413 protein-coding genes, 1 tRNA gene, 18 pseudogenes and 2 riboswitches (2 of these 434 only partly in view) are annotated in these 460,136 nt (G+C 68.4%); of the genes and pseudogenes, 198 read left to right on the top strand and 234 right to left on the bottom strand.

All coding sequences use genetic code 11. The annotated features are described in order from the left end of the window. Positions 1-390: the 3' portion of a metallophosphoesterase gene (locus QF035_RS45015; protein WP_307527609.1), read on the top strand. It extends 48 nt beyond the left edge of the window; 390 of the gene's 438 nt are visible here — the last part of the coding sequence; its start codon lies off the left edge, out of view; its stop codon occupies positions 388-390. 205 nt (positions 391-595) lie between these two features. On the opposite strand, the gene QF035_RS45010 is transcribed toward QF035_RS45015, so the two are convergent. From QF035_RS45010 to QF035_RS44990, 5 genes are all read right to left on the bottom strand, one after another. Next, positions 596-1,975 (bottom strand): hypothetical protein, encoded by a 1,380-nt coding sequence (locus QF035_RS45010; protein WP_307527607.1) that lies wholly within the window; start codon positions 1,973-1,975, stop codon positions 596-598. Further along, on the bottom strand, positions 1,975-2,652 hold the full coding sequence (locus QF035_RS45005; RefSeq protein WP_307527605.1) for a hypothetical protein: 678 nt from the start codon (positions 2,650-2,652) through the stop codon (positions 1,975-1,977). Before QF035_RS45005 ends, QF035_RS45010 begins: the two co-directional genes overlap by 1 nt. Positions 2,653-2,926: 274 nt before the next feature. Then, positions 2,927-4,183, bottom strand: coding sequence for a cytochrome P450 (locus QF035_RS45000; protein ID WP_307527604.1), 1,257 nt, complete (start codon positions 4,181-4,183; stop codon positions 2,927-2,929). After that, on the bottom strand, positions 4,183-5,280 hold the full coding sequence (locus QF035_RS44995) for a hypothetical protein (protein ID WP_307527602.1): 1,098 nt from the start codon (positions 5,278-5,280) through the stop codon (positions 4,183-4,185). The genes QF035_RS45000 and QF035_RS44995 overlap by 1 nt, the downstream gene beginning before the upstream one ends. A gap of 496 nt (positions 5,281-5,776) precedes the next feature. Further along, complete coding sequence (locus QF035_RS44990; RefSeq protein WP_307527600.1) at positions 5,777-6,466, bottom strand: hypothetical protein; 690 nt, start codon at positions 6,464-6,466, stop codon at positions 5,777-5,779. A gap of 251 nt (positions 6,467-6,717) precedes the next feature. Between QF035_RS44990 and QF035_RS55955 the strand changes: the two genes are divergently transcribed. Both QF035_RS55955 and QF035_RS44985 read left to right on the top strand, forming a co-directional pair. Continuing rightward, on the top strand, positions 6,718-7,809 hold the full coding sequence (locus QF035_RS55955) for a helix-turn-helix domain-containing protein (protein ID WP_373466820.1): 1,092 nt from the start codon (positions 6,718-6,720) through the stop codon (positions 7,807-7,809). Between the two features lie 889 nt (positions 7,810-8,698). Then, complete coding sequence (locus QF035_RS44985) at positions 8,699-9,517, top strand: IS5 family transposase (protein ID WP_307527598.1); 819 nt, start codon at positions 8,699-8,701, stop codon at positions 9,515-9,517. A gap of 379 nt (positions 9,518-9,896) precedes the next feature. Here QF035_RS44985 and QF035_RS44980 read toward each other — a convergent pair whose 3' ends face one another. The 3 genes from QF035_RS44980 to QF035_RS44970 are packed head-to-tail and all read right to left on the bottom strand — an operon-like array spanning position 9,897 to position 12,975. Beyond that, the gene (locus QF035_RS44980) at positions 9,897-11,342 is read right to left on the bottom strand and encodes a helix-turn-helix domain-containing protein (protein WP_307527595.1); all 1,446 of its coding nucleotides are present in this window, start codon (positions 11,340-11,342) and stop codon (positions 9,897-9,899) included. Beyond that, positions 11,339-12,133, bottom strand: coding sequence for an SAM-dependent methyltransferase (locus QF035_RS44975; RefSeq protein WP_307527593.1), 795 nt, complete (start codon positions 12,131-12,133; stop codon positions 11,339-11,341). The genes QF035_RS44980 and QF035_RS44975 overlap by 4 nt, the downstream gene beginning before the upstream one ends. Further along, on the bottom strand, positions 12,130-12,975 hold the full coding sequence (locus QF035_RS44970; protein WP_307531854.1) for a helix-turn-helix domain-containing protein: 846 nt from the start codon (positions 12,973-12,975) through the stop codon (positions 12,130-12,132). The genes QF035_RS44975 and QF035_RS44970 overlap by 4 nt, the downstream gene beginning before the upstream one ends. Positions 12,976-13,943: 968 nt before the next feature. Between QF035_RS44970 and QF035_RS44965 the strand changes: the two genes are divergently transcribed. From QF035_RS44965 to QF035_RS44920, 10 genes and pseudogenes are all read left to right on the top strand, one after another. After that, a complete protein-coding gene (locus QF035_RS44965) occupies positions 13,944-15,854 on the top strand; it encodes a helix-turn-helix domain-containing protein (protein WP_307527590.1) in 1,911 nt (636 codons plus the stop codon). Between the two features lie 527 nt (positions 15,855-16,381). Next, complete coding sequence (locus QF035_RS44960; protein WP_307527588.1) at positions 16,382-17,014, top strand: hypothetical protein; 633 nt, start codon at positions 16,382-16,384, stop codon at positions 17,012-17,014. Between the two features lie 1,579 nt (positions 17,015-18,593). Next, positions 18,594-18,998 (top strand): hypothetical protein, encoded by a 405-nt coding sequence (locus QF035_RS44955; protein ID WP_307527586.1) that lies wholly within the window; start codon positions 18,594-18,596, stop codon positions 18,996-18,998. Positions 18,999-19,177: 179 nt separating this feature from the next. Continuing rightward, entirely contained in the window at positions 19,178-20,998 is a 1,821-nt protein-coding gene (locus QF035_RS44950; RefSeq protein WP_307527584.1) for a DUF6875 domain-containing protein, read from the top strand. Next, on the top strand, positions 20,995-21,168 hold the full coding sequence (locus QF035_RS44945; RefSeq protein WP_307527582.1) for a hypothetical protein: 174 nt from the start codon (positions 20,995-20,997) through the stop codon (positions 21,166-21,168). The genes QF035_RS44950 and QF035_RS44945 overlap by 4 nt, the downstream gene beginning before the upstream one ends. Beyond that, entirely contained in the window at positions 21,165-21,797 is a 633-nt protein-coding gene (locus QF035_RS44940; RefSeq protein WP_307527580.1) for an LOG family protein, read from the top strand. The genes QF035_RS44945 and QF035_RS44940 overlap by 4 nt, the downstream gene beginning before the upstream one ends. A 104-nt stretch (positions 21,798-21,901) precedes the next feature. After that, a pseudogene (locus QF035_RS44935) lies at positions 21,902-22,832 on the top strand (L-histidine N(alpha)-methyltransferase); the annotation flags it as partial. A 262-nt stretch (positions 22,833-23,094) separates the two neighbouring features. Continuing rightward, positions 23,095-23,718, top strand: a complete 624-nt coding sequence (locus tag QF035_RS44930) for a hypothetical protein (protein ID WP_307527578.1) — start codon at positions 23,095-23,097, stop codon at positions 23,716-23,718. A 291-nt stretch (positions 23,719-24,009) separates the two neighbouring features. Then, positions 24,010-25,392 (top strand): cytochrome P450, encoded by a 1,383-nt coding sequence (locus QF035_RS44925; protein WP_307527576.1) that lies wholly within the window; start codon positions 24,010-24,012, stop codon positions 25,390-25,392. 193 nt (positions 25,393-25,585) lie between these two features. Continuing rightward, on the top strand, positions 25,586-25,876 hold the full coding sequence (locus tag QF035_RS44920) for a hypothetical protein (protein WP_307527574.1): 291 nt from the start codon (positions 25,586-25,588) through the stop codon (positions 25,874-25,876). Positions 25,877-25,916: 40 nt separating this feature from the next. On the opposite strand, the gene QF035_RS44915 is transcribed toward QF035_RS44920, so the two are convergent. Further along, positions 25,917-26,597: a hypothetical protein gene (locus tag QF035_RS44915; RefSeq protein WP_307527572.1), complete on the bottom strand. Its 681-nt coding sequence runs from the start codon at positions 26,595-26,597 to the stop codon at positions 25,917-25,919. 430 nt (positions 26,598-27,027) lie between these two features. Between QF035_RS44915 and QF035_RS55950 the strand changes: the two are divergent. Next, positions 27,028-27,099 (top strand): annotated as a pseudogene (locus tag QF035_RS55950) (hypothetical protein); the annotation flags it as partial. A gap of 515 nt (positions 27,100-27,614) precedes the next feature. Here QF035_RS55950 and QF035_RS44905 read toward each other — a convergent pair. Both QF035_RS44905 and QF035_RS44900 read right to left on the bottom strand, forming a co-directional pair. Next, a complete protein-coding gene (locus QF035_RS44905; RefSeq protein WP_307527570.1) occupies positions 27,615-27,776 on the bottom strand; it encodes a hypothetical protein in 162 nt (53 codons plus the stop codon). Positions 27,777-28,077: 301 nt separating this feature from the next. After that, complete coding sequence (locus QF035_RS44900; RefSeq protein ID WP_307527568.1) at positions 28,078-28,587, bottom strand: helix-turn-helix domain-containing protein; 510 nt, start codon at positions 28,585-28,587, stop codon at positions 28,078-28,080. Between the two features lie 425 nt (positions 28,588-29,012). On the opposite strand from QF035_RS44900, the gene QF035_RS44895 reads away from it, so the two are divergent. From QF035_RS44895 to QF035_RS44775, 25 genes are all read left to right on the top strand, one after another. After that, on the top strand, positions 29,013-29,405 hold the full coding sequence (locus QF035_RS44895; protein WP_307527566.1) for a hypothetical protein: 393 nt from the start codon (positions 29,013-29,015) through the stop codon (positions 29,403-29,405). Positions 29,406-29,543: 138 nt separating this feature from the next. Continuing rightward, on the top strand, positions 29,544-30,848 hold the full coding sequence (locus QF035_RS44890; RefSeq protein ID WP_307527564.1) for a hypothetical protein: 1,305 nt from the start codon (positions 29,544-29,546) through the stop codon (positions 30,846-30,848). A 58-nt stretch (positions 30,849-30,906) separates the two neighbouring features. Then, on the top strand, positions 30,907-33,096 hold the full coding sequence (locus QF035_RS44885) for a phage tail tip lysozyme (RefSeq protein ID WP_307527562.1): 2,190 nt from the start codon (positions 30,907-30,909) through the stop codon (positions 33,094-33,096). A gap of 197 nt (positions 33,097-33,293) precedes the next feature. Beyond that, positions 33,294-34,277, top strand: a complete 984-nt coding sequence (locus QF035_RS44880; RefSeq protein WP_307527561.1) for a hypothetical protein — start codon at positions 33,294-33,296, stop codon at positions 34,275-34,277. Further along, positions 34,274-34,975 (top strand): hypothetical protein, encoded by a 702-nt coding sequence (locus QF035_RS44875; protein WP_307527559.1) that lies wholly within the window; start codon positions 34,274-34,276, stop codon positions 34,973-34,975. The genes QF035_RS44880 and QF035_RS44875 overlap by 4 nt, the downstream gene beginning before the upstream one ends. Before the next feature lie 113 nt (positions 34,976-35,088). Next, positions 35,089-35,838 (top strand): hypothetical protein, encoded by a 750-nt coding sequence (locus QF035_RS44870; protein ID WP_307527557.1) that lies wholly within the window; start codon positions 35,089-35,091, stop codon positions 35,836-35,838. Next, positions 35,835-36,545, top strand: coding sequence for a hypothetical protein (locus QF035_RS44865; protein ID WP_307527555.1), 711 nt, complete (start codon positions 35,835-35,837; stop codon positions 36,543-36,545). Before QF035_RS44870 ends, QF035_RS44865 begins: the two co-directional genes overlap by 4 nt. 63 nt (positions 36,546-36,608) lie before the next feature. Further along, a complete protein-coding gene (locus QF035_RS44860; protein ID WP_307527553.1) occupies positions 36,609-37,133 on the top strand; it encodes a hypothetical protein in 525 nt (174 codons plus the stop codon). Continuing rightward, entirely contained in the window at positions 37,133-38,179 is a 1,047-nt protein-coding gene (locus tag QF035_RS44855; protein WP_307527551.1) for a hypothetical protein, read from the top strand. Before QF035_RS44860 ends, QF035_RS44855 begins: the two co-directional genes overlap by 1 nt. 94 nt (positions 38,180-38,273) lie before the next feature. Continuing rightward, complete coding sequence (gene mobL, locus QF035_RS44850; protein ID WP_307527549.1) at positions 38,274-40,520, top strand: relaxase MobL; 2,247 nt, start codon at positions 38,274-38,276, stop codon at positions 40,518-40,520. 179 nt (positions 40,521-40,699) lie between these two features. After that, on the top strand, positions 40,700-41,248 hold the full coding sequence (locus tag QF035_RS44845; RefSeq protein WP_307527546.1) for a hypothetical protein: 549 nt from the start codon (positions 40,700-40,702) through the stop codon (positions 41,246-41,248). 205 nt (positions 41,249-41,453) lie between these two features. Next, the gene (locus QF035_RS44840) at positions 41,454-41,750 is read left to right on the top strand and encodes a hypothetical protein (RefSeq protein WP_307527545.1); all 297 of its coding nucleotides are present in this window, start codon (positions 41,454-41,456) and stop codon (positions 41,748-41,750) included. A 14-nt stretch (positions 41,751-41,764) separates the two neighbouring features. Further along, positions 41,765-43,012: an MFS transporter gene (locus tag QF035_RS44835; RefSeq protein WP_307527543.1), complete on the top strand. Its 1,248-nt coding sequence runs from the start codon at positions 41,765-41,767 to the stop codon at positions 43,010-43,012. Positions 43,013-43,051: 39 nt separating this feature from the next. Beyond that, positions 43,052-44,290, top strand: a complete 1,239-nt coding sequence (locus QF035_RS44830) for an ATP-grasp domain-containing protein (protein ID WP_307527541.1) — start codon at positions 43,052-43,054, stop codon at positions 44,288-44,290. A gap of 122 nt (positions 44,291-44,412) precedes the next feature. Further along, positions 44,413-45,477 (top strand): hypothetical protein, encoded by a 1,065-nt coding sequence (locus tag QF035_RS44825; RefSeq protein ID WP_307527539.1) that lies wholly within the window; start codon positions 44,413-44,415, stop codon positions 45,475-45,477. Positions 45,478-45,602: 125 nt separating this feature from the next. Further along, positions 45,603-45,767, top strand: coding sequence for a hypothetical protein (locus tag QF035_RS44820; RefSeq protein ID WP_307527537.1), 165 nt, complete (start codon positions 45,603-45,605; stop codon positions 45,765-45,767). After that, positions 45,764-46,075: a hypothetical protein gene (locus QF035_RS44815; protein ID WP_307527535.1), complete on the top strand. Its 312-nt coding sequence runs from the start codon at positions 45,764-45,766 to the stop codon at positions 46,073-46,075. The genes QF035_RS44820 and QF035_RS44815 overlap by 4 nt, the downstream gene beginning before the upstream one ends. Before the next feature lie 18 nt (positions 46,076-46,093). Further along, on the top strand, positions 46,094-47,365 hold the full coding sequence (locus tag QF035_RS44810; RefSeq protein WP_307527533.1) for an ATP-binding protein: 1,272 nt from the start codon (positions 46,094-46,096) through the stop codon (positions 47,363-47,365). A 236-nt stretch (positions 47,366-47,601) separates the two neighbouring features. Beyond that, positions 47,602-51,897 (top strand): AAA family ATPase, encoded by a 4,296-nt coding sequence (locus QF035_RS44805; protein ID WP_307527531.1) that lies wholly within the window; start codon positions 47,602-47,604, stop codon positions 51,895-51,897. Positions 51,898-52,039: 142 nt separating this feature from the next. Beyond that, positions 52,040-54,112, top strand: coding sequence for a hypothetical protein (locus QF035_RS44800; protein WP_307527530.1), 2,073 nt, complete (start codon positions 52,040-52,042; stop codon positions 54,110-54,112). Positions 54,113-54,248: 136 nt separating this feature from the next. Continuing rightward, the gene (locus QF035_RS44795) at positions 54,249-59,387 is read left to right on the top strand and encodes a type IV secretory system conjugative DNA transfer family protein (protein WP_307527528.1); all 5,139 of its coding nucleotides are present in this window, start codon (positions 54,249-54,251) and stop codon (positions 59,385-59,387) included. 176 nt (positions 59,388-59,563) lie between these two features. Beyond that, entirely contained in the window at positions 59,564-65,113 is a 5,550-nt protein-coding gene (locus QF035_RS44790) for a hypothetical protein (RefSeq protein ID WP_307527526.1), read from the top strand. 67 nt (positions 65,114-65,180) lie between these two features. Further along, positions 65,181-66,854: a hypothetical protein gene (locus QF035_RS44785; protein ID WP_307527524.1), complete on the top strand. Its 1,674-nt coding sequence runs from the start codon at positions 65,181-65,183 to the stop codon at positions 66,852-66,854. Positions 66,855-66,895: 41 nt separating this feature from the next. After that, entirely contained in the window at positions 66,896-67,261 is a 366-nt protein-coding gene (locus tag QF035_RS44780) for a hypothetical protein (protein WP_307527522.1), read from the top strand. A 133-nt stretch (positions 67,262-67,394) separates the two neighbouring features. Then, a complete protein-coding gene (locus tag QF035_RS44775; protein WP_307527520.1) occupies positions 67,395-67,778 on the top strand; it encodes an HU family DNA-binding protein in 384 nt (127 codons plus the stop codon). Positions 67,779-67,868: 90 nt separating this feature from the next. On the opposite strand, the gene QF035_RS44770 is transcribed toward QF035_RS44775, so the two are convergent. From QF035_RS44770 to QF035_RS44730, 9 genes are all read right to left on the bottom strand, one after another. Beyond that, a complete protein-coding gene (locus tag QF035_RS44770; RefSeq protein WP_307527518.1) occupies positions 67,869-68,111 on the bottom strand; it encodes a hypothetical protein in 243 nt (80 codons plus the stop codon). A gap of 418 nt (positions 68,112-68,529) precedes the next feature. After that, on the bottom strand, positions 68,530-69,042 hold the full coding sequence (locus QF035_RS44765) for a hypothetical protein (protein WP_307527515.1): 513 nt from the start codon (positions 69,040-69,042) through the stop codon (positions 68,530-68,532). Beyond that, the gene (locus QF035_RS44760) at positions 69,035-69,442 is read right to left on the bottom strand and encodes a hypothetical protein (protein ID WP_307527513.1); all 408 of its coding nucleotides are present in this window, start codon (positions 69,440-69,442) and stop codon (positions 69,035-69,037) included. Before QF035_RS44760 ends, QF035_RS44765 begins: the two co-directional genes overlap by 8 nt. Positions 69,443-69,832: 390 nt before the next feature. After that, on the bottom strand, positions 69,833-73,420 hold the full coding sequence (locus QF035_RS44755) for an NB-ARC domain-containing protein (RefSeq protein WP_307527511.1): 3,588 nt from the start codon (positions 73,418-73,420) through the stop codon (positions 69,833-69,835). Between the two features lie 272 nt (positions 73,421-73,692). Continuing rightward, on the bottom strand, positions 73,693-74,001 hold the full coding sequence (locus QF035_RS44750) for a hypothetical protein (protein WP_307527508.1): 309 nt from the start codon (positions 73,999-74,001) through the stop codon (positions 73,693-73,695). Further along, complete coding sequence (locus QF035_RS44745) at positions 73,994-74,704, bottom strand: hypothetical protein (RefSeq protein WP_307527506.1); 711 nt, start codon at positions 74,702-74,704, stop codon at positions 73,994-73,996. The genes QF035_RS44750 and QF035_RS44745 overlap by 8 nt, the downstream gene beginning before the upstream one ends. Before the next feature lie 224 nt (positions 74,705-74,928). Continuing rightward, complete coding sequence (locus QF035_RS44740; RefSeq protein WP_307527505.1) at positions 74,929-75,156, bottom strand: hypothetical protein; 228 nt, start codon at positions 75,154-75,156, stop codon at positions 74,929-74,931. 106 nt (positions 75,157-75,262) lie between these two features. Beyond that, positions 75,263-75,712 (bottom strand): helix-turn-helix domain-containing protein, encoded by a 450-nt coding sequence (locus tag QF035_RS44735; RefSeq protein WP_307527503.1) that lies wholly within the window; start codon positions 75,710-75,712, stop codon positions 75,263-75,265. Between the two features lie 119 nt (positions 75,713-75,831). Continuing rightward, a complete protein-coding gene (locus tag QF035_RS44730; RefSeq protein WP_307527501.1) occupies positions 75,832-77,298 on the bottom strand; it encodes a hypothetical protein in 1,467 nt (488 codons plus the stop codon). A 984-nt stretch (positions 77,299-78,282) separates the two neighbouring features. Between QF035_RS44730 and QF035_RS44725 the strand changes: the two genes are divergently transcribed. Both QF035_RS44725 and QF035_RS44720 read left to right on the top strand, forming a co-directional pair. After that, positions 78,283-78,705: a hypothetical protein gene (locus QF035_RS44725; RefSeq protein WP_307527499.1), complete on the top strand. Its 423-nt coding sequence runs from the start codon at positions 78,283-78,285 to the stop codon at positions 78,703-78,705. A gap of 69 nt (positions 78,706-78,774) precedes the next feature. After that, positions 78,775-79,299 carry a helix-turn-helix domain-containing protein gene (locus QF035_RS44720; protein WP_307527497.1) on the top strand — a complete coding sequence of 175 codons (525 nt, stop codon included), beginning with the start codon at positions 78,775-78,777 and terminating at the stop codon, positions 79,297-79,299. A 172-nt stretch (positions 79,300-79,471) separates the two neighbouring features. Here the strand turns inward: QF035_RS44720 and QF035_RS44715 are convergent, their stop codons facing one another. The 23 genes from QF035_RS44715 to QF035_RS44605 all read right to left on the bottom strand — a co-directional run bounded on the left by QF035_RS44715 (position 79,472) and on the right by QF035_RS44605 (position 100,580). Further along, on the bottom strand, positions 79,472-79,750 hold the full coding sequence (locus QF035_RS44715) for a hypothetical protein (protein WP_307527495.1): 279 nt from the start codon (positions 79,748-79,750) through the stop codon (positions 79,472-79,474). Between the two features lie 11 nt (positions 79,751-79,761). Next, positions 79,762-80,001 (bottom strand): hypothetical protein, encoded by a 240-nt coding sequence (locus tag QF035_RS44710; protein ID WP_307527493.1) that lies wholly within the window; start codon positions 79,999-80,001, stop codon positions 79,762-79,764. A 20-nt stretch (positions 80,002-80,021) separates the two neighbouring features. Continuing rightward, complete coding sequence (locus QF035_RS44705; RefSeq protein ID WP_307527491.1) at positions 80,022-80,615, bottom strand: hypothetical protein; 594 nt, start codon at positions 80,613-80,615, stop codon at positions 80,022-80,024. Next, the gene (locus tag QF035_RS44700) at positions 80,612-80,995 is read right to left on the bottom strand and encodes a zinc finger domain-containing protein (RefSeq protein WP_307527489.1); all 384 of its coding nucleotides are present in this window, start codon (positions 80,993-80,995) and stop codon (positions 80,612-80,614) included. Before QF035_RS44700 ends, QF035_RS44705 begins: the two co-directional genes overlap by 4 nt. Then, positions 80,995-81,750 carry a hypothetical protein gene (locus tag QF035_RS44695; protein ID WP_307527487.1) on the bottom strand — a complete coding sequence of 252 codons (756 nt, stop codon included), beginning with the start codon at positions 81,748-81,750 and terminating at the stop codon, positions 80,995-80,997. The genes QF035_RS44700 and QF035_RS44695 overlap by 1 nt, the downstream gene beginning before the upstream one ends. 878 nt (positions 81,751-82,628) lie before the next feature. After that, positions 82,629-83,462 carry a hypothetical protein gene (locus QF035_RS44690; RefSeq protein WP_307527485.1) on the bottom strand — a complete coding sequence of 278 codons (834 nt, stop codon included), beginning with the start codon at positions 83,460-83,462 and terminating at the stop codon, positions 82,629-82,631. A 1,034-nt stretch (positions 83,463-84,496) separates the two neighbouring features. Next, positions 84,497-84,856 carry an HNH endonuclease gene (locus QF035_RS44685; RefSeq protein WP_307527482.1) on the bottom strand — a complete coding sequence of 120 codons (360 nt, stop codon included), beginning with the start codon at positions 84,854-84,856 and terminating at the stop codon, positions 84,497-84,499. 272 nt (positions 84,857-85,128) lie between these two features. After that, complete coding sequence (locus QF035_RS44680; RefSeq protein ID WP_307527480.1) at positions 85,129-86,211, bottom strand: AAA family ATPase; 1,083 nt, start codon at positions 86,209-86,211, stop codon at positions 85,129-85,131. A gap of 285 nt (positions 86,212-86,496) precedes the next feature. After that, complete coding sequence (locus tag QF035_RS44675; RefSeq protein WP_307527479.1) at positions 86,497-86,667, bottom strand: hypothetical protein; 171 nt, start codon at positions 86,665-86,667, stop codon at positions 86,497-86,499. Positions 86,668-86,684: 17 nt separating this feature from the next. After that, positions 86,685-87,098, bottom strand: coding sequence for an SsgA family sporulation/cell division regulator (locus QF035_RS44670; protein ID WP_307527476.1), 414 nt, complete (start codon positions 87,096-87,098; stop codon positions 86,685-86,687). Between the two features lie 89 nt (positions 87,099-87,187). Further along, the gene (locus tag QF035_RS44665; RefSeq protein WP_307527474.1) at positions 87,188-87,373 is read right to left on the bottom strand and encodes a hypothetical protein; all 186 of its coding nucleotides are present in this window, start codon (positions 87,371-87,373) and stop codon (positions 87,188-87,190) included. A gap of 124 nt (positions 87,374-87,497) precedes the next feature. Then, complete coding sequence (locus tag QF035_RS44660; protein ID WP_307527472.1) at positions 87,498-90,296, bottom strand: AAA family ATPase; 2,799 nt, start codon at positions 90,294-90,296, stop codon at positions 87,498-87,500. A 314-nt stretch (positions 90,297-90,610) separates the two neighbouring features. Then, positions 90,611-90,850 carry a hypothetical protein gene (locus tag QF035_RS44655; RefSeq protein ID WP_307527470.1) on the bottom strand — a complete coding sequence of 80 codons (240 nt, stop codon included), beginning with the start codon at positions 90,848-90,850 and terminating at the stop codon, positions 90,611-90,613. 207 nt (positions 90,851-91,057) lie between these two features. Further along, on the bottom strand, positions 91,058-91,192 hold the full coding sequence (locus QF035_RS44650) for a hypothetical protein (RefSeq protein WP_307527468.1): 135 nt from the start codon (positions 91,190-91,192) through the stop codon (positions 91,058-91,060). A gap of 131 nt (positions 91,193-91,323) precedes the next feature. Further along, positions 91,324-91,968, bottom strand: coding sequence for a TetR family transcriptional regulator (locus tag QF035_RS44645; RefSeq protein WP_307527465.1), 645 nt, complete (start codon positions 91,966-91,968; stop codon positions 91,324-91,326). Between the two features lie 228 nt (positions 91,969-92,196). Further along, entirely contained in the window at positions 92,197-94,104 is a 1,908-nt protein-coding gene (locus tag QF035_RS44640; RefSeq protein ID WP_307527463.1) for an AAA family ATPase, read from the bottom strand. A gap of 150 nt (positions 94,105-94,254) precedes the next feature. After that, positions 94,255-94,398 carry a hypothetical protein gene (locus QF035_RS44635; protein WP_307527461.1) on the bottom strand — a complete coding sequence of 48 codons (144 nt, stop codon included), beginning with the start codon at positions 94,396-94,398 and terminating at the stop codon, positions 94,255-94,257. 55 nt (positions 94,399-94,453) lie between these two features. Next, on the bottom strand, positions 94,454-94,714 hold the full coding sequence (locus tag QF035_RS44630; protein ID WP_307527459.1) for a hypothetical protein: 261 nt from the start codon (positions 94,712-94,714) through the stop codon (positions 94,454-94,456). Positions 94,715-94,721: 7 nt separating this feature from the next. Then, complete coding sequence (locus QF035_RS44625) at positions 94,722-94,940, bottom strand: hypothetical protein (protein WP_307527458.1); 219 nt, start codon at positions 94,938-94,940, stop codon at positions 94,722-94,724. Positions 94,941-95,113: 173 nt separating this feature from the next. Next, positions 95,114-96,799: a hypothetical protein gene (locus QF035_RS44620; RefSeq protein WP_307527456.1), complete on the bottom strand. Its 1,686-nt coding sequence runs from the start codon at positions 96,797-96,799 to the stop codon at positions 95,114-95,116. A 109-nt stretch (positions 96,800-96,908) separates the two neighbouring features. Continuing rightward, a complete protein-coding gene (locus QF035_RS44615) occupies positions 96,909-98,150 on the bottom strand; it encodes an AAA family ATPase (RefSeq protein WP_307527454.1) in 1,242 nt (413 codons plus the stop codon). Positions 98,151-98,474: 324 nt separating this feature from the next. Further along, positions 98,475-99,521 (bottom strand): hypothetical protein, encoded by a 1,047-nt coding sequence (locus QF035_RS44610; protein ID WP_307527452.1) that lies wholly within the window; start codon positions 99,519-99,521, stop codon positions 98,475-98,477. Positions 99,522-99,629: 108 nt separating this feature from the next. Next, positions 99,630-100,580, bottom strand: a complete 951-nt coding sequence (locus QF035_RS44605; protein WP_307527450.1) for a hypothetical protein — start codon at positions 100,578-100,580, stop codon at positions 99,630-99,632. Positions 100,581-100,850: 270 nt separating this feature from the next. On the opposite strand from QF035_RS44605, the gene QF035_RS44600 reads away from it, so the two are divergent. Further along, entirely contained in the window at positions 100,851-101,321 is a 471-nt protein-coding gene (locus QF035_RS44600) for a LysM peptidoglycan-binding domain-containing protein (protein WP_307527448.1), read from the top strand. A gap of 158 nt (positions 101,322-101,479) precedes the next feature. Here the strand turns inward: QF035_RS44600 and QF035_RS44595 are convergent, their stop codons facing one another. The 5 genes from QF035_RS44595 to QF035_RS44575 form a co-directional block, all read right to left on the bottom strand. Further along, positions 101,480-101,638 (bottom strand): hypothetical protein, encoded by a 159-nt coding sequence (locus QF035_RS44595; protein ID WP_307527446.1) that lies wholly within the window; start codon positions 101,636-101,638, stop codon positions 101,480-101,482. A 133-nt stretch (positions 101,639-101,771) separates the two neighbouring features. Further along, complete coding sequence (locus tag QF035_RS44590; RefSeq protein WP_307527444.1) at positions 101,772-101,945, bottom strand: hypothetical protein; 174 nt, start codon at positions 101,943-101,945, stop codon at positions 101,772-101,774. A gap of 259 nt (positions 101,946-102,204) precedes the next feature. After that, positions 102,205-102,723, bottom strand: a complete 519-nt coding sequence (locus QF035_RS44585) for a hypothetical protein (protein WP_307527442.1) — start codon at positions 102,721-102,723, stop codon at positions 102,205-102,207. Positions 102,724-104,471: 1,748 nt separating this feature from the next. Further along, positions 104,472-104,987, bottom strand: a complete 516-nt coding sequence (locus QF035_RS44580) for a hypothetical protein (protein WP_307527440.1) — start codon at positions 104,985-104,987, stop codon at positions 104,472-104,474. Next, a complete protein-coding gene (locus tag QF035_RS44575; protein ID WP_307527438.1) occupies positions 104,984-105,631 on the bottom strand; it encodes a hypothetical protein in 648 nt (215 codons plus the stop codon). The genes QF035_RS44580 and QF035_RS44575 overlap by 4 nt, the downstream gene beginning before the upstream one ends. Positions 105,632-105,882: 251 nt before the next feature. Between QF035_RS44575 and QF035_RS44570 the strand changes: the two genes are divergently transcribed. Further along, the gene (locus QF035_RS44570; protein WP_307527436.1) at positions 105,883-109,479 is read left to right on the top strand and encodes a WD40 repeat domain-containing serine/threonine protein kinase; all 3,597 of its coding nucleotides are present in this window, start codon (positions 105,883-105,885) and stop codon (positions 109,477-109,479) included. A 291-nt stretch (positions 109,480-109,770) separates the two neighbouring features. Here QF035_RS44570 and QF035_RS44565 read toward each other — a convergent pair whose 3' ends face one another. The 3 genes from QF035_RS44565 to QF035_RS44555 form a co-directional block, all read right to left on the bottom strand. Beyond that, positions 109,771-110,943 carry a site-specific integrase gene (locus tag QF035_RS44565; protein WP_307527434.1) on the bottom strand — a complete coding sequence of 391 codons (1,173 nt, stop codon included), beginning with the start codon at positions 110,941-110,943 and terminating at the stop codon, positions 109,771-109,773. A gap of 441 nt (positions 110,944-111,384) precedes the next feature. Then, the gene (locus tag QF035_RS44560) at positions 111,385-111,981 is read right to left on the bottom strand and encodes a hypothetical protein (protein ID WP_307527432.1); all 597 of its coding nucleotides are present in this window, start codon (positions 111,979-111,981) and stop codon (positions 111,385-111,387) included. 261 nt (positions 111,982-112,242) lie between these two features. Further along, complete coding sequence (locus QF035_RS44555; RefSeq protein WP_307527430.1) at positions 112,243-112,470, bottom strand: hypothetical protein; 228 nt, start codon at positions 112,468-112,470, stop codon at positions 112,243-112,245. 658 nt (positions 112,471-113,128) lie between these two features. On the opposite strand from QF035_RS44555, the gene QF035_RS44550 reads away from it, so the two are divergent. After that, a complete protein-coding gene (locus tag QF035_RS44550) occupies positions 113,129-114,211 on the top strand; it encodes an IS110 family transposase (protein WP_444968442.1) in 1,083 nt (360 codons plus the stop codon). 162 nt (positions 114,212-114,373) lie between these two features. Here the strand turns inward: QF035_RS44550 and QF035_RS44545 are convergent, their stop codons facing one another. The 18 genes from QF035_RS44545 to QF035_RS44460 form a co-directional block, all read right to left on the bottom strand. Further along, entirely contained in the window at positions 114,374-114,607 is a 234-nt protein-coding gene (locus QF035_RS44545) for a hypothetical protein (RefSeq protein ID WP_307527428.1), read from the bottom strand. Positions 114,608-115,177: 570 nt separating this feature from the next. Next, positions 115,178-115,453 (bottom strand): hypothetical protein, encoded by a 276-nt coding sequence (locus QF035_RS44540; protein WP_307527426.1) that lies wholly within the window; start codon positions 115,451-115,453, stop codon positions 115,178-115,180. Between the two features lie 372 nt (positions 115,454-115,825). Next, a complete protein-coding gene (locus QF035_RS44535) occupies positions 115,826-116,056 on the bottom strand; it encodes a hypothetical protein (protein ID WP_307527424.1) in 231 nt (76 codons plus the stop codon). Between the two features lie 338 nt (positions 116,057-116,394). Further along, entirely contained in the window at positions 116,395-116,892 is a 498-nt protein-coding gene (locus tag QF035_RS44530; RefSeq protein WP_307527423.1) for a hypothetical protein, read from the bottom strand. Between the two features lie 478 nt (positions 116,893-117,370). Next, positions 117,371-117,646 carry a hypothetical protein gene (locus QF035_RS44525; protein ID WP_307527421.1) on the bottom strand — a complete coding sequence of 92 codons (276 nt, stop codon included), beginning with the start codon at positions 117,644-117,646 and terminating at the stop codon, positions 117,371-117,373. Between the two features lie 99 nt (positions 117,647-117,745). Continuing rightward, positions 117,746-118,153 carry a hypothetical protein gene (locus QF035_RS44520; RefSeq protein WP_307527419.1) on the bottom strand — a complete coding sequence of 136 codons (408 nt, stop codon included), beginning with the start codon at positions 118,151-118,153 and terminating at the stop codon, positions 117,746-117,748. Continuing rightward, a complete protein-coding gene (locus QF035_RS44515; protein ID WP_307527417.1) occupies positions 118,150-118,395 on the bottom strand; it encodes a hypothetical protein in 246 nt (81 codons plus the stop codon). The genes QF035_RS44520 and QF035_RS44515 overlap by 4 nt, the downstream gene beginning before the upstream one ends. 190 nt (positions 118,396-118,585) lie before the next feature. After that, on the bottom strand, positions 118,586-119,077 hold the full coding sequence (locus QF035_RS44510; protein ID WP_307527415.1) for a hypothetical protein: 492 nt from the start codon (positions 119,075-119,077) through the stop codon (positions 118,586-118,588). Between the two features lie 136 nt (positions 119,078-119,213). Further along, complete coding sequence (locus QF035_RS44505) at positions 119,214-119,345, bottom strand: hypothetical protein (protein ID WP_307527413.1); 132 nt, start codon at positions 119,343-119,345, stop codon at positions 119,214-119,216. 79 nt (positions 119,346-119,424) lie between these two features. Further along, positions 119,425-121,281: a DEAD/DEAH box helicase gene (locus QF035_RS44500; protein ID WP_307527411.1), complete on the bottom strand. Its 1,857-nt coding sequence runs from the start codon at positions 121,279-121,281 to the stop codon at positions 119,425-119,427. A 616-nt stretch (positions 121,282-121,897) separates the two neighbouring features. Then, the gene (locus QF035_RS44495; protein ID WP_307527409.1) at positions 121,898-122,236 is read right to left on the bottom strand and encodes a VRR-NUC domain-containing protein; all 339 of its coding nucleotides are present in this window, start codon (positions 122,234-122,236) and stop codon (positions 121,898-121,900) included. After that, complete coding sequence (locus QF035_RS44490; RefSeq protein ID WP_307527407.1) at positions 122,233-122,553, bottom strand: hypothetical protein; 321 nt, start codon at positions 122,551-122,553, stop codon at positions 122,233-122,235. Before QF035_RS44490 ends, QF035_RS44495 begins: the two co-directional genes overlap by 4 nt. A 238-nt stretch (positions 122,554-122,791) precedes the next feature. Further along, positions 122,792-124,801, bottom strand: coding sequence for a hypothetical protein (locus QF035_RS44485; RefSeq protein ID WP_307527406.1), 2,010 nt, complete (start codon positions 124,799-124,801; stop codon positions 122,792-122,794). 1,231 nt (positions 124,802-126,032) lie between these two features. Beyond that, on the bottom strand, positions 126,033-126,266 hold the full coding sequence (locus tag QF035_RS44480; protein WP_307527404.1) for a hypothetical protein: 234 nt from the start codon (positions 126,264-126,266) through the stop codon (positions 126,033-126,035). A gap of 7 nt (positions 126,267-126,273) precedes the next feature. Next, a complete protein-coding gene (locus tag QF035_RS44475; RefSeq protein ID WP_307527402.1) occupies positions 126,274-128,094 on the bottom strand; it encodes a DNA primase family protein in 1,821 nt (606 codons plus the stop codon). Between the two features lie 1,333 nt (positions 128,095-129,427). After that, on the bottom strand, positions 129,428-129,841 hold the full coding sequence (locus QF035_RS44470; protein ID WP_307527400.1) for a hypothetical protein: 414 nt from the start codon (positions 129,839-129,841) through the stop codon (positions 129,428-129,430). Positions 129,842-130,019: 178 nt separating this feature from the next. Next, positions 130,020-130,823 carry a CPBP family intramembrane glutamic endopeptidase gene (locus QF035_RS44465; protein ID WP_307527398.1) on the bottom strand — a complete coding sequence of 268 codons (804 nt, stop codon included), beginning with the start codon at positions 130,821-130,823 and terminating at the stop codon, positions 130,020-130,022. 20 nt (positions 130,824-130,843) lie between these two features. Beyond that, complete coding sequence (locus tag QF035_RS44460) at positions 130,844-132,697, bottom strand: DHH family phosphoesterase (RefSeq protein ID WP_307527396.1); 1,854 nt, start codon at positions 132,695-132,697, stop codon at positions 130,844-130,846. 208 nt (positions 132,698-132,905) lie between these two features. Here QF035_RS44460 and QF035_RS44455 point away from each other — a divergent pair, with 208 nt between their 5' ends. Then, positions 132,906-133,244, top strand: coding sequence for a histone-like nucleoid-structuring protein Lsr2 (locus tag QF035_RS44455; RefSeq protein ID WP_307527394.1), 339 nt, complete (start codon positions 132,906-132,908; stop codon positions 133,242-133,244). Positions 133,245-133,332: 88 nt separating this feature from the next. On the opposite strand, the gene QF035_RS44450 is transcribed toward QF035_RS44455, so the two are convergent. Both QF035_RS44450 and QF035_RS44445 read right to left on the bottom strand, forming a co-directional pair. Then, positions 133,333-133,815, bottom strand: a complete 483-nt coding sequence (locus QF035_RS44450; RefSeq protein WP_307527392.1) for an SLOG family protein — start codon at positions 133,813-133,815, stop codon at positions 133,333-133,335. 111 nt (positions 133,816-133,926) lie between these two features. After that, entirely contained in the window at positions 133,927-134,136 is a 210-nt protein-coding gene (locus tag QF035_RS44445) for a hypothetical protein (RefSeq protein WP_307527390.1), read from the bottom strand. A gap of 2,164 nt (positions 134,137-136,300) precedes the next feature. Between QF035_RS44445 and QF035_RS44440 the strand changes: the two genes are divergently transcribed. The 14 genes from QF035_RS44440 (at position 136,301) to QF035_RS44375 (ending at position 147,546) form a co-directional block, all read left to right on the top strand. Further along, positions 136,301-136,765 (top strand): hypothetical protein, encoded by a 465-nt coding sequence (locus tag QF035_RS44440; RefSeq protein ID WP_307527389.1) that lies wholly within the window; start codon positions 136,301-136,303, stop codon positions 136,763-136,765. A gap of 58 nt (positions 136,766-136,823) precedes the next feature. Beyond that, positions 136,824-138,122, top strand: coding sequence for a ParM/StbA family protein (locus QF035_RS44435; protein WP_307527388.1), 1,299 nt, complete (start codon positions 136,824-136,826; stop codon positions 138,120-138,122). 126 nt (positions 138,123-138,248) lie between these two features. Further along, on the top strand, positions 138,249-138,662 hold the full coding sequence (locus tag QF035_RS44430; protein WP_307527387.1) for a hypothetical protein: 414 nt from the start codon (positions 138,249-138,251) through the stop codon (positions 138,660-138,662). A gap of 48 nt (positions 138,663-138,710) precedes the next feature. Further along, positions 138,711-139,427 (top strand): hypothetical protein, encoded by a 717-nt coding sequence (locus tag QF035_RS44425; protein WP_307527385.1) that lies wholly within the window; start codon positions 138,711-138,713, stop codon positions 139,425-139,427. Between the two features lie 424 nt (positions 139,428-139,851). Continuing rightward, positions 139,852-141,066 carry a recombinase family protein gene (locus QF035_RS44420; RefSeq protein WP_307527383.1) on the top strand — a complete coding sequence of 405 codons (1,215 nt, stop codon included), beginning with the start codon at positions 139,852-139,854 and terminating at the stop codon, positions 141,064-141,066. Next, complete coding sequence (locus tag QF035_RS44415; protein WP_307527381.1) at positions 141,063-141,455, top strand: hypothetical protein; 393 nt, start codon at positions 141,063-141,065, stop codon at positions 141,453-141,455. The genes QF035_RS44420 and QF035_RS44415 overlap by 4 nt, the downstream gene beginning before the upstream one ends. A gap of 133 nt (positions 141,456-141,588) precedes the next feature. Further along, positions 141,589-142,347: an N-6 DNA methylase gene (locus QF035_RS44410; RefSeq protein ID WP_307527380.1), complete on the top strand. Its 759-nt coding sequence runs from the start codon at positions 141,589-141,591 to the stop codon at positions 142,345-142,347. Further along, positions 142,344-142,586, top strand: coding sequence for a hypothetical protein (locus QF035_RS44405; RefSeq protein WP_307527378.1), 243 nt, complete (start codon positions 142,344-142,346; stop codon positions 142,584-142,586). Before QF035_RS44410 ends, QF035_RS44405 begins: the two co-directional genes overlap by 4 nt. Before the next feature lie 654 nt (positions 142,587-143,240). Then, the gene (locus QF035_RS44400; protein ID WP_307527376.1) at positions 143,241-144,356 is read left to right on the top strand and encodes a serine/arginine repetitive matrix protein 1; all 1,116 of its coding nucleotides are present in this window, start codon (positions 143,241-143,243) and stop codon (positions 144,354-144,356) included. Between the two features lie 101 nt (positions 144,357-144,457). Beyond that, positions 144,458-145,030, top strand: a complete 573-nt coding sequence (locus QF035_RS44395; RefSeq protein ID WP_307527374.1) for a hypothetical protein — start codon at positions 144,458-144,460, stop codon at positions 145,028-145,030. Beyond that, a complete protein-coding gene (locus QF035_RS44390) occupies positions 145,027-146,103 on the top strand; it encodes a hypothetical protein (protein WP_307527372.1) in 1,077 nt (358 codons plus the stop codon). Before QF035_RS44395 ends, QF035_RS44390 begins: the two co-directional genes overlap by 4 nt. Further along, positions 146,100-146,408, top strand: coding sequence for a hypothetical protein (locus QF035_RS44385; protein ID WP_307527370.1), 309 nt, complete (start codon positions 146,100-146,102; stop codon positions 146,406-146,408). The genes QF035_RS44390 and QF035_RS44385 overlap by 4 nt, the downstream gene beginning before the upstream one ends. Positions 146,409-146,566: 158 nt before the next feature. Further along, complete coding sequence (locus QF035_RS44380) at positions 146,567-147,145, top strand: hypothetical protein (RefSeq protein ID WP_307527369.1); 579 nt, start codon at positions 146,567-146,569, stop codon at positions 147,143-147,145. Beyond that, positions 147,064-147,546: a hypothetical protein gene (locus tag QF035_RS44375; RefSeq protein WP_307527366.1), complete on the top strand. Its 483-nt coding sequence runs from the start codon at positions 147,064-147,066 to the stop codon at positions 147,544-147,546. The genes QF035_RS44380 and QF035_RS44375 overlap by 82 nt, the downstream gene beginning before the upstream one ends. Here QF035_RS44375 and QF035_RS44370 read toward each other — a convergent pair. The 4 genes from QF035_RS44370 to QF035_RS44355 form a co-directional block, all read right to left on the bottom strand. Further along, positions 147,543-148,460, bottom strand: coding sequence for an ATP-dependent DNA ligase (locus QF035_RS44370; protein ID WP_307527365.1), 918 nt, complete (start codon positions 148,458-148,460; stop codon positions 147,543-147,545). The two genes, QF035_RS44375 and QF035_RS44370, sit on opposite strands and share 4 nt — an antisense overlap. Positions 148,461-148,649: 189 nt before the next feature. Next, the gene (locus QF035_RS44365; protein WP_307527363.1) at positions 148,650-149,216 is read right to left on the bottom strand and encodes a hypothetical protein; all 567 of its coding nucleotides are present in this window, start codon (positions 149,214-149,216) and stop codon (positions 148,650-148,652) included. A 15-nt stretch (positions 149,217-149,231) separates the two neighbouring features. Continuing rightward, positions 149,232-149,486: a hypothetical protein gene (locus QF035_RS44360; RefSeq protein WP_307527361.1), complete on the bottom strand. Its 255-nt coding sequence runs from the start codon at positions 149,484-149,486 to the stop codon at positions 149,232-149,234. 143 nt (positions 149,487-149,629) lie between these two features. Next, positions 149,630-149,706 (bottom strand) — tRNA-Met (locus tag QF035_RS44355). A 169-nt stretch (positions 149,707-149,875) separates the two neighbouring features. Here QF035_RS44355 and QF035_RS44350 point away from each other — a divergent pair. Further along, entirely contained in the window at positions 149,876-150,247 is a 372-nt protein-coding gene (locus QF035_RS44350) for a hypothetical protein (protein ID WP_307527359.1), read from the top strand. A gap of 229 nt (positions 150,248-150,476) precedes the next feature. On the opposite strand, the gene QF035_RS44345 is transcribed toward QF035_RS44350, so the two are convergent. The 9 genes from QF035_RS44345 to QF035_RS44305 form a co-directional block, all read right to left on the bottom strand. Further along, positions 150,477-150,608, bottom strand: a complete 132-nt coding sequence (locus tag QF035_RS44345; protein ID WP_307527358.1) for a hypothetical protein — start codon at positions 150,606-150,608, stop codon at positions 150,477-150,479. Between the two features lie 781 nt (positions 150,609-151,389). Next, entirely contained in the window at positions 151,390-151,635 is a 246-nt protein-coding gene (locus tag QF035_RS44340) for an NADAR family protein (RefSeq protein ID WP_307527355.1), read from the bottom strand. Continuing rightward, positions 151,632-153,683, bottom strand: a complete 2,052-nt coding sequence (locus QF035_RS44335) for a RapZ C-terminal domain-containing protein (protein ID WP_307527354.1) — start codon at positions 153,681-153,683, stop codon at positions 151,632-151,634. The genes QF035_RS44340 and QF035_RS44335 overlap by 4 nt, the downstream gene beginning before the upstream one ends. A 40-nt stretch (positions 153,684-153,723) precedes the next feature. Beyond that, positions 153,724-154,443: a hypothetical protein gene (locus QF035_RS44330; protein WP_307527352.1), complete on the bottom strand. Its 720-nt coding sequence runs from the start codon at positions 154,441-154,443 to the stop codon at positions 153,724-153,726. Between the two features lie 152 nt (positions 154,444-154,595). Continuing rightward, on the bottom strand, positions 154,596-155,021 hold the full coding sequence (locus tag QF035_RS44325) for a hypothetical protein (protein ID WP_307527350.1): 426 nt from the start codon (positions 155,019-155,021) through the stop codon (positions 154,596-154,598). Continuing rightward, a complete protein-coding gene (locus QF035_RS44320; protein ID WP_307527348.1) occupies positions 155,018-155,173 on the bottom strand; it encodes a hypothetical protein in 156 nt (51 codons plus the stop codon). Before QF035_RS44320 ends, QF035_RS44325 begins: the two co-directional genes overlap by 4 nt. A gap of 39 nt (positions 155,174-155,212) precedes the next feature. Then, positions 155,213-155,482, bottom strand: coding sequence for a hypothetical protein (locus QF035_RS44315; protein WP_307527346.1), 270 nt, complete (start codon positions 155,480-155,482; stop codon positions 155,213-155,215). Next, on the bottom strand, positions 155,479-156,036 hold the full coding sequence (locus QF035_RS44310) for a hypothetical protein (RefSeq protein WP_307527345.1): 558 nt from the start codon (positions 156,034-156,036) through the stop codon (positions 155,479-155,481). The genes QF035_RS44315 and QF035_RS44310 overlap by 4 nt, the downstream gene beginning before the upstream one ends. Before the next feature lie 394 nt (positions 156,037-156,430). Further along, positions 156,431-156,793, bottom strand: coding sequence for a hypothetical protein (locus tag QF035_RS44305; RefSeq protein ID WP_307527343.1), 363 nt, complete (start codon positions 156,791-156,793; stop codon positions 156,431-156,433). A 252-nt stretch (positions 156,794-157,045) separates the two neighbouring features. On the opposite strand from QF035_RS44305, the gene QF035_RS44300 reads away from it, so the two are divergent. Together QF035_RS44300 and QF035_RS44295 are read left to right on the top strand one after the other, a co-directional pair. Further along, a complete protein-coding gene (locus tag QF035_RS44300) occupies positions 157,046-157,630 on the top strand; it encodes a DUF4352 domain-containing protein (RefSeq protein ID WP_307527341.1) in 585 nt (194 codons plus the stop codon). A gap of 583 nt (positions 157,631-158,213) precedes the next feature. Further along, positions 158,214-158,564: a hypothetical protein gene (locus tag QF035_RS44295; RefSeq protein WP_307527339.1), complete on the top strand. Its 351-nt coding sequence runs from the start codon at positions 158,214-158,216 to the stop codon at positions 158,562-158,564. A gap of 471 nt (positions 158,565-159,035) precedes the next feature. On the opposite strand, the gene QF035_RS44290 is transcribed toward QF035_RS44295, so the two are convergent. From QF035_RS44290 to QF035_RS44225, 14 genes are all read right to left on the bottom strand, one after another. Beyond that, positions 159,036-160,181 carry a hypothetical protein gene (locus QF035_RS44290; RefSeq protein ID WP_307527337.1) on the bottom strand — a complete coding sequence of 382 codons (1,146 nt, stop codon included), beginning with the start codon at positions 160,179-160,181 and terminating at the stop codon, positions 159,036-159,038. 114 nt (positions 160,182-160,295) lie between these two features. After that, positions 160,296-161,051, bottom strand: coding sequence for a hypothetical protein (locus QF035_RS44285; protein WP_307527336.1), 756 nt, complete (start codon positions 161,049-161,051; stop codon positions 160,296-160,298). A 412-nt stretch (positions 161,052-161,463) separates the two neighbouring features. Then, positions 161,464-161,610, bottom strand: a complete 147-nt coding sequence (locus QF035_RS44280) for a hypothetical protein (protein WP_307527334.1) — start codon at positions 161,608-161,610, stop codon at positions 161,464-161,466. 10 nt (positions 161,611-161,620) lie between these two features. Then, positions 161,621-162,082: a hypothetical protein gene (locus QF035_RS44275; protein ID WP_307527332.1), complete on the bottom strand. Its 462-nt coding sequence runs from the start codon at positions 162,080-162,082 to the stop codon at positions 161,621-161,623. Positions 162,083-162,200: 118 nt separating this feature from the next. Then, entirely contained in the window at positions 162,201-162,464 is a 264-nt protein-coding gene (locus QF035_RS44270) for a hypothetical protein (protein ID WP_307527330.1), read from the bottom strand. A 304-nt stretch (positions 162,465-162,768) separates the two neighbouring features. Then, positions 162,769-163,299 (bottom strand): hypothetical protein, encoded by a 531-nt coding sequence (locus QF035_RS44265; protein WP_307527328.1) that lies wholly within the window; start codon positions 163,297-163,299, stop codon positions 162,769-162,771. Positions 163,300-163,304: 5 nt separating this feature from the next. Beyond that, positions 163,305-163,472 carry a hypothetical protein gene (locus QF035_RS44260; protein WP_307527326.1) on the bottom strand — a complete coding sequence of 56 codons (168 nt, stop codon included), beginning with the start codon at positions 163,470-163,472 and terminating at the stop codon, positions 163,305-163,307. Positions 163,473-163,833: 361 nt separating this feature from the next. After that, a complete protein-coding gene (locus tag QF035_RS44255; protein WP_307527324.1) occupies positions 163,834-164,292 on the bottom strand; it encodes a hypothetical protein in 459 nt (152 codons plus the stop codon). A 713-nt stretch (positions 164,293-165,005) separates the two neighbouring features. Then, the gene (locus QF035_RS44250; protein ID WP_307527322.1) at positions 165,006-165,416 is read right to left on the bottom strand and encodes an SsgA family sporulation/cell division regulator; all 411 of its coding nucleotides are present in this window, start codon (positions 165,414-165,416) and stop codon (positions 165,006-165,008) included. A gap of 306 nt (positions 165,417-165,722) precedes the next feature. Continuing rightward, the gene (locus tag QF035_RS44245; RefSeq protein ID WP_307527319.1) at positions 165,723-166,016 is read right to left on the bottom strand and encodes a hypothetical protein; all 294 of its coding nucleotides are present in this window, start codon (positions 166,014-166,016) and stop codon (positions 165,723-165,725) included. 363 nt (positions 166,017-166,379) lie between these two features. Further along, complete coding sequence (locus QF035_RS44240; protein WP_307527318.1) at positions 166,380-166,877, bottom strand: single-stranded DNA-binding protein; 498 nt, start codon at positions 166,875-166,877, stop codon at positions 166,380-166,382. A 440-nt stretch (positions 166,878-167,317) separates the two neighbouring features. After that, positions 167,318-167,635: a hypothetical protein gene (locus QF035_RS44235; protein ID WP_307527316.1), complete on the bottom strand. Its 318-nt coding sequence runs from the start codon at positions 167,633-167,635 to the stop codon at positions 167,318-167,320. Between the two features lie 283 nt (positions 167,636-167,918). Further along, the gene (locus QF035_RS44230) at positions 167,919-168,845 is read right to left on the bottom strand and encodes a hypothetical protein (protein WP_307527314.1); all 927 of its coding nucleotides are present in this window, start codon (positions 168,843-168,845) and stop codon (positions 167,919-167,921) included. 27 nt (positions 168,846-168,872) lie between these two features. Further along, positions 168,873-169,085, bottom strand: a complete 213-nt coding sequence (locus QF035_RS44225) for a hypothetical protein (RefSeq protein ID WP_307527312.1) — start codon at positions 169,083-169,085, stop codon at positions 168,873-168,875. 209 nt (positions 169,086-169,294) lie between these two features. On the opposite strand from QF035_RS44225, the gene QF035_RS44220 reads away from it, so the two are divergent. Then, the gene (locus tag QF035_RS44220; protein WP_307527310.1) at positions 169,295-169,543 is read left to right on the top strand and encodes a hypothetical protein; all 249 of its coding nucleotides are present in this window, start codon (positions 169,295-169,297) and stop codon (positions 169,541-169,543) included. A gap of 127 nt (positions 169,544-169,670) precedes the next feature. Here QF035_RS44220 and QF035_RS44215 read toward each other — a convergent pair whose 3' ends face one another. Beyond that, positions 169,671-169,967: a hypothetical protein gene (locus QF035_RS44215; RefSeq protein ID WP_307532065.1), complete on the bottom strand. Its 297-nt coding sequence runs from the start codon at positions 169,965-169,967 to the stop codon at positions 169,671-169,673. On the opposite strand from QF035_RS44215, the gene QF035_RS44210 reads away from it, so the two are divergent. After that, complete coding sequence (locus tag QF035_RS44210; RefSeq protein ID WP_307527309.1) at positions 169,902-171,482, top strand: ISL3 family transposase; 1,581 nt, start codon at positions 169,902-169,904, stop codon at positions 171,480-171,482. The genes QF035_RS44215 and QF035_RS44210 overlap by 66 nt on opposite strands. A 166-nt stretch (positions 171,483-171,648) precedes the next feature. Here QF035_RS44210 and QF035_RS44205 read toward each other — a convergent pair whose 3' ends face one another. Next, complete coding sequence (locus tag QF035_RS44205; protein ID WP_307527307.1) at positions 171,649-172,230, bottom strand: leucine-rich repeat domain-containing protein; 582 nt, start codon at positions 172,228-172,230, stop codon at positions 171,649-171,651. A gap of 529 nt (positions 172,231-172,759) precedes the next feature. On the opposite strand from QF035_RS44205, the gene QF035_RS44200 reads away from it, so the two are divergent. From QF035_RS44200 to QF035_RS44180, 5 genes are all read left to right on the top strand, one after another. Next, entirely contained in the window at positions 172,760-173,383 is a 624-nt protein-coding gene (locus QF035_RS44200; protein WP_307527305.1) for a hypothetical protein, read from the top strand. A 59-nt stretch (positions 173,384-173,442) separates the two neighbouring features. Next, a complete protein-coding gene (locus QF035_RS44195) occupies positions 173,443-174,795 on the top strand; it encodes a lanthionine synthetase C family protein (protein ID WP_307527303.1) in 1,353 nt (450 codons plus the stop codon). Next, positions 174,792-177,935: a lantibiotic dehydratase gene (locus QF035_RS44190; RefSeq protein ID WP_307527302.1), complete on the top strand. Its 3,144-nt coding sequence runs from the start codon at positions 174,792-174,794 to the stop codon at positions 177,933-177,935. The genes QF035_RS44195 and QF035_RS44190 overlap by 4 nt, the downstream gene beginning before the upstream one ends. 514 nt (positions 177,936-178,449) lie before the next feature. After that, complete coding sequence (locus QF035_RS44185; RefSeq protein WP_307527300.1) at positions 178,450-178,815, top strand: nucleic acid-binding protein; 366 nt, start codon at positions 178,450-178,452, stop codon at positions 178,813-178,815. Positions 178,816-179,401: 586 nt separating this feature from the next. Next, positions 179,402-180,127 carry a glutaminyl-peptide cyclotransferase gene (locus QF035_RS44180; RefSeq protein ID WP_307527298.1) on the top strand — a complete coding sequence of 242 codons (726 nt, stop codon included), beginning with the start codon at positions 179,402-179,404 and terminating at the stop codon, positions 180,125-180,127. Between the two features lie 444 nt (positions 180,128-180,571). On the opposite strand, the gene QF035_RS44175 is transcribed toward QF035_RS44180, so the two are convergent. After that, positions 180,572-181,174 (bottom strand): LysM peptidoglycan-binding domain-containing protein, encoded by a 603-nt coding sequence (locus QF035_RS44175; RefSeq protein ID WP_307527296.1) that lies wholly within the window; start codon positions 181,172-181,174, stop codon positions 180,572-180,574. A 679-nt stretch (positions 181,175-181,853) separates the two neighbouring features. Here QF035_RS44175 and QF035_RS44170 point away from each other — a divergent pair. The 3 genes from QF035_RS44170 to QF035_RS44160 all read left to right on the top strand — a co-directional run bounded on the left by QF035_RS44170 (position 181,854) and on the right by QF035_RS44160 (position 183,669). After that, entirely contained in the window at positions 181,854-182,084 is a 231-nt protein-coding gene (locus tag QF035_RS44170; RefSeq protein ID WP_307527294.1) for a hypothetical protein, read from the top strand. Between the two features lie 320 nt (positions 182,085-182,404). Next, entirely contained in the window at positions 182,405-183,448 is a 1,044-nt protein-coding gene (locus tag QF035_RS44165; protein WP_307527292.1) for a hypothetical protein, read from the top strand. After that, the gene (locus tag QF035_RS44160) at positions 183,445-183,669 is read left to right on the top strand and encodes a hypothetical protein (RefSeq protein WP_307527290.1); all 225 of its coding nucleotides are present in this window, start codon (positions 183,445-183,447) and stop codon (positions 183,667-183,669) included. The genes QF035_RS44165 and QF035_RS44160 overlap by 4 nt, the downstream gene beginning before the upstream one ends. Here the strand turns inward: QF035_RS44160 and QF035_RS44155 are convergent, their stop codons facing one another. Next, a complete protein-coding gene (locus tag QF035_RS44155; protein WP_307527289.1) occupies positions 183,670-183,954 on the bottom strand; it encodes a hypothetical protein in 285 nt (94 codons plus the stop codon). A 398-nt stretch (positions 183,955-184,352) separates the two neighbouring features. Between QF035_RS44155 and QF035_RS44150 the strand changes: the two genes are divergently transcribed. The 3 genes from QF035_RS44150 (at position 184,353) to QF035_RS44140 (ending at position 186,266) form a co-directional block, all read left to right on the top strand. Next, positions 184,353-184,733, top strand: coding sequence for a hypothetical protein (locus QF035_RS44150; protein ID WP_307527287.1), 381 nt, complete (start codon positions 184,353-184,355; stop codon positions 184,731-184,733). A 394-nt stretch (positions 184,734-185,127) separates the two neighbouring features. Next, positions 185,128-186,036 carry a hypothetical protein gene (locus QF035_RS44145; RefSeq protein WP_307527285.1) on the top strand — a complete coding sequence of 303 codons (909 nt, stop codon included), beginning with the start codon at positions 185,128-185,130 and terminating at the stop codon, positions 186,034-186,036. Continuing rightward, entirely contained in the window at positions 186,033-186,266 is a 234-nt protein-coding gene (locus QF035_RS44140) for a hypothetical protein (RefSeq protein ID WP_307527283.1), read from the top strand. Before QF035_RS44145 ends, QF035_RS44140 begins: the two co-directional genes overlap by 4 nt. A gap of 212 nt (positions 186,267-186,478) precedes the next feature. On the opposite strand, the gene QF035_RS44135 is transcribed toward QF035_RS44140, so the two are convergent. From QF035_RS44135 to QF035_RS44070, 14 genes are all read right to left on the bottom strand, one after another. After that, positions 186,479-187,684: a hypothetical protein gene (locus QF035_RS44135; protein ID WP_307527281.1), complete on the bottom strand. Its 1,206-nt coding sequence runs from the start codon at positions 187,682-187,684 to the stop codon at positions 186,479-186,481. A 9-nt stretch (positions 187,685-187,693) separates the two neighbouring features. Continuing rightward, positions 187,694-188,518, bottom strand: a complete 825-nt coding sequence (locus QF035_RS44130; RefSeq protein WP_307527279.1) for a hypothetical protein — start codon at positions 188,516-188,518, stop codon at positions 187,694-187,696. A gap of 59 nt (positions 188,519-188,577) precedes the next feature. After that, positions 188,578-189,258 carry a hypothetical protein gene (locus tag QF035_RS44125; RefSeq protein WP_307527277.1) on the bottom strand — a complete coding sequence of 227 codons (681 nt, stop codon included), beginning with the start codon at positions 189,256-189,258 and terminating at the stop codon, positions 188,578-188,580. Next, a complete protein-coding gene (locus tag QF035_RS44120) occupies positions 189,255-189,407 on the bottom strand; it encodes a hypothetical protein (protein WP_307527275.1) in 153 nt (50 codons plus the stop codon). The genes QF035_RS44125 and QF035_RS44120 overlap by 4 nt, the downstream gene beginning before the upstream one ends. 324 nt (positions 189,408-189,731) lie before the next feature. Beyond that, positions 189,732-190,097, bottom strand: coding sequence for a hypothetical protein (locus tag QF035_RS44115; protein ID WP_307527272.1), 366 nt, complete (start codon positions 190,095-190,097; stop codon positions 189,732-189,734). Positions 190,098-190,206: 109 nt separating this feature from the next. Beyond that, positions 190,207-191,007, bottom strand: a complete 801-nt coding sequence (locus QF035_RS44110; protein WP_307527270.1) for a hypothetical protein — start codon at positions 191,005-191,007, stop codon at positions 190,207-190,209. Further along, positions 191,004-191,294: a hypothetical protein gene (locus QF035_RS44105; protein WP_307527268.1), complete on the bottom strand. Its 291-nt coding sequence runs from the start codon at positions 191,292-191,294 to the stop codon at positions 191,004-191,006. The genes QF035_RS44110 and QF035_RS44105 overlap by 4 nt, the downstream gene beginning before the upstream one ends. A gap of 156 nt (positions 191,295-191,450) precedes the next feature. Next, positions 191,451-191,717, bottom strand: coding sequence for a hypothetical protein (locus QF035_RS44100; protein WP_307527267.1), 267 nt, complete (start codon positions 191,715-191,717; stop codon positions 191,451-191,453). Continuing rightward, positions 191,714-191,989 carry a hypothetical protein gene (locus QF035_RS44095; protein ID WP_307527265.1) on the bottom strand — a complete coding sequence of 92 codons (276 nt, stop codon included), beginning with the start codon at positions 191,987-191,989 and terminating at the stop codon, positions 191,714-191,716. The genes QF035_RS44100 and QF035_RS44095 overlap by 4 nt, the downstream gene beginning before the upstream one ends. Positions 191,990-192,000: 11 nt before the next feature. Continuing rightward, the gene (locus QF035_RS44090) at positions 192,001-192,681 is read right to left on the bottom strand and encodes a hypothetical protein (RefSeq protein WP_307527263.1); all 681 of its coding nucleotides are present in this window, start codon (positions 192,679-192,681) and stop codon (positions 192,001-192,003) included. Further along, positions 192,678-194,012: a hypothetical protein gene (locus QF035_RS44085; RefSeq protein ID WP_307527261.1), complete on the bottom strand. Its 1,335-nt coding sequence runs from the start codon at positions 194,010-194,012 to the stop codon at positions 192,678-192,680. The genes QF035_RS44090 and QF035_RS44085 overlap by 4 nt, the downstream gene beginning before the upstream one ends. Positions 194,013-194,366: 354 nt before the next feature. Beyond that, positions 194,367-194,951, bottom strand: coding sequence for a hypothetical protein (locus QF035_RS44080; RefSeq protein ID WP_307527259.1), 585 nt, complete (start codon positions 194,949-194,951; stop codon positions 194,367-194,369). Then, the gene (locus QF035_RS44075; RefSeq protein ID WP_307527257.1) at positions 194,948-195,349 is read right to left on the bottom strand and encodes a hypothetical protein; all 402 of its coding nucleotides are present in this window, start codon (positions 195,347-195,349) and stop codon (positions 194,948-194,950) included. Before QF035_RS44075 ends, QF035_RS44080 begins: the two co-directional genes overlap by 4 nt. Positions 195,350-195,391: 42 nt before the next feature. Then, on the bottom strand, positions 195,392-195,517 hold the full coding sequence (locus QF035_RS44070) for a hypothetical protein (RefSeq protein WP_307527255.1): 126 nt from the start codon (positions 195,515-195,517) through the stop codon (positions 195,392-195,394). A gap of 453 nt (positions 195,518-195,970) precedes the next feature. Here QF035_RS44070 and QF035_RS44065 point away from each other — a divergent pair, with 453 nt between their 5' ends. The 6 genes from QF035_RS44065 to QF035_RS44040 all read left to right on the top strand — a co-directional run bounded on the left by QF035_RS44065 (position 195,971) and on the right by QF035_RS44040 (position 203,048). Beyond that, positions 195,971-196,672 (top strand): hypothetical protein, encoded by a 702-nt coding sequence (locus QF035_RS44065; RefSeq protein ID WP_307527253.1) that lies wholly within the window; start codon positions 195,971-195,973, stop codon positions 196,670-196,672. 294 nt (positions 196,673-196,966) lie between these two features. Beyond that, positions 196,967-197,353 carry a hypothetical protein gene (locus tag QF035_RS44060; RefSeq protein WP_307527252.1) on the top strand — a complete coding sequence of 129 codons (387 nt, stop codon included), beginning with the start codon at positions 196,967-196,969 and terminating at the stop codon, positions 197,351-197,353. Positions 197,354-197,371: 18 nt separating this feature from the next. Next, on the top strand, positions 197,372-198,541 hold the full coding sequence (locus QF035_RS44055) for a hypothetical protein (RefSeq protein WP_307527250.1): 1,170 nt from the start codon (positions 197,372-197,374) through the stop codon (positions 198,539-198,541). Further along, positions 198,538-199,092: a helix-turn-helix domain-containing protein gene (locus tag QF035_RS44050; RefSeq protein ID WP_307527248.1), complete on the top strand. Its 555-nt coding sequence runs from the start codon at positions 198,538-198,540 to the stop codon at positions 199,090-199,092. The genes QF035_RS44055 and QF035_RS44050 overlap by 4 nt, the downstream gene beginning before the upstream one ends. A 216-nt stretch (positions 199,093-199,308) precedes the next feature. Beyond that, positions 199,309-200,667, top strand: a complete 1,359-nt coding sequence (locus tag QF035_RS44045) for a zinc-ribbon domain-containing protein (protein ID WP_307527246.1) — start codon at positions 199,309-199,311, stop codon at positions 200,665-200,667. Next, on the top strand, positions 200,664-203,048 hold the full coding sequence (locus QF035_RS44040; RefSeq protein ID WP_307527245.1) for a DNA topoisomerase: 2,385 nt from the start codon (positions 200,664-200,666) through the stop codon (positions 203,046-203,048). The genes QF035_RS44045 and QF035_RS44040 overlap by 4 nt, the downstream gene beginning before the upstream one ends. A gap of 61 nt (positions 203,049-203,109) precedes the next feature. On the opposite strand, the gene QF035_RS44035 is transcribed toward QF035_RS44040, so the two are convergent. Continuing rightward, on the bottom strand, positions 203,110-203,502 hold the full coding sequence (locus QF035_RS44035) for a hypothetical protein (protein WP_307527243.1): 393 nt from the start codon (positions 203,500-203,502) through the stop codon (positions 203,110-203,112). 65 nt (positions 203,503-203,567) lie between these two features. Next, positions 203,568-203,783 (bottom strand): annotated as a pseudogene (locus tag QF035_RS56310) (IS701 family transposase); the annotation flags it as partial. Between the two features lie 104 nt (positions 203,784-203,887). Between QF035_RS56310 and QF035_RS44030 the strand changes: the two are divergent. Continuing rightward, positions 203,888-204,064 (top strand): annotated as a pseudogene (locus tag QF035_RS44030) (helix-turn-helix domain-containing protein); the annotation flags it as partial. Here the strand turns inward: QF035_RS44030 and QF035_RS44025 are convergent. From QF035_RS44025 to QF035_RS43975, 11 genes are all read right to left on the bottom strand, one after another. Next, positions 204,053-205,426, bottom strand: a complete 1,374-nt coding sequence (locus QF035_RS44025; RefSeq protein WP_307527241.1) for a tryptophanase — start codon at positions 205,424-205,426, stop codon at positions 204,053-204,055. The pseudogene QF035_RS44030 and the gene QF035_RS44025 sit on opposite strands and share 12 nt — an antisense overlap. A 58-nt stretch (positions 205,427-205,484) precedes the next feature. Continuing rightward, on the bottom strand, positions 205,485-206,639 hold the full coding sequence (locus QF035_RS44020; RefSeq protein ID WP_307527239.1) for a tryptophan dimethylallyltransferase family protein: 1,155 nt from the start codon (positions 206,637-206,639) through the stop codon (positions 205,485-205,487). Positions 206,640-206,990: 351 nt separating this feature from the next. Then, positions 206,991-208,346: a cytochrome P450 gene (locus tag QF035_RS44015; RefSeq protein ID WP_307527237.1), complete on the bottom strand. Its 1,356-nt coding sequence runs from the start codon at positions 208,344-208,346 to the stop codon at positions 206,991-206,993. Continuing rightward, entirely contained in the window at positions 208,343-208,948 is a 606-nt protein-coding gene (locus tag QF035_RS44010) for a GTP-binding protein (RefSeq protein ID WP_307527235.1), read from the bottom strand. Before QF035_RS44010 ends, QF035_RS44015 begins: the two co-directional genes overlap by 4 nt. Beyond that, the gene (locus tag QF035_RS44005) at positions 208,923-209,303 is read right to left on the bottom strand and encodes a DUF742 domain-containing protein (protein ID WP_307527233.1); all 381 of its coding nucleotides are present in this window, start codon (positions 209,301-209,303) and stop codon (positions 208,923-208,925) included. Before QF035_RS44005 ends, QF035_RS44010 begins: the two co-directional genes overlap by 26 nt. Continuing rightward, positions 209,296-209,679: a roadblock/LC7 domain-containing protein gene (locus QF035_RS44000; RefSeq protein WP_307531849.1), complete on the bottom strand. Its 384-nt coding sequence runs from the start codon at positions 209,677-209,679 to the stop codon at positions 209,296-209,298. The genes QF035_RS44005 and QF035_RS44000 overlap by 8 nt, the downstream gene beginning before the upstream one ends. Positions 209,680-209,699: 20 nt before the next feature. Next, positions 209,700-210,899 carry an ATP-binding protein gene (locus tag QF035_RS43995; RefSeq protein ID WP_307527231.1) on the bottom strand — a complete coding sequence of 400 codons (1,200 nt, stop codon included), beginning with the start codon at positions 210,897-210,899 and terminating at the stop codon, positions 209,700-209,702. A 236-nt stretch (positions 210,900-211,135) separates the two neighbouring features. Further along, entirely contained in the window at positions 211,136-211,351 is a 216-nt protein-coding gene (locus tag QF035_RS56305; protein WP_444968441.1) for a zinc finger domain-containing protein, read from the bottom strand. 503 nt (positions 211,352-211,854) lie between these two features. Next, positions 211,855-212,058 carry a hypothetical protein gene (locus tag QF035_RS43985; RefSeq protein ID WP_307527226.1) on the bottom strand — a complete coding sequence of 68 codons (204 nt, stop codon included), beginning with the start codon at positions 212,056-212,058 and terminating at the stop codon, positions 211,855-211,857. Positions 212,059-212,187: 129 nt separating this feature from the next. Continuing rightward, complete coding sequence (locus tag QF035_RS43980; RefSeq protein WP_307527224.1) at positions 212,188-212,877, bottom strand: response regulator; 690 nt, start codon at positions 212,875-212,877, stop codon at positions 212,188-212,190. Beyond that, positions 212,865-214,115: a sensor histidine kinase gene (locus tag QF035_RS43975; RefSeq protein WP_307527222.1), complete on the bottom strand. Its 1,251-nt coding sequence runs from the start codon at positions 214,113-214,115 to the stop codon at positions 212,865-212,867. Before QF035_RS43975 ends, QF035_RS43980 begins: the two co-directional genes overlap by 13 nt. Before the next feature lie 612 nt (positions 214,116-214,727). Here QF035_RS43975 and QF035_RS43970 point away from each other — a divergent pair. Further along, positions 214,728-215,987 (top strand): IS4 family transposase, encoded by a 1,260-nt coding sequence (locus QF035_RS43970; RefSeq protein WP_373466819.1) that lies wholly within the window; start codon positions 214,728-214,730, stop codon positions 215,985-215,987. A 512-nt stretch (positions 215,988-216,499) separates the two neighbouring features. On the opposite strand, the gene QF035_RS43965 is transcribed toward QF035_RS43970, so the two are convergent. Next, the gene (locus QF035_RS43965) at positions 216,500-218,470 is read right to left on the bottom strand and encodes a sensor domain-containing diguanylate cyclase (protein WP_307527218.1); all 1,971 of its coding nucleotides are present in this window, start codon (positions 218,468-218,470) and stop codon (positions 216,500-216,502) included. Positions 218,471-218,829: 359 nt separating this feature from the next. Next, positions 218,830-218,988, bottom strand: coding sequence for an IS3 family transposase (locus QF035_RS43960; protein ID WP_307527216.1), 159 nt, complete (start codon positions 218,986-218,988; stop codon positions 218,830-218,832). 157 nt (positions 218,989-219,145) lie between these two features. Between QF035_RS43960 and QF035_RS43955 the strand changes: the two genes are divergently transcribed. From QF035_RS43955 to QF035_RS43945, 3 genes are all read left to right on the top strand, one after another. Further along, complete coding sequence (locus QF035_RS43955) at positions 219,146-220,780, top strand: IS1182 family transposase (RefSeq protein ID WP_307527215.1); 1,635 nt, start codon at positions 219,146-219,148, stop codon at positions 220,778-220,780. After that, entirely contained in the window at positions 220,777-220,935 is a 159-nt protein-coding gene (locus QF035_RS43950; RefSeq protein WP_307527212.1) for an IS3 family transposase, read from the top strand. The genes QF035_RS43955 and QF035_RS43950 overlap by 4 nt, the downstream gene beginning before the upstream one ends. 237 nt (positions 220,936-221,172) lie before the next feature. Continuing rightward, a complete protein-coding gene (locus QF035_RS43945) occupies positions 221,173-222,198 on the top strand; it encodes an SCO1860 family LAETG-anchored protein (protein WP_307527210.1) in 1,026 nt (341 codons plus the stop codon). Between the two features lie 685 nt (positions 222,199-222,883). Here QF035_RS43945 and QF035_RS43935 read toward each other — a convergent pair. Then, positions 222,884-223,309, bottom strand: a pseudogene (locus QF035_RS43935) (site-specific integrase); the annotation flags it as partial. 440 nt (positions 223,310-223,749) lie between these two features. On the opposite strand from QF035_RS43935, the gene QF035_RS43930 reads away from it, so the two are divergent. The 4 genes from QF035_RS43930 to QF035_RS43915 all read left to right on the top strand — a co-directional run bounded on the left by QF035_RS43930 (position 223,750) and on the right by QF035_RS43915 (position 230,964). Beyond that, a complete protein-coding gene (locus tag QF035_RS43930; protein ID WP_307527208.1) occupies positions 223,750-224,649 on the top strand; it encodes a hypothetical protein in 900 nt (299 codons plus the stop codon). A 51-nt stretch (positions 224,650-224,700) separates the two neighbouring features. Beyond that, entirely contained in the window at positions 224,701-226,995 is a 2,295-nt protein-coding gene (locus tag QF035_RS43925) for a hypothetical protein (RefSeq protein ID WP_307527206.1), read from the top strand. 44 nt (positions 226,996-227,039) lie between these two features. Continuing rightward, positions 227,040-230,381, top strand: coding sequence for a hypothetical protein (locus QF035_RS43920; RefSeq protein WP_307527204.1), 3,342 nt, complete (start codon positions 227,040-227,042; stop codon positions 230,379-230,381). 103 nt (positions 230,382-230,484) lie between these two features. After that, positions 230,485-230,964 (top strand): hypothetical protein, encoded by a 480-nt coding sequence (locus QF035_RS43915; protein ID WP_307527202.1) that lies wholly within the window; start codon positions 230,485-230,487, stop codon positions 230,962-230,964. A gap of 71 nt (positions 230,965-231,035) precedes the next feature. On the opposite strand, the gene QF035_RS43910 is transcribed toward QF035_RS43915, so the two are convergent. The 3 genes from QF035_RS43910 to QF035_RS43900 form a co-directional block, all read right to left on the bottom strand. Then, positions 231,036-231,605 carry a hypothetical protein gene (locus QF035_RS43910; RefSeq protein WP_307527200.1) on the bottom strand — a complete coding sequence of 190 codons (570 nt, stop codon included), beginning with the start codon at positions 231,603-231,605 and terminating at the stop codon, positions 231,036-231,038. Positions 231,606-231,644: 39 nt separating this feature from the next. Next, on the bottom strand, positions 231,645-232,262 hold the full coding sequence (locus tag QF035_RS43905; protein ID WP_307527198.1) for a hypothetical protein: 618 nt from the start codon (positions 232,260-232,262) through the stop codon (positions 231,645-231,647). A 485-nt stretch (positions 232,263-232,747) separates the two neighbouring features. Continuing rightward, positions 232,748-233,341, bottom strand: a complete 594-nt coding sequence (locus tag QF035_RS43900; RefSeq protein ID WP_307527196.1) for a DNA-binding protein — start codon at positions 233,339-233,341, stop codon at positions 232,748-232,750. A gap of 891 nt (positions 233,342-234,232) precedes the next feature. Between QF035_RS43900 and QF035_RS43895 the strand changes: the two genes are divergently transcribed. The 7 genes from QF035_RS43895 to QF035_RS43865 all read left to right on the top strand — a co-directional run bounded on the left by QF035_RS43895 (position 234,233) and on the right by QF035_RS43865 (position 239,015). Beyond that, positions 234,233-234,508 (top strand): helix-turn-helix transcriptional regulator, encoded by a 276-nt coding sequence (locus QF035_RS43895; RefSeq protein ID WP_307527195.1) that lies wholly within the window; start codon positions 234,233-234,235, stop codon positions 234,506-234,508. A 188-nt stretch (positions 234,509-234,696) separates the two neighbouring features. Further along, positions 234,697-234,882: a hypothetical protein gene (locus QF035_RS43890; RefSeq protein ID WP_307527193.1), complete on the top strand. Its 186-nt coding sequence runs from the start codon at positions 234,697-234,699 to the stop codon at positions 234,880-234,882. Positions 234,883-235,110: 228 nt separating this feature from the next. Continuing rightward, a complete protein-coding gene (locus QF035_RS43885; RefSeq protein WP_307527191.1) occupies positions 235,111-236,298 on the top strand; it encodes a site-specific integrase in 1,188 nt (395 codons plus the stop codon). A gap of 162 nt (positions 236,299-236,460) precedes the next feature. Continuing rightward, positions 236,461-237,096 carry an ATP-dependent Clp protease proteolytic subunit gene (locus QF035_RS43880; protein ID WP_307527189.1) on the top strand — a complete coding sequence of 212 codons (636 nt, stop codon included), beginning with the start codon at positions 236,461-236,463 and terminating at the stop codon, positions 237,094-237,096. A gap of 7 nt (positions 237,097-237,103) precedes the next feature. Next, complete coding sequence (locus tag QF035_RS43875; RefSeq protein WP_189843834.1) at positions 237,104-237,412, top strand: hypothetical protein; 309 nt, start codon at positions 237,104-237,106, stop codon at positions 237,410-237,412. Positions 237,413-237,828: 416 nt separating this feature from the next. Then, positions 237,829-237,962, top strand: a riboswitch (cyclic di-AMP (ydaO/yuaA leader). 3 nt (positions 237,963-237,965) lie between these two features. After that, positions 237,966-238,439, top strand: coding sequence for a C40 family peptidase (locus QF035_RS43870; protein WP_143643028.1), 474 nt, complete (start codon positions 237,966-237,968; stop codon positions 238,437-238,439). A gap of 90 nt (positions 238,440-238,529) precedes the next feature. After that, positions 238,530-239,015: a DUF6328 family protein gene (locus QF035_RS43865; RefSeq protein WP_307527186.1), complete on the top strand. Its 486-nt coding sequence runs from the start codon at positions 238,530-238,532 to the stop codon at positions 239,013-239,015. Positions 239,016-239,048: 33 nt separating this feature from the next. On the opposite strand, the gene QF035_RS43860 is transcribed toward QF035_RS43865, so the two are convergent. Next, positions 239,049-239,492: an ATP-binding protein gene (locus tag QF035_RS43860; protein ID WP_189843836.1), complete on the bottom strand. Its 444-nt coding sequence runs from the start codon at positions 239,490-239,492 to the stop codon at positions 239,049-239,051. A gap of 263 nt (positions 239,493-239,755) precedes the next feature. Here QF035_RS43860 and QF035_RS43855 point away from each other — a divergent pair, with 263 nt between their 5' ends. Together QF035_RS43855 and QF035_RS43850 are read left to right on the top strand one after the other, a co-directional pair. Then, positions 239,756-240,613, top strand: coding sequence for a helix-turn-helix domain-containing protein (locus QF035_RS43855; RefSeq protein WP_307527183.1), 858 nt, complete (start codon positions 239,756-239,758; stop codon positions 240,611-240,613). 9 nt (positions 240,614-240,622) lie between these two features. Then, positions 240,623-240,850, top strand: a complete 228-nt coding sequence (locus QF035_RS43850) for a DUF397 domain-containing protein (protein WP_307527181.1) — start codon at positions 240,623-240,625, stop codon at positions 240,848-240,850. On the opposite strand, the gene QF035_RS43845 is transcribed toward QF035_RS43850, so the two are convergent. Together QF035_RS43845 and QF035_RS43840 are read right to left on the bottom strand one after the other, a co-directional pair. Next, complete coding sequence (locus tag QF035_RS43845) at positions 240,831-241,967, bottom strand: 8-amino-7-oxononanoate synthase (protein WP_307527179.1); 1,137 nt, start codon at positions 241,965-241,967, stop codon at positions 240,831-240,833. The two genes, QF035_RS43850 and QF035_RS43845, sit on opposite strands and share 20 nt — an antisense overlap. Before the next feature lie 334 nt (positions 241,968-242,301). Further along, positions 242,302-242,681, bottom strand: a pseudogene (locus QF035_RS43840) (VOC family protein). A 568-nt stretch (positions 242,682-243,249) separates the two neighbouring features. Here QF035_RS43840 and QF035_RS43835 point away from each other — a divergent pair. Both QF035_RS43835 and QF035_RS43830 read left to right on the top strand, forming a co-directional pair. Next, a complete protein-coding gene (locus QF035_RS43835; RefSeq protein ID WP_307527177.1) occupies positions 243,250-243,597 on the top strand; it encodes a hypothetical protein in 348 nt (115 codons plus the stop codon). 185 nt (positions 243,598-243,782) lie between these two features. Next, positions 243,783-244,961 carry a low temperature requirement protein A gene (locus QF035_RS43830; protein ID WP_307527175.1) on the top strand — a complete coding sequence of 393 codons (1,179 nt, stop codon included), beginning with the start codon at positions 243,783-243,785 and terminating at the stop codon, positions 244,959-244,961. A 33-nt stretch (positions 244,962-244,994) separates the two neighbouring features. Here QF035_RS43830 and QF035_RS43825 read toward each other — a convergent pair whose 3' ends face one another. Next, positions 244,995-246,005, bottom strand: coding sequence for a ferritin-like domain-containing protein (locus tag QF035_RS43825; protein WP_307527173.1), 1,011 nt, complete (start codon positions 246,003-246,005; stop codon positions 244,995-244,997). A gap of 460 nt (positions 246,006-246,465) precedes the next feature. Here QF035_RS43825 and ilvC point away from each other — a divergent pair, with 460 nt between their 5' ends. After that, positions 246,466-247,464 carry a ketol-acid reductoisomerase gene (gene ilvC / locus QF035_RS43820; protein ID WP_307527171.1) on the top strand — a complete coding sequence of 333 codons (999 nt, stop codon included), beginning with the start codon at positions 246,466-246,468 and terminating at the stop codon, positions 247,462-247,464. Between the two features lie 164 nt (positions 247,465-247,628). Here the strand turns inward: ilvC and QF035_RS43815 are convergent, their stop codons facing one another. After that, entirely contained in the window at positions 247,629-249,047 is a 1,419-nt protein-coding gene (locus QF035_RS43815; protein ID WP_307527169.1) for a sugar porter family MFS transporter, read from the bottom strand. Positions 249,048-249,319: 272 nt separating this feature from the next. Beyond that, positions 249,320-250,528, bottom strand: coding sequence for a serine hydrolase domain-containing protein (locus tag QF035_RS43810; RefSeq protein WP_307527168.1), 1,209 nt, complete (start codon positions 250,526-250,528; stop codon positions 249,320-249,322). 402 nt (positions 250,529-250,930) lie between these two features. Here QF035_RS43810 and QF035_RS43805 point away from each other — a divergent pair, with 402 nt between their 5' ends. Then, positions 250,931-251,581: a GNAT family N-acetyltransferase gene (locus QF035_RS43805; protein ID WP_307527166.1), complete on the top strand. Its 651-nt coding sequence runs from the start codon at positions 250,931-250,933 to the stop codon at positions 251,579-251,581. 38 nt (positions 251,582-251,619) lie between these two features. Here the strand turns inward: QF035_RS43805 and QF035_RS43800 are convergent, their stop codons facing one another. The 3 genes and pseudogenes from QF035_RS43800 to QF035_RS43790 all read right to left on the bottom strand — a co-directional run bounded on the left by QF035_RS43800 (position 251,620) and on the right by QF035_RS43790 (position 255,888). After that, positions 251,620-252,132: a MarR family winged helix-turn-helix transcriptional regulator gene (locus QF035_RS43800; RefSeq protein ID WP_307527164.1), complete on the bottom strand. Its 513-nt coding sequence runs from the start codon at positions 252,130-252,132 to the stop codon at positions 251,620-251,622. Between the two features lie 118 nt (positions 252,133-252,250). After that, positions 252,251-252,946 carry a sigma-70 family RNA polymerase sigma factor gene (locus QF035_RS43795; RefSeq protein WP_307527162.1) on the bottom strand — a complete coding sequence of 232 codons (696 nt, stop codon included), beginning with the start codon at positions 252,944-252,946 and terminating at the stop codon, positions 252,251-252,253. A gap of 127 nt (positions 252,947-253,073) precedes the next feature. Beyond that, positions 253,074-255,888: pseudogene (locus QF035_RS43790) on the bottom strand (helix-turn-helix transcriptional regulator). A gap of 213 nt (positions 255,889-256,101) precedes the next feature. On the opposite strand from QF035_RS43790, the gene QF035_RS43785 reads away from it, so the two are divergent. Next, a complete protein-coding gene (locus QF035_RS43785; RefSeq protein WP_307527159.1) occupies positions 256,102-257,715 on the top strand; it encodes an FAD-binding protein in 1,614 nt (537 codons plus the stop codon). 34 nt (positions 257,716-257,749) lie between these two features. Here QF035_RS43785 and QF035_RS43780 read toward each other — a convergent pair whose 3' ends face one another. Then, entirely contained in the window at positions 257,750-258,151 is a 402-nt protein-coding gene (locus QF035_RS43780; RefSeq protein ID WP_307527157.1) for a winged helix-turn-helix transcriptional regulator, read from the bottom strand. A gap of 104 nt (positions 258,152-258,255) precedes the next feature. On the opposite strand from QF035_RS43780, the gene QF035_RS43775 reads away from it, so the two are divergent. Next, complete coding sequence (locus QF035_RS43775) at positions 258,256-258,864, top strand: malonic semialdehyde reductase (RefSeq protein WP_307527155.1); 609 nt, start codon at positions 258,256-258,258, stop codon at positions 258,862-258,864. Positions 258,865-258,911: 47 nt separating this feature from the next. Here the strand turns inward: QF035_RS43775 and QF035_RS43770 are convergent, their stop codons facing one another. From QF035_RS43770 to QF035_RS43760, 3 genes are all read right to left on the bottom strand, one after another. Further along, the gene (locus QF035_RS43770; protein WP_307527153.1) at positions 258,912-259,742 is read right to left on the bottom strand and encodes a helix-turn-helix transcriptional regulator; all 831 of its coding nucleotides are present in this window, start codon (positions 259,740-259,742) and stop codon (positions 258,912-258,914) included. Positions 259,743-259,904: 162 nt separating this feature from the next. Then, entirely contained in the window at positions 259,905-261,371 is a 1,467-nt protein-coding gene (locus QF035_RS43765; RefSeq protein ID WP_307527151.1) for an aldehyde dehydrogenase family protein, read from the bottom strand. 96 nt (positions 261,372-261,467) lie between these two features. Continuing rightward, entirely contained in the window at positions 261,468-261,842 is a 375-nt protein-coding gene (locus QF035_RS43760) for a hypothetical protein (protein ID WP_307527150.1), read from the bottom strand. 234 nt (positions 261,843-262,076) lie between these two features. On the opposite strand from QF035_RS43760, the gene QF035_RS43755 reads away from it, so the two are divergent. After that, complete coding sequence (locus QF035_RS43755; RefSeq protein WP_307527148.1) at positions 262,077-264,818, top strand: helix-turn-helix transcriptional regulator; 2,742 nt, start codon at positions 262,077-262,079, stop codon at positions 264,816-264,818. 24 nt (positions 264,819-264,842) lie between these two features. On the opposite strand, the gene QF035_RS43750 is transcribed toward QF035_RS43755, so the two are convergent. Both QF035_RS43750 and QF035_RS43745 read right to left on the bottom strand, forming a co-directional pair. Continuing rightward, positions 264,843-265,586: an SDR family oxidoreductase gene (locus QF035_RS43750; protein ID WP_307527146.1), complete on the bottom strand. Its 744-nt coding sequence runs from the start codon at positions 265,584-265,586 to the stop codon at positions 264,843-264,845. Positions 265,587-265,764: 178 nt separating this feature from the next. Beyond that, on the bottom strand, positions 265,765-266,103 hold the full coding sequence (locus QF035_RS43745) for an ArsR/SmtB family transcription factor (protein WP_307527144.1): 339 nt from the start codon (positions 266,101-266,103) through the stop codon (positions 265,765-265,767). A gap of 80 nt (positions 266,104-266,183) precedes the next feature. Between QF035_RS43745 and QF035_RS43740 the strand changes: the two genes are divergently transcribed. Both QF035_RS43740 and QF035_RS43735 read left to right on the top strand, forming a co-directional pair. Further along, positions 266,184-266,936 (top strand): SDR family NAD(P)-dependent oxidoreductase, encoded by a 753-nt coding sequence (locus QF035_RS43740; protein ID WP_307527142.1) that lies wholly within the window; start codon positions 266,184-266,186, stop codon positions 266,934-266,936. Positions 266,937-267,077: 141 nt separating this feature from the next. After that, entirely contained in the window at positions 267,078-268,085 is a 1,008-nt protein-coding gene (locus tag QF035_RS43735; RefSeq protein ID WP_307527140.1) for an IS630 family transposase, read from the top strand. Here QF035_RS43735 and QF035_RS43730 read toward each other — a convergent pair. From QF035_RS43730 to QF035_RS43720, 3 genes and pseudogenes are all read right to left on the bottom strand, one after another. Beyond that, positions 268,027-268,388 (bottom strand): annotated as a pseudogene (locus QF035_RS43730) (LuxR C-terminal-related transcriptional regulator); the annotation flags it as partial. The gene QF035_RS43735 and the pseudogene QF035_RS43730 sit on opposite strands and share 59 nt — an antisense overlap. Then, complete coding sequence (locus QF035_RS43725; RefSeq protein ID WP_373467046.1) at positions 268,345-268,635, bottom strand: hypothetical protein; 291 nt, start codon at positions 268,633-268,635, stop codon at positions 268,345-268,347. The gene QF035_RS43725 and the pseudogene QF035_RS43730, both read right to left, overlap by 44 nt. 115 nt (positions 268,636-268,750) lie before the next feature. Then, a complete protein-coding gene (locus tag QF035_RS43720) occupies positions 268,751-269,461 on the bottom strand; it encodes a sigma-70 family RNA polymerase sigma factor (RefSeq protein ID WP_307527138.1) in 711 nt (236 codons plus the stop codon). Positions 269,462-269,742: 281 nt separating this feature from the next. Between QF035_RS43720 and QF035_RS43715 the strand changes: the two genes are divergently transcribed. Continuing rightward, the gene (locus QF035_RS43715) at positions 269,743-270,150 is read left to right on the top strand and encodes an OsmC family protein (RefSeq protein ID WP_307527136.1); all 408 of its coding nucleotides are present in this window, start codon (positions 269,743-269,745) and stop codon (positions 270,148-270,150) included. 21 nt (positions 270,151-270,171) lie between these two features. Here QF035_RS43715 and QF035_RS43710 read toward each other — a convergent pair whose 3' ends face one another. The 5 genes from QF035_RS43710 to QF035_RS43690 form a co-directional block, all read right to left on the bottom strand. Continuing rightward, a complete protein-coding gene (locus QF035_RS43710) occupies positions 270,172-272,943 on the bottom strand; it encodes a helix-turn-helix transcriptional regulator (protein ID WP_307527134.1) in 2,772 nt (923 codons plus the stop codon). 103 nt (positions 272,944-273,046) lie between these two features. After that, positions 273,047-273,388 carry a hypothetical protein gene (locus QF035_RS43705; RefSeq protein WP_307527132.1) on the bottom strand — a complete coding sequence of 114 codons (342 nt, stop codon included), beginning with the start codon at positions 273,386-273,388 and terminating at the stop codon, positions 273,047-273,049. Positions 273,389-273,483: 95 nt separating this feature from the next. Next, positions 273,484-274,203 (bottom strand): alpha/beta fold hydrolase, encoded by a 720-nt coding sequence (locus tag QF035_RS43700; RefSeq protein WP_307527130.1) that lies wholly within the window; start codon positions 274,201-274,203, stop codon positions 273,484-273,486. A gap of 90 nt (positions 274,204-274,293) precedes the next feature. After that, positions 274,294-275,244, bottom strand: a complete 951-nt coding sequence (locus QF035_RS43695) for an alpha/beta hydrolase (RefSeq protein ID WP_307527128.1) — start codon at positions 275,242-275,244, stop codon at positions 274,294-274,296. Positions 275,245-275,405: 161 nt separating this feature from the next. Next, on the bottom strand, positions 275,406-276,197 hold the full coding sequence (locus tag QF035_RS43690; RefSeq protein ID WP_307527126.1) for a DUF427 domain-containing protein: 792 nt from the start codon (positions 276,195-276,197) through the stop codon (positions 275,406-275,408). Between the two features lie 249 nt (positions 276,198-276,446). On the opposite strand from QF035_RS43690, the gene QF035_RS43685 reads away from it, so the two are divergent. The 3 genes from QF035_RS43685 (at position 276,447) to QF035_RS43675 (ending at position 279,640) form a co-directional block, all read left to right on the top strand. Continuing rightward, entirely contained in the window at positions 276,447-276,917 is a 471-nt protein-coding gene (locus tag QF035_RS43685; RefSeq protein WP_307527124.1) for a carboxymuconolactone decarboxylase family protein, read from the top strand. A 234-nt stretch (positions 276,918-277,151) separates the two neighbouring features. Continuing rightward, entirely contained in the window at positions 277,152-278,117 is a 966-nt protein-coding gene (locus QF035_RS43680) for an alpha/beta fold hydrolase (RefSeq protein ID WP_307527122.1), read from the top strand. Continuing rightward, a complete protein-coding gene (locus QF035_RS43675) occupies positions 278,114-279,640 on the top strand; it encodes an MFS transporter (RefSeq protein ID WP_307527120.1) in 1,527 nt (508 codons plus the stop codon). Before QF035_RS43680 ends, QF035_RS43675 begins: the two co-directional genes overlap by 4 nt. 133 nt (positions 279,641-279,773) lie before the next feature. Here QF035_RS43675 and QF035_RS43670 read toward each other — a convergent pair whose 3' ends face one another. After that, positions 279,774-280,994 (bottom strand): IS110 family transposase, encoded by a 1,221-nt coding sequence (locus QF035_RS43670; protein WP_307523192.1) that lies wholly within the window; start codon positions 280,992-280,994, stop codon positions 279,774-279,776. A 209-nt stretch (positions 280,995-281,203) separates the two neighbouring features. Here QF035_RS43670 and QF035_RS43665 point away from each other — a divergent pair, with 209 nt between their 5' ends. Beyond that, a complete protein-coding gene (locus QF035_RS43665) occupies positions 281,204-281,698 on the top strand; it encodes a cupin domain-containing protein (protein WP_307527118.1) in 495 nt (164 codons plus the stop codon). Between the two features lie 95 nt (positions 281,699-281,793). On the opposite strand, the gene QF035_RS43660 is transcribed toward QF035_RS43665, so the two are convergent. Beyond that, the gene (locus QF035_RS43660; protein WP_307527116.1) at positions 281,794-282,252 is read right to left on the bottom strand and encodes a cupin domain-containing protein; all 459 of its coding nucleotides are present in this window, start codon (positions 282,250-282,252) and stop codon (positions 281,794-281,796) included. Between the two features lie 288 nt (positions 282,253-282,540). Between QF035_RS43660 and QF035_RS43655 the strand changes: the two genes are divergently transcribed. The 3 genes and pseudogenes from QF035_RS43655 to QF035_RS43645 form a co-directional block, all read left to right on the top strand. After that, complete coding sequence (locus QF035_RS43655; protein ID WP_307527114.1) at positions 282,541-283,281, top strand: SDR family oxidoreductase; 741 nt, start codon at positions 282,541-282,543, stop codon at positions 283,279-283,281. Between the two features lie 116 nt (positions 283,282-283,397). Next, positions 283,398-286,085, top strand: a complete 2,688-nt coding sequence (aceE, locus tag QF035_RS43650; RefSeq protein WP_307527112.1) for a pyruvate dehydrogenase (acetyl-transferring), homodimeric type — start codon at positions 283,398-283,400, stop codon at positions 286,083-286,085. 130 nt (positions 286,086-286,215) lie between these two features. Continuing rightward, positions 286,216-287,397: pseudogene (locus QF035_RS43645) on the top strand (2-oxo acid dehydrogenase subunit E2); the annotation flags it as partial. An 88-nt stretch (positions 287,398-287,485) separates the two neighbouring features. On the opposite strand, the gene QF035_RS43640 reads toward QF035_RS43645, so the two are convergent. The 3 genes from QF035_RS43640 to QF035_RS43630 form a co-directional block, all read right to left on the bottom strand. Continuing rightward, complete coding sequence (locus tag QF035_RS43640; RefSeq protein WP_307527108.1) at positions 287,486-287,896, bottom strand: GNAT family N-acetyltransferase; 411 nt, start codon at positions 287,894-287,896, stop codon at positions 287,486-287,488. Between the two features lie 233 nt (positions 287,897-288,129). Next, the gene (gene qcrB, locus QF035_RS43635) at positions 288,130-289,749 is read right to left on the bottom strand and encodes a cytochrome bc1 complex cytochrome b subunit (protein ID WP_307527106.1); all 1,620 of its coding nucleotides are present in this window, start codon (positions 289,747-289,749) and stop codon (positions 288,130-288,132) included. Between the two features lie 227 nt (positions 289,750-289,976). Further along, a complete protein-coding gene (locus QF035_RS43630; protein WP_307527105.1) occupies positions 289,977-290,915 on the bottom strand; it encodes a 2-hydroxyacid dehydrogenase in 939 nt (312 codons plus the stop codon). A 270-nt stretch (positions 290,916-291,185) separates the two neighbouring features. On the opposite strand from QF035_RS43630, the gene QF035_RS43625 reads away from it, so the two are divergent. The 5 genes from QF035_RS43625 (at position 291,186) to QF035_RS43605 (ending at position 296,672) form a co-directional block, all read left to right on the top strand. Next, a complete protein-coding gene (locus QF035_RS43625) occupies positions 291,186-291,953 on the top strand; it encodes a class I SAM-dependent methyltransferase (RefSeq protein ID WP_307527104.1) in 768 nt (255 codons plus the stop codon). 150 nt (positions 291,954-292,103) lie between these two features. Further along, entirely contained in the window at positions 292,104-293,366 is a 1,263-nt protein-coding gene (locus QF035_RS43620) for an NAD(P)/FAD-dependent oxidoreductase (protein WP_307527103.1), read from the top strand. 29 nt (positions 293,367-293,395) lie between these two features. After that, positions 293,396-294,106: a PIG-L deacetylase family protein gene (locus QF035_RS43615; protein WP_373467021.1), complete on the top strand. Its 711-nt coding sequence runs from the start codon at positions 293,396-293,398 to the stop codon at positions 294,104-294,106. A 74-nt stretch (positions 294,107-294,180) separates the two neighbouring features. Then, positions 294,181-295,281 (top strand): phenazine antibiotic biosynthesis protein, encoded by a 1,101-nt coding sequence (locus QF035_RS43610; RefSeq protein WP_307527099.1) that lies wholly within the window; start codon positions 294,181-294,183, stop codon positions 295,279-295,281. Continuing rightward, positions 295,281-296,672, top strand: a complete 1,392-nt coding sequence (locus tag QF035_RS43605) for an aldehyde dehydrogenase family protein (protein ID WP_307527097.1) — start codon at positions 295,281-295,283, stop codon at positions 296,670-296,672. The genes QF035_RS43610 and QF035_RS43605 overlap by 1 nt, the downstream gene beginning before the upstream one ends. Before the next feature lie 7 nt (positions 296,673-296,679). Here the strand turns inward: QF035_RS43605 and QF035_RS43600 are convergent, their stop codons facing one another. Continuing rightward, positions 296,680-297,321 carry a DUF5134 domain-containing protein gene (locus QF035_RS43600; RefSeq protein WP_307527095.1) on the bottom strand — a complete coding sequence of 214 codons (642 nt, stop codon included), beginning with the start codon at positions 297,319-297,321 and terminating at the stop codon, positions 296,680-296,682. A gap of 204 nt (positions 297,322-297,525) precedes the next feature. Here QF035_RS43600 and QF035_RS43595 point away from each other — a divergent pair, with 204 nt between their 5' ends. Further along, on the top strand, positions 297,526-298,422 hold the full coding sequence (locus QF035_RS43595) for an RNA polymerase sigma-70 factor (protein WP_307527094.1): 897 nt from the start codon (positions 297,526-297,528) through the stop codon (positions 298,420-298,422). 127 nt (positions 298,423-298,549) lie between these two features. Then, positions 298,550-299,047 carry an Ohr family peroxiredoxin gene (locus tag QF035_RS43590; RefSeq protein WP_307527092.1) on the top strand — a complete coding sequence of 166 codons (498 nt, stop codon included), beginning with the start codon at positions 298,550-298,552 and terminating at the stop codon, positions 299,045-299,047. A 62-nt stretch (positions 299,048-299,109) separates the two neighbouring features. Here the strand turns inward: QF035_RS43590 and fdxA are convergent, their stop codons facing one another. Next, a complete protein-coding gene (gene fdxA, locus QF035_RS43585) occupies positions 299,110-299,496 on the bottom strand; it encodes a ferredoxin (RefSeq protein ID WP_307527090.1) in 387 nt (128 codons plus the stop codon). Between the two features lie 170 nt (positions 299,497-299,666). Here fdxA and QF035_RS43580 point away from each other — a divergent pair, with 170 nt between their 5' ends. From QF035_RS43580 to QF035_RS43570, 3 genes are all read left to right on the top strand, one after another. Continuing rightward, a complete protein-coding gene (locus QF035_RS43580) occupies positions 299,667-301,397 on the top strand; it encodes an L-aspartate oxidase (protein ID WP_307527089.1) in 1,731 nt (576 codons plus the stop codon). 113 nt (positions 301,398-301,510) lie between these two features. Next, positions 301,511-302,257, top strand: coding sequence for an SDR family oxidoreductase (locus QF035_RS43575; RefSeq protein WP_307527087.1), 747 nt, complete (start codon positions 301,511-301,513; stop codon positions 302,255-302,257). Between the two features lie 127 nt (positions 302,258-302,384). Beyond that, a complete protein-coding gene (locus tag QF035_RS43570; protein WP_307527085.1) occupies positions 302,385-302,984 on the top strand; it encodes a YceI family protein in 600 nt (199 codons plus the stop codon). A gap of 78 nt (positions 302,985-303,062) precedes the next feature. Here QF035_RS43570 and QF035_RS43565 read toward each other — a convergent pair whose 3' ends face one another. Continuing rightward, complete coding sequence (locus tag QF035_RS43565) at positions 303,063-303,326, bottom strand: WhiB family transcriptional regulator (RefSeq protein WP_307527083.1); 264 nt, start codon at positions 303,324-303,326, stop codon at positions 303,063-303,065. A 393-nt stretch (positions 303,327-303,719) separates the two neighbouring features. Between QF035_RS43565 and QF035_RS43560 the strand changes: the two genes are divergently transcribed. The 3 genes from QF035_RS43560 to QF035_RS43550 all read left to right on the top strand — a co-directional run bounded on the left by QF035_RS43560 (position 303,720) and on the right by QF035_RS43550 (position 305,882). Continuing rightward, a complete protein-coding gene (locus tag QF035_RS43560; RefSeq protein WP_307527081.1) occupies positions 303,720-304,673 on the top strand; it encodes an RNA polymerase sigma-70 factor in 954 nt (317 codons plus the stop codon). 208 nt (positions 304,674-304,881) lie between these two features. Continuing rightward, positions 304,882-305,133 carry a hypothetical protein gene (locus QF035_RS43555; RefSeq protein WP_307527079.1) on the top strand — a complete coding sequence of 84 codons (252 nt, stop codon included), beginning with the start codon at positions 304,882-304,884 and terminating at the stop codon, positions 305,131-305,133. Positions 305,134-305,330: 197 nt separating this feature from the next. Next, on the top strand, positions 305,331-305,882 hold the full coding sequence (locus QF035_RS43550; protein WP_307527077.1) for a hypothetical protein: 552 nt from the start codon (positions 305,331-305,333) through the stop codon (positions 305,880-305,882). Between the two features lie 33 nt (positions 305,883-305,915). On the opposite strand, the gene QF035_RS43545 is transcribed toward QF035_RS43550, so the two are convergent. Beyond that, complete coding sequence (locus tag QF035_RS43545; protein WP_307527075.1) at positions 305,916-307,247, bottom strand: NAD(P)/FAD-dependent oxidoreductase; 1,332 nt, start codon at positions 307,245-307,247, stop codon at positions 305,916-305,918. Positions 307,248-307,446: 199 nt separating this feature from the next. Beyond that, entirely contained in the window at positions 307,447-308,181 is a 735-nt protein-coding gene (locus QF035_RS43540; protein WP_307527073.1) for an alpha/beta fold hydrolase, read from the bottom strand. Between the two features lie 218 nt (positions 308,182-308,399). Between QF035_RS43540 and QF035_RS43535 the strand changes: the two genes are divergently transcribed. From QF035_RS43535 to QF035_RS43515, 5 genes are all read left to right on the top strand, one after another. Continuing rightward, the gene (locus QF035_RS43535) at positions 308,400-309,299 is read left to right on the top strand and encodes an RNA polymerase subunit sigma (protein ID WP_307527072.1); all 900 of its coding nucleotides are present in this window, start codon (positions 308,400-308,402) and stop codon (positions 309,297-309,299) included. Between the two features lie 276 nt (positions 309,300-309,575). Beyond that, the gene (locus tag QF035_RS43530; RefSeq protein WP_307527070.1) at positions 309,576-310,139 is read left to right on the top strand and encodes a hypothetical protein; all 564 of its coding nucleotides are present in this window, start codon (positions 309,576-309,578) and stop codon (positions 310,137-310,139) included. Positions 310,140-311,697: 1,558 nt separating this feature from the next. Then, positions 311,698-312,120, top strand: a complete 423-nt coding sequence (locus tag QF035_RS43525; protein ID WP_307531846.1) for a GntR family transcriptional regulator — start codon at positions 311,698-311,700, stop codon at positions 312,118-312,120. After that, positions 312,117-313,091, top strand: a complete 975-nt coding sequence (locus QF035_RS43520) for an ABC transporter ATP-binding protein (RefSeq protein WP_307527068.1) — start codon at positions 312,117-312,119, stop codon at positions 313,089-313,091. The genes QF035_RS43525 and QF035_RS43520 overlap by 4 nt, the downstream gene beginning before the upstream one ends. Further along, positions 313,088-314,149, top strand: coding sequence for an ABC transporter permease subunit (locus QF035_RS43515; RefSeq protein ID WP_307527066.1), 1,062 nt, complete (start codon positions 313,088-313,090; stop codon positions 314,147-314,149). The genes QF035_RS43520 and QF035_RS43515 overlap by 4 nt, the downstream gene beginning before the upstream one ends. 76 nt (positions 314,150-314,225) lie before the next feature. Here QF035_RS43515 and QF035_RS43510 read toward each other — a convergent pair whose 3' ends face one another. Continuing rightward, entirely contained in the window at positions 314,226-316,982 is a 2,757-nt protein-coding gene (locus QF035_RS43510; RefSeq protein WP_307527064.1) for an AAA family ATPase, read from the bottom strand. Positions 316,983-317,185: 203 nt separating this feature from the next. On the opposite strand from QF035_RS43510, the gene QF035_RS43505 reads away from it, so the two are divergent. Beyond that, entirely contained in the window at positions 317,186-317,539 is a 354-nt protein-coding gene (locus tag QF035_RS43505; protein WP_307527062.1) for an antibiotic biosynthesis monooxygenase family protein, read from the top strand. On the opposite strand, the gene QF035_RS43500 is transcribed toward QF035_RS43505, so the two are convergent. Together QF035_RS43500 and QF035_RS43495 are read right to left on the bottom strand one after the other, a co-directional pair. Next, positions 317,506-318,036 carry a hypothetical protein gene (locus tag QF035_RS43500; RefSeq protein WP_307527060.1) on the bottom strand — a complete coding sequence of 177 codons (531 nt, stop codon included), beginning with the start codon at positions 318,034-318,036 and terminating at the stop codon, positions 317,506-317,508. The two genes, QF035_RS43505 and QF035_RS43500, sit on opposite strands and share 34 nt — an antisense overlap. 95 nt (positions 318,037-318,131) lie before the next feature. Beyond that, complete coding sequence (locus tag QF035_RS43495; protein ID WP_307527059.1) at positions 318,132-319,175, bottom strand: IS630 family transposase; 1,044 nt, start codon at positions 319,173-319,175, stop codon at positions 318,132-318,134. A 94-nt stretch (positions 319,176-319,269) separates the two neighbouring features. Here QF035_RS43495 and QF035_RS43490 point away from each other — a divergent pair, with 94 nt between their 5' ends. Then, a complete protein-coding gene (locus QF035_RS43490) occupies positions 319,270-319,887 on the top strand; it encodes a hypothetical protein (protein ID WP_307527057.1) in 618 nt (205 codons plus the stop codon). A 111-nt stretch (positions 319,888-319,998) separates the two neighbouring features. Here the strand turns inward: QF035_RS43490 and QF035_RS43485 are convergent, their stop codons facing one another. The 3 genes from QF035_RS43485 to QF035_RS43475 all read right to left on the bottom strand — a co-directional run bounded on the left by QF035_RS43485 (position 319,999) and on the right by QF035_RS43475 (position 321,937). Next, positions 319,999-320,694 carry a hypothetical protein gene (locus QF035_RS43485; protein ID WP_307527056.1) on the bottom strand — a complete coding sequence of 232 codons (696 nt, stop codon included), beginning with the start codon at positions 320,692-320,694 and terminating at the stop codon, positions 319,999-320,001. A gap of 243 nt (positions 320,695-320,937) precedes the next feature. Further along, on the bottom strand, positions 320,938-321,303 hold the full coding sequence (locus QF035_RS43480) for a hypothetical protein (RefSeq protein ID WP_307527054.1): 366 nt from the start codon (positions 321,301-321,303) through the stop codon (positions 320,938-320,940). A 457-nt stretch (positions 321,304-321,760) separates the two neighbouring features. Beyond that, the gene (locus QF035_RS43475; protein ID WP_307527052.1) at positions 321,761-321,937 is read right to left on the bottom strand and encodes a winged helix-turn-helix domain-containing protein; all 177 of its coding nucleotides are present in this window, start codon (positions 321,935-321,937) and stop codon (positions 321,761-321,763) included. A 684-nt stretch (positions 321,938-322,621) separates the two neighbouring features. On the opposite strand from QF035_RS43475, the gene QF035_RS43470 reads away from it, so the two are divergent. Beyond that, complete coding sequence (locus QF035_RS43470; protein ID WP_307527051.1) at positions 322,622-323,902, top strand: DUF2971 domain-containing protein; 1,281 nt, start codon at positions 322,622-322,624, stop codon at positions 323,900-323,902. Positions 323,903-323,930: 28 nt separating this feature from the next. Here QF035_RS43470 and QF035_RS43465 read toward each other — a convergent pair whose 3' ends face one another. After that, positions 323,931-324,848, bottom strand: coding sequence for an IS3 family transposase (locus QF035_RS43465; protein WP_307524698.1), 918 nt, complete (start codon positions 324,846-324,848; stop codon positions 323,931-323,933). After that, entirely contained in the window at positions 324,845-325,153 is a 309-nt protein-coding gene (locus QF035_RS43460) for a transposase (RefSeq protein ID WP_054224182.1), read from the bottom strand. The genes QF035_RS43465 and QF035_RS43460 overlap by 4 nt, the downstream gene beginning before the upstream one ends. A 622-nt stretch (positions 325,154-325,775) precedes the next feature. Between QF035_RS43460 and QF035_RS43455 the strand changes: the two genes are divergently transcribed. Next, the gene (locus tag QF035_RS43455; RefSeq protein WP_307527050.1) at positions 325,776-327,695 is read left to right on the top strand and encodes a hypothetical protein; all 1,920 of its coding nucleotides are present in this window, start codon (positions 325,776-325,778) and stop codon (positions 327,693-327,695) included. A 434-nt stretch (positions 327,696-328,129) separates the two neighbouring features. On the opposite strand, the pseudogene QF035_RS43450 reads toward QF035_RS43455, so the two are convergent. Continuing rightward, positions 328,130-328,968 (bottom strand): annotated as a pseudogene (locus tag QF035_RS43450) (IS701 family transposase); the annotation flags it as partial. 116 nt (positions 328,969-329,084) lie between these two features. Between QF035_RS43450 and QF035_RS43445 the strand changes: the two are divergent. From QF035_RS43445 to QF035_RS43415, 7 genes and pseudogenes are all read left to right on the top strand, one after another. Continuing rightward, positions 329,085-330,179 (top strand): annotated as a pseudogene (locus QF035_RS43445) (integrase). A 119-nt stretch (positions 330,180-330,298) separates the two neighbouring features. Further along, on the top strand, positions 330,299-331,120 hold the full coding sequence (locus tag QF035_RS43440) for an AAA domain-containing protein (RefSeq protein ID WP_307527047.1): 822 nt from the start codon (positions 330,299-330,301) through the stop codon (positions 331,118-331,120). Positions 331,121-331,191: 71 nt separating this feature from the next. After that, the gene (locus tag QF035_RS43435; protein WP_307527045.1) at positions 331,192-331,722 is read left to right on the top strand and encodes a hypothetical protein; all 531 of its coding nucleotides are present in this window, start codon (positions 331,192-331,194) and stop codon (positions 331,720-331,722) included. Positions 331,723-331,767: 45 nt separating this feature from the next. Continuing rightward, the gene (locus tag QF035_RS43430; RefSeq protein WP_307527043.1) at positions 331,768-332,427 is read left to right on the top strand and encodes a Crp/Fnr family transcriptional regulator; all 660 of its coding nucleotides are present in this window, start codon (positions 331,768-331,770) and stop codon (positions 332,425-332,427) included. A 102-nt stretch (positions 332,428-332,529) separates the two neighbouring features. Further along, the gene (locus tag QF035_RS43425; RefSeq protein ID WP_307527041.1) at positions 332,530-333,345 is read left to right on the top strand and encodes a hypothetical protein; all 816 of its coding nucleotides are present in this window, start codon (positions 332,530-332,532) and stop codon (positions 333,343-333,345) included. A gap of 291 nt (positions 333,346-333,636) precedes the next feature. Beyond that, positions 333,637-335,658, top strand: a complete 2,022-nt coding sequence (locus tag QF035_RS43420) for a hypothetical protein (RefSeq protein ID WP_307527039.1) — start codon at positions 333,637-333,639, stop codon at positions 335,656-335,658. 206 nt (positions 335,659-335,864) lie between these two features. After that, the gene (locus tag QF035_RS43415) at positions 335,865-336,356 is read left to right on the top strand and encodes a hypothetical protein (protein WP_307527037.1); all 492 of its coding nucleotides are present in this window, start codon (positions 335,865-335,867) and stop codon (positions 336,354-336,356) included. Positions 336,357-336,898: 542 nt separating this feature from the next. Here QF035_RS43415 and QF035_RS43410 read toward each other — a convergent pair. The 3 genes from QF035_RS43410 to QF035_RS43400 all read right to left on the bottom strand — a co-directional run bounded on the left by QF035_RS43410 (position 336,899) and on the right by QF035_RS43400 (position 340,099). After that, positions 336,899-337,453, bottom strand: a complete 555-nt coding sequence (locus QF035_RS43410) for a pentapeptide repeat-containing protein (RefSeq protein WP_307531844.1) — start codon at positions 337,451-337,453, stop codon at positions 336,899-336,901. Positions 337,454-338,085: 632 nt separating this feature from the next. Then, positions 338,086-339,294 (bottom strand): ISAs1 family transposase, encoded by a 1,209-nt coding sequence (locus tag QF035_RS43405; RefSeq protein WP_307519909.1) that lies wholly within the window; start codon positions 339,292-339,294, stop codon positions 338,086-338,088. Between the two features lie 112 nt (positions 339,295-339,406). Beyond that, complete coding sequence (locus QF035_RS43400; protein WP_307527035.1) at positions 339,407-340,099, bottom strand: hypothetical protein; 693 nt, start codon at positions 340,097-340,099, stop codon at positions 339,407-339,409. A gap of 214 nt (positions 340,100-340,313) precedes the next feature. Between QF035_RS43400 and QF035_RS43395 the strand changes: the two genes are divergently transcribed. From QF035_RS43395 to bioD, 4 genes and pseudogenes are all read left to right on the top strand, one after another. Continuing rightward, complete coding sequence (locus QF035_RS43395; protein WP_307527033.1) at positions 340,314-340,532, top strand: helix-turn-helix domain-containing protein; 219 nt, start codon at positions 340,314-340,316, stop codon at positions 340,530-340,532. 465 nt (positions 340,533-340,997) lie between these two features. After that, positions 340,998-342,233 (top strand): biotin synthase BioB, encoded by a 1,236-nt coding sequence (bioB, locus tag QF035_RS43390; RefSeq protein ID WP_307527032.1) that lies wholly within the window; start codon positions 340,998-341,000, stop codon positions 342,231-342,233. 7 nt (positions 342,234-342,240) lie between these two features. Further along, complete coding sequence (locus tag QF035_RS43385; RefSeq protein WP_373467020.1) at positions 342,241-343,521, top strand: adenosylmethionine--8-amino-7-oxononanoate transaminase; 1,281 nt, start codon at positions 342,241-342,243, stop codon at positions 343,519-343,521. Position 343,522: 1 nt separating this feature from the next. Continuing rightward, a pseudogene (gene bioD, locus QF035_RS43380) lies at positions 343,523-344,227 on the top strand (dethiobiotin synthase); the annotation flags it as partial. Between the two features lie 73 nt (positions 344,228-344,300). On the opposite strand, the gene QF035_RS43375 reads toward bioD, so the two are convergent. Beyond that, positions 344,301-346,520, bottom strand: coding sequence for a helix-turn-helix transcriptional regulator (locus QF035_RS43375; RefSeq protein WP_307527028.1), 2,220 nt, complete (start codon positions 346,518-346,520; stop codon positions 344,301-344,303). 223 nt (positions 346,521-346,743) lie between these two features. On the opposite strand from QF035_RS43375, the gene QF035_RS43370 reads away from it, so the two are divergent. Continuing rightward, on the top strand, positions 346,744-347,430 hold the full coding sequence (locus QF035_RS43370; protein ID WP_307527026.1) for an esterase/lipase family protein: 687 nt from the start codon (positions 346,744-346,746) through the stop codon (positions 347,428-347,430). Between the two features lie 150 nt (positions 347,431-347,580). Further along, positions 347,581-348,282: a class I SAM-dependent methyltransferase gene (locus QF035_RS43365; RefSeq protein WP_307527024.1), complete on the top strand. Its 702-nt coding sequence runs from the start codon at positions 347,581-347,583 to the stop codon at positions 348,280-348,282. 51 nt (positions 348,283-348,333) lie between these two features. On the opposite strand, the gene QF035_RS43360 is transcribed toward QF035_RS43365, so the two are convergent. Continuing rightward, positions 348,334-348,672, bottom strand: coding sequence for a fic family toxin-antitoxin system, toxin component (locus tag QF035_RS43360; RefSeq protein ID WP_189843925.1), 339 nt, complete (start codon positions 348,670-348,672; stop codon positions 348,334-348,336). 49 nt (positions 348,673-348,721) lie between these two features. Further along, on the bottom strand, positions 348,722-348,949 hold the full coding sequence (locus QF035_RS43355; RefSeq protein ID WP_189843846.1) for an antitoxin: 228 nt from the start codon (positions 348,947-348,949) through the stop codon (positions 348,722-348,724). A gap of 195 nt (positions 348,950-349,144) precedes the next feature. Between QF035_RS43355 and QF035_RS43350 the strand changes: the two genes are divergently transcribed. The 13 genes and pseudogenes from QF035_RS43350 to QF035_RS43290 form a co-directional block, all read left to right on the top strand. Further along, positions 349,145-349,993, top strand: a complete 849-nt coding sequence (locus QF035_RS43350) for an ABC transporter ATP-binding protein (protein WP_307527022.1) — start codon at positions 349,145-349,147, stop codon at positions 349,991-349,993. Positions 349,994-350,004: 11 nt separating this feature from the next. After that, on the top strand, positions 350,005-352,572 hold the full coding sequence (locus QF035_RS43345; RefSeq protein ID WP_307527020.1) for an FtsX-like permease family protein: 2,568 nt from the start codon (positions 350,005-350,007) through the stop codon (positions 352,570-352,572). A 96-nt stretch (positions 352,573-352,668) separates the two neighbouring features. Then, positions 352,669-353,547, top strand: coding sequence for an LLM class F420-dependent oxidoreductase (locus QF035_RS43340; protein WP_307527018.1), 879 nt, complete (start codon positions 352,669-352,671; stop codon positions 353,545-353,547). A 178-nt stretch (positions 353,548-353,725) separates the two neighbouring features. Beyond that, positions 353,726-354,604, top strand: coding sequence for a DUF4132 domain-containing protein (locus QF035_RS43335; RefSeq protein ID WP_307527017.1), 879 nt, complete (start codon positions 353,726-353,728; stop codon positions 354,602-354,604). A gap of 161 nt (positions 354,605-354,765) precedes the next feature. Then, positions 354,766-359,844 (top strand): DNA-binding protein, encoded by a 5,079-nt coding sequence (locus QF035_RS43330; RefSeq protein ID WP_307527016.1) that lies wholly within the window; start codon positions 354,766-354,768, stop codon positions 359,842-359,844. 407 nt (positions 359,845-360,251) lie between these two features. Beyond that, complete coding sequence (locus QF035_RS43325; protein ID WP_307527015.1) at positions 360,252-362,468, top strand: SWIM zinc finger family protein; 2,217 nt, start codon at positions 360,252-360,254, stop codon at positions 362,466-362,468. A gap of 72 nt (positions 362,469-362,540) precedes the next feature. After that, complete coding sequence (locus QF035_RS43320) at positions 362,541-362,966, top strand: GNAT family N-acetyltransferase (RefSeq protein ID WP_307527014.1); 426 nt, start codon at positions 362,541-362,543, stop codon at positions 362,964-362,966. 191 nt (positions 362,967-363,157) lie between these two features. Next, positions 363,158-364,534: a hemolysin family protein gene (locus QF035_RS43315; protein WP_307527013.1), complete on the top strand. Its 1,377-nt coding sequence runs from the start codon at positions 363,158-363,160 to the stop codon at positions 364,532-364,534. Further along, positions 364,531-365,553, top strand: a complete 1,023-nt coding sequence (locus tag QF035_RS43310) for a hemolysin family protein (RefSeq protein WP_307527012.1) — start codon at positions 364,531-364,533, stop codon at positions 365,551-365,553. Before QF035_RS43315 ends, QF035_RS43310 begins: the two co-directional genes overlap by 4 nt. Before the next feature lie 78 nt (positions 365,554-365,631). Continuing rightward, the gene (locus QF035_RS43305) at positions 365,632-366,414 is read left to right on the top strand and encodes an SGNH/GDSL hydrolase family protein (protein WP_307527011.1); all 783 of its coding nucleotides are present in this window, start codon (positions 365,632-365,634) and stop codon (positions 366,412-366,414) included. A gap of 210 nt (positions 366,415-366,624) precedes the next feature. After that, complete coding sequence (locus QF035_RS43300) at positions 366,625-366,966, top strand: DUF4326 domain-containing protein (protein ID WP_307527010.1); 342 nt, start codon at positions 366,625-366,627, stop codon at positions 366,964-366,966. Between the two features lie 147 nt (positions 366,967-367,113). After that, positions 367,114-368,553 carry an adenylosuccinate lyase gene (gene purB / locus QF035_RS43295; protein ID WP_307527009.1) on the top strand — a complete coding sequence of 480 codons (1,440 nt, stop codon included), beginning with the start codon at positions 367,114-367,116 and terminating at the stop codon, positions 368,551-368,553. A gap of 457 nt (positions 368,554-369,010) precedes the next feature. After that, a pseudogene (locus QF035_RS43290) lies at positions 369,011-369,094 on the top strand (mismatch-specific DNA-glycosylase); the annotation flags it as partial. 4 nt (positions 369,095-369,098) lie between these two features. Here the strand turns inward: QF035_RS43290 and QF035_RS43285 are convergent. Further along, positions 369,099-369,545, bottom strand: a complete 447-nt coding sequence (locus tag QF035_RS43285) for a hypothetical protein (protein WP_307527008.1) — start codon at positions 369,543-369,545, stop codon at positions 369,099-369,101. Positions 369,546-369,710: 165 nt separating this feature from the next. On the opposite strand from QF035_RS43285, the pseudogene QF035_RS55945 reads away from it, so the two are divergent. Further along, positions 369,711-369,824, top strand: a pseudogene (locus tag QF035_RS55945) (DNA-binding response regulator); the annotation flags it as partial. Between the two features lie 105 nt (positions 369,825-369,929). After that, on the top strand, positions 369,930-371,087 hold the full coding sequence (locus QF035_RS43275) for an ROK family transcriptional regulator (RefSeq protein WP_307527007.1): 1,158 nt from the start codon (positions 369,930-369,932) through the stop codon (positions 371,085-371,087). Positions 371,088-371,157: 70 nt separating this feature from the next. Here the strand turns inward: QF035_RS43275 and QF035_RS43270 are convergent, their stop codons facing one another. Next, positions 371,158-371,919 carry a GntR family transcriptional regulator gene (locus QF035_RS43270; RefSeq protein ID WP_307527005.1) on the bottom strand — a complete coding sequence of 254 codons (762 nt, stop codon included), beginning with the start codon at positions 371,917-371,919 and terminating at the stop codon, positions 371,158-371,160. 243 nt (positions 371,920-372,162) lie between these two features. Beyond that, entirely contained in the window at positions 372,163-373,047 is an 885-nt protein-coding gene (locus tag QF035_RS43265; RefSeq protein ID WP_307527003.1) for an RNA polymerase sigma-70 factor, read from the bottom strand. A 216-nt stretch (positions 373,048-373,263) separates the two neighbouring features. On the opposite strand from QF035_RS43265, the gene QF035_RS43260 reads away from it, so the two are divergent. Then, complete coding sequence (locus tag QF035_RS43260; protein WP_307527001.1) at positions 373,264-374,094, top strand: alpha/beta fold hydrolase; 831 nt, start codon at positions 373,264-373,266, stop codon at positions 374,092-374,094. A 96-nt stretch (positions 374,095-374,190) separates the two neighbouring features. Here QF035_RS43260 and QF035_RS43255 read toward each other — a convergent pair. Next, a pseudogene (locus tag QF035_RS43255) lies at positions 374,191-374,979 on the bottom strand (EamA family transporter); the annotation flags it as partial. A 47-nt stretch (positions 374,980-375,026) separates the two neighbouring features. Between QF035_RS43255 and pdxR the strand changes: the two are divergent. The 5 genes and pseudogenes from pdxR (at position 375,027) to QF035_RS43230 (ending at position 384,154) form a co-directional block, all read left to right on the top strand. Then, positions 375,027-376,472: a MocR-like pyridoxine biosynthesis transcription factor PdxR gene (pdxR, locus tag QF035_RS43250; RefSeq protein ID WP_307526999.1), complete on the top strand. Its 1,446-nt coding sequence runs from the start codon at positions 375,027-375,029 to the stop codon at positions 376,470-376,472. Positions 376,473-376,653: 181 nt separating this feature from the next. Beyond that, a complete protein-coding gene (locus tag QF035_RS43245) occupies positions 376,654-378,234 on the top strand; it encodes an alkaline phosphatase D family protein (RefSeq protein ID WP_307526997.1) in 1,581 nt (526 codons plus the stop codon). Positions 378,235-378,479: 245 nt separating this feature from the next. Beyond that, a pseudogene (locus tag QF035_RS43240) lies at positions 378,480-379,884 on the top strand (SWIM zinc finger family protein). Further along, positions 379,881-382,541: a DUF7824 domain-containing protein gene (locus tag QF035_RS43235; protein ID WP_373466818.1), complete on the top strand. Its 2,661-nt coding sequence runs from the start codon at positions 379,881-379,883 to the stop codon at positions 382,539-382,541. The pseudogene QF035_RS43240 and the gene QF035_RS43235 overlap by 4 nt, the downstream one beginning before the upstream one ends. 176 nt (positions 382,542-382,717) lie before the next feature. Beyond that, positions 382,718-384,154, top strand: coding sequence for a GNAT family N-acetyltransferase (locus QF035_RS43230; protein WP_307526995.1), 1,437 nt, complete (start codon positions 382,718-382,720; stop codon positions 384,152-384,154). Positions 384,155-384,266: 112 nt separating this feature from the next. On the opposite strand, the gene QF035_RS43225 is transcribed toward QF035_RS43230, so the two are convergent. Continuing rightward, positions 384,267-385,442, bottom strand: a complete 1,176-nt coding sequence (locus QF035_RS43225; RefSeq protein ID WP_307531839.1) for a trans-sulfuration enzyme family protein — start codon at positions 385,440-385,442, stop codon at positions 384,267-384,269. Positions 385,443-385,622: 180 nt separating this feature from the next. Here QF035_RS43225 and QF035_RS43220 point away from each other — a divergent pair, with 180 nt between their 5' ends. Together QF035_RS43220 and QF035_RS43215 are read left to right on the top strand one after the other, a co-directional pair. Beyond that, positions 385,623-386,129: an Lrp/AsnC family transcriptional regulator gene (locus QF035_RS43220; protein ID WP_307526993.1), complete on the top strand. Its 507-nt coding sequence runs from the start codon at positions 385,623-385,625 to the stop codon at positions 386,127-386,129. Positions 386,130-386,213: 84 nt separating this feature from the next. Continuing rightward, a complete protein-coding gene (locus QF035_RS43215; RefSeq protein ID WP_307526992.1) occupies positions 386,214-387,905 on the top strand; it encodes a DUF885 domain-containing protein in 1,692 nt (563 codons plus the stop codon). Between the two features lie 64 nt (positions 387,906-387,969). On the opposite strand, the gene QF035_RS43210 is transcribed toward QF035_RS43215, so the two are convergent. The 3 genes and pseudogenes from QF035_RS43210 to QF035_RS43200 all read right to left on the bottom strand — a co-directional run bounded on the left by QF035_RS43210 (position 387,970) and on the right by QF035_RS43200 (position 390,369). Continuing rightward, complete coding sequence (locus QF035_RS43210) at positions 387,970-388,818, bottom strand: SDR family oxidoreductase (protein WP_307526991.1); 849 nt, start codon at positions 388,816-388,818, stop codon at positions 387,970-387,972. A gap of 384 nt (positions 388,819-389,202) precedes the next feature. Next, positions 389,203-389,719, bottom strand: a pseudogene (locus tag QF035_RS43205) (immunity 21 family protein). Between the two features lie 110 nt (positions 389,720-389,829). After that, positions 389,830-390,369: a rhodanese-like domain-containing protein gene (locus tag QF035_RS43200; RefSeq protein ID WP_307531837.1), complete on the bottom strand. Its 540-nt coding sequence runs from the start codon at positions 390,367-390,369 to the stop codon at positions 389,830-389,832. A 181-nt stretch (positions 390,370-390,550) separates the two neighbouring features. On the opposite strand from QF035_RS43200, the gene QF035_RS43195 reads away from it, so the two are divergent. Further along, positions 390,551-390,997 (top strand): Lrp/AsnC family transcriptional regulator, encoded by a 447-nt coding sequence (locus QF035_RS43195; RefSeq protein WP_143644218.1) that lies wholly within the window; start codon positions 390,551-390,553, stop codon positions 390,995-390,997. Positions 390,998-391,081: 84 nt separating this feature from the next. On the opposite strand, the gene QF035_RS43190 is transcribed toward QF035_RS43195, so the two are convergent. The 8 genes from QF035_RS43190 to QF035_RS43155 form a co-directional block, all read right to left on the bottom strand. Further along, positions 391,082-394,069, bottom strand: coding sequence for an AAA family ATPase (locus QF035_RS43190; protein ID WP_307526989.1), 2,988 nt, complete (start codon positions 394,067-394,069; stop codon positions 391,082-391,084). Positions 394,070-394,157: 88 nt separating this feature from the next. Then, complete coding sequence (locus QF035_RS43185; protein WP_307526987.1) at positions 394,158-395,321, bottom strand: exonuclease SbcCD subunit D; 1,164 nt, start codon at positions 395,319-395,321, stop codon at positions 394,158-394,160. Positions 395,322-395,452: 131 nt separating this feature from the next. Beyond that, positions 395,453-396,079: a YigZ family protein gene (locus tag QF035_RS43180; RefSeq protein ID WP_307526984.1), complete on the bottom strand. Its 627-nt coding sequence runs from the start codon at positions 396,077-396,079 to the stop codon at positions 395,453-395,455. A gap of 107 nt (positions 396,080-396,186) precedes the next feature. Further along, positions 396,187-396,735, bottom strand: coding sequence for a SixA phosphatase family protein (locus tag QF035_RS43175; protein WP_307526981.1), 549 nt, complete (start codon positions 396,733-396,735; stop codon positions 396,187-396,189). Next, complete coding sequence (locus tag QF035_RS43170; RefSeq protein WP_307526978.1) at positions 396,732-397,508, bottom strand: hypothetical protein; 777 nt, start codon at positions 397,506-397,508, stop codon at positions 396,732-396,734. Before QF035_RS43170 ends, QF035_RS43175 begins: the two co-directional genes overlap by 4 nt. A 108-nt stretch (positions 397,509-397,616) precedes the next feature. Next, positions 397,617-398,531, bottom strand: a complete 915-nt coding sequence (locus QF035_RS43165; protein WP_307526976.1) for an ABC transporter ATP-binding protein — start codon at positions 398,529-398,531, stop codon at positions 397,617-397,619. Continuing rightward, positions 398,531-399,544, bottom strand: a complete 1,014-nt coding sequence (locus QF035_RS43160) for a FecCD family ABC transporter permease (protein ID WP_307526974.1) — start codon at positions 399,542-399,544, stop codon at positions 398,531-398,533. Before QF035_RS43160 ends, QF035_RS43165 begins: the two co-directional genes overlap by 1 nt. Continuing rightward, complete coding sequence (locus QF035_RS43155) at positions 399,541-400,575, bottom strand: ABC transporter substrate-binding protein (protein WP_307526972.1); 1,035 nt, start codon at positions 400,573-400,575, stop codon at positions 399,541-399,543. The genes QF035_RS43160 and QF035_RS43155 overlap by 4 nt, the downstream gene beginning before the upstream one ends. Positions 400,576-400,642: 67 nt before the next feature. Then, a riboswitch (cobalamin riboswitch) is annotated at positions 400,643-400,829 on the bottom strand. 172 nt (positions 400,830-401,001) lie between these two features. Between QF035_RS43155 and QF035_RS43150 the strand changes: the two genes are divergently transcribed. The 3 genes from QF035_RS43150 (at position 401,002) to QF035_RS43140 (ending at position 404,858) form a co-directional block, all read left to right on the top strand. Then, complete coding sequence (locus QF035_RS43150; protein ID WP_307526970.1) at positions 401,002-402,945, top strand: TIGR03767 family metallophosphoesterase; 1,944 nt, start codon at positions 401,002-401,004, stop codon at positions 402,943-402,945. Positions 402,946-403,073: 128 nt separating this feature from the next. Next, positions 403,074-403,481, top strand: a complete 408-nt coding sequence (locus QF035_RS43145) for a CoA-binding protein (RefSeq protein WP_307526968.1) — start codon at positions 403,074-403,076, stop codon at positions 403,479-403,481. A 240-nt stretch (positions 403,482-403,721) separates the two neighbouring features. Next, on the top strand, positions 403,722-404,858 hold the full coding sequence (locus tag QF035_RS43140) for a PQQ-dependent sugar dehydrogenase (protein WP_307526966.1): 1,137 nt from the start codon (positions 403,722-403,724) through the stop codon (positions 404,856-404,858). 133 nt (positions 404,859-404,991) lie between these two features. Here the strand turns inward: QF035_RS43140 and QF035_RS43135 are convergent, their stop codons facing one another. From QF035_RS43135 to QF035_RS43125, 3 genes are all read right to left on the bottom strand, one after another. After that, positions 404,992-405,873, bottom strand: a complete 882-nt coding sequence (locus tag QF035_RS43135) for an MHYT domain-containing protein (RefSeq protein ID WP_307526964.1) — start codon at positions 405,871-405,873, stop codon at positions 404,992-404,994. 194 nt (positions 405,874-406,067) lie between these two features. Further along, positions 406,068-406,865, bottom strand: coding sequence for a VOC family protein (locus QF035_RS43130; RefSeq protein WP_307526963.1), 798 nt, complete (start codon positions 406,863-406,865; stop codon positions 406,068-406,070). A 177-nt stretch (positions 406,866-407,042) separates the two neighbouring features. Then, positions 407,043-407,402 carry an ArsR/SmtB family transcription factor gene (locus QF035_RS43125; RefSeq protein WP_055610813.1) on the bottom strand — a complete coding sequence of 120 codons (360 nt, stop codon included), beginning with the start codon at positions 407,400-407,402 and terminating at the stop codon, positions 407,043-407,045. Between the two features lie 84 nt (positions 407,403-407,486). Here QF035_RS43125 and QF035_RS43120 point away from each other — a divergent pair, with 84 nt between their 5' ends. Then, positions 407,487-408,626 carry a cation diffusion facilitator family transporter gene (locus tag QF035_RS43120; protein WP_307526962.1) on the top strand — a complete coding sequence of 380 codons (1,140 nt, stop codon included), beginning with the start codon at positions 407,487-407,489 and terminating at the stop codon, positions 408,624-408,626. A 15-nt stretch (positions 408,627-408,641) separates the two neighbouring features. Here QF035_RS43120 and QF035_RS43115 read toward each other — a convergent pair whose 3' ends face one another. Beyond that, positions 408,642-409,199: a YbaK/EbsC family protein gene (locus QF035_RS43115; RefSeq protein ID WP_307526961.1), complete on the bottom strand. Its 558-nt coding sequence runs from the start codon at positions 409,197-409,199 to the stop codon at positions 408,642-408,644. Between the two features lie 43 nt (positions 409,200-409,242). Continuing rightward, a complete protein-coding gene (locus tag QF035_RS43110; protein WP_055610810.1) occupies positions 409,243-409,815 on the bottom strand; it encodes a helix-turn-helix domain-containing protein in 573 nt (190 codons plus the stop codon). Positions 409,816-409,956: 141 nt separating this feature from the next. On the opposite strand from QF035_RS43110, the gene QF035_RS43105 reads away from it, so the two are divergent. Then, positions 409,957-410,808 carry a DMT family transporter gene (locus QF035_RS43105; protein WP_307526960.1) on the top strand — a complete coding sequence of 284 codons (852 nt, stop codon included), beginning with the start codon at positions 409,957-409,959 and terminating at the stop codon, positions 410,806-410,808. Positions 410,809-410,859: 51 nt separating this feature from the next. On the opposite strand, the gene QF035_RS43100 is transcribed toward QF035_RS43105, so the two are convergent. Next, entirely contained in the window at positions 410,860-411,645 is a 786-nt protein-coding gene (locus tag QF035_RS43100; RefSeq protein WP_307526959.1) for an acyltransferase, read from the bottom strand. Between the two features lie 119 nt (positions 411,646-411,764). Here QF035_RS43100 and QF035_RS43095 point away from each other — a divergent pair, with 119 nt between their 5' ends. After that, positions 411,765-412,295, top strand: a complete 531-nt coding sequence (locus QF035_RS43095; protein ID WP_307526957.1) for a gamma carbonic anhydrase family protein — start codon at positions 411,765-411,767, stop codon at positions 412,293-412,295. A gap of 104 nt (positions 412,296-412,399) precedes the next feature. Here the strand turns inward: QF035_RS43095 and QF035_RS43090 are convergent, their stop codons facing one another. From QF035_RS43090 to iolC, 9 genes are all read right to left on the bottom strand, one after another. Then, positions 412,400-413,056, bottom strand: a complete 657-nt coding sequence (locus QF035_RS43090) for a DedA family protein (RefSeq protein ID WP_307526955.1) — start codon at positions 413,054-413,056, stop codon at positions 412,400-412,402. 113 nt (positions 413,057-413,169) lie between these two features. Further along, positions 413,170-415,638, bottom strand: a complete 2,469-nt coding sequence (locus tag QF035_RS43085) for a beta-glucosidase family protein (RefSeq protein WP_307526953.1) — start codon at positions 415,636-415,638, stop codon at positions 413,170-413,172. Between the two features lie 194 nt (positions 415,639-415,832). Then, entirely contained in the window at positions 415,833-418,301 is a 2,469-nt protein-coding gene (locus tag QF035_RS43080; RefSeq protein WP_307526951.1) for a SpoIIE family protein phosphatase, read from the bottom strand. Positions 418,302-418,418: 117 nt separating this feature from the next. Further along, the gene (locus QF035_RS43075) at positions 418,419-419,201 is read right to left on the bottom strand and encodes a GntR family transcriptional regulator (protein WP_307526949.1); all 783 of its coding nucleotides are present in this window, start codon (positions 419,199-419,201) and stop codon (positions 418,419-418,421) included. A 122-nt stretch (positions 419,202-419,323) separates the two neighbouring features. Next, the gene (locus tag QF035_RS43070) at positions 419,324-420,820 is read right to left on the bottom strand and encodes a CoA-acylating methylmalonate-semialdehyde dehydrogenase (protein WP_307526947.1); all 1,497 of its coding nucleotides are present in this window, start codon (positions 420,818-420,820) and stop codon (positions 419,324-419,326) included. 31 nt (positions 420,821-420,851) lie between these two features. After that, positions 420,852-422,726, bottom strand: a complete 1,875-nt coding sequence (gene iolD / locus QF035_RS43065) for a 3D-(3,5/4)-trihydroxycyclohexane-1,2-dione acylhydrolase (decyclizing) (RefSeq protein WP_307526945.1) — start codon at positions 422,724-422,726, stop codon at positions 420,852-420,854. Positions 422,727-422,733: 7 nt separating this feature from the next. Further along, a complete protein-coding gene (gene iolB / locus QF035_RS43060; protein ID WP_307526943.1) occupies positions 422,734-423,618 on the bottom strand; it encodes a 5-deoxy-glucuronate isomerase in 885 nt (294 codons plus the stop codon). Between the two features lie 19 nt (positions 423,619-423,637). Then, positions 423,638-424,516: a Cgl0159 family (beta/alpha)8-fold protein gene (locus QF035_RS43055; protein ID WP_055610801.1), complete on the bottom strand. Its 879-nt coding sequence runs from the start codon at positions 424,514-424,516 to the stop codon at positions 423,638-423,640. A 30-nt stretch (positions 424,517-424,546) separates the two neighbouring features. Further along, positions 424,547-425,497: a 5-dehydro-2-deoxygluconokinase gene (gene iolC / locus QF035_RS43050; protein ID WP_307526940.1), complete on the bottom strand. Its 951-nt coding sequence runs from the start codon at positions 425,495-425,497 to the stop codon at positions 424,547-424,549. 314 nt (positions 425,498-425,811) lie between these two features. Here iolC and QF035_RS43045 point away from each other — a divergent pair, with 314 nt between their 5' ends. Genes QF035_RS43045 through QF035_RS43025 form a run of 5 tightly spaced genes read left to right on the top strand, consistent with a single transcriptional unit; the run spans position 425,812 to position 430,762 of the window. After that, complete coding sequence (locus tag QF035_RS43045; protein WP_307526938.1) at positions 425,812-426,828, top strand: sugar ABC transporter substrate-binding protein; 1,017 nt, start codon at positions 425,812-425,814, stop codon at positions 426,826-426,828. A 5-nt stretch (positions 426,829-426,833) separates the two neighbouring features. Further along, a complete protein-coding gene (locus tag QF035_RS43040; RefSeq protein WP_307526936.1) occupies positions 426,834-427,907 on the top strand; it encodes an ABC transporter permease in 1,074 nt (357 codons plus the stop codon). Between the two features lie 4 nt (positions 427,908-427,911). Next, positions 427,912-428,823, top strand: coding sequence for an ATP-binding cassette domain-containing protein (locus QF035_RS43035; RefSeq protein WP_307526934.1), 912 nt, complete (start codon positions 427,912-427,914; stop codon positions 428,821-428,823). Continuing rightward, positions 428,823-429,725, top strand: coding sequence for a sugar phosphate isomerase/epimerase family protein (locus QF035_RS43030; RefSeq protein WP_307526932.1), 903 nt, complete (start codon positions 428,823-428,825; stop codon positions 429,723-429,725). The genes QF035_RS43035 and QF035_RS43030 overlap by 1 nt, the downstream gene beginning before the upstream one ends. 17 nt (positions 429,726-429,742) lie before the next feature. After that, positions 429,743-430,762 carry a Gfo/Idh/MocA family protein gene (locus QF035_RS43025; RefSeq protein ID WP_307526930.1) on the top strand — a complete coding sequence of 340 codons (1,020 nt, stop codon included), beginning with the start codon at positions 429,743-429,745 and terminating at the stop codon, positions 430,760-430,762. Positions 430,763-430,868: 106 nt separating this feature from the next. Here the strand turns inward: QF035_RS43025 and QF035_RS43020 are convergent, their stop codons facing one another. Next, a complete protein-coding gene (locus QF035_RS43020; protein WP_190232611.1) occupies positions 430,869-431,306 on the bottom strand; it encodes a DUF4442 domain-containing protein in 438 nt (145 codons plus the stop codon). A 245-nt stretch (positions 431,307-431,551) separates the two neighbouring features. Here QF035_RS43020 and QF035_RS43015 point away from each other — a divergent pair, with 245 nt between their 5' ends. Continuing rightward, positions 431,552-432,592, top strand: coding sequence for a hypothetical protein (locus QF035_RS43015; RefSeq protein ID WP_307526928.1), 1,041 nt, complete (start codon positions 431,552-431,554; stop codon positions 432,590-432,592). A gap of 97 nt (positions 432,593-432,689) precedes the next feature. Further along, on the top strand, positions 432,690-433,982 hold the full coding sequence (locus QF035_RS43010; RefSeq protein ID WP_307526927.1) for an MFS transporter: 1,293 nt from the start codon (positions 432,690-432,692) through the stop codon (positions 433,980-433,982). 81 nt (positions 433,983-434,063) lie between these two features. Here the strand turns inward: QF035_RS43010 and QF035_RS43005 are convergent, their stop codons facing one another. The 4 genes from QF035_RS43005 to QF035_RS42990 form a co-directional block, all read right to left on the bottom strand. After that, the gene (locus QF035_RS43005) at positions 434,064-434,909 is read right to left on the bottom strand and encodes a spermidine synthase (RefSeq protein ID WP_307526925.1); all 846 of its coding nucleotides are present in this window, start codon (positions 434,907-434,909) and stop codon (positions 434,064-434,066) included. 84 nt (positions 434,910-434,993) lie between these two features. Continuing rightward, a complete protein-coding gene (locus QF035_RS43000) occupies positions 434,994-435,554 on the bottom strand; it encodes a DinB family protein (RefSeq protein ID WP_307526923.1) in 561 nt (186 codons plus the stop codon). Positions 435,555-435,722: 168 nt separating this feature from the next. Then, positions 435,723-436,907, bottom strand: coding sequence for an elongation factor Tu (tuf, locus tag QF035_RS42995; RefSeq protein ID WP_307526921.1), 1,185 nt, complete (start codon positions 436,905-436,907; stop codon positions 435,723-435,725). Between the two features lie 412 nt (positions 436,908-437,319). After that, positions 437,320-438,054 carry a DNA alkylation repair protein gene (locus tag QF035_RS42990; protein ID WP_307526918.1) on the bottom strand — a complete coding sequence of 245 codons (735 nt, stop codon included), beginning with the start codon at positions 438,052-438,054 and terminating at the stop codon, positions 437,320-437,322. Between the two features lie 49 nt (positions 438,055-438,103). Between QF035_RS42990 and QF035_RS42985 the strand changes: the two genes are divergently transcribed. Beyond that, positions 438,104-438,889, top strand: coding sequence for a TVP38/TMEM64 family protein (locus QF035_RS42985; protein WP_307526917.1), 786 nt, complete (start codon positions 438,104-438,106; stop codon positions 438,887-438,889). Between the two features lie 254 nt (positions 438,890-439,143). Here QF035_RS42985 and QF035_RS42980 read toward each other — a convergent pair whose 3' ends face one another. Continuing rightward, positions 439,144-440,313 carry a thiolase family protein gene (locus QF035_RS42980; protein WP_307526916.1) on the bottom strand — a complete coding sequence of 390 codons (1,170 nt, stop codon included), beginning with the start codon at positions 440,311-440,313 and terminating at the stop codon, positions 439,144-439,146. 106 nt (positions 440,314-440,419) lie between these two features. On the opposite strand from QF035_RS42980, the gene QF035_RS42975 reads away from it, so the two are divergent. Continuing rightward, positions 440,420-440,896, top strand: a complete 477-nt coding sequence (locus tag QF035_RS42975; protein ID WP_373466817.1) for a winged helix-turn-helix transcriptional regulator — start codon at positions 440,420-440,422, stop codon at positions 440,894-440,896. A gap of 131 nt (positions 440,897-441,027) precedes the next feature. Here the strand turns inward: QF035_RS42975 and QF035_RS42970 are convergent, their stop codons facing one another. Genes QF035_RS42970 through QF035_RS42960 form a run of 3 tightly spaced genes read right to left on the bottom strand, consistent with a single transcriptional unit; the run spans position 441,028 to position 443,914 of the window. Further along, complete coding sequence (locus tag QF035_RS42970) at positions 441,028-441,747, bottom strand: cupin domain-containing protein (protein WP_307526915.1); 720 nt, start codon at positions 441,745-441,747, stop codon at positions 441,028-441,030. Next, positions 441,744-442,679: a DUF6807 domain-containing protein gene (locus tag QF035_RS42965; protein WP_307526913.1), complete on the bottom strand. Its 936-nt coding sequence runs from the start codon at positions 442,677-442,679 to the stop codon at positions 441,744-441,746. The genes QF035_RS42970 and QF035_RS42965 overlap by 4 nt, the downstream gene beginning before the upstream one ends. Then, positions 442,676-443,914 carry a Gfo/Idh/MocA family protein gene (locus tag QF035_RS42960; RefSeq protein WP_307526911.1) on the bottom strand — a complete coding sequence of 413 codons (1,239 nt, stop codon included), beginning with the start codon at positions 443,912-443,914 and terminating at the stop codon, positions 442,676-442,678. The genes QF035_RS42965 and QF035_RS42960 overlap by 4 nt, the downstream gene beginning before the upstream one ends. Positions 443,915-444,224: 310 nt before the next feature. On the opposite strand from QF035_RS42960, the gene QF035_RS42955 reads away from it, so the two are divergent. Next, positions 444,225-445,100, top strand: coding sequence for an undecaprenyl-diphosphate phosphatase (locus tag QF035_RS42955; RefSeq protein ID WP_189845263.1), 876 nt, complete (start codon positions 444,225-444,227; stop codon positions 445,098-445,100). A 286-nt stretch (positions 445,101-445,386) separates the two neighbouring features. Here the strand turns inward: QF035_RS42955 and QF035_RS42950 are convergent, their stop codons facing one another. Continuing rightward, the gene (locus tag QF035_RS42950) at positions 445,387-445,947 is read right to left on the bottom strand and encodes a carboxymuconolactone decarboxylase family protein (RefSeq protein ID WP_307526908.1); all 561 of its coding nucleotides are present in this window, start codon (positions 445,945-445,947) and stop codon (positions 445,387-445,389) included. Between the two features lie 159 nt (positions 445,948-446,106). Here QF035_RS42950 and QF035_RS42945 point away from each other — a divergent pair, with 159 nt between their 5' ends. Together QF035_RS42945 and QF035_RS42940 are read left to right on the top strand one after the other, a co-directional pair. Continuing rightward, positions 446,107-446,382 (top strand): winged helix-turn-helix transcriptional regulator, encoded by a 276-nt coding sequence (locus tag QF035_RS42945; RefSeq protein WP_307531833.1) that lies wholly within the window; start codon positions 446,107-446,109, stop codon positions 446,380-446,382. Positions 446,383-446,509: 127 nt separating this feature from the next. Continuing rightward, on the top strand, positions 446,510-446,689 hold the full coding sequence (locus QF035_RS42940) for a hypothetical protein (RefSeq protein WP_055617124.1): 180 nt from the start codon (positions 446,510-446,512) through the stop codon (positions 446,687-446,689). 105 nt (positions 446,690-446,794) lie between these two features. On the opposite strand, the pseudogene QF035_RS42935 reads toward QF035_RS42940, so the two are convergent. Beyond that, positions 446,795-447,536: pseudogene (locus QF035_RS42935) on the bottom strand (glucose 1-dehydrogenase). A gap of 146 nt (positions 447,537-447,682) precedes the next feature. Between QF035_RS42935 and QF035_RS42930 the strand changes: the two are divergent. Together QF035_RS42930 and lnt are read left to right on the top strand one after the other, a co-directional pair. Beyond that, entirely contained in the window at positions 447,683-448,168 is a 486-nt protein-coding gene (locus QF035_RS42930) for a nuclear transport factor 2 family protein (RefSeq protein ID WP_307526906.1), read from the top strand. Positions 448,169-448,364: 196 nt separating this feature from the next. Continuing rightward, entirely contained in the window at positions 448,365-449,951 is a 1,587-nt protein-coding gene (gene lnt, locus QF035_RS42925) for an apolipoprotein N-acyltransferase (RefSeq protein ID WP_307526904.1), read from the top strand. On the opposite strand, the gene QF035_RS42920 is transcribed toward lnt, so the two are convergent. Both QF035_RS42920 and QF035_RS42915 read right to left on the bottom strand, forming a co-directional pair. Continuing rightward, positions 449,875-450,780, bottom strand: coding sequence for a Gfo/Idh/MocA family protein (locus tag QF035_RS42920; RefSeq protein ID WP_307526903.1), 906 nt, complete (start codon positions 450,778-450,780; stop codon positions 449,875-449,877). The genes lnt and QF035_RS42920 overlap by 77 nt on opposite strands. Positions 450,781-450,808: 28 nt before the next feature. After that, positions 450,809-452,017, bottom strand: coding sequence for an FAD-dependent monooxygenase (locus QF035_RS42915; RefSeq protein ID WP_307526901.1), 1,209 nt, complete (start codon positions 452,015-452,017; stop codon positions 450,809-450,811). Between the two features lie 146 nt (positions 452,018-452,163). Here QF035_RS42915 and QF035_RS42910 point away from each other — a divergent pair, with 146 nt between their 5' ends. The 3 genes from QF035_RS42910 to QF035_RS42900 all read left to right on the top strand — a co-directional run bounded on the left by QF035_RS42910 (position 452,164) and on the right by QF035_RS42900 (position 453,964). Further along, complete coding sequence (locus QF035_RS42910) at positions 452,164-452,754, top strand: TetR/AcrR family transcriptional regulator (protein WP_143644332.1); 591 nt, start codon at positions 452,164-452,166, stop codon at positions 452,752-452,754. Between the two features lie 95 nt (positions 452,755-452,849). Then, entirely contained in the window at positions 452,850-453,362 is a 513-nt protein-coding gene (locus tag QF035_RS42905; protein WP_307526899.1) for a DinB family protein, read from the top strand. Between the two features lie 134 nt (positions 453,363-453,496). After that, on the top strand, positions 453,497-453,964 hold the full coding sequence (locus QF035_RS42900; protein ID WP_307526897.1) for a hypothetical protein: 468 nt from the start codon (positions 453,497-453,499) through the stop codon (positions 453,962-453,964). A 103-nt stretch (positions 453,965-454,067) separates the two neighbouring features. On the opposite strand, the gene QF035_RS42895 is transcribed toward QF035_RS42900, so the two are convergent. From QF035_RS42895 to QF035_RS42865, 7 genes are all read right to left on the bottom strand, one after another. Then, positions 454,068-454,643 carry a hypothetical protein gene (locus tag QF035_RS42895; RefSeq protein WP_307526895.1) on the bottom strand — a complete coding sequence of 192 codons (576 nt, stop codon included), beginning with the start codon at positions 454,641-454,643 and terminating at the stop codon, positions 454,068-454,070. A gap of 243 nt (positions 454,644-454,886) precedes the next feature. Next, entirely contained in the window at positions 454,887-455,570 is a 684-nt protein-coding gene (locus QF035_RS42890; RefSeq protein ID WP_307526893.1) for a uracil-DNA glycosylase, read from the bottom strand. Between the two features lie 140 nt (positions 455,571-455,710). Beyond that, on the bottom strand, positions 455,711-457,291 hold the full coding sequence (locus tag QF035_RS42885) for an ABC transporter substrate-binding protein (RefSeq protein WP_307526891.1): 1,581 nt from the start codon (positions 457,289-457,291) through the stop codon (positions 455,711-455,713). Positions 457,292-457,500: 209 nt separating this feature from the next. Then, positions 457,501-458,256, bottom strand: a complete 756-nt coding sequence (locus tag QF035_RS42880; RefSeq protein ID WP_307526890.1) for an SDR family oxidoreductase — start codon at positions 458,254-458,256, stop codon at positions 457,501-457,503. A gap of 17 nt (positions 458,257-458,273) precedes the next feature. Continuing rightward, positions 458,274-459,035, bottom strand: a complete 762-nt coding sequence (fabG, locus tag QF035_RS42875) for a 3-oxoacyl-ACP reductase FabG (protein ID WP_055618474.1) — start codon at positions 459,033-459,035, stop codon at positions 458,274-458,276. A 157-nt stretch (positions 459,036-459,192) separates the two neighbouring features. Next, complete coding sequence (locus QF035_RS42870) at positions 459,193-459,594, bottom strand: DUF3037 domain-containing protein (RefSeq protein WP_307526888.1); 402 nt, start codon at positions 459,592-459,594, stop codon at positions 459,193-459,195. Beyond that, positions 459,591-460,136: the 3' portion of a HipA family kinase gene (locus QF035_RS42865; protein WP_307526886.1), read on the bottom strand. The gene runs 222 nt beyond the window's last position; only the last 546 of its 768 coding nucleotides appear in the window; its start codon lies off the right edge, out of view; its stop codon occupies positions 459,591-459,593. Before QF035_RS42865 ends, QF035_RS42870 begins: the two co-directional genes overlap by 4 nt.

Below are 460,136 nucleotides of genomic sequence, written 5' to 3'. Positions count from 1 at the left end.
ACCACCGACTTCCATTCCAGCCTCGACCAGCCAGTCACCCTCACCGCACACCTCAGCCGCGCCCGACCGACCACTCTGGTCGTCGACAGCGGAGACTTCTTCGAGGGCACCCACTACCCGGTCTCCCGCGGCCGGATCGAACAACGCATCCTCACCGAGTTCTACGACGTGATCACGCCCGGAAACCACGGCTGGTCCCACTACACCTCTCCGGGCCTTCGCCCCCTGGTCGTCTGCGCGAACATCGTCCACCAGTCCACCGGCGCCCCGTACTTCCAACCCTTCCGCCTCGCGGCCGTGGGTGAGCAGACAGTGACGGTGACCGCCATCATCGGCCAGGGAATCTCCGCCATGTGCTGGCGTAGTTGCTTCTCCCAAACACCGGCCTGATCCTGCAGCCGGGGAAAATTCAGGGTTGCGGGGATCGCGAGGCGACGGCTGCCTGGACCGAGTTCAGCGCCTTCATGGTCTCGGCCATCGTCAGCTCATCGCCGGTTCGAAGCGTGTCATTGAGGCATTCCTGCCGACAGGCCCCGGTTCGACTGCCGGTACGCAGGCCACAAGTGGCACCGTAGGGGGCACGGGTACGGCGGGCTCAGCTGTGCGCCCGGGCTGCGGCGGCGCGTGCCACCACGGCGTCGACCAGTGGGTTCTCCTGCAGATGCCGCGCCACATTGACCAGGTGTTCTCGCTCGCGGGCGGCGGGAACATCCTCACCTGGCAGCATCTCGAGCACGTCGTCGGCGGACAGCGGGGGACTGAACGCTGCACGAGCGTGCGAGGCGACCCCCAGCGTGGCGGCGGCTTGCGCGGCTATCTCGTCGTCGTAACCCACGCCGGTACTGATTAGATAGCGGACCGTGTCCACGTTGAGGTCCAGGTGCGCCGCCAGTTCGCCGATTGCTTGTTCGTCCTCGCTCCTTCCGCTGTCGACGAGTTCTCTAACTTCGTGGAAGGCGCGGGCTACAGCTTCGGACGGTGCGGAGCTCATCCAGGGGCTAAGGATTGCCTCGCCGTCCCGGATCTCCACTAGGAGGCGCAGTAGGCGGAAGCGGACATCCCAGCCAGCCAAGCTCGCGCGCCATCGGCGCCACCAGCCAGCCAAGCGTGTGCACCATTGGCGCCACCACGGCGTTCGCTGACCGGACTCGTCATTGTCTGGGTGGTCGTCATCGTCACGGACCACGACCAGTGCCCACAGTGGCTCCAGCGTGTCGCAGTCGCGGGTTTCGGCGCGCCGCGATGCCAGCGCCAAACTGGCCAGACCGTAACTGGCTGCGAACCCGCTCACGTTGGTGGGGACCCAGGCAAACTCAGCCAGGAAGTTCAGGCGGTGAAACCCGCTGACTGCACTCAGCATGGCAAGCAGGGTGCATGCGGCCTTCGCTAGGTCCAGTGAGACGGCCAGGGCGAACATGCGTACCGATTGGTCAAGGCCGGGATTGCCGGGAGCAGCAAGTCCCCCGCACTGCCTTACGGTGACGACGACCGCGATGCTGAGAGCCGTGAGGTAGACGATCTGAAGTGCGAACACCTCAGGGACATGCCCGTAGGCGACGACGAACTGGAGCGGGTGGGCAGGTCCGGAGAGGTCAGCTTCAAAGAACAGCACGGCCATGATCACGATCGCGGCCGCGTAGAACAGGACCCACCTGGAGATGGTGCGGCGCAGCACCCCGCGCTCACGGCGACGCGGATGCCACAGCTGAGTGAGCAGGTGGGCAAGGCCGACGCACACCAGCGTCGCAGTGTCGATCATCAAGGTCGCCACGCTGGGGGAGCTCAGCGCGATGCCGACCCTTCGGTAGACAACAGGAAGCGTCAGAAAGAAGATCATGCCGGCGAAGAGCAGGACCAACGCTGTGATCTTCAGGGTCAGTTCGGTATCCCGGCGGACTGCGACAACCTTGGCGATGCCAACGCCAGTGCAGACGAGCGCCATGAACAGGTTGACCGCGGTCAGTATGGCTGTCACTAGAGCGTGGTACTCCGATGAGCAAGTGCCGAGTTGATGGGACCGGTGCCTCGGGTGCGTGCGTCGAAGCGCAGGAGCGAAAGGATCTCGAGCGCGAAGGTTTCTGCTGGACGCTCGACAGGATCTGTGAGGTGTTTGGTGGTGGTGGTCCGCAGATGAACTGGCCGGGTCAACACCTCTTTCACGACGTCGGCCGGCAAAGCGAGCTGGTCCAGAGGGAAGGCGTCGAGGTCGAGGAATCCGTGACTGTTGATCGAGCATCCGTTGCCAGGTTGCTCATCGTCCATCACGAGGTGACCTATTTCGTGGGCCCTCACGTGGGTACGGTAACGCTCGCTCTTGCGCGTTGTGCCGATCAGTACGTCCTGGTCCGGCAGCTCGAAGCAGAATCCGCTCAGGCCGGGCGGCAAGGGATGGTCGAGCCTCAGGATCTCGCGCCCGCGCAGCTGTTCAGCGGCCGCGACGACGTCCTGGATACCTGGATCCTGTGGAAGCTTCAGCTTCGACACGACTCGCCGAACGCGCGCACGGTCGCGTGCCAGTTCCCGTCGGTGACTGTGGATCGTGTCCTCGATACGGCTAACAGGGCCGGCCGCGCGATGGCGAAGCGAGGCGGCGTTCCCGAAGTCCGTGGCGAGCGAAGTGCGGCCGGTGTGCGGCTCGACCGACCTGTCCATGTGCCTTCAGACCCCCGAACTCGAGACTGTGTGCATCGGACAACCGGCGGCCACGTCCGATGGCCGTGCTCTGTCCGCCGCACGGCGCGGTTTGGTCACTTCCCGCGCGTTGCGCTTGCTCATAGGCAAGTTCACGCCCCCGTCGTCCATTGTAACTGGCTGTGTCTGGCGGCTTGCTCAGGGACGCCATGAGCCCCTGAGACCAGATGCCGAGTGTGCAAAGACGGAACGATGCTCCGGTGGGTGAGGTCAACCACGTCACCGAAAGACCTGTCTACACCGCTGTGAGGGCGGTGGCAATGATCGGTAGCTCCTGCACTGAGTTGGAGGAGTAGGAGGGCACTGGCACCAGGGAATCCAGCTGCGGACACATGAGGTCGAAACGGCCGAAGAGCCCGCCGAGAGCGATGGAGGCGATCATCCGAGCCAACGGAGCGCCCACGCAGAAGTGCATACCGTGGCCGAAGGCGCGATGGCGATCTGCATCAGGTCGCGTTAGGTCGAAGGCATCGTGGGTGGGCCCGAATGCCGAGGGGTCACGTCCGACGCCGGCGAGGAATACGAGCACAGGGTCGCCCTTGCGAATGGTGACCCCAGCTTCAGGGATGTAGAGGTCCTCGATTGCGTAGCGGAACATCACGGTATGTGCGGACCCGTCGCGGCGAAGCGTTTCTTCACCGACCTGGGACCAACTCGCCACTCCTGAACGGACGAGCGCGAGCTGGTCGGGATGCCTCAGAAGATTGAGGGTGGCGTTGGAGATCAAGTTCTGTGTGGTCTCGAAGCCGGCGAAGAGCACCAGCTCCAGGGTCGCGACCAGTTCCTCAAAGGTCAGCTTTTCGTGATCTTCGTCGTGGGTGTTGATGAGCGCTGTGGTCAGGTCATTGCCCCCCTCTTGGCGTTTTAGGGCGATGAGTGCACCGATCACGTCCTGGATACCGGCGTGGGCTGCTTGAGCGCGCGCCATTTGCCGGGTGTCGTGCAGGGCATCGAAGTCGGCGGCGAGCCGCTCACGGGTGGGCTGGTCGCTGAGGCCGATGAGGTCGCAGATAGTGGACATCGGCAGATCGAAGGCGAACGTGGCGCGCAGGTCGGTGACCGTGCCCGGGGGAACGTTGCCCAGCACGTCGAGCAGTTCGCTGGTCTTCTGGGTGACGCGCGGGCGCAGTTCCTGGACCCGCCGTCTGGTAAATGTTTTGGTTATGGGGCCGCGTAGCCGCGCGTGGTTCTTGTCCCTGTACTGGTCGCAGGTGTGGGCGTTGAGTGCGCTGCGCTGCAGGATGAAGCCGAGCAGGTTCCAGTCCCTGGGCACGCGGTCCTCTTGTAGCGCCCTCCAGTGTTCTGGGCCCTTGCACAGGCTGGGGTGGTTGAAAACGATGTCAGCGATGTCGCGGTCGGCGGTGGCCCAAGACGCGACCCCCTCAGGGAGCCATACCGGGACGAGCGGGCCCAGCGCGCGGAGGCTGTGGCCCTCGCCTGGGATGTCGGTGGCGAGGTTGTCGAGGGTGAGCAAGGGCTGCGAAAGAATCATCACTGATCTCCAAGTGAACCGGTCGCGTACGCAGCGCGGCGCCGAGCCCGGGGCGGGACGGGGGTGAAAGACACATGCAGGGACTTCAGGGCCGCGACGATGATGCTCGGCCCTCGGTCCAATTTCTGGTCGGCGTTGAGCAGCGCCAGGTCGGGAAGGCGTGCGAAGAGCGTTTCGACCGCGGTGTGGCAGATGGTGTGGCCGACGGACTGGGCGGGGCACTGGTGCCGCCCGCCGCCGAACGAAAGATGCGCCTCGTTGTAGTCCGTCCATGAGTCACGGCGCACACCCGCGGGGCTCATGCACAAGATGTTTGCTGCGGCCAGTCCGATGACGACCAGGTCGTCCTTCGGGATGACCGTGCCGCCGAGTGCGACGTCGCGTACCGGCCATCGGCCGATGACGTTCTGTACTGGCGGGTTGTCCCACAGCGTCGTCCGGATGGCGCTGCGGATGTCCAGGTAGCCAGCCTTCAGGTTGGAGCGCAGCCGTTCACTCGACACGAGTTTCTCGCCAACGTTGGCGATCAGGTTGGCCGTGGAGCCCATTCCTGCGTTGAGCATGAGCCAGATCTGCTCCGAGATCTCTTCGTCGGAGAGAACGGACTCGTCGGCGATCATCCATGAGATGAGATCGTGAGATGGCTCGGTGCGGCGTTTGGCAACGTGTGCGGCAATGATCCGCATGATTGTGGCGTCTGCCGCCACGGCGCCTTCGCCGCCCTCGAGGAGAACTTGAATGTTCTCCTGAAGCTGTTGGCTGTCCCGTGCTTCGAGGCTGTCAAGCCCGAAGAGGCGCATCAGGAGCAGGAAGGGCAGGGGTGTCGAGAACTGCTGCACCAGATCGGCACGCCCTGCCGTGCAGAACTCGTCAATCAGGGCGTGGGCATGCTCCTCGACAAAACGCCGTAGGTTCTCCGGCTGGATATGCGTGAGGCTTCGTGTCATGGAGCCCCTCAGTCGGTCGTGTTCGTCGCCACCGGCGAAGAGGGCGTTCTTCCGCCAGTCGGTGTGCGGTTTGAGCTCCCAGCCGGGCGGAAGGCTAAGCCGTTCGCGCCACTGACGAGAATCGCGGTCGTACAGGTCGTCACGGCGCATCACCGTCCTGGCTTCTTCATAGCCGACAACCAGCCAGGCCGGGACGCCGCCGTCCAGCCAGACAGGAACGACCGGACCGTGCTGATCGGTAGAGATCGTGGGGTTCGCGGAGCATGTCTTCGCTGGACAGTCGCCACCGCTCGTCGTGCATGGGACCGCCGGGCGATAACGAGGAGTGGTCCGTGGGGCCAGGCAAGTTGGGCGAGGAGGTCATGGCAGCATTCCTGATCGGAGAATGAAACGGGACGCTGATCAGCAGGCGCGGGAGTTCCGGCGTGCGGCGACAACCGTAGAAGATCATGACCTGGACGCTGGGCCCTCCGCCAGAACGTGCCAACCGCCGAGCCCGATCGTGCCAACCGCTGAGGCGCACGGGGCTTACGGAAGGATCCGGAGGTCACCCCCACATCTGCGGCGATGGAGGAGCCACTCGGGAGGATGCCGGAGTTGGCCGCCGCGCAGCGGCCGGTCGGCCGTTGCTGGGAAGCGGTTGGCGCTAGCGTTCCGGCTGGTCTTGGGACTTCCCGGACCTGCCCTCTACCAAGGCCGTGACAGCCTCAAGGGTCGACAGGACGGCCCGTGCCAGGTCCGCTTCAGGGAGCTCTCCGGACGAGCGCATGCCGATCGACTGCACGCCCATGCGCCTGCGTGCATCCCGGAGCGCGAGCTGCACCAGGTCGTGGCCGAGAATACGGCGGAGGTACGCCACGAGGGCCTGGCCCTCGGTCAGTGAACAGAAACCGCGATCGACACGGAAGTACTTCTCCAGTCGTCCAGCATGATCGTTGTTCGGTGCGCGGTCTCCGTTGAGCAGCATGCCCACCTGCGGTTTCGAGATGAGAGTCTCCCGGTGGATCGCTCCCAACGACGCTTTCTTGACGACGCCCGTCGCGGTGCGTGTCAGACGCCGACGCTTGTGAAGGAACTGGATCCGACGCAAGAACAGGCCCTCGTAGAAGGTGTCGCGTTCTCGGGGATCGGCCGGTTCCTCCTGCGGAGGGTCCCCCCGCCCTTCGAGGAGTTCGATCACACGGTCAGGCTCGATCGCGGTGTACCAGGCGACGGTCTCGGGCTGCAGGAGCTGATCGCGATCGACGTCCATCTTGGTGGCGAACTCGTCGACGCGGGCCAGGAGATGCTCAATCTCCTCCCGGGTGGACGCCGGCTCGCGTTCGGCATCGTTCACCAGTGCGTCTCCAAGGGCATGACGGAACACGGCTGCGACCAAGAGCGTATCCGCAGGTGTCAACCCCAGCCAATATCGTCTGCGATCGTTGACACCTGCTCCTGTCCTGACTCAAGATTTGGTGCAGTCCGAGAGTGCAGCCGTCGGCTCGGTGGACGTCTGCGCAGCGTGCCCGGAAGCGTCTCCGCTCCATTGCTTTTACGCGCGCCGATACGTCCTTCCGTGGACGGCTGTGCGGGTTCCATACGCCGATGTTCCCGGTTGTCCGGGACTGGGAGAGCAGCATGCCGCACGGGATCGGCCCGAACTCGAGCTCTGCCATCGCCGGGCGTGTGCTGTCGGTGCTGAGGGCGCTGCATGAACTGGGCCCGGGGGCAACGTCTCTAGCCAAGCTCACCCAGGCGTGCAGGATGCCGAAGAGCACCGTCCGGCGCTTCATGGTGGAGATCGAGGAGGCCGGCTACGCGCAGAGCAGCAACTCAGGGGCCGGCGCGTGGTTTGCAACGATGACCCCCCCGCTCCTGCCGAGACGCTGCGGGAACTCGGTTGCGGCCCGGGCTCTTGGGGTCCTGACGACACTCCACCATCTTGGTCCTGGACCCGTTCCGCTCACTGCCCTCTCAGCCGAGTGCAGCATGAGCAACAGCCGCACACAACGATACCTTCGTGCGATCACTGCAGAGGGTTTCGCGCACCCCAGAGGCGAGCAGAACTGGGAGGCAGTGCGGTGGCAACCGGCTGCGGTCGAGGCACTGCTCGTGTCGCCGCTGGCGACGTATTCCGCTACGGCGAGTCGTCGACTGCGGGAGACACGGGAAAGGACCGGCCAGGTCGTACTCCTGCACAGCCTCGTCGAGGTCGACACCAGGCTCCGGGTATGCACCAGCGCGGACTGCACCGCTGGAGACGGTGACTTCGTCCGCGGACTGGCCTCCGACCCTCGGGCACAAGAGGCTCTGCGTACTGCGCCGCTGGACGCCGACGCGGCTGGTCAGGTCATCTCCGCCTTCCTTGATCCGCTCACTTCTCTCGACGATCAGCGGCTGGTCAGAGTGCGGGGGCGTGGATTCGCCCGCTCACCCGCTCTCCTCGGTGGGTGGGACATGCTGGCTGTCCCGATTGTTCGACCGGTACGGGGCGGGCGCGAGACCGCACAGGCGCCGTACCGCACCCCAACAGCGTCCCGAGTGACAGGTGCGCTGAGCGTCGTCGGCCAACCCGAGGAGATGACTGATCAGCACTGGAACACCTGTCTGATAGCGCTACGCACTGCCGCACGGGCGTACGGCGAGGATATGGCTAGCCGCAGGCACAACGGTGTCGCTGAGCGCTGGTCGGCCTAAGGGCTACAGACGCGTCCACACCTACTCCGCACGACGAGCACGACACGTCACAACTGACCAGTGCCGATTCGCGATGCGCCTTGCACACGTTGACGCGGCGGCACGGCTTCTGCTGTTGCCAGGCGTAGCGGGCCTGCCAACAGCCACCGCCAGGGGAGAGATTGATCTCCTGAGCGACAGTGCGCGGCAGGGGTGTCAGCCTCCCGAAGCTCCTGCCACGCACCGCCAGATGGCCCTGCCGACCCACCAGGGATGGGAGCACGCGGCATCACGCCTGCCACTGGGTGCTGGCAGCTGGCAGCTGGCACTGAGCGTCGTGGGAATTCAGGACGAGGATCGGGACCAGACACGATGCCGGCCGCCTTGTCGGCCCCGTACTCAACAGGGCAGGCAAGGCGAGCTGGCACGGCACGGTGGGCTATGGGGCGCGCAGGTACTGCGGTCCCAGAACCTGCGCTCTGGTGCTGGGGGGAGCAGTTATCGCCTCCGCCTCACCCTTGCCACGATCGACGACGGCCGCAGCGCTTCCAACATCCTGTTGATCGCCTGCAAACGCATGAGTGCCACGTTCGTAGGAAACGGAACCATCTGACCTCTTCTCGTACGTGGAGATCGCCGACCAGTGCCTTCCCGCACCAACGCCTGGAACACCCTCTCCCTGCATTTCTGGCCGGATCCAGTCCAACCTTCGCAGGCGACTGGCCCCAAAGGGCGCCTGTGACACGGTCCTTGACTCTGCCAACAGCAGTGTCGCCACCACGTACGCGAGCGGAACACAGTACCGCCCGTCGCTTCGTCGTCCTCGGTTCTCCCTTAGGGGTCCTTGCAGAAAGATCCTGTTGTGGCACGGTGGGGTTGGAAGTGATTCCGTGTTTTGTGGGGTGTGACCATGGCGCGGCGGAAGCCGTGGGAGGTCAGTGACGAGTTGTGGGCGGTGATCGAGCCACTGTTGCCAAGGCATGAGCGGCGGTTCCGGTACCCGGGACGCAAGCGGATCGATGACCGCAAGACGCTGCAGGGTGTGCTGTTCGTGCTGTACACCGGCATCCAGTGGGAGTACCTGCCGCAGGAGTTGGGTTTCGGTTCCGGTCCCACCTGCTGGCGTCGGCTGGCCGAGTGGCAGCAGGCCGGGGTGTGGGAGGAACTGCAGCGGGTCCTGCTGGACCGGTTACGGGCGGCGGACCGTCTGGACTTCTCCCGCGTCACCGTTGATGCCTCACACGTGCAGGCCAGGCGGGGGCGAAGCAGCCCAAAAGTCGGTCCGAGTCCGGTTGACCGTGCACGGCCGGGCTCGAAGCATCATGTCCTGACCGATGTGCATGGCACCCCGCTGCGGGTGTCGTTGACCGGCGGACACCGCAACGACGTCACCCAGCTTCTGCCCCTGGTCGACGGTGTGCCGCCGGTGCGGGGCAAGCGCGGGCGTCCCCGGCGCAAGCCCCGTGAGTTGTATGCCGACCGCGGCTACGACCACGACAGCTACCGCCGCCGACTGCGCGAGCGCGGCATCGTCCCGAAGATCGCCCGACGTGGCGAACCACACGGCTCGGGCCTGGGCTGCATCCGATGGGTCGCCGAGTCGGCCATCGCTTGGCTGCACGGCCCCCGACGCCTCCGCACTCGCTGGGAGACCCGAGACGACATGCACGACGCTTTCCTCCAGCTCGCACACTGCATGACTCTCGCCCGCAAGCATCCGGCTTTCTGAAAGCACCCCTTAGGGAATCAGGTGGTGCGGCACGTACTGAAAGCGCCGCCCGCCGCCCCGGTCGCCGTGCACCTTCCGGCGAGTGGACCATCTCGCAGCGCCTTCACCGGGCGGGTCGCCCTGCACCTCCGCTGTTCCCGGACTGGTGGTTGGGGTCGTGGCCGGGACGCCCCGGCACGCAGTGGCGAGCCTGGCCCCTGTATTGGGTCCGCGCCGCGCGTGACGCCCGGCGAGAGCCCGATCAACCGGACCTGCGGGCCGCGAGTCGTCGGTGTGCGGTGCAGGGCGCGGGCGCCGCCCGGCTGCTCCTGCCCTGGCACATAGATCGGAGACTGGCTGAAGTCCGTGCTGCAGTTGGCTGCGGACAACAACGCTCCTTTCAGGGCTGTTGTCCCCGATATGTTCTGCCTCCTCGCCGCGGCAACCGAGCCGGGGTGTCCTCGGGGGTCGCGATCGTCTCGGCGGCCAGGTGGAGTTCCGCCCGCACTGTCGCGGACGACAGGTCGAGGGACAGTGCCCTGCCGCACTTGCTCAGCCAGTCGGTGAGCGTGCTCCGGCTCAGCCTCAACTCGGAGGCAGCGGGTGCCGTGCGGCCACGGTGTTGGAGCCAACATCGAAGGGCGATACGCAGCGGCTTGTCCAGAGGTCTGAGGAGGGCGGAGGCCCAGCGCCGGGCGTCGTCGGGGTCGAGCAGATCGGTGGGCAGCGGGCGGTCGGGACCAAGACGTGCGGACGAGCTGATCCGTACGGGAGCAGCCGGGGCCCGCATGGCCAGCAGGAGTTGTGCCTGCACGGTGGGGTTGTCCAGTTCGGCGGCCAGGAGAGTGCCAATCCAGCGAAGGCGTGCACGAACCGTGCCTTCGGACACGTCGAGCACTGCTGCAGCGGCCTGAGCGGACCCCGACCGCAGGTAGGCCTCCAGCGTCCGGTGCTGCTCGCGGTTGAGGGGCTTGAGGACGGCGGCGGACCAACGGGCGAGCCGGCCGGCGGGCACGACACGGAGCAGGCCGTGCGACCCCAGGAAGGTCGCGGACGCCAGGCAGCCGGACGTTGCGCCGTGCCGAGCGTTCCCTGCCTCGGCCCACGCCGTGGCGACCATGTCCAGCGGCAACGGGTCTGAGACGCCGCCGGCCAGCTGATGCCGGGCTGCGATGCGCGCGACGACAGGGCGTGCCACGTGGCGGTCATGGTCGAGGCCGTGGAGCGCGACGACCACCAACTCGTTTCCCTCCATGCACACCAACATGCCGGGGGCTTTGGGAGACACGCTGGGCTGCGCTGCTCGCCAATGAGTCTGATAGGCGGCATGCACAAACTGACCGGACAGCCGGAATACCGTGGCGTGTGTGGCGGCGGTGCCCAGCACGTCGATTGCCAGATGGGGCTGACCGCTCAGCAGGAGATGCAAAACGGCGGTGTGCAGCCGCTGTTCAGCGTGGTGAGTCTCCTCCTCCCGACGGACCCGCGCCCGCATTCTGAGCAGATCAACGGTGGTCCGCGCGACCAGGTCGATGCGGGATGCGGGTGATGCCGTGCCGGGGGTGATGACGAGGACGGCACCGGCCATCTTGCGGATCGTCAGGTTTGGGTAGAACTGGGGGTGCGTGGCGGCACGCACCCCCTCGGGTCCGGCGGCGTGGGGGGCGCTGCAGACGACGTCACCCATGAGATCCACCAGGACCGCCCAGCCCTCGGCCAGAGCCGCGGCCTCAGCGATCAGCTGGTCGTCCGAGTGAGCTGCTGCACGGGTGAGTCGCCGCACCACCTGATACCGCGTCACCTCCACGGGAGAGGCAGGCGCGGGCTCCACACTGCCGGTCTTCATGAGATCCGCGCCACCCCACCCCAGCCCGCGCGGTCGGTAAGAAGGCCGGTGTTCGCGTCGGGGCGCCAGCGCGGCCAGCTCGTGAACCCGGGTTCGACCAGTTCGGTGCCCTCGAAGAGCTCGATGGCCACCGACGGCTCACGGAACATGTAGGGAATCGCCCCGGAGCTGTTGTATTCGTCCTGTACCGCTTGGTGTTCCTCGTCCGCTGCGGTGGAGTGGCTCAGTGACAGGTAGCTGCCCGACGGAAGCTGCTCGACCAGCCGGCTCACCAGACCCCGGGCTTCGGACCAGTTCTCGATATGGCCAAGCACGTCGTTGATGACCAGAGCGATCGGCTTGGTCATGTCCAGCGTCTTGGCCGCGCCGGCTAAGACGGCGTCCGTGTCCCGCATGTCCGCCTGCACATAGTTGGTGGCGCCCTCGGGGGTGCTGGTGAGCAGCGCATGGACGTGCAGCAGCACGATCGGGTCGTGATCGATGTAGACCACGCGGCAGTCGGGCGAGACCCGCTGTGCGACTTCATGGGTGTTGTTGCTGGTCGGCAGCCCGGCGCCCAGGTCGATGAACTGCCGGACCCCTGCTTTGGCGAGGTAGGCGGTGGTACGCCGCAGGAAGTCCCGCGATTCCTTGGCGAACGGAACGATGCTGGGGTATTTGCTGCTGTAGGCGTCGCCGGCGGCTTGGTCTGCGGGGTAGTGGTCTTTTCCGCCCAGCCAGTAGTTCCAGACGCGCGCACTGTGCGCGACGGACGTGTCGATCGGCTGATGCGGGCGGGTCGGCTCAGTCATGTCAGTACGTCCTTCGATTCGTTTGGATGGGGCGCGATGACGCAGGTGTGGTCCATCAACAAGTGATACGCCGACACCGCGTGCAGGCTGCTCGAGACGTCAGCACTTCCGTGCAGATCTCCTTCACGGACCACGTGGTCGGGGATCTCCGGCACGTCAACCCGGTACAGGGACACGGTCGGCATGCCGGTCATGGGGTGGCAACGACCGCCCAGAGGGTGAATCTGCAAGGTCACATCGGGGCGTGCCAGGGCGGTCCTCAGTGCCTGCCGCTGCTCGACCATCACATCCTCGTTGCCTACGAACGTATGCAGCGCCGCGGCGGACATGATGGCCCAGATGCTCGTGTTCTGCTGACGCAACCGCTTCTGGCGTTCCATGAGCAGCTCAGTGCGCCGGTCCTTGTCCGCAGGGGACAGGTCGGGTCTGCGGATGCTGTCGACGGCGCGTGCATAGGACGGTGTACGCAGCAGGGCAGGAACAAGTGCCGGCTCCCACACGCGGATGATCCGGGCTGCGGATTCCACGCTCATGAGGTCCAGCTGCCATGGGTCCATGACGGACCGCCACGGATGCCACCACCCCGGGAGGTTGGCGGCCGCGAGTTCTCCGAGGAACGCTTCGATTTCGGCAGTGCCCGCGCCGTACGCCGTGAGCAGGGCATGGACCTGACCCTCATCCAGGGAGGTCTCGGCCTGCTCGATGCGGCGGACAGTTGCGGTGTGGGCCCCGAGTGCATTGGCGGCCTCGCCTCGGGACATTCCTGCCGCCTCACGCAACGTTTTGAGCCGGGTGGCCAGAACGAGATGCGCGACGGTCCTGCCAGACCTCTCGCGAGCCACAGAAACCCCTCCCGGCACTTTCTACAACCTGCTGTTACTGCAAACTCTGCATCTTGCAATCTTCGTTCACAACCCTTTGAGTATGTCCAACCCGCCTCAGCCGACACACAGTTGCGACTGACGGCAAGCCGCGAGATCGCGGTCGGCCGCCGACGGGAGCTCCGTTCACAGTCGTGGCGTCGCACCGGGCTGGTAGCAAGTCGGGGGCGGCCGACGCCTGTGGGAGCAGGATCGGGAGGACGCATGGACAGACGTGACCCGTTCGGTGTGCCTGCCGACGAGATCAACTACCAGCGCTTCGACCTGGTCCGGCTTCTGCGCGCCAGCACCGCCGCCGGCCCCACACACACGTGTCGGCCACCGAGTGGGATCGCTGGTCCACCACGGCCAGCGCCGCGCCAGTGCCGTGCGGCCACCATGCGCCTGCGGCTGTCGGCTGCGCACCATCCAGGGGTGCGCAGCCGACAGCCCAGGTCAGCGCCCCCAGGGTCGTCCCTGCGCGTCCGCAGCGCTCAGTGGCCGCTGGCCTCAGTCCCGTCACAGCTGATCCCTGACCGCGGGAAGGCTCGCCGTGCATACCACACCGCGCCGCCCACTTCTGCTGGTGGGCCAGTCGGCGCACCAGCACAGCCCCTTCGAACGTTGCGTCACAGAGGCCGCAGGAGACACGCGAGCCCAAAAACGTCTGCGTTCGTTGACACTTTAGACGGGTTGTATGAAGATCTGATGGCTGCCGCCGCTGGCGACTTCGTCGACTCACGTCAGGCTCACGAGACGGGAAGAATGTGCACGAGGCGCCCGTCGCGCTCAGTGTGCGTCCTTTTGTGTCCGGCAGATGTGGATGCCGCCAACTGAAGGTCTGTTCCTGCAAGGGTGGAAGCCAGCCTTCTGGCGGCGCTGCAACTAAGTACACCCTGTCTATCAGCGGGCTCGCCGTCGCACGGCCGAGCAGTACCGAGGAGAGGAAAATGCCAACGCTCGGCTCGTTGCCTGCCGACAAGCCCGACCTCGGACTGACGTTCGCCTGGCCGCAGAATCCGGCGGGCTACCACAAGACGACAGTGACCGGGCTGGCCACCCTGTCGCTGACGCAGCTCTTGGAAGGCCGCCAGTGCCCGCTTCAGGTCGGCACTCTCGTACTGGTCACGGGCCGAACGCCGTTCCGTCTCCGTGGCCAGATAGCAGATGCCCTTGAAACTCTTCTGCGTCAGATGGCTTTGCAGCGGTGCGCGGCCATCGTGATCACAGGCCAATCCGGCGCGCACCAGCCGTTCCCGCAACCGCTGCGTGACCTGTCCGACGAGCTCGCGATCCCCCTCATGACAACGACGGCAGCACCGGAGAGATGGCTGGACCTACATGAAGCGATCCACAACGACCTCCTGGCGCGCGCCGAACACCGGGCTGCCCAGCTCAACATGCTCATACAGCAGTTGCCCGCACAACTTGCGGACACGAAGGCGATGGAGCGCATCGCAGACTGGCTGGCCCAGACCCTGGACGCTCAGGTCATGGTCAGCGAGTCGGAGCGCGTCCTCGCGGCCTCGCCTGCCACTGCAGCAGAGCACCTTGCTCACGCCATTATCCGTCAGTCGGTGGACGGCGCAGGCTACGACGGTCCGTCGGCTGCGCACACCCACCTCATCTCCCTGGCCCCGGCGACGGGAGCCGACACCGTTCTCGCGGTCGCGAGACGGACACCGTTCGACGAGGCTGAACGGCGATTGCTGCGTCATGGCGCGAAGATCCTTGGCTTGGTGGATCAGGCACGCCGCGAATTTCGGGTTACCAGCGAGGCTTCGCATGCTGCCCGCATGGCGGCGGCGGAACTGCTGCTGGCGGGTGAGCCCGCCAAGGCCCGAAGGGTCATGGCCACACTCACCCCCGGACTCCTCGACCCGGACACAGCTCGCGCTTACATCCTCGAGACCACTGCCGCGCTGCGTGATGCCGTGGTGCGAAGGTGTCACGCAGCTGTCAAGGGACGTGCACTCGTTGTTGCCGATCCACGTCACGCTGGCCGTGTCCTGATTGTCAATCCCGTTCGCCCGGATCGCATGGTGGAGACCAGCGTTGCCGGCGACCTGGTGCGGGTTGTCGCGGGTCTTGGACAGGGCATATCGCTGGGAGGCAGCGGCATCTACTCGCTTTCGCTGGTAGCTGACGCCGTAGATGAAGCGCTGACGGCCCAGAGGTTCGCCACACACCAACCTGACAGCGTCGCGCTGTCCGCCCAGAATACCGACCTGGTCAGTCTTCTCCCGGAAGACGAATCCCAGCAGTGGGCGCACAGCCTCCTCCACCCCCTCATGCACAAGGCAGAGCAGTGGATCCCCCTCCGCGAGGCGCTGCCTGCCGCACTCGCCTACCCCTACACCGTGGCGGCGCGCCGACTCTCACTGCATCGCAACACGGTTACCCGGCGTGTAGCCCGCGCCGCGGACCTGCTCCAACTGGACCTGAGCAAAGTCACCAACCGCGTGGCCGTCGGCCTGGCCCTCGAGCTCGTCACTCAGCGAGACGCCCCCGAGCGCTCCGAGACTCTTACCCCGCCCGTGGCCCCGACGCTGCCCTCGCTCCTCGCGGCTCCGCCGATAGCGGCCTGGGCGAGTATCCTGCTGCGCACCGCCCGCGATGACCGGCGGGCTCTCCTCGCCACCGCGCAGTCCTGGTTGTCGCATGACACCCACATCGAATCCACTGCCCGAGCCCTAGAGCTTTCCGAGGTCACGGTCCGCTCGCACCTCAGGGCCGTTGAGGAGCACATGTCCCGCGATCTGGCGTCGATGGCCGGACTGCGCGATCTGCTGTTCGCCCTCCACATTGAGACCGGACGTCCCGAAATCACGGACAGCTGTGCGGCATTGCGGGCGGCTTGAGGAATACCCGAACCAACGCTTGACCTTGGTCTGCCCGGAAAAGCCGCATCCCGTACGCGGTCACCCCGCCCCGTCGTCCAATCGCACTCGGGGCGGCGACGCGACTGGTAGCGAAGCCCGCGCATGACGGGTATCTCGGTTGACCTGGACCACGCGGTGATAAGCGCTAGCCATTCCCTTCGAGGTCGGCGCGGACGCCCGCATTGGAGCGAGCGGCTCGGAGTACCCGAACGTCTCCCAGGGCTCTGGCGCTCTGGCGCTCTGGCCACGGCGATCTCGAAGCATTCCGAAATCCCGAATCTGCACTGCTGGCGTGGCAACAGTTCTTTGCACCGCAACTGCATGCGAATTTACTCCCAACCGCGTGGCGTACGCGAAGGCTTGCCGCATTTTGTCGGCGTACACCCCTGGCTGGCCAGGACGGTTCAACCGAAAGTGCTCAGCTTCCTTGGCGGACCTGAGGGTGCTCGGCGTAATTGGGAGGTGCCGCGGGCGGGGGATGCGGAACACTCCGCAGGATGATCGTGATGCAGCCTGTCTTGGAGGTATACGCGCCTGACGGCTTCGCCCTCTGGCCTGTCGCCGAGGTCGAGTCGTCTGGCTTTCTGCCTCTCAGCGGTGAGCTCTCACCCGCTGAGGTCGGGTCGGCGGTGATGCGCGTCGCCAGCTGCAATGACATCGACCCCGACGGCGACCGCCCGCCTCGTCCGGCCGACGCACTTGACTCGTTCCTTCACGGACTGCTGACCTTCGACAACCTCTTCGCCGCCGGCGGCCTGAGGGTCACCGACAACTCCACAGGCGTCACCTTCCTGCCTGGCTGCTGCGACGGACTGGAGGACTGGCGCGACTGGCACGAGTTCATCGACAACGGCAGCCTGCTCGGTTTCGGCCACGACCCCGTGTCACCGGTTGCGGAGCGCTTCGGCGACACTGTCCGGCTCACTGTCAACGCCGAGCAGAGCGACAGCCCGGTGATTGAGCTGTCCGTCGCCGAGCTCTGCAACCTACTCGCCGGTGCCGAGCGCGACCTGGCCGACTTCCTGACGCTGGCAGCCGATTGGGCCTCCCGGCACCTGCCTGGCCACTGCGCTCTCGTCACAGCCGCCCTCGCTCGCGTTGTCGACCTTCCAGCACCGCCCATACCGCCGGTGGCGTAGAACGGCTGGCCTGGCATCGCCGGCCAAGGCAGGGCTCTGGATGGTCATGGTGTGCGACGCGGTGAGCATGTTCGCGTGTACCTACTTGGGCACTTCAAGGGCCCTGGCACACTCCCGCTTCACGGAAATCTTTCCAGGTCCACCTCAAGGTGTACGCCAACACATTTAGCCGGGCTATCCCGTAAGGGCGTTTTGCGGCAGGGAAGTTCATGTGTGCAGATACGAAAGGCGTAGCTGAGCGAATGTGCACCTGTCATGTGCGACACAAAGCGGCGGTGCACAACAGAAAGGTGATGCAGCTCAGTTGGTGCAGACGTGCCGTGGTGACGGCCTAGCTGCACGCATAGCGTTACCTCATGCAAGCACAGCCAGCTGCACCGAAACCGAGGCAGTAGTGCCAGAGCCGCGGGGGTGTTCTCGAAAGCGGCCCGGACGGGCAGCGCACGCAGGGGGCGGAGTACGACACCTGTCGGCTTGCCCGACTTGATGGCTCGGTTCCGCACGCGGCTTCAACCGCAGACGGCACCGGGGGACTGCACGACAGAAAACCCCGGCTGCCCGCGCTCACCAGCAAGACCAGGCCTGCCAGGGACTGGACACAACGACTCTCGGCAGAGTCAGCACCAGCAGACTCAGTAATCCACTGGGGCCACCCGCGTGTTGAGCGCGGGCGGAGTTCAGGACAGATCAGTGCCCGCCGCTGGAACAGCGGTGAAGACTGGGAAGCCTTCGAGCGCCGGGCCCCCGATTTCCAGCGGGGTGAATTGATGCACTTCCACAGGACCCTGTGCCGGCGCCGTCTCCGGTCACGCCGTCCCAACACGGCGTTCACATCAGCAGCTGGTCCTCACCGCGCAGACCACAACACCACGGTGCCGTCTGGACTGGTGGCTAGCAACCGTTCGGGCTGGACGTCGCGTTCGCGTCACCGCGGCACAGCGCACCGCGGTCGGCTCCCGCTAAGGGAAGCTGCGGACTCCCCCCAACGAGTGGCGCGCGGCCGGAGCGCATGGCCTCCCAGCAGCAGCTCCTAGCGCGCCGCACGCGCTGACCCAGACTCCGACCGGCCCTGACCCGGTCGGACCAGCCGAGATCCGGACCGTTCTGCCCCTATTGGAACGGCCGACGCTCACCCCCCGAGCGGCTCGGCTGCGGCTGGGGGTGCCGTCGCCCCCGTCAGCACCCCCAGCCACCTCACCGCCCGGCAAGGCACAGACGCCGTGGTCGCACCAAGGAACACCTATCCCGTTTCCGGAACGCCCGTGCCCACCATCCTGCCCGCCCCCGGCCGAAACCCTCACGCGCGGGCCAACCCAACCGCACCGCCGCACCGGTCGCCACCAGCCAGGTGGGCTCCGCTGAGTCACCCTGGTCGCTCGCAACGTCCTAGACGCCTTCAGACCTGCACTTCCCTCTGCGGTCATCACGCTTTTCCGCCGCCAGACCGAAGCCGTGATCGAACGGATCGAGCCTTCGCGCGCTGCACACCGGCCTCAACCAGCACGTCCGTCGCGCCTGGAACCGCACCTGACGCCAGCGAAGCGGCCTCGTCACGTCCCACCGAACAGAAAGAGCCCTGATGGACATCGCCAGCCTTGCCAAGCGCACGGCGTCCGCCGTGGCCCTGGGCGGACTGATCGTCGTTACAGCGACCAGCCCGGCTTCCGCTGCCAACTCCGGCTGGTGGTACAGCCGAGACAACCCGAGTGGCGCCAAGGGCTACTTCAAGGCGAAGAACGACGTCACCACGGCCTGCGATATCCGCACCGACGGGTACAAGGCGCTGGTCCAGATCATCACCAACAACCAGTGGGAAAGCCTCGTCTACCAGGTCGCTGACAACCACGACAACGGGCGCTGCTCCTCCGTCGACAACAGCAAGTACGACCTGCGCGACGGACGGAGCTACAAAATCCGCGTCTGCAAGGTGAAGGTCGGCACCAGGCCCCTGGACTGCAGCGGCATGCACGTCTTCACCGCCTAGCGTGCACAGCCCGGCGATCGGCAACTGTCTGAGCGGTCGGGCGCCTGATGCACTTCTCCCCGCCCGCCGGTCCGAAGACCACATTCGTGCCGGCGACAAATCCTTCTTGTTCCGAACAGCGACCCGTACGCCTGACGACCTCGTACCTCCTCACCTCGCACAGTGCACCTGGAGTTCGCATGTCCAGCAGCCTCTCGCCCGCGCCACCGACTTCCGATGCCGTGCTGGGCACGCCTGTTTCGGGTTCCGCCGGGGCCGTGATGCCGCACACCGGAGCAGATCCGCGTCTGAGGATCGGGCACCAGGCTCATGACAAGGTCGCGGACACCCGCGGTCTGCTGACATGGATCGAGGAGCTGCGTCGCGAACAGCCGAGAGTGCTCGGGTTTCCCGGCTCCCTCGACTTCTCCCACCGGGAACTCGCGCCGTTGCTGGACGTGCTCGTCAACAATGTCGGTGATCCCTCGCAACCCGACGCCAGCGGCGTGCACGCGAAGGCCTACGAACAGGCCGTCGTCAGGTTCTTCGCCGAGACTGCGTCCGCCAGCGACCCGGACGACGTGTACGGATACGTCACCAGTGGCGGAACCGAAGGACTGGAACGGGGCCTGGAACTGGCCCGCGACAGGCTGCCCGATGCGGTGGTCTACGCCAGCAGTGAAGCCCACTACACCCTCTGCAAAGTCACCGACCGTCTACGGATGAAGCTGCTCACCGTGCAGACACTGGCGGACGGGTCGATGGATCCCAGCCATCTCGAGATGCGCGCCATCGTGCACCGCTCGGTCCGACGGCGCCTCAAACGACGCGACCCGGGCGCAATTGTCGTGGCCACCGCAGGGACGACGTTCCGCGGTGGCTGGGATGACACGGCGCTGCTGCGGCGGGCGGCGGGCGCGGCTGGTGAGGTCTACGTCCATGTGGATGCCGCGCTGGGTGGGCCTGTGGCCGCGCATGCACCCTCCGAGCCGTCGTGGAGTTTCGCCCACGGTGCTGACTCGATCTCGGTATCCGGGCACAAACTGCTCGGCCTGCCCGTTCCGGCGGGCGTCTTCCTGGCCCGTCCCGAGGTGATGCCCGAGGCCACCGTGGCGGCCGAGTACGTCGCGGCCACCGACCGAACCTGGGGATGCTCGCGTTCGGGCCTCGCTGTCCTGCTGATGTGGGCAGCGTTGCGCAGGCTGGGACACGAGGGCATGCGTGCCAGGGTGCAGTCCTGCCTGGACACCGCCGCCTACGCCGCCGAACAGTTGGAGCGGGTCGGCGCGACCCCGGAGCGTGCGCGTGATTCGCTGACGGTCACCTTCGACCGGCCGGCGGACCGTGTGGTGGACCGGTGGCATCTGGCCTGTGAGGGCCGGCGTGCGCACATGGTGGCCGTCGGCCACGTCACCCGGGCAGCAGTCGATGCCCTGGTCGCAGACCTGTCGCTTCCACTCGACCTCCGTTTTGATACTCCGAACCGCTCCGCCAAGGCCGCGGTCGAAACCTGGATCGCCGACTACGTCAGCCGGCCCCACCCACAGCTCGGGCGCTCTGGCGCAGTCTGTCCATACGTCGTGCCCGCCCAACGGGCGGGCCTGGTCCACATCGTCTCCGCGAACTGGACGCCTACCTCCGACCGCGCCGTTGATGAACTTGGCGGCGTCGTGCTCGCGGCCGTTGACCAGTACGAAGCCCACGCCTGGCCCGAGGGACCCGAGCATCTGCGCGCCCTGATCGTGCTCCTGGACCCGCTCACCAAAGACCAAGGGCACCTCCTGGACGCCGCCCACGCGGCGGTCAAAGTGGCGGTCATGCAACGGGGCCTGATGATCGGCCAGCTCCACCCGGACTGCGACGCCCCGGCGGCACACAGCCCTGCCTTCCCGGTCAACCGCGCCCCCCGCCCGCTGATCGCTGTACGTCGCATGGTCCGCAGCGACCACCACTTCGCAGAGAGCGACGACCAGCGGGCCGCCTATCGGATGCATTTCCCTCCCGAGCAGGTGACCCCATGACCCAGGGAGCAATGGAACCTGTCCTCGCTTCGAAGGCCGACCAGACCAAACACGGCATCACTCCAGCCGAACTCGTCGGACCGCGCGGTGGCCCCGGGCGGCACCACCGCGCCGAGGCTCTGCCCCTGCTCACCCCGATGGCTAAGGAGATCGAGCTGTGCACGTCATGAACCAGCCAGCCCAGACTCGCCAACACACGCTGAATATCGCGGTGTTCTGCGCCGACGCGGGCACCGGGCCGTCCTGCCTTCAGACCGCTGAAACGATCGGGCGTGGCCTGGCCGAACATGGCATTCAACTGGTGTACGGAGGCGGCAGCCTCGGTCTCATGGGCGCGATGGCCTCCGCCGCCCTGGACGCCGGGGGCCAGGTCACTGGCGTCATCTCCCGCACCCTCCACGCTCGCGGGCTGGCCCACACCGGTCTCAGTGAACTTCAGGTGGTGGCCGACCCGGAACGCCGAACCAGCCGGATGCGGGCGTTGGCCGATGCGTTCCTGATACTGCCAGGCAACATCGCCACCCTGGACGAGCTGGCCACGGCGTGGGCAGCGACCACTCTCGACAGCCGACGCCGCACTCTGGGAGTCCTCGCCACCGCGGGCCGGTTCCGTTCTCTCCTGCACGTCCTTCACACAGCGGCCGAGGCCGGGCTCCTGGGCATTCCTGCCGACGCGAGCCCTCACGATCTGGTTCTGATCGACGACGATCCAGACCGCCTTCTCGCCGCGGTCATCGACGGGGCCCGCCGAGCCACACTCTCCCGCCCTGAGGCACTGAACGCCGGGAGGGTTCCGTGAACCCATTGAGGCCGCGCGCAGGCCAACTAGTTGCTCGACGTAGCCCGCGGCAGGCACTGAACCTGCTCCGCGAGCTGCATGTCACGCAGTGTCAGGAGCCATGCATGCCAACCGACGCCACCACCGCCGCATTGCGACGTGAGGTGCGCCACGGGCTGACCTTGCGTCCCAGACGTCTGCCTCCGCAGTGGCTGTACGCCGCGACCGGCAGCAGTCCGTTTCCGGAGGTCGCCCGACTTCCTGAGCACTGCCCGACGAGGGCTGAGCGAGCCATTCTCACGCGCTCCTGCCCGGATATTGCCTCCCTCACCGGCGCGCGCACGCTCATTGAGTTCGGTTTCACGTCGTCCACCAAGACCCACCTGCTCGTCGACGCGCTGCAGGACCACGGCACGCTGTGCCACCACATGTATGTCGGAGCCAGCAGCAGTCCTCTGGACGAAGCCGACCGGGCTCTCACCGCCGCTTTCTCCGGTCTGGAGGTCCATGCCGCCGTCGCCGACTTCACCACGATGCCGGAACTCCCTCCCGGCCCCACGCCTGCTGGCCTTCCTTGGAGGCGGCTTCGGCAACCTGCTGCCGTCCGAACGGAGCGCCTTCCTGACCAGCGTGAGGACTGCCCTGGACCCGGGTGACACGCTGCTGCTCGGCGTCCGCCTGGCCAAGGACCCCACCGCAATCGTCGCGGCGTACAACGACGCCGACGGGGGCACCGGACGCTTCAACCGAAATGTGCTGGCCCGCCTCAGCCGCGAACTCGGGGCCGACGTCGACCTCGACTCATTCGAGCACGTCGTGGTCTGGGACGTCGACCATGAGCGGATCGAGGTACAGCTGCGCTCACGGCGAGAACAGTCCGTGACCTTTCACGGACTGGGCGGCACACTCGTTCACTTCGAGGCGGGAGAGGACCTGCGCACCGCACTGTCGGCCACATTCCGCCCCGAAGGCCTGGCAGACGAATTGGCCGTCTCCGGGCTGGAGTTGACCCACTGGTGGACCGACCCCGACCGGCTCTACGGCGTTGCCCTCGCCGCCCTCGACAATGCTCTCCGGCCCTCTCCCTCAGGCCAAGTATCTACAGCGGACACTCGCCCACCGCCGGCTGAAGAGCCCTTGGTGGGTGACTGGTAGGGCATCCATGCCAGACCGAGCCCGGCACCTGAAGTGCCAACAAGCCCCAGCAGTCCGGCGGGACCGGGCTCAGGCCGCTCACAACCAGACCGGCGTCACGCCCTCAGCCACATCCGGCAGTTGCATGCGCCATCCACGCCATCACCTAGAGAAGGACTCTGTTGTGCTGCACCACAAGAACACGCTGCTCATCGTCGCCCCCGTCGCAGTCCTTGCACTCACCCTCAGTGCGTGCGGCGACGCGGACAACAGCGCCAATGCTGACGTAAAGGAGTCCACCACTCCGAAGTCCAACACCGCACCGGAGGCCGCGGCGTCTCAGTCCGAGGAAGCATCCGGTGGTGAGCTGGCCGCCGGCGAGAGCGCCACGGCGACGGTCAAGGAGGAGAGCGGCAACGTTACATACGAGATCACCGCAGAGAAGGTGGAGCTCGGCACGGAGGCCGAAGCCGCGAAGCTGGTCCGGGACCCGGCCGACGCCAAGGGCATGGCCCTCGCGGTCGCCCACCTCAAGTTCACGCATAAGAGCGGACCGGCCCTCACCAGCGACTCCGAGGCCAACGACTCCACCGTCATCTACGCCGACGGCCAGAAGGGCGCCCTGCTCATCGGCGCCTCTGACGACGCACCGGGCTGCGAGGACCCCTACGACATTGAGGGCTGGGCGCCGTCGGAATCGCACACTCTGTGCGAGTCGTATCTGGTACCGGCGGCCGCGAAGGAGGTAGAGGTCCACTGGTCGGAGGAGGACGGCGAGCCGTACATCTGGAAGTTCCCCAACGGGTAGGGCTTTTGACAACTGATCACGGGCGGGACGGGCGAGGTCTCGGCTCCACTCGCAGGAACTGCCCGTGATCGTCCCAGGACCGCACCCCTCAACAGGCGCGGCAAACCCGGCCGGTAACCCTCAACACACCGCGGGAGAAGGGCCGTTGACGCCCAGGCGGTCTCCGCGCTCCACCGGGAGCCTCGCCACCACCCCCTTGCACGTGGCCAACGCCACCCAAAGCGCACGATTGCGCCCAGGGGCGATATGGGCAGTGATGACAGGTCATCACCGTGAAGGGACTGAACCGCCGTGACTACCGCAGCGCCTCCCCCCATACCCAAGGCAGCGGGATCTCTTCCGCTGCTCGGCCACTTCTTCCGGCTCTTCCCTGACCCCCTCCCCTTCATTGCCTCGCTCCGCCAGTACGGGCCCCTGGTGGAGATCACGCTCCAGCCGGGTACCCCCACACTGGTCGTCCAGGACCCCGCTTTGATCCGTGCGATGCTCACTGCCCCGATCGCGGACACCCTCGACAAGGGTTCGTTCTTCGACGAGATGCGCGTACTTCTGGGCACCTCCGTGGTCACTGTCGCCGGGGACGTGCACAGCGCTAAGCGTCGCCAGATGCAACCCGCTTTCGCGCGACCCAAGTTGGGCCGGTACGTCGACATCATGCGCACCGAGACGGAAGCCGCACTCGACAGCTGGACCCCGGGTCAGCGGATCGATGTCCGCGAGAGCATGGTGCAGCTGTCGCTGACCATGCTCACTAAAACGGTGTTCTCCGACAGCCTCGACGCCGCCGCCTTCCGGCAACTACGCCAGAACCTGGCCTCGGTGATGGACAGCGTCGGTCTGCGGATCATGATGCCAGGCTGGGCTAAGCGCTTGCCGCTCCCGCTCAACCGCCGCTTCGACAGGGCCCGGACCGCCATTTGGAGCACTATTTCCGAGGCTGTCGCGGGCCTGCGCTCCACGGGCCACCACACCGGCGACATGCTTTCTGTGATGCTCACCGTGCAGGACGAGGAGACCGGTCGCCCGCTGACGGATGAGCAGATCTGTTCCGAGGTACTCACGCTCGCGTTGGCCGGCACGGAGAACACGGGCTCGGTATTGGCCTGGGTGCTTTACGAGCTGGCTCGGCATCCCAACATCGAGACTGAGGTGCTGGACGAGCTGGAACAGGTGCTGGGCGACCGGCCGGTGACGTTCGCGGACATCAGCCAGCTGCCGACCCTGGACCGGGTGATCAAGGAGGTACTGCGGCTGCATGTCACGGGCTGGATCCTGACCCGTCGCACCCTCAAGGAGACCAGGCTCGGGCCGTGGACGCTGCCAGCCGGTACGAACTTGGCCTACTGCCAGCACGCCCTGCACCGCGACCCGGACCTCTATCCCTCGCCCCTGCAGTTCGACCCCGACCGCTGGTTGGACGGCGCGCAGGAACTCCCGCCAGGAGCTCTTCTGCCCTGGGGTGCGGGCAAACACCGATGCATTGGCGATCGGTTCGCAACTACCGAGCTGATCACAGCCCTGGCCACGATCCTGCGGACGGTGCGCTTCACACTGGCCCCCGGCCAGACGGTGCGCCCGGTGGCACGGGCCACTGTGCGACCCGGAAAGATGCTGATGACCGTGCATGAGCGCAGGTCGACTGTCGTGCACGAGAACGAGCGGGCCGACCCGTGAGGAGAAGGTGGGCATGGTGTGGCCCGCGCAGGTTTCTCCTGCCGGTAAATAGACGGGAATGGCGCCTTCAGAACCTCTGAGCACGCCAGTGCGATGACGAGGTGGTGGGGGTCCTTTTCCCTCCTCGGCAGGGATGCAGCGGAATTGATGGAGAGCTGTCCGGGTGAGGGTGGTCCGCCGTTAGGCTCTGGGCATGACCTCCACCGCTGCCCTGGATCGACTCGCCGCGAGCCTGAAGCGGGGTTTCGTTGACCACCGCATCGAGCTGTCCGACGGCCATGTGATGCTCACGCTCCCGCCCGCGTCGCGGCTAGTCGTGGAGTGGATGTGCGGGAAGGGGCACTTCGAGCCCCTTGACCGCCAGAGGCGCGGAGTAGAGGTTCAGCTCACCTTGAACCTCAGCGAGGCTGCGTACCTCGCTGACTGCGTCGAGAGGATCTATCCTCCAGCAGGCGCCCGTACCGCGGATCTCCAGACTCGGTAGGGTCCCGTCTCCCTCCCCCTCACTCAAAGCCGGAGTGCTACTAGTGGGTGTTGAGGTGGGCGCGCGCAGCCTGGGTGAACGCCTGAATGGATTCCTTTAGATCCGCAAGCATTTTGTCGAGGGGAACCTCACACTCCATCTCCTGTCGCAGGAGTGGCTTGAAGGGGGTGAACGCCGCCGTGGCCCAGCAATGCTGAACGGAGACGGCTTGGCGCCTGATCCGTTCGGCCAGCTCTGCCAGATGGTCAGGACCTTCGAGCGCGACCACGGATTCGGCATGCGCCACGTCGTCGATCTTGTTGGCGTCGTGGATGTCCTGCCGCCAGGTCGGTGACACTCGTTCGAGCCACCTTAGGGCGCGGCCGATGGCTGGCGGAATGTCGGCGGGAGCCAGGACATCGGCCACGTCGTCTCTGCTGAGGCTCGTACGGTCCCACATTCCCCACAAACGAGCACGAGCCTCCGGGGTGAGCTCACGGTCGTTCAGACGGGCACGATTCACTTGCTCCACCAGGTGCTTCACAAGCCCGGCGCTCCCCAAATAGGACCAGGCAGCTCGGGTGAGAGCGGCGTACGCGTCGCGCTGATGCTGCCGGCGTACCGCGTCGATCGGCCCGTGGTGCGCGGCTCGCGCTTGAGCACGTCCAGCTGCGTACGCGGCTGCGGCAGCGATGACGGCCGTTGGGGTGGTGATGACTGCGGCGATGATTGCTGGATCCATGAGGGGATCTTGCCGTGTGCGCCGGACGCACGGAGCGGCCACCTATCGCCGAGTGGCCGCTCCGGGTCACACAGCCCGAACGGGCCGGTCAGGCATCCGGCACCGCGACGGGGTTCACGTCCGGTAACCCCCGGGCTTGGTACTGGTGGGATCTCGTAGTCAACTGTCGCCAGTTCTCCGAGGAGCCAACCGGCTGGTGACCTTATGTGATCGCCAGTCGGTGCGACTTCAGGTCCCGCTGATCTCCTTCATTGACCACAGCCGGGGCCTTCGAGTCCGCTGCTAGATTCCTGCGGTGAGCGAGCAACTGCCCAGCGGCGGCATCGAGCTGTCACCCGGCGAGATCGAAGCCCTCCAAGCCAGGTGGTCATCCTGCTGAACCCCCGGTGAGGTCGCGCAGCAGTTGGCCGGGATCAGCACGCCCTGGTACGTGGCCGCGGGCTGGGCGCTGGACCTGTTCCGCGGCAGGCAGACGCGCACGCATGGAGACACCGAGATCGCGATTCCGGCCGAGAGCTTTCCCGATGTCCGCAACCGCTTCCCCGGATACGTCTTCGACGCGGCAGGCAACGGCCGGATCTGGGAGGACGCCACACCGGAGGTGCTGGCCGCCGTACATCAGACATGGCTACGCGATCCGGCCTCCGGCAACTACCTGCTCGACGTGTTCCGAGAACCGCACGACGGCGACACTGGATCTGCCGACGCGATGAGAGGATCCGGCTTCCGTACAGCGGCATCATCCACCGCCCCCAGGACGGCATCCACACTTCGACGCGACTGTCCCACATATGACCTCGGTTCAGCGCGAGACTGGCCGTTCGCTGCGCCCGCCCGTGGCGGCGCTCTGCCCGAGCTGAACTCTACGACGAGCGGACCCCGTGGGAGACCCCCGCAGCGATGTCCGCACAGCGTTCTGAGACCGCCTTACAGCCAGATTCGTCGGCCCCACCCTCTGGTACCACCCCTAACGAAAACGCCCCGACTCACCGGGGCATTTTCGCGTGTGCGCTCAGGTCAGCGCAGGCCGTCTGTGTCGTCGTGCTCTTCGCCGACTGGGAGCGGCCGACGGTCGTCCCCCGGGTCCTCGCTGTAGATGACCGCGGAGACCGCGCTGTCGTAGGCGTCGTTGAGGCCCTTGCCGCTTGTGCCGAGCATGTTCTCCCAGTCGATTCCCATGCCTACGAGCCTAGACCGTACTGCTCGAGGATCTCGGCGATGCGGGCGTTGAGCTCGTCGGCCCGAGCGAAGAACCCCGCTTCCTCTTCAGGGCTGATGCGCCGTGCCGGTCGTCGAGCCGGCCATGCTCCTCCATGACGAGGGCCATGGCGTCTTCGGGCGAGTCCGCGCGACCCGCGATGGTGCGGTAGACGCCTGCCCGGCGCGAGCACCGAGGAGATCATGCGGGCCGGCCGGTGACGGAAGCCCGAGAGGGTGAACGTCTACGACTGGGAGTTCAACCCGGCCGCCCGCAACAGCGTCATGCGTCTGGGGCTGTGATCTCGTCGGCCGGCTTGTTGCGAGCATCACGCATCCGGGCGTCGAGAACGGCCTGGGTCTCAGGATCGAGCTCGTAGTCGCCGGCGGTTTCAGGGTTGACGTCCAGCGCGTGAGAGCGGAAGGCCTCCCGATCGGCGGAGAGTTGCTGGATGGTCTGGGTGATCCGGTGGATCTTCTGGCGCAGCCTCTCCCATTCCTGCTCGGTGAGGGCGAGCTCGGCGAGCTGGTTCTGGATCTCAGCTTCGTTCTCGCGGGCGTAGTTGTCGCTGACCAGTGTGATCAGAGGGACCCCGAGAGCCTCGGCAGCGGTGACCGCCTCGTCGAGCCTGACCGCGCGGGTCTGCTGCTCGATGCGTGTGATGGCGGTGGAGCCAACGTTCGTGCCGAGCAGTGCGGCCATACGGCGCGCTAGCTCTGCCTGGCTGATGCCGAGGCGTTCGCGTTCTTGACGAAGTCGGCGGGCGAAAAGGTCCCCGGGCAGTGGGTTCATGACGGTTTGGCACTTCCTGGTCAAGATCGCGATCGACGGGGTGCGTGAGGGTGGCCCGCCTCGAAATTGACAGGCCAGCGTCGCAGCAGTGCTGGAGCGGCACATTACACATCTCACACTGCGGATTCCACAGGCGCCCACCGCAGCCCTGCGGTCGCGCGCCGCAACGCCGATTCGCCTCGTTTCCGATCCGCTTTCGACTCTTTATTGACAGACCTTTCATGTGCATCTGCGATTCGCTATTCCAATGGGGTAGATTAGTCACTGCGGATGCACACACATACGAGCCAGCGGGGGGATCCGACAGTACGCCCATCGACCACTCCGGCTTCCATCACTGCCCGGCCTTATGGATGAGCTGCGCTTGTTGCCTTGTGACTCACTGTCATGCCACCGAAGGATTGGAAAGGCGAGAGGAAAGAACCATGACGAAGATCTACGAGGCAGCCGTCCTCACACAGGCCTTCCTGCCGAGCGCAGCCTGGGACCTGACCAGCTTCCTGCAGAACGCCAAGTCCCAGATCCAGCTCTGGGGCGGTCTTCTGCTCATGCTGCTCGGTGCTGCTGGCCTGGTCTGGGGCGGCGTGCTCCTGATCAAAAAGCTGATGGCCAACCCGCAGTCCGCGGGTCACCAGCAGGGCTGGGGAACGATCGCGCTCCTCATTCTCGTCGGCGGAGCCCTTGGCACCGGCGGGTGGTCGCTTGTCGAGACGATCGGTTCCGGCGGCCAGCAGACCATCACAGACCTCGGCGGCGGCACGGTGATCGTCCAGACCGCCGATCAGTTCAGCGGGTTCCTGAGCGGCCCTTCCAAGTAAGAGGCCGTCACAGACCGTGCACACGACCGGGGACAGAGGCGTCGAGCGAACCGGGTCGGTTGAGGTGCAAGGCCTCCTCCGGCCCGGTTCGCCATATCCGGGCCCGCAGCACGGTGCAGGCACGAAAGAGAGCAGAACATGGGGATCAAGGACAAGGCACTGGCCTTCAGCAGGAAGTTCAAGCTCGACTCGCACCACGCGATCGAGCGTTTCGGAGTGTTCTTCGGCATCTTCGCGGTCACGGGCGCGATCGTGATCAGCGCATCGGGAGCCTCGGCGTACCAGGCGGAGCGGGACTCGCTGTCGCAGACGGCGCTGTACACCAGCGACTTCAAGACGTCGAAGACGAATCTCGACGGCACCGTCGACGGGATCTACACCAACAAGAGCGGCAACAAGGCGCTCGTGATGATGCACTTCAGTCCGACCGCCCAGATCTCGTACAACGCCGCGGACTACAGGGCGTTCCTGCTCGGGTCGGACACCTCGCTGAACAGCGAGCCGGTCAGCACCAGCGGGGTCAAGGGCTCCTTCTACGCCTTCGGTTCAACCGGCTACGTCGGGGTCCTCCTGAATGCCGACCGGCCCTTCGACCGCCAGGTGTTGAACCTGACGGTCCGTGCGAACGCCGAACTCACCACGCCCGGAACGGAGCAGACGCAGAGCAGCGGCAAGCTGGCCGGCGACGAGACCTTCTCCAAGTACGACCAGTGGCGGGTCTTCTTCAACCCCGGCGCATCCGGGGTCCAGAAGATCGCGGCGCTCGACGCCCTGACCTTCGACCCTGCGCAGGCCTACTACGAGGTCACGCTCAAGGAGAAGGAGGCCGAGGCCAGGGAGGCCCTGGACCAGAAGCTCGTCGAGATGCGCACGAATCTGACGCAGATTCAGTCGTACACGTCCGACCTGCAGACGACGAAGATCGACGGCCTGTTCCTGCGTCCGCCGACCGTTCCGGTCTCAATCGCCACCGACAAGATCACGGGCGTCTCCGCGGCCGCGGCCAAGGACGGCGTCTCGACGCTGGCGCTGCAGACCAAGCACGTCGTCCCGGGCGGCTTCGACCTCAACTGGCGTGCAGGCAACGTCTACGACGGCTACCTCGAAGCCCTGGTGCCGGCCGGTCAGAGCTACGCCCAGTTCTTCACCAAGAAGCGTGACGAGGGCTCGGATCCGACGAGCCAGCAGATCTCGGACATGCAGTGGATCCTCTCGGACGGCACCAGCCTCACCAAGGACTACCAGTCCTCTGACGTGACGATGCGCCCGCTCATGAACATCATGAACAACCTTTCACAGGCGTATCAGAACTACTCCCGGAACAAGCCTCAGTACGAGTCGGATCTGTCGCTCGACCTGCTCCGACTGGACGCGAGTCTGCGGGACGTGCAGTCCAACAGCACCATTCGCGACGACAAGGACTTCCTCACCACTCTCCATTGAGTGCGGCGAGAAAGTGACGCATCCCGCTACCTGGTATTGAGCCGGAAAGGAAAACGACATGGCCACCGACAAGCCGAATCGGAGTCCCAAGAAGGGGACGACGAAGGACCAGCCGAGCACGTCGGTGAATCAGGGGATGCCCCGGCAGGGTCGCGGGACCAAGAGCCTCGGCCCTGAGGAGGGCATCGAGAAGCCTCCCGAGGGCAGGGCCAGCGTGCCCAAGCAGCTCTCGGGGCCGGGGGCTGCTTCTTCTGGTCCTTCTGGCGCGGCGAACACTGCGCCGAAGATGCCGGATGCGGCAGACACCGCGGAGACCACGGGCAAGGCGGCCGGTGCCGCGAGTGCCGGGTCGAAGATCAAGCAGGGCATGAACGGCGTCGCCGGGAACATGGCCGGAGGCGCGGCCCAGAAGGCGATCGAGGGAGACGGCAGCAGCGCGACCCGCCGTAACGCCGGGCGTTACGCAGGAGCTGCCGTCTCCGGTGCCGTGGCCGGCGCGCAGGCTGGCGGGCTTCCGGGAGCCGCCGTTGGCGCAGCGAAGAACGTCGGCGTCGAGGGGGCCCAGGACGCGGTCAAGGGCGTGTCCAAGGTCACCGGTGGCAGCCCGGACGCCAAGCCGGCCGACCAGCGCGAGCTGGGTGCCGGCGGCACGGGCTACGAGCGTGGTGCGTCGAAGGACGACGAGGGCCTGGGCTCGAAGGCGGCCAAGGGTGTCGCCGTCGGCGGTGGCGCGGCTGCTGCTCCGCCGGTCATGGGCGTGGTCATGGCCATGGCCTTCCTGAACTGGTTGAAGTCCATGTTCTTCGCCGCCATGGCGATGGCCGTCAACGCCGGGAAGCTGCTGTGGACGCTCATCGTCAACATCGCCAAGGCGGTTGGTCATGCGATCGCTGCGCCGTTCATGGCGATCGGCAGCTTTTTAGCCAAGGGGGCCGGCGCGGTCCTGGGCGTCACCGTCACGGCGACGATGACCCCAGTTGCCGCAGCGATGTCGGGTGGGGTCGCGATGACCGCCACCGTGGCCCTGCTGGGCACGGTCTTGACCGGCGTCCTCAACTCGACGGCGCTGACCGAAGGCAGCATCAACGCGAACGGGACGGCGTGCGTCGTCAACGCGGGTAGCGTCGGCAACGGTTCCGGGGCCACCGTCCCGGCGGACGTGGAGAAGAACGCCAAGGAGACCTACTCGGTACTCAGCAGCTGGGGGATGCCGAAGGAGAACATCGCGGGCATCCTCGGCAACTGGTCGCAGGAGTCCGGGATCGACCCGACGAGCGTGCAGAACTTCCCCACGGGGACGTATGCCATGACCGCCGAGAAGGCCAGCGCCGCACAGAACACGGACAAGGGCATCGGTCTCGGGCAGTGGACGTTCGGCCGCAACACGTTGCTGCGCCAGTACGCGAAGAGCAAGGGCGTCGACTGGTTCACGATCAAGGCCCAGCTGGCCTTCATGGTCGATGGTGACAACCCGGGCGATGTCACGGTCTTCAAGGACATGCTGAAGAAGTCGCAGGGGTCGCCGCGTGCGGCGGCGCTGCACTTCCACGAGAACTGGGAGCGCTCCGCTGACGGCGCGGCCGGGCTCACCTCACGAGGCGACAACGCCGAGATGTGGTTCGGCAAGATGAGCGGCTGGTCGGTCGACAGCTCGATCGTGGGCGGCGTCGAGAACATCGTCGGCGGGATCATCGAGAACATCGCCTCCGGCATCAACACGATCCTGGGCAACTGCACCTCCAAGGGCGGCACTTCTGTCTCATTGAAGGACGGCGGGATGACCCAGGAAGAGGCCCAGGCCCTGGTCGACCTCTTCAACAAGGAGGGCGACAAGTTCCTCGACGACCGCTACGGCGACCAGGGTGGTCCTGGCTCGTGCGGGAGCAATCACGCTGAGAACTGCGTGTCGTTCTCGACCTACTTCGTGAACAAGTACACGACGTTCCAGACCTACCCGGCCGGTGCCGGCAAGGAGACGGCCTACACGATCGCGAGGGAGACCGGCAAGCAGTTGTCCTCGACCCCGACGGCATATTCGGTGGGTTCCGGCCCGGGCTCCAGTCCCGCCGGCCACACCCTCGTGGTGCTCGGCGTCCAGGGCGACAAGGTCATCCTCGGCGAGGCCGGCTACTGCGCTTTCATGGGTCGGGTTCGCGTCGACAGCGCGGCGCGGATGGCGGCCGCGGGCTGGAAGTTCGTGGACATGTCGGATTCGATGCTTCCCTCCGGCAAGATCAAGACGGTCTGATGCGCTGTATCTGATCTGGGAGTGAGAAGCCGGTGCCGGGTGATCCGGGCACCGGCTTCTTCATGTCCGGTGCAGGCCCTGCGTGTCGGCTTCACTTTTAGGATCCCTTATCGAATGGATTCAGAGTCGGCCAGGAATACCTTTCCAGATAGACTTGAGTCGCTTATGGGAGCAACGTGAAGTAAGGAGTGCGTTCCGTGACGACAGTCCATGCTGAGTCCGAGAGCACGGGCCCCGAGCAGGAGACCGGGTCGATGCCCGAGGAGAAGCCCGCGGCACCGAAGACGCGCAAGAAGGTCACCGGAGCTGAGCTCGAAGAGCGCTTCGCGGGCTGGACGATGCGCCAGCGCGAACGGGTCCAGACACGCAGCCCGGAGGACAACGCGCGCCTGATCCGACGCAGCGTGACCGCGGTGATGGGGGTCGGGATCCTCGCCCTGGTCGTCGCCACGGGCGTGGCCGGCGAGAGCTTCAAGGCGAGCACGGCGGACAACGAGGCCCAGATCGTCCAGCTCAAGGGGCATCTGGATGATGCCCGGTCCACGCCCGTGCCAGCGGACGCCGGCGCGCAGTTGTCCGAGCTCACCGAGGCGGCAGCCGCCGACGCGAAGAAGGTCGCGACCGGGGAGCAGACCTTCGTCACGCTGTACCGCCAGGCCAGCGTCCAGCCCAGCCCGAACAACGGGGCCCCGAACCAGGCCACGCTGGAGATCATCAAGCACCGCCGGGACATGGCAGCGCTGTTCAGCAAGGACTCCTTCCTGGTCAGTGACAAGGAGGCGTACAGCACCTCGTCGCTGACGCCGTTCGATACGGCCACCGAGATCGATCCGCGCCACGCCTGGTACATCCGCTACGCCGGCCAGAACGCAGCTGCCCCGAGCACGTACGCATGGAAGGTCGAGACGGTGATGCCCGATCTGAGCGTGAAGGACGGCTCGGGCGCGACGAACCAGGCAAAGGTCGTCTGGCTGTGCCGGGACACGAAGAGCGGCGAGGTGCTCGCCTGGGCGAGCGCGCGCTACGTGCGCAACGCCACGACGGGGACCTTCGGCCACGTGGCGCTGGTGGTGACCGCCACCGGTGCTCAGTACGAGAACCCCGCAATCAAGATGCCGGCCGGGTCCGGAGTCCCTGAAATCAGCGGCACGGGCGCACAGAAGAAGGGCGGGAAGCGATGACGGAACAGACGGCAGCACCCACGCGGCGGGGGTTCTTCCGGCGCAATCTCTCGGTCCTGGTGACGGCAGCGGTCCTCGCGGTTGTCGCGACGGTTGCCGGCGCGACCTGGAGCAGCCAGCACACGGCCCTGGCTGAACAGGAAACCCAGATCAACGACGTCGAGGGACATCTGGCAGGCATCCAGAAGAAGAACGCCGAGCAGGTGAACGCGGACATCTTGGCGGCCCTGGGTGTCAGCCAGAACCGGCTGAGCACCGACGGCGAGCGCATCAAGTCGCTGCTTTCGATGGCCTTCACGTGGGACTCGGGACAGAGCTACGAGGCGGCGCGCGCGAGCCTGAAGAGCCGGTTCGGCCTCGCCGAGAACGAGACGTTCCTGAAGTCGTTCATGCCTCCGTCGAGGTTCAACGAGGACTCCCAGGGGCGGCGTTACTACTACATCGACACGGTCGGCCTGAACTCGGCTCTGGGCGAGGATCCGGACGTCGAAGTCGTCGACGTCAAGGCAGGCCTCTACACCTACGCCACCCTGGCCGATGTCGAGGTCACCTCCGACGCGGTGTCCCAGAACAAGTCGAGCAAAGCCAGTGTCACGGCGCACCGGCGCGCGCTGCTCTTCGTCACGGTCGACACCCAGGGCAAGGTCTCGAATCTCTCCGGTGTCCCGGCGAGTGGCGAGACTCGCTATTCCGGATAGTCAAGACTCCCTTTCGACTCGTCTCATTGATAGAGTTGCACTGATGTTCGAGTGAAACGGCGAGTTGAGGACCAATGGCATCGAAACAGACCGATGAGTCGGGTGGGAGCGCAGTGCGCAAGACGCGCTTCGTCGCGACGTGCGCGTCCTCGCAGGAGGGCGCGGACACTCCTGAGCAGACGGAGCCCGCGGGCGGCCTGCGCAAGCGCACCCTCGTGGCCGGCGTGAGCATGGGTGTGGGCGCACTGCTGTGCTTCGTACTCTCCGCGGGGTTCTCCGGCGGTCAGAGCGCGGTGAGCGATACGGCGGCGCCGGAGATCTCCTCTCTGCGGGAGCAGATCAGGATCACCGAGGCGAAGACGGCGGCGCTGCCGAAGGCCGACGACGCCGAGCGTGGTCTGACCGCGGCCCTGACGGCGGCTGGTCAGGTCGCGAAGCTGCAGAACGACTACCGCTACCTGACGCCCAGCGTGGCGGCAGACGGCGGCTCGCTCGACACGGCGACGTCTCAGTCGACGCTGCGCAACCTCATCCCCTACTTCGCCCCCTCGGTGCACCAGGCGGACCTGGGGCCGTGGTACCTGCTCGCCAGTGACAAGGACGTGGCGGCCGGCGTCGGGATCCCGATGAGCTTCAGCTCCGGCTTTGAGTGGGTCGCCCAGGTGCCCTACCTGGTCAACGACGACAGCACCATCACGGTGACCTGGCTGGCGATGGAGACCAGGACGGGTGCGGGCGAGAGGCCGGCGGTGCTGGCCTGGGCCCGCGCCGATTACGGCCTGGTCCGCAAGGCGTTCGTGAACATCCAGACCGGCACGACGGCCACCGGCGAGGCCCTGAAGCAGGAGGTGAAGGCACCGTGAAGGAGGAGATCAAGGACAAGCTGCGCCAGCACGCCGGGAAGATCCTGATCGGCGGCACCGGGGCGCTGCTCGCGCTCTCGGTGGTCACGCTCGGAGCTGGCCTGCTCAGCGACGGCCCGGCCGCGTCGGACACCCAGGCCGATGCGGTTGTTCACAAGCTCGAAGGCAACCTCGGCGACGCCCAGACCAAGCTCGCAACACAGCACACGGCGCTGCTGGTTCAGCTGCCGGGCATGGACATCGAGCGGGTGAACCGTGACAGGGCGACGGGCCGGTCCCTCCTGCTCAGCCTCACCGACAGCTCGGCGTCGACCCGGACCGTCAAGGAGCAGCAGGTACTGCTCGACGCGCGCTACGGCTTCCTCGACCACAAGTCCCGGGTGCTCACCGAGTTCGTACCGGAGTGGATGAATGCGACCGGAGCCACGAAGGGCGCTGGGACGACGTACACGCTCGCTGATCTGGACATCGGTGTGAGTCGGGTGCTGGGCCTGAACTACTCCTACACGGGGGTGGCCCGGCTCGATCCGGTCCGCGTCGGACCGGATCAGAACAGTGCTGCCAAGAGCGAGTTCCTGGTCTTCACCTACTCCACCTCTCACGACGGCCCGGTGACATCGCTGGACGCCTATCGGGCCTCCAGCAAGACCCGCGACGCCCTCGCTGCCGCCAGCGGGGAACAGCCCTCCCCCAAGCCGACCGGGTGAGCGAAGCGCCCACCGCTTCAGCACGCACCAAAGAAGACCCCGACGAGAGGTAAGGACACGAACATGTCGACCCAGACCCTGGAGAAGACCGAGACGACCGCCCCGACGAGCACGGCCGCGACGGCGAAGCAGACCAGGGCGAAGCCCGCGAAGGAACAGAAGGACTCGAAGCTGCGCACCGGATGGCGGCGTCTGGCCCCGAAGAAGGAGACCGGCAGGTTCTCCGTCGCGGTGTGGGCGGGGTTCTTCCGGGTCATCGTCCTTCTCGCCGACTGTCTGCTGGCGTTCATCACGGCCATGGTCATCATCCCGCTGCTGGGCGCATGGCTGCACCAGCAGTCGGGCGCATCCCGGGGTGCGCTCAGTGTGGACGGAACCATCGCCATGTGGCTGATGCCGCTCCTCTTCCTGGTTGCACTGCTCGCCGCGGGCGAGATCGTCGTGATGCGCGGCATGTGGCGCTGGGCAACGCGGATGATCGCGAAGATCCGGGACGCCCGGGGCGAGGCGACCGGGGCCGACGTCACACCGAAGTCCACGACCAGGACCACCAACAAGAGCAGGACCAACCGCAAGAGGAGCACGTGATGCGCACCGCAGGACTGACGATGAACGACGTATGGGCCCACCGTGTCCTGCGTGAACGAGAAGTGGAGACGTATCGGCTGGAGGGGGTGACCGCCGAGCTCGGCGTCATGGTCGAATCGCTCGACCTCAAGCACCGGGGTAAGGAGGAGAACTACCGCCCGTATCTGCACATGACGGGCGAGCTGCGCTCGGTCACCCCGGCCAAGGCCCTGCCGTTCGGCATCTCCCAGGTGACCTACTCCCCCAGCCAGGGCGAGAGGGTAGACGCCTTCTACGAGTTCGACGACCAGCAGCTGGTCGTGCTCGCCAGCAAGGGCTACTTCACGAGCGGCTTCGCAGTGCCCGAACAGGTCACCGGGATCGAGTGGGAGCTGCCGGCCACGGCGGACATGCTTGTCCTCGCTCCGTCGGGGGCGCAGACCGAAGGCGATACGCCCGTGGTCTTCACCCAGATCCACGACATCGGAGGCCTGGAGATCGATCTCGAGTCCAGCGGCTACGACCTCGTCGGCTACTTCGCCGACCACTCCGCGGACGGCGTCCCGCGGGCTGAGGCCGTAGTCGATGCACGCGGGCTGAAGGCACGTTCGGACGCGATCAACTCGCTGTTCACCGAGGACGAGCTGGGCCTGGACACCGAGGTCAAGCAGGTCGTCGGAGCGCCCGCGCCTGAGGCAGCGCCGGTCGCTGGCATGAGCGCGCGTCTGCAGCAGATCGAAGCGGAGATCGCCGCCGAACGGGAGCAGTACCAGACCAAGCGCGCGAGCACCGAAGGCACCACGGAAAACCTCTACCGGGAGCGCGTGGCGGCAGCGTTGCAGACGGCTGAGGAGCAGGAGGAGCCGTTCACTCCCCCGGTTCCGGCCCGTGAGGCGCAGCGCGACCTGAACCTGGATCTCGACCTGGATCTGGAGAAGCAGGAACAGGGGACCCGACGACGTGAGGTCGCGCCCGCTCCGAGTCTGGACGAGCGCAAGCGCCACGTGGCCCAGCGTGCGGCCGATCTGGACTTCGGCGAGGACGGCGAGCAGAGCCTGGGGTCCTGAGGACGGATCAGGCATGACGAGCGCGGCCCCGGTTGCTGGCGGACAGGAGCCGGGGCCGTAGTGCGCCGGTACCGGGACAGGAAGGAGAGCGACGTTGGGCCTGAAGCAGGACATCATCGTGGTCAACGAATTCAGCGTGCCGCTGCCCGGCGGCAAGGGATCACGCGGCGCGACACCGGGCAACTACGTCACCCGGTACATGGCCCGCGAGCAGGCGACCGAGTCGCTGGCTCCCATCCAGCGCCTGCGCACCGACGACTTCATCATGCGCTACATGGCGCGGGAGTCGGCCGTCGAGCGCGCCGGCATCTCGCGGGGCGCGGCGAAGCATGAGATGCGCCAGGCCCAGGGCGACGGCGGCGTGGCCTTCGGCTACGGCTCGGTCTCACTCTCCGACGAGCAGCTGCGCGCGGCCGGCAGGGACATCCAGCACTACTTCGACGCCGGACACACCATGCTCAAGACGGTGCTGTCCTTCGACGAGGAGTACCTGCGGAAGCACAAGATCGTCGACGAGGACTTCCACTGCGAAGCCCGCGGCGACTACCGCGGCCACATCGACCAGATGAAGCTGCGCATGGCGATCATGCACGGTCTGGAGCGGATGAGCTCGGGCACCAGCGGCTTCGACGACCTGCGCTACGTCGGGGTCATCCAGGTCGACACCGAGCACGTGCACTGCCACCTGGCCATGGTCGACGGCGGCCGGGGCCAGGTGACGAAGAACGGTACGCAGCGCGGCAAGCTCCTGGACCGGCACAAGTCCAGGCTCCGCCGCGGTGTTGACGCCTGGCTCGATGAGAAGCAGGCGGTGGCTCATCTCTCCAGCGCCGTCGGCTACGAGCGGCGCAACGTCACCACCTTCATCAAGCGGTGGGCGCACGAGCGGATCCGTGCCGAGTCCCTGCCGCAGTTCCTGCTCGCCTGTCTGCCGACAGACCGAACGTTGTGGCGCGCCGGCTCGAATGACACCCGCATGCGCAAGGCGAACCAACTGGTGACCGAGGTCGTGAAAGCGCAACTCGACCGTGCCGGGTCCCCGATGCCGGAGGCCATGGAACGCATCGTCGACTACGCCAACGAGCGCCGCGCGAAGGAGTCTCTGAACACGGAGGAATGGCAGAAGCTGGTCGAGCAGGGACGTACGCAGATCATGGAGCGCGCCGTCAACGGCGTCTACCAGATGCTGCGGGCCATGCCGGAGTCGGAGCTGTGGGTGCGCACGCCGATGCTCGAAGTCATGGGGATGGACTACCAGCAGATGGCGGTGCTCGCCGCGGACCGGCAGGGCGAAGACGAGAATGCTCAGGCCGACTTGGTCTCCTTCGGCTTCCGACTGCGCAGCTACGCCTCACGCCTGCAGCATCACCGGGAGAAGGCCGGGGTCTACCGCGACCTCACGCACCAGTGGGAACGGGCCGAGAACGCCGGCGTCGCCGCCGAGGACTCGCGCCCGCTCTACGACTTCTACCGCTTCGAGGAGAACTACCACCGGCGGCTGATGAGCAAGTACCGGCACTTCCTGCCCTTCCTCGGGGACGCCGGCCAGTGGTACGAGCAGCAGCAGGACGTGTCGACCTACGGCCAGCGGCTGCTCTCGCTCATGGCGCTGCGCGCGGATGCCTCCCTGCAGCGGATGAAAGACTCCGAGGAGGCCGAGAACCTGGGCCGGACGATCTACGATCAGCCCGGCGGCCGGCTTCTGACCGAAGGCAAGCGCGGCCGGGCGGTGCTGGACGCGCGCATCCGGACGATGAAGCAGTCCTATGACCAGAAGCTGGACGGCCTGCGGGCTGATCTCGCTTCCTCCGGCCTGGTGCTGCGCGTGGGGTCGAGCGCCGAGGACCAGGCGAGTACCGAAACCGACGCGGTCAGCACGGACTTCAAGATTGTTGCCGGTGCCGCGTATGACTTCGCCGAGGTCAAGGCTCTGGACCTGCACCACCTGGGCTACGACTTCGTCACCGACGTCGAGATCGGGCCGCACGCACACCAGACCTTCGTCGAGACGACCAGGGACCGCCGGCGGCTGCTGCTGGCGGCGATGGACTACCTGGACCAGTCCGGCCAGGCCGAGGCAATTCCCGATCTGCCGGTGGCCGATGCCGCGGCGATGACACGGGTCTCCCGGGAGCTGACACCTCAGCCGACGGACGAGGAATCCAGCACCCGTGTGTTGCGCTCCGGGATCGCGGAGCTGCGCGCCGAGCGCGAGCAGGCCGAGCGGATGGGGCGGTCCAAGGCTTCGTCACTGGACGCCGACCTCGTCGTGCGGGTTCAGGCCCAGGTCGATCAGGCTGTGACCACAGCGGACGCCGGAATCGCATTCGACTCGCGGTAACGTCCTATCCAGACCGACTTCAAACGCGACCAGAAAGATTAGTCGCGATTCTTGTCGAATGCTCTATGGCAGTATTAGTGTGAAGAGCGTTCGGCGGGACTCAATGCCTTTTCCGGACGATGTGACTGATCGCGGCCGACTTGTCAGAGGGCAGTCGGAACAAGCGGAAGGAAGAGATCATGGCAGTTCTCAAGGGCAAGGGCGCGATGACCGGAGTCAACCTCATCGCGAAGGTCTACAAGAACGGCGTCACCAGGGGCGGCAAGTCCCAGTACGCCGACGTCCAGATCGACGCTCGAGATCCGCGCGGTCCGGAACAGACGAACCTGCATCTGAAGTCCGATCGGGTTCAGGGTGAGGAGGGCAAGGTCCGCTACAACAATGGCGCGCCGTACTCCACCGGTCAGATGGCGGAGATCGTCAAGGCCGCGGGTCCGAACACCGAGCCGATCCTGAACAAGGACGGCAGCGAGGTCGGCACCATCTACGGCTTCAAGGGCAACGTGATGCCCGCGACGCGCGGCACTGGCCTGGTGGTCAACACCAAGTCCGTCGAGGCCTCCGAGTTCAAGGTCGACGACAAGACGCTGGACAACCAGTTCTCGTCCATGCGCGCCGCCCGCGAGGCACGGGCGGCGGCCAAGGAGTCGCAGGCCCAGGCCCCGGCTCCCGAGGCCAAGCAGGAGCAGGCAGCCGAGGTCGAGGTCGATGAGCCGGCGGTCGGCTGAGACCGAGGTCGAGTCAAGCCCTATCCGAAAGGCCCCTGGGTGTCGCTTGGCGAACTCGCCGTCGTCGCAGGCGGAATGCTCGCTGTCCGCCCCGCTGCCGTGGGTGCCTCGACGCACTCGCGGCGCGGCTCCCCATTGCCTGCCCACCGACCACTCGCCGAGGCACACCCCTACCCGACCGCACCCCCTTTATAAAAGTTTGTACATGTTTGCACGTCGCACAGCCGTGCTCATCGCCACCGCGGCCGCCGTCGTCGTGCCGCTGCTGTCCGCCCCGGCGGCCACCGCCGCGCCGACCGCCGCGTCGAAGACGGTGTGGTCCTGCCCGGACAAGCCGCCGCTGCCGTACACGCTCCACGCCAACGCGGTGACCATTCGCTCGAAGGCCAGCACCAAGACGACGGCCGTCGGGGTCCTCTGCAAGTCGCCCCCGCCCCTCCGCTCCTTCTTCTCTTCCGCGCAGGGATCGCCATACACTCCTTCGCCGTTCCTGCGCCGATGACGCGCAGTTCCCTCATGCGCGCCAGCGACGCCCTGGCCACCCAGACCGCCACCTACGCCATCCCCCTGCTCATCCTGCTGACGACCGGCTCCACCGCCCTGACCGGCGCCGCCTTCCTGCTGGAATGGCTGCCGCGGCTGGCCGCCTTCGCCGTCGGCGGGCCCCTGGTCGACCGCTTCCGCGCCGACCGCGTCTTCCGCGCCGCCGCCCTCGCCCGCACCCTGCTGTGCGCGGCGGCCGCCGCCGCGCTGGCCCTCCTGCCCGCGGCCGGCACCGCGGCAACCGTCGTCGTGATGACCGTCGGCGCCGCCGGCGGACTGCTCTCCCAGGCCTCCTTCCTGGCCGTCGAGACGCTCGGCGCGCACGCCAGCCGCCGCGCCGGAGCCGATGCCCACCGTGTGCAGTCCGTGCAGATCGGCATCGACCAGAGCGCGCTCCTGGCCGGCCCCCTCCTCGGCGGCCTACTGCTGGCCGTCGGCCCGACGCTGATGCTCACCGTCGTCGCCGCACTGTCGGCCACCGCCGCCGCCAGCACGACCACCACCCCGGCCACCCCGGTCGGCACGACTGCCGCCGGAGTGCGCGCCGTGGCGGCCAGCCTGCGCACCGGATGGCATACCGTGCGCGGCATCCCCGCCCTGGCCTGGCTCGTCACCGGCCTCGTGGCCAGCAACCTCGCGCTCGCCGTAACCCAGGCCAGCGCCCCGATCACCGTCATGACCCGCTACGGCCACTCCTCCATCGCGGTCGGCGCCGTCTGGAGCGCGGCCGGCCTGGTCTCCCTCGCCGCCGTCGCCGCCTGCCGCCGGTCCATCGACCGCTTCGGCCTGTGGCCGGTCGGCGCCACGGGCGCCGCCACCGCCTGTGCCGCCTGCCTCGCCACCGCGCTCGCCCCGAACCTCGGCGTGTACGCGGTGACCATCGGCATCCTGATGGCCGGCGAGGGCGCGCTGACCGTCGTGCTGCGCACCCTGCGCGCCCGCCTCATTCCCGCCGCCGTCTTCGGCAGCACACTCAGCGTGACCATCGTGCTCGTCGTACTGCCGATGCCCGTGGCCGGCGCCCTAGTCGCCGTCCTGCCTGCCGGCACCCTGCCCGGCCTGCTCCTGGCCTGCGCCGTCCTGCAGGGCGCGGCCATGGCTCTCGCCTTCCGCGGCCTGTGGCACCACCGCGCCTCCTACGCGCCGAGCCGAACAGCCGCCGATCCCACGGCCACAGGCCCCCCGGCCGCTGCCCAGACCGACGCACCGCGCACGGCCTGATCCCACCTCCAACCCGCGCGTCTCTCCCGGGAGTTCACCGTGTCCCACCCCATGCTCCTCGTCATCGGCTCCGGCCCGCGCCCCCTGCACGGCTACCTGCTGGAGCAGACCGCCGCCCACTACCCGCTGCTACTGATCAACGACGCGCCCCTGACCTGGCAGAAGCCCTACGTCACCGATCACGAAGTCGCCGATCTCAGCGACCCGATCACGGTGAACACCGCCGCCGCCTCCCTCGCCGTGCGATGGCCCATCGCCGGCGTACTGACCTGGGACGAATTCCACCTGATGACCGCCGCCCGGCTCGCACACAGCCTCGGCGGACGGCCCGGCAACACCCTCGCGGCCGTCGCCGCCGCCCGGGACAAGGCCACCTCCCGCCAGCGCTTCGCCGCCGCCGGAGTCCCCTCCGCCGCCTCCACCTGGGTGCACTCCCTGGACGCCGCGGCCTCGGCGGCAGAACGCGTCGACTACCCGGTCGTCCTCAAGCCCGCCGCCTACGCCGGCAGCATCGGCGTCATCCGCGTGGACACCATCACCGATCTGCCCGCAGCCTGGGACATCGCCTCCGCCGGCGCCGCCCACCAGGGCCCGGAAGGAGACGGCGTCCTCGTGGAGGAGTACCTCCACGGAGACGAGATCTCCGTGGAGACCGTCACCCACCGCGGCGTCACCAGCGCCGTGGCCGTCACCCGCAAAACGGTCGGCTTCGCCCCCTACTTCCTGGAGACCGGGCACAGCGTCAGCGCCGGCGACCCGCTCCTGTACGAGGTCGCCCCCATCGCCTCGGCCGCCCTGGAGGCGCTCGGCGTCACCCACGGCGTCAGCCACACCGAACTCCGCCTCACCCCAGAGGGGCCGAAAGTCGTCGAGGTCAACGCCCTCCCCGGCGGCGACCTCATCGGCGAACTCGTACGCCTGGCGACCGGGATCTCCCTGCCCCTTGCCGCCGCCGCCCTCTCCTGCGGCGAAATCCCCAACCTGCGCCCCACCCGGCAGCGCAGCGCCGCCATCGGCATGATCTACCCGCCCGCCGAGGGCATCGTCACCCACCGCGACCTGCGACCCGGCAGCGACCAGCACCTGGAGCACTTCCAGTGGCTGTGCGACGTCGGTGACACCGCCACCCTCACCCCCTCAAGTACTACGCCGAACAACATCCGCGCCGGGTACGCGGTCGTCAGCGGCGACAGCGCGCACGACGCCCAGCAGCACCTCGCCGACGTCCTCGCCCGCGCCGACGTGAAGGTCACCTCCGTCGTGCCCCGCGCCGCGTGAGCAACTCCGGCCCGCCGTACGCCGTTTCGCAGGCCACCGGCCTGAACCTCAACCACGTCCACCGCACGCAACACACCGCACAGAAGACCTCCACCGTCGCCGTTCCCGGAAGGAACCTCAGCATGTCCCCATCCACACGCTTTGCCCATCTGCGTCCGCTGGCGCTCACGGCCCTGGGCACCTCCGTGGCGCTCGCCCTCGGCGCGTGCGACGCAGGCTCGGACACCAGCAGCGCTGGCAGCCCGACACCGAGCGCGAGCCGCACCCCCGCCCCCAAGGGAGCGATCAGCAAGGCGGCCGCCCAGCAGGTGGTCGACCACTTCCAGGCCGTGAACAACGCCGCGAATGCCACACGGGACGCCAAGCTGCTGGGCACCGTAGAAGCAGGGGTTCCCTACGCCCAGGACCAGGGCGTTTACAAGCAGTGGAAGACGTGGACGGCGAAGAAGCAGAAGACCTACTCAAGCCCGTTCGCGTACAAGAACCGCCAGTACCTCATCCCGGCCGCCCCCGCCACATGGTTCGCCATGACGGCCACCTCCTCCGACGGCGACAAGTCCCGCGGCATGTTCGTCTTCGACAAGGCGGACGGCGGCCCGTACAAGATGTCCGGGGCGGTCTGGCTGGGCAAGAAGACCACACTGCCCAAGATCGCCGTCGACCGGCACGGGCTGGCCGAGAGCGTCAACCCCGCACAGCAGGTCGGTGCGCTGGCTCCGAACCAGCTCCGCACCGCGTACGAGGACCTGTGGGAAACCGGAGGGGCGCAGGAGGGCAAGAAACTGGCCTCCACCGCGGAGACCAAGGAAGCCATCAGCCGCTACCGGCACTACAAGGCGCACGGCACCGGCAAGGACGACCAGACCGGAAAGAACATCGCGGACAGCTGGTTCGTCACCGCGGAGCCGGCCTCCAGCACGGTGTACGCGCTGCGGCTGGCCAACGGCGGAGTCCTTGCTGTCGCCGGGACCGCGCACACCCAGAAGACGGTGGTCAAGCCCCAGTACCCCAACGGCTACCTCCAGGCGGGCGAGGCACAGATCGCCCTCGGCGCCAGCGGGAGCGGCGAGATCTACTCGATCAACGACACGTACCAGGGGCAGCTCCTGGCCGCACTCACCCCGCAGAGCGCGCAGGTGATCGACAGCGAGTGGGAGCACGTGGGCTCCGCGAGCACCCAGCGGTAGCGACGCGGCGGACATGCCGCCCTCCTCTGTTCCGTCCCGGGCCACTTGGCTCACTACACACAGGAGCTGTTTTGCTGCACCACAAGATCGCACTGCGTCGCACTGCACCCGCAGCCCTCCGGTACATGAGCGGCGAGACGGTCGTCCCGGGCAAGCAGGAGGCGGTCTGCGACCCGACCGGGCGGCCCGTCGTCGTCGACGTGTACCGGGGACAGGCGTTCGCGGCGCTGTCCCCGACCGGCAAGCCGCGCGTCCTCGGCGCCGAAGAGAGTCTGGTGGATTCCAAGTGACCGGCCGCGAAACGTCCGGGACCGCCCGGCACGAGGCGCCACTGCGCTTCGTGCCCGCCCTCGTCGCCGCGGCCGACACCCTCAACCGGATCTCGCCCTCCCCCGCCCGCGTCCTCTACGCCGGAATCTGGGGGACCACCCTGGCCACCGCCGTACTGCTCGCCCCCTTGCTCGCAGGATGGTGCCTCGCCGCAGGCGGCCACCTCCTGATCGCCCTCGTACTGACCGGCTGCGGCCTGTCCGGAGCCGCCGTCTGCCTCCCCCTCAAGGCCCTGACCAAAACCACCCTGCCCTCCCCAGCCGCCTGACGTTCCTGGAGCCCTCCCATGCCCACCACACCCAAGCCCCTGCTGCTCCTCGGAGCTGGCGGAACCTCTCCCGCCTATCGCCGCGACCTCCTGGAGAGCATTGCCGCCGCCTACCCCGTCGTCCTCGCGGACGCGGACGCCCCCGACTGGGCCCGCCCCTACCTGACCGACCACCTCGCCGTCGACCTCGCCGACACCGAAGCCACCGCAGCCCAGGTCAAGACGTACGCCGCGCACCACGACCCGAGCGGCGTGATGACCTACATGGAGCACCACGTCGTCACCACAGCCCTCCTCGCGCAGCAGCTGAGGCTGCCCGGCACCAGCCCCCAGTCCATGGAGGCATGCCGGGACAAGGCGGCCACCCGCCGCCTCCTGGACGTGCACGGCGTGCCCTCCGCCCGCTCGGTGCTGGCCGACGACGCGGACACCGCCGTCGCATGGGCCGCGGAACACGGCTTCCCCGTCATGGTCAAACCCCGCGCCCAGGCGGGCAGCGCCGGTGTGATGCGGGCCGACACCCCCTCCGAGGTACGGGTCGCCTTCGACCGGGCCGGCCGGGAGACCGTTCTCGGCCTCGACGCCTACGGCCCTCAGGGAGTCCTGGTCGAGGAGTTCCTGGACGGCCCGGAAATCAGCGTGGAGACGGCGGTCCTAGGTCCGGGCAACAGCCGCATCATCGCCGTCACCCGCAAGCGGGTCGGGCCGCCGCCCACCGCCCAGGAATACGGGCACTGCGTCGACGCCCACGACCCTATGCTGGCTGACCCCGAGCTCGCCCGCCTGATCACTGCCGCCGTCGACGCCGTCGGCGTGACCTGCGGAGCCCTGTGCATCGAGGTCATGCTCACCGCCCGCGGCCCGCGCGTCGTCGAGATCAACGGCCGGATCGGAGGCGACCTGCTGCACGTCCTGATCAGCGAGGCCCTCGGCCTGGACCTGGCACGGATCGCAGCCGACATCGCCACCGGAACCCACCCGCAGCTGCGCCCGACCCTCGACCTCAGCGCAGCGATCCAGTTCCTCTACCCAGACCGGTCCGGCACCGTGCAGCGCCTGGCCCTGCCCAGCCGCCTCACCGAACAGAGCTGGGTGGAGCGGCTGGTGACCACCGCCGAGCCGGGAGATCACGTGGCCGCTCCGCCAGCAGCCGCCTACGACGACCGTCTCGCGCACTGGATCGTGCGCGGCACCGGCCCCGCGCAGTGCGCGGCACGCCTGAGCCAGATCGAAGACGCACTGGAACTGCTCATCGCCCCACCGGCCCGCACGACCGCCTGCAGCCGATAGAAACGGCACCCTGCTCTGCCGCAGACCCTGTACTGCTGCGGCTTCTTCGCCGGAGGGCAACGAGTCCAAATACGGCGGGTGAGCGACCCGCGACCAGTGCACGGAACGAAAGGCCCCGGAGTGAACTCCGGGGCCTTTCGCATCTCCATTCAATGCCCTATCGAATGCCAATCGTGATAGGATTTTGACTGATTTTCCAGTTGAATCATCCGTCCAGTCGAGAGGTCTTGCGCGGCATGTTCCACGAGGCACAGCTCAACGAGCGCTACCCACTCCTGTCCAAGCTCTCGGAGCCGCTGAAGAAGGCCGAGCGCGACATCGTCGGCCGTGGGCACGAGATGATGCAGCTGCTGGCCTCGATGAGCCGTCCCGAACTGTGCAATGCGCTCCTGCTGGCCGAAGCCGGTACCGGAAAGCTGCTGCCGCTGGGCACGCCGATTCCGACGCCGTTCGGATGGACGACGATGGGCGATCTGCAGCCCAGCGACTTCGTGCTCGGGCGCGACGGCAAGCCGACCAGGGTCTCGTACGTCTCCGAGGTCGACGAGACGCCGGTGCTGTACGACATCGCACTGAGCGACGGTCAGGTGGTCACCGCCTGCGCGGATCACCAGTGGCTGGTGGCGTCTGTCTCTGGACGGGCGGAGTCGTATCCGACGAATGTCGCGATTACGCAGGCGCGTCGCGATCGTGTCCAGGTCCGCAGGGAGGCTCTCCTGGCACTGGCAAAGGGCGACATCCCCGAGTTCTCCACGGTAGGCGAACTGATCAACTTGATCAGCGAGATCGAGGGCGTGACGTGGCACAGGCCCACGCGTCTGCACACGTACCTGTCGAAGCAGGGTGTGGAGCGGCGCAATGCGACACGGACCACGGAACAGACCTGGAAGAGCGGCACTCGGGTCTCTACGGTGCATGTTCACGAGTTCAATACGCAGATCGCGCTCAAGGCGCTGTCCGAGCAGGTCTTCCGCCGTACGTCGTGGGGTACCAACGGCGAACTGCAGGAGTCGGTCTTCACGACTCAGCAGATGGTGGACGCCGGTGTGCTGTGCGCGGGAGGCAAGCGCCGCCGGTTCTCCATTCGCGTCACCGAGTCCCTAGATCTGCCGAAGGCCGATCTGCTGGTCGATCCCTACGTCCTCGGAGCGTGGCTCGGCGACGGTTCAGTGGGGAAGGGGTCGTTCACGCAGTCCGATCTGCTTGCCGGCGGCGAGACGTTGTCCGATATGGACCACCTGATCGAGCAGATCGACGTGGCGGGCTACAAGCCGCATCGGTTGACGAGCGATGACAAGACCGTGGGTACCGAAGGCCTCCGGGCGCAGCTGCGCCAGGTCGGTGTGCTCAGTCGCAAGCACATCCCGATCGTCTACTTGCGTGGGTCCATCGAGCAGCGCTTGGCACTGCTGCAGGGGCTCATGGATACGGACGGGACGATTGAAGAGCACGGCATTTGCGAGCTGGCTCTCTCCGACGAGACGCTGGCGCTTGGTGCCGAGGAGCTGATCCGCTCGCTGGGCATCAAGGTGAACCGTACGGAGTCAGCCGCCGGATACCGCGACGCCCACGGCGAGCTCGTGAAGTGCAAGCCCCGGCACCGCATGGTGTTCACCACGGCGCAGCAGGTGTTCCGTCTGCCGCGCAAGGCTGCTCGCGTCCCGAGCACGACGCGTTCGACACAGGAATGGCTCTACATCACGGATATCTCCCCCGCGCCGACCCAGCCGGGTAAGTGCATCCAGGTCGACAACGAGGACCACATGTACCTGTGCGGTCCCGGGTTCGTGCCGACGCACAACACCGCATTGGCCCAGGTCACGATGCTCGTGGATCCGGATCGCCTCTATCTCGAAGTGGATCCGGCGCGCATGATCTCTGAGGCGGGCAACGCCGAGAACATGGCCGCGAAGCTCAAGGGCTTCTTCGACGAGGCCGAGGACTTCGTCAAGGACGAGAAGCACGAACTGGTGCTCTTCATCGACGAGTTCCACCAGATCATCCAGCTCTCCGACGCCGCCGTCGAGGCGATCAAGCCGGTCCTCGCGGCCTCGGGAGCCCGAGGCATCAGGATCATCGCGGCGACGACCTACGAGGAGTTCCACAAGCACATCTCGCCGAACCAGCCGCTCGTCGAGCGCCTGCAGCGCATCAACCTCAACCCGCCGGACCAGGCGACGACCATCAAGATCCTGCAGGGCATGGCCGAACGGTACGGGGTGGCCGACGAGTTCTACGACGACCACGTCTTCCGGCAGATCTACGAGTACACCCAGCGTTACATGCCGGCCAGCGCCCAGCCGCGCAAGTCGATCCTCGTGCTCGACTCCATGGTCGGCTGGCATCGCCTGACGCACCGGCCGATGGACCGGGACCTGCTCTCGGACGTGCTCATGGAGTCCCTGAACGTGAACGTCGCATTCAGGGTCGACGGCGCGAAGATCAAGAAGCAGCTGGACGAGAAGGTGTTCAGCCAGGACTGGGCGACCGGCGCGGTGGCGCGTCGTCTGCAGTTGTCGGTGGCGGACCTCAACGACAAGGGCAAGCCGATGGCGAGCCTGCTGTTCACGGGCTCCACCGGTGTGGGGAAATTCTGCATCGACTCGACGCGGGTTCCTGTCTACTCGAGCGGCGGCGAGACCACCTGGAAGCTGCACGGCGACCTGGTCCCGGGCGACAGAGTGTTCGGTCGCCAAGGTCGCCCGGTCGAGGTGCTCGGACACTTCCCGCAGGGCATGCAGGACGTCTACCGGGTCACGCTCTGGGACGGCCGGACTCTCGACGTTGGAGGACCGCACTTGTGGACGGTCTACACAGCCAAGCAGCGGTCGAAGAAGCATGCGGGCAAGGACGTCGCGCCGATGGTTCTGAGCACGCAGGAAATGGTCGAGCGTGGCGTCGTGCGGACCTACCCCGGCGACTCTCGGGAGGATCTGAAGTTCTTCATCCCGGCGAACGGACCGGTGCACTGGCCGGAGCAGGACTTCGACGTCGACCCGTACGTCTTGGGCGTCCTCATCGGCAACGGGTGCCTCACTGAGACGCAGCTGACGCTCTCGTCTGGCGGGGACGACGCCGACCACACCGTGTGGACGGTGGGCGAATGGCTGGGATCGGCACCGAAGTCGTATGGGCACAACTACAGCTGGGTCTTCCCTGTCGGCGTTGGCCCGGTGGACGACCGCCGCGATTCGCTGTACCAGACGAAGGACGTGCTTGCCTCGGTTCCCGATCTGATCGGTGCGCGCTCGGCGGAACGCCGTATCCCGGAGAGGTACAAACACGGATCGGTACAGCAGCGGTGGGCACTGGTGCAGGGCCTTTTCGACACCGACGGATCGATCGGCGGCTCGAACGACCGCTTCAACGTCTCGTACTCGACGTTCTCCAAGGGGCTCGCGGAGGACCTCAGGGAGGTGCTGTTCTCGCTCGGCGTCTCGAACACGATCAAATCGTGGATACGCACGAAGGAGGGCGGGCGCGAACTGGTCGAGTACGGCGTGCACGTGAAGGTCGGCAACGAGGATAAGGCCCGGTTCTTCTCCCTCCCCCGCAAGCACGAGATCGCACGGCGGGCGGTCATCGAGACCTCGGGTCGTAAGCGCGTGAAGAAGTTCGACATGGTCGGCATCGCGTCGATCGAGAGGCTGCCGGAGCAGCAGAGCTCGTCGTGCATCTACGTCAACGACGAGGAGCACCTCTACCAGGCTGGTCAGTTCGTGGTCACGCACAACACGGAGCTCACGAAGCAGCTGGCGCGACTGCTGTTCGGTGACGACCAGCGGCACCTGATCCGGTTCGACATGACGGAGTACGCCGAGGACTCGTCGTTCGCGGCGTTCCGTTCTGAGCTAACCAAGCGCGTGTGGGACCTCTCCCACGCCGTACTTCTTTTCGACGAGGTCGAGAAGGCCTCGGCGATGGTGACACGCGTGCTGCTGCAGGTGCTCGACGACGGCCGGCTCAACGACGACAACAACCGCGAGGTGAGCTTCCTCAACACCTACATCGTGCTCACGACGAACGCCGGCTCGGAGATCTACAAGGACATCGCGCAGTACGCCGCCGACGACACGGGGTCGGGCAAGCAGCTGATGGAGTACGAGAAGCTCATCCGTCGCTCGATCTCCTCGACGACGGGCGACAACCGGTTTCCGCCCGAGTTGCTGGGCCGTATCGACGCGATCGTGCCTTTCCAGCCGCTGTCGTTGCCGACGCAGCAAAAGATCGTGCGGAAGAAGCTGCGCCAGATGGTGCAGGAGGTGTTCGTCAAGCACAACGTGCGCATCGACGTCGATGCGAGGGTCCTGCAGTACCTCATCGAGGACAAGGGCGACACCGACTCTGATGCCGGCGGTGCGCGTGCGGCTGTGGCGAAGCTGACCGACGAGGTCACCACCGCGGTGGCGACCTTCCTCAACGAGCACCCCTCGGAGCGACGGATTCGCATCGACGTCGTCGGCGACCTGGTCAGCGATGACAAGAACCTGCTGAGTTCCGACGCCTACGTCGAGGTCAGCGCGGTGCGATGAGCCGGTCGAGGACAGCGGGAACGAGTCGACTCGTGAGCCAATTACCCTCTAATTCCCTATAGTTGCCCACTCCGATAGGACGTCGATAGGATACTCATAAACCAGGTGAATTGTGTTTTGTTAGCGAAGGGATCGCGCATCAATGGGCATTCTGGGGACGGCAGCGGTCAGCCAGAAGAAGGAACGGAAGAAGAAGCCCGACGAGCTTCTGGCCTCCGTGGTGAGAGAGACGGCGATCCCGGCGGCGGTCGAGCTGCTGCGGTCGAACACGCGGTTCGTCTTTCCCAGCGGTACGGCCTGGGTGATGCTCGTGCTCGCAGCCGACTCGATCGGCGGCTTGAGCAAGCGGCACGGCCGGGACGAGGCGAAGGGCTCGATCATCGAGCTCATCGGCTCCGACCAGATCCGCACGGTGGCCACGGCGGAGATGCTCGAGGAGGAGGTCTTCGGCATCATCCCCACCGCCGAGACTCTCGCGCGCATGGAGGAGTACTCGCTGCTCACCGGTGCCACCTACGCCTGGGCCGTCGTGTGGCAGAAGTCCAGCGGTGATCTGCTCGTCGATCTGGTGAACGATGCGACCTTCGCGCAGGCGCGCTTTGTCGCTGCAGGTACCACGAGCCTCGCAGACGCCGTGGGCAAGAAGGCGTGGGAAGAGCACAGCGGCCTGGTCGCCGAGGCTGGGACCACTGACCCTGTCACCGCGGTCCTCGGAGAGGACGAGGGGGATGCGATCTTCGACAAGATCCTCGGTGACGAGGGGACTGACGAGGGCCTGGACGACGAGCCGCTCTTCAGCGACCTCGTCAACGACGATGGAGGGGCGGACGCACCCATGTTCGAGGCGGACGCCGCAGGTATCGACGACGCGGGCACCGCTCCGGTCGAGTCGGAGTCGGACGACGACGGTGACGAGGTGGCCGGCTACGAGGGTTTCGACGAGACCGACGCCGGTTACGGCATCGAGGGCGACTACCAGGAGGCCGGCGACACTGTGCTGCTGGCCGATCAGGCCCAGGTGCGCGACGTCATCGCCCGCCGGTTCCTCTCCGAGGAGCTGGACCTGGACGTCCGGCTCGATGAGTTCAACGCGACCTTCGCCATCGGCGCGCCGGTCGTGCAGATCGCTGTGCCCGAGGGCGCGACGGAGTGGCTCGGGGACCAGGTCGCCCAGCTCAACCGGCAGGCCAACGCAGACCTGATGCAGCTCCGTTCCGCGCACGAGGATGAGCTGCGTGCGCTCTACGTCAACCTCATGTCGGCGCACACCGAGCAGGTCATCCGCGATGTGGCCACCGACCGCGCGGGCTCCCGGTACAAGCTGCTGAAGGACGCCGCCGAGGCCGAGCACCACCAGCGGCAGACGGAGAAGGATGAGAAGATCCGGGCCCGCCGGGCGGAGATCGCCAAGGACTACGAGTCGCAGGCCTCCAAGGTGGCCCAGCAGGCGGCGCTCTCGGCGGAACTGCAGTACAAGGAGCGCAACCGCTCGAAGATGGAGCGCGAGCAGATCGACTCCGTCGCCGGGATCGAGCGGGACCTCGAGGACACCCACGCACACGACCGGCAGGAGATCCTGCGGGTCCGGCGTTCGGACGCGACGCTGAAGATGCAGACCGGGCAGACGCGGGTCTTCGAGGTGCTGGCCGAGCGGCAGTCGGAGTACCTGGCGGCCGAGGAAGGGTGCCTGAACCAGTGGAAGTCCGAGATCCAGCGGATCGTCGATGACAACCGCAAGGCCGACATCGCCCAGTCCGAGGCGCTGGCCGAGCACCTGCGGACCACGGACGAGATCGGCGTCCTGCGCCGGGAGCAGCAGGACCTCCTGGAGTCGGTGCGCTCTGAGCACGCCGACCGGATCCGCCGGATGGAGGACGAGCTCGAACGCAACCGCAAGGACGCCATCACGCAGATGACGGCTCGGGACGCCGAGTGGCAGCACAACCTCGCCCTGGAGAAGGAGAAGACCAACTCCCAGGTGGCGCGGGCCACCGACCTGCTCCAGCAGCTGTCGACGGTCGAGGATTCAGTGGCCAGGCGGTACAAGGGGCGCCTGACGGAGATGCAGGCCGACAAGGAGTCCTATGCCAACGAGCTGGCTCGGGCCTCCGAGATGCAGAGCCGCTCGAACAAGATCCTCGTCGTCATGATCATCACGCTCTCGCTCCTGATGGGCGCGGCCGGCTTCATCGTCGGGGTGGTCTTGGCCCGTTGAGCGATCCGGTCATGACCGACGGGGTGATCTGACGGCGCATGGGGCGCGTTCCCCATGCGCCGTCGTCGTCTGCGCAGGCAGGCGCACTGGACAGCAGGACAGCAGAACGAGCGAGGCTCGAGAGTAAGGGATCACGATGGCCACGAACAGGCGGAAGGCGGCACGGCCGAAGGCGAGCAGCTGGGACAAGATCTCGGCGCGGACGCCCGGCGAGACGCTGACGAACCGAGACGTCTACGACAGCCAGCAGCTGGACCGCAGCACGTTCCTGACCCTGAGGTCGACCAGACCGGGCATCGTCGTCGCGGTGATTACCGGCGTGCTGGTGACGATCGTCGCCTGGGTCTTCTACTCGCTCATCGCCACGGCGGTGCTCTCGGTGGGCGTGTCCGTGGGTCCGGGTGTGTCCGGCAGCGGCAGCAGCAGCAGCACAGGCAAGCCGAGCGTGTACTACGTCCAGGACACCACGACGGGTGCGGGCGGCTCGGTCGTGAAGTGTTACCGGCCCCTGACCAAGGACGGCAACCCGGACGTGAAGGCGAAGTGCTACCACAGCGCTGAGGCTGTTCCGGTCCCCAGCTGGTACACCGCGGCGAAGGACGGCAAGCCCAGCGCCGAGCGGCCGGCTGAGCCCAAGAAGAGCGCGACGACGGTCGGCGAGCAGCTGGCCGACGTCTCGGGGTTCAAGCTCTTCATCACGCTCGGCTCGGGTCTGATGGTCGCCCTGATCATCGGTACGTGGTTCTCGCGGAAGGTCGCCGCGGCGAACCTGATGAACACCACGAGCGACATCAACCAGTACCAGAACGACCAGCACATCTCCCTGCCGGAAGAGATCCAGCAGAACTACGACTGGTTCCCCGACGCCGGTGCTCACTCAAGCGTGCAGGTCAGCTCGATGCTCAGCCACATGATGCTCAAGAAGAAGGGCCTGGGCACCGTCGAGGTCGCCCAACGCGCCAAGAAGGACGTCATCGACGAGGAGGGGAACCTCGTCTACTACGCCGGCGAGGTCATGGACGACGACGAGGGCGATCCGCTGACGCAGACCCTGCCGATCATCGACGAGGACTTCGGCGACGAGCTGTTCGAGGCATCCGGGCTCCCCGATGACAAGACCCTGCGGCAGAAGTACGACACGACGCGGATCCCGTACAACCCTGACGGCAAGAACCGGGACAAGCTCGGCTTCGAGTCGGACACGTACAAGACCGTCGCCGCCCTGATCAAGGAGGACTGGACGTTCCCGGCGTACGAGGTCCAGCGCCCGGCCGGGGCGTACGTGGTCGATACCGCGCCGGTGAACACCATGGTGCTGGCCATCACCCGAGCCGGTAAGGGCCAGACGTACATCGAGCCGATCATCGACATGTGGTCGCGGGAGAAAAAGCCCTCAAACATGGTCATCAACGACCCCAAGGGCGAGTTGCTGGTGAAGAACTACGTTCCCCTGGTCACACGCGGGTTCGAGCCGGTGCAGTTCAACCTGATCAACTCCATGAAGACCGACATCTACAACCCCCTGGGGCTGGCAGCCGACGCGGCGCGTGAGGGCAACTTCACCAAGTGCGCACTGTACGTGGAGAACATCGCCGGGATCTTCTTTCCGCTCGACGGCGGCGAGGACCCGGTCTGGCCCAATGCCGCCAACAACGCCTTCAAGCGCGCGGCCTACGGACTCATCGACTTCTACCTGGAGGAGGAACGGGAGCTGCGCAGCGCCGCAGCCGTGCTGAATATGGACCCGGCGCTGCTGGAGCAGAAGCTCGATGACCTCTGGGGCAAGGCCACGCTCTACAACTGCTACCAGCTCTTCGTGCAGATGAGCTCGAAGAAGATCAAGAACCCTGAGGCCGAGCTGGAGAAGCGGGTCAAGGCCGGCGAGTTCGAGAACAACGAGGACGCCCTGGCCGAGGAGCAGGAGAACGCGGCGGCCCAGGCCTTCATGTGGGAGGGCAAGGCCGACCAGGACATGCTCAGCCTGTACTTCAACGCGAGCGAGGAGCTGCCCCGCAACAACATGCGCACACTGGTGGGCAACGCCCACAACGCGCTGCGCTCGATGGCCGGCGCGGAGAAGATGCTGGCCTCGGTGTACGGCATCGCGATCACCGCCATGTCGTTCTTCACCGACCCCACGATCTCGACGCTGACCTCGGGCAAGCCCTCGCAGAACACCGACCTGGCCGGCCTGAGCTTCCCGCGCCGCCTCGGCGTGCGCTTCGCGCCGAACTACGTCAAGCGCGACCACCTCGTCGGTCAGCAGGCCGTCTGGTCGGCCTACGCAGACCTGATGTTCACCGAGAACCTGGGCGAGGACTTCGAGCACGAGGAGATCGTCGGCCGCGAAGGTTGGGCCCGGTACAACTTCAAGGGCAAGTTCCCCGGCGACGAAGCCTGGCTCAAGCTGGAGCTGGTCAACCCGCAGACGAAGATGCTGGTACGCACCTTCTACTTCAGCTTCACGAAGAACTACCAGGTCTCGCTCAACGGCCGGCACTACGTGGTCGAGCCGGTGACGGGCAAGAAGATCGTGAAAAACGGCGTGACGCGTGAACTGAAGCCGGTGCGTGAGGGCGGCACCCTGGACGGGAAGATCCTGTCCTTCCAGCCCGGGGACACCCTCTACCCGGACACGCGACTCGACTTCTCCGGCGGCGGCAACCCGGAGAAAGTCTCGTATCAAGCACGGGCGATCACGCAGACACTGTCGCGCTACTCGGAGTCCCCGAAGGCACTGTTCCTGGTGACTCCACCTCACCTGATGAAGTACGCGAAGCTGATCCTGATCCTGGTCAAGCAGCTGTTCGACGTGAGCGCCGACCAGGCGTACATGACGAAGTCAAACCAAAAGCCGCTCTACCGCACGCGGTTCATGCTCGACGAGCTCGGCAACCTGCAGTCGGAGGGCAAGGGCATCGACGGCTTCGAGACGATGCTCTCCATCGGCCTGGGCCAGGAGCAGCAGTTCACGCTCATCCTGCAGACCCTGCAGCAGCTGCGCGACGTCTACGGAGAGAGCGTCGACAAGATCGTCCAAGGAAATTGCCTCGCGCTCGACGCCAAGATCGCCACGCCAGACGGATGGACGACGCTGGAGAAGATCCAGCCCGGTGACGAGCTGATGACCCCGTTCGGCACGGTCACGACTGTGACCGAGAAGTACCCAGTCAAGATTCGTCCGGTCTACCGGCTCAAGCTGCGCGACGGGTCCTCGGTAGAGGCATGCCCTGATCACCTGTGGCCGGTCGAGCGCTGGAAGTCCAGCATCAAGTACCTCGGCGGCAAGGACGAGAACGGCAAGCGGCTCTACGTTGGCGGTGCCGACGGCAAGACGATGGCGCGGGTTACCGAGATCATCAGCACCGAGGAGCTCAAGTCTCGCGTCGAGAAGGGTCGCCAGGTCGACCTGATCGCGATCGACCCGGTCGCCTACCCGGAGATGGACCTCCCGATCGACCCGTACGTCTTGGGCGCGATCCTGGGTGATGGTCACATCAACCCGGAGGGGACGGTTTCCTTCTACAGCAGCGACCTGGAGATCGTGGACGAGATCCGTCGTCGGGGATATGACATCGTCGAGCAGGCCGTCGCGGACGGCCTGTGCCCCAAGTACCGGATCAACGGGCTTCGGAAGCTCATGCGCGAGTTCGACATCGCCGGCAAGCGCTCGTGGGAGAAGTCGATCCCGGAGGCGTACCTTCGTGGCTCGGTCGCGCAGCGCACCGACCTGCTCCGGGGGCTGATGGACACCGACGGCACGATCAGCGCCAAGGGTGAGATGGAGTTCACCTCTGCGAGCCGTGAGCTCGCCGAGGGTGTGCAGACCCTGATCCGTTCGCTCGGTGGTCGCGTGGCAATCAATGTCAAAACGAACATCACGTACACGGCCCCGAACCAGAGCGAGCCCAAGGCGGCTCGGGACGCTTACCGCGTGCAGAACATGCGTCTGCCCAAGGTCAACCCGTTCGCGCTGCCCCGCAAGGCGGAGCGCTGGAGGGATCGCACGCGGGGCTTCAACTGTGTCGTCAGCGTCGAGTATGTGCGGGACGACGAGGTGCAATGCATCCGGGTGGCCGACGAGCGGCATCTCTACCTCACCGACGACTTCATCCCGACGCACAACACCTCGAACATCGTCTTCCTCAAGTCCACGGACGATTCGATGATCGAGACGCTGGAGAAGATGAGCGGCAAGACGCACCGGTCGTACCGGGACAGCAAACAGATCAGCCAGGATCTCGACAAGGTCATCGGCGGCAAGACCGAGGGCCGGGTCTCCTACACGATGAACACCAAGGAGGAGCCGCTGATCAGCTACAACGACATGGCCTTCCTTTCGCCGCGCAACTCGATCGTCTTCCGGGCCGGCGATGCGCCGATCTGGAACCGTAACCAGACGATCCTGCCGATGTCGTTCCGGCTGCTGGGGAACACGATCAAGCATCCGGGGCACACGTACTCGCTGCAGACGATCCCGACGCTGTCCAGTGCCATGGACTTCGACGTGCGGATGAATCAGCCGGACTTCGTGAAGATGCTGGAGAAGCGCATGCGGCAGGCGGTCAAGGCCGCTGCCGCGAAGGCGCAGTACAAGGAGATCTACGGCTACCAGGAGGTCGACATCGAGCGCCTGGACCCGGATGTCTACGCCGACGAGGTCATGGAGGTCATCACGACGATGACCACGGTCGACGAGGGCCAGGACCCCAACGCCCCGGTGGTCGTCGACCCCGACGAGTACGAGGGGATGAGCATGTTCGACGAGGACCAGTTCATCGAGAACGTCGAGGTCGGGGTTGCGGTCGCCGAGAGTCAGGCGGTCAGCGCCGAGCGGCAGCGTCTGCTCTACGCCGAGGGGACGATCAGCAAGGAGATGCTGGTCAACCCCGACGGCTCGGCGAAGGTCAAGAGCCTGGACATCGAGATCGGTGAGGCCTACAAGTCGGCGCAGACCGAGTTGGAGCAGGATCGCGAGCACTTCTCGGTCGGCGGCGACGGCGAGCTGCGCAGCGCCGATGGGTCTCAGACGTACATCAGCCAGATCCGCTCGGACGCGTACGCCCATGCGGTCCGCCGGATCAACGGCCATGTGAACGACGAGGACTCGCGGGTGTTCGCGGAGGAGGACGTCACCGAGGAGGACCTGAAGTCCCTGGCGACGGTGAAGGTCCACTCGGCCTTCTACCAGTACCTGGCCTCACTGCCGAGCTGGGAGGTGCTGGCCGACGGCCGGTTCGACCGGGCCATGGCCATCGAGATGAACGCGAAGTAGCCGACGGCCACTTGGGGGCCAGCCAAGGATCACGACCAATGCCGAGGTCGTCTCTCGACTAAGGGAGACCGCCTCGGAACTGGCCTTTCGGGATGACCTCTAACCTCCTTTCGATAAGGGAGTAGGGTCTATACATGCTTATGTAACCCCGAGCATCCACAGGAAGCTGATTGGCTATGAAGAAGGCACACGGACTGCGCAGGTACTTCTACGAGTACGTCTACTACAAGGCAGTCGAGCAGGCCCGGGATCAGACCGGACAGGTCATTCCGATCTCCCAGGCCAAGGCGATCCGCGCCCGGGTCGACGCGATCCTCGGCCAGCGGGGCACCGCGCTGGCCGACCCGCGGCTGGGCGTCACGGACTGCCTCACCGCCATCGACCAGGCATTCGCGGAGAAGGTGTCCGACTACGAGCCGCAGTTCGGTGACCATTCCCCGCAGAACGAGCGCTACCAGCAGTCGCAGCGGGAGTTCACCCGCGCCACCGGCGTCGGTGCCCAGGCCGACCCGAAGTCGGCTCGGCTGCCGATCAGCCCCTACGACCCCGACTGGTCCGAACGCGCGACCGTGAAGCGCGCCGGGACCGCGCTGGTGTACCTGCCGGACGAGACGATCGGGCGCGTGGCCGGCGGCGAGGTGGAGACCCTGGCCGATCCCCGGCGCGGGAACATGGTGCTCTGGTGCATCGACGACGAAGGCAAGCCTTTCGAGGCCGGCCGAGCGATGACGAACGATGACGCCGCTGGGCTCACCGCGCTGATGGACAAGATGAGCCAGCAGGAGTACGACCAGGTCCGCGAGTGGGTCATCGACGGCGGCCGGGATCCCCAGACGAACCGTGTCGACCGCAACCGCTTCATGTCCCAGCGCGCCGTGGCACGCTCGGCAGCACTGCTCGAAGAGCTGAAGGCCCAGGGCGTGTCCTACGAGGTGATGCGCGACCGCGAGCCCGGTCAGATCAAGGCGAAGATCGCCGGGACCGGCATGGAGATCCGTCTCACCGACACGCGCCAGGAGGAGTACGCCGGAGCCCGGATCTATGACAACGGCACCGTGCTGCGCTACTCGACGAACTACCGGGTTCCCGGCGGCATGGCGGTCTACTCCCCCTCGCCGGCGGAGGCCGTTCAGCTGCTGCGCTTCGCCCAGGGCCACCGCGTCGAGCGCACGGATCTTCGTGGGCACGCCGCCGGCGAGACCGGCACGACGCACCAGGAGCGCGGCCGTGGCCGCACGGTGGTGGATGTGCCCGACAGCTACCACGTCGACCGGGAGTCGATGTTCGTGGTCGGTGACTACGTGGCGCCCGGCGAGTCCGGTCCCCGGCCCGGGGCGAAGGTGATGCTGCGCCGGGGCGCGAAGAACCGCTCCCTGCCGGCCTTCTTCGTCGACGCCGAGCCCGCTGAGGCCTACGCGAAGGCCGCCGTCGAGAGCGCGCGGGAGAATCTGCAGGCAGCCCTTGGCGTCGAAGACCTGATCGCTCGTGCTGAGGCCGAGCTGGAGCGAACCGGCGGAGATCTGGATGCGATCGAGCCGCCGGACTACTCGGCTGACTCTGAGGTCGCTGCGATCCAGCGCTCCTACTGGGATGTGCTCACCGGCGCGCACAGTGATCTGCTGCGTCCGGGTGCGACCGAGGAGATGTACCAGGAACGGCTGGAGGAGATCGGCGAGTTGCAGGCCGACGGGGTGCCCGAGATGGGCAACCTCGTCTACGGCGGCACCGCCGTAGACGAGGTCCGGCAGCACGCCGAGGACGTCCCCTTCGAGCTCATCGGGACCTGGGATGCGGAGCCCCATGGCGTCGACGGCGAGTGGGTCGATCAGCGCTTCAACCCGGACCGGGTGGCGTGGTACATGACCAGCCCCACCGGGCAGTGGTCGAACCTCGACAACCTCGCCTCGGCGCTGCGTCGTTGCGGGATCTCCCCCGACGAGATGATGGGCTCGACCTTCCAGACGACCCGGTTCAAGGACCGGCTCGTCCGCTTCAACGCCGAGCGCTCCGTGCCGATCGCCGATCACGAATCTGCGTTCATGCGGCGCATCGGGGCCACCGTGCGCGAGAGCATCGAGCGCAACGCGGCGACGGTCTCCGAGATCCTGGTCGACGAGCAGGGCGTCATCCGCTGGAGCGGCGAGAAGCTGCGCCGTGACGGCAAGGGGACTCCGATCTCGGGTGAGATCGGCCAGGTCTTCGACGTCGGCGAGTACGGCGAGATCACCACCGCCTTCGCCAGCGGGGAGAACGCTCTGGTCGTGCCGGGCTACGAGGCCACGATCACGGCCCAGACTCCGGGCGAGGCTCCGACCTCGGTCGAGGAACGCACGCGCTTGCGCGGCTACGAGCAGCTCATGCACGAGCGCATCCAGTACCAGATCGCCGGCGACCTCATCGCCGGGCGCAGCGAGACCGGCGAGCCCTCCTCGCTCAACGCGGTCTACTCGCGGCTGTACGGCACGAAGCACCCGATCGACTTCATCGAGCGCGCCACCACGTACCAGATCGACGAATCCACCGGCGAGATCAAGGAGCACCTGGACGAGTGGACGGCCGCGATCCTGCAGACCGAGGCGCGCCGTGTGCGCTACTCCAACGAGATCAAGGTCGGCTCGACGATCTACGCCGAGTACCGGGCTCAGCGCGACCGGACTGACCCGGCTGACGACAACCGTTTCGACGCCTGGCGGCTCACCGGCGGGCGGAACATGACGGTGCTCACCGGCAAGGACCGGAACAACGTCGCTGCGCCCAGCGGCTACTTCGACCCGGTGATGACCGGAGGAGCGACCAACCAGGGCATCGTGCGGTACCTGACCACTCAGGCCCAGGTCGACGCCGACGGCCGGATCGTGCCGGGCGACGAGAGCGTGGCCGGACAGCGTGCGCCGCTCGTGGCTCTCCCCGAGCTCGAGACGCTGCGGTACGACCCGTTCGACCGCCAGCAGATGACGGCCTCGACGATCATGCAGTCTTCTGAGGTCACCGCGCCGGCGAAGACGGCGCTGATGACCTTCGGCGGCTGGACGGCTGATGACCCGATCGTGGTGTCGAAGGAGTTCGCCGAGCGCCACCGCATCCGCGGAGCCGGTGGCCGGGAGCGCGATCTCGTCGTGGGCGACAAGATCTCGGATCTGCACGGCAACAAGGGCGTGATCTCGCTGATCGTCGACCGGGACATGCCGCTGCAGGACGCGCAGGAGCAGGATGTCGTCGAAGAGGTCAACTGGTTCCGGGCCAATCCGGGCCTGGACGTGGTGATGAGCCCGTTCAGCCTGATCTCCCGGCGCAACGCGGGCTCGGCGCGCGAGCTGATGAGCGGGAGCGTCTCCGACCTGCGCTCCCTCAACGGAGAACTGCGGCCGAGTGCCCTGGGCGAGATGCGTTTTGTGGTCACCCACATGGCCGTCGACGAGAAGACGAAGATCTACGACGACGAGCAGGTGCGTGCTGGCAAGGGTCGTAGGGCCTCCTCGCAGCTGGCCTGGGCGCTGCAGTCTCAGGACTGCCCGGCGATCATGCGCGAGTTCTACGGCCACAACAGCGGGGCCGAGTCGAACCTGCGCGAGTACCTGGTGGTGACCGGCATGGACATGGAGGCTGACGGCACGCTGCGGGTGGTCGGCCAGGCCGAGGGCCTCGACGAGCGCCCCGAGCGCCGGTTCATCCCGATGCCCGAGTTGCTGCGCACTCAGCCGCGCAAGGAGGGCCAGCTCCCGGGACTGAACACCACGGCGATGCGCAAGTCCTTCGGCGGTCTCATCGGCGACCGCGGCGGCGACATGGAGATCCCGTTCCCGCTCATGTATCCGACCGATGAGCAGACCGAGACGGTGAGCGCGAGCTCGTGGAAGCTGCCGGTGATGTCCTCGCATCTGCGCAGTGGCCAGGAGTTCGACGACGGGTCCTCCGTCACGCACGACTACACCCGCAGCTATCAGGACGTCTTCGTTGAGGCCTGCCGCTACCGCTACATGGCCGAGCAGCTGGACGGCCAGGGTCTGTCCGCGGAGAAGCGCGCCGAGGTGCGTCGCGGCATGAGCGAGTCGGTCTCGCGCGCTCAGCGCGCCTTCGAGGCGATCACGACCGACGTGCAGAACCGGGTGCTCACGGGCAAGAACAACATCTTTAAGACCGGGCTGATGGCCTCGCGGCTGACCGACTCGGCGACGATGGTGTGGACCGCGGACCCGCGGCTGGACGTCGACCAGGTTGCGCTCAGCTCGGTCAAGGCCGAGCAGTTGGCGCTGGCCGAAGGCGACCACGCGCTGGTGTGGCGTGACCCGGTGCTCCGTGACGCCGGCGTGCGTTACATGCGGGTAGCGATCGACGACCGGCTCACCGGTGCCGCGATCAACCCGGTGATGGATGCCTGCTTCGACGGCGACTTCGACGGCGACGCGGTCGCCGTGGTGAAGCTGCACAGCGAGGCCGCCAAGGCGGAGGCCCTGGCGAAGCTCTCGGTGCCGGCCAACCTGCTGGACACCGGCGTGGTCAAGGGCGACGGCTCGCACCCGCTGGCCATGCAGGTGTCGCTGGACACCCAGGTCGCGCTCTCCAAGGACGCCGGACTGGCTGAGGAGTTGGAGAGTTCGCGCAGCGAGGCGAACCGGCTCCGGCTGCAGGTGCTCACGGGCGCAGAGGCGCCGGAGGACATCAAGCTCGCCCAGCAGGTTGTGACGGAGGAGCTGAGCGGGCTGTACCGCCAGGCGCAGCGTGGCGAGTTCGGCGCGGCACTGACCTTCTCGGACCGCGAGGCGCACCTGCAGAGCGTGCGCGAGGTCTGTGTCGAGACCGGAGCCAAGGGCAGCGAGAAGAAGCTCACCGACTACGCCCGGAACCTGGGCGATGCGCAGGGCACGCCCGGCATCACGCAGGCCGACCAGGAAGCCTCGATGTTCGCCACGGCGATCAAGGCCCACGGCACGGGCCTGGGCGGCTCGTTCAGCCAGCGCGCCGTGCGCGCGCTGCGCGGCGAAGACCTCAAGGCCGTCCTGGAGGTCACCTACCCGGTGACCCAGTCGATCCTGCAGGCCAAGCACGACGCCGCCGAGGCCCGGCACAAGTACGCGATGCTCCAGGGCCCCGGTCGCGAGCTCTGGAGGGGCCGCAGCATCGAACACGTCGGCCCGGGCCAGTGGCGCACGGCGTTCCTCGACGGTGAGCCGGTCCAGGCCACGGCCGAGGAGTGGGAGAAGCAGTTCATCGAGTTCTACGAGTCCAAGGAGGGCTTCGGCGTGACGGTCAACCCGGACTACGTGGCCCGCGTGGCCAGTGCGCTGGAGGACCCGAGGACCGGGCTCATCCGCAACCTCGAAGAGGACCCGTCGCTGGCCGGCACCGTGATGGACCGGATGGCCTACGGCGGTGGCTTCGAGTCGCTCGTGCAGGCGGCCAAGAACCGCGAGAGCGTCTACGACGGCGAGAAGAACGAGCAGTTCGCGTCCTCGGGGACCCGGAAGGCCCGGGCGGAGATGTCCCGGCAGCTTGATCAGCTGGGCTCCGCTGAAGCGCACAGCCTGGACAGCGCTGCGATTGCCGTCGATGACTCGGCGGTCAAGCGAGACGTGATCTCTCAGGACGCAGGGGCCTCCCGCACCCGCGGCTCGCACCGCCGCTCTGTGCATGCCGTGGGCGTGGGCGCGTCGCGCCCGGTCTACACGCCGAGCATCGAGATCGATCAGCCGCAGGGCACAGACAACGACCACGGGATGGGGGACTGAGATGGCACAGCACAAGGAATTGGGAACGGGCCCTGCGGGCCGCCGGCGCGCGACCAAGGAGCTTCCGGTGGACGACGATCGGCAGCGGGCCGACGAGCCTCAGGGCAACTCGTACGCCTACCGGGACTCGCGCTCGGACGAGCCGGTCGACGCCGAGGTGATCGACGAGCCGGGACCGGAGGACGCAGACGGTTCGCGCGCCTGGCGCGAGCGGCTCCGGGACCGTGCCCGCGGGTTCTTCGGTGCGAAGAGCCGGGAGCGGATGGCCGACCACGAGCGCGTGTACCGGATCGACGTCGACCGGGCCGAGGACGAGAGCGAGGGCCTGGACCAGCGCGAGCAGCTGCTCAAGCTCCGGGCGGAGACGCGGCTGGCCGGCGAGAAGTACATGACCTCTCTGCGGGACTCGAAGCTGCTGGTGCCCGGCTTCAACGACGAGGAGCGGACGCAGGATCTCGAGGTCATGCACCACGTCTACATGCAGATGATGATGCAGTCGTGTCTCAAGCCGCTCTCGCGCGGGGTGAATGCCAACTCGGTCGTCCAGGCCGTCGGCATGGTGATGGCGATGCGGATGCTTGCCCCGGACTTCAAGAAGGAGATGGACAGCTACCTCCAGCCCTTCAAGGACAAGATCCAGGAGCGCATCGACACCAGGACCCGCGGCATGCTCGCCTCTGCCGAGAGCGGCATCGCGCACCGGCAGAGGATCTTCAAGGACGTGCCGAGCGACGCCCGGCGCGAGCGCCTCATCGGCAGCACCGATCCGCGTGATCACCTGACGAAGAAGTGGCGCAAGCACTTCGACGCCATGCAGCACCGTGAGCGCGGCCACCGGGAGATGTTCACTCCGGACTCGGCGGCCATGACCGAGGTCGCGCTCATGGAGAACGCCTTCTGGAAGATGCGTGAGCCGGGCGCGGACGCCGGCCTGATCCGCGACAGCTACCGGGCGATGCGCAAGCGGCTGCACGAGCAGATGAGCGAAGACGGCCTGGAGCGCCAGGAGGTCGTCCAGCGCACGCGGATGATCATCGGCGAGCGGATGGAGTACGAGCCCGAGCTGCGCACGATGTTCAGCGGCGTGGCCCACGGCCGGATCGTCAAGGCCCCTGCGCACGAAGAGCGGATCGCGGGCTCGGACAGAGTCCGCACGGTCTGGAGCGGGGAGTTCGACGACCAGCTGGGCCAGCGTCTGCCCGAGGACGGGATGTTCACGCTGCGCCGGCCCATGGACGCGGACGCCCACCAGGTCCAGCTCGCCGAGACGATGAAGACCTCGATGCTCGACGCGCTGGGCCGCGGCGACCAAGAGGGCTACGGGGGCAACATGCTCGGCTACCTGGTCGGCTTCGCGGCACAGAAGCAGGGCTTGGACACCAGCGGGCTGCCCGACATGCTCCAGCACCGCCTGGACCAGTCCGAAGTGATGATCGCGAGCATGGACATCGACGGCCTGCCGCCCGAGGAGCAGCAGCGGGCCTACTCCAACGCCTACGTCGACGCGATGGAGGCAGTGAACGAGAAGTACCCGGATCTCGAGGCCGAACTGAAGCGGAGCCTCGGGGAGAACTGGCAGCAGACGCTGCAGACGGCGGTCGACGACCCAGGTGCCTTCTTCGAGGAGCAGCGGCTCAAGTCACGGTCGCGCTCTACAGGGCCGTCGGCCGAGCAGGAGTCCGGCCCGCAGAGCGACGGCCCGAACGCTGAGGCCGATGCCGAGGACTACCAGCCCGCCTGAGGGCGATCCGAGAATACGAACAAGGAGCAGGAGAATGGGCCATGAGCCAGGAACAGGACGAGGGACAGCAGGTCAGGTTCGGCTCGCGTTTCGCGCGGATGTTCGGCTACGTCACACCGGAGGACAGGAGCCGATGGGAGCAGATGCGGGCGCAGAACAAGCCGAACGTCAACGCCACCAAGCAGGGCACGAAGTCATTGCTGGGCTCGATGATGGAGTTCGGAGAGCGCAACATCGGCGCGAAGCTCGATGCGGCCCACCGTGTGGCGGCGCAGCAGCGGTTCGAGGAGTCCCACGACAAGGTCGTGAACCAGCGCCGCGATCCGAACACGCGGAACATCATCGAGTCGGTCGACTACGAGCCCAAGGACGACCGGGAGGAGATCGAGCCGGATCTGGAGCTCTAGCCGAATGGGCCACGACAAGCTTAGCGAGCGTCATTCGATAAGCCCTCCACTCCTTCTGGACTCGCGACCATCTTCGATAGACTGGTTTCTAAGCGAAACCGCGGCATGAAGGACGACAGGACAGGGTGTGGGTATGGAGACGACGACGAATCCGCGTGTCTGTAAGCGCGAGTTCATCTCTCGGGTCGCGACTCGCAGCGGGTTGCCGGTCCGAGTGGTGAAGAAGGTGTACGAGTCGTTGCTCGGCGAACTCACGGGCGCGGTCAGCTGTGGGGAGACGGTCATGCTCACGAGCTTCGGCCGCTTCTACCGACAGGATCACAAGGGCCACACGGTGCGTTTCGGCAAGAGCGACGTCGGCGACTACGTGGTGCTGAAGTTCTCCGCGTCGAGCACCTTCAACCGCCGGCTCGGTGGTGACGAGGAGGAGATCTCACCGGAGACCTACGGGATGATCGAGGATGCCGACGAGTTCGAGAACGCTATTGAGGATCGTGAGCTGCGAGCCGCGTCGTAGGCAACGAGGAGCCAGCAGAAAAAGAGAACCCCCGCGATGCACAGGCATCACGGGGGTTCCTTCGTGGTGGGACGAGCCCAGTCGAGAGGCTCAGCCGTCGGCGATGGCGAAGATCAACACGAGCACGATGGCCGGGCCGAAGAGCACGCCGGCCCCGGCGAGAAGGTGCTCCCGCCCCAGCGGTGAGTTGATCCAGCCCACGAATTCGTTCCACGGGCCGGCTACGGTCCCTGCGATCGAGCCGAAGAAGCCGGTGACTCGTCCGATGATGGCTGCCAGGCTGGCGCCGCCGATCAGACGGAGGGCGATGATGACGCGGGCGCTCTTGAACATGCTGCCCCGCCCCAATTCCGGTCCTCGAAGAGCAGGTAGTACAGCCCGATGTGCGGGATGACGAGGGGGGCGCCAGTACGATCCAGGCCCCACCTGGGTCCTCGATCACCCAGCCGGTGAAGTCCTTGATGGGTCCGACGTAGGCCAGCACGGGGGCGAGTACCTCGGTGCGGAAGATGCCGGGGGCCATGCCGAGGGCGATCGCCAGTCCGATTCCGCGCCGTACGAAGAGGGCGGAACGATGACTGATCCACCGGCGGCGTCCCGCGGTTGTGCTGGACTGGGGTTCGGCATCCACAGCTGCCGCCTGGGTCACTGGCTCCCAGTCGCACATCGCCACCGCCTCACCCCTATCGAATCGCTATTCATTCCATTCCACGAGAAGCCCTAAATGATAAACGAAATAGCGGATTATAGGTCACTCGAACTGGAGGTCAGGCTCATTCGCGGATGGCGTGTCGAAGCTGCTGACCGAGGGCTGTCGGGGTCGCGAGGGACTCGCGATCGGCTCGCGCTGCGCAGCCAGCTCGGCGAGAGTGAAGCCCACGGGGCGGCCGAGGCGCTGGCCGGCCATGTAGTAGGCCTGCCCGTTCGCGCGTTCACCCAGGGCAATGATCTCGCGGGTGACGGGCTCGCCCGGGCGCTGGGGCGCGCGCTCCTGCCAGACGACCCGGTGCGAGGGCTTCGCATTCGGATCCGCGCCGACGTACGTGGTCTCGCAATCAGAGAGGTCGGGATAACTGGGCATGTACTCCAGCGAGTGCGTGCTCGGCGCGCCCTGCTGGATCCGGCCCAGCTGATTGAGAGCCACGCGCAGGAGCCGGTCCTCCGGTCCATGAGGGTGCATCACCGCAGCGTCGTGGAGCGCCTGGAGGTCCTGCTTGAGACCGGTCGTCGGCAGGAGGCGGATGGGAGGCTGACGCTCACTCATCACGCTTCTCCTGCTGGGCAGCACGATGCTCATCGGCCCACTGCTGACCGAGCTCGCCGAGGCTCTCGGCGAGCTCCTCGATGGTCATGCCCGCCTCGCCGGAGGCGTCGGACTGCTGGATGCGGCGGGAGAGCTCGGCCTGGAAAGGAGCCTCAGCGTGGACGTGGGCAGCGTGGTCGTACTTCATGAGGCGCACGAACGCGGCGAAGGGGATGATCGCGGCCTCGGGCTTGTTGTCGTCGCCGAAGATCAGCGGCGTGATCTCGCCGCGGCGATAGAGGTTCAGCGTCGTGCGGAGGTCCTCGCGCCTGAGCCGGTCGGTCGGGACGACATTGACGGAGAACTTCGGGAGCTCGGCGTCAGGAGTGTGATTGTCGTGAGCGTTACTGTTGTGAGTCATAGCTACAGCCTAATCAGTCGGGAATAGCTTGTCATCGACTCACATACGGATATTCGCCGAGTCGCGAAAAGCGTCAAATGGCCAATGGCTCCGCCTCTGAGAGGCGGAGCCATTGAGAAAAAGAAGAGACCCGCGCTCCAGCCCCGCACGGTGCGGAGCCGGGGCACGGGCTCTCATGGATGGACGGTCGCGACTTCAGAAGTTCCTGTTCGCGGGCACGCTGCTGGACCAAGAAATACCTCAGCTTGCGTTGTTCGAGTTCGCCCTCGGTGAGGATGCCACAGCAGCACAGGTCGTCGATGAGGTCTGAGCCCGGGTTCTCGCACCACGGGTCAAGGCAGTATTTCGTCACCCCGAGCCTCGTAATTCGTCGCTTCCCTAGCCCGCGCGTCAGGTGAGCAGAACGTAGAGGTACACGCCCCGCTCACCTGCCACAGCCAGTTCGGCGTCCGGCCCCCAAGCACACGAGTACAGGGCGCCTTCCGTTCGTGTGATGGCGATGGTCCGCCGCTCGGCAACAGACCAGATCCGCACGGTGCGGTCGCTGGTGGTGGCAAGCCAGGTTCCGTTGAGGGAGATGGCCACGGATGTCACCTCGGTGAGGCGGGTGATGGATTCGGTGAGACTGGTAATGGATCTGGTGGTCCGGTCCCAGATTTCCACGTGACCGCGGCTGACGATGGCGAGCCAGGTTCCATCAGGAGAGATCGCCAGCGAACTGACTGAGCGTCGGAGGCCGCCGGTGCAGCTTCTGGTAGCCCTCTGAATAATCCGTATGGTGTCGTCGTTGCTGGTGGCGGCGAGCCAGGTTCCGTCCGGAGCAATCGCCAGCGAGGTTGCGAAGCCGCTGTGTTCGGTGCGGACCCTGGCAACTACGAACTGGTGCATCGGGTCCCAAAACCGTATGGTTCCGTCGTTGCTGGTGGTGGCGAGCCAGGTTCCGTCCGGGGCGATGGCGACCGAATCGAACGGGGCGCACCATCCCCTGAGAGTGGTGGTGCAGTTTCCGGTGGCAGGGTCCCAGATTTGCACGGTGTCGTCGTTGCTGGTGGTGGCGAGCCAGGTTCCGTCCGGGGCAATCGCCACAGATGCCACCATGTCGGTAATGGCGGTGGTGCAGTTTCCGGTAGTGGGATCCCAGATTCGTACGATTTGGTCGCGGCTGGTGGTGGCGAGCCAGGTTCCGTCTGGGGCAATCGCCACGGCATTCACCGGCCCTGCATAGGCGGCGACGGATGTGTCCTGGGCAGAGGCCATAGTGTCCCAGATTTGTACGCCTCCGTCAGTGGCGAGCCAGGTTCCGTCCGGGGCAACCACCACGGCATTCACAGGCCCCCTGTGTCCGGTGAGAGTGGTGGTGCAGTTTCCAGTGGTGCGGTCCCAGATTCGTACGGTGCCGTTCATGCCGCTGGTGGCGAGCCAGGTTCCGTCCGGGGCAATCGCCAGCGAAGTCACGCTGTGTCCGGTGATAGTGGTGGTGCAGTTTCCGGTAGCGGGATCCCAGATTCGTACGGTGTCGTCGTTGCTGGTGGTGGCGAGCCAGGTTCCGTCCGGGGCAATCGCCAGCGAAGTCACGCTGTGTCCGGTGATAGTGGTGGTGCAGTTTCCGGTAGCGGGATCCCAGATTCGTACGGTGTCGTCGTTGCTGGTGGTGGCGAGCCAGGTTCCGTCCGGGGCAATCGCCAGCGAAGTCACCATGTCGTTGATGGTGGTGGTGCAGTTTCCAGTGGTGCGGTCCCAGATTCGTACGGTGCGGTCGTTGCTGGTGGTGGCGAGCCAGGTTCCGTCCGGGGCAATCGCCACGGCATTCACGGGTCCTCTGTGTCCGGTGAGGGTGGTGCGGGCTCTCGTAGTCCGGTCCCAGATTCGTACGGTTCCGTCGTTGCTGGTGGTGGCGAGCCAGGTTCCGTCCGGGGCAATCGCCACGGCATTCACGGGTCCTCTGTGTCCGGTGAGGGTGGTGCGGGCTCTCGTAGTCCGGTCCCAGATTCGTACGGTGCGGTCCCTGCCGCTGGTGGCGAGCCAGGTTCCGTCCGGTGAGATCACCACCGAAGTCAGATATCCGCTGTGTTCGGTGAGGGTGGTGGTGCAGTTTCCCGTGGTGGGGTCCCAGATTTGTACGGTGCCGCTGCTGTCGGTGGTGGCGAGCCAGGTTCCGTCCGGTGAGATCGCCACCGATTCGGCACCGTCGTATCCGGTGAGGACGCGTCGCAGCGCGGGGTGTGGGGTGTCGGGCGGGAGCCATCGGTTGGCGAGGCAGGGGCGCAGGGTGGGGTCGTGTCGTCGTGCGGTGATCTGGGGATGCCAGTGGGGGTGTGTCTCGAGGCGGTTGTGCAGGACGCCGGTGAGGGCATCGGGTGGGTCGGTGGGGGTGAGGAAATGGGCGGCCTGCGCGAGGCTGCGGGCCAGTGGGCGGGTATGCGGGGAGTCGACGAGAGTGAGGTCCGCCCAGGGTGCGGTAGGTCCGCGCTGGCTGAGCCGGTTTTCCACCCAGCGCACATCGCCGGCCACGTTCTCGGCCAGGGCTGTGCGTCCTGCGGCTAGGACGTGATCGATGAGGTGGTCGAGGAGGTAGCCGGCGCTGAGCTGCCACCAGGCACGCTGAGGATCGGGGGTGGCAGGCGCGAGGGGTTGGGCCGGTGGCAGAGTGGCCGCGATCGCGTCGATGAGGAGGCTGTTGACGCGGGTCAGGCCGGGCTCGCCGAGCGCGTTGCGGAGGTAGTCACGGATGACGTCGTGCACGCCAACCGAGCCACCATTGCTCGGGTCGAGAGTGAGCAGGGACAGGCGTTCCAGGTCCCGGCACAGCGTGCGTGTCTGGTCCTCCGTCAGTCCGCCGCTGGCCTGCCACAGCAGGGCGACGACGGTTACGGGGACGGACTCGTCCTCGGCAAAGATGCCGAGCTCGGTGAAGCGGTCGGCGCCGCCGGGCGGCAGAAGCGTGGTCGCGGCCTCGATCGACGCCTTCACCGCCTGGTTCCGCAGGCGCGGGTCGTCGAGATCCCAGGCTATAGCCGGGTCGTCCACGGCAACAGGCCCCACGTCGCGCAGCCGGCCGAGGATCCGCTCAGCGGCGACGGCAGCCTGGGCTCCGGCGGCGCACTGTTCGGCTATCAGCCGGTTCGTCAGGCGCAGCAGCAGGGCCCAACGGCCCGTGGCCCGCAGCAGACCGCCGACCAGACCGTGGGGCAGCGTCGGCAATCCGCCGGTCAGCAAGACCTTGGCCTGGGCCTGGGACATCTGGTCGACTCGGATGAGGTGGGCGCCGGAGGGCAGTAGGACAGGATTGCGGGTGGTGATGAGCCGGACGCAGTGGAGGCCGCCCTGAAGGAAGGGGACCAGTTGCTCCCTTTCCCATACGTCGTCGAGGACGAGCAGGGTGCGGGGGCGCTGGTCGAGAAGTCGGCCCAGGTGGGCGCCGGCGAGGACGGGGTCGTCGAACTCTTCGGTGTCGCCGGTGATGAACCGGGTGGACTCGGCCACCTTGGCCGCGATCGCGGCGCGGCCTCGGACGTCGCGCCCGATGGTGATCGTGTAGATCCGGGACCGGAACCTGCTGCGCACGCGCTGGTGATTGCACACGGCGGTAGCCAGGGTGGTCTTGCCGAATCCTCCCGCCCCTGACAGGGCGGTTGTGATGCCGACGGTGCGTCTGCCGCGGCACACCGCCGCCACTGTGGCGCGGGTCTGGTCCCGGTCAACGAACCACTCTGGGATGGCTGGTGGCGGCGGGGGCGGGGGATCACTCAGGACTGTCGGCGGATGTAACTGCAGCCAGGCCATGACGCCGCCTGCCACGACGGCCAGCGACCCGATGATGCCGAGAGACCACCACGGGTGCTGCCGGAGCTCGTCCAGGGCCCATGGCCAGCGTGAGGCCTCGGTCGCGGCGTTACCGGCCAGGGCCAGCACAATCGCCAGGGCTATGCCCAGGCTGGCCAGCGCCACGATTCCCGCCGCCCACACCCGTACCCGCATGTGCCCCACCCCCGGCAACGATCTCCTGCGCGGACCCTAGCTTCAAGCCGCCTACCTCATCAGCGGAACGCCGCAAAGCCGCTCAGGTGCCGGGGATCTCGGTGAACGTGGTTGATCGGCCGGAGTTGAAGCGGACCCTGCTCCCGTGGCCGGGCAGGGACGAGCCCGGTGCGGCGGGACGGGGTTTCTGCGCGCAGATCAGGCCGTTTATGGCGTCCCGGTGGTCGTGAGTGCGTTCATGGCTGGTGTCCCTCCGCGTCGAGGTTGGTGCTTCAGTGGGCTCCCGGAGCAGAGCCGGGGAACTCGCGCACGACGGAGACCAGGAGCGTCACGAGGGTGTCGAACGGACCAGCTGCGTGCTGTTCCCCGTGCGGGGAGGCACTGTCGAAGAGAGCAACAGGTTCCTCCGGCAGGTTTCCGGACTCGCCGCACTTGGGGCACGCCCAGGTCCAGCCGACGACGGGAGCGTGGACGATCTGGCCGTCCTGGATGATCCAGTCGAAGCGGTCGGCCAGCCTGTGCTCGTCGGAGGCGACAAAATCGGCGTCGAACAGCTCGTCAGGCACGGTGAGTTCAGACATCGGTGGGCTCCTCTCGGCTGGTAATGGCCCCCGGCAGCGCCGGGGCATCGAATGACGAGGCTTCGATGGAGGGCTCGGTACCCGTCAGCCGGACAACTTCCAGGACGTGGGCCTCGATATCGGCGCGGGCCTGGGCGACGACCTGCTCGCCGGCCTCCACGAGTGAGTCGACGGTGAACTGGGCGTTGCTGCCCGCACCGGCGACGGCGTTCTCCAGTGCGTTGAGTGCTTCCTTGGTGGCTCTCACGCCCTTCTTCTCGTGGATCGCCTCGTGCAGTGCCGCCGTGGCAGCCTTGACGCGGGCGTACATCCGGTCGGTGACCTCGCGAACCTCTCGCAGGTTCTCGGCTGTGCGGGGCCGATGCGGGGTGTCGGGCACGAAAGGGTCGTGCTCGGTACGCCGGATGGTCACCGGCACGCCGCTGCCGAGACCCATGGAGGACACGAGTGAGCCCCACTGCGCGAGGCTCATCTCGATCTCCACGAGCTCTCGGCCCGGATGGACCCAGTCGTGGTTGAGATCGCGTTTGCGCGTGGCCTCGTGGACGGAGAGCGAGATGGTCTCGTTGTGGAGCAGGTCGGATTGGAACAGCGAACGACCTCCGCCGCTCCTCCGCGTCACGACCGCGACGCCGAAGGCGGGGTGGATCTCACGGCCGTGCTCCGCGTCGATCGCTGGGTCCTGGGTTGGACGGCGGCTCATGCTGGCACCGCCTCAGGGGTCTCAGCCTGCTGGGCCTGGTGCTCGGTGGTTTCGCGCAGGAAGTCCGCGTAGGCGTGGGCGTAGGGATTGGTCGGCTTGGTCATGATGGGTGTGCTGCGCCTTCTCTGACGTGCGGTGGGATGTTGTGGGTGAGGCGGTGAGCACGACGGCGTGATGAAGCCGGGGCCTCCGTTGAACGGAGACCCCGGCTTGCCGTACGGGACTCAGCTGACCAGCACGTGCTGCTTCTCCTGGGCCGGGAGCGTGGCGAGGACGGCGTCGGCCACTTCCTTCGCGGGGGTGTTGAGCGGCATCTCGCGCTCGTACCCGTGGCCCCAGGAGAAGTCCTGGAACTCCGCGGTGTCGATGAGCGTGGTCGCCTCGATGGGACACGAGCCGTCCGGGAGCCAGACGTCACAGTCGCGCTGTGAAATTGGCAGCCGCCGCACCATGCCCGCCAGCGCACCGGCTGGGTACTCGTCGCCGCGCCGCCGGATTTCGAGGAGGTGGACCGGGCGTCAGGTGCTGTCTGCGGGTGCCAGGTGCGGGAGAGGAGCGTCAACGGTCGTCATCCAGGGGCTCCAGGACGTCGGCCGCCGTGATGTCGCCCCGGATCAGCAGGAGGGCGACAGCGTGGGCCCGGTCGTGCACGCCGGTCTTCGTGTAGATGCGCCGCAGGTGGGTCTTGATCGTGTCCTCGGAGAGGCATAGGTCCACGCCGGTCTTTGCGTTGGACATGCCACGCGCCACGCGGACGATGACCTGCTTCTCACGGCCGGTGAGCGGGTGCGTCAGCGAGGGCGGAAGCATCCCCAGGTCGCGCAGGTGGCCGAGCCTGCCCCGGTGGAACGCCGCCTCCAGGTGGGGCATGACGGCCCGCAGGTAGGTTGCGACGACGTTGCGCTGCGACAGCCAGGCCGCCCGCGTCTTCTCTGTGGCGTCGGCCAGGTCGAGGGTCAGTTCCTCGCGCCAGGTCGGGGGGCGGACGGTGGGTTGGGCTAAGGACATGTCAGCGCTCCTTGCGCTTAGGGAACTTCGAGAATTGCTGGCCGCGCGTGAGCATCGGGTCGGCCAGGGCTTGGGCCGCCTCGGGCGGCAGTTGGGACACGGGCGCGCCGCAGCCGGGGCTAGACAGGGGCCGAGGCCGGTTTCACGCCTCCTCGGCGTCCCAGGCCGTGCGCGATGCGGAACGGCGCGGGCATGTCCCAGGACCCATCGGTCCCGGGGTGCACGACGCCAGCGGCAGTGAGCTCTTCGAGGAGGTTGTGGTAGCGGGCCAGGTGCCGCATGCCGCTGGGGTACGGGTCCGCCGCGCGGGAGCCGAGACGGCGAAGACGGTCTGGCAGGCGCGCGTGGTCCCACAGGGCGATGACCTGGTCGGAGTCGATCGGCAGCTGCTGCCCGGCCAGCGGAGTGAGCGCCGCCCGCACCCACGGCATGACCTGCTCGACCTCTGCGGCGCGCGCACGCGCTCCCTCCGGCACGCCCCGGCGGATGTCCTGGTGGTGAAGGGCGCACGGGTGGTCGGGGTGATCGTCCAGGGCGTGGCGCACGGCCTGCCTCAGTGCCATGAGGAACGGGCGCGGGCTGAGTCCGCCGACGCCGTCCTGGAGATACGTGAGGATGAACCGGTACGTGGAGCCCCTGCGGACGGTCGCGCCCATGTACGGGTCCGCGATCATGGTGAAGAGGCGTTCCTGCGCGGCGGGATCGGAGTTCAGCTGCTCGGGGGCGCTGAAGCGGCCGTCGGGGGTGAGCCTCCAGCCCGGGGTCAGAGAACGGAAGGCGGCGGCACCCTCACTGGGGTGGTTCGCCAGGAGCTGGAAGAACAGCCCGTAGAGGTGCGTTCCGGTCACCTGGCCCCAGTGGTCCGGCGTACTCCAGTTCAAGTCGGCCGTACGCAGAGCACGTCGGGCCTCGGACGTGAGCGCCCACAGGGCCGCGTCGAGGGTGTCGGGGCGGAGGAAGACCTTCGCCCTCACGCGCGGCCCGAGGCGGGCCAGGTCGGCAGCGAGTTGGAGGACTCCGGAGGCGACGCGATCCGTAGTGCGCTGATCGGGGTGGAGCCGGTCCAGGTTGTCGAAGACAACCAGATGAGTGCGGCCCTGTGAGTTCAGGTCGCCCACGGCCTGGCGCAGGGCGTCGGGGTTACGCAGCAGCCACTGCGCGCGGTCGCGCCAGCTGGGCAAGTGTGTGAGGTCGCAGATGCCCAGGGCGGTCAGGGCGACAGCGGCCCACACCGTCACGGGGCGGATTCCTTCGCCGAGCAGTGCCTCCAGCTCCGGCGCGGCCGGATAGCCGTCGCTGTCTCCTGCGGCTCCGTGGGCGGAGATCACCCGGGTGTCCGCCAGGCGCGGCATCTTCAAGTCATGGGCGGCTGCCGCACGGAGGTCAGGGACGGTCAGGACCCGGGCCCACAACGTCTTGCCGACTCCGGGACCGCCGCGGACCACGCTGCTGTCGATGAACAGCGCGGGGCGGCAGCCGGGCGTGTAGAGCATGGAGGTCGGCAGTGTGGCGGCGTCGCGGGTCAGCGCTGTGGTGAGCGCGTCATGTATGAGCGTGCGCAACTGGCCGGGGGTGGGGAGCGTCATCACAGGGTCCTTCCAGTAGGAGCGCGCGGCAGGCGGGCGTGGTGGTCGACAGTGGGCGATCAGTCGAAATCCGTCTCGGACAGCCATTGAGAGCAGCACTCCCGCAAGAACCAGCCGCGCACGTTGGCGTCGCCAACCTGGGGTGCCGCATCCCGTGTCGGTCGCGGGTGCGTTGTGAAGTCAGTCGAAGTTGGTGGCGGGCGGGATCAGTACGACTGTTTCGCCGCCTTGGTCGACCCAGTCGACGCGGCCGGTCTGCTCCAGTTCCACAGCTGCGGCATACAAGTCGTCGGGGTCACGTGGAGAGTGGTCATGGGCGCGGACATGCGTCTCCTTCAAGGGTGGTTGTCACTGGCATACCGGCGCCGGATTTCTGGTCCCTGGTGGCCCCGATTCCGGCGGATTCTCCGGCGCCGGATTTTCGGGCGCCGGTGGCTCGCCCTGAAGCTTCGGGTCATCGCACACCACCTGCTCGTGCCCGAAGATGCCCTTGCCGGTCGGCTCCCTGGTCCGCTTCAGGTGGCCGAACTGCTCCAACGGCGGCCTGGGTGGTCTCGTATCCGGCCTCTTCGAGGTGGTGGTCGAGCTGGTCAACCAAGTGCTGCAGGTTGTTAGACGTCATTGAAAATGCCTACGAGTGCGGCACTTTGGGCAGCTTTGCGTCGACGAGATCGGTAAGCGTGCCTGCCGACGAAGAGGTGCAGATTTGGGGCGGCACCTTGCCGACGAGGGGCATGCGAAAGGCCCTCCCGGTATCTCTTGGCCGAGCGCCGGGAGGGCCGTGTAGCGCGCGGAGGCGCTGTGCTCACGGTAGAGGTCGACCCGGCGCGGGTCGAAGTTCGCCTGGTGCGGGGCGAGTTGGTTTGTCCTGATTGCTCGGGCGTGTTGCGGCCGTGGGGGTGGGCGCGTTCGCGTGTACTGCGGGATGCTTCCGGCGGGCCGGTGGTGGTGCGTCCTCGGCGGTCGAGGTGTGTGGGCTGCAACATGTCGCATGTGCTCCTTCCGGTGTTCGCGCTGGTCAGGCGGGCGGATCTGGCAGAGGTGATCGGATCGGCCCTGGCGGCGAAGGCGGCCGGGGCCGGGGCCCGGGTCATCGCTGGGAGGCTGGGCCGCCCGGTCGAGACGGTTCGCGGCTGGCTGCGCAGATTCACCTCCAGGGCCGAGGTGGTCCGGCGGTACTTCACGGTGTTGCTGGTCGATGCCGGGGTTGACCCGGCTCCTCCTGGGCCGGCCCGCACGGTCTTCGCGGACGCGGTCAGCGCGGTGGTGGGGGCCTGGTGGTCGGTCATGTCGCGATGGCCGGGCGTCGGCAAGGTGTCGCCGTGGCTGGTGGCCTGCGCGGTCTCCGGCGGGATACTGCTGGCGCCGTCCTGGCCCTCGAAAATGATCAACACGAGCCGACTCTGACGCCACGCCGACACTGCCTGTCACCGTCACGCGTGTGTGTTCACGCTGCGTGAGAGGGCTGGTGGTCAGGTGCCAGGTCAGGAAGACCAGACACGGCTGGAGCGGGCTCAGGCGATCGGTCTGTTCCGCTACATGCTGATCAGAGAAGCGGCCGATCCGACACTGTCGCGGCGCCAACGCGGGGCTCTGGTGCGGGAGTTGGCGGCCATGACACATGTTGATCCGGACGGCCGGGCGGTGCGGATCACCCGGTGGACGCTGGACCGCTGGATCTACGAGTGGCGCCGGGCCGGGTTCGAGGCCCTGGTCCCTTCGCCGCGTCAGTCCCGGCCCCGCACGCCGCCGGAGATCCTGGACCTGGCGGCTTCACTGAAGAGAGAGAACCCGTCGCGTTCGGCCGCGCAGATCCGCCGGATCATCGGGGCTCAGCGGGGCTGGGCACCGGATGAACGCACCATCCAGCGGATGATCGTCCGTGAAGGGCTGGATGCGCTGAAGGCTCCCGCCGCGTCCGCGGTGTTCGGACGGTTGTGTTGCAACCGCTGTCCACGTCGAGGGCCCGTTCGGCGAGGCGCCCCTGATAGCCCTGGTTGAACCAGTGCTCGATGTACTCGCGGATGAACGAGGCGAGCATCGCGGCGTCGGTGGGCCGGGCCTCGGATTCGCGGTCGAAGCAGGCGACGTATCGCCACCTCGGGTGGACGCCGGTCACCGGGATGCGCAGCCTCGTCAGCGGGTCGTCGCGGTCGGCGTCTTCGGCGAACGGTCAGTCGGTCACCATCACGGTCACCGCCTTCGTGGTCGTCGAGGTTGTTTTCCGGCTCCGGGTCCGGCCATGACGCTGCCGTAGGCCACGCGTACTCGTCGTCGAAGGGGTCGCGCTTGACGGAGACAGCGGGCCGTGGTCGTACCGTTCGCCCACCGGGTCGGGGGCGTAGCTGGTGACTTTCAGCCCGATCATGTTGCTGTCGGTGGGCATCACGATGTCTCGCCCCTCGGCGAACAGGCCGTCGTAGTGCCGCTCCAGCCAGGCGACGGCCGTCATCCGGCGGCCTGTCAGCCCTCACCTTCCTCGGTGCCTGCCGTCTCACCGGCGGCGATCTGGTGCGCCAAGGGCCAGACTTCGGCGAGCGTGAACCGCGCCGAGTCGCATTTCGCGCCAGCGATCCCGCCGAAGTGGGCCACCCAATAGCCGTCGCGGTCCCAGCAGTGCCCTTCACGGTCGAGGATCACCCACCGGTCGGCGTGGCCGTAGGAGCGCTGCACAAGCAGCGGCAGCCGACCGGGGCGCGTCACCTCGAACGCGGAGGCGTGCGTCAGCAGCTCGGCGGCCGTCGGTGCGAGCCAGGCCGCGACTTCTGGCGCGTCTCTGGGTCGAAGCACAGCGCCACGGGCCGCCCGTCCTCGGCGACCGCGCCGGCCGTGAAGACCGGCTCTTCCTCCGAGGCGAGCTCCATGGCGACGTCGTGCCGCGAGATGACCAGCGGTTCGGGCTCTGGACGGCTTCCCTTCTCCTTGGCCATGGCCTGGACGATCGCCCGGCAACGGCGCCACGCGTCGGCATAGGAACCGGCGTTGGACGTGCCCTTCAACTCGTCGGGCAGCTTCATTGCGGCGAACTGCTCGTCGACCTCGCGCAGGACCGAGACGCGATCGAGGCGGCGCAGCTCGGCAACGACGGTCTCGGTCGATGGCATGCCGGTGTCGACGAACTCAACGTCGGGGTCCATGTAGGCGGCAGCCCACACCGACCAGCCCTTCGCGGTGCCGACCTCGCGGATCTTCACGGACCAGTCGCGCAGCAACTCTGCGTCGGAAGCCGCCACCAGCGCTTCGGGCGTCTGGGGGGCTGCGTCGTGCCGCTCGGCCCACTGCCGGAGGATCCTGATGAGTGTGTCGCGGGCGCTCACTGGGTCTCGCCTCCCTCGGCTTCGTCGAGGATGAGCGCGGCGGCCTGCTTGGCGGACAGCAGCCCGTTCCGCTCGGACACGGCGCGGCGGATCCGTGCGGCCTCGGCGGTGTGGCCGTGGGCGTCGAGCAGCTCGGCGGCGTGCTTGCCGTGCATGCCCCGCCGGGTCTTGACGGCGTCGAGGATGAGGCGGACGGCCGGGTTGCTGTTGATCCGGGCCTGGTTCCATGCGGCGGTACGTCCTTGGTGCACCTGGGAGTTGCGGGCGCGGGTGCCGCCGTGGCTCGTGCACAGTTCGTCGGCCGCCGAGCCGCAGTCCGGGCAGGCGATGGCGAGCGGCTGCAGGTTGGCGCGCTGCCAGTCGTTCGGGGTCAGGTCCATCAGGCGTCGCCGCCCTTCTGCCTGCTGTCCTCCAGCACCACGGTGTCTTCGACTTCCACGCGCAGCGGCACGGTGCCGTCGGCACGGACCAGCCGGTCTTCCGCGGAGTCGAGGTGCACGGAGATCCGGACGGCGCCAGCCTCATGGTCGAGGTAGGCAAACACCAGGACGCCATCGACCTCGACGCACGGGAGGTCGTTGTCGTCGGTCTGCGGGTGGAAGATGGCGTCCCGGTTCGCCTCCTCGCTCGCATCCTCGTCGGGGAAACGGAAGTCGAGTGGCACGATGCGGGTCCGCCCGCGCTTGACGATGTCCTCGGCGTAGAGGTTGTATCCCTCGTCCGGGCGGCGGTTGCGCTCGGGGCCGTAGTAGAGCCGCGCAGTCTCGCGGTCGTCCGTGGGCGGTTGGTCGGGGACGCCTTCCTCGCCGACGACGTTCTCCCAGACCCGACGGATGTACTCGCCGAGATCGGCCAGCGCGGAGTCTTCGTCGGCGTGAAGCGTCATCTCGTTCTCGTGGCGATCCCAGCGGCGCAGCACCCAGGCCTGGCCCGCTGGGCGCGGGCTGATGAAAGTCACGACTTCAGGGAAGGAAGGCTGCTGGTCAACATGCTCGGCGAGCATGGCATCACGTGCGCGGTTGAGGGTGTCCTGCTGGTGCTCGGAAAGATCGCTGGGGTCGATGTCCTCCCACAACTCCACGGCCGTCTTCACGAGGCATTCGATGTCCGGCGGGTTGAAGCGTGCAGCAATCACAGAGCTCTCCTTGAATAGGGATAGGGGGCGGCGCTCAGATCCAGCACTGCCGATCGCCCCTGCTCATCGCGTGAAGAGCAGCATGATCGGCAGGGTTCTCGGGCGGACTGGGCCGGTGAGTGAAGGGGCCACAGGCGCCTGAGTGATCGGCGCCCAACTTGCAGTCGAACGGGATCGGCCGCCTGCGGCCCCTGCGGCAGGCGCGGGGACGCATGACGTGCTCCAGGGGGGGACCAACCGGGGATTCGCGAACCCGACGTTCTAGGCTGGCCGTTACACACCTCAGCACGCAGGTTCCGGTGAATCAGCGCTTCAGAAATCGCGAACTGACGGGGGATGTGCATGGGACAGGTTGCAGCGGTGTAGGGCAGACACTCGGGGTGCAGTGCTGGTTCTGGCGAGTGGCCCCGGGCGATATCGGCGGGGCGGATGATCAGGAAGCATCGTTCGTCGAGCGGGTGGCCGCAGATCTGGCAGAGGTGGTCGAGGAAGGCGGTGCGGGCTCGGTCGGCGTCGAGGGTGCTGAATGCCGCGTGGCCGCCGTGAATGAGCGATACGTACGGTACGACCAGTTCGCCCGTACGGTACGACCAGTCCGTCCGCGAGGGGTCGGTGCGCACAGCGTTGAGGGATCGGGTGCGTGGGCTGCTTCTTCCGGGTCACGGAGGTGTGGGTGCAGGGGGTGCCGCTCGGGCGGCACCGGACCCGGGCGACACGGTCGGGGGCGCGGGGGTGGGAGCAGCAACCGGAAGGGCCTCACTGGGCTGGGCGTGTTCGGCGTGGCAGGGCGGAGCGTGTGGACGGCCCCACCTGCGGGTGCAGAACGGGGCCTGTACGCGGTACGCGTATGCGGGGTCAGCGGGGCGGGCGGCGGGTGGTCAGCGCTCGCGGATCGTCGCGGTCTCGGCAGCGGCGTTGTCTGGTTCGCCGGTGGAGTTCGGCTCGGCGGGGTCACCTTCCGGGTCCTCGTCCTCGTCGGGCCACTCTTCCCATGGCCACAGGCCGCCGATCCGGTACCGGCCGTCCGCATCCGGCTGGATGATCCGCCCGGGGCTGCCGGGCTCGGTGCGGAGGCAGGGGTCGGAGGCGATGAGCAGTGCGTCGTCCAGCCAGCGGCAGGTGAGGTGGCGGCCGGCGTGTGTCAGGGGCAGGTCGTCTGTGATCTGCTCAGCCGTGGTGCGGGTGACGCTGATGGCCTGCCAGGGGCCCCAGGTGCGGGAGACGGGCAGGGCTTCGTAGGGGCCGTGCTCGTGGTCGAGAGCGAACAGGTCGGGCAGCGGCGGGACGGAGTCCAGGGGCGGGAAGTGGGCTGCGGTGTCTGCGGGGATGATCGCGACCGGCGTGTTACGGAAGTCGATGACGCAGTCCGCATAGTCGTCGGCGGGGTCCAGACACAGATGCCGGTCTGCGGAGGCGCCATTGGCGTGGGCATCCTCGCACTTCCCGCACTGCGCCGGGCAGATACCGAACGCGCTCGGGTGCGCAGTGAACGGTTCCTGGACGTGCTGGGCGTAGCGGATGCCGGGGCCGTCGGTGAAGAAGGAGGCGACGACGTCACCGGTGCGTACCTGGTGGGCCCGGACGACGACGAAGAGGGTGTGGTCCATGCCGTCGGGCAGCATCCGGTAGCGGTCGGTGAGGGTGAGTTGGGGGCGGTCGGTGACGACGAACTGGTCGGTGCTGTCGGGCAGGGTCAGGACGCGCTCGGACACGGGCAAGGCCCCTCATTTCTACGAGTTGTGGGTGGGAGCGGCCCGGCGGCCGAGGGCTCGACCGCACCTGGGCGAGGGTGGTGCGGGAGCATCCGTTCCGGCCACACCGACACTGCCTCCGGCCAGGCCAAGCACTACAACGCCCCGCAGCCTCGGGCGGACGGGGCGTGGGGCGGCCCCGAACCCACAGCGAGATGCCGGGATTCGAGGCCGGACCCGGATCTATGCGGGCAGGGCGGCGGCGCGGGTGCGGGTGAACGCGGCGGCGTTGAGGGCCTGGGCGTGCCGCTTGTGCTCGCCCGCGCGGCGCGAGCCGCGCGCTTGGGCAAGCTGTCCACGGTGGCGGCGGAGCCAGAAGGCGCCGGTCTTCACTCGCGGTTGATGCGGGCGGCGGCGCGCTCCCTTTCAGCCTCCCGCTCGTCGACCTCGTGCTGTACGCGGGGCGGGGCGGCAGCGTGGCTCGCTCGCCGGGATAGCTCGGCGCCGGCAAGCCGGTGCGGGTCGTGCCCGAACCGTTCCTCGTTGGACGCTGCGTCGGTGCGGTGACGGCCGCCGTAGATGTGGTAGCGCTGGATAGCACCAGACCCGTCGAGGGCCCTGACGGCCTTGTCTACACCGCCCGGAGGCCGGAGGAGAACTGCTCTTCCTCGAAATGGTGGAGCTCGCGGGCGTGCAACTCGGCGGTCTGCATAGCAGCCGCCGTGTCGGCCTCCTAGATCCGGGAGATCAGGCGCGCCCACTCCCCCAGCGTCATGTGGATCCGGCCGTCGTGGAACGAGGTGAGCTCGAGCGATCCGGTGGCGGTGATGAGCCGGCCCTTCAGCTCGTTGAAGCGCTGCTCGGGCAGAAGCTCAGTGCTCTCCTCGGAGGGCTTGTCCTGGCACCTGCCGAACAGATGTCTCTCGGACCACTCGCGGTTGTCGCGTTCCTGGTTCTCCGGGGAGGTGTAGCGAGCGGAGGTGTCGCGCTTCGCGCCTCAGTTCGGGCAATTGATTCAGGTCATGAGTTTGCGCTGATGCGTGTCGGGGTGGTCATTACTTCTTGCGCCGGCGCGCGAGACGCCAGCGGTAGAGGGGGCTCGGCACGCGGTTGGACTTCCGCCGGTTGTGCCGTCGGCAGAGCAGCTGGCCGTTCCACAGTTCAGTTGGCCCGCCACGGCTCCAGGGGTGTACGTGATCGGCCTCGGTCCCCGGTGCCGGGCACCGGAACCAGAGGGGCGGCTTGTGCTCGCACCGGCCGTTGGCCTGGCGGATGAGCTGCTGCTTCTGGGACCAGCTGTAAAGCCGGGTGGGGTCCCGCCAGCGCCGCTTACGGCCAACGCCGATGGCGAGGCAGAGGACACCGAGCGCAGCGACGGCCAGGCAGGCGAGCAGCACAGTCGGATCTGGCTGCATGGCACTCAGCGCAGGTCGTTGCCGAAGGAGATCAGCTCACGCCTGGTCGCCCCAGAACAGCTCCTCGGAGTCGACGACCGTGACGAGACGGGCCTTGCCGAGGCAAAGATTGACCCTCGGGGCTCACGATGATTCGCGCCGGGGCCGGGATCGGAGACGATGCGGTACTTGGGCATGGTCGAAGGCTGCTTTCTGTACGGGAACGCGTGAGCCGGACAGCGAACCGCCGAGGAGACCGGAGTGGCTCCTCGGCTGTTCGGATGGGGGCGTCCTCAGAAGTCGATGGAGTACTTCGGGGGACGGCGCAGGATCACCGCGGCGGCACGCAAGTCCTTCTCGTCGTCGGGCGACCTGTCGTCCTCGTCACGGAGGTCGGTGAGCGTGAAGGCGCCATCCGGGAGCTGGTAGCCGTCCTCGGACGGGACGGCGTCGCGCATGCGGAACTGCAGCCCGGTGCCGGTGTCCCAGTCGTTGATGGTCTGCAGGCTGTCGCTGTCGAACAGATCGACACGACCGCCGAAGACGTCGGTGTTGCCGTCATTCCAGATGATGTGAGCCTCGACCCGCGAGCTTGCGTGCTCGCTGCGCTTGATGTTCAGGTCACCGATCACCTCAGCGAACGACTCGCCCAGGCGCAGCTCGAAGGCGATCGCGCGCAAGTGGTCGAAGTTGATGTCGTACTTCCGGGAGAAGTCGACGATCTCGGCCACCTGCTTCTCGGCCACTCCGGGCACCTGGTCGCGCAGGTAGGTGGCAACCGTCTCGGGCTCCGGGTAGGTGAAGCGCATGTGGTAGTGGAAGCGTCCGGGGCGGTTGAGCATGTAGTCGTTGACGCGATGCAGCTCGTTGACCGACAGAACGTAGAGGCGCTTCGTCGTACTCAGCCCGTCGAACAGACTCAGGAACTGGTTCTGCGATCCGTCGTCCTCGTTGGAGAAGACCTTCTCGAACTCGTCGAAGACGACGACGACTTCACCCAGCTCGTCGAGGAAGGCGGCCAGCCCCGGCGTGTCGTGTTGCACGAGCACGGTGGGCAGCTTGTGCTCCTCGCGCATCCGCTCGGCGAGCAGGCGGAGCATGAGGCTCTTACCCATGCCCTTGTCGCCGGACAGGATGACGCCGAGCGAACGGTCCATGGCCGAGTAGCCGGTGGCGATCCGCTGCACTCGAGAGGCGTGGCTGCCATAGACGGTCTCTTCGGCGGATGCCAGCGACTCCGTCTGGCGCAGGCTGTAGCCGGTCATCTGGTCGAAGGTGATGGTGTAGGTGGCCACGGGCAGATCAGCGAAGGTCTGCACGGAGTCCCCGTAGAGGCGGAACTCCCCGCCGGAGGCGACGATCGTGGATGCGGGCATGAAGACTTCTCGCTTTCGCGGGAGTATGTGGGTGATGGCAGCACAGCGACGCTCAACGGATGGGCAGCACGCTGCTGTCCGGGGGTAATAGAGAGGTGCCCCAGGGAGTTGTGCACCTCGGCGATGCGGCCCTGGTGGGCGCCGAGTGCGACGTCGACGAAACTCTGGGAGCGGCGGAACAAGCCGCCTCGCGTGAGGGTGTGCATTCCGAAGGAGAAGAAGCCGCGCCGACCGGGGCCTTGCCATCGTCGTCGAGGTGTGCCGACAGGCTGAGGATCCGGTCGCTCAACCGCGGACGGTGCCGTCGGTGAAGTAGTTCTTCATCAAGTAGGAGCGGTCGATCACGAGGTAGACGGCGGCGCGGTCGCCGAGGCCGTCGCTTTCGCAGAGGCTGCTGCGCGCCGCTCGTGCGACATGGCGGCGCGGATCTTCTTGGGCTGGGCCCGTTGCGGGCATGCGTGGCGGTGCTTGGCTCAGTGGTTCAGAAGCTCGTCGAGGAAGCTGTCGATGTCGACGGATTCAGACTCCCGGCCTGCGGGAACGACCTCGAAGGTCTTGGCGAGCCATGCCTTGACAGAAGCTGCCGGTCCTTCAAGGCGGGCGTATCCGTCGGGGGGTTCCAGTTCGATGCTGAAGCAGCGGTTTTGGAGAGGGCCGATCGGTGTGATCTTCACGTCGCCGAGACCAGCGGGTGCGGTGAGGCCCTGGTCGAGCAGTTCCCGGGCGAACGTCCACCGGACCACATCGTCGGGCGTGACGTCGAAGGAAAACTGCACCGCGTAGGGGTCCGTGTTCTCGTAGTACAGCCGCACGGGGACGAATACACGCCAGTCCGGGCCGGCCACGAGCGTCATGCGGATCTTCAGTTCCAGGCCGGGAAAGTCCATGGGTGGATTCCTGTTCTTCGGCGGGAAAGCGTGGTGGAGGCGGGCGGCGGGAGGCAAGGCCCGGCGTTGCTCAAACACCGCCGCCCCGCCTAGGTCGCTGTGCGGGAGGGGGACATGGCGGGTGTGGCTTGCTGTGCCTGGCGTTCTGCCAGGGCGTTGATGGCGAAGAGGACCTCACGGTGGATGGCCCATTGGTCGAGGTAGTGCCAGGCTTCGGCATGGCTCTCGGCGAGTGGTTCGTCGTACGCCTTCATGCCGGGCGCCCTGTGTGCCAAACACGGTCATGGTGTGACCTTGGGGGCCGGGTCATTCAGGTGTGTGAAATGTGGAAGACCGCAGGGGCGGGTGTCTCGCTCGTCGAGAACACCCGCACCTGTGGCGTGAGGTGGCGGCGGTTGGTCAGACGGCCGCGGTGACCGCGGAGCGGTCGTCGGTGCTGCCGGGAGCAGCGCTGTCGTTGTCGTCCAGGAGGTCCGGATCAATGCCGAGGGCGCGAGCGGCGTTCCTCTTGTCGCGCTCGGTCAGAGCCGTCACGATCTGCTCGTAACTGCTCTGGATCGGCGGGTTCTTCACGGTGCCGTAGCCAAGTACGTACTGGCTCTTCATGGCACGAGTGAAGGCGACGTAGAACATCCGCTTGGCGTCTTGGGTCATCTTCGTGTCCTCCCTGTAGAGGACGACAGCGTTGTCGAATTCGAGACCCTTGGCACCGTGGATCGTCGAAACGACCAGGTCGGCCTTGGACTCGAGGTTCTTCCGCTTGCGCTCCTGGTTCCTCTGCTTGTTGATGTTCAGCTTCTGCTGGTTCCGCTGAATCTCGAACGAGAGCAGGTTGTCGCGCAGTCGATCGAAGAACGCCTTGTTTGTGAGCGTGCCCTGGTGGCAGAGCGTGACCCAGCCGTTGATGGTCGCGCTGTTCTCGATCCACCACTCGGAGATCGTGCGCAGGATCGCCTTCTCAACGTTGGCGTTGGCCGCGTTCTTCGTCAGCTTGTCCATGTTGTCCTTGATCCCCTGGGAGACCACGAACGCGGCGTTGGTCGGTGGTGCCTGCAGGACGTCGTTCCAGAAGAACTTGATGTACTTCGAGAAAATGTCCGTGGCGTAGACGCGATCGCTGACCAGAGAGGCGACGCGGCGGTCCGGGTAGCGCTTTTCGAGCACATCCTGGATCAAGGACACCTCGCGGCGCGAGTAGGCCAGGAAGGCCACCTGCTCGCCCCGGTCCAGGCACTTGTCCACGTAGCCGGGGATGACCGTGTTGCGCACGATCGCCTGCAGGTCCTGGGTGACGAACCCGGTGAGTCTGGCCACCTCGCGGTACTCCAGGGTGACCTTCTCCTGGAACGAGTCGGCCGTGGGCATGGCGAGCGAGTTCGCCTGCAGCTGGATGTTGGCGAACTGGTTGGTCTCCAGGCCGCCGAGCACGACGTTCGCGAAGTCCAGGATCTCCTGGTTGCTCCGGTAGTTCGTCGTGAGCTTGAAGGTCGCGAAGACCCCCGAGCCCTCCAGCGTGTTGAGCGCGCGCGGGTTCGCCGAGCGGAACTCGTACAGCGTCTGCGAGGCATCGCCGACGATGAACAGGGACTGAGCGTGCTTGGTGATGTACTTCAGCACGTAGATGAACTCAAACACGCTGTTGTCCTGCACCTCGTCGATGATGAGGTACTTCGACTGCACGTGGGCCGGCTCAGCCATGTCGTCGATCTTCTGGTAGCAGATGATGATCTGCAGCTCCAGCGACGTCTGTTCGATGCGGTCGAGCAGGGCGATCACCTCGTCGAAGTGGCTCTCGATGAAGGTGTTCAGGGCCGTGAAGGCACCGGTCCTGTTCTGGTCGACCTCCAGAAGGCGGTGGCGGAACATCGCCGCGAACTGGCTGTTCGGGTAGAAGATGTCGATCGAGTTGATGATCGTGTCCGTCGCCGAGACCTTGTGCCTCGGGTGGTTCATCGAGTAGATGTCGATGATCATCTTGGCGATCGTCATCGAGCCGACGTCCGGGTTCTTCTCCGTGATGTTGTCGGCTGCGGCGTTGGTGAACGAGAGCACCGTGATGTCCGAGGCGGGGACGCCGCAGGCTTCGAGGTACTTGATCCGTTCGAGGATCACGGTCGACTTGCCGGTGCCGGCTCCCGCCTGCGTCATCACCAGCGGCTCGTGCGTGGTGAGCGCGTCGAGCTGCTGCTTGGACAGGTGGGGCGGCAGATTCGGAGGCGTAGCCGGCTGCGCAGGCACGATCAACTGAGGCTTCATCTGCTCCAGGTGGTCGAGCGTGTGGTTCATGAGCAGGCTGAGGTTCTGCTTCGACAGCTTCGTGGAGATCTGGTCGGAGAAGGTCGCACCCAGCTGCTTGTGGATCTGGCGGTAGGCCTCCAGCGGGACGTTGTAGTTCTCCAGGTAGCGCAGCTGGACGGCGAGCATGTTCAGCTGCTGCTCCGTCGGGCCCGCGGGCATGTCCTGGATGTAGCGGCAGACCTCGTCGGCGATCGCCTCGGAGTCCCAGATCTGGGCCAGGCGCGTGATGCGCTCGTAGATCGAGTACTGGCGCATCCACGCGTCGAACTCATCACCGAGGTTGGAGGCCGTCAGGCCGGCGGATGTGAGCACGTCCCGGACGTAGTCACGGGCGTTCTCCAGCGGGCTGGTGTCCCACTGCAGGAAGACGGCGGCGTCGTGGTTGCCGTAGCCGACCGAGCGCGGGACGACGGTCGCGTACTCCGGCTCGGGCAGCCCCTTCTTGAAGAAGTACAGCTCCATCCGGTACTGGATGACGAGGTCGCGCGTGGACTTGCCACCGGACTTGTCCTCGTAGAACACGAGGGCCTGCGGGATCATGTCGAAGACGACGCCCCAGTCGTCGAACTGGCTGGACGAAGTGTCCACAGCGAAGCGGTCGTCGGTGTGTGGGCTCGGCAGGGTGAAGGACCCGCCGGCGTTCAGGGCGCGGCCCGTGATCGGCGCGAGCGGGATCGACGTCGTGGTGATGTCGTGCTGCGTCGAGCTCTGCTTGACCTCGATGTCGGTGGCCATGGCGTAAGCGGTGTTGGTGGCCGTGTTGATCGGCAGCAGGGACTCGTTGAGCAGGCCGATCTTCTTGCCGTTGCCGGTGAGCTTCGAGGAGAAGAACTTCGGATCGACGGCCTTCTGAGCAACGGCATTGGCCGAGAGGTCGAGGTCATCAAGCAGGACAGGCATGTCGCCGCCTTTCTTCAGTGGGTCGAGAGGTGGATTGAGAGAAGGCATGAATCACGCCACACAGCAATTCTGACAAGAGATGAATAGTCAGTCGAATGCTCGAAGGCGAGCGAAGAGCGCAGCGACAGGGCTGGGTCATGGGCGCAGGTACGAACACGGGCGGGGCTCTCGTCAGCCGACGAGCCCCGCCCGTGTTCCTCTCAACCCACCCGTCAGGGGCCGTTAGGCCCCTGAATCCGGGGTGTGTGGCGAAGCCACGCCCCGGACACCGCGCGCTACCCAGGCGCGCGGTCGTTCATCAGCGGCAGCTCACCTCACTTCGAGGTCGAGTCCGAGCGCCGGTCGGGACCATCGCCGGCATCGAGATCCCAGGGACAGGCCGTGACGAGGGATCCTGCGGGATCGACCTCGATCAGGCCAAGCATGAGGCCCAGTTCGCGGAGTTCATCTGCGCTCCGGACATGGGTGGTGAGGTTCGCTCGGGCCGCGGCAGAGAGCTCCATGGCTCGCTTTCGGTGCTCTTGGAGCAGAGGTTCGGGGAGCATGGTGGACATGGCTGTCCCCCTTTCTGAGCAATGAGGGCGTGAGGGTGAGGTACGTCGCTGGCATGCTGCAGGAAGACGAGCGGCAGCAGATGGTCCTGATATGGGTGCGGGCTCAGCGGGCCACGCAGCACCTCGGCGGCGCCCAGCAGGTGCCTCTCGAGCTGAGAGAGACAGTGACATGACGGACGTCCTTTGCACTGCCCATGGGCGGTGGAATCAGTGGTGCCCGGCCGGGAGGCGGGGCCCCGAAGTCGTCTGGTGGGGAAGGTCGGTCCGGCCAGGTGCGGGCTGGCCGGAGCCGTCACTGGCCCGTGGCCGCCCGATCAGCGTGTCGATCACATTGGTGGTCACGACCAACGCGGTACTCCCGAGAGGGTTGTGGCGGGTATCCCGCCCGTCTGGGCCGGGGTTGGCGCGCCACATCACGACCGCGAGCGTGTCGCCGGTCGGACATCGCGTGCTCGACTCGCGTCCATGACGGGTCACGCAGTCGGCAGCTGGACGGCGACGGTTCCGCCGGACACGGCCCGGGCGATGACTTCGACCAGCATCTGGCGCACCTGTGCGTCCGCTGTCTCGGGGTCTTGGCGCCCGGCGGCCGCGGCAAGCAGCACCGTCAGCGCCTCGGCCGCAGCGAAGGATTCGTCCGTCGCGCCGACAGGTGATGACGGACGAGCGGTGATCGCGTACTCAAGGTGCCCCAGGAGACCGGAGAGCATGCGGCGGCGGAGCTCGGTGAACCGGATGTCCTCCTCGGCCGCCCGCAGGTCGACCACCCGCAGGACCACCTCATGCTCCCGCCAGAACGCGAAGAAGGCGTCCACCGTGCTCCCAGCCTCGTGACGCCCGCCGCCCCACCCACTGCCGATCTCCGCGTAGATCAGTCCGTCGCTTCCCTCCTGCGCCACGGGCCGGGCCAGGTCCAGGACGGCCGCGTCGACGTCTGCGAAGTACTGATAGAAGGTCGCGGGCGAGGTACGCGCGCGACGGGCGACATCGATCACTCTCGTCGCGTGATACCCGTGCTCGGCCAGCAACTCCTTGAGACAGCGCAGCAGTTGGCTGCGAGTCTTCAGACCGCGTGCCCCGATCGGGCGCCCTGCGGTGGTCCGGATCTCCTCGGTCATGTCACTTCCTGTCAAGTGGGGTGGCACCGGCTGGCCCCTCGGAGCCGGGCCGGCGGCGGCTGCTGTCTGTTCCAGGCCCGGCCGCCCGACGCGGGAGCGTGTTCGGCCCCGCGATGCTGGTCAGGGCCCGGGCCAGCGCCGCCGTGATGTCGTCGACGGACATGGCTCCGAGGGCTCCTGTTCCGGAACACCCGGAACAGGAGCCCTCGGCGCGATGCGAACGGCCGCTCAGTCGTCCGACGGGGATACCGAGGCTGCGCCGCCGGTCTGGGCAGCGAGCAGGTGGTCCTCGATCCAGGCGCGAACAGCCTTGCACGCCGGCCGCGCACCCTGAGAATCCACGTAGGTTGTCTCCTCGATGGCGCGCAGCTCGTCGTCGGGCATCGACACGGGCAGCGCCTGGGCCAGCCGCGGCTTGGCCTCGACGATCCGCTCACGCTGCCGCTCGTAGTCGGCGGCCATGATCTGCCGGTAGGTCTGCCGGTCGATGGGGTTGAACCCCACAACCAGTGAGAACCGACCCAGCAGCTCGGCATCGAAGAACTGCCCCAGTGTCTTGTTGAGGCTCCGGTTCGAGATGGTCTTCGGGTTGTTGCCGAAGCCGATCACCTTGCCGTCGAGCGAAACACTGGCGGCGTTGGTCGTGCAGATGACCAGGGCCTTGGAGAAGTCCAGCACCTTGCCATGGGCATTGCGGATGTAGCCTTCGTCGAACGCCGAGAGGAACAGGCGCTGCACGGCCTTGTCAGCCTTCTCGAACTCGTCGAGCAGGATCACCCGGTGGGGGTTGGACTCCAGCGTGTCGAACGGGAGCTCCTGGTTGGAGTCCGATCCGACATAGCCGGGAGGCGAGCCGATGATCTTCGACGTCGACCACTCGGTGTGGAATTCGGTCATGTTGAGGATGATCGGCTCGGTGCCGGTCGTCTCCTCAGCGATGATCTTGACCGCCTCGGTCTTACCCACACCCGAGGCCCCGGCGAACAGCCACGTCATGGGCGTCTTCGTCGGGAACAGGTCGAGCTCTTCGCGGGCCAGACGGTCCGTGAGCTTGGCGAGCACGTCGTCCTGGCCCTGCAGGCGGCTGGTGAGCGTGGCGCTCAGCGCGGCAACGTCGAGGTCCTTGCGCCGGGCGTTTCCGGTCATCAGGCGCTTGGCCACATCGAGCACACGGGTGCTCGTCAGCGGCACCTGCGGGATGGACCGCAAGGCCTGCGCGAGTGCCGTGTCACCGGCGTTCTCGGCCTGGACGATGAGCTTCTTCTGCTCCAGGACCCGGTCAGCCATCGCGCGGTCGAGCAGGGTGATGGCATTGTCCGGCCGGTGCTGGCCGGCCCGGGAGTTTACTTCGGCGATCTGCACCACCGAGGCCAGGACGTCGTCGGAGACCCCGATCTGGTGACGGTAATGCGCCATCAGGCCGGGCCGGACCGTGGTCATCACGGCCAGCGTCTGTTCCACGCTCAGCTCGTCGACGATGAGCCGGGTGAAGCGGCGGGCGAAGGCCGGGTCCTCGTCGAAGGCCCGAGACTCCGTGCTGGTGGTCGCGCCGATGACGGACATGTCACCGCGGGCAAGTGCCGGCTTGAGGATCTGCGAGATCTTACGGCCGACGGCGTCGCCATGGCTGCCGGACCCTCCGGTGATCTGGTGGATCTCGTCCATGAACAGGATGGCCTTGTTCTTGGGATCCGACGCGAACTCGACGATCGCCTTGACCTTCTCCTCCAACGAGCCGACGACGCCGGTCCCGGCGATGATGTTGGTGATGGGCAGCTCGTAGATCGTGTGGCCCTTGAGCTGGTCCGGGATGAGGGTGTCACCGAGCGCGATGCGCCGTGCAATGTCCTCGACGATCTTCGTCTTGCCGACGCCGGCGGAACCGACCAGCAGAGCGTTGGGCTTGGTCTTGCTGATGACGACCGAGAGGACCTGCCCGATGAGCGTGTCACGGAACATGGTCGGATCGGCATTCTTGAACTTCTCGTTGTAGTCGACGAGGAGCTCCTTGACGTCGTCGGCGCTGCCACCGCTGGACGGCAGTCCCACGGGCGGGAACTGCGGAGGGAAGCTGCCGCCACCGCCGTTGCCCTTGTCGTCGTCGGAGCCGCCGGGTGTGAAGTTGCTGAGACCCACCGGGTCCTCCTTCGGTGCGGGTCGCTCGGCGTGGTGGCGCGCTGAATGGATGCGCCACGGTGTCCCGAGCAGGGATACGGATAGGTGAGAGGGAAGTCAGGAGCCGTTAAAAGCGGCACTGCTCTTGACGGTTTTCGAGGAGCGGCATGGTCAGCTGACCTCGATATCGCCTGGCACGGTGGTGGGCGCCGGCTTGGTAAGCGCGGCGGCAACCACTTCGAAAGCGGCGACCGCCTTGCGAAGATCAGCGACGATCTCCGCGGCGATGTCGGCCGGGTTTCCGAGTTCCTCCACGTCCTGGGAGGGGAGGTCGCGCGCAGGCCAGACTGGCTTTCGATCTCAGCACGGGTCATGCAGCGTTGAAGCTCCCAATGACCATGCCGGGTGGCCCCTCGGAAGTAAGCTCCTCGACCTTGGCGTTGGACCGGTCGAGGCGGAACCCCCGCAACGGCTCGTCATCGAAGTACTGAATCGATGCCAGTGCGGGATCTCTGCTGGGGCCACCGCAGACGGTACGCAGCGCCTCGTCCTTGTTCTCGGCACGGACCACGACGGCGTCATACTCGTCACGTCCGTAGCCGTCTGTGCGGGTCACCTGCCACAGCTTCATAGTTTGTTCAGCCCCCTTCCGGCTTGCGCAGCTTGACAACTGTTTCCTGAGTGACGAACCACTCGAAGCCGTCGTCGACGATGACTTGGGGACCAAGTACGCCATCACGCGCCTCGGCACATGGTGAGGTTGCGTTTTCCCGCGGGGTCACGACCTCACCGGTGGCGAGCACGGGGGCGAGCGCCTCGCCAGCGTCGACGGGGAAAAGGTGCGCGCCCTCGGTCATTGCTCATCCGCCGCCGACCGCTTCGAGAACCTCGTTGACGCGCTTTGCATCAGCGGATCCTCCAGCGCGGACTACTCGGCGTGAGGGATGAGAGAGCGTCAGAGGGCGCCACAGGCGGTGCCGGCCCGAGGAGGTGGACAGCACCGCTCTTGGCAGTTCTTGGGGCAGCAGGGTCAGACGACCATGCCGAGGAGCCGCTGCCGGATGCTCGGATCGATGTGCTGCATCGAGTCGGCGTAGCGTTTTGCCAGGTCAACCATGAACGACCAGTTCATGGCGGAGCACGGTGCGTAGTACAGGTTCTTCGGGTGGTCCTGACGCGTGGCCGGCGGCAGCCAGTCGAAGTCGGTCACCATGAGCGAGAGCCTGCGCTGGCGCACGGGGCTGGCGTTGATGTACTGCCAGATCTGCGCGTACTCCGTTCCGCCCGATACCTTCGGGATCCTGCGGAACTCCTTCCAGATCTGAGTCGTCGACTTGTTCTTCGTGCGCAGCATCACCTCCTGGGACAGGAAGTGGCTGAACGAGTTGAAGTACAAGTCGATGTTGAGCTTCTTGGCGATCCGGATGAGCATCATGACCGCCTCCTGGTAGTTCTCCTCGGAGATCGAACCGGAGGTGTCGATGTAGATGTGCAGGTCGGGCATGTACTGCACCGAGGTGATCCGGCCGGGCTTGTTGAAGTCGTCCGGGTTCCGGCGGTTGGCCTTGAGGAAGGTCGCCTTCGTCGTGCAGAAGATGTTCTGCGACTTGTTGACCTTGCCCAGCCGGCGCAGCACACGGGTGATGTCCTTGAGCAGGTCGAGCTTGCTCGGCGGCTGCTTGCGGAACGCCACCTGGGCGCTACGGCTGCCAGGCTGGCCCGGTTGCTGATGGGCTCCCAGGGCGGCGGCCCGGGCGGCGGCCCGAGGCAGCGATGTGAGCTTGGACAGCGACGTGTTCGAGACGACCTTCACCGGCGAAGCCAGCGACTGGTTGATGAGGTTCCACTCCCCCGTGATCTTCGCCGCGGCGGCCCGGGCATGGGCCTCGACGTTGACCAGGACGAGGGAGCGCGGGCAGAACAGCTCCCCGACCGTGAACGGCAGGACGCCGGTGTCCAGAGCGGTGTTGTGCTGGCTGGCCTGGGCCCGCTGCTGCTCGACGTAGTTCATGAGCATGTGCACGAGCACGCGGGCGAAGGAGTGCTCATCGTTGGCGTCAGAGTCGTCCTTGCGCACCAGCAGCGACTCGGTGAGCCCCTTCAGGGACAGGGTCGTGAAGTCGTTGAGCAGCTTGGTGGTGGCCGGCGGCAGCGCACTGGCCATCGTCTGTGTCTGCTGGGACAGCCAGCTCTTGAAGTCGTCGAAGGCGGCGGAGGACTGGAACCAGAACCCGAGGGTGTCGGGGTGGAAGGTGTAGGCGATCGAGGCGAAGAAGGCGCTCTCGTCGCCGGTCCCCGCCAGCAGAGCCTTCGCGGCCGGGAGGACATCGGCCTGCGCGGTGTAGAGCACCCGCGGGGAGGGCGCGGGCATCTTGTTCTGCTGTCCGGCCTGGACGGCGAAGAGCTCGGCGACCGGCAGCGGTGTGCCCTGGTCGAAGTTGATCAGGGTCTGCCCGAGCAGCTCCTTGAGGGTTTGCTGGCTGGCCACGTTCAGTGTTTCGCCGAGGCAGCTCAGGACCAGATCCGGGATGTTCCCCGTCAGATCAGTGCCCTGGGCGTCGGTGATGTTCGCCGGGGCGTTGGGGTTCAACGGCTCCAGGAGCGGGTCGATGAGGGTCTGCTGGATCGCCGGCATCGGGTCGTAATCACCGGTGCACGAGATGGTGTGCAGTGCGTCGAGTACGGCCGGCTTCTGGTTCGTGACGGTGATCGTCATGGGTCGTGGTCTCCTTCTGAGGACAAGGCAGCGGCAGAAGGCCGCCGGTGGTGGGGAGTTGCAGCAAGGACTGCACCGCAGCAGTCCCCCACCACCGGTGAGCGAGCGATCAGAGGAAGGCCGAGAGGATCGGCTTGGTCTGGTTGACGATCGGAGTGTCGACCTCCATGAAGGCCTCCAGGTTCTGGTGGTCGATCTGCTGGTTGGTCACCATCTCGATGAGCGTGCGGGTGTGCTCCGGCTCGATCTGGGTGATGGTCTGGGCCAGCTGCTCGATGAGGCGCGCGTTGTCTTTGCTCTCCTTGAGCGCGTACAGCAGCGACCCGGACTTCTCGTTCTCGGTCAGCGTCGCGATGACCGCGGCCATGTCGGTCATGGTCGCTGCGGCCTTCAGGCTCTGGTAGCAGTTCGGCTTCGGGACGTTCACCCGGTTGTGCTGCACGCCGCCGGCGTTGCTCGCCAGGTCCTGAGCGATGGTGGCCACGAGCTGCGTGGTGAACATGGTGTCCCCGACGTAGGCCTCGATGGCCTCGTTCAGCAGCGAGGTCTCGCGGTCGCCGATCTGGATCGGGGTGGCCAGGTACTGCGCCAGCTGCTGCGGATCGGCCGCGTTGAGCCACTTCGACAGGTTGTCGATGGTGCGCGGCGTGGTGAGCTGGTTCATCTCCTCGCCGCCGTCGAACAGATCGGCCATCGTGACGTTGCCGTTGTTGTCGTCGTCCTGACCGTCCACGACGATGGCCGCGGGCGTCGACTTCTGGAAGATCAGCCCGGGATACTGCGTGAGCACCGTCTTCACCCAGGGGTTCATGTTGTCGCCGAGGACAGACATGAGGGTGGCGGCGTCGGGCTCGACGTGAAAGATCGCGAAGCGGGACAGGCTCGCCTCGTCGAGCGAGGTGACGTTCCCCCTGTCGTTGCCGGCCACCACGATGCGGACGTTCTTGGGCAGCTCGACGTACCCCATACGGCGCAGCGTGACCAGGGTCAGCGCGCCGGAGGTGACGTCGGAGGTGGTGCGGTTGATCTCATCGAGGAAGAGGATCGGCCACTCACGCGGGTTCTTCTCGGCGTAGTCGATGCACTCCTGAATCACCTGGTGCGGGTAGAAGACCTGCTTGTAGCTCTGCGTGCCGTCGTCCTTGGTGTACAGCACCAGACGCGCACCGGTGAGGTCGGCCTTGTCGGCGAGCTGGTTGCACGGCAGCGTGAAAGCCTGCGTGCCCATGGAGTAGGCCAGGTCCTCGACGAAGCTGGACTTGCCGATGCCGGGTTCGCCCATGAGAGCGGGCGTCGCGCCGACCTCAAGCGACTGCTTGATGAGGGTCGTCAGGGTGTCATTGAACTTCATGTCGATGTCTTTTCTGTGCGCGGGCGAGGAAGAGAGAAAGAGAAGAGATGTCGGAGGACGGCGCTACTGCTCTCGGCGTCGCCAAGGCTTCATGGGCCGTGAACGGTCCCGCGGCGCGGACCGCGCCATCGGAACCTGGCGGAGACCTGCACTCCCGCCATGGGTGGCGATGGAGCCCCGCTGCACATCGCCACCCGATCGCGCTCCGCGCGATCCAGCACTGTCCCCCACCTGTGCACGGCCCCGCTGCAGCGCCCGTCACCCACCTCACCCGCTGCGGGAGGCAGCAGATGAACCAGGAACAGAAGCAGCAGGAACAGAGCGTCAGTTTGTCGACGAGGAACCTGCCGCCCGATCCGCCACGAGCGCAGCCGCCCGGTCGAGGAGGAAGGGCCGGCCGTTGCGCCGCTCGCTGTGCTTGGGGCGCGCAGGGATGACATCGACCGCCGCCTTGTAGAGCAACCACGCGGTATCGCCCGTCGAGTACTCGACGCCGAGCGCGCTGTAGGCGCGCAGTTGCGTCCGCATCCAGCCGTAGAGCAAGGCGAGAACCGAGAACTCCCAGCGGGACATGTCGTGGTTGAAGTCGCCGGGATCCCGGAGCCGCTGGCGTGCACTGGCCAGGGTCTGCTCAACGATCGCCTGCGAGTACGGGATGTCGGGCATGTCCTCAGCAGTGTCGACAGCTGACGCTGAAGCACCGGAGCTCTCGCTGGCGTTCACGGCCAGCTGCGCGTAGAGGTCCTCGATGGAGGCGAAGGCCGGCGCGTTGGTTGCTGCGTTGACACGGGCGACGATGCGATCGGGTACCGGCTGGCGGGTGAAGGTCGACCAGTGGTCCAGGAGCAGCTCGTACCAGCCGTGTTCCTCACGCAGGACACGCTTGCCGGCGGCTACGGGGAAGTCGTGGAAGTTCTTCGGCAGCGGCATGACGAGATGGAAGCCCTGGCCGGACATCGACAGCTCCGAGTAGAGGATGCCCGGCAGCCGCAGCAGGTCTGTGGCCACACCTGGCGGGCAGTCGGCCTCGATGTCGAGGACGAGCAGCCCGTCAGTCTGGGCTTGGAGGTAGAAGGCGGTGTTCGCGGCGCTCGGCATCACCGCGGTGAGTTCGCCAAGGGTGAGCAGGCAGGTCTCGTCCAGGGCGAAAGCTCCGCGTAGTGGACCGGCGTGCTTGCAGCCGGACGTGCAGCCGGCGAGCAGGTGCCGTACGTCGATCGGAACCTTGCGCTTCGGCGCCTTGGCGGGATCGTCGGGGGTCTCTTCCTCGATCTGTCCGGAGATGGTCCACCGACAGGCACTGGCGAGAGTGCGGATCGCGGGGTTGCCGTAGAACTGCGGGAACCAGGCATGGGGGTCGGCTGGAGTCATCGTGGGACGCACGCTTTCGATCGGCGTAGTCAGGAGGGGAAGAGAAAGACAGGACCCCCGTACTGCACGGATGCGAGTAGGGGGGTCTCCTCGATGGTCAGCGTGAAATCAGTCCTGGTAGGTGATCCCCGCCTGCTGGGCCTGGCCGGAGCCGTTCCAGGGGTCGGTGGCCACCGGCGCGCCCACGGGCGAACCGTTGTTCTTGAGGGAGGCGTTCTCGGCCTCAAGACGCGCGAGCTTCTCCTCCAGGGTCTCCTGCTGGGCAGGAGCCGGGGCAGGAGCTGCGACCGGAACAGCAACCGGAGCAGGAGCAGCAGCGACGGGCGCAGCCACGGCGGTCGCCGGGGCCTGAACCTGAACCGGAGCCTGCGCGGCCACGGCCACAGGTGCCGACGCTGGCTGCGGGGCCGGGAAGGACAGGCCGTCCTCCACCTCGGTCGTCACCGGCATGGCGACGGCAGGGGCAGCACTGGCAGGAGTGGCCTGAAGGTGGCGCGGCGTGCCGTTGAGGACGATGCCACGCGCAGCCAGCTCAGCCGGGTCGACGCCGTTGGCGTTGTAGTAGCGCGGCGCCTCGTGGACGATCACCTGTTCGAGGGCCAGACCGCGGTTGCTGAAGTTCTTCGGCTTGTAGGTGCGCAACACGAGCGTGACGTCGAGTCCCTGCGCGAGCTCCTGGCCGGACTCGTCCTGGTCGTAGGTGCCGTCGCCTTTCGAGGAAGGGATCGCGATGACCGGCAGTGTGCTGCCCTTGGAGTCGATGGAGTAGTTGGATCCGGTTTCGGGCCGCTTCGGGGAGTCGTAGCGGCGCTCGGAGACGAACTGCTCTTCGGGGGTGGGGTTGTTCGGATCGGCGAACTGAACCTCGGCGTGAATGATCGTCGCTGTGATGTGCGGTTTGCCGACGGGGGTCATGCCGTTCTGCGTCTTGCGCTGGTCGCTGGCGACCAGCTCCGCACCGTCGATGAGGCGGGCGAGTACGGCGAAGCCGAGCTTCCCGCGGATGAAGACGTTCTTGCCCTCGGTGATCTGGCTGGCGGAGATGGAGTAGTTGGCCATGGTGGTGCGGTTCCTTCGCTCGGTCTGGCGGTCGGTGGTTCAGAGGTCCATGGGGCGGCTATGGGACAGGATTCTGACTGCCATTCGATTCCTCATTCTATCAACTTTGATTCGACCACGAGTAGAGTGCTGAGTCAGGAACGAATGGCCGGCTGCGGTATTCGGAAAGGATCTGGGATAGAGATGACGGCTACGATTCAAAGGCCAGTGGGGACGGCGTCGAGGCCGTCGGCGCAGACGAGAGCAGTGGCCGGGAGTCACGCCGGCCCGATGGGCTTCGGCAACGGACCCGTCATCGCCGCCAGCGTCATGGTGGGCGGAGCGGCGCTCTTCGCCGGATGGGGCCTGACGCAGCTCGCGACGTCCGACGGCGGCTTCATCCAGGCGCTGCAGGGCAATCACGCCCCGGCCGAGGCACCGGTGAATCCCGGCGAGAAGAACGCCGGAGGCGGCAGCGCCCAGCAGCCGAGCGAGGGCGGCACGGGGAAGCAGGACGAGAACGAGGCAGGCCAGGATCCGACGCCGGGTCGCGGCGACGAGGACAAGCCCAACGGATCGGGTGCACCGGCCGAGGCGAAGCCCGCGCCGAAGGCGAAGCCATACACCATCAAGCCAGGCGATACGCTCACCGCGATCTCGGGGACGACCAGGATGCCGATCGGCATCCTGGTCGAGACGAACAAGATCCAGAATCCGGATCTCATCTACGCGGGGGCCTCCCTGCTCATCCCGCCGGTGTGACGACCCGGCAGGGCGGCACTGCCGCAACCGAGCCTGATTCGATGCCCTGATCGCCACGAGGCGGTCAGGGCATCGTCGTCATCTCAGGCGGAGGACTCCGCTTCCCGGCGGGCCTGCAGGTCCATCAGTCGTGCGAGCAGCTGGTGCAGCTGCTCGACCTAGTCGTTCATGGACCGGATGCCATCCGGCGCATAGTCCTGCGGGTATTCGAGCTTGTACTCGCTGAGCAGCTCGATCTTCGCATCGCCGAGATCGAGCGCTGTGCTCAGATCGAGGACGTCGTCCAGCGTGAGCCCGGAATCGGCGAAGGCGGTCACGCTTCGGTCCTGGGCTCTGCCACTCAGTGCCGCTCGAGGTCGGGGGAAGGTTCTGGATGTCCAGCCAGCGGTTCATCGCTTCATCCTGGTCGGCGACGCCGTCTGCTTCTTTGTGCAGGGCCAGAAGCGTGATCTACCCGGTGGGGACGAGGGTCGCAATCTCGAACTCGGCCAGGTCCAGACGCTGGACGACGCGGTAGAGACTTCCCTCAGGGACCTGCCAGATCATGGTCTCGCCACGGTAGACGCCAGCGCGGCTGCTGTGGAACTTGCCCGTGAGGTCCTCCATGCTCAGCGGCTTGCTCATGGTTGCCGCTCCTGGAAGTCGAAGGCGCCGAAGACGAACTGCGGGGCCTCGTAGGGCTCACCGCGAGGCGTTACCCGGGACCGGCGTGAGCCGGTCCACGGCACGTCTCCCCGCAAAGCACTCGACCTGGATCCGACACCCGGATCAGCTGCGCTGATCCCCTCCCCTGTTGCGAAAAGCAGCACTGTAACAGCGTCAGAGATCAGAAAACCCCGCCAGGCTGCCGACGGGGTTTTCTGAGGTACGCGGTCATGGTCTCTCACGCCGCGTCAGTGTCGTCGGACTCACCCCGGCCAAACAGGAATCCGCGGACATCACCGTTCTTCATCATGTCCTGCAGATGCGCCAGGAACACCGCGCGCTGCGTGGCCCGGCGATCGGCCAAGGGGTCATACTCGCGCAGTACCTTCAGGTTGACGACCCAGCCGTTCTCGCGAGAGATGGCCTGATCAAGCTGAGAGTCCGGCACGACGTTCATGCCGGTTAAGTCGTGGTCGAACTCAGGCGCGATATCGAGGGGTTGATTCGGCTCGTCGATGTAGAGCGTGTCGACGCCGACCTGCTGGCCGGCCTTGTCGAATGCCACGAGGAACACACGGTCTGCCCTGGTGGTGTTGTCGACGTGGACCGCTGCAACGTTCGTGTCACCGATGAAGCTCGTCTGCTCGAACCGCTCGTACACGCGGGCACGAGCCTCATGGCACCACATGACTCGCCGGGCTTCGTTGAAGCCTTTGAACTCGTCAGAGTCGGACGCTTCAGGGTGGGGGTGGATCACCGGTGCGCTCCTTCACATGCGAGATCCGGGAGGTTTGCGATGCCAGGGGCGTATTGGCTACGACACATGCCTCGAAGCAGCGAGCCTCAACCGTTCTTCACTGCAGCACGACAGGAGCAGTTACTGGGAGCACGCCTCGCTCCTGCAGTGCGTCGCTCACCAGGGGAGGAAATGCTCTCCCCTGGTGCAAGGCCCGCCACGGGCCTGGTAGTTCGTGACCAGCTCGAACGACGCCGACGAGCGCTGGCGGATGCAAGCCGCTCAGCCCGACTGGGCCGAGGTCCTTCGTACGGTCCGGCTGAGCCCAGGAGCATCGGCGGTGAGCCGACACGGTGGTGCGCGGTGCCGGCTGGTCCGTCGCGTGCTTGGAGGTCATGCAGTTCGCCCCGTCTGGCTCGGGGGGCCTTCTCTCATGAAAGTCCAGCGGCCGCGCTGTTCTCACGCCGCGCACTGGTCTATCCAGAGCACCGCCGACGTGCCCGAACACGCCGGTGGAAGACCCCAGTGGTTCCTCAGATCTGCTAGTGGTGACTCTGCTGGGAGTCGTTATGCACAGGCCCTGGCAGGGGCCTGGTTTTGCGCTGGCGAGAGCGGGTGCCGGGACGGTAGTTGGAGCCGCCCTCTGGTGCCCGCCTCCTGGTGCATGCGGCGCGTTCGTTGCCGCTCACCGGGCCAGCCCGCCGCTGGCCTGTTCGGCTCCCCCGCGGGCGAGTTCGGCTTGCGCCTCACTCGTCCGGTGGTGGGGCCGGGCTTGCATCGGCAACGCTAGGCATATGCTGCGGGCGATGCCATTTCGCCGGTGCACAAACTGATCATTGACACCTGTTGACATTGCACCAGTCGGCCGCACGCCAGCGCGGAAGTGCACCTTTCTCATGACGGTCGTGTCGGGGGTGCCCACATCCCGATTCCCGGCATGACTCATCCGGCACTTGGCATACTGTGCACCACATTCACAACACCACGCCTCGACCAGCCAGTTGGTCGGCAAAGCGCCATTTCACCGGTGGGCCTTTGTAATCTTGGCAGGGTGAGTTCACCCCCTCTCGACGAGCAACTTCCCTCGTGTCCTCCTCGGCCGACGAGGGGTTTGTGGTAGCCCCTCCGATGTGATCGAGCTTCCCGCCGAGCCGATGCTGGCGACACCCGTCGAGACGTTGGCCCTCCCGTTGAATTGGTTTGCCGAACCGAAGTGGGACGGTTCCTCCGGGCTTTCACAGCGCGGGCTGCTGATGGTTCCTCGGTGCTGTGCTCGAGCAGGGGCGGTGTGCTGGCCGCGGCCTTTCCGGGGATCACCGATGTCATCGGCCGGCTGGACTGCTCCGTCGTCTTCGACGGCTAACTGGTCGTGTGGGAAGAGACCAGGCACGTCGCAGTCAATGACAACGTCTGTGTCCTCGGATTTTCCGCGCACCACTTGTGTGCGTGATCTGCGGTTACCGCGACTTCGTGGACGCCTTCTGCTTCCGGGGACCACTGAATGTAGGCCCAATGAATTTCGCGCCCTCCAGGGCTAGTTCCAGGAGCCGCAAAGCTCTATGCCGTCGCCCGTGTTCTGGTTCGTAATCGAAACCCCATCATTGCAGCAGTGACAGCTACGGGCCTTGATGTGGACCTCAAATCCGTCAGCTCCGCTTGCTCGATTACCTTGCGGAGCGCTTCCGCATGTTGCTGGAGATTCAATGGAGTTTCCTTGATGGGAACACGGTGTTCCCGCGCTGCACGTCGACCCCGACGTCAGGGCTTGATCAAGTTCCGTAGGTGTCCGGATCGTTGGTGATGCCCAGGATGGGGAGTGCTCGTTGGGGTTCGTCGCGGATCGCCCGGGTGGTCTTGGCGATGTTGTCGGCTCCGAGGGTTTTCAGCACGCCGATGGCGAGGTTGCGGACAGGGCGGTTGCAAGTTCCGGGGGCGTGCTCGCGGAGTGCGGCGTTCTCCGAGAGGAGGGTCATGATGACGGTCGCGGCGGCGTCGACCTGGTCTTGGAGTTGACGGCACTGTTCGCGGCTTTTGCGGAGCTTGCTGCGCAGCTCTGTGAGTTCGGCGTCGCGTTGTTGTTCCCGAAGGCCGGCGGGGCTGGTCCCGACGCGACTGTCCCAGTCCGCTAGCACATCAGTGGCCCGGTTCATCGTTGCCCGGCTGACCTGAGCCTCGCGGCAGAGATTGTTCTTCGTCAGCTTGCCGTCGGTGCGTTGAGGGGTGCTGGCGAGGAGACGCTCCATCGCCTCGCGAAGAGCCCGTTCGGTCTTGGGGGAAACGGTCACTGCTCGACCTTCTTGATCATGAGGTTGACCTCGTAGAGCTGTGCGTCGAGGTGAGCCCGGCGGTTCCTGGGCAGGGATGTGTCGTCTCGCAGGCGGTTCAGGGACGCTCGCTCGGCCTTCCAGATCGGCAGGTGCTCAGGGGCAAGGATGCTGTTGGCGCATCGGGAGGGCTGGCAGCGGTCCAGCAGCGGGCCTCGATGTCCTTCGGGGACGATGGCGTCCTCGATGCACTTAGCGCCGGAGGGATCGTCGTCGTTCATGGTGCAGTGGTTGAGCTTGCCGAAGCGGATCGAGAAGCGGGTGCGGCGGAGCAGGCTGTCCTCGACGCGGATGTCGCCGCGCTGGGCTTGGCCAGTGGCTCGGAGTTCCTCCGCCTTCTGCCGGACCGCGGCGAAGGCCTCGCGCATCCGGTCGGCGCCGGGGCCGAAGCCGATAGCCTCGCCGCGGCTGTCCGCGGCGAAGAGTTCCTTGAGACGGTCGAAGCGGCGTTCGGCGATGGCGTCGTCGAGGTGTTTGGCCCAGGCCGGGTCCTTGACCATGTAACCGGCGGTGGTCCGGTTGGCCAGGGCCCGGGTGGCGACGTGCTTGAGCTGCATGCCAACAGCGATCTCGGAGCCAGGGAAGTCACGGGTGAGCATGGCCATGGTGCGGCTTTTGTCCGCAGACGCCGTGTGCGAATGATCCCGTGTAGCGATTGAGCATGTGCGTCGGTGCGCGGAGTTTCGTGACGCTGACAGCGGTGTGTGTTGCATTCCAGCGTTTCACCGGGGCGGACGGCAAGCAGCGAGGGGCGCGGGGCTGGTGCTGTGCGCCCTTGGAGGAACTGCCCAGGATCAGTCTGCGTCTCCCGGTGTCTGTGGAGCTTGCAGCCGTGATCGGCCCCGAGGAGTAGCCCATGCATCGCCCCAATCTTGCGCCCGAGGACCCGCAACGCCTTGGCGAGTACTGGGTGGCCAGCCGACTTGGGGCCGGCGGTCAGGGCGTGGTCTACGAGGCGTATGACAAGGATGGATCTCGGGTCGCGCTTAAAGTGCTACGCCGCGATGTGGCCTCGGGGCCGGAGGCGAGGGCCCAGTTCGCCAAAGAGGCCAGGGCGGCGCGGCGGGTGGCGTCATTTTGTACGGCGAAGGTGCTCGCCGCCGATCCGGACGCGGAAAGCCCCTACATCGTCAGCGAATTCGTTGCCGGCGCGGACTTGCGGTCGGCGGTGCACTCCTCCGGGCCGTTTACCGGGGATGACCTGCTGCGATTGGCCATTGGCGTGGCCACCGCGCTGACCGCGATCCACCGGGCCGACGTGGTGCACCGGGATTTGAAGCCGGCCAATGTCCTGCTCGGTCCGGACGGACCCCGCGTGATTGACTTCGGGATCGCCCGCACACCGGAGATGACCCTGACCGAGCCGGGGAGTACCAAGGGCACCTTCGGCTACATCGCGCCCGAGGCTCTGTTCGGGCAGCGTGTCACGGCCGCTGCCGATGTGTTCGCGTGGGGCGCAGTGGTGTTGTTCGCCGCAACGGGCTGTGAGCCCTTTCGGGGCGAGAACATCGGCGAGGTTGTGGTCAAGGCCCTGGAGCACGAGCCCGATGTGGAGGTTCTCCCCCCGTCGTTGCGGCCACTGGTGCGTAAGGCGCTGGCGAAGCAACCCGAGGACCGGCCGAGCGCGGCCGCGGTACTACTGAGTCTGCTCGGCACCGAGGAGCAGGCGGACGACCAGGCGGTGCTGGAGGCCGGCGCGAGTACGGCGGCACGGGTGCGGGTGCCCATCGAGGCGGCCACTGCCAGGGTCCCTGCACTGGGCGAGGTGGCCACTTCCGTCTACGGAGCCCTCTCCCCTGCCGCTCAAGCGGTCGCGCACGAGATATGGCTCCGTCTGGTGGTACCTGGCAGGGCACCGGACGGGTCGCAGGACACGGTACGCACCGCCAGCGAGGAGGAGTTGCTGTCCGGCCGGCCGGAGGCTGAACGGCTCGCCGTGCATGAGGCGATCACTGCGTTCGCCGCAGCGGGCGTGCTGGTGCACGAGCCGACTGGGGTGCGCCCGCCTGGACCGGCCGTACTGCGTGCCTGGCAGCGGCTGCGGGAGTGGGTGGAGGCGGACCATGACGGCCTGCGGATCCATCGACAGGTGGGTGAGGCCGCTGGAGCCTGGGAGCAGCATGGGCAGCGGGCGGACGATCTCTACCATGGCACGGCCCTGCGGCATGCCTTGGGTTGGGCGGCCACCTCCCCGAAACCTCTGCGGCTGAACCTGCTGGAGCGCCAGTTCCTCGACGCCAGCCGCGCGGCAGACGCACGCCGAGCCCGTCGGCGCCGGACCTTGCTGGCCTGCACCTCCCTGCTGGTGGTACTCGCCCTGGTAGCCGGCGCCATAGCCTGGCAGCAGAACCGGGCCGGTGAACGTCAGCGCGTCCTGGCCGAAGCTCGGCGCCTGGCCTCCATCGCCAACAGCATGCGGTTTGAGGATCCGGTCACCGCGATGCGACTCAGCCTCGCGGCGTGGCGGATCGCTGATGTCACCGAGACACGCTCCGCGCTGCTCAGCGCGATGGTGCAGAAGGAGGCCGACACCTTCCGTGCACCCAGCCACGACTGGCCCCGCCTCAGTGGTGACGGCCGGACGCTGCTCACGGTGGACAAGGACCGGGTGGTGCGGTGGGATGTGGTCGGCCATCGGCGAACCGACTCGGTCACCGTGCCCGCTCTTGATGCTGGCCATGTGCGTGCCGTGAGTGACGATGGGCGGATCATCGCCGTGGAGTCGACGCGGGCAGACGGCTCGGTCGGGGATGCCCGGATCTGGGACCTCGGCAGGCGGCAACCTATCGGGAAGGCGATCGACTGGCGGTTGGGGATTGTGCAGTTCAGCCCGAGCGGACGATTGCTGGTTCTCCACGACGATGAACGCCACACGATCCGGCTGTGGGACATCAGGCGTCAGCGGACACTTTTCGAGCATCCGGCTCCGATCGACGTTGTCACCGAATCCCTCAGCCTCGATGACCGTCTCATGGCGGTCTGCTCCATCAATCGCCCCCTTGAGCTGTGGGACATCCGGCACGGCGTGCGGGTGGGAACGAGTTGGGCCCCCGCGAGTAGGCAGAAAAGTTGCAATTCGTCACATATCACCTTCAGCCCCGACAGCCGCACCATGGCGGTCGTGTCCGAAGACAGTGTCCGCATGTGGGACATCGCTTCCGGCAAGATGCGCCAACTCCGCCACGCGTCCGTGGAGAGCGCCGCCTTCAGCGAGGACGGACGGTTCGTTGTGACCGCAGGGAACGACGAGATCTTGGTCTGGCGCATGAGCGCCGCGAGCCGACCCGTGTACCGGCACCCGCTGGTCAATGAGCGCCCCTCACAAGTCAGGATCGACATCGACGCTCGGAAGATCCGCTACTTGAGCGGAGCGGAACCAGCGCCGGAGGTATCCGTGCGCACGCTCGACCTGGGGCTGGCCGTCAGCCCCGACTGGCGCAAGACAGCCCTGAACGCAGCAGTCTTCGGGCCGCACGCTCGTCACCTCGGTGTTGCGTGGAAAGATGGCCGGACGTTGCGGATCGAGATGCGGGACGGGCGCAGCGGCAAGGTCACCGCCGACCTGCCAGACACCCCGCTGCCGATGGATGGCAGCGACGCCATGCACGCCCCAAAACCCATGACCTTCAGCCCTGACGGAGAGTTCCTTGCCTACGGCGTGCGCGAGGCCAGGGTGTGGGACACCGCCAGCAGCCATGTGACGTTTTCTTTCCGATTCGGCGAGGACACGGCCATAGGACCGGACCCCGTCCGTGGAATGGCACTCGATCCAGGTGGTGAGAGACTGGCGCTATCCCACATGGCGAAGCAAGGGGAAATTATCGATATCTGGGATATTCGCCGCCGAGTGAAACTCAAGACACTGCCGCGAACGGGTGGTGCGAACCTAGCGTTCCGCCCGGATGGCCGACTCCTTGTCACCTCAGGCCGGGTCGTCAGCCTGCCCTCAGGCAAATCGGTTCAGGGCGTTCTCAGTCAACAGGGAATCGCAGCCATCGCCTTCAGCCCGGATCGAAAGCGTCTCGCGATCGGCGACTACTCGGGCCGAGTGACCTTGTGGGACGGTGACGCCCGTCGTCGCCTCGGCGTGCTCTCCGGCACCTACACCGGCCCACGACGCGGTGACACCGAAGCAGTGACCACGGTCGCATTCTCAGCCGACGGCCGCACCCTGGCCACCGGCGGCGACAAGGGCACCCTGCAATTGTGGGACGTGGCCTCCAATCAACAGCTGGGCTTGGCACTTCCCACACCAGGGGACAAGATTCTTTCACTCGCCTTCAGCACAGACGGTGACACCCTCTACGCCGCCGGCTCTCATAACCAGCACCAGCAATACACGCTCGACCCGCAGTACATGTCCGCGTTCGTGTGCAAGCGCACCGGAGGAAACCTGTCCCGGAAGGATTGGCGGACCTACATTCCCCACTTGCCCTACCGCACGATTTGCTGAAACCCATCACCGAGCTACTCACGGCGGCCGTTCGATACTGCAGCACGCCCGCAGTGATCTGCTGATTCCAGCCCAGCCGCAGCGTCGGGCGCAAGATGCCCGATCGCCGCTGTACAAGGATAGGCATCCCCTCGGGAAACAACGGCTGGTGCTCGACATCCCAGGACTCCCAGCCCCGGGACGAGGAGAAACTCAGGATGACGGGCGCTGACAGTAGAAACACCACACGGCTCAACGCAAAGCCCAAACCCCAGGCCACCAGACCGGTTGGAGTCAATCGCCACACGGAAACTAAGCGGAGAAAATGTGCCTCAGGTCGTGGTAGCACCAGCAGAGGCGGGGCATCACAGGTGCGTCCTGGTGCGTCGCCCAGGTGACCATTCGGTCCCAGGCCCGCCAGCGGACCCGGTCCCAGCCCGAGGCGCTGAGCATCTTCCCGCCCCTGCCGACAAAGAGCGCGAGGGGCTCTAGGCCGTCGCCGGTCTCCAGCATGGTGATCCGTCGCAGGTCCGGGTCCATGTCCTTGACCACCCGGGTGACCGTGCGGCCTTCCAAGACGCCGCGGAGCCTTCGGCCCTCGGCCTCGATCCGAGTCACCACGAACAGATCCCGGTGCTGGCGCCGCAGCGTGCGCTGTGCCGCCGCGATCATCTCCGGACGCTCGATCGTGAGATAGGGGTCCAGCAGTTCCATCGCGTCGACCGGGACATAGACCGAGCGGCGTTGCTTCCTTTTCGCGCAGGCCGCCAGATCGACGTCCGCCGTTCGGGGCCTGATGCTGGGCATCAGGCCGAGCTCGGGCAGCAGCAGCGTCGACCACTCCTGGATTCTCATCCCGGTCAGCAGAGCCAGTTCGCAGGCCGCCCGGTTGCGGTGCGGACGCCAGCCGCGGAACGACTCGTCCAGGCCGGCGTCCGGCGTCAATCCGCCGAAGCCGACGTCCCGGAGATAGATGTACTGATCGATCTCCATGTGCCGGACACGGACGTCCGTGCTCTTGCCGCTGGCCAGCGACGTGCCTCGTGAAGTCGACCGCCAAGGGCGGGCCGTGACGTAGCCGATGTCGACCAGGAAGTCGTAGAGCTGCCCGATCGCGGCCGCGTCCTTGTCCCAGGTCGGTTCCTCGACGGTCTCCTCGGCGTGCTCGCGCCGCCACTGCTCGAACTGGACGATGTCGGACTCGGTTGCCGAGCGCAGGTCCCGGCCGCGTGCCTGAAGAAAGCCCAGCAGCATCAACACCGCATAGGCGTACGTCCGCATCGTCTTCGCAGCCGTCCGACGCCAAGCCAACCTTCGGAACCACGACGACAGCGGCTCGACCGGCCGCATCACACCGTCCAACAGCACCGGCGTACCGGCAGGCAGCCGATGCCGTTCGAGCGATTCTTCCAGCAGGGCGCGATCAACTCCGGCCACGTCCCCAACCCGCCACACCGCCCGGTGGTTGGCGAAGTACAACTGCACAGATCCTCCGAGCCTCGGCGTACGCGGTTGTGCACGTTCGCGTGTACGTCAAGAGCCAACGGAGGCGCCCTGCACGGGGTACGGGGCCAGCTCAGGAGTCACCCAGATGAGACACAACAGAGTGTCTGGAGAACCGTTGCCGTCTGGGCCTCCTGGTCCGTAGGCGGGCTGCTCCAGGAATGCCGGCATGCAAGGTACCTCCAGGTCCGTCATGAAGGTGAAGTGGAATCAAGGGGCTGAGCGGGCCCGTGCACTCGCGCTGGCGTTCGGGCGTTCCCTGCTCATAGCGAGGAGCGCAGCGTGATCGTCAGCGTTCTCAGGCGGGTGGGGCCGGTGGGTGAAGGGGCTGCACGTTCCTGGGTGTCCGGCGCCGGACTTGCAGTCGAACGGGATCAGGCGGCTACGGCCCTTGCGGCAGACACGGGGGCTCATGGCGTGCGCCTACGGCAATACGGCGCGAAGCCCGTTGGTGAGCAGGGCCACGGCCGCAGACAACTCGCGGGGCGTGGTCAGCGCGCCCAGCTGAGCGGCTGCAGCCGAACTGCTCTGCCCAGCAGCGGCATTGAGTGCCGACTGAACGGCGTGGCGGACGGTTTCCGTGACGCGCATCTGGACTTCGGTGTCCTCCAAGTCGGCAGCTGTGACCTGCCCGCGCCCCATGAGGCGGTTGGTCTTGGAGGCGACATCAAGGGTGGTGAGCGCGTCGTCGTCCGCTGCGGGGGCGAGAGCGGAGAGTTTCGCGCCGCCGAAGGCAGTGCGGAAGCGTGACGGGCAGTGGGTGTGAAGGTTCATGGCGCGCTCGGCGGCGAGGCCGCGAACGGCTACCAGACCGTACGTGTTGGCCAGTTGCGTCATGAGTCCGAGCGCTGCGTGAAGATCCCCCTGCCTGAGGGCTATCAGGTAGGCGTCGGTGACGGTGCGTATGAGCTTCTCGGGAATCGCGGTACTGGACGCGGTGTCCTCCCCGTTCGGGTGATCGGGTGGCTGCGCGCCGGCGGACTCGCAGGTGATGGGGTTGTCCCAGTCGTGATCGGTCATGAGAGCGCTGCTCCTTGAGCTTGTTGGGTACGGCAGCTGGCTGGGGCCAGCAACGAAACTGCCGGTGGAGCTGGGCTGGTTGTTCCAGCACGGCCCCACCGGCAGGCGGGCGTTTCTCTGGCTCCCGAGCCGGCTGTGCCGGACATTCGGCGTACGCGGGCGGGATCTCTTTTGGCACCAGGACGACGTCGCGGACCCAGGCACTGTCGTCCGGAGCCATGATCTGCGGCACAGGTGACGTCAAGTCCGCGCGTCCGCCCTCTACTTGCACCAGCCGATGCGGCGCAGGGTGACGCCACGGTCGGCGAGGTCCTGCCGGGACACGGTCTGCCCGGCCGCCCACACCAGCGGCAGGACGTGGTCACCTGCGGGCATGGTCGGGTAGTCGGACCACAGCTCGCCCGTGTCGTCGAGGTACACCGCCATGTGCCTGTCGGACGGTGGGCCGTCGGGCTCGTACGTGGTGGTGAAGACCTCGGGGGTGCACACGGCGAACTCGCCCTGCTGGTTGCGGATGATCCAGTCGCCGGGGTTCGCCCAGACGACGTCCCCTGGCGTGGGAACCGGCAGCGCGTCCTTCAGGTCGCCGGGTTCATGCAGGTGGGGGTGTGCTCCACATCAGGCGGCGATCTTCTGCCAGTCAGCGTCGTCGGTCAGCTGGATGGCCTCGACGTGAACGGGCCGGACACGGTACTGACTCATTGGCGCGCCTCCTGGTCGGGAAGTTCGATGCGGGCGCGGCAGATCTTGTTGGGGTCGGCCGGCGAGGCCGGGCCGGCGTGTCCCTCTCGTCGGCCCGCCGGATCCGGGACAGGGGCAACGAGTCATACCGGCCCCGGAGGCCACGAGCCCGAACCGGGCTCTACAAGAAAGGTAATTGTGATAGTCGAGCTGCGGCCCGAGTTGGGCTGCTGCCAGGCTCGGCGCCGACGTTCCGGCATGACCCACAAGGTAATTGGCGGCTCGTTGCAGCCTGCCGTACGCCCGAGCTGTCTGCCGGACGTCGGCGTCGGCCTGGCCCACCCCGTTGGCTTGATCAGCAGCTTGTCCGCCATCTCGACGTGACTCATCACAGTTATGCCACGCGGTGACTCCACCCAGGCCGACGCCGACCACGGCCGCCCAGAGCCCGAAGGAGAACAACCGCGTGACCATGCTCGCAGAACAGGTCGACGGCGTCATTGGCGTCGACACTCATCGCGATACCCTCGCCGCCGCGGCCGTCAGCCCCATCGGAGCTGTCCTGGCCACCACTGATTCCCCGGCGAACGCCCGCGGATACCGCCGCCTGCTCGACTTCGCCCGCAGGCAGATCCCCGGCCGCCGCTGCTGGGCACTGGAAGGTGTCGGCAGCTTCGGCGCCGGCCTGGCCGCTTTCCTCGACCAGGCCGGCGAACAGGTCGTCGAGGTACTGCGACCCAAGCGGCCCACCGTTCGCGACGGCCGCAAGACCGACATGATCGATGCCATCGGGGCGGCCAAGGAAGCCCTGTCCACTGAGCACCTCATCCAGCCCCGGCTGAGAGGTGAACGCGAGGCCCTGCGCGTCCTGCTCGTGACCCGTCACGGCGCGGTCCTCGCTGCCACCGCCGCGATCAACCAGCTCAAGGGCTTCATCGTGTCCGCACCGGACGATCTGCGCTCCGAGCTGCGAAAGCTCAAGGGTCCGGCTCAAGTCGTCCGTTGCGCTCAACTGCGGGATCGCCCGACGCACGACGTCGAGCACCGGATGACCGCCCGGGCCTTGCGATCCACCGCCCGGCGCATCCAGGCCCTGCAGGCCGAGGCCAAGGACCTCGAGAACGAGATCCTTGTGCTGGTACGGCAGTTGGCGCCCGAGCTCCTCGATTTGCTTGGCGTTGGTCCGATCACTTCGGCTCAAATCCTGGTGAGCTGGTCGCATCCGGGCCGGTTTCGCTCCGAGGCGGCATTCGCCTCTTTCCCTGGAGCCTCGCCGATCCCCGCGTCTTCGGGACTGACCAACCGGCACCGGATCAACCGCAGCGGTGATCGGCAACTCAACCGGGCCCTGCACACCATCACGCTCATCCGGATGCGGCTCGACCCTGCCACGAAGACCTACGTCGCCCGGCGAATCGCCGAGGGCAAGACCTCCCGCGACGCACAACGCTGCCTCAAACGAGCCATCTGCCGACAGCTCTTCAAGATCCTCGAACGCTCCGACCAGGACACCGGGACGAAGCATAAGGATCTTCCTCAAGCAACTTGACGCGATATAGCAGCCTCGGGCATCGAGGACTGCGGCGAATATGTCGAGCCAGTCACCCTGCGAGCAGCCGCGAATCGTCTGGATGGCGACCGCGTACTTCTTCTCGGGTGGAATATGGCGAGCCAACGGCGCGCCCTGCTTCATCGGCTCCCGGGGTTGCGGTCAACCCTCCTTGGGGTGTTCGTCAATCGGCTGAACAGTGTCCAGATCGACGGTCTGGCCCACTCGAAGGGTGTTCAGTCCGCGCAGCATCGCGATTTCACGCTTGCGCTCCGCGATACCCGCGGGGCTCAGGGGCCGGCCGTCCTGCCTGAAGTCGCCCTCTTCCAGAAGCTGTTCCAGCGCAATCTTCCAGTGGTTGACCTGGTATTGCGTGATCTTTTGCATGCGGGCCATGCGTCAGTCCCTCCTCGAAGGGCGTGATGTGGATTGGATGTCGTGCGGCACGACCTGGTCCAGCGCGAGCACGTCGATGACACGGGAGCTTCTTCCTCAGGTGGCCGGCGGTCACTGGCTCTTCTCCCAGACTTGGCCAGGGCGGGCGCCCAGCAGCGGTGCGCCGCCTTGCGCGCCAGGCCGAGGCTCACCTTGCCCTTGGCGACATAGACACCACTGTGGAAGTCGCCGAGACGAGCCATTGAGCAGCTCGGTGGAGCGGACTCCGCCCGCGGCACCAGCACCCTGAACGACCTGAGGGAACAACTCGGCGCCCACGGCAAGGCGCGCCCCGTTGCCGACTTCCTCGATCTCACCAGGTAGTACGGCGGCTCAGAGCTCACGATCTCAATGGACATCGGAGCAGTGCGGACGGCCGCTGACAGGCTCCCACCGAGATGGGGGAGATGACGCCTGCCTCGTTGGGTGAGGACAGAAGGCATGGGACGAGCTCCTCGGCGATGTGCAGAACACCGCAACACGCCACCGACCCCGGAGCCTGACTCCGGTAGACGTCGCGATTCGGCTAAGTCAGCCCAAGTTGTAGGTGTGCGTGGGCCGGAAGGTCGGGTACAGCAGCTCGAACCAGCCCGGGCCCCGAGGGTCGTCGAAGGCGAGCAGCGCCGGGTCCTCCAGCCTGCAGCAGCCGCAGCTCGGGTTCATCCACGTGATCGTGATGTGGGGAAACTCGGCCCGCATCTGCTGTTCGAGCTCGGCCCACGCTGCCTTGTCCTCGTCGCGCCAGCCGTGCTGTGCTCCGACCTTGTAGGTCGCGTTCAGGCGATCAGCCCACTCTTCGAACGTCATGTTGAGGTCCTCTCAGGATGTTCATGGCCGACTGCGGGGCGCTCAGGTGATTCGGCCTAGCCAGCGGCATCCGGCGTTCCCCCCGTTTCGGGTTGATCGGGTGGTTCCGGCCCGGCGCTGGGGGACGGCCGCAGGTGCTGAAGGGACAGCGGGCCGCCTGCCCACGATGGGGCTGGTGGAGTGGGCCCACCCGGAGGGCGGGGAATCGAACCCTGCGCGCCCGCTCAGCGAGTCGCGCCGCGTCCATAGCGGTCCGTCCGGGTGGGCCGGGCCCGGCCGGGCCGCACGCGGTTGCGTCTGTCACGCGGTCCGGCCGGGCGTCTGGGGGTGGGTGAGGGCGGCTACGATGCCGGCCGCGTGGCGCTGTACAGCTCACGCTTCAGTCCAACCCTCACTGATCAGTACCTGTACGTCCGACATTCGGCACTTCCGGCCGCGCACGGAGTGACGGCCGAGCCTGCCGTTGATCAGATCGACGACCGCACCGCAGTCCGTGGACGGGCAGCGGACGGCCATCACATGCCCCTCGTCGTCGATGAGGGGCAGCTCGGAGCTGATCGCCATCGCGGTCTGCTCGCCTTTCAGGCGTACAGAGAAACTCACCGCACCAGCGGTCTCTACGTCATCGATACACGACCGGCACAGGGGGTGCCTGCGGGCTCTGACCGTGGCCTCTGGCGACGGGGGCACACGGTGACCGTCGGGGCGGATGCCGGGCGGCAAGCCCGTCTCGGGGTCGATCAGGAGGCTCGGGGCGGAGTGCCGCTCCAGCTCGTGAAGAATGGTCGGGCTTCCACAGCAGGGACATTTCATCAAGTAAAACAACGGGTCCGCCCCCTGAAGGCACGCCGGAACTCGGGAGAGTCCTCTTTTTCTGCGTGGACCATGGCGTCGATGTACTCCTCCAGCTCCCGCTGGGACATCTTGCGGGGTCCGTCGAGTCAGCCATCGGAGTCTCCCTCGACGACGCGGCTCTTGCGGGCCGAGCGCCGGCGGATGCTGGCGGCGACGCGGTCATACTCTCGACGTGCCTCGCTCGCCCTGACACGGTGATACTCAGCCTGTCGGTTGTGGTCCCCGATCGACTTCTCAAGTCGGGTGAGCTCGCGGCGGAGGCTGTGCTCTCTGTCGCCCCAGTAGATCTCGCGCACGGCGGCCGTCAGTTCCGATTGGTGCATCATCAGCCACTCACCGGGGATTCGGGCCTGGACCTTGGGCATCATGCTGTGCTTTTCGAGCTGGAGCGCCATCTCGCCGTCGCCTTTCATGGACGGCCGCGCGAACGCGACGCTTGGTGAGCCGAGGAACGGCTTGAGCCGCTGGGGCACGGTCTTGGCGGGGAACTTCGCGAGCACGCGTGAAATCAGGCCCACCATCTCGTCGAGTTCGGCGAACAGCTGGATCGTGGCGTCGACGATCTCTGTGGTCTTGTGCTTCATCACTTCTGGTCCTTGAAGATCGGGTCCTGCTCGGGAACCGGGACAGGGCCGTCCCGCCCGGGTTGGCCTCCCCCTCATGACGTAGAGGAAGGCGCTGCCCGTGACGCAGAGGATGGAGGCCTCTATTCCTTCGTATCCATGGCCAGACCCGTCGTCGGGGCGCGCTCGTGAGAGGCCGCCAAGGGTCTGGTTGGAGGCCGATGCGTGTCCCGGCTGGTGCATTGACGGGTCTCATCGGTGTCTTGCTCGGGGCTTCGGCGATCAGCGCCGTTTTCGCGTCCGGCCGGTGGCAGCAAAGCGTCTCGTCAGGGACACCACCGGAACCCGGGGATGCCCCTGACGAGACGCCGACGGATCAACTGGGAACGGGCCGGGAGCACGAACAACCGGCCTGTTCCGGTATCGATCCCGCCCCCGGGTCGGCTATGCCGACCCAGACCCCCGAGGCCAGCGTCTGTAGGGCGCGAAGCCGAGAGGGTCACGCTGAGCGCGACGCATAGTCCTTGTTCCACCGGGCGAACGTCCGGCTGTTGAACTTGACCTGGTTGACGGCCACGGCTGCTCGGCGCAGAGCCTCCTTGCGGCTGAACAGGCAGCGCGCCAGCCAGTTGTCGTTGCGCAATGACGGCGGCGGCTCGTACTCCCAGGCGCCGCCGGCAGCCAGGCACGCGCCTATGTGCAACACGGCCCAGAGGTCTTCGCCGCTCTCGGGATCCATCCCGCGCCAGGAGACCCGAGGCTCAAAGTGCTCCATGCCGAACACGGAGGACTCGCGGTAGCCGATCGGCAGGATGCGGTACCCCGAGGGATGATCTCCGAGCTGGGCGGCTCGGCGGCGGGAACAGGAGTGTTCTCAGCGATCGGTCCGCTCCTCCCCCGGCTGAGTGACGCTTCGCGTCGGATCGAAGCTGATGGGGAGCTCCTGCGAGAAGAACTCTTCGAGGACCCGGGTGTTGTCGTCATCGGCGAGCCGAACCTCGATGACCAGGTCCTTGTCGACGCCGAAGGCGGCGACAGCGCGGTGCAGATGGCTGGCCAGGTCCTGCATGGACTCGTAAGGGCTGGGCACATCGGACGCGGTGACCTTGGCGCTGCGCGAGAACGCGTGGCGCGTGCGTCCCTCCGAGACGATCACTCTGGGGTCGTACTTGCTGTACAGCCACTCGGTGCGCGCGGCGATCCGAACGGGCTCAGTGCGCATGCCGTCGGTCCAGGGTTCCTCGGCCGGCGGGCGGTACTTCTCGTGGTTGGTGACAGTCACGGCTTGTGCTCCTCTCCGGGCTGGCCCGTGTCGGATATGGCGCGGTCCATACGGTCCGCGATGTCGTAGTACGTGCGCGCCTCGGCGGCATGGGCTTCAGCCTGCTGCGGGTCTGTCGAGGTCCGGGCGAGCTTGCTGTACTGATCGCCGAGGTCGCGGGCCCAGGCACCGCCGGACCGAGGCAGGGGTGCAGGGGCGGCGCTGGTGACGACGGCGGCAGTGTCGTTGTTGGTGCTGGTCATGCGACGGCCTCGTATCCTGAGTCAGTTCGGTGAAGCGACGCAGGTACTGCTCCTGCGTGCGGGATGGGAGCCATCCCGCGATGTCGATGCCTAAGAGGGGCTCATGGCTCGACGACGGTGACGCTCTCATCGATCATCTGGCGCATCTCTTCGATGCGGGCTTGCCCGTCGGCGGTTACGGGCGTCGGGATCAGGGCCGCGTCACTGAATCAGTCTTTGCAGTCGGCTGACGCCTCTTGATCGGCGTGCTGGCGGCGGCGTCGACGACTATGGCGCGCACTGCGGTATCGGCGTCGTCGTCCGGGTCGGGCAGTAGCTCGGCCAGGAAGTGGCCTTCGTCGAGGCCCAGCTGCTCATCAAGTCGCCAACCGGTGATGTAGGCAGTGCTGGTGTGGCTCAGGCCCTTGACATCGTGGACGTGGTCTCCGGTATCGGTGTCCTCAGTGCGCTGCAGCTTGATCTTCCTCTCGTCGCGGTCGATCAGGATGACGAGCTTCATCGTCGGCTGGTTTGCGGGCCACCGTGCCTCGCGGCGACCAGGGGTCTGCCGCAACCAGTCGCGTGCCGCGGCGGACAGTGCGATCTGCGAGCGCCCGTTCTCGGCGTGCGTGACGGTGATCTTGGCGGGACCCCTGGCACGACGGCCCTTGTTCGGGTTGGGGCGGTAGATCTCGAACGACACGCGGGGATCCTTCCGTCAGCGCTGTTCGCGCCTGCTCATCAATGTCACGGGTTTGCCGCGCTCCTCGGCGTAGGCGCCCTCGCGGCTTGTCGACTCCCCGACGTATCCGCCTGGAAAAGCGCCGACCAGCACTTCGTCAGCGAGATCGGGACCTGCCCCAAGGCCCAACGATCTTGCGCAGGCGGAGCTCGTCGAGCATCTGTTTCTCGGTCCCGGTGATCTCGTTGTCACCGTCGTGGGCGAAGGGGGCGGGCGCGAAGACGATCACGGTGATCGGCTCCGGTCGTGCGCGGTGGTGACGGCCCGGCCGTGGGATCCCAGCGGGGCCGTCGTTGAGTGAGTGCAGGTCAGACCCGCTCGGAGGCCCAGAGGTCGTTGAGGTCCTCGCGGATCTCTTCTTCCAGGGCAGCGAGGAGTGCCTGCTCGGCGTTGAAGTCCCCGGACACGGCCTGGATGAGGTCGTCCTGGACCTGCTGCTTGCCGGCGAGCACCGAGGGCATCCGCTCGTCCTGCGTGCCCTTGGCGATGAGCCGGTGGATGGTCACCGGCTTCGTCTGGCCCGTGCGGAAGAGCCGGCCGTTGGTCTGCAGGTAGTGCTCGAGCGAGAACGGCAGCGTGTACCAGATCATCGTCGAGCCGCCGTACTGCAGGTTCAGGCCGTGCCCCGCGGCGGCGGGGTGGAGCAGCATCACCGGGATCTGCTTGGCATTCCACCGGCGGACCATGTCGCGCGAGCCGTCAAAGGCCTGTGCATCGATGCCGGCCTTTCGGAGCCGCATGAGCAGCTGCTCCTTGTCGGACTTGAAGTGATAGGCGATGAGCACGGGCTCGCCGCCGTTGTTCCGCACCAGGTACTCCGTCATCTCGATCTTCTTGTCGTGGATGACCTCGTACCGACCCTTCGTGGCCGGGTCGTCAGGATCCGCGGTGTAGAGCGTGCCCGAGGCGAACTGCATCAGCTTGCTCGTCAGCACCGCCTGGTTCGCGGCGACGATCGATTCGACGCTCTGCGTCAGCTTCCCTTCGTCGTCGGTGTAGGTCTGCACGATGTCCAGGACCAGGTCGCGCTTGAAGTCCTTGTAGGCCTGGAGCAGGTCTGGCGGGAGCGTGACGTTGACGTCCTGGATGCTGAGCGCCGGGAGCTGCAGGCTCGTGTTCTGCGCGCTCATCACCAAATGCGCGATGGCCTGGTGGATCTCAGCCTCGGCGTTCGCTGTGGGGATCCACTTTGCCGGCGCCGTGGTGCCGGGCACCATCTTCGGCGTGAACCAGCGGTTGCGGAACGCGGTGATGTTCTGACCCAACGTCTGGCCCTGGTCGAGCAGGTAGGCCTGGCTCCACAAGTCGTGGAGGCCGTTAGGGGTGGGCGTTCCCGTCAACTCGATGAGTCGGTTCATGGCCGGCCGCACCGTCGCCAGGGCCAGGAAGCGCTGCGAGTCGTGCGACTTGAAACCCTGGGACTCGTCGATGATGACCGTCTGGAAGGGCCAGATGATGGTGTTCTGGCCATTGATGTTCTGGACCGGCAGCTGGTCGATCAGACCGAACCGACATTCAGGGCAGCCATGCCCAGAACAGGTTCGGCATCCATAGGTGTCCCACGTCACCAGGGCCGACTTGAGCAACTCCTGAATCCAGGCGCGGATCTTGGTCTTGGCGGGGACCCGGTTGTTGGCGCTGGCGGCGACTAGGGCACGGTACTCGTCGATCAGCTCGTCGCGGCCCAGTGGCCCCCGTGCCTGGAGCAGACCCAGGATCGCCGTCGCCTCCGGTGAGACGGTCGGGGCAGGCACTGCGCCCGGCACCGGCGTGATCAGCTTCGTCTCCTGGGACGGCTGAGTCAGCAGTTCCTGGTTGATGAAGTACATCGTCGGCGGATCGGTGGCGACCTCCCGGAAGTGCTTCAGTCGCTTGTCCTTGGAGAGCTTCCTGTCGTTCTCGTCGACGATGAGCGACTTCGTCCGGATGGGGAAGCCCCACTTCTCGATCTCGTCGATCCAGGTGGAGCGGGCGATCGCCACAGGCGCGACGACGAGGATGTGGCCTATTGGGCGGACCGTCTGCAGGACGCTGAGGACCGTGAGCGTCTTGCCGGCCCCGATATCGAGCCATGCACCAGCGAAGGGGTGGTCAACGAGGAAGTCGTGGATCTGCTGCTGATGCGGCATCAGCGAGATCGGGGACGGAGCAGTAGTCGTAGTCATGTCGCTGGTCATCCCTTCTCTTCGAGTGAGTGGTCAGGCATGGAATGCCTCTTGAATGAGGGCGAGTCGGGCATGGCCCTCTTCGGCTCTCTGTTTTTGCTGAGCGACCTCGGCCTCCAACTCGGCGACCCTTGCTTCGAGTCGCGTGACGCGCGGGTTGGCCCTGAAGGCTTCACACACGCGCTGTCGCACTGATGCCGGGGGGTGGGTCGCCCGTCCCTCTGGCCCCTGCGCGGTTCCGCAGGGCGTACCCAACCCCGGAGGGCCGGGCGGTGCTGTCAGGTGACATCCAGGCCGCAGCGAGGCAGCACAGTGTCTGGGTGTCGGGGCCGTTGCCGACCCACAGTTGGGGGTCGTCGTAGCGGTAGTGCTCGGGTACGGTCGGGCACCGCACGGCAGATTCCCTGCACGCTGTGAATGCGGCGGCTTGGCCGCTCGCTTTCCCCGCCGACGTGGGGGTGTTTCAGTGGAGGGATCCGCCAAGGCTTGGACGCCTGAGGTTTCGCGTGCAACGGCACCCGCTTACCGGGCGGTGGGCCGTTGCGTTGCTGCCTGGCCCTCGCCGGTGTCGCCGCCCGCGGCGCCTTCGCCCTCCACGGTCCTGCGGTCGCGTTGGTCAGTCTTGCGCGGGTCCAGTTCGTCGACGGTCATGGCGCTGCTCTACGGCGAGGTCTTTGAGGAGGTGCGCGACGAACGCGTCGACGCCCGGCTTGTCGTCGATGACGTGGACCTCGGCCCCGTGCCGGCGCAGCTTGGCGTGCATGAGCTGTTGCAGCTTCCGCAGCCGTCCGCCAGGGCGCTTGACCTCGACGAACACAATGCGGCCCAGGGCAACGACGATCCGGTCGGGCACTCCCCCGCGGCCCGGCGAGACGAACTTCAGACACAGGAAGCCGTGTGCCCGGCACTGGGCAAGGAGGTAGCCCTCGATGACGCGCTCACGCGGGGACGTCATCGGCTCTCAGTCTTCTCGTCCGAAGAGGCCGTCGGCGCGCCGTACTTCAGCTCACCGGGCTCGACGAGCCGGAAGCCCGTGGAGTGCCTGTGCATTCGGGAGGCGCTGATGGTGGAGTGCTTCGTGCCGTAGTGATCCCGGACTTGGGCCTCCCCGTCCGCAACGGACTCGACGACGACGCGGCGCTTGCTCTGCCGGGTGTCGAGGTCCTCCCAGATCTGGCCCCGGCGGACCAGGATGCCCTCGCGGGTCGTGTTCTTCTCCTGCTGGGCCTGGGCCTGGGCGTCGTCGTCCTGGGCGGAGGTGTCGGTCGGCACGGCATCGTCACTCTGCCGCCAGCGCTGACCGGGCTGGACTGGCTCAGTCGCGGCACTCACAACTCGTCGCCCCCCTCAACGGTGCGGACGGGAAGTGTGGTCTGGAGCATGACGTCTCTCGATTCTCTTGCCATGGCGAGCCAGACTCGCCTTCATCTCAAATTCGACTCGGGCACCGAGCAGCGTCGTGTCGACACGGCCTGGCACCCTGTGGTTCGGCGGTGATGCGGGGAGCTGATCAGGCGGCGTTTCTCCAGTTCTTGGTGAACGTCTCGTCGAGCATCCGGGTGTAGATGTCGAGGTCGAGCGCCCCGATGAACTGCTCGACTCGGGCGGCCGGCAGCGCGCGGAGGTCGTCGTTGACGACGATCACCGACCAGTGCGGGTCGATGCCGTTGATCCGGCGGATCACGACGTCCTGGTCATCGGGCAGCAGCGTGAGGCCGTCGGAGGTGCTGGCCTCGCTGCGGTTCTTCGCCCACCCGTGGTGGCGCAGGATCTCCAGCGCGATCGGGTCACGTCGCACCCCGGCGCTGCCGGACTCGCGCCGCTTGCTCTGGCTGGCCGGGGTCACCTTCCATGCGCCGGCGTTGTGCAGGCTCACGGCACCATCGGTGCCGTCGTGGACGATGAAGACCCGGTTGACCATCTGCAGGGCCCGCGGGTTCACCAGCTGCGCATCGGCGTCCTCGTTGTCGTCACGGTCGGGCCCGGCGCTGACCGGGTCGGCGGCGAACGGGTAGGTGATTGATCCACGCGAGGCGGCGAGGACGTTCTGGAACAGCAGCAGCGTCCGCACGGGATCGGCCGGGTTGATCGCCTCCTCGGTCATCTTCCGGCCCAGCACGGGATCGAACGGCTCGGCGAGAGCCGCCTCTCCCCTGCTGGCGACGGTCTGCAGGTAGCGGGCCAGGGCGAAGTCGATCACGGCCGGGTGGGCCAGCGACTTCGTCGGGGTAGGACCCGCGTGACAGGCCAGCGTCCCGCCGGAGGCGGTGATGATCGGGCTGTCGGCGACGTTCCGGTCCTCACTGGGCGACTCCAGCTCGAGCCGGTTGTTCGAGTCCTTGCTGATGAGGAACATCAGTTCCGGTTCGATGTCGATGCCGATGGCGGCCTGCTGCTCGGCGAGCACTCGGTTGTTGGTCGTCTCGTCGAAGCCGTTCTCGCCGCCGACGACGGAGTAGAGGCCGTCGGTGTTCGTCGAGATGATCCGCGCGCCGGCGAGCGTCTGGGCCTGCCCGATCCGCCAGCTGAACAGCTGGCCGATGATCCGCATCGAGATGGTGCGGTTGTTCATTCTGATCGGGGTCCGGTGCGCGGCGTCAGCAGCTCCAGAGGCCGAGTTGAGGATCAGCTTCGTGCCGTTGCGCAAGGTCGCGAGCCGGCCCTTCTCCTCGGTGGAGATTCCCGGCTTCTTCATCTCGAAGCCCAGGCGCTCCTTCTCGATGAAGATCGTCGTGTAGCGGTCCTCGCCCAGCTCAGGGTTGTAGAACGCCCTCATGTTGCGCAGCAGGTTCGGGTAGTAGCTCGTGAAGTCCTCGTGGATGACGAGTCCTGCCGAGGTCCGTGCGAACTTCGGGTGCAGCTTGGTGGATTTGTCGGCCTTCGCAGTGAACAGCTCGGGTGCCCGCCTGGCCGGCTCATCGCGATAGACGGCCTTGACCGCCGAGGTGTCGGCCAGGACTACCTTGCCGTCGAGCACGGTCCCGTCGGCCAGGCGCACGTGCATCGCCTCGGTGTCCGGGCGCTGAATGTCCAGCAGCTGGGCCGGATCCGGCACTTGGGCCTGCGCACGCGCGAGCTGCTCGGCCTGGTCCGGGTCGTTCTTCTTCGGCTTGCGGTACCTCACCTTTTTCGGGTCCGAGCCCAGCAGCACCAGCCGCTTGTCGACGGTCGTGCCGTCGGGCAGCGCGAGCAGGTTGTGCTGGCGCTTGGCCTCGGCGACGAAGTCCTTCGCGTCCGGGTAGAAAAGCTGGGCGAGGCCGATCATGGCTGCCTGTTCCCGGTACTCGAAGGAGTCGGCGTCGAAGACTGTCATGTCCGCTTCCGCGCCGTGGATGCCGCCTGTGCTGAACGTGGCGAAGCAGGACGACGGGGAGGCGTCACGGTGGAAGTAGGGCACGTTGTTCGGCGTCTTCGGCAGCTCGCGCAAGGACTTGGCCGGGAGGTCGAACAGGTCGCGGTACTCCTCGGAGACGTTGAAGTTCCGCCCCTCGATCGAGCGGTAGTAGTTGACGACCTGCATGAACTGGTGGTGCGCCTTCGCCTGTGCCGGGCGTCGCGGCTGGGTTCTTGGCAGGGTCGGGGGCCACGTTCTCCTCGAAGAAGCGCACGCACTCGTCGAGCACGTTGACCTGGCAGATGCCCTGCTCCTCGGCCACCTCCTTGGCCGGATAGAGGAACGACACAGCCTCGATGTCGTTCAGCGAGGTGTACGGCGCGAGGATGCGGCCGACGAACTTCGCCGAGGACGAGTCGATGGTCAGGCGGTCCCGGCGCACCGAGCCGTTCTTGGCGTAGACGGTCTCGGAGTATTGCGCCAGCAGGCCGGCCTTGAGGTCGAAGTTGCTGGCGTAGGCCGGGTGCTGGAAGAGCTGGGCCAGGCCCAGGCAGTCGGAGACGTTGTAGGCCAGCAGCTCGTAGAGATCCTCGATCGCAGCGATCGAGGTGTCGTGGCTGAGCTTTTCGGATTCCTTGATCTGGCGGCCGAGCATCCCGAGCAGGCGCTTGAGGCTCACCTTGGTCTGCAGCTCGTTGAGACGGGCGACGTCCAGGTGCCGGCCCGAGTGCATCATGGCGCGACGGATCTTGGCGGCCGGGCCGTCCCAGCCGAGGTAGCCGGGCATGTACTCGATGTGCTCGTTGAACAGCTTGTCGTTGTGCTCGCGCATCTCGCGCGCGGTGGTCGGCTGGACAAGACGACCGGAGTGCGGAGCCGGGAAGGTCTCCATCAGGTACAGCGCGAGCATGGTCATGTCGTAGTTCAGCGAGTTGTACCCGGCCAGGAACGGGTGCTTCAGCGGGTCGTACTCGGGATCCGTGTCGCAGACCGGGCGCAGGCTCGCCGGATAGGACGAGACCTCGCTGCGGTCGTTGACCTGGTCCGCGTTCGAGAGACCCATCAGCTCGGCGAGGCGGAGGTTGCCCCGCTCGCCGCGCAGATTCCACAGCTGGACGCTCACCGCGGGCAGGCCCGGGTTGGAGCCCACCACGGCTTCATAGAGTGCCTGCGGGTCCACAGCGTCGGAGAGCTGCTGGTCGTCGGCGAGGAAGAAGATCTCCACGTCGTCGACGGCTCTGCCTGGCCGCGGGGTGTAGGCGCACAGAGTGAAGACGTCCGACAACGACTCGATGTCGTAGAAGGTGAAGCGCGCCTTCGAGGCCGTGACGGGTGTTCGCTGTGTGGTCATGATGGGGATCTCTTTTCGTCGGTCCGACCATCACGGCCGGTGCCTGGGGAGGAGGCTCGCGTGGCCTCAGAGGGAGTCGTGAGGAGAGCGCCGGCGCGGGGTATCCACGCGCCGGGGCGCCTCACTCATGAGCCGGGCCTTCTCCAAGGGGTCTGCCGTGATCTGCGAGCGGACGATGAGGATGGTGATCCGCTGCTCGCGCACGACGTCGGGCATCGCCGTGATCAGGCGGCCCTGGCCGCAGGCGAGTTCGAGTACGGCCTGGTCGAGTTCGCCGAGTGCGCCAGCAGTTTTAGCCATGGGTGCATCAGTCCTGTTCATCAGTGGTGTCGTCGGTCGGGGCGGATGCGCCCGGCTTCCTGAGCAGTCCGCGGTAGTTGGCCTGCAGCGTCGGCTGAGACTTCTTCTTCGGATCGCTGCCGCTGTAGCTCGGGTGCATCCACTTCTTCAGCTCGTAGTCGGCGATAAGCGTCTCGGGGTCGCTCATCATCTGGCCGGGCCGGATCTTGCGGTTCTTGTCCGGGCAGTGCCACAGGGCATCCGGCCGGACGATCGCCACGAGGTCGGTGATGAACTGCTTGTTGCTCACCGGGGAGCCCGACGGAGAGACGTCGGCGAACCAGGCCTTGTACAGGTCGTAGAGGAACGTGAACGGTGCCAGGTCCCAGACCAGCCGCCCGCGGACCTCTTCCCAGAAGGCGCGCACGGGGTCGTTGGCCTCCTTGTACTCGGCCAGGACTTCCTTGGTGGCCACCGGCTCTGAGAGCTGGTAGTAGTCACCCGGAGATGACGCGCCGGCGCGGTTGATCGCGTACCAGAAGACGTACTCCAGGACCTCGCGGCGCTGGAGGTAGTCGTCCTTGATGTACTTCTTCTCGGCTCCGGTGAAGCTCTTGGTGAAGGGCACGAAGAGCTGCCGGCGGTAGAACGACTCGGACTTGTCCTTCACGCGTGGGAACTCGTTCAGGCACTGGACCATGAAGCCGAAGAACTGGTAGGCGATCGGCATCCGGTACTTGCGGTTGATCTGGATGACGTCGTTGGTCACGATCGCCTTCAGATTGGCCGCCTTGTCGATGAAGGTGCCAACATCGTTCTCGTCGACGATGATCGCGTTGGCGCGCACCAGCGGTTCGAGCGCGAAGTCCTTGCCGAAGTCCGAGAGCGGGATCGAGGTGTGCGCGCCGCTGCCGACGAGGTTGCGCATGAGCGCGCAGAGCGTGCCCTTACCGTTGTTGCCCTGCTCGGAGTAGAACCAGGCGGTCTTGCCCCAGCGCACGTGCGGCCGGATGATCGCGCCGATGATCTCCCAGATCAGGTCGGCGAGGCCCTCGTCACCGGGCTGGTCGAAGAGCTCTTCGATCCAGGCGACGACTTCCCAATCTCCGTCCTCAGGGTGCGTGATGACCTGCTGCGGGGCGTCGTCCACGTAGTCGACGTCGTTCTTGGTCAGCAGCACGATGGCCGGGTCGAAGGGTTGGACCTGCTTGGGCTCGAAGTGGAAGTCCTTGCCGAAGATCGTGACGTCCAGCGGCTCCGTACCGTAGAAGACGATGCCGTTGCGCGCGGCGATGAAGTCGCGGTTCGAACTTTGGTGCCGGCGCGGGCTGTCCTCGCGCAAAACGGCCAGGACCTCGGCGAACTCCTTGAGGGTCAGCTGGGTGTTGTACATGCGCGCCGTGGTGCGGATGTCGTCCTCGCTGGTGGTGTACGTCCCACGCGCGCGGCCCGCGGCCTGGTACATCGCCAGCAGGTCGTACTCGCGGTCGGTGTCCTTGGCGTTGGGCGCGATCCGGATGACGTGGTGCAGACGCAGGAGGATCTGCGCGACCTGCCAGTACGTCAGATATCTCGGCAGGGGGTACTTCTCGGCGGCCGCGGCCGCCTTGAAATTCTCAGCCCTGATGACGCCGCCCACGATCGCCAGCAACTCCTTCTCCAGCACGCGAGGCATCGGAGGATCGGTCGGGTCGATCTGGTCGAGGTAGGCGGCGGTGACGTAGGTGGCGATCTCGTTCTGCGGAGCCATGTCGTCGCGGTTCGAGAAGTACCCCATGACGCTGGCCAGGACGTCGGCGACGGGGTTGGTGCGCGGTCCGGCGTTGGAACCGGCGGCAGGAACGGACATGAGGGCATCGGGAGGCGCCATGTTGCTGCTTTCTCGATCGTGATCGAGTTCCTGCCGGCAATGCGTGGGAAGCCGATTGGACTCGTAATCGAATGGAACGCAATCTTGACTCTATGTCATCAGAGCGACCTTTCGCAACGATTGAGCTACCAGTCAACAAGAGAATCGACTGAGGTCATGGATGGCCACCAAAGAGGTCGAGAAAGGGCTGCCGACAGGGACTAGAGAGGACACACGCGACCACCACGGCCATGCCACACGCGTCGCGAGCCTGGATGAGATGCGAGAAGCCAATGACTCCGTCGGGGGCATGCCCCACGGAGTCATTGGCTTCTCGTGCTCGACCACACACCCGCGGGCGGCATGAGCCGCCCGGCCTGTGGTCGAGGTGCGGAGGAGTTCTTCTGACCGGCCGAGCCCGCTGTCACCAGAGCATCGGCTGGACGCTCTCTAGGAGGATCCCGAGGACCACCACATACCCTCTACGGGTATATGAGACGTGTACCACCTGACGTGGTACACCTGTTTCCCAGGTCAGAGCACGAATTTCGGGAGTTCAAGAGCCGGGTGTACCACGTAGCATTTTCCACGTGGTACAGGTGATTTCCCAGGTCAGACAGGTTTTACATACCCCCCGTACCACTTGTACCAGGAAATAGAGCCTAGATACACGCGCAGGGGGGACATGAGAGCAGACTGGCGAGCTGAGGCTGGAGCTGTCTGGATCACTCCCGAACGCGCCCCCCATGTAAAAGGTCAAAAAGAGGTGGTACTCGTGGTACATGGGCGGGAAACACTGGTTGACCAGGCAAAACGTCGTACCACGTCGGCGCTCTCACGTGGTACACCCGCTGCGGGAAAGAGCCTCGCGGTACAGGCATTTACCCAGTTCAGACGCGGTTTCAGGGGTGTACCACGTCTCGTGGTACAGCTGGCAGCTCGATACGGCCCCTGGCGACCAAGTCGAGGCGGACTTCCACGCCGAGCCGCCGTGCGGCCCCCAGGCGGCACGGCCGAACCTCAGCGGGACCGGAAGTCGCATGGACCATTCTCGGCGTCCTGAGGCTCACAGAAGACTCCTGACGCGCCCTCCGAGTGCGAGTCAGAACTCTGTCCGAGTCGTTCGTCCACGAGGATCCACTGAAAGCGAGAGGGCATTGGACTGACATTCGCTGCTCTTGCGAGTCATCCAAGACAGCTGCTATCGTTGACGCCAGGTGATCGATGTTGCACTGGAACGTGAAAACAGAGAGGCCGGAGAGCATCCCCGTGGGAAGGGAGCTCTCCGGCCTCTCTGCATGTGCTGATGAGTGCGAGGCGTGGATGGCGCGCATCACCCAGGGGTGACCGTGCTCCAGCCTCGCTGGTATCCCGCATTGGGGGACTCGGGACTGCGGCTACGGGATCGTTCGTCTGCTTCGACGACGTAGAGGATCTCGTAGGAAATCGTGGTGTTGAGGTTGAGCCGGTTCTTGCTCTGGCTCTTCTCCATCGTGATCTCGCGGAAGCCGCAAACGGCCTCAGCGCGATCGAAGAACCGGCGCAGCCTCGCGTTCACGCGCTCACGGGCCTGTTCGGCCGTGACGCCCATGTCGGAGACGACGAAGACGTGGGTGTGACCGCGATCGAAGGTGGGCCTCTCACCAGTGTCGAGGTCCAGACGGATCTTCGCACGGCTGATGTCGAGCGTGTCGGGACGGACGAGCTCTCCTCGTGAGTCGTACGTGCAGGTGCTGACGATAGCCATGATGAGATCCTCTCCTCTCCTGATGAGTATGACTGAATAGTTATTTCAGTCACCCCCGGTGACCGGATCACCCCGGTCACCACGAGCATGCCCTCCGCACGAGGCACCGGCGGCTGAAAGGCCGCCAGGTCCCGCAGGGAGGGCACCATCGTTTTTCAGAAGAGGCTGAGTACCTCGATCACTGCATCGCCGACTCGCCTCCCGCGCCCTGGACTGCGCCCGGCGCAGTCCCGCCGGCGACCCGCCGGTAGAGCCCCAAGGCACAACCAGCAAAGGCCAGGCACAGGAACACCGCGGAGACGGGGTTTGCCAGAGCGCCGAGCACCTGTGCTGGGACAAGGGCGGCAGCGAGGTTGAAGCCCAGGTGCAGGAGCACGCAAGGCCACAGCACTCGCGTGCGTTCGTAGATCAGGGCCAGGAGCACCGCCAACGGCAGAGCCGAGGCGAACTGCACGGCACTGCCGTGCACCAGGCCGAACACCACGGCGGTGACCAGCGTGGAGGCGAGGACACTCACCCGCTTACGCAGCAACGGGTAGATCAGCCCTCGGAACAGGGTCTCCTCCCCCGCGGGAGCCGCGACCAGGGTGAGCAGCAGGGTCGCCATGGCCCCGGCCGCGTGCCTGGTCTGGTTCGACGCGTCGAAGCCGCCGGACCCGGCCGTGACGTAGATCCACAAGGCCAACGACTGGCCGGCGAGGAAGGCCAGGACCGCGCAGCCGAGGACGGTCCACCCGGAGCGTGGGATCTTCGGCCTCGGCCGCGGGGCCGGCGCATGCGCGAGCCACCGGGGCCGCTGGATCCTCACCGAACCGACCAGGACGACAACAAGCATGTCCAGGACGGCGGTCGCAGCGATCGGCTCTCCGATGAGGCGGACTGCGACGACGCCGAGGCCGAGGTAGACCGCGACGGCGGCGAAGGGTACAAGGACGCACCACCCGATGCGGAACAGACGCGAAGTGATCGGTGAAGTCGTCAAGGCCTCCTCCTCTATGGGTCTCAAGCAGCCGTGGTGATCTGTTCGTTGATCACGGCCTGGACGCGGGTGTCACCGCGGAAGGTGTTCAGCTGCAGCGCCGCCGTGAAGCGCAGCGTCCCGAGCTCGGTGCGGCTGGCGCGCTGCACGAAGCCCCGGAGCATGTCGAACTTCTCCTCGGCGACGTTCCACCACAGGCAGGACAGGCCGGACCGGGTGACCAGACGCAGGTGCTGTGATTCGGATCCGATCCGGTCCACGCGCAGGCCCAGGGGCTCGATCGCGATCTCGACGACCGGAGCGGTGAAGCCGTGCCCGAAGGGCTTGAGACCCTCGGTCCGGCGCACCAGCTCGAACAACGGCTGCAGGTCCTCGAGGCTGGCGTCGCAGTCGGCGTCCGGGCCGAGCACGAGATCACCGTTCGGGCCATCGGTGCTGACGGCGAGCAGGGCGACCTGGGTGGCCTCCTGCAGCACGGCGACGAGGTCGCCCAGTTTCTCGGCTTTCGCGACGCGGACGCCGCAGGCCTGCTGGTGCCCGATGGCGCTGAGACCGTCGTGCGGCTCCAGGCTGGTGATGATGTCGAACCACCCCGGTGCGCGACCGGAGCCGCTGACGAAATCGTCGGAGCCGGCGGGCCGGTTGACGACGACGACCGGGTGGCCGTTGAGCTCCATCATCCGGTTGGCCAGCAGCCCGTACATGCCCGGGTAGGCGTCCGAGAAGTACACCCACGGGGCCAACGGCTGGTCCCCGGCTGCGAGTTCTTCCATGTGCTCGATGACCAGATGCTTGCGCAGCTCGTTGTTCTCGATCACCTGGTGGGCGGCCTTGAGCTTGACGTCAGCGCCGGCGGCCGTGAACGCCGCGAAGCACGGCTCAAGCGAGGCCCCCGTGCGACGCGGGCTGTTCATTGCCGGGGCGAGGTAGAAGCCGAAGAAACCCTCGTCGAGGTCGTCGACATCTCGGATCTTGCCGACCTGCGCGAAGGCCTTGAGCACGATCGCGAAGCCCTCGAAGGCCCGGAGGAAGACCGGGTGGTGCGGCTCGGTGCGCAGCAGCTGCATCAGGATCGACTGCTCGACGTCGATGGCATCGGGATCAGCGTCGAACCCACCCCAGGGATTGGGGATCGTCTTCGGCGCGGCGACGCGCAGCAGGCGGGCGATCGAGATCGCATCGCGCACCAGCTGGCGGTTCTCGTACAGCACGGGCATGACGTCGGAGACGGTGCCAAGGCCGGCGAACAGGCGCAGCAGGTGGATCTCCCAGCGCTTCTCGGGCCGGTGCACACGGGTGTACGCCTCAAGCACCTGGTAGAGCACGTGCGCACCACAGATCCCGGTGTGGGCATAGGTCTCGTCCATCCGGCACGGGTCAACGGTGACGTCCGCGGTCGAGCCCGGCGCGAGCTCCTCGTGGTGATCGGTCACCAGCGTCATCCAGCCCAGGGCACGCGCGGCGGCGATACCGCGGCGGGAGTTCACTCCCCCGTCGCAGGTGAGCAGGACCCGCGTGTCGGGCCACTTCGCGTGGATCTCAGCGATGTCCTCGGGCGCAAGCTCGTGACCGCGGCGGTAGTCGGGCAGATGCAGCTCGACATCGAAGCCGAGCTCGGACAAACCGGCGTAGCCGAGGACCCCGGAGGAGATGCCGTCCATATCGAAGTCGGGGGCAATGACGATCTTCTTTCCCGTGGCTCGGGCGTCCGCAAGGGCCTCGACCATCTCGGCCAGGTCCAGGAGCTCGTCGTGCTCGGTGGACTCGATCTCCTTCAGGTACTGATCCGACCACCCCCTGCGCTGGCACAGCAGCTCGAAGAGGTCGGTGTCCTCGCCGGTGAGCGAATGGTCGTCGACGGTCTGGAGCATGGACATGGTGGAGGCCTCCCGATCGGGGTCGTTGGTCGGCGGAGAACGGGAAAGGTGACACCCCCGACATTGCTGTGATTTTAGCAGTAGCATTCTCTTGCTCTGCTCATTCAGCAGTACTTTCGAGTCTCATTCGGGTTCTAAATGGCACACTTATCCCGAATGGCTGCGACAGACTTTCCAGGGTCCTTACGCATCGGCTACTCTCGCCAGCATGGCCATTCGAAGCATTGTCGAGTCAGATCTAAGTGGTAAGCCGGATGCGGCTACACAGACGTTTGGCTTGGGTGACACCTGGTACGAAATCGATCTCACCCCTGAGGAGCAGAAGAAGCTTGAGGAAGCGCTGAAGCCGTATCTGAAGGTCGGCCGGAAAGCCGAGAAGACAACGCCAGCCAAGAAGCGAGTCGTACCCGAGACGACTCCCGAGGAGCGCGACGAGATCCGCGCGTGGGGCAAGAAGAACGGCTATGAGTTCGCGGGGCGGGGACGCATCCCGAAGATGATCATGAAGGCCTTTGACGAGGCGCATGGCATCGATCGGAGCAAGTAGTGCTGAGCCGGGCGTTCGCCTCCTGGCCGACTTCTCTCGTTCGTCCCTGAAGGGCCCTGCAGCACACTGCAGGGCCCTTCGTGCGTCCTCAGACCGGATGGATCACGTTAGTCGTCTTGATCCCCGCAGCTCGCGCGCGAGACCTGCAGTGGATGGTGCCGTGCGAGAAGTGCCCCGGCGTATGCGGCATGAGCTGCTCCTGGTCTCGCTGCCGACATCCGGGCTTCCGGCAGAGGTCGAGGAAGGCCGTACACAACACCTGAGCCCCGGCCTCGCGGAAGACCTGGGCGGCGTCGACCATCTCCTGGTTGCGCTGGAAGCCGGCCCGCTTCCTATGAGCCGACCAGGCGGCGGGGAAGGTGCGGATCTCGAAGCCGGCGGCCCGCCACAGGCGCTCGGCCATGGCGTCGGCACCCTCGGGGCAATGCCCCGAGATGAGTACCGGCCGGGTGACGTTCTCCGCTCCCCAGTCGCACCAGGCGTCGTTGAACGCCGAGCGCATGCTCTGCTCGTCGTTCCAGCTGCGGGAACCGGTGATGAGGACGACGTGCGAGAACGATTCTGGAATCATTTCAGCAATCATTCGAGTCTCCTCTCCTTGTGACTCGGCGGTCTCCACGGCTGGAGTCGAGAGCTGTGGCCATGATGTCTGGGCAGGCGTGGCGGCCTGCATGTCGCTGGTTCATACCGGCCGGCTGGTACTGGGCTCGATGACGGCCAGGTCCTTCCCCCGCTGGAGCTCGACGTGGATCTGATCGTCATCACACATCGGCATGAGGTGGACGGTGTACATCCCGTCATCGCTGCGGGAGACGTGCACGGTGACGACCGTGCCGTTCTCGCCGTTGGTGAAGTCGACGTTGCCGATGTCCCTGGCTTCGCCGGCGCACATCACCTCGGCGACGGCTTTGCTGTTCGGTTGTCACAATTTCGGCTCGCAGCGGGCTCCGGTGTCGTAGGGCGAGGTTTCGGGCTGGACGTCATGGTGGCGCCTCTTCGTGGACTCGGGTGCGGGCGGCGACCATCGAGTGCGGACCCCGCTGGGGTCCGCGTGATCTCGATGTTCGACCCAGCTCCCGTGCCAGCTTTGCTGGCTGACGACTCGGAAGATCTTGCTGGCGTGATCCACTCCCGGATGGATCGCGTGGCGAGCCGTCGCATGGGTCGTCACTTCCCGCTGAGCCAGGCGCTCAGCGCCAGGCGATCCACCACTGCTGCACCCTTTGCTGCTGTCCACATCTGTGGACAACTGCAGCGGGACAGTGGTGGGGCTTCCTCCCTCAAGCGCAGCGCTGGGCATAGCCGGAGGGAGCGCCAGCGACCGACGGACCGGCAAGCGGAGCGAGCGGTGGAACCCGTCGGCTATGCCGACTAACACGTCCTCGGAGCGCAGCGGAGAGGCCGAGCGAAGCGAGGGTCCGCAGGACACGTGTTATCAGGTTCCCTTATGCCCTTTTGCTTCCTTGTCGTCGTCATCGCTGTTCCACGGCTGGAGCGTTAGCGGAAGCCTGGAACATCAGGGGAAACGGTCCGTACCCTCTTGACCCGTACCCCTCCCCCTTCTCCGCGCAGCGGGGGTACGGGTCTGGCTGTTTCGCCTGGTCATCGCACCTTCTGGCTGTACTGCTGTTTCGACGTCCGCGATACGGCCGTACCCCCATGCTGATCCGTCCTCGCGAGGCACGAGCGAGGCGGGGGTACGGGTCTGCTCCTGAGGGGCGCAGCCCCGGTTCATCGTCCTGCTGCCGCAGGCAGCACAGCCCTCGCCGCGCAGCGGATCCGTCCTCTCGCGACACCGTCGCTCCGGCTGTGGATAACGCTCTGCTTCACCGCTCGCTGCGGCGGCGCAGCCGGCCTCGCCCCGTCGCGTTGTGCTGGCTGCACCGATGTGGATTCACCGTGCTCCGGTTGTTGCTCCGGTGCTGCCGCGGCAGCGTGCCAGCACCTCACGCACCGCGTCCGAGGCGGGCGTTCGGCACTGCCTTGTCGACGCACGTTCCGGCCCCGGGCTGTGTTCCCTTTCGCGCTTGCGCGGCGAGCCCGGGGTGGTTCTTCGTGGACGCATCAGAAGGAGAGGGGCCCGACTGCTGCGACCAACTGCCCATCGGGCACAGCGAGCAGCTCCAGCGTCATCGGTCCGTTGTCGTCTTCCTCCAGGGGCCTTTGCTGCGGAAGCAAGTCGTTCCCCGCACGCTCACTGCGTGCGGGGACCTACCCCCCTTCGCTCCTTCTCCTTCAGCTCTCCTCTGCGCGACCATGACATCTCCGTACCGACCGTCGCACCAGCGCAGTGCCATCACCGTGCCGACGGCTCGCCGGCGGCTGTGCTGATCTCGCTCCGCCGGCGTTCCGTGGCTGCGCTGCCGTGCCCGCCGACGGGCTTCGGTGAGGGGCACTTACAGGCCTTTCGCCCTCCATGAAACAGCAATGAAACAGCGTCTCCCTCGCGTCTCCGAGATGACTCGTCGGGACACGCAGAGGACACAACTGGGTCACGCATAAGACGCCGACTGACATCGGTGTACCTCTTGGAGCTCTGTGCACGTCCTCACGGTGTCTCGCGTGCGCCCCGACAGTGCAGCACTGGCGTCGCACACAGAGCCTTCGGAGGACTCACCCGTGCAGGGATGCCGGGTGGTGTCTCCCAGGAGACATGATCGGATCGCCAATGGGGCCTCATCCGTACTCCAATGCGGCCCCTCGGCATCAGCACTGTGGCCGCTGGTGCCTCGCAGGTGTCCCGCGTGAGCACTTGCCGCGTCGCAGGGGGGGCACACAGGCGCATGATGCCGACGGTTTGCACGCGGTCGTCCCAGGCGGGAGCACTGTGGCGTCTCGTAGGCGTCCCTGCCAGTACTCGACAGGGACATCAATGGCGCATCACTAGCGTATCGAATGGTACTTGCATAGGACTCGACAGGGACACTAGAGTGGACTCGCGTCGATTCGCATTCGAGGGAGGCAAGAAAGGCGGTGAGTCCATATGACAGAGCAAGAGACATCCGGCGAACGACCGGATGAAGTACAGGAGCGAGTGGCAGGGCGAGGTGAGTTCAATGGCGAGTCAGCCGGGTGAACCTCGCAAGGTCCGCTGGACCGTTCCCGCTGCCGATACCTCGGTGATCGAGTGGCTCAATGTGCAGGCGGACATCTCGCAGTCGCTGCGACTGCTCATTCGGGAGTCCATTCAGCGCGACGGGTACATCGACGTCTTCTACAAGCCCGTCGATCAGCTGCCGCGTCGCGGCCGGCCGCCGCTGGAGAGCGCCGAGCAGCACGAGGACGACGAGGCCGCAACCGATTGCCGTCCGGCCGCCCGGCCGGTTCAGCCGCAGCCCGTGGTCACCGACCAGGCCGACGCTGTCGTCGAGAAGACAACACCAGCGCCGGTAGCCCAGCCCGAGCCGGTTCCCGCACCGGTTGAGACGGCCGAGGAGCCCGCGGCACGCGCCCCCAGCGCACCGCCGGAGCCGCCGAAGCAGGCATCCATCGACGAAATCATGGCGAGTACTCGGCGCTGAGTGACGCGGTCAATTTCATTTTCCAGTCAGACAACACAGACACCGAGGGACCGAATTCATGAGCGCCAACAGCAACGACACCATCACTCTTACCGGCGGCATCGACGTCGGCAACGGCTACGTCAAGGGCGTCATCCAGAACACGAAGCAGGGGACCTTCGACGAGATCGATCTGCCCAGCGCGGTTGTCTCGACTTCCCGCACCTCGCCGAAGGTGCCGCTCCCCGACGCGGATGCGGCCCGCGTGCTGGCCGGCGACTTCTACAACCAGATCGACTGCTCGCTCACCACTCCCCTGGTGGCGGCGTCGGACCGCCGGATCTTCGGCCGCGCAGCGCTGTCTGTGCGTGGCTCGAAGTTCACCGAGTTCGAGGTGCTGGGCAAGCACTCCAAAGCCGATCAGGAGCTGAGCAAGGTTCTGGTCCTGGGCGTCTTCGCCGCGAAGGCCCTGCGCGACTACGCCCGCGAGAACGGCGCGCTGCCCGATCACGAGCTGCGCGTGCAGGTGCGCGCCGGCCTGGCATTGCCGATCTCTGAGTTCGTCGCGCGTCGCCACGCCTACGCCGCCGAGTTCATCGGTCTGCTGGGCAGCGCGGATTCGACGGTGCACCTGGTGACGATCAAGAACTTCAGCACTCCCGTCTCGGTGCGTCTGCAGTTCGTCGACGTCCAGGTGATGGCCGAGGGTGCCTCCGCGCAGTTCGCCATCACCGACAAGGGCGAGCCGCTCGCACAGGCTCTGCTCGATGATCTGCGCGCCCGTGACACGTCCATCGTGGAAGGTGTCTCTGCCTCCGATCTGGTGGCGGTGCAGAACACCATCGGCGTCGACGTCGGCGAGGGCACCGTGAACTTCCCGGTCTTCACCGACGGCCGGTTCAACCCCGAGGCGGCCGACACCCTCGACGAGGGCTACGGCACCGCGCTGATGAACGCCATGGAGCGCATGAGCGAGTCGGACGCCACGCTGCTGTTCTCCTCGCGCAAGCAGCTGGCCGACTTCCTCCACGCGGAGCCGTCGGTGCTGGTGAAGAACCGTCACCAGCGCGCCGCCGGCTTCGTCGAGGACGAGGCCAGCTACCTGGTCGCCGAGATCGCCTCCTCCTTCGGTGACGTCCTCTCCCAGGCCGGCGCGACGACCGAGGTCGTCTACGTCTACGGCGGCGGCTCGGGCCCGATCAAGCACCTGCTGCACCCGGCGCTGCTGAAGGCCGCAGGCGACGTGCCCGTGCTCTACCTCGACTCGAGCTACTCGCGGCACCTGAACCGCGAGGGCCTGTACATCGCGGCTCGCCACGTCGAGCAGCAGGCCCTCGCTGCGAAGCCCGCGGGCAAGCGCAGTAACGAGGTGGCCTGATGTGTGAGGCACTGGATGCGACCTCGAAGGCCGAGGCCGGGAAGACCGGCGACTTCGTCCTCGGCGAGACCGTGACCTTCGCTCACGTTGAGCTCACCGTCTGACTGCAAGACGGGAGAACTGGGCATGGAAATCAGCAAGCTCACATCCGCGGCCGTTGAAGCCCTCCAGCACCGTGAATCCACCGGCAAGGCCGTCACTTCCGTCACGGTCGAACCGACCAGGGACGACTCGGGCTGGATCAGCTACGAGGACACCGCCCTCGTCACCCACCACGATGGCGAGACCCAGACTCTCAACATCCGCGACACCGCACTCTCTGCCGCCCTGGAGCAGCACGCGGACGACGAAGCCGAACTCGGGTCCGTGCCGACCGTGGTCATCCCGGTCCCGCTCCCCGACGTCACCCCGAACAACCGGGTCCGCTGTGAGGAGCATTCCGGCGTGCACATCGAGACCGTCCCGTGCCGGTGGCCGCACAACGTCACCGCCGACGGGGACTGGCCGCAGGTTGGTCATCCCTACCGCGTCACCGACTGACTACCGCCGACACGATCCAATTCACCATCCACGCCCAGGAGAAGAGACGTGATCACGGAACCCGCCTTTGACGAACTGGGCACGGATGAGCTGCACGTCTTGATGACTGAGGCCATCCGCGAACTGCCCGAGACGAACCCGGTGCGCAGGCTCTGGGAGCGCTTGGACGAGATCCTTACGGCAGGTGGCATCGAGTGCTTGCCGGCTCCCTGGGACGGGTACAGCGAACCGGAGGGCGAGGAGCGCGATCCCGCCGCCACCAACGGCTGTCTCCGCTCTGCTGTCACCGATGGGGTTGGCGCTGCCATCCGTAGTGTTCACCAGCGCGGGTACGAGGTTGCCCTGCCCCTGGAACTCCTGGAGTTCCTCACCGGCGGCGCCGAGACCGCCTCTGTGGGTGAGCCCGAGGCAGTCCCTCGGGATGACTTCGAGGTCGTCAACTCCGCGCTCAGCGACAACTGCCAGGTGGCCGAGGGGCTACGGTGCACGAAGTGCGGCGCCATCACCACCCAGGCTGGACGCGAGGGGCAGGGGTGGACGCTGGCCCGCCTCGATCTCATGGCCGACCGCCACCGGTGCTCACCTCGGGTCCCCGACTCCGGCAGTTCCTTGGATGAGGTCCAGGACTGCACCTGCGTGGAGTTCTGCAACGAGGACCCAAAGACCGCTTGCACCCTCTCCGGCCGTCGACACGTTCACCCGGCCAGCCATGGCACAGGCTTCGGGCCTTGTCCCGTTCACCTGGACGCACCCGGTGACGTTTGATCCGCCGCTGCCAACCCGTGTGCCCAGGATTCCTGGAAGCCGCGCGCCTTCGCCTGCGGAGAGAGGAAGTTGCCGGACCCGGGCGTCAACGAGTACGGCAGCCCGCTTCCGGGCTACCCGGCTGGGGAGCTCTACATCGGCGACTACCACCGGTCCCTGCGCGGTGCTGCGGACGCCCTGTCCGACCCCGCGCTGATCTTCATCCTCCGCGCTCCACGGCCACGTCCCGCTCGCCCGGCTCCTGCACCCCTACGACGTCACCCTCAAGGACGAGCGGGCCGTCACGCCAGAGACGATCGCGCGAGGCCTGCTGGAAGAAGGCCGCCACCCTCCACAACGAGCACGCCGCACGGTGAACGCCCCTCGAGGGGCCGCCGGGGCCCCAGCAGAACACCACTGTCCGCTCCGAGTCCGTAGGAACGTCATGACCAACCCGTTCGCCCCGCCCATCGACCTCAGTCACCTGCCGAACTACCGGCAGGCCGACGCGCGTCCTCGCCGCGCGGTGTTCCTCGGCCGTGTCTCCACCAAGGACCACCAGAACCCTGCCTCGTCCATCCCGCGGCAGGTGGTCCTTGCCTCCGAACGCCTGGAGGAGGGCGAGGAGTTCGTCGCGTACTTCTGGGACGTCGAGTCCGGGATGCTGCCCCCGGACCTGCGGGGCCTCGGGCCGCAGGAGATGTACGACGCGCTCGCCGTACCGACCCCCCGGGACGGCGGACTCCAGGACCTCGTGGACCGTGCCGAGCAGCTGGGTGTCACCCACGTCCTGGCCGAGCGCTCCGACCGCATGGCACGCGCCATGCTGACCAGCCTCACCGTGGAGCACGAGCTGGAGCGCCTCGGGGCAGAGGTGGTGTACGCCAACGAGCCGGTCGGTGGCACCAAGTCCGGCCAGCTACGCAGCCGCCGCTACGGCCAGGTCGAGGCGGAGGTCTACCGCACCGTCCTGAACGAGATGTCGATGGGCGGGCAGATCCAGCACGCCATCAACGGCTGGAACCACGGCTATGCGCCGTACCCGTACATCACGCTGATCGACGAGAACGCCCCGGCACGGGAGAAGGGACGCTTCGGCGCGGATCGGCCGAAGAAGAAACTCGCTCCGCACCCCGACTCACGCCGGTTCGACGCCGCCCGGGAGCTGTGCCGCCTCCGGCGCGAGGAGCACCTGAAGGGCCCGGACATCGTCGCGATCCTCAAGGCGGAGCCCGACCGTTACCCGATCGAGGGTGAGTGGACCTACAACAGGGTCGAGGGTCTGGTCTCGAACCCAAAGCTGACGGGATATCAGGTGTACAACCGGCGGGCGAGCCGCACCGGCCGCGCCGGGTTCTCGCGGCGCAATCCCATTTCCCAGTGGGTGTGGTCGCCGAAGGTCGTGCACAAGCCGGTGGTGAGCCTGGAGGAGTGGATGCAGGCCCAGGAGGTCACCGCGGGACTGCGAGCGGGCGTCGAAGGCGGCCCGCTGCTGCGGATCCGGGCCGCGGCCTCCCGGCTCGGGCTCACCGTCACCGCGGTCAGCAGCAACGCCACACACACGCTTTACCGGATCGGGACCCGGCAGATCGTCCTGCCCTCCCCGGTGCCGGACACGCTCGTCCAGCAGGTCATCGAGGACATGGGGAGCGCGGCGTGAGCGAGACCATCGAGGGCCAGGCCCACCGGCACGGCCGGGCCTGGGCAACGCACCTTGCCGAGCACGGGGTGTACGCACACGGGCGGACGCTGAGGGCGACCGAGGCGAACGTCGCGCAGGGACTCGAACTCGTCGGCGTAAGCGCCGAGGTCACGCTCATCCCGGTGACACCGGAGCTGGAGACGCTCCGGGCCGCCGACGACGCACGCGAACAGGCCCTGCGCGCCGCGGTGCACGCCCTGGCTCTGCGGCGTACCACGCGGCGTGACATCGCCCTGGCAACACGGGCACCGGCCTGGCAGGTGAAACAGATCCTCGCCGAGCAGGCGAAGAAGGACGACTCACAGCCTCCTGCGGAATCAGCCACGACAGCCGAGGGCACCGTATGACTCACGTACGCCCGTACGGGTTCCTGCGGCCCGCCGCTCAAAGTTCCTGGAACCTGCACGTCTTTCCTTTCGATCCGGAAGTCCACCGTGTCGTCCGGACCTCCGAGGCTCCGGTTGCTGTGGTGCCGAGCGCATGAGCAGCTACCGGGAGATCGTGAAGCTCTTGGCGGCGAACACCGGCGCGAAGCGGATGAGCGAAGTCTTCGACAACTTCGTCGAGATGGCAGCGCTGGCTCTGCGCAACGCCGTGGACGTCCGCGGGAGCGAGGCCTGGGAAGCGCGCGAAGGGCAGTACCTCCAGATCGCCGGCCGCTACAGCAGAACAGAGCTGGACCGCTTCGCTGAGGCCCTGGCGCTGGTGACCATGGAGATGCAGCGCAAACCCTGCGACGTGCTCGGCCGCCTCTACATGGAGTTGGAGCTCGGCAACGAGCGGCTCGGCCAGTACTACACGCCCTACGACATCGCCCAGATGATGGCCGAGATGCAGATCGACTCGGTGGTCGAGCAGGTGAACACGCGCGGTTTCGCGGATCTGTACGAGCCCACCTGCGGCGCGGGCGCGTTCATTATCGCCCTGTCGCAGGCGATGCTGGAGCACGGCCTGAACCCACAGACGCAGCTGCATGTGACGGCGGAGGACATAGCACCGCAGGCCATGCACATGATCTACGTCCATCTGACGCTGCTGCACATCCCCGCGGTGGTGCGCCGTCGCGACATCCTCACGCTGGAGACGTTCGACGCGTGGCCCACCCCCGCTCATGTCCTGGGCGGTTGGGACCCGAAGCTCAGGCTGGGTCAGGCCGTCCGTGGATCACGGCGGCTGATCATCGCGTCGCGTCAGGAGACCACCGAAGAACCCGCTGCTGCTGTGGAGGTGCAGCGATGACGATCATGCAGGAACGAACCGATCTCTCTGACGTCGAGAGCGACGACGCTCCGGCGCGCGAGGTGGCCGCCCTGCTCGCCGAGCAGGAGACGGCCGCCCCCTCGATGGGGACGGCTCCCGCCACCTCCGTCGCTGCCGAGGCCCATTCAGCACGGGCGGATTCCACCGCTACCGCTCCGACGAGCCGCGGGAGCTCGTCGTCGGTAGGGGTTCCAGCAGTCGGCTCTGTCATGTCCTGACTGTAGGCATTCCGCCCGACCGGCGCCCTGTGATCTCGGCGCAGGTGGGGGGTCTTTTCGTCACGTCGGCAGTCTGTTCCGGTGCTGACGGTGCGCATCACGAACAGCTCAAGCTGGCCCGGGCAATGCTCGACCGGAGCGGTGCTCTGGGTGAGGTCCATGCAATCACCCTGCCCACTGGGGAACCGGCGCACCAGTCGGGCGTCACGCCCCGGGCAGTGCGGCCAGGACGCGTCGCCTCGTCCTCGCCGATCGCCTCCAGTTCGGGACCCAGGTCCATGAGGTGGACAGCCACGCGGACCTTGTGCATGGGGTTGGAGGCGAGGGTCTCCATGTCCTTGTAGACGAGGACACGGCGGCCGCGAGGCGCTCGAGGTCACGTCCGACGGTGTCGCCGAGCACGAACAGATCGACCGAGAGGGCGCGGACACGGACCTGCCACTGCGGCTCTTCACCGGGCGGGCAGGGGCCGGCGGCTTGGGCGGCGGCAAGGACGAGGTCATGGTGGCTCACGCACTCCATGATGGTGCGTACGACGTTCAGCCGAGGGCCGCGGGTAGGCGCCGATCGGGGCGACGACGGATCCTCGACCGGAACTGACGCCGTACCAGCAGGCGAGCATCATGACGGCCAGAGCGATGAAGGGGCGGGACGATGACGCCGGACGACGAGCTCCAGGACAACACCCTCGCCGATAGGCCGACGGGGATGAGTGCGCAAATGCGGCCACGGCGCAAGTCCCGCTCGGCTCCTGCCCAGCTCGACTTTCCGCTCGTGCGCAACGGGCTGGACTACCTGGCGAGCGTTGTCGACCACCTCGGCAAGAACGAGTCGATGGTGACGGAACAGGACGTGAAGTACGCCGTGCTCCACCTCCACGCGGCCGTGGAGGTGCTCCTCAAGGCCCGACTGCTCTCCGAGCACTGGAGCCTCGTCTTCAGCGAACCCCACCAGGCGACTCGCAAGGCACTCGATGAAGCCACGCTCTCCAGCGTCTCGATCGACCATGCTGTCACCCGCTTGCAGAACATCGCGCTCGTACGCATCTCGGATAAAGAAAAGCTGGCGCTCAAGCATCTGAAAGAGGACCGCAACCAGCTCCAGCACTTCGGCATGACCGCCCCGGCCCCCGTGATCGAGACCCGGGCGGGCGAAGTCCTCGACTTTCTGATCCACTTCGTCGACCACGAACTCCTACCTCACCTCAGCGACAGAGAGAAGATCGAGGCAAGACTGGTGCTTCGCCGGCTGCGCGGCGGCCTGGCCAGCATCAAGGTCTTCGTCCGGAAGAGGACCAACCGCATCCGCGGTGAGGTGACGACAGCTGGCGCTGAGAACCGGACCATCGGATGTCCCGAGTGCGGCTACACCGCCCTGGTGCTCGGTGAGGCGGCAGGTCCTGACGGCGAGCCAGTCTCTGCCACATGCAGGTTCTGCACGACCCTGTGGGAGCAGAAGGAGCTGCTGTACTGCTTCCCGGCGGATGACCGGGGCGAACTCAGCGAGCTCAACACCTGTCCGCAATGCCGGGAGTGGACCCTCGGCTGGGGTGTCCGGGTATTCAGCAATCCTGACAAGGGCGTGCCCTTCTGCTTCGCGTGCTCCGTTGCTTTCCCTTCTTTCGTGCCCTGCGATCGGTGCTCACGGCCAATCGACCACGCAGACGACAGCGATCAGGCCCTGTGCGGAAGGTGCTGGGACAACGCGGTGGAGGAGGACCGCTATGGGCTGGAGGAGCCCATGGACTACGACGACGAGGAACAGGGTTAACCGCTGGCGCCTGAGCCGATGCGGGATCTTTCAACTGCCGTGTGCGCGACGGGTGTCGCGCACAAATCGCGACGCTCCGCGACACCGCTAGGCTCCTGGCCATGCCCGAGCCCCGTCCCGCACCGGCCCGCTCCGCCGCCGACCTCGCCGCGCGGCTCACCCACCAGGCTGCCCGCCTTGGCAGCGCGCTCGACACCCGCGAGCAGCGCACCGACGCAGGTGGCCCCGAGCACGACCACGGCCTGCACAACCTCGCCCGCCGCCTGCTGGCCGGCGTCGGCCAGCACATCACTCCTGAGCAGGCGCCGACGGCGGACGGCGTGGCCCAACTGGTCCTGGACGCCGAGCCGTTGCGCGAGACCCTCGCCCTGCGCGAGGACGACACCACGCACCGCCGGGAGACCGACTGGGAGCTGCACTCGCTGGCGTACATGGTGCTGACCACCATCGACCTGCTCAGCGTCGGCTACCCCGACCTCGATGCGCGCGTCGACGAGGCGATCCGCGAGCGGAAGCGAGCACGTCCGTTCAGCGAGTCGGTTGCCGCCACCCTGGCCGCGTGGCCCGCCGAGCAGCGAGCCCGGCTTGCCGGCGAACTCACCCGCTACGGCCAGGAGTTGCCGCCCGACGTGGCCGCAGCGCTGCGGACCGGGACGGACGGAGGCCCGCGGTGAGCACCCACATGTCCTACCCGGCGACCCGAAGCGTTGAGCACCCCGGCAGCGAGGTGCACTTCCCTCCGATCCCCAACGGCCTGGACTACCTGATCAGTGTGGTCGAACTCCTGGAGATGGGAGACGAGCAGGTCAGTGCCCGGGCCCTCAAGTACGCCGTTCTCCACCTCGCCGCAGGCGCCGAGGTCCTCCTCAAGGCCCGGCTGCAGCGCGAGCACTGGACACTGGTCTTCAAGGACCCCGGCACCGCCACGCGGTCCCAACTCGAAGAGGGCACCCTCAAGAGCTGTGACCCCGACGAGACCGTGCGGCGGCTCCGGGACATCGCCGGCGTCGCCATCACCGCCGAGGACGGCAAGGCCCTCCGCAAGCTGGCCGAGCGCCGCAACGCGCTGCAGCACTACGGCCTGATCGGACCGGCCGCCAACGCCCGCGCAGTGGAGAGCCAGGCCACGGAGGTGCTCGACTTCCTCATCCGCTTCCTCGACGAGGAACTGCTCCCGCACCTGGACAGACCCGAACGCCGGGCCACCCGGTTCGACATGACGCTCATCCGCGCCGGCTTGACGCAGATCCGCGGCTTCGTGAAGAAGCGCATGCAGCGGCTGCGGGCCGGCCTCGAGCCGCTCCGCGACCACACGGTGCAGTGCCCCGACTGCGACCAGATGACACTCGTCGTGGAACGCTTCCCCGACGAACCGAGCAACGACACGGAGGACTTCCTCTCCCCGCTGGTCTTCCCGGTGGCCTGCCTGTTCTGCGGCACCGCAGCGCTGCCTGCGGAGGCCGCCCACGCCTACCTGACCGTCGTGCTCGGCCGGCTCCGGCAAGGCGGGCCCAACCCGTCGGTGCTGAAGTGCCCCGACTGCAGCAACCGCAGCCTGGTGCTCGACGTACGGACCGCCGCGGCGCCGGACGACCCGGCCGACTTCTGCTTCTGCTGCGCCCGCGTGATACCCGGCCTGCACCGATGCGGCGCAGGCATCCACGCCTTCCGCTCGCTGGAGCGCGCAACGGCGTGCCTCTCCTGTCTGTCGCTCACTCGTGGCCACGACGAAGGGAACCCGACGTGACTGCGCGCTGGAATCACGCACGTCGCCCGCACACCGGACCGCCGCACGAGGCGCCCCCCGGCGAAGAAGCCGCGGACTACTTCGCGCTGCTCGACGCCGGCTCCGACGACTCGGGCCGCCTGTACGTGGCCGGGGACGGTGTGACGGCGATGATGCGGGCCATGGCCGAGCAGTGGCAGAAGGAGGCGCGCCGCAAGAGCGACCTCGACGCGCGGACCCTGCTTGTGATGTCGGACCGGCTCATCGCGGACGCCGACCGGCTCGACGCCCAATTCACCAACCACACCGAACGCACCCAGACCTGACCTCGCCCGCAGGGTACGACGGGTGACTGCCCTCTCACCCGTGTGCCTGATCACGGCGTCCAACGGACGCCGATGCGGTACCTCACCCATACACAAGCGCCAATGCCCCCGCCCGTAGGGGGCGTCTGGCGTTCCCTGTCCAGCCCGGAGCGCACCACATGCCCAGCACCGATCGCGTACCCGAAGGAGTCGTCGACGCCGAAGCCCTGCCGTCCCCTGTGGGCGACGGGGTCGACATCAATGACCTGTTCACCGACGAGGCAGAGGAGGACCTGGCCAACTCCGGGCGGGAGAACACCCGGGAGACCTACGACTCCCGCTTCAAGGCCTTCGCCAACTGGTGTGCCCAGCGGGGCTGCCGTCCGGGTCCGCGCACCACGGAGGCGAACCTCGTCTCCTACGTCTCCCACCTTCGGCGGCAAAGCACCGGGCACGACACGATCCGGCTGTCGATCGCAGCGATCGTCGACATGAACGCCCGGGCCGGGCACGAGAAATGGCCGCCCACCGCCAAGGCCCTGAAGATCTACCCGGACGCCCGGCACGAGCAACGGGAGGCCGGCCGCACCCCCGGGAGGCACCGCAGCTGGACATGGAGCGCCGCCTACAGATGCTCGCCGCCTGCCCGGACACCCTGGCCAGCCTGCGTGACCGGGTGCTCGGCCACCTCGGCTACTACTGCCGCGGCCGCCGCTCGGAGCTGGCGCGGTTCCGGATCGCCTCCGTCGAGGATGTAGGGCCGGGCCTGCTGGTCGTACGGAAGTGGACCAGCAAGAACGACAAGAACGACCAGGGCCGAGAGTACGAGATCGACGACCCTGACGCGGTTGCGGACATCCAGCGATGGATCGGCGAGCTGAACAAGCGCGGCCAGGGCGATCCGCGCATGCCGCTGCTGCGTCGCGTCAACAAGGGCGAAGACCTCGACCCGGTCAGTAGGGTGCCTGCCGACCTGGGCCGCCTCGGGTACTCCGCCGGGGAGATCAAGGAGATCACCGGCGACTGGAGCAGTACCGAGCAGGTCGAGAAGTACCGTCGGATGGGTCGGCGTCGAGCGGGCAAGCCAGCCGACGAACGACGCAGCAAGGTCATCAGCGAACTGCGGGAGCTGCGTACCGAGGTTCAGCCGGTGGCCTAGGCACCCGGGGAGCCGCTACCTTCTGCCGGGGGTGGCTCCAGGTCCTCGCGGAGGCGGACGAACCGTACGGTGCGGTGCCGGGTGGTGCCCACCTCGACTTCGGCAAGCAGCAGCGTGGTGACCCGGTGCCCTCCGCCGGGCAGCGCCTCTCGGATGCCGTCGGCGAGCGCCCGACCGGCGGCGGCGCGCTGCGCACTGTCCAGCTGCGCCGTCTGGGCGAGGGAGCCATCCGGGAGCCGGACGACGAGGTAGGCGGGACGGGCCGGGGAACCGGCGATCGCCACGATCTCCGTGTCCACGGTGTCGACGTGCTTGATCTTGAGCCATCGGGTGCGGCCGGGCACAAAAGAGGTTCCCAGGCCTTTGGCCACCAAGCCCTCCAGCCCGTGAGGCCTTAGCTCTTCGTACCAGGTCAGGGCCTCGCTGCGGCTCGTGGTGGCAGGCACCGGCTGAATCACACTGGGCGGTGGCCGCAGCAGCTCGCCGAGCCTGGTGAGGCGCTCCTGCAGCGGGCGCAGACGCAGGTCCGTGCCGGTGGCGGCCAACTGGTCGAAGACCAGGTACACGACCGGCGGCCACCGCCGTCTGTCGCGTCCGCGGCGGTGAGCCAGTGCGCTGAAGTCCAGCCGATCGCCGACCACGGCGCACAGTTCGCCGTCCAGGACCGTGCCGATGGGCAAGTTGCGTAGCTCGTCCAGGACTTCCGGGAACATGGGACCGAGGTTTCCTCCCTGCCGGGAGAACAAGACGGGACGGTGCTCCTCGAGGACGCCGGCGATCGCCCGCCACCCGTCCGCCTTCACTTCGTATCTGGTCGGCCCGTTCGGCCAGTGGTTCTCGGCGGGGAGTTCCCGAGCCATGACGGGCCGTACGACGTCGACGGGCGGGCGTACGGGGACGTCCTCGCTGGTCATGGTCTCCAGCGCAGCGGAAGCGCGACACGGACGGGGGCTGGCGCGCGGGCCACGCGCCGGAGATCCACCAGTTGGCGGTGCGCTCTGCGGCAGCCCTACCCTCCTGGGTCAGGCAGACCCAGGCCCCGTGTCGGAGCGGTGCTGGGCATGTGCCGACATCCCCCCGCCCACGACCGACGGCCCGCCGAGTTACGGCAGCGGCTCACCTCGCGGATTTGGCGGCGTGCGCATCACGTTCGAAACCGCGACGTGAAAATTCGACCGCTCCTCCGACGCGCGCGCCATCACAAGAAGCCACTCGATCCGCGGCCTCTCGAATGGGTCTTGCGAGCCCTGCTTGTGAAGCATGTCGCTCACCTCCCGCCAGACAGCCCGGAGGTCGTGTACCGCCTCCGTGACGGCGGAGGGGCCGAGAAGTTCTGCCTGTTCGAGACGCGGCCGTAGCTCGGGCCAGACTTCGTCCCACTTCCGCGCCGCCACGTCTGACGGGTGAACGACGAAACCGCCCTCCTGGAGGGACTCCACCTGCTCGTTCCATCCGTCTTGGAACCGGCCCATCTCCTGAATGGCTTCGTCCCAGTGGGTGAGCAGATCGGTGTGTGCCTTCAGACGTTGTTCACGGAGCCAGTGGCCATGCTCGACGGTAGCTTGATCGGCGGCCTGTCGGCGGCCGACGACGATGCCGCACAGGGCGCCTGCGATTCCGAAGACGCCGGCGGCTATGGCGGCGATGACGGCCGCCCATCCTTGGTCCATGGCGGTGTCCGGGGCTTACATGTCGTCGCCGAGGACCTCGCGGCGGGCGGCGGCGGCTCGGCGGTTGAGGCGGTTCGTCATCGTCACGGCGGCGATGGTCGAGAGGATGCCGAGCGCGACCAGGAGGATCTGGGTGATGACGCTGACGACGGCGATGTCCTGGGTGGCGAGTGCGATGCCGAGCATGATGAAGCCGCCAGAGAACCAGGCGAACCAGATGCGGAACTTCTCGACTCTGACAGCGCTTTGGACGTCACGGTAATTGGACATCAGGCATCCCCCCAGATGTGTGTGGTGCCCAGCGTGCCGTGCGCGGTCGTGGCGCGCAGGCGAGTTGATCAGGCTGTGACCTGGGAGTGGCCCGGTGCTTGACATGCTTCCGGCCCCTCGACACGAGGTCGAGGGGCCGGAGTTGGTAGCGGGGACAGGATTTGAACCTGCGACCTCTGGATTATGAGCCCAGCGAGCTACCGAACTGCTCCACCCCGCGTCGTTGTGTACCCAGCGTACGCGACGCGGGAGAGGCCGGTTTACGGGCCCCGGTACTGGTGCATCCGTTGGCGCTGAGAACGAGCGGTCGGGTAGCACACCCGCCGGGGGCTTGCTGGGGTTCACGGAAAGATCGTTGGGCGAGTGTCGGTGCTGGCTACGGTTGCGCCATGATTTTCAACTGGGGCGGCTCGGTCTGGGAACTGATGCTGGTGCAGCGCCCCGCCAACACGCACCTCTCGCAGTCGAGCACCCTGGGCGGAAAGAGCCCGCTGGCGCGGGGCGACGACAACACGCTCGTCACGCACGCCGTGCTGTTCGCCGGGAACAAGGCGGTCCTGGGTATCCTCGGCGCGGGCGTCGTAGTGGGAGCCCTTGTGGTGACGGCCGCGCCGCACGTCAAGAGCGGGCTGCTCAGCCTCAAGTCGAGGCTGAGCCGCCGGGTGGCAGAGACCGCCGACGTCGAGACCCCCGTTCCCCTCACGGTCGTTGCGGAGGTCGAGCCGGAGCAGCCTGACGCCCCTCGACTGCGCGCTGTGTGACCGTCAGGCCCGGTTCTTCGGGGGCGGTTTGCGGGGGTGGGCCGGGCAGCGGTGTGCGCGAGGCTCCAGCAGGGGATTCGAACCCCTCGGTGGCACCGGAAGCCGTGTACACGGCAGACCGCGGTCCGCCCGGCCTCGCGTCCGGTGGTGCGCAGAGCCTCGCGCACGACCAGGTTCCCGTGTCTGGCCCAGCCTGAGCAACGGCGTTGTGGTGTCGGTTCGGGAACGGCTATGCGGGCGCTGCCTCGCTGGCCAGCTGGCCGGGGACGGCGGCCAGGGCCGTCGCGGCAGGCGGGCCGGGCACGGGGTCGCCGGGCGCAAGCGGGCGGGGTGTGAAGACCGTGCCCCGTCCCTTGGACATCCTGATCAACACCTTCCGGGCTGATTCGCAGTCACCGAGAGCGCGGTGGCGGCCGCCAAGGCGAAGCCACCGGAAGGCGCCGGGGCAGTAACGGCCGAACCATCTTTCAGGAGGCGGTTGCACCAGGCCGTGTCCATGCTGGCCAGCACCAGGGCATGCGGGAGGACCTTGTCCAGCACTCCACGGCCGAGTAGCACAAGGTCTGCTGGGGAGAGGCCATCGAGCCACAGTACGAACCGGTCGCCACTGCTGAACTGGGTATCGAAATCGGGTCGTGCGCACAACTCGGCGAGATCGAGAGCAGTGAACGGAGCAAGCCGAGCTCTGGGAGGTACTGGACCCCCTCGTACATCGTGCGGGTTACACCCGACAGCGGCGGGCCGTCCAGGAGCACCATGGGATTCAGCGGGGCCGAGGCCGATTTGAGAAGTCGGGCGACCTCCGCAATGGGATCTCCCTGGCTCTCTGGATGGGGTCGCTGGTTCACACCGAATCCTTAAGTCGAGCGAGGCGCGTTCGACCACCATTGTCGCCCGGCACACAGCGGCGATCACTTTCGTACATGGTTTCAACCAAGCCCCGCAGGTGGAAGTCCTCGCCCACGGTGTGGGCGTCCCCGAGGGTGCCGTACCCGTGGTGCTCGGGGCGGCGGGTGATGACCGGCGGCGGTGGGGTCTTCACTGCACGGTCTGCAGCATCAGAGCGGGAAGTGAAAAAGAAGCCCTCCCGCAGCGGAGCATGACGCTCTGCCGGGGAGGGCTTCCGGTGTGACCACAGCCCATCAGCTGTGGTGTGCGCGAATGGCCATCAGCAACTCGCCGAGCATGTTCGTGCCTGGGACCTGCTCGTGCTTCGGACAGAAGCACGAGCCCCAGAACTGGTCATGCCAGTGATTCGTCTCGGCGAGCATCAGGTCACCGGTGGCGACGAGCCGCTGGCTCAGGCCGGGGACGGCGAACTTGGCCATGAGCACACGCTGCATGGCCCAGACGCGCATTCCGGTGTTCCAGCCGGGGCGCAGCGTCACCCGGCGGCCCCGGCGGACTGGGCGGGGGTTCCGCCGGTGCCGCACTTGCACGTGTGGGCGCAGCGCTCACAGTCCTCGCAGACCTGATGCGGGCAGCAACCGCAGGGCAGGAACCGGTTCGGCGGCAGGGTGCAGCGGTGTGTGGCCTCTGCGGCGGCCGCGGCCTCGGCCTCCTCGCACTCCTCGCGCTTGCTGAGGAGTGCCTTCACGCAGGCCTGGCACGACACGTCGGTGTCGGGGTCCTCAAGGCTGCTCTCCGTGTCCCGCGGGAAGTACATGCCGCACGCGCCGGTGTCGCCGATGCCGGCGTTCATCTGCCTGGTGGCGTGCACGGTGCGGCCGCGGTTGGTCTTCTTCCGGCTCGGATAGCCGTAGGGGTCGGTCTGGCGCTCAAGGGCGGCCAGTGCCTGGCGTACGGCGTCGGCATCGGCGTCGGCGCGAATCCCGACGGCGCGCAGCGACTTGCACGGCCACGGCACCTGACCGCCGATCGTGTGCTCGCTGCTCCGGCAGTCTGGCCGGTGCGTCCCCTTGCAGACCTTCGGCGTCGCGCAGCACCCGTGCCGGGGGTTAGCCGTCTTCGGGTGCAGAGCGAGCATCGCGCCCTGGAGGCGGAGCGCGCCCACCGCGGCGCCGGCCCGGACCGCGTCCTCGTGGGCGTCGAGGAGCGCCTTCGCCTCCTCGTGGAACATGGGCCCGTCCAACTCGTCGGCCTGGTCGTCCAGCCGCGAAGCGGAGATGAGGATGGCGTCGTGGATCTTGGAGTCGGCCGTGTCCGGCAGGTTCAGTTCTGTGCGGCGCAGGAACTTCGCGGGCCGGCGCAAGGCGGGGATTTCCTGAGCGATCAGCGCGTACATCCGGTCGACGGCGCCGTCCAGCTCCGACTCGATGTGCCCTGCGGCGTAGGCCCACTGCCGGAGCTTCCTGCGGATGGCTGTCGATGCCTCGGGCTTGGTGGTGGGCTGCGCCTCGGCGGCCATGCGACGCAGCGTCTCGGCTCCCTCCCGCCATACCGCGGCCTGGTCCCTGAGCGCCTTGGCCACGAAGACGGCTTTGTTCCCGACCCCGTCCAGCATCTGCCCGGCGTGCCGGTCGAAGCCGTCGGCGGCTTCGGTGAGGATCGCGGCCCGGTTGGCGGCCGGGTCGGGTTGCGCTGCGGTCCGGCGCGCTGCCCCCTGCAAGGCGGTCCGGTACTGGTGCGCCTCGGCCTGCGCTTGCAGCAGGTCGGCGGCCGGGTCAGGCAACAGGACCAGCAGCGCGGCGGCGAGCGCGTCCACGTCGCCAGCGCACAGGGCGCAGCGGGCGTCGTACCGGTGCTCGCGATGGTTCGCGGCGCCCTCATAGTCGGTGCGGCGGGTGGTGTAGAGGGCTTCGGCGAAGCGGTCGCGGAGGTCGGACGAGACGACCGGCGGCGGGGCCAGCATCTGCGCGAAGGCCAGCGTGGCGGCGGCTGACTCGCCGTAGGTCGGCGCGTTCACGGCGGTCCAGAACGCGTCGCACACGGCCGGAGGCCAGTCGGCGGGGAGATGGCGGGCGGTGTCGGTCGGGTCGGGCTGAGTCATGTCATCTCCAGGTCGGGCGAGTCCGGTCGGAGCAGCCGCCCGTGTCATCAGCACGGGCGGCCAGCGTGTGTGGTGTGGATGGGCGGTAGACGACTTAGCCAGACATGGGCGCGTCGAGGCGGTGACCTCGTCGCCGGCGGCGAGCAGCAGCTCGTGCGAGAGGCGGGCCAGACCAACACTGCGGTGCCGACCGCCGGTGCAGCCCCACGCGATCGTGACGTCGGCGCCAGTGTCCTCGCCGAGGCTGCGGGCGATGACGACCGCGTTGAACGCGAGCCGCTCGACACCCGGGGTGTCCCGGACGTGGTTGTAGACCTCCTGGTCCAGCCCGGTGCGGTGCTTCAGTTCCGGGTCGCGGAAGAGCAGGGCCCGCAGGTCGAAGACCATGTCGGCCGTGGGGGCGGGGCCGTAGCCGTAGCCGAAGGAGACGATGTGGACGGTCCTGTGTTGTTCCTCGTCGGGTCGGGTTGAGCCTGTTGGGTCCAACGGCCCTGACAGGTGTTGGTCAGGGTGTATTCGGTAGCGGTCAGGCCCGGCGCAGGAGCCGGACGAGGCGGCCGGGTGGGGCGGGCGGCAGTGCGTCGGCGAGCAGTCCGTCGCAGTAGCGGATCTGCTGCTCGCCGTACCAGTCGGGCTCCCACATCTCGCCGCCGCAGACCGGGCAGCCGTGGTCGTGCCCGACGAACTCGTACTTGGGAAGGCAGCCGCGCTCTTCGCAGGTCGGGAATGTGGGGTCTTCTCCGTGGCCGCCGCAGTACGCGCAGCGTGTGAACCGGTGGTCGACCGGGGCGCCGCCCGCGAGGTTGCTCTGCAGGGTGGCGATGCCGCGCACGCCCTCCTCGCGCAGCACCGCGTCGGCGCCGGCGACGTGGGCGAGCGGCCGGGCGTCGGGCTGGTGGTCGGTGAGCAGGGTGAAGGCGGCGGCCCACGCCAGGGTGGTGCGGTCGATCTCGGGGGTGCCGGTGGACCAGCCGTTGAGGTCGCTGCCGTCGGGGCGGCCAGGGGCGGTCGGGCCTTCGCCGAGCTGCGCGAGCGCAGCGCGGGCCCGGCCCAGGAGCTGGGCGTCGCGGCTGCCGGGCGAGGTCATCTCGTTGCGGCGGGGGAACTGAGTGTGGCCGTTGTCCATGCGGACGGTGTAGTGGCCGCCGGCGTGGATCTCCTGGATGACGCCCTGCTCGCCCGGGTGGGCGGTGGAGCCCAGGGCGTCGATCCGGGCGGTGAGTTCGATGCGTGCGCCGACGAGCATGGCGGTCTCCTTCGGTCAGATGAGAGCGACGAGCGAGGCAGCGGTGATGTCCCCGGCGAGCCGCAGGCCCCGGTATTTGCGGCGGGCCAACTGCGAGAGGCGGATGACGCACGCGGCGCGGGCGGTGTGGTCGCTGGGGTTCTGCAGGTCCTTCAGCAGGACCTCGGGGGTGCACTCGGCCCAGTAGAGGAAGCTGCCGCGCGCCGCGCCGGCCAGGCGGGGCGGACGACCAGGAGCACCACGAGCATTGCGCCGACCAGCACGCGGACGCGCGCGGCCGGGTGTGCCCGGGCACGGCCGTGACCAGCACCGCGAGCGGCAGGCTGAACGAGGTGAGCAGGACGCCGGACTTGCCGTCCGTATGGAATCTCGGCATGGGCTGTGGTCGTTTCGGCGTCTAGGCGGCGAGGGTCCAGCGCGCCGTCACGGGAGTCGCCGTCGTGGTGCAGGGCCTGCAGGGCGCCGGCCGTGTCCTCGGTGTCGGCGGTGTCGCCGAGGGCGAGTTCGCGCAGCCGGTCCAGGCTCACGGTGATCGTGGCCCGGGCGAGGGTGGCGTCGTCCAGAGGAGCGGCCGTCACCGGCGGCGGAGGTCGTTGTTGGTGCGGGCGATCATGCTGCGCGTGGTCGCGGTGACGCTGCTGTGGTCCTGGACGACCGTGCCCTCGTAGTGGTGGTGGTGCGTGGGCGGGGCGGCCTCCGCGATGTCCTTGGCGCGGCGCAGGACGCTCATGGCGCTGTGCTTCTTGCGGATCGAATCTGGACTGTGGTCTCAGTTCTGGGTCGCACTCATGAGCGCCTTCGTCGCGCGGCGCTTCTCGGCAAGAGCCCGAAGGGTACGCAGGAGGAACCACCAGCACACGCCGCTGAAGGCGATGCTGACGATGATCGGCGTGTACCGACCGGTCATGACGCAGAAGACCGCAGCCGGCGCGAGGACGATGACGTTCGTCGCGATCATGAGGGTGAGTAGGACCCTGCCGATCGTCTTGACGGCGCCGTCACGCCACGTTGAACCCGCGGTGCTGGTGGTGGCGTTCATGCGCTGGGTCCTTCCTCGATGATGTAGATCTTCTCGGCGACGTAGGCGTCGTCCTGCTCCTCGGCTGTGCTCTCGACTTCATGGGAGATCTGGCTGATCACGGGGATGAGCGTCAGCCGGTCGATCGGGGGGTAGGCCGTGCGGATGGTGATCACGGCGGTGGTGAGGCCAGCAGCAGACGGGAACGTCACGTCGTCGAGCTCCGCGTGTGCGCCACGGATGCTGTAGCTCGCCGCAATGGGCACCGTGTGCCGCGGCAGCTCCGGCATCTGCTCTGCGCGTGCGTGCAACGCGGCGCTCACTGCGCCATGAACATCAGCGAACTCACTGGCGTGCAGGACCACCGGCGCAGCGTGCTCGTAGCCCGCCGCCACCTCGAAGGCGACCTTGGCGGCCTCGACGGCGCGCGTCGGACAGTGCGGTCCCGGGTAGACCTCGTCTCGCCCCGTCATCTCGGAGCACAGGTGGCAGTGCGCGGGCCCCAGGTCCTGAACGCAGTTGCAGCGCATGTGCTCCGTCTGTCGTGGATCAGTGGGTTCGAGGGGCTGGCTCACGGCTGTACTCCTGGCGCTGGACGTGATCTTTCGAAGACCAGACCGGATCAGCTCCGCTGATCAGACAAAGAGAGACCCCCGCCCAGCGAGCGTGATGCTCAGCCGGCGGGGGTTCTGCGGAGTTCACCTGCCGACACCCAGAGGCAAGCAAGCCCCAGTCAGCTACGGCTGGATGCTGCCGTCCGGCACGAGGATCGTGATCCGGTCCTGGCACAGTTGCTGGCGGCCCGAGAAGGGATGGTCACCCGTCTTCTCGTCGGACCCATCTCCGCGTCCAGGCGCTTGGCCTCATACACGGCACCCCAGCCGTTCAGCACGGCCTGGCGGAAGAGGGTGATCTCCGTTCGTCATTTTCTCGATCCCCGGCAGAACACCGGGGCGGAGGCGATCCACGTCACGCGCCAACCGAGGCCACGACCCGCCAGAACTCCCGCCACTTCTCCTCTTGGGCCTGCTGGAACGCGTTCCTATCGGCGGTGGTGATCGGCGCCCAGGTAGCCGTGTGGTGGGCATCCTTGGCCGGGCTGGTGGTCGTGACTCCGGTGATGACCCCCGTGGCGGGGTCTTGGGCGACGGATGTGTAGACCCAGTCCTGGCCGCAGTCGGTATAGGTCATCTGGTCGATCCGGTCGCGCACCGCCCGGCCCATGTAGACGCGCGTCCGGCCTTCCCTGCCGTTGGTGAACACCAGGCGCTCGGCGTAATGTCCGTCGTCCTCGATGGTGATGTTGAAGTGCTCGCTCTGCTGTCCGTTCACGCCAGTACTTATCCCGGGTCTTGGACTACCTGCGGCGATGCCGCGAAAGTGCGGCTGACCTGGGCAGAAGGTCATCGTTGATTGCGGTCGATTCCGGTCGCCTCTCGCTGTCTGGTGTCCTGGGCGTGTCCGGAGCATCGCGCCTTCGGCGGACGAGCCGACCTTCAGCCCCCATGCGCCGGTTCGCGGCTCCGACCTGCGGGCGCGGGTCCACACTGGACCTATAACCAAGCTCGAAGAAGATGATCCACCATGCGGTACCGGAAGACAGCCGCAGCGTCGGCAGCTCTGGCCGGGGTGCTGACTCTGGGGGGCGTGGTGGCCTGCGGAGGAGGCGACGACCCCGCGTCGCCATGGCGACAGGAGCAGCAGGAGTCGCCGCAGCGCCAAGAGCAGCAGGAGAAAACGCGGACACAGACGCTGAGGGTGGGGGACAGCGCCGAGTTCCGCTTCACCAGTGCCGTCAGCAACGAAGTGGCCGACTTCAAGCTCACCGTGCAGGGTGTCCAGTACGTGAAGCGCCTGAGCGAGTACACCACGGACAGCGAGCAAGGCACCTACGTTGTGGTGGACGTGACTCTTGCCAACGTCGGAGCTACAAACGGCCACTTCCATGATCCGTTCCACTGGACGGGACCGGACGGCCAGGTACTCAGCACGGGCGTCTTCCATCCCGAGAAGGAGAGCATCAGCACCAGCTATCTGCCTGGCGAGTACGTCAGGGGCGCGATCGTGTTCGATGTACCGGTCCGGGGCGGGACTCTGACCATGCCCGGTCCAGATAGCGGCTCTGACGTCTCGGACACCACAGTTGTGATCGAACTGCCGGATCAGTGAACGGCCGGTACCTCTGCGTAGAGATCAGATCTGGTTCCGGACGCTAGGCCTTCTGCCGGGCAATCCGGCAGGGATTCGAGGTGCTGTCGTCGAATGCCTGCCGCTGCGGAGGTGGAGGAGTGAAACAGACAGCCTGTTCCTGCGCCTGGTGGACGACCAGAGGGTGCCGGGACAACGACGACACGGAGTGCGAAGCCTCGAAGAGTGCTGCAACACAGGCTGGCACGCCGACGACGGAGGCGGCACGGTCGACTTCATGCCGGAGCGGTCGGCGTGCGACTGCAGAGTGAATGAGGGGGTGGAGGAATGATCGTCAGCGCATTGATCGAACTGATCATCCACGTCATCGACGTCGTGTTCAACCGGAAGAAGAAGCGGGGATGAGCGAGCGAGCCCGTGAACGGCCCGCTGCACGCGAAGAGGAGTGCACCGTCTGCGGTGTACGCCAGGACTTCCTGGGGCTGTGTAACGACTGCGAGGACGCCCGGACAGGCAGCCAGAACGGTAAGGGGTCCACCCCCACCTGCACGTATGGTGAAAGCACAAGGCAAGACGGGACCCGTACGCAAGAAGATGATCAGTGATGGGGCTCCTGAACACAGCCAAGGAGCAGAGTGCTCTCGACCAGGCTAAGCACGCGATCGAAGCGGGCAGGCACATCCTGGTGTTCAAGTTCATCGAGGCACACACCAACAGCCTCGTAAGCGGCGCTATGACCGGAATGAACGACCAGATGGAGGCCATCGAATCGCTCGGCTGGAGACTGGACAAGATGTCTGTCTGCGAAGGCAACGTCATCGGTGCGCTGGGCAGCAAGCACGGCGAGCGTGTCGTCATCGTGTGCCTCTACCGACGGACACCGGGCCCACGCCAGCAGCGCGACGAGACGATCTCGGGCAGCACCTCATGGGGTTCCGGGAAGACGTCGCAGTAGCAGGTGGGGAACGCGTCCTTGCGGACGTAGTGCACGGCCTTGCCGTTGCCGACCTGGGCTGGGACGGTGGTGATCGCGGACATGGCGCGGTTCTCCTAGTGGGTAGTGAAAACAAAGGGGTGCAGGGCGCGCATGGTTCGTGTGGCGCGCGGGCCAGAAGCGCTGCGGCGGGACGCCCTCGGGCGAACCCCTAGGCCACGCGCGGCCCGCCGGAGCCGAGTCCGGGTGCGTGTCAGGTGGGGGGGGCTTGGCCAGGGCCGCGCGGTTCAGGCGCGGATCACGCGTGCCCGGCCCGGACGGGCGCCGGGCAGGGCGCCCGTGCGCGCCGGTGATCCGGCCCCGGCCCCCGCTGTGCTGGGTGGCGCGGGTGAAGCGGGCGGCGCCGACCGCTTGCCGCATGCTGGCCGTGTGGCGCCGGACAACCGGCCGCGCGCCGCGGTGATCGTGACCGTCATCGTGTTGGATCCCGTCTCAGTAGCCCTTGCGTGCCGCCGCGCGGGCCTGCGCTTCGGCGTCACGGGCGGGGATGGTGGCGAGGAGTTCGCCGGGGTTCGCAGCCCTGGCGAGGGACTTGGTGCGGGCCGAGTCGGCGTACAGGGTCCACACGTCGCCGCCCATCCGGGGCCAGTAGGAGAGCTGCCAGAACCGGCGGTTGGCGTAGCAGATCTGCCAGGAACGCGGGCCGGACGGGTGCGCGCTCACACCGACCGGAAGGTCCGGCAGTTCCGGCGCGGGACCGAACGCGCGGTCTATGTAGGCGAGGTGTTCGGCCGTCGCCGTGATGGCGACGCGCACCGTGTGCGGCCACCGGTGCCCCTCGGGCAGCATCGGCGTCCACTCCTTCCACTGCGCCACGCTGCTCGCGCTGCCGGTGTACGGCGCCCAGGCCGCGCCGGGCGCGTAGTTGAAGCCGAGCCTCATCAGGTGCCACCCGGCGGCGATCTTCAGTCCTTCCGTGTTCGCGCCGTCGGTGATGGCGTCCAGGTAGATCCCGGCCGGGTCGTTCTCCCGACCGGCTGGGCCGCGCTCCGTGAGCGGGATCATGTGGCGTTCCGCCGTCCCGCCCTCGGCGGTCATCAGCCGCAGCGTGGCGCCCCCACCGGCGAGCGGGTACGCCATCCGGATTTCCGCGACGGTCGGCAGGGCGGCGAGTTGGCCCGCACGCATCCGCTCCAGCCGCTCGGTCATGGTGGCCGACACCTGGGAACGCTCGCCGCCCTCGGCGGCCATACGCCGCGCGGCGCCGTGTGCACGGTTGCCCTGGTCGCGAGTTGCCGGCGCGGCCGTCACGGCGGCCGTCTTCTCCCTCTCGTGGGCAACCGCGTTCACCGCGAGCGCGAGCGCACCCTTACGTGTCGCGCTGTCGGATCCGACCTGCCTGCGCTCGCCCCCCACCTTCCGCACCCTCCAGAACAGCGCGCCGCGCTCGCTCACCTGAAAGACGGCGTACATGGCCTGCGGGAACCGGACCCCGCCGAGCGTCTCGCCGGGCAGCGCGAACAGCCAGCCGTCAACGCCGAAGTCGGCGCCGTCGGGTTTCTTGCCGTTGGTCGGCGTGTACCGGGTGTATTCGGGCTTGACGGTCTCGCGGACGATGCTGCGGGCCTGCGTGGTCATGCTGGGTTTCCTCTCGGGTTGCTGCCGTGGTCGGGTGTGTGCTGAGTGCCCCCGGCCGGTTCGAGACCGACCGACCCGTCCGCACTCGTCGCAGGGTCGGGGGCGCCATGAGGGCTAGAACGGAGGGCAGCACAGGGGGCCGGCGCACTCGTGCGCGGCGGCCTGCGCCTGCGCGGCCTGGCGCTCGCGCTCGGCCTGATCGCTGCGCATGATGCGCCGGGCGACACACGGCGCGTTGTCGCACGTGGTGTGCCCCTTCAGGGCGTCGGTGGAGTCATCGAAGACCTCGATCAACCCGTACTCCTCGCACCAGCCGCACAGCGGCTCCGGGGCGTGCAGGCTCTCGCCGTCCACGCACCCGCTCCAGTTGGACGAGTCGTACCAAGCGCCCTGCCCGTCGGCCTCGATCCACTCGATAACGCGCGCGCAGTGCAGACAGGTGTACTCAGGCTCCGGCACCGTCAGCCCGAAGTGGTCGGCCACGGCGGCAGCACACTGCCCGGCCTGCATGCCCGCGCTCGCCGTGGGCTTGTGCTCGTCGCCAAACCAGTTGAACACGAAACGGGTTGACTCGTCGTCGGTGACCATGGCTGCCACGGCCCACAGTGCGACCGCGGGCAGGTCGTAGTGATCGGAGAAGCGGCGCCCCTTCAGGGTGCGGGCGGACGGGTCGGCCACGCAGTGAATCGACACCCGAGCGCGCCCCGGCACGCTGCACACCACGTACTCCGTAGGCAGGCCGCGCCACGGCTTGTCAACGTGGTAAACGATCCCAAGCGCTTCGAGCGCCTCGCGGAGCATGGCGCCTGTGTGACCGTCGTACGCGGGGCGCGTCTTGGTGAGGCTGGGGCGTGCGAGGAGCGTGGACATGCGGGGTTCTCCTCGGGTTGGTTCGAGTTCCGTGGACGTGGACGCCCCGCCCAGGTGCAGGGCGCCGTAGGGGGGTCGGGTGTCAGGCGCCTGACCGGTCAGGCCGCGCGCGGTGCGGTAGCCGGCGATCAGGTCCCAGGTGGAGCCGAGCCGGTACCACCAGAAGAGTTCGTCACGGTCACGGCCGGTCGCGGTTTTGCGGGTGCCGCCGGCGGTGTAGCGGTCGGCGATAATCAGGGCGGCGGCGGTGTGCTCGGCGTGGGACTAGTCGGGGCCGGTCACATGCCGTTCAGCGGCGATGCGGTCCAGGCGAGCGAGGATTTCGGGGGCGGGCGAGGTCAGGGCAGACGGCCCCGGAGGCCCAGGCCTGGATCGCTTCCGCGAAGAGGGCTCTGCCCTCCCAGGCGAGGTGTCAGGCTTGGCAGTAGTAGACGAGCTTCTGGAGCTTCATCGCGGTCATTGCCGGCCGACCGGGCTCGGCCGCGGCGTGCCTCTGCAGGATGTACTCGGCGACGTCGAAGACGGATGTCTGAGACTGAGCGATGGTTCCAACCTTCATTCCGCTTCGATCACCACCAGTGCCGGAACAGGTAGTCGCCGCGCGGCAGTTCGCCGCGGCGGATCAGATCGGCCAGGACCAGCCGCAGCGACGGCGAGAAGGCGCGATCGGCGAAGAACCGGTCCTCGAACACGGCGTTCTCAAGGTCTTGCGTCGCCGGCGGGTTCGCCTCGACGGTGGCTGGTGTGATTTCGTCGGCGACGCGGATGCTCAACCAGTAGTCCAGCTCCGTCATGCCGGTCTTGAAGGCACTCTCGCCGGTGCGGGAGTCCCAGCTCAGGTAGATCTCGGCGTCGTCGAGGTCGCCGAGTGCCTGCAGGTAGTCCTCATCGGAGGTGAGTTCGTAGAGTTTCACGCTGTCATTGCCGATGTGCTCGTCGTCCCGCTGGCATCCGCGCAGCGAGCTGTACGGCTTGCCGTAGACGCGCTTGGCGATGGCCTCGATCGGAATGTATCCGTTCTCGACGGTCACAAGATCAGCGTGCGGCTCCAGGATGTAGATGCTGCGGGGCGTGTATTCGGGTGCATCGGGCGTGACGAGGCCCCTTTGCGCGGTTCGGTGATGGTTGCGGAGGACGGGCCAGTGCGGCTCAGTGCTCGCCTCGCAGGAGGTCCGCCAAGGCCTGGGCATGGGCGTTCTTCGCCAATTCGACGGCTGCCTGCTCCTGGAGGGAGTGGATCTTCTCCCCCGCCGGGATGCGCTCGTCGACGGCGTCCATGGCGAGAATGGCGGCAGCAAGTTCGAGCCGGGCGTCCGCCACGCGGCGCTTCAGCTCGGGGTGCCGCTCGGACATCACGCTCAGCCGGTGGACGGCGGCGATCTTCTGCTCTTCGCTGACGGTGGACAACGTCATTGGGAATCCTCCTCATCGATTTGGCCCCGTTGTTCGGCGCGGTATCGGCGGACGGCATCGGCCCAGGCTTCGGGCGGGAGGCTGCGTTCGGGTGCTGGCCCGGGTGGGCTGCTGCCTGAGGGCCAGGCGCCGGGCTGGTGTCCGGGCGGTGGTGGGGGTTTCGGTTTCGCTGGTGGTTCGCGGCGGGATTTGCCGATGGTGGTCCGCGCCCGAAGTAGTTGCCGGAGTTCGCCACTGTCCTCACAGCGGACCGCGGCAACGTTCTCGACCTGGATGCCGTCGTCCTGGGGAATCTGGGCGTCGGTCACGACGGGGCCTCCGAGATCTTGCGGCCGGCCGCGGTCTTGGGGGCGCCGCCGGCGGCGAAGGGGTGACCGCGCGACTCGGACGGGGGCTGCTTGCCCGGGGATTCAGGGCGGGAGGTTTCGGATGACAACGGCGCCCGGTACCCCGCGAGGTCGACCTTCCGGCCTCGGGCAATCTCGGCGGCTGGGACGTCGATGCGGAAGCCGCCGACCGGGTAGCTCGGGTGGTCGGAGAACACCACGGCACACATCCAGGAGCCCGAGTGGAGCTTGCGCGGCAGCAGCTCCTCCTCGACGCCTTCAGGCAGAGCGTCCTTCCGGAACTCGATCGGCACCACGACAACGTGGTAGGGCCGGTCAGTGCGCGGTGGCTCCCACGGCAGTTCGACGAGCAGGTCCTTGGGCCACTCTTCGATGGTCACGGGCAGGGTGGACAGGTAGTGGTTGATCGAGCCTTCGGGGGCCTGGGCCAGCCGGGCCCGCTCCTGTTCTTCGGTCTCGATGAAGCCGATGCGGCTGAAGAAACTCATGGTGGTCAGTGCTCCTTGGTCAGTGGTTTGGGCTCGGCCCGGGCCGCCGGCATGGGTTCGAAGAAGGCGAGCTCGTCGAGCTCGCAGCGCACGCCGTAGATGCGTGCGGCCTCCAGGGCGGCGAGGTCCTGGTGCACGAGGTCGTCCGGCCTCGTCAGCCAGTGGCCGAACACCCCGGTGTCGATGCCGTTCCGGGGAAGAGGTGGGGGGGGCGCAACTCCTCCCCCCAGGCGCCGGGCCCCCGGCCGGGTCAAGGAGGACGCGGCCGATACGGAAGAGCGGTTGGGTGCACTCCCCCACGCCGGTAGCAGTGGGGTGGGGAAGGTGGGCGGTATGCAGTCGGGCCAGGTTGGTCCAGAACGGGCCTCAATGCAGCCTGCCTGCCGGGACCTGCGACTTCGGCGCGCGCGGTGTCCGGCGGGGACGGGCCGGTGCGGCCCGTGGTGGGTGAGGCACCGTGCAGCGGCGGTCGGCAAGCCCCGCAAGCGGTGACCGGCGGTGGCCAGGGCGCTGCGCGCGGTGCGCTTCCCGCTTTCACTCAGTCGCGTTCGCGGCAGCCAGGCGTTCGGCCAGCGCGAGCACCTGAGCGAGCTGCTCGGTCGTGAGGTGATATCTGCCGGTTTCCCTGCCGTGTGTCTGGCCGGAGGCGTCCGCGGAGGTGATGCTCACGCACTTGAGACCCACGAGGCGCTCACGCTCGGCCGCCCTGGCCCTGTCCTGCTCCATCTCGTCCCAGAGGAACGCGGCGACCTCCGCGGTCTTGCCGATCTTCCAGCCGTCGGCGCGGCGGACTCCCTGGCCGTCCGGGGCGGTGATCTCGATGGCACCGACATGGTCACCCCACATGCCGGTGAACAGGACGGTGTGGCCGGTCCTCGTGACGGTCCCTGCCCGGACGGAGTTCTTGTGCTTCCTGGCGAGGGCGGCGATCTCGGTGGCGAAGGCGCTGCGCAGGCCGTCGAGCGGAGTGTCCAGGTCGGGCTTCTCGTACACGATGCTGTTCCTGTCTCTTTGCAGTCGGAGGGAAGGAGGAGTTGCTCAGCGCGTCTCGCTGTAGCCGCACTCGGACCACGTGTGCGTGACCCTTTCGGCCTTCTTGCCGGCGCGGACGCCGTGGGCGTTCGACTCCATGTCGATGGCGCAGTTCGGGCAGTCCATGGCTCGGCTCCTGACGCGACGAGGATGTTCTTCAACGCCAGATCCGGATCAGCTCCGCTGATCCCTTGTGCTCACTGCCTTCACGGGACGAGCAAGGCGAGCCGCGAAGAAGAAAAAACGCAGCACCCCGGCGCAGCTGCTGCCCGAAGGCAGAGCGCGCACCGGGGTGCTGCGGAAGCCGGAGCCGCGGAGATCTCCAGGGACACGCCACAGGGATCATCTGCAGCGCTCAGGAATCGAACCTGTTCCGCGGTCGGTCTGCACGGTGTGCCCATTGGCGCACGCCGAGGATCAGTCGGCGCGCTGCGGATTCGAACCGCTCCGTACAGAAGTCGTGGTGGTGTGTCGTAGACCGCACGGATCAGCTGCTCTGATCTCGGACTGCCGGGGTTCGCTTCTCGCGCATCACGGCACTCGCAGGAACCGATGGGGATGCCGACGGTGGTGCCTTCGCACGCGCCGCACAAGGATCTCACGGTGTTCGCGCCCTCCTCGCAGACGATGGCGATGGGGAAGGGGGGGCGGGAGGGGAGCTGAGGGTGGTCCGTTCAGTAAGGCTCGGTGAGCATGCTGGCCAGCGCGCGGTCCAGGTTCGTGAGGAACCCGGGCGTTTCCGCTTCGCGGCCGTAGGGGACGGCCTTCGCGGTCCGTCGGAGAAAGTCGCCGAGCGCCTGACCAGGCAGGCTCAACTCGGCGGTCCCGTGCGGGGAATGCAGGCGAAGGCGCAATGTGTGCGAAGGCAGATCGGTGGGGTGGATCTGCACATCGCCCATTCCCGCGGGCCCGCTCAGTCCGTCCCTCAGCAGCTCCCGCCCTAGGGTCCACATCACTGGGGCATGGTCACCGCCCAGGTCGAAGGCGACCTCGACGCAGTGGGGGGTGTCCGGCGAGTAGGACAGGTGGGCCAGGACACACGCGGCTGCCGGGAAGTCGAGGTGCACGTAAAACTGCGTTTCCATTCGGTGCTCCATTGGAATGTTGACCCAGACGGGCCGGTGCGTTGCCGCAGAGGCGCTCAGAGCCTCCGGCGCGGCGCTCTGCAGCGCCAAGCCAGCCGGCGAAGCGGGCGGGGGTCTGGGTACCGGGCCGGGCGAGGCGGGCACGGGCAGGCCCACCCGGCCTGGGAGGGCGGCGGGGTGGGCCTGTGTGAGGGGGAGAGCTGTGAGGGGGCACGGGTGCGGCGCCGGAACGAAGTCGCGGCGACCCGCGGGGCGTGCCCCGGCAGGTGGCTCCCGGGGCACTTCGTCTTCTTGCGGGGGCTGCGGTTACAGGTGGGGGTTGCGGGCGGCCTCGTCGGCCCAGTCGGCGGCCTCGTGGTCCTCACGGTCCTCGATTCCCGCCGCGAACGCACTCCATCCGCCCATCGCGTTCGCGGCGCTGAGGTAGCCGTGTGCCCACATCGCGACGGCGGTTGTGTCTTCGGGGAAGGCGACTGGTTCGGATGTGCCGTGCCCGGTGAGGTAGAACCTGTGGTGTTCAGCCTCGCTGGGGAACCAGGCGAGGTCGGCGATGACGAATTCAGCCTCGGGGTAGCGTGCGACGACATCTGCGGTGGTCATTCTGCGGTCCTGGTCGTGCTGTGTCGGCTCGTGCCACACGATGAGGAGGTCCGGGTCGTTGGAGCCTTGGCTACGCCAGACTTCTTCGACTCTGGCGGCCGGAGGGGCGCCGCGCTGGGCAGAGGGAACGGTGACGGTCGGGGCACGGGGAACCGGAGAGTTCATGACACTCCTGTTGAGTTGACGGGGTCCTTGGCTGACCACCTGGGATGGCGGGTGTACCTGGCCACCGGCTGTGCAGTACACGCAACAGGGCCCGCTATGAGTGCAGTTGACGTTACGTGGCGGGTCTGGTCTTGAGGTAGGCCAGCGCCGGCCCCGTACGGATGCGGGGCCGGGCAGGTGCAGGTGGCCCCTGAGCGACTAGCGCGGCCCGGGGCCAAAGGGCAGCTGCTCGTCCTGTACGGCGCTGGCGTGCGCGATGACCGGCGCGGCAGCAGCGACGGGCGCAGCCTGCTCCTGCTTGATGGCGTGGTTCTGCGCCTCGGCGGCCTGCACGCGCTCGTTCAGGCGGGTCTGGGTCACGGATCGCGGCTCGAGGAAGGTGATGTCCTCGGAAATCACCTTGAGGTCGAAGACCTGCTCGCCACCCTTGGAGTAGCGGTCCATGCGGAGCGAGAAGCCGACGGCCACAAGATCACCCCTGTGGATGTTGGCGTAGGGGCCCAGACCCTGGGTCTGCGCCCGGACGAAGGCCTCGACCGGCACGGCGTCCGAGTCGCGCTGGTTCTGCGCGTTGGTGTAGGCGCGGTCGGTGAAGACCGTGAAGAGGACCTTCTTGGAACCGTCCTTGTTCTCGAAGACCTTGGGGTCGTTCGCGAGGCGGCCGATGAGCTGTCCGTTGTTGCGGGGGTTCGACATGAGTTCTTCTCCTCGAATACAGCACAGCGCCCGGATCGATGTCGTCGTCCGCGCGCTGTTGGGTGGGTTGAGCTGAGATGTTCAGTTGTCTGTCATGCCACTATCCGGATCAGCTTCGCTGATCAGATGATGTCCTCTTTCAGTGCTTCATCCGAATCAGCTGTGCTGATCGAATGCTTTGTCATTCCGAGTCCCGAATCGGCTTCGCCGATCAGACTCGCGTTCATCGCTGGGTTACCGGCCACTGCCCCGACCCCCCGACGTGATGCCCGGATGTCCCGCAGCTCGGCCTCCACCTGGTCCGCTCTGGCGGTGTCGCCCTTCTTGCAGGCCAGCCGATAGGAGTGCTCGAGATCGGCGATCCTGCCTCAGCGGACGACCGCCAGGGTGAACCAGAACAGCGCCAGGACCAGACCGACCGCAGATGAGGATCCCGACGCTCACAGCGTCACCTGAACCTCGTAGGCCGTGGAGCCGAAGGGCCCGACGGCGAGCGCGTGCACGGGCTTCACCAGACCCGCCTGAGCCAGGCGAGCCGTCAGACCCGAGTGCTCGGACCAGTCCTTGATGAAGACGTTCCCGGGCTCGGGCGTGAGGCCGTAGCCCTGCAGGCTGATCGAGATGGGCTCGGCGGGGCCCTCGGCGTCTTCGAGCTCCAGCACGCGGTGCTCGTCGTCGTGCACGAGCGACCCGGTCAGCGCGATGCGGCCGAAGGCGACGGTGACGTCGTGCTTCGTGGTGGTCGTGGACTCAGCCATGGCGATCTCGCACTTCTCGCGTAGTGGATGCGTTGTGGTGGCCCCCGGGCAGCCGTGACATGTGCCAGGTCTCTGGCGACGCGCGATGCTCCTGGACGGGGTGGCCAGGGGGGACATCGGACGTCCACGGACACGATCAGCAGATGCCTCCGCTTTTGCGTAGCCGGCCTCGTGGGCTCCGGCACAGCAGTGGGATTCGAACCCATGAAGCGATCACGCCCGTGGGCGAGGGGTCGCAGATGCCTCTGCAGAACTGCTTCCGGATCGACTGCGTCGATCCAGATCAGTCACCGACCGGAATCTGTTCGCGATACAGCTCGCTGACCCGGGCAACGGCTTCAGCTGGAGGCTCATAGACCGGCGGCAACTCGCTGATCGCGATGCCGCGGTCTCGGGCATCCGGCAACGGTTCAGGTCGGAGCATCGCTGCTCCGTCGGCAGTGCTCAGGTAGAGCTCGATCGCGCGCTCGATACGCCTGTTGCGGGTCAGTACTCTGCTGATGCCGTTGACCTCGTCGAGGTCCAGGTCGAGGGTCACCGCCCGGTTGAGTGCCCGGCGCATGCGGTGCTCGATGGTGCAGTGCGCGTTCAGATCGATGGTGGTGTCCTTGTATCCGAGCAGCACCACGTCGAAGACGCCCTCGATGCTGTCCGGGAGCTGCCAGCCGGGGAAATGCCCTAAGGTGCCGTCCGTCTCGCGGTCGTCGGCGTCGAGCAGACGGTGCCAGTCGTCGCGCCGGCGCTTCCACTCGTCCTTCCGGATCTCCTTCGGTCGGTCAGCCTGGTTCTGGTAGTGGTAGTCGACGAAGAAGGGCCGGCCGTCGGCTTCGAGAGCCATGAGTGCGTCGGTGTACGTGCGGTTCCCGGCGAAGGGGTACGCCAGCCGGCGCGTGCCGTAGTCGTCGTCGACCTGGCCGAAGACGATGCTGAAACGCAGCGGGTCGTGGAACGTCATGCGGTCATCGAGCCCGGCCTGCTCGTCGAGCCAGAGCTTCCTGGCCCGGTAGACGGTGTAGTTGTGCAGGGGGCCGCCCATGTCGCGTTCGCGCACCTCGGTGTCATCGACGACGCGGGCAACGTTCCTGGCGATGATGGGTACAGCCAGCTCGCGGAAGACCTCGCGCATGCGCTTGGAGATCACGCGGGTGAGTTCGAAGAGGTCGGGCGCGTGCGCGGTCAGCCGCAGCCCCTCGTACAGCTTGGTGCTCATCGGATTTTCCGTTCTCGGGATGCTCCTCTAGCTGTCAAGCAGCTGGAGCGAGGTCGTTTTGAGTGATGTGCGTGGCCGGTGCTTGGTGCGGCGTTCGACGTAGGCGCGGGTGCGTTCGTCGAAGCGCATCCCGACCAGCACGATGGCGTGCAGCGCGTTGTTCGCGGCCCGGTCACCGCCGGAGGAAGTCGGGATCCGAGCAGCACCCGCGAGGTGCACGAACGCCCTCTCGGACCACATGCGTTCGGGATTGTCCCCGGCTGAGGCCAGCTGGCTACGGTGGCGGTCTCGGGGCCGATTCCGAACAGCTCGGCTTGACCGGCGGGCCGATCTCGGCGTCAGGGCCTGGTGGCGGCGGGCGGTCCACAGCGCCCTCACCGCCTCGACCACGCCGTCCCGGCTCTTTGGTGTGCCGGTGGCCAGCCGGACAGCACGGCTGTCGCGGCGGCGTGCATCACTTCGCCGACCTTCCGACCGGCCCGATCCCACCGTCGAAGATCGGCGGGACCCTGACCAGAGTCAAGGCAGTTCAGCGCCGCGTCGGCCCGGACAGCGCTGGCCCGCTCCTCCAGCGGGACGGGCGAGCCGGCCTGTACCACATCGACGACGTCCTGGTGGCCGGTCTCCAGCGGGCCTTCGCCTTGGGCGACGCTCGTCCCGACCTGCTGCGCGGCGAGCCGTCCGGGACGGCTGCCTGACCGGGCGTGGTGCACGTCAGGGCCAGACGGTGTCGGACTCGGGACGCAGATCCGGCCAATCGGCCAGGAAGTGGGTGACCTTGTCGGCGGGCACGACGACTCCGGGGGACTGCGTCAGGAGACGCACCTACTCGACATCTTCGACGACCGCGATGACCTCCTCCCAGGTGTCATCGTCGAAGGTCTGGAGCAGCCCGTAGCCGGTGTCCGTACGCTCCAGACCGGCGCCCCAGCAGAACTCGCGGTAGGCGTCGGCGTCCAGGTGTCGACGGTCACGTATTTGGTTCAGGCCGCGATTCCGTGCATCCCCAGGTCGGCGTACGACTGCGGGAACGTTTCTCGTGGGGATTGCCCTGGTATGGGGGCTGCTGCGGTCGAGGATGTGCTGTTTCCCGGGATCGATGTGCGTGTCACGGCGGTGCACGCCACAGAGGAGAGAGTCGCTGTGGAGGCGTCGTCGTGTGGGCAGCCGCCGGCCTGTCCGGACTGCGGCTGGCCGGGACGTCGCGTGCACTCCCGGTATGTGCGCTGTGTGGCCGAACGCCCCTTGGTGGGGCGGGCGTTGGTGATCCGGCTCAGTGTGCGCCGCTTCTTTTGCGAGCGGGCGTCTTGCCGTCGGCGGACGTTCGTCGAGCAGGCCCCGGATCTGAGTGAGCGGTATCGCCGTCACAGCGTTGGGCTGCGGCGATGGATGCAGGCCGTCGCTACGTTCCTGGGCGGTCGTCCCGGTGAACGCCTATGCCGGGTCCTGCAGTTACCCACGGGCCGTACCCATCTGCTGGGCCTGCTCACGGCCCCGGTAGTGCCCGAGCGTGCGCCGCGGGTGCTGGGTGTCGACGAGTTCGCCTTCCGCAAGGGCTGGCGCTACGGAACCGTCCTGGTCGACATCGAAGCGGCCCGCGTGGTCGATGTCCTGCCCGACCGGGACGCGGCCTCCTTCGCCACCTGGCTGCGCGAACATCCCGGCGCGGAGATCATCTGCCGGGACCGGGCCAGTGCCTATTCCAGTGCTGTCCGTGAAGCCGTTCCAGATGCCCAGGAGGTCGCCGATCGCTGGCATTTGCTCCACAACCTCTCCTCCGCGGTCGAGAAGACGTGCCATCAACACCGCTCCTGCCTGCGCAAACAGGCCGAAGCCGATCGCGATGCGGAGCCCCGGCGGATCATCAATCCCCTGCCACCGCCGATGCTGCCGCCCACGAAGATCGCTGTCCGCACTGTCGACCGGTACTCCGACATCCATCGCCTGCTTGGGCAGGGGCACTCCGTCTCCGAGATTGCACGGCGACTGCACCTGGACCGCAAGACCGTCCGCCGCTTCCGCGACACCGACCTCGACGAGCTGCTTGCATCCGCACGGCACGGGCGCCCCAAAGGGGTGCTGGAGCCGTTCACCGCCTATCTGACCGAGCGCTTCACCGACGGTGTGACCAGCCCGACCGACCTGTTCCAACACGAGCGCGGCTACCAGGGCAGCGACCTGCCTGTGCGCCGCTACGTGGCCGGGCTCAGGACCGGCACTGTCGAACCTGCCCGCGGCGCTATCCCGAGCCCACGCAAGATCACCACCTGGATCATGCTGCCCCGTGGCACTGTGAAGCTCCGCGAGGAGGAACAGCTCCTCAATGTGCGGCTGACATGCCCCGACATCGCCCGGGCGTGCGACCTCGCCTGGACCTTCCACGACCTGCTCCAACAACGGCGCGGCCACCAGCTGTTGACGCGGATACGCGAAGCCGAGCGCGACGCGCCGGCGCCCATCTTGTCCTTCGCGCAGGGCCTGTGCCTCGACCTCGATGCCGTCACCGCCGGCCTCACCCTTCCATGGAGTTCGGGCATCGTCGAAGGCCATGTCAATCGCATCAAGACGATCAAGCGGGCCATGTACGGACGAGCCTCACTCCGCCTCCTCCGCACCCGCATCCTGCTCCGATCATGAGCCGGGGATTCACGGAATCGCGGCCTGAACCACGTATTTCCTCATCGCCAGCGTCAGCTTCCCCGCTCAGACGTTCGACCCGTCGTCACACCATCGTGGTCGTTTAGCGACTGACCGACACACGCCGCCGAGCAGGCGCTGACCAGCAGGGGCAGTACGTCAGTGGCTACGCGCAGTGAGATCCACACCTGATGGAGTGCGCTCTGCTCGATCGGACGGGCACAGACACTGCAGCTGTGGTGGCGGTGACGCCCCAGTGCCGAGGATCCAGGTTTCCCGGATCGAGGTCCGCGACGGAGTTGAGGGAAGGCTGTAGCTGTGGGAACGGCGATCGCAACTTGTAGTTGCCGAACAATGCGCGCGTGCTCACCGTGCTGCGGGTCAGCTTCCGGCAGCGGGTGATCTCGTAGGGGAACCAGTGCAGCCGATAGGAGGTGTAGGGGGACTCTTCCAGGTTGGTCATGGCTCCGATCTGGGGCGGGATCCGGACCAGATTACTGCTGTAGAGCACGAGGTGCTTGACCGCCGTCAGCTGGGCGATGCTCGGTGGCAGGGTGATGATCTGCCGCCGCTCTTCAGGACTGAGCTCGGTCAGGGGGCGGAACTCTTCGCGCCCGTCGGCGGCGGCCTCGTCGATCAGCTCCAGCAGGCGGCGCCAGCCCGGAGCTGAGGTGTCCCCGCCGCTCGGCGTGAAATCCGACTCGGGCTCGCGGATGCGGCCTGGACTGGTCGAAGCACGAGCACGCATCCTGGCGGGGCCCCGTCGCTCCGAGTCCGGGTCCGATGTGTCGCGCCCCAGCGGTTCAGATTGAGCCTCGGCACTGCCTCGTCCGTCATGGCGCCAAGATACGGAGGCCGCCCCAGGCCGTCCCAGAATTATCCGGGTGAGAACACAGCGACCCCATTGCCGCGCTCGAACGTTTGGCTGGGGAACCTGACGCTGCCGATGGGGAATTACGTGGAGTTCCACAGGGCTGCTGGCGACCCCCGAAACAGGTGGCACGCCCCAGAACGAACCGGGGTACGTTTGCCGAGGCCAAGCGACCGCCTCAGCTCAGCAATGCGGCCGGACGGGCAACGGCGCTGTCCAACAAGCACCAACCAGGAATAGGCCCGAATCCCCCGTACAGCCCCGTTGCGTCGTCCGTCGCTCCGTTGGCAGACGCCCGCCGTGCAACGGATACTGGAGGAAAAGGTTCCGGCTCCAGGACCCAGCTAGTAGGGAGCTGCCCACGATTCGCAGGCGGTGGTCCCACAGCTCCCAAGAGGAGCAGACGATGGCTGATCAAGCCGACCCTCCAGGTCATGACAGATACAAGGACATTAACGGTCCTCAAGATCCATTGGTCGACGAGTTGCGGCCGACACCGAGCGAGCCCCCAGTCGCGGGGTTGACGCTGAAGGGTCTCTTGGGAGACAGCGACCGCCCGGGGCGCCGGCGCTTGTACTTCACGGCGAAGCTCGACCATTTCGCGGAATTCGCAACCGAAGACGTCGTGAGTGTCTCCCGTATTCCTCCAGACCGCTCGCCGTTCCGCGACGAGGAAGCGACTAAGATCACCTTCAAGAAAGGGGCAGAGATCGAGTACACGCGCAGCCGCTCAGTGCGCCAGCCCGATGAATTCGATCTCGACATCCGGCGCATGCCCGGCCGATCCCGCGCAAATGAGAGTTCCACCGCAACGTACTATCAAACTGACTGCTGCAATTGTAGTGACGACTGCCCTGAGCAACAGTGGTCGGACAGCTGGACCTGCACCTGCTACGCCACCTGCTACGAAACGTGCAACACCTGTGGAGAATTGACCTGCCGGGGTGAGGGGCGCGGCTGTTACACGGATGACCCGGATCCCATCCCGAACCCGACCGACGTCCCAACCTTTTGCGTTGGCACTTGCTAGCCCTCACCGTCACGCGAAGGCTGTCCTGCGCAGGCACGCCTTCCAACCTTGGAGGTCCGGTGCCGGATTCCCTTCTCCAGATGAAGTCCGCTCGTCCCTGGACAAGCATCCTCAGCGCGGGACAGCAAAGTGCAGCGCTGTTCGTTGCCCAGGACGTCGTCGGGCGTGTCACCGACCATAGAATCCTGATGGAGACGCTGGCCGCTGCACATCACCAGACACAGTATCCAGACTCGATCGTTTGGCAACCACACGGGCTTGCCAGTGGTAACGCCGGGATCGCCGTAGTGTGCTCCTACGTCGATCAGTATCTGCCGAACAAGGGCTGGGACGCGGTCGGCCACGAATTCCTCGTCGCCAGCACGCGCGCCGCGCAGCGGTCCCCGCAGCTCAGTTCTGGCCTCTTTGCCGGTCTGAGCGGCCTTGCGTTCGCAGTACACTCGCTCAGCCGGGACGGCGAGCGTTACCGACGCTTGCTATCCGCCCTCGACCAGGATCTTGTGCCCCGCACGGCTTCGATCGCGGCGCAACTTCGGAGGGATGCCACCGGCATGCCGGTAAGCGCCTTTGATGTGGTCTCCGGGGCAAGCGGCATTGCGGCCTACCTCCTGGCACGAGACCCGTACCGCCTTCTGCCAGACCTCCTCACGGCTCTGGTCCAGCTAGCCGCACCGACGGATGGCATCCCTCGTTGGGCCACCCCGCCCGAATTCCTCCTCAACGACCCTATACGCGACTCCTTCCCGTCGGGATGTCTCAACTGCGGTCTTGCACACGGCATACCGGGTCCGCTGGCTGTCCTGTCGCTTGCCCTACGCGCAGGGCACGAGGTGCCCGGGCAGGCCGAAGCCATCAGCAGTCTCGCCGGATGGCTCGTCGCCCATCAGGTCCACGATGCCTGGGGAGCCGCTTGGCCGGCGGCTCTTCCGCTTGCCCCGCCGACAGGGCCACCGCTACCCGTCGGTGGCTCCAGGCGCGCACGCAGCGCCTGGTGCTACGGCGGCCCCGGGGTCGCCCGAGCCCTGTGGCTCGCAGGTGAGGCGCTGGAAGACTCAGGCTGGCGCCGGCTGGCGGTCGAGGCGATCGCAAGCGTGCTCCGGAGCCCAGTCAGTCAGCGGCACGTCGATTCGTCGACCTTCTGCCATGGGGTATCCGGGTTGCTGCACATCGTTCTGCGATTCGCTCATGACACGGGCGACGACGTGCTGGTGGACGGGGCTCGAACGCTCGTCGATCAGCTGCTGAGGGCCTACGAACACGACAGGCCCTTCGGCTACGCGGACTTGGAGCCGGGGGGTAACTCAGTGGATCGGGCAGACCTGCTCAGCGGGGCATCCGGGGTTGCAATGGTGCTGCATGCCGCCGCCACCGGTGCCGAGCCGGTCTGGGACCGGATGTTCCTTCTGTCATGACGAGGAACGGATCCGGGGCCAGGCCGCATCCCAGCAGTGAGGGGTACGTCGGTCGGGCCGCAGGGACGGCGTGCACACCAATGTACGAGCCGCTGCAATGGGTGCTGGTGAGAGCTCCGCTACTGCCCGTAAGCGCCCGGTGTACATCGACGGCGGTTACTTCCGGCGGCTCTCTCCTGCCCAGTGATCCGCAGGTAGGGGTCGCGATCGCGCTCGCAAGTCCCGATCTGGCCGCAGCGCTGGAGAGAACACGCCCGTCGAGCCAGGAAGCACCGCGGCTACGCCGGAAGGTGCAGCGGTACGTCACAAGGATGAGTACCCGGCCCACGCCCTTCGGGCTCTTCGCCGGTGTCGGACTGTTGAAATGGGCCGCGGCGACGGACCTCGCCCTCGCCGCGTCGCCCCCACACACACGCACCCGCCCCGACATGGCGTGGTTGCTCGATCTGGTCGCTCGAGCCGAACGCGACCCCGCCATCCGCGCCGGGCTCCGTTACATCACGCATTCGACGGTCACGATGCACGGCACTCGGGCCCTCCTGCCCGATGGTCCCCATGCCGGCACATCTATTCGCGCCACCAAGGCGGTCCGGTGTGTGCTCGAAGCAGCCCGGGCCCCCACCACACCGGCACAACTGGCGAACGAAGTCCTGCGCATTCCCGGCGCCACGCCCGAAAATGCCGCTCACCTGGTGGACGAGCTCTGCGCTCAAGGCTTCCTCCTCTCAGAACTCCACCCACCTCTCACCGGAGGCGACCCGGCTTCGCATGTACGCGCGTGCCTAGCCGAGATCCCTGCAGGCCAGAAAACGGCTTGCGAACTCGAAGCACTAACGAAGGAGCTGGCCTGTTGGGACCGGCTCGCACTCACCGAGCGAGCCGCGCATTGGCCGACCCTTCTCCAGCGTATGGAGCAGATTCACCCAGCTTCGTCGGACCCTGGTCGGGCTGGCAAAAGCCTCCTGCAGGCCGACATGGCACTCGCTCTTCAAGGCACCGGCTTGCACGCCACGGTGGGTGCCGAAGCAGCCGCCACAGCCGAGCTCCTCCTCCGGCTCAGTCCCCGTCCGACCAGCACGCAGGCGTTGGAAAGCTACCGGCGTGCTTTTGAGAACCGGTACGGGCCCGAGCGTCAGGTTCGACTGCTGGAGTTGCTCGACCCCTCAACGGGGCTTGGAACTCCGTACGGTCGCATCACGAACGGAGGCGAGACACTAGGCCATCAGGAGCGCAACCGACTGCTACTCACTCTCGCCCTGCAGGCCAACCGTGATCACCAAACGGTGGTGGAACTCGACGACGAACAGATCGCCTGCCTAACCACCTCGGATCCCGCCCCCGAGAACTGCCCGCTGTCGCTAGACCTCTCACTGTTCCTCACGACCTCATCTCCTGCAGCCCTCGATGCTGGCGACTTCCAACTCATCGTCGGACCGAACCTCGGCGCACCTGCTGCGGGCCGCGGCCTCGGGCGCTTCGTCGAGCTACTGGGACCTTCCGCGCGCGCCGCGCTGGAGGAGGTCGTACAGGCCGAGCAGGAGCTGCTCCCTGACACGGTGATGGCCGAACTGGTCTACGCACCAGAGCGCGCTCGCGCCGCCAACGTGGCGATCAGGCCCGCGATCCGATCACACGAGATCGTCATCGGCAGCTGGCCAGGTGTGCCGACGGAGAGCGTCGTGCCCCTCCAGGAGCTCATGGTCGGCGTCCGGTCCGGGCGCTTCGTCGTGAGCTGGCCTGCGGGTGGAGCGGAAGTGGTCGGACTTCAGGGACACATGCTCAACTCCGGGATGGCACCCGTCGCCGCTCGCTTCCTGCTCGACGCCGCGACCGATGGCCGCTGCCAATTCATGCCGTTCTCCTGGGGTCCGGCCGCTGGTCTCCCGTTCCTACCTCGGATACAGCGAGGCCGCAGCGTCCTTTCCCTTGCCCAGTGGCGCCTCGGTCCCGTCGGCGAGCTCGGTCCCGACTTCAGCGACCGCTTCGCTGGGGCACTGTCTACGTGGCGAATGGAATGGGGCGTTCCTCGGGACGTCTACCTGGCCGTCGGTGACAACCGTCTGCTCCTCGATCTCATGTCACCGCAGGACGTCGAGCTGCTGCGGGAAGAGCTGAAGGGGGTTCCCTCAGGCGGCTCGGCAGTGGTCCAGGAAGCGCTGCCCGGCCCTCACGACGCGTGGCTGCCTGGAGCGACCGGTGACTACCTGTGTGAGATCGTCGTCCCCCTGGTTCAGCGTCTCACCCGACGCGAGGCCATTACACCCGCGTCTCCACGGCCTCCTGTCGAAGTCGTCGAGCCACCTTCCCGGCTCCGCCCACCAGGCAGCGACTGGCTCTACCTGAAGCTTTACTGCAGCCTCTGGCAGCAGGACGAAGTGATCGCGGGGCCACTGCAGGCCTTCGGGGAATTCGCCACGGGTTCGGGGCTATCGGACGGCTGGTACTTCGTCCGCTACGCCGACCCGGAACCACATTTGCGGATCCGGCTCCACGGAGAACCGTCGGCCCTCATAGGCCCGCTGCTGGAACAGGTCTGCTTGTGGGCGGACGACCTGTCGGCAGGCGGCATGTGCACGAAGTTCTCCTTCGAGACGTACGAACGCGAGGTGGAGCGCTACGGCGGTGAGGCCGGGATGCGGGCGGCGGAAGCCATCTTCACGGCGGACAGTCCGGTCGTCGGCGAGATGCTGCAGGCGAGCAAAGAGGGACTGATCACAGCCAGCATGGTGGACCTCGCGGTGATCAGCATCGATGACCTGCTCGACTGTTTTGGCGTAGACCCGGAGGAGAGAGCGCGCTTCTCCTACGGACCCTTCCCGCCCTGCTCACGCGAGGGCGGCAACGCGTACCGAGAGCGCAAGAGAGCCCTTCGACAAGTGCTCGGCTGCCCCGGTGCCTGGGATGCGGAAACCACTCGGCTGTTGCGGGCCCGGCGTCTGGCACTCAGGCCGGCCCTCGACCTCCTCGACTCGCTGCACAGCAACAACCTGCTGCAGTGTTCACGCACTATGCTGCACCGCCACTACGTCCACCTGCACGCAAACCGCCTCCTAGGTACGGACAGAAACCAGGAGCGTCTGGTTCTCGAACTGCTTCGACGAACGCGCGCAGGCTTGTCCCGCGCTCCCGTCGAGCAGTGACCCCGGCGTCCGTCGCTCCCGGGCCGGGTCCGATGTGTCGCCCCAGCGGTTCAGATTGAGCCTCGGCACTGCCTCGTCCGTCATGGCGCCAAGATACGGAGGCCGTCCCAGGCCGTCCCAGAATTATCCGGGTGAGAACACAGCGACCCCATTGCCGCGCTCGAACGTTTGGCTGGGGAACCTGACGCTGCCGATGGGGAATTACGTGGAGTTCCACACAGGGTGGCGGGGGTGACGCGCTACCCGACGGATTTTGATCATTCGGATTCCTCTGTGCTGGCGATGGCCCCTCACGGGTGGCCCTGGGGCAGCTACGGACTCGTTTGCGGGTGTGCCGTGGTGTTCGGCGTGTGGCCGCGCGTGCGTACGCAAAGGGGCTCAGGGAGAGCACTTCGGGGGCCTTCGCCACTCGGATGGGTGACGGTCCGAACGTGATTGCCTGGCGCTCGCGCCGGAGGGCCGGCGACCGGCATGCCGGGCTCCCGGCGGCCTGGAGTCGAACTAATATCGCGTCTTGGCGTACGACTATCCCGACGATCTTCTCAAAGCGCAGCGCGACCTCCACGTGGTGCGCGCCGACCTAGCCGCCCTGTTCAAGGCGTTGCCGTACAGCGTGGAGCCGATGGAAGCCTGGGCGAGGCCTGAGGGCTACTGGCTCTCCACGTCCCCCGCCCACCCGGACTCTCGCGGCTGGACGGATTCGGAACAGCGGCAAGTCGCCCAACTGCGCGAGCGGGAACGCGAACTGGCCCCCACGATCGTCACCCACGGTTTCTGGAATGAGGTCGCCGAACCGGAACGCCCGGACGCTCGCAGCGGTCTCCGGCATGCAGTCCTGGCGGCGGCCGCGGCCCCGGGCAGCGGGGAGCAGGAGGCGTAGCCGTGGCGGACACGCCGCCCGAGCTGCCGGCCGTGACGGTGATCTTGCCGGGCGGCCATGTGGCGGTATCGCCAATTCAGGTGAAGCCCCGGCGGCGCTGGAGCCGCCGGGGCCCTTGTCCGATCAGCCGGAGCAGAAGGCCGCGCTCGAAGGTGCTTCCGGTGTGGGTTCCACTGAGCCGTCGCCCGGCGAACTGGAACAGTTCTTCCATCTGGACGCCGAGGCCCTGAAGATGAAGCGGGTGTCCGAGCCGGCCAGCGGCTGGGCCCGATGTGGGTGTCCGACAAGGCGATGGAGCTCGCTCTGGAGCGCACTCGTGACGTGCGGCTTCTGGGCGCCGGGACGGTCGCTGTCGGGCAGGTGCCGGCCGCACGGATGTCGGGCGGCCTTCTTCGCGCTCCCAAAGTAGATTTGGCTCACGATGGCCGGATGGCCCGTTTCCTGCCCTGGGAGTCGTCCTGTCGCTCTGCCCCGGAGGCTTCTGTTGCCCTTCATTGGATTGCGACGGTCAGTCCTGCGGGGGCTGACGGTCAGTGCATGCCTCATCGTGTTCTCTGGGCTGACCGGTATGCCCCCAGCTGGCCGCATGGCAGCGCCCGCCGATCCGATGGAACTGGAAGCGAAGGTGCTTCAGGTACTGCCGCATGACGCCAGCGCCTTCACCGAGGGCCTGGAAGTTCTGGCCGGCTCGTTGTACGAGAGCTCCGGAATGTACCGACAATCCTGGGTACAGAAGGCACATCTGTCCTCGGGCCGGGTGAGCCAACGCGTGGCGCTGCCGCCCTCTTGGTTCGGCGAAGGCCTGACCCTAGCCAACGGCGGACTATGGCAGCTGACGTGGCGTGAGCGTACGGCCGTGTTCCGGGACAGCCGGACCCTGGCCGAGCTGCGCCGGGTGACGTACGACGGTGAGGGCTGGGGCCTGTGCCACGATCGAGCACGTGGCCGGCTCATGATGAGTGACGGCAGCGCAACCCTGTCGCTGCGCAACCCGCAGTCCTTTGGGCTGCTGGGCCGGATCACGGTCCACGACCGTAACGGGCCCGTGAGCGGGTTGAACGAGCTTGAGTGCACCGGCACGGACGTGTGGGCCAATGTCTGGCCCACCGATGACATCGTCCGCGTCGATCCCGGTACAGGGCGCGTAAAGGCGACCCTGCACATCGGTGCCCTCCCAGATCTTCCGCCCGCTGCTCGGCGTCCCGGCAACGTGAACGGCATCGCCGTGGACCCTTCCACGCACGACTTGCTCATCACCGGGAAGCATTGGCCGCACGTCTACCGCGTCCGCCCACAGCCTGCCGACCGATAAGACGACGCGGCAGGCCGGAGCGAGATCGGCTCCGGGTCGTTCTCAGAACCCTCGCAACCGGTCACGGCATTTACTGCGACACCATCCTGATGGGCCGGCAGTGAGCGGGAGTCCGAGAAACCGACCTCGAAACAGAACGACTGCTACCGGCATCCGCTGTACCGTCGGCTCTCGCGTCGACCGCAGACCTGAGCGCTGCGCAGTGCTACATGCCATCTGGCCGCAGGCCGACCCGGGGCTGCTCGTACGTGTGCAGACGCCCACCGAGACGTCCCGGCCGCTGCCGGTCTGCCTCGGCTGCTATCACGACCTGGCTCGCTCGCCGCCTGAGCCAACCCCCGGCTTACCGCCCGCGTTTCCACAGATGGGAATGCGGGCGGTCAGCTGTCTGCGGCGTGGTCGTTCAGGAGTTGAGGAACATCGCCCTATGTGAACACAGGGTCGTCACGGGAGCGTCAACGTGATCGTGGGGACCGGGAAGAAGACTCCCAGGAGAGGCGACCAGTCGACAAGGGCTTGATGCAGATCGCGGTTAGCCAGGACGAGCCGGATGGCCGCTTCATTGACCTGCGGGTTTTTTGTACTTGTGCCGTACTTCGCGACCACAGCGTTGTACTGCTCAAGCGCGGTGTACCACTTGACTCCCTGGACGACGACCCGTCCGAAGTTGATGCCGTAGTCCACCCTGCCGAGGACGCCGATCGCCTTGCTGGCTCCCGACTCTGACCACGTCGCGTTGCAGTGGAGCGCTACGCACAGGTCATTGCCCGTGCTGACAATTTCCTTGATCAGCGTCTTCACCGCATCGGCGTTTGGCTGGAGTTGGGGGAGTGTCGGCAGGCGAAGCTGCGTCTTCGGGAAGATCAAGCGGCCAAGGCCGCTTGATGTGTGCCCATGCGTCCGCGCCGCCTTCTCGATGACCGACTTGTTGACGTCGTAGATCGATGGCCACTTCACGCCGGAGCCCAGGAACTTCTGCGCGATCCCCCACAACGTGTCGCCAGGCACCACTGTGTGCGTGACTTCACCGGAGGGCTGCGAGGGCACGACCGGCGTCGTCGGCGCTGGCGGCTCGGCCGGAGGTTGGATCGGAGCCGGCGCGGTGGTGTGAGTGTCCTCGGGAGCCGGAGGCTCGACCGGAGCAGGGGGCGGGACTGGAGCCGGGGGCGGGACCGGAGCTGGCGGCTCGGTGGTGTGAGTGTCGGACGGTGAAGGCGTGGGCGGCTCGGTGGTGTGAGTGTCACTGGGTGACGGCGTCGGTTGCGCGAGGGCTGTGTAGCCCGACGAGAGGACGATGGAGCCTGCGGCCAGGCTGCTGGCAGTAGCCAAGGCTATGCGGCGGACCGCGCGTATTCGGGGTGCTTGTCTCGGCTTTCTTTGCATGGTCGACCCTCCTAAGAGTCTCGTAGCGTCATCGATCGATTACGCTACGTGTCCCGCTTGGAGGCGTCCTTCCGTGGTAGCCCAGACAGGGCAACCGCCTGCGCAGGCAACACCTCAAGGGCGTTGTCGCTGGTCAACCACGTCGCAGTGGCGTGCCCGGCCCGCGAGCTGTAGCGGACTGCCCAGGCTCCTTGTCTCAACACCCGGGGACCATACAGCTACTTGGTCACTGACCGAGTGTGCACAACCCAGGGCCCTTCGGGCCGTACGGCGGCAGGACCGAGCACGACGCCGACGAGCAGGATCAGGCGCACACCGAGCCGGCCGAGGGAGGCACAGACCGATGACCGCTCTGTGGCGGAACGTGCTGTCCGCGCTGTCCGACCCCGCATCCGCCGACCGGGACCGCGTCCTCGCGCACGGCGCCGCCGAACTCGCCCTCAAGCGTGACCCCGCGGCGCCCCCCACCGACGTACTGGACGTCGGCCTGCACGAGTTCGGGATCGCGCTCGACGCCGCCACCGCGGCGACCGCGCTCGACACCCGCCGCGCCGCGCTCGCGCAGCCCGGCTGATCCGGCCGACGCCACACAGGCGCGGGGAAGGGCGACCGCCCCTACGCCGTCCTGCGGCCCCGACCCCAGTTCGTCGACTGGGACCAGCTCAAGGGGCTGCTCATCTTCGTCCGCAACCTCGACGAGCTGCGCCTTCTCGGCCGTACCGCGCCCAACGGCACCCGCATCATCGTCCTGCCCGACCAGCGGGACCCGCCCCAGTGATGCGTCCGGGCGCGGGAGGTGCCAGAGCCAGCTCCCGTCCCGGGCCGCAGGGGCCGAAGCCAGCGGCCTACAGCACTGCCGCCCGTCGAGGCGGCGATCGGTCGTAGCCTGGATGTATGGGCGGTTTGATGACGAAATACATGCTGGCTGCCCGCGACGAAGCGGAGCAGCTGCTCATCTGGGGCAGTCAAACCGCTGCCGCCCCTCCCTTCGCCGAGCACACGCCCCTGCTCGCCCACGAGAGCATCCGACTGGTAGGAGCGGGCTGGGAGTGGGGGCCGACAGCCACCGCGCCGGAGCCGAACATCGTCGGCGTGGGACTGCGAGAGAAGGTCACCGCCGGGCACCGCACCGGTGTGCCCAGCATCGCCGTGTACGTCGTCCAGAAGGAACCCGTGTTCGCCGTATCGGGACCCGCGGTCCCCAAGGAGATCGACGGAGTCCCCACCGACGTGGTGGAGACAGGGGGTTTTATGCCCTTCAGCCCGCGCCTCCGGCTCCGCCCGACCGCGAGCGGCGCCTCCATAGGGCACAGCGCCGGGACCCTGGGGTCGCTCGGCTTCTTCGCCCGACGCGGCTCCTCCCGGCAGCTGTATCTGGTGAGCTGCAACCATGTGCTCGCACGCACCAACCGCGCCCACAAGAACGACGCCGTCCTGCAGCCAGCACCGTACGACGGAGCCGATCCGGACCATGATCAGGTCGGCTGCCTCGACGACTGGGAAGAGCTGTACTTCGATGCGCCCAACCGCATCGACGCTGCTCTCGCGGAGATCGCAGACGCCGCAGAGGTCTACTCGCCCGGCGTCTACAACGTAGGCGACATCGATCCGCGGCCGCAGGACCCCGCAGAGCATCTGCCGGTGCTGAAATCCGGAAGAACCAGCCAGGTGACGCACGGCGAAGTGACCGACCCCATGAACACGCTCGTGATCCCTTACGGCAGCCGGAAGGCGATCATGCGCGAACAGGTCATCGTCGAGGCCACCACCAAAGGGCAGCGTTTCAGCAAGCCCGGCGATTCGGGGGCCCTGGTGCTGGAGGAAGGGACTCTCCGGCCCGTCGGAATGATCTGCGGTGGCTCCCGGCGGTTCCGTTACACGATCGCGAATCGGATCACGAACGTTCTCGACGATCTGGGAGTATCGTTTTGGCAATGAGCAAGACGACCCGTGCCCAAGCGAAGGCCGGAGAGGTGAAGCAGCGCCATGAGCTGGAGCTTCTCCGTCTCAAAGGCGTGCACGGCGTAGGTCTGGGCACACGGGGAGGAGTCCCTGTGATCCGTGTGTACGTCGACCGGGCAGCTGATGACATCCCTCCCACTCTTGAGGGCGTGCCGGTGGTCATCAAGTCGGCCGACGGCGGTTTCCGCCCCTACTGACTACCTCACGCTGGCCGCGATGTGCCCTGCCGTCACGGCATCTTTCGCCTCGCGCGTTTCCACGAACACGCTCAGGCAGACGAGAGCGACACCCACGACCAGCATGATCACACCGGGGCGGTAGCGGGACTCGAACTTGTCCAGCATGTTGTTGATCTGCTCCAGGATGTCGCTCACGTCCAGGCCGTGCGGTTCGACATCCTCCCGCTTGTTGCGCGGGAGGAACATCCAGACAATGCCCAGGCCGATGATGACCAGGCCGGCGATGAGCAAAATGAGTGCCATGTTCTGACCATGGCAGGCTCCTTCAGGCGCGCAACCGTGCTTACGCCACTTAGACCAGCGGATCAGGGCGGGGACGGGCGCCTGACCCGGGACATCCTGCGGCAGGCGTGGAACGACATGCTCGGCGTGTGCGCCGACTGACGCGACCACTCTGAGCGCCCCGAAGACCTCCGGCCCCTGGCCACCGCGAAAACCGCTTGAGCCCTGACTCGGCCTCCCGGCATCGAACGCGCCGCGGCCCCGGGTGCCGGGCAGGTACCGGGGCCGCCGACCGGCACGAGTCCCGTGGGGTCCATCAACCCGTGCACGCGTCACCCCGTCAACGCCCCCGGCCCCCACAGGGACACGACCGGCGTCAACACCGGCAGCATGTCCGCCCCTCCTGCGACGATGCCCCCATGGAGCCGCTGCCCACCCCGTGCCCCGCCGAACAGGTCCCCGACGCCACGGCCGTCGACGCCTTCAACGCCGCGTACCGGCAGGCCAAGCACCAGTGCGCCGTGTTCGTCGCCATTGAGAACCAGGGCCGCCGCTGGACCGTCAAGGCCGACGCCCTCACCGCCGGCCCAGGCCACACCGTCGCCGATGACGCGTACGACGCGATCCGCGCCGCCGTCATCCGCCTGATCCGCGCACGGGAGATCCGCTCCGACTCCTCCGCCGGCCCCGTCTACTTCGTGCTGTACGACGTCGAGACCGAACACCGCGCCCGCGAGCTCGCCGCCGCGCTGTACGGCGACCTCGCGCCCCTCACCCGCGCCGCGCCCCAAACGTCCTGACCACAGCTGGCGGACATCCGGCTGGCCGCACCATGTGACCGTGCGGATGGCACTGACACCTCCCGTGGCAGCGACACTGACGTTTTCGCGGCAGACGACAACAGAGATCGACTGGCGCCCTGAAAGGGCAGCCGCGGCACTTGCTGGCCCGTACGCGGACATCTATCGAAACCACCTGGCAGTCGCCCGGTGGGCCGACGGTTATACCCAGCCGTACCAGGCGAGCAACGTGGCCGCCGCGTCCCCCGAGCACAGGGACGGGTTCGTGGAGGGAGTTCTGTAGATGGCCGCCTTCCTGCGGCAGGGTGACCTGCTCCCTGACGGTCAGCTGCTGCAACAGGACCAGCCGGGACTCCCGGACCGGGACAGCACGCCCGATTCGTAGAGTGACGGGATGGACTCCCAGACCCAGGCTCCGGACCCCTACGCGATCCTGCACGGCTGGCTCGCCGGTTCGTACGTCCGGCCCGACGGCCAGCAGGTCATCGGGCGCGTCTGGGACGAGGACACCAAGTACCGTTACCGCCTCTACCTCGCCGGGATCGACGCCCCGCCCGGCTGGAAGCAGGACTGGTTCACCTACATCGGCGATTTCGTCTGGCGCTTCGAGCCCCTGCACATCCAGGACTGGGCCGCACGCCTCACCGCCTTCGACGGTGCCCCGCTCGCCGCCACCTCCCGCGGCCGCGCCGTCTCCGCCGTCCGCAGCTTCTACGCCCACTGCGAGGATGCCCTCGGCGCCGCCCGCTGGAACCTGCCGCCCCGGCGTGCGCTCGCCGGGCCCACCCCGCCGGCCGCGCGCGAGACCCTCACCCGGTTCCAGACCGACGCGCTGCGCACCGCCGCCGACCGCTACCGCGGCCCCCACCCCGAACGCGCCCGCCTCGCCACCTACATGACCCTCGCGGGCCTGCGCCCGGGCCAGTCCATCGCGGCCGTCATGCAGTACGTCCAGCGCGACAACCAGGCCGGTCCCACCTGGAAGCTGCCGGTCAAGAACAACAGCGCCTCCGCCGTCGGCCCGCTCGCCTCCATCCCCCGCCCGCTGGTGTGGGCACTGGACGAGTACCTGCCGGTGCGCACCCACAAGGCCCCGCACTCCACCGAGACCGAGGGCCCGCTACTGGTCTCCCGCACCGGCCGCGGGCTCGATCACGTCACCTTCACCCGGCTGCTGCGCGAGGTCGCCGCCACCCACCCCGACCTCAATGAGATCGCACCCGCGCTGCACCCGGACGTCGTCGCCCACTCGCCGAGCCCGTTCGCCGACGAGAGCGCCGCGGCCGGCGGAGACGGGCGATGACGGCGTACCGGGCGATCCTCCAGTTCGTGGAGGACGGCCCGGCCGTCACCGGCTACTGGGACAACCCCGCCGTCGCCCACACCATGTACAAGGGATGGGTCGGGCTCTACACCCACGACCCCGCCGTCGTTGTCCAGTTCGTCGCCGTCGAGGACGACGGAGCCCAGCGGATCATCCGCAAGTGGGTCGTCGACCGGGAGGTCGTCACCGAACCCGGCGAACCGCTATAGCGACGGAAATACGAGTGGGCGACGGCACGGCGATACGTCGCGGTGAATCCGGTGCGTCTGCGCTCGGTCCGTACGCGGGACGGCTCGATGGTGGAGGTCCCTGAACTGGCCCCGGCGGACGTGCGGACGTCGGATGTGAAGACGATGCCGCTGCCAGCGGGCAACCGTTGTTAGTCGGTGCTGCAACACGCCCATAGAATAGAAGCGGCGATTCAGTCCTCTGTGCGGGCGACGCTAACGATCAGCGCCATGTCGTCGGCGTCTCGCCATTCGCCGATCACTCGCCACCCAGCATCGCTCAGAAGCCGCTCAGCCTCGCGCTTGCCGCCCTCGGGGTCCCCGCCCTTGGCGGCGATGGTGGTGCGCTCTCCGAACGCAGCAGGCGTGTCATAGTCGGGCGACCATGCCCGCTCGTCCCCCGGGTGCTCGCCGGTCAGCTTGTCCTGCCATACCGAAACATCCATGTGTGGCTGAGAGAGGTGACCGGTGCCGTAGGTCATCCAGGCACTGAAGTGTGGGCGGCTCGACCATTCGGCCTCACGCTCGTTCTCCAGGTCCCAACGCTTGAACAGCTCGCCGAGCTGAGCGTAGATATGGCGGGCCTGCGCCTCGCTCAGGGTGAGTGTGCCGCCCCGGAGCCTGCCGTCTTCGGTGGGGGCAATCGGTGCGTAGTACTCAATGCCTGCGCGGTACCGGGTGATGTCGCCGATGATCAGCTCATGGCGACCGAGCAACGACTGCTCCACCGGCAGCAGATGGTTGAGGTCGGCCTTGTAGTAGGGCGGAAGCTTGCGGACGTCGACGATGTCGGGTTCGGACATAAGGTTCCTCTTTCCGGACGGCGTGAAGTCGGCCAAGAGCCGCTCGTAGAAGCTGCTGCCGGTGAAGTCCCTGAGCACGGCCCACATGCCTGCCTCCCGGCTCTCCGTCTCGCCGATCACCTTGTTGTCGATCCGGACGTCGAACTGCCTGTCCTCGTGGTGCTCGAGGTAGCCGATGCCGCTGCCCACGCCCCAGGTGTTGCAGTCGACCAGGAAGTCCCCGCTGCCCCGCATGGGCATGAGGGAAACGAGGACGCCGGGGTGAGGAATGAGAGAGGGCCGCACCCGGTAGGACTCTTCCGTGTCGGGCTGCTCGTCCATGCGGGAGGCGGTCTTGCCGGCCGGCCGGCTACCGAAGGACTGCGCCGGCGGGGCGAACCAGTAGAGGGCGCCGGCCGCGTCGTCGCTGTCCTTGAATCCGGGCATGGCGACGTGACCCCGGGTACCCCAGTCGGCAACCCATCCGGCCCCGGCGGTCTCGTGGACGATGCCGAGGTAGCGCCAGCTCTCACGGGCGGCGCCGGGGGCGCCTTCGTGTACCGCGAAACGGGTGCCGTCCTGGTTGAGGGCCTCGTAGTGGAAGTGCGGTTCGGACACGGCTGTCTCCTATTCGTAGATGCAGGTCTGGAAAGTGATGTCGGCAATGGCACCGAAGGTGTCGCACACGGCGTCGGTCACCTCGGCCAGCGGGTTACCCGGGCGTGTCAGGCCGGTCAGGCGCAGCACGGCTCTGATCTGCCCGTCGGCGCCGTGGAGAATGACGTCCTGACGGCCGGGGGTCCAGGTGACGAAGTACGTGTTCTCGTACTTGTTCTCCAGGCCGTGGATGTGGAAGACGACCTGCTTGTAGGTGGTCTCGTACTGGGTGTTAATCCGGTCGGGCCGGAGGCGGCCCCGGTTCTCCAGCTTCTCGGCCCAGATGTAGGTGCCGTCCTGGGAGTGCCGCAGCCCGTACTCGCGGTCGCGGAAGGTGAACGTGGCGGCGAGGCAGGGATGGTTCGCGATCAGACGCCAGTCCTCGATGCCCATGCCGAGATCGTGGGTCGTGTACCTCCACCAGAGGCCAGCCAGCTCGTCGAGCGTGAGTGTTTGGTACGCGGCGCGGTTGGGCAACAGGTCGCTGTTCACTGACTCGGGCCGGGCACAGCAGCCATGCAGCCTCTTCTGCCGCCCCTGCCGGAAGTATTCGACCGACCCCAGCAGAAGGCAGTCGTGGCAGGCCGCCTCATGAAACGGGTGGTCGACCAGCCGGTGTCCTCCAGCAATGTCCTTGAATTCGGGGGTCGGGTTGTAGATGTGCAGCGGCACCAGTACGGCCCGGTAGTAGTCGCGGCGGATGAACTCGTATCCGCACGGTTTACACACCGGGTCCAGGTACCGGGAGGTCTCCCCCGGCTCCCGGTCCATGTCGGGCGTGGAGTAAATCAGCATGTGCGTCGCGGTGCCCTCACAGCGGGGGTTGGCGTGGGGCTGGGTGTAGCAGCGCACGATCAGTTGCCCATCTTCCTGTCGGGGTGCGGGTTGCGGAGGATGCGTAGCCAGCGCTCGTCGGTGTCGTTGTAGCGGCCGTGGTACGACAGGTCGAAGCCGTCGCCGGCCACGCTCAGGCGCACCGGCCCGGCCGCCTCGATAGCGGTCTGGGACGCCGTGTGCAGCTGCGAGCCGGTCTTGCATTGCGTCGGGTCACGGAACGCCTCGTGCACCGTGTACGCCTTCCGCATGAGCTTCAGCAGGTCGTACTTCGCCTCGGCCGCGGGCAGCATGTACGTGCCTTCGCGGATATCACCGGTCTGGCCGGGGTGCACCCAATGCGAGGACATGTCCGCCACGCCCTCCAGCGGCACGCGGTTCGCCCAGTGCTGGTCGACTGCCTCACCGGCCCGCTGGTCGAAGATGTAGTCCCAGCAGTCCGCAGCTTCCTTCGCCAGCCGGATGTACTCGCGCACCGCGCGCAGCGCCCGGTACGCCTCGTGCTCCGTGGGCAGGTCGTAGTAGGTCGCATACCACCACTCGCCGTTGTCGCCGAACCCGTCCCGCATGCTCGTGCCGGTGAACATCCGGCCCGCGACCCACTCGCCGTCCCTCTCGCCGAGGAACACCCCGTCGTACTTGCCGCGCCACTCGCTGCGCCTGGCCTGCACGAGCTTCCAGCCCTGGACTTCTGTCCTCATACGATTCCCTTCAGGAGCACGCCGTTGAGGCGCTTGATTCGGTTGGTCGAGACGTAGGAGATGCCGCACGGCTCGCAGAAGTGCTCGCGCTCCCCCTCGGGCTCGTACGGGACGGGGTCGGGGTTGTGAGCGGTCGCGTAATTCCCCAAGTCAACGCCGTCGTCCCCGCTTGTACGTGCGAATCGGGTGAGCAGGGAGGAGCTGGGCCGCCCGGCTGTGAAGTGTCCGGTCCGAGCCGGGCCCTCAAGGACGCCTACGGCGCCGCTACCGCGATGAGCTGCGCTCATCCTTGACCGCCCGACTCAGACCTATTGGATCGGCTGGTTACCGGGCGGCCCGGGGAAGAGCGCCGTCAGCCTGGTCGTCGCGGAGCAACTCCGCGTTCCCCATGGTCAATCCCGCAAAGTTCGGACTGGGGAATATCGGCGTCGTTCACAGGGGTCCTCGCTCTCCAGCGTGTGCGTGGCCCAGCCTCAGCATTCGGCGCACTTGGCAGCCTCCAACGCCAGCACTCGCTCTGTGGTGTGCAGGAGGGAGATCCGAATGAGCGGGCCGCCGCTGGTTGCCTGCCAGATCAGGTAGCCGGTCGCGTATCCGATATCGCCGTACCCCAGGGAGATGTGTTCGGCGCCCAGTACCTCGAAGACGGTTCCGACGAATCGGAACAGGCTGCCTGGTTCGATGCCGCACGCAGACGTCCAGCAGTCGATGGTGTAGTAGGCCACCGCAGTGTCCTGAATGGCCCACGGGCCGACGCGGTAGGTGCCCTCGATACCGGGGCCGGCCACCAGGTTGGAGAGGTCACCCACGAGCTGGCCAGCCTCGTGGGTGACCTCCACGACGTAAGGGAACCGACGACACTCGCGAATTGCGGCTGCGTCCTCGGTGTCGAACTCCCACCACGGGTACGCGTCGGGCTCGTACGGGTGATGGATACGGACGCGGATTTCAGGCAGCTACCTGTGCACTCTGGTTTTCCTTCCACTGTGCGTACAACTCGGCCGCCTTCTCCGGCACGAGGTACGGGAACACGTCGGCGAACTGGCGGAGCGCACAAGCGTCGGCATCGTCGGCGGGCCCCGTGATCTCCCCGGGGTTCCGCACCAGCGCCTGGATCTCTTCTCGGCACCCGCGCGCGTCCCACATCGGCCGGTGACCGAGCCGGGCCCACTGCTCCTCGTCGTTGTGCTCCTTGCACAACTGCGTCTTCACGCCCGTCGCCTTGTGGACCACCTTCACCTCGGCAGGCTTCGGGTAGGGGCGCGGGCAGCCCATGCACCACAGCATTCCGGCCGGGCCGAAGGCGCCCCGGTGGACCTCGACGGCGTCCCAGATGAACTCGAAGTCGTCCAGGATCGGGGTGACTTCGTCGAGCGGAACCGTCCGCCCGTAACTCGCCTGGTGCTCCAGTTCGACGTACGCGGAGTGCGGCTTGACCGGCGTGGCCCGGTAGCTGCCCCCGTTGGCCTTCCGGAACTGCGCGATCGTGCCGTAGTGGAACTCGGTCTGCCCGTCGACTTCTAGGACTACGCGTACCAGGTCACCGACACCGAAGGCTCGTCGGTACTTCTTGACGGCCGCGTGCCAATGCTCCTCGCTCTCCGCCCCGTAGCCGTGCCCTGGCCCCCGGTCGTAGAAAGCGTCCCGCATGATTCCGGCGATGTTGTACGCGTGGGGGTTGCGCCCCTCCTTTTCCAGGGTCTCAATGATCAGCTCACGCACAGCACGCTTACTTCCGTACCCACTCACGAATTTCCCTCCTTACTTACGGCCAACTGCCCGGACCACTCCTCTGTCGTCAGTTCCGACGCGTGCACGTAACGGCACACACCGGTAGGGCCGGTGCGCACGACCACGTGGTGGTAGCCCTCCCACTCGTTGACGTAGCGGTCGGTCCCGTTGGCGTGTACCGACCGTGTGGGACGCGTGATGCCGTCGGCGCCTGGTCTGCGGTACGGGGTGCTGCGGTGACGGGCGCAGTCCGTGCCCGAGGTGACGGTCACCGGCTCGTTGTCGTAGGTGTTGTGCAGCTGCATTCCGCCAACAATGCGCACGCCGTTGCGGGTACACATAGGCATGTCGTCGCCGAACATTTCAGGTCTCCCTGCTGTTGGAATTCATTTGGTGCCCGGCGCGGGAATCGAAACCGCCGAATGCCGTCCGGCATTCACTGCTCGTCGTTCGGACAGGTTTCAGTCGTCGACCAGGACGCCCCAGACATTGTCGATGACGGTTGAATTCTCGTCATCGACGTCTCTGACGACCTCTTGGTACGCCTCATTTACAGCCCGGCTGTGCGAGTCCACCAGGTATGAATGCGCCCACCCGTTGGGGTCGTCACCGACCTTCTCGGCAACCAGAGCATCGATTTCGGCTTGCGGGTGGTCGCCGGGGAATTGGTCCGACGACTCGATGATGAGATTTCCCCCGGAATCAAAGCGTCCCATCAGCAGAATCAAGATGGTTCCTCCGAGTCTTTCGCTTCACCGACGTATTGCACGTACAGAACCGTCCCGTCCTCGACCTTGCGCGATACCGAATCGAATGCTCCGGCGGGCTCGAATGCCTTCGGCCTCCCGCGCTTGATGTTGCTGGCAATCATGGATGCCGACGGGAATGCACCCACCCTGGCCCATTCGCGGGGCCGCTTGCGTAGCGCTTCGGCTACAGCCTCGTATGCGGGATTGGTTTTCCGCGGAGCCGGGGGGTCTTCGAATACCAGATCGTCCATATTCGGTTCCCTTACTTGTTGATCGTGCGGACCTTGAGCTGACCCTTGACCGGGACCTGGTGGGAGTGCTTGATGCCGGCCGGAACGTTCGTGCCGCACGTCTCACAGACGAACGTGTGCTTCTCGTACGGCTGCTCGCAGTAGAAGCACGGGTCCTCGTCGTATTCGGGCGCCAGCATCAGCCCGAAGCTCGCGTCGCCGGAGAGGTGCACGGTGGCGTAGTCATGCGGGAACATCGCGGCGGCCTGGCGGACGTTGTCCTCCGTGATGAACTCCGGGTGCGACAGGCCCCACTCGCGCAACTTCCTGGCGATCTCTCGGGCCAGGGCCTGCGGCAGCTCGAAGTCGTCACGGACCCAGCGGGTCAGACCGGCCTCGGTCGGCGACTTCGCCCCGAGCTTCATCCACTTCCCGCACCGGTCGCACTTCTCGTCCTCGATCTCGCCGCGCTCTCCGTCCGGCAGCTCGGTCAGCTCCGTGCGGGTCTGCTGACTCGTGATCGTCTTCGGGAAGCCGCTGGAGTCGTAGGAACGCTCGTCGCTGAAGTCGGTCCCGACCCGTTCTGCGGCCCGCCGGATCGCCTGCTCATGCTCCCTGCTGCGGGCGACCTTGATGCCGTTCGCTCGCATCCGCCCGACCGTGCACGAGGGACAGAGGTTGTCGTCCCCGTAGGTGTAGCCGACGACGCTCATGCGACCTCACCCGGCCAACCGCACATCCGTCGGGCCAGGCTCTCGACCAGGGCGTCCGGGACAGGGCGCACCTGGAACCAGCGCACGTTGGCCTCCCGGATGCGGGTCTTTCCCCAGCCGGGGAGTTCCGCGAAGGTGGCGTCCGGGAATCCATCCGGCAGCTCGAACTCGCCGCCGGTCAGTCGGTATTCGGAGCCCCCGCGGCAGAACTCGCGCAGCGCGGACAGATACGCTCCGCCGGAGCGGACCACGTAGGTGTGCCTGTCGGTGTCGACGGACACGATGACGGGCGGGAGCGGGATACGCAGCAGCGCGGACTCCACCACGCGGGTCACGTACTCGGCGGTGAGGTGCACGGCCGGGAGTTCGGGCAGCAGGCGCTCCATCGACTCCACGGTGTATCGCGAGCCGCGTAGGTCGAAGTCGGGCGCGAAGCGCTCGGTTGCTACCGCGTCCAGGCGTGTGAGGGGTACGCCGATCCTGGCGGCCTCCCGCTCGGCCACCGGGATGCTCGCGGCGTAGGCGCCGTCCTTGTATGTGCGGAAGTCGGGCTTCAGCGTGTGGAGTTCACCGAACGCCTCGGTGAGGGCGAAGGGCCACGTCTCCGCGATGCCGACGACCTTCTCCCGCTCGATCACCAGCACATCGCCGTCGTGGATCTCCTCGCGGCACTGGACGGCGCCGTACGCCTCACCGGTGCTGTAGAAGGTCCACACCTGCGGTTCATTGCTGTCCTGGGTCACTCTCAGACCCTCCTGAAGGTGGTGGCGGCCGGCGAACAGGTTGAAGTGGGTCGGAAGGTCGACCCAGGTGTCCCGGTAGGTGCGGGTGACGTGGCCACGGACCTCGGTGTCGAGCGGCACGACGACGGAGCGGGACCACGAGATGGGCAGGCAGCGGCTGTTCTCCAGGAAGCGGACCTCGGCGCTCGGGATGTCCCTCCCGTGCATCTCGCGGGCCGCTTCGCGCATCTCCTCGAACCGCGGGGACTGGACGCCGTAGAGCTTTTTGCCGTCCACGTAGACGTAGAAGCGGCCGGACGCATGGGTGACGGTGTGTCCGACGCCGATTTCGTAGACCTCGGTCCCGTACCGGCCGTCGGTGTCCTCGTAGAAGCAGCTGATCCAGCTCAGCGGAGTCGGCATGGAGTAGTCGTGACCGACCTGCGGATCGCGCATCTGCCCGTATCCGTTGTCCAGAATGGTGACGGGCATGAACTTGTTAGTGAGCCCCATGCTCATCATGCACTCGGATGCACCGCACTTGACGACGACGGTTTCTCCGGGCGTCACGTAGTACTTCTCGGGCCGCTTGTAGTGGTGGGTCATCATTCCTCCTCGAAAGGCGGATTTCGCCTGACAGTCGGCAGCCCGGGGCGCGGCGTTTCTGCTGCGTCCTGGACTGCCGTTAGCTCAGACGTCGATTGCTGTGCGGGTGCCATCGGTGTGCACCACGAATGCCTGATGGAATGTGCGCCCTCTGAACTGGCGGGCCCTCACGCGGTATTGGGGGTTGCTCTTACGCATGCGTTCACTCATGTGGCGTACGCAGTAGGCCGCGACCGGATCGGATGCCGTGCCATCGCAAGGCGGTTTGAGTTCTACGTAGCGGGTCGCGGTGTCGACCCATTCAGCCAGTTGGTCACGGTACGTACCGCTGGAGCATGAAAAACCACAGCCGCCCACTCAGTTGTCGCGCTCAACCCAACCGTCCGGGTACACCCAGTGCGGCCGTCCTCGCCAGAGGATGACGTACTGATCGATGCGGGCTCGCCACTCGTGCCGGGGCTGCTCCTCCGGGTACCAGCGCAGTTCGGCCAGGGTGTTGCCCTTGAACGGGGTCGGGCCCCCGGTGAAGCCTGCCGCCCTCACGCTGTGCGGCACCTTGTAGTTCTCCCACTCGCCGTCACTGCCGGCCGGCCGGCGCTGGAGCTGGAGCATGTACAGCACGTCACCGTCGCGGGCGTCGGCCTCACCGGCGGGCCAGCACACCATCCGGTCGAACCCGTCGCCGTACGTGTTCTTGGGGTTGATGTAGGCGCAGCCCGTCTGCCAGTGGTTGCCGTGGTCGTCGACCAGACTCGACACACTGCGCGGCACAGTCGGGCGCGCACCGAGGATCAGGAAGTGCGTCGTATCAGCTGGCGTGGGCCCGGTTGCCGACCGGTGGTACACCAGCTCCTGGCCCACGATCTTGATCGTCATGCCCGTGTCGGCGCGGCTGAACTTCTTCTTGCCATCCCACTCGTACGGAAGTCGCAGACGGGTCATGAAGTCCCCCCTTGGATCTTGAGCAGGTCGCGAAGCACCTTCGGACCCTTGCCGCCTTTGGACGTCGACTTGGTCACCCGCCGGATCGTGATCGCGTCCATCGCGGTACCGCCTCGGCCTCGCCACGTCGAGCCGTCGGGCGTGCGGACGGTCACATGCCGCATCCGGTACTGGCCGCCGTTGGGCGTGTACCTGACCCGCCCCTCGGTCACGTAGCTGGTGACCTTGCCCAGCACTCCGCCGGGCCAGGAGGCGAACCGCTTGCGGGCGTCGCCGGTGTAGCCGATGTAGCCGCCCCACACGTCGGCCGTCTTCATCTGCTCCCGCTGCCAGGAGTCCGCGCAGGGGTAGCAGCGCCGTTCGTCGGTCTTCGGGTCCCGGGCGTAGCCGGTGCCCACACCGTCGCTCGGCCCGGGGGGGTGACCTGATTCCGTCGTTGGTCATGCGGTGCGGATCCCTTCCTTTCCGATGACGGGCGGCAGCACCTTCGTGGCGGTCTCGGCCGAACCGCCACGCCACCAGATCGGGCACAGCAGCATCGGCGGAAGCGGCAGGGCGCGAGGCAAGAGAAGTCATGGTGAGCAGCCCTTCGTGGGTGGGATGAGAAGCCCACGAACAGCCGCCCGACAGGGGGCCACCCGTAGCCGACACGCGCACGAGGTGTCGCAGAACCCTCCGGATCAACTCCGTTGATCCCCAAGCGCCAAACAGACCCGCAGGCACCCTGCGCGCCCGAGCCCCGCTCGGCGCGCCCTCTGCACCCCTTACCTCGCGGCATTCCGACTCATCACAGACTGCCATTCGATAAGTATTTGGATAAGATACCCTCGAAGGCCAGTCGATTCAATCGGACTGGTCGGCAACAAGAGGGGTGGGGTGAGAAGCGATGAAGACCTGGAGGATGAGGAAGGCTGCGCCCGCGGCCGCAGCACTCGCTGTGGCCGCGGGCGTTCTGCTCGCCGGATGCTTTCAGTGGCGACGGCAGCACAACCCAGGCGCCGTCTGCGCCGAGTCCGACCGTGAGCACCGTCAAGATCACCGATATGGCACTCGGCGAGGCGCTGGACAAGCTCGCCTTCCAGGGCGCCGGGAGTCCCAGAAAGGACGGCGGTGCCTGCCTGGCCAGCTCAGTGCGGAAGGCGGGAATGCCGGAGGAGGCGCTGGCCTACATCGTCAAGGCCGATGGCGACGACACGGGTGCAGCCGTCGACGGACTGAACAAGGTGAGCGAGGGCGGCGCTGCGCTCCTGGCGTCGCGGTCGCTGCGCGAGGACTTCGACGCGTGCATCGACAAGGCTGTACTTCCGAACGGCAGCAGCCCCAAGACTCAGAGCTACGTGCCACCGAAGGCAGCCGCGAAGCCTGCAGTTGGCAAGCCGAACCTGAAGCCGACTTACCCGGTCCGCGTGGATCAGCCGGTCAACTCGTCCATCGAGCTCGCCAAGGGCCTGGTCTCGATGTTCTCCTCCTACGCCCGGGACGAGGGTCAGAAGAAGACCTACGCGGCGGCCGGCCAGTGCCTGTCGACCTTGGTGTACAACGCGGACTTCAGCCAGGAGGCGCTGCACTTCTTCGCCGGCGGCGCACGCCTTGGCGCTGGGTCCATCGTCGAGCATCTGCCCAGCGACAAGGACAAGGCGATCTGGCAGTCGCCGAGGTTCACCCAGGGGCTCGTCGACTGCACGACGAACCCGACGCCGACTCTCACGCCCGACTCCTGAATGGGAGCCCATCAGACACAAGAAGGACCCGGTGCGATGTGTCGCACCGGGCCCTTTCTTCTCTTGCCGTCACGCGAAGGTGGGTGCGGTCCGCAGCAGGTGACCCCGTCCGAGAGGAAAGGAATCGAGCAGGGCCACCTGCTGCGCTGATGCGCCGCCAGGGGGGACTGACTGGGCGCGACTGCGACTCTACTGGTATCCGAGCCGAAGCACAAAGAGAGCACGTGACTTATCGACTAGTGTCGATAAGATGGGTCTCACAGATCGGTTAAATAGGGCAAGGAGAAGCCGCGCATGACCGCAACACAGGAGTTGGAGAAGACGACGCGGCCCGTGCGCGGCACGAAGAAGAAGCCGCCGGGCGCGACACAGAGCAGCAGTAGTGGGCGCCAGGGCATGTTCGTCCGGCTGGATCCGGACGACAAGCAGCGCGCGGAGTACTGGGCTGGCAAGCGCGGGTTCTCCTCGGTGAACGAGTACGTGGCCGAGGCGGTGGTCGAGAAGATCCGGCGCGAGAACCTCGACTACGACCTGCCGACCCTGGAGATCGCGCGACTCAACGAGCTCGTCGACCAGGTCGCGGCGCTGGCGAAGAACTCAGCGAACCTCGAACGCGTCGTCACCACAGGCTTCGACTCCCTCATCGGGCTCACCCGCGGGCGACAACTACCTCCTGGATGACGAGGACGGTGAGCTCGGATGAGCCGGGACTTCGCAGAGATGCTGGAAGCGGCCACACCCACCGCCGAGGTAATGGAGGTGGACACGTCCTTCCTCGACGCCTACCGGCGCGGCGGAAGCGAGGAGCTCAAGCGCGTCCAGGCCCAGGCGGCACAGCCTGAGCCTGAGGTGGCAACGCCCGAGCCGGGGGCGCAGCTTGATGAGGCCGGCAACGTCGACTCTCAACCCGAGGTTGAAAGTCTGCAGGCTGCTCTCGATGAGGACGCCGAAGAGGATCGCCTGGACCTGGAGCCGGACTACGAGCCCGATGCCGGCGACTCCGAGCGGGCCGGCGGATCCAACCAGCATGGTGATGACGGCGGTGGACAGGGAGGGACTGCCGGGGCGCTCCCGGGCGGTGCGGCGGCAGGCCCTGCGGCCGATGCTGCTCCGGCTCCCGGGGCACAGCCGGACGTCGAGGACGCTGCCGCGGCGGAAGTCACTTCTCACGACGTCGTGGCCACACCGGATGAATCCGAGCATGTAACGCCCGGCTCGCTCCAGTTCACCGACCATCAGGACGCCGTGCAGAGTGCGGCATCGAAGGGCGGATCGGGCAGTTCAGCCGCGACCGCCGCTCTCCCCCAGTCGGGCTTCCGGCTCGTCGGCGTGCAGAGCCAGCCGCACATCAAGGCGCTGCCCGAGAGCATCATGAACGCGCTGCGGGAGCAGCTGCGAGCCGCCGCGGTCCGTGAGCTGGCTGTGAGCGACAGCGCCGCGCGCGAGTTCAGCCAGCGGCTGAGCCAGGGCACGCTGGTGACGGCGTTCCTGCTGGCGCAGCTCGACCTGCACCTTGATGCCGATCCTGCCACCGAGCGCGCCGTCGAGCTGTTCCGCTCCCGCGACCCGCTGCTGGGCAGCGTGGTGGCACGCCTGGCGAACATCGAGGCCGCTGAACGCGAGCGGGACGGGTTACTGCGCAAGCTGCGCGACGAGTTGGGCGCGGTGCGCGAGACCAGCGCGGTGGTCGAGCAGGCGCTGGCGTACTCCATCGCCGACCGTACGGAGAACTTCTTGCGGGGCTCGCACAACCTCCACGACGCGCCCATCACGCACAAGGAGGCGATCTACCTCCGGGACATGGCCCGGGAGGCGACCAGGACGCAGCTGAAGCTTGAACGCGAGCGGGAAGGACGGCCGATTCGATGACCACGACGAGCAAGGCGATGCTCTTCCCCGCCCGGCAGCGCTGCAAGACGTGCGGCAAGGGTCTGGGCCTCCACGCCCAGGACCCGGTGCACCTCGGCCGGTACTGCACTCCGCAGTGTGCGGGTATGGCCGCGCCGGCCTCGCGGCCCGAGGACGCGCCGCGCGGATGCCGGACGCAACGCGAAGGGACGTGGGCCTTCAAGCGCCGCTACCGGAGCGAGCAGGAGATCCCCGCGAAGCTCCGGGAAGACGCGTCGACGAGCTGGTACTGGTGCGAAGAGAGCTGTGGCGCGATCCACGTCGGCCACACGCGCATGGGCGAGCGGGAGAAGTTCCGGATGTTCGAGGACCTCGCCGTGGACCTGCCGGATCTGCTGATCAAGCTCAGGGGTCAGGCCACGCGCAAGCAGGTCGCCGAGGTGGCCGGCGTACGGCCCATCCGACTGAAGGAGCTGGAGGAAGGTCTGAAGCACCCTGAGGGACTCGAGACGCTCGGCAAGGTGCTGCGGGTGTACCGCGTCCGGCTCGGCGTGGCGATGCCGACTCGGTAATAGCGCTAGACAGACGACGACCCCGAGAAGCACAGCTTTCCCGGGGTCTTCTCGAGTGGCGATTGCTCGAACAGTGTACCTGCGGCGGCGCTTTCCCTGAGCCTATACTTCCATTCGAAAAGCTATCGATCTCTTGTAAACTCCCGATCGACTGCCTTTCCTGGGTAGAATTGTACTGATTCATGAGTCGCCTATCGGGAAGCGGAGGTGGGTCGCATGGGTGCTGCTGCGATCGACGTGGGCCTCCATGTCGACGGTGACCTGGTGGGGTACACGCTGGACGACGGCTCCCCGATCTATACAGGTCGGCAGACTCGTGTCTTCTTGAAGGACGTGCGTCCTGACCTTAAGTCTCGGACCCTTGTTCCAGACGAGGTGTTCGACTCGCTCAGCGCGAACTCGACGCAGCCCTGCACGGTCATCCTGTGCGCACATGGCCACACGGCGAGCATGAAGCCGCGGGACTTCCGCTACTTGGAGGACTGCGTCTACTGCCTCGGCAAGCGAGTCTGGCCGGGTTTCAACGATCTTGAGACGCTGCATCCCGACTTCGTCGCGACGCACTGGATCCACGAGAGGAACGAACTCAACCCGGGTCTGCTTGCTCCGAAGTCAAATCAGAAGGTGTTGCTCCGGTGCGAGCAGGGTCACGAGTCGAAGGTGACGTTGGCGCCCCGGTTCACTGCATGGAGCAAGGGCGTGTTCAGCTGCCGCCGCTGCCAGGGTCTGAACAGGGCGCTGCGCGCGGAGAAGACGTTCCGGTCCGAGTATCCGGAGCTGGCGCTCGAATGGGGTCCAACCAATGAGCGTAAAGCGTACGAGGTGACGCCGAAGTCCGGTCTCACTGTCGGTTGGATCTGCGTTCGGGGACACGAATGGCGTGAGGCCGTCGCAGCTCGTGTGGTGAATGGGACCGGATGTCCCTACTGCTCTGGACATCGCGTCCTGGCCGGCTTCAACGACCTGGTGACGGTCTCGCCCAAGGTCGCGGCGCAGTGGCATCCGGACAACGAGCTCAGCCCGGCTGAGCTGACCATCGGGTCGAACATCCGAGTTCTGTGGTTCTGTGCCGAGGGCCACGAGTGGGAAGCCCAGGTCAACTACCGCAACCGCAACGGCTGTCCGAGGTGCGCCCGTACCCAGGTCTCGTTGGTGGAGCGATTGCTCTGTGCGCGTGTGGCGGAGCGGATCTCGGGCGTCGAAGTCGATGTTGTCGTGGACGACGCGCTCGATCAGAGGAACCGCCCCGCGCGTTGCGATGCGGCGCTGCCTCAGTGCCGCGCGGTGCTCGAGTACGACGGCCAGTACTGGCACCGGGACCGATTGGCGCGTGATCGGGCGAAGACCGATGCGCTGCTGCGTGCGGGCTGGTTGGTGATCCGCGTTCGGGAAGACGGCTTGCCTCTGCTCGACATCGACGATGCGGGCCTCTTCCAGATCCAGACCCCTGTGTGGCGCACGCCTACAGACGAGGCCCTCGCCGCGCTCTATGTCCTGGCCGATCGCGTCGTGCACATCTTGACCACTATCCAGAGCTCTGCCGCTGAGCAGACGAATACGAAGGAGACGAAATGACTGTCGGACTGCTTACGGAGAAACCCTCGGCGGCAAGGGCGTTCAGCAAGGCGCTCGGAGGGGACACCGGGACCTACAACGGCGAGAGCTACGTGATCACGCATGCGCGTGGGCACCTCTATGAGCTCGACAAGCCGGAGAACCAGCTCATTGGCGCGACGGCTGACGAGCAGAGCGCGCTGCGGTTCTGGAGCATCGACAATCTACCGTGGGACCTGAGTCGGTTCGAGTGGAAGTACGTCCAGATGGACAAGGTCGGGCAGGTGGTCAATGACATCCGCTCGAAGCTCTCCAAGTGCGACGAGATCGTGGTGGCCACGGATGTGGATCCGTCCGGTGAGGGTGGTCTGATCGCGGTCTCGGTGCTGAAGGCGCTGGGACTCGACAAGAAGAAGATCTCGCGGATGTATTTCACCGACGAGGCCGCTGTGTCGCTGCAGAATGCGTTCACCTCGCGCAACGTCATCCCGGACCTGGATCAGTTCGACGAGTACAGGAAGGCGTCCTTTCGTTCGGCACTGGACTTCGCGAGCATCCAGTTCACGAGGATCGCCTCTGTTCTCGCCCGCCAGTCCGGCCAGGACCTCGTGCTGCGCCAGGGCCGGCTGAAGTCGGCGATGGTCTCTCTCGTCGGCGACCAGCAGAAGGCTTATGACGCGTACGTCAAGAAGCCGTACTTCCAGAACCGCTTCCGCGACGAGAACAACGTCATGTACACGAACTCGGACGAGCCGCGGTTCGACCAGAAGGGCCAGGTGCCGCAGCAGTACGGCCCCTCCGCTGTCGTCCTGGACGGCAAGGCGGACAAGAGGACCGCGCCGCCGAAGCTGCTCGACCTTGCCTCCCTGTCTTCGATGCTCGTCGGCAAGAGTGTGAAGGCGAACCTCGCGCTCTCGACCTACCAGAAGATGTACGAGGACCAGGTCGTCTCGTACCCCCGCACCGAGGACAAGACGATCACGCCCGAGCAGTTCAAGGACCTCGCCCCGCTGATCGACAAGATCGCCGCCGTGGTCGGCGTTGACACTGGCCTTCTGACGCACCGCCAGCCCCGGTCCACACACGTGAAGCCCCAGGGCGCGCACGGCGCGAACCGTCCGGGCCTGAAGGTGCCTTCTTCGCTGGAAGAGGTCGAGCACAAGTACGGCAAGGCCGGACGGCTCATCTACGAGACGCTCGCGAAGAACTACCTGGCCGTGCTCGCCGAGGACTACCTCTACGAGCAGCAGAAGGGCCACGTGGAGAAGTACCCGGACTTCGTCGGCATCGCCAACGTGCCCAAGAGCACCGGCTGGAGGGCCGTGTTCGATCCGGACGCCGGCGACGACACGGCCGAAGGCGACGCGAACGAGTCCGGCAAGGGCCTGGGCCAGACCGCGGAGCCGTTCATCTTCGAGGGCGCGAACAAGCGCCCCGAACATCCGACGATGAAGTGGCTGATGAAGCAGCTGGAGAAGCGCGACGTGGGCACGGGCTCGACCCGCACCTCGACGTACTCGGAGGTCACCAACGACAAGGCGAAATACCCGCTGCTGACGGAGAAGGGCCGGAAGCTCAGGCTCGCGCAGGCCGGCGAGATGAGCTGGCGGCTCCTGCCGGGCACGCGCATCGGCGACCTCGGGCTCACCGAGAAGGTCTACGCCGACATGCGCGACATCGCCGCCGGGACGGCGACCGCCGAGGAGCGCCTGGCCGTCGTCGCCGACTGGGTGCGCGAGGACATCGCCACGATGACGAAGAACGCCGCCTCCATGCGCGCCGAGCTGGGCCTGAGGGAGCAGGTGGTCGCTACGCGCGCCGAGGGTGTGTGGCAGGCCGCTCCGGGCGGGCCGAAGAAAGTCGCCTTCAAAAGGATCTGGGCGGGCCACGAGTTCAGCGATGACGAGGTGGCGAAGCTGCTCACGGGCGAGACGATCTCGTTCGAGGCGAGGTCGAAGGCGGACAAGCCCTTCACGGCCACCGGGGCGCTCGGCGTCGGCGACCACAAGGGCCGCAAGTTCGTCGGGTTCCAGCTGGAGGTGCCGGACAAGCCGACGAAGTGGTCCGGCCGGACGTTCACGCCGGTGGAGGTCACGGCGCTCCTGGCGGGCCAGTCGCTGGCGATCGACGACTTCGTCAGCGCGGGGACCGGTAAGACCTTCGGCTGCAAGGTCAGCTGGGACGCGAAGGCCAAGAAGATCGTCCCCGACTTCGGCTCTGGCGACGAGCCGCCGCGGTCCTGGTGCCAGCACGTGTTCACGGACGCGGAGCGCAAGGATCTGGCGGCTGGCAAGACCATCCAGGGCAAGGGTTTTGTTTCCGCCAAAGGCAAGACGTTCGATGCCGCCGTGTCCTGGAAGGAAGAGGGCGGTAAGAAGAAGATCGTCCCGTCGTTCGGTTGATGCCGGACGGGCACTGACGAGCAGCAGCGGGTCCCGGACCTCGGGACCCGCTGCTGCCTTTTCACGACAGCGACAACAGGAGGATGTGATGGGAACGATGAACGAGATCGTGCAACTGGGCGATCGGGTGCCCTGATCGGCGATGTCGGGGCCTCCCCTTGAGCCGTAGCTGACCGGCGACTCCGACCGCGTTCTCACCGTCTCGGACTTCGCCGCCGCGGCCGAGCTGGGCGCCCGGATCACCCAAAACGACCTGCGATACGACCAGGACGTCTTCGCCCGGCTGGCGGGCGAAGACGTCCTGGTCGTATCGGTCGCCCGCACCTACCCGCTCGACCAGATCCAGGAGGCGGCCAAGCTCAGCCAGTCCCGCCGGCCCGGCGGCAAGCTCATGCTCGTCCTGTGATCGCCTTGCTGGCCTGGTCAGACGAGACGTATCCCGTTGAGAAGCCATGGGCGGGCCCCTCCTCCTCGTCGTGGGGCGCCATCTTGCGTGTAGGCGCAGACGCGAGGCGTGGCCTTCTTCACGAAGCCGGTCTCGTCACGATCAGCACCGCGTCGTCGGCGCCAAGGTGTTCGTCGGCGTAGGCGCGGACTTCGTCGCGTACGACGTCGGCGGCCCGGCGTGCGGAGGGGGCGCAGCTGGCGCTGCATGGGCCCGGACCGGGTGCGACCGGCCTGCTCGGCCAGTTGTCGGCAGTGCTTTCACTCGGTGTTCGACAGCGGTCCGGGCAGATAGGCGCGGTCAGTCGCTCACGGTTCCACTCGCCTGAACCGACCCGCGATCCAGGCCATGGCCTGGTCGAACATCGCCCGCCAACCAGGGGCCTGCCTCAGCGATGGACTTCGAGATCCGGGTGGACCGGACAGCTCAGGACCGCAGGACCCTGGTCCGTGAGCGGGAGGAATGCCTCCGGCTCATGGACCAGGGGCTGACCAGTACCGAAGCGTGCAAACGCGTCGGCATCAAGCGCCGAACAGGCAAGCGGTGGCGCAATGGCAGATCAGTTTGGGGACTGCACAGGCTCCAGCTTGATGCTGAAGTGGCGAAGGATCGGCGACTGGCCCACGATGCGATAGCCGTGCACCGATTTGGGGTCCTTGGCGATGCCCGCCAGCGTGTCGGCGACATGGTCGTAGTGGCTGCGGGTGTAGACGCGGCGGGGAAGTGCCAGTCGCACGAGTTCGTAGGGCGCAGTCTTGATGGGATTGCCCTGCTCATCCTCTTCACCAAGGTACAGCGATCCCAGTTCTGCCGAGCGGATACCTCCGCGTAGGTACAGTTCGCAGACCAGCGCGGTGCCGGGGTACTGATGCGGTGGGATGTGAGGCAGAAGCCGTCCGGCGTTGACGTAGAGGGCGTGTAGGCCGGCCGGTTCCACGACGTCGACTCCGGCGTCGCGGATGCGTGCGGCGAGGTAGCCGGCTATGTCGGCGCGCTCGGCGAGGTAGGCCGGTTCGGTGACTTCGAGGAGTCCGCGGGCCATCATGTCGAGGTCGCGGCCGGCCAAGCCCCCGTAAGTGGTGAAGCCTTCGGTGGCGATGAGTAGGCCCTGACACCTCTCAGCGAGTTCAGGGTTCTTCAGACCGATGAAGCCACCGATATGTACGATGCCGTCCTTTTTTGCGCTCATGATGCAGCCGTCCGTCAGGCGGAAGGCCTCCTCTGCGACCTGGCGGGGGGTGCGGTCCTGGTAGCCAGGTTCGCGTCGGGTCACCAGCCAGGCGTTCTCCGCGAAACGCGCGGCGTCCAGGATCATGGGCACGTCGTAGCGGCGGCACAGCGCGGCGGTCTGGTGCAGGTTCTCCATGCTGACTGGCTGACCGCCGCCGCCGTTGTTGGTGATGGTCATCAAGACGGCTGCGACGGGCGACCGGTGCGCGTTCTCCAACGCATACTCGAGTGCGGCCAGGTCGATGTTGCCCTTGAAGGGATAGTCGCTGTCGAGGTCCTTCGCCTCGGCGCAGGGCAGGTCATGTGCTTGACAGCCGGCCAGTTCGACGTTGGCGCGGGTGGTGTCGAAGTGAGTGTTGGACAGCACGCTCGTGCCGGGCTTGAGGAGTGAGGAGAACAGGATGCGCTCGGCGGCCCGTCCCTGGTGGGTCGGCAGGATGTGAGGGTAGCCGGTGAGTTCGGAAACGACTTCGCGCCAACGGTAGAACGACCTGCTGCCGGCGTAGGACTCGTCGCCGTTCATACCCGCGGCCAGTTGTTCCGCGGAGATAGCGCCGGTCCCCGAGTCACTCAGCAGGTCGATGGTGACTTCGTCGGCACGCAGGTCGAAGGGATTGTAGGCGACCCGCTTCAGCGCGTTCTCGCGCTCCGGTCGGGTGGTGAAAGGGATGGGTTCTACGACTTTGATGCGGTACGGCTCCACGTGTCTTCCTTCTACGTGTCGGGAGGGTTGGCGTGGCTGCGGACGCAGTGTCCGGGGTTCAGGACGCGCTGAGTTCGTCCTGCAGGTACTGCTCCTGCGGCGGCCGTACGGCGTAGGCCTCGGAGGACAGGTAGGCGGTGATACGAGGCCGTCGATCTCGCTCACATGCGAGAGCGAGGTAGGCAATCAGGCCGACGCCTTCGGCAAGCTGTCGCTGGGTGAGGGCGCGCAAGCTCCGGCTCAGGATCGAGGGGTCCATGCCGAACCGGGTCAGCAGGGCCGTTGCCCGGTCGAAGGCTTCCTCGTCGCTGCGGACGTAGTCCCGTACGGGGATGTGCAACGTGAAACTGCTCGGTTCGGCTTCTCGGTCGGTGAAGGCATGACAGGTGAGCACTGGCCGCCTGAGAAGCCGCGACGTGTCTCCGACACCCTGCTCGGGCGCCGGGGTCGATCCTGCGGCTGCATGGAAAAAGTACCTGATGTCGGCCTCTGCCAGACCGGAGGTGGTACGGCTCAACGCGCAAGCGTCGTCAGCCGACATGCGCGGGTGCCTCAGGTACACCTTGGCGCGGGGCGTCTTCCAGGTGCCCAGGTCCAGTGCGACGAACGGATATCCCGCCGCATGGGGAAGTCCTCTGAAGGACTTGCCGTAGCCGAGCCGACGCAGTGTCTCTTGCACTGTCCGTGCAGCGTGTTCGGGGCCGGCGGCGGAGGGATTCAGATAGATCTTGACTCCGGGTACTCCCCCGGGGCGCAGATCGAGTGCGTACCACAGTGCCAGTGGTCCCTCGGCTGGAGCGAGGAAAAACAGGTCTTCCAGTGCGTCGAGTTGGTCGGTGGAGAAGTCCCAGCGGGTGGCCATCGTGCGGATGACCTCGAGTCCGGCGCGAGCGCTGTCGGTCATATCGCTGCTGGCACACCCGGGCTCCACGAGCACCCGTAGTACTGGAGCGGCGTCCGACGTGCAGGCGAGAGAGAACTCGACCGGGGTGTGGTCATCGGAGATGAAGCTGGGTGAAGCCGGCGGTAGGGATAATGGTCGCTGCGCGGCGCCTGAGAGTGAGTCGAGCAGGATCTGTCCGTACAGTGCGGCGTCCGCCTTGCTCAGGCCTACCGTGGCGCCCAGGCGCAGCAGTTGGCCGAGGACGTGGTCACCGAGCGTTGTCTCTCTTGGGCCTGCTGCCGGTATGCCAGTCTCCGGCGATGCGGTCATCGTGCCCCTCGGGCTTCGAGGTACTGAGGGCGCTCGGATAACGCCGTGCTATCGGGACGTAATGTGCTGGCGGGCGAGGAGGCAAAAAGATGCCCGCCGGGAGAGGCGGGTATCCGGCCATGTGGTCCGTCGGGGGCAGCGCCCATGCACGGATTCCTTCTACTGAAAGCAGCGCGCTGTTGGCCAGGCCGCGTGGCTTCAGAACGTTGCGCGGAGGTTGTTGCGGGTCCCACTGTCTCTCCTTCATCTTGTGACAGCCCAGACACTCCGCGCAGTCCTACCCCAGTAGTTGAACTGTCATGCAAGCGACAACAACCGTCTGTGTCACGTGCGTCACAGTGCGTTCTGCGGCTACTGGCCCGTCAGCCACTTCACAAAGCCACTCCAGCCGCTCCGTCCCGTCTTGCCCGTAGTGGCCTGCGATGCCGCAGGCCTGGGGGTGGCGGGGTGCTGCACCTGATCGTGCTGTGGCGCTGCCGGCGGCTGGGGCTGGACGGCGGGACGCGGTGTGACCGCACCGAAGCGAACGGGCAGGGACGCCAAGGCACGGTTGAACGGGCCGGGCCGCCAGACGAGGCTGTCCGCGGGGACCGCGAGTTCGACGTCGGGCAGCGCGTTGAACAGTGCCTCGAGGCCCGTCGCGGCGATGAGTCGGGCCGGCTCCTTGGATGGGCATGAGTGCGGGCCTGCGCTCCAGGCGAGGTGTCCGCGGGTGTCGGCCCCCCGGTCGGCCAGTGCCGTGTTGGCGGCGCCGAAACTCACCAGTACCAGTTCACCGGCGTGCACCTTGTCGCCGGCCACGTCTGTATCGGCGACCGGGTAGTGCGGCGCGTAGTTGGACATGGGCGGGTTGCGCCACAGGGTGTCGTCGAGCGCCTTGTCGAACTGTCCGTTGCGCGCGTAGTGCTCATTGGTCAGCATGGTGTAGAAGCCGTTGCCGAGGAGGTTGCCTTCCGGCTCGCCGCCTGCGCCAAGGAGCAGCACCAGAGTGTGGACCAACTCCTCGTTGGTCAGCTGTGCCGGATGCTGCATCAGGTAGGAAGTGATGTCTTCACCCGGCTGGGCCCGCTTCAACGACACCAGTTCACCGACGGCCTGGACCAGGACCTGGCTGGCCTGCTCGGCGTTGACTCCGTCGAACATGCCGGAGATACCGAACAACACCCGGTCGCCGATCTCTGCCGGGCAGCCGAAGAGTTCGTTGAACACGTACAGGGGCAGCTGCTTGGCGTAGTCGTTGAGCAGGTCGGCCGAGCCGCGGGCGCTGAACTGGTTGATGAGGAAGAGTGCGGCCTGTTGGACGATCTTGCTCAGCCGGTTGTTGCTGATGCGGGTGAAGCTCTCGGTGATGGCCTGGCGCAGTCGCAGATGTTCGGCACCGTCTGTGAACATGCAGTTGGGCCTGTAGGCCAGCAAGGGCAGCACAGGGCTGTCGGGGCTGATGCGGCCCTCGTCGAGGGCACGCCACCGGCGTGAGTCCTTGCGGAAGGTGCTCGGGTCCTGCAGCAGTTCGAGTGCTGCGCTGTAGTCCGTCACGAGGGTCGCCTCCACACCGGGCGCGATGGTGACGGGCGCGGTAGGACCAAGCTCGTGCATGTACCGGTAGAACGCGTGCGGGTCAGCTGCGAACTCCGGCGTGTGGAGGGGTATGCGCTGGCCGCTGCCGTGTGCGGGGCAGCCGGGCGGAGGTACGGAGGGCGTTGTCATGCGTGCTCCAGAGCGGCGCGTTTCTGCAGGTAGCGGACCAGAGTGATCAGTGCGTTGACGGACGACTCTTTGTCGCGTGCGTCGATGGTGACGATGGGGGTTTCGGGCAGCAGGTCGAGAGCTTCGCGAACCGCTTCGGTTGTGTGTTCCACGGTGCCGTCGAACTGATTGATGGCAACCGCGAAGTCGAGGCCGTAGGTCTCGATCAGATCCATGACTTCGAAGCTGTCTGCCAGTCGCTCGGGATCCACCAGGATCAGGGCCCCCAACGCTCCGCGGGCCATGTCGTCCCACAGGCTGACGAACCGCTGCTGTCCCGGTGACCCGAACAGGTAGAGCACAATGCGCTCACTGAGTGTCAGGCGGCCGAAGTCCAGGGCGACGGTGGTGGTGGTCTTCCCCTGTACACCCTTGAGGTCGTCCACCTTCTCGGAGAAGCTCGTCATGTGCTCCTCGGTGGACAGCGGCGTGATTTCGGAGAGAGAACCGATCAAGGTGGTCTTGCCGACCGCGAAGTGCCCGACGACCAGGACCTTCACTGCGGTCTGCTCCGAACCGCTGCGCACGTATGCGTCCTCAGCCAGAGAGGGTCCGGAGACCATCGAGCACCTCCTGAAGAAGATTCTTGTCGGCGAGATGTGCCGAGGGCACCGGCGCACGGGTGACTAGGTAGCCCCCCTCAGCGAGAGAACTGAGCAGAACTTTGACGACACCGAGAGGGAGCTGGGAGTGCGCGGCGATCTCAGCGACCGAGAGGTAGCCGCTTGAGCACATCTCCAGGACCTGCTGCTCCTCAGGGGAGAGCCGCCGGGGACGCTGTCGCTGGTCGGTGGCTGTCGTGATGAGGGTGATGAGCGAGAACTCGTTCCCGGCGGGCAGGGTACGGCCGCGGGTAATGACGTAGGGCCGGACTAACTCTCCGGCTTCGGGTTCGGACTCAGAACGGCTGTCAGTCATGAGCGGCGACCGTGTTCTCGCGGCGGCCGGTCGACATTGCCTTGCCCAGCCGGCTGACGAGCTGCTGCATCCGGTAGGTGATGTCCCCCATGTTGACATCGACGGACGCTGCCACGGCAAGGTAGGAGCCGCCCCCCGCCGCGTTCAGGAAGACCCAGCCGCCGTCGAACTCGATGAGTGTCTGGCGCCAATTCACACTGGAGTCACCGCAGAAGAACGCGACGGACCTGCTGAGGGACTGTAGTCCACTCACAGCAGCGGCGACCTTGTCAGCCTCGTCCCGACCGAGGTCCGTTGTGCGGGACATCTGCAGGCCGTCGGCAGAGATCAGGACTGCGTGCAGGGCTCCAGGAATTTCCAGCGCATCCTCGAGCATCCAGGACAGGTCGTCGTTACTCACGGGGCATCAGTTCCTTTGTGTGCCTCGGCGGGACTGGGCTCAACTTCGACGACCGGCACCACCGAACTCCGGCCGGCGACAGTGCCGTACTGAAAGGCCCCCATGGCCGCCACTCTGTCCTCCGCCGACCGAACGGGCGGCGGAGGCGAAGCGCGCTGTTTGTCCGGCACGAGTGCCATAGCTCGCCTGTTCCGTCGTTTGGGCAGCCCGTCAACTGTCTCCGCAGGCGCCGAACCGCTGCCTCTCGAGCCAGAATCAGTCGTCAGCGCTGTGCTGGGCTTCTTCGGCTCCGGCGTGGGGGTCAGCAGGTCCTTCGGCACCATCACCACCGCACGGACGCCCCCGTAAGGGGATGTGCTGTCGATGGTGACCGTGAACCCGAAGCGAGCGCACAACGCACCGATCACCGCAAAACCGAACGCGGGAGGGTTGCCGAGCTCTGAAACACTCACCGCGGACTCACCGGACAAGAGGACCGAAGCGTTCGCCTTCTCTTCCTCGCTCATCCCGACACCTGCGTCATCGATCACAATGCAGACGCCCGCGGGTGGCGTCCGCACGTTGATCTCGACCATGGATGCCGGCGCTGAATAGCTGGTGGCGTTGTCGAGCAGTTCAGCTACCGCCAGCGCGACCGGCTCGACTGCGCGGCTGGTCACTGCGAAGTCCACCTGCGAGAGGACGTCGACGCGCTGGTAGTGCCGGATCCGGCCCTGAGCTCCGCGGATCACGTCATAGACGGATGCCGCCTCCCGCTGCCTGCCGAGCCATCCTCCGCACAGCACGGCAATGGACTGTGCGCGTCTGTTGAACTGAGCGTTCATGTGGTCGACGTCCAGCAGGTCCTGCAGGACGGCCGAGTCACCGTACTTGTTCTGCAGCCCGGAGATGGCCCGCTGCTGCTCCGCCGCGAGGCCCTGGAGCGTCTGCATTGCGGACTTCAGCACGATATTGGTGGCGTTCTCCGCCTCTTCCTTGGCCTGCCGGACCACCTCGTCGTAGCCGCTCCGCAACTCTGCGAGGGTGGATTCGAGGTTGGTGTGACGGCCTTGCAGATCGCCTAGATCACCTTCGAGGCCCTGATTCTGGCGGCGTAACGCTCTGATCGTCCTTCGCTGGAGAACGACGACCGTGGTCGCGACAGGGACGCCGGCAGTGAGCGCCCAGACCGTCGGATCCTGCCAAAAATTCGTCATGTGACTCTCTTTGAGCGGCTGGAGTCCAGCTCCCGGAATCTATCCATGCCGGGTTCTCGGCTGCGGGCAGCATTCACCACCCGGTGAGCCCCTGACTGCAGGCGTCATCGAGGAGAAAACCCACCTGGCATGTGCCCGAAACAGTATCACCGGATGACCATGACACTCCGTCAAGTACGCCTCGAAGTAGCCCCGTTGGGGAGAAGTAGGCGTGGGGCCCGGTGGAGGAAATGTGATCACGCCGCGGCGGCCGGCACCGCCTCGACGGGCGGGCCCGGCTGCCATGGCCGTCCCGGGCCACGGTCCTCGGGCACCGGTACCTCCAGCTCCTCCCGGAGCGCGGGTACGAGGATGAAGCGGGCGGTGTGGTACATCGTGGCGGTCTTCCCGCCGTGGGTGTGGCAGGGACTGCCTGCCGGGGCTTCAGACTTCGGACAGTTGTTTCGTTCCACCGCGTTTGCGGCTTGATCGGGCGTCAGATCCACCCCGGCAGTCCGTCAGAACTGTCTCGCACAACACGCCGGTTTTGAGAGGGGTTCTGCGAACGGCGACCTGCGGAAACGTGATCACCTTCGGGGCTCTCGCAGAACTCGCGCAACCGCATTTGTGAGAAGCGTAGGGTACTCATGATCTTGACTCAGGAATCGTTCTCCACACTGGAAAACGACCAACGGGGCTGCAGCGCATCGGCTGCAGCCCCGTTGGTCATCGGGTTGTGATGACCGGGTTTTGTGGCCCGGGCGTCAGTGCTCGAAGACGTCAGGGAATGTCATCGGCTGCGGCTCCGGCGGAGCCGGCGGCTCCGGCTGCGGCAGCTGGGGGGCCGGCTCCGGAGGCGGCTGGTACGGAGGGATCGGGGTTACCGGGGTAACCGGCTGCACGGGGGTCAGTCATCTGTTCTCCTCGAATACCTTGAAACTCTTCTGTGGAACTGCGACGTCGGATAAGACGCCGCTTACATGTCGTCCAGCGTCTCCGCTACCCAGGCGGCTACGACAGAGCCGACGGCGGCGCCGACCAGCGCTCCTGCTGGCCCGCCGGCGGCGAAGCCCAAGAAGGTCATGCCGCGCCTCACCAGCAGTCCGGCTCCGCCGGCCGCCACGCTTGCGGCGGCCCTCTTGACGTAGCGTTCGGTCTTGTCTTCGCGGCTCTCTGCCATGCGTGCTCATCCTCCCTTTCTAGCCCTGCATAGATGAAGCGGGCTGATTCAATGGTCACTCAGGGGTCTCACGCAGGGATATTGAGGGAACCCGGAGGAATGGCGACCTTGAAAGGGGATCCCCCTCCCTCAGTCCCGATCGGGTTCATCCGGATCGGGTTCGCTGTGGCCGGTGGTGTCACTGAGGTATGCGAGCACGATCAATACGCGGATGTTGACCTCTGGGTCCTCATCGAGTGAGGGCAACCCATAAGCTATCCGAATAGCACTGATGTGCCTCTCGACTGTCCCCACGGACATGCGAAGCTGGGTCGCGATTGCTTTGTTCGTGAACCCTTGCGAGATCTGCTCGACGACCTTCCGTTGCATCGGGGTCAGCTTCCCGCCGCGGTTGGCAAAGCCGTGAAGCTCCGCGTCAATGGAGATGCCCCCAGCCTGCACAGTGCTTGCGTAATTCAGTAATTGGGGAACGTCCTCTAGCTTGTCTTTTAGTACATAGCCGACGCGACCGCCCTGCCGCCCGATACTTATTACCTCTCGCGCGATGCGCAGTTCATTGTGTTGCGACCATACGAGCAAACCGATTTCGGGGAATCTTTCCCGGATATCTCGGGCGGCCCTCAGCCCCGCAAACGATCCTTCACCAGAACGCGAGAAGTCGACGTCTAGCAGAATCACATCGGGAAATACTCCCTTCGCGAGTTGCGCATAGGTTTCGCGAATTGACTTGGCCTGAGTTACCTGAATCGCACGCTGCCTTAATGCGGGCGCAAGTAGGTCATGATAGAAGAGCCCGTCATCGGAGATCATGATGTGCATGGAATTTCCACCCTTATGTGTGTGCCCTCGTCAGTTGGGCTGTTCAGTTTGAAGGTCCCTCCGAGTACCTTCACGAGCTGGGTCGCTCGGTGAAGGCCGACCCCCGAGGAAACAGGTGATTCGGCACCTCCCATGCCGTCATCGTCGATTTCCACGATGAGTTGATCGCAGTGGAGGTTGACGGTCACGCGGATGTTATCGGTACCCGCATGAACCCTGGCATTGAGTACTGCTTCGCTGATCACCCCGTAGGCGGCATGCTCTATACGCTTAGCCCAGTCTTCATCGCCCTGCAACAGCTGGTCGCGAAGAGTTTCGGGAATGGCTAAATTCTCCAGCGGGAGTCCCAGTCGGTCGTAAAGTGATTCGACTCCGGCTTGCAGTCCGTATTTTTCAAGCGCTGGCGGAAATAGCTGGAATGAAACGTCCCTGATCTGCTGCTTAAGCTCCTCGACTCCATCCAGGGCCTTCTGTATCAGTTCCGTTGCCCTCGAATTTTCCAGCCCCGGTTCACCCTTAAGTTGGTTGAGGATGAAGCGAATTCCCATGATCTGTTCTTGTCCGCCGTTATGAAGGGCACTTTGAAGTGCCTTGCGCTGCTTCACCTCTGAGTCGAACAGCATCATGCCGGCTTGGGCTACCTCTGCTTGAAGAGCTTCCTTCTCAAGGATGATTCTTGTGACGGTTGCTACTGACTTCAGTTGCCGAGCACCAGCGAGAGAGGAATCATGAATGAGTACACCAAGCGGCTGTCCCCGCCATTCCAGATAGGTCTTCGCGCGCCTCGGGTCTGTCGGGAATCTGATAGCCCCTCCAGCCGGGTTGGCATATCGTTCCTCGTGGGGGAGCCATGGGTAAATCTGAATTTCTGGGTCTCTGAGCCACTTAGCCAGGAGCTCCCGATATCCCTCGCTGGCCACCTGCTCAAAATCGGCAAGCCGCTCGAAAGCGCTCGCCCGACCAGCCCATTCCCGAAGTGCACCAACCTGACTGGCGACAGGAACAAGCAGTACAGCCGTGGCATAACCGAAAAGAAGGATGTGGTTCAGTCGGGCAGACGCATTTACCAAGGCAACAATCAAGAAACCGCTGACGATCAGTGCCGCCAGAGCAGCGGAGAACCAAACCGGAGCAGCACTCCTGCGCATCACTGGTCTCTCTGAACGCCAACGCCGAATCAGCAACACCAAACGGCGGCACAGAGCATCATCCCGGCTACCGTCCCAGCGGTAGCCCACGGCGAGTAGGTCCCTGCTTTGGGGTCGCCCCAGACCTGCGGTGGAGGCGATTCTTCGACGAGGTACCGAGCGGTCTGGGTGACCAGGATGACGCCGTAAAGACTGATGACGACGACGAATGTGATGCGACCCCGCAATCGGCCTGAGGGAAAGCTCAAAGCGATGTGAGCCATGACCGCAGCGTTGAAGAAGAACAAGCAGAAGCCGATGGCATATAGCAAGCGGTTCCCACTGAACTGCAAATCCCCGACATACCAGGTCAATCCGTACGCAACGAGCAGAGTACCGATACGGCTCAGGCGAGGGCGCCGTACCATCATGACGAGTCCGGCCGCCACTGCTGTGATGCCTGCGCTTTGGATGGGAATTTGCATCCACCACGGCCATGGGGCCTTCCCTATGGACAACGACACGGCATATGCCGCAAAGGCTCCGCAAGACATTGCTATCGCAGTGACGGCAGCTGCTTGCGAGGCAATGCCACGTAGATAAGCAGTTCAGTGTGCTGTTTCCACATATGCACAGCGACACGCCCGGGCTGGCTGTGGATAGCCAACAGGTATAGCCGCTGGCCTTTCCCTATGCGGGTGAAACTGGTTATCTTCTTCGTTCATGGGTGGGGCTCGAGATGGTGCGGTGGTCTCCGGCGAACGGCTGACTGACCGGGTGGGTATCGGGGTTCTGACACGTCTGGTGGACCGTGACCTGGTCGACGAGGTGCTCGCCGAGACGGGACGGGCCGAGAAGCGATCCCGTCTGCTGCCTGCGCGTGTGGTCGTCTATTACGTCATGGCTCTGTGCTTGTTCTTCGGCGATTCTTACGAGGAGGTGATCCGTCTCCTCGTCAGCGGCCTGCGTTTTCTGGGGACATGGCGGAAGGAATGGAAGGTTCCTACCTCCAGTGCGATTTCTCAGGCACGTCGGCGTCTCGGGTCGGAACCTTTGAAGCTGCTGTTCGAGCGGGTGGCGCTGCCGTGTGCCCAGCGGGGCACGCAGGGGGCGTGGCTGGGCCGGTGGCGGCTAATGGCCATCGATGGTTTCGTGCTGGATATTCCCGATACTCCTGCGAATGAGGCGAAGTTCGGACGTTCCGGTGGGACACGGAATCCCGCCCCGTTTCCGCAGGTGAAGATCGTGGGGTTGGGTGAATGCGGCACGCATGCCATCGTGGCCGCCCGGCTGGGCCCGTGGCGGACGGACGAAGGCACTCTTGCCCGGGATCTGGTCGCTGATTTCGAGCCCGGCATGCTGGTCACCGCTGACCGGGGATTTTACGCGTACCGGCTGTGGGAGGCGGCCGCCGCCACGGGAGCGGACCTGTTGTGGCGGATGCCTGATGGCCCTCAATTGCCGGTGGTCCGGCCGCTGAAGGACGGGTCGTATGAGTCCTTTCTGCTCGACCCGAAGGTTCGGGGCCGGCGCGCGACTCAGCGACACCGTGGTTCGGCGCGAATCGAGGAACCGTCCGGGATCCCGGTCCGGGTTGTCGAGTACGAAGTGACCAACCGTGAGGGCAAGGGAGAGATCTTCTGCCTGATCACCACGATCATGGATCCGGATGGAGCCAATGCTGCTGAGCTTGCGGCTGCTTACGCCGAACGCTGGGAATTTGAATCCGGCCTCGACGAGGTCAAGACCCATCAGCGTGGCCGCGGTGGTGTTCTGCGCTCCAAGTCTCCGGACATGATCGAGCAGGAGATCTGGGCGCTGCTGCTGACCCATTATGCGGTCCGACACCTGATGTGCGAGGCGGCTGACCAAGCTGACATCGACCCTGACAGGCTGTCCTTCATCAGATCACTTCGTGTCATACGCCGTCAGATCACTGACCAGGCGGGCTTTTCCCCCTCGCCGTCTCAGAAACGCTCTTGAATTAGCCCGCGCAGAAATCCTGGAGAGGCCCAACCCGCGCCGACGCCACCGCACCAGCCCACGAGCCGTCAAACGTGTCCACGTCCACGCCTACAGAAAGAAGCAACCCACCGAAACCACCATCCACCACTCCGACCCGCCCAACATCAAAATCCTCGCTGTTTCTTAACTACGTGGCATTGGCTTGCGAGGGGCTGAGTGCAGCCGAGTCCGCGGGCGTCTCATCCGTGTTACCCATAAGGAGCGGGCGATTGAGGTTCGGCATCCCTCGATGCTCGGCGTTCGGCGATTCCGGCACCAGGTAGGTATCCCCCGTTCTTGTCCTCGACTCTGAGGGTCCCCCCGCTGGCAAGGCGGATGCCGGCGGCTTCATCTGCGCCGCGACTCAGGAGCGGTTTTGCCCGCTACCGCCCAGCTCATCTCACAGCGTCCTCATCGTCGTCGGGCTGGGCCGCGTCCGGGTCGCGTAGGGGTCGCAGGGTGCCGCCAGCGGGGGTGTTAGGTAGAGCGCGTCATGGTGTTCGTTGTGTGGAAGCCCCGGTCTCCACGCGATGGGGGGTGCTGCGGTCGTCTTGATGGGCTGATGGCGGGTCTTGCGCGGCCGGTTCGTCTGACTCCTGGAGGGGAATGGCCGCCCGTTGGGCCTCGGGTGATGGACTGTGGCGGTTTTGGTGGGGTTGGGGGGTGTGCATACGGATGCGTGCTTTGCCTGCTCTTTTGGCCTCGTACATGGCTTTGTCGGCTTGGTGGAGGAGTTCGTCCGGTGTGACGCCGGGGAGGGCTACTGTCATGCCGATGGAGGCCGAGACGAGCGCCTCCTTGCCGGCGATCTCGTAGGGTTGTGCCAGGGCGGACAGGATTCGCTCGGCGACGTCTCTGGCACGGGAGGGGTGTGTCCCGGCCTCTCCCTCCAAAAGGGCGGCGAACTCGTCACCGCCGAGGCGGGCTACGGTGTCTTCGGCCCGTACGGATGCCTGGAGCCGACGAGCGGCGTGGACCAGGAGAGCGTCGCCGACCGCGTGTCCGGCCGAGTCGTTGACGGCCTTGAAGCCGTCCAGATCCACGAAGAGCACTGTGGGTGGGGCTGTGCGAGTGGTCCGTTTCCGCAGGGCGTGCGCGACTCGGTCGGCGAAGAGGGCCCGGTTGGGCAGTCCGGTGAGCGCGTCGTGGAAGGCCAGGTGCTCGAGTTGTTCCTGCAGGGCGAGCCGTTCGGTCACATCGCGACTGCTGAAGATCATTCCCTCGGTGTGGTGGCTGACTGTCGATTCGACGTGACGCCAACGTCCGTCGGCGTGGCGGACCCGGCAGGACACGCGGCGGCCCGGGCCTCGGATACCTGATGCGGCTTCCTGCTGCAGCGCCTCGACTGCTTGCATCAGCGGCGTCACGTCGTCGGGGTGGCAGTGCAGGGGCAGGCGGGCGCCGATCAGGTCTTCGGGCTGGTAGCCGAAGACGTGGTGGGCGGCAGGACTGACGAAGCGGACGCGGCCGTCCGGGCTGACGATGGTGATCACGTCGCGAGTGCCGTCGACCAGGGTGCGGTAAAGCGCCTCCCGGGTGGTGGCTTCGCGGGTGATATGAAGGTGATCGGCGTGGATGATGCCTTGCCGGATACCAAGCGCGACAAGCAGCGAGCCTGCCAGGACCATGAGGGTCATGTCAGTGTGGCCGCCGACCATGGTGTGGGCTGCCAGGGCCAGGGCGCAGACGGCCACGGGCACGAAAGCGGCCACGACTGCGACGACGGGCATGAGGTGCTGGCCGACGTCCACGACGCTGGTGCCTCCGGGCAGCCATGGAGTCACGGCGATGAGGAACAGACCAGTGATCGAGCAGGCCGCCGCGCAAGGAATGCCGTACCAGGTGCCGGGGGCCGGCATGAGGATGCGCAGCATGTCGCCTGCAGACAAAGCGACGAGGGCCAGGGCACCCACCGTTGTCGATGTGCGCTCATGACGCTTCAGTGCGAAACGCAGTGCCACCAGAAGTCCGAAGACCACGATGTCCGTCACCACGCGTGCCAGATCCTGCAAAGAACCGAACGCATCGCCGCTTCGGTCGGCGCGATGCAGCAGCAGCACCCAGCCCAGAGTGAGCAGGGAGCCGGCGATCACCCATCCGTCCAGGACTCGCCGCAGCCAGATCAGCGTCGTGCCGCGGGCTGCAACTGCGAGCACCAGTCCGGCGACCGCCACCACCAGAGACAAGACGATTCCGGCGACCGCCAGCAGCTGGAGGACGAAGTGGACGCCACCAGCGGACTCCCCTCGAGAGGAAGAAAGGTGACCGACCACGAGATGGTGAAGGCCACCCGCTGCCGCAGAACCCGCAAAGAGTACGAGGCGAAGACGCACCCGTCCGGCGGCCGCCCTGGCACGCCCAAGCAGGGACAGGACGGCCAGACCATACGCAGCCGGCACTCCCGCAACGGCCGGGATGAACAGCGCCGCTGCCGCGCCCGCACTCACTGCGGCGGCAAGCACACATCCCAGCCACGAAGTCCTGCCCCGCCCACCGGCTGCCGATGGCCAGCCGATACGAACAGCGTGCAACCAGCCCCACCAGCCGGCCTTGCCCAGCCTCACGCAACCCCCGACAGTCATCAAGCCCAAGGAGGGCAGGCACACCGTGTCCGGTCTGCTCCAGTCGAGAAGAGGATAAGAGGATGTCTAACGGATATCCCCGTGAAAGGTGGTAAGTTCACCTGAAGAACTGATTTGCCCCTATGGGCTGACACCCTGCCAGTTGCTATTCGAAGTCCGGTGCGCGCAGGACCGGCCGGGCCGCGGCCGTCGCGCAGCTTGGCAATACTGAACTTCCCCCGGTGTGCGGGAGGTGCTGATCAGCTGGTCAGGGCGGGTTGACGGGATTTCAGGTTCGTTCGTTCGGTCGTTGCCTGGTCGGCGTAGTGCTTCTCCTCGAACTCGACCGGGCTGAGGTAGCCGAGCCGTTTCTGGATGCGCCGGGAGTTGTAGAAGCCGTCGATGACCCTGTTGCCCAATTGGGTGACTTTGACGCAATCATCGGTCGCGTGACATGCCCCTCCTGAAGTGTGTGGTGCAGAGCGGTTCGAGGGTGTGAAACCGGGGCCCCCGGCCGCGAGGACTGGGGGTGGTGCGGTGTCTATGCGGCCGGACTCAAGGGCGGAGGTGCCCGCGGTGACGCGGGACGTGGCGCGTGCTGCCTTCCCCAAGGGCTGTCTGGCGATGAGGATCCGTGACAGCCTCGGCCCGCTGTTCGCGGACGAGGAGTTCAAGGAGGCTTTCGGGGTCCGAGGGCGCCCTGGCGTCTCGCCTGGCCAGCTGGCGCTGGTCAGCATCCTGCAGTTCGCCGAGAACCTGACCGATCGCCAGGCAGCACACGCGGTACGGGCCAGGATCGACGTGAAGTACCTGCTGGGTCTGGAGTTGACCGATCCCGGCTTCGACCACACCGTGCTGACCGGATTCCGGGACCGGCTACTCGCGCACCGTCTTGAGGAGAAGATCCTGGACCTGCTGCTGGAGCGGCTCACCGGGATGGGACTGGTCGCCTCCGGCGGACGGCAGCGCACCGACTCGACACACGTCCTGGCCGCAGTGCGGTCCCTCAACCGCCTGGAGTTTGTCGGGGAGACACTGCGGGCCGCGCTGGAAGCACTCGCCGCCGCGGCGCCGGACTGGATGCGCACGTCGATGGACCCCGCCTGGCAGGAACGGTACGGAGCCAGGGTCGATGCCTACCGGTTGCCGACGGAGGAGCAGGAGCGGCGTGAACTCGCCCGGCAGATCGCCGCCGACGGTTACCGCCTGCTCGAAGCCGTCTTCACGCCGAAGGCGCCGACATGGCTGCGTCAGGTGCCCGCCGTGACAGTCCTGCGCACCGTGTGGGTGCAGCAGTTCACCCGCGCTGTCGCCGACGGTGAAGAGGAGGTGGCCTGGCGGGGGAAGGACGATCTCCCGCCGAGCAGAGTGCTGATCGCCTCGCCCTATGACCCCGATGCCCGGTACGCGAAGAAACGCGGATCCGCCTGGGTCGGCTACAAGATCCACGTCAGCGAGAGCTGTGACGACCCCAAACAGTCACAGCGCCCGCACCTGATCACCCACGTCGTCACGACCGACGCCACGGTCAACGACGCGATGGTCGTCGATGAAGTCCACGACCGTCTCACCAGTAGGGGTCTCCTGCCGGCGGAGCACCTGCTGGATGCCGGGTACACCTCCGCCGAGCTGCTGCTGACCGCACCGGTCTCCCGTGGTGTCACCGTCACTGGGCCGGTGCGGTCGAACAACACCCGGCAGGCGGCCCGGGGCGGCGGCTTCGGCAAGACCGCCTTCGCCATCAACTGGCAGGCCAGGCAAGCCGTCTGCCCGACCGGTGCCACGAGCAGGTACTGGACAGAAGGCGTGGACAACAACGGCCGGGATGCGATCCGCATCCGCTTCGCGACCGCCACCTGCGCACCCTGCCCCGCACGTGATCAGTGCACCCGCTCCACCCAGTACGGACGGCAGTTGACCGTCCGCCCACAGGACCAGGACGCGGTGCTCGAACGCGTTCGCGCCGAGCAGTCCACGGACGAGTGGAAGCAACGCTACGCAGCCCGAGCAGGGGTGGAAGGCACCATCCACCAGGCCGTCGCGACTGCCGGAGTCCGCCGGACCCGCTACGTGGGCTTGGCCAAGACTCACCTCGCGCACGTGCTCACAGCTACTGCTGTCAACCTGATCCGCCTCGATGCCTGGTGGAACGAAATCCCACTCGCTCGCACCCTTACTTCGCGACTGGCAGCCCTCGACCTCGCAGCATGAATCAATTAGGCAACAGGGTCATCGACGGCTTCTACAACTCCCGGCGCATCCAGAAACGGCTCGGCTACCTCAGCCCGGTCGAGTTCGAGGAGAAGCACTACGCCGACCAGGCAACAGCGACGCGGTCGACCACTGTCCATGCAGAACGGCGTTAGGGCCGGGGCCGGTTGACGGCAACGAGTTAGCAGGCCCAGAAGTTGCGCGGTAGGCAAGGAGTGGGTGAGGAAACCGCACGTTGGGGTGATCGGCTGTCGGATTGTCGCACGACCGGCATCGGTGAGGCCATGATCTGCGGGTCGAGGTCGTCGGCGGACACGCTGCAGCGAGCACCGTAGCGCCGACGGCTCCATGTCTCTGTGGGGGTTTCTCAGTTGTACACGAATGTCTTCAGCATGCCCGCACGCCCAGCCGCTCTCCTGAGCGTCTCGGCTCTGGCGATCGGCGGCGCACTGTCCGTCGGCCCGGCCTATGCCGTACCCGCGGACGAACACTCCGGCTCCGCCGGCAAGGCGACCGCCGTCGCGGCGCGCGCCGACCTCGGCATCTCCGTGGAGGGCGTCGGCGACGTTGCGGTGAAAGAGGCACTCAGCGACCTGAGCGCGCCCGGGGACGCGCAGCAGACGCTGCTCACCGCCGAGGTGAACGGTGCGAACAAGGGGCAGCCCACAACGCTGGTCAAGGCCAAGGTCGCGCATTCCAGCGTCGCAGCGGACGCGCACCGGTCGGTGGGCGACGTCAAGCTCGTCGGCCTACGAGCCTACGCACCCGGCCTGCCCGACAACCCGCTGGTGAGCGCTGACCTTCTGAAGGCCACGGCCTCCTGCGAGACGGGCAAGAAGCCGACCGCGAAGGCCGCGCTGGCGGACAACGTGACCGTCCTGGGCAAGCCGATCCCTGTCAACGGGCCCGGTGACCAGCACGTCGAGGTGCCGGGCGTCGGCACCGTTGACCTCGTCCTGGAGAACGCGACCACGACGGACAGCACCGGGGCCGCCACCGCGCTTCGGCTGAAGTACACAGTGACCCCAGCCAAGCTGGGCGTGGTGAAGGCATCCGGGGAGATCGTGCTCGCCGAGGCCACCTGCGCGATGCCGGGCGCCTCCGGCGCCGACCATGATGGTTCGGACGGTAACGGTTCGCACGGTGACGGATCCGGCAGCGGCGTGGCCGAAGGCGGCTCGTCCGACGGCCAGTCCTCCGCCGAGTCCGCCGGCTCGAAGAGTGCCGAGAACGCCGAGAACGCTGTCGCCGCGGGCAATCAGCCCAACACCCAGACCGGCGACGACGGCTTGAACCTGGCTGAGACCGGCGGCAACTCCGCCACACCCGTCATCGCCGGCGCGGGCGGGGCGCTCATCCTCGGTGGCGCCGCGGCCGTGTACCTGATGCGTCGACGCCGCACCACTCAGAACAACTGACGCGGGACCGGTCGCTGGCGGCGCTCCCGCTCGGGGCCGGACCTCGTTGAACCCCATCACAGCCCGGACCCGCGGCTGCGATTTCGCTCCCCACTCACTTCGAGGACCAAGCAAGCGCGGCGAGGAGCGGCCCTGGCCGTTTGCAACAATCGCCGTCCCCCTGAGAGTCAGCTTGGAAGGCGCGCAGGCCGTCACGTCGACGTCCGGACCGCTGACCGGCGTCGGCGTCCCGGCGGTGACGAGGAACGCGAAGTGCACGGGCACCACCTGATACCTGGCCACCCACCCGGACCCGACGACCCTGGCCGCCCTCCTCGACCGCATCCGGACGGAGGCGGGCGTGGAGCCGGTACGCAAGACGCCGCCGGGTGGGGAGGCGGCGGTACACCGCAGCCGAGGACGCCGACTACCTGTTCCTCATCGACCACATCGGCCGGGGAGCAGAGGTTCCCGTCGCGACGGGAACCTCTGCTCCCAGAGGTTCCCGTCGCGACGGCCGGAGCCGTCGAACTGCTGACGGGCAAGCCGGTCGAGGGCGGCACGGTCACCGTGCCGCCGGGCCAGGTGGCGGCCGTACGAGAGCCGAGTTGACCGCACCGTGCTGGTAGGTCGCGCGGTTGACGAGCTAGGCTGCGCCGCCAGTGAGCTGCCCCGAGTTTCGTAGAGTCCGCCCGGACGTCTCTTAGAGCATCCGCCACAGGGTCTTCTCCCGGAGGTGGACCTCGCGCCGGGCGATCAGCCGGTCGATCGCCATCTTCGAGCGGGCCGGGGTTTGCGAGTCCGGCGGAGTCATCCGCTTCGCCCAGGCCGGGACCGACGGGCCGTCGTACCCGCGCTCGCCGCACCAGCCGAGCCAGGACAGCACCGACGCCCGCCGGGCGTTCCAGGCGTTGACCGCGGCCTCGCCCCACAGCAGTTCGAGGGCCTCGCCGATCTCGTCGTCCGCGACCGACCCCAGCGGCCGGTCCTCGCCGATCCGCTCGGCGGTCTTGCCCACCCCGATCCCGTAGTTGCGGACCGTGTTCGGGTTGCCGAGCGAGTCGAGGAACACGTCGGCCGCCGCGCGGACGGTGAGCGCCTTTCCGACAGGCAGTCGTACGACAGCGGGCACCGCTTCCCCCTTGCCACAGATAACGGGGCCGCCTCATGTCGCGGCCCGAAGTCATCGCCGCAGGTCATGATCGGCGATGCCGCAGATAATGGGGCGCTATCTGCGGGACAACTTCAGACCGGCCCCGTGACCGACGCCCCGTCAGCCGCCCACCAGTGACGATGTACTCGACCTGGGCGACGACGTTCCGCGCTTCGAGGCGGTAGCGATGAGCTGAGCGCCTCTGCTCCCGCGGCGCAACTGATCTGTCAGCCGCTCAGACGACGCCTGACGGCTCGGACTCGCCAGTCCGAGCCATCAGGAGTCACCATTCAAGACCCTTTCGACCTCGATTCAAATGACCTATCCAAGATAGAATGCCCTCTACGCGCCTCGCACATGAGGGCTTTTGAGTAGGCCGATCAATGACCATTACGGTCGCAGGGGGAGACGAGAGATTCATGGCGAAACTGTCCTATAAGGTGCCGAGTTCGCTGAACAGGAGCTTCCTCGACCACGAGATCACGCTGAGCAAGGGAGGTTGGGCGGCCAAGCCCTCCCCGATCAAGCAGCTGCTCTTCTTCGGCGGCGGCATCCTCGCCCTGCTGTGGTTCAGCACGTCGACGTTCGTCGCGAGCTCGGGCCCAGTCGCCATCACGTTCTTCGTTCTTTGGGGACTGGCGGCGATCGCCTACTTCGGCGGGCTGATGAAGACGAAGGAGCTGCGCATCATGCGCGTGCCGGCCTTCCTGGCTTACCTGCCGCCGAAGGCCCGTCACGTCTTTACGCGCCGCAGCTCGAACCCCACGGACTTCTACTCGATCGTCGGCATCGACGGGATCGACGAGGACGGGCTGATCCGCTTCTCCGACGGCAGTGAAGGCCAGGTCTACCTGGTCGTCGGCTCGGCGAGCTATCTGCTCTTCGACGAGGACCGGGTCGGGATCCTCGATCGGGTCGACTCCTTCTGGCGCAAGGTCGAGACGGCCTGCGAGCACAGCTTCATCACAACGAAGGAGCCGCAGCGGATCTACCACCAGGTGGCGAACCTGGAACGGCGCAACCAGGCCCTGCAGGTCCGCGATCCCGATCTGATCGAGCTGCAGAACGAGCAGTACGACATTCTCACGCAGCACGTGGGCGGGAAGTTCACCTCCATCCATCAGTACCTGCTGCTCAAGGGCAAGAACGCCGACGCACTGCGCAAGGGGCACCAGGTCCTCCAGGCCGAGGTCGGCGGCTCCACTCTGATGATCAAGGAAGCCACGATGCTCGACCGCGAGGAGGCCCTGCCGATGCTCCGGGTCTTCTACCAGGGCATCGACGACGAACTGCTCAGTCTCAAGGCGTCGCTGAACTGACCAGCGCCAGGCCGACCACCACGACGAGGAACGAAGGACACCATGGCGCTGATGACGAAAGTCCGGGCACAGCTCGGCATTCCGGGAAAGAAGCCTGCCGAGACGAATGAGACCGCGGAGCTTGTGGTCGATGATCCGCGCGCGGACGGTGCTGCTCAGGCTGAGGGCGTGCAGGGCGCTGCGCCGGCGGACGGCGCAGCCGATGAGGCCGCCGAGCCGAAGAAGAACTGGTGGCAGCGCCGCCGGGAAGTGAAGCACCTCCAGGGCACGTTCGACGCCTACCCTCACCTGCTCGCGCTGAAGCCGAAGGAGAAGTACCTCTTCCGCTCCGACTACTTCGAGGTCGACGGCGCGGTCGCCTGCATCCTGGCGTACTTCCACGGCGACGCCGCGCACGACAACTTCGCCGCCTTCTGGGGTATCGACCGGATCCCGGACGGCCTGGACGAGCGGGTCACCGCCGTCGTGCTTGAGCAGGTCAAGCGGATGGATGAGAAGTGGATCGACTCGTACACCAAGCAGTCGGAGAAGCTGGACCGGCTGGATGCGTACGAGCAGGAGGAGACGGGCACGACCTCCTCCAAGCGCAAGGCCGCGAAGATCTCCGGTGACCTCGGGATCACGATCGGCGAGATCCAGGACGGTGCGAGCTACCTCTCGGTGCACAACCGGCTCTTCCTCAAGGCCCCCGATCTGGCGGCCCTGGACGACACGATCGACCGGGTCACGCGTCTGTACATCGACCGATTCGGCACGCTGAAGGCTGCGCCCTACGCCGGCGAGCAGCGTCAGGAGCTCTCGGGCCTGTGGAAGAACAACGAGAAGAAGAAGGGCAAGGGCTTCCACTTCACCTCGACCGAGCTGGCCGGCTCGTACTCGCTGGTGACCAATGGCCTCAACGACCGAGGTGGCGAGTACGTCGGCTACATGGTCGGCGATGTCAACAACAGCGCCGTGCTCATGGACGTCAACGCCTACGACCACCACGCGATCGTCGCCGACGCCACGCTCAGCGAGTACCTCGACCGCCAGCGGGTGACCAACATGTGGTGCTCGAAGATCTCGCAGGCGGCGCTGCTGAACAACGGCCAGGTCGTCCACCTCATCCTCGACGGAGCGAACCTCGACAAGCTCGGCCCGAAGTTCGAGCGGCTCACCTCGCGCGTGGACCTGAATCAGGGCGACGTGAACATGTTCGAGATGTTCGGCGAGGAGGAGGACGAGCTTACGGTCTTCTCCGCCCAGATGGAGAAGCTCAAGCTGATGTTCGAGCAGCTCTACGAGACCAGCGACGGAGCGATCGGCTCGATCATCCGCAGCGCCCTCGAAGACACCGCGACCGACTTCTACATCGAACAGGGCATGTGGCGGCACAACGCCAAGGAGCAGCGTCACCGCCTGCGCGTGGTGAACATCCCGCACACCCAGGTGCCGCGTCTTCAGATGTTCGTCTCCTACGTGGCAACCGCGCACAAGACACTGCTGAACTCCAGCAAGACCGACCCGGACCAGCTGCGCGCCTACAACGTGCTCAGAGGCATCGCCAACGCGCTGCTGAGCACCAACGGCGACCTGTTCAACAACCACACGGCCTCGGCCGTGGACGGGGTCCGGGATTCGCGGCGCGTGGTCTACGACTTCTCGCGGCTCATGCGCCGCGGCAAGGGCGTGGCGATGGCGCAGCTGGTGAACATCGTCGGTTTCGCCGTCGGCAAGCTGGGGCTCGGCGACACGGTGATCATCCACGGGACCGAGCGCATCGACGACCGGGTGAAGAAGTACATCAAGGACCAGTTCGACCATATGCACGAGCGCGGCGGCCGGGTGGTCTACAGCTACAACGACGTCGACAAGATGCTGGCCGACAGCGACTTCAACAAGTTCGACGCCGCGGACTACACGCTCTTCGGCCCGATGCGCGACGGTGCGGTGGTGGAGTACCAGAAGCAGCTGCACCAGCGGATTCCGCCGGATCTCGCCCAGCTCATCACGACCAAGGGCGAGAACCTCACGTACCTGCGCCGGGGCGTCTCCAACGTGGTCTTCCACCTGGACCTGGCACTGGGGATCAACCCCTACCGCGAGGCCCAGCGCAGGCAGGTCCACCTGGAGGCGGCCAGGGCCGAAGAGGCGGCGCGGATGGACGCGATCATGCACGACAAGCCTGCACCGGGCGCGAACCTCACCAGCATCCGGAAGCACAGCGAGGGCGGCGACGGCGAGGCTGACGCGGGCCAGAGCGACGGCGGCAAGCACCGCGACGCCAAGAAGAGCCTGCAGCAGCCCGAGGACGGCGCGACGCGGCCAGCGAGGAAGCCCAAGCCGAAGAAGCTGGTCAAGGCGTGAGCGAGGTCAGCACTGATACGAGGGCGAGGAGTAGGGGAGAGGCGATGAACGGGACGATCACGGCGGTGGCGCGGCTGCGTGCCTGGGCCGGCCATGGCGGTGGCAGAGCCCGCCAGGGCAGGCTCGTGCGCGGGCTCGCCCTCGTGCTCCTGGCCGCGCTGTTCGTTCCGGTCCTCATGATGGCGACTTCTTCGCCGGCGTCCGCGGACGACCAGAAGGAGCGCGACAACTACAGCCTCTACCAGCTGGCTTCGAATGCGAGCTCGTACTTCAGCGAGAAGAACTCGCCGTCCAACGACAAAGGCATGCACGAGAACTGGAAGCCGGTCACGAGCAGTCCTGCTGCGGGCGGTTCCATGCTCGGCTACGCCGACTCGGAGTTCAGCCTGGGCAACATCGTGGGCTGGTTCTTCGCCGAGGTCTCGGGGTCCTCGCAGACCGTCACGTACGAGACCCTGGCAGCGAAAGACGACAAGGGCAACGCGAAGTACTCGGGCATGCTCGACTACGCGCACTTCGGAGCGGCCAACAACGACCTTGGCCTGGACACGATGTCCTCGGGCATCGGCGGCCAGATCGTGAGCGTGATCGCAGGCTCCATCATCTGGGTCCTCTACGCCCTGGCGCTGGCGGTCGGCACGCTGTTCTACGTCATCCTCCAGTTCCTGAAGCTCATCAACCCCTTCATGTGGTTCTACAGCGCGGTCGCGGCGGTCAATCCGACTCTTGCCGAGGGTATGACGGGAGGTGACACCGGAGGCGGCGCGCTCTCGGGTCTGCAGCACTGGATCAGCGGCTGGTACGGCCTGCTCGTCGATATCGCGTGGCAGGCGCTGGTACCGATCTTCATCGGCTTCCTGCTCATCGGCCTGGTCATGTTCAAGAAGATGGACCGGGGTTCGGCGATCAAGAAGCTGATCGTGCGCGTCGTCTTCATCGGCGTCGGTCTGCCGCTCATCGGATCGATGTACACCAGCGTGCTCGACAAGTTCGACAACTCGGTTCTCGGCCAGCATGCCGGTCCGACGCGCGTCGTGCTGAGCACCTACGTCGACTTCGAGGCGTGGATGATGAACGACCGCCTCGGAATCCCGGACCAGGCCACTGTCTCCTGGAACGGCGACCAGGCCAGCTCCGACGCGATGATGTCGGTGCGCACGAGCGCGCTGGCGATCAACAAGCAGTCCCACGGAGCGACGTTCAACGGCCTCAGCATCGGCACGAAGGCCAACGACGCCGAGTCGGCCTGGAAGGACGGCACGGTCTCCGTCGGCACCGGTGCGTCGGATGACTTCAAGGCGGTGTTCTCGACCTTCGGGATCATCGGCAAGTACATCGGCAGCAACGAGATCGCAGCTTCCGACTTCGAGTCGGGGATCAAGAGCTCGATCACTCAGCTGGACGAGAGCGCGGATGTCAAGAAGAGCTGGTTCGTCGACAAGGACAGCTACGGCGACGTGGAGGGGTTCGGTGAGGAGAAGGGGCCGAAGCCGGACGATCACCCGGTGATCTCGACCGATGGCACGGGCCTGACCTCCTCTCGTCCCGGCAAGGACTCGACGGTCTTCACGACGACGGGGGCAAAGGCCGGCTGCGGCTTCACGGTGGGTAAGACGCCCTCCTCGTGCAACCTGTCTCCCCTGGCGGCGTACAACTACCTCAACACCGGGTTCAGCCCCAGCTCGCTGAACATGTACAGCTCGAACAACGCCACGTCCGGCTTCACCCGCGAGAACCACATGGCCGTCAGCCAGGTGGGCACGGGTCCGGCGAAGTTTATGTACTGGTCCAACACAGCCACGGTCCTGGGTTCCATCGTCCTGCTCGGCTTCTGGTACGCCATCGGCATGCTGGTCGGCTCGGTCAAGCGGATTTTCGGCCTCGTAGCGGCCGTGCCGTTCGCGACATTGGGCGCGATGGCCGCGATCGCCAAGGTGATCGTCTACTCCATGGCGCTGATCCTGGAGGTCCTCGTCACGCTGTTCATCTACCAGTTCGTCTCGGAGTTCCTGATCTCGGTCCCGGACATCATGGCCGGACCCGTGTCGAGCTTCATGAGCCCGGGCGGCCTGTGGGGCAGCGCCGCGCTCGGCGGGATCATCGTAGTGATCCTGACGTTCATCTCGTCGCTGCTGATCATGGGCATCACCTTCGCTCTGTTGCGGGTCCGCAAGACGGTGCTGCAGGCGATGGACGAGGTGGTCACCAAGCTCGTGGACAAGTTCCTGGAGACCAACACCACGCCGAAGCCGGACAAGGGCGGGCTGATGCCTGCTCTGGCCGCAGGTGCAGGGGCCGGCGCGGGTATGGCCATGGGCAACAAGCTCGCCAACGGGTTCAACAGCAAGACCAGCGGCCCGGCGTCTCCGAGCACGGGCAAGCCGACGGGCAAGACGGCGTCGACGAACGCCGGCGGCACGAACGGCGACACCGCGGCGCTGACCGCGGGCAAGCAGGCGCTGGCCCTGGAGGGCGGCGGCGAGGGTGGCCCGGGCGATCCGAAGAGCCCGGCGGACGGTGGTCCTGGCAGCGGTGGCTCCGGTGGCGGCAGCGGTCCTGCTGGTGCCCTGGGCGCGTCCGGCCAGGGCGACGGTCCCGACGACAAGGGCGGTCCGCTGCAGCTGACAAGTGGTGGAGCAGGCAGCTCGCACTCGGACAAGCAGACGGCACAGAATCTGAGCAACCGGGGCGGCCTGTCGAACCTTGGGTACGCCTCGGACGGCAACAGGGTCATCCCCGGCGAGGTTCTGGCCTCGTCCACGGAGCCGTCGAGCTCTCGCGGTGGTGCTCAGGGGCAGAGCAGCGCTGACAGCGCTGGTTCTGTTCCGACCAGCGGAGGCCGTAAGGCCGTCGCCGGTCAGACGGGCCCGGCGCAGTTCGGCATGGGTGCCCAGGGTGCGCAGAGCCAGCAGGGCAGCAACCAGCAGGCTGCACCGCAACGCTTCAGCGGCGGAGCCACTCCGGGGCTTGTGCCTGTCCCTGCTTCCGAGCAGCCGGCCTCGCCGAGCACACGTCCGACGCGCTCCGCTCAGGGCACCCCGGCTCCGAGGCAGCTGGAAGCCGGAACGTCGGCTCCTCGTCCCGTGGCCGCTCCGGTTTCGGGTCAGACTCCGGCTCGGACGCAGGCAGCGCGTCAGCCGGGTGCGATCCAGGCGTCGACGCCGACGCCGCGCCAGGCGCCCGCCCCGCGGGCTCAGGCTCCGCAGACGTCGGCTCCTGCACCGGCTCCTTCGCCGCGGCAGACTCCGGTTCCGCGTCCTCGTCCCCCTCGTCCCCGTCCGCGCCGGGCTGCCGATCCGGCCCCTCAGAGCGTGGAGACTCCGGAGCCGCAGCAGCGGCCGGCCAGTGGTCTTCGCCAGGGCCGGCGCGAGAAGCCGCAGGACTGATCGGGCGAGCGTGGAGGGCTGACGCACCCGGTGAGAACGACCATTGCGATCGTCCTCATCGGGTGCGTCGTCTTTTGCGCGGCAGGAGGAGAAGGGGAAGAGCATGAGGCTCGGATCGAGGCTTCGCGGCGAGTTCCCGCGCGGCTGGTGTCGCTCGGCGCGATGGTGGATCACCGGGATCCGCGACCTGGCATTGAGCACTGCGGCGGCCGTGGCCACCGTGGTGTTCGTCGGTGAGATGAAGCGCGCTGTGCGGCATCGCGACGAGCCGCGCACTCTGGCGCGCCTGTCCGGCACGTTCGAGGGGTACGTGGCCAGTCTCTTGATCAACAGCGCAGGCTTGGTCGTTCTGGTCACCATGGCGATCGAGGACGGTCTGCCTGTGGTGCTGACGGCGTTGCTGGCTGGGTGGTGTCTGCTCAACATCGCCATCAGTGCAACGGTGTTCGTCGTGCTGACGCGGTCGAGGATCCGGCAGTCGGCAGCGTGGGCTGAGCTGGATTTCGTCGAGCAGCACGCGCCGAAGTACGGCCGGCCACCGGAGACGATTGAGGAGTACCGGGCGCTGCAGCTCCAGGAGTAGGTGTCAGGGAGAAGACAGAACCCCGTGGACGTGATGTCCACGGGGTTCTGTGCTGCCTGGGTGGTGCGGCATCAGCTGTGCTGGTTGCAGTCCTTGGCCATCAAAGCCTTCGCCTGGTCGCTGTCGGCGGGGATGAGCTGGACCTGGTCGATCGAATAGGCGAAGGTGTACCCGAGCGTGATCATGCTGTTCGACATCGAGATCGAGCCGGATCCCGGGTCAGTGCCTGTCTGGTCGGAGCCGTTGACGTCGTCCCAGAGCACACTGGTCCGGCTGTCGTTGATCGTGCCGGTCGAGAGAACCTGATACTGATCCTTGTCGGTCTTGCCGTCCTTGACGATCGAGCCGTGCTTGATGTCGTCGAGGGCCTTCGTGGTCAGCTGGCACTGCTGGTCGCCAGCGGTGACGTTGATGTACGTGATCTTGTGGCCTTCGACGGCTGCGATGCCGCCGCGCGCCCCGTCGGTGATGGAGATGTAGGCACCGTCGAAGCTGGAGGCCTGGCTGCTGCTGGGGCTCTGCGAGGAAGCAGCATCGCTGCTCCCGCCGCAGGCGGTGAGCATGAGAGCACCCGCGGCCAGGGCCGCGGCGGACACGGCGATCCTGGTCCGCGTCGCACGTGCGGTCCTGGTGGAGTTCATGGTGTTCTACCTTCGTTCATTCTGGAAAGTCGGTTTGGGTCAGCTCTGTGGAGGCTGGGCTGGTGGCATCGGCGGAATCGTAGGCGTCTGACGCGGCGACAGCAGGATGAGGACTGCAGCTACGGAGCCCATGGTCCCGAAGCCGTCGATCATGCCGATCAGGCCGGCGACGATGCCCACGACCCCGGCGGTGACGCGGGACCAGTTCGCCTTGCGGATGGCTGCCACGACAGAGGCAGCGATGGCCACGAGCATGATGAAGAGCAGGAAGCCGCCCTCGTCGCCGACCTCGTCGCTGAAGTAGTTGACCGAGAAGCCCATGGCTGAAGCGACCGGCATGAACAGCGAGATGATCGCCAGGAACGCCGCGGCGGGAAGGATGAAGGTGGCCAGCCCCCTCAGCTGGGGCAGTCCCGGACGCGAGGTGCTCTGCTGCATCGAGCGCGCGGCACTCTGCGCGGCGGGGGCAACGCGGTTGCTGGAGAACTCCTTGGCTCCAGAGTTCTCGACGGTCGGCGCGACCTTGGTGTTGAAGGAGTCCCGGGCACCGTTGATGACCTGCTTGGCTCCGTCGGCCATCAGCTGCATCGACGGATCACGAGGCCGGCGCTCGGGAGCGATCAGCCCGGCATGAACGGCGGCCTGATACTCGGACATCGTCGGCTCGCGGTGATTGCGTCTGCTGGAACCCGGCGGCCCACTGCTCAGCCGTCACAACGGGCGGAACCCGCGGTCGCGGCGGCACGGCCTGTGACGCTGTTGCATGGCCCTGTGTCGGCTGCTCGGGTAACTGAGGCTGATCCTCAGTCATGATCGCCCCCGCTTCCTCTCGTTCAGCCCTGCGTGTCCAGGTGGTGTCCTCTTCCAGGGACCAGCGTCTCGGCTCCACGGTTCCACACCGCATCCCCGAGACCCGCATCCCGACCACGCCCGGGAGCCGCAGCAAGCCTCCTTGAGGACCACCTGACCGACTTCCGATCCTTGTTTCCGTACATCAGCGTCCCGTACATGAGCGCTTACGAACGCATTCACAAGCGCACTATCAGTATTGCAGATCGATATGCCGGATGTACCACCTAACGATAGAAGGCCAGTCAAAGTCGCCTACGGATAGGTGACTTCGACTGGCCAGGACTCAGCTGTCAGGCGTCTTCTTGGAGGTTGCCGAGTCGATGCTCAGTCAGCGCCAGCGCGACCTCGGACTGGTTGAGCGCGTGTTCGCCGTCCTGAATGCGCCACTGAAGACGCTGCACCGGCGGGGCGTCTGCTTCCTGGAGCGCCAGGTCACCGAGCCCGCGCAGCTCCGCGTACGCACCCTGCAGCTGTTCTTCGTGGTGTGCCGACCGGACCTTGAGGCGGGCGACCCGCTCTTTCCACCAGCCCACCCGCGACTCGCGGTCGAGCGTGGTCTTCCCTTCGAGCCAGGCACGGAGTTCGGTCTGGTCGACGTCGCTCGGGAGCCCGGTGGCGAGGGGCCCCTCGGGTTCCGGCATGTCGATGGGGATGTGCGACAGCAGCACCGCGGGGGTCGCGTCGAGCGCGTAGGCGATCGCGACGAGGTCGTCGACGGTCACGGGGCGAGCGCATCCCTCCATCTCCGCAAGGGCGTCGGCCGAGATCGGGTGATCGAGCATCCGGAGCACATAGGCCAGCTCGTCGATGGTCAGCTCGCGCAGCTGGCGGTAGTGGGTGATGGCGTCGGACACAGCAAGGGACGTGGGAAGGGACGACGGCATGCATCGATCATAGGCGTGCCCGGCGCGACCTCCGGGAGGGTTGTCATATAGCCGCTGAGCGTCGCCGCATAGAGCCGCGACGGGGCCTGGGAGAGGCATGGTCCGCGTCCTCGCATATCTTGTGGTCTGTGGGGTTGCGCTCAGAGCGTCGCGGTCGAGGGGCTACTTACCGACGGCAGCATGGCACCTCGGGCAGCATCCGCCGCAGGCGCGGCAAGACCGACACCGTGGAGACTGGAGCCACAGCCAACTCGTCACCTAGACCGGCCTGTCAGTAGAACGGCTCCAGCAACTGGTCACCAAGGCCGACAGCCTGACACCAGCGGTGACACCTCGGTCTTCCTGGGCCGCGACGCGGCCCAGTCGTCCCACACCTCATCCGGTGCGGGGCTCTGGCGCGTGCGGGGCCGTCAGTACAGAGCGGCCTCGAAACATTTGGTGATCCAGTCAGACAGAGGCACCACAGGCACGTCGCAGACAGTGAGGTACGGCAGTCCGGCCACGATCGAGCCGGGACCGAGTGACGTCTGACCACCAGGCAAGTAGTGACACGCACTGGACAACGATAGACCTGATTGACTAGTTGATACACGAGTCGATAGGCTTTTCAGGTAAGCCTTGATAGGTGATTCAGTGAGGAGCTACTCGCGAGAGCTTGACATGCGCCGGGAACCGACTCGACATGATCGCTATAAACAGAGCGCCAACAGTGCAACACCCAAGGCCATCTGCCAGCGTGCGTGAGGCGCAGGAGCCCCGGATACCCAAATCGGCACCCTGCGGATCACGGATACGCTACTGCCGCGTTCGGCCAGCAGCCACGACCTGTCAGCCATGCCCGCTCTTAGGCAGACCGTTGAACCCTGAGCCGAAATAATCTGGAGCATCCAATTGCGCAAAGAAACTGCCGAGTTGACGGAATCACAGTACAGTGCCGCACGCATTCGAGCTACATGGGGCGGAACGGGTAGCGTCACGGACGCATCGAAGGCGTTGGGCTTCTCGCGGGCGACGGGCTATGCACTGGTTCGTCGGGGCGAGTTCCCGTGCAGGGTCCTCAAGGTTGGCCGCTCGACTCGCGTCGTCACCGCGTCCTTGCTGCGCGTGCTTGATAGTGGAGAGCCGGAGTACAACGCTGCCCACGCCGAACGCCACGCGACGTCGTAGCCGTTGCTCAACGAAGCCTCGCCGGAGCGTACCGACAGGGGCTTCGTTGTCTCGCTCTCTCACTGATCTGTGACGGGAGCAAGCCGTGTGTGCCTGACCAGGCGGAAGGCGCATTCAGAGCAGAAGGAATTGCGGCTTATCGCCAGCACTTCAGAAGGCCCGCTGAAATAGGCCAGTTAAGGGGGTGCATGCCGCAAATCAAGAAGGTCACGTTACAGAGCGGCAAGGTCCGTTACCGCGCCGTCGTCGGCATGAGCTACGAAGCTGAAGGCAAGCGCAAGCAGCACATCGTCACGATGGACACTACCAAAGAGGCGCGTGACGAGATTGCCCGCATCCGCAATCAGCGGGCGACGGGCAGTTCGTCACGCTGAACAAGATGCCGGGTTACCTCTCGGAGGTCGAGACTTGCCCTTCTACGCGCGCGGCGCAGCATCCGGCCCGAACCCCTCAGGCGGAACACCTCTCTCACGGATCACTACCATCTACGACTCCACGGGTGCCGATTCGCAGGTATCGACTCCATTGCCACCTCCGAATCAACGGCCACAGCAGCGAACTCGGGCAGCCTTGGCGCGGTCGCCCGCCAGGAAGGGTGAGGCATGTCAGAAATCAAGAAGATCGTGCTCAAGAACGGCAAGGTCCGCCACCGGGCGGTCGTCGACGTCGGCCGCAACGAAAGCGGCGGACGCAAGCAACTGACCATCACGATGGACACGAAAACGGAGGTGAAGAACGAGCTGTCCCGCATCCGCCACCAGCGGAGCACGGGTACGTTCATCGCGCCCAGCAAGATGACGGTGTCCGAGTGGCTCGATGAATGGCTGGCGAAGAAGGAGCAGGACATCGAGGAGAGCACGGTACAGGGCTACAGGAACGCCCTCTGCCACGTGCACCAGTACCTCGGCCACCTTCGGCTCCAGGAGCTGACCGAAGATCACGTCGAGTCCATGGTCGCCTGGTTGCTTGTCGCCGCGCGCAGGCGCGGCGGCACACCGGGAACCGGTCTGCGGACCTCGACCGCAGAGGGCGTGCTCGGCCGCCTGAAGGAGGCACTCGGACGGGCCCGCGTGCGCAAACTCGTGCACGACAACGTCGCCCAATATGTCAAGATCCCGCGCCGCGCCCGCAAGCAGGACAAGCGCGACAACCCGCGGCCCAAGCCGTGGAACGTCGTCGAGGTCAAAGACTTCCTGCTCGGCATCAAGGGGGACCGCCTCTTCGCCCCACTGATGCTCAGCCTCATGGGCCTGCGCCCGGCCGAGGTCGCGGGCCTGCGGTGGGAAGACATCGACTTCGAGGCCGAAACGCTCACCATCGCCAACACCCGCACGATGATCGGCAACGCACGGGTGCACGAGAAGGACACCAAGACCGAGGCCGGCGAACGCGTGCTGCCGCTGCCTCTGCCGGTCAAGCAGGCCTTGCTCGCCTTCAAGGTGCTCCAGGAGGTGGAGCAGATGTCGATGGGTTCTTACTACGTCCCGTCCGGCTACATGCTGGTGGACCACCTCGGCCAGCCCCTGACCACCCGGCACCTGCGCGAGCACGCGTACGCCCTGATGGCGAGGGTCGGACTGCGGCGGGTGAAGCTGTACGAGGCGCGCCACATGTGCCTGACGTTCCTCGCCGTCAACGGCGTCGTGGACGTCATCCTTGCGGCGTGGGCCGGACACTCCAACGCGTCATTCACCAAGCGCGTGTATGTCCATCCGGTCGCCGAGGATCTGCGCGTGGCGTCCGACCACCTCACCCGGCTGTTCGGGCTCGAAGACCCGGCAGCGGCCTGACATCCGGGCGTGTGAGAGATTGTGAGATTTTCGCTCTCAGCGATCTAACAAAACCGCCTCTGACCTGTTGACTCTTGTGGATCACTAGAACATGCTCCCCATCATAACGTCATGTACGTCCTGTACATTTTTTACAGGACCTCTCCCGGAGGAGCGTGTGTCATGACCCGACCGTCCGCCCGCCATGTCCTGCCCGAGTTCACCGAACGCACCAGTTCGGGGAGCCGGACCATGGATCCGTACTCGAAGCTGCTGGAGGAGCGGATCGTGTTCCTCGGTACGCCGATCGACGACGTGTCGGCGAACGACGTGATGGCGCAGTTCATGCACCTCGAGTACCAGGCGCCCGACAGGGACATCTCGCTCTACATCAATTCCCCCGGCGGCTCGTTCAGCGCGATGACGGCCGTCTACGACACGATGCAGTTCGTCAGCTGCGAGGTGGAGACCATCTGCCTGGGGCAGGCGGCGTCGGCCGCGGCGGCGCTGCTCGCGGCCGGCACACCGGGCAAGCGGTACGCGCTGCCGGGCGCCCGCGTACTGATCCACCAGCCGTCGCTCTCCGAGCCCGTCCAGGGACAGGCGTCCGACCTGGCCATTCAGGCCGACGAGTTGATGCGTACCCGTGAGCAGTTGGAGGAGATGCTCGCCCGTCATTCGGGCCAGAGCCGGGAGCGGATCGGTGCGGACATCGAGCGGGACAAGATCCTGGACGCGCAGGCGGCGCTGGAGTACGGACTGATCGACCGGATCGTCCCGAGCCGGAAGTCCACCCAGAGCGCACGCGGCGCGAGGTGAGCGGCCGATGCTCCCACCCGAGTTGCCGCCGCTGCCGGCCCTGACCCGCGCCGAGGCCGAACTGATCGACCGTTACCTTGAAGTGGTGGACCTGCTCGGCCGGATCAACCCGGCCCACTCCGGGGACACTTACCGGGGGCTGCGGGCCGCCCAGGCCCTGGTCGGCAAGGCTGCCGCGCTGCGTGACGCACTGGCCCTGATGCACCAACGCGGCGAGCACGAGGTGCACGCGCCGACCCTGGCGCGGGCGCTGCGCGTCCTCGACGGTGAGCGCCGAGCGGGCCGGATCGCGCTACCGCCGCGCTCCGACAGCTGACGTACCGCCACGGACCCGGCGTCACGCAGGCATCTGACGGGACGTCCGGGTCAGAGTTCAAACGGACCGAAAGGTGTACCACCGAACAGCGTAGCCAGAGCTGCTTTTACAGGCCCGTGGGAGTTGCGCAACATGTGTAGCCTCCGTACGGAATCAGACGTTCCGGTGCTGGTACGAGGGTCGTCGACCCCCTCGACGCCCTCCCTTGGGAATGGCTGTCCACCCGAACGGGTGAGTGGTGAGTAAGCCCACAAATCGCCGATTCCGCTCGGCTTTTGGGACATCCGTGCGTCAAGATCCCTTCCGACGACAAGCCCCCGCCACAAGCGGCGGGGCGATCCGGGCGGACGCCGAGTCCTGCCGCCGCCCGGATGACCGGTCGACAGAAGTGGATCGGCAGGAGTGGAGGACCCAGGCACGACGGGTCGCCGGAACGGTCACGCCATGACCGGGCCGAGCAGCCCTTGGGGTGAAGCCGCGTCAGCGGCCGGGCAACTTCGCCAGCCCGAATCCGACAGGTCATCCTTCACAGGCGGCTGACGAAGGGTTGCGCATGACTGCGCTCAATCGTGTCCCGTCGCTGTTCAGCAGGGCCGGTACCGCATCGGCTCTCACCATCGCCGCTGTCGGCGGCGGCATCGTGGCCCCCGGATTCACGTCCGGCGCGGAAGCGGCCACACCCGCGACGAAGGCACTCCAGGTAGCGGCCTCCAAGAAGGGCTCCCCGTACAAGTACGGGGCCGTGGGGCCCAAGCGCTTCGACTGCTCCGGTCTCACGCTCTACTCGTTCAAGAAGGCGGGCAAGTCCCTGCCGCGTACGGCTGCCGCGCAGTACAACAAGACGAACCATGTCTCCGCTTCGAATCGCAAGCAGGGGGACCTGGTCTTCTTCCACTCGGGCCGGAACGTCTACCACGTCGGCATCTACGCCGGGAAGGGACGGATCTGGCACTCCCCGAAGACCGGGGAAGTGGTGAAGCTCCAGAAGATCTGGACGAAGAGCGTCTGGTACGGCCGGGTCAGGTGACCCGCCCGGAAGGTGGCTGCGGTGATCGCCGCGGCCACCTTCCGGGGCCCGGTGCGTGATATTCGCGGCAGAGTGGTTACTCCTTCACTTATGGGCGACCTTCATCACCACGAGGAGCGCAACGAGACGCGGCTCGAGCGCGCCGACCGCAACTTCAACGAACTGCTCCAGGAACTGCGGGTCACGCAGACCGGGGTGCAGATCCTCTTCGCCTTCCTGCTCACCCTCGCGTTCACCCCGCGCTTCCCCTCCCTGGACACCTTCCAGCGCACCACGTACGTCGTCACGCTGCTGCTCTCCGTACTGGCCGCCGCCCTCTTCACGGCCCCGGCCGCGCTCCATCGCCGGCTCTTCCAGCAGGGCGCCAAGCCCCAGGTCGTGAACGCCTCATCGCATCTGGCCCAGATCGGGCTCGGCGTGCTCGCGCTCGCCCTCTCCGGTTCGGTCCTGCTCGTCGTGGACGTGGCGACGGGCCGGGCGGGCGGCATCGCGGCGGGTGCGAGCACCCTGGTCGTCTGTGCGGGGCTGTGGGCGCTCATCCCCCATCTGATGCAGGGCTCCGCCGACAAGGACTAGCGAGCCCTTCACGCCACCAGCGGGGCACGGCGCTCAGTCCGCTCTCACGGGCTGCACCGGCGCCGTCCACGGCAGCATGATCGAGACCGTCTTGCCACCCTCTCTGGTGGGCCGGACCGTCAGCTTGCCGCCGCACTCGACCGTCAGCCAGCGGACGATCACCATGCCGCGGCCGTTGTCCTGCTGGACGGCCGCGGGCAACCGTTTCGGGAAGCGCGGGTGACTGTCGGTCACGCCGATGCGCAGTTGTTCGTCGCGGTCGAGTTCGATGTCCACCGTGAAGGTGGGCGACTGCCCGAACGTGTGCTGTACGGCGTTGGTGGCGAGCTCCGAGACGATGAGCCGGACCGTGTCGGCCGCCTCCGTGTCGGATGGAAGTCCCCATTCGGCCAGCACGTTCATGACGTATGTGCGGGCGGCGTAGACCGAGGCGGGATCGCTCGGCAGAGTGACGGATGCTTCCTGGTGGTCTGCCATGGCGAGGTCGTCCCTTTCCCACGGGACCGGAGTCCGACACGAAGCGGATGACTTCGAGTACGGTCCCGGACTGGTGCTTGCGCCAGAGTGCCACTACCTCGGCGTTCACGGTGGCGATCCACCGAGATATGCATATATCTGTCGCTCGAAGCGGTGAACTCTGCGACGGCCGACCGTATTTGGGCGGGGGGCCGGTTTGTCCTCTACGGTCGGCGTGACGCCGGACGATATAGCGCCGTCGCGACGGTCGGAAGGAGACGGCCATGCAGTACGGTCCCGCTGTGCGCCGCCGGAAACTCGGCGCCGAACTGCGTGCCCTGCGTGCCCGTGCGGGCCTCAAGAGCGGCGAGGCGGCCCGGCTCGTCGGCTGGCACCAGTCGAAGGTGAGCCGGATCGAGACCGGCCGCAGCGGGGTGAAGCCGGCGGACGTGGAGCTGCTCCTCGACGCCTACGACGTCCGGGACGCGGAACTGCGCGAGTTGCTCGTGGTGCTGGCGGGCTCCGACGACAACGGCCGGCACCACTGGTGGCACGCCTACCGGGGTCTTCTGCCGTCCACCTACAGCGACTTCATCAGCCTGGAGTCGCAGGCCAGCGTGATGCGCACGCTGGAGAACTCGGTCGTGCCGGGGCTTCTCCAGACGCCGGAGTACGCCCGTGAGGTGACCCTGGCGGCCGTGGACGGTGCGCCGGACGACAAGGTCGACGCGCTGGTGGAGGTGCGCCTCGCCCGTCAGGACGTACTGCGTTCGAATCCACCGCTCCGACTGAGTGCGGTTCTCGACGAGGCGGCCCTACGACGGACGGTCGGCGGACCGGAGGTCATGGCACGGCAGTTGGAGCACCTCGGAGAGGCCGCGCAACTCCCTCACGTGCGGATTCAGGTGCTGCCGTTCGGAGTTGGAGCTCATGTCGGCGTGACAGGGCCCTTTGTTATTTTTTCGTTTCCGAACACATCTGATCTGGATGTGGTTGTTCTAGACCACTTGACGAGTAGCCTCTATCTCGAACGGAAAGAAGACCTCCAGGCCTACAGCGAGGCCTTCGACTCCCTTCAGGTCCACGCCCTTTCGCCCGAGGAAACGTTGGATTTCATCGCCGGTGTAGCTCACGGCGCATAAGGAGGCACCATGCCCGCCCCCCTGCCTCGGTCCCTACCTTCGAGCACCCGTCTGCACGGTGTGCGGTGGCAGCGCAGCAGTCGCAGCACGGGAATGAACAACTGCGTCGAGACGGCCCGTCCGGCCTCCGGACCATGGGCCGGACTTCTCGCGGTGCGCGACTCGAAGAACACGTCGGGATCCGCCCTGCTCTTCGCCCCCGCCGCCTGGGAGGGTTTTATCGCCGCGCTTCGATGATCAGGCGTACGGCACGGTCGAGTTGCCCGTCGGTGAGGTCCGCGCGGGCGGTGAGCCGCAGCCGTGAGATGCCGTCGGGCACCGACGGGGGGCGGAAGCATCCGACGGCGAGACCGGCCTCGCGGCAGTCCGCGGCCCAGCGCACGGCCCGCTCCGGGGATGGGGCGCGCACGGAGACGACGGCGGCGTCCGGTCGTACGGCTTCGAGGCCCTCGGCCGTCAGCCGTTCGTGCACGGTGGTCGCCACGCTGCGCGCGCGCGTGGCCCGTTCCGGTTCCCTGCGCAGCAGACGCAGGGCCGCGAGGGCCGCGCCCGCCGCCGCGGGGGCCAGACCGGTGTCGAAGATGAAGGTACGGGCCGCGTTGACCAGGTGGTCGATGACGTGGGCCGGTCCGAGGACCGCGCCGCCCTGGCTGCCGAGCGACTTCGACAGCGTGACGGTGGTGACCACGTCCGGCGCGCCCGCAAGGCCCACCGCGTGCGGCGCGCCCCGGCCGCCCTCGCCGAGTACGCCGAGACCGTGCGCGTCGTCCACGAGCAGGGCGGCGCCGGACTCCCGGCAGGCGGCGGCGAGTCCGGTGAGCGGGGCCGCGTCGCCGTCGACCGAGAAGACCGTGTCGGAGACGACGACGGCGGGTCCGGCATGCGTGCCCAGAGCCTTGCGTACGGCGTCGGGGTCGGCGTGCCCGACGACCTGGGTGGTGCCGCGCGCGAGACGGCAGCCGTCGATCAGCGAGGCGTGGTTGCTCGCGTCGGAGACGACGAGGGAGCCGTGCGGAGCCAGCGCGGTGACTGCGGCGAGATTGGCCGCGTACCCCGAGGAGAAGACCAGCGCGGACTCGAACCCGCAGAATTCGGCCAGCTCGCGTTCGAGTTCCGCGTGCAGTTCCGTGGAGCCGCTGACGAGCCGGGAGCCGGTCGCTCCGGCTCCCCAGGTCCGCGCGGCACTCGCGGCCGCCTCGGTGACCTCGGGGTGCCTCGCCAGGCCCAGATAGTCGTTGCCCGCGAGATCGAGGAGCGGGGAGTCGGCGGGGCGGGGGCGCAGGGTGCGGACGAGTCCGGCCCGGCGGCGCGCCCGCGCCTGCTCGTCGATCCACTCGAAAGGCGATCCCGACATATGTCCTCCGGGCCATGAGGTGAGGGTGTTCCATGGGGCGCCGACACATGACATTTCGCCCGGCCCGTCCCCACCTGCCTTTTGTAGGCAACGCACAGACCCTAGCCGGACCACCAGGCGCCCATGATGTGGCAATACCCACACGTCTAATAATCAAGCATGGAAAAAGACCAGGTCAGAGGCTGTATCACACCCTAGACCGAAGATCGTTTCTCACGGCCGCGTCCAGGGAAGGCAACTTGTCGAGTACGTCACGGGCCGCCCCAAGGGTCTTGGGGTTCTTCTTGATGGTTTTTAGTGCGAATAGTCGTCAAGACCGGTGGATCGGTTGATCTCAGTTTCGTTCGGGTGACTTGATCGCAGCGAGTTCGACTTCGCAGCCGTCGTCGTTCTCCAGGTCGGCGGCGTAGTGCTGTGCGCCGCCGGCGTATGGATGCCGCTCGGGGAACATGAGGTGCCAGCCGTGCTGAGCGGCGTCGGCAGTCAACTCCTCGACGGTGGTGGCGTCTTCGACGTGGAACGCCAGGTGGTTCAGTCCTGGCGGCAGCGGTCGTGCTGTTCGGCGGTGAGGGCCGGGGACTGCTCGATGACCAGGTAGGTCGGCCCGAGCCGCCAGCCGCGGCCGCCGTCCCAGCTATGGAAGGTGGCGTAACCCAGCGCCTCCAGCAGCCAGCCGAGCGATGCGAGCGCGCAGTCAAGGTCCGCCACCCACAGCGAGCAGCAGCCGGCATGCCTGGTCGATTGAGGCGGTGGCGGCTTCTTCGGTCAGTCCGCGCTTGCGTGGGCTCATGATGGCTCTTTCCGGTTCGCGGCCTTGCGGCCGCGGGGGTTCAACAACTGGTCGTAGTGGGCGACCGAGGGCAGCGGCCGAGTCTCGGGCGGCAGATGGGACAGCCGCCAGTCGGACAAGAACGTGACTGTCGCCGCAGGCCCTTCCTCAAGGCCCGTGCCCGTCGCCGGAGCGGGGGGCGCCGGTATCGCCCTCGGCAGCCTTGCGGGCCTCCAGCGCGACCGCGTCCGCCGTCAGAGCGCCCGCCCGAGACGCCGCGGCCAGCCCGCAGATGATCCTTGCGGATCGCCGCGTACAGCTCGACCTTCGACTGCGAGTTACCCATGAGGCCCCCAGCCCTTATGCACACCTCACGGTCCCACCACAAGCCCCCGACTGACGTCAAAACAAACCGACATCGCAAACTCGGTCAGAACGCGACTCCCGCACTCATCGCGAAACGACTCCCCAACTCGCGTTCATAGCCAACCGGCCGCCGGGCAAACTGCCGACTTGTCTGAGGGGACCGTTGAAGAGCTCGCCTATCTCGTCAGATTTCGGAACGTAGAGACGTACTCTGCGCAGACCAAGGACCTCCATGAGCCGGTACGCGCGCCTGCGGAGCTGCTTGATCGTGAAAGCCTCCCCGGTCTCGTGCACCACGACGTAGCCGGAGTCCGAGTAAGCCTCACCGAGGACCAGCCTCTCCTTGACCTGGAGAGTCTTGAACGCCCTGAGGGCCATCAGTACTGGACCCGGCGAAAGAAGATCACGTTCTTCTGGCTCGTCGATGGTCTCGCCCCGACCGGTCGCCTCGACGAGGCCCACGCGCTGTTCGAGGATGTGGGTCGGATCAGGTGAACCGCAGCACGCGCCGGGCCTCGGGCACCCTGCCGGTTGCCGTTGTGCCTGAGCTGGGCGCGCCCGTCCGCCAGTCGGCGTTGGCGGTTTACGGGTTGTCACCGATCCGCACGGTATCCGGTCGTAGTCATGCACGGCACTGGTGTTGCCGGCTCCGGCACTGCCCCCCATGAGATCAGGACTTCATGAGTCAGTCATCCCACGCGTCCAGCGCTTGGTACCGGCCGATGCTCGCCCGTCATGCTGGCGAGGATCACCGCACGGCCAGTGCGCTGGAGTTGTTCTTCGACCTCTGTTTCGTCGCCGCCGTGGCGCAGGCGTCCTCGGCGTTCGAGCACGAGATCGTCGCGGGCCGTACGTTGCACGGCCTGCTCGGCTACGCTCTCGTGTTCTTCGCGATCTGGTGGGCCTGGATGAACTTCACCTGGTTCGCCTCCGCCTACGACACGGACGACGTGCCGTACCGTCTCCTGACTCTGGTCCAGATCACGGGCGCCCTGTTCATGGCGGCAGGCACCACCCAGGCTCTGGAGCACGGCGACTTCACGGTCATCACCTGGGGTTATGTCGTGATGCGGCTGGCCATGGTCAGTCAGTGGCTGCGCGCCGCGTGCACGGACCGAAAGCGCCGACGGTCCGCGCTGCGGTACGCGGTGGGAATCCTCGTTCTCCAGATCGGCTGGCTGGTCCGGCTGCTCCTCCCGCACGACGGTGGCACCGTCTCCTTCGTCGTCCTCGCGATCGGTGAACTCGCGGTGCCGGTCTGGGCCGAGCGTGCGATAGGCACCACCTGGCACCCGCAGCACATAGCCGAGCGCTACGGCCTGTTCACCCTGATCGTGCTCGGCGAGTCCGTCATGGCCGCCGGCCTGGCCGTCCGCGCCGCCCTGGACACCCACAAGGAACTCGGCTCCGTCCTGGTCATCGCGCTGGGTGGGATGCTGACCGTCTTCGCGCTCTGGTGGCTGTACTTCGCCCAGGATGCGCCGCGCCGGCTCAGAACCCAGTCCACGGCCATGTTGTGGGGGTACGGGCACTACGTGGTGTTCGCGGCCGCGGCTGCCGTGGGTGCGGGGCTGGCGGTCAACGTTGCCCACGTCACCCACCAGCACGCTCTCACCGACGTCCAAGCCGCAGCCACGTACACGCTGCCCGTCGCCCTGTTCATCACTTGTGTGTGGCTGCTGCACCGACGGGCCGCGCAGCCGTCCGGCAAGGCCAACGTGCTGCCCCCTGTCGCGGCGCTCGCCGTCCTCGCCACCACGTTCACGGCGATGTACGCCGTGCTGTTCACCGGCGTCATCGCGTCGCTGCTGATCGGGACGCATGTCGTCGCCGCACGACGCGAAGCCGTCGAACGCTGACCGTTCGCGCCCTGCCGCGGCGGGGCGCGGCCGTCAGGCGCGGTCCTCGGGCGCGACGTAGTCGAAGGTCGGGCCCACGACCTGTCCGTCCTCGTCCTGCATGGCCATCAGGCTCTGCGCCTGTCCCTTGATCGCGTACATCGTGCCCACCGAGATGCCCAGCATCGCCGGGTTGCCGTTGAACGCCTGCTCCAGTTGTTCCAGCATCTTGCAGTACGTCTTGTTGAACGCCTCCTGCGCGCTGCGGATCGCACTGCCCTCGGGGTGATCCTCCAGCCGAGGGTTGGGGCGCAACGGGCGAACTCCCGCCGGGTCGACGGCGACCGCTTCCCCGGTGGGTCCGGACGCGGGCGTGTCACCGGGCTGATAACGCCGGCCCAGGGCCAGTTCCTGGAACCGGTAGTAGTGGGACACCGACTTGGTCTCGGGGTGGAACAGGTCCATGTCCCCGTCCCAGACCTCGGCTCGGGCCGCGCCCTCACCCTGCTCGACGATCTCCTTCAGCGCAGCGAGCGCCGAGTCGAGGTCCGTGACGGGGCTGAGGTGGCCCGCGGTGTGGGCGAACGGGCCGCCGGCGACCTGGCGGGCGGGGTCGCCGGTGAAGACCTGGTCCTCACCGAGTTCGGCGCACAGGTGGCGCAACCCCTTCTCGATCGCGTCGTAGAACTGTCCGATGGTCTCGTAGTTGTCTTCCTCGGCCGGATCGCCGAAATGCGCCGGCTGTTCGAGTCGGAGGAACATGTCGAGGGCCTCCTTGCCGAAGGGCAGCAGGGCCAGCTCGATGGACGGATCGGCATGCGGCATGGTCCGCGGGTGCGGCGGCAGCAGATGTGGTGCGTCGAGGCGGGGCTGTCCACCGACAGCGTTGAGCAGGTTCGCCACCAGCGCGAGGTGAATCATCTCCTCGACGAAGACACCGCTGATGAGTTGCGCGGCGTCCGGGTTCCGCTCGGCGTCGAGGGAGTACAGGGCGGTGAGGTAGGGCGGAAGGGTGGCGTGCTCAACTTCGATGGCCCACTGCAGGTGCGTACGCAGGTCCTGCAACGTTGCGATGCCTGTCGCTGAAACGGTGTCAAAGTTGTCGGGCCGGGCCTGGGACATGGGTCAGGGGCTCACTTTCGAGTCGTCGTCGCAAGGGCGGAGGGTCCGTGGCCGTCGACGGCCGAACTGCGGCGTCGTCACGTGAAGACGGATCTGTTCTCACGCCGCCTGAAGGATGGACAGGGCTCCTTGCAGTCAACTCACTGACAGGGCAAGCGAAGTATCTGTGACATCCGGCGCCCCTCCGCAGCCCGGCGGCGACGCACGGTAGGTGTGAGATAGTGTTTTTCCGTCGGGCCGGAGTGGGCAAGGCAACACCTTTCCGGCTCGCACGCAGCAGCGCGGGTGCCACCCTCCTGGCCCAGATTTCCACCCTCCACTCTCTTCGGAGGCGCAGCACTCACTCGCGAGCGCCCTCGACATTCCTGTCGCCCCGGGGAGTTGCCCATGAAAGGTGAGTCGCATGGCCGAGCTGTTCTACGACGCCGACGCCGACCTGTCCATCATCCAGGGCCGCAAGGTTGCGGTCATCGGTTACGGCAGCCAGGGCCACGCCCACGCGCTGTCGCTCCGTGACTCGGGTGTCGACGTGCGCGTCGGTCTGCACGAGGGCTCCAAGTCCAAGGCCAAGGCCGAGGAGCAGGGCCTGCGCGTGGTGACCTCGGCGGAGGCCGCCGCCGAGGCCGACGTCATCATGATCCTGGTGCCGGACCCGATCCAGGCCCAGGTCTACGAGGAGTCCATCGCCCCGAACCTGAAGGACGGCGACGCGCTGTTCTTCGGTCACGGCTTCAACATCCGTTACGGCTTCATCAAGCCGCCGGCCGGTGTTGACGTCTGCATGGTCGCCCCGAAGGGCCCGGGCCACCTGGTCCGCCGTCAGTACGAGGAGGGCCGCGGCGTTCCCTGCCTCGTGGCCGTCGAGCAGGACGCCTCGGGCAACGCCTTCGCGCTGGCGCTGTCGTACGCCAAGGGCATCGGGGGCACCCGGGCCGGCGTCATCAGGACGACGTTCACCGAGGAGACCGAGACCGATCTGTTCGGTGAGCAGGCGGTCCTCGCCGGAGGTGTCAGTGCCTTGGTGAAGGCGGGCTTCGAGACGCTGACCGAGGCCGACTACCAGCCGGAGATCGCGTACTTCGAGTGCCTCCACGAGCTGAAGCTCATCGTGGACCTCATGTACGAGGGCGGCCTGGAGAAGATGCGCTGGTCGATCTCCGAGACCGCCGAGTGGGGCGACTACGTCACCGGCCCGCGGATCATCACCGACGCCACCAAGGCCGAGATGAAGAAGGTCCTCGCGGAGATCCAGGACGGCACCTTCGCCAAGAACTGGATGGACGAGTACCACGGCGGTCTGAAGAAGTACAACGAGTACAAGCGGCAGGACTCCGAGCACCTGCTGGAGACCACCGGCAAGCAACTGCGCAAGCTCATGAGTTGGGTCGACGAAGGGGCGTGAGTCCTCGGTCGCTGGCTGACCGGCCCCGCGATCTGGAGTGCTGCCTCCGCCCGGTTCGGTCCGGACGGAGGCAGCACGGTCGGGGAAGGGCAGCGGGGACTTGGCTCCTCCCCCGGTCTGGTTGCTCCCCCCAACGGGGAGGGTCAGCGCCGGTGCGGGGCCCGTCAGCCCATCTCCTCCAGCGCCTTGCCCTTCGTCTCCTTCACGAACTTCAGGACGAACGGGATGGAGAGCGCGGCGAAGAGCGTGTAGATGACGTACGTGCCGGAGAGGTTCCACTCGGCCAGCGACGGGAAGCTCGCGGTGATCGCCCAGTTGGCGATCCACTGCGCGGCGGCGGCCACACCCAGCGCGGCGGCGCGGAACCGGCTGGGGAACATCTCGCCGAGGAAGACCCAGACGACGACACCCCAGGACAGGGCGAAGAACAGGACGAACACGTGGGCGGCGATCAGGGCGACCCAGCCCTGCGTCTCCGGCAGCTTGCCGTCGACCAGGTCGAAGGAGAACGCCCACGCCTCCAGCGCCAGGCCGATCACCATGCCGACGGAGCCGATGAGGGCCAGCGGCTTACGGCCGACGCGGTCCACGAAGATCATGGCGATCACGGTGCCGATGATGTTGATGATCGACGTCGTGAACGAGTAGAAGAACGAGTCCGTCGGGTCGACACCGACCGACTGCCACAGCGTCGAGGAGTAGTAGAACGCGACGTTGATGCCGACGAACTGCTGGAAGACCGACAGGCCGATACCGATCCAGACGATCGGCTTGAAGAAGAAGGAGCCGCCCAGCAGGTCCTTGAAGCTCGGCTTCTCCTCGCTGTGCATCGCGGTCTCGATCTCGATGACGCGGGCGTCGAGGTCCACGCCCTTGCCCTCGACCTCTTCGAGGATGCGGCGGGCGCGGGCGTGCTTGCCGACGGAGATCAGGAAGCGCGGCGACTCGGGGATCGCGAAGGACAGCAGGCCGTACAGGACGGCCGGGACGACCATGACGCCGAGCATGACCTGCCATGCCTCCAGGCCCATCAGCTCACCGCGCTGATCGCCGCCGGCGGCGTTCAGCAGGCCCCAGTTGACGAGCTGGGACACGGCGATGCCGACGACGATCGCGGCCTGCTGGAAGGAGCCGAGCCGGCCACGGTAGGCGGGCGGGGCGACCTCGGCGATGTAGGCGGGGCCGATCACGGAGGCCATGCCGATGGCGAAGCCGCCGACGACCCGCCAGAAGGCGAGGTCCCACAGCGTGAACGGCAGCGCGGAGCCGATGGCGCTGACGGTGAACAGGACGGCGGCGATCTGCATGCAGCGGATACGGCCGATGCGGTCGGCGATGCGGCCCGCGGTGGCGGCGCCGACGGCACAGCCGATGAGCGCGATGGCGATGACCTGTGCCAGCGCCGCGGAGCCGATGTCGTAGCGGTCCCGGATGGCCTCGACGACGCCGTTGATGACGGCACTGTCGTAGCCGAAGAGGAAACCGCCCATCGCGGCCGCCGCCGTGATGAAGATGACGTGCTCGAGATGATCGGGCTGAGCCGCTCCGGCTCCTGGCTGGGATGCCTGCGCTGTGCTGGTCACATGTACTCCTCGGGCCACCGGCAACTGTGCCGGGACGCCGCTGCCTCTCGGTGCCCTTGCGGGCACCAGGAAGAAACAGGCGGTGCGAGATTCGCTGGATGTACTGGAAGACAGCTTTCGCCCGACTTATGTGACGCATACAAGCCCACGGCCCATGACGGACGGACGATTCCGCAGGCCGTTTCGGCTTGCCGAGTCGAGGCGCCGGCCCTTCTGACCTGCGCCTCGACCCGCCCGTGATGACCGAGTCACCTCACGGACATGTCACACTCTCAATCGCGCACAACGTTGGGGGCGATGTCCTCGGTGAATGCCTCACCACCGGATCGGGCGACCTTGGTGCTCTTGGTGGGGTCGACGCCGCAGAAGGCCGCTTCCAGCGTGCCCGCGAGGACGGCGTTGACCGTGCCGTTGTTCGACGTGTTGGCCATCGACGTCATGCTGCGCTTGCCGTCGGCCGAGGTGAAGGCGTACGTGTAGTAGCCCTGCATGGTGCCGGTGTGGCCGTAGACCTTCACGCCGCAGGAAAGCGCCCTGCCCCGGAGGCCGAGGCCGTAGAACTGGGTGCCGTCCACGTTCACCGGGACCATGCTCAGCATCTCCTGCAACTGCGGCTGGGGGACCAGCTTGCCGGAGACCACAGCGGCGAAGAACCGGTTCAGGTCCGCCGAGTTGGAGATCACGGCTCCGGCGGACTGAGCCCAGGAAACGGTCTGCTCGGTGGAGTCCACCAGCGGCAGCGTCGTGTCGTCGTCGCGCAGGTAACCCCGCGCGTAGGACCCGGTGATGGTCGTCCGCGGGTGCACGTACGAGGTGTTCCGCAAGCCCAGCGGCTGGAAGATCCGCTGCTCGTAGTGCGTGGCCATCGGCATACCCGTGATGTGCTCGATCAGTTGGCCCAGCACCACGAAGTTGGTGTTGGAGTAGCTGTAGGTGGCCCCCGGAACGACCGTCGGCTGGTGCGCGGTCGAGAGGTCGATGAGCTCTTGGAAGGAGAACACCTTGTTCCGGACTGCCTCGAAGCCCGGAACGGTGTGGTAGAACATGTCGTTCGTGAAGTCCCACAGACCGCTGCGATGGCTCAGCAGGTGCCGCACGGTGATGCGATCGTCCGGCAGCGGCTTGGGGAGGTAGTCGTTCGCTGGCGCGTCCAGGTCGACGCGGCCCTCGGCGACGAGCTGCATCAGTACGACGGTGGTGAAGCTCTTGCTGACGCTGCCGACGCGGAACCTGCGGTCCGCGTCCATCGCGGTGCCGGCCGCGGTATCGGCCTTGCCTGAGGCGATCCGGTAGCTGGAGGCACCGAAGTCGATGCGGGTGAGCGCGCCGGGCGCCCCGTTGGCCATCGCCTGCTTCTGCACGGCGAGCACGCCCGTGATCGACGGGCTGGGAAGGTTGGTGGTGGCACTCGCGGGTGTCACGGCCAAGGTGGTCATGACGGCGGTGCCTGCGAGCGCGAGGCTCACGTTTTTGATGCGCATCCGATTCTCTCTGACGTGATCGGGTGAAGACGCTGAAAGCAACTGCGAGCCGGCACCGTTCCCTACGGAAGGAATCGCTGATCCTCGGTCCCGGGGACATTCGTGGGCCGGAAAGTGCTGGTCAGAACCTTAGCGCACACGGTGTGCAACGATGGCAATCCCGCCGCCGTTGGGCGGACAGAAGATGTGAAGAAGGCTACGTTCATGGCGCATGCAGCAAGGGCGACCAGCGGACCGCAAGATGATCGGGCGCGAGTTCCGAGGGCGGCCCAGGATCCGGGCCTGCTGGTGTCGGTGTTCGCCAATTTCCGCCAGTACCTAGCGGGTTGGGGTGGTTCGAGCCCTCGTGTGCCCGGACTCGACCTGTTTCGCAGCGGACTTCTCACCCCGCAGTTCAATGGCGTGACGCGCGTGCGGTCGGCGTCCTCGATCGAGCGGTCCGCGGCTGCCGCCCGTGAGGCATTGGCGGGCCTTCCCTGGTGGTGGTGGGTCGGTGCCGACAGCCCGGACGCCACCGCCGACGCCCTGCGGCGCCAGGGCGCGGAACAACTCGCCGTACTCCCGGTGATGGTGAGGCATCTCGACCGGCCGGCTGACCCGGGCGCGGCCGTCAGTGCGGGCGGTTCGGACGACGCACCCGGCCTGCGTGTGGAGACGGTCCGGGACGGGGAACGACTGGCGGAGCTGGTTGGCACGTACCGGGCGTCGATGGGCATCTCCCCCGACCTGAAGGCCGAGATGGTGCGCACGGAGGAGCGACGCGAGGACAACCAGGACATCATCCGGTTGGCGGCGGTCGTCGACGGCCGGGTGGTCGGTTCGACGGTGGTCATCACCGCCCACGGGGTGGCCGGGATCTTCCTGGTGCATGTGGCGGAGGAGAACCGCCGGCAGGGCATCGGTACGGCCTTGACGGTGGCCGCGCTCCGGCACGGCCGGCGACGGGGGATGCACTCCGCGGCGCTCGTGGCGAGCCCGATGGGGGAACCGCTGTACCGCCGCTTCGGCTTCGCCGCGGTGTCCGAGTACCGTCTGTTCGCCTTTCCGGCCTGAGCTGCCGCCCGAACCGCGCGGGAGGGGGCGTCTGTTCGTCAGCGAGCGGCGACGGAGCCGGTCGGAGGAGCGTGGGCGGCCACCGCGTCGCCCGCGCTCCCACAGAGGTAGCGCAGCAGGTCCTGGTCCGTCCCCTCGACGCCGAGTTGCCGTACGACCTGCTCGATCGCCTGGCGCAGCAGGGGCGCGCCCGTCCGCAGTACGTGGTGCGCGACGGCGGTGAGTTCGATCTCGACGCTCCGCCGGTCGCGCGACGAGGTGTGTGTGGTGATCAGGCCGCGGTCCTGCAAGCGGGTCACCAGGCGGCTGGTGGCGGACTGGCTCAGCCCTATGCCGTTGGCCAGGTCGTTGAGGTAGAGCAGCCCCGTACCGGCCCGCACACCCTCGCTCAGGGTGCGAAGGGCGTAGAACTCGCTGACTCCCAGGCCCAGTTGCTGGTGGAGGCGTCGCTCCATGCTGGCCTCGATCCGACGATGGACACGGGTCAGCCTGTTCCACTGCTTGATCAACGTGGCATCGTCGTTCACGGCGGTGCCCTCCCTGCTGTCCACGGTCCGACTGCTTGCTGCCGGGACGGCGTCCCGGGAGGAGAGCGCGGCGCATCAACCGCCGGCGCTTGCCCGCACCAGGTAGACAGGATCGCGGCCCCTGTTGTGACAGCGGAGGGCTCTAGTCGCGAATTCTCCGCGCCGAACGATGGACACCGTCCTCCTCGACGAGGGCCCGCACGAGGCAGTCCAGGTCGCCGGTGCTGGCCGCGGTCCGGAACGCGGCGACGAGACGACGGTGCGACTCGACGGGGACCGGCCGCTCGCGGTCGCTGTCGAGGCGGGCCTGGGCGCGGTGGACCACCACCCGGGCGTTCGGGGCACTGATCCGCAGCAGCTTCGCGAGATCGGAGTAGGGGTAACCGAAGCCCTTGCGCAGCACGTAGGCGGCCAGCCGGTCCGGTGTCAGCCTGGCCATGAGCAGGGCCAGGGCCGCCTCGAGCGCCGTGGCTCGCTCGGCGTGCAGCAGAGGGTCGTGGGCGGAGTCGTCACCGAGTTCGGCCAACTGCGGATCGGCCGACGTCTCGTGACGGTGCCTCCCGGACTGGATGACGTTGATGGCCAGACGGGTGGTGGCCGTGGTCAGGAACGCGCCCGGTTTCTTGATCTCCGCGCGGTGGGTGAGCTGCCAGCGCAACCACACCTCCTGGATCACGTCCTCGGCTCCGGAGACATCGCCGACGATCCGGTAGGCGATGCGGAACAGTCGTTTGCGATGGGCCAGGAAGTGGTCGAGGGCGATGTCCAGGTCATCCCCGGCGGGCCCGTCGGCCCGCAAGACGTCCGGCGACTTCATATCTGGACTGGGCGCGGACATCGGGGCTCCTCTTTCACGAACGGCGCCCTTGAGGGCGTTGGTTCCACCCTCCGTCCGCGGCATCCCCCGCCGCGCCCTTGGTTTCCGTAGTCCGGTCCGTAGGGCCCCGCGGTTCCCCTACGGGCGCTCAGCCCGCGCGCATCATGCCCTCGTCGTCGGCGTCCGCGGCCATCGTGCTCTTGAGGGCGCCGGGCAGCGCGCGACGGGAGTTGATCCCGAGCTTCGTGTACACCTTCCGCAGGTGCCACTCGACGGTGTGCGGGCTGATGAACAGCTCCGCGCCGATCTTCGCGTTCGTCAAGCCGGCGGCGGCGAGCGCGGCGACCTGGGACTCCTGAGGGGTGAGTGCGCTCGCCGGCTTGGTCTCCCGTGCCCTGACCTTCTCGCCGGTGGCGAGCAGTTCGCGGCGGGCCCGTTCGGCGAATGCCTGCGCCGGCATCCCGTCGAACATCTCGTGGGCCGTGCGCAGGTGCTCGCGGGCCAGCGATCGGCGGTTGGTGCGGCGCAGCCACTCCCCGTACAGCAGGTGGGTGCGCGCCACCTCGACGGCCACGCTGCCCCGCCCGAACTCCTTGATCGCGGTCCGGTACAGACGGTCCGCCTCGTCACCGTCGGCGAGCAGTGCCTGGCTGCGGGCGCTGGCGCCACGGGCCCAGCCGGAGTCGGCGGCGCGGGTGAGTTCCACCAACCGCTCCAACGAGTCCCTGGCCTGGTCGAGTTCACCGCAACGGGTGGCGGCTTCGACGTGTTCGACCAGGGAGAGACCGGTGAAGTTGAACCCGTCGTGGTCGATGCCGGCGCGAGCGGCCTGCAGTGCCTCCTCGTAGCGTGCCCGGCCGTTGTAGAGCACGCCCTGGATGTAGCCCATGGCGCCCAGCAGGGACACCTCGCCCCGCTGGTCGGCGCGCTGCCTGGCTTCCTCGACGATGCCGGCGACGACGTCCGCCTCGCCCCGCCACGCCGCCAGCACCAGGGTCGCGTACTTGTGCGGCGCGTGGCCGGTCGCGGCGGCGAGCGCGTCGGCTTCGTCGATCATTCTGGCGGCTTGGGCGAAGTCGCCGTAGTGGATGTGCACCCCGCCGGCGTAGATGAGGGCCGGTGGCAGCGCGCCGAGCGCTCCTATGTCACGGGCGAGGCGCACCGCGCGGCTCGACAGCGTGTCCCAGGCGTGCAGGTCCCAGGCGTAGTGGATGAACGCCTCCAGCGCGACCGGTGCCAACAGCAGCCAGCGCACGGTCGCTTCCCGGGTGCGGAGCTCTTCGTGGGCCAGCAGTTCCAGGGCGCCGCGCAACGCCGGGACGCCGGTCTCGTATCCGTCCGCGATGAGCGCGGACACACCGTCCAGGAGCAGGTCGGCGGCCTCGGAGCCGGAAGAGGGCGCGCCCCGACCCACGGGCCGCGATCGCGGCGGCGCGGGCGCCCGTGGGGCCGTGCACGCGGCCCGCGAAGATGATCGCGCTGATCGCCTCCAGGTAGGTCTCCCGCGCCAGCGGCGATCCGGCGGCGGTGAATTGCGCGGCCGCGTCGAGGAGCAGGGGCGCCGCTTCGTCGCTGCGGCTGCGGGCGAAGAGGATCCTGGCCCGCAGCCGTGCCAGGCGGGCGCGGTCCAGGGCGCTCAGGGGGCACAGTTCGGCCACCGTCGCGAGCTCCGTGGCGCGGTCCGGCGCGGCGGCCGAGAAGTGCGCCTCCGCTGCCGCCAGGGCGCGGCGTCCTCGCTGCCCACGGTCCGGCGTCACTTCAGCGGCGCGTTCGAGGAGTACCGCCTCGGCCGCTATGCCGCCGCGTTGCCGCGCGCGGTCGGCCGCTTGTTCCAGGCCCGCGGCCACCTCCTCGTCCGGTCCGTCCGCGGCCTGGGCGGCGTGCCAGGCACGGCGGTCGGGGTCCAGGACCGGGTCGGTGGCCTCGGCGAGCGCCCGGTGCACCGCTCGGCGTTCTGCGGGTGCGGCCCCGTGGTAGACCGCCGAACGGACCAGCGGATGCCGGAACCGCACGGACTCACCGAACTCGATGAGGCCGGCGGCCTTGGCCGGAGCCGCATGGGGCGTGATCTTGAGCGAGGCGGCCGCACGGACCAACAGGCGTGCGTCACCGACCGGTTCGGCCGCCGCGATCAGCAGCAGCGTCCGGGTCGCCTCCGGCAGGGACTTGAGCCGGCTGGCGAAGTCCCGTTCCACACGACTGGCGACCGGCCCGTGAACGGTCGGATAACTGGACGAGTCCAGGCCGTAGGCCAGTTCGGCGGCGCTGCGGCCTCGGGAGAACTCCAGCAGCGCGAGGGGGTTGCCGTGCATCTCGGCCACGAACCGGTCCCGGAGCCGCTTCTCCAGTCGCCCGCCAACGGCGGTTTCGAGGAGTTCTCCGGCGGCGGTGGTGTCGAGGCCGTCGATTCGCAGCGCCGGCAGGTCGTTGAGTGCGGCCTGCCCTTCGGGGTCGCGGACCGCGAAGGCCATCGCGACCGCCTCGGCGAGCAGCCTTCGCGCCACGAACTCCAGGGTCTGCAGGGAGACCTGGTCCAACCACTGGGCGTCGTCGACCAGCACGAGCACCGGTCGGGTCTCCGAGGCGCGGGTGAGCAGGGTCAGTACGGCGAGGCCGACGAGGAAGCGGTCGGGCGGGTCGCCGGCTGCCATGCCGAACGCCACGCGCAGGGCGTCGCGTTGCGGTTCCGGCAGCGCGTCGAGCTCGTTCAGGAACGGTGCGCACAGTTGGTGCAGGCTCGCGTAGGGCAGCTCCATATCGGCCTCGATGCCGTGCGCCCAGGTCACCTTCACCCGCGACGCCTGCTCGGCCAGGTACTGCAGCAGCACGGACTTCCCGATGCCGGCTTCGCCCCGGAACACCAGTACTCGGGACCCGCCTTCGCGGAGGTCGATCAGCAGGTCGTCGAGTGCCGCGCACTCGCGGTGCCGGCCGACCAGGTCCGGAAGCGGGCTGGCGATCATGAAACGTGGCTCCTTAGGCGGACCGGGATGGGAGCTCCCGCAATGGTTGGAGGAGGGGTCCTTGTCACGATACCTGGAAGAGTGTTCACACCTTGTGAGCATACCGTGTGACACAGCCCACGCGGGCAAACACCGCGAAGCTGTCACACCCGCGTTCATCATCCGGTCGACCACTGCCTACGATCTCGCTCGTCCACTGCAGCAGGAGGTCCCATGTCGTCACTCGGGCATCAACTCGCCACATCCGTTCTCGTGATTGGAGCCGGTGAGGAGGGCCTTCGAGCCGCCGTCGAAGTCTCCGAGGCGGGCGTCGCTGTCATGGTGGTGGCGAAACACACTGCGGACGACGATCACAACGTCATGGCGTCCGGGCGAGTCGAAGGGGCCCTTGCCAGCGTTGGTCCTGCCGTCGCCCGGGAACGGCGGGACGACGGACCGGTCCTCCGCCGGTTCGCCGACCCGCTGTACGGCACCATCGCCGTCGCCGCCGGGCACACCGCCACGGAGGTACGGCGGGTTCTGCGCGAACACACGGAACGACTCGGCATTCCCGTCCTGTCGGGCGTCTACGTCACCAGGTTGCTGGTCGACGACGGCACGGTTTTCGGTGCCTACGGCTTCGACCTGGTCGACGGCGCGCGCTACCTCGTGCACGCCGACTCCGTGATCCTCGCGACCGGAGGTCACACGCGCATCTGGCGGCGTACGACCTCACGTCGCCACGAGAGCACCGGTGACGCCTTCCGCCTGGCTGTCGAGGCCGGCGCCCGGCTGCGCAACCCCGAGCTGGTGCGGTTCCACCCCCTCGGCCTGATCGCGCCCGAGCCCGCGGCGGGCGTACTCCTCGGTGACGCGGCACGCGGTGAGGGCGGGATCCTGCTGAACAACCTCGGCGAGCGGTTCATGGCGCGCTACGACGCCGAGCGCATGGAACTCGTCAGCCGTGACCGGGTCGCCCTGGCGTCCTACACGGAGATCAGGGAAGGCCGGGGCACGCGGGCCGGCGGTGTGTGGCTCGACCTGTCCCACCTGCCGCGTGAGACCGTCCTGACGCGTCTGCCGCAGCTTCACCGGTCCTTGTTGCACCTCCAGATGCTCGACATCAGCCACGACCCGGTCGAAGTCGCGCCAACGGCCCAGTACTCCCTGGGGGGCGTCTGGGTCCGGCCCGAGGACCACGGCACCGACGTCGGCGGGCTCTACGTCGTCGGGGAGGCGGCCGGCGCGCCGCACGGCGGGAACCGGCTCGAGGAGCACTCGCTGAGCGAACTCCTCGTGTACGGCCGTATCGCGGGCCGGGCCGCGGCGGACTACTCGGCCGGGCTCGCCGCCCAGCACCGGTCGCCGGCTGCGGTGCGCGCCGCGATGTCGGACGTGAACCGGCTGCTGGCCTCCGACGGCCACGAGAACGCCCGCGCCCTGCTACGGACGGTGCGCCACCTGATGACGGAGTACGCCGGTGCCGTACGGGACGGGAGCGGGCTGGCCGCCGGGCTCGCCGGCCTCGATGAGATCGAGGACCGCATGCGGCACATCGCCGTGCACATCGACCTCGGCGGTCACCAGGACCTCGCGCACACCTACGATCTGAGGTCCGCGGTACTCGCCGCGCGCGCCACGCTGGAGTGTGCGAGGGAGCGGCGGGAGACCCGGGTCGGTCACCACCGGTCGGACCACCCCGATGTCGACCCCGATCCGGGCGTCAACCTGGTCTGGTCCCCGACGACCGGGGTGAGTCATGAGCACGCCCCCTCCCTCCCCGCCCACCTCGCCGAATTCATGCACGACGTCTCGGCCGACGCGTTCCACCACGGCCGTGCCCTCTGATCCGCGGGCCGGCCCAGTGGTTCCGCGGGCCTGCTCACGGGGTCCGCCCGCCCCGCGAGGTCCGTGATTCCGGCAGGTGCCGGGAGGCCCACCCGGCCAGCTCACCGAGGATGGGCATCAACGCTCTCCCGTCCGCGGTGAGGCGATAGCGCACCGTGACGGGCGGGCCGGGCTCCACGTCCCGGAGCGTGAGACCGGCGGCGGACAGTTCCGAGAGCCGCTCCGAGAGCACCGAGTCGCTGATGCCCTCGACCGCGCGCCGCAATTCGGCGTAGCCCAGGGGCCCGTGCTGCAAGGTGGCCAGGATGACACCGTTCCACCGCTTGCCGAGAAAGCTGAACGCCCTGGTCAGCGCACCGTCACAGGCCGCCGGATGGTGCTGCCCGGCATCCGCGCCGCTCGCCTCGGCCGACTGAGTCTCCTTCGCCTGCTCCATGACCTCAGGGTATCCGGGTGCTAGCCTGCCGATCGTCGCTCTGTTTTTCGTAGCACCAATGATATTTATAGTTACTTCACTAAAACGAGCCAGGAGAATCCCGCATGTCCGTCCCCAGAGCCCTCCCCCGCATCGACGCCGAGGCCCGCGCCGCGCTCTTCACCGACGCACGCACCGCGTACTCCTTCGCGGAAACGCCGGTCGACGACGGGACGCTCACCGCCATATGGGAGCTCGCCCGCTGGGCCCCGACCGCCGCGAACACCCAGCCGCTGCGTGTCCTGTACGTCCGTACGCCCGAAGGCAAGGAGCGGCTGCTGCCGCACCTGGACGAGGGGAACCGGCCGAAGTCGGCCTCCGCGCCCGTCGTCGCGGTGCTCGCCGTGGACCGCCGCTTCCACGAGCACATCCCGCAGATCCTGCCGATCCGCCCGGAGATGAAGAAGCACTTCGAGAGCGAGCCCGCCCAGCGTGAGGCCGTCACCGCGTTCAACGGTCCGCTGCAGGCCGGCTACTTCATCCTCGCCGTGCGCGCCCTCGGCCTGGCCGCGGGTCCGATGGGCGGCTTCGACCCGGCCGGGATCGACAAGGAGTTCTTCGCCGACGGCGACTGGACCTCCATCCTCGTCGTCAACATCGGCCATCCGGCCGGACCCCCGGCGTTCGACCGCATGCCGCGGCTGGACCACGAGCACGCCCTCGACTGGGCCTGACGCCAAGGGCACCGGTTCCTCCTGCCGGTCGGCCCGGGGCCGTGCCCCTACATGACCGGCAGGAGGGACAGCAGCCGGAGGTTGGTGTGGCTCTCGGTTCCCGGTGCCGCGGTGTACACCACGAGCCGCTGGGACTGGTCGGGGTCGACCAGCGTCTGGCAGTGCAGTTCGAGCGTCCCGACCTGCGGGTGGTGGAAGCGTTTCGTGGCGCAGTACGGCCCCAGCACGGGGCGCTCCCGCCAGATGGCGGCGAACTCGGGGCTCTCCCTGTTCAGTGCGTCCACGAGTTCGGCGGCGCGCGAGTCGCGCCCGTCGCGGGAGTAGGCGCTGTGGAGGTCCGCCACCATCAGGCGGCTCTGCTCGGCGTGGTCCTGCTCGGGGTGGACGAGGCGGGCGCCGGGGTCCGTGAACCACCGGTAGTGGGAGCTGCGCGCCAGTCCGGTGTGGGCCGTCTGGTCACCCAGCAGCGCCACGGCGGGGCGCGTCTGCCTCAGCGTCTCGCCCAGGTGGTTCATCACCTGGGCGGGCGTGTCCTCCAGCCGGTCCAGGATGCGCATCATCCCGGGGGCGATGTGGTCACCGCCCGGCACACGGCGCGGCAGGGCGTGGCCGGCGAGCTGGAAGAGGAGGTCGCATTCTTCCAGCGACAGGTGCAGTCCGCGGGCGATCGCGGCGAGCATCTGCTCCGAGGGGTTGGGGCCGCGCGGCTGCTCGAGCCGGCTGTAGTAGTCGACCGACATGTCGCACAGTGCCGCGACCTCCTCGCGGCGCAGCCCTCCGGTGCGCCTGCGGCGACCGCGGGACAACCCGACGTCCTCGGGTTGAAGGGCCTCGCGGCGGGCTCGCAGGAAGGCGGCCAGCGCTGCCCGGTCTGCCATGGTTGTCCTTTCGCACGCGACGCCGGAAACAGTCGGCTCGCACGAGACCGTGGGAGAGACTCGGCTCGCACGCGACCGCGGGAGCCGCTCGGTCTGTCAACGCTTCCGACCAGCTCACGCATTCCTTCGAACAGTGTGTTCTCCGGTCCTGACGGTGTCGCGTCAACGAGTGATCGCCTTGGTCTCGAGGAACTCCTCAAGGCCGGCACGGCCCATCTCCCGGCCGTTGCCGGACTGCTTGTACCCGCCGAACGGGGCCTGGAAGTTGTGCTGTGCACCGTTGATGTCAACCTGACCGACGCGCAGCCGCCGGGCGATGGCCAGGGCATGGTCCTCGTCACCGGTCACCGCGGCGTTGAGCCCGTATATCGTGCCGTTGGCGATCGCGACGGCGTCATCGTCGTCGGCGTAGGGGATGACGACGAGGACGGGCCCGAAGATCTCCTCCTGGGCGATGACCGACTCGGGGTCGACGTCGGAGAAGATCGTGGGTTTGACGTAGGCGCCGGTCTCGAAGCCCTCCGGGCGGCCGGGGCCGCCCACCACGAGCGTGGCGCCGTCGGCGATGCCGCGCCGGATGTAGTCGTCGACGCGTCGGCGCTGGGTCTCCGAGGCGAGCGGGCCGATCCGCGTGGCCTCGTCGGCGGGGTCGCCGACCACGTACTCCTCGGCCGCCGTCCGCAGCTTGTCGACCACCGTCTCCTGAAGGCTCGCGGGCACGAGCATGCGTACGTAGGCGCCGCATGCCTGACCACCGTTGGCCCAGGCGAAGGCCAGTCCGCGAGTGACGGCGGAGTCGAGGTCGGCCTCGGGCAGGATGATATGGGCCGCCTTGCCTCCCAGTTCGAGCGCGACGCGCTTCACCGTGCCGGAGGCGGCGACGGAGACGCTCCGGCCGGCGCGGGTGGACCCGGTGAAGGAGATCATGTCGACCTTCGGATGCCGGGAGAGGGCCTCACCGACGACCGGGCCGGTGCCCTGCACCACATTGAACACACCGTTCGGGACACCCGCCTCGGTGGCCATCTCCGCGAACATTCGGGCGCTGAGGGGAGAGGTCTCCGAGGGCTTCAGGACGACACTGTTGCCCGCGAGCATCGCCGGGACCACCTTGGTCACCAACTGCTGCAACGGGAAGTTCCACGGGGTGATCGCCCCCACCACACCGATGGGCTCGCGGACGACGAGCGAGTTCTCGATCACTTCCGTCCACTCGAACTGCTCGGCCGAGGCGACCGCGGCCAGGGTCGACGCGACCGGGAATCCGACCTGCACCTGCAGCGAGAAGGCGATCGGGGCGCCCATCTCCAGGGTGATGGTGGCCGCCAGTTCCTCGCTGCGTGCCTGCAAGCCCTCAGCCAGGCGCCGCATGACGTCCGCACGGTGCTGCGGGGACGTCGCCGCCCATCCGGGCTGGGCGGCGAGCGCGGCTTCCACCGCCGCGTTCACGTCCTCTTCCGTGCCCTCGTGCACCTGGGCGGCGACCGATTCGTCGGCGGGGTTCACCACGTCGATCAACGGCCCGGAACCGCGGACGGCGCGGCCGTCGATCCAGTGGGACGGGGTCGGGAAAGGAGTCTTGACGCTTTCGTTCATGTCGCCAAGGGAACATCGCTCGTCGCGGGACATCCATGCCCTCTCATGCCCATGATCCAGGTCACGCGGCACAGGTCACGCGGCAGTGGATCTCGGCGCTGCGCCGGTGAGGATCGCGTGGTGCGCGGCTCAGGGGTCGGCGGGCGGCGCCACTTCGGCGCTGCTTCGGCGGCGCTGCTTCGGCACGGCCGACCCGTCACCGTCAGCCTCCAGGCTCGAGTACCCGAGGGCGTCCAGCATGATCCTGCGCACCTCGATGTCCTCTGCCGTCACGGGCGTTCCGCCTCGGGCGCGCCTTTCCTGGGCACTGTTGGCGCGCTCCATGGCGGCCTGCACCGCCTGGGCGACGTCACGGGTGCCGTCCACCACGTAGTACAGCCGCACCACTCGGGAATTGTCGGCCCGGAACGGCACGCCGATCAGCCACTTCACCCTCACGCCGAGCCCTGTGTCCGCGGTGCCCGGAAGGATGGGGCGGTCCATCTCGACCAGCATGGGTCTCATCTCCTCTCCGCCTGCGACGCCGGGCCGGTTGATCCCGGTGCCAGGATTTCTGAGTGATCGACCAGAAAGTTGAACTTCTACCTATTTGATGAGGTAGCTGGCCAATCTGTGACAATCGGCTCGGGACCCGCCGGGCCGGTCCGGCTGCCGTGAAGCGTGCGGGAGGCCGCCCGCCCCTGGTCGCAACGGCCTCAGCAGGCGGTGTTGTTATGCTCGCCGCGTGTGGGGGCGGGCGTGAACGGGGGCGATGCGGAGCGACTGCGTGGTCGGCGCCGCGAGTACGGAGCACTAAAAGAGCTGGTCGCCGAGGTGGAGGCCGGACGCAGCGCGGTCCTGATCCTGCGCGGTGACGCCGGAATCGGGAAGTCCGTTCTCCTGGATCACCTCGCGGCACGCGTCGCGGTGCACCGCGTCGCCCGTGCGGCGGGCGCCGAGTCGGAGATGGAGCTCCCCTTCGCGGGACTGCATCAGCTCTGCACTCCCTTTCTCGGGCACGCCGAGTCCCTTCCGCCACCTCAGCGAGAAGCCTTGGCCACGGCGTTCGGGGTGAGCGCGGGACCGCCTCCGGACCGGTTCCTGGTCGGTCTGGCCGTGCTCGGGCTGCTGACCGACGTGGCCGCCCGGCAGCCGCTCTTCTGTCTCGTGGACGACGCGCAGTGGCTCGACCGGGTTTCCGCTCAGACACTGGCCTTCGTGGCGCGACGGATGCTCGCCGAACCGCTGGCTCTGGTCTTCGCCTCCCGTGAGCGGCGAGGACACGACGACCTGGCCGGCCTGCCCGAGCTGACGCTGCACGGCCTGGACGACGCCGACGCCCGCGCGCTGCTGGACACGGCGGTCGACGGCCCCATGGACGAGCGGATCCGCGACCGCGTTCTCGCCGAGGCACGCGGCAACCCCCTCGCGTTGCTGGAACTCTCCCACGGCCGCATCGACGCGGAACCGGAGGAGGAATCCGCTTTTCCCGGCCCCGGGCGGGTGACCGGCCGGATCGAGCGCAGCTATCTGGCGCGGGTGCACTCGCTGCCGACCGCGACGCAGCGACTGCTGCTGACCGCGGCCGCCGAGCCGATCGGTGACATGACGCTGCTCAGAAGCGCCGTCGAACTCCTGGGCATCAGCCCCGACGCGGCCGGCCCGGCCGTGACGGCGGGGCTGCTCGACGTCGGGGCCCTGGTGCGTTTCAGGCATCCGGTGCTGCGCTCCGCCGTCTACCGGTCGGCCGGACTCGCGGAGCTGCGGGAGGTCCACCGGGCGCTGGCGGAGGTGACCGACCCCGTTCTCGACCCCGACCGCCGCGCCTGGCACCTCGCGCGGGCGACGGTCAAGCCGGACGAGACCATCGCCGCCGAACTGGAGTCGTCGGCCGGGCGGGCGGTGGCCCGGGGCGGCACCGCGGCGGCGGCCGCGTTCCTCGCCCACGCGGCCGTGCTGACGCCCGACCCACGGCGCAAGGCCGAGCGTGCCCTCGCCGCGGCTCAGGCGAAGCTCCGGGCCGGCGCGCCCACCGCGGCTCGCGATCTGCTGGCCCTGGCGCGGGCCGGAGTTCTCGACGAACTCGATCGCGCCCGCGCGGACCTCGTCGAGGCCCGGCTGTCGCTCGCCTTCAGTCGCATCGCCGAAGCGCTCCCCCAACTGCTGGTCACCGCGCGGCGCATGGTGCCGCTCGATGTCGGGCTGGCTCGCGAAACCTTCCTGGACACCCTGTCGGCCGCCATCTTCGCCGGGCGCCTCGCGTCCGACGTGGGCGTGCGCGAGGTGGCGGCAGCGGCGCAGCAGACGTCCCCGCCGCACACGGGACCGCCGACCAGCGCCGATCTGCTCCTGGAGGCCCTCGTCACCCGCTTCACCGCCGGGTTCCGCGACGCGGTCGCCGTATCGCGCGCCGCGGTGAGCGCGTTCCGCCGGGAGACCAAGCCCGACAAGGTGCTGCGCTGGTCGTGGCTGGCCTCGACGCTGGCGGCCGAGATGTGGGACTTCGAGGGCTGGACGGAGCTGACCGCACGCCATGTGCGGACCGCCCGCGCCGTCGGCGCGCTGACCGAGCTGCCGCTCGCGCTCAACTCACGGGTCGTCATCCACGCATGCGCCGGTGAACTGGACGCGGCGGCGCTGCTCGTCGCGGAGATCGACCGGGTCCAGGAGGCGGTCGGCAGCGGCTTCGCGCCGTACGGCACGATGACGCTCGCCGCCTGGCAGGGGCACGCGAGCGAAGCCGCCGCGTTGATCGGGGCCAGGATGGAGGAGGCCGTCCAGCGAGGTGAGGGCCTCGGCGTGGCCGTCGCACGCCGGGCAGGAGCCCTGCTCCACAACGGTCTGGGCAAGTACGAGCAGGCGTGGGAGGCCGCCCGGCTGGCGAGTGCCCATCCACAGGACCTGGTCGCGGCCAACTGGGGACTGGTCGAGCAGGTGGAGGCCGGGGTCCGCAGCGGCCGCACCGACGCGGCGGAGGAAGCGCTGGTCCGGCTGACCCAGATCACGGACGCCGCCGCCACGGACTGGGCGATGGGCGTCCAGGCGCGTTCCCGGGCGCTGCTCAGTCAGGGCAGTGCGGCCGAGGAGTTGTACCGGGAGGCGATCGAGCGGCTCGGACGCACCCGCGTCGCCATGGAGACGGCCCGGTCGCATCTGCTGTACGGGGAGTGGTTGCGGCGCGAGGGCCGCACCGCTGACGCCCGTGCGCAGTTGCGGAGGGCGCACGCCCTGTTCGCGCAGTTCGGTGCGGGCGCCTTCGCGGAGCGCGCCGTACGTGAATTGCGGGCCACCGGTGAGTCGACGGCCCGTCGCGACGGCACCGCCGCGACGGCGCTCACCGCTCAGGAGGCCCAGATCGCACGTCTGGCCCGGGACGGGCTCACCAACTCCGAGATCGGCGCCGAGCTGTTTTTGAGCCCGCACACCGTGGAATGGCATCTGCGGAAGGTGTACGCCAAGCTCGGCATCACTTCCCGGCGGCTGCTGCGCACGGCCTTGTGAGCGGCGCTTCGCGGACGTGGCGTCTCAGGACGCCCCGCGGGACGTGAGATAGGCGTCGAAGGTCCGGCGCCCCCGGACGTACTCTCCACGCGGCAGCAGGCCGCCCGATGTCAACGCTCTGCCGACCTTGCCCGGAAGCGTCACCGGCACGACGAGGCGGCGCCGACCCTGGGAGCGCACGATGCGACGCGCCAGGTCCACCATGTCCAGTTGGTCGGGCCCCGCGATCTGCGGTGCCATCCCGGCCGGGCCGCGTACCGCGTGCTCGACGAGGGTCTCCGCGACGTCCTGCGCGGCGACAGGCTGGGTGAGCATTCTCGGCATCATGACCACGGGGAATCTCGCGGCCAGCAGAGGCTCGGGGAACTCGAAGAACTGGGTGGCGCGCAGCACCGTCCACGGCACTCCTCCGTCGCGGACCAGTTCCTCCTGCACGCGCTTGCCGAAGTAGTAGCCGAAGTCGACCTCGTCGCTGCCCACGATCGACAGGGTGACCAGATGACCGATTCCGTGCGAGAGCGCCGCGGAGATCAGGTGGCCGGTCGCACGGGAGAAGAAGTCGACGGCGACCTTCTTCCGCGTGGTGACGACGTTCGCCACGTCGATCACCGCATCGCTGCCGGCCAGCTTCTCCGCCAGGCCGGCGCCGGTGGTCAGGTCCACGCCGTGCGAACGGGCGAGGATCACCGGCGAGTGTCCGGCGGCACGCAGCTCCGCGACGACGTGTCTTCCCACCAGACCGGTACCTCCGGCCACGGCCACCCGCATGTGATCCCTCTTTCCACCGACCTGGTTGTCAACTCCGTCCTACAGACAGGACAGGCGCCACGTCTGTGACAGCACACGGCCACGGAATCGGGATCGTCCGCCCCAGGCAGTCCGTGAAAGGGCCCTTAATGGTCGGCTCCGGAAGTCCTTCGGGGGTTGACACTGCCCCGGGTCACCGTCACGTGGCCGCGGTGACGTCTTCGCCGATACCGTCGGCGGCCGCCACCGAGAGCAGTGCTGCCATCAGGTGCGGGAAGCGGGTGTCGAGGTCTGTGCGGCGCAGTTGGACGAAGCAGCGGGTGCCTTCCTGGCGGGTGCGGGTGATGCCCGCGTCCCGCAGGACTTTCAGATGGTGACTCAAGGTGGATTTACCAACAGGTGCCCGCAGTTCCCCCCAGCCACGTTCCTGGCCATCGGCCAGTAGCCGCACGAGACCGAGCCGGATCGGGTCGCTGAGCGCGGCGAGCACGCGGGTGAGCGTGATGTCGCCGGGGTCGGGGTGTTGCGGGTCTCTCATACCCACATGCTAACTTCAATCGACATTCGACGAACATCGAACATCGAACATTGGGGTTTGCTGTGTCCGTACCAGAGCCGATGAACAGTCACTTCGCTGACCAGGTCGTGATCGTGACCGGAGCCGGATCGGGGATCGGACGCGCGACCGCAGCCACGTTCGCCGGCGCGGGCGCTCACGTTCTGGGGGTCGGCCGCCGGCCAGACGCCCTCGCGGAGAGCGCCGCGCAGCATCCATCCATCGTGTCGTTTCCGGTCGATGTCACCCAGGACGACGCACCCGAGGCGGTTGTCCACGCCGCCCTCGGCCGGTGGGGACGCATCGATGTCCTGGTCAACAACGCCGGCGCGTTCGCCGCGATGCCGCTGGAGCAGGCCACAGCGCCCCGTATCGCCCAACTGCTGGCCGTCAACGTCGTCGCGCCCAGCCTGCTGGCAAACGCGGCCTTGCCGTATCTCAAAGCCTCCCGCGGGGCGATCGTCAACGTCTCCAGCACCTTCGGGCACCGACCTGCGGCCGGCGCCGGTCACTACGGCGCATCCAAGGCCGCACTCGAACAACTCACCCGCAGCTGGGCCTTGGAGCTGGCGTCTGACGGTATCCGGGTCAACGCAGTGGCCCCCGGGCCGACCGAAAGCGAAGCCCTGATCGCCGCCGGTCTCCCGGACACGGCCATCAACCAGATCAAAGCCGACGAGGCCGCACGAATCCCGCTGGGCCGCCGCGGTGACCCCGCTGAGATCGCCGCATGGATCCTGCGGCTCGCAGGCCCCCACACCGCCTGGCTCACCGGGCAGGTCCTCACCATCGACGGCGGACTCGAACTGACCTGACGCCTCAATGCCACCACCCAGCGCCCAAAGGGGCGCTGGCTGAGGTGCCGTCGCAGGATTCCAGGGCGGGCGCTGCCTCCTTATTCACCGTCCCCAAGGATCGGCCGTCCTCCTGCTATGTCCGTGTGCGTCGCTGTGCCCGTGGAACTGAGCGCCGCCGAGCGCCACCGGCTGAAGAAGATGGCCTACGGACACAAGACCGAGCACCGGCTGCGGGTACGCGCGCAGGTCATTCTGCACGCGTCACGGGGGCACTCCAACGCGCGCATCGCCCGCGAGACGCACGTGCACGTGGACACGGTCCGTGCCTGGCGCGGCCGGTTCGCCGCCGGCGGGCTGCCAGCCCTGGCCGACCGCAAACGCTCAGGGCGCCCGGCCCGCTTCACCCCCATGCAGGTCGCCGAGGCCAAGGCACTGGCCTGCCAGCTCCCCGCCGAGACCGGCGTGCCGCTGTCGCGCTGGTCATGCCCGGATCTGGCCGCCGCGTTGACCGCGCGCGGGATCACCGACACCGTCTCAGGGTCCACCGTGCGCCGCTGGCTGCACCAGGATGCGCTCAAGCCCTGGCAGTACCGGTCCTGGATCTTCATCCGCGCCCCGGACTTCCGCGCCAGAGCACAACGTGTCCTGGATCTGTACGCCCGCGTCTTCGACGGCGTCCCGCTGGGCAGGGACGAGTACGTCGTCTCCAGCGATGAGAAGACCTCCATCCAGGCCCGCTGCCGTTGCCATCCGACCCTGGCCCCGGGCCAGACCCGGGCGATGCGCGTCAAGCACACCTACGGCCGCGGCGGGGCCCTGGCCTACCTGGCCGCATACGACGTCGATCACGCCCGGGTCTTCGGTCGCTGCGAGCCGAAGACCGGCGTCGTGCCGTTCATGGCCCCGGGAGCAGGTCATGAACCAAGAGCCCTACGCAAGCGCGAAGCGCGTCTTCTGGATCGTCGACAACGGCTCCTCGCATCGCGGCAGGAAAGCTGTGGACCGCTTGGCCGACAGGTTCCCGAATGCCGTCATGGTCCACACCCCGGTCCACGCCTCCTGGCTGAACCAGATCGTGCGACACGAGGTCGCTTGAGAAGAGTGGGAATCATGATGCGGTCGGTAGCCCGTCGGCGAGGGCGGAGCCGAGCTGTCGGCGGGAGGTGACGCCGAGTTTGGCGAACACCTTGCGCAGATGCCATTCCACGGTGTGCGGGCTCAACCGCGCCCCGATCTCCGGATTGGTCAGCCCGTCCCGGGCCAGCCCCGCGATCTGCCTCTCCTGTGCGGTCAACGACGCCGGAGCCGGTCTCGCCGGGCCACCGCCTCTCCGGTGGCCCGCAGTTCACGGGCGGCACGGTCCGTGAACCCGACCGCACCGAACCCGGCGAGCATCTCGTACGCCGGCCGCAACTGCTCACGGGCGTCACCTCGCCGGTTCGCCCGCCGCAACCACTCCCCGTACACCAGGCCGAAGGCGAATGTCGAGGGCCTCGTGCTGCGGAGTGAAGAGGTGATCGATGTCGTCGAGCAAGAGGGCGACGAGCTGGTGCAGTCCGGCGAACGGCAGCTCCATCTCGGCCTCGCTGCCACCGGCACGGATCGTCCGGCAGTCGGAGACATGGGCGGCCAGATGGTCCACGAGGGCGGTCTTGCCGATGCCGGCTTCCCCACGTACCACGAGGACGGCGCTCCGGCCGCCTCGTATCTCGGCCACCAGATCGTCATGACCTGGCGTTCACGATCGCGTCCGAGCACCACGCACACCCCGCACCGCGCGAAAGGCATTGACAAGGCATTGACCTTGACGAGCCTACTCCCGAGCGGGTCGGCTAGGCGTCCGCAGTCCGGCTCACCGGCGCGCCCTCGGGCCGTCCGACGTCGTTCAGAAGGACCTGCTCCAACCGGGCCATGTCACCTGCCTGAGCGGCCGCGAAGAACGCCTGCACGAGGCGGCGGTGCGTAACGGCGTCCACCGAGCGCCGCCGACCGTGTCCGAGGAGGTGCCGCTGGGCACGGGCGACCTGCTGTCGCGCGTTGACGACGCTGATGTCGAGCAGCGCGGCGATTCGATCGTACGGATATCCGAACCCCTCCCGAAGGACGAACGCGGCGCGCTGCCGGGGTGTCAGCGTCTCGAGCAGCAGGCCGACCGCTCCCTCCACCGCGTCCTGTCGCTCGGCCACGGCCTCCGGTGTGGTGTCGGGGTCGGGCGGTTCCGGAAGCCAGGGGGTGGCGCAGTACTCGCGCCGTCTGCGGGCCGAGTGAAGGACGTTGATCGCCACCCGGACGGTGATCGTCCGGAGCAGCGCCGACGGGCTGTGCACGGCATGGCGGTCCGTGCGGTGCAGCCGCAGCCACACCTCCTGCAGCACGTCCTCGGCCTCGGTCGCGTTGCCGAGGATGCGATAGGCGATCGTGAGGAGTGAGGGCCGGATCCGCCAGTAGACGGCTGCCGCGTCCTCCAAGTCGTCGATGGCCGAGGCCGCCGGGCGACCGCCCAGGACCTGCGTGCGCCTGGCTTCCCACAGATGTGTCTCCACGGTCGACTCCTCCGCCGGGATGGGTCAGCGGCTCGGAACACCGCTGGTCCCAACCTCGCGCGGCGGCGCCGACACCGCGCCATTGACAGTCCGTGGGAGCTGCGTGGTGGTGCCGTAGTCAGGCCGTGGTGGGACCGTAGTCGCGCTCCGCGACCCGGGACCGGCCAGGACGCCTCGATCTTTTCCGGGCCGACCCGTCACATGGCCGTACGCCGCTCGGTCTCTGAGGCAGAGGGATGAGCCACACCATGGTCCCCGCATCTTGGCCGAGAGGAAGACCCATGAGCACGCGCATCGTGACCGTCGCCGAAGGTGGGCGGCTCAACCGTTCCGTCACGATCGGCCCTCACCACCTGACGGCCGACGAGCCCGAGCCCATGAGCGACGACGCCGGTCCCACCCCGGGAGAGCTGCTGCTGGCCGCGCTGGGGTCCTGCACCTCCATGGCGGTGCGGGCCATGGCGGACCGGCACGGCTGGCCACTGGAACGGGTCGACGTCGCCGTCCGGTTCGGAGAGCAGGGGCACATCGTCAAGAACGTCGGGCTGACCGGCAACCTGGACCCGGCTCAGCGGGATCAGTTGCTGGCGGCGGCCGGGCGCTGTCCCATTCACCGGCTGCTGACCCGGGAGGCGAAGATCGTCACCGTACCCGCTCTGCTGGCGGAACCGGACGCGTCGCCCGTCTAGGCCCCGTCGGCACGTCGGCGGTCAGGATGTGGTCGCCAACGCGTCCAGGTGCACCGAGCCGATCTCCTTGCGGGAGGAGATGCCCAACTTCGCGAAGACCTTGCGCAAATGCCATTCGACCGTGTGCGGGCTGAGGAAGAGCCGGGCGCCGATCTGCGGGTTGGTGAAGCCTCCCTGGGCCAGCCGCGCGATCTCGACCTCCTTTGCGGTGAGGGCGGCCGACGCCGTAGAGGCGCGGACGCTCACCTTGACGCCGACGGCCTGCAGCCCCCGTCGCGCGCGCTCGGCGAACGCGTCCGCTCCGGCTTCGCTGAGCATCTCGTGTGCCTCGCTGAGCCGGGTACGGGCCTCCGCCCGCCGCTGTTGCAGGCGCAGCCATTCGCCGTAACGGAGTCGTGCCCGGGCGCTGTCCATCCGGGTCTCGGCCGTGTCCAGCCGCTCGATCGCCTCCCGGTGCAGGACGTCGGCGGCCTCCCCCTCGCTCACCAGGGCCCGCGTGGCGGCGGAGGTGCCGAGCGCCCAGGGAGTACCACTGACCTGCGCCATCTCGTCGATGGTTCGCACGGCCTCGGCCGCACGTTCGTTACGGCCCAGTCGGACGGCCGCTTCGACGAGTTCCACCCGGGACTGCAGGGACAGCCCGAGTTCCTGCGGGTTCTCGCAGCCACGCTCGGCCGCGCCGTATGCCTCGCCGTACCGGCCGAGACCGTTGCACAGGACCGCGGTCGCCCACTGGGTGGCCGTCGTCACCTTGCCCTCACCGCGCAGGAGACGGTCGTGGGTGACGGTCTCGATCGCGTGCCGGGTCGTTGACTCCCGTCCCCGGAAGGGCTCCACGACGAGTGCGCCGTAGTGCGCGAAAAAGCTGCTGCCGATGGCCTCACCGATCGCGTCCGCCTCGACGACGAGGGAGGCGGCGCCGCGCAGGTCGCCGGCGAACACGCGGTTCGACAGGCGGAGCAGGAGCGCCGAGGGCAGCACGGCGAGCGCTCCGTTGTCGCGGGCGAGGTCGACCAGCTCCGCCGACAGCTCGGACCAGGCGGCGAAGTCCCAGATGTTGTGTGCCGTACGGCACACGAGCGGAAGCCATCCCAGGCCGTACTCCCGTGAGAGCTTTTCCGACCGGAACTCCGCGACGGCGTCCATGAGGGTCGGCGTGCCCACGGAGTAGCCCTCGACGATGACCCGTGCGAGGCCGGTCAGCAGGCGGTCCTCGCGGCTCGCGCTGTCGACGTGCTCCGGCGTTGCCAGCACCGCCTCGGCGACGTCGCGGACCCCGCCCGTGGCCAGCCGGCCAGCGGTCAGGGCCGCGTAGACCGCGTCCCGGTACGTCTGACCGGCGAGTGCGGAGTCGTACGGCTGGAGCCGCTTGGCCGCTTCGAGCAGCAGTGGCAGTCCGACGCTGGCGCTCTTGCCCGCGGACATGATCTGCCCTCGCAGCAGAGTCGCCCGTCCAGCTCCGAGCCCGTCCAAAGGGCTCAGTTCCGCCGCGTCGACCAGTTCCCGCGCGGTGTCGAAGGCGCCTGCCTGGTACTTCGCCCGCGCCGCGGCGAGTGCCCTGGTTCCGCGGCGCACGGGATCGGGCGTGAGTTCGGTGGCCCGGTGCAGAAAGGCCGCCGCCGCCGCGACACCCCCGCGCGCGTGCGCCCTCCCGGCGGTTTCCTCCAGTTCGGCGGCCACCGCCTCGTCCGGTCCCGTCGTGGCGCTCGCCAGGTGCCAGACACGGCGTTCGGGGTAGAGCGTCGGGTCGATCGACTCGGCCAGCGCTCGGTGCACGCGCCGGCGCTCCTCGAAGCCGACGACGCGGTACGCAGCGGAGCGCACCAGTGGATGGCGGAAACGCACCCAGGTGCCGAGTGTCATCAGTCCCGCGGCCTCGGCCTCGGTCGCGGCGGCCTCCACGTCGATGCCCAGGCGCTCGGCGGCGTGCCGCAGCAGCGACACGTCACCGACCGGCTCGGTGGCCGCCATCAGCAGCAGTTGCTGGGTCTGCGTGGGCAGGGCTCGGATACGGCGGAGGAAGCCCGCCTCGATCTGGCTGGACAGGGGGCGGGTCTCCAGTCCTCCGAAGCCGACGGCCATCTCCAGGAGGGTCAGGCCGCGTGGCAGCTCCAGCAGGGCCAGCGGGTTGCCGCGCGTCTCGGCGACGATGCGGTCCCGTACCCGCTGGTCGAGCGGGCCGGTGACGACCGAGTCGAGAAGCTCGCCGGAATCACGCTCGTTCAGTCCCCGCACAGGAAGCTCGGGCAGGTCCGCGAGCACCTCACGGGAGCCGGACTCACGGACGGCCAGGACGAGCAGGACGGGTTCGGCGTGGAGCCGTCGCGCGACGAACTCCAGGGTCTGGGCGGACACCCGGTCCAGCCACTGGGCGTCGTCGACCACGCACAGCAGTGGCTGGTCTGCGACGGCCGCGGCGAGCAGGCTCAGCGTGGCCAGACCGACCAGGAAGCGGTCGGGGGCGGCGCCGACCTGCATGCCGAAGGCCGTGCGCAGTGCGTCGCGCTGCGGCTCGGGGAGACCGTCGAGGTGGGACAGCAGCGGGGCGCAGAGCTGGTGCAGTCCGGCGTAGGAGAGCTCCATTTCGGACTGCACGCCGGCCGCCCGGACGATATGGCATCCGGTGGCCCGGTCGAGCAGATGGTTCAGCAGTTCGGTCTTCCCGATCCCCGCTTCGCCGCGCAGCACCAGAACCCCGCTCTGACCGGCCCTGACCTGCGCGAGGAGACCTTCGAGGAGCTGACACTCGTCCTGCCGCCCGATGAGTTCGGACCCTGCTCCGTCCCTCGCCATGGCAGCCTCCCGGCCGCCACCATACCCCGGCGTCGCACAACCGATCAGTTTCAGTCACTCGCGGCCCGTACCTCTCCTGAAGGCCGGGTGACGCGTCCGCGGGTCAGGCCACCGATGCCACGACAACCGCCGTGCACACGAACGTCACCAGGCAGATCACGGCCATCGCGAGCATCGTCCCGCGCAGCCAGTGTCCGAACCGGAGGTGATGCGCCGCCTCGGCCGCGCCGACGCTGTCGGCGATGTGCTCGGTCACCATGCGGGCCACGTACTTCTGCTCCTCGAGATACCACTGCTCGATATCCCGCTTCTGCCCGTGGGTCAGCCCGGCCGTCCTCTCGGTGAAGGCGGACACACGCCGGCGAGCGGCGCTGAGATGCGCCTCGCGGTACAGGTACGCCTCGAGGTCGGCCAGCCCACGAGCGGCCTGTTTGCTCGTTTTCATGATGTGCTCCCAGTGTCGGAGGCGCCCGGTCTGAGTGCGGGCGGTGGTGCCGGTGGGTCGCCGCCGGCCTCGGACGGCCGCGACCCACCGCGCACTCAACCGGTCGCCTGCGCCGCCTCGTTGATCAGTCGCGCGACCTCACCGGGCCGCGAGACACTGACCGCGTGGGAGGCCGCGACCTCGACCACCGTGGCCTCCGCGCGCTCGGCCATGGATGCCTGGGCACTCGCCGGTATGTTCCGGTCCTCGGAGGCGATGAGCACCCAGGACGGGATGTCCCGCCACCCCGGGGCGGAGGCGCCCTCCGCCAGCGCGGCATCGGCCACGGGCCGCTGCGTGGCCGCCATGATCGCCGCGGTCTCCGCGGGGACGTCGGCGGCGAACTGCTGGTGGAACTTGCTCTTCTCGATGTAGAGATCCGCGACCTGGCTCTCGTCGGGGAGCGTCACCGGCACCGGGTGGAGCGCCTCCCCGAGCGTGCTGCCCGGGAACTTGCCGGACAGGTCGACCGCGCTCTCGCCCTGCTCCGGCAGAAACGCCGCGACGAAGACGAGAACCCTGACGTGGTCGAGTCCCTTCGCGGCGTTGCTGATGATCGAGCCGCCGTAGGAGTGGCCGACCAGGACGACGGGTCCGGCGATGGACACCAGGAGCTGCCTGACGTATGCGCTGTCCGCGGTCAGCCCGCGAAGCGGATTGCTCGCGGCCACCACGGGATAGCCGTGCGACTGGAGCCTGTCGACGACGCCGTTCCAGCTCGACGAGTCCGCGAAAGCGCCGTGCACGAGGACTACGGTGGGTTTCACTGCATTCATGGAAGTGGGTCTTTCGATCAACCGGCGAATTACGCGCGTCATCGGGCTCGGCTGTGTCGGAATTTCCGCGGAATCGCCATGCGGAATGGATCAGTCGGTGCCGAGGGCCTTGCGCAGGACGTGAACGGCCTGCTCGATCGCCGATGTGGACGCCTGAGTTCCGCGGACCGTGTTCAGCATCATGAAGTCGTGCAGGCTGGCGTTGTAGCGGACGCTCGTGGTCGGCACGCCGGCCTGGATCAGCTTGCGGGCGTACGCCTCGCCCTCGTCGCGCAGCACGTCGTTCTCGTCGACGACGACGTACGCCGGGGGAAGTCCCTGGAGGTCCTCCAGGGTGGCGTGCAGCGGGGAGGCCGTGATCTGGCTGCGCTCCGCCGGGTCGGTGGTGTAGGCGTCCCAGAACCACTCCATGGCCTTGGCGGTCAGGTGCGGTCCGTGGGCGAAGACCCGGTAGCTCTCGGTGTCCTGCGCGGCGTCGGTGACGGGGTAGTACAGCGACTGATGCAGGAAGGTGACGTCGCCGCGCCGCTTGGCCATGTGGGTGAGGGCGGCGCTCATGTTGCCGCCGACGGAGTCACCGGCGACGACCAGCCGGGAGGCGTCCAGGCCCTCCTGCGTGCCCTTGGTGGTGATCCACTGGGCGGTGGCGTACGCCTGCTCGATGGCGACGGGGTACTTGGCCTCCGGCGAGCGGTCGTACTCGACGAAGACGACGGCCGCCTCGGCGCCCACGGCCAGTTCACGCACCAGACGGTCGTGGGTGCCGGCGTTCCCGAGGATCCAGCCGCCGCCGTGCACGTAGAGGATGACGGGCAGGACGCCGGTGCTGCCGACGGGCCTGACGATGCGCACCCGCACGTCGCCGACCTGGGCGGGTACGGTGATCCACTTCTCGTCCACGTCGAGTTTCTCGACCGGCCCGGACTGTACGTCGTCGAGCAGCTTGCGGGCGCCCTCGACACCGAGTTCGTACAGCAGCGGCGGCTTGGCGGTCGCGTCGGCGAATTCCTGCGCGGCGGGCTCGAGGATGATGTCACTCACGGATTTACTCCTTGAGAAAGGTGGATATCGGAAGGCTTTCCACCTCAAGAGACCGTGCCGGGAGTCAAAGTGTGACGCGTCCGGGAAAACGGCACGACATTCACTTGTCGGCCAGGTCCGTTCTCGAGCAAGCGCCCTGCCGGCCAAGGGAACAGTTGTCGCTAGTCGGATGCCATTTGGGCGGGGTCCACGGGCCTCGGCAGCAACAAAGTGCCGTCGACGTACAGATCGACGTGTTCGTTGTAGAACGCGGTGAGTCCGGCGATGCGGTTGGCGTGGATGGTCGGGAAGTCGTAGGTCCAGGCGATGTCCTCGTGGGAGGCGGTGTCGCTGTCGAAGGACCAGTAGCTGCTCGTCGTCCCCTTGTAGGGGCATCGGGTCACCGTGTCCGAGTGCCGCAGCCGCGTCCAGTCGATGTTCGTGCGATCGAGGTAGTAGCGGGTCGGCAGGCCGGTCTCGAACAGCTTCACGCAGTCGGCCGCCTCCGCCAGCACGACGCCGTCCAGCTCCACTCGGACCGAGCTGCTGGAACGCAGAGCGTCCACACGGGAGTACGGGCTGCGCGGATGGACGAAGACCGGCTCGTCCTCCTCGAACCAGGAGTCCAGCGCCTCCCACTCGAAACGCACGGTGTCGCGCAGGGCTCGCGGGGCGCCTTCCCCCCAGATCCACGCCGCTCCCGCGCGGACTTCCGGGCCGACGTGCAAGGTGTGACGGTGCGCGGGTCCGGCGCCGAGCTGCTCGGTGTGCTTGTCGTCGTGGAGCACACCCTCCACCAGGTCCTCGATCGGGATGCTGAACTGCGGATATGCCTGCCATTCCCAGACGTACAGCGCGCGGCGGGTATCGAAGGCGACCCGGCCGCCGATCATTCCGCGGATCCGGCGCGGAACGGGCTCGACGTGGCCGATCGGGACGATGAGACTCGGGTGCAGGACACTTTCGGATGCCATGGTGTTCACCTTGTGTTCGGAGGTGCGGCGCTCGCCGCGCCCGGTGTCCGTGGGCGCGGGAGGACGGCGCCGGCTCGGGCCGACGGGCCCTGATCTACTCATTCGATGGTATCGGCGCCCGACGGCGTAGCCGGAAGTGGGCCACGGACACGGTGCGCACTCGCACGGTGTGGTGAACGAGGCGTTGTCACAAAACGTGAGGCCTCACGGTCAATGAGCTGTCAGTGTTCCCACTTAAGGAGATACATCGTGGACGCGCGCATCAACTACTTCGGCAACGCCCTCGCCGGAAAGGTCATGAAGCACCTCAACTCGGCCGGAGCGGCAGTGCATGCGGCCATCCCGGTCACCACTCAGGAGCTGGTGAAGATCCGTGCCAGCCAGATCAACGGCTGCGGCTTCTGCACCGACATGCACACCAAGGACGCCGCCGCGGCAGGTGAGGACCAGCAGCGTCTGAACCTGGTGGCCGTGTGGCGCGAGGCCACGGTCTTCTCGGACGCCGAGCGCGCCGCGCTGGAGCTGACCGAGCAGGGCACGCGCATCGCGGACGCCGCAGGCGGTGTGTCGGACGAGGCGTGGGCGAACGCCGCGAAGCACTACGACGAGGACCAGCTCGCCGCGCTGATCTCGCTGATCGCCGTCATCAACGCCTACAACCGCATCAACGTCATCAACCAGCAGCCGGCCGGCGGCTACAAGCCCGGCATGTTCGGCTGAGTCAGCCGCTCCGGCCCGGCCGGACACGAACCGTCCGTCGCCTGGTCGCCCCGACCACCGACCAGGCGACGGGCCAAGCCCGCCCCAGCCTGTCGACGGATGCCCGCACGGTCGCGTAGCACGCGGCGCTGCTGTCGTCGCGAAGCACGGCACCGCTGTCGTCGTGAGCCGACCGGCTGCGCCCGCCCGGCGGGCCGTGCCATCCGTCGCGGGCCACGCATCCCAAGGACCCTCATGTCAGAACGCCACGCACTCGCCCCCCTGCGACGGGTCAGCACGGACGTCTTGGAAGTCGCCTACTACGAGACGGGTTCAGCGGACGGGGACACCGTGCTGCTCCTGCACGGTGTCCCCTACGACATCCACAGCTACGTGGACGTGGCCCCACTGCTCGCGGACAGCGGGTTCCGGGTCGTCGTTCCGTATCTGCGGGGGCACGGCCCCACCAGATTCCTCCTCGGATCGACTCCGCGCTCCGGTCAGCAGGCCGCCCTCGGCGCGGACGTCGTCGCTTTCATGGACGCCCTGGGCGTGGAGCGCGCCTACCTCGCCGGATACGACTGGGGCGGGCGCGCGGCCAATGTCGCCGCCGCCCTGTGGCCCGAGCGCGTCCTCGGCCTGGTCTCGGTCAACAGCTACCTCATCCAGGACATCGGCGCGGCGGCGATCCCTCTCGCACCCGAACGGGAGGCGGGCTTCTGGTACTTCTACTACTTCCTCACCGAGCGGGGACGGGCCGGACTGGCGAACGACCCCCGGGAGATCGCACGGGTCATCTGGAAGCGGAACTCCCCGAAGTGGCCGTTCCGCGAGAGTGATCTGGATCGGGCAGCGGAGTCCTTCACCAACCCCGACTACACCGACGTAGTGCTCCATTCATACCGGCACCGGCTCGGTTTCGCGCCGGGCGCCGAGCAGTACGCGGAGTTGGAAGCGCGTCTCGCCGGGCTGCCGGCGATCACGGTGCCCGCCATCACCCTGGACGGTCTGGCCGACGGCAACTTCCCGGCCACGGACGGCTCTTCGTCCGCCCGTCACTTCACCGGCCCACGGCTCCACCGCAAGGTGGCAGACGCCGGCCACAACCTTCCGCAGGAGCGCCCCGAGGCGTTCGCGGCGGCCGTACGCGACGTGCGCGACCTGCGGCAGGAGCAGGCCGGCCGCGAACCCTTCGCCCGGGAACGCCAGGACGCGCCATGAACCAGACCCCCACGCCCGAGGGCACCACCGTCCTCCGCATCGCCACTGCCCGGGGCCGGTGGACTCTGCTGGCCACCGTCCTGGGTTCCGGCGTCGTGCTGCTCGGCTCGACGGTCACCAATGTCGCGCTCCCCCACATCGGCGAGGACTTCGACGCCGACCTCGCCGTGCTCCAGTGGACGGTCAACGCCTACATGCTGACCCTGGCTGGACTCATCCTGCTGGGCGGCTCCCTGGGAGACCGTTTCGGGCGGCGCCGCGTCTTCGTCCTGGGCACCGTCTGGTTCGCGGTGGCCTCGTTGCTGTGCGGCCTGGCCCCGGACACCAACACGCTGATCGCCGCCCGGGCACTCCAGGGCGTCGGCGGAGCGCTGCTCACCCCCGGCTCACTGGCGATCATCGAGTCCTCCTTCCACCCGGACGACCGGCCGCGCGCGATCGGCCTGTGGTCCGGGTTCGGCGGCATCGGCGCCGCCCTAGGACCGTTCCTGGGCGGGTGGCTGGTCGACGGCCCCGGTTGGCGCTGGACCTTCCTGCTGAGCATCGTCCCGGCGCTGGTGTGCGTGCCGGTGGCGCTGCGTCATGTCCCGGAGTCTGTAGGCGCACCGCACCAGGAGGCGGCCCGCGCGGCAGGGTGGTGGCGGGCCGGTTTCGACATCCCCGGTGCCGTCCTGGGCGCCCTGGCGCTCGCCCTGGTCACCTACGCGCTGACCGAGGCGCGCGACGGAGGTCCGGTGGCCAGCGTCGCGGCCGTCGGCGGCGTGCTGGCGGGGGCCGCGTTCCTCCGCGTGGAGCTGCACAGCGATGACCCGATGATGCCGCCGACGATCTTCGCCTCACGGCAGTTCACCGCCATCAATGTGATCACCCTGTGCGTGTACGCCGGTACCGGGGGCTTCTTCTTTCTCACGGCCCTGCACCTGCAGATCGTCGTCGGCTACTCGGCGCTGGCCGCCGGTGCGGCCATGCTGCCCAACACCGTGCTGATGCTGCTGTTCTCGGCCCACGCTGGGATGCTCGCCCAGCGGCTGGGACCGCGGGTGCCGCTCACCGTCGGCCCGTTGGTGTGCGGAGCGGGGATGGTGATGATGCTGCGGGCCGGGCCGGGCGCGTCCTACGTCTACGACATCCTCCCCGCCCTGTTGGTGATGGGCAGCGGCATGGTCATCTTGGTCGCCCCGCTGACGGTGACTCTGCTGGCCTCGGTGGACGCCTCCAACGCCGGCCTGGCCAGCGGCATCAACAACGCCGCCGCCCGGGCGGCCGGTCTGGTGGCCGTGGCGGCGCTGCCGCTGCTGGTCGGAATGGGCCCCGAGGCATACCGGTCGGATGCGGCCTTCGACGCGGCCTTCACCCGGGCCATGCCCCTGTGCGCGGCCCTGCTTGCCGTCGGCGCGGCGGTCTCCTTCGGCGCGCTGCGGCAGACCGCCACCGCCCCGCATCCGCCGCACGGGCGGACACACGGGTGGCTGACGGAACCCCCGTTGGTGTCCCGCTTCATCCGTCACCAAGCCGTCGAATGACACGACCGCAGCCTCGGCACTCACACCGCCGCGGGCTCACCGGTCTCGTAGCTCAAAGGACCGCTGTTGCGGTGGTCCGCGCCGGCCCGTCACAGCGCGCCGGCCACAGGAAAGGAACTTCCCAATCGTGATGTCAAGCCGCCAGTGTGACGGGGGGTGAAGCATGGAACTGCTTTCCGTCACGGATCATCGCCCACAGGACATTGAGGCGTCGGCGTGCGAGAGCCAGCAGGGCCTGCTTGTGGCCCTTGCCCTCGCTCCGTTTCCGGTCGTAGAACGCCTTCGACACAGGGCAGCACTGAAGGCTCACCATGGCCGACAGGTACATGGTTCTCAGCAGACCGCGGTGGTAGCGCCGGGGACGGCGCAGATTGCCACTGACGCGCCCGGAGTCGCGCGGCCTGGGGGCCAGGCCGGCGAAGCCGGCCAGGCGGTCCGAGCTGCCGAAGGCGTCCATGTCGCCACCGGTGGCGGCAATGAACTCGGCCGCGAGTTTCGTGCCCATGCCGGGCAGGCTGCGGATCACTTCGGCGTGCGGATGCTCGCGAAACCGGGCCTCGATCAGGGCGTCGAGCTCGGCGATCTCCTCATCGAGGGCCATCACCCCCTTCGCGAGGCGGACCACCATGGCGGCGGCCAGCTTCTCGCCGGGCAGCGCGGTCTGTTGGGCCTGGGCGGCTTCCACGGCCGTCTTGGCCAGTGTGGCGGCGCCGCGGACTTTGCGGTTCTTCAGCCAGGTCCCGATCCGGCTCGCTCCAGCCCGGCGGATCCCGGCCGGGGTCTGGTATCCGGTCAGCAGCATCACCGGCCCCCGGTTCGTCAGTTCCAGGGCCCGCTCCAACGCGGGGAAGATCTCCAGCAGTTGGGCCCGGAGCCGGTTGATCTGCCGGGTCCGGTCGAAGACCGCGTCCAGGCGGCGGGTGGTCAGGGTGCGCAGGTCCACGGCGATCTCATCGCCGGGCCGCAGCAGGCCGAGGTCGCGGCGGACGCGGGCCTGGTCTGCGATGACGAAGGCGTCCTTCGCGTCGGTCTTTCCCTCGCCGCCCTTGTAGGTGGCCGAGGCCCGGTGGACCGCCAGGCCGGTGAGGTAAGCGACCGGCTGGCCGTGGCTGACCAGCAGGCCGATCAGCAGCGCGGCACCGCCGTGGTTGAGGTCGACGGCCCACAGCACCTCCCGGGATATCTCCAGGACATCGCTGATCAGGGCGAGGAGCTCGCTCTCGTCGTTCGCGACCCGGCGGGACAGCAGGCGCTTGCCCTCCGTATCGATGACCACGCAGTGGTGGTGCGTCTTGCCGATGTCCACTCCGGCCCAGATCTCGGGCACGTATCCCTCCGCCAGCTCGTCGTTCATCGATCCCGCAGACGACCTCGCCGACGTTGTCCTACAGCAGCGATCGGAGTCGCATCTCCCAATTGGCGGTCGAGTCGTCGCGGGGCTCCGGGTGGCCAAGTTCCTTAAGCCATCCCAGCGGCGCCGACATGACAGCCATGCCCAGAGCCCCTGGGCCCTCCGATCTTACGAATGACCAGAGCAACCACTCTTGAAAGGTAGGACCAGACATGTCGTACCCGTACCCGGAACAGAAGTACTGGGGAGAGGACGGTGAGGTCAGCGCCGTCTTCCGGCCGGCCACCACACCGCCGGACATCGGTGAGAGCGGTACCGGTAAGGACGCCCTCCACTATGTGGCCACCACTGGCACAACACGGGGTGAGTTCGGGCTGTACCGCGTGGAGATGCGGCCCAGGGCGGGCGGCCCCAAGACCCATTACCACAAGCGGATCTCGGAGTCGTTCTTCATCCTCGACGGCACGGTGCGGGTGTTCGACGGTGTGCGGTGGGTCGACGCCCGCAAGGGGGACTTCCTGCACGTGCCCCAGGGCGGGCTGCACGCTTTCCGCAACGACTCCGACGCCCCGGCCGACATGCTGCTGCTGTTCACCCCGGGCGCCCCGCGCGAGGAGTACTTCGAGCAGGTCTCCCAACTGGCGCACGCCTCCGAGGAGGAGCGTGCCGCGTTCTTCGACCGGCATGACTCGTACTTCGTGGAGTAGGAGCGGCCGACAGCGGACGGGCCCCGTATCCGTGACCTCCCGGCGACGACCGGTGTCACGGGTACGGGGCCCGCTGTGCGCGTCCGACCGCGAGGTCAGGCGGTGGGCCTCGGGGCGCGCAGGTGGGCGCGCTCCTTCAGCTCTTCCTCCTCGACCAGTTCGAGCATGGGCTTGCCGGGGGCGCACATCATGGTGACGACGAACTCCGTCGTCTCGTCGTCGAGGGCGTTGCCGTCCTGGTAGTGGATGGCGTCGCCGCCCGGCTCCCAGAAGGTGCCGCCAGCCTCGATGATGCGCTCGGGCTCACCCTCGAGTTCGAAGCGCACGGCACCCTTGACGACGTACCCGAAGGCCGGGCCGGAGTGACGGTGCGGCGGGGTGCCGGGGTCACCGGGCTCCCACTGGACGTGGATGGTCATCGCCGAGGCGCCCTCGGGAACCGTGATCGGCGAGGCGTCCTGGAGCAGCTTCGCCGCGCGGGTCCAGCTGGGGCCGTCCGCGCCGCCGTCTCCGTGACCGTGGCCGTGGTGGTCGTGCTGTGAGTTCTCCGACACTGGGTCGCACCTTCCGTGGTTCCACCGTGCACGGGCGACACATCGTCCGCTGACACGGTTCATGTCCGGTCGTAAGACCGCTCGATCCTTCTGACCAGATGTCGGCCGGATCTGTGACAAGGGACGACAGTCGGTTCACGTCCCGCACCCGGGAGGCAGGGCGCGGTGTCACAAGAAACGAATGTGCGCTGTCTAGGTCTGATGAGCACGGTGGCACGCGCCAATGTCCGCCACTGTCTGCCACCGACATCCAGCGGGGTCACACGCCCCCTGACGGAAGAGACCCAGATGAAAGTCGTCGTCGCAGGTGCCACCGGCCTGATCGGTTCCCGGACCGTCGCCAGGCTCCGAGACCACGGGGTGGAGGTCGTGCCGATCTCCCGCGGCGAAGGAGTGGACGTCAGCACCGGGGAAGGTCTCGCCCAGGTGCTGCGCACCGCCGAGGTGCTCGTGGACGTCACCGACGCGCCCTCCCGGGACCAACAGGTCAGCACGGACTTCTTCACCACCTCGACGAGCAACCTCCTCAAGGCCGCCGCCGCGGCAGGCGTGGGGCACTACGTGGCGCTGTCGGTGGTGGGTGCCGACCGGGTCGGCTCGGGCTGGTTCCGGGCCAAGGCCGCGCAGGAGGACCTGGTCAGGCACACCCCCATCCCGTATTCCGTGGTCCGCGCCACGCCGTTCCACGAGTCGGTGGCGGCCGCCGCCGTGGCTGGCACCCGGTCCGACGGTGTGCACGTGCCGCCCCTGCTGCTGCGGCCGGTCGCGGCGGACGACGTCGCCACGACGGTCGCCCATGTCGCGGTGGGGCTGCCGGAGTTCGGCGTGGTCGAGGCAGCCGGTCCCGAGGAGGTGCGCCTCGACGACGCCACGGCCGCGCTGCTGGGCACCCTGGGCCGGACCGACCCGGTCGTCGCCGACGCGCGTGCCCCCTTCTTCGGCGCCGTGGTCGAGGAGCGGGCCCTCCTCCCCGGGCCGGACGCCCACCTGGGCCACCACACGTTCGCCCAGTGGCTCAAGAGCCGCTGAGGTGACCGGGCGGCGCCGCCTCGTCGCCCGCGCAACCCACCAGGTCGGCTGCCCACGACACCCACCGTGTCCGCGTCCGACATCGCCGGCGCTCACGCCGTGACAGGAAGGCTGCCATGAATGAACCGTCCCGGCCCACTGAGACCCCTGTGATCAGTGAGCTCGACCAGCTACCCGACCGGGACCGCGAGGAGACCGCCGAGTGGCAGGCGTCCCTCGACGCGGTAGTGCGCAACGCCGGGCCGGAACGGGCTGTGTATCTGATGCGGCGCGTGCACGAGTTCGCCGCGCGGACGGGAACGTCGCTGCCGGGGCTGCTGTTCTCGGACTACGTCAACACCGTCCCGGCCGCGGCGCAGCCGGAGTTCGACGGTGACCTGGAGATGGAGTCCAGGATCACCGCGCTCAACCGGTGGAACGCCGCGGCGATGGTCACCCGCGGCTCCCGGCTAGGACTGGGCGGCCACATCTCCACGTACGCCTCGGCCGCCTGGCTCTACGAGATCGGGTTCAACCACTTCTTCCAGGGCAAGGACGGGGACGGCTCGGGGGACCAGCTCTTCCTGCAAGGGCACGCCTCCCCCGGCATCTACGCCCGGGTCTTCCTCGAAGGACGCCTGAGCGAGGCGCAACTGGACGCCTTCCGGCGGGAGGCGGGCGGTCAGGGCCTGCCGTCCTACCCGCACCCCCGACGGCTGCCGTGGCTGTGGGAGTTCCCGACGGTGTCCATGGGGCTCGGCCCGCTCGGCGCCATCTACCAGGCCCGCTTCAACCGCTATCTGCACGCCCGCGGCATCAAGGACACCTCGGCCTCACGGGTGTGGGCGTTCCTCGGCGACGGGGAGATGGACGAGCCGGAGTCGATGGCGGCCCTGACGCTGGCCTCCCGCGAGGGTCTGGACAACCTGACGTTCGTCGTCAACTGCAATCTGCAGCGCCTGGACGGGCCGGTACGGTCCAACTCGAAGATCGTCCAGGAGCTGGAGGCACGGTTCCGCGGCGCGCGCTGGAACGTGGTCAAGACCCTGTGGGGGGAAGCCTGGGACCCGCTGCTGAGCCAGGACACCACCGGCGACCTGGTGCGGCAACTGGGCGAGGTGCCCGACGCGCAGATGCAGACGCTCGCCGTGCGGGACGCCGCCTACATACGCAAGAACTTCTTCCAGGGTGACGCCCTGTCCGCGCTCTCCGCCTCCCTGAGCGATGCGCAGGTGGTCGAGCTGTTCGAGAACTCGCGGGGCGGACACGAGCCGTTGAAGGTGTACTCCGCCTACCGGGCCGCCGTGGAGCACCGGGGCGCACCGACGGTGGTCCTCGCCCAGACGGTGAAGGGGCACACTCTGGGCTCGGCGTTCGAGTCCCGCAACGCCAACCACCAGATGAAGAAGCTCACGATGGATCAGTTCCGGGCGATGCGCGACCTGTTGGAGCTGCCCATCCCCGACGCGGCGCTCGCCGGCGACCAGGTCCCGTACTGGCATCCCGGGGAGAACTCGCCCGAGGTGCGGTACCTGCGCGAACGCCGGGCCGCGCTGGGCGGTCCCGTTCCGCTGCGCCGGGTCACCGCCAAGCCGCTGCCGGAGCCGCCCGCCAAGCCGTTCGAGGAGTTGGAGAAGGGGTCCGGCCATCAGGAGGTCGCCACCACGATGGCACTGGTCCGGCTGGTCAAGGACCTGATGCGCGACCCGCACAGCGGGGCCCGCTGGGTGCCGATCATCCCCGACGAGGCCCGCACCTTCGGCATGGAGTCGATGTTCCCCACGGCCGGCATCTACTCGCCGCAGGGCCAGAACTACGACCCGGTCGACGCGGACCAGTTGCTCCACTACAAGGAGAGCACCACCGGGCAACTACTCATCGAGGGCATCACCGAGGCCGGTTCGGTCGCCGAGTTCACCGCCGCGGCGACCTCGTACGCCACACACGGCGAGCCGATGATCCCGTTCTACATCTTCTACGCCATGTTCGGTTTCCAGCGCACCGGTGACCAGTTCTGGGCGCTCGCCGACCAGATGGGCCGCGGCTTCGTGGTCGGCGGCACGGCCGGGCGTACGACGATGACCGGTGAGGGCCTGCAGCACGGGGACGGGCACTCGCACCTGCTCGCCTCCACCAACCCCGCGGCGATCAGCTACGACCCGGCATTCGCCTACGAGATCGCGGTGATCGTCCGCGACGGTCTGCGCCGGATGTACGGCGAGCAGCCCGAGAACGTCTTCTACTACCTGACCGTCTACAACGAGCCCAAGGTCCAGCCCGCCATGCCGGCGGTCCCCGGCATCGAGGAGGGCATCCTTCGGGGCATCTACCGGTTCCGGCCCGCCGAACCCGTCACCGACGGTCGCCGGCTGCAACTGCTGGCCTCCGGTACGGCCATCCACTGGGCCCTGAGGGCACAGGAACTGCTCGCCTCCGACTGGCAGGTGTACGCCGACGTGTGGTCGGTGACGTCCTGGACTGAGCTGCGCCGGGACGCGATGCGTGCCGACGACGCCCGGATGCGGGGCGAGGAAGGCACACCGTTCGTCACCCGGGCCCTCGCCGGAGCGCCGGGGCCGGTGCTGGCCGTCAGTGACTGGATGCGGCAGGTACCCGACCAGATCAGCCAGTGGGTCGAACAGGACTACTACTCCCTGGGCACCGACGGTTTCGGGCTGTCCGACACCCGTGAGGACGTGCGCCGGCACTTCCGGGTGGACGCCGAGTCGATCGTGGTGACCGCGCTGGACCGGCTGGCCCGAGCCGGGGTGATCCCGCCGGCGACCGTCGCTCAGGCGCGCGCACGTTACGGCCTCGACCGGTGAGTGGCCGCGTGCCGCGACCGACCCCGCATGCGCCGCACGGGCCGCATGCCGCAATCCGTGGACAAGAGGTTCGGGGGGCACTCACGCCCTGCCGATCCATGAGGAGTTGAACGACATCATGACGGTTTCCGTGACCCTGCCGGCCCTCGGTGAGTCAGTCACCGAGGGCATCGTGACCCGCTGGCTGAAGCAGGTCGGCGAACGAGTCGAGGCCGACGAGCCCTTGCTGGAGGTCTCCACCGACAAGGTCGACACCGAGATCCCCTCCCCCGCGGCCGGCGTCCTGCTGGAGATCACCGTCGCCGAGGACGAGACCGTCGAGATCGGCGCCCGTCTCGGCGTCATCGGCACGCCGGACGCCGTCCCGGCGGCCACGCCGACGCCGACCCCGGCCCCGGCCCCGGTGGCCACGACACCGACGCCCGCCCCGGCGCCCGCGTCTGCCCAGGCCCCTGCCCCGGCACCTGCGCCCGCGCCCGCGCCCGCCGAGGCTCCGCAGGCGGTCCCGGCGCCGATCATGCCTGACACGCCCGCAGTCCCCGCACCCGCCGCACCGGCCCCCGCACCTATGCCTGCACCGGCGGCTGCCGCATCCACCCTTCGCGGTCGGACGGTCCCGATGACTCGCATCCGCAAGGCCATCGGGAACAACCTGAAGAAGGCCCTGCAGGAGCAGGCGCAACTGACCAGCACCGTCGAGGCCGACGTCACGCGGCTGATGCGGCTGCGGAATCGGGCCAAGGACGGTTTCCTGGCCCGGGAGGGCCTCAAGCTCTCCCCCCTGCCCTTCTTCATCATGGCCGCCGCCCAGGCGCTGAAGGCCCACCCGGTCGTCAACGCCAGGATCAACGAGGCCGAGGGGACCATCACCTACTTCGACACCGAGAACATCGGTATCGCGGTCGACACGGAGAACGGCCTGATGACCCCGGTCATCAAGAACGCCGGTGACCTGACGGTCGCCGGGCTCGCCCGGGCAGTCCACGACCTGGCCGAGCGGGCCCGCGGTGGTCACCTCACCCCCGACGACGTGTCGGGCGCGACGTTCACGATCTCCAACACCGGTTCGCGCGGTGCCCTGTTCGACACCGTCATCGTGCCCCCGAACCAGGCCGCGATCCTGGGCGTAGGGGCCACGGTCAGGCGACCCGCGGTGGTGCGCGACGGCGACGACGAGGTCATCGGCATCCGGCACCTGGTGCACCTGTCGCTGTCCTACGACCACAGGCTGGTGGACGGGGCGGACGCGGCCCGTTATCTGACCGCGGTCAGGGCGATCCTGGAGTCCGGGTCCTTCGAGGACGCTGTGTAGTTTCCGGCGCCCGGGAATGGAAAAGGGCCGGTGCGAGCGGACGCTCGCACCGGCCCTTCGTCGTCTCCGCCCGCGGCACGGCCGGGCGTCAGGGTCGACGGACCGACAGCCTGTCCGCCAGGCCGTGGACCTGGATCGAGACGGTGACGGCGCCGCCGTCCTCCCTTCGCCCCACAGGGGCGGGTACGTGGCGCGGGATGGCGTCGATCCGTTCGTCGCCGGCGAGGAAGAACCCGTAGAGCGTCTCCCAGCCGCCGGTCAGCGCGTGGTGGCCCAAGTAGCGCAGCAGGCGGGTACCGAGTCCGCGGCCCTGCCAGGAGTCCTCGACGAGGAGTGCGGCCTCCACGCCCGTGCGGTCCGGCAGCAAGTGGCCGACGGCGACGACACGACCGATGGTGTCCCGCGCGGCCAGGTGCACCGAGCAGCCGGCGGCGATGCTGACGCCGGCCAGCACGGTGAGCGCGCTGCGGGCCCTGGTGGTGCGGGGGTTACGGCTCATGTCGAGTGTCTTTCGGGCGAAATGGGCGCACAGGTCTCCCTGGGCGGAGGGGCGGTGCCGGTGAGCGGGGAAAGTGCGCGCTGAAAGCGGCGAACCGCGGGTGCACGGGGTGAGGCGGTGCGGGCGGTGCTGGTCGCACCGGCCACACGTTGTGTCGCCTTTCGCTCCTTAAGACCGGAGAACAATGGAAGGTGTGACATGTCGCGATGTCAGGTTCCGCCGACCGGCACCGGTCAGGACCGGTGCCGGTCGGTGATCTCCTTGTACTCGGCCGCCGTGGGCTTGGAGACCTGTGTGCCGGTGCCGTAGAGGGCACGGCTGAGCCCGGCGCGCAGCCACTGGATACGAGTCGGCATGGCACCGTCCGTGCCCCGCACGGCTACGGCCGTCAGGGGCCGGTACTGCTCATGAGCGGTCAGCGTGTGCAGTCGCGCCGGGGCGAGGGGCTCATGGATCTCCACGTACCCGCCGTCCGGAAGGCGTTTGATGACACCGCTCTCACGGCCGTGCAACACCTCGTCGCGGTCCCGGCGTTGCAGGCCCAGTGCCAGCCGTTTGGTGACGACGAAGGCCAGGACCGGGACGACGAACAGGCCGATGCGCACGGCCCAGGTCACCGCGTTGACGGACATGTTCAGCCGGGTGGCGATGATGTCGTTGGCGGCTCCCACGAGAGCCACGGCGTACACGCTGAGCCAGGCCACGCCCAGTGCGGTCCGCACCGGGCGGTTGCGTGGGCGGTCCAGCAAGTGGTGATCGCGATCGTCGTCCGTGACCCAGGACTCCAGGAACGGATAGGCGCCCATCGCCAGGAAGAGCAGCACGCCGACCAGCAGGGGCAGGAAGTTGTCCAGGGCCAGGGTGTGGCCCCAGAAGTCGATCTCCCAGCCCGGCATGACGCGCAGCAGGCCGTCGGCGACGCCCATGTACCAGTCGGGCTGGGATCCGGCGGAGACCTGGTCGGGGCGGAAGGGGCCGTACCTCCACACGGGATTGATCTGCGCGACGGCGGCCATGAAGAAGATCACGCCGGACACGAAGCAGAAGTAGGCGGCGGCCTTGGCGGCGTACACCTTGAGCGGGAGGCCGACGACCTTGCTGTTGGTGCGGCCGGGGCCGGGGTACTGGGTATGCCGGTGACGTACGGCCAGGGCCACGTGGCCGACGATCAGCGCGACCATCAGTGCAGGGATGACGAGGACGTGCAGGACATTGAAGCGGGCGATCAGGTCGTCGCCGGGGAACTCGCCGCCGAAGAGGAAGAAGGACAGATAGGTCCCGACGACCGGGATCGACAGAAGGGTTCCGTTCACGACCTGCAGCCCGGTTCCGGACAACAGGTCGTCGGGAAGGTCGTAACCGGTCAGTCCCGCGAACATCGCCAAGGTGAACAGCAGGAAACCGAATATCCAGTTCAGCTCTCGCGGTTTGCGGAACGCGCCCGTGAAGAAGACTCGCATCATGTGCGCGAACACGGCGGCCACGAAGACCAGGGCTGCCCAGTGGTGCGCCTGGCGGATGAGCAGACCGCCGCGGACGTCGAAGGAGATGTGTAGCGTCGAGTCGAATGCCTCCGACACCAACTGCCCCCGCAGCGGGGCATAGCTGCCCTGGTAGACGACGAGTTCGGAGGAGGGGTGGAAGTAGAAGCTCAGATAGACGCCGGTGACGAGCAGGATGACGAAGCTGTAGAGCGCGATCTCGCCGAGCAGGAACGACCAGTGTTCAGGGAAGACCAGGCGCCGCGCGGAGCGGACGACACGGCGGTAGCCGAGTCGTCCCTCCGCCCATTGGGCCACCCTCTCCCCCGTGCGCCCCTGCTCCGGCTCGGCCGGCCGGCTGTCGTTGCTCATCTCTTCACCACTCATCTCTGCGTCACCCGACGCTCACCGCGGCCCGAGCCGCACTCCCGGGCCCCGGCCGCAAGGCCCGTTCGGCGTGCATACGACGCGGTCAGGCAGACTCGTCCATGCCTGTGCCGTTCCCACATGATTCGTGCACTTCTGTCGACACCTTGACCGGTGAGACGGCCGGGGTGTGACGCCGGCGGCCCGGCCCGAGGTCAGCAGGGTCAGCAACGTCAGCGGGGCACGATGTTCTCGAGCTCCTCGCCGGCGGCGAATCGGGCCAATTGGCGTCGGATGAGCGCTTCGAGGCGCGGCCACAGGGAGAGGGTGAACGCTCCGACGTGCGGGGTGATGAGCACGCCCGGTGTCGTCCAGAGCGGATGTGCCTGCGGCAGCGGTTCGGGGTCCGTCACGTCGAGCGCGGCCCGCAACCGACCGGTGTGTGCCTCCTTCAGCAGGGCGTCGGTGTCGAGGACGGCTCCTCGGGACACGTTGACGAGCAGGGCACCGTCCTTCATGCGGGCCAGCAGGCCCGCGTCGAAGAGCTGACGGGTCTGCGGGGTGAGCGGGATGGACAGCACGACGACGTCCGCGTCCGCGAGGAAATCGGGCAGCCGAGTCACGGACTGCACCGGCCCCCGGCGCGAGTCCCGTTCCTCGCTCGCGACGCGGGTCACCGCGCAACCGAAGGGCGCCAGGAGGTCCTCCACCGCGGACCCGACGGCTCCGTAGCCGACGATGAGCACGGACCGGCCGTACAGGGAGGGGGCGAACTGCGGGCTCCACGCCCCGCGGTCCTGGGCGCGGAGTGCCTCCGGTATGCCCCGCAGCGAGGCGAGGATCAGGGTCAGGGCGAGCTCCGCCGTGCTCGGGGCGGGGACTCCTCGCGTGTTGCAGAGCGTCACCGGGCGAGGGAGCCGGCCCAGAGCCGCCCGCAGTTCGTCGGTCCCCGAGCTGAGTGCCTGGACCACGCGCAGACGCGTCATCCGCTTCAGCGGCCTGCTGATGATGTCGATGTCCTGGGTCAGCGGCGGGGCGTAGAACTCGACCTTCGCGGGGTCCGAGGGGAAGTCCGAACGGCCGTCCCAGCGGGCGTAGTCGAGTCCGGGCGGCAGGTCAGCCAGGTCGGCGAAGTGGGCGGGCAGCCATACCTGGGGGGAGTTCGCGCTCATGTCGACGGGGCTCTGCTTTCACTCCGGGTTCGTGGGCCGGAAACACACGGCACCCGGGCCGGTGCACGGCCGGTCCGGCTCCGAGGCCGGACCAAGAGAACTGACTGCACATGTCATTCATCTGTGACAGCACACGCCTGTGACAGCGGTCACTCTCCAGGGGGCAGCGATCGCTCCCCAGGGGCAGAGCGGTCACTTCCGCGAGACACCGGCCGGTCGTAGCAGGCGATCCGCCTGTCACACGCTCGGCTCACACACTGTCTTGCTGGCATGCACCCTGTTGTCAGCACAGAAGCACCGCCCACCCGGCCGTACCCGGACTCCTATGCCGTCACCGCCGAGTTCTACGACATCTTGCAGGCCGACCAGGACGAGAGTCGCGTCCGTCATCTCTACGGCGGTGAGGTCGCGAAAGCCCGTCTCGGTGTGCTGGACATCGGTGCCGGGAGCGGGCGGGTCACACTGATGAGCCTGGCCGAGTCCCGGGTCGACGTGCACGCCGTCGAGCCCGCACGGGCCATGCGCACCTCGCTGCTGACCCGCCTCGCCGTCCTGCCCGCGCCCCAGCGGGAGCGGGTGACCGTGCACCCGTACACGCTGGACCGGGCGGGTCTGTACGCGGTCGCGGACGTGGCCGTGTGCCACAACACGGTCGCCTGTCTCCCCCCGGCCGCGCGGGACGTGCTCTGGCCCGCGGTCCGGGCGGCCCTGGTCCCCGGGGGTTCGCTGTTCCTGCAGCTACCGCCAGCCGTGCTGCCCGCCCGTGACGTCGTACGCCTCCTGCCGGAGAAGCGGGTGGGCGGGCATGTGTACGGGGGACGCATGACGATGTCGACCGCCGGGTATCGCATCCGCAACCGCGTCGAATACTGGGTGCGCGGGGCAGAAGGTGTGCTGCGGGAGCACACGGAGACGTTCTGGATGTGGCCCGCCTCGCGGGCTCGACTCATTGCCGACCTCGAACGGCACGGGTTCGTCCTGCTGCCGGGCTACGACGATCCCCGCGTCCTGGCCGTCACGCGGCCGAACCACACCTGAACCGGCCGCCGAAACGGGCCGGAAACGCCCACGGTGACCGCCCCGGCCCGCCCGCACAGCGATGTCACAAACGGTGTCGCCGACCGGTCTGATGGATTACCGGACCGCACGACTCACTGTGTGCGCCTCACAAACTGGGACGGGGATCTCATGTCGCCTGTGAATACGTTCGTCATCGTCGGGGGCGGCCTGGCCGCGGGCAAGACCGCGGAGGAACTGCGCAAGCACGGCCACGACGGGCCGCTCCTCGTCATCGGGGACGAGCGGGAACGGCCCTACATTCGACCACCGCTGTCCAAGGGCTATCTGCTGGGCAAGGAGGACCGCGAGTCCATTCACGTGCACCCCAAGGGCTGGTACCGCGAACACGACGTCGAGCTGCTCCTGGGCACCACCGTGACCTCCGTCGACGCGCATGCCGCGGAGGTCACACTGGACGACGGCCGTCGCGTGCCCTACGCCAAGCTGCTCCTGGCGACGGGTTCCTCCCCGCGCCGCCTGTCGGTGTCCGGCGCGGACCTGGAGAACGTGCTGTATCTGCGGCGCGTCGGCGACAGTGAGCGGCTGAAGGCCGCGTTCACCGAGGGTGCCCGGATCGTGGTGGTCGGCGGGGGCTGGATCGGCCTGGAGACGGCCGCCGCTGCCCGGGCCGCGGGAGCGGACGTGACCGTTCTCGAACGCGGCGAACTGCCGCTGCTGAGAGTCCTGGGCCGGGAAGCGGCCGAGGTCTTCGCCCGTCTGCACCAGGACCACGGGGTGGACCTGCGTCCCCACGCCCGTGTCGAGCGGATCACCGGAACCGGGGGCCGCGTCGACGGCGTGCAGCTCGCCGACGGGGTTCACCTGCCCGCGGACGCCGTCGTGGTGGGCGTGGGCATCACCCTCAACGTCCGTATCGCCGAGGAGGCGGGCCTCGAGGTGCGCGACGGCATCGTGACGGACGAGCGGCTGCGGACCTCCGCGGCCGGCATCCACGCCGCCGGTGACGTCGCCAACGCCTACCACCCGCGGCTCGGTCGGCACCTGCGCGTCGAGCACTGGGCCAACGCGCTGCACCAGCCGCGTACCGCCGCGCTGAGCATGCTCGGCAAGGACGCGGTGTACGACCGGCTGCCGTACTTCTACACCGACCAGTACGACCTCGGGATGGAGTACACCGGGTACGCCGAACCGGGCGGCTACGACCGTGTGGTCTTCCGCGGGTCGCGGGAGGAGCGGCGGTTCATCGCCTTCTGGATGTCCGGAAATCGGGTCGTGGCAGGGATGAGCGTCAATGTGTGGGACGTCATCGGGACGGTCCGTGCCCTGATCGAGTCCGGCACGGAGACGGACGACGCCGTCCTCGCCGATCCCTCGGTCCCGCTGGAGAGTCTGCTTCCGCAGCAGGCGCGGCCGGCGGGAGCTGAGGCGTGACCGACGCTTCCCTCGCACCACTGCGGCCGATGCCGGACGACTGGCAGCGCGCCCTGGCGGTGGTGGCGCATCCCGACGATCTCGAGTACGGATGCTCGGCGGCCGTGGCCGCCTGGGTGGCCGAGGGCCGGCAGATCACCTATGTGCTCGCCACCCGCGGTGAGGCCGGCATCGACACCCTCACGCCCGAGCGGGCCGGCCCGTTGCGCGAGGCGGAACAGCGTGCCGCCGCGGCGGCGGTCGGTGTCCCGGCGGTGGAGTTCCTGGACCACCGGGACGGTGTGATCGAGTACGGCGTGGCCCTGCGCCGCGACATCGCCGCCGCCGTCCGGCGTCACCGGCCCGAGTTGGTGCTCACGCTGAATCACCGGGACACCTGGGCGGGCAGCGCCTGGAACACCCCAGACCACGTGGCGGTGGGACGCGCCGTGCTGGACGCGGCGGCGGACGCCGGCAACCGCTGGATCTTTCCGGAACTCGCCGAACAAGGGCTCCGGCCCTGGGACGGCGTCCGGTGGGTGGCCGTCGCCAACTCGCCGACGCCGTCCCACGCCGTGTCCGCCGAGGCCGGCTTCGAACAGGCGGTGCAGTCCCTGCTGCGGCACCGGGCCTACCTCGAAGCCCTGACCGACGAGGACCCCGAGACGTACGTGCGCCGCTTCCTGGCCGACAGCACCCGCCTCCACAGCGCGCGGTTCACCGGCGGTCGCGCCGTCGCCTTCGAACTGTTCAGCCGATGACCGGCGCCCGCCAACCCGTGCCTCGCACGGCAGCCCCGTCATCCGCACGGGGCCGCACCGAGAAAGGACCATTGATGACTTACGAGTCTCCCGCCGTTCTGGACGCCGGGCCGTCCGACGGCGTCGATCCAGACGAGTTCGTACGAGCGGCCATGCGCTGGCACTTCGACCCGGCGACCGGCTCCCGCTACTGGCTCGACCGGGCCGAGCGGCTCGCCTTCGATCCGCGACGGGACGTCAAGGGCGTGGCCGACTTGTCGCTCCTCCCTGACCTCACCGACGAGCTGCGGCACGTGCCGGTGGCGGACCTGATCCCCCGGGGCTACGGCAGCGACGCCCGGCTGATCAACGTCTTCGACAGCGGCGGGACGACCGGGGCGCCCAAGCGGGTCGTCCAGCTCGACGACTGGATGCGGCACAGCACCGAGCAGGTCGACCGGCGTCTGCGGGAGCACGGCCTGCCCCTCGGCGCCCAGTGGCTGACCGTGGCGCCGACCGGTCCGCACCTGGTGGGGGACGTACTGCAGCGGGCGGCGGCGTCGCTCGGCGGCCCGGGCCTGAGCATCGACATGGACCCCCGCTGGGTGAAGAAGCTGGTCGCCGCGGGCCGAAGCGACGAGGTCGAGTCCTACACCGACCATCTCGTCGAACAGTGCCGCCGGATCCTGCTGACCCAGGAGGTCGGGGTACTGGCCGCCACCACTCCCCTGCTGGAACGCTTCGCCCGCGAGGACGACCTCCTGGAGCGGATCAACGGTTCCGTCCGGGCGATCCTCTGGGGCGGCACCCACATGGACCCCGACACCCGGCACCTGCTGGCCACGGAGGTCTTTCCCGATGTGCCGCTCATCGGCATGTACGGCAACACCATGATGCTCACCGCACTGCTCGAACGCCCCGGACTCGACGCCTCGCAGCCCTGCATCTTCGACCCGGTGTCGCCGTACGTGTTCCTGTCGGTCGTCGACCCCGCCACCGGGGAACGCGTCGAGGTGGGTGAGCGCGGCCAGGTGATCGTCAGTCACGTCAGCAAGTCCATGCTCATCCCCAACAACGCTGAACGCGACACGGCGGTCCGTGTGCGGCCGGCCGGCGACCACGCGGGCGACGCCGTCGCGGACGTGGCGCCCGTGGCCACGGTGAAGGGCGAGACCGTGATCGAGGGCGTGTACTGATGACGGTCGTGAAGGCCGACGGGCCGGTGTACCTGGACGCGCTGGGCCCCAACGGCCCTTACCGGACGCGCGTACCGAGCAGCGTGACGGACGTGTCCGGTACCGAGGTGGCGCGACTGAGCCTGGTACCGCCGGTCTACGTCGACCGGGCCCTGGCCGTGCTGCGCAAAGCCGAGGCCGTACCGACAGCCGGCATGGACACCCTCCTGGAAGCGGCCGCCGAGGAGTTCGCCACCGGCACCATCGGCGGGCTGGGCGTACGCGAGTACGAGCACCTGGTGAGCCGCACCTCCGGCAGCCCACTGACGGTGGTGCGCACCGCGACACGTGACACCGCGAGATTCGTCAGCCTGGCCCGTGCCTCGGCCGACCGGGGCAGGCCGCGCGGGGCGGCCCGGGACAGTGGGGATCCGGCCCTCGGGTCCGGGCACGCCGTATGGGCCCGCCGGGGCGAGGTGTTCGCCGTCAACGCCTCCGGCAACCACCCCGGTGTCCACCGGTTGTGGCTGGAGGCGCTGACGCTGGGCTACCGCGTCGCTGTACGTCCGTCCCGGCGGGAGCCGTTCACTCCGCACCGCCTGGTCGGAGCCCTGCACCGGGCGGGCGTCCGGGAGGACCAGCTCGTGCTGCTGCCCACGGACCGCCAGGCCGCCGGGGCGTTGATCCGCGGTGCGGACCGCGCGGTGGTGTACGGCGGAGACGACTTGGTCGCCCGGTACGCGCACGATGCCCGCGTGCTGCCGCAGGGGCCCGGCCGGACCAAGATCCTCGTCACCGCGGACACGGAATGGCGGGAGTATCTCGACACCATCGTCGATTCCGTCGCCGACGAGGGCGGCACCGCGTGCGTCAACGCCACCGCCGTCCTCGTCGAGGGCGATCCGGCGCCGCTCGCCGAGGCCGTCGCGGACCGCCTGTCCCGGCTGCCCGGTCTGCCGCCCCAGGACACCCGGGCGGTACTCCCGGTGTGCCCACTGGACCGGGCCCGCGCCCTCGACTCCTATCTGCAGAAGGTGGCGGCGGGGACCCGCGCCTGGCTCGGCGGTGACGGCATCGTCGACGACCTCGGGGACGGAAGTGCCGTACTGCGCCCGGCAGTCCACCAGGTCGACCACGCGGGAGCCCCGCAACTGCGGGCCGAACTCCCCTTTCCCTGTGTGTGGATCGCGCCGTGGAACCGCTCGGACGGAATCGCTCCGCTGCGGGAGACCCTCGTCCTCTCGTTCCTCTCCCGCGACCACGCCCTGCTGGACACCCTGCTGGCGGAACCCACCATCGCCAATGTGTACGCCGGTGACCGGCCGACCCATTGGATGGCTCCGGGCGTGCCGCACGACAGTTACCTGTCGGACTTCCTGATGCGCAGCAAGGCCGTCGTCGGCTTCGAGTGAACGGCGGTCAGTGGGGCAGTACCAGCATCACGGCCGTCCCCCACGCCATCGCCCCGTCGCGGACGTGCCCGTACGGGTCCGCCGCGGCGGCGCGGTGCGCGGTGCCCGTGGCGGTCCGCAGCGCGGGCATGGGGCGCATCAACGACCGGACGGCGAAGCCGAGGAGACAGAGCGTCAGTGCGGCGGTGACCAGGGCCGCCGTCATCGAGACGCTCGCCGCGGGGCCGTGCGCCGCGGTGTGGTGGGCCACCGGAACGCCTCTGGCCAGGGTCTCGTGGGCGGGAGCGGCCCCACCGTGGGGCGTCCGCGACATCCAGGCCATCGCCGCCATGCCCGCGGCCGGCGGCAGCCGCCCGGCGATCGCCGCCGCCGTGCCCCTGGTACGGCGGTACAGCGCGGTCAGCGGGAACCACAGCGTGGCCGCCGCACAGAGCACGACCGTGGTCAGGCCGGTCAGCGACCGGCCGAGGCTCCAGGGCATGGTCGCCATGGCCGCCGCCATGGCGAAGTGCAGCAGGTTATCCACCCGGTCGCGGCGGTCCGCTCCCGGTGCCCGGACCCCGCGCCGCAGCACGTGCAGGGCCACGAGGACGAAGAGCAGCGTCAGCATGCAGTGCACGATGTGGAGTGCGGGCGTCTTGTCCGACACTGGGTGCGCCTCCTGGTCCATGACGGTTCTCAGTCCTGACCAGGTGTGCGATGGATCCGTGACAGCGACGACGGTTGTCCGGGAGTGACCGGGTGACACGGTGTGCCAACGTGACGGGCGCTGGGGCGGTGGGACGACCATCCGCCGCGCCCTCCGTCCCCGTCCGCTTGTAGCATGGGAGCACGAGGCCAGAAGGGATGACCCATGCACGCTGGCGCCCAACCCGGCACCCTGGACCAAGCGACGAAGGACTTCCTTTCGGCGCGCTCACGGCTTTTCGGCATCGCGTACCGAGTCCTGGGCAGCGCGGTGGAGGCCGAGGACATCGTGCAGGAGACCTGGCTTCGATGGCAGAACACCGACCGTGCGAAGGTCAATGAGCCGCTCGCCTTCCTGACCACGGTCGCCACGAGGCTGGCGATCAACCTGGCCCAGTCCGCGCGGGTACGCCGGGAGTCCTACGTCGGGCCCTGGCTTCCGGAGCCCGTCGACACCGCGCAGGATCCGCAGTTGGGCGCGGAGCGGGCCGAAGCCCTGGAAATGGCGGTGCTGCTCCTGCTGGAGAGGCTGAATCCCCTGGAGCGAACCGCCTACGTGCTCCGGGAGGCGTTCGACTACCCCTACGGACGGGTCGCCGAGATCCTGGAGATCACCGAGGCCAACGCCCGTCAGCTCGTGAGCCGCGGGCGCAGGCACCTGGCTGCCGAGCGCAAGGAGCGCGTCACTCCGGCGGCCCACCGGCGGCTGCTGGAGGTCTTCCTCTCCGCGGCGCGGACGGGCGACCTGTCGGTACTGGAGGACGTGCTCACCGCCGATGTCGTCAGCTACTCGGACGGCAACGGAATCCGCGGCGCATCCAAGATCCCGGTCGTCGGACGGGCCCATGTCTCGCGGTACCTCGTCGCCTTCGCTCCGCGTTTCTGGCCGCAGTCCGAGATCCGGTGGGTCGAGGCGAACGGCCGATCGGCCGTGCTGGTCTCGTCCGGCGGGGACGCGGTCGCCCTGCTGACTGCCGACATCTCGGCGGGCGGCATCGAGCGGATCATGTGGGTGATGAACCCGGACAAGCTGAAGCCCTTCGTGGCCTCGCTGCGGGACTGACCGCCCTGCGGTCGGGCCTTCGAGGCCGTCGAGGGACCGGGCGTCACAGTTCCGGCTGCTTGTCGGTCATTCAGTGGTCCCGGACCTCTGCCGGGACTGCGCACCTCGACGACAACGGAGTCATGCCGTGACCGAACGGATCCAGTTGCCCACCCTGTCGACCGAGAAGGACTACGACGGAGAGGAGTTCTCGCCCATCTACACGACCACCGTGACCGTCCACGGCGGTGTGGCCTCACATGGACGGGCCTCCGGCCGGGCCCGCTCGTCCGACGGCGCCCTCGACCTCGACCTGCGGATGCCCGCCGAGCTGGGCGGTGACGGCCGGGGAACCAACCCCGAGCAGCTCTTCGCGGCGGGTTTCGCGGCGTGCTTCCACGGCGCGCTGAGCCTGCTGGCACGTCAGGAGGGCCTCGATCCGGCGGCAATCTCGATCGAGGCGACCGTCGCCTTCGGGCGGGACCCGGAGGACGGCGGCTATCTGCTGCACGTCGATCTGGTGGTGCGGTGGCCCGGAGTCGCTCCCGAGACGGCCGACGACCTGATCGAGAAGGCCGACGCGTTGTGTCCGTACGCGCGCATGGCCTGGCGGGGAACGCCGACCACCATCACGCTGGCCTCCTGACCGGCACGCCCGGCGGACCTCGCCAGCCGCCCCGGCGGCGGTTGCTCGTCGCGGGGCGGCGGTCATGACGGGAACCACAGGTCCGCGTCGGCGGCTTCTTCCTTGCGGGCGGTGAAGACGGAGATCTCCTTCTTGCTCGGACTCTGCGGCGCCAGTGCCGCGACGAGAGGGTGATCGCCCACCGTGTCACGCGGTCCGCGGGGGTCCGGAGCCGCCGCGGTGAAGTACTCGGCGTTGACGGCAAGGTAGTGCGCCCAGTCCGGCGGCAGGTCGTCCTCGTAGAAGATGGCCTCCACGGGGCAGACGGGTTCGCACGCGTGGCAGTCGACGCACTCCTGGGGGTTGATGTAGAGCGTGCGTGAGCCCTCGTAGATGCAGTCCACGGGGCATTCGGTCACGCAGGCCCGGTCCTTGATGTCGACGCAGGGCTGCGCGATGACGTACGTCATCCCTCTCCTCCTCCTCGAACGTCGAACACGTCGCGGCACCGGCGCGCGGACGTCGGGCGCGTCTGTATGACCAAGGACACCGTCACGTTGTGACTCGCGTTCTGCCGCTGTCACAAACCGCCGCCTGACCTGGTCCTAGTCAGTGACCACCCATTGCGACTGGAGCAATCGTGCCTATCACCGAACGACAAATTTCCACCACGGTGCTGGTGATCGGTACCGGCGGTGCCGGCCTTCGGGCCGCGATCGAACTGGCCGAGGCCGGTGTCGACGTCGTCGCCGTCGGCAAGCGTCCCAAGGAGGACACCCACACGTCCCTGGCCGCCGGGGGCATCAACGCGGCGCTGGCCACGATGGACCCCGAGGACTCCTGGCAGCAGCACGCCGCGGACACGCTCAAGGAGAGTTACCTCCTCGGCGACCCCCGTACGGCCGAGATCGTCACCCAGGGGGCGGCCCTGGGCATCGACGACCTGGAGCGGTACGGCATGGAATTCGCCCGCGAAGGGGACGGCCGTATCTCTCAGCGCTTCTTCGGCGCCCATAGGTTCCGCCGCACCGCCTTCGCCGGTGACTACACCGGCCTGGAGATCCAGCGCACCCTCATCCGGCGTGCGAGCCAGCTCGACATACCCATGCTCGACACCGTGTACATCACACGGCTGCTGGTCCACGAAGGTGCCGTCTTCGGGGCCTACGGCTTCGACCTGAACAACGGCACCGGCTACCTCGTCCACGCGGACGCCGTCATCCTCGCGGCCGGCGGGCACACGCGCATCTGGCGCCGTACCTCCTCCCGGCGGGACGAGAACACCGGCGACTCCTTCCGCCTGGCGGTCGAGGCCGGGGCCCGCCTGCGCGACCCCGAGCTGGTGCAGTTCCACCCGTCCGGGATCATCGAACCGGAGAACGCCGCCGGCACCCTGGTCAGCGAGGCCGCCCGCGGCGAGGGCGGCATCCTGCGCAACGCCCTCGGCGAGCGGTACATGAACCGCTACGACCCCGAGCGCATGGAACTGTCCACCCGCGACCGCGTGGCCCTCGCCTCCTACACCGAGATCAAGGAAGGCCGCGGCACCCCCAACGGCGGGGTCTGGCTCGACGTCTCCCATCTGCCCCGTCAGACGATCATGAACCGGCTGCCCCGGGTCTACCAGACGCTCCTCGAACTGCAGATGCTCGACATCACCCGTGAACCCATCGAGGTCGCCCCCACGGCGCACTACTCGATGGGGGGCGTCTGGGTGCGTCCCGAGGACCACAGCACCGACGTGCGCGGCCTGTACGCCATCGGCGAGGCGGCCAGCGGACTGCACGGCGCCAACCGGCTGGGGGGCAACAGCCTGATCGAACTCCTCGTCTACGGCCGTATCACCGGTCAGGCGGCCGCCGCCTACTCGGAGTCGCTCACCGCGCAGCCCCGGTCCGCGACCGCCGTGGCCCAGGCGCGCGCCGAAGTCGAGGAACTGCTCGCCGCCGACGGACCCGAGAACGTCCGCGCGCTCCAGCGCGCGATCCGCAACACGATGACCGAGCACGCCGGCGTCGTCCGCGACGAAGAGGGTCTGCGCACCGGGCTGGCGGAACTGGACGCCATCGAGGAACGCATGCAGAACGTAGGGGTGCACCCCGACATCGCCGGCTTCCAGGACCTCGCCCACGCCTTCGACCTGAAGTCGGCCGCCCTCGCGGCCCGCGCCACTCTCGAAGCGGCGCTGGAACGCCGGGAGACCCGCGGGTGTCACAACCGCAGTGACTTCCCCGACATGGATCCCGCCCTCCGCGTGAACCTCGTCTGGTCCCCGACGACGGGAATCACCCGCGAGAGCATCCCAGCCGTTCCGGACGAGATCGCGTCCCTCATGGCGGAAGTCTCCACCGACGGAAAGCTCGTCGAATAGCGGCCCTCCGGCCGAGAGAAAAGCTTCACGCACAGCTCCCGTGTCACAGAAAACGTTCGCACTCGGTCTTTTCCGGTGCGGACGACACCGCACATCTCGAAAGGATCGTCACCATGAAGGTTGTAGTCATCGGCGGTACCGGACTGATCGGCTCGAAGCTGGTGGCCAAGCTCAATGAGCACGGTCACGAGGCGGTACCGGCCGCCCCGAACACCGGCGTCAACACGCTCACGGGCGAGGGGCTGGCCGAGGTCCTGACCGGTGCGTCGGTCGTGATCGACGTGTCCAACTCGCCGTCCTTCGAGGACGACGCCGTGATGGAGTTCTTCCGGACCTCGACCACCAACCTCCTCAAGGCGGAGGCGGACGCGGGTGTGACCCACCACGTGGCGCTCTCCGTGGTCGGCACGGAGCGGCTGCAGGAGAGCGGCTACTTCCGCGCCAAGCAGGCGCAGGAGACCCTGATCAAGGAGTCCGGCATCCCCTACTCCATCGTTCACGCCACGCAGTTCTTCGAGTTCATGAAGGGCATCGCCGAGGCGGCGACCAAGGGTGACACCGTCCGGCTGGCCCCGGTCAAGATCCGTCCCGTCTTCTCCGACGACGTGGCCGCCACGGTCGGCCGCACCGCGGTCGGCGGCCCCGTCAACGGGGTCGTGGAGATCGCCGGCCCCGACGAGTTCCAGCTCGACGAGCTGATCCGCAAGGGCCTGGCCGCAAAGAAGGACCCGCGCAAGGTCGTGACCGACGTGCACGCCCCGTACTTCGGTGCGGAGCTGAAGGAGACCACGCTGCTCCCCGGTCCGGACGCGAACATCGGCGCGACCCGGTTCGCCGACTGGCTCGCCCAGCAGAGCTGAGTCGGCGTGTGGCGGGCCCCTCGAGGGCCCGCCGGCCAGACGGATGGGGCCTGTCGTCCGCATTGCGGCACGGCAGGCCCCTCTTCACCTCCGGCACAGACAGCAATCGCAGAGAAAGCCGCTCACCATGCTGATTCATCGCGACAAGACAGCTTCACCGGTCGTCGTTTCATATCCGGCAGTGACCGGTACCTACACCATCGACCCGGTCCACAGCACGATCGGCTTCTCCGTCCGGCACGCCATGGTCTCCAACGTCCGTGGACGGTTCGAACGTTTCGAGGGCCTACTCAAACTCGACGGTGCCGAGCCGTCCCACTCGGAGGCGTACGTCAGTGTCCAGACCGACAGCCTGGACACGGGCGTGGCGGATCGCGACGCGCACCTGGCGGGGCCCGACTTCTTCGACTCGGCGACGTATCCCCTGATGGCCTTCCGCTCCACCGGCATCACCCCGCTCGGCGACGACGAGTTCCAGCTCCTGGGCACCCTCCGCATCAAGGACGTCGAGCTGCCCCTGACCGTCGGCATCACCTTCGGTGGGGCCGGCAGCGACGCCTTCGGCCACCATCGCGTCGGATTCGACGGCAGGGCCACCCTGCGGCGTTCGGACTGGGGACTGGCCTGGAACACGCCGCTGGACACAGGGGGTGTCCTCGTCGGTGACAAGGTGACCCTGGCCCTGGACATCTCGGCCGTACGGGCCGACCAGGACGCGGCGGCCTGACGAAACGGATGTGGGTAGGCGGGGTGGTCCCGAAGCCGGGGCCGCCCCGCCCACCCACATCCGTGAGAGGCCCTGCTCTCAGGCGGCGCTCTTCACGGCCTGCTCGCGCACCGTCCGCCGTGGCATGGCACGGCGCTCCCCTTCCGTGGTTCCTCCCCAGATCCCCTCGACCGGGCCCATCTCGACGGCCCAGGCCAGACACTGCCGCGTAACGGGGCAATGGCGGCAGACGGATTTGGCCTCGTCCACCTGCAGCGTCGCCGGACCGCTGTTGATACTGCCGATGGGGAAGAAGAGGTCAGGATCCTCGCTCAGGCAGAGTCCCCTTACGCGCCAATCCATGGAATGCCTCCTGTGTGCGGAACGGATACCGGTTCGGGGGGAGGTCGCTCCTCGTGTGGGGGAGCTCGCGAAAAGCGCGTGCCGCGCATTACCGCTTTCCACTTGAAAGACCGAACTGTCAGCGCGCGTGTGACATCCGGCCCATGACGGCGCCCGCCGCCGCAAGGCCCGCTCCGATGGCACAGCCGAACTGCCCGCCTCCGAAAACCCGGAAAAAAACTCGCCGCGAAAGTGTCACGAAGCATCCGCGCCCGCGGTCACATCGTGCGGAGGCAAGCGCAGCGCCCTGCCAGATCCCTCAGTACGCCGGGCCGCCACCGCGGCGGTCCTCGACAGAGAGGCCGATCGCCTTCGCCGACAAACCTGTGACACAGAAACGGAGACTGAAGGATCATGCATCCAGAGGCGCCCCCCGCGGACAGTGACCTGAGCGAGGCCGTTTCCGTCTTCGTGGAACTCCGGCCACGCCTCTTCGGCATCGCCTATCGCTTGCTGGGCAGTGCGGTGGAGGCCGAGGACGTCGTCCAGGAGGTGTGGCTGCGTTGGCAGCGCACCGACCGCGCGATCGTGGTCAGCCCCGTCGCGTTCCTGTCCACCACCACCACACGGCTGGCCCTCAACGTGGCTCAGTCGGCCCGGCTGCGCCGCGAGAGCTACATCGGTCCGTGGCTGCCCGAGCCCGTCGACACCAGCAACGACCCGGAGGTCGGCGCCGAACGGGCCGAAGCACTCGAACTCGCCCTGCTGCTGGTGCTGGAGAAACTCCCTCCGACCGAGCGCGCCGCGTACGTGCTGAGAGAAGCCTTCGACTACGACTATCCCGAGATCGCGCGCATCCTGCGGCTCAGCCCCGTCAACGTGCGGAAGATCGTGAGCCGGGCGCGCAAGCACCTCACCGACGACCAGCGGGACAGCGTCGACGCCGCAGAGCACCGCAGGCTGCTCGAAGCCTTCGTCGGCGCCGCCCAGCGGGGTGACGTCGGCACGCTGGAGGAGCTGCTGACGCCGAACGCGGTCAGCCTGTCCGACGGGAACGGCATCCGGGGAGCGGCTCGGATCCCCGTCCTGGGCCGTTCCCGCGTGGCGAACCTGTCCACCGCGCACCGCCGCTTCTGGCCGATGGTCGAGGCCGAACCGGTGGAGGCCAACGGGCGCAGCGGCATCCTGCTCCACAGGGACGGCCGGCCCGCCACCTACATGACGATCGCCGCCACACACCGTGGCATCCACCAGGTGATGTGGGTCTTCAACCCGGCCAAGATCGCCGCGTTCCTGGACTCCCGCTCCCGTTTCCACTGCGCGGTCGTCAGCGAGGTCTGCGTTCGCCCCGGTCGCCCGCCGCGGTAGCGCGGCGGGCCGTACGCCGGTTGTCACAGCGCTCCTCACTGTTCGGTCAATGCGGTGTCGACGGCTTGCGGCGATGCCCGCCCGAGTCCCGCAGCGAAGGAGGAGGAGCATGGCAGGGACACACACGTCATCCGATGCGTTCGAGCCATCACTGTTTCTGAAAAGCCTGTTCACGAGCTTGCGGCACGAGCTGAGGAAGGACGAGGAGATGCCCCAAAGCACTGACCGGCAGTCCGATCCCGCTGCCGCCACCGCGACCCTGGCGGCGGAGGCCGCTCTGCTCGAAGGACGGCTGAGCCTGCTCCGAGAGGCGATCGAAACAGTGGACGCCCGTATCCACGCGGTCTCCGAGACGCTGCGGCGACTGCAGCTCTCCGCGGCAGGGTCCCCCGACCACGAGGCGCCCGCGGGCCGGGAAGGCGGCGCCCGCCTCGATCATTCGACGCCGGGCCGTGCCTGACGGAGAGCGCGGACGGGTACCGGCGGACCGTCGCGGTGGACGCGGTGCGCGCGCCACCGCTCCCGCCGGCCGCGCTCTCCGGTCGGCGGGGGTCGCTCGATCGATGCCCGGTATCATGCCTCCGATGCCGGGCCGGGTGACGGAGCCCGCACATCGGGCGGCCCCGCCGGAACAAGGGGTGAGGACGAGAGGAACGCATGGTCTCCGTGACCCCCACGGCCCGCAACATCGAGATCACCGCCGAGGGCCTCCAGGAGGACCTGGCCCGCCTGGAGATGCAGAAGCAGGCGCTGGAGAGGGAACTGGCGGCGGTCACCGCGCACCTCGGCTCCGTACAGCGGGCCCTCGGCGCCCTTCAGGCCCTCATGCCGGGGGCCGCTGCGTCGTCCGCGGCACACCGTCGCGTGGCCGCGGATGCGGAGGCGCCGGTGACCGTGGCATCGGTGCCCACGCCGCCCGCGCCGGTCGCGGACCCGGCCGAGGAGCGTGACGCGAGCCGGGCGACGGCCGACAGCGCCGAGAGTGACACCGACGGTGTGAGGACGTACGGCAAACTCACCGAACAGATCCTGGCCTACTTCGCGCAAGCCGGCGATGTCGACGTCCGGGCCCGGGATGTGGCCGACGCCCTCGGCCGTGCCACCGACAGTGGCAGCATCAACGCCATCCGGAGCACGCTCGACCGTCTCGTCGGCTCCTCGCGCGTCCGCCGGGTCGGCCGCGGTCTGTACCGCGCGGCCAAGCCCTGAGCAACGCCCGGCAGTTACCGGCAGCGGACGCGCTCAGCGTGACTCCTGCCGCCGAGGCTCACCGCTGGAGACGAAGGCGTCCCTCGGGTGCTGGACCGAGGCGAGAGAGACGATGTCACGGCCGAAAAGGGCGGCGGTCGCCCACACGGCGAACACCCTCGCCTTGCGCTCCCAGCTCGGCACGGCCAGGACGTGGTAGCCGCGGTGCATCAGCCAGGCCGGGAAACCCTTGATGACCAGGCGTCGGTACTGGAAGATGCCACGGCCCAGGCCGAGCGTGGCCACCACTCCGAGGCTGTGGTGCTCGTAGTTCTTGGTCGGCCGGCCACGCAGGGACGCCAGGATGTTCTTGGCGAGGCGCTTGCCCTGACGCACCGCGTGCTGGGCGTTGGGCACCGTGCGGGCGTCCGGTCGGCCTACGGCGAGATCGGGCACCGAGGCGTCGTCACCGGCCGCCCAGACGTCCGGCACGACCTCGGTCTCCGTGCCCACCCGGAGATCCGCGCGCACCTTCAACAGGCCGTGCTCGTCGACCGGGAGGTCGGTGTGATTGTGCACGATCGGGTTGGAGGCGTTGCCCGCCGTCCACACGAGCAGACCCGAGTCGTACTCCGTTCCGTCCGACAGCACGACGCGTCCGTTCTCGGCAGAGAGGAGCTGAGTGTTCAGATGGACGCGTGCACCCCGCTTCTCCAAGGAACGCACCACCCACTCACCGGGCCGGTCGGTGACCTCGGGCAATATGCGGCCCCGCGCCTCGACCAGGTGGAAGGCGAGTTCGTCCGCCTTGATCTCCGGATAGTGCTTGAGCAGCGCGGACGCCAGGCCCAGCAGTTCACCGAAGCCCTCCACCCCGGAGAAGCCGCCACCGACGACGGTGACGGTGAGCAGCCTGCACCGTTCCGGCCCGTCCGGCAGCGTCGCCGCACGGTCGAACGACGTGAGCAGCCGGTCGCGGATCGCCACGGCCTCCTCGACGTGTTTGAGTCCGTACGCCTGCTCGCGCAGCCCCGGGATGGGGAAGGAGCGGGTGACGGCTCCCGCCGTCACCACCAGCGTGTCGTAGTGCAGGTCGAACTCCGGCCCGGACTGCGGCCGGATCGTCACGGTGTGCGCGGCGTTGCGGATCTCCGTCACCGCACCCGCGATCAGACGGGTCCGGTGCAGATGTCGCCGGAGCGACACCGCGGCATGACGCGCCTCCACCGACCCCGCGACCACCTCGGGCAGGAACGGCTGATACGTCATGTAGGGACGCGGGTCGACCACGGTGACCCGTGCCTCACCGCGTCGCAGCTCCTTCTCAAGACCCCACGCGGTGTAGAAACCCGCGTAGCCGCCGCCCACGATCAAGATCTCACGCACGGTGTCCTCTGTTCTCCTCGGCTTCGACTCTTAGACCGGTCGTCGCCGCCCCGTGTGACAGATGCGGCACCGGCCCGGGCGCATACGCGATCGCCGGTGCCGCTTCTGGTTCTGCTCGGGCTGGATACCGTCACGTCGGTCGGGTGCGCGGTCCGCCGGTGCCGTCCGATCGGTCCGACCGGTCCGACCGTCGTGTTCGTCAGGCGCCGGAGTGCGCGCTCCAGTGCTTCTCCAGGATCTCGGCGACCTCCGCGGGCCGCTGAAGCAGCGGCCAGTGATTGCAGTCCATCTCGATCACTTCGGAAGCGCGCAGGGAGTCACCGAGCCTGCGCCCGAACTCGATCTGGCAGGCGGGGTCCTGCGCTCCCCAGAAGACCACGCACGGGGCGGTCACGTCGGCCAGCGCCGGCTCCCACTCCGCGCCCATGGTGACCGCCGACCGGTACAGCTTGAGGACCGCATCCTTCATCGTGTCGTCCACCCGGCTCGCCATCTCCCTGGCCAGCGGGAGCGGCACGTCGAAGCCGACCGACACCTCGTCCGCGAACGGCTCCGCGCGCAGTTCGGACATGTAGCGGTCGCCCTGGACCTGGTCCTGCCAGATCTTGGCCAACGGATGCCAGACGTACTCCGCGCTGATCGGCCCGTTGCCTCCCGCCCAGGTACGGACGAGGTCGGGGCGCAGGGAGGCCACGCGGAGGGTGAGAATGCACCCCCAGTCGTGACCGACCAGGTCCACCGGCTCGCCGACCCGCTCCAGTCGCTCGATGAGCCAGTCCGCGTACTCCTCCATGGTGGAACCGAAGCCGGCCGGTCGCTCGCCCCCGAAGCCGGGCAGGTTCCAGGCTTCCACGTCCGACCTGGTCAGGTGTCGGCGCACACCGTCCCATACGTGCTGGGTGTCAGGAACGCCGTGGACGAGAATTGCGGGCATGGGTGAACCCCTTCATGAGTGGATGCCGTCTCTTGTATGAAGTGACATGTCATGCTGTCACACTGTTACTGCCTCGATGTGTCGCAGTATCCTGTGGCTGCACTCGACGATGACCCACTGTCACATGATCCGTGCTTGTACAGTCTGAACTGCAGTAGGGCGCTGCGATCCGACTGCGACGGCTGAGGTGCGGTGCCGGGTGAGAGGAAGGACGCCTCATGGGTCAGACCGGTGACACGGCACCGATCGCGGAGCTGCTGGACGAGCGACAGCATCTGCTCAACGTGGCCCGCTGGATGCTGGGGAACGGGCGCGCGGCCGAGGACGCCGTCACCGAAACCTACAGACGGTGGTACACGCTGACGGACAAGCAGCGCACAGGGATCACCGAGCCGCGTATCTGGCTGACCAAGAGCACGGGCACCATCTGCCTGGCACGCCTGTCCGTACCCGAGCGCCCGCTCCCGAACCCCGAAGGGAAGGGCCCGGACGCCCGCACGGAATTCGACCCGGCCTTGACGGAGGAGATCAGCGATGTCCTGCTCAACGCCCTGAACGCCCTCTCCCCCACCGAACGGGCGGCGTTCGTCCTCAACGACGTCTTCGCGATGCCGCCTCAGACGGTCGCCGACATCGTGGGCCGGACACCACACGAATGCGCCGAACTCGCCGACCGTGCCCGCCGCAGCCTGCGCACCAGCCGCGCGCATCCCACGACACCGCGAGAACACGACAAGATCGTTCGCGCCGTGCGGCAAGCCTGCGTCACGACCGACCCCGCGCACCTGGTGTCCCTGCTGTCTCCTCACGCCACCGCGTTCTTCGACGGCGGCGGCAAGATCCGTGCCCTGACCAGACCGGTTCACGGCAGCGAGCAGGTCACCCGTGTCCTCCTCACCCTCCTTGCCCCCCGCCCCCACACCACCCTGCATCTCAATTCCGCCAACGGCCGCACCGCAATCGTCGTCCGCCACAACGACCAGGTCGCCGCCGTCATCAGCTTCGATATCGCGGGCCATCACGTCACCCACGTCTGGGCCGTCATGAATCCTGACAAGCTACGCAGCTGGAACCGCCACCACCTTCCTTCCCACGGACACGGACCACGGGGCGACTGAGAGGGTTCCCGGACAGTGCGACTGACGGCGGCTGTCACACCTCTCTGGCTGAAGAGTGCGCCGACCGTTGCGCTTTGCGCGTGTCAGTGGCAACAATTGACTGACAGGCTTCCACTGATTCGTCACTGTGTCTTCACCGCGGTGACAACGGGATCCCCTCTATGACGATGTTACATGTGATGCTCCGAACCACCCATCCCGGCGTCCGGGTCGATCGACACCTCCAGGTGAGCTGGGCGGGGGCGAGGCACGACGGGTTGAGGATGAGAGGAAAAGATGGTTCCGGCAACTCGCGCGGCGCACAAAATCGAGGTCACGACTGAGAGCCTCCAAGAGGACCTCAGCCGTCTGCAGCTGCAAAAGCAGGCGCTGGAGAGGGAGCTCGCTGCTGTCGTCGCTCATCTCGACACCGTTCAACGGGCGCTGGGAGCCCTTGAGGCCATGATGGCACCCCCAACGGAAGGCAAAGCCGCCGCGGACGCCGTTGACACAGGTCGGCACCGTGCCGCAAGGCCGACGAAGGCCGAGGCGGACCCGCTCCCGGCTGCCTCGGCCGCCGTCGCGCGAGTCGCACAGGGAACCGGAGGCGAGAAGGAACCGGTGCGGCGCACACCCCGTCCGAAGGTCACCCCGGAGCGAACGTACGGCTGGCTGACCGAACAGATCCTGGACTACTTCGCACAGGTCGGCGACGCGGATGTGCGCGCCCGCGACGTAGCGGTGGCGTTGGGCCGTGCTACCGACAGTGGCAGCATCAACGCCATTCGCAGCACGCTCGACCGTCTCGTCGGCGCCTCTCGTATCCGGCGCACCGGTCGAGGTCTCTACCGCGCCTCGTGACTCCGGCCCTGAAGGCCCCCGTCGGCAAACGACAAGTGACCCCGGACGCCGGCTCACGGGGGATCGATGGGCGTCCGGGGCACACCGCACCCACCAGACTCTGAGCAGCGGGTGGTGTTCCCGGCGCCTCGCGTGGGATGTCCAACCCGGCGCGCCCGGAACACTGTGTTTACCCTACAGCACCTTTCACATGTTGTGGCGCCGATAATGGTCCTCCAGGCCCGCCACCGTGCCAATGTTCGGACAGGAACTCTTCGAGGACCGCCTGCGCCGTCAGCCCGGCCGGACCATCACTGACGTCGGCGACTTCGACCTGCTGCAGACACTGCGCCGGGCGGCTCTCGGGAATGTATTGACGCCGGGGCAACTGATGCAGCACCTCATGGTTTCCTCCGAGGGCCCTCAGCGGCCGCCTGAGCCGGCAGGACGCTCGACCGTCCGCCTCTGTCGGCTCACATAACAGTGCCATCACTCGTTGTGGCCCTCCTTGAGGATGCACCTGCCGTGGCGGATCATCGGAAGGTGTGAAGCACTCGTATCAGTCGGGGGCTTTCCCCTCGACGACAGATGATCCGTCCTCGCCTCTGTCTCCCGGCACTCACACGATCGCCGTCCCTCACGGGCTCGCTCCCATGCGGTATCACGTCGCCGGCTCAGGCCCGGTGTGCCTCACTCACTCGGGCGGACCGGGCATCGGCTGGGACTACCTGCGCATGCCCGGCCTCGAATGCTCCCTGACCATGGTCTATGTCGAGCCAGTCGGTAGGGGCGACTCAGGTCGGCTTCCCGATCCCCGCGATTACACCGTGGCGACATACACGCACTTCCTGCACAGTGTGATTGAGCACCTGGACGTGCCACAGGTCACCCTGCTCGGTCACTCTCATGGAAAGGTTCGTGAAGGACCATGTCGACGACCATCCGGAGGTGGCGGGTTACGTCGCCGCCCTCACCACTCGTCTCGACCTGCTGACCGACGCCGGCGCCACCGCCGTGTTGCAGACGACAATGCCGGCCTATCTGTTCAACTACTGGGGACGAGAGAAGGAGTTCGCGCCCGCTCGGGAGTCGCTTCGGATGTACACGGCTCCCACCCGAGGGGAGGAGCGGCCCTTCGACGTTCGGGATCAATTGTCCGGCATCGCCACGCCCACCCTCGTACTGGCGGGCCGTCAGGGTCCTCATCTGCGGTCCGCGATGGGCCGCACTCCAGCACGAGCGTGTGCCCGTAGCCGAGTTGACAATCCTGGAGGACACCGGACACCTCGCGCACGTCGAGCGGCCCGCGGAGTTCAACACTGCAGTACTCACCTTCCTCCGCGCTCATGGTGTCCTTCGAGGTCAGCAGACCCCATAACCCGGCCGGTCGACCAACGGTGGGTGCAGTGGGCAGCAGTCGCTCCCGCCGTGGTGACCGTCCGCGGAAACGACGTGTGGCTGTGCGCGGGCGCCGGTGGCGACTTGACATCCGATTGGATCAACCACCACTCTCTTTCTACTAGTTGACTAGTAGAAAGCTGGTTCACCGGTGCGATACCGCATCGATCGACGCAGCGGCATGACCGCGTACATGCAGATCGTCCAGCAGACCAAGCAGGCAATGCGGTTGGGCCTGCTTGCCCCGGGCGATCGCCTGCCAACGGCTCGACAGGTGGTCGGGATGACAGCGATCAACCCCAACACCGTGCACAAGGCATACCGGGAGCTGGAGCACGAAGGGCTGGTCGAGTCGCGACGGGGTGCCGGCACCTTCGTGGTCCGCTCACTCTCGCGACCCGAGACGGTCGGCGACTCAACTCTGCGCGCGGGCCTGCTGCAGTGGCTGCAGCAGGCCCGCGCGGCCGGAGTCGATCGAGACGACGTGACCGCGCTGTTCACGGATCTCATTGAGGAGTACGACGCACTTCCCCGGGAGGTCTCCCGGCCGATCCCGCCAGACACGAACGCGATGCAGCAGAACAGCATGGAGGAAACAGAATGAACCATTCCCTGCCCGACGGTTCCCCAGCCGGTCAGGCCACCCACTACGCCGTGCAGGAACCCGACCCCCCGGCCCTGGAGGCTCGGGGGGTGGGCCGGCGATTCGGCCGGTCCTGGGCACTGCGCGACTGCGACTTCCGCCTCCCTGCCGGGCGTATCTGCGCCCTGGTGGGTCCCAACGGTGCGGGCAAGACGACCTTGCTGTCACTGGCGGCCGATGTCCTGGAGCCGACCTGTGGCACTCTCAGTGTGTTCGGGGATTCCCACAAGTCACCGGCCAGGCGCAACCGCGTGGCGTTCGTCGGACAGAGCAAGCCTCTCTATCCGGGCTTCACCGTCGGGGAGATGCTGCGCGTCGGCCGCGAAATGAACCCCGGATGGGATCAGGGCACCGCCGAGCAGCTCGTGCGCCAGGGCGACATACCGCTGCGCGCGAAAGTCGGACATCTCTCCGGCGGGCAGCGCACACGCGTGGCACTCGCTCTCGCTCTCGGCAAACGTCCCCGGCTGCTGCTGCTGGACGAACCGATGTCGGACCTGGACCCGCGTGTGCGTCACGAGATCACCGCCCTTCTGATGAGCGAGGTGGCCGAACACGGCACCACCGTCCTGATGTCGACACACATGGTCTCCGAGATGGACACCGTGTGCGACTACCTCGTCACCATCACCGGCGGCCGTGTGCGGCTCGCCGGAGAGATCGACGCCCTGCTCGCCGCTCACACCGTGCTGTCGGGCCATGGTCAAGGGCAGAATCCGTCAGCCGAACTTCTCCCGCACACCGTTGTCTCGTGTGATCGCTCCGGAGGGCATGTCACCGCCTTGGTCCGGCCGGAGGGGCCGGTGGCAGGCAAGTGGATCCAGCACCGGCCGCATCTCGAAGAACTACTGATCGCCTACCTCGGTGTTCCGGACATTCCACACTTGATCACTCCCAGCGCGCGTATCGACGCCGGTGAGGACGCCGCGTGAGTGACAACCAGGCCCTCCTGCCCGTATCCGTCCGTCTCCGACTCCCCCGCTTGTCCGGGCCGGCTTGGCTGGTCTGGCGCCAGCACCGTTCCGCATTCTGGATCGGCGCCGTCCTCCTCACCGTGTTCGCCGTCTTCGTCGCGGTCCAGCGAGCCGACATGCTCGCCTACATCGAGGCCCACGACCTGGCCGGCTGTGTCTACGGGTCCCCCGAACGCCGGTGCGCGGAAGTGAACGCCTTCCGGAGCAGGTTCTACAACACCATCCACTACACCGGCCTGCTGATCTCCTTCGTCCCCCTGATCATCGGCGTCTTCCTCGGCGCACCGCTCCTGTCCCGCGAGATGGAGGACGGCACCCACCTGCTCTCACTGTCACAGTCCGTCAGCCGTACCCGGTGGACAGCTTTCAAGTTCGGTGTGCCCGCCCTCGTCACGCTCATCGGCACCGGCGTCCTCTCGGGGCTCTACAGCTGGTGGTGGACGCCCGCGGGGACCCTGCTGCGGGGCATGTACTGGTATCAGTCGCCGCCGTTCAACGACATCGGTGTGGTCCCGGTCGCCATGTCCCTGCTCGCCCTGGTCACCGGCGCGGCAATCGGTATGGTCACGCGCCGCACGGTGGCGGCCATGGTCGTCACCTGCGCGGTGGGGGTCGCCGGGTGGGCGGGCCTGGGCTTCCTGCGTCCCCTGTTGTGGCCCGCCGAGGAGGCGACCGCTCAACAGGTCACCGCCGACTTCTACGGCTCGTCCGCTCCCCTGGGCCTGTACACACCGCACGCGTGGCCCATGGACATGCCCAACAAGGACTACACCTCATGGAACGTCGACTCCGGTTATCTCACGTCCTCGGGAGACAAGTTCACTTCCACCGCCTGCGGGGACTTCACCGATGCCTCCGCCGCTTGTCTCAAGGCGCACGACGTCGTCGGGGTGTGGGTGCAGTACCACCCGGCGTCGCACTTCTGGCCCATGCAGTGGGTCATGGCTGCGCTGCTCCTCACCGCAACGGCCGCCGTCACCGCATTCGGTTTCTGGTGGGCCCGCCGCCGGTCATGACATCACACCTCGCCCGAAGGTAAATGAGTCCCGTCTCTTACGGCGGCCCGGCAGAGCCCTTGCGACTCCTGTGCGTTCAGGTCTTCGGCGAAGTCAGGGTGAGTTCGGCGAGGGCGGGCTTCAGCTCGGTCCGCCGCTTGATACCGAGCTTCGCAAAGACCTTGCGCAGGTGGTACTCGACAGTGTGAGCACTGATGAACAGGCGAGCGCCGATCTCCCGGTTCGTCAGTTCTTCGCGCGCCAGGCGGGCCACGTTGAGTTCCTGCCCGGTGAGCTGCGCCGCCGACCCTCGTTGGCGCACCCGCAGGGTTTCACCGCTCGCGCGCAGCTCGTCCGCGGCGCGCTGGGCGAAGCCGTTCAGGCCACAGGCCGTCAGCACCTCGTGCGCGGCGCGGAGTTGCTCGTGCGCGTCGGCGGGCCGGCCCTGGCGGTTGAGCGCCTCGCCGTACAACAGTCGGCAACGTCCCACCCAGATCGGGATCCGCTCGTGCTCGAAGCGCTTGATCGCGTCCCGGTACAGGTTCTCCGCCTCCTCACCTTCACGCAGTTGCGCCTCCGCCATCGCCAGCACGGCCAACGCGTAGGTGGTGCCCACCGGCCGTGTGACGCCGGCCAACTGCCTGAGCGCCGACTCGGCGAGCGCGTACTCACCGGTGTGTGTGGCCGCTTCCACCAGTTCGAGCAACGTGCGCATCGCGAGGTTCAGTTCATGGGTGTACGGCAGTTCGCGGCGGCTGCAGGCGACCGCCTCGGCGAAGCGGCCGAGGCCGTTGTAGAGGACCGCCTGGGAGAAGTTGGCCGCGCTCAGCGCGTATCCCTCGCCGCGCGCCTGCCCGTCGGCCCGGATGCGCTCCCCCCAGCGTTCCGCTTCGTCGACCTGTCCTCGGTACGACGCGAGGAGGAGCCGTCCGTACCGCGGGAGCGGATTGCCGGTGGCTTCCTTGATGGCGTCGATCTCGTCGCAGGAGGCTTCGGCCCCGTCCAGGTCGCCGTCGGTCATCTGCACCAGCAGCAGGCTCAGGGCGATCGGCAGGACTGTGACGACGCCTTCGGTGCGGGCGAGCTCGACCTGCCGGTCGGCGAGGGCGCGAAGTCCAGCCGGGTCCCACAGGTCCTGGGCGGCGCGGGAGGCGAACCACATCCAGTGCAGTTCGAGGAAGTCCGGTGCCTGTTCGAGGAAGGCGCGCTGGGCCCGTCGCAAGGTGGCGATCGCGGCCTCCTGCCCCTCGGTTGCGAGCAGCGCCTGGCCGCGCAGAATGAGGTCGCCCGCCCGGTCGGACTCCTCTGCGGCGGGCGTCGCCGCGAGGATCGCGTTCGCGACGGCGGCCACCTGTTCGGCGTCGCCGAGCCGGCCGCCGTAGGTCGCGGCTGCCAGCGCCTCGACGTAGGTGTCGCGGGCGAGCACCGGGTCGAGCCCTTCGAGTCCCTGCGCCGCGGCGAGCAGGTGCTGCACCCCGCTGCGATCACGCCGCAGCGCGTATCCGGCCCGAGCGTGCAGCCGCGCGACTAGCGCCTCCTGCAACGTGGTGAGCGGGAGGGCGCGGGCGGACTCGAGCAGGCGGAGGGCGGCGCCCGGCGCGCCCGCGTCGTGCTTGGCCTCGGCGGCCGCGATCAGCCGCTGTCCGCGGTGGAACGGCGAGGGGGTGAGCTCCGCCGCCCTCTCCAGGAACGCGCCCGCCGCAGCCGGGCCGCCGCGTGTGCGCGCACGCGCCGCGGACCGCTCGAGATCGGCGGCGACCCCATCGTCCGGGTGCAGGGTGGCGCTGGCCCGGTGCCAGGCTCGGCGGTCCGGGTTGTGCTCGGCGCTGGTGACGTCCGCCAGGGCGTCGTGGACGCGGCGCCGGTCCGCCGGTGACGCCGCCCGGTACACGGCCGACCGCACCAGCGGATGACGGAAGCCGACGCGAGTGCCGACGACGAGCGCCTCGGCGTCCTTGGCCGCGTCGAAAGCGTCCGGTCCCAGTCCCAGTACCGCGCTCGCCCGCCACAGCAGTCCGGGGTCACCGGTGGGCTCGGCGGCCGCCAGCAGCAGGCTGCGCGCTGGTGCGGGCAGCGAGGCGAGCTGGACGACCAGGCTCTGCTCGATGCGGTTCTCCAGCGGCAGGGTGCTGCTCAGGGTGAGGCCGCTGGCGATCTGGGCGGGGTTCAGGGCCCGGGGCAGCTCCCGCAGCGCGAGCGGGTTGCCGCGAGCCTCCGCGATGAGCTGGTCGCGGACCCGCTGGTCGAGACCGCCGGGCACCGCCAGGCGCAGGATTTCGCGCGCGTCCTCGTGGCCCAGCCCTTCCACGACCATGTGCGCCAGGCCCGCGAACACCTCGTCGGGCTGGCGCATGACGGGCACCAGGGCGATGCCTTCCGCGTCCAGCCGCCGGGCGGCGAACGCGAGGGCGCGCGCCGAGGCGTGGTCGAGCCACTGTGCGTCGTCGACGACGCACAGCAGTCCGCGGTCCTCCGCGGCCTCGGTGAGCAGCCCCAGCAACGCCAGCCCGACGAGGAACGGGCTCGGAGCGGCGGCGCTGCGCAGTCCGAACGCCGCTTCGATGGCCTCCTGCTGCGGGGCCGGCAGCCGGGCGGCCGAATCCATCATGTGCCCGCAGAGCGCCTGGGGGCCGGCGTAGGCGAGTTCCATCTCGGACTGCGAGGCGACGATGCGCTCGGTGCGGACGGTTGCCTCGGCACTCGCGATGACGTGGTCCAGGAGCGCCGTCTTGCCGACGCCGGCCTCGCCGCAGGCGACCAGTGCCCGACTGTGGCCGACGCGGGCACGGCGCACCAGAGCTTCCAGTTCCGCCAGCTCGTCGCGTCGCCCCCGCAGCGGCGCGATATCAGGCATAATGTCCGCCCTTTGCCGCAAGTATCGCTCCGCCATGCCTATGTCCATGCATCTTATCTGAGTCGGCCGAACCCACTCGTCATTCGTCAAGACCGCCCCCGGCCCCACGCGGTACGGCCCTTGCGCACCGTCTGCCAGGTAATGACCCGGCAAAAAAGCCCGGCGGCTCGTCACACCGTCGACTCGTCGCCGGACAGGGTGGCATGAGTCATTCCCTGGATTCGGAGACCGGCGTCGACGGCCCGGTCACCGTCATCAAGAGGTACACCGTGCCCGCGGACGAGGCCGACTATTTCGCCGAGGTGTACCAGGAGAACGCCCGGATCATGTCGACGCAGCCGGGCTTCCTCCGCTCCCGTCTGCACCGCCCCCTCGCCGACGCGCCCGAGACGCGATTCGTGCACGTCGCCGAGTGGAGCTCGGGCACCGCGCTCGACAAGGCCACCGGAAATCCCGAGTGGCATGCGTCGTTGCAGCGCATGTTCGACGACCCGGGCCTGCACATCACCTCGGAGCCCGCCAGCTATCGCGTCGTCGTCGAACTCCGCCCCTCCTGACCACGGCGAAGGCCGTCGGCGGCAACGCGGACGGCTACTTCGCCCGACAGATCTTCACGGACACCCGCCGGGTGGGACCGCGGTTCGCGGGACCGCCGGCGGGCGCTCGCGTCCGAGACCAGAAGGAAGTCGGCGACCGGGGTCAGCAGCAGGGTGCCGCGGTCGAAGTCGTGGGCCACGGCCCGGTCGGGGACCCGGTCCGGACGCGGGGCGGAGGCGACGGGGTGAGTCGCATGCCGTAGAGCAGGGTGCGCGGATCCTCCGGGCCGCGCGCCGGTGTCCTGCTTCCGCCACTCCTTGCGGCGCCGGGCCTCCTCCCGTACCGCCGCGGGGCCGAGGGCCTTGAACAGCGCCTCCAAGCGGCCGATGCCCTCCGGATCCCACTCCCCCCACAGGCGCAGCAGTTCCAGCAGTTCAGGCGCCAGGTGGAACTCATCCGCGAGACGGGCGAGTTCGGGGATGTCAACGTCCCGCTCCGGGGTGAGCGTCATGATCACGTCGGCGATGTCCTTGGCGTTGAAAGGCCGCCACTCTGAATGCGGGCACTTCGCTTTGCCGACCGATAGGCTATTGATCCGAAACTCAAAGGGTTCTATTCGAGAATGTAGCGAACGTACGGGCCGCCGAAGTAGCCGCGGACGATGTGTGGCTGGCGTTGGCGTCGGTGGAAGAACCGGCGGGTCTCGGCGGCGAGTTGGGCCTGGTCGCGGGCCCGGCTGTGCATCGGCAGGCTCCGTTTGAGGTCGGCGTTGACCAGCTCGTCGGGGTTCAGCTCCGGCGAGTACGACGGCAGGAAGTGCAGCTCGATCCGGTCCGGGTGATCGGCGAGCCAGGTGCGGACCTTGCGGGAGCGGTGCGCGGAGTGGCCGTCCACGACGAGGTGGACCTTGTGGTCGAAGTGGCCTGCGAGCCGGTCGAGGAAGCGGCACATCACGTCGGCGTCGAAGGTCTCGGTGAACACCATGAAGTGCATCCGGCCCTTCGTGCTGATCGCGGACATCGCGTTCACCGAGAACCGGTTGCCCGTGCGGCGCACGATGGGGGTGCACCCCTTGGCGCCCCAGGTGCGGCCGGTGACCTGGTCGGAGCGGATGCCGACCTGGTCGGCGAAGAGGACCTCGCCGCCCTCGGTCTTCGCTTTCGCACGGATCGCCGGCCAGGTCTCCTCCCGCCAGACGCGCACCGCCTCCAGGTTCTGCTCGACGGGCCGCTTGTCCGGGCGCTGGAACGACAGGCCCCAGCGGCGCAGGTGCTTGCCCACGCCCTGCTCGGTCGGCTTCACCCGGTACAGCTTCGCAATCAGGTCCCCCACGCCAGCACGCGTCCCAAGCTGCCCGGCCAGCCCCAGGTCACAGGGCCGGTGATCCAGCACGGCCTGCCGGACCGCCTGCTGCTCGACCGCGTCGAGAACCTGATGTTCCCCGACCCGGCGCCCACGCGGCTGGGCCACGAGCGCCTCGTGTCCGCCAGCCAGCCACTTCGCCCACCAGTTGTCCACGGCCTTGAGCGAGACCTGGAACACCGACGCGACATCCTCGCGAGTCCGGCCCGCCACCAACGCGGCCACTGCCCGCAACCGAAGGGCCTCCTGCGCCGACGGCGACAACTGCCGCGCGTCCCCCACCAGTTCACTCACGCAGGGATCAACGACCCAGAACACCTACCGTTTCGGATCAATAGAACGGCTCTGGGAGGCGGGCGGTCATCAGACGGACCGTCACACTGCATGGGTGCACAAACTCCTTGACGTCGTGGCCGACCACGCGGACACGATCGTCCAGATTCTCGGCGCCATCGCGGTGGCTCTGCTGACCTACTGGCTCACCACGCGCTCCCGGGACCGCGCCGACCAGGAAGCAGCCAAGGCCGCCCTGGAGAATCAGGCTGATGCCCTGATCGTGGCGGTGGCCGACGTACGTGTCGCCGCGGCCGCCACCCACATCTTGTGGGAAGGCCCGGCCTCCCGGGGACGGAGCTTCCTGCTCGCCCTGCTGGCGGGTGTGGGAGGAACGGCCCGCGGACGCGTGGCGGGCGGCTCCGACGCCTTGAGCTTCGCCATCGGCTTGGGCGAAGTCGCCCACCTGCTCAGCCGGGAACGCCGCGCGGTCAACCAGACGATCGCCACCGTCCGCGAGCCCCTGCTGCTCCTGGCCACCGCCGCGGCCCCGCTCCAGCGCCATTCCGACGCGGCGGTCGCGGAAGCCACCGTCGCCGTGATGGCGGCCGCCACCGACATCGAGAACACCGCTGGCATCGAAGCTGCCGTTGAATCCTTCGGCCAGGCGGTACGCGCCGCGCTGCAGCCCCCGGCAACCCGGTGGGCTCGGATCCGCAGCCGCACGAGGTGAGAACTCTGAGCCAGATCATCGAGGCGCGCAGGTGGAGGCCGGCGAGGTGGGCTGCGACGGCGCCGTCCCCAAGTCCCTGTCCCGTACGGGGCCCCCGTCGCCCGTGCCTTCCTAGATCGTGCCGCTCCACGCCCGGCGGTTCTCCCGTCGGCGTACATGGCCGCGCCAGCCCGCGAGCAGCGTCATGCCCGTCCATGCGGCGACTCCCGTGACGAGGCCGCCGAGCCTGCCTTCGGGGTCGACGTCCACGGCATCCTCCAGCGGGACGGCGCCTTCCGGGTCGCGGAGGATCTCGATGCGGTCGCCCACCCGGTAACCGGGGTTGCTCCCCCGGTACTCGAGGGTCTCGTCGAGTTCACCGCCCGGCCCGACCAGTGTGAACCGGTGGTTCTTGCTCGCCGTTCCCGCCGCGCTGTCCGCGGTGATCGTGACGGTCTCGCGGACGCCACGTCGGTCGAGCGCCGCCTCGGGGGCGTACTGGACGGACCCGACGAGAATGAAGAGCGCGGGGACCACGGAGAGGACGGCGAGCCACCACGCCCTGTGGAGCAGCCGCAGCACGATCACAAAGACCAGGCAGCCGAGCACGCCCGCCGCGATCGGGATGAAGTCCATGCCCAGCGTGACGTAGGCGAGTCCGGTGTTGCCGGCGGCGATCCCCCAGGCGACCAGCAGCACCCAGAGCGTGGCGAGTACAGACGCCCCGGCGCTCCTTCCCGTGCGCTGCCCACCTGGAGCGGGCACTCCGGCCCCGACCGCGTCCCCGACGCCGCCCGCCACGGGCGCGTTCATCCTCTGATCGCTCATCCGCGCAGCATACGAGGCGGCCGGAACGCCGTGCCCACGTGGCCCGGGACCGGTGTCAGTGGCGTGTGCCAAGGTGCCGTATTTCCAGGATGCATTCCCCTCCTGCCCATGTAGGTCCCCGCATTCCAGCGGGGACTTGGCTACGGCCTTTTTAATCCGTCACGAGAAGTGGCCCGGTTCCCCCGGCCCATATCCGGGGGAACCGGGCCACTCTCGTACGGCAATGCCCATGAGTGACCGTTTTCAGCAGGTGGATCGTGAGCTGATGCGAACGGCTACAACTCTCTCCGCAGAGCTGTAGCTTCCGTTCGGCTTCACGCAGTTCACCGTTCCGCTACTATTCAGGACGTACGCGACATCGTCGTTGCGAGTGTTCACGACGGCGTAGTTTGTGTTCGGGTACTTCAAGTACTGCCAGGAAGATGTCACCACCTTGAAGCGAGCGACGATCGCGGACTGCACGTGCGTATCGGTGTAGAAGCAAACCTCGGGGTAATTGCAACCGTACGCACTGTCGGCGTGCGCCGACGGCGTGACCGCTACCGGAATCGTGACAGCGGCGGCGGTCACACCGATCACGCCGACGAACTTTCGCATCCAAGGCTTCATGTGCGAATTCTTCCAATCTGTGAAGAAAAGTTGAGGTGTCCCCCGCGTGCGACTCCGACCAGTCCCGTGACGGTTGACGAGCAAGATTCATCAGGAGCTGGTTCAGCCCCTGATAAGTCAGCAGAACCAGTCCCCCCGAACGCAGCCTGTAGGGCGCCACGAACCGCGTCACGCAGCTCTCCCTCCGCTGGCCTCGTTCATGGAGTGGCGTCGTTGGTCTCGGGCCTTGTCATTTATGCCAGGAGCTTCGTCAGTGGTGCACAACTTCGGGCGCCGCATCAGGCGAGGTTCGCCCTGCGGGTGAGGTCATGCGCGACCGCCATGGCCGGTGCCAGCCCCGTACGACGGGCACAGTAGCCCGGCCCGGTCGCTGAGTGTGCCGGTCGTTTGCCCCACAAGGAACGGCCGCCGCGCACACCGGAATACGGGCAAGGCGGCGGTCGAGACCGCCTCTGGTTTACAGCCGCGACCTGTTGAGCTCGACCGCCACTACCGCTGGGACCACGAGAAGCCGCCGCTTGTCCGCGCGCTGGAAGGACAGGCCCCACCGGCGCAGGTACTTGCCCACGCCCTGCTCGGTCAGCCGCACCCGGTACAGCCTCGCGATCAGGCCCCCACTCCGGCCCGCGTCCACAGCTGCCCCGCCACCCCCAGGTCACAGGGACATTGATCCAGTACGGCCTGCCGACCCGGCGTCCATGCGGCCGAGCTGCGAGCGCCTCGGGCCCGCATGCCAGGCCACTTCGCCCACCAGTCGTCCACGGCTTTGAGCGAGACCTGGAACACCGCAGCGACATCCTCACGGTCCCGGCCCGCCACCAGCGCAGCCACCGCCCGCAGTCGAAGGGCCTCCTGCGCCGACGGCGACAACTGCCGTGCATCCCCCACCAGTTCACTCACGCAGAGATCAACGACCCAGAACACCTACCGTTTCGAATCAATAGCCGCCGCAGGCACTCAGCGCGACAGTACGAGCCTCGCCACCGAGGATTCCTCAATTGGGCACTGAGAAAGTTGTCTATCTTCCGGAAATCGCCGCATGAACCCCCAGAACCTAATCCTTCAGCGGCAGCAGAGCCCGCCCCGGCTTTTTCCCCGCGCGTCCCAGCACCTCCAATCGGACCTGAGCCCGTCCGCAGGTGGGTGAAGCTCAGCACGATGCAACACCTACGCCAGCGGGACAGTGCGCCTTCCAAGGATTCGCAATAGCTGGCGCTGTCCGCCGGGTCTTGGGCCGGATTGCTTCCTGGGATACCGACAAGGTCAGCCAGAATTGCGCCACAAGCAACCAGCACGGATGTCGAGGAGCGCGTCGGCCATGAGTACACAGGATTCATCGCCTCCCGGCCCTCTGCCGGGGCACGAGCCGGGAGCATTCCTGGACATCAGTGAGTTCGAGACACTCGCGGCACCGCGGTCTCTCACCGGTCAGCTGTTTCACTACACAAGTGTCGATGCGGCCGTCTCCGGCATTCTTCCCTCCAAGGCCCTGCGCCTGTCCCCTTACACGGCGACGAACGATCTGTGGGAGTCTGAACCCCACTACCCGATGCTCGCCTCCTCCGATCAGCGCCCGGCGGATGCCGACTTCGCCGTGTGGGACGGCATCGACCGTCAGCTGCGCCAGCACACCAAAGTGGGTTGCCTCACCCAGGTCATCGCGCTGCCAGAGACCGTGTCCAATCCGGATGCCCTACGAGGCTGGGCGCACCTGGCCTTGTGGGCGCACTACGGGGACCGGCATGCCGGCGTGTGTCTGCAGTTCGACCGGGAGCGGCTCGTCGCCTCGTTCCACGCCGCGCACACGGGCCCGACGTCGCTGCCTCTTCACGGCCCCGTTCATTACCTCACCGCCCAGAGCGGTCCGGTGACCCGGGGCGTCAACACCGATCAGGTCGGCGAGTTCGGCAGCGATGCCGTGGCGCTGGCCTACGCGGAGAAATACCAGGACCAGTTGTTTTTCCGTAAGCACCTCGACTGGGACAGCGAGAGCGAGTACAGGCTGGTCGTACTCAATCAGACGGCCAACTACGAGTTCGTCGACATCCACGACGCACTCACCGGTGTGGTCCTGGGCAGCTCGTTCCCGCCGGACCGGGTCGCCGACCTACTCAAGGCTCTGGAACCGTACGAGGTCCCGGTGGAACAGATCCGCTACCACAACCGCCGAATGCAGTGCGTACCGTTCGAGAGGGCCGTGCCGAGAATGGCGGCAGCCAGCCGCTCGCCCCTGCAGTCGACCGCGCCGCGTCGGACCGGGTCCCTGGCAGAACGCTGGCAGGCTCTGCGCATGGCCGAGGCCAACGCCAGGGAGCGCAAAGAAAACGCTGCCCCAGTGACCGCGGCCGCCACCCGGATGCTGCGCGAGGGCATCGATGCTCTTGCCGTCAAACTGGCCGACTGGCCCGCGACCACAGTGGACACGCACTCCCGTACACAGGCCATCCCACCGAAGCTCCAGCAGCGCGGCCCGGGACTGCCCGGCGAAACGATCTATGACCAAACTGGCTACATGTGCGTGGTGGAGAACCTGCCCTCCTCCTCGTACACACTCGTGGCAGCCGCAGCCGTCCAGGTACTGGCCCGGGGAAGGCTCTGAGGTTCCCCCGTCATGCGGGAGCCGCTGATCAGCTCGTCAGCAGGGGGTGACGGGTGTTCAGATTCGTTGGTTCGGCCGTCGCCTGCTCGGCGTAGTACTTCTCCTCGAACTCGATCGGGCTGAGGAAGCCGAGCCGTTCCTGGATGCGGCGGGAGTTATAGAAGCCGTCGACGTACTCGAAGAGCGCGAGATTCACCTCGGCCCTCGTGGTGAAGGTGCGGCCGCGGAGGCCCTCGGTTTTGATGAGCATCCAGAGGTTCTCCGCGAGCGCGTTGTCGTACGAGTCCCCGACCGAACCCATGGACGCCTCAACTCCCGCCCGCATGAGCCGAGTTGTGAGCTTGATGGACGTATATTGACAGCCGTGGTCGGCGTGGTGAATGAGCTTGCCCGGCTCGACCTCGCGGGACGCGAGCGCGTACTCCAGCGTGGTCAGGACCAGGTCGGCGTCCGCGCGGGCGGAGGTCTCCCAGGCGACGACCCGGCGGGAGAACGCGTCGCGGATCGCGGACAGCCACAACGGCCCCTCGCCGGTGGAGATCATCGTGAGGTCGGTGACCCACAACCGGTTCGGCGCCGGTGCGGTGAAGTCTCTGTTGACCAGGTCCGGGGCCAGGGTGGCCTTCGGGTCCCGGCGCGTGAAGCCCTTCCGTCGCGGGCTCACACCCGCGAGGTCGGTCTCACGCATCAGGCGCTCGACCCGTTTGCGGCCCACCGGGGTGCCCTCGCGTTTCAGCACGGCGTGCACGCGCGGAGAGCCGTAGACGCCGGTGGAGTCGGCGTGGATCTCCTTGATCCGCTCGGTCAGCTCGACGTCGCGACGCCGCCGTTCGCAGGGCTCCTTCTCTGCGCGGCGCCAGCGGTAGTAGGTGGAGGAGGGGATGTGGAGTTCCCGAAGTACGCACTCGACTCCCAGGCGGGGATGCTCGTCGACGAGCGCCGTCACCTGGGCCGGGTCGGGTCGAGTTGCGCCGCGAAAAACGCCGAGGCCGTCCGCAGGACGTCGTTGGCTCGCTTGAGCTGGGTGTTCTCCTTGCGCAGGGCCGTGAGTTCGGCGCGTTCGTCGGTGGTGAGACGGTCGTCGCGCTCGCCGGCGTCCGCCTCGGCCTGGCGGATCCAGCCACGCAGGGCCTCCGGGTGCACGCCGAGGTCGACGGCCAGCTTCTTGATCTGGGGCTTCGGCTCAGCGGTGCGATACATACGTACCGCACGCTCACGCAACTCGAGCGAGTATTTCCGGGGTGCAGCCATGGTCACAGGTCCTCTCATGAGTCCCATCTGACCTGCTGTCAACTTCCTCCGCATCCCGGGGGAACCTCACTCCGGCTGCACGCCGTGCTCACGACCGAACGTTGGGGGCCAAACAACGAACAGGCGGAGCGCTGGGTGGCGTCCCGCCAGGTGGTGTAGCGGATCAAGGCGCCGGAATCCGCAGGTCATCGCCGCATCGGCGCGGTTCGGGGCCGCGCATGGCGCTGACGGCAGGTCAGCCGCTGCGCGACCCGGGAGCCGTGTCCCATGACGTGGCCGACGCGCGGTTACCGGAACGCGTCGAGCAAGGTTGCTTACACCACGAAGCGGGACACGACCCACTCGGGAATGCGGCACGACGGACAGCGAGGCGACGGTAACGCAGTTGCTGACCGAACTCGCTGACCAAGTGGACGGCCTGCGAACGGTGTTCGACCAAGAGCGCGGCCAGGCCTCTGCCAAGTAAATCCGCCGGTATTGCCCCACAGGCCAGGATCGCTGTGGAGGGGCGACGACAAAATCCTTCGGCTGCGGCCGAGCGTGCCCCCTATCCTCACAGGACCATAGAAAAGCAGTCCTTCCGGCCGACTGCCAGGACCGCGCGAGAGGCTGGCGGCTCACGATGATGATCGATTACAACGTCAGCGACCACTGGTCCGCTGCCGATCCGGACTGGCTGAAGTCTCTCGTCTCGTCGCTCGACCGCCACCACGGCGTCAGCACGGTCGTGCCTCTCACCGTGCTCGCAGACGAAGTCCTGCAGTGGGTAGAGGTTGCAAGCGGCGTCGATGCCTGGAAGAACTCCGCCAACCGCAGGTCACTGCAGCTCGACCTCGACGAGTCCGTCGACGCGCTCGGCGTCTCGCTCCGCGCGCGCATCGCCGCACCACTCGCACGGTTCCAAGCTGCCTTCTCGCAGCTCACCGGAGGCCCCTCGGCGGTGTTGAAGCAGCCGCCGGGCACCCGGACCGACGTCTCCTGGACCAACGTCACCGACACCGCGAAGGACCTCCGCGAAGCGCTCAAGACGGACGAAGCTGTCCGCGCCGGCTGGGACGACCTCGTGGCCACCGCTAAAGACCGCACCCTGGCGGGCCGGGAGTACCGTCCGATCGCCGAACTGCTCTTCGACCAGCTGCACAGGCGTGGCCTCAACGCGGAACGGATCTTCCGCGACCTCGTCTCGATAGTCGCATTCGGCCGCGCCCCCCACGACATCCCCATCGGCCAGAAGGACGTGCCACTGCCCGAGCGGATCGCGAACGCCCGAACCCACATCGGCACTCCGGCCCAGGTCGAACCGGTAGTGGTGTGGCTCGGCTACCAGGGCAAGGCTTTCATGCACCTCTCCGCCGGGCGGGTGTCCTTCATTGATGCCCACTGGGCGGTACCCAACGCCAGGCCCGAGCGCCAGGACTTCGAGCACAAGGCGGAGCTCTGGGAGCTGGTGCAGCACGGTGGCATCTTCGAGGTCGCAAAGATGGCTGACGAGGAGTCCGACGTCGACTTCCTGGTACGCGTCGACCTCGGCACAACCACGGCAGCCGGTGCGTTGGAGCGTGCCGTTGACGTAGTGAGCACGATCCTCAATGTCTCGATCCACAACTCCGGCGGGATTCGCCCGCACCTCGCCCAGTACGGAATCTTGCGCTCCGGCAAGACCGGCCCTCTCAGCTTGCTTGTCTCCCAGCGCGAGACAGGCTTCCCCGACGATCACTACGGCGCGAGCATCACCGCGGACGCGATCAAGAAGCATGGACCGCGTATCGCCTCGGCGCTGGCCCGCGAGGAGCTTCCCCGGTTCCTCGCGGCCGCACTCGAAGCGCAGACAGCCGCCGACCACCCCTTCAGCCGCGCCATGGCGATGCGCAAGCCGTCCGAGGCAGACATCAGCAGCGTGATCCCCCTCGCAGACCGTGTGGTGCAACACGTCGCGGCACACGCCGCGCTCGCCCCCAACGACCTGTTCGATCTCCTCGGCGAGCGCTGGCCACACACGCGATGGCTGACCGACGTGCAGCGGGCCGTTGGTATGTGCCTGCTCGGCGTCACGCATCAGAGTGAACTGCGCAGCGAGCTGGCCCGGGAGTGGCTCGCGGACAAACCGTCGCGCCCGTGGATCCTGTTCGTCGCTGACCGCTGGGGCGATCTCCTCTCGCTGTGCCGCATCGAGTCCGAGCGTGCCTGGATCAAGCGGATGTTCTCCAGTGTGAGCGACCTTGCCGAGTACCGCGCCCTGGTCGCGAACTACACGTCCGAGGGCGCCGTGTTGAAGGACAGACGGAGCCGTGTCCGCAATGCCCTGGTGCACGGCAACCCCGCCGGCTTTGCGATTGTCGCGTCCGTGCGCGAGTACGCCGAGTTCCTGAGCCGCAGCGCGCTCAACCGCGGTCTCGAGTCCTACGTTCAGGGCACGGCGCCCGCTGCCGCGCTCGCACAGCGGTCGGACGAGTTCACTGCGATGCAGCAAGGGCAGGACGCTGCCAGCTTCTGGCGGGCTCGGCTCACTGCCTCCGCTTCAACAGGTACCGACTCCTCGTAGGCACAGGGCTCGACACAGTGGCGCGTGCGCATGGTTGGGCTCCATCGAGCTCCCCGGGACCTGCAACTCCAGCCGACGGCTGAGGGCTCGCGATCGAAAGAATCAACTAGCAAGGCTTACCGAAGGACCGGAACGCTCCCGTCAGCCAGCAAGTCCAGACCTGGTACCTTGACGCCGCCGATGACAGCGACCCAAGAGCCGAGAGCCATGGACTCTCGGCCTAGTACTCCAGTTGCACTTCTCCATCTTCCCTGGTCACGGGGACCTTTCGGAGTCTAGCCGGCTGACCTTGCATCAGGTTGGTGGTGGTTCGTGACTCACTCGATCGGGGCGCGTGCGGCGCTGATAGTGGCAGCGGCGGGCGATGGCCTGATGGCGTCGGCGCCAGCGGGACCAGCAGGTCCGCCGCGCGGGCGACCGCTGCCGGGCCGAGGGGGGATGGGCAAGGCCCAGGAGCCGTCGGACTTCTGCCACAGTGAGGGGAACGAGGCCGCTCGAACCGTTTCTGCGGCCCCCTTTTCGAGGGCCTGGGCTGTCATTGCCGCCAGGAAGGCGTGCGCGAGCATGGCCAGGGTGATGTGGCGGTACCAACCGACGTAGCGGCGGACTTCGTACTGGTCCAGGCCGCACTCGTTCTTCGCCGCATGGAAGCACTCCTCGATGGCCCACCGGGCGCCGGCCACCCGAACCAGTTCGGAGACAGTAACGTTCGCTGGCGCGAAGGCCAGGTAATACGCGATCTCTTCGGGACGCGCCAGCTGCGACGGGCCAGCACCCAGCGGGAGTGGGCGGGATCCGAACCCTCCACGGTGGGCAGTTTGGCCGCGACCCAGTCGTAGACCCGTGCTCCCTTCGCACCGTCACCGCAGGAGATCCGCTCCCATGCCTCGGCCGGAGCACCGATCAGGACATGGTCGATGCGCCAGCTTCCCGCTGGGGACTTGCCCTGCTGTGACTTGGGCACCGCCAGGACGTAGGCCACGCCGGCCTCCTCCAGCATCCGGCGGAAGTGCCACTCCTGCCCGTAGGCCGCATCGGCGGTCACCCAGGCGATCGGCAGTGCGGAGTCCAGCGCCCGCCGAACCATGGCACGGGCAAGTTCCGGCTTGGTCGCGAAGGACCTGCTCTCCGGAATCCGGGCGGCGCGGCACCGGTCGGAATCCTCCGGCCAGGACTTGGGCAGGTAGAGCTCGCGGTCCACCAGGGCCCGGCCCTTCGCAGAGGCGTAGGCGGCGAACACTCCGATCTGGCAGTTCTCCGTACGGCCAGCGGTGCGCCTGCCGAAAAACTCATCCGTCCTGGTGGGGGCTGGTGTACGGGTGGTGTCGAGCGCGGCGCTTGGGCGGGTGCTCTGGGCACCTGGTGAGAGCCCCGGCAGGATGATCTGTCGTGGTGCTTCGACTTGCCTATCGGGGTGTGGCGAACGTGTTCGCCCTGCTGCGGCTGCTGCCGGTGAGCAACCAGGACAAGGACGCGGAGATCCTCGCGCTGCGTCATCAGATCAGCTTGCTGGAACGCCAGCTCGGCCGGGATCGGGTGCGGTTGGCCCCGAGTAACCGGGTGTTCCTAGCTGCGCTACTGCACCGGCTCCCGCATGGTGTGCTGCGCCGGGCACGGCTGCTGGTGCGCCCGGACACTGTGCTGCACTGGCACCGTGACCTGGTCTCGCGCCGCCACGCTGCCCGTTCCCGGCCCAGGCGTGCGGGTCGGCCGCGTACCGTGCGCTCGATCCGCGTTCTCGTGCTGCGTCTGGCGCGGGAGAATCCCGGCTGGGGCTACCGGCGCATCCACGGCGAGCTGCTGGTTCTGGGCGTGCAGGTGCCCGCCTCCACGGTGTGGGAGATCCTGAAGGGGGCGGGGATCGACCCGGCACCCGAGCGGGGTTCCAGCACCTGGACGGACTTTCTGCGCTCCCAGGCCGATGCCCTGCTGGCATGTGACTTCTTCGAAGCGGTCACCCTGTCCGGGGCGCGGCTGTACGTGTTCGCGGTGATCGGGCACGCCGGCCGGCGCATCCGCATCCTGGGCGCGACGGCGCACCCGACCGCCTCCTGGGTGGCACAGGCCGCCAGGAACCTCGTCATGGATCTCGAGGATGCCGGCTGCCGGGCCCCGGTTCATGATCCGCGACCGCGACGGGAAGTACCCCGCCCTGTTCGACACCGTCCTTGAGGATGCGGGGATCGAGGCCGTAGTCAGCGGGATCCGGATGCCGCGGATGAACGCGCTCACGGAACGCTGGGTACAAACCTGCCGACGCGAACTGCTGGACCGCACCCTGGTCTCGAACCAGCGCCACCTGCTCCACGCCCTGCGCGAGTTCGAACAGCCCCACAACTCCCACCGGCCCAAGGCATCGCAGACGCCCGCCCGCTGCACCCCCAGCCACCGCCGATCACCGACCCGGACGCCATCGCCCACCTCGACATACGACGACGCGACCGCCTCGGCGACACCCTCCACGAGTACCAGCATGCGGCCTGACCTGCACGGACGAGATCCCCGGCAGGGACAGCGTCCCCGTTCCCGCCGAGGCGGACCCACTGATCGAGTCGGCCACCGAGCAGGAGGCCGAACTCTGGGCCAGCTACCCGGCTGTGGTGGTGACCGGGCCACGCGGCGGCCGGCCCTGGCGGCACCCGAAGTTCGCCCCGCTGCTGATCCGCCGCGTGGAGATCGTCTCCCAGGACGGCGAGGTGCGGCTCAAGCCCTACGGTCCCGTCCAGCCCCACCCGCAGCTGGCCCGGGACTGGCTGGGCGAGGAGGAGGCCGCGCAGCTCGCCGACACCTTCCAGCCGACCTGGCATCGCGGCCAGCACGACCGCCTGGCCGTGGAGGCGAGCAAGCTCCTCAGGGAGGAGTTCGAGATCCCGTGCGTCCAAGAGCTCCACCCTGACCAGCTCGCCGACCGCATCGACATCCACACTCCCGGCCACGGCGCCCGCAACGCTGCCGTCCTCCTCACGGCCCTGCCCGACACCGCCTACACGAAGAAACTCCTCGACGACTTCGCCGACATCGCGCAGAAGACGGACCGCATCCAGGCGACAGCACTCGCCGCCCTGTCCCCCGACCCGGCGAACCGCACCCGCGCCCTGGCCCTGTCGGAACCCGAACCATCACGCCTGGTGACACCCCTGCCCTGCAACGAGGCCCAAGCCGCCGTCCTGCGCGCCGCGATGACACGCCGTCTCACCGTCGCCACCGGACCGCCCGGCACCGGCAAGAGCCAGCTCGTGGCCAACCTCATCGCCACCGCGGTGACCAGCGGGCAAACCGTTCTCGTGGCCTCCAACAACAACGAGGCGGTGGACGAGGTCTGGCGCCGGTGCGAGCAGCTGGGTCTGGTGCAGGTTTGGGTGACAGGTCAACCTGTCACCCAAACCTGCAGCAGATCCTGCCGGGTTCCGATAGCCGAGGAGTGAGCGAACCAGCGCGCCTCGTGCCCTGCGATAGGCATCGCTCCTTCGCCTCTGCGAGCAGGCTGGCTACTGCCATGACAAGCACACCGACGGCAGCGGAGGACGTGGCCGATATGCAGGAGCTATGGGATATTCCGACAGACATACAGCGACTGCGAGGGCACGCCGAACGCGCCTTCGTCGAGGTGCAGCGGGCGGATACCAAAGCAACGGCGTTGTGTGGAATAGCCGGTGGACTGCTGGCTGCTGGTATCGCCGTTCTGTCGAGTACAGACGGCCTGCCCCCCGTCGGGGTTTTCTCCCTAGTACTGATGTGCCTGTTGCTGCTGTTGGCGATAGGGGCTGCGTTGCTCGTACTGCGCCCCGTGGTGCCAGGGGCGGGATTGCGGGCCGAACTGATGGCCGAGGCAGTCGTACACCTCAGGTTCGGCGTGAGTGCAGCCGCGCATGGGGAGCTTGAACGACATGTCGAGGCGCGCCGCTTGCGGATTCTCGCCTGGCTGGCGGACAGAAAGTTGCGCGCGGTCCGCCTCGCCGTCGATTTTGCCCTGGCGGCTCTTCTGATGGCTGGAATATGCCTGTTGAGTTGCTTTCAAGTTAATTGAGACGATCGCCTCAGTGTGTGTCGGAGCCGCGCAGCAGGGGGCGACGTGTATCAGCCGCATGCCATGGTGATCGGTAACGAGTTATGGGCCTGCCTGAGGGCGTTGGCACCGCAGCGCATCCGTCCCGCCCGGAGTGTGCTGCTGCGGCAAGGAGACGCGGCAACACATGTCATCGTGCTGGAATCCGGGTCGACACTGATCACCTTGGCTGGGGCGGGTGGGGAAAGGGCGCTGCTCGCCGTGCGCGGCGCCGGTGAGTTGCTTGGCGAGTTGGCGGTGCTGGACTCTCAGCCGCGCACAGCCACAGTCATTGCCGCCGAGCCCTGCCACATCCACATCGTTCCGGCCGCTGCCTTTCTCACCTTCGTCGACGAACATGATCTGCTCGCCCCTCTGTTGCGACATGCCATCGCCCGCGTCAGGGAGTCGGAGGCCGTCCGGCTCGAGCTGGCCACAGCGTCGGTTCCGCTGCGTCTGGCATCGGCTCTGTCGCGCCTGGTCGACGTCGCATCCACTTCGGCCACAGATCTCGCCGTGCGTCTGACACAGACGGAGCTCTCTCAGATGATCGGAGCTTCGCGCAACGCGGTGGTCAACGCGCTCAAGCCGTGGCGCGAGCAGGACTGGGTCCGCACCACCTCTGGTGGCGGGCTCCTCGTTCGCGACATCCATTCGATTCAGTCACACGCGCGTACGCAGACGTGACGGGCCGCACTTCAGGCGTGCCCACTGCTGGGCAGCGGCGGCCGTCCAGCCCGATCAGCATGGGCATTTCCCTGACCGCCTGTGCTGAAAGGACGGTGCCCGATGGATGCGCCGCTGCACGCAGAGCCCCTGGACGTGCCCGCTGAACTCGCCCTCGTGGCGATCGACATGGAGAAGTACAGCCAGATCCCCGAGGCGAAGATGGCCGCCGCGCGGTGCGATGTGGACGACATCGTGGCAAACGTGCTCGCCGAATGCCGACTGCCTGCTCCGCAGGATTTCCCCGGAGGTTACAAGGACAACGGCGACGGGGCGATCCTGCTGTTCCCACCCTCGGTGCTGGCTCGGCTCGTGGACCCGCTGCTGGGCCGGCTCAATGCGGCGCTGGTGCGCTACGAGCAGCAGCGGCTGGCCAGCAGTCCCGTCCTGCGGCTGCGGACCAGCGTGCACATCGGCCCGCTGTCCCTGCCCGACCACCGTGGTAACGCCATCAACGACACCACGCGGCTGCTGGACAGTCAGGCAACCCGCCAAGCGCTGTCCGCCGCGAAGGACAGTAGCGCCTTCCTCGCTGCCGCGCTCTCCGAGATCGTCTACCAGCGCACGGTGCACGCAGGACGCACGCCTGATCTGGGCCCGCACCACTTCCTTGAGGTGATTGCCCGCGTCAGCGACAAGCCGGGCTTCGAACAGCCCTGCCGGATCCACGTGCCGGGACTGACCGGGCCGGCCGTACGCCCCTACGTCACGGACGCCGCATCGTCGACTGCTGCCTCGTCCTCTACCGCGCAGCCGAGCAATGCGTCGGCGACACCGGCTGCCAGCAGCGGCGGCACGTTCCAGTTCCACGGTCGGGTCAGCGACGCCACGATCGCCAACAGCATCGAAACCCTGCGAATCGATCGCCGCCAGCGGTGAGGCGCCCGACCTTTCACCCTGCTGCTCTTCCCGCACTCACCCTGGAGTACCCGTATGTCTGACGTACCGTTCGACCCCACCCGCTCCGACACCACTCCGCCGACCAGTGAGGCTGGGGAGAACCAGTCCAACGGCTCCGGCAACTGGCTGCATCGCCTGCGTCCTGGAACCGGCGCTCTCGATCGGCCGGACGGAAACCCTGACGAACCGTCTCCCTCTCCGGTTCCGCCACCGCCGGATACTGTCCCGTCGGCGCCGCGCGTGCACGAAACCGACGGTGGAGCGACACACGTGTATGGGGATCCCGACGTCGTCGCCCACTTCATCGAACAACTGATCCTGGAGACCCGAAAACAGGACGTGCTGGAGGGCGTCGAACAACGTCGTGAGCGGCTGCTCGATCAGCCGTTCGTTCGCAGCGCGCACTGGGACACCGTCTGGGAACAGATCGTCAATCCCGCCACAGGCCGCCCCCACCAACCCGTGATCATCATCGTCGCGCCCCGCTCATGCGGCTCGACAACCCTCGCACTGCGCCTTCTGGCCGAACACACTGCTGGCCACACCACCGTGGTCAAGTTGGACGCGGACTGGAGGACCCCCAGCAAGGGCCGCCTGCCCCTGGAAAGGACGCACGCCTACCAACTTGACCTCAAGCACCCGGAGAAGGATCAGGTGTCGGCCGACTTCCTCAACGCGCTGTCGGAACACGCCACCCACCTCCGGGGCTGCCGTTCCTACCTGGCGCTGACGGTGGCAGAGGACCTCTGGAAAGATCACCGCCTAAGCGATCGTGACGGCATCCAAGTGGTTCGGATGCACGAAGCGCCCGATGCCCAGGAAGTGGTAGAGGCACATCTGGACGCCAACGGCTACGGACAACTGGCCACATCGCTGAAGTCCCTCTCCAAGGCCACGGCTTCCCTGCGCGGACTGACCGCGGTGGCCGCCGTGCGGGCCGCGGAGGCCGCCGTGATGGCCTGGAAGGAACACGTCCACGCCAACTCCCAGCAGCCGCTCGTACAGGCCGACGGTGAGGGTGGAACCCCGGCCACCCTGGAAGAACGCATCATCGCGGCGCTGACCGACTGGCGTGGGGAACTCGACCGCAGGTTCGGCGAGATGAACGGCCTGCACAACCACGACAACCCCTCACTCACCGTGGAGGACCGTTGTCTGCTGCTTGCCCTGGCCGTACAGCAGTCAGCGCCCATGCCCGTCGTCGCGCGCAGTGCAGGTGCTCTGCTGAAAGCCATCGGAGCCGTCCCCGACGTTCCCGGCGCAGCAGCAGGATTTTCACCGACTCTCAGCGCTCTGTCCGGACGGGGAATGCGCCGGCGTATCCAGGATGTCGGGGGACGAGTCGACATGCAGGACACCGTGGTCTTCGACCGGCCCGCCTACGGACGCGCGGTGCTGGAGTACGTCTGGGACAACTACGACGTCATGCGCAAGCCCTTGCTGACCTGGCTCGTCGCGACAGCCCAAGGCGCCGATCCGGAAGACCGCGCAGTGGCCGCACTGGCCGAACTCACCGTGCGGCACGGATCGGTGGACTACCTCACCACGCTGGGCGAACTCGTCGGCAGCAGTCAGCCGCAGGTGCTCGGTGCGGTCATGGAAAGCGCCGTGCACAACGAACACGTCGGACGCCTGGCCTGGGAAGCGCTCTACGGGTGGGCGGAGCAGAAGAGTTACGCACCCACCGTGATTGCACTGTGCCGACGCATCCTGGAGGACTCCTCCGCCGATACTTCCCTGGCCAAGCGGGCAATGGTGCGCCTGCGCCGCGTCGCACACAAGAACACCGACGACAGCGTAGTCAGTCAAGTCCGCGATGCCTTCGACGCTCTGGCCGAACACCCCACCGTGGCCCAGCGACTGGTGGGTGAGGTCCAGGGCTGGCAACAGGGCAAGGTCTCCGCACGCGGTGGTGCACTGGCATTCCTCGCATTGATGACCGTCCGCCGCGACGGCACGCCGTGGCTCGTGTGCAACCCTCCCGCCGACATCGACGTACAGCGAGCCATCCACGACCTGCTCTCCTCTTCGGAGACCTCCGCCGAAGTCATCTCGCGCCTGACGGGCTGGATCCGTTCTTGTGCCGGCAATCCCAGCCTCTACACGCAGATGCGCGACCAACTCCTGCGTGCGCTGAGTGGCCACAACATGTTCGAGGCCGGCATGAAGCTCATGAACGAGCTGCGTGGGATCTCCACCGCTGAGGGCGTCACCGTGGCTGACGACTTCTACAACCACCTCGTCGACAGCCGACTGCGCACGGTCTTCCCGCTCGAAGCGAACCTCGTATGAGGTGGCCATGGCACCGAGCTACCCATACAAGTAGGTCTGCCCAGCCACGTCTGCTACCCAGTGCCACCGACGGCATCGCGTTCGAGGCCGTGTACACGATCACCTGGCGACCACTCTGGCGTGTACCTCCCAATCTGGAGGAGACAGTACGCGCCACCGTGCATGCCACAGCCGCTGGGACTGCGGTGCATCAGGGAGCCTCAGACTTGCCCGCCGCACAAGACGCCGTCAATGCCACCCTCGGCTGCCTGCCTCGTCGCGCCCCGAACTACTGCCTCCTGAACGTCCGCGCGGCTCTTGGTCTGCCCAGCGCAGCGCAGGAGCTACTGGCGCAGCGGGCGGCGGACGAGCAACGTATCCGCCGTCTGCGGTTCTTGAAGACGAACCTCTACGATCACCCGGATCTCGTCGTCCTAGACCAACTTGAACACCACGCCGCCGGCGTCCTGGGCGACGAACACATTGCCGAGCTTCAGCGACTTGCTCGCCTGATCTGCTCCTGCGACCGCTGGTGGTTCCCACTCCTACAGCAATGGGAGCAGGTCGGCCAAGGGTTCACGAACATCGAGAAGCGACAGCAGGCAATGCTCGTGCTGTCCGACTCCCTCAAGGCACTCAACGGCGGCAGCTTGCCCAGCGGCATGGCACCGATGGACATAACCGAGTCCGACGGGGCGTCTCGAAGGGCACATCCATGAAGCTCGTCCTGTGGCGGGTACTGCTGGCCCCCCTCACCAGCCTTCGAGCCCTGATCATCCAACGGCGCAGTGCAACCGCCCTGTCATACGACGCCGCGTGGCGCCGAGCCCGCCTAGATCGATGTCCCGATGACATGGTCTACCGACTCCACGGCCACCAAGCCTCCACGCCCCCCGAACAGGCTTCCGGCGCCCGGGCACCCGTCATACCGCCTAGGAACGACGGGCCGACCAACCGGCGGCCCCTGACCTGAGTGTCCTGCACCACGCAAGCTCCTTCGCCCTGTCCATGGAGGACAGGGCGCAGGATCGTTCATGCAGCAATGGTCAGCGGAGCATCGAGACGCTCCCAAGCGCCAAGAACAGCCTTGTGGGCGTCCGGTTGCAGGTGTAATGGTGGAGTTGGGTATTGGAACCCTCCGAATGCCCTGCGAGACATCCGTAGTCATGATCCTCTTGGGCTAATCACGCCAGGCGGCCGACCGGGTCATTCGACGATCATGTTCACAAGCTGAACGGTGATAACGCCCACCTGCAGCCTGCTATAGGTCTGCGGGGAGTAGGTGTTCGCTGTAGTTCGCCGTCGCCTGCACTTGTTCACGTGTAAGGCTCTCGGCGCCTCGCAGGTCGGCTCCTTCGAGTTGAGCACCCAGCAGGATTGCCTGATCCATCTTGACGCTTGGAAAGTGATAGCTCGAAATCTGCCATCCTTCCGGGAACGGTCCCGTCAGATGGGTCATCGACGATGATGATCCTGGCGGCGTCACGAGATCAACTTCTTTTCTGCTGAGGTCGGCATTTCGCAGATCGGCTCGGTGAAGGTCACCTCGCCGCAGATCCGCACCCCAGAATGTCGCACATCGGAAATCCGTCCTATTCGCCCACACATGCTCCATCTTTGCCCAACGCAGGTCGGCGTGTCTCAGATCTGCCCCGTGTAGATAGGCGTAACTGACATCGGCCCTGGAGAAGAAGGCGTTTTGCAGGTCGGCACCGTGAAGGCGTGCCTGGCGTAGGTTCGTGTTCGTCATGTCGGCTCTCCTGAGGTGGGCTCCTTCCAAGTTCGCGCCTGCCAGGTTGGCGCCCTCCAGGAACATGGGCGTGCAGTCCCGCGTGTGGTCTCGACGTGCGATAACCGTTAGCGCCGCCTGCATATCAGGCGGCGGGGGACGAACATCTCCTGAAACTCCAACTTCCGGTTCACTCCTTTCACCCGACCTGCGGCGGACAAAGGAACAGAGAACTTCCATCACTACCGGATGATCTTGCGAGGAATCGCGAGATATGCCCTCCAGAACGTAAACCGCACCGATGCGGACGTCCATGCTTGAAGACCCGAGTAGCTCGACTGCTTGCACGAACCGTTCACTAGTCTGACCGCGCTGGGCGAGTTGGTGCTGATCTCGCATAATCCCATAGTTGCGCGCCGTGAACCAAAAGGCCCCTAAGGCAAGGATGCCAGTGGCAACCTGAAAAAGTCGGCCTCGAACGGCGTCTATTTGTTCAGGGCTTGGAGCTCCACCCTTGTCGTGCCGCGCGATCCAGTGAGCCACAGGTCCAATAAGCAGCACGATCAAAACTGCTATAAGGACTGTAATCAGTACCAGGATGCATGCTCGGACACTTCGCCGTGACATGCTAAACGTCAAGTCCTTCACCGTGTTCCCTCTTGTGTTCTTTGGCGGCGTGGCGGCTTGAGAATTGCTCTGAAGCCGAGCGCAGGGCTTGATCAAGTTCCGTAGGTGTCCGGATCGTTGGTGATGCCCAGGATGGGGAGTGCTCGTTGGGGTTCGTCGCGGATCGCCCGGGTGGTCTTGGCGATGTTGTCGGCTCCGAGGGTTTTCAGCACGCCGATGGCGAGGTTGCGGAGGGTCGCCATGGCCCGTGGTGCGGTTCCGGCGTGGACGGTGGAGGCGTCCTCGGCGAAGGTGACATCCCTGATGTGGTGCGAGGAGTTCTCCACTCCCCAGTGCCCGCGAATCGCGGTGGCCAGTTCGGAGGGGCGGGCTTGGTGGGCGTCGAGGCTTGTGACGGCGTAGACACTCTCACGGGTCTCGCGCTTGCCGGTCTGCTTGCGGCGGCGGTGGACGCGGATGGCCAGGCGGGCGTGGGGAAAGGCGATCCCGCCGAGTTCGTCCGCGACGGCGCAGGTCTTGATCGAGCGGGACTCGCGCCTGCCGTGCCCGGAGGCGGAGGCGGTGTGCTGGACGGCGATGTCCCGCCACGGCAGGGCCGCGAGCTGGCTGTGGGCGGTCGGCTGGTTGGTCTTGATCACGGCGATGTAGTGGGCCTTCTTGGCCTCGACCAGCCAGGAGATGTTCGTCTTGACCGAGTGCAGGGCGTCGAAGGTGACGACGGTGCCGGCCAGGTCCAGCGGTGCCAGGAGCGGTTGGAAGTGTGTGGTTTCGTTCGTCTTCGCGCCGACCTCCACCTGGGCGAGGGTCACGACGGTGCCGTGAGTGACCGCGGAGAGCAGATGCCGGCGCGTCGCGGTGAGACGGGCTGATCCCTTGAGTGCTTTGCCGTCGACAGCGATCACGCGCGGCCGCCCGGACGCGGACGGCGACGGCGCCTGGTCGGGCTCGGTGGCAGCGCGATGCCGGTCGGCCAGGTAGGCGCCCACCGCCCGGTCCAGGGCGTCACCGTCAACAGCCCCCAGCACACGGCCGATCGTGGCCGGCGACGGAGTGCGCCGCCATCTGAGCAGGTGGCGCCGGATCCCGATGACTGTCAGCAGTGCGTTCGAAGCACGCTGGCCCCACTCGGCGAGTTCGTCGATGCTCCTCGCTCCCGAGACGACCGCGCAGGCACACACCAGCAGGATCGATGTCAGCGAGTACCACCGGCCCCGCCGGGAGCGCGGGTCGGGCACCGAGTCGAAGTAGAGGCGCAGGTCAGCGACCCGACCGGCATCCAACGGACCCAGCTTCACCAACACGGCGGGAATGGGAGAAGATACAGCGGCAGGCACGGGCCACCTCATGATCATCGGGCTTAGACACCACAATGATCACGAAGCCCGTGCCTGCCCTGTTATGCACCCCAACCGGTCACAGCCCGACCAGCCGCACGCCCCCGGAACTTGCAACCGCCCTGAGCCGAGCGGCGGCTGATCTCGCCCGCGTAGGCGCACCAGTCGTCAGCGTCGGCTCGCTGCCATTTGACGGCGACGGTGATGTCGATGCCGAGGGGGCGGGCGAGGACTGCGGCGGGCAGCTCGGTGGCGAGCTGGAACAGCGCGTCGAGCGGGTCTGTGCGAGCCGGATGCCGAGTTTGCGGAGCCGTTCGCCCATGGCCCAGGCACTGATCGGGCGGCCGGGCTGGCCTCCGGGGAAGAGCCAGGGCGAGTCTGTGCGGCCGAGGACGGCATGGCTGCGGCGAACCCCGACCTGCTGGAGGGCCAGTTCAGAGACGGGTGCGGGCAGGTCCACCGGGACGGCGCCGAGGCGGATGCGGACCGCCCCGTTCGTCTCCTCGATGTGGTCGACGGTGAGCCGGGAGATCGCAGCGGGCCACTGGGCGTAGAGGAGCAACAGCAGGCCGGCAAGGCGGTCTTCGGACTTGAGGGTGTCGTCGTGCAGCAGGCGTCGGGCGGTGGCCCAGCGGGCTTCCACGTCCATCGGCTGGGAGGGGCCGTTCCACCGCTCGGAAGGGAAGCTGAGATCACGGGCGATCTTCTGGGAGAGGGCCCAGCGCACGAAGTGCCCTGCCTCCTGGCGCAGACGGGCGTCGTCGCCGGTCATCCAGCGCTCAAGGTCGGCCTGACAGTAACGTGCCGCAGGGCCGACACCCCTACACGAGCTGGTATCGGCTTCATATGAACCCTCCGGGAAATTACTTACAAGCCTCAGAATCCCTCCGCCCGGCTCGGGAACCAGCCCCCTACCACTCCGGCGATCAAGCCCCTACGGGAGGATTCGACACCCGATATAAAGCGTGATTCCGTTAGATATCGACATGGACAGGAGCGACATGGACGGACCACCAACCCTCGATGATGTCCGATCTTGGCCAGCAACCGTGAGCGTGAAGGAAGCGGCCACAGCTCTCGGTATCAGTAAATCTCAGCTATACGACCTCATCCGAACCAACGAGGCTCCGCTATCCACTATCAGGGTCGGAACCATACGCGTCATCACGTCATCACTTGTGAAGCTGCTGGACGGCTCCACCTAATCGACTTGCGGAACGCGTGGCTTGGTCACGGCTCCGTTGATCGCTGAGCTAAGGGGAGGCAACTCAACCGCCCGTCCGGTGTCTCAGCCGCTCGCAACGGTGACCGCATCGGGCAACCACCACGGGTTGGTCGTGCGCCTCGCGGTCCCCTACGGTCGCAGGGTGGGGGATGCCGAGAGCTTCCAGAACAGCCGGCATCAAGTCACGCACGGTGCTTGAGGGAACAGCCCCTTCGGGGGTGTTGTAGGAACCCTCCAAACTGATCCACTGGCCCTTCCGTCTCACTCATGTCTCTCACCAAATCGGCGGCGAGATGCGGACTTTGGGCCTCTGACCAGGTCTTCCATGCTCTCGGTAGACCCTACGTACTGGGGTAGTCGTGTTACATACCCCACACGTCGAACGGCCTCTGTTGTCCGGTCCCTCCTTGGCCCGGCGCGGTCGGATAGGCCAGGATCGGACCTCATGGACCTGCTGAACACGCTGGTGGACAAGGGGCTTCGGCGAGAGCTGCCGACCCGCGAAGAGGCGCTGGCCGTACTGGCGACCTCCGACGACGAACTCCTCGATGTGGTGGCCGCGGCCGGCAAGGTACGCCGGCAGTGGTTCGGCCGACGGGTGAAACTCAACTACCTGGTCAACCTGAAGTCGGGCCTGTGCCCGGAGGACTGCTCGTACTGCTCGCAGCGGCTCGGCTCCAAGGCCGGGATCCTGAAGTACACGTGGCTGAAACCCGACCAGGCCTCCGAGGCCGCGGCCGCCGGGCTCGCGGGCGGCGCCAAGCGGGTCTGCCTGGTGGCGAGCGGTCGCGGTCCCACCGACCGTGACGTCGACCGGGTCTCGGACACCATCAAGGCGATCAAGGACCAGAACGAGGGCGTCGAGGTGTGCGCCTGCCTCGGGCTGCTCTCCGACGGCCAGGCCGAGCGGCTGCGCGAGGCGGGCGCGGACGCGTACAACCACAACCTCAACACGTCCGAGTCGACGTACGGGGACATCACGACGACCCACACGTACGCCGACCGCGTCGACACGGTCCAGAAGGCGCACGCCGCGGGCCTGTCCGCCTGCTCGGGGCTGATCGCGGGCATGGGCGAGAGCGACGAGGACCTCGTCGACGTCGTCTACTCGCTGCGCGCGCTCGACCCGGACTCGGTGCCGGTCAACTTCCTGATCCCGGTCGAGGGCACCCCGCTCGCCAAGGAGTGGAACCTCACCCCGCAGCGCTGTCTGCGGATCCTCGCGATGGTCCGGTTCGTCTGCCCGGACGTCGAGGTGCGGATCGCGGGCGGCCGCGAGGTCCATCTGCGCACGATGCAGCCCCTCGCCCTGAACCTGGCCAACTCGATCTTCCTCGGCGACTACCTGACCACCGAGGGCCAGGCCAGCAAGGCCGACCTGGAGATGATCGCGGACGCCGGGTTCGAGGTGGAGGGCACGGGCCAGGTGACGCTTCCGGAGCACCGGGTCACCGCGGGCGGCGGCTGCGGTTCCCACGCCGAGTCCGGATGCGGCTCGCACGCGGACGCCGGATGCGGCTCCCACGAGGGCGGCGGCTGCGGCCCCTGCGGCTCGGCCGCCGACGAGCAGGCCCCCGCAGCGGCGCGGGTCTCCGAGACGGCCCGGGTCTCCGAGGCGCGTACGGACCTGGTCGCGGTACGCCGCCGGGGTGCCGGAACGGACCTCGCGCCCAATGCCTGACCCGCACGTGCCCGGCCTCTCCGTGCCCGAGCTGCTGGAGCTCGACCGGCGGCACGTCTGGCACCCGTACGGGCCGATGCCCGGCCGGCAGGAACCGCTCGTCGTGGAGTCGGCGAGCGGAGTGCGGTTGCGGCTGGCCGGCAGGGACACCGAGCTGATCGACGGCATGTCGTCCTGGTGGTCGGCGATCCACGGCTACAACCACCCCGCGCTCAACGAGGCGGCCCGCGACCAGCTCGGCCGGATGAGCCACGTGATGTTCGGCGGGCTCACCCACGAGCCCGCCGTACGACTGGCGAAGCACCTTGTCGACATGTCACCCGAGGGGCTTGAGCACGTCTTCCTGGCCGACTCCGGCTCGGTGTCCGTCGAGGTCGCGGTCAAGATGTGCCTCCAGCACTGGCGTTCCCTCGGCCGCCCGGACAAGCAGCGCCTGCTGACCTGGCGCGGCGGCTACCACGGCGACACCTGGCAGCCCATGTCCGTGTGCGACCCCGAGGGCGGGATGCACGAGCTGTGGCAGGGCGTGCTCCAGCGCCAGGTGTTCGCGGACCCGCCGCCGGTCGCGTACGAGGAGTCGTACGCGGACCATCTGCGTGAGCTGATCGAGCGGCACGCGGACGAGCTGGCCGCGGTGATCGTGGAGCCGGTGGTGCAGGGCGCGGGCGGGATGCGGTTCCACTCCCCCGCGTATCTGCGGGTGCTGCGCGAGGCGTGCGACGCGCACGACGTGCTGCTCGTGTTCGACGAGATCGCGACGGGCTTCGGCCGTACGGGCGCCATGTTCGCGGCCGAGCACGCGGCGGTGACGCCGGACGTGATGTGCGTCGGCAAGGCGCTGACCGGCGGCTATCTGACGATGGCGGCCACGCTCTGCACCGCGCGGGTCGCCGACGGGATCTCGCGGGGCGAGGTACCGGTCCTCGCCCACGGCCCGACCTTCATGGGCAACCCGCTCGCCGCCGCCGTGGCCTGCGCCTCGATCGACCTGCTCCTCGGCCAGGACTGGCAGACCGAGGTCAAGCGCATCGAGACCGGGCTGCGGGAGGGGCTGGCTCCGGCGGCGGAGCTGCCCGGGGTCCGGGACGTACGCGTGCTCGGTGCCATCGGAGTCGTGCAGCTCGACCACGAGATCGACATGGCGGCGGCGACCCGGGCCGCGGTCCGCGAGGGCGTGTGGCTGCGCCCGTTCCGGGACCTCGTCTACACGATGCCGCCGTACGTCACCGGGGACGCGGATCTGGCACGGATCACGGCTGCGGTGTGCGCGGCGGCTGGGGAGGGCTGACATGTCTTCGGTACTGGTGATCACGGGGACGGGCACGGAGGTCGGCAAGACCGTGACGACCGCGGCCGTCGCCGCTGTGGCTCTCGCGGCCGGGCGGTCCGTGGCCGTGCTCAAGCCCGCGCAGACCGGTGTGCTGCCGGGCGAGCGCGGTGACGCCGACGAGGTGGCCCGGCTCGCGGGCCCGGTGACGTCCGTCGAACTCGCCCGCTACCCCGAGCCGCTGGCTCCCGCCACGGCGGCCCGGCGTTCCGGTCTCGTACCGGTGCGGCCGTTCGAAGTGGCGGAGGCGGCGGGCAAGTTGGCCGCCGACCACGACCTCGTTCTGGTCGAGGGGGCGGGCGGCCTCCTCGTACGGTTCGACGACGAGGGCGGCACACTCGCGGACGCGGCACGACTGCTGGACGCCCCCGTCCTGGTGGTCGCCTCGGCCGGACTCGGCACGCTCAACACGACGGAGCTGACGGCCCGCGAACTACGGGCCCGCCGCCTCGACCTGCTCGGTGTCGTACTGGGCAGCTGGCCGAACGAGCCAGATCTCGCCTCGCGTTGCAACCTCGCGGATCTGCCGACGGTCGCCGAGGCACCACTGCTCGGTGCGGTTCCGGATGGTTCGGGTCAGCTCCCGGTGGCGGACTTCCGCGCCATGGCGGCCAGTTGGCTCGCACCACGGCTTGGGGGAACGTGGAACGAGGAGGCCTTCAGCGCCCCTCAAGGGGCGCGGGGAACTGCGCGACCAACCACAACCGGCCTGCAGACACACAACAGCAGTCCGGCGGCGCTCACTCCTCCGACGAAGCCAACAACCTCACCAACTCGATCCGCGACCGAATACCAAGCCGATTGAACACCCCCCGCAGATGGTGATCGATCGTGCGCGGACTGAGCAGCAGCCGGGAAGCGATCTCCCGGTTGGTAGCCCCGTCGGCGGCCATCCGAGCCACCGTCAACTGCTGAGCGGTGAGCAGAGCGGCCACGTCACGGGCCCCGCTCGGCGGTTGGGCGGGCTCACCCAAGGCACGGAGTTCACCCCGGGCCTGCGCGGCACAGTGCGGCGCCCCGAAGTGCAGGAACGCTTCGAGCGCGCTGTGCAGCCGGTCCCGCGCCTCCGTACGGTTCCGCAGCCGACGCAACGCACCGCCGAACAGCAGCTCCGTACGGGCGCGTTCGAAGTCGCGCGTACCGCTGGCATGCAGGTCGAGGGCGGTCCGGTAGTGCTCGACGGCCTCGGGCCCGGTGGCCAGCAGGGCGCGGCAACGGGCGCTGAGGGCGAGGTCGTCGGGGCTGCGGACGGCGCTCGCCCAACGGTCGTAGTCGGCGTGGGCGGCCCGCGCGACGCGGGTGTCGCCGGTGCGGACGGCGGCTTCCACGTAGTGCGGGGTGGCGAGATGGCGTACGGCCCGGTGTCCGTGGCCTGGGCCGAATCCGGCGAGGGCGCGCAGCCGGGACGCGGACGCCGCGTAACGGCCGGTGCTGAGGTCGAGGAAGGCGAGCGCCCACAGGGCGAGGGCGGCGGCGAGGCCGAGGCCTCGTGCCAGGGCGTAGGTGCGGGCCGCTTCGACGCGGGCCCGGCAGACGTCCTCGTCACCGGTGACGGCGGCGAACATGGCGAGGGCGGCCTGGAGATGGCAGGCCCCGTTGTCCTGCCCGGTGGCGTACGCCTGGCGCAGGGCGTCCAGGGTGGCGGCGCCCGCGGCCCGTGGGCGGCCCGTCCAGAACTCGGCGTACGCCCGGAACTCCATGGCCTGCGGGACGGTCATGGACTCGCCCCTGGCCCGGGCGGAGGCGGCGGCGCGTACGGCAGCGGAGGCGGCGAGGGTGTGGTCGCCGAGCATCAGAGCGGCGATCGAGGAATGGATCAGCGAGGTGGGGTCGCCGCCGGGGCCGCAGCGCCCGGCGGCTGCTTTGAGGAGATCGCGGGCGTCCTCGTACCGCCCTTCGAACGCGGCGGCCAGTCCCCCGAGCGTGCCGGGTGACACGATCCCGTACCGGTCGGCGACGGCTGCGGCCTCCAGACATCGACGCAGGTCACCGGTGTAGACGGCGGCTTCGGTGGCACGTGCCACCAGGTGCGCGGCAACGTCGGGGACGGCCGGAACGGCAGGGCGTACGCCTCGGACCGCGCCCGCGCCCTCGATGAGCGCGCCGCCGACCGTGCGGTCGCCGTCGGTGCCTCTGCCCGGTTCACCGGCGAGTGCCCGCTCCCCCGACTCCACGCCGCGTACCGCCTCCGCGAGCAGCGCGTCGAACGACTCCGTGGCGTTCCCCGCGCGTAGAGCGAGCAGTCCGCTCAGCCCGTCGACGTCGCCGTGGGCGGCGAGGCGGCGGGCGCGGTCGGCGTCGCCGGAGCGCCAGGCGTCGGCGGCGGCCCGGGCCAGCAGGCGGGGGCGTTCCCGCGGGTCGGGGGTCAGTACGGCGGCCCGTTCGAGGAGAGCGCAGGCCAGCGCGTGTTCGCCCGCGGCCCTGGCCTCGTGCGCCGATGCGCGCAACTCCCCCGCGAGCCGCCGGCTGGGCCCGAGGGACGCGGCGGCTCGGTGCCAGGACCGGCGGGGCGCCTCGCCCTCGCCGCGCAGGACGCGGGCGAGCAGCCGATGGGTCTCGCGCCGGTCCAGGGCCGACGCGGTCTCGTAGGCGGCGATACGGGTCCAGGGGTCCCGGAACACGACTCCGGCGGACGTCGGATGGGCGAATCCGGCCGCCTCGGCCTCGTCGAGGGGCCCGGTGTCCAGCCGGGCCGCGGTCACCGCGCGCTGGAAGGCGTGCGTGGCGAGGGGGTATTGGTCGGCGGCGGCGATCAGCAGGAGCCGCCGGGTGTCCGGCGGGAGGGTCCTGATCTCGCGCCGCTGGGACCGCAGCAGACCGGGGGCCACAGCGACGGGCTCGGCCGGAAGCGGTTCCAGACCGGCCAGTTGGTGCTCGCCGAGGACGGCGGCGAGTTCCGCGGCCGCGCGCGGATCGCCGTGCACGGCACGCAGCACCCGGACCCGGACGCCTTCGGACATCGGGGTTCGCGGGTGCGTTCGCGGCGCGCCGCCCGGTTGTTCCGGGGCGTTCATCAGGGGCGGTGGCGAATGCTGCGGGAGAGGCGGGGGGTTCACCGAGGTCACCACACCTTCCACGTTACTGGCGAGTTAAGTGGTGCGTAAAGACCGGCGATTTCACCGATGCGGCGCGCGTAGACCCCACCTGACACTCCTGACGAACCCACCCGCATCAGGAGGCACCATGACCCGCCGCACACGCACTGCCGGCACGGTCTTCGCAGCGGTCCTCGCGTCGCTGCTTCTGTCCCTGTCCCTGCCCGCGTCCCCGGCGAACGCCGCCGCCCGCAATCCCGTCGTCTTCGTGCACGGTCTGAGCAGTTCGTCGAGCAGCTGGGACGACTGGACCGCCGACTTCAAGGCCGACGGCTACGCCGGCTCCGAACTGTTCGCCTGGTCCTACGACTGGGGCAAGTCGAACGCCACGACCGCCCAGCAACTGTCCACCAAGATCCAGAGCGTGCTCTCCCAGACCGGCGCGTCCAAGGTCGACCTGGTCGTGCACTCGATGGGCGCCCTGAACTCCCGCTACTACCTCAAGAACCTCGGCGGGACCGCGTACGTCGACGACTTCGTCTCCACGGCCGGGACGAACCACGGGACCACGACCGCCGGCTGGTGCAGCTGGATCTACACGTCCTGCGCGGAGATGTACACCGGCAGTTCGTTCCTGACCTCGCTGAACTCGGGCGACGAGACACCGGGCAGCGTCTCCTACGCCAGCTACTGGTCGAACTGCGACGAGGCCCTGACCCCCGACACCACCGCGATCCTCAGCGGTGCCACGAACGTCGAGGTCGGGTGCGTCTCGCACACCGACATGAACAACGACCACGGCGTCTACGAGCAGGTGCGCGACTTCATCGCCTGACCCGCCCCTCGCGGCTCGTCCTGTGGTCCCCGCCCCGCCGGGGCCACAGGGCGACACCGTGCCCGCCGAACAGGACGACCCGCGAACGGGTGAGCGAGCCCGTCCCGGGGGACAATCGCGGTACGCCCCGACCTTCAGGGGAGGTCCCCCATGCGACCGCGCGGCTCCAGCACCACCAGGACGGGTCAGCCGGCCCCGGCCCAGGTTCACCACCCGCTGTTCGCCCGCTTCTACGCCAAGTGCAGCGTGGCGGCGGAGCCGGCCATCGGCGTCCACCGCGAGGAGCTGCTCGCCGGGCTCTCCGGCCGGGTCATCGAGATCGGCGCGGGCAACGGACTGAACTTCGCCCACTATCCGAGCACGGTCTCGGAGGTCGTCGCCATCGAACCGGAGCGCCGCCTGCGGACGTTGGCGGTGACCGCGGCCCTGCGCTCCGACGTGCCGGTCGACGTGGTCCCGGGCGTCGCGGAGGCGCTGCCGGTCAAGAGCGAGGCCTTCGACGCGGCCGTCGTGAGTCTGGTCCTGTGCAGCGTACGAGACCTGCCGCGGGCTCTCACCGAGATCCGCCGTGTCCTGCGTCCGGGCGGTGAGCTGCGGTTCTTCGAGCACGGGAGGGGCGGCGGCCGCGCGATGAACGCCGGTCAGCGCGCCCTGGACCGCACGGTGTGGCCGCTGCTCTTCGGCGGCTGTCATGTGAGCCGTGACCCCGTGGGCGCGATCAGGGACGCGGGGTACGAACTGGGCCCGTACCGTCGGCTGTTGGTGCCCGCGAAGGGACCGCGGATGCCGAGTTCGTACTGCGTGCTGGGGACCGCGCGCCGGCCCGCGGCCGAGGGCCCGCCCGATTCCTGAGGCCGAGAGCATGCCCGGCCCCAGGAAGCCCGGTTCAGGAGTCCGAGGGGCTCACAGACTCCACTGGCGCAGTTCGCGCGCGATGTCGTCCACCGTGGCCTCGCCGGTCTTGACCAGGCGGGCCAGTTCACGGACCTGCTCGGGCGAGGTGACGACCTTCAGGCCGCTGGCGACGAGGTAGGCGTACGCGACGGCCATGGCGAACATCGCGTTGGAACGTTCGAGTGCCGGGACGTGCAGCAGGAGCTGGAGCAGCGCGGCGGCACGGGTGTGCGGGGTGTCGTAGACGGGGACGCCGAATATCTCGGCCTCGTGGCGGCCGACGGCGGCGACGAGGGCGCCGAAGTCGGTGACCTGGGGGTCGCCCGGCGTCTTGTGCTCCGCGACCATGAGGAGCCAGGCGAGGTCGACTCTGATGTTCAGGGGTTCGTTCAAGAGCTCAGCGACGGCCTTCTCGCTCCGCGCCGAACTCCTCGACGAAGACGGACTCGTACTGCTTCATGAAGTCGGCGGCGGCCTCGACGAAGGTGTGGCCGGCTTCTCCGGTGTCCTGTCTGACCAGTTCCTCGATGTAGCGGTTGACGCTCATCCCGCGGGCCAGGGCGCGTTCGCGCGCGGCGCGGGCGGTGTCCTCGTCCACGCGCACGTTCAGCTGGGTCTTAGCCATACCTCGAAGCTAGCGCCGATGTGCTAGCAGTGGCAAGAGGACCCGAATCACCCCCCCCTAAGGGTGCCCCTTACACGGATCCCGGGGTCACCGACCTGCGGCGGAGAACGACCGGCACTTCGGGGGGATACCAAGTGTGCCGCGCATCACACTAGGCTCGCCCGCGGACACCGGAGTCCCACCTAGGAGGCGGCCTTGTCCACAGCAGCTGCGGAGCACGCCCTCGGGCGCACGGACGCCGAGGGGATCGCGGCCCGCGCCCGTGGCCTCACGAAGGCGTACGGATCGGGTGAGACGACCGTGCTCGCCCTCGACTCGGTCGACGTGGACATCGCGCGCGGGCGCTTCACCGCGGTCATGGGCCCCTCGGGCTCCGGGAAGTCCACGCTGATGCACTGCCTGGCGGGTCTTGACACCGTTTCGGCCGGACAGGTGTGGCTGGGAGACACCGAGATCACGGGATTGAAGGAGCGCGAGCTGACCCAGCTGCGCCGCGACCGGATCGGCTTCATGTTCCAGTCGTTCAACCTGATCCCGACCCTGAACGCGGCCGAGAACATCACGCTGCCCATGGACATCGCGGGCAAGAAGGCCGACGAGAAGTGGCTCAACCAGGTCATCGACCAGCTCGGCCTGCGTGACCGGCTCAAGCACCGGCCGGCGCAGCTCTCCGGCGGGCAGCAGCAGCGCGTCGCCTGCGCCCGCGCCCTCGCCTCGCGCCCCGAGCTGATCTTCGCGGACGAGCCGACGGGCAACCTGGACTCGCGGGCCGGACTCGAAGTGCTCGGCTTCCTGCGGGACGCGGTCGACGACCTGGGCCAGACCGTCGTCATGGTCACGCACGATCCGGGCGCCGCCGCCCACGCCGACCTGGTGCTCTTCCTCGGGGACGGGCGGATCGTGGACGAGATGGCACGGCCCACGGCGGAGGCGGTGCTGGAACGCATGAAGAGGTTCGACACCATTCGCGGGACGATCGAGGGCGACGGCGCCCCCGGCCAGGGCATCGCACCCGACGAGGGCATCGCCCTCGACAAGGACTGAGGCAGGCTGTCGTGCTGAAGGCGACACTCCGGAGTTTCCTCGCGCACAAGGGCAGGCTGCTGCTCTCGGCGCTGGCCGTCGTCCTGTCCGTGGCGTTCGTCGCGGGCAGCCTGATCTTCTCGGACACGGTCACCCGCACGTTCGACCGGCTGTTCGCGTCCACGTCGGCCGACGTGACCGTGTCGCCGAAGGAGGATCTCGACTCGCAGATCCCCTCCGGGGCGATCGCGACCGTGCCCACGAGCCTCGTGGACCGCATCGGCAAGGTCGACGGGGTCACTCTCGCGCGTCCGGACGTGTCCGTCGAGAACATCACCGTCGTCGACAGCGACAACAAGTCGGTAGGACCGACCACGGGCGCGCCCACCATCGCGGCCGACTGGTACGTCACCGAGCGCAGCCCCGTGGAGCTGACCTCGGGGCACGCCCCGCGCGGCGCCGACGAGGCGCTCCTCGACGCGGACACCGCCGACAAGAAGCACGTCGGCATCGGTGACACCCTCACCGTCATCGCACAGCCCGGGTCGTTCAAGGTGAAGGTCGTCGGCATCGCGACCTTCAAGACCACCAACCCGGGTGCCGCACTGGTCTTCCTCGACCCGGCGGCCGCGCCGGCCGAACTGCTCGGCCGGACGGGCGTCGCCACCAGCATCCAGGTGGACGCGGCGGAAGGCGTGAGCGACGCACAGCTCAAGCAGCGCATCGCCGCCGAAATCGGCTCGGGCACCTACGAGTTGGAGACCGCCGACGAGCAGGCCGAGACGGCCGCCTCCCAACTGGGCGGATTCCTCGATGTGATCAAGTACGTGATGCTCGGCTTCGCCGGTATCGCCGTACTGGTCGGGGTCTTCCTGATCGTCAACACCTTCTCCATGCTGATCGCCCAACGCACCCGTGAACTGGGCCTGTTGCGCGCGCTCGGCGCCGACCGGCGGCAGGTGCGCCGGTCCGTGCTCCTGGAGGCGACCCTGCTGGGCCTGGTCGGCTCGACGCTCGGCCTGGCCGCGGGCATCGGGCTCGCGATCGGGCTGATCGAGCTCATGGGCCTGTTCGGCATGAACCTGAAGACCGCCGAGATGGTCATCGGATGGGCGACACCCGTCGCGGCATACGTCGTCGGGGTGGGCGTCACCTTCGTCGCGGCGTATCTGCCGGCCCGCCGAGCGGCCGGTGTGTCGCCGATGGCCGCGCTGGCGGACGCCGAAATCGCCGGTGTGGGGCGGCCGTTGCGGGTACGGGCGGTGGTGGGGCTGATCGTCGGCGCGCTGGGTGCCGCCGCGCTCGTGGGGTGCGTGACGTCCACGGAGACCGGGTCCGCCGCCTCCCTGCTCGGCCTCGGCGTCGTCCTCACCCTCCTCGCGACGGTCATCGCCGGGCCGTTGCTCGTCCGGCCGGTGATCCGTGTCCTCGGCGGTTTCTTCCCCGCCGTGTTCGGCTCGGTCGGCCGGATGAGCCAGCGCAACGCGCTGCGCAACCCGCGCCGCACCGGCGCCACCGCGGCCGCCCTGATGGTGGGCCTCGCGCTGGTCGGCGGCATGTCCGTGGCGAGCGCGTCGATGTCCAAGTCCTTCGACGACCAGATCGACAAGACGCTGGGCGCCGACTTCGTGGTGCAGAACGCCAACTTCCTGCCGTTCCCGCAGGAGATCACCGAGAAGGTGCAGGACACGGAGGGCGCGGGACTCGTCGTACGGCAGCGGTTCACGCCGGTCGCCGTCCGGCTGCCGGACGGCAAGCGCGTCGAGACGACCGCGGCGGGCTACGAGTCGCAGCTCGACGAGGTCGCCCGCATCACGTACGCCGAGGGCGACACTGCCGACGCGCTCGCGGACGGGAACATCGCCATGGACGCGGGCTTCGCCAAGGACCACGACGTACGCCTCGGCAGCACGATCCCCGTCGAGTTCCCCGCCGGGCAGAAGGCCGAACTGAAGGTGGGTGCGCTGACCGACCAGGACGCCGCCGAGGGCTTCGGCACGCAGGGCGGGCTGTTCTTCGGCTTCGGCACGGTCGAGAAGTACGTGCCCGGCGGGCAGGACTCCGCGCTGTACGTGAACGCGGCCTCGGGCACCTCCGCCGACACCCTGCGCTCGAACCTCGACAAGACGCTGGACCCGTATCCGCAGGTGCAGGTGCGCGACCTGGCCGACTACAAGAAGCTGATCCACGATCAGATCGCCGTGCTGCTCTACCTGGTGTACGCGCTGCTCGGCCTCGCGATCGTCATCGCGGTGCTCGGCGTGGTCAACACCCTTGCCCTGTCGGTCGTGGAGCGCACCCGGGAGATCGGGCTGCTGCGCGCGATCGGGCTCGCCCGGCGGCAGTTGCGGCGGATGATCCGGCTGGAGTCGGTGGTGATCGCCGTGTTCGGCGCGGTTCTCGGGCTCGCGCTCGGGCTCGTCTGGGGTGTGTGCGTGCAGCAGGTCCTCGCCCTGCAGGGGATGAAGGCGCTCGCGATCCCGTGGACGACTCTCGTCGCGGTCGTCGTGGGATCGGCCGTGGTGGGCATCGTGGCGGCGCTGCTGCCGGCGTTGCGTGCATCGCGCATGAATGTGCTGGCGGCCATCGCGCACGAGTGATCGGCGCGTGGAGCACGCTCCCCGTGCACGGGGAGCTCCACGTACGCGGGGCGACGCACACCGCATACTCAAGTCCCTTCCCGGTGAGGAGAGTTCATGGCCCGCCCGTTCCGTTTCGGCGTCAATCTGATGAGTGCTGCACCAGCCGACGAGTGGCGCGCGAAGTGCCGTCGGGCTGAAGAACTCGGCTACGACGTGATCCTGGCCCCGGACCACCTCGGCATGCCCGCTCCCTTCCCGGCGCTGGTCGCAGCAGCCGAGGCGACCGAGCGGCCACGTCTGGGCACGTTCGTGCTCAACGCCGGTTTCTGGAACCCGGCGTTGCTGGCCCGCGAGGTGGCCACGACGGACGCGCTGACGGGCGGCCGCCTGGAACTCGGGCTCGGCACCGGCTACGTACAGGCGGAGCACGAGACGGCGGGCCTTCCCTGGGGTTCGCCGGGTGAGCGCGTGGACCATCTCCGGCGTACGGTGGAGGAGTTGGAGCGGCTCCTCGATTCGGACGGCCATCAGCCGCAGCCCGTGCAGAAGCGCGTGCCGCTGCTGATCGGCGCCAACGGCGACCGGATGCTGCGGCTGACCGCCGAGCACGCGGACATCGCGGCGTTCACCGCGGCGCGCACCCGGGACGGCGGTTCGCTGGAGCCGCTCGCGGCGGAGGAGCTCGACGAACGGGTCGCCCTGTACCGGAAGTTGGCCGCCGGGCGCGCGGAGCCCGCCGAGCTGAACCTGCTGGTCCAGATCGTCATCGTCACCGACGACCCCGGTGCCGCGATCCAGCCGTGGCTGTCCCGCATCCCCCATCTGACCGAGCAGCAGGTCCTTGAGCTGCCGATCGTCCTCGTGGGGACCCTGGACGACATCGTCGAGCGGATGCGGGCGCAGCGGGACCGGTTCGGGTTCTCGTATCTGACGGTTCTGGAGCCGAACATGGAGGTGTTCGCCCCCGCGATCGCGCGGCTTCGCGAGGCCTAGACCGAGCGGATCCGGCAGGAACTGGCGGGCAGGACAGGGCAGTTCAGGATGCTCGATCGCCGGAAACTGTCAGTGGGTGCCTCTAATCTTTCGCGGACAGTCACAGTGGGGTGGGTCGATTCGGACCGCCGGCCGCGCTGTGCCGGTTTCCGAACGGCGAAAGAGGCAGAGAAAACCAATGGGCTGGCTGGCAGTGGGCGACACCTATGAGATCGCTCTGGTGGAAGGCCGGGTAGTGGCCCGGTCCGCGTCGGAGACGTCTGGGGAAGGGCAGTTGAGAGCGCTGCCGGGAGAGTTACGGGACCGGCCCGAGGTGATCGAGCTGCAGCGGTTCGCCGAGTGGCTGGACCGGCATGCGGCCCAGTGTGTGGCGCGGGTCGACAGCTGGATGGTGTCCTCGTTGCCGGTGCCGTCCGGTCTGCTGGCCCGGGTGTGGCCCGACGAGGCGTGGCGGTCGGCGCTGCGTGACCTGGTGGTGGTCGGCGAGGGCCCCGGCGAGGTGGGTTTTCTGCGGGACGCCGACGACTCGGGTGGGCTTGGGGTGGTGAACCTGGACGGCGAGACCGTCCGGCTCTCTCCCCGCACGGTGACGATGCCCCATCCGGTGCTGCTTCCGGACCTTGACGAACTTCGCGTGTTTGCGGCCGAGTTGGGGGTGGTGCAGGGTGTCGAGCAGATCCATCGCGCCGTCTGGCGCAGGCCGCGTGACCTCGGCGCCGGAGAACTCGGTGATGCCGAGACGGTCTCCGAGTTCTCCGGCGCCGAGTACAGCTCGTGGTTCCATCTTTCCGCGCGTGCTGCTTCGCTCGGCTACAAGGTGTCCGAGGGCCGCGTCAGTGGCCGGATCCGGGACGCCGGGCGGGTCGTCACCGCGTCGGTCGAGATCGGCAGTCCGTACTACGGGGAAGAGGGCCGGACCGGCGATCTGAGCTGGCGCCATGGACGGGATTCCCGGCTTCGGCTGTCCGAGGTGGGCCCCGTGGCGTGGTCCGAGGGGATGCGGATGGCCGCGGCTCTGCAGGCCGGCCGCACGGTGTCCGCGGACCGCACCGCGTGAGCGGCACGGTGGCACGGACTGTGGCAGGGACGACGGCACGGACGGCGGCACACCTCGGGAGCACGGGCGTGGCCGGGGCATCTCACACGACACAGACCGACGGGCGCACGCGTGAGCAGGGCCCCGGGGACCGGCCGCACGGCCGCGAAAGGCACGGAATCATGAGCGACACGGTGGCCAAGGACGCGGTGGCCCGGGGCGAGGCGACGGCGGTGGCGCAGGCCCGGGCTGAAGCCCGGGCTGAGGCCGAGGAACTGCTGCGTGCCGGTGCGGTACTGCCTCCGGGGACCATCGGGGGCGGTGACCGGGCGGTGGCCATGTTCGCGCAGGCCTACCGGCATCCGGGCCTGGAGGGCCGGATCGTCGTACGGCTGGTCGCCGCGGGACAGGGAGGGGGCTTGGGCGCCGGTTTCCTCGGCCTGGAACCCGAGGGCGGGCCGGTGGAGGTCGGTCTGGGGCAGCCGCGGGCGCTGGGTTTCCCGGAATGGGTGCTGGTTCATCATCCCTCGGACGGTCACCTGGCGATGTCGCTGGTCGAGGAGATGAACACGGTGGCGCGGACGGCGAAGTCCAGGCCGAAGAGGGCGCGGGCCGCCTACGAGTCGATCGGCGAACGCCTCGCGGGGTCCGTGCCGCATTTCCTGCCGACCTTCTACGAGCAGGCGGGCCGGGTGTTTCTGGCCGCCGACGAGAGCGCGTACGCGTCGCAGATGTTCGTCAACGCGCGCAAGGCCGAGACCGGGCACGCGCTGCCGTTCGACGAGGAGCGCATGGACGCGGTCTTCCTCGAGTTCGCCCTGGCCGGGGCCGTGCCGACGAAGATGCTCTCCAGCTACGCCAAGGGGCTGTCGTCCCGGGTCCCGGCCGCCACGGCGTTCCGGCACGTCCGCGGGCTCTTCGTGCGCCTGGCCGCGCACGGGCTGCCTCCGTCGAGTCCGGGCGCGGGTGATCTGCGCCGGCTGGCGAAGGCGGCCGCGGGCAGGAACGCGCTCGGCGAGGAGATCGCCTATCTGCGCGAGATGCTGGCGCTGCCCGGCACCCTCAAGGCACCGCCCGGCTGGTGGAAGACCCACCGGCCGGCCCTGCTGGACCTCACCCGGCAGGAACCCGCCTTCCGCGGCACCCTGCTGGAGCTGATGCCCTCAGGGTGGGAGCGGGAAGAACTGCCCCAGTGGCTGGACCTGCTGGAGAAGTCCGGTGCCACCGCCGGGCTGTGCGATACCACCCTGCCCGCCGAAGTGCGTCCCGCCGACGGCACGGCCGGCTGGACCCGCAGATTCCTTGAACTGTGGCGGGCCGACCACCGCCTCGCTCCGGCGGGACTGTATCCGCTCGTCGACCGCATGGCCGACACACTGCGCACCGAACTGGAGGCCTCCGGCGGCCTGTTGACGCCCCCTGTCGGCGATGTGAACCTCCTCGACCAGCTGCTGGCCCTGGGCGTACCGCTGGCGGAGCCCGAGGAGCGTCACCGCCTCAACCTGGTGTCGTGGGCAGCCTGTGAACACCGGCGCGACCTCGTCGCCCTCGAAGCCGACCACCGCTTCCATCCGGCGTTCCGCAATGGCTGCCCCGAGGACGCCCGGACAGAGCACCTGCATACCGTCGTCACCTTGGCCGGGTCCCCCGGTGGACGGCCGATGCTCGCCGAATGGGTGGGCGAGATCAGCCGGAAGTACGTCACGGCGGAGTTGCCCGCGTTCGACGGCTACCGCGGCGTTCTCCAGACGCTGAGCTGGCTGCCGGGAGAGGTACTCGCGATTGCCGAGACGGCGGTTCGAGAAGCGCTGAGCACCGGCATCGCCCCGGCCCTCGCCCGCGCCCTGCGGTCCGGACTCCTCGACGAACTCGGCTGGCCCGCCTGGGAAGAGGCGCTGGAAGGACACGAATCGGGGAATCTGCAGCAGGAGGTCCTCGTCACCGACGCCTGGCCGCACCTCATCGTCCTGGCCGGCAAGCAGCTCCGGGTGATCGGTTCGGAGGGCACGGCGCTCGCGCACGAGCTGTGCGTCCCCGAGCAGGCGACGCGCTACCGCAGGGATGTCGACTACCACTACGTGGACGGCGAGTTGTTCGTCTGGTGGCGTCCGGTCGACGCGAACGGCAGGCAGGGATACTGGCACCACACCCCCTCGCAGTGGGTGTCGATCGAGGAGGCCCGCTACTCCCGCACCAGCAATGTGGACGGGCGGGGCGGGCTGAACGGGAACATCACCCCCGTCTCCCTCCCCCTTCCCGGCGGCGGCCGGACCACCGGTCACGGGGTACTGCGCCGCGGGGACACGGTGGTTCCAGAGTCGCGGCAGGTGATCAGCGACGGCACCTCGTACTGGGTGTGGTCCATGGTGGGCACCGACTACAAGAACAAGACGTGGCACGCGTACGACCCGGACGGCGACACACTCGGCGAACCCGGACAGCCGGACTGGTTCGGCGAGGGCGTGCGCGCCGCCCCGGAGGGAAGCACCTTCGAGGCGGGCTGGCTGCTGCCCGCCCCCTCCGCCGTACCGGGTCCGATGTGCTCCCCGGTGGACGGGCTGCTCGGCTGGCGAGTGGTGACACTGCCCGACGGCTCACGGCGGGGCGAGGACCTGGCCGGACGCTCGATCGTCGTACCGCCCGGCAGAGGCCGCAGCCGCAGCCCGCGATGGGTGCTGGAGTTCCCCGGGGCCGACCGGCCGCTGGCCGTGATCCAGGAGTACGACGGGATCAGGCTGCTCGACGGGAACGGCACGGTGATGGCCGAGATCCCCCGGGACCACACCGCCGGAACCTTCACCGCGGGAACGCGGCTCCTGCCGCCCCTGCGCTACTGGCACCTGCTCCAGCCCCGCGACCCACAGGGCTCCGCGGCACTCCGCAAGTTCGACGAGGACACCGCGGCAGCACTTCTGGCGGACCCTGGGACGGAGCGGCCCGAGGACACCGCGGGCCCTGACGGTCCGGTAAGGGAACAGGCCGGCTCGGACGGCCGGGACCGGCTGCCCGGGCTGATCCGCACCCTGCTGCCGGAGGTCGGCCACAAGGCGCTGCTCACAGGCATCACCTCGGTGGTTCGGTACGCCGCCACCAAGCAGCGCACCCTTGACGCGGCACGCACCCGGCTGGACACGGCGCTCGCCGGCGGCGTCCGGAAGGAGCAACGGCCCGAGCTCAGCGACGGCGCGCTCACCGCGGCACTGCAGGGACTCGGCGTCAACGGCCGCAAGTACCTGGTGCAGGGCAGGGCGTACTACTACCACGATTCGTCCGGCAAGATCGTCCGGCTGCTGCGGCTGCTCGGGAAGGCGCGGCGGGGCCTCAACGAACCGGCCCCGGCGGGCAGTCCGCACCCCGCCCTGCCCGAGCAGAGTGCCTTGAGCGACATGGACTGGCCGGCCCTGCCCACGCTGCCGTCCCTGTTGGCTCTGCGGTCCGGTTCGACGGCCACCACCGAGGATCACAGGAAGGTGCTGGAGACGCTTCTCGCCGAACTGGACGCCCAGGAACTCGCGGTGCTGGACCCCGGCCACTGGCGCCTTGTCCGGCTGCGTCTGGAGCGGAGTCTGTTCCAGGGTCCCGGCTCCCTGAGCAGCAATGTGGCGACGGTGCTGCAGTTGGACGGCGGCGCATTCCTCGTCTTCCTCAACGAATGGAGCCGAAGCGACGCGGACGGCCAGGTGTTCAGGGCGGTCTTCCACGATCCGGCCGGCCTGTTCGAGGCACCCGCTCCCTACACGCTGTTGTCCGCCGAGCCCTTCGCTCCGGAGCAGACACGTGCGCCCGGCTGGTTCACGGCCTTCCGGTCCGAGCTCGCTGCGCGCGGTCCGGCGCCCTGGTACCCGGCGGCCGCCGAGGAGCTCGCCCGGCTCACCGGAATCACCCCGGCCATGGCCCGGCTGACGATCGCCGGAGTGCCTCTGACCGACGACGCGCGGAGGCCCGTGCCCGCCGAGACGCTGAAGGCCATCGGAGTGAAGGCGGCCGACGTGGCCGTGGCCAGAGAGGCCGTGGGGTGCAAGGACGCCGGCGTCTGGCAGGCCGTCATGGCTGCGCTGCTGCCCGCCGAGCCGTCCGGGCTGTGGACGGACGGGCCGGACGTGGTCGCGGCGGCGGAGGTCTGGAACCGGCGGGTGGGCCGACGGACATCCCTCCCCGAGGACGTGCTCCACGAGGCGGCCCGCACCGTGCAGACCACGTCGTGGTGGACACCGTCCGAAGCACTGCGCGGGTTCGTCGACCGAGCGGCCGAACCGCGGTTGAGCCAGGACCTGACCTGGACGACCAGAGGTCACTACCTGAGTCCCGTCGAGAACACGCCCGGCTTCGGCACAGGCACCCTCAACGGTTCGGTGGCCCTGGCCGCCTGGCTCGCCCACCGCCTCCCGTCCGGCGACCCGATCCGCGCTCTCCTCCCCGAGGTGCTGACCGCGGTACGCGCCCGGCTGGCCCACCCGGACCTGCTGATCAACCTCGGCAGGCGGGTCGATCTGGAGGCCTTCCGCCGGGGTGCCGGGGACCCCTCGGAGACGGGTGACGGCTTCGTCCGCCACGGCGCGGTCGTGCTGAGCACCACGGTCCCCGACCCGGTCGCCGCCGTCCGCCCCGCGCTGCTGGACGCCGCCGGGAACGACCCCCACCTGGCGGCGGTGGTCCCCGGTGAACGGCCGACCGCCGAGGACATCGCCCTGCGGCTGGTCCACGACCGGCGGTTCGCGGAGCTGCTCGCCGATCCCGGGGAACCGGTGGCGGGCGAGCGCGACGCGGACGGTCTGTGGTGGCCGCAGGATCCCACTCGGTCCGTGCCCGACCTCGTCGGTGAAGTGGCCAAGCGGTACGGCATCGGTGAGGACGCCGCCGTCATCTACCTGATGCTGCTCGCCATGCCGGATCCCACGGACCACCACACCGCCCGCTGGACCGGCTGGACGAAACAGCGGGGCGGAACGGGCCGGCTCCGCGCTGCCCGCGCCGAACTCGCCGCGACCGACCTCGTACTCGAAGGCAGCCGCACCCGAGCGGGCCGCTCACTGTTCCTGCCCGGCGGCTGGACCCAGCTCGCGAAGCCGTACGTTCCGCTGGAGCGGTGGAAGGTGCCGATGTACGACCTGCTCCACGGCGAGGAGCCCGTCCTGGGCGTCGTCGTGCCCACCGGGCCGGTCGCCGATCTCTACCGGGCGGCCTGGCGGCGGGTGCTGGAGGGGGACGAGCCCCGGCTGGAGGAACTGGAGGTGCCGCGGCCGCGGAAGGGGCGCCGCTGATCCGTTGGTACGGAGGCGGAGGCGGGGGCGAGGGCGGGGCAGGGCTGGGGATCTGGGCCTGGGGGCGCGGGGCAGGGGCGGTCGTGGCACTGGGCACGACCGCCTCTGCCGGCCGGGGACGGCTTGGGTTGGGGGCGGCTCCCGGTCGGTTCTCCGGTTGGGGCGGCTTCAGTCGGCTCGCCCGGCGGGTACGGCTCCGGCCAGCTCGCTCGGCGATACGGCTCGGTCGGCTCGCCCGTCGGGGGCGGCTCCGGCCGGTTCGCCCGGCGGACCGTGTGCGCGTACGCCGTTCGCCTGCCCAGCCACTCACGACGGCGGTCCGAGCCGTAACCGCCGTCCCGCACCGCGTCCTTCGGTCCCCCTCCCCCGCCCTTCCGGCGGGGCGAGCGCCCTAGTGGAGCACCCCGATGACCCAATCCGGCACGACCACCCCACTCCCACCGGTCGCACCTGAAGTGTTCGCCTCCGCGGTGGAGAGTCTGACCACCCGGCTCCGCGGCAGACTTGACGCGGCCGTCGAGGCCCTGGCGGCCGCACCCGTCACCGTCGAGGGCGGGATGTTCGGCGTCCGCTGCGGCGAGGACGCCCTGGTGACCCTGGCGCCGGACCCGTCCGGCGCGGTCACCGACGTCGAACAGGCCCGTTGCACCTGCCTGTTGGCACCGCGCTGTCTGCATCGGGCGGCGGTGCTGGGTGCCTGCCCGGTCGCCGTCACGGAACGCGCCCGGCCCGTGGACATCGCCTCGTCCGTACTCTCCGGGCTCGGCGCAGCCGCTGAACCCGCCGGTGCTGTTCGGCCCGCCGTACCGGTCCGTACCGGCGGATCGGACGGTACCGCCGGACCGGACCGTAGCGCCGACCCAGACCGGCCCACCGACGGGATCCGCCCGACCGAGCAGGTCAGTCCCACCGAGCGGGTGGGCCCCTGCGCGCAGGTCGGCTCCACCGAGCAGGTCAGTCCCACCGAGCGAATCCGGCTCGCGGACCCCGCCCCCGGCCCCGATCCAGCCCGCGCCCCGGCCGACGCTCCCACGGGGCCCACCGCCGCCCAGATCCGTGCGGCCGCCGGCCTCTGGACGGCGGCGGCAGCCGTGCTCTCGGCCGGAACGGCCGGTACGGGAGCGGTACTTCGGGCCGAGTTGCTCCGCGCCGCCCACACGGCACGTCTCACGGGCCTCCACCGCGCGGAGGCCGCGGCCCTGGGTGTGGTGCGCTGTCTGCGCACGGCGCGCGACCCGTACAGCCCCGGCAGACTCACCGAGTTGGTGAGAGCCCTGCGTGAACTCCTCCTCGTAGCGCACCTGTTGAAGGCCGGAGACCCCGAGCCCGCGCTGGTCGGCGCCGTCCGACGCAACCACCGCCCCGACGGATCGTTGCGGCTCTACGGAGTCTGCCGCGAACCGGTGATCGGTACCGACGACCTCGGCGGGGTGGTCACGCATCTTCTCGACGACGACGGCCGTTGGTACACGCTCCGCGACGTCCAGCCCGGCGGCCCGGCACGGGCCCGACGGGCCGGTACCGCCCTGGTCGCCATCCGGAGCTTCCTGAGCGACCACTTCCGGGTGTCGCGCGGCAGCCTGATCATCTCGGGAGCGACCGTCTCCCCGGAGGGCCGCCTGCTTGCGGAAAGAGGTGTCCGTGCCACCTTCGCCGCCGGACGGCCCTGGACCGAGGCCGCTCCGGCGACGGTGTTCGCCCGCCCGCTCGCCGAGTCCGCCGCCGTGCGGTTCCCGGCGTCGCTCGTGTGCGACCCCGAAAGGACCGGTGATCCCGAGGAGGTGGGTGACCCGGAAAGGGCTCGTGATCTCGGAGGGACCGGGTACGCCCGTCCCCTGATCGGCTGTGATGTGGAGATCGCCGCGGCCGACGGCGAGGATCTGCTGGTTCGTGAACTGCCCTGTGGCGAAGACGCGTTCGGGGGTTGCCCGCCCCTCCCCGATCCCCCGGTCCGGCTGGCCCCCGCCCACGGCCATCCCGCTCTCGCCAACACGGCCAACTTCCGGCAGCTGGGCGCGCGTCCCGGGCTGCGGATCCGGGTCCTCGGCCGCCTCGACCCCGACCGGGTCACGACCCTCCGCACGCTCGCCATCGGCCCCGTACCCGGCACTGAGGCGACTGTGCGCCTCCCGGACGACTGGCAGGGCCGCGCCGATCTCGGCTACGACCTCCTCCTCAGCGACCACTTCCCGCCGGACATTCCCGCTCCTTCCCAGCCCGCCCCCTCCTCCTATGCCTCCTATGCCTCCTATGCCTCCTATGCCTCCGGCGACTCTCCGCTCTGGCGCGTCCGGCGTCTCGTCGAACTGGCCGTCACGGGAGGACGTCGGATCGCCGCCGAATCCACACGCGGCAACGATCACGACGGCCATGCGGCCGTGCTGCGCCGCAGTGGGCTCGTCACCGGCTCGGACCTGATCACCGCGCTCGGCGCGGTGGCCGGGCGCCGCTCCCTCGACGTCTTCGGACGCCACAGCGGAGCCGACCCGGACCAGTACGCGGCCCAGTGGCTCGCCACAGCCGTCTATCTGACCGCCGCCGAAGCGGACCTGAAGCACGGGACATGGCCCGGGGACGAACCCGCCGGCACCGACACCCACACCGACACCACCACCGACGATTGATGATCCGTGGACTTGATCACTCGGTGCGGAAACCGTTCGCCAGACGCGACGGCGCTCTGCTTGGCTCGCCCCATGAGTGATCTCCACATCCGCTGCGCCACCCTCGCCGACATCGACACCGTGCTGGGTTTCTGGCGCGAAGCCGCGGAAGGAACCAGCATCAGTGACGACCACGCCGGAGTGGCCGCCCTCGTCACACGAGACCCCGAGGCCCTGCTCCTCGCGGAGCGCGACGGCACCCTGGCGGGAACCGTCATAGCCGGCTTCGACGGATGGCGTTGCTCCGCCTACCGACTGGCCGTACACCCGGACCACCGCCGGCAAGGCATCGCGAGCGCTCTGCTGGAGGCAGCAGAACAGCGCTTCGCGGCCCTGGGCGGGCGCCGCGTAGACGCCATGGTCCTGGAGGCCAACGAACAGGCACACCACACCTGGGCCGCCACTGGCTACCATCGCGAGGACCACTGGCGACGCTGGGTCAAGCCGCTGGCCGACTGACCGGAGCGCAGGCGCGCCTGATCCTCTGTCCGCAGGGGACCCGGTCGTACGCCAGGAAAGTCGTCTCCCCAGGAAAGGTGTGAACCTCCGCCCATGGGCGAGCCACCCGGTACCCGACGGCACAGCGTCCCGCCGTGCCGTCATCGCGCGATTCCCCCGCCCGTGGCCGATCATGGGACGGTGGTGACCCGATGACCGAAGTGCTCCTCCTCGCCGTGGCGGTGCTGCTCTCGCTCGCCTGCGGCGCCTTCGTCGCGGCGGAGTTCTCACTGACCACGGTCGAGCGCAGCGAACTGGAGCGGGCCGTCGAGCGCGGCGAGGTCGGCGCGGCGGGCGCCCTGAAGGCCGTACGGAACCTCACCTTCCAGCTCTCCGGCGCGCAGCTCGGCATCACGGTCACCAACCTGGTCGTCGGCATGCTGGCCGAGCCGTCCGTCGCCAAGCTCATCGCGGGTCCGCTGGAGGCCGCCGGTGTCCCGGAGTCCGCTTCCTCGTCCGTGGCCCTGATCCTCGGTACGGCCCTGTCGACGGTCTTCCTGATGGTGGTCGGCGAGCTGGTGCCCAAGAACTGGGCGATCTCCTCACCGCTCGCCGTGGCCAAGCGGGTGGCGACACCGCAGCGCTGGTTCAGTTCGCTGTTCCGGCCGTTCATCAGCCACCTCAACAACACGGCCAACCGTGTCGTGCGCCGTTTCGGTGTCGAGCCCGCCCAGGAGCTGGCCTCCGCGCGCGGACCGCAGGAACTGGTCGCGCTGGCCCGGCACTCCGCGAAGCAGGGTGCCCTGGAGCCGGACACCGCCGAGCTGTTCGTGCGCACGCTGAACCTCGCGGACCTCACCGCGGAGAACGTGATGACCCCGCGCGTCCAGGTCATCGCCCTCGACGTCCAGGCGACCTGCGAGGACGTGGCGAACGCGACCCGGGCGACCGGGCTGTCCCGTTTCCCCGTCTACCACGGCAACCTCGACTCGGTCGTCGGTGTCGCGCACATCAAGGACTGCGTAGCTGTGCCCGCCGACAACCGGGCTCGTACGCGCGTGTCGCAGCTGATGCGTGAGCCCCTGCTCGTACCGGAGTCGCTGACCGTCGACCGGCTCCTGGACCGACTGTCCGGCAGGCGCACGATGGCCGTCGTCATCGACGAGTACGGCGGCACCGCCGGGGTCGCCACCCTGGAGGACATCGTCGAGGAGGTCGTCGGTGAGGTGCGGGACGAGCACGACCCCCACGAGACACCCGACCTGGCCCCGGCCGGCACGGACGACGAGGACCGCACGCTGTACTCCGCCGACGGCTCCGTACGCATCGACCGGCTGGCCCGGGTCGGTCTGCGCGCGCCGGACGGGCCGTACGAGACCCTCGCGGGCCTGATCGCGGCCGAGCTCGGGCGCATTCCCGCCGAGGGGGACACGGTCGAGGTCGCCGGGTGGCGGCTGGACGTGGGGGACGCGTCGGGGCGGCGGGCCGCGCGGGTGCTGATGCACGCGCCGCGCGCCGCGGACGTCCCGTCCGAACGGCCCGGGAAATCCCAACGGCCCGGGAAATCTCGTGAAGGGGGCGAGCGATGACCGCCGTGCAACTGCTCATCGGTCTGGCGACCCTCGTCGTGAACGCCTTCTTCGTGGGAGCCGAGTTCGCGCTGATCTCCGTGCGCCGCAGTCAGATCGAGCAGACCATGGAGGGCGGTGGGGAGGGCGACCGGCGGGCGCGCAGCGTGCTCTGGGGGCTTGAGCACGTGTCGGCGCTGATGGCGGCGGCGCAGCTCGGCATCACGCTGTGCACGCTGGTCCTGGGTGTGGTCGCGGAGCCGGCGATCGCGCATCTGCTGGAGCCTGTGTTCCACGCGGTGGGGCTGTCGAAGGGCACCGGGCACGCGATCTCGTTCGTGATCGCGCTCTCCCTGGCCACGTATCTGCACATGCTCCTCGGCGAGATGGTGCCGAAGAACATCGCGCTCGCCGAGCCGGTGCGGACGGCGCTGCTGCTCGGTCCGCCGCTGGTCGCGCTGTCGCGGGCGCTGCGGCCGGTGATCTTCACGATCAACGCGTTCGCGAACGGGCTGCTGAAGCTGTTGCGGGTCGAGGTGCGGGACGAGGTGTCCGCGACGTTCTCGGACACGGAACTGGCCCGGCTGGTCAAGGACTCCAGCGAGGCCGGGCTGATCGACGACCGCGCGCAGGAGAGGCTGCACGACGCCCTGGAACTGGGGCGCCGTCCGGTGCGGGACGTGGTGCTCCCGCTGGAAAGCGTCGTCTACGCGCGCGTGGGTGTCACGCCCGAGCAGTTGGAGGCGCTGTCCGCCGAGTCCGGTTTCTCCCGCTTCCCGGTCGTGGACGAGGGGCGTCGCATCGTCGGCTACCTCCACGTCAAGGACGCGCTCGACGCGATGCCGCGGGACCTGCCGTTCCGGGTCCAGGACATGCGGCCCATCGCGCGCGTCCGGGAGAGCACACCGCTGGACGACGTACTGACGGCGATGCGACGCAGCCGTACGCACCTGGCCGCGGTGCTGGGTGCGGACGGGCGGCTGGCTGGGCTGGTGACGATGGAGGACGTGCTGAGGGAGCTGTTCGGGCAGCCGGTGTGATGGGGGCGGGTGGTGATAAGGGGCTTGCACCGGATGGCAGACCAGTGGGTATGTGCACGGGTTATCATCTCTTCCGCCATGCAGACGAATGCCACCTACACCAGTCTTGTCGCGATCGGCGACTCCTTCACCGAGGGCATGTCGGACCGCCTCCCCGACGGCTCGTACCGGGGCTGGGCCGACCTCCTCGCGGCCCGGATGGCCGCTCGGACACCCGGGTTCCGGTACGCCAACCTCGCGGTACGCGGAAAGCTCATCGGACAAATCGTCGCCGAGCAGGTCGACGTCGCCGCGGCCATGCAGCCCGACGTGATCACACTCGTGGGCGGGCTCAACGACACCCTGCGGCCCAAGTGCGACATGGGGCAGGTCCGCGGGCTCCTGGAGGAGGCCGTCGAGCGTCTCGCCCCCGCCTGCAAACAGCTCGTCCTGATGCGCAGCCCCGGCCGCCAGGGCCCGGTACTGGCACGGTTCCGCCCGCGCATGGAGGAACTCTTCGCCTGCGTCGACGACCTCGCGTCCCGGCACGGCGCGCTCGTGGTCGACCTCTACGGGGCACCGTCACTGGGCGATCCCCGGATGTGGGACGTGGACCGGCTGCACCTGACGGGCGAGGGACACCGACGGGTCGCCGAGGCGGTCTGGCAGACGCTCGGGTACGACGCGGAGGACGCCGACTGGCGCACCCCCGTGCCGCCGTCCCCGCCACCCGGCTGGGGCGCCCGCCGCACCGCCGACGCGCGCTTCGCCCGGCAGTACCTACTGCCGTGGATCGGCCGCCGCCTCACCGGCCGCTCGTCGGGCGACGGCCGCCCGGCCAAGCGACCGGACCTGCTGCCGTACGAGACGCCGGGGGCGTAGGCCACGACGAGGGCCCGGGGCGCAGGGTTCAGGAGGCGTCAGGCTTTTGGCCGCGACAAGCGGGCCGGTGCATCGAGCCGCCTGGGCACCGAGTCGGTCGGTGGCGTCGAGTCGGCCAGTGGGGTCGAGGCGGCCGGTGGCGCGCGCCGCCCATGCGGCGCATGATCGGGCTCGCCCGCCGCGAGCCGCGCCAAGGGAACGGAGTCCGCTGTGACCACCACAGTCATCAACCTCAAGGGCCACATCCACGACTTCGGCCCCCGCCTGGAGCACGCCCCGGCGGACCTCGTGTACGTCGGCCGCCGCTGGACCATGGGGCACTGGGATCTTCCTCAGCACCCGCTCTACAACCCGTTCGCCTACGACACCGCCACCAAGAAGCGCGACGGCACCCGCGCCGAGGTGATGGCCAAGTACCGGGCGTACCTCCTCGAACGCCCCGAGCTGCTCGCCCTCGTGCCGGAGCTGCGCGGCAGGACGCTGGCCTGCTGGTGTGCGCCGGAGCTGTGCCACGGCGACATCCTGGCGGAGCTGGCCGACGCGGGATCGTAGACCGTCGGGCGGAATCCGTGGATCACCACTGGAGGAATCCGTGGATCATGGGCGGGCCCCCTCCCGGCCGCACGCCGCTCTCTCGTAGCTTCCGACAAACAGGCCCGTGGCGCTGGCCTGCAGGAACCGCCAGTAGAATCCGTACACGTGACTGCGCCCGCAAAGCCCCGTATCCCGAACGTCCTCGCCGGCCGCTATGCCTCGGCCGAGCTCGCCACCCTGTGGTCCCCCGAGCAGAAGGTGAAGCTGGAGCGTCAGCTCTGGCTCGCTGTGCTGCGGGCCCAGAAGGACCTCGGGATCGAGGTGCCGGAGGCCGCGCTCGCCGACTACGAACGGGTCCTCGACCAGGTCGACCTGGCCTCGATCGCCGAGCGCGAGAAGGTCACGCGGCACGATGTGAAGGCGCGGATCGAGGAGTTCAACGACCTCGCCGGGCACGAGCACGTGCACAAGGGCATGACGTCCCGGGACCTCACCGAGAACGTCGAGCAGTTGCAGATCCGGCTCTCCTTGGAGCTGATGCGCGACCGCTCGGTAGCCGTCCTGGCGCGCCTGGGCAAGCTCGCGGGTGAGTACGGCGAGCTGGTCATGGCAGGTCGCTCGCACAACGTGGCGGCGCAGGCGACGACGCTCGGCAAGCGTTTCGCGACCGCCGCCGACGAGCTGCTCGTCGCGTACGGCCGCGTCGAGGAGCTGCTCGCCCGCTACCCGCTGCGCGGCATCAAGGGCCCGGTGGGCACGGCCCAGGACATGCTCGACCTGCTGGGCGGGGACGCGGCCAAGCTCGCTGACCTGGAGCAGCGGATCGCCCGGCACCTGGGCTTCTCGCAGGCGTTCACGTCCGTCGGCCAGGTCTACCCGCGCTCGCTCGACTACGAGGTCGTGACGGCGCTGGTGCAGGTGGCCGCGGCGCCCTCGTCCACCGCGAAGACGATCCGGCTGATGGCCGGGCACGAGCTGGTCACCGAGGGCTTCAAGCCCGGTCAGGTCGGCTCCTCCGCGATGCCGCACAAGATGAACACCCGCTCCTGCGAGCGCGTCAACGGCCTGATGGTGATCCTGCGCGGCTACGCCTCGATGACGGGCGAGCTGGCGGGCGACCAGTGGAACGAGGGCGATGTGTCCTGCTCGGTGGTGCGCCGGGTCGCGCTGCCGGACGCGTTCTTCGCGCTGGACGGTCTGCTGGAGACGTTCCTGACCGTGCTCGACGAGTTCGGCGCGTTCCCGGCCGTCGTCGCCCGTGAGCTGGACCGCTACCTGCCCTTCCTCGCGACGACCAAGGTGCTGATGGGCGCGGTGCGCGCGGGCGTCGGCCGTGAGGTCGCGCACGAGGCCATCAAGGAGAACGCCGTCGCCTCCGCCCTCGCCATGCGTGAGCAGGGCGCCGAGCGCAACGAACTGCTCGACAAGCTCGCCGCGGACGAGCGCATCCCGCTGGACCGCGCCGGGCTCGACGCGCTGATGGCCGACAAGCTGTCCTTCACGGGTGCCGCCGCCGACCAGGTGACCGCCGTCGTCGCCAGGATCGAGGAGATCGTGAAGCGGCACCCCGAGGCCGCCGGTTACACGCCGGGGGCGATCCTCTGACGCGGTTCACCCGCCGATCTGGAGACCCCGCCTGCGACCGTCTTGTACCGGCTGTCGTCATGGACGGCCGCAAGCGGGGTGATCGGGTGCACGTGTGGGTGCTGCCCAACCGTTCCTTGGGACTGAGCAGGAATGAACCCGACCAGCCGCACGCCCCGAACGGTGTTGGGCGCACTGGTCGTCCGCTTTCGCGTCCTGGGCGGCGACACGGATCCTGTCCGTGGTCCGAGCCAGGTGGGCGGAGTCCCTCACGACCTGGCCTGTCAGTGTGGCCACAGGCGACGGGGAGGCCCTGAACCATCTCGCTGGTGGAGCAGGGGCCCCGCACGCTGGCGCCGCACTCGACGTCCCAGATCGCACCGTGACGTTACCCCGATCGGCCCAGGGCTTCACAAGCCCAGAAGGCGACCTTCATACGATCGAGTTAAACCGACCTCGTACACGCTCCCCAACGAGCAGTCCTTGTGGTGTGAACGCGCACTGGACGGCGGCGACGATGGCGGAGGAGTTCGGCCGGTTGCGGGAGGCCGCGCAGGCGTGACGGGTCACGGCGGGGCCAACTCCGTGACCAGCGCGAAGAGTTGGAACTCCAGCCCCTCCCTCGGCTCCGAGACCCCTACGGCGACCCAGCGCCCGGTGCCGTCGGCCTCCCACAGGTCCACGTATCTCACGTAGGCGCTGAGGTAGGCCCACGGCTTCGGTATCTGCTCGTCAGGGTCCTCGGAGCGCAGGAAGACACCGTCCAGGCTCGTGGGGTGCGCCTGTCCCCAACGCTCGTTCAGCCGCTGTGAGACGCCCTCTCTGTAGGCGATGAACTGGTGCGCGATCTCCGTCCGCTCCCCCTGGTCACCCGTCCCCGAGCCGTGCGTCGTCTCCAGCACCACCAGGTGGTAGCCGGGTCCCCCCGCGCCGATGTCCGACCAGCCGTCCGCCGCGGGGAAGTCGCGGACGCACAGCTCGTCGATCGTGGCGAGGTGTCGCTCAGTGGTCATGAAGTCCAGTAAAGCGGTCACCACTGACACTTGGCGGCCCGTCAGGTGACAACGTGTGCTCGGGTGCTCGGGTTCACGCGTCCCGACGGCGAACACTCCAGGCTCCGGCCAGGAGCGCGGCCCCGCCCACCCCGCCGTCACCGCGAGATCGCCCGGGCGGCTGCCGTCGGCGCCGAGGCGGTGAAGTCCCACATCAGCGCCGTACCGGCGAGGCTGGGGGTGCGGGACCGTGCACAGGCGGTGATCTCGGCGTACAGGTCGGGGTTCGTGGCGCCCGGCGGATCCGGGCCCGGGGCAAGGAGGGGGTCCCCGGCACTCGCCGGAGGCCGCCGCGCCGAGTACGATCCGCCCAACCAACACGCGCACTAGCTGGGAGGACGGACGTTGGGGCGGTTGACCGGCGGGGATCCCTCTCTGCTGCGGAGGATCAATTCCGCGGTGGTGCTGCACGCGCTGCGCGCCACGGAGTTCGCGACGCTCACCGAGATCACCCGGGTGACCGGGCTGTCCCGGCCCACGGTCGAGGGTGTCGTCGAGGGGCTCATCGAGGGCGGGCTCGTCGTCGAGACGGCGGCCGAGGAGGGCGCTGCCCGGCGCCAGGGCCGTCCCGCGCGCCGGTTCCGCTTCCGGGCGGAGGCGGGCCATCTGCTGGGCCTGGAGATCGGCCCGCACCGCGTGGCCGCGCTCCTCTCGGACCTGGACGGCAGGATCCTCGGCTCGCTCGCCAAGGACGTGTGCGAGACCGCGTCGGCGGACGAACGGCTCGACCGGCTGCGTACGGCCGTCGCGGAGCTGCTGCGCCGCGCCGGGGTCGCGCGGGGGTCCCTGCGTGCCGTCGGCGTGGCGTCGCCCGGGATAGTCGAGGCCGACGGCACCGTACGGCTCGGTACGGCGCTGCCGGAGTGGACGGGGCTTCCTCTGGGTGAGCGGCTGCGCCGTTCCTTCAAGTGTCCGGTGCTGGTCGAGAACGACGCCAACGCGGCGGCGGTCGCCGAGCACTGGAAGGGCGCGGGCACCGAGTCCGACGACATGGTGTTCGTGCTGGCCGGACTGAGCCCGGGCGCCGGTTCCCTCATCGGCGGGCGGCTGCACCGCGGCTACGGGGGCGCGGCGGGTGAGATCGGCGCGCTCCACCTGCTGGGCCGCGAGGTCACTCCGGAAACGCTGCTGTCCACGACGGACGAGCCGCTGCATCCCCTCGACGAGCAGGCCGTCGCGGAAGTGTTCACCCACGCGCGTGAGGGCGACGAACGGGCCCTGGCGGCCGTCGACCGCTTCATCCAGCGTCTGGTCCACGACGTGGCCGCGCTCGTTCTGGCGCTCGATCCCGAGCTCGTGGTGATCGGCGGCTGGGCGGCGGGCATCGACGGCGTACTGGAGCCGCTGCGCAAGGAGCTGGCCCGCTACTGTCTGCGGCCGCCCCGCGTGACGCTGTCACTCCTGGGCGAGGCAGCGGTGGCGACGGGCGCGCTGCGGCTGGCGCTCGACCATGTGGAGGAGCAGCTGTTCGCGGTGGAGGGCACCGTGACGGCACGCCGCTGAAGGACTCCGGAACGCGGAACGCGTCGCGACCCCGGAGTCCCGGGGCGCGACGCGTACGAGCGGCGGATCGTCAGGAGGCGCGGCGCTCCGGGTCGTGGTGGATCTCCACGCCGCCGGCGTCGCCGAACGTCAGCCGGCAGGTGTCGGCGCGGTATGTGGCGACGGAGACCGCCGCCGTGCCTCCCTCGGCGACAAAGCGGGTCGTGACGACGAGGACGGGCGCGCCGGGGAGCCGGTCGAGTTCCTTGGCGTCGTCCGCGCGGGCCGAGCCCAGCTCCACGGAGCGGTCCTGGCTCTCCAGGCCGAGGCGCTGGAGCTCGCGCAGTACACCACGCGCGCGTGCGGCTCCCGAGGGCGCGTCGATGCCGGAGAGGTCGGGCACCGAGGCGGCGGGGATGTAGAGCAGTTCGGCGGCGACGGGCTGACCGTGCGTCACCCGGGAGCGGCGCACAATGTGCACCTGCTCGTCGGGTTCGGTCTCCAGGGCCTTGGCCACCGCCGAGGGCGGGACCGCCAGCGCGCAGTCCGCGAGCTGCCAGGCGTCGCCGACCGCGCCCGGCCACGTGTGCTGCTCGGAGCCGACGGCCACGCCCATGCGCGGCGGTGCCACGGTCGTGCCGACTCCGCGACGGCGCTGGAGCCGGCCTTCCAGTTCGAGCTGCTCCAGGGCCTGGCGGAGCGTGGCCCTGGCGACGCCGAACCGGGCTGCGAGATCACGCTCGTTGGGCAGGATCTCGCCCACCGAGAACTCGGAGTCCAGTGCTTCGCTGAGCACGGTCTTGAGATGCCAGTACTTGGGCTCCGGCACCGTATCCAACTGCGTGGTCCCCACCGTGTCCTCCGCAATCGCCGTGTCCCGGCGGCTTTTAACGCCCTTGTTTATTAAAGGTTCCTGCACTATCCCTGCGACCATATGGCGGCCTCAACCCTTGGTCAAGACCAATCCTCGATCCGTTACAGCTCGCACAGATGTGTTTACACAGAGCGTTCATACGGTGTTCGCGATGCGCCGTATCGGTGACACAAAGGCAAAGCCCCCGCCTGGTGGACGGGGGCTCGGGCCGGGCGGAGCGTGTCAGTCGACGGCGAGCGACAGCAGCTTCTCAGGGTTGCGGATGATGTAGACGCACTGGATCCGGCCGTTCACGACGTCCAGCTGGAGGACACTGTCGGGCTTGTCGTCGGACAGCACCAGGAGCGCCGGTCCGCCGTTGACCTCCAGGAAGCGGAACGATGCTTCCGCAACGCCCTTCCGTGAGATTCCGGCGATGAATCGGCCCACCTTGTCGGCCGACTCCAGGACCCGCAGCGGCGCCTGGGCCAGGCCGCCACTGTCGCCCACCAGGCGTACGTCGGGGGCCAGTAGGGACATCAACCCCTCGATATCGCCCTCCGTCGCGGCGGCGAGAAACCGTTCGGTGAGATCGCGCTGCTCGGCGGGGTCGACCTCGTAGCGCGGCCGCTTCTCCTCGACGTGCCGACGGGCCCGCCCGGCGAGCTGCCGCACCGCGGACTCGCTGCGGTCGAGCGTGACCGCGATGTCCGCGTACGGATAACCGAAGGCCTCCCGGAGCACGAACACCGCGCGTTCCAGCGGCGACAGGGACTCCAGGACGACGAGAACGGCCAGGGAGACGGAGTCGGCGAGCACCGCCCGCTCCGCCGTGTCGGGCACAGTGGCCCCGAAGTCGGTGACGTACGGCTCGGGCAACCAGGGCCCTACGTAGGCCTCCTTGCGGGACTGGGCGAGCCGTAGCCGGTCGATGGCGAGCCGTGTCGTGACGCGCACCAGATATCCGCGCGGTTCGCGTACGTCGGAGCGGTCGGCGCCGGACCAGCGCAGCCATGCCTCCTGGACCACGTCCTCGGCGTCGGCCACCCGGCCGAGCATGCGATAGGCGACGCCCGTCAGGACGGGCCGGTGTTCTTCGAATACCTCGGTCACGGTGTCGGTAGCCACGGCACCATCCCAACCCGACGTGTCGGGTCATGTCCAGGCGAATAACGGGTGGTCCCGCACACTCCGGCCCTGCGTACGGGACCCGGCCAGGAGGTACGCGGAGGGCGTCGAGGACCGTACGCCCCGGAGGTTGAAGACCTCCGGGGGCTACCCGCGGGTAGCAATTGCTGACAAGGTGTCTAGGAGTCAGCCGGTCACCAGACGAGGAGCAGCTCCATGTCCGCCACGGTCTCCTTCAGCGTCCCCTCTCCGCGTGGCCCGCGGACCGTGACCCTCGCGTACGCGCGCGTGGGCAGCGGCGAACCGCTCCTGCTGCTGCACGGGATAGGCCACCACCGGCAGGCCTGGGACCCGGTCGTCGACATCCTGGCGGCCGAGCGCGACGTGATCGCGGTGGACCTGCCCGGCTTCGGCGAGTCGCCCGCGCTGCCGGACGGACTCGCCCACGACCTGCCGACGATGAACGCTGCGCTCAGCGGGCTGTGCGAGGCGCTGGAACTCGACCGGCCGCATGTGGCGGGCAACTCCCTGGGCGGGCTGCTCGCCCTGGAGCTGGGCCGCGAGAAGCTCGTACGGTCCGTCACGGCGCTGTCGCCCGCCGGGTTCTGGTCCCCCGTCGAGCGGCGGTACGCGTTCGGTCTGCTGCAGGCGATGCGGGCGGCCGCGCGGAGCATGCCGCTGCCGATGGTCGAGCGCCTGTCCCGGTCGGCGGCGGGCCGCACCGTGCTGACCAGCAGCATCTACGCGCGCCCGGGCCGCCGTTCACCCGAGGCGGTCGTCGCCGAGACCCTCGCGCTGGCCAATGCCCAGGGCTTCACCGAGACGCTCAGGGCCGGTGGCTCGGTGCAGTTCTCCGACGACGTCCCCGGACTTCCCGTCACCGTCGCGTGGGGCACCAGGGACCGGATTCTGGTGCGCCGCCAGGGGATCCGGGCCAAGCAGGTCATTCCGCGGGCCCGGCTGGTGCGGCTGCCCGGCTGTGGGCACGTCCCGATGAACGACGATCCGGCGCTGGTCGCCCGGGTCGTCCTGGACGGCAGCCGCTGACCTTACTCGCGTCCGGCGGCTCAACGCGCCTGATCCCAGGGCCACTCCGGCACCGACAAGGGCGCTGCCGACGGCCTGGGGCAGCCCGTAGGAGCCCGTTCCGACGAGCGGGGCCGTGCAGGCCGCCGCGACGGGGATGAGCCCGGAGAAGAGCGTGGCGCGCTCCGCGCCGATGCGCTGCATGCCCATGTACCAGCAGACGAAGCCGATGACCGTGACGATCGCCGCCTGCCACAGCAGGGCGGCGGTCTCGGTGGTGTCGGGCATCCGCAGCCAGGCGCGGCCGTCGACGATCACCCCGGCCACCGCCGACTCGAGGGCCGCGACTCCGCACACGGTGGCGGACAGCAGCCGCGGCCCGAGCGGCCGCAGCACGGGCACGGCGAGCACCGCGAAGCCGACCTCCCCCACGAGCGCGCACAAGGAGAAGGCGATTCCGGCTCCGTCGGCGCGTCCCCACCCCTGGACGGCGAAGGCACCGCAGGCCACCAGCAACGCCCCGTACAGGACGATCCGTTGGGGCCGACGGCCCTCCAGGAGAGGTACGAGAACGGCCACGACGACCGGGGCACAGCCTACGAAGACACCCGGTACCGCGGGTTCCGCGGTCCGTTCGGCCGCGATCACGGCGAGGTTGAACCCGACCATGCCGACGGCCGCGAGCAGCGCGAGCCGGGTCCACTGGGCCGGCGTCAGGGTGCGCAGGAGTGCCGCGCCGCCCCGGCCGACCAGGGGCAGGAGCAGCAGACAGGCGAGGCCGTAGCGGACGAACTGGCCGCCCGCGTACGGGTAGTGGCCCAGGACGCTGTTGGCGGTGAAGGAGCCTCCGACGAGGACGCAGGCGAGGGCGGCGAGCAGAGCCCCGCGGGTGGTGGTGGCGTTCATGCCCATGACGCTATGAAGGGCGGCGGCCCGGTTTAAGGTCCACTTCCATGACGTCATCGGGGACCAATCCGGATACGCCCGGAGAGGCGGAGTGGGCCGCCGCGTGGGAGCTGCTCCTGCCGGCCGCTTCGGCACCGGCACGCGCGCGTGGCCGTTCGCTGCAGGCCGCGCTGCGCGAGGCGGTCCGTTCGGGGCGGCTGGCGTCCGGCACCCGGCTGCCGTCCAGCCGTGAACTCGCCGCCGATCTCGGGGTGTCCCGGGGCCTGGTCACCGAGGCGTACGAGCAGTTGACCGCGGAGGGCTATCTGCGCAGCGACCGGGGTGCCGGGACGTGGGTCGGCGGGGCCGTCCGGGCCGCCCTCCCCCGCGCGCGGGACCTCGCTCCCCGCTCCCCCGGCGCCCGGGCCGACTTCCTGCCCGGCACGCCCGATCTGTCGCTCTTCCCGCGCGCTGCCTGGTCGGCCGCGCAGCGCGGGGTGCTCGCCGAACTGCCGCACCACACGCTGGGATACCCGGACCCGCGTGGGCTGCCCCGGCTGCGTACGGCTCTCGCGGAGCTGCTGGCCCGTCGCCGGGGCGTGGTCGCGGATCCGGAGCGGGTGATGGTCGTCTCCGGTGTGGCGCAGGCGATGACACTGCTCGGATTCGTCCTCCACGCGCGCGGGGTGCGCACCGTCGGTGTGGAGGATCCCGCGAGCCCCGAGCACGGCACCCTGTACGCGTCGGCGGGCATCGGCACCGTACCGCTGCCCCTGGACGACGAAGGGCTGGCCACCGGGCCGCTCCGGGCGTCGGGCGTACGGGCGGTGGTGACGACGCCGGCGCACCAGTTCCCGTCGGGGATCGCGTACTCGGCTCGGCGCCGCACCGAACTTCTCGACTGGGCACGCGCCGTGGACGGGCTCGTCGTGGAGGACGACTACGACGGGGACTTCCGGTACGACCGGGCCCCGGTGGGCGCCCTTCAGGGACTCGATCCGGAGCGCGTCGCGTACACGGGGTCGGTCAGCAAGTCCCTGGCACCGGGGCTGCGGCTCGGCTGGCTGCTGGTGCCGGAGGCGCTGGCCGAGGAGGTCGTCGAGCGCAAGCGCACGATGGACCTCGGCAATCCCGTCGTCGACCAGGCGCTGCTCGCCCGCTTCGTGGAACGCGGCGACTACGACCGCCAACTCCGCCGCTGCCAGCGCGCGTACAAGGAGCGCCGCGACACGCTCGTCGCGGCCCTGGAGGACCACTTCCCCGGCGCGGAGATCTCCGGCATCGCCGCCGGCCTCCACGTCATCGCGTCCCTGCCCGACCGCTACGGACCACAGGACCGCTTCCTGACCCGAACGGCCGCGGCAGGCATCGCCCTCCGCCCCCTCACGGCCTACACACGCGCTCCGACGGAGGACGACGTGGTGCGCCTGGTACTCGGATACGCCCACGTCCCCCCGACACGCATCCGAGTGGGCGTGCGCCTGATGGCGGCGGCGGTGATCCCGGCCCAGTAAGGGGGCGCGGGGAACTGCGGGCTCAGCCCCCACAACCCGCACGACGTCCTCCGACCCGCACCACCCCGGCCCAACCCAGCGGAGCGGATCGTGTTTGTTCACTTGTGGTTTGTGTGCGCGCTGCGGCACACCAGTAAGTCTGGCCCTGCACACTGGTCGAACCCGTCCCAGGAGGCGTCCCATGTCACACCGCCCGCCGAACCCGTTCCCCGGCCGCCGCAGCGTACTGCGCGGCTCGCTCGCCGCGTCGGCGGCGCTCGCCCTGCCCTCTTCCGTCGGCACGGCCCCCTCGTTCGCCCTGTCCGGCCGGCCGAAGGCGCAGTGGGGTGTGCAGGCCGGAGACGTGACCACGAACTCCGGCCTCGTCTGGGTGCGTTCCGACCGTCCCGCGCGCATGATCGTGGAGACCTCCGCGACCGAGTCGTTCCGCAGGCCGAAACGGTGGCACGGCCCGCTCCTGGGCGCCGACACCGACTTCACGGGTACGGTCCCGCTGCGCGGTCTCCCTGCGGGCGAGCAGATCCACTACCGGGTGACGCTGGCCGACCCGGACGACTACCGCCGCACCGGTGAGCCCGTACCGGGCACCTTCCGGACCGCCCCCGCCAAGCGGCGCCAGGACGTCCGGTTCCTCTGGTCCGGCGACATAGTGGGCCAGGGCTGGGGCATCAACCCGGACATCGGCGGCCTCTTCGCGTACGAGGAGATGCGCCGTCTGAACCCGGACTTCTTCCTGTGCAGCGGCGACACGATCTACGCGGACGGCCCCCTGTCGGCGTCCGTGACGCTCCCGGACGGCCGTGTCTGGCGGAACGTCACCACCGAGGAGAAGTCCAAGGTCGCGGAGACCCTCGCCGAGTACCGGGGCAACTTCCGCTACTCGCTGCTCGACGAGAACGTACGCCGGTTCAACGCGCAGGTGCCGACGATCACCCAGTGGGACGACCACGAGGTCGTCAACAACTGGTACCCGGGCGAGATCCTCACCGACGCCCGCTACACGGTGAAGGACGTCGACACGCTGGCCTCCCGCGCCCGCAAGGCGTTCAGCGAGTACTTCCCGATCTCCACGCTCCCCTCCACGGGCGAGGACGGCCGGGTGCACCGCGTCGTGCGCCACGGTCCGCTGCTGGACGTGTTCGTGCTCGACATGCGCACGTACCGCAACGCCAACTCCCCGGGCCGGCAGACCGACGACACCAACGGCATCCTGGGCGCGGAGCAGCTGGTCTGGCTGAAGCGGGAGCTGGCACGGTCACGCGCCGTGTGGAAGGTGATCGCCTCGGACATGCCGCTCGGCCTGGTCGTGCCGGACGGCGCGACGGACATCGAGGCCGTCGCGCAGGGCGACCCTGGCGCGCCGCTCGGCCGCGAGCTCCAGATCGCGGAGCTGCTGCGGTTCGTCAAGCACCGCAGGATCACCGGCACGGTGTGGCTGACGGCGGACGTTCACTACACCTCGGCGCAGCACTACGACCCGTCGCGCGCGGCCTTCAAGGACTTCGCCCCGTTCTGGGAGTTCGTCTCCGGTCCGCTGGCCGCGGGCGGTTTCCAGGCGAACGCGCTGGACGGCACGTTCGGTCCGGACCGGGTCTTCGTCAAGGCACCCGACAGGGCGAACGTCTCGCCGATGGAGTCCCCGCAGTACTTCGGCGAGGTCGACATCGACGGTGGCAGCGGCGAACTGACGGTCCGTCTGCGGGCCACCGGCGGGGCGGTGCTGTTCACGAAGGTGCTTCAGCCGGGGCGTGTGGGCCAGTAGTTCGCGTGCGCGCGGGCCGGCGGGTCAGTTTTCGAGCGGGTCGGCGGGTCCGCGCACGAGCCGGCCGGTGGGTCCACGTACGAGCGGCGGCGGTTTCACGTCTGCGCGGGGCGGCTGGTCCCGTACTCTCGAACCTCGTGCCGCGTACCGGAGTCATCCCCCGGTGCGCGGCACAGTCGTTGGCCCATTTCTTGGGTTTTCGCAGGTCAGCGTCGATTGTCAGTGGTCGCCTCTACGGTTTTTCCATGACTCGATCTTTGCAGGCCGTGGCCTACACCCGACCCTCCGCCCTGGAATCCGTACCGGGCGGACGGCGCCTGGGACTTGAGACCTCGCGGGGTGCGACGCCCCGTGGCGTGGAGGACCATCCGCGGTTCTTCGCGGGCTTCCTGACGTCGCCTCAGGTGGCCTCGGCGGGTCTGCTCGCGGTGGCCGACGTGGCGGGCGCGCGGTACTACCAGCAGCAGCTGAGGGCTTCGCTCGACCCGGTGGTCACGGGCAACGGCGACCGGCTCCGCTTCGAGTCCTTCTCCGGGTGCGGCGGGGTGTACGCGCGTCTGGACGTGCTGGACACGGGCCTGGACGGCGGCGAGGTGGGCCACGGCACGACGAACGTCGACGTCAACAACCCATTGCGGGAAGCCCTGTCGAGGATCGGCTCGGACGATCCGCTGCATCTGCGCGTCGGCCCGGACGAGATGGCCGTGACCACCCTTGACGGGCCGGTCGTGGAGAAGAAGGTGCCGCTGCCGGACCGGTGGCTGCGGGGGTTCGCCGAGGCCCAGGTGATAGCTGCCGGCTTCGACCTGCGGGCCGAGCTGCCGGCGGCGGAGGCTGTTCGGTTCCTGCGGTCCCTGCCCCGTTCCACGGCGCGTGGCGCCTCCAGGAGTGCAGGATGGGTCGTGCCGTCCGGGCGGGGTCTGCGGCCCACGACCAGGCCGCTGCCCGGAGCCGTGTGCCTGCCGGGCCCGGAGCGGCTGATCGCCCTCCAAAGGGTGCTCCGCCACGCGACGGCACTGCGGGTGTACGGTCCTTCGCTCGCCGGAGCCGCCGCGGCAGCCAGTGCCTGGGAGGTCGTTCTGCACGGGATGCGGCTTCACGCTGACGCTGTCCCCGGAGGCTTCGCGGGGATTCTCAGGTGAGGGCGGTGTCCTGGACGCGCTGGCCACCGACGAGGCCGCCGAGGACGCGGAGCTGATCTCGGTGCTCCTCGCCTGGGAGCCCCGGATCGACGTCGGGGATCTGTCCGCAGCCTCGGGTCTGCCTGCCGAGCGTGTGCGGGCCGCCCTGGTCCGTCTGGGCACCTCGGGACGTGTCGGGTACGACACGGCGGAAGCGGCCTACTTCCACCGCGAACTGCCCTATGACGCCGAGCGCGTGGAGCGGCACAATCCGCGCCTGCGCGCGGCCCGGGCACTCGTCGCGGAGGGCGCGGTGGTCCTGGACGGCGCGCTCGGCACGGTGACCGCGCAGGACGGGCAGGCGCACCGGGTGCGCGACGACGCGGGGGTACTGAGCTGCAGTTGCCTGTGGTGGGCCAAGTACCGGGGAGGGCGCGGACCGTGCAAGCACGCTCTGGCCGTGCGGATGGCCCGCCGGGGAGCGATGGCCGGACAGACAGAGGTTCTGATCGACGGGGGTGTGCGATGAGCGGTGCGGTGTCGGCGAATGAAGCGTTGCTGAGGGCTGTGCAGGCCGGGCGGATGGGCGAGGCCGCGGGGCTGCTGGACGGAATGACGGATGGTGAACGACGGGCGTGTCTGCCCGCGTTGAAGGACCTCCGCAAGGAGTTGCGGGCCGCGCCCTGGGACGCCGCGTCGCGGAAGGCGTATCCCGCGCTGCACGCGGCCGGGGCGGCCTGCCACACCGGAGCGGCCGGGACTGCGACCTGGCTCACCGCCGCCGATCTGCGCTGGTCCCAGGCCTCGCCCGGAGTGCTGCTCCATGTGCTGGGCGACCGGGAGCGCGACTGGCTGGGCGACGTGGCGCACCGCCTCGCGGAGCGCCCGCCGCTCGCCCAGGTGCCGTACGAGCTGATGTCGGGCCTTGTACGGCTCTCCGGTTGCCCGGTGCCGACGACCGAGACCTACGTGGTGGGCTGGATCGAACAGGTCGGCAGCCTGTGGCAACGCGGGGACACCATCCTTCAGCGGCTTCGCCAGGACCCGTACACGGCGGAGCTGGTCGCCGCCGTCTTCGAGATCCCGGACATCGGGAGCCGCCTGGACTGGCTGTTCGGTGACGGCCCGGACAGCTGGTTCAACGCGCTCGCGCAGCTCACCCGCGAAGGCACTCTCGACCGGAAGGCCACGGTCGACGCCTGTGTGGCCCGTCTGCTCCGCGGCGGCGTGCCGTCCGACTCCCGGGTGTTCCTGCGGCTGCTGACGGCGCTGGAGCTGACCCGGGACGAGGAGCGGGAGCGGGCCGCCGACTGGCTGGCGCTCGCCTCCGACGCGGCGTCCACGGTGGCCTCGCACGCCCAGTCGGTGCTCGGCTCCCTCGCGCTGGACGGCGAGTTGACGCCCCGGCAGCTCGCGGAGATGTCCGGCGGTGTGCTCTTCCGTACGGAAAAGAAGCTGGTCCGGGCTCAGCTCGTACTGCTCGGGAAGGCGCTCCGGCGCGACCCGTCGAGCGCGGCAGAGCTGCTCCCCGCGGTGGCCCAGGCCTTCGGACACGAGGACACGGACGTGCAGGAGCGGGCGCTGAAGCTGGTCGAGCGCCACCTCACCGGGGCATCCCCGGAGGTGCGGGGCGAAGTGGCCGACGCGGCCGGGGAGTTGAGCCCGGGACTGCGCCTGCGCGCCACGGAGACGCTGGGCCTGGACGGGGCCGACCAGGTGCCGGAGCCCTATGCGGAGCTGCTCCCGCCCGCGCCCGAGCCGGCTCGGGTCCCGCCCGCGCCGGACTCGGCGGTCGAGCTGGCGGAGGAGGTCGGCGCCCTGCTGGCGTCCGGGGGTGACGTGGCGGCGTTCGAGCGCACCCTGGACGGTCTGGTGCGGCACGGGTACCGGGACCGGGACGCGCTGGCCGAAGCGCTGAAGCCCGTGGTCTCGCGGCTCTGGTGGGTCGACGCCGACCCGCAGTACACCTCGGTGGAGAAGTACTTCCGCGCGGACCCGCACGGCCTGGAGGTCGTGCTCGCGACCCTGCTGGGCCAGGTGAGTACGGCCACGCTGCACAGGGCCGACCAGCACGGGCCGATGACGGACCCCTGTGTGCACAGCGCGGTGGCCGTCGCCTTCAACGCCCGTCTGTGGGAAGCGGCCCACCGGCTGCGCGCCGACCCACTGCCGTTCCTGCTGGCCACGCCGACGTGGGGGTCGGGCCTTCTGGAGCCGGACGAGTTGGTGGCCCGCCTCGACGAGTACCGCCGGCTGGGCGCCCGGCCAGGGGAGGCCGACTTCACCCAGGCACTGCTCCGGGTGCGGCGCGACGACAGCGCAGCGGCCACTGCAGCCGCCGAACAGGCAGCGGCTCTCGGCACGGCGGAAGGCAACCGGCTGGCGCTGTGGCTCACGACCGACGGCCCGTCCATGCCCAGAAGCAGCCGACGCACCTCAGGGGTCCGCATCCTGCTCGAACTCGGCGAACTCGACGGATTGCCGGGAGAGTTCCCCCCGGCCTTCCGACGGCTCGGCCGGCCCGTGGGACTCTTCGAGGCGCGCGCATACTGCGCCCACTACTGGGACCGGGCCGAGCGACACCACTGGCTGGCCGTGGTGCCCGGGCGGCGGGAGCTGGTGGCCGCGCGACTGCTGCGCGAACTCTCCTCGGTCGCGGTGGAGGGCACCCGTGGCGATGCCTCCGTACTGCCGCTGCTCGCCGAGGCGCCGGGCGAGGCGGGTGAGGCCGTGCATCTCGGTGTGGCGTACGGGCTGGGCGCGCGCCACCCGGAGGACCGGCTCAGTGCGGTGGACGCGCTGCTGGTGCTGGCCGCGCGAGGGCAGTTGGACGCCGAGAGACTCGGCGCGGATCTGGGGCAGCTGATGCACCGCGGGGCGGTGAAGCCGCTTCGGCTCGCCGAGTCCGTACGGACCGCGGCGACGACCGGCGCGTACGGCACCGTCTGGGAGATACTCCGCGCCGCGCTCCCCGTGCTGCTCGCCGATCTCGCGACGGACGGCGCCGCCGCGTCAGCCCGAGGGTTCGGGGAGCTGCTGACCGTCGCCGCCGAATGCGCCGAACGGACGGGAGCGCGCGGCTGCATGGCACATCTCGAACAGGCGGCGGACCGGCGTGGTTCGTCCCGGCTCGTCACCCAGGCCCGCCGGCTGCGCGCCACACTGGATCACGGGGTGGCCGCCTGAGCGGAGGCCGGTGCCGACGCCCGGACCCGACCTGGCCGTTCTGTCGAGCAGCCGACTCACGCCAGAGGGTCGTAAAAAATGCAACAAAGAGGGCAGAAACACACTTAACCGATCAGTCACAAAGCGTTCGTGATCACGCAACACCCATCCCTCACAGTGACTGTATGACTCAAGACATGTCTCAAGTGACGCGTGCGAAAAATGGCCGGCCGGTCCACCACTGGCGCCGGGATCTCGTCGAACTGGCCGCGCTGTTCACGGCGGTGGCGGTGGCAGACGCCGTGGCGAACCTGATCGGGCACGGCCCCGACGGCCCCACCCTCCTCCTGATCTCGGCGGTCGTGCTGGTCGCCACGGCGGGCTTCCACACATGGTGGTCACGCCGCCACGGCCATGCCCCTCCGACAGGCGATACCGGCTCCCGGCCGACCGCCGCCGTGCGGACCGCCGGGGCGTCCGAGGCGGACGCGACCGCAACCGAGGCCGTCACCGGGGAGACCGTGCTGTGGCGGATGCGGACCACCGTTCGCGACGAGCCGGGATCGCTGGCGTCGCTGTGCGCGGCGCTGGCGGGGCAGCGGGTCGACATCCTCAGCCTCCAGACGCATCCGCTGGCCGAGGGCACCGTGGACGAGTTCCTGCTTCGTGTTCCCGCACAGGTCTCGGCCGCCGACGTCACCCGGGCGGTGTCCCACGCGGGCGGCGCCGGCACCTGGATCGAGCGGGCCGACGCCCACGACCTGGTGGACGCGCCCACCCGGGTACTGGGCCTGGCCACCCGCACGGCCCTGGACGCGGCCGAACTACCATTGGCGCTGCGGCAGTTGCTGGGTCGGTGCACGATCCGGTCGCTGCCCGCCGGCTCGGTGCGCGGTGATCGCGCGGACGAAGCGGCGCCCGTCGAGGGGGCACTCGAGGACACTGTGATGCGGCTGCGTGCCCCGGAAGGCGGAGTGATCACTGTGGAGCGGCCGTATCTGCCGTTCACGCCCACCGAGTTCGCGCGGGCCCGGGCGCTGGTCGAGCTGGACGCCCGGCTCGGTCCGCGTGTCCCGCGCAGCCAGGACGTCCTCACGCTGCCGCAGGGCAACGACATCACCGTGCGCCGCGCCGACGCCGGTGACGTCGACGCCGCGAAGGCCATGCACGAGCGGTGCTCGCCGCGCACGCTGGGCATGCGCTATCACGGTCCGGTCGGCGACGCCGACAAGTACCTCAACCACCTGCTCAGCCCCCGTTTCGGGCGCACCCTCGCCGTGCAGACCGCGTCGGGGCGCATCGTCGGGCTCGGGCATCTCCTCTGGGACGGCGACGAGACGGAGATCGCGCTGCTCGTCGAGGACGACTGGCAGCGCCGCGGTATCGGCAGCGAACTGCTCGGCCGACTGGTGACGATGGCCGTCGAGGCCGGCTGCGAGAGCGTGTACGCCGTCACGCAGTCGTCCAACACCGGCATGGTCGCCGCGATGCGCGGCCTGGACCTGCCCCTCGACTACCAGATCGAGGAAGGCACGCTCGTCATCACGGCCCGCCTCGACGCGGCAGCGGTGAGTTCGCGGCTGTCGTACGACGCGGCCCAGCAGCACCACCCGGAGCACTCCGTGCGGGACTGACTCCATGCGGGACCGACGAAGAGGCGAGCGATCTCTTGGTCAGTCCCGGAACGGCGGCAGGCCCGGCGAACCTCGCCGGGCCTGCCGCCGTTCCGGCCGGACCCACCACCCGTCACCCACCCAACGCCCCATCCAGATCCCGCCAAAGATCCTCCACGTCCTCCAGCCCCACCGACAGCCGCAGCAGCCGGTCGCTCACCCCGCTGTGGCGGCGGTCCTCCGCGTCCACGATGCGGTGGCTGATCGAGGCCGGATGCTGGATCAGGGTGTCGACGCTGCCGAGGCTCACCGCCGGGGTGACGAGGCGGACGGCGGCTATCACCTCGTGCGGATCGCCGTGGATCTCGAAGGCGATCATGGCGCCGCCGAGCCTCGGATAGTGGACCCGGGCGACACGTGGGTCGGCGGCGAGGCGCCGGGCCAGTTCGGCGGCGTTCGCGGAGGCGGCACGCACGCGTACGGGCAGGGTCGACAGCCCGCGCAGCAGCAGATAGCCGGCGAGCGGATGCAGCACACCCCCGGTGGCGAACCGGACCTGCCGAAGCCGCCCGGCGAACTCCTCGTCGCAGGCCACCACCCCCGCCATCACGTCACCGTGCCCGCCCAGGTACTTGGTGGCGCTGTGCAGCACGAGCCGCGCGCCCTGTTCGGCGGGGCGTTGCAGCACCGGCGTGGCGAACGTGTTGTCGGCGAGCAGCGGAACGCTTCCGCAGGCGTGGGCGATCGCCCGCAGATCGAGTTCGGCAAGCGTCGGATTGGCGGGCGACTCGACCAGTACGAGACCGGTGTCCGGCCGTAGGGCATCCGCGATGCCCGCCGGGTCGACCCACGTCACCTCGGACCCGAGCAACCCTGCCGTCAGCAGGTGGTCGCTGCATCCGTACAGGGGTCGCACGGCCACGACATGGCGCAGGCCCATGGCGTTCCGTACGAGCAGCACGGCACTCAGCGCGGCCATGCCGCTCGCGAACGCGACGGCGCTCTCGGTGCCCTCCAGGCGGGCGAGGGCGGTCTCGAAGCGGGCGACGGTCGGGTTGCCGAGGCGGCCGTAGACCGGCGGGCCCTCCGGCTCGGCCCCGTCCGTGGCGAAGGCGTCGATCCGGGCCGCCTCACCCCGGCTGTCGTACGACGGATAGGTCGTGGACAGATCGATCGGCACGGCGTGCAGCCCCTGCCGGGCCAGATCGTCCCGACCGGCGTGCACGGCTTCGGTGGCCAGCGCGCGCGGGCCTCCGGTACCCCGGCCCGGCGCGGCATCGAGGGCCGAGCCCCGCACGCCGCTCGCCATCGCCCCGGCCGCCACCTCCCTGGCCGACATCTCCCCGGACACCGCCTCCCTGGCCGTCGCCCGCCCGGTTCCCTCTACGTCGTCACACGTGTCGCGTACATCAACGCTGCCGAAGTCCATGGACAGCAGCCTGAACACCGAACGGGTGTTGGACCCAGAAGTCCGTGTTACGTTCGGGCCATGGCCGAATCCGTCGTACTGGACCCGGTGGATCTCCATCTTCTGCGGTTGCTGCAGAACGACGCCCGGGCCACCTATCGCGACCTCGCCGCACAGGTGGGGGTCGCGCCCTCCACGTGCCTGGACCGGGTGACCCGTCTGCGCCGGGCGGGCATCATCCTGGGCCATCAGCTGCGGCTCGATCCGGCCAAGCTTGGGCGCGGTCTGGAGGCGTTGCTGTCCGTGCAGGTCAGGCCGCACCGGCGGGAGTTGGTCGGCCCGTTCGTGGAGCGGATCAGGGCGCTGCCCGAGTCCCGAACCGTGTTCCACCTCACCGGGCCCGACGACTACCTCGTCCATGTCGCCGTCGCGGACATGGCGGATCTGCAGCGGCTGGTCCTCGACGGCTTCACCGCACACCGCGAGGTGGCCCGCGTCGAGACCCGGCTGATCTTCCAGCAGTGGGACTGCGGGCCCCTGCTGCCGCCCGAGCCCGCGGGGATCACGCCCGCGGCGAAATCGGGCTGACGTGGGGCCGACATCGGGCCGACGCGGCACAAGGCCCGGTAAACCGGGCTGACGCACCGGCCGTCCTCGTATGAGGATGGCCGCATGTCACAGACGAAGAACCCGCTGCCCCGCGAGGTCGCCGACACCTACGTCGACGAGCTCATCGCCCTCGACCCGGTCACCGGTACGTATCTCGGCGTGAAGGAGAGTTCGGGCTCATTGCCCGACACCTCGCCCGCCGGCCAGGACGCGCTCGCCGCACTCGCGCGGGCCACACTGGCGCGGCTCGACGAGGCGGAGCGGCAGCCCGGCGCGGACAGTGACATCGAGCGCCGCTGCGCACGCCTGCTCCGCGAGCGGCTCACCGCCGAACTCGCCGTGCACGACGCCGAGGAGAGCCTGCGGGCCGTCGGCAACCTGCATACCGCCGTGCACGCGGTGCGCGAGGTGTTCACCGTGACGCCCACGGACACGGACGAGGACTGGGCCGCCATCGCCCAGCGGCTGCGCGCCGTCCCGACGGCCCTCGACGGCTACCGTGAATCCCTCTCGCTAGGCCTGGAGCGCAAGCTGTACGCGGGCCCGCGCCCCACCGCGACGTTCATCGAACAGCTCACGGAATGGTCGGACACCGACGGTTCGGGCCGCGGCTGGTTCGAGGACTTCGCCTCGGCCGGCCCCGAGCCGCTGCGCGCGGAACTCGACGAGGCCGCGGGCGCGGCGACCGCCGCAGTCGTCGCCCTGCGCGACTGGATGCGCGACGTGTACGCGCCCGCGATCGAGGGCTCGCCGAACACCGTGGGCCGCGAGCGGTACGCGCGCTGGTCGCGCTACTTCAACGGCACGGATCTCGATCTGGACGAGGCGTACGCGTACGGCTGGGCCGAGTACCACCGGCTCCTCGCAGAGATGAAGAAGGAGGCCGAGAAGGTCCTGCCCGGCGCCGGGACCCCGTGGGTGGCGCTCGCGCACCTCGACGAGCACGGCAAGCACATCGAGGGCGTCGACGAGGTCCGCGAGTGGCTGCAGGGCCTGATGGACCAGGCGATCGAGGAACTGGACGGCACACACTTCGAACTCGCCGAGCGGGTACGGAAGGTGGAGTCCCGGATCGCCCCGCCGGGCAGCGTCGCGGCCCCCTACTACACGGCACCGTCAGAGGACTTCTCACGCCCCGGCCGTACGTGGCTGCCGACGATGGGGCAGACCCGCTTCCCGGTGTACGACCTGGTCTCGACCTGGTACCACGAGGGCGTCCCCGGCCATCATCTCCAGCTTGCGCAGTGGGCGCACGTCGCCGAGAACCTCTCCCGCTACCAGGCGACCATCGGCGGTGTCAGCGCCAACTGCGAGGGCTGGGCGCTCTACGCGGAGCGTCTGATGGACGAACTCGGCTATCTCAAGGACGCGGAGGAACGCCTCGGCTATCTGGACGCCCAGATGATGCGCGCGGCCCGTGTCATCGTCGACATCGGCATGCACCTGGAGCTGGAGATCCCGGCGGAATCGCCCTTCCACCCGGGCGAGCGCTGGACTCCCGAGCTGGCGCAGGAGTTCTTCGGCGCGCACAGCAGCCGCCCGGCGGACTTCGTGGAGAGCGAGTTGACCCGCTACCTCTCGATCCCCGGCCAGGCCATCGGCTACAAGCTCGGCGAGCGCGCCTGGCTGCTGGGCCGTGAGAACGCGAGGAAGCGCCACGGCGACGCGTTCGACGCGAAGGCCTGGCACATGGCCGCCCTGTCCCAGGGGTCGCTGGGTCTGGACGACCTGGTGGACGAGCTGTCCCGGCTCTGACGGGGACGACGACCGGGCTCAAGCGCAGCGCAGTCGAGTGCGCCGAGCCCGGTCGACGAACCCCTCAGCGCCGGAACCCGCTCTCCGAGTCGATCACCTGCCCGGTGACCCACTCGGCCTCGTCGGTCGAGAGCCAGGCGATGAGCCGCGCGGGGTCGTCCGGCATTCCCCAGCGCCCGGCGGGGAACATCGCGGCAACGGCCGCGTACGCGTCTCCCGTCATGTAGTCCGTGTCGACGGGACCGGGGTTCACGGTGTTCACGGTCACCGCGTGCTCGGCGAGCGTGGTCGCCAGCGATCGGGTGACCGAGGCGAGGGCGCCCTTCTGAAGGGCGTACGCGATCTCGTCCGGCATGCCGCCGGCGATGTCCTGACCCGACGTCATCATGACCACGCGCCCACCCGCCGTACGCGGTGGCAGCGCGACGCGCAGCCGGGCGTAGGCCTGGACGAGGAGGATCACGGAACGGGTGTCGACGGCCCAGTGCGCGTCTAGCATCGCGGCGTCGATCGTGTCGAGCGGGCCGTCCGAGCCGCTGAGCGCGTGGTTGGCGACGAGGATGTCGATCCGTCCGCCGAGCGCGTCGGCGGCCCTGGCGATCAGTTCTGCCGGGGCCGCAGGGTCGGAGAGGTCGCCCGGCCCGTCGACGACCCGCGCCTCGGGGTCGGCGAGCGCCTCGCGGATTCCGGCGACCACGTCCTCGGGACGATCCGCGCCCCAGGGCATGCCGGCGTCGTGCGGTACGTGGTGATGCGCGTACACACTCGCTCCGTACGCGGCCAGCCGTCGGGCCACGGCATAACCGATCCCTCCGCGTCGGCTGGCGCCGGTGACCAGGGCGGTACGGCCACGCAGCGGGAGGGGGTCGCGGCGGAGCGCTTCGGGTGTGGGGGAAGGGAGTTGGGGTGGCATGGCGGTCCATGATGGGCGGCGCCGATGCCGCGCCGCATGTCATTTTCCGCGGCGGGCGCCACGATTCGGCTCGGGCAGGCGAGGTGGTTGGGCTCGGGCAGGCGAGCCGGTTCAGCTCGCGCAGGTGGGGCGATTCGGCTCGCGTGAGCGGGGCCACTCCGCTCACGTAAGCGGCTGCGAGCGGGCCGTCGGGCACGGGAGCCCGGACATCATGCCCGCCGCTCGCCCGCCCTCGCCCGGGGCACGTCGCAGCCTCGCCCTCAGTCACTGGGCGAGGTCATCCACCACCGGCCGAGGCCATGCGCCATGGTCCGAGACCGTGCGCCATGGTCCGAGACCGTGCACTAGCGGCCGAGGCCATCCGTCACTGCCCGAAGCCGTGCGTCACTTCCCGAGCGGCCTCAGTTGTACGAGCCCGATCCACGTCTCGGGCCCCGGCTCGGGCATGCGCCGCCCGCACCGCGTACCGCCCCGGCGCAAGGTCGATCCGCAGATGCCCCGTCTTCGTCGACTCCTCGCCCGGCCACGCCGCGTCGAAGAGCACGACGGGCCCGGGGATCTCCCACCGCACTTCCCGCTCCCACGCCGCGCCCGCGAGGGCGGCCGGAACCCCGGCCAGCAGCTCACGCTCGGACTCCCCCGCACACCACCGTACGAAGGTGCCGTGCTCCGGGAGATAAGCCGTCGCGGCGGGATCCTCACCGAGGACGAGGGCGGTGGTGTTGCCGACGGGCAGCAGGCCGACGAAGCCGTCCACCTCACACGCTCTGTCGTAGTCGGAGGCGAGCTCGTCGCCGTCGGCCCCCGTCCAGAACGGCAGCACCACTTCCGGTATCGCTATGAGCGGTCCACCGCCCGACTCCACCCACTCGACCGAACTGGGACCCGCGTAACTCGCCATGCCCAGAAGTTACATGGCGCGGCGGACCAGAATTGACGATTCCTTTGCACTCCGGGCGAGGTGATACACGACTGAGTCCGTACGACGTCCCGACGGCGGCGGCAGGACGGTCAGCAGCCGCAGTCCTCCGCACCGGCCGGGGCGGTCAACGGGTCGGCGGCGCGCCGCTCGTGGCCCTCCCAGGTCTCGAACTCGAAGCCCTCGCGCGCCCAGTACTCGAAGCCGCCGAGCATCTCCTTGACCTGGAAGCCGAGTTCGGCGAGGGCGAGGGCGGCACGGGTCGCGCCGTTGCAGCCCGGACCCCAGCAGTACGTGACCACCGGCACGGCCCTGTCGAGGAGTTGCTCCGCCTGCTCGGGGATGAGCGCGGTGGGCAGGTGGATCGCGCCGGGCACGTGCCCCTGGTCCCAGGACTCCGTGGAACGGGAGTCGAGGACGACGAAGCCGGGGTCGCCGTCGGCCCCCAGCGCGGCGGCGACATCGGACACGTCGGCATGGAAGGCGAGGCTTGCACCGAAGTAGGCGGCGGCCGCGGCGGGCGACGCCGGGGCGACTCGCAGAACGGGGTTCACGGCGACGGCGTTCCCGGTGATGGCGACGGTGCCGGTGTTCCCGGTGGCGCCGCCCGTCGTGGTGCTGGTCGCGGTCATGGTCTGGCCTTCCCTCCCGGTCCCGCCGACGCCGTCGAACGACGGTCGGTCCGGTGCCTTGTCTGCACCGGCAGCGCGGAACTCCATGACCGGAAATCTACGGCCGGAGACCCGCTTCCTGAAGGAGCGATCCACGGCTCTGCACTTGATCCGCCGGGGATTCCCCTGCTATCCCTCGACCATGACCGCGTATTCCCCGGACGCCACCGACTGGCGCATTCTCGAAGTCCTCCAGCGCGAGGGCCGGGCCAGTTTCGCCGAGCTGGCCCGTGCCGTCTCGATGTCCGCGAGCGCGGTCACCGAACGGGTGCGCCGCCTGGAGGAGGCCGGTGTCATCCAGGGTTACGCCGCGGTCGTGGACCCGGAGAGCCTGGGCCTGCCGATCCTGGCCTTCGTGCGACTTCGCTATCCGAACGGCAACTACAAGCCGTTCCACGACCTCGTCGCCGCGACCCCCGAGATCCTGGAGGCGCACCACGTCACGGGCGACGACTGCTTCGTCATCAAGGTCGCGACGCGCTCCATGAGCCACCTGGAGGAGGTTTCGGGCAAGATCGGCACACTCGGCTCGGTGACGACGAGCGTCGTGTACTCGTCACCTCTGCCGCGACGCCCCGTCGGCCGCTGAGCTCGACGACGACCCCGCAACCCCGCGGCCACCGGCACCCAACGCCCAAGGCCAAGGCCCAACCCCAGCCACGCGAACGGCCGGTCAGCCACCCCCCTGCCGAACGACCGACCCCGACCGCCCCTTCACCACCTCCAGTTGCGCATGGATCCGGCGCCGCAGATCGGCGACATGGCTGACGATGCCCACGCTGCGGTCCCGCTCCCGCAGTGAGTCGAGGACGTCGAGGACCTCGTCGAGCGTCTGGTCGTCGAGGCTGCCGAAGCCCTCGTCGATGAAGAGCGTGTCGAGGCGTACGCCCCCGGCCTCGTCGGTGACCACGTCGGCGAGGCCCAGCGCGAGGGCGAGGGAGGCGAAGAACGTCTCGCCGCCGGAGAGGGTCGCCGTGTCGCGCTCGCAGCCGGTCCAGGCGTCGACGACGTGCAGGCCGAGGCCGCTGCGGCCCCGCCCTGCGCGGTCGTCGGAGTGCACGAGGGTGTAGCGCCCCGAGGACATGCGCTGGAGGCGCGCGGTCGCGGCGGCCGCGACCTGCTCCAGCCGGGCGGCGAGGACGTAGGACTCCAGGCGCATCTTGCGTTCGTTGTCCGCGGACGTACCGGCCGCGAGCGTGGCGAGGCGGGCCACCCGGTCGTACTCCTCACGCAGCGGGCCCAGCCGGCGCACGGAACCGCCCGCCCGGCGGGTCAGCCGGTCCAGCTCCGCGCAGCGGCGGTCGGCCGCGTCACGGGCGGAGGCCGCCTCGCGCACCCGTCGGCCGGCGGCGGACGCGGTCTGCTCGGCGGCCTGGAGGTCGGCGGGCGGCTGCCCGGCGGCGGCCGTCGTCTCGGCCTCGGCGAGCACCGCGCGGACCGCCGCCTCTTCCTGCTGCCAGGCGTCGAGCCGGTGCTGGAGGTCGCGATGGGCCGCGTCGTCGAGGAGGGCGGCCGCGGCGGCCGACGGTGTGTCGAACCCGGCACGGAAGGCCGCGTCGGCGAGTCGCGCGTCGGCGTCCTTCAGCCGCTGGGCAGTGTCCGCCGCGACACGTGCGGCGTCCGCGGCCTCGGTGAGCAGCGCGACCTGCCGCTCCAGTTGCAACGCCCGCGCCGCGACGCTGCCCGCCGAACCCCGGGCCTGCGTCAACTCCCCCTCCAGGGAGGCCCGTTCGCGGTCGAGTGCCTCCCGCAGCGAGCCACGGGACGCGACCCGGCGAGCGGCCTCCTGCTGGGCGGCGAGCCGCCGTTCGCGCTCACGTTCGGCCTGTCCAAGGGTTTCACGGGCCGCGTGCAGCCCGGAAGCGGCGCCGTGCGCCTCGGCGTGTCGTCGCTCCAACTCCTCGGCCAGTTCGGCGAGTTGCCCGGTGGGCAGGTCCCCCGCCTCGGCCGTCGCGGCGGCCAGCGCCTCGCGGACGACCCCGAGCCGCCGCTCCTCCTCGGCGCGCTGCTCATCGGCGCGCTGGTACGCGGTGAGCGCGGCCTCCTCGGCCTGCCGGCCGACGTGTCCGTCGACCTTCCGAGCGGGCGCCGGGTGTTCGGTGGCACCGCAGACCGCACACGCCTCGCCGTCCACCAGGCCCGCGGCGAGTTCCGCGGCGATGCCCTTCAGGCGCTGTTCCTTGAGGTCCAGCCAGTGGGCACGCGCGTCCGTGGCGCGCTCACGTGCGGCGAGCACGCGCGCGTGGGCCTCGTCCGTGTCCCCGGCGAGCTGGTCGCGCAGCCGGGCGGCCGCGAGCCTCGTCTGCGCGGGCTCGCGCTGGACGGCGAGCTGCTCGGCACGGGTGGCGGCCTCCTGGGCCGCCCCGATACGCGTCTGCAGGTCCGCCCGGGTCGAGTCCCACTCGGCGAGCCAGGTCCCGGCATCGTGCAGCACGTCCTCGTCGGCGCGCTCCTGCCGGTCCAACCCGTCGCGTTCGTCGGTGAGTTCGGCGATCCGGTGCTCGGCCCGGCGGGCCGACTCCAGCCCGCCCAGGTCCTCGGCGGCCTTTCGCGCGGCGGCCGCGAGGCCCGTCGCCCCCGCGTCGGCGAAGGTCTCCGACAGGAGGGCACGCGCGCGTGCCTCGGTACCGGCCGCCCTCCGGTGCTCGTTCTCCGTCGCGTCCCGCAGCCCGAGCGCGGGCGCCACCGCCTCGGCCTTGCGGGCCCTCTCCATGCGCGCCTGGGCCTCCCGGTGGGCCCCGGACCGCTCCTCCAGCCGCGCGGCCCGCTCCCGCGCCTCGGCGAACCGGCGCTGGAGCCGCGCCACTTCCCGTACGTCCTCCAGCACGTGATGCGCGGCGGCCTGGGCCGACTCGGCGGCCGCCTGCGCGCAGTGGGCGACCGTGAACCTCTCGCGGGCCGTGCTCCTGGCGATCGCCGCCCACTCCAGTACGGACTCGGCGAGGCCCGGGTCGCCCGGCGACAGGTCGGGCAGTGGCAGCTCCACGATGTCACCGGCCGCCTGCTGCATGCGGTGGCCGTCGGCCAGCAACTCCGCGTCCGCCGCGCGGACCTGGGTCTCGGCGGCGCGGCGGAGCTCGGCCAGTCGTTGTTCGACGGCGGCGAAGCGGCGGGTGTCGAAGAGCCGGCCGAGGAGCTTGCCGCGGGCCTCGGCGTCGGCACGCAGGAAGCGCGCGAAGTCGCCCTGGGGCAGCAGCACGACCTGGCAGAACTGCTCGCGGCTCATGCCGAGCAGTTGGGTGATCTCCTCGCCGATCTCCTGGTGGGAGCGGGTGAGGTCCTTCCAGGAGCCCGCCGGCGCGTCGTACTCGCGCAGCCAGCTCTGTGCCTTCTCGGTCGTCGTACCCGCGCCGCGCTTCTTCGGGCGCTCCCAGGGCGGCTGCCGGGTCAGCTCCAACCGGCGGCCGGCCACGGTGAGTTCGAGGGTCACCTCGGTACGGGTGGCGGCCAGTGCGTGGTCGCTGCGCAGGGAACCTCCCTGGCGGGCGCCCGGTACGGATCCGTACAGCGCGAAGCAGACCGCGTCGAGGACGGAGGTCTTGCCCGCGCCCGTCGGCCCGTGCAGCAGGAAGAGCCCGGCGGAAGACAGGTCGTCGAAGTCGACCTCCTGGGCGCCGCCGAACGGCCCGAAGGCGGTGATGTGCAGCCGGTGCAGCCTCATCGGGCCCCCGCCCCCTCGATGTGCAGGTCGTACGTCTTGACCGGGCTCCCCGTGGGTCCCGCCTCGCCGGCCGGCTCGTACCGTGGCATCACCGGGCGACCTCACGGACCGTGTCGTCGGCGCGGACCGCGTCGAACACGTCCTGGAGCACGGCCTGTTCGCGTGCGTCGGGTCCGGCGCCGCGCACATGGGCCACGAAGTCCTCCGCGATCTCCTGGTCGCTGCGGCCGGCCAGCCGACGGGCGTACGAGACGTCCGGGTCGTCCGGTGCCCGCTCGGGCTCGAAGACGAGGCTGAGCGTGTGCGGGAAGCGCTCCGCGAGCCGGGCCATGGGATCGGCGGGGCGCACCGGGTCGGTGAGGGTGGCCTCGACCCACGCCTCCTCGTGCCGAGCGAGCTCCGGGTCGACGAGCAGGTCCTCCAGATGCCCCCGGATACGGGCGAGGGTGCGCGGCACCGGGCAGTCCAGGCGCTCGGCCACGACCGAGCCGTCGGCTCCCAGGTCGACCAGCCACATGGTCTTGCGGTGGTCGGTCTCCGAGAAGGAGTACGGCAGCGGCGACCCCGAGTAACGCACGCGCTCGGTGATGGTCTGGCTGCCGTGCAGATGCCCGAGCGCGGCGTAGTCGACGCCGTCGAAGACCCCGGCCGGTACGGCGGCGACCCCGCCGACCGTGATGTCCCGCTCGCTGTCGCTGGCCTCGCCGCCGGTGACGAAGGCATGGGCGAGGACGACGGAACGGGTGCCACGCGCGCGCGTGGCGAGGTCGGCGCGGACCCTGTCCATGGCGGCGGCGAGCACGGCCTCGTGGCCCGCCTTCTCCACGCCGAACTCGTCCTTCACCAGCGCCGGTTCCAGATACGGGAGTCCGTAGAAGGCCACCTCACCGAACGTGTCCTCCAGCACCACCGGTGTGCCGCACGCCGAGGGGGCGGTCCGCAGATGGATGCCCGCGCGGTCGATGAGTCCGGCGCCGACGCCGAGGCGGCGCGCCGAGTCGTGGTTCCCGGAGATCATCACCGTGGGCACACCGAGGTCCGCCAGCCGGTGCAGGGCCTCGTCGAAGAGCTCGACCGCGGCCAATGGGGGCACCGCCCGGTCGTACACGTCCCCCGACACCACCACCGCGTCCACGTCGCGCTCGCGCACGGTCGTGACGAGGTGGCCGATGAACTCGGCCTGGGCACCGAGCATGTTCACCCGGTGGAACGCCCGGCCCAGATGCCAGTCGGAAGTGTGCAGAAGCCTCATGATCCCCGAGACTAACGGCCGGGTCGGACATCACGGGCGGCTACTCCCGTATCGGCCCGCTACGGGAGCCTCTGCGCCCCTTTGCATCCCTGTGACACCTGAGCCCTGTGTGCCCCCGTATGACCTGAGCCCTATACGTCACCGTATGCCTCGCCGCCCAGTTCGAAGCCGGCGGTCCCGGCCGTGACGTCGGCCAGCCATCCGCGGAAGGCCTCGACATCGGCGTCCGGCAACCCGATCTCGATGGTGACGGCCTCTCCGTAGCGCACGTCGCGCACCTCGCGGCCGGTCGACCTCAGGTCGTTCTCCACCTTGCCCGCCCGCTGGTGGTCGACCGTCACCGTCGCCAGGCGAAAGCGTTTACGTGTGATGGTGCCGAGGGTGTCCAGGGCCTCGCCCACCGCGCCGCCGTAGGCCCGGATGAGCCCGCCCGCGCCGAGTTTGACGCCTCCGTAGTAGCGGGTGACGACCGCGACGACGTACCGCATGTCTCGCCGGAGCAGCATCTGGAGCATCGGGACGCCCGCCGTGCCGCCCGGTTCCCCGTCGTCGCTCGCCCTCTGGACGGAGGCGTCGGCGCCGATGACGTACGCGAAGCAGTTGTGCGTCGCGTCGGCGTGCTCCTTGCGGACGGCGGCGAGGAAGGCCTGGGCCTCCTCTTCGGTGGCCGCCGGCGCCAGTGCGCAGAGGAAGCGTGAGCGGTTGACCTCGGTCTCGTGCACGCCTGCGCGGGCCACCGTGCGGTACTCGTCCTGCATCGGGCCAGCGTATGCGCTGCACGCGCGCGTGCGGCCGTCCGGTCCGCCGCGACCGGCTCTCCTCGGGGGCAGCGCTCAGCTCACCGTCGCTCCAGGCCGCTGCCCCGCTACCGTCCCGGCTTCTGTCCCCGCGGGACGATCATGTCGGTGAGCAGTGCCGTGCCGGGGCCGAGGGAGCCCCAGTCGTCGCCGTGCCAGACGAGGACCGCGATCGCCGACGTGGGGAACTTCGTCCGTACGTCGTCCAGCGCCTCGTCGAGGCTGTCGCCTGCCAGGGTGAGCACCAGCTCCTCCAGACCGGGGTTGTGCCCGACCAGCACCAACGTCTTGGTGTGCGCGGACACTTCGCGCACCACTTCGAGGAGCTCGGGCACGTCGGCCCCGCACAGCCGCGGGTCGTGGCGTACGGGAGGCGGTGTGCCCCACTGTCCGGCGGTCAGCTCCCAGGTCTGCCGGGCGCGTACGGCGGTGGAGCAGAGCGCCAGGTCGGGCAGACAGTCGATGTCGGCCAGCGCGCGGCCGGCGGCCGGGGCGTCACGCCGCCCTCGCGGGGCGAGCGGCCGCTCGTGGTCGCCGACGTCGTCCGGCCAGGCCGACTTGGCGTGCCGCAGGACGACCAGGCGGCGCAGCGGACCCGCTCCGGCGCGCGCGATCACGAGGGGGTCTCGCGGCCGATGTCACGAGTGAGTTCGAGCCCGAGGAGCCGGTCCGCGTAGGCGTACGTCTCGAAACGGGCGCCGTCCGGGACGGTCCCCGACGTCTCCACCTTGCGCAGCACGGCGAGTACGGCGGGCACGTCCAGGTCGTCCTCCCAGGCGGCGCGCAGCTGTTGGCGTACGGGATCGGGGATGGGGCCGGACGGCCGGGTCGCCCAGGTGGCGACGGCGCCCCGCCAGCGCCGCAGGGTGTCCTCGGCATCGGTGAGGGCCGCCTCGTCGAGCCGGAGGGGCTCGCGGCGGGGGCACGCGAGCAGGGCGAGGCGGAGGGCCGAGGCGCGCTCGACGTCGTCGGCCACTTCGCTCTCGGCGTCGGCCGGGGCGACCTCGACCCGCAGACCGTTCGCCGCGTCGTCGTCCTCGGTCGCGCCCTTCGCACCGTCCACCGTCTCCGTCCCCGCCTCCGGAGCGCACACACGCAACACCTGGGCCTCGCCGAGGCCTGATCCACTGTCGCGCTCGTCCTCGAAGGGCCGGATGCCGAGCGCCGTGGCGCGGGCCCGGAGTTCCTCGCGTCCCTCGGTGCCGGTCAGTACGGTCCAGACGGGTGTCCCGCTGATCTCCAGGGCGCGTACGAGGACGTCGGCGACCAGGAGCACGCGCAGACCTGTGGTGTCGGGGCGCGGCACGTGTGCCTCGACGCGGGTCAGGCCCCTGCGGGCGGGGGTGGCGTCCGTGGGCTCGCCGGTTCGGGCGTCGGTGATACGCAGCACGGGGTGAGCGTAGGCGCGTGCGGGGTCCGGCGCAGGGAGGCTGACGTCATTTCCGGACACGTGTTCGCGAATCACCGGTGCGGCCAGGACGATTCGCCGGTGCGCCGGTCAACTCACGGTGCCCAGGAAGCGCACGTGCGGCCGGTCGTCGGGGCCCTCCCGTGTGACGGCGGCCCGGACCCCGTACACCTCGGCGATGAGCTCTTCCGTGAGGATGTCGCCCGGGCTGCCGCAGGCCACGACACGCCCCTCGCGCAGGACCACGAGCTGATCGCAGTACATCGCCGCGAGGTTGAGGTCGTGCAGGGCGACGACGCTGGTGACCGGGAGCGAGGTGACGAGGGTCAGCAGGTCGAGCTGGTGCTGGATGTCCAGGTGGTTGGTCGGCTCGTCCAGGAGCAGTTCGCGGGGTTCCTGGGCGAGTGCGCGGGTGATCTGCACGCGCTGGCGCTCGCCGCCGGAGAGGGTGTGCCAGGACTGGCGGGCGAGTCCGGTCAGACCGGTGCGGTCCAGCGCGTCGCGTACGGCCCGTTCGTCCGCCTCGGACGCGGGGGTCCAGGCGCGGCGATGGGGTGTGCGGCCGAGCCGTACGACATCCTGGACGCTCAACTCGACCTGGGTGTCGGCCTGTTGCTCGACCACGGCGACACGGCGGGCGATGTCTCGGCGTCCCAGGTCGGCGAGGGGGCTGCCGTCGAGGGTGACGACACCGGAGGCCGGGGCGAGGACGCCGGCGAGCAGGCGCAGGAGGGTGGACTTGCCTGAGCCGTTCGGGCCGAGCAGTCCGACGGTGGTGCCGGGGGCCGGGATGATGCTGACGCCGTCGAGGATGACGCGGCCGTCGGCGGTGCGCGTGACGCGGTGAGCGCGGAGGCCCTCTCCGGGTGCCGCATGCGCGCCCTCGGTTCCCGACGCCGCCTGCACGCGCTCGGTTCCCGGCGCCGCCTGTGTGTCCTCGGTTCCCGACGCCGCCTGCACGCGCGCCCGTGAGTGCTCGGTGCTCTTGATGCCCTCCGCCGTCATCACGCCCTCCGCGTCCGGTACAGCACCAGCACGAAGACCGGTACGCCGATCAGCGAGGTCACCACGCCCACCGGTACCTCCTGGGGATCGAGGACGGTACGCGCCAGGGTGTCCACCCACACCAGGAACACCGCTCCGGCGAGGGCGGTGACCGGCAGCAGCCGGGCGTGCCCCGCCCCCACCAACGCCCTTGCCGCATGCGGGAGTACGAGGCCGACGAAGCCGATCGCGCCGGCCGAACTGACTAGCGCGGCGGTCAGCAGCGCCGTGGCACACAGCAGCACCAGTCGCGTACGGGCCACGGAGACCCCGAGCGTGGCGGCGGCATCCTGGCCGAAGGCGAACGCGTCGAGCGCCCGCGCGTACCCGAGGCACACCAGCAGTGTCACCGCGAGGACCGCGAAGCACACCCAGACGTCGGTCCAGCCGACCCCGCTCAGCGAACCGAGCAGCCAGAACAGCACCCCGCGGGTGGTCTCGGCGTCCGCGGCGGTCATCACGACGAAGGAGGTGAGCGCGGAGAAGAGCTGCATCGCGGCGACCCCGCTCAGCACCACCCGGTCCGTCGCCCCGCCCAGAGTGTGGCTGAGCAGCAGGACGAGCCCGAACGACAGCACCGCACCGAGGAACGCGCCCGCGGAGACCGAGACCAGGCCTCCGCCGACACCGAGGACGACCACGATCACGGCGCCGGTCGAGGCGCCCGAGGACACCCCGAGGACGAACGGGTCGGCGAGCGGGTTGCGCAGCAGGGACTGCATCACCGCGCCGCACACGGCGAGTCCGGCTCCGCACACGGCCGCCAGGAGCGTGCGCGGCAGGCGCAGCTCCCAGACGATCCCGTCCCGGATCGGGGTCAACTCCGAGCTGCCCCAGCCGAGATGGGACGCGACCACGGACCAGACGTCGCCGACCCGGATGTCCGCGGGGCCGACGGTGATCGCGACGGCGGCGGATGCGAGGAGCAGGGCGACGCCCGCGGCGATGAGCAGTCCCAGGCGTGGCCGTGTCACCCGGTGAGCCCGAACTCCCGCAGGGCGGAGGCGACTTGCTCGACGCCCTCGACCGTGCGGATGGTCGGGTTCATCGCCTGCCCGCTGAGCAGGACGTACCGCTTCTTCCTGACGGCGGTCATGTTCTTGGTGACCGGGTCGGACTCCAGGAACTCGATCTTCTTCTTCGCGGACTCGGCGGTCTGCGACTTGCGCGTCAGGTCGCCGATGACGAGCACATCTGGGTCGCGGTCGGCAACGGTCTCCCAGTTGATCTGGGGCCACTCCTCGTGTGTGTCGTCGAAGACGTTCTTCGCGCCGAGGGTCCGGGTGATGACGCCGGGTGCGCCGCAACAGCCCGCCATGTAGGGCGAGTCGGAGTTGGCGAACCAGTACAAGAGGGTGACGTCGGAGGCGTCGATCCCCGAAGTGGCCTTCTTCGTCCGCCGCTCGAGGTCTGCGACGAGTTGCTCGCCCCGCTTCTCGACGCCGAACACCTCGGCCAGGTCGCGCACTTCGCCGTAGACGGCGTCGATGCCGAGGGCCTTCTTCCGTGAGCCGTCGCCGCCCGAGGCGTTGTCCTTGCCGACGCAGTCGGACGGCGAGACGTAGGCGGGCACGCCGAGCTTCTCGAACTGCTCCCGGGTGGCCACGCCTCCCTTGCCGAGCGTCGACACGAACGAGGCGGCGACGAAGTCGGGGTCGGCGTCCAGGACCCGTTCGAAGGAGGGGTTGTTGTCGGCGATCCGCTCCACCTTCGCGTTCGCCTTCTCCAGGCCCTTCATCACCGGGTCGGTCCAGGTCGCGGTGCCGGCCATGCGGTCGGCGAGGCCGAGCGAGAGCATGATCTCGGTGGTGCCCTGGTTGAGGGAGACGGCCCGCTTCGGCGGGGACTCGACGCGTACGGTCTGTCCGCAGTTGTCGAGGGTGACGGCGGCCCCGGAGTCCGCATCGGACGACGAGTCCTCCGAATCTCCCGAACCGCAGCCGGTCAGCAGGAGAGCCCCGGACAGGACGAGGGCAGCGGGACGGGCAAGACGTGCGACGGGCACGGGAGTTCCTCAGTCGTCGAGGGCTCGAACGCGGAGCCCGGTCGTACGGTGCTCCCCCGTCGGCGCGTGACCGCGGAGGCCGCCAGCAGGTCTTCGGACTCGGGGTCACCCGGACGAGGCGCCTTCCCGGACCGTCATACCGGTCCAGTGGCCGATGCCCCGCCCGTCACCCTCACCGCTGCGCGTCAGCTCCGGATTCCCACCGGATTCCCTGACCCACGTACATGGGTTCGACTGGCCTCGGCAAGCTATCACGGCGGGTGCCGCGGACCGGCGGGCGGACCGGCAGGACGGGGCCCAGCAGCCGCTCCACCTGTTCCGGCGGTGTTCACGGCCACGCCACGCCCCTGCCCCCGCCCCTGCCCCCGCGGCCTGAATGAGTGGTTCCGCTAGTTGAGTCTCTCGGAGGCACCGGAGGGCCACCCCATGACCGGGACCGAAACGGCGGGGACCGCATCCACTCCCCCGCCCTCGTCCGCACCCGCTTCCCCGTCCCCGTCCCCGTCCGCACCCGCACCCGCACCCGCACCCGCACCCTCGATCAACCGTCGTCGCTTTCTGCTCGCGTCCGGCGCCGTCGCGGCGGGAGCGACCGGCGGAGCCGCGGCCCTCTTCCCACGGCAGCGCCCGACCCCCTCCGCGCTCCCCGCCGCGGAGAGCGCGGCCCCGCAGGCGCCCCTCGCCATCCGACGGCCGGCGCACCGGGCGCCGCGACGCGCGGCCCCGTACGCGGCGACAACCCTGGAGACGACGGCTCGCCTCAGCGGCCACGCGCACGCCGACACCTACCGCCGCCTCGTCTCGGGCCCCGGTTGGCCCATCGTCGTACGCGGAGATCTCGCGCCCGCCGCCACCGGCCGCCAGGACCGGCGCACACCGCTCGCGTGCTTCGTGCAGTTCACCGACCTGCACCTCACGGACGTGCAGAACCCGCTGCGCACCGAGTTCCTGCGGTCGCGCAGGCCCGCCGCGTGGCGGGCCCAGGAGGCGCTGACGGTGGCGGGGGCGGTGGCGCTCGTGGAGCAGGTGAACGCACTCGGCGAGGGCCCGCACACCGGCCTCGCGCCCACCTTCGTGATGACGACGGGCGACAACGTCGACAACAACTCCGCGATCGAACTGGAGTGGTTCCTCACGCTGATGAGCGGCGGCAGGATCACTCCCAACAGCGGGGATCCGTCGGTGTACGAAGGCGTTCAGAACTCCGGCCTGCCTCTCTACTGGCACCCGGACGACGCTGCCCTGCGCGACCTGGACAAGCGGCGCGGGCTGCCCCGCATACCCGGCTTCCTCGACGCCGCGATACGGCCCGTGACCAGCCCGGGGCTCGACATCCCCTGGTACTCCACGGTCGGCAACCACGACGACATTCCCGGCGGCTGTCTGTCCCCCGCGCTGGGCGACTTCGCCGTCGGCTCCCGCAAGCTGCTCTCGGTCCCGGCCACGGACGCGGCCGCCTACGCGAAGGCGCTGAACTCCGGCGACGACCCCAAGAGCGAGGTGCTCTCGGCGATCCTGAAGCGGCACGCGGCCTCGGCGCGGACGGTGACGGCCGACGAACGGCGCCGCCTGTGCACCCCGCACGACTATCTGGCCGCGCATCTCGACCCCGTCCACGCCGGAGCGGGCCCGGTCGGCCACGGCTACACGGAGAACAACCTGGACGGCGACCGGATGTACTACACGTTCCGGGTCGCCGAGAACGTCATCGGCATCAGCATCGACACGACGTACCGAAGCGGCCACTACGAGGGCTCGCTGGGCACCGATCAGCATCGCTGGCTGGAGCGGACGCTGGCCGCGCACAACTCCCGGTCCTACGACGCCGACGGCCGCCTCGTACGCAACGCCGGGGCCGACGACGCCCATGTCCTGGTCTTCAGCCACCACCACAGTCCGAGCATGACCCGCCGCACCGACGCCGCCCGCGGCGAGGAGCCGCGGCACGACGGTGCGGAGGTCCTGGCCCTGCTCCACCGGTTCCCGAACGTGGTGGCCTGGATCAACGGACACAGCCATGTCAACCGGATCACGCCCCACGCGCACCCCACGCCCGCCCGGTCCTTCTGGGAGGTCAACACCGCCTCCCACCTGGACTACCCGCACCACGCCCGCGTGATCGAACTGGCCGACAACGGGGACGGCACGGTGTCCCTGTTCACCACCCTTGTCGAGTCGGCCGCCCCTCACCGCACCGACCCGGACTTCACCGACCTGTCGGCGGTGGGCCTGGCCTCCCTGTACCGGGAGCTGTCGTACAACGCCCCCGGCCTGGCCGCGGGCATGACGGCCGGCGTCCACGAGGGCTGGGCCGGCGGTCCCGGCGACCGCAACGTGGAACTGCTGGTGGCCGCCTCCGTGTCACGCTGACGCCGTCGCGCTGAAGCCACCGTCCCGGCGCGAGCCCGGTGGCAGGGGAATCACCGCGCCGCGCTCGCTGTTGTCGCGCGCAGCAGCCCTCGTACGCATCCCGCGTACACATCCCAAGGAGGCCGACCGTGTACGGCGACCCGGCAACGATCCGCAAGATCCTCAGCGAGTCCGGCGACACCTGGGCGATCGTCGGCCTGTCGTCGAACGAGCGGCGTGCCGCGTACGGCGTGGCGGACGTTCTCCAGCGCTACGGCAAGCGCATAGTGCCGGTCCACCCGAAGGCCGAGACGGTCCACGGTGAGAAGGGGTACGCCTCGCTGGAGGACATCCCCTTCGACGTCGATGTCGTCGACGTGTTCGTCAACAGCGACCTCGCCGGTCCCGTCGCCGACGAGGCGGTCGCCATCGGCGCCAAGGCGGTCTGGTTCCAGCTGGGCGTCATCGACGAGTCCGCGTACGACCGCACCCGTGCGGCCGGCCTCGACATGGTCATGGACCGCTGCCCGGCGATCGAGATCCCGCGCCTGGTCTGACGTGCGCGGTGGGTGCGGGACGTGAACCCACAGCCGAACGGGATGTGAACCCACAGCGGAACAGGGGCAGTTGGGCTGGTTATTGGTCTAGGCCAAACCGCCCTGCCCCAGTATCCTCATCCGTGGCCAGCGGCACACAATCCCCCCACCCAGGTTGCGTGCTGGCTCGGGCGACACCCACACAACCCTGCCCCAGGCAGCCGGGTGACTTCCCCACTCCCCGCCTCATGGAGGGTCACGGTGAAAGTTCGCACCCGAAGCACGGCGTTCATCGGCACCATCTGCCTCGTCGCATCCCTCGCCCTGACCACCGCGTCCGCCGACGAGCCCGCCGCCCCACGTCAGGCGGCGAAGGTCGCGCTGAGGGAAGTGGCCAAAGCCCAGAACCCGATCGCCGGCGCCGCCGGGCCCGGTGGCACGGTCTGGATAGCCGAACGCGCGGGCACGGTACGGGTCCTGGACGACAAGGGGCTCGGCGAACCCGTCCTCGACATATCCGGCGACACCACCACCGACGGCGAACGCGGCCTGCTGGGCATCGCGTTCGACAAGCGGTTCGCGCACTTCTACATCTCGTACACGAACCTCGAAGGCACCAGCACCGTCGACGAGTTCGCCGTACGGAACGGCAAGATCCGGCCGAACACCCGGCGCACCGTCATCACCCAGACGCAGCCCTACCCGAACCACAACGGCGGTGACATCAGGTTCGGCCCCGACGGCTACCTCTACATCGCGCTCGGCGACGGCGGCTCGGGCGGCGACCCGCACGGCAACGGACAGAACCTCGACACGCTGCTCGGCAAAATGCTGCGGATCGACCCGCAGGGCGGCAAGCCGTACGCGATCCCGCGGGACAACCCCTTCGTGAACGACCCGAACGCGAAGGACGAGATCTGGGCGTACGGGCTGCGCAACCCATGGCGGTTCTCCTTCGACGCACACACCGGCGACCTGCTGATCGGTGACGTCGGCCAGAGCGACTGGGAGGAGATCGACTGGGCCCCGGCGAAGAGCAGGGGCGGCGAGAACTACGGCTGGTCCCAGATGGAGGGCACCCATCCCTTCCGCGGCGGCACGGAACCCGCGAACCACGTGCCGCCGGTCCACGAGTACGACCGCACCGGGCTGGGCTGCTCGGTGACCGGCGGATACGTCTACCGCGGCAGGGCGATACCGGCCCTCAGGGGGCAGTACGTGTTCAGCGACTACTGCGACGGGACTCTGCGCACCCTGCGGATGAGGAACGGGAAGGTGACCGGCGAGAGCGACCTCGGAGTCAACGGCGGGGAGGTCATCTCGTTCGTACAGAGCGGCGACGGCGAGCTGTACGTGCTCGCCATCGGTGGCAGCGTCTCCCGCATCGACCCGGCGTGACCACTGCCCGCTGAAGCGGACCGACGAACCCGCTGAAGCGGACCGACGAACCCGCTGAAGCGGACCGGCGAGGGAGAACGGCCCGCTGCCCGGCGATCGAGATCCCGCGCCGGGCCGCGGAGCCGGCGCGCGCTCACAGGTTGCGCGGTGCCGGCGCCGCCTGCCCGTACGCGCGCCGACTCGCGTCGGACGGCGCCTCGAAAAGGGAGCCGGACTCTTCGGCCCAGGCCGCCTGCCGCGTGGGCGCACGTCGGCCGGTGACGGGTCGCCTCCAGTCGCCGTCCCCGAGGACCAGCATCGGGTCGAACATCACGACCACTCCCGCGAGCAGCAGGAAGAGGGCGGGGCCGAGGAGCATGGGGAGCAGGAGCGTGTAGGCGGAGCCGCCGGCGCCTGGCGAGCCGGTCGCGTCGTGGAGGTGCACGCTGACGGCCGCCATGCCCGTGTAGTGCATGCCGGAGACGGCGACGCCCATGACGAGGCTGGCCCCCAGGCTGGTCATGAAGCCGCGGATCGCGACCGCGGCCCAGAGTGCGGCGGTCGCGGCGAGGATGGCGATCACGACGGAGAGGGCCACGGTGCGGACGTCGTACTGCAGGCTGCCGTTCACGCGGATGGCAGCCATGCCTATGTAGTGCATGGCTGCGACCCCGATGCCCGTGAAGGTGCCCGCCATGAGGAGGGTCGCCGTGTTCGCGCCGCGGTAGCCGACGGCGAAAACTCCCAGGCCGACGACGACAATCGCCACGGCGAGGCTGAGAATCGTCAGGCCGACGTCATAGCGAATACGGCTTTCCTCGACCTGGAATCCGATCATGGCGATGAAATGCATCGTCCATATTCCGCATCCGATCGATGCCGCTCCCAGCGCCAGCCAGCCCGGCTTCCACGACTGGTCGTTGCGCAGTGACCGAGTGATGCAGCGCAGCCCCAGGGCCGCCCCCAGGCATGCCATGACGTAGGCGGCCAGCGGCGTGACCATTCCATAGCTGAATCCGTCGACAGTTCCTTGCATATGCCAACATCCCCCCGAAACACAAGTGTTGCGGGGGACAGGTCTACGCGTGGTGACGCGGCGGAAGCAAGCGGTTTCGATCGATTCGCGGATAACCCAGTGCCACGTTCATCAATTCCGGTCATTGATGGGCTTTTTTCAGCCGGAGGCATTCATTCTGGTGGCGCGATCCCATCGTTCCGGCAGGCACGGCCTCACCGCTCCTTCCGCGACGCGACCGTGAACTGCGCGCCGTCGGGGTCCCGCAGCACCGCCTCCTGCGAGGACGCGCCCTCCTGGACTCTGCCCCCGTGGGCCAGCGCCGCACTCACGCACGCGTCGACGTCGTCGACCGCGAAGTGGACCTGCCAGTGCGGCCGGACCGTGGGATCGGGCGCCGCCTCCACCGCACCGGAGTGGATACGGGCCACCACGTCGCCGTCGCTGCGCAGCACGACCTCGTCGCCGTCGTAGTGGACCTCGATGCAGCCGGGTTCCGAGGTGGCCCACTCCAGGACCTCCCCGTAGAACATCGCGGCGTCGAAGGCGTTGCGCGTGTGCAGCCGCAGGAAGGCCGGGGCCGCCCGGCGCCAGGTCTCCCAGCCGGCGACGAGCTGGCCCTCCCAGATGCCGAAGACGGCGCCGTCTCGGTCGGCCAGCAGGGCGGCTCGGCCCGGCGGGAAGCCGATGGGCCCGACCGCCGTCGTACCGCCGCGCTCCTGGCCACGGGCGACGGCCTCGTCCGCGCTGTCCACGGCGAAGTACGGGGTCCAGGCGACGGCCATCTGCCACATGGAGGCCACGGCGGCGATGCCGGCCACGGGCACCCCTTCCGCGTACGCGATCCGGAACCGGTCCATCAGCCTGGCCTCCCGGAACCGCCAGCCGAGCACCGCCCGGTAGAAGTCCTCCGCGGCCTGCTGGTCGCGCGCCGTCAGGCTGACCCAGCACGGGGCGCCGACCACCGCATGGCTGGAGATGACGTCGCTTCGGAGTGTTGCGTCGCGGTTCATGGCAGTACCGTCCTGAATCGGGCCGACCGGCGTACGCGGACGTCCGGCAGCGTCGGAAGCGCCCTCGGGGCCGTGGTTCCGTCACCTCCAGCATCACCCGCATCGGCGTCCCGCGCCCGGAGGCGGTTTCCGGCTCACGCCCCGAGTACCCGAGGGCCCTGGCCGAAACAGGCCGCCTCAGTCGTGCGTCGGCCGGTCGCTCAGCCGGTGGTCGGCCAGGTTCAGGGCCTCGTCCACGACCCGGCGCAGGTGGCCGTCGCGCAGGGAGTAGATCACCCTGCGGCCCTCCTTGCGCGTGTTGACGAGACCCGCGAGCCGCAGCCGCGCCAGATGCTGGCTGACGGCCGGACGGGCCGCTCCGCAGCGCTCCGTCAGCGTCGTGACGTCGGCCTCGTCCTCGGCCAGGGCGTGCAGCAGGACGAGCCTGGTGCGGTCCCCCAGGAGGGCGAGAACCTCCGCGGCGAGGGCGAACTGCTCCTCGCCCGGCGTGCGCGGGTGCTCATCGTTCGCAGGTGACAGGTGCATGCGTGCGCTCATACGCACATAATGGCTCCGTGGGCGTCGTCGAGTCCACCGAGCACACCGGAATCAAGCACACCGGAAACCGGAAAGGGGATCCATGTGAGCGCCGGGCACCACGGGCACAGCCACCAGGACGAGCACGGGCAGGGGCATCACCACCACGGGCACCGGCAGGACCGCGGCGCCCCCGGCCACGAGCACGGCGCCGGGCACCCGCCCCGCGCCCGCCAAGGCCTCCGCCACGACCTCCGTCACCGTCTCGCCCACCGCGTCGCCCACCTCCTCAAGCCCCACTCCCACGCGTCCACCGACAAGGTCGACCCGGCCCTCGAGTCCTCGGCCCGAGGCATCCGCACCCTCTGGATCTCGCTGGCCGTCCTCGGCGTGACCGCGGTGGCCCAGGCGGTGGTCGTCGCGGTCTCCGGTTCGGTCGCGCTGCTCGGCGACACCGTGCACAACGCGGCGGACGCGCTCACCGCCGTACCGCTCGGCATCGCCTTCGTGCTGGGTAGAAGGGCGGCGACGCGCCGGTTCACGTACGGCTACGGCCGGGCCGAGGACCTGGCGGGACTCGCGATCGTGCTGACGATCGCCGCGTCCGCGGTCTTCGCGGGCTGGACGGCCGTCGACCGGCTGTTCGCGCCGCGCCCGGTCGAGCACATCCCGATCGTCGCCGCGGCGGCCGTCATCGGCTTCGCGGGCAACGAGTGGGTGGCCCGCTATCGCATCCGCGTCGGCCGCGAGATCGGCTCGGCGGCGCTCGTCGCGGACGGGCTGCACGCGCGCACCGACGGATTCACCTCGCTCGCCGTGCTTCTCGGCGCGGGCGGCGCCGCGCTCGGCTGGCAACTCGCCGACCCGGTGGTCGGGTTGGCCATCACGGTCGCCCTGCTGCTGGTGCTGCGCGACGCCGCGCGCGAGGTCTTCCGCCGGGTCATGGACGCGATCGACCCGGAACTGGTCGACACGGCCGAGCGGGCGCTGCGCGAGGTGCCGGGCGTGCAGGCGGTGGGTGAGCTGCGGCTGCGCTGGATCGGTCACCGGCTGCGGGCCGAGGTGGCGGTGGTAGTCGACGGCGAGGCGAGCGTACGGCAGGCCCACGGCATCGCGGTCGAGGCCGAACACGCCCTGCTGCACGCCGTCCCGGGACTCACCGCGGCCCTGGTCCACGCGGACCCGTCACCCGCGCCGGGCGAGACGGACCCCCATCTCGCCCTGGCCCACCACACGACCGCCTGACGGAAACGGAAAGGGTCAGGCGACCCCGAGTCCCTCCAGCACCACGGCGTTCGGCAGCTCCGCGAACACCTTCCCCGGAACGAGCAGCTTCCCCCGCCGGCGACCGCTGCCGACCAGCACGTACGGGAGATCGACCACCGCCGAGTCCACCAACACCGGCCAGTCGGCGGGGAGTCCGATCGGCGTGATGCCGCCGTACTCCATGCCGGTCTCGCCGGTCGCCGTGTCCATCGACGCGAACGAGGCCTTGCGCGCGCCGAGTTGGCGGCGCACGGCGCCGTTCACGTCGACGCGGGTGGTCGAGAGCACGACACACGCGGCGAGCGTGCTCTCCCCTCCCCGCTTGCCCGCGACGACCACGCAGTTGGCCGACCGGTCGAGGAGGTCCTTGCCGTAGTGCTCGACGAAGGTGGCGGTGTCGGCCCACTCCGGCTCGGTGTCGACGTACACGATCTGGTCGGCGGGGACGCTGCCGCGCCACTGGCGTACGGCGTCGGCGACCGGGCGGGTCAGTGTGTCGAGGCAGTCGGGAGCGGGGGTGGCGTCGTCGAATTGTCCGATGGGTGCGCGCATGACGGCACGCTAACAGCCGTGCGCACAGCGCCGGACGAGGGTCTCAGTGCACGCCCGGGACCGACACGGCCATGACCATCTCCAGCGGTACGTCGCCCGAATTGGCGTACGTGTGAGGGGTGTTGGCCTCGAAGGAGACGCTCGCGCCCGCGGGGACGCGGTACTCCTCGCCGTCGACGGTGAGCGTCAGCTCGCCCTTCGTGACATGCAGGAGCTCGACCGTTCCCGTGGGGTGCGGGTCGGAGGGGCTGCCCTCGCCCGGCATCAGCAGCCAGTCCCACATCTCCAGCGGGCCGGGCGCCTCGGTGCCCGCGAGGAGCCGGTTGTAGCTGCCCGCGTCGGTGTGCCAGAGCCGAACGGCCTGGTCGGCCGGGACGATCCGGACCTTCGGTCCCTGCTCGTAGTCGAGCAGCGTGGTGATGCTGATGCCGAGCGCGTCACCGATCTTGACGACGGTGCCCAGGCTGGGGTTGGTGCGGGCCTGCTCGATCTGGATGAGCATGCCGCGGCTGACCCCGGCGCGGGCCGCGAGCGTGTCCAGGGTGAAGCCGCGCTCGGTGCGCCAGCGCTTGACGCTGCGCGCCAGGGACTGGGTCAGGAGGTCGAGATCCGACACTTTCCGTCCAATTGTTCTCGTGGTCCTCATGAGGCTCGGCCCCCATGAGATTCGTTCAATATTCTGGATGACAGAGTTCAATGAACTGAACTACGGTGTGGTGCACCGAATCGTTCATCGAACTGTACTGCGAGGCATCGGATGACAGCGCTGTTCGCCCTGGCCACAAGCCTCCTCTGGGGGCTGGCCGACTTCGGCGGAGGGCTGCTGGCACGACGTACGCCCGCGCTGACGGTCGTGGTCGTCTCGCAGTCGATCGCCGCCGTCGTGCTCGGCGTGATCGTCCTCGTCACCGGCGCCTGGAGCGAGGCGAGTCCGCAGCTGTGGTTCGCGGTGGCGGCCGGCCTCGTCGGACCCGTCGGGATGCTGGCCTTCTACAAGGCACTCGCCCTCGGCCCGATGGGCGTCGTCTCGCCGCTCGCCTCGCTCAGCATCGCCGTCCCCGTGGCGGTGGGCCTCGTCCTCGGCGAGCGCCCGGGCCTGGTCCAGTTCGCGGGTATCGCGGTCGCCGTCGTGGGGGTCGTCCTCGCGGGCGGACCGCACTTCAGGGGCGCACCCGTGCAGCGGCAGGCCGTACTGCTCACCCTGGTCGCGGCATTCGGCTTCGGTGCGGTGATGGCCCTGATCGCCGAGGCGTCGTCCACCCTCACCGGCCTCTTCCTCGCCCTGTTCGTGCAGCGCGTCACGAACGTCGTCACGGGAGGCACGGCCCTGTACGTCGCCGTCCGGCGCGGCAGCGTGGCTCCCCCGAAGATCGCGTGGGGGTCCCTCCCGGCCCTGGCGTTCGTCGGACTCGCGGACGTGGCCGCCAACGGCACGTACTCACTGGCCGCCCAGCACGGCCCGGTCACCGTGGCCGCCGTCCTCGCCTCTCTCTGCCCGGTGGTGACGGCCCTCGCCGCGCGCGGCTTCCTCAGCGAACGGCTGCGCGGGATCCAGGCGGCGGGGGCGGGCCTGGCGCTGGTGGGCACAGTGCTGCTCGCCACGGGCTGAGCGACCACCGGGCCCCGGCCCCGGAGGTCCCCGGCCGTCTCCCCCGGCCGGTCAGGACTCGGCTCGTACGTCCTCGTGGGCGCCCTCGACGGCCCGCAACCCGGCGATGCTCTCCGCGTCCAGGTCGGCCAGGGCGAGCAACTGTTCCGGCGTGACCCCGTCGGGAATCGGCACCGGCGCCGGCGTGCGCAGGGGCGGCTGCCAGCCGTCGCCGGGGGTCCAGCGGCGTACGACCCTGGCCGGCGCCCCGGCCACCACCGCATGGTCGGGGACGGCACCGCGTACGACCGCGCCGGCCGCGACCACGACGTTCCGCCCGATGCGCGCGCCGGGCAGGATCACCGCGCCCGTGCCGATCCAGCAGCCCGGGCCGATCTCCACCGGCTCCATCCGCGGCCACTGCTTGCCGATGGGTTCGTGGGGGTCGTCGTAGGAGTGGTTGGTGGACGTCACGTACACATACGGACCGAAGTAGCAGTCGCTGCCGATCGTGACCGTCGTGTCGGCGATGACATGGCTGCCGCGGCCGAGGACGACACCGTCCCCGATGCGGAGGATGGGGTCCGGGCCGAGGTCGAGGTCGGGCATCAGCCCGGCGGTCAGAGTGACCTGTTCGGCGATGATGCAGTGGTCGCCGAGATGGATCCACGGCTCACCGAAGACGGTGCCCTGCGGGAAGGCCAGCCTGGTACCTGTTCCCATCGCCCCGAAGTGCAGCCGCCCGGGTCGCTCGGCGGTCACCGCGCCCGTCCGTTGCACCCAGGACCAGCCCGCGTGGACGGCGCGCTGGACGAGTCGGCGCCGCCGGGATGAGAACGTGTTCTTGCGCTTGGGCACCCGCTCACCGTACTCAGCGTGACGTCCGGCCAAGAGCTCGGGCGCCTGTGATCTTCGCCCCACCGTGGCGTGGCCGCATCCCTTACGGTGCCGGTACCAACGAGAACGAGGAGACGGCGATGACGCACAAGGCGCTGATCGCGGGCGTGGGCGGCAAGGATCCGAAGGTGGATCAGGAGGCGTTCGTCGCCCCGATGTCCGTGGTGCTCGGCGAGGTGACGCTGCACCCGGGCGCGAGCGTCTGGTACGGGGCGGTGCTGCGGGCCGAGTGCGGGCCCATCGTCATCGGCGCGGACAGCAACGTGCAGGACAACTGCACGCTGCATGTCGACCCCGGGTTCCCCGTCACCGTCGGGGAGCGGGTGTCCATCGGGCACAACGCCGTGGTGCACGGTGCCACTGTCGAGGACGACTGTCTGGTCGGGATGGGGGCGACGATCCTGAACGGGGCGGTGATCGGGGCGGGGTCGCTGGTCGCCGCGCAGGCGCTGGTGCCGCAGGGGATGCGGGTGCCGCCGGGGTCGCTTGTCGCCGGTGTGCCCGCCAAGGTCAAGCGAGAACTCACCGAGGAGGAGCGGGAGGGGATTTCGCTGAACGGGACGTTGTATGTGGAACTCGCGAAGGCGCACCGGGAAGCACACGGGGGCTGATTGTTCGTCGCGGGCCGCGGGCCGGCCGTGGCTGGTCGCGCAGTTCCCCGCGCCCCTGAAACGGGGCTGCTCCCCGTCATCGGGTGCAGCCCCTCAGTCGTCGCCTAGTCGGTCGCCGGGACCGGCTCGGCCGCCGTCCGCTCGGCCTCGCGTTCCGCCGTGACCTTCTTCGCCTTGCGCTTGAGGACCAGCATCGAGGTGAGGCCGATGAGGAGGGCCAGGACCAGGCCGAGCCAGGAGAAGCGCTTGAGCCAGGACTCGGCGACGATGCCGACGTAGTAGATGACCGCGGTGGTGCCGCCGGCCCAGAGGATGCCGCCGAGGACGTTGGCGGTGAGGAACTTCCAGTACGGCATGCGCAGCACACCCGCGAGCGGGCCCGCGAAGATCCGCAGCAGGGCCACGAAGCGGCCGAAGAACACGGCCCACATGCCCCACTTCTCGAAGGACTTCTCGGCGGTGGCGATATGGCCCTCGCTGAAGTGCCTGGGGAACTTCGCGCCGAGCCAGGCGAGCAGTGGGCGTCCGCCCTTGCGGCCGATGGCGTAGCCGATGGAGTCACCGACGATCGCGCCGGCGACGGCACAGGCGCCGAGGATCACGGGGTTGATGTCACCGTGCTGGGAGGCGAGCAGCGCCGCGGAGACGAGGATGATCTCGCCCGGCAGTGGAATGCCCAGGCTCTCCAGGCCGATGACCAGGCCCACCAGCGCGTAGATGCTGACCGCGGGCACTGTCTCTAGCCACTCCTGGACGTGCAACGCCGGTTCCTCCCGATTCACCGCGGACCGGGCCTGGCCCGGCGTGCGCTCGGCCGCGAGCGCACGCCGGGCAGCCTACCCGGTCACTTGGACCGCGCGGAGTGCCATCGGCCTCACACCTGCGCCCTCCCGCTGAGCCGCAGTTCACCCGCCGAGGCGCCCACCCACACGGTCCGCCGCCCGGTCCCGAGCACCCAGCCGTGCCGCTTCGCGTCCCACGAGGAGAGCGTGCGCTCGTCGACGTGCACGGTGACCCGGCGCGACTCCCCCGCCTTCAGCGCGAGCCGCTGATAGCCGCCCAACACCCTTTCGGCCTGGTCGACCTGGAGGTCCGGCGAGGCGCCCACATAGACCTGCGGGATGTCGACCCCGTCCCGCCGTCCCGTGTTCCGCACGGTGAACACCACCTCAAGCCCGTCCCCGGTCCGCTCCACGCCCAGGCCCTCGTACACGAAGGAGGTGTACGAGAGTCCGTGCCCGAACGGGAACAGCGGCCGCACGTCCTCCGCGTCGTACCAGCGGTGGCCGACGTGGACGCCCTCCGAGTACTCCTCGACGCCGTTCACGCCCGGGTAGCGGCGCACGTCGCCCGCGACCGGGTGGTGGTCGTCGTCCACCGGGAAGGCCTGGGTGAGCCGTCCGCCGGGGTCGCAGTCGCCGAACAGGACGGCGGCGGTGGCTGCCGCGCCCTCCTGGCCCGGGTAGTACATCTGCAGCACGGCGGCGGTGCGCTCCAGCCACGGCATCGACGTCGAGGAGGAGGTGTTGAGGACGACGGTCGTGCGGGGGTTCACCGCCGTCACCGCCTCGATCAGCCCGACCTGGTGGCCGGGGAGCGCGAGGGTCGTGCGGTCCTGGTTCTCAGTGGCGTCCTCGTACGCGAAGAGCACGACGCTCTCCGCGGCCCGGGCCGCCTTCACCGCTTCGGCGACGTCCTGGGCGCGGGTCGCCCCGGTGGCGTGCCGCAGCCGGAACGTCTGCCCCTGGGTGCCGCCCTTCGCGGTGATCTCGACCCGGTGTTCTCCGGCGGCGAGATCGAGCGTCCTGCGGCGCACCGCGAGCCCGTCGGGCGCGGCCGACACCAGGCCGCCCGTGAAGTGCTCCGCGAGCCCGGCCGCCACCGGGAAGAGATCGACTCCGTCGAGGAGCACCTTGGGCCGCGTTCCGGAGTAGTGGATGACGAACGTCCACTCGTCTTCGTCCTCGACGGTGAGTGTCCCCTTGTACGTCCAGGTCTTCCCGGCGGCGATCCGCTGGCCCTCCGGGTCGATGCCGTCGCTGAGCGCGTCGTCGGGCAGGGGCTTGCCGAAGAGGTCCTCGCCGAGCGCGTAGGACACCTGGGCGCCTTGTCCCGCACGGGACTTGATGGCGTCCAGCGGGCGCTCGGCGTGGTCGGGGATCACATGGGCGCTGCCGCCGCCGCTTACGAAGGGCAGCGAGCCAGTGGGGCCGACGACGGCGACGCTGCGGGCGGCCTCGCCGGTCAGGGGCAGCGTGCCGTTCCTGTTGTGCAGGAGGGTGGCGCCCGCCTTGGCGACCTCCAGGGCGACCGCCGCGCCCGCCGACGGGTTGCGTGCCGGGCGGGGCGGGGCGCTGCCGTCGAGCATCCCGAAGTCGTCCATGGTGGTGAGGATGCGGCGTACCGCCCGGTCGACGTACTCCTCGGAGACGCTCCCGTTCTGGACGGCCGTCCTGAGCGCGGCCCCGAAGTACTTGCCGTTCGGCATCTCCATGTCGAGGCCCGCGGTGAGCGAGGCGACCGTGCTGTGGGCCGCGTGCCAGTCGGTCATCACCCAGCCCTCGAAGCCCCAGCGGTCGCGGAGGATGCCGGTGAGGAGTTCCTTGCTCTCGCAGGCGTAGGTGCCGTTGACCTTGTTGTAGGCGCCCATGACCGCGCGGGCGCCGGCGCCGACGGCGGCCTCGAAGGCACGCAGCTCGACCTCGTTGAGGGTCTGCTCGTCGACCCGTACGTCGACGGAGTCGCGGTCCTTCTCCTGGTTGTTCATCGCGTAGTGCTTGACGGTCGCGATGAGGCCCTCGCTCTGGATGCCCTTGATCTCCTCGGCCACGAGGTCGGCGGAGAGCAGCGGGTCCTCGCTGAACGTCTCGAAGTTGCGGCCCGCGTACGGGGTGCGGATGAGGTTGACCATCGGGGAGAGCAGCACGTCCTGGCCGAGGGCGCGGCCCTCGCGGCCGATGACCTGGCCGTAGCGGCGGGCGAGGCCGGGGTCGAAGGCGGCGGCGAGCAGGACGGGCGCGGGCAGGGCGGTGGCGTGCTGCTTGACACGGACTCCGGCGGGGCCGTCGGCGAGGCGGAGCGGCGGGATGCCGAGCCGTTCCACGCCGGGCACGTATCCGGCCTGGCCGAGGGCCTTGGGGTCGGTGGCGCCGTGCAGCAGGGAGAGTTTCTCGTCCAGGGTGAGCTTGGTGAGCAGTCCCTCGACGCGGGGGCCCGCGGCCGGTTGTCGCCGGGCGGCGGCCGCGTGCGCGAGGGACGGGGGCCCCGCGGTCGCGGCCAGGGCGACGGCGGTCGCGCCGCCCAGCAGGCGCAGGACGGACCGCCGGGACACGGTGTCGGACATGAGGCGTCACTCCTCGTTGGGTACGGGCACGAGGAGGTGAACCGCGGGGGCGCGCGGGCGGCCGGTCCGGGGTAGACCTCCGGACGCACTATGCGACAAAAGTGACTTAATACACCGTTAGGCACAACGGGCACGGCGAAAACGTGTCGCGCCACTGCGATGCGACGCCATGCCGCACCACGTGGCCGGCCCGCTCAGATCTCCGGGCCCGTGAGCGACTGCTCGGTCCAGATGATCTTGCCGTCCTGTGTGTAGCGGGTGCCCCAGCGCTGGGTGAACTGGGAGACCAGGAACAGACCTCGGCCGCCCTCGTCGGTCGTCTTGGGGTGACGCAGGTGCGGGGCGGTGGGGCTGGCGTCCCAGACCTCGCAGACCAGGGTCCGGGACATGATCAGCCGCAGTCTTATCGGCCCGGAGGCGTGCCGGATGGCGTTGGTGACGAGTTCGCTGACGACCAGTTCGGTGGTGAACGTCAGCTCGTCCAGGCCCCACTCGCACAGCTGCCGTGATGTCCGCTTGCGCACCTCGGCGACGGCCGCCGGGTCCCTGGGCAGCTCCCAGGACACCGTCCGTTCCGCGTCGAGGCGGCGGGCGCGGGCCATCAGCAGGACCACGTCGTCCGGAGGACGGGCGGGGACCAGCGCCTCCACGACGGCCTGGCAGCGGTCGTCCAGGCTGGGCGCCCGCCGTTCGAGCACCCGGCGCAGCCGCTCCCGGTCGGCGGCGGCGTCCCGCTGCGGCGCGGGCCCCTCGGCGGCGAGCAGGCCGTCGGTGCACAGGGCGAGCACGCTGCCTTCCGCGAGCGGCAGTTCGACCGACTCGAAGGGCGGGCCGCTCACGCCGAGCGCGGGTCCCGGCGGCAGCTCGGGGAAGTCGACCGTGCCGTCCGGGGCGACGATCGCGGGCAGGCCGTGGCCCGCGGCGGCCATGGAACAGTGGCCGCCGACCGGGTCGTACACCGCGTAGAGACAGCTGGCGCCCTTGGCCCGTACGCCGTCGGCGCGCGGGGCCGCCTCGGCGTCGTCCTCGTATCCGGCCCGGTCGACCAGGTCGTCGAGGTGGGCGAGGACCTCCTCGGGCGGCAGGTCCAGGTCGGCGAGGGTCTGTACGGCGGCCCTCAGCCGGCCCATGGCCGCGGCGGCCTCGATGCCGTGGCCGACGACGTCGCCGACCACCAGGGCGACGCGCGCGCCCGACAGCGGGATGACGTCGAACCAGTCGCCGCCGAGTCCGGTCAGCTCGTCGGCCGGCCGGTAGCAGGCGGCGACCTCCATCGCGTCCTGCTCGGGGAGCCGGTGCGGCAGCAGATGGCGCTGCAGTACGAGGGCCGCGTCGCGCTCCCGGGTGTAGCGGCGGGCGTTGTCGAGGGACAGGGCCGCGCGGCCGACGACCTCCTCGGCCAGGCCCAGGTCGTCCTGGTCGAAGGGGTCCTGCCGGTGGCGCCGGAAGAACGTGGTGATCCCGAGCATGGTGCCGCGGGCCCGCACCGGCACGATCATCGCGGTGTGCAGTCCGAGGTCGAGGAAGGTGGCGGCCCGGTCGCCGGCGATGCCCGTGGCCCACTCCGGGGCCAGCGGGTCGAGCCGCTCCTCGATCCAGGAGGTGCCGCCGGTCAGCGCGCGGATCGGGGGTGCTTCGGGCAGGTAGGCGGCCACTTCGCCGATCTCGACCACGGCCTCGGGGACGCCCTCGTTCACCGACTGGTGTCCTGCCCGGCGCAGCGGCATCGCGTCCGTCCCGCTGAGCGGCCCGGCGACGGGTTCGCCCCCTTCGAGGACGGTCTCCAGCAGATCCACGGTGACGAAGTCGGCGAGTCCCGGCACCGCCACGTCGGCCAGCTCCTGGGCGGTCTGCATGACGTCCAGGGTGCGGCCGAGGCGCTTGCCGGCCTGGTCCAGGAGGGTGAGGCGCTGGCGGGCCCGGTAGCGCTCGGTGACGTCCACGACGGTGTAGTAGACGCCGATCGGGTTGCCGTGGTCGTCGTCGAGCCGGGTGAACGACATCGCGTGGGCCGTGTCCCGGTGCGGCGCCGAGCGGACCGTACCGACGTGTTCGTAGCCGACGACGGCCTCGCCGGTCTCCAGGACCTGGCGCATCACCGCCTCCAGGGCCTGGGCGTTCAGGCCCGGCTGGATGTCCGCGAGCCGTTTGCCGATCCGCTGGTGCGCGGGTCCGCCGCCGAACTGCTCCAGGGCCGCGTTCGACCACACGTACCGCAGGTCCGCGTCGACGATCGCTATGCCGATGGGTGAGTGCGAGGCCAGCCGCTCCAGCACCGTGCGGCTCATGTCCCAGCCCGCGGCGCCGGTCGAGTCGGCGGCCAGGACCACCCAGCGCGACGGGCCTTCCGCGGCCTCCACGGCCGGGACGACCCGCACCGTCGTGACGACGGGGTGCCCGTCGCGGTGACGTACGGCGAGGAGCCCGGTCCAGCCGCCGTTGCGGCCGCAGCGGCGGGTCAGGTCGGGCAGGCGCTCGGCGTCCTCGGGCATCAGCAGCTCGGCCACGGCGCGGCCGACGACCTCGGCGCCGCGATAGCCGAACAGCCGCTCGGCATCGCCGGTCCAGCCGGCCACCGCCATGCGCGCGTCGAGCAGCACCACCGCGGCGTCCACCATGTCGAACCGCCGCCGCGCCACGCCGCTCTCCTCGCTCGTCGCCACTGCGACCCCCTCCGTTCCGGGGAGTGGTCCGTTCCCGTACGCCTCGCTCCGTGCACCCGCGCATACGGGCCCAACGTACCGCCGCGGCCGCCTTCCGACCCCGGCGGCCGCACCCGATCAGGGGCGTACGAGCAGCTGGAAGTCGAACGTGTAGCGCGCGGCGCGGTAGACGTGGGTCCCGTACTCTACGGCCCGCCCGGTGTCGTCGTAGGCCGTGCGGCACATGGTGAGCAGCGCGGCTCCCTCCGGCTCGTCGAGCAGGGTCCCCTCTTCGGCGGTGGCGCAGCGGGCGCCCACGGTCTGACGGGCGCTGTGCAGGGTGATTCCGGCGGCCCGCAGCATCCGGTAGAGACCGGTCTCCTCCAGCCGCTCGGTGTCCAGTTCGAGGAGCGTGGCGGGCAGGTAGTTGCACAGGTGGGCGACGGGTTCGCCGTAGGTGGAGCGCAGCCTTTCGAGCACGATGACGTCCCGGCCCTCGGGGATGCCGAGGGCCGCGGCCACCTCGGGCGAGGCCGACTCGATCTCGTTGCGCAGCACCTGGGTGGCGGGGCTCTGCCCGGCGGCCGCCAGGTCGTCGTAGAGGCTGCTCAGTTCCAGCGAACGTCTGACCTGGCTGTGCACCACCTGAGTGCCGATGCCCCGGCGGCGCACGAGCAGGCCCTTGTCCACCAGGGACTGGATGGCCTGGCGGACGGTCGGCCGGGACAGGCCGAGCCGGGCGGCGATGTCCACCTCGTTGCCCAGCAGGTTGCCCGGGGCGAGCGCCCCGTGCTCGATCGCGGACTCCAGTTGCTGGGCGAGCTGGTAGTAGAGCGGGATCGGGCTGCCCCGGTCCAGGGCGACCTCCAGGCTGTCGAACGCTGCGGCGTTCGCCGGACGTGCGGTTTCGGTCTCTGCCACGGAGCCCCTCCCTTCACATGTCCGTCGGTACGTGGCTCTCGATCGTGTCGTGCGGGTACCCCGGACGGCTTCGGTGAGGCCGTGCCCGGGTCGGGCACGGCCTCCTTCGGGCGCGGCTTCCGTCAGGAGTTGCTGGGGAAGCCGAGGTTGATACCGCCGCCGTCGGCCGGGTCGGGCCAGCGGGTGGTGATGACCTTGCCCTGGGTGTAGAAGGCGATGCCGTCGTTGCCGTAGATGTGGTGGTCCCCGAAGAGGGAGTCCTTCCAGCCGCCGAACGAGTGGTAGCCGACGGGCACGGGGATCGGCACGTTGACGCCGACCATGCCGGCCTGGACCTCCAGCTGGAAGCGGCGGGCGGCGCCGCCGTCCCGGGTGAAGATCGCGGTGCCGTTGCCCCAGCGGGAGCTGTTGATCAGCGCGATTGCCTCGTCGTACGTCTCGGCGCGGACCACGCAGAGCACCGGGCCGAAGATCTCGTCCTTGTACGCGTCCGCGGTGACCGGCACCTTGTCGAGGAGCGAGACGCCGATGAAGAAGCCGTCCTCGTGGCCCGGGACGGTGAAGCCGGTGCCGTCGACGACGACCTCGGCGCCCTGGGCGGCCGCGCCCGTCACGTACGAGGCGACCTTGTCGCGGTGCTCGCGGGTGATGAGCGGGCCCATCTCGCTGGCCGCGTCGCTGCCGGGGCCGATCTTCAGGCCCTTGGCCCGCTCGGCGATCTTGTCAACCAGCTCGTCGCCGGTGTCGCCGACCGCGACGACGACGGACACGGCCATGCAGCGCTCGCCAGCCGAGCCGTACGCGGCGTTGATGGCCTGGTCGGCGGCGAAGTCCAGGTCGGCGTCCGGGAGAACCAGCATGTGGTTCTTGGCGCCGCCGAGGGCCTGTACGCGCTTGCCGTGCTCGATGCCCTTGAGCTGGATGTACTTGGCGATGGGCGTGGAGCCGACGAAGGAGACGGCCGTGATGTCCGGGTGCTCCAGGAGGCGGTCCACGGCGACCTTGTCGCCCTGCACGACGTTGAGCACGCCGTCCGGGAGGCCCGCCTCGGAGGCGAGTTCGGCCAGCCGGTAGGAGGCGGAGGGGTCCTTCTCGCTCGGCTTGAGCACGAAGGTGTTGCCGCAGGCGATGGCCAGCGGGAACATCCACATCGGCACCATGGCCGGGAAGTTGAACGGCGTGATGCCCGCGACGACACCGAGCGGCTGGCGGATCGCGGCCACGTCGACGCGCGTGGAGACCTGTGTGGACAGCTCGCCCTTAACCAACTGCGGTACGGAACAGGCGAGTTCGACGATCTCCATGCCCCGGGCGACCTCACCGAGCGCGTCCGAGTGCACCTTGCCGTGCTCGGCGGTGATCAGCTCGGCGATCTCGTCGCGGTGCGCGTCAAGCAGCTCGCGGTACTTGAAGAGGACGGTCGTACGCTTGGCCAGCGAGGCGGTACCCCAGCTCTCGAAGGCGGCCTTCGCGGAGGCGACGGCGGCGTCCACCTCGTCCACGGAGGCGAAGGGCACCTGCTTCTCCTGGGCGCCCGTGGCGGGGTTGTAGACGGGGCCGAAGCGGCCGGAGGCGCCCTCGACGGGCTTCCCCCCGATCCAGTGGTTCATGTTCTGCATGGTGTGGATCCTTTTCGTGAGCGGAGGGAGGTCAGAGGTGGCGGCGACGGTCGACGACGCGCTCGTCGTACCGCTCGCGGGCACGGGAGGCGGCGTCGCGGGAGGCGACCTCGGCGACCGGTACGTCCCACCAGGCCTCGGCTGCGGGGGCGGTGGGCGTCGGGTCGGTCTCGACGTACACGCACGTCGGCCGGTCCGAGGCGCGGGCCGTGGCCAGGGCGTCGCGCAGTTCGCGGACGGTCTTGGCGCGCAGGACGTCCATGCCGAGGCTGGCGGCGTTGGCGGCCAGGTCCATGGGCAGCGGGGCGCCGGTGAAGGTGCCGTCGGCGGCCCGGTAGCGGTAGGCGGTGCCGAAGCGCTCGCCGCCCGTCTCCTCGGAGAGGCCGCCGATGGACGCGTACCCGTGGTTCTGGATCAGCACCAGGTTGACGGGCAGGCCCTCCTGGACGGCGGTGACGATCTCGGTGGGCATCATCAGGTACGTGCCGTCGCCGACCAGTGACCAGACGGGCGTGCCGGGGGCGGCCTGCTGGACGCCGATGCCCGCCGGGATCTCGTAGCCCATGCAGGAGTAGCCGTACTCCAGGTGGTACTGGCGCGGGCTTCGCGCACGCCACAGCTTGTGCAGGTCGCCGGGGAGCGAGCCGGCCGCGTTGATGACGACGTCGTCGTCGCCGACCACGGCGTCCAGGGCGCCGAGGACCTGGGTCTGGGTGGGGACGGCGTGCTCGTCGTCCGCCCGGTACACGGCGTCCACGACCTCCTCCCAGCGCTCCTTGCCGGCGCGGTACCCGGCCTCGTACGCCGCGTCGACGCGGTGGCCGGACAGCGCCTCGGTGAGGGCCTCCAGACCGGCGCGGGCGTCGGCGACCAGGGTCCGCGCGCTCAGCTTGTGCGCGTCGAAGGCGGCCACGTTGAGGTTCACGAACCGCACGCCCGGCTCCTGGAAGAGCGTGGCGGAGGCGGTGGTGAAGTCCGTGTAGCGGGTGCCGACGCCGATGACCAGGTCGGCGGTGCGGGCCAGTTCGTCGGCGACGGCGGTGCCGGTGTGGCCGACTCCGCCGAGGTCGGCCGGGTGGTCGTAGCGCAGGGAGCCCTTGCCGGCCTGGGTGGACGCGACCGGGATGCCGGTGGCCTCCACGAACGCCTTGAGCGCCGTCTCGGCCTCGCTGTGGTGGATGCCGCCGCCCGCGACGATCAGGGGGCGCCGGGCGCCGCGTACGGCTTCCACGGCGGCCGCGAGCTCGGCCGGTTCGGGCGCCGGGCGGCGTACGTGCCAGATCCGGTCGGCGAAGAACTCCTCGGGCCAGTCGTACGCCTCGGCCTGGACGTCCTGCGGCAGGGCGAGGGTGACGGCGCCGGTCTCGACCGGGTCGGCGAGTACGCGCATCGCGTTCAGGGCGGAGGGGATCAGCGCCTCGGGGCGGGTGATCCGGTCGAAGTAGCGGGAGACCGGACGCAGCGTGTCGTTGACGGACAGGTCCGCCTCGACGGGGTGCTCCAGCTGCTGGAGCAGCGGGTCGGCGGCACGGGTCGCGAAGTAGTCGCCGGGCAGGAGCAGCACCGGGAGGCGGTTGACCGTGGCCAGGGCCGCGCCGGTGACCAGGTTGGTCGCGCCGGGGCCGATGGAGGTGGTGACCGCCTGCGCGGAGAGCCGGTTCAGCTGGCGGGCGTGGCCGACCGCGGCGTGCACCATGGCCTGTTCGTTGCGGCCCTGGTGGAACGGCATGGTCTCCTCGCCGGCCTCCAGGAGCGCCTGGCCGATCCCGGCGACGTTGCCATGTCCGAAGATCCCCCAGGTCCCGGCGATCAGCCGGTGCCGTACGCCGTCGCGTTCGGTGTACTGCACGGCCAGGAAACGCACCAGTGCCTGGGCGACGGTCAGGCGAAGGGTGGAGCGGCTCATCGGTTCCTCACTGGGTGGTTCGGGTCAGCCGGGGGTCGACGGGCTGGCTCGGCCAGGTGTCGCGGATCCAGGCGTGGTCGGGGTGGTCGCAGATCAGCCAGGCCCGGTCGGCGCCGGGGCCCGCCATGACGTTGAGGTAGTACATGTCGTGGCCGGGCGCGGCGATGGAGGGGCCGTGCCAGCCGTCCGGGATCAGGACGACGTCGCCGCCGCGCACCTCGGCGAGCACATCGGTGCCGCTGCCGTGGCCGGACGGGGAGACCCGCTGGTAGCCGAGGCCGGGCGTGCCCTCGTGGTCGGCGATCTCGAAGTAGTAGATCTCCTCCAGCTCCGACTCCTCGCCGGGCCGGTTCTCGTCGTGCTTGTGCGGCGGGTACGAGGACCAGTTGCCGCCCGGGGTGATCACCTCGACCGCGATGAGCTTGTCGCACTCGAAGACCCCGGCCGCGCCGAAGTTTCGGACCATGCGCGAGCAGTTGCCGGTGCCGCGCAGCTCGACCGGGACGGACTCGGCGGGCCCGTAGCGGGCCGGCAGACGCCGGGAACAGCGGGCCCCGGTGAGCGCGAAACGCCCGCCGTCGGCCGAGGTGAGCGTCGCGGTCGCGTCCCGCGGAACGTATACGAAGTCGCTGGCACCGCTGAACACGCTCGTGCGGCCGCGCAGTTCGAACTCGTCGCGGCCGAAGTCGTCACCGACCGTGACGCTGCAGCCGCCGCCGAGCGAGGTCACGATCCACTCGCTGTCCCCGGCGGTGAACAAGTGCGTGCCACCGGGTGCCAGTTCGAGGACGCGGAGGCTGGAGTGGTCCCAGCCGGCGCTCTCCGGGGTGACGTCCACGGCGTACGGGCCGCTCGCGGCCTTGCCCGCGGGCAGGTGGTGTGCGCTGGTCATGAAAAGTGGATCCTTCCGGTCAGAGCAGGCCGACCGCGGTGTCCACCGCGGTCTCCACACTGCCCTCGGCGGGATAGAGCAGGGACCGGCCGACGACCAGACCCTGGACGGTGGGCAGTCGCAGGGCCTTGCGCCATCTCTCGTACGCGCCCTCCTGGTCCCTGCCGACCTCGCCGCCGAGCAGGACGGCGGGCAGGGTCGAGGTCTCCAGCACGGCGGCCATGTCGTCCGGGTCGCTGGTGACGGGCAGTTTCAGCCAGGTGTAGGCGGAGGTGCCGCCGAGCCCCGAGGCTATGGCGATGGAGCGGGTGACGGCCTCGGCGGTGAGGTCGTTGCGGACCGTTCCCTCGACGCGGCGGGAGATGAACGGCTCGACGAACACGGGAAGCCGGTGCGCGGCCATGTCGTCGATCGCGCGGGCGGTCGACTCCAGGGTGGTCAGCGAGCCGGGGTCGTCGTAGTCGATGCGCAGCAGCAGCTTGCCCGCGTCGAAGTTCAGCCGGGCCATGTCCTCGGCACGGTGTCCGGTGAACCGGTCGTCCATCTCGAAGACGGCACCGGCCAGGCCGCCGCGGTTCATGGAGCCCATGACGACCTTGTTCTCCAGCGCGCCGAGCAGGAGCAGGTCGTCCAGGATGTCGGCGGTGGCGAGCACCCCGTCCACGCCCGGCCGCGACAGCGCGATACACAGCCGCTCCAGCAGGTCGGCGCGGTTGGCCATCGCCAGCCTGCGATCGCCGACTCCGAGCGCGCCGCGTGCCGGGTGGTCGGCCGCCACGATCATCAGGCGGCCGCTGTCGCCGACGAGGGGACGCCGGGTCCGGCGGGCAGCCGCTTCGGCCACCGCCTCCGGGTGCCGGGCGCGCACCCTGACGAGGTCGGGGATGGTGATGCTCAAGGGTCTGGCTCCGTTCAGGGGGTGGCGGCGTCAGGCGCGGGAGGCGACGAGATCCTCGACCTCGGCGGCGGTCGGCATCGCGGAGGAGCAGGCGAGGCGGGAGGCGACCAGGGCACCGGCCGCGTTGGCGTACCCCATGGTCTTCTCCAGCTCCCAGCCGGCCAGCAGTCCGTGGCAGAGCGAGCCGCCGAACGCGTCGCCCGCGCCGAGGCCGTTGACCACCTCGACGGGTACGGGCGGCACTTCGGCGGTGGTGCCGTCGCGGTGGACGGCGAGGACGCCCTTGGGACCCTGCTTGACGACGGCCAGTTCCACGCCCGCTTCGAGGAGTGCCTCGGCGCAGGCGCGCGGCTCGCGGACGCCGGTGGCGACCTCGCACTCGTCGAGGTTGCCGACGGCGACGGTGACGTGCCGCAGGGCTTCGGCGTAGTACGGGCGTGCCTCGGCCGGGTCCTTCCAGAACATGGGGCGCCAGTCGAGGTCGAAGACGGTGGTGCCGGCCTTGTCGCGTGCCTTGAGGGCCGCGAGCGTGGCGGAGCGGCTGGGCTCCTCGCTCAGACCGGTGCCGGTGATCCAGAAGATCTTCGCCGCCCGGACGGCGAAGAAGTCCAGCTCGTCGGTGCGGATCTCCAGGTCGGGCGCCTTGGGCTGCCGGTAGAAGTACAGCGGGAAGTCGTCGGGCGGGAAGATCTCACAAAACGTGACCGGCGTCGGGTACGCCTCGACGGGGGTGACCCAGCGATCGTCGACCCCGAACTCCTTGAGAGCCTGGTGCAGATAGGCTCCGAAGGGATCATCGCCGGTTCGGGTGACGATCGCCGTGGAACGGCCGAGACGGGCCGCGGCGACCGCCACGTTGGCCGCCGAGCCACCGAGGAATTTACCGAAGGTTTCGACACGCGCGAGCGGCACTCCGGTCTGCAGAGGGTAGAGATCGACCCCGATGCGACCCATGGTGATCAGGTCGAAGGACTCGGTCATACGCGTCGCTCCTCGTGCTGGCTGCGGGCTTCCGGGGGTGCGGGATGCAGGGGACCGGTGTGTCCTAGGTGTAAGACCGAGGCCGAGCCATGTCAAGACTTTGTACTTACATTCTCACGTGATCCTGAAATGATGTCTTAACAAAGTATTGACAGCGGGGTCTGTCAGGGACTTACATCCCCTCCCAACAGCACAGCCGAGTTTGTCGGTACGTGGCCCTGCGGTCTCCTTCCGTACGGGCCGAAGGACCGGGCACCCGCCCGGACCGCTGCCCCTGCTCCCTTTCCCCTGTCGCACAGTGAGGTGCCGGAAAGATGGACCGCACGTCTCGCCCCCGTTCCCGCAGATTCGCCCTCGTCGCCGCGGCCGCCGCAGCGGCCCTGATAGTCACCGGCTGTTCCAGCGACTCCGGCGGCAAGAAGGCCGAGGAGGACACGGGCAACGCGTCTGCCGGCAAGGCCGACACCCCCCGCATGAAGGTCGCGATGATCACCCACGCGGCCCCCGGCGACACCTTCTGGGACCTCATCCGCAAGGGTGCCGAGGCCGCCGCGGCCAAGGACAACGTCGAGCTGGTGTACTCCAGCAACCCGGACTCGGCCAAGCAGGCCAACCTGGTCCAGAACGCGATCGACCAGAAGGTCGACGGCATCGCGGTCACCCTGGCCAAGCCGGACGCCATGAAGTCCGCTGTCGCCAAGGCCAAGGCGGCCGGCATCCCGGTCGTCGGCTTCAACGGAGGCGTCGACGACTGGAAGGACCAGGGCCTCCTGGAGTACTTCGGCCAGGACGAGTCCGTCGCCGGTGAGGCCTTCGGCGAGAAGCTCAACGAACTCGGCGCCAAGAACAACATCTGTGTCATCCAGGAGCAGGGCCACGTCGCCCTGGAGGCGCGCTGCGCGGGCGTCAAGAAGACCTTCAAGGGCAAGACCACGAACCTGTACGTGAACGGCACGAACATGCCGTCCGTGAAGTCGACGATCACCGCCAAGCTCAAGCAGGACTCGTCGATCGACTACGTGGTCACCCTGGGTGCCCCGTTCGCGCTGACCGCCGTGCAGTCCGTGGACGACGCGGGCAGCAAGGCCAAGGTCGCGACCTTCGACCTCAACAAGGAGATGGTCAGCGCCATCGAGGACGGCGACATCCAGTTCGCCGTGGACCAGCAGCCGTACCTGCAGGGCTACCTCTCGGTCGACTCCCTGTGGCTCTACAAGACCAACGGCAACTTCAGTGGCGGTGGCCAGGAGCCGGTGCTGACCGGTCCCGCGTTCGTCGACAAGTCCAACGTCGAGGCCATCGCGAAGTTCGCCGCGAAGGGCACTCGGTGATTTCCATGTCCCAGGCAACGGCACCGGCGACGAGTTCCTCGTCGCCGGCTCCGCCGGCCGCCCCCAAGGACGGCCGGACCTCGGAACGCTCCCTGACCCGCAGGCTGGCGGCCCGCCCCGAGATCGGCGCACTCATCGCGGCGATCGCCGTGTACGTCTTCTTCTTCGCGGTCGCCTCCCCCTTCCGCGAGGCCGGCTCACTGGCCAACGTGCTCTACGAGTCGTCGGTGATGGGCATCATGGCCCTCCCGGTGGCGCTCTTGATGATCGGCGGCGAGTTCGACCTCTCCGCCGGTGTCGCGGTCACCACGTCCGCGCTCACCGCGAGCATGTGGAGCTTCCAGCTCTCCATGAACGTGTGGACCGGCGTCATCGTCGCCCTCGTCGTATCCCTGGCGATCGGCGCTTTCAACGGCTACATGCTCGTACGCACCGGCCTGCCGTCGTTCCTGATCACGCTGGGGTCGTTCCTGATCCTGCAGGGCGCCAACCTCGCCATCACGAAGATCTTCACCGGCAACGTCGCCACCGACTCGATCAGTGACATGGACGGCTTCGACCAGGCCAAGAAGGTCTTCGCCTCCGAGATCAGCATCGGCGGCGTCGATGTGAAGATCACGGTCTTCTACTGGCTGGTCTTCGCCGCGGCCGCGACCTGGCTGCTGCTGCGCACCAAGTTCGGGAACTGGATCTTCGCGACCGGCGGCAGCAAGGAATCGGCCCGTGCAGTGGGTGTGCCGGTCACCTTCACCAAGATCGCCCTGTTCATGGGGGTGGGCGCGGGTGCCTGGTTCGTGGGCATGCACATTCTGTTCTCGTTCAACACCGTCCAGTCCGGCGAGGGTGTGGGCAACGAGTTCCTGTACATCATCGCCGCGGTCATCGGCGGCTGCCTGCTGACCGGCGGCTACGGATCGGCGATCGGCCCCGTGATCGGTGCCTTCATCTTCGGCATGGTCTCCCAGGGCATCGTCTACGCCAACTGGAACCCCGACTGGTTCAAGGCCTTCCTCGGCGTCATGCTCCTGCTCGCCGCCCTCGTCAATCTGTGGGTCCGCAGCCAGGCCACCCGGAGGTAACGCCATGACCACCAACGAAACCTCCCCCAACGGCGCAGCGGTCAAGGACAAGCCCGAGACCGCCGAGCCGATCGTCGAGCTGAAGGGGGCGGGCAAGGCGTACGGCAACGTCCGCGCCCTGCACACCGTCGACCTGGCGGTGTATCCCAGCCAGGTCACCTGCGTGCTCGGCGACAACGGCGCCGGCAAGTCCACCCTGATCAAAATCATCTCCGGCCTGCACCAGCACACCGAGGGCGAATTCCTCATCGACGGCCAGGCCGTCCACCTCAGCACCCCGCGCGAAGCCCTCGACAAGGGCATCGCCACCGTCTACCAGGACCTGGCCACCGTGCCCCTGATGCCGGTGTGGCGGAACTTCTTCCTCGGCTCCGAGATGACCAAAGGCCCCTGGCCCATCCGGCGTCTGGACATCGCGAAGATGAAGGCGACCGCGGACACCGAACTGCGCAACATGGGCATCATCCTGGACGACCTCGACCAGCCGATTGGCACCCTCTCCGGCGGCCAGCGCCAGTCCGTGGCCATCGCCCGCGCCGTCTACTTCGGCGCCCGCGTCCTCATCCTGGACGAGCCCACCGCAGCCCTCGGCGTCAAACAGTCCGGCGTCGTCCTGAAGTACATCGCCGCCGCCCGCGACCGCGGACTCGGGGTCATCTTCATCACCCACAACCCCCACCACGCCTACATGGTCGGCGACCACTTCAGCGTCCTGCGCCTGGGCACCATGGAACTCTCCGCCGCCCGCGCCGACGTCAGCCTCGAAGAACTCACCAACCACATGGCAGGCGGCGCCGAACTCGCCGCACTCAAACACGAGTTGGCCCAGGTCCGCGGCGTCGACGTCGAAGAACTCCCCGAAGCCGAAGACCTCAAGGCACCCACCGCCTCCTCCTCGGAAGGAAAGGCATCCTGATGGCCAACGCGCTCGATCGCATCCGCGTCGGCTCCGCGCCGGACTCGTGGGGCGTCTGGTTCCCCGACGACCCCCAGCAGGTGCCCTGGGAACGCTTCCTGGACGAGGTCTCCGAGGCCGGTTACTCGTGGATCGAGCTGGGCCCGTACGGCTATCTGCCGACCGACCCGGCCAAGCTCACCGACGAGGTGAACAGGCGCGACCTCAAGGTGTCGGCCGGCACGGTCTTCACCGCGCTGCACCGCGGTCCCGACGTCTGGGACGCCACCTGGGAGCACGTCAGCCAGGTCGCCGAGCTGACCCGGGCGATGGGCGCGAAGCACCTGGTGGTCATCCCGTCCTTCTGGCGGGACGACAAGACCGCCGAGTTGATCGAGCCGTCGGAGCTGACGGTCCGTCAATGGTCGTACCTCACCAAGGGCATGGAGCGCCTCGGCCACGAGGTGAAGGAACGCTTCGGCCTCGACATCGTGGTGCACCCGCACGCGGACACGCACATCGACACCGAGGAGCACGTCGAGCGCTTCCTCGACTCGACGGACTCCGGCCTGGTCAGCCTCTGTCTGGACACCGGGCACTACGCCTACTGCGGCGGTGACAACGTCAAGCTGATCGAGACGTACGGCGAGCGCATCGGCTATCTGCACCTCAAGCAGGTCGACCCGGAGATCCTCGCGGACGTCGTCAAGAACGAGGTCCCGTTCGGTCCCGCCGTCCAGCGCGGCGTGATGTGCGAGCCCCCCACCGGCGTGCCCGCCCTGGAGCCGGTGCTGGACGCCGCGCAGCGCCTCGGTGTCGACCTGTTCGCCATCGTCGAGCAGGACATGTACCCCTGCCCGCCGGACAAGCCCCTGCCCATCGCGGTGCGCACCCGCCAGTTCCTGCGCTCCTGCGGCGCCTGAGAAGGGATCAACCGACCATGGCTCAGCGCGGAACGCTCGGCGTGGCCGTCATCGGCACCGGAAAGATGGGGGCCGATCATGTGCGGCGTCTCTCCGAAGTGACCAACGGGGCACGCGTCGCCGCGGTCGTGGACGTCGACGCGGAACGGGTCAAGCGGATCGCCGACGGTATCGAGGGCTGCACGGCCCACACCGACGCGGCCGCCGCGATGGCCGCGGACGGCGTCGACGCCGTACTGATCGCCTCCCCCGGCCCCGCCCACGAGGCGGCGCTGCTCACCGCCTTCGAGCACGACCTGCCCGTCCTGTGCGAGAAGCCGCTCACCCCGGGCTCGGCCTCCGCGCTGCGGGTCCTGGAGGCCGAGCAGAAGGTCGGGCACCGCCTGGTGCAGGTGGGCTTCATGCGCCGGTACGACACCGAGTACGCGAAGCTCAAGGCGCTGCTGAACACCGGGCAGTTGGGCCGGCCGCTGATGCTGCACAACCGGCACCGCAATGTCGCGACCCCGCCCGGCTTCACCAGCGAGATGCTCATCAACGACTCGGTCGTGCACGAGATGGACATCACGCGCTGGCTGCTCGGCCAGGAGATCACCGCGGTCACCGTGCTGAAGCCGACGCCGTCCGGCAACGCCCCGGAGGGCCTGCAGGATCCGCAGTTCGTCGTGTTCGAGACCGCCGGCGGCGCGATCGTCGACGTCGAGATCAACGTCAACTGCGGCTTCGGGTACCAGGTACAGGCCGAGGTGGTCTGCGAACGCGGCACGGCCCGCATCGGCGACGGCCACGCACTGGTCACCAACCAGGCGGGCCGCTGGGGCGGCACCATCGCCCAGGACTTCGTGGAGCGCTTCGAGGACGCGTACGACCGCCAGGTGCAGGCCTGGGTCGACGCCACCCGCCGCGGCGAGGTCACCGGGCCCAGCGCCTGGGACGGCTACGCCACGGCCGCGGTCTGCGAGGCGGGCGTCCGCGCCCAGACCGAGGGCGGCCGCATCGAGGTCGAGCTCGTCGAACGCCCGGCCTTCTACAACTGACCGGACCGGAAGAACTCCCGGAGGGTGGCCCCGCACAACGGGTCCGCCCTCCCGGCGGTCCCGCGCGCCCCGCCCCCTCAACAGTCGACGGCGACGGGCGGGCTCCTCAGCCGTTGGGCCGCAGCGTCCAGATGACCGTCATCTCGCCGGTCACGGCACCGTCCTCGCGCTGGATGGCGACGGCCACGGGGAACTCCGGCCGCTCCCCGGCGTCGAGTTCGGCGACGACGTCCTCGATGGAGCGCCCCAGTGTGGCGGTGGCCGTGACAGGTCCCCTGGCCAGCTTCTTGAACGCGATCTCGGCGGTCACGGGCAGCGGCACTGCCCGCGCGAGCTGGTCCCCGAACGCGGCCAGCACGACCGCGCCACTCGCCGACTCCCCCAGCGTGAACATCGCCCCGGCATGCGGCCCGCCCACATGGTTGTGGTACTCGCTCTGGTCGGGCAGCGCGAGGACGGCCTTCTCCGGAGTGGTCTCGAGATACTCCAGCTTCAGGGTCCGCACCATCGGAACCGTGGCGGCGAGCATCTCGCCGATCGACATCTGGTCTGCGCTCATGGCGGGCATGTTACCCACGAGTAGCCAACCGTGACCAGTGGCGGAAAAGTGATCGCCGAGAACACCGGGGAACTCGCCCGCGGGGCACGGATGTTCGCGTTCGAGAACGCCGGAGGGGCTTCGTTCGTACGGTACGTCGCCATAAGGACCCATCTGGGCCCTGATCCGGTACGTCCCTGACGAAGGGCGGTGACCCAACCGTGTCCGGGGCGGCACTAGGGTTACTGCCCATGTGGCCAGGAAACCAGCCGCCCGGGGGCGAGCAGAACCCGCAGGACCAGAACCAGAACCCGTACCAGCAGCCGGGGTACCAGCAGCCGAATCCGTATCAGCAACCCGGATTCCAGCAGCCCGGACCTCAGACGCCGAACCCGTACACGCAGCCGGGGCAGCCCGGTTGGAGCGCGCCCGGTGTGCCGCAGCCGCCGGAGTCGCCGCGGGGCGGCGGTGACGGGAACAGGACGAAGCTCGTCGCGATCGTGGCGGCCACGGCCGTCGTCATCGCGGCCGGTGTCACGGGCTTCCTGGTCCTTGGCGGCGACAAGGACGACGAGGCCGACGGCGGCAAGGACGGCAAGACGAAGCAGTCACCGTCGGCGAGCGCGTCGAAGGACCCGAGCGCCTCCCCGTCCACCGGCGACGACAACCCGCGCGGCACCGACGGCGAGAAGGCGACCATCGCGGGCTGGAAGGTCGTCATCAACCCCCGCTTCGGCACGATGTTCGACGTCCCTGCCGACTGGGAGATCGAGAGCACCGACACGAGTGTGGGCTTCGAGTGGGAGGAGAAGGGCAAGACCGACCGCACCACGGTCACCGCCCCCGCCTACCTCAAGTCCAAGTGGTGCACCACGGACAGCGACAAGGACGGCCGCGACGAGGACACCGCGCTGGCCACCGCCGGAACGCGCGGCGAGAACGGCGCCAAGGACTCGGCCGAGGCGGCCGAGACCCGGGTCCCGTGGTGGATCTTCGGCGGTTACACGCAGCCGGACAAGAAGAGCGTGAAGTTCGACAAGGCGAAGGCGTACACCACGAAGTCGGGCCTCAAGGGCAGCATCGCCACCGCGTACTCGAAGAACACGCCGCAGAACGGCAAGTGCGACAGCGAGGGCAAGGCCATCACCTTCGCGTTCAAGAACGGCGCGGACGACTTCGTCACCTGGAACCTGTACGGCGCCAAGGGCGTCGGCGACGAGATCCCCGAGGCGACCGTCCAGAAGATCCTGAGCACCGTGCGTCTCACCAAGGACGCGCCCACGGACACGTGACGTCCGACGCGCGGTAGCCGACGCGGGCGGAACAGGCGGGAAGAAGAGGCCGAGAAGTCGTTTGGCAAGCCGGTCCCGCGGCGGAGACAGTCGCCGGGTGAGACCTGCCGCCGACTCCCCCGCCCGCCTGCGCCGCCCCTCCTGGGCGGGCCGCAACTACACCCTGCTGACCGCCGCCGCGGTGGTGACGAACCTTGGCAGCCAAGGAGCGTTGATCGCGGCGGCGTTCGCCGTCCTGGACGAGGGCGGCGACGGCGGGGACGTAGGTCTGGTGGCGGCGGCCCGCACCCTCCCGCTGGTGCTCTTCCTGCTGATCGGCGGCGCGGTCGCGGACCGGCTCCCCCGGCACCGCGTGATGGTCGCGGCCAACACCCTCAACTGCCTTTCCCAGGCGGCCTTCGCGGCACTCGTGATCGCGGGAGAACCGCGGCTCTGGCAGATGATGCTGCTGACCGCGCTCGGCGGCACGGGCCACGCGTTCTTCAGCCCGGCCGCCGAGGGCATGCTGCTCTCCTCCGTCAGCGGCAAGGCCGGCCGTGCCTTCGCACTGTTCCGCCTCGCGATGCACGGCGCAGGCCTCGGCGGGGCCGCGCTGGGCGGTGCCATGGTCGCCTTGGTCGGCCCCGGCTGGGTACTCGCCGTGGACGCGCTGGCGTTCGCGATCGCGGGCTCGCTGCGGGCCTTCCTCGACGTGAGTCACATACCGTCCCGCGCACCCGGCGGCGGAATGCTCACCGACCTCCGCGACGGCTGGCGCGAGGTCATCGGCAGGCCCTGGCTGTGGACGATCGTCGCCCAGTTCTCCGTCGTGGTGGCCGTCGTCGGCGCCGCCGAGGCGGTGTACGGCCCCCTCGTCGCCCGGGACAACCTCGGCGGCGCGGGACCATGGGGCCTGGCCCTGGCCGCGTTCGGCGCGGGCACAGTCGGCGGCGCCCTCCTGATGATGCGCTGGAAGCCACGCAGACTCCTCTTCGCCGGCACCCTCTGCGTCTTCCCCCTCGCCCTCCCGTCGGCCGCACTCGCCGTACCGTTCCCGGTGGGCCCCCTGTGCGCGGTGATGTTCGTGTCCGGCGCCGCGATAGAGGTCTTCGGCGTCTCGTGGATGACCGCGCTGCACCAGGAGATCCCCGAGGACAAGTTCTCCCGCGTCTCGGCGTACGACTGGTTCGGCTCGATCGCCATGGTGCCGCTCGCCACGGCGCTCGCGGGGCCTGCCGAGTCCGCCTTCGGGCGTTCCGCGTCCCTGTGGGGCTGCGCGGTCCTGGTCGTCGTGGTGACGGCGGCGGTGCTGTGCGTTCCCGACGTGCGGAATCTGACGCGGCGTACGAAGGAAGTGGCCCAGGGAGTACCGGCCAGGAGCGAGCCGGCGCACTCCGACGGCCTTTCCTGAGCCGGCCGCCGACCCCCAGCCCCCAACCCCCAACCGCCGCACTTATCGGATCCGTCCTCGGGCGGCCTCAGTCCTCAGCCCTCAGCCGATACTGAACGCCCCGTCCGGTGGCTCGGGGGACGGCACCGCGTCCTCGTCCCGTACGGGCCTGGCGCCGCCCACGAAGACCCGCAGTGTGTCTCCGTACTCGACCCGGGCCGGGAAGGCGTCGGCGGCCGTGCGGCGGGTGAGGGCGGGGGTGTCGAGCGGGCGGTGGGAGGCGACGAGCACCGCGTTGCCGAAGCGGCGGCCGCGCAGCACGCCCGGCTCGGCGATCAGCGCCAGCTCGTCGAAGACCGTGGAGAACGTGGCAAGTTGGGAGCGCAGAAAGGCGAAGGGCGTGGCGTCGGCGAGGTTGGCCAGATAGACGCCGTCGGCGCGCAGGACCCGCTCGGCCTCGCGGGCGTACGCCACCGAGGTCAGGTGCGCGGGGACCCGTGAACCGCCGAAGACGTCGGCGATCAGGACGTCGGCGGAGTCGGCGGGCGCGGATTCGATCCAGGCCCGGGCGTCGGCGCCATGGACCGTGATGCCCGCGTCGTCGGGGACGGGCAGATGCTCGACGACGAGGTCCAGCAGCCCGCTGTCGGCCTCGACCACGTCCTGCCGGGAACCCGGCCGGGTCGCCGCGAGATACCGGGGAAGGGTGAGCGCACCGCCGCCGAGGTGCAGCACGTCCAGCGCGCGCCCCGGTTCCGCGAGGGTGTCCAGGACGTGCCCGAGCCGTCGCGCGTACTCGAACTCCAGGTGCGTCGGCGCGTCGAGATCCACGTACGACTGCGGTGCCCCGTCGACCGTCAGGAGCCACGCCCGCTTCCGGTCGACGTCCGGCATCAGCTTGGCGGTCCCGTGATCCACGGCTCGCGTCACGGGTATCGGCTCGTCCACGGGTCCATTGTGCCCGTACGGGCACGGCCGGGCCGGGCCCCGGCAGGATCCCCGCCAGCCGCCGCTCGCCCCGCGTCACTCGTCTCACACGCCGATCGCCCCGTCGATGCGCTCGCGGAGCAGGTCGGCGTGGCCATTGTGGCGGGCGTACTCCTCGACCATGTGGATGAGGACCCAGCGCAGCGACACCGGCCCGCGCCAGGGGTCCTCGCCCGCGAGGTCGAGACCTGGCGCGTCGGCGACGAAGCCGTCGGAGAAGGCCACCTCGGCGCGCCAGGCCCGCCAGGCCTCGGCGATCACGGCGGGGTCGGCGGACGCGCCGTCGAAGTCGCCGTCCGGGCACGCCTCCGACGAGAACAGCGCGGGCGCGTCCTGCCGGGCCAGCACCCGCCGGAACCAGCGGCGCTCCATGTCGGCGAGATGCCGGACGAGACCGAGCAGGGAGAGGGTGGAGGGTTCCACGGACCGCCGGGCCAACTCACCTGTCAGGCCTGCGCACTTCATCTCCAGTGTCGCCCGCTGTGCGCCCAGGATGTCGACGAGGAGCGTGCGTTCGTCGGCGGTGGCGGAGGTGCTGAAGCGAAAGTCGTCCGCCTCGGCGGCGGCGAAAATCTCGGCTCTTCGGCGGGGCTGCTGGGTCGTCATGGTCCCCATCCTCGGCCGCGGCCCGGCACAGGCGCACCCGCGTTTCGGTGACGCGCGCGTGCCCGCGGACACGCAAGGTGCCCGCGGACACGCCTGTACCCGCGGACACGTGAGTGCCCGCCTCCCGTACGGAACGAGAGGCGGGCACTCACGCCGGCCGCGCCGGAGTCAGCCGACGACCGCGGTCACCGTTCCGGCGCCGACCGTGCGGCCGCCCTCACGGATCGCGAAGCCGAGTCCCGGCTCCAGCGGCACGTCACGCCCCAGCTCGACCGTCATGGTGACGGTGTCGCCGGGCCGCGCGACCGCCCGCTCGCCGAGGTCGACATCGCCGACCACGTCCGCGGTGCGGATGTAGAACTGCGGCCGGTAGCCGGTGGACACCGGCGTCGTACGACCGCCCTCGCGCGCCGACAGGACGTACACCTGCGCGGAGAAGCGACGACTCGGTACGACGCTGTCGGGCGCCGCGACGATGTGTCCGCGGCGCACCGCGTCACGGGGCACACCGCGCAGCAGCAACGCCACGTTGTCACCGGCCTGCGCCTCGTCCATGGGCTTGCCGAAGGTCTCCAGCCCGGTGACCACCGTGTCCACGGCGGCGCCGAGCACTTCGACACGGTCGCCCACGCGGACGGTGCCACGCTCGACGGCTCCCGTGACGACCGTGCCCCGGCCGGTGATGGTGAGCACGTTCTCCACCGGCAACAGGAACGGCGCGTCCAAGTACCGCTCGGGCATGGGCACATACGTGTCCACGGCGTCGAGCAGCGCCCCGATCGCCTCGGTCCACCGGGGGTCGCCCTCCAGCGCCCTGAGTCCGGAGACCCGTACGACCGGTACGGAGTCGCCCCCGTAGCCGTGCGCGGTCAGCAGCTCGCGGACCTCCAGCTCCACGAGGTCGGTGAGCACCGCATCCTCGCCGTCGTCGACGGCGTCGGCCTTGTTGAGGGCGACGACGATGTGGTCGACGCCCACCTGCCGGGCGAGCAGCACGTGTTCGGCGGTCTGCGGCATGATCCCGTCGAGCGCGGAGACGACGAGGATCGCCCCGTCGAGCTGCGCGGCCCCGGTGACCATGTTCTTGACGTAGTCGGCGTGGCCCGGCATGTCCACGTGCGCGTAGTGCCGGGTGTCGGTCTCGTACTCGACGTGCGAGATGTTGATGGTGATGCCGCGGGCGGCCTCCTCCGGCGCGCGGTCGATCCGGTCGAAGGGAACGAACGTGCCGGAGCCGCGCTCGGCGAGGACCTTGGTGATGGCGGCGGTCAGGGTGGTCTTGCCGTGGTCGACATGACCCATGGTGCCGATGTTCAGATGCGGTTTGGTGCGCACGTAAGCCGTCTTGGGCATGGCAGTACCTCGAAGCCTCTTCGGTGTCAGCGGAGCTGAGTGATGGCCCCGGCGTCAGAGCGGCCGGGACAGGGACCCCAAGGACTTGCCGACCCTCCCCCTGCGGGGTCCGCCGGACGATCCGGGAAGGGTCAGCTTCGGGCGCCGTCTGCGGCGGCCAAGGTGATCAGGACGGCAGCCTTCGGCGCATCCGCGACTGCGGATGCTGCGAGGTGGAAGGCGTACCGGAACATGAGGAGATCATCGCCGACGTGCAGGGCCGCGTCGAATGGTTTTTCGCGGCTGTGGGACGCGGTGAGTCGGGTGTTTCCGCTGGTGTGTGAGGTGCTGGTGTTCTGGTGTGCCAGGTGCCGACGACCAGGTACGTCAGGGGCCGATGACCGGGTGCGTCACGGGCCGACGATCTGGTGCGTCAGGGGCCGACGTTCTTGAGCGCCTCGCGCACGGACAGCGGCGAGAGCCGGTCCCGCTCGCCGGCGACGAAGTCCCGTACCGCCTGCGGATCCGTCTTGGCGTACTCGCGCAGACACCAGCCGATCGCCTTGCGGATGAAGAAGTCGGGGTGCCCGGACTGGCGGACGCAGTACCCGAAGAGGCGTTCGGTGTCGGTGGTGTCCTTGTGGCGGAGCTGGTGGAGGAGGGCGGTCCGGGCGACCCACAGGTCGTCGTCCTCGATCCACCTGTCCATGTCGGTCTTCAGCTTCGGGTCGGCCGCCACGAGGCCTCCGGTCACATGGGCGGCGAGTGCGTCGACGGTGTCCCACCAAGGGACCGTGGAGACGAGATGACGTGCCACGGGCAGGAAGCCGGACGAGAGACGCCTCACATGCCGGCGCAGATAGTCGACGGCGAAGTACTGGTACTCGCGCTCCGGCAGCCGCCAGCAGCGCAGCGCCACCGCCGTGCAGTCGGCCTCGTCCGGACAGGGTGTTCCGTCGAGGACGGTGCGGGAGAGCGCGCGGCGATCGGGCGTGGTCAGGCCCAGGAAAGGGGCGATGTCCTTCATGTACGCGCGCATCTCGCCGGCCCGTCGCGGATCGGCCGCCGCGGCGTAGGTGGCGGTGAGCCGCTCCAGCACGGTGTCCGCGAGGGCGCTGCGCGGCAGCTCCAAGTGGCCATCTGACGTTCCGGAAGCTGTGACGCCCATGAGACGAACCATACGGCGATCACACACATTGGTCAGTTAGTGTCACCGGATGCTCGATGCCACCACCCGCTCTGGGGGCACCGCCACGGCCACTCCCCCGGTCCCCGCAACTGAACTCGTCCCCAACGGGTTCACCACCGAGTTCGCCACCCCGCCGAGAGGTCTGGCAGCCCGCTGCACGAGAGCACTGCTCTCTCCGTGGTCCCGGCTCTCCCTGCTGGTGGCGCTGCTGGTGTCGGCGGCCGCGACGGTGCTGCTGTTCGAGCCCCAGAAGCTGCTGGCCGACGGCTGGCCGCCCCAGCTGAACGGTGCGGCCGCGTCCGTGGTCTTCGCCGTGGCGTACGGGCTGTGCACGGTCGCGTTCGTGCCCCGGCCGCTGCTCAATCTGGCGGCGGGCGCCCTGTTCGGCTCGCAGCTGGGCCTCGGGGCCTCGCTCGCGGGTACGGTGCTGGGGGCCGGGATCGCCTTCGGGCTCGGCCGGATCCTCGGCCAGGACGCGCTGCGACCGCTGCTCCGCGGCCGCTGGCTCAAGGCGGCGGACGGCCAGCTCAGCCGCCACGGATTCCGCTCGATGATGGCGGCGCGGCTCTTCCCCGGAGTGCCGTTCTGGGCCGCGAACTACTGCGCGTCCGTCTCCCGCATGGGCTGGTTCCCCTTCCTCCTCGCGACGGGCCTCGGCTCGATCCCCAACACCGCCGCGTACGTCGTCGCCGGCGCCCGCGCCTCGACCCCGACGTCCCCCGCCTTCCTGATCGCCATGGCCTTCATCGCCCTCCCCGCCCTGGCGGGAGCGATCATCGCCTGGCGCAAACGCCACCACTTCCGGGACCGCTGAGTCGGGTTCCTCGGGGCTGCCCGAGGGCCCCTCCGACCACGATGCCGTCGGTGGGCCGGGCCGCCGACCGCTCGGACGCCCGGGCCGACACCCGAGCGCCACGCACACCACCATCAGGCCGGCAGCGCCCTCGCCGGGCGGGGAACGCGCACCGGTGTCCGCGCGGCCGTCGCCCGTCGCCGATCCCGGGCTGCGCCGGCCCGCACCACTCCCGGCCCGCGGTCCCGCGAAGGCCCGCGTGCCTCATCCCGCGTCTACAGCCCCTCCAGCACCATCGCGTTCGCCAGGCCTCCCGCCTCGCACATCGTCTGGAGGGCGTAGCGGGCGCCGCGTGCCCGCATCGCGTGGACGAGCGTGGTCGTGAGCCGGGTGCCGCTCGCGCCGAGCGGGTGGCCGATGGCTATCGCGCCGCCGTGGACGTTGACCTTGGAGAGGTCGGCGCCCGTCTCCTGCCGCCAGGCGAGGACGACGCTGGAGAACGCCTCGTTGACCTCGAAGAGGTCGATGTCGTCGAGGCTGAGCGATGCCCTGCGGAGCACCTTCTCCGTGGCGGGGACGACACCGGTGAGCATGAGCAGCGGGTCGGACCCGGTGACGGCGAAGCTGTGCAGCCGGGCAAGGGGCCGAAGGCCGAGCCGGGCCGCGGTCTCGCTGGACGTGATGAGCACGGCGGACGCGCCGTCGTTGACGGGGCTGGCGTTGCCCGCGGTGACGTTCCAGTCGATCTGCGGGAAGCGCTCGCCGAAGGCCGGGTCGTAGTAGGCGGGCTTCAGACCGGCCAGGACCTCCGTGCTGCTGCCGGGCCGGACGCACTCGTCCCGTGTCACACCGTCGAGAGGCGCGACCTCGTCGGCGAACAGCCCGCTCTCCCACGCGGCCGCGGCCCTCCGGTGCGACTGCACCGCGAAGGAGTCCATCTCCTCGCGCGAGATCGACCACTTGGCCGCGATCAGCTCGGCACTGATCCCCTGCGGAATCAGCCCCTCGGGATACCGCTCGGCGACTCCGGGCCCGAAGGGGTCCTTGCCCGCCGGCACGTTCGACCACATCGGCACACGGCTCATGGACTCCACGCCACAGGCCACGACCAGGTCGTACGCCCCGGAGATCACGCCCTGTGCCGCGAAGTGCACCGCCTGCTGGGAGGAACCGCACTGGCGGTCCACCGTCGTCGCGGGCACCGACTCGGGGAAGCCCGCCGAGAGGACCGCGTACCGGGTGGTGTTCATGGCCTGCTCGCCGACCTGGTCGACCGTCCCGCCGATCACGTCGTCGATCAGCGCGGGATCGACTCCGGAGCGCTCGACGAGCGTACGGAGGGTGTGGGCGAGGAGTTCCACGGGATGGACGTGGGCAAGCGAGCCGTTCGGCCTGCCCTTGCCGATCGGAGTGCGTACGGCTTCGACGATGACTGCGTCACGCATGGTCCGGCCCCTCGAAGTCATAGGGTTTGCTTTCCAAACCCACCATGTGACTCCACGGTAACCCAGTGGGTTGGAAGAACCAACCCACCCCCATAGACTGGATCGTATGAAGGACGCCCGCCCCTGCTCGATCGCCGACACCCTCGCGCTCGTCGGCGAGAAGTACTCCCTGCTCGTCCTGCGCGAGGTGACCCTGGGCGCCACGCGGTTCGACCAGCTGGTCCGCAACATCGGCGCCCCGCGCGACGTGCTGACGAGCCGCCTGAAGCGGCTGGTGGACGCAGGTCTGCTGGAGAAGGTCGCGTACAGCGAGAAGCCGCCGCGCTTCGAGTACCGGCCGACGCGGGCCGGTCTGGAGCTGGAGCCCGTGCTCCTCACGCTCATGGCGTGGGGCGACCGCCATCTCAACGACGGCGATCGCCCCATGGTGCTCGAACACGTCGGCGGCCCCGGACACACGGGCGGCCACGAACTGGTCCCGGTCGTCACCTGCGCCGAGTGCGGCGAGACGGTCCGGCACGACGACCTGACGGCCCACCCGCAGGCCCCGGGATGGACGGCGACGGGCCCCGCGGCGGCGTAGTCCGAACGCCGCCGCTCACATTCCCCGCCGAAACCGGAAGCGCGCCCCGGCGGAGCTGGAGGCACGTCCCCGGCCGAGCTGGAATCACGTCCCCGGCGGAACCGGAAGCACGCCCCGGCCCGGAGCCGGTGCTACGCCCCCCGGCACACGTCGAGCCGCCCGCACATCCCGAACTTCCCGTACGCGGACGGCTGTTCGGCCCGCACGACGGCGTCGGCGAGGTGGGACACGTCCCCCCGCTCCAGCCGGTCGAGCTGTTCCCCGGTCGCCGCGGCCGCCGCCTCGGCACCCCGCCGCCACCGCTCACGCCACTCGGCGAGCCGGGGGCGTACGAGCTCGGCGGCGGCCCGCTGGAACGCGGCGAGCGGCTCGGGCCCGTCGGCCTCGCGCAGCGCGCGGTAGCCCTCCAGGGCGAGGTCGCGCCGGGCGCGGGCGAACCGCTCCTTCTCCTCCTCGGGCGCGTCCGCCGGGACGACGGTCGCGGCGGCGTACGTCTCCGGGTCGGTCAGGTACTTGGGCGGCAGGGTGAGCACCGCGTCCCCGGCCTCCGGAAGCCCGCTGTTCTGCATGAGGACGGTGATGCGCAGTTCGTCCTCGTTGACCAGCCGGTGGATCGTGCCGGGCGTGAACCAGGCGACCGTGCCGGGCGCGAGCGGCGTGACCTCGTACCCGGACGTCGTCAGGGTCTGCACCGCGCCCCGCCCGCCGGTGACGACGTAGGCCTCCGAACAGGTCAGGTGCAGATGGGGAGTTCCGCCGCACACCCCGTCGTCGGCGGGCCAGTCGTAGACCGACAGATGCGAGACGGCGACGCCTCCGGGGAGCCCGGCGAAGCCCTCGGCCGCGCTCACCACGGGTGCACCGCCAGGTACTTGGCGATCTCCTCGCGCTCCCAGGCACCGTCGGCGACGACAACGCGGTAACGACGGGTGAGGGTCTCGCCGGGTGCGAGTTCCAGCTCGTCGAAGAAGGCGAAGGAGGGGGCGACGGCCGCGAACGGCTCGTTGCGGACGAACCAGTGGGCCGGATGGGCACCGCCCTCACCCGTGTGGTCGTTCTCGGGGGCGTGCGCGAAGACGAGCGTCGCGTACCCGTCGGCGACGTCGTGCTCCGCCGAGTACGCGAGCCAGGGCGCCTGCTCGCCCATCAGGTCGGGGCCCTCACCGTCGGGCCCGATGATCCGGCCGTCCCGGAAGCCGCGGGGGCCGCGCCAGAACAGGCCCGTGTAGCCGGCCATCTCCCGCCCGGCCGTCGTGGGGCTGCCGAACCGCAGGGGTTCGTCACGGCGGTTGGTGACGGAGGTCGTCCAGGTCAGCGCCCAGGAACCGGACACCGGGTCCACGTCGTGCACCTCGACGCGGCGCTCCTCCTCCGCCCAGAGCGAGCCGTCGTACGGATGCCAGGTGAGCCGCTCGGCGATGACCACGCGGTCGCTGTCGGCGCGCACCTCGTCGAACTTGACGTGTGCCATCGACCCAACACGCTCGGGGAGTTCGAGATATCCCTCTCCGTGAACGTATGTGTTGCCGCCCCACAGGTTCGCCCCCGACAGATGCGAGGCGGTCATCTGCAGGCCCTTGTGCCAGCGGTGGTCGTTGGGCCGGTAGTCGGTGACAACGTTGCCCGCGAGCGTTTTCAGCGGGTGCAGATACGGCTTCGGGGCCTCCCAGGCCGCCTCGGGGCCGTACACGTAGCTCAACAGGTCGACACCGGTGGTGGGTTCGGTGATCGTGATGCGGTCGCCGTGGGCGTGGACGATGCGCAGGCCGTCCTGTGCGGTCATGCCGATGCCTCCTCGTGCGTCGTGGGTGCCCAGCCGGGCGCGCCGCCGTGCAGGGCGGTGTAGTAGGGGTCGCCGGGCCCGATCTCACCGGCGCGGACGGTGACGTCCGTGAACGCCGACTTGTAGAGCGCGGTGATCAGCTCCAGGCTGGTGCGCCCGTCGGCGCCGCTGCTGCGCGGCCGCTCGCCCGCGCGCATGCTCGCGACCAGGTCACGCAGCTGGGCCAGGTGCGAGCTCGGCACGTCGGCGCCGAAGTCCTGCCAGGCCGCCACGTCCTCGACGGGCGCGTCCGGTGCCGGGGTGATGCGCCAGTTGTCGTTGCTGTGCCCATAGAGATGGGTGAGTTCGACGGTCGCGCGCTCGCAGTCGATGCGGATCCGGCTGACCTCGTCCGGGCTGAGCACGCTGTTGACCACGGTCGCGAGTGCGCCGCTCTCGAAGCGGACGAGCGCGGTCGAGACGTCCTCCGTCTGCACGTCGTGCACCAGACGCCCGGCCATGGCCCGCACCTCGCTCCACGGCCCGAGCAGGTCGAGCAGCAGGTCCATCTGGTGGATGCCGTGTCCCATGGCGGGCCCGCCGCCCTCGGTCTCCCACTTTCCGCGCCAGGGCACTGCGTAGTAGGCGGCGTTGCGGTACCAGGTGGTCTGGCAGTGCGCCACGAGGGGCCGTCCCATGGCCCCGTCGGCGATGAGACGCCGTACGTGCCGGGTGCCCGAGCCGAACCGGTGCTGGAAGACGATGGAGGCGTACGGGCCGCTCCCGGTCCCCTCCTCCGCCTCCACGGCGTCGAAGTCGGCGAGGGTCGGCACGGGCGGCTTCTCGCACCACACCCAGGCGCCGGCGCGCAGGGCGGCGACGGTCTGCTCGCGGTGGAGGGTCGGTGGGGTGCAGATGGAGACGAGGTCCGGGCGCTGTTCCGCCAGCATCCGGTCGAGATCGGTGTAGCCGTGCGGAACACCGCCGTCCGCGCAGAAGCGCTTCACCGCGTCGGCGTCGATGTCGACCGCGGCGACGATCTCCACCTCGCCCTCGGCGGCGAGCGCGGCGAGTGCGGGCAGATGGCTGCCGGAGGCGATGGCTCCGGTGCCGATGACGGCGGCCTTGATCCGGCGGCCGTCGAGCGGGACGGGCGGCCGGCTCTCGCGCTCGGTGCTCTCGTACTGGTTGCTCGCGTTCTCGATGTCCTCGTGCTCGGTCGTCTTGCTGGTGGTGGCGTCGCGTGAGGTACGCATGGACGTGATCAGCACTCCATCGGACGTGACAGCGGTTCTGGCGGACGCCTGCCCTCCACGGTGACCACGAGACGGCCATCGATGGCAGCAAGCGCTTTCACTCCTCGCGGAAACGTAAGCGGCCGCATCGCGGCGGGTCAACACCCTGGTCACGGTGGCGGGGCCTGTGACGGGGAGGCCCTGTCGTCACACGCTCCCCGAGGGGCGCTACGCTGCCCCGGGCGCGCCTGATCACCGCAGACGACAACACGGCACGTCCGTCCGGCCATTCGCTCCGCTCCCGCCATCAGCACTTGGATCACGTAACTTCATGTCTTGGTTTGAATCCCTCATCCTCGGACTCGTCCAGGGGCTGACCGAGTTCCTTCCCGTCTCCTCCAGCGCGCACCTGCGGCTGACCGCGGCGTTCGCGGGCTGGGAGGACCCGGGAGCGGCCTTCACCGCGATCACCCAGATCGGTACGGAGACGGCGGTACTGATCTATTTCCGCAAGGACATCGCCCGGATCATCTCGGCGTGGTTCCGCTCGCTCACGAACAAGGCGATGCGGAGTGATCACGACGCGCAGATGGGCTGGCTCGTGATCATCGGCTCGATTCCGATCGGCGTGCTGGGCGTCACCCTCAAGGACCAGATCGAGGGGCCGTTCCGCGATCTGCGCATCACCGCGACGACGTTGATCGTGATGGGCATCATCCTCGGCGTCGCCGACCGGCTCGCGGCGCGCGACGAGGCGGGCGGGAAACACCGGGCGGCGAAGGAGCGCAAGTCGCTCCAGGACCTGAGCGTGAAGGACGGCCTGATCTACGGCGTCTGCCAGGCGATGGCCCTCGTCCCCGGCGTCTCCCGCTCCGGCGCCACCATCAGCGGTGGTCTCCTCATGGGCTACACGCGCGAAGCCGCGGCCCGCTACTCGTTCCTGCTCGCCATCCCGGCGGTCCTCGCGTCCGGCGCCTTCGAGCTGAAGGACGCGAGCGAGGGCGGCCATGTCTCGTGGGGCCCCACGGTCTTCGCGACGATCATCGCGTTCTTGGTGGGTTACGCCGTTATCGCCTGGTTCATGAAGTTCATCACGACCAAGAGCTTCATGCCGTTCGTCTACTACCGCATCCTGCTCGGCATCCTGATCATCGTGCTGGTCAGCATGGGCGCGCTCAGCCCGCACGCGGCCGAGTCGGCGGGCTGACGGCGACCGTACTCGCAGTACCCCTGAAATGACCGAGCCGCCCGCCTGATTCCCCCGTGGCGGGCGGCCCGTGCTCGGTGTCCAGAGATCGGACTCGGCGGCGGCGACGTAAGTGTCCTCGGCCGCTGGACGACACCGGCTCGCGCCGGCGACGGGATTCGAACCCGCGTCTCTCTCTTGACAGGAGAAGTAGTCGCAGCCTTCGCACCTGGACGTGAACCACCGTAGCGGGACGGGCTGTTGGGGGCACTCGATTATCCGCGGGGTTCCGCGGCCCCGCTCCGGCTCACCCCTCGGGGAACGCCCGCGCCCACGGCTCCTGCTCGATCTCCAGTCCGTTGGCCACGTACGCGATGGTGCGGTACCAGCCCGCCAGGACCAGGAACTCCAGGGCTTCGATTTCGTCGAGGTGGGCGCGCAGAGCGGTCCAGGCGTCGTCCGACAGGCGGGCCGCGTCGTGGAGTTCGTCCACGGCCCCGAGCAGCGCCCCCTGGCGGGGCGTCCAGGCGGGATCGGCCGGTGTGCCGGTCGCGGTCAGGGGAATCCGCTCCTGCCCGAGACCGGAGGCCTCGGCGTACGCGGCCATGTGGACGCCCCACTCGTACGCGCAGCCGCAGCGGGCGGCGACCCTGGCGATGACCAACTCGCGGTCGGCGTCGGAGAGGCGCCCGTGGACGAGCAGGCCCGCGCCGAGGGTCCGCATACGGGAGGCGAGGTCGGGGTGGCGTTGCAGGACCTTGAAGAGCATCAGGGGTTCCTGGGTGACGCCGGGCGGCATCCAGCGACGCAACTCGCGTTCGGATTCGGGGTCATAGGGCGGCGTGACGCCGTCGATGCGTTGCTTCATGCCTTCCCACCCTTGCGCTTCTGAAATCGAAGCGCAAGGGTGGGAACGCAAAGGAAAGCACCGGTAGTTGTCAGACAACCGACGAGGAGGGAAGGCATCTTGGGCACCGCACCACGTCCCGGTCGGCCCGTGCGCGGTTCGGCCACCGGTCGTCCCGTCATGGCCGCGCTGGATCTCCTGGGCCGCCGCTGGACGCTCCGCGTGATCTGGGAACTCCACCAGAGCGGTGCGCCGATCGGCTTCCGCGACCTCCAGCGCCGCTGCGACGCCATGTCGTCCAGCGTCCTGTCCGCCCGCCTCACCGACCTCCGCGAGGCGAGCATCGCGGCGCCCACGGACGAGACGACCTGGCGCCTCACACCCCTCGGCGAGGACCTCGTGACGGCGATGGGACCCCTGCTCGACTGGTCCCGCACCTGGGCCGACCAGCGGTGAAGCGGCACGACGGCCGGCTCACTTCCCAACCCATCGACCCTCAAACGTTTTTGGCGTGACCAACCACATACTGCATGGGTAGCCGTTTGGTAGCGCACTGTCAGTCCTTGGCCCTACGCTTGTGCGCATGTCCCCCAATTCCGTGAGCCCTGGTTCCGCGCGGTCTGCTGCCGTGCTGAATGAGCAGATCCGCGCGTTATGGATACGCGCCGGCGGTTCTCTGTCGGCCCAGGAGAGGGCCGAGTACGAACTGCTGGTCGTGCAGTGGGCCGCGGCGATACGTCATGAGGTCATCGAGGCGGCGTGAGGCCCGTCGAGTGATGCCCGTGGCGTGAGGGCTTCCTGAGAGTGCGGGCCCGGCCGGCGCCCCGCGGCACCGGCCGCACCAACTACCCCGCCGGAGCCCTGGATCTCACCGGCCCCCTGCCACCCGCAGCACCGCTCCCGTCGCGTACGACGACTCCGGTGACAGCAGCCACGCCACGGCCGCCGCGACCTCCGCGGCATCCCCCGGCCGTCCGAGCGGAATCGACGGCGCCAGACGGGCCGGGCGGTCCGGATCCCCCATCGCCGCATGCATCTCCGTGTCGATGAGGCCCGGGGCGACGGCGTTGACGCGGATGCCGTCGGGGCCGAGTTCCTTCGAGAGGCCCACCGTCAGGGCGTCGACCGCCGCCTTGGTGGCCGCGTAGTGGACGTACTCCCCGGGACTGCCGAGCGTGGCCGCCGCCGACGACACGTTCACGATGGCGCCGACGCCCCGGACCGCCATGTCGTGCGCGGCCCGGCGCGAACACAGCAGCGTGCCCAGGAGGTTGACCTCCACGACCCGGCGCAGTTCGGCGGTGTCCGTGTCGGCGAGCCGGCCGAGCGGGCCGGTCACGCCCGCGTTGTTCACCAGGCCCGTCACCGCGCCGAGGCGCTCCGCCGCCGTGTCGAAGAGCCGCTCGACGTCCGCCTCGTCGGAGGTGTCCGCGCGTACCGTCACGCACCGCGCCCCGGCCTCGCGCACGGCGGCCGCGGTCCGCTCGGCGGCCTCGTCGTCGCGTGTGTACCCGACCAGCAGGTCGTGGCCGTCCGCCGCCAGCCGCAGGCAGGTCGCGGCACCGATCCCCCCGGCTGCCACCCGTGACGATCGTGACGGGACGAGACATGCGCGCTCCTTCGTGATCCGTGATCCGTGATCCATGATCCGTGATCCATGGTTCCTGACCGGTTCCGTACGTCCATACGGCGCACGACCGGTGAATATCACTGCACGCCCCTTGGCGCCGACCTCCCCGTGGCCAACACTGAGCCGATGACGCAGCGCGTGGAACTGGCTACGGTAATGGACCGGCTCGCGGTCGACGGACTGGTCACCGAGTACGCGGTGGCGGTCGACGACGGGGACTGGGAGGCGTACCGCGGACTGTTCGCGCCGGACGGGCGGGCGGACTACCGGTCGGCGGGCGGTATCGAGGGGGACGCGGGGCAGATCGCCGGATGGCTCGCGCAGACCATGGAGCTGTTCCCGATGCGGCAGCATCTGATCGTGAACCGGCGGGTACGGTTCGGGGCGCTGGAGCAGGACACGGGCGACACGGCCCGGATCCAGGCGGACTACGTCAATCCGATGCGGTTCGCGGGAGGCGACGGCGGATCGACGGAGCCCGACTTCGTGTGCGGCGGCCGGTACGACTTCGGGCTGGTGCGGACGTACAACGGCTGGCGGCTGCGTGAGGTGGTCGTCCACGAGAAGTGGCGCCGGGTCACGCAGACGCAGCAGGAACCCGCCGCCCACTGAGCCCACGGGAGCGCACGGCCGGCCCGTTCGCGTGCGGGTCCTCCCCGGCGAAGGCCCCGCGCCGGCCCGTGCCCACCCCAGCCGGTAGCCTGCCTCGGCGCGTGCCCACCTGTGCGGATGCCCCCTTACGGAGATCGTCCCGGTGCGCGCACACTGGAGTCACGCACCGTGCTTCGGGGGTCGAGGGAGGCGCTGCATGAAGCTGTCCGCCGCTGACTGGCGCCGACGCCTCGACTCCCCCTGGTGGCGGGGCATCGCGGCCGTGCTCGCCGGTGCCCTGCCGATGCTGAGCTTCCCGGCGCCGTCCCTGTGGTGGTTCGCGTATGTCGCGCTGGTGCCGTGGATCCTGCTCGTCCGCTCGGCTCCGACGGCCCGGCGGGCGGCGTACGACGGCTGGCTCGGCGGGCTCGGTTTCATGCTGGCCGTGCACCACTGGCTGCTGCCGAGCCTGCATGTCTTCACGCTCGTGATAGCGGCGCTGCTCGGCGCGCTCTGGGCACCGTGGGGCTGGCTGACACGCAGGTTCCTGGCCGGTGTTCCCTCGGCGGGCCAGGTCGTCGCCGCCTTGTTCGTGCTGCCCTCCGCCTGGCTGATGGTCGAACTCGTGCGCTCCTGGGAGGGGTTGGGCGGCCCCTGGGGTCTGCTCGGATCGAGTCAGTGGGATGTGGAGCCCGCGCTGCGGCTGGCCTCGGTGGGCGGGGTGTGGCTGCTGAGCTTCCTGCTCGTCGCCGTGAACGTCGCGGTCGCCGTCCTCGTCGCCGTACGGCAGTCCCGTGTCCCTGCGCTCGCCGGGCTGGTCGCGACGGCCGCGGCCACCTCGGCGGCCTGGGTGTGGTCCCCACGGCCGGACGTCGACGGCCGGGTCCGGATCGCCGTCGTGCAGCCCGGAGTGATCGACGGCGTCGGCGGCGCGGAGAAGCGGTTCGCGCGCGAGGAGACGCTCACCCGGCAGCTGGCCGGGCAGGACGTGGATCTCGTGGTGTGGGGCGAGAGCAGTGTCGGCTTCGACCTCGCCGACCGGCCCGACCTCGCGGACCGGCTCGCCGCGCTCTCCCGCGAGGTGGACGCGGACATCCTGGTCAACGTGGACGCGCGCCGCTCCGACCGGCCCGGCATATACAAGAGCTCGGTGCTCGTTGGGCCCGAGGGTCCGACCGGCGACCGCTACGACAAGATGCGGCTCGTGCCCTTCGGCGAGTACGTTCCGGCCCGTTCCCTCCTCGGCTGGGCCACGTCCGTGGGCAAGGCGGCGGGCGAGGACCGGATGCGCGGCAGCGAGCAGGTCGTGATGAACGTCGGGGACGGACTGCGGATCGGCCCGATGGTCTGTTTCGAGTCGGCGTTCCCCGACATGAGCCGTCATCTCGCGCGGGACGGCGCCGAGTTGCTGCTCGCGCAGTCGGCGACCTCGTCGTTCCAGCAGAGCTGGGCGCCCGAGCAGCACGCGTCGCTGGCGGCGCTGCGGGCCGCCGAGACGGGCCGGCCGATGGTGCACGCGACGCTCACCGGCGTCTCCGCGGTCTACGGCCCGAGCGGTGAGCGCGTCGGCTCCTGGCTCGGTACCGATGCCAGCGCCTCGGAGGTGTACGACGTCCCGCTGGCACACGGTGTCACCCTGTACGCGCGGTTCGGCGAGTGGCCGGTGTACGCGGCGCTGCTGATCCTGGCCGTCCTGGGCGCCACGGACGGTGCCCGGTCGTTGCGGGTCAGGCGGGCCGGTCCGTCACCGCGCGTACCACCCGCTCGCACAGCTCATGGGTCGCCAGCGCGTCCCGGGCGCTGAGCACCTTGCCCGCGCGCACCGCGTCGAGGAACGCGAGCACGGCCTGCTCGATGCCGCGCTGCCGGGCCACCGGCACCCAGTCGCCGCGCCGGCGTATCGTCGGCTGGCCCTTGTGGTCGATGACCTCGGCGAGGTTGACGACCTGACGCTTGGTGTCCTGCCCGGAGACTTCGAGGATCTCCTCGTTCGAGCCGCTCAGCCGGTTCATCACGCCGAGCGCGGTGAACCCCTCCCCGGCGAGCTGGAGCACGACGTGGTGCAGCAGTCCGTCCTCGACCCGGGCCCGCACGGTCACATCGTCGACCGGTCCCGGCGCCAGGAACCGCAGGGTGTCCACGACGTGGATGAAGTCGTCGAGGATCATCGTGCGGGGCTGTTCCGGCAGGCCGATGCGGTTCTTCTGCATCAGGATCAGCTCGCGCGGGTGGTCGGCGCACTGCGTGTACCCGGGTGCGTAGCGCCGGTTGAAGCCGACGGCCAGGCTGGTGTTCCGCTCCTCCGCGAGCTTCACCAGGCGTTCGGAGTCGGCGAGTTCGTACGCGATCGGCTTGTCGACATATGTGGCGACGCCCGCTTCGAGGAGACGGGTCACGATCTCGGGGTGCGCGTGTGTGGGCGCGTGCACGAACGCCGCGTCGAGGTCCTGCGCGAGCAGCTCGGAGAGGTCGGTGTGACGCTGCCCGGCCGGCAGGTTGAGGCTGTCGGCGACCCTGGTGAGGGTGGCGGGCGCCCGCGTGTGCAGATGCAGTTCGAGCCCCGGCCGGGTGGTGAGCACCGGCAGATAGGCCTTCTGCGCGATGTCTCCGAGTCCGATGCAGCCGACCTTCACAGGGGTCTCCTCCGCGGAACCGACTTGTCTAGGGCGTGCTCACCCGTGTCTCCTCGGAAGCATACGGCGCCTGAGGCGGCCGCCAGTCGGCGATTCCGTCGAAACTCCGCAGGAAGAGGCCGGGTCCGGCCTTCGACACCGCGGCGACCGCGGCATTGCGCAGGACCATGCCGGGACGGCTGCGCATCATGTTGAGACGGGCGACCTGGACCGCCTTGCGGGCGATGGCGGTCGTACGCGGTTTGCGTGCCGCCGTGTACGCGGCGAGGCCCGCGTCGAGCGGGGCTGTACGCGGACCGGCGTGATGTGCGAGCACGATCGCGTCCTCGATGGCCTGGTTGCCGCCCTGTCCCAGGGTCGGCGGCATGGCGTGCGCCGCGTCACCGATCAGCGCGACCCGGCCGGCGTGGAAGGCGGGCAGGGGCTCGGCGATGTGGTGGACGTCGTGGCGCAGGACGTCCTCGGGGCGCGCGGCGCCGATGACGCCGGGGATCGGGTCGTGCCAGTCGCCGAAGAGCCGGACGAGTTCGGCCCGTTCGTCGTCGGTCGCCCGGCCTCCGGCGGGAACGCGGGCCGCGGCGTACGCGTACACCCTGCCGTCCTTGAGCGGATGCGTGCCCCAGATACGGCCCCGGCCCCACGTCTCGTGCGAGGCGAAGTCCGCTCCGGGCACCGGGATCACGACCCGCCAGGTGGTGAACCCGGAGTAGACCGGGCCCGGATGGTCCGGGAACAGCTCCAGGCGAACGGCGGAGCGGATGCCGTCGGCGCCGACGACCAGTTCGGCCTCCAGCTCGCCGTCGGGGGTGCTGACACGGGCGGGGCGGTCGTCGTCACCGGGATCCGCCAGGGCCGCCTCGGCCGTGGTGCGCACGGTGCCCTCGGGGAGCTGTGCGGCCAGGCTCTTGATGAGTGTGGCCCGGTGCAGCAGGACCAGCGGGCCGCCGAAGCGTTCGGCCAGGGCGGCGGTGCTGGTCCGCGAGAGCCAGCGGCCGCCCGGGGTCCGCAGTCCTCCGTCGCCCTGCCAGGCGGCGAGGTCACGGATCTCGTCGCCGAGACCGATGACGTCGAGGGCGCGCAGGGAGTTGGGCGCGAGGGAGATGCCGGCACCGACGGGTTCCAGCGAACCGGCCCGCTCCAGGACGGTGACCCGCCAGCCGCGCCGGTGCAGCGCCACCGCCGCGGTGAGACCCCCGATGCCGCCGCCCACGACGACGGCGCGCGGTGACTGTGCCATGGCTCCTCCAACGATCCCGACGATTCGGCCGGTCCGGCGACTCCGCCGAATCCGGCGACTCTGACGCCCCCTCCGGTCACTACACCTGTAGTGACCGGACCTCTCGACCGTACTACAGATGTAGTTGCGAGGGTAGGTTGGCTGTCATGCCCGTACGCAGCACCGGCGCGGCCCGCGCCGATCTCATCGCCGACACCGCCCTCGACCTGCTCGCCGAGCGCGGCATGCGCGGTCTCACCCACCGCGCCGTAGACGCGGCGGCCGGACTTCCACCAGGGTCCACGTCCAATCTCGCCCGGACCAGGCTCGCCCTGCTGGAGGCGGCGGTACGGCGGCTCGCGGAGCGCGAGGCGCGGGTGCTCGGCCTGGACGAGATGCCGGATCCGCGGGGCGGGCTCGACTCCCTGGCGGAAGGAATGGCTCTGGCGGTGCATCGCTCACTCACCGGAAACCGCGAACTGCTCATCGCCCGCTACGAGTTGGCGCTGGAGGCGACACGTCGGCCGGAACTGCGGGAGTTCTTCGACGCCACCGGGCGGCAGTTCCGGGACGCGCTCACCGGGATGCTGACGGCGGCGGGTTCACGGGATCCGGCACGGCATGTGCTGTCGCTGGTGGCCTGGGCGGACGGCCTGATGTTCTCGTGCGCGGCGGGTTCGTACCACGCCGACGTGCCGTCCCTCGGCGAGGTTCGGGCCGGGCTGCGCGAGGTCCTGGAGGGCATGCTGCGGAGCTGACCCCTCGCAGCAGGCGGCACGGCCCGCAAGCGGCAGCAGGCGGCACGGCCCCTAAAGGATTGGGCCGCCGCTCGGCCCTCCGCGATGATGCGGGCATGACCATTGAACGCAACGAACCCGCGATCGACGCCGGCGAACGAGCCATGCTGGAGGGCTGGCTCGACTACCACCGCGAAACCCTCGCGTGGAAGTGCCAGGACCTGGACGACGCCCAGCTCAGGACCGCCTCGGTGCCGCCGTCCGAACTCTCCCTGCTCGGGCTCGTCCGGCACATGGCGGAGGTGGAGCGCAGTTGGTTCCGCAAGGTGCTCGTGGGCGACGATCCCGGGCCGATCTACTACAGCGACGAGGACCGCGACGGCGAGTTCCACCTCACCGAGGATGACACCTGGGAGGAGGCGTACGGCACCTGGCAGCGGGAGATCGGGGTCGCCCGGCAGAACGCGGCCCGCTTCACGCTCGACGACCTGTCCGAAGGCAGAAGCAGGTACACCGACAAGCCCTTCAACCTGCGGTGGATATACACCCACATGATCGAGGAGTACGCGCGCCACAACGGTCACGCCGACCTTGTCCGCGAGCGGATCGACGGGGGCACGGGCGACTGAGTCGCACAGGGGTCGACGGGGCCGTTGACCATCGGGCCCGGCCACCGGGGCTCGGGCGCCGGCCGTTCACCCATGCGGGGCATCCTCCGCTTGTCAGCTCCCCAAATGGGGGCGGACACAGCAGAGTTGCGCGGGTGCATCGAACCGCGACCACCGCAACGCTCCTGGTCACCGTGGCTGTCTCGGCCGTCTCCGGCTGTGTGACCGTCCAGCGACCGCTCGCTCCGGGCGCCCCGTCCGGACCTGCCCGGGCCTCGGAACCCCGCCCGGACGGCAGGGCCGAGCCCCAGATCGTGCAGGCTCCGGCCCGGGAAGCCCTGGAGATGATCGGCCCGTCCCGGCGCCCGTCGGCACCCGCGTCCACACCCCGCCGTACGGCACCTTCGGCACCCGCCGCGGCCCCGGCGGCCCCTCCCCGTCGCCCCCCGGCCGATCCGCCGCGGCACCCGGAGCCGCAGCGACCCGAGCACCCCGCGGTTCCCCGTCAGCCCAGGGCCACGGCTCCGGTGGGCACGGATGTGTGCGCCTTGGGCCGGCAGTACGGCGGCTGGAACCCGGACAGCCCGCAGGCGACCATCTGCAAGGACGTGTACGGACGTTGACCGACGGGGCGCCGATCAACGGGGGTGGCGTACAGACCCGGACCAGGGCGACGTACAAGCCCGGAAGACCACGCTACGGCTCCTGCAGACCACGCTACGGCTTCTAGGGCCGCTGCCGCGGCGGCCCCAGCGTCTCGCCTCCCGGCCCTCTCCCCTGCCCCGGAGTCTGGCCCGGCGTCGGTTCGGGCGCCCCGCCCGACGGCCCCTCCTCGTCGAGTCTCAGCTCCAAGCGGCCGATGCCCGCCCGGACACCGTCCCCGTGCGCGTCGTCACCGAGGACGCCCACGGTGTCGCGGGCCCGGCGCAGATGGCTGCGGGCGGCCTCGGAGCGGCCCAGGTTCGCGTAGTCGACGGCGAGGCTCAGATGGAGGGAGGGATAGAAGGCCCGCACCGCGAGCGACTGCGGGTGCTCCGTGATCCGCACGTCCGTCAGTGAGTCCGCCGCCGACAAGGCCCGCAGGTCCCAGGCGAGTTCGTCCGAGGGGTCGTCCTGGGCGTCGGCCATGTAGTGCGCGAGTGTGCAGCGGTGCAGCGCGTCGCCGTCCTCGCCGATCTCGGTCCACAGGTCCAGGAAGCGGCTCCGGGCCTCCTCGCGGTCACCGCCGTGGAGGAGCATGGCGATCTGCCCGATCCGGGTCATCATCGCGTCCGCCGCCGCCTGTTCCTGTTGCTCCGCCACCGGATCGTCCTCCACGCTCGTCCGCCGACCGCAGCGCCCGCGCCGGTCGTTCCGTCACCTCTCCCGACGCTAACGGCAGAGACTGACAATCGAGCTCAGGCAGCCCCGGGGGCCCCGCGCGCCACTGGGCCAGGACGGTGACGAACGGCCCACCGACCCGCCGGACCTCGTGGCGGCGGGTCGTGGCACGCGTCGTGGTGAGGTGGCGACGTGGTGACGTGTGATGTCACCCCAGGTCGGGGATCACCCCAGGTCGGGGATCCGCCAGTCGATCGGGTCGTGACCCTGCTTGGCGACCGCCTCGTTGATCTGCGTGAACGGGTGCGAGCCGAAGAACTTCTTCGCGGACAGCGGCGAGGGGTGGGCGCCCTTCACCACGATGTGCCGCTCCTCGTCGATGAGCGGGAGCTTCTTCTGCGCGTAGTTGCCCCACAGGACGAAGACGGCCGGGTCGGGCCGGCCGGCCACGGCCCGGATCACCGCGTCCGTGAACTTCTCCCAGCCCTTCCCCTTGTGCGAGTTGGCCTCGCCGGAGCGGACCGTCAGCACCGCGTTGAGCAGCAGGACGCCCTGCTCGGCCCACGGCATCAGATAGCCGTTGTCCGGGATCGGCGTGCCCAGCTCCGCCTGCATCTCCTTGTAGATGTTGCGCAGCGAGGGCGGGGTCTTCACCCCCGGACGGACCGAGAAGCACAGGCCGTGGCCCTGGCCCTCGCCGTGGTACGGGTCCTGGCCGAGGACGAGCACCTTCACGCTCTCGTACGGCGTCGCGTCCAGCGCGGCGAAGACCTCCTCGCGCGGCGGGTGGACGGGACCCTTCTCGCGCTCCTCCTCGACGAACTCGGTGAGCTCCTTGAAGTAGGGCTTCTGGAGCTCTTCGCCCAGGACGCCGCGCCAGGACTCGGGCAGCATGGCGGTGTCGGTCACGTCAACTTCCTCCGGTGTGCGCTCACTTCACGGCCGCGGAGCACGCGACCATGGGCGGCCGCGCGAGGCGCGGCCACCGTCAGAGCACAGAACCTACAGGCGCCCACTGACAATCGAGCCCGAGTGCCCAAGTGCCCGCGCTACCAGCTGGTCTTCCAGTACAGCTCCCACATCGCCATCATCGTCGCCGGGTCGATGGCGTTCTCGGCGCCGCCGATCTCCTCGTTCGCGGCCACGTGCTGCTTGCCCTGCCACAGCGGCAGCAGCCGGGCGTCGTCCAGGAGGATCTGCTGAGCCTTCTCGAAGTCCGCGGCCACGGCCCCGCGGTCGCTCTCCCGGCGCGAGTCGGGGATCAGCTTGCCGGTGATCTCAGGGGTGTCGTACGGCGTGCCGAGCGCGTTCTGCTCGCCCACGAAGGGGGCGATGAAGTTGTCGGCGTCCGGGAAGTCGGGGAACCAGCCGCGTCCGAAGACCGGGTACTCACCCTTCTGGTAACCCCCGACGTACGTCTTCCATGGGCGGCTCTTGAGCGTGACCTTGAACAGGTCGGAGGCCTCCAGCTGGCGCTTCAGTTCCTCGAAGGCCGGCTTGGTCTGGGAGCCGTAGCGGTCGGTCGTGTACCAGAGGGTGAGCGGGACGGGCTCGGTTATGCCGTCCTCCGCCAGGATCTGCTTGGCCTTGCTGGCGCTGGGGTTCCCGAAGTCGTCGAAGAAGCCCGTGGTGTGTCCGACCAAGCCCTTGGGGATCATCGAGTACAGCGGCTCGACGGTGTCCTTGTAGATGTTGTGGGCGAGCGCGGGCCGGTCGACGATCTGGGCGATGGCCTTGCGGACCGAGACCTTCTTGGCCCACGGGTCCTTGGGGTTGAACACCAGATAGCTGATCTCGGTGGTGGGGTTCTCGACGAGCTGGAGACCCTCGTCCCCACTGTTGTCCTGGATGTCCACGATGTCCGAGGCGCCCAGACCGCGGTAGACGACGTCGATCTGCTTGTCCCTGAGGGCGTCGGCCATCGCGGCCGACTCCCGGAAGTAGCGGATGGTGACGGCGCTGTTCTTCCGGTCCGCGATGCCCTTGTAGTTGCCGTTCTTGACGAGCTCCGCCTGCTTGCCCTCTTCGTAGGACTCCAGGTTGTACGGGCCCGAGCCGGTGACCTTGCCGTCCTTGCGGAGCGCGTTCGCTGGGTACTCCTCGGGGTCCACGATCGACATGGCGGGCGTGGAGAGCACGAAGGGGAACGTCGCGTCGGGCTGGTTCAGATGGAAGACGACTTCCTGGTCGCTCTTCGCCTCGACCCGGGAGAGGCTGTTCAGCAGACCGGCGGGGCCGCCGTTGACGTTGATCTTCTTGATCCGGTCGATGGAGTACTTGACGGCCTTGGCGTCCAGCTTGTGCCCGTTGGAGAACTTCAGTCCCTCGCGCAGCTTGCAGCTGTACACGGTGCTCGAACCGTTGGTGAACCGGCAGCTCTCGGCGGCGTCGGGCTCGGGCTCGGACGCGCCGGCGGGGAAGTTCAGGAGGGTCTGGTGAACGTTGCGGAACAACTCCCACGAGTTGTCCCAGGAGGCCGCCGGATCCAGTGTGCTGGGTTCACTGGTCGTCCCCACGAGGATCGACTTCCCCTCGTCGGAGGAGTCCGAGGAGAATACGCCGCATCCGGCGACCAGGGATATGGACGTGATCGCCCCCACCTGACGCAGGTATTTGTCCCGCTTGAACACGCGCACGCTCCTCGATCGGCCATACCACAAGGGTGGGCGCACGATACCGCAGCGCCCGGCCGCATGGGCCTTCACACTGGCAGGGCCCTTGATCAGCAAGTATCGCGGAACGTGTCGGAACGGTCTCGTTCCTGGCAGCACCCTGGACAGGTGGACGCCCGGGCGTTTTTCGGCCAAGCCGCCCGGGCGTCCGCGATCGAGATCCGTTGTCAGACTCCGGCGTTGAGGAACTTCCCGCCGTCGACCACCAGCGTCTGCCCGGTGATCCAGTCCGACTGTTCCGAGGTCAGGAACGCGGCGGTGCCGCCGATGTCCGACGGTACGCCGAGCCGGCCGAGGGGGTAGCCCGCGGCCGCCTCCTCCTCGCGGCCCTCGTACAGGGCCTTGGCGAACTGCGTCTTGACGACGGCGGGCGCGATGGAGTTGACCCGCACCTTGGGCGCGAACTCGTGCGCCAGCTGAAGCGTCAGGTTGATCATCGCGGCCTTGCTGATGCCGTACGCCCCGATGAACGGCGAGGCCTGGACGCCCGCGAGCGAGGAGATGTTGACGATCGCGCCGCCGTTCTCGCTCTGCCACGCCTTCCAGGTCCGCTGGGCGAAGCCGAGCGCCGAGACGACGTTGGTCTCGAACACCTTGCGTGCCACGTTGAGGTCGAGGTCGGCGATCGGCCCGAACACCGGGTTCGTACCGGCGTTGTTGATCAGGAAGTCGATGCGGCCGAACGCCTCCATGGTGCGTTCGACAGCGATGGCCTGGTGGGCCTCGTCGTGGGCCTTGCCCGGCACGCCGATCACGCGGTCGGCGCCGAGCGTCTCGACTGCCTCCTTGAGCGCGTCCTCGTTGCGGCCGGTGATGCACACCCGGTCGCCGCGGGCGAGCAGCGCCTCGGCGACGCCGTAGCCGATGCCGCGGCTGGCGCCGGTGATGAGGGCCACCTTGCCCGAGAGTTCCACAGTGGTCATGTTCCTGTCCCCCGGCCCTAGTTGAGCGGTCCGCCGGCCACGTACAGCACCTGGCCGGAGACGAAGCCGGCCGCGTCGCCCGTGAAGAAGGCGATCGCGTTGGCGATGTCGTCCGGGTTGCCGACGCGCTGGACCGGGATCTGGGTGGCGGCCGCGGCCTGGAACTCCTCGAAGCCCATACCGACCCGCTCGGCGGTGGCGGCGGTCATGTCGGTGACGATGAAGCCGGGCGCGACGGCGTTCGCGGTGACGCCGAACTTGCCGAGCTCGAACGCGAGGGTCTTGGTGAAGCCCTGCAGACCGGCCTTGGCGGCGGAGTAGTTGACCTGACCGCGGTTGCCGAGCGCGGAGGAGGAGGAGAGGTTGACGACGCGGCCGAACTTGGCGTCCACCATGTACTTCTGGACGGCCCGCGTCATCAGGAAGGAGCCGCGCAGGTGCACGTTCAGGACCGTGTCCCAGTCCGACACGCTCATCTTGAACAGCAGGTTGTCGCGGAGCACGCCCGCGTTGTTCACCAGGATCGTCGGCGCCCCGAGCTCCTCGGCGACGCGCGCCACGGCGGCCTCGACCTGCGCCTCGTCGGAGACGTCGGCGCCCACCGCGATCGCCCTGCCGCCGGCGGCGGTGATCTTCTCCACGGTGTCCTTGCACGCGGCCTCGTCGAGGTCGATCACCGCGACGGCGCGGCCCTCGGCGGCCAGTCGTACGGCGGTCGCGGCGCCGATGCCGCGCGCGGCACCGGTGACTACGGCGACGCGCTGCTCTGAGGTGGACATTGCTGGTTCTCCTCGCCCTTGGGAAGCCCTTGAAAGACCAAACCTGCGGCTCTCACGGTACGCCCCTCTGGTGAGCGACCGCTTAGTACCTTCAGCAGACGTGACGCTAGAAGCCTTGGCACCCAGTGTCAACGGCCTGGTGGGCCGGTGTGAGCCATTACCTGACCAGCAGGTCGAGCAGCCGCAACGCCTCGGCGGCGGGATCCGCCGTGAGACCTGTGTGCACGGGCCCCGGCTGTACGACCGTGGAGCGGGGCGCGATCAGCCAGCGGAAGCGCCGCCCGGCGTCGTCGCGCGCGGCCTGACCCGCCGCCGCTCCCCCGGCGCAGACGCCCTCGACGGCGCGCAGAGCGGCCCGGACCCCGGGCGCGTCCGCCTCCGGGTCGAGGGCCCGCAGTTTGGTCTCGTCGAGATGGGTGTGGGCGGCCACGAAGGACTTCGCGCGGCAGTACACGAGCACGCCCGCGTTGAAGTACTCCCCCCGCTCGACCCGGGGCACGACCCGCAGCAGGGCGTACTCATAGACGTCACGACCGTCACGGCCGTCGCGCTCGCTCACTTCGTGCCCTCCTGGCTCGTCCGGACGCGCTCGTGAATCGTGGCGGCGCGGGCGAGCAGCGGCTCCGCGTACGCGCGCCTGAGCGCGTCCGTCGACTCGAACCCCGGCTCGTCCCGCAGCCACTCCTCCGGGATCGCCGCGGTCACCTCGGCGAGCAGGTCCTCGGTGACACGGGGCGCCAACTCCGCGGCGGCGGAGGCGATATCGGGGCCGAACGGCGCGAGTGCGTGGTCGGTGGCGTCGTACGGCTTGGCCGCGGAGGCCGCCGCGCCGGGCCAGTTGTGGTGCCAGATCATGGTGGCGCCGTGGTCGATGAGCCACAGGTCGCCGTGCCGAACCAGCATGTTAGGGTTTCGCCACGATCGGTCGACATTGTTGACCAACGCGTCGAACCAGACGTTCCTCCCGGCTTCTTCCGGGCTCACCTGGTGCGCGAGAGCGTCGAAGCCGATCGCCCGGGAGAGGAAATCCATCCCGAGATTCAGCCCCCCGCTCGACTTGAGCAACTCCTGCACTTCCTGGTCCGGTTCACCGAGCCCGAT

The sequence above is a fragment of the Streptomyces umbrinus genome (assembly GCF_030817415.1).
GTDB lineage: Bacteria > Actinomycetota > Actinomycetes > Streptomycetales > Streptomycetaceae > Streptomyces > Streptomyces umbrinus_A.
Note: the sequence above shows the minus strand (reverse complement) of the source record. Positions and strands in the feature narration are given on the sequence as shown.

What these genes read in the sequence shown, in the direction of transcription:
- QF035_RS45005 (WP_307527605.1), bottom strand. Translation starts at nt 2,652, where the DNA reads ATGGACAGGTCGGTCGAGCCGCACACCGGCCGCACTTCGCTCGCCACG.
- QF035_RS45000 (WP_307527604.1), bottom strand. Translation starts at nt 4,183, where the DNA reads ATGATTCTTTCGCAGCCCTTGCTCACCCTCGACAACCTCGCCACCGAC.
- QF035_RS44995 (WP_307527602.1), bottom strand. Translation starts at nt 5,280, where the DNA reads ATGCGCCGTGACGACCTGTACGACCGCGATTCTCGTCAGTGGCGCGAA.
- QF035_RS55955 (WP_373466820.1), top strand. Translation starts at nt 6,718, where the DNA reads ATGTTCCCGGTTGTCCGGGACTGGGAGAGCAGCATGCCGCACGGGATC.
- QF035_RS44985 (WP_307527598.1), top strand. Translation starts at nt 8,699, where the DNA reads ATGGCGCGGCGGAAGCCGTGGGAGGTCAGTGACGAGTTGTGGGCGGTG.
- QF035_RS44980 (WP_307527595.1), bottom strand. Translation starts at nt 11,342, where the DNA reads ATGAAGACCGGCAGTGTGGAGCCCGCGCCTGCCTCTCCCGTGGAGGTG.
- QF035_RS44975 (WP_307527593.1), bottom strand. Translation starts at nt 12,133, where the DNA reads ATGACTGAGCCGACCCGCCCGCATCAGCCGATCGACACGTCCGTCGCG.
- QF035_RS44965 (WP_307527590.1), top strand. Translation starts at nt 13,944, where the DNA reads ATGCCAACGCTCGGCTCGTTGCCTGCCGACAAGCCCGACCTCGGACTG.
- QF035_RS44960 (WP_307527588.1), top strand. Translation starts at nt 16,382, where the DNA reads ATGCAGCCTGTCTTGGAGGTATACGCGCCTGACGGCTTCGCCCTCTGG.
- QF035_RS44955 (WP_307527586.1), top strand. Translation starts at nt 18,594, where the DNA reads ATGGACATCGCCAGCCTTGCCAAGCGCACGGCGTCCGCCGTGGCCCTG.
- QF035_RS44950 (WP_307527584.1), top strand. Translation starts at nt 19,178, where the DNA reads ATGTCCAGCAGCCTCTCGCCCGCGCCACCGACTTCCGATGCCGTGCTG.
- QF035_RS44945 (WP_307527582.1), top strand. Translation starts at nt 20,995, where the DNA reads ATGACCCAGGGAGCAATGGAACCTGTCCTCGCTTCGAAGGCCGACCAG.
- QF035_RS44940 (WP_307527580.1), top strand. Translation starts at nt 21,165, where the DNA reads ATGAACCAGCCAGCCCAGACTCGCCAACACACGCTGAATATCGCGGTG.
- QF035_RS44920 (WP_307527574.1), top strand. Translation starts at nt 25,586, where the DNA reads ATGACCTCCACCGCTGCCCTGGATCGACTCGCCGCGAGCCTGAAGCGG.
- QF035_RS44915 (WP_307527572.1), bottom strand. Translation starts at nt 26,597, where the DNA reads ATGGATCCAGCAATCATCGCCGCAGTCATCACCACCCCAACGGCCGTC.
- QF035_RS44905 (WP_307527570.1), bottom strand. Translation starts at nt 27,776, where the DNA reads ATGGGAATCGACTGGGAGAACATGCTCGGCACAAGCGGCAAGGGCCTC.
- QF035_RS44900 (WP_307527568.1), bottom strand. Translation starts at nt 28,587, where the DNA reads ATGAACCCACTGCCCGGGGACCTTTTCGCCCGCCGACTTCGTCAAGAA.
- QF035_RS44895 (WP_307527566.1), top strand. Translation starts at nt 29,013, where the DNA reads ATGACGAAGATCTACGAGGCAGCCGTCCTCACACAGGCCTTCCTGCCG.
- QF035_RS44890 (WP_307527564.1), top strand. Translation starts at nt 29,544, where the DNA reads ATGGGGATCAAGGACAAGGCACTGGCCTTCAGCAGGAAGTTCAAGCTC.
- QF035_RS44885 (WP_307527562.1), top strand. Translation starts at nt 30,907, where the DNA reads ATGGCCACCGACAAGCCGAATCGGAGTCCCAAGAAGGGGACGACGAAG.
- QF035_RS44875 (WP_307527559.1), top strand. Translation starts at nt 34,274, where the DNA reads ATGACGGAACAGACGGCAGCACCCACGCGGCGGGGGTTCTTCCGGCGC.
- QF035_RS44860 (WP_307527553.1), top strand. Translation starts at nt 36,609, where the DNA reads ATGTCGACCCAGACCCTGGAGAAGACCGAGACGACCGCCCCGACGAGC.
- QF035_RS44855 (WP_307527551.1), top strand. Translation starts at nt 37,133, where the DNA reads ATGCGCACCGCAGGACTGACGATGAACGACGTATGGGCCCACCGTGTC.
- QF035_RS44845 (WP_307527546.1), top strand. Translation starts at nt 40,700, where the DNA reads ATGGCAGTTCTCAAGGGCAAGGGCGCGATGACCGGAGTCAACCTCATC.
- QF035_RS44840 (WP_307527545.1), top strand. Translation starts at nt 41,454, where the DNA reads ATGTTTGCACGTCGCACAGCCGTGCTCATCGCCACCGCGGCCGCCGTC.
- QF035_RS44835 (WP_307527543.1), top strand. Translation starts at nt 41,765, where the DNA reads ATGCGCGCCAGCGACGCCCTGGCCACCCAGACCGCCACCTACGCCATC.
- QF035_RS44825 (WP_307527539.1), top strand. Translation starts at nt 44,413, where the DNA reads ATGTCCCCATCCACACGCTTTGCCCATCTGCGTCCGCTGGCGCTCACG.
- QF035_RS44820 (WP_307527537.1), top strand. Translation starts at nt 45,603, where the DNA reads ATGAGCGGCGAGACGGTCGTCCCGGGCAAGCAGGAGGCGGTCTGCGAC.
- QF035_RS44810 (WP_307527533.1), top strand. Translation starts at nt 46,094, where the DNA reads ATGCCCACCACACCCAAGCCCCTGCTGCTCCTCGGAGCTGGCGGAACC.
- QF035_RS44805 (WP_307527531.1), top strand. Translation starts at nt 47,602, where the DNA reads ATGTTCCACGAGGCACAGCTCAACGAGCGCTACCCACTCCTGTCCAAG.
- QF035_RS44800 (WP_307527530.1), top strand. Translation starts at nt 52,040, where the DNA reads ATGGGCATTCTGGGGACGGCAGCGGTCAGCCAGAAGAAGGAACGGAAG.
- QF035_RS44795 (WP_307527528.1), top strand. Translation starts at nt 54,249, where the DNA reads ATGGCCACGAACAGGCGGAAGGCGGCACGGCCGAAGGCGAGCAGCTGG.
- QF035_RS44790 (WP_307527526.1), top strand. Translation starts at nt 59,564, where the DNA reads ATGAAGAAGGCACACGGACTGCGCAGGTACTTCTACGAGTACGTCTAC.
- QF035_RS44780 (WP_307527522.1), top strand. Translation starts at nt 66,896, where the DNA reads ATGAGCCAGGAACAGGACGAGGGACAGCAGGTCAGGTTCGGCTCGCGT.
- QF035_RS44775 (WP_307527520.1), top strand. Translation starts at nt 67,395, where the DNA reads ATGGAGACGACGACGAATCCGCGTGTCTGTAAGCGCGAGTTCATCTCT.
- QF035_RS44770 (WP_307527518.1), bottom strand. Translation starts at nt 68,111, where the DNA reads ATGTTCAAGAGCGCCCGCGTCATCATCGCCCTCCGTCTGATCGGCGGC.
- QF035_RS44765 (WP_307527515.1), bottom strand. Translation starts at nt 69,042, where the DNA reads ATGAGTGAGCGTCAGCCTCCCATCCGCCTCCTGCCGACGACCGGTCTC.
- QF035_RS44760 (WP_307527513.1), bottom strand. Translation starts at nt 69,442, where the DNA reads ATGACTCACAACAGTAACGCTCACGACAATCACACTCCTGACGCCGAG.
- QF035_RS44755 (WP_307527511.1), bottom strand. Translation starts at nt 73,420, where the DNA reads ATGCGGGTACGGGTGTGGGCGGCGGGAATCGTGGCGCTGGCCAGCCTG.
- QF035_RS44750 (WP_307527508.1), bottom strand. Translation starts at nt 74,001, where the DNA reads ATGTCTGAACTCACCGTGCCTGACGAGCTGTTCGACGCCGATTTTGTC.
- QF035_RS44745 (WP_307527506.1), bottom strand. Translation starts at nt 74,704, where the DNA reads ATGAGCCGCCGTCCAACCCAGGACCCAGCGATCGACGCGGAGCACGGC.
- QF035_RS44740 (WP_307527505.1), bottom strand. Translation starts at nt 75,156, where the DNA reads ATGGTGCGGCGGCTGCCAATTTCACAGCGCGACTGTGACGTCTGGCTC.
- QF035_RS44735 (WP_307527503.1), bottom strand. Translation starts at nt 75,712, where the DNA reads ATGTCCTTAGCCCAACCCACCGTCCGCCCCCCGACCTGGCGCGAGGAA.
- QF035_RS44730 (WP_307527501.1), bottom strand. Translation starts at nt 77,298, where the DNA reads ATGACGCTCCCCACCCCCGGCCAGTTGCGCACGCTCATACATGACGCG.
- QF035_RS44725 (WP_307527499.1), top strand. Translation starts at nt 78,283, where the DNA reads ATGTCGCATGTGCTCCTTCCGGTGTTCGCGCTGGTCAGGCGGGCGGAT.
- QF035_RS44715 (WP_307527495.1), bottom strand. Translation starts at nt 79,750, where the DNA reads ATGACGGCCGTCGCCTGGCTGGAGCGGCACTACGACGGCCTGTTCGCC.
- QF035_RS44700 (WP_307527489.1), bottom strand. Translation starts at nt 80,995, where the DNA reads ATGGACCTGACCCCGAACGACTGGCAGCGCGCCAACCTGCAGCCGCTC.
- QF035_RS44685 (WP_307527482.1), bottom strand. Translation starts at nt 84,856, where the DNA reads ATGCAGCCAGATCCGACTGTGCTGCTCGCCTGCCTGGCCGTCGCTGCG.
- QF035_RS44680 (WP_307527480.1), bottom strand. Translation starts at nt 86,211, where the DNA reads ATGCCCGCATCCACGATCGTCGCCTCCGGCGGGGAGTTCCGCCTCTAC.
- QF035_RS44675 (WP_307527479.1), bottom strand. Translation starts at nt 86,667, where the DNA reads ATGCCCGCAACGGGCCCAGCCCAAGAAGATCCGCGCCGCCATGTCGCA.
- QF035_RS44670 (WP_307527476.1), bottom strand. Translation starts at nt 87,098, where the DNA reads ATGGACTTTCCCGGCCTGGAACTGAAGATCCGCATGACGCTCGTGGCC.
- QF035_RS44660 (WP_307527472.1), bottom strand. Translation starts at nt 90,296, where the DNA reads ATGCCTGTCCTGCTTGATGACCTCGACCTCTCGGCCAATGCCGTTGCT.
- QF035_RS44655 (WP_307527470.1), bottom strand. Translation starts at nt 90,850, where the DNA reads ATGTCCACCATGCTCCCCGAACCTCTGCTCCAAGAGCACCGAAAGCGA.
- QF035_RS44645 (WP_307527465.1), bottom strand. Translation starts at nt 91,968, where the DNA reads ATGACCGAGGAGATCCGGACCACCGCAGGGCGCCCGATCGGGGCACGC.
- QF035_RS44630 (WP_307527459.1), bottom strand. Translation starts at nt 94,714, where the DNA reads ATGAAGCTGTGGCAGGTGACCCGCACAGACGGCTACGGACGTGACGAG.
- QF035_RS44625 (WP_307527458.1), bottom strand. Translation starts at nt 94,940, where the DNA reads ATGACCGAGGGCGCGCACCTTTTCCCCGTCGACGCTGGCGAGGCGCTC.
- QF035_RS44620 (WP_307527456.1), bottom strand. Translation starts at nt 96,799, where the DNA reads ATGACGATCACCGTCACGAACCAGAAGCCGGCCGTACTCGACGCACTG.
- QF035_RS44615 (WP_307527454.1), bottom strand. Translation starts at nt 98,150, where the DNA reads ATGAAGTTCAATGACACCCTGACGACCCTCATCAAGCAGTCGCTTGAG.
- QF035_RS44610 (WP_307527452.1), bottom strand. Translation starts at nt 99,521, where the DNA reads ATGACTCCAGCCGACCCCCATGCCTGGTTCCCGCAGTTCTACGGCAAC.
- QF035_RS44605 (WP_307527450.1), bottom strand. Translation starts at nt 100,580, where the DNA reads ATGGCCAACTACTCCATCTCCGCCAGCCAGATCACCGAGGGCAAGAAC.
- QF035_RS44600 (WP_307527448.1), top strand. Translation starts at nt 100,851, where the DNA reads ATGGGCTTCGGCAACGGACCCGTCATCGCCGCCAGCGTCATGGTGGGC.
- QF035_RS44590 (WP_307527444.1), bottom strand. Translation starts at nt 101,945, where the DNA reads ATGAGCAAGCCGCTGAGCATGGAGGACCTCACGGGCAAGTTCCACAGC.
- QF035_RS44575 (WP_307527438.1), bottom strand. Translation starts at nt 105,631, where the DNA reads ATGGCCATGCTCACCCGTGACTTCCCTGGCTCCGAGATCGCTGTTGGC.
- QF035_RS44570 (WP_307527436.1), top strand. Translation starts at nt 105,883, where the DNA reads ATGCATCGCCCCAATCTTGCGCCCGAGGACCCGCAACGCCTTGGCGAG.
- QF035_RS44560 (WP_307527432.1), bottom strand. Translation starts at nt 111,981, where the DNA reads ATGACCGATCACGACTGGGACAACCCCATCACCTGCGAGTCCGCCGGC.
- QF035_RS44545 (WP_307527428.1), bottom strand. Translation starts at nt 114,607, where the DNA reads ATGGCCCGCATGCAAAAGATCACGCAATACCAGGTCAACCACTGGAAG.
- QF035_RS44540 (WP_307527426.1), bottom strand. Translation starts at nt 115,453, where the DNA reads ATGACGTTCGAAGAGTGGGCTGATCGCCTGAACGCGACCTACAAGGTC.
- QF035_RS44530 (WP_307527423.1), bottom strand. Translation starts at nt 116,892, where the DNA reads ATGAAGCACAAGACCACAGAGATCGTCGACGCCACGATCCAGCTGTTC.
- QF035_RS44525 (WP_307527421.1), bottom strand. Translation starts at nt 117,646, where the DNA reads ATGGAGCACTTTGAGCCTCGGGTCTCCTGGCGCGGGATGGATCCCGAG.
- QF035_RS44515 (WP_307527417.1), bottom strand. Translation starts at nt 118,395, where the DNA reads ATGACCAGCACCAACAACGACACTGCCGCCGTCGTCACCAGCGCCGCC.
- QF035_RS44500 (WP_307527411.1), bottom strand. Translation starts at nt 121,281, where the DNA reads ATGACTACGACTACTGCTCCGTCCCCGATCTCGCTGATGCCGCATCAG.
- QF035_RS44495 (WP_307527409.1), bottom strand. Translation starts at nt 122,236, where the DNA reads ATGACGTCCCCGCGTGAGCGCGTCATCGAGGGCTACCTCCTTGCCCAG.
- QF035_RS44485 (WP_307527406.1), bottom strand. Translation starts at nt 124,801, where the DNA reads ATGCAGGTCGTCAACTACTACCGCTCGATCGAGGGGCGGAACTTCAAC.
- QF035_RS44480 (WP_307527404.1), bottom strand. Translation starts at nt 126,266, where the DNA reads ATGGCTAAAACTGCTGGCGCACTCGGCGAACTCGACCAGGCCGTACTC.
- QF035_RS44475 (WP_307527402.1), bottom strand. Translation starts at nt 128,094, where the DNA reads ATGTCCGTTCCTGCCGCCGGTTCCAACGCCGGACCGCGCACCAACCCC.
- QF035_RS44470 (WP_307527400.1), bottom strand. Translation starts at nt 129,841, where the DNA reads ATGGCTATCGTCAGCACCTGCACGTACGACTCACGAGGAGAGCTCGTC.
- QF035_RS44460 (WP_307527396.1), bottom strand. Translation starts at nt 132,697, where the DNA reads ATGTCCATGCTCCAGACCGTCGACGACCATTCGCTCACCGGCGAGGAC.
- QF035_RS44455 (WP_307527394.1), top strand. Translation starts at nt 132,906, where the DNA reads ATGGCCATTCGAAGCATTGTCGAGTCAGATCTAAGTGGTAAGCCGGAT.
- QF035_RS44450 (WP_307527392.1), bottom strand. Translation starts at nt 133,815, where the DNA reads ATGATTCCAGAATCGTTCTCGCACGTCGTCCTCATCACCGGTTCCCGC.
- QF035_RS44445 (WP_307527390.1), bottom strand. Translation starts at nt 134,136, where the DNA reads ATGTGCGCCGGCGAAGCCAGGGACATCGGCAACGTCGACTTCACCAAC.
- QF035_RS44440 (WP_307527389.1), top strand. Translation starts at nt 136,301, where the DNA reads ATGGCGAGTCAGCCGGGTGAACCTCGCAAGGTCCGCTGGACCGTTCCC.
- QF035_RS44435 (WP_307527388.1), top strand. Translation starts at nt 136,824, where the DNA reads ATGAGCGCCAACAGCAACGACACCATCACTCTTACCGGCGGCATCGAC.
- QF035_RS44430 (WP_307527387.1), top strand. Translation starts at nt 138,249, where the DNA reads ATGGAAATCAGCAAGCTCACATCCGCGGCCGTTGAAGCCCTCCAGCAC.
- QF035_RS44420 (WP_307527383.1), top strand. Translation starts at nt 139,852, where the DNA reads ATGACCAACCCGTTCGCCCCGCCCATCGACCTCAGTCACCTGCCGAAC.
- QF035_RS44410 (WP_307527380.1), top strand. Translation starts at nt 141,589, where the DNA reads ATGAGCAGCTACCGGGAGATCGTGAAGCTCTTGGCGGCGAACACCGGC.
- QF035_RS44405 (WP_307527378.1), top strand. Translation starts at nt 142,344, where the DNA reads ATGACGATCATGCAGGAACGAACCGATCTCTCTGACGTCGAGAGCGAC.
- QF035_RS44400 (WP_307527376.1), top strand. Translation starts at nt 143,241, where the DNA reads ATGACGCCGGACGACGAGCTCCAGGACAACACCCTCGCCGATAGGCCG.
- QF035_RS44395 (WP_307527374.1), top strand. Translation starts at nt 144,458, where the DNA reads ATGCCCGAGCCCCGTCCCGCACCGGCCCGCTCCGCCGCCGACCTCGCC.
- QF035_RS44380 (WP_307527369.1), top strand. Translation starts at nt 146,567, where the DNA reads ATGCCCAGCACCGATCGCGTACCCGAAGGAGTCGTCGACGCCGAAGCC.
- QF035_RS44370 (WP_307527365.1), bottom strand. Translation starts at nt 148,460, where the DNA reads ATGACCAGCGAGGACGTCCCCGTACGCCCGCCCGTCGACGTCGTACGG.
- QF035_RS44365 (WP_307527363.1), bottom strand. Translation starts at nt 149,216, where the DNA reads ATGGACCAAGGATGGGCGGCCGTCATCGCCGCCATAGCCGCCGGCGTC.
- QF035_RS44360 (WP_307527361.1), bottom strand. Translation starts at nt 149,486, where the DNA reads ATGTCCAATTACCGTGACGTCCAAAGCGCTGTCAGAGTCGAGAAGTTC.
- QF035_RS44350 (WP_307527359.1), top strand. Translation starts at nt 149,876, where the DNA reads ATGATTTTCAACTGGGGCGGCTCGGTCTGGGAACTGATGCTGGTGCAG.
- QF035_RS44345 (WP_307527358.1), bottom strand. Translation starts at nt 150,608, where the DNA reads ATGTCCAAGGGACGGGGCACGGTCTTCACACCCCGCCCGCTTGCGCCC.
- QF035_RS44330 (WP_307527352.1), bottom strand. Translation starts at nt 154,443, where the DNA reads ATGCTCGTCGGCGCACGCATCGAACTCACCGCCCGGATCGACGCCCTG.
- QF035_RS44320 (WP_307527348.1), bottom strand. Translation starts at nt 155,173, where the DNA reads ATGAGCGTCCTGCGCCGCGCCAAGGACATCGCGGAGGCCGCCCCGCCC.
- QF035_RS44315 (WP_307527346.1), bottom strand. Translation starts at nt 155,482, where the DNA reads ATGAACGCCACCACCAGCACCGCGGGTTCAACGTGGCGTGACGGCGCC.
- QF035_RS44300 (WP_307527341.1), top strand. Translation starts at nt 157,046, where the DNA reads ATGCGGTACCGGAAGACAGCCGCAGCGTCGGCAGCTCTGGCCGGGGTG.
- QF035_RS44295 (WP_307527339.1), top strand. Translation starts at nt 158,214, where the DNA reads ATGGGGCTCCTGAACACAGCCAAGGAGCAGAGTGCTCTCGACCAGGCT.
- QF035_RS44290 (WP_307527337.1), bottom strand. Translation starts at nt 160,181, where the DNA reads ATGACCACGCAGGCCCGCAGCATCGTCCGCGAGACCGTCAAGCCCGAA.
- QF035_RS44285 (WP_307527336.1), bottom strand. Translation starts at nt 161,051, where the DNA reads ATGTCCACGCTCCTCGCACGCCCCAGCCTCACCAAGACGCGCCCCGCG.
- QF035_RS44280 (WP_307527334.1), bottom strand. Translation starts at nt 161,610, where the DNA reads ATGAAGGTTGGAACCATCGCTCAGTCTCAGACATCCGTCTTCGACGTC.
- QF035_RS44270 (WP_307527330.1), bottom strand. Translation starts at nt 162,464, where the DNA reads ATGACGTTGTCCACCGTCAGCGAAGAGCAGAAGATCGCCGCCGTCCAC.
- QF035_RS44265 (WP_307527328.1), bottom strand. Translation starts at nt 163,299, where the DNA reads ATGAGTTTCTTCAGCCGCATCGGCTTCATCGAGACCGAAGAACAGGAG.
- QF035_RS44250 (WP_307527322.1), bottom strand. Translation starts at nt 165,416, where the DNA reads ATGGAAACGCAGTTTTACGTGCACCTCGACTTCCCGGCAGCCGCGTGT.
- QF035_RS44245 (WP_307527319.1), bottom strand. Translation starts at nt 166,016, where the DNA reads ATGACCACCGCAGATGTCGTCGCACGCTACCCCGAGGCTGAATTCGTC.
- QF035_RS44240 (WP_307527318.1), bottom strand. Translation starts at nt 166,877, where the DNA reads ATGTCGAACCCCCGCAACAACGGACAGCTCATCGGCCGCCTCGCGAAC.
- QF035_RS44235 (WP_307527316.1), bottom strand. Translation starts at nt 167,635, where the DNA reads ATGGCTGAGTCCACGACCACCACGAAGCACGACGTCACCGTCGCCTTC.
- QF035_RS44230 (WP_307527314.1), bottom strand. Translation starts at nt 168,845, where the DNA reads ATGAGCACCAAGCTGTACGAGGGGCTGCGGCTGACCGCGCACGCGCCC.
- QF035_RS44225 (WP_307527312.1), bottom strand. Translation starts at nt 169,085, where the DNA reads ATGTGGTCCGAGAGGGCGTTCGTGCACCTCGCGGGTGCTGCTCGGATC.
- QF035_RS44210 (WP_307527309.1), top strand. Translation starts at nt 169,902, where the DNA reads ATGGGGGCTGCTGCGGTCGAGGATGTGCTGTTTCCCGGGATCGATGTG.
- QF035_RS44205 (WP_307527307.1), bottom strand. Translation starts at nt 172,230, where the DNA reads ATGCGTGCTCGTGCTTCGACCAGTCCAGGCCGCATCCGCGAGCCCGAG.
- QF035_RS44200 (WP_307527305.1), top strand. Translation starts at nt 172,760, where the DNA reads ATGGCTGATCAAGCCGACCCTCCAGGTCATGACAGATACAAGGACATT.
- QF035_RS44190 (WP_307527302.1), top strand. Translation starts at nt 174,792, where the DNA reads ATGACGAGGAACGGATCCGGGGCCAGGCCGCATCCCAGCAGTGAGGGG.
- QF035_RS44180 (WP_307527298.1), top strand. Translation starts at nt 179,402, where the DNA reads ATGGCAGCGCCCGCCGATCCGATGGAACTGGAAGCGAAGGTGCTTCAG.
- QF035_RS44170 (WP_307527294.1), top strand. Translation starts at nt 181,854, where the DNA reads ATGACCGCTCTGTGGCGGAACGTGCTGTCCGCGCTGTCCGACCCCGCA.
- QF035_RS44165 (WP_307527292.1), top strand. Translation starts at nt 182,405, where the DNA reads ATGGGCGGTTTGATGACGAAATACATGCTGGCTGCCCGCGACGAAGCG.
- QF035_RS44160 (WP_307527290.1), top strand. Translation starts at nt 183,445, where the DNA reads ATGAGCAAGACGACCCGTGCCCAAGCGAAGGCCGGAGAGGTGAAGCAG.
- QF035_RS44155 (WP_307527289.1), bottom strand. Translation starts at nt 183,954, where the DNA reads ATGGCACTCATTTTGCTCATCGCCGGCCTGGTCATCATCGGCCTGGGC.
- QF035_RS44150 (WP_307527287.1), top strand. Translation starts at nt 184,353, where the DNA reads ATGGAGCCGCTGCCCACCCCGTGCCCCGCCGAACAGGTCCCCGACGCC.
- QF035_RS44145 (WP_307527285.1), top strand. Translation starts at nt 185,128, where the DNA reads ATGGACTCCCAGACCCAGGCTCCGGACCCCTACGCGATCCTGCACGGC.
- QF035_RS44140 (WP_307527283.1), top strand. Translation starts at nt 186,033, where the DNA reads ATGACGGCGTACCGGGCGATCCTCCAGTTCGTGGAGGACGGCCCGGCC.
- QF035_RS44130 (WP_307527279.1), bottom strand. Translation starts at nt 188,518, where the DNA reads ATGCTGATTTACTCCACGCCCGACATGGACCGGGAGCCGGGGGAGACC.
- QF035_RS44125 (WP_307527277.1), bottom strand. Translation starts at nt 189,258, where the DNA reads ATGAGGACAGAAGTCCAGGGCTGGAAGCTCGTGCAGGCCAGGCGCAGC.
- QF035_RS44105 (WP_307527268.1), bottom strand. Translation starts at nt 191,294, where the DNA reads ATGCAGCTGCACAACACCTACGACAACGAGCCGGTGACCGTCACCTCG.
- QF035_RS44095 (WP_307527265.1), bottom strand. Translation starts at nt 191,989, where the DNA reads ATGGACGATCTGGTATTCGAAGACCCCCCGGCTCCGCGGAAAACCAAT.
- QF035_RS44090 (WP_307527263.1), bottom strand. Translation starts at nt 192,681, where the DNA reads ATGAGCGTCGTCGGCTACACCTACGGGGACGACAACCTCTGTCCCTCG.
- QF035_RS44085 (WP_307527261.1), bottom strand. Translation starts at nt 194,012, where the DNA reads ATGATGACCCACCACTACAAGCGGCCCGAGAAGTACTACGTGACGCCC.
- QF035_RS44080 (WP_307527259.1), bottom strand. Translation starts at nt 194,951, where the DNA reads ATGACCCGTCTGCGACTTCCGTACGAGTGGGATGGCAAGAAGAAGTTC.
- QF035_RS44060 (WP_307527252.1), top strand. Translation starts at nt 196,967, where the DNA reads ATGACCGCAACACAGGAGTTGGAGAAGACGACGCGGCCCGTGCGCGGC.
- QF035_RS44055 (WP_307527250.1), top strand. Translation starts at nt 197,372, where the DNA reads ATGAGCCGGGACTTCGCAGAGATGCTGGAAGCGGCCACACCCACCGCC.
- QF035_RS44050 (WP_307527248.1), top strand. Translation starts at nt 198,538, where the DNA reads ATGACCACGACGAGCAAGGCGATGCTCTTCCCCGCCCGGCAGCGCTGC.
- QF035_RS44045 (WP_307527246.1), top strand. Translation starts at nt 199,309, where the DNA reads ATGGGTGCTGCTGCGATCGACGTGGGCCTCCATGTCGACGGTGACCTG.
- QF035_RS44040 (WP_307527245.1), top strand. Translation starts at nt 200,664, where the DNA reads ATGACTGTCGGACTGCTTACGGAGAAACCCTCGGCGGCAAGGGCGTTC.
- QF035_RS44035 (WP_307527243.1), bottom strand. Translation starts at nt 203,502, where the DNA reads ATGGCTTCTCAACGGGATACGTCTCGTCTGACCAGGCCAGCAAGGCGA.
- QF035_RS44020 (WP_307527239.1), bottom strand. Translation starts at nt 206,639, where the DNA reads ATGACCGCATCGCCGGAGACTGGCATACCGGCAGCAGGCCCAAGAGAG.
- QF035_RS44015 (WP_307527237.1), bottom strand. Translation starts at nt 208,346, where the DNA reads ATGACAACGCCCTCCGTACCTCCGCCCGGCTGCCCCGCACACGGCAGC.
- QF035_RS44010 (WP_307527235.1), bottom strand. Translation starts at nt 208,948, where the DNA reads ATGGTCTCCGGACCCTCTCTGGCTGAGGACGCATACGTGCGCAGCGGT.
- QF035_RS44005 (WP_307527233.1), bottom strand. Translation starts at nt 209,303, where the DNA reads ATGACTGACAGCCGTTCTGAGTCCGAACCCGAAGCCGGAGAGTTAGTC.
- QF035_RS44000 (WP_307531849.1), bottom strand. Translation starts at nt 209,679, where the DNA reads ATGCTCGAGGATGCGCTGGAAATTCCTGGAGCCCTGCACGCAGTCCTG.
- QF035_RS43995 (WP_307527231.1), bottom strand. Translation starts at nt 210,899, where the DNA reads ATGACGAATTTTTGGCAGGATCCGACGGTCTGGGCGCTCACTGCCGGC.
- QF035_RS43985 (WP_307527226.1), bottom strand. Translation starts at nt 212,058, where the DNA reads ATGGCAGAGAGCCGCGAAGACAAGACCGAACGCTACGTCAAGAGGGCC.
- QF035_RS43980 (WP_307527224.1), bottom strand. Translation starts at nt 212,877, where the DNA reads ATGCACATCATGATCTCCGATGACGGGCTCTTCTATCATGACCTACTT.
- QF035_RS43970 (WP_373466819.1), top strand. Translation starts at nt 214,728, where the DNA reads ATGGGTGGGGCTCGAGATGGTGCGGTGGTCTCCGGCGAACGGCTGACT.
- QF035_RS43950 (WP_307527212.1), top strand. Translation starts at nt 220,777, where the DNA reads ATGAATCAATTAGGCAACAGGGTCATCGACGGCTTCTACAACTCCCGG.
- QF035_RS43945 (WP_307527210.1), top strand. Translation starts at nt 221,173, where the DNA reads ATGCCCGCACGCCCAGCCGCTCTCCTGAGCGTCTCGGCTCTGGCGATC.
- QF035_RS43930 (WP_307527208.1), top strand. Translation starts at nt 223,750, where the DNA reads ATGGCGAAACTGTCCTATAAGGTGCCGAGTTCGCTGAACAGGAGCTTC.
- QF035_RS43925 (WP_307527206.1), top strand. Translation starts at nt 224,701, where the DNA reads ATGACGAAAGTCCGGGCACAGCTCGGCATTCCGGGAAAGAAGCCTGCC.
- QF035_RS43920 (WP_307527204.1), top strand. Translation starts at nt 227,040, where the DNA reads ATGAACGGGACGATCACGGCGGTGGCGCGGCTGCGTGCCTGGGCCGGC.
- QF035_RS43915 (WP_307527202.1), top strand. Translation starts at nt 230,485, where the DNA reads ATGAGGCTCGGATCGAGGCTTCGCGGCGAGTTCCCGCGCGGCTGGTGT.
- QF035_RS43910 (WP_307527200.1), bottom strand. Translation starts at nt 231,605, where the DNA reads ATGAACTCCACCAGGACCGCACGTGCGACGCGGACCAGGATCGCCGTG.
- QF035_RS43905 (WP_307527198.1), bottom strand. Translation starts at nt 232,262, where the DNA reads ATGTCCGAGTATCAGGCCGCCGTTCATGCCGGGCTGATCGCTCCCGAG.
- QF035_RS43900 (WP_307527196.1), bottom strand. Translation starts at nt 233,341, where the DNA reads ATGCCGTCGTCCCTTCCCACGTCCCTTGCTGTGTCCGACGCCATCACC.
- QF035_RS43890 (WP_307527193.1), top strand. Translation starts at nt 234,697, where the DNA reads ATGCCGCAAATCAAGAAGGTCACGTTACAGAGCGGCAAGGTCCGTTAC.
- QF035_RS43885 (WP_307527191.1), top strand. Translation starts at nt 235,111, where the DNA reads ATGTCAGAAATCAAGAAGATCGTGCTCAAGAACGGCAAGGTCCGCCAC.
- QF035_RS43880 (WP_307527189.1), top strand. Translation starts at nt 236,461, where the DNA reads ATGACCCGACCGTCCGCCCGCCATGTCCTGCCCGAGTTCACCGAACGC.
- QF035_RS43875 (WP_189843834.1), top strand. Translation starts at nt 237,104, where the DNA reads ATGCTCCCACCCGAGTTGCCGCCGCTGCCGGCCCTGACCCGCGCCGAG.
- QF035_RS43870 (WP_143643028.1), top strand. Translation starts at nt 237,966, where the DNA reads ATGACTGCGCTCAATCGTGTCCCGTCGCTGTTCAGCAGGGCCGGTACC.
- QF035_RS43865 (WP_307527186.1), top strand. Translation starts at nt 238,530, where the DNA reads ATGGGCGACCTTCATCACCACGAGGAGCGCAACGAGACGCGGCTCGAG.
- QF035_RS43860 (WP_189843836.1), bottom strand. Translation starts at nt 239,492, where the DNA reads ATGGCAGACCACCAGGAAGCATCCGTCACTCTGCCGAGCGATCCCGCC.
- QF035_RS43855 (WP_307527183.1), top strand. Translation starts at nt 239,756, where the DNA reads ATGCAGTACGGTCCCGCTGTGCGCCGCCGGAAACTCGGCGCCGAACTG.
- QF035_RS43850 (WP_307527181.1), top strand. Translation starts at nt 240,623, where the DNA reads ATGCCCGCCCCCCTGCCTCGGTCCCTACCTTCGAGCACCCGTCTGCAC.
- QF035_RS43845 (WP_307527179.1), bottom strand. Translation starts at nt 241,967, where the DNA reads ATGTCGGGATCGCCTTTCGAGTGGATCGACGAGCAGGCGCGGGCGCGC.
- QF035_RS43830 (WP_307527175.1), top strand. Translation starts at nt 243,783, where the DNA reads ATGAGTCAGTCATCCCACGCGTCCAGCGCTTGGTACCGGCCGATGCTC.
- ilvC (WP_307527171.1), top strand. Translation starts at nt 246,466, where the DNA reads ATGGCCGAGCTGTTCTACGACGCCGACGCCGACCTGTCCATCATCCAG.
- QF035_RS43810 (WP_307527168.1), bottom strand. Translation starts at nt 250,528, where the DNA reads ATGCGCATCAAAAACGTGAGCCTCGCGCTCGCAGGCACCGCCGTCATG.
- QF035_RS43795 (WP_307527162.1), bottom strand. Translation starts at nt 252,946, where the DNA reads ATGTCCGCGCCCAGTCCAGATATGAAGTCGCCGGACGTCTTGCGGGCC.
- QF035_RS43785 (WP_307527159.1), top strand. Translation starts at nt 256,102, where the DNA reads ATGTCGTCACTCGGGCATCAACTCGCCACATCCGTTCTCGTGATTGGA.
- QF035_RS43780 (WP_307527157.1), bottom strand. Translation starts at nt 258,151, where the DNA reads ATGGAGCAGGCGAAGGAGACTCAGTCGGCCGAGGCGAGCGGCGCGGAT.
- QF035_RS43775 (WP_307527155.1), top strand. Translation starts at nt 258,256, where the DNA reads ATGTCCGTCCCCAGAGCCCTCCCCCGCATCGACGCCGAGGCCCGCGCC.
- QF035_RS43770 (WP_307527153.1), bottom strand. Translation starts at nt 259,742, where the DNA reads ATGGCAGACCGGGCAGCGCTGGCCGCCTTCCTGCGAGCCCGCCGCGAG.
- QF035_RS43765 (WP_307527151.1), bottom strand. Translation starts at nt 261,371, where the DNA reads ATGTCCCGCGACGAGCGATGTTCCCTTGGCGACATGAACGAAAGCGTC.
- QF035_RS43760 (WP_307527150.1), bottom strand. Translation starts at nt 261,842, where the DNA reads ATGAGACCCATGCTGGTCGAGATGGACCGCCCCATCCTTCCGGGCACC.
- QF035_RS43750 (WP_307527146.1), bottom strand. Translation starts at nt 265,586, where the DNA reads ATGCGGGTGGCCGTGGCCGGAGGTACCGGTCTGGTGGGAAGACACGTC.
- QF035_RS43745 (WP_307527144.1), bottom strand. Translation starts at nt 266,103, where the DNA reads ATGAGAGACCCGCAACACCCCGACCCCGGCGACATCACGCTCACCCGC.
- QF035_RS43740 (WP_307527142.1), top strand. Translation starts at nt 266,184, where the DNA reads ATGAACAGTCACTTCGCTGACCAGGTCGTGATCGTGACCGGAGCCGGA.
- QF035_RS43715 (WP_307527136.1), top strand. Translation starts at nt 269,743, where the DNA reads ATGAGCACGCGCATCGTGACCGTCGCCGAAGGTGGGCGGCTCAACCGT.
- QF035_RS43710 (WP_307527134.1), bottom strand. Translation starts at nt 272,943, where the DNA reads ATGGCGAGGGACGGAGCAGGGTCCGAACTCATCGGGCGGCAGGACGAG.
- QF035_RS43705 (WP_307527132.1), bottom strand. Translation starts at nt 273,388, where the DNA reads ATGAAAACGAGCAAACAGGCCGCTCGTGGGCTGGCCGACCTCGAGGCG.
- QF035_RS43700 (WP_307527130.1), bottom strand. Translation starts at nt 274,203, where the DNA reads ATGAATGCAGTGAAACCCACCGTAGTCCTCGTGCACGGCGCTTTCGCG.
- QF035_RS43690 (WP_307527126.1), bottom strand. Translation starts at nt 276,197, where the DNA reads ATGGCATCCGAAAGTGTCCTGCACCCGAGTCTCATCGTCCCGATCGGC.
- QF035_RS43680 (WP_307527122.1), top strand. Translation starts at nt 277,152, where the DNA reads ATGTCAGAACGCCACGCACTCGCCCCCCTGCGACGGGTCAGCACGGAC.
- QF035_RS43675 (WP_307527120.1), top strand. Translation starts at nt 278,114, where the DNA reads ATGAACCAGACCCCCACGCCCGAGGGCACCACCGTCCTCCGCATCGCC.
- QF035_RS43670 (WP_307523192.1), bottom strand. Translation starts at nt 280,994, where the DNA reads ATGAACGACGAGCTGGCGGAGGGATACGTGCCCGAGATCTGGGCCGGA.
- QF035_RS43665 (WP_307527118.1), top strand. Translation starts at nt 281,204, where the DNA reads ATGTCGTACCCGTACCCGGAACAGAAGTACTGGGGAGAGGACGGTGAG.
- QF035_RS43655 (WP_307527114.1), top strand. Translation starts at nt 282,541, where the DNA reads ATGAAAGTCGTCGTCGCAGGTGCCACCGGCCTGATCGGTTCCCGGACC.
- aceE (WP_307527112.1), top strand. Translation starts at nt 283,398, where the DNA reads ATGAATGAACCGTCCCGGCCCACTGAGACCCCTGTGATCAGTGAGCTC.
- QF035_RS43640 (WP_307527108.1), bottom strand. Translation starts at nt 287,896, where the DNA reads ATGAGCCGTAACCCCCGCACCACCAGGGCCCGCAGCGCGCTCACCGTG.
- qcrB (WP_307527106.1), bottom strand. Translation starts at nt 289,749, where the DNA reads ATGAGCAACGACAGCCGGCCGGCCGAGCCGGAGCAGGGGCGCACGGGG.
- QF035_RS43630 (WP_307527105.1), bottom strand. Translation starts at nt 290,915, where the DNA reads ATGAGCGCGAACTCCCCCCAGGTATGGCTGCCCGCCCACTTCGCCGAC.
- QF035_RS43625 (WP_307527104.1), top strand. Translation starts at nt 291,186, where the DNA reads ATGCACCCTGTTGTCAGCACAGAAGCACCGCCCACCCGGCCGTACCCG.
- QF035_RS43620 (WP_307527103.1), top strand. Translation starts at nt 292,104, where the DNA reads ATGTCGCCTGTGAATACGTTCGTCATCGTCGGGGGCGGCCTGGCCGCG.
- QF035_RS43615 (WP_373467021.1), top strand. Translation starts at nt 293,396, where the DNA reads ATGCCGGACGACTGGCAGCGCGCCCTGGCGGTGGTGGCGCATCCCGAC.
- QF035_RS43610 (WP_307527099.1), top strand. Translation starts at nt 294,181, where the DNA reads ATGACTTACGAGTCTCCCGCCGTTCTGGACGCCGGGCCGTCCGACGGC.
- QF035_RS43605 (WP_307527097.1), top strand. Translation starts at nt 295,281, where the DNA reads ATGACGGTCGTGAAGGCCGACGGGCCGGTGTACCTGGACGCGCTGGGC.
- QF035_RS43595 (WP_307527094.1), top strand. Translation starts at nt 297,526, where the DNA reads ATGCACGCTGGCGCCCAACCCGGCACCCTGGACCAAGCGACGAAGGAC.
- fdxA (WP_307527090.1), bottom strand. Translation starts at nt 299,496, where the DNA reads ATGACGTACGTCATCGCGCAGCCCTGCGTCGACATCAAGGACCGGGCC.
- QF035_RS43575 (WP_307527087.1), top strand. Translation starts at nt 301,511, where the DNA reads ATGAAGGTTGTAGTCATCGGCGGTACCGGACTGATCGGCTCGAAGCTG.
- QF035_RS43570 (WP_307527085.1), top strand. Translation starts at nt 302,385, where the DNA reads ATGCTGATTCATCGCGACAAGACAGCTTCACCGGTCGTCGTTTCATAT.
- QF035_RS43565 (WP_307527083.1), bottom strand. Translation starts at nt 303,326, where the DNA reads ATGGATTGGCGCGTAAGGGGACTCTGCCTGAGCGAGGATCCTGACCTC.
- QF035_RS43560 (WP_307527081.1), top strand. Translation starts at nt 303,720, where the DNA reads ATGCATCCAGAGGCGCCCCCCGCGGACAGTGACCTGAGCGAGGCCGTT.
- QF035_RS43555 (WP_307527079.1), top strand. Translation starts at nt 304,882, where the DNA reads ATGCCCCAAAGCACTGACCGGCAGTCCGATCCCGCTGCCGCCACCGCG.
- QF035_RS43550 (WP_307527077.1), top strand. Translation starts at nt 305,331, where the DNA reads ATGGTCTCCGTGACCCCCACGGCCCGCAACATCGAGATCACCGCCGAG.
- QF035_RS43540 (WP_307527073.1), bottom strand. Translation starts at nt 308,181, where the DNA reads ATGCCCGCAATTCTCGTCCACGGCGTTCCTGACACCCAGCACGTATGG.
- QF035_RS43535 (WP_307527072.1), top strand. Translation starts at nt 308,400, where the DNA reads ATGGGTCAGACCGGTGACACGGCACCGATCGCGGAGCTGCTGGACGAG.
- QF035_RS43530 (WP_307527070.1), top strand. Translation starts at nt 309,576, where the DNA reads ATGGTTCCGGCAACTCGCGCGGCGCACAAAATCGAGGTCACGACTGAG.
- QF035_RS43525 (WP_307531846.1), top strand. Translation starts at nt 311,698, where the DNA reads ATGACCGCGTACATGCAGATCGTCCAGCAGACCAAGCAGGCAATGCGG.
- QF035_RS43520 (WP_307527068.1), top strand. Translation starts at nt 312,117, where the DNA reads ATGAACCATTCCCTGCCCGACGGTTCCCCAGCCGGTCAGGCCACCCAC.
- QF035_RS43510 (WP_307527064.1), bottom strand. Translation starts at nt 316,982, where the DNA reads ATGCCTGATATCGCGCCGCTGCGGGGGCGACGCGACGAGCTGGCGGAA.
- QF035_RS43505 (WP_307527062.1), top strand. Translation starts at nt 317,186, where the DNA reads ATGAGTCATTCCCTGGATTCGGAGACCGGCGTCGACGGCCCGGTCACC.
- QF035_RS43485 (WP_307527056.1), bottom strand. Translation starts at nt 320,694, where the DNA reads ATGAGCGATCAGAGGATGAACGCGCCCGTGGCGGGCGGCGTCGGGGAC.
- QF035_RS43480 (WP_307527054.1), bottom strand. Translation starts at nt 321,303, where the DNA reads ATGAAGCCTTGGATGCGAAAGTTCGTCGGCGTGATCGGTGTGACCGCC.
- QF035_RS43470 (WP_307527051.1), top strand. Translation starts at nt 322,622, where the DNA reads ATGAGTACACAGGATTCATCGCCTCCCGGCCCTCTGCCGGGGCACGAG.
- QF035_RS43460 (WP_054224182.1), bottom strand. Translation starts at nt 325,153, where the DNA reads ATGGCTGCACCCCGGAAATACTCGCTCGAGTTGCGTGAGCGTGCGGTA.
- QF035_RS43455 (WP_307527050.1), top strand. Translation starts at nt 325,776, where the DNA reads ATGATGATCGATTACAACGTCAGCGACCACTGGTCCGCTGCCGATCCG.
- QF035_RS43435 (WP_307527045.1), top strand. Translation starts at nt 331,192, where the DNA reads ATGACAAGCACACCGACGGCAGCGGAGGACGTGGCCGATATGCAGGAG.
- QF035_RS43425 (WP_307527041.1), top strand. Translation starts at nt 332,530, where the DNA reads ATGGATGCGCCGCTGCACGCAGAGCCCCTGGACGTGCCCGCTGAACTC.
- QF035_RS43410 (WP_307531844.1), bottom strand. Translation starts at nt 337,453, where the DNA reads ATGTTCCTGGAGGGCGCCAACCTGGCAGGCGCGAACTTGGAAGGAGCC.
- QF035_RS43400 (WP_307527035.1), bottom strand. Translation starts at nt 340,099, where the DNA reads ATGACCGGCGACGACGCCCGTCTGCGCCAGGAGGCAGGGCACTTCGTG.
- QF035_RS43395 (WP_307527033.1), top strand. Translation starts at nt 340,314, where the DNA reads ATGGACAGGAGCGACATGGACGGACCACCAACCCTCGATGATGTCCGA.
- bioB (WP_307527032.1), top strand. Translation starts at nt 340,998, where the DNA reads ATGGACCTGCTGAACACGCTGGTGGACAAGGGGCTTCGGCGAGAGCTG.
- QF035_RS43375 (WP_307527028.1), bottom strand. Translation starts at nt 346,520, where the DNA reads ATGTCCGAAGGCGTCCGGGTCCGGGTGCTGCGTGCCGTGCACGGCGAT.
- QF035_RS43370 (WP_307527026.1), top strand. Translation starts at nt 346,744, where the DNA reads ATGACCCGCCGCACACGCACTGCCGGCACGGTCTTCGCAGCGGTCCTC.
- QF035_RS43365 (WP_307527024.1), top strand. Translation starts at nt 347,581, where the DNA reads ATGCGACCGCGCGGCTCCAGCACCACCAGGACGGGTCAGCCGGCCCCG.
- QF035_RS43360 (WP_189843925.1), bottom strand. Translation starts at nt 348,672, where the DNA reads ATGGTCGCGGAGCACAAGACGCCGGGCGACCCCCAGGTCACCGACTTC.
- QF035_RS43355 (WP_189843846.1), bottom strand. Translation starts at nt 348,949, where the DNA reads ATGGCTAAGACCCAGCTGAACGTGCGCGTGGACGAGGACACCGCCCGC.
- QF035_RS43340 (WP_307527018.1), top strand. Translation starts at nt 352,669, where the DNA reads ATGGCCCGCCCGTTCCGTTTCGGCGTCAATCTGATGAGTGCTGCACCA.
- QF035_RS43335 (WP_307527017.1), top strand. Translation starts at nt 353,726, where the DNA reads ATGGGCTGGCTGGCAGTGGGCGACACCTATGAGATCGCTCTGGTGGAA.
- QF035_RS43330 (WP_307527016.1), top strand. Translation starts at nt 354,766, where the DNA reads ATGAGCGACACGGTGGCCAAGGACGCGGTGGCCCGGGGCGAGGCGACG.
- QF035_RS43325 (WP_307527015.1), top strand. Translation starts at nt 360,252, where the DNA reads ATGACCCAATCCGGCACGACCACCCCACTCCCACCGGTCGCACCTGAA.
- QF035_RS43320 (WP_307527014.1), top strand. Translation starts at nt 362,541, where the DNA reads ATGAGTGATCTCCACATCCGCTGCGCCACCCTCGCCGACATCGACACC.
- QF035_RS43315 (WP_307527013.1), top strand. Translation starts at nt 363,158, where the DNA reads ATGACCGAAGTGCTCCTCCTCGCCGTGGCGGTGCTGCTCTCGCTCGCC.
- QF035_RS43310 (WP_307527012.1), top strand. Translation starts at nt 364,531, where the DNA reads ATGACCGCCGTGCAACTGCTCATCGGTCTGGCGACCCTCGTCGTGAAC.
- QF035_RS43305 (WP_307527011.1), top strand. Translation starts at nt 365,632, where the DNA reads ATGCAGACGAATGCCACCTACACCAGTCTTGTCGCGATCGGCGACTCC.
- QF035_RS43285 (WP_307527008.1), bottom strand. Translation starts at nt 369,545, where the DNA reads ATGACCACTGAGCGACACCTCGCCACGATCGACGAGCTGTGCGTCCGC.
- QF035_RS43260 (WP_307527001.1), top strand. Translation starts at nt 373,264, where the DNA reads ATGTCCGCCACGGTCTCCTTCAGCGTCCCCTCTCCGCGTGGCCCGCGG.
- pdxR (WP_307526999.1), top strand. Translation starts at nt 375,027, where the DNA reads ATGACGTCATCGGGGACCAATCCGGATACGCCCGGAGAGGCGGAGTGG.
- QF035_RS43245 (WP_307526997.1), top strand. Translation starts at nt 376,654, where the DNA reads ATGTCACACCGCCCGCCGAACCCGTTCCCCGGCCGCCGCAGCGTACTG.
- QF035_RS43235 (WP_373466818.1), top strand. Translation starts at nt 379,881, where the DNA reads ATGAGCGGTGCGGTGTCGGCGAATGAAGCGTTGCTGAGGGCTGTGCAG.
- QF035_RS43230 (WP_307526995.1), top strand. Translation starts at nt 382,718, where the DNA reads ATGTCTCAAGTGACGCGTGCGAAAAATGGCCGGCCGGTCCACCACTGG.
- QF035_RS43225 (WP_307531839.1), bottom strand. Translation starts at nt 385,442, where the DNA reads ATGGCGAGCGGCGTGCGGGGCTCGGCCCTCGATGCCGCGCCGGGCCGG.
- QF035_RS43220 (WP_307526993.1), top strand. Translation starts at nt 385,623, where the DNA reads ATGGCCGAATCCGTCGTACTGGACCCGGTGGATCTCCATCTTCTGCGG.
- QF035_RS43215 (WP_307526992.1), top strand. Translation starts at nt 386,214, where the DNA reads ATGTCACAGACGAAGAACCCGCTGCCCCGCGAGGTCGCCGACACCTAC.
- QF035_RS43210 (WP_307526991.1), bottom strand. Translation starts at nt 388,818, where the DNA reads ATGCCACCCCAACTCCCTTCCCCCACACCCGAAGCGCTCCGCCGCGAC.
- QF035_RS43200 (WP_307531837.1), bottom strand. Translation starts at nt 390,369, where the DNA reads ATGACCGCGACCAGCACCACGACGGGCGGCGCCACCGGGAACACCGGC.
- QF035_RS43195 (WP_143644218.1), top strand. Translation starts at nt 390,551, where the DNA reads ATGACCGCGTATTCCCCGGACGCCACCGACTGGCGCATTCTCGAAGTC.
- QF035_RS43190 (WP_307526989.1), bottom strand. Translation starts at nt 394,069, where the DNA reads ATGAGGCTGCACCGGCTGCACATCACCGCCTTCGGGCCGTTCGGCGGC.
- QF035_RS43185 (WP_307526987.1), bottom strand. Translation starts at nt 395,321, where the DNA reads ATGAGGCTTCTGCACACTTCCGACTGGCATCTGGGCCGGGCGTTCCAC.
- QF035_RS43180 (WP_307526984.1), bottom strand. Translation starts at nt 396,079, where the DNA reads ATGCAGGACGAGTACCGCACGGTGGCCCGCGCAGGCGTGCACGAGACC.
- QF035_RS43165 (WP_307526976.1), bottom strand. Translation starts at nt 398,531, where the DNA reads ATGACGGCGGAGGGCATCAAGAGCACCGAGCACTCACGGGCGCGCGTG.
- QF035_RS43150 (WP_307526970.1), top strand. Translation starts at nt 401,002, where the DNA reads ATGACCGGGACCGAAACGGCGGGGACCGCATCCACTCCCCCGCCCTCG.
- QF035_RS43135 (WP_307526964.1), bottom strand. Translation starts at nt 405,873, where the DNA reads ATGCAAGGAACTGTCGACGGATTCAGCTATGGAATGGTCACGCCGCTG.
- QF035_RS43130 (WP_307526963.1), bottom strand. Translation starts at nt 406,865, where the DNA reads ATGAACCGCGACGCAACACTCCGAAGCGACGTCATCTCCAGCCATGCG.
- QF035_RS43125 (WP_055610813.1), bottom strand. Translation starts at nt 407,402, where the DNA reads ATGAGCGCACGCATGCACCTGTCACCTGCGAACGATGAGCACCCGCGC.
- QF035_RS43115 (WP_307526961.1), bottom strand. Translation starts at nt 409,199, where the DNA reads ATGCGCGCACCCATCGGACAATTCGACGACGCCACCCCCGCTCCCGAC.
- QF035_RS43105 (WP_307526960.1), top strand. Translation starts at nt 409,957, where the DNA reads ATGACAGCGCTGTTCGCCCTGGCCACAAGCCTCCTCTGGGGGCTGGCC.
- QF035_RS43095 (WP_307526957.1), top strand. Translation starts at nt 411,765, where the DNA reads ATGACGCACAAGGCGCTGATCGCGGGCGTGGGCGGCAAGGATCCGAAG.
- QF035_RS43085 (WP_307526953.1), bottom strand. Translation starts at nt 415,638, where the DNA reads ATGTCCGACACCGTGTCCCGGCGGTCCGTCCTGCGCCTGCTGGGCGGC.
- QF035_RS43070 (WP_307526947.1), bottom strand. Translation starts at nt 420,820, where the DNA reads ATGCAGAACATGAACCACTGGATCGGGGGGAAGCCCGTCGAGGGCGCC.
- iolD (WP_307526945.1), bottom strand. Translation starts at nt 422,726, where the DNA reads ATGAGCCGCTCCACCCTTCGCCTGACCGTCGCCCAGGCACTGGTGCGT.
- iolB (WP_307526943.1), bottom strand. Translation starts at nt 423,618, where the DNA reads ATGACCAGCGCACACCACCTGCCCGCGGGCAAGGCCGCGAGCGGCCCG.
- iolC (WP_307526940.1), bottom strand. Translation starts at nt 425,497, where the DNA reads ATGACCGAGTCCTTCGACCTGATCACCATGGGTCGCATCGGGGTCGAT.
- QF035_RS43045 (WP_307526938.1), top strand. Translation starts at nt 425,812, where the DNA reads ATGGACCGCACGTCTCGCCCCCGTTCCCGCAGATTCGCCCTCGTCGCC.
- QF035_RS43040 (WP_307526936.1), top strand. Translation starts at nt 426,834, where the DNA reads ATGTCCCAGGCAACGGCACCGGCGACGAGTTCCTCGTCGCCGGCTCCG.
- QF035_RS43035 (WP_307526934.1), top strand. Translation starts at nt 427,912, where the DNA reads ATGACCACCAACGAAACCTCCCCCAACGGCGCAGCGGTCAAGGACAAG.
- QF035_RS43030 (WP_307526932.1), top strand. Translation starts at nt 428,823, where the DNA reads ATGGCCAACGCGCTCGATCGCATCCGCGTCGGCTCCGCGCCGGACTCG.
- QF035_RS43025 (WP_307526930.1), top strand. Translation starts at nt 429,743, where the DNA reads ATGGCTCAGCGCGGAACGCTCGGCGTGGCCGTCATCGGCACCGGAAAG.
- QF035_RS43020 (WP_190232611.1), bottom strand. Translation starts at nt 431,306, where the DNA reads ATGTCGATCGGCGAGATGCTCGCCGCCACGGTTCCGATGGTGCGGACC.
- QF035_RS43015 (WP_307526928.1), top strand. Translation starts at nt 431,552, where the DNA reads ATGTGGCCAGGAAACCAGCCGCCCGGGGGCGAGCAGAACCCGCAGGAC.
- QF035_RS43000 (WP_307526923.1), bottom strand. Translation starts at nt 435,554, where the DNA reads ATGACGACCCAGCAGCCCCGCCGAAGAGCCGAGATTTTCGCCGCCGCC.
- tuf (WP_307526921.1), bottom strand. Translation starts at nt 436,907, where the DNA reads ATGCCCAAGACGGCTTACGTGCGCACCAAACCGCATCTGAACATCGGC.
- QF035_RS42990 (WP_307526918.1), bottom strand. Translation starts at nt 438,054, where the DNA reads ATGGGCGTCACAGCTTCCGGAACGTCAGATGGCCACTTGGAGCTGCCG.
- QF035_RS42985 (WP_307526917.1), top strand. Translation starts at nt 438,104, where the DNA reads ATGCTCGATGCCACCACCCGCTCTGGGGGCACCGCCACGGCCACTCCC.
- QF035_RS42980 (WP_307526916.1), bottom strand. Translation starts at nt 440,313, where the DNA reads ATGCGTGACGCAGTCATCGTCGAAGCCGTACGCACTCCGATCGGCAAG.
- QF035_RS42975 (WP_373466817.1), top strand. Translation starts at nt 440,420, where the DNA reads ATGAAGGACGCCCGCCCCTGCTCGATCGCCGACACCCTCGCGCTCGTC.
- QF035_RS42965 (WP_307526913.1), bottom strand. Translation starts at nt 442,679, where the DNA reads ATGACCGCACAGGACGGCCTGCGCATCGTCCACGCCCACGGCGACCGC.
- QF035_RS42960 (WP_307526911.1), bottom strand. Translation starts at nt 443,914, where the DNA reads ATGCGTACCTCACGCGACGCCACCACCAGCAAGACGACCGAGCACGAG.
- QF035_RS42955 (WP_189845263.1), top strand. Translation starts at nt 444,225, where the DNA reads ATGTCTTGGTTTGAATCCCTCATCCTCGGACTCGTCCAGGGGCTGACC.
- QF035_RS42950 (WP_307526908.1), bottom strand. Translation starts at nt 445,947, where the DNA reads ATGAAGCAACGCATCGACGGCGTCACGCCGCCCTATGACCCCGAATCC.
- QF035_RS42945 (WP_307531833.1), top strand. Translation starts at nt 446,107, where the DNA reads ATGGCCGCGCTGGATCTCCTGGGCCGCCGCTGGACGCTCCGCGTGATC.
- QF035_RS42940 (WP_055617124.1), top strand. Translation starts at nt 446,510, where the DNA reads ATGTCCCCCAATTCCGTGAGCCCTGGTTCCGCGCGGTCTGCTGCCGTG.
- QF035_RS42930 (WP_307526906.1), top strand. Translation starts at nt 447,683, where the DNA reads ATGACGCAGCGCGTGGAACTGGCTACGGTAATGGACCGGCTCGCGGTC.
- lnt (WP_307526904.1), top strand. Translation starts at nt 448,365, where the DNA reads ATGAAGCTGTCCGCCGCTGACTGGCGCCGACGCCTCGACTCCCCCTGG.
- QF035_RS42915 (WP_307526901.1), bottom strand. Translation starts at nt 452,017, where the DNA reads ATGGCACAGTCACCGCGCGCCGTCGTCGTGGGCGGCGGCATCGGGGGT.
- QF035_RS42910 (WP_143644332.1), top strand. Translation starts at nt 452,164, where the DNA reads ATGCCCGTACGCAGCACCGGCGCGGCCCGCGCCGATCTCATCGCCGAC.
- QF035_RS42905 (WP_307526899.1), top strand. Translation starts at nt 452,850, where the DNA reads ATGACCATTGAACGCAACGAACCCGCGATCGACGCCGGCGAACGAGCC.
- QF035_RS42880 (WP_307526890.1), bottom strand. Translation starts at nt 458,256, where the DNA reads ATGACCACTGTGGAACTCTCGGGCAAGGTGGCCCTCATCACCGGCGCC.
- fabG (WP_055618474.1), bottom strand. Translation starts at nt 459,035, where the DNA reads ATGTCCACCTCAGAGCAGCGCGTCGCCGTAGTCACCGGTGCCGCGCGC.